This is a genomic window from Streptomyces sp. NPDC047108, from assembly GCF_040643575.1.
Taxonomy (GTDB): Bacteria; Actinomycetota; Actinomycetes; order Streptomycetales; family Streptomycetaceae; genus Streptomyces.
Window position 1 is genome coordinate 284,716 of the sequence record NZ_JBEYUP010000002.1, and the last position, 438,906, is coordinate 723,621.

At 71.1% G+C, this 438,906-nt stretch carries 375 protein-coding genes, 9 tRNA genes, 1 other RNA gene, 8 pseudogenes and 1 riboswitch (1 of these 394 only partly in view); of the genes and pseudogenes, 185 read left to right on the plus strand and 208 right to left on the minus strand.

Features of this window, described 5'->3' with window-relative positions:
- Positions 1 to 169, plus strand: the 3' portion of a protein-coding gene (locus ABZ822_RS06410; protein WP_360847738.1) for a GYD domain-containing protein. 152 nt of this gene lie to the left of the window's left edge; the window shows 169 of its 321 coding nt (coding positions 153-321); its start codon lies beyond the left edge, outside the window; its stop codon occupies positions 167 to 169.
- A gap of 181 nt (positions 170 to 350) precedes the next feature.
- On the opposite strand, the gene ABZ822_RS06415 is transcribed toward ABZ822_RS06410, so the two are convergent.
- On the minus strand, positions 351 to 1,205 hold the full coding sequence (locus ABZ822_RS06415; RefSeq protein WP_360847741.1) for an isocitrate lyase/phosphoenolpyruvate mutase family protein: 855 nt from the start codon (positions 1,203 to 1,205) through the stop codon (positions 351 to 353).
- 228 nt (positions 1,206 to 1,433) lie between these two features.
- Between ABZ822_RS06415 and ABZ822_RS06420 the strand changes: the two genes are divergently transcribed.
- Positions 1,434 to 2,000: a dihydrofolate reductase family protein gene (locus ABZ822_RS06420; RefSeq protein WP_360847744.1), complete on the plus strand. Its 567-nt coding sequence runs from the start codon at positions 1,434 to 1,436 to the stop codon at positions 1,998 to 2,000.
- Between the two features lie 80 nt (positions 2,001 to 2,080).
- On the opposite strand, the gene ABZ822_RS06425 is transcribed toward ABZ822_RS06420, so the two are convergent.
- Positions 2,081 to 2,686: a GPP34 family phosphoprotein gene (locus ABZ822_RS06425; RefSeq protein ID WP_360847747.1), complete on the minus strand. Its 606-nt coding sequence runs from the start codon at positions 2,684 to 2,686 to the stop codon at positions 2,081 to 2,083.
- Between the two features lie 609 nt (positions 2,687 to 3,295).
- Here ABZ822_RS06425 and ABZ822_RS06430 point away from each other — a divergent pair.
- Complete coding sequence (locus tag ABZ822_RS06430; protein ID WP_360847750.1) at positions 3,296 to 4,759, plus strand: amino acid permease; 1,464 nt, start codon at positions 3,296 to 3,298, stop codon at positions 4,757 to 4,759.
- Between the two features lie 346 nt (positions 4,760 to 5,105).
- Positions 5,106 to 5,432 (plus strand): TraR/DksA C4-type zinc finger protein, encoded by a 327-nt coding sequence (locus tag ABZ822_RS06435; RefSeq protein WP_360848796.1) that lies wholly within the window; start codon positions 5,106 to 5,108, stop codon positions 5,430 to 5,432.
- 73 nt (positions 5,433 to 5,505) lie between these two features.
- On the opposite strand, the gene ABZ822_RS06440 is transcribed toward ABZ822_RS06435, so the two are convergent.
- Positions 5,506 to 7,551 carry a TerD family protein gene (locus ABZ822_RS06440; protein ID WP_360848799.1) on the minus strand — a complete coding sequence of 682 codons (2,046 nt, stop codon included), beginning with the start codon at positions 7,549 to 7,551 and terminating at the stop codon, positions 5,506 to 5,508.
- Positions 7,552 to 7,823: 272 nt separating this feature from the next.
- Positions 7,824 to 9,680, minus strand: a complete 1,857-nt coding sequence (locus ABZ822_RS06445) for a TIGR03767 family metallophosphoesterase (RefSeq protein WP_360847753.1) — start codon at positions 9,678 to 9,680, stop codon at positions 7,824 to 7,826.
- A 1,010-nt stretch (positions 9,681 to 10,690) separates the two neighbouring features.
- Here ABZ822_RS06445 and ABZ822_RS06450 point away from each other — a divergent pair.
- Together ABZ822_RS06450 and ABZ822_RS06455 are read left to right on the plus strand one after the other, a co-directional pair.
- Positions 10,691 to 12,304: a sulfatase gene (locus tag ABZ822_RS06450; RefSeq protein ID WP_360847756.1), complete on the plus strand. Its 1,614-nt coding sequence runs from the start codon at positions 10,691 to 10,693 to the stop codon at positions 12,302 to 12,304.
- Between the two features lie 118 nt (positions 12,305 to 12,422).
- Complete coding sequence (locus ABZ822_RS06455; RefSeq protein WP_360847759.1) at positions 12,423 to 13,301, plus strand: LysR family transcriptional regulator; 879 nt, start codon at positions 12,423 to 12,425, stop codon at positions 13,299 to 13,301.
- A gap of 58 nt (positions 13,302 to 13,359) precedes the next feature.
- Here the strand turns inward: ABZ822_RS06455 and ABZ822_RS06460 are convergent, their stop codons facing one another.
- The 4 genes from ABZ822_RS06460 to ABZ822_RS06475 all read right to left on the minus strand — a co-directional run bounded on the left by ABZ822_RS06460 (position 13,360) and on the right by ABZ822_RS06475 (position 17,431).
- A complete protein-coding gene (locus ABZ822_RS06460; RefSeq protein ID WP_360847762.1) occupies positions 13,360 to 14,025 on the minus strand; it encodes a response regulator transcription factor in 666 nt (221 codons plus the stop codon).
- Positions 14,022 to 15,266 (minus strand): sensor histidine kinase, encoded by a 1,245-nt coding sequence (locus ABZ822_RS06465; protein ID WP_360848802.1) that lies wholly within the window; start codon positions 15,264 to 15,266, stop codon positions 14,022 to 14,024. Before ABZ822_RS06465 ends, ABZ822_RS06460 begins: the two co-directional genes overlap by 4 nt.
- A 76-nt stretch (positions 15,267 to 15,342) precedes the next feature.
- Positions 15,343 to 16,521, minus strand: coding sequence for an acyltransferase (locus ABZ822_RS06470; protein ID WP_360847764.1), 1,179 nt, complete (start codon positions 16,519 to 16,521; stop codon positions 15,343 to 15,345).
- Positions 16,514 to 17,431 carry an alpha/beta hydrolase gene (locus ABZ822_RS06475; RefSeq protein WP_360847767.1) on the minus strand — a complete coding sequence of 306 codons (918 nt, stop codon included), beginning with the start codon at positions 17,429 to 17,431 and terminating at the stop codon, positions 16,514 to 16,516. The genes ABZ822_RS06470 and ABZ822_RS06475 overlap by 8 nt, the downstream gene beginning before the upstream one ends.
- 414 nt (positions 17,432 to 17,845) lie before the next feature.
- Between ABZ822_RS06475 and ABZ822_RS06480 the strand changes: the two genes are divergently transcribed.
- Together ABZ822_RS06480 and ABZ822_RS06485 are read left to right on the plus strand one after the other, a co-directional pair.
- The gene (locus ABZ822_RS06480; protein WP_360847770.1) at positions 17,846 to 18,499 is read left to right on the plus strand and encodes a hypothetical protein; all 654 of its coding nucleotides are present in this window, start codon (positions 17,846 to 17,848) and stop codon (positions 18,497 to 18,499) included.
- Positions 18,496 to 19,572 (plus strand): hypothetical protein, encoded by a 1,077-nt coding sequence (locus tag ABZ822_RS06485; RefSeq protein WP_360847773.1) that lies wholly within the window; start codon positions 18,496 to 18,498, stop codon positions 19,570 to 19,572. The genes ABZ822_RS06480 and ABZ822_RS06485 overlap by 4 nt, the downstream gene beginning before the upstream one ends.
- A 517-nt stretch (positions 19,573 to 20,089) precedes the next feature.
- Here the strand turns inward: ABZ822_RS06485 and ABZ822_RS06490 are convergent.
- The 4 genes from ABZ822_RS06490 to ABZ822_RS06505 all read right to left on the minus strand — a co-directional run bounded on the left by ABZ822_RS06490 (position 20,090) and on the right by ABZ822_RS06505 (position 25,440).
- A complete protein-coding gene (locus ABZ822_RS06490) occupies positions 20,090 to 21,505 on the minus strand; it encodes a helix-turn-helix domain-containing protein (protein ID WP_360847776.1) in 1,416 nt (471 codons plus the stop codon).
- A 237-nt stretch (positions 21,506 to 21,742) separates the two neighbouring features.
- Positions 21,743 to 23,869 (minus strand): translation factor GTPase family protein, encoded by a 2,127-nt coding sequence (locus ABZ822_RS06495; protein WP_360848805.1) that lies wholly within the window; start codon positions 23,867 to 23,869, stop codon positions 21,743 to 21,745.
- A 534-nt stretch (positions 23,870 to 24,403) separates the two neighbouring features.
- Positions 24,404 to 24,892, minus strand: a complete 489-nt coding sequence (locus ABZ822_RS06500; protein WP_360847779.1) for a MarR family transcriptional regulator — start codon at positions 24,890 to 24,892, stop codon at positions 24,404 to 24,406.
- A 146-nt stretch (positions 24,893 to 25,038) separates the two neighbouring features.
- Positions 25,039 to 25,440, minus strand: coding sequence for a VOC family protein (locus ABZ822_RS06505; protein ID WP_360847782.1), 402 nt, complete (start codon positions 25,438 to 25,440; stop codon positions 25,039 to 25,041).
- 147 nt (positions 25,441 to 25,587) lie between these two features.
- On the opposite strand from ABZ822_RS06505, the gene ABZ822_RS06510 reads away from it, so the two are divergent.
- Both ABZ822_RS06510 and ABZ822_RS06515 read left to right on the plus strand, forming a co-directional pair.
- Positions 25,588 to 26,319: a response regulator transcription factor gene (locus ABZ822_RS06510; RefSeq protein WP_360847785.1), complete on the plus strand. Its 732-nt coding sequence runs from the start codon at positions 25,588 to 25,590 to the stop codon at positions 26,317 to 26,319.
- Positions 26,320 to 26,500: 181 nt separating this feature from the next.
- Positions 26,501 to 27,805 carry a histidine kinase gene (locus tag ABZ822_RS06515; RefSeq protein WP_360847788.1) on the plus strand — a complete coding sequence of 435 codons (1,305 nt, stop codon included), beginning with the start codon at positions 26,501 to 26,503 and terminating at the stop codon, positions 27,803 to 27,805.
- 79 nt (positions 27,806 to 27,884) lie between these two features.
- On the opposite strand, the gene ABZ822_RS06520 is transcribed toward ABZ822_RS06515, so the two are convergent.
- Positions 27,885 to 28,967, minus strand: a complete 1,083-nt coding sequence (locus ABZ822_RS06520) for an MBL fold metallo-hydrolase (RefSeq protein WP_360847791.1) — start codon at positions 28,965 to 28,967, stop codon at positions 27,885 to 27,887.
- Positions 28,968 to 29,331: 364 nt separating this feature from the next.
- Between ABZ822_RS06520 and ABZ822_RS06525 the strand changes: the two genes are divergently transcribed.
- Together ABZ822_RS06525 and ABZ822_RS06530 are read left to right on the plus strand one after the other, a co-directional pair.
- Entirely contained in the window at positions 29,332 to 30,705 is a 1,374-nt protein-coding gene (locus tag ABZ822_RS06525) for a deoxyribodipyrimidine photo-lyase (protein ID WP_360847794.1), read from the plus strand.
- Positions 30,706 to 30,978: 273 nt separating this feature from the next.
- Positions 30,979 to 31,830, plus strand: coding sequence for an RNA polymerase sigma factor SigF (locus tag ABZ822_RS06530; RefSeq protein ID WP_360848808.1), 852 nt, complete (start codon positions 30,979 to 30,981; stop codon positions 31,828 to 31,830).
- A gap of 289 nt (positions 31,831 to 32,119) precedes the next feature.
- On the opposite strand, the gene ABZ822_RS06535 is transcribed toward ABZ822_RS06530, so the two are convergent.
- Positions 32,120 to 33,556 carry a diacylglycerol kinase family protein gene (locus ABZ822_RS06535; RefSeq protein WP_360847796.1) on the minus strand — a complete coding sequence of 479 codons (1,437 nt, stop codon included), beginning with the start codon at positions 33,554 to 33,556 and terminating at the stop codon, positions 32,120 to 32,122.
- A 208-nt stretch (positions 33,557 to 33,764) separates the two neighbouring features.
- Between ABZ822_RS06535 and ABZ822_RS06540 the strand changes: the two genes are divergently transcribed.
- The 3 genes and pseudogenes from ABZ822_RS06540 to rho all read left to right on the plus strand — a co-directional run.
- Positions 33,765 to 34,457, plus strand: a complete 693-nt coding sequence (locus tag ABZ822_RS06540; protein WP_360847799.1) for a VanZ family protein — start codon at positions 33,765 to 33,767, stop codon at positions 34,455 to 34,457.
- Positions 34,458 to 34,575: 118 nt separating this feature from the next.
- The gene (locus tag ABZ822_RS06545; RefSeq protein ID WP_360847802.1) at positions 34,576 to 35,031 is read left to right on the plus strand and encodes an ATP-binding protein; all 456 of its coding nucleotides are present in this window, start codon (positions 34,576 to 34,578) and stop codon (positions 35,029 to 35,031) included.
- Between the two features lie 770 nt (positions 35,032 to 35,801).
- Positions 35,802 to 36,974, plus strand: a pseudogene (rho, locus tag ABZ822_RS06550) (transcription termination factor Rho); the annotation flags it as partial.
- Between the two features lie 23 nt (positions 36,975 to 36,997).
- Here rho and ABZ822_RS06555 read toward each other — a convergent pair.
- Positions 36,998 to 37,462, minus strand: a complete 465-nt coding sequence (locus ABZ822_RS06555) for a potassium channel family protein (RefSeq protein WP_360848810.1) — start codon at positions 37,460 to 37,462, stop codon at positions 36,998 to 37,000.
- Positions 37,463 to 37,978: 516 nt separating this feature from the next.
- Between ABZ822_RS06555 and ABZ822_RS06560 the strand changes: the two genes are divergently transcribed.
- Both ABZ822_RS06560 and paaK read left to right on the plus strand, forming a co-directional pair.
- Positions 37,979 to 39,061 (plus strand): DUF1152 domain-containing protein, encoded by a 1,083-nt coding sequence (locus ABZ822_RS06560; RefSeq protein WP_360847805.1) that lies wholly within the window; start codon positions 37,979 to 37,981, stop codon positions 39,059 to 39,061.
- 150 nt (positions 39,062 to 39,211) lie between these two features.
- Positions 39,212 to 40,558: a phenylacetate--CoA ligase PaaK gene (gene paaK / locus ABZ822_RS06565; protein ID WP_360847808.1), complete on the plus strand. Its 1,347-nt coding sequence runs from the start codon at positions 39,212 to 39,214 to the stop codon at positions 40,556 to 40,558.
- A gap of 220 nt (positions 40,559 to 40,778) precedes the next feature.
- Here the strand turns inward: paaK and ABZ822_RS06570 are convergent, their stop codons facing one another.
- A complete protein-coding gene (locus ABZ822_RS06570; protein ID WP_360847811.1) occupies positions 40,779 to 41,318 on the minus strand; it encodes an NUDIX hydrolase in 540 nt (179 codons plus the stop codon).
- A 52-nt stretch (positions 41,319 to 41,370) separates the two neighbouring features.
- Complete coding sequence (locus ABZ822_RS06575) at positions 41,371 to 42,708, minus strand: transcriptional regulator (protein WP_360848813.1); 1,338 nt, start codon at positions 42,706 to 42,708, stop codon at positions 41,371 to 41,373.
- Positions 42,709 to 42,897: 189 nt separating this feature from the next.
- On the opposite strand from ABZ822_RS06575, the gene ABZ822_RS06580 reads away from it, so the two are divergent.
- The 3 genes and pseudogenes from ABZ822_RS06580 (at position 42,898) to ABZ822_RS06590 (ending at position 45,313) form a co-directional block, all read left to right on the plus strand.
- Entirely contained in the window at positions 42,898 to 43,248 is a 351-nt protein-coding gene (locus ABZ822_RS06580; RefSeq protein ID WP_360847814.1) for a hypothetical protein, read from the plus strand.
- Between the two features lie 389 nt (positions 43,249 to 43,637).
- Positions 43,638 to 44,763 (plus strand): annotated as a pseudogene (locus tag ABZ822_RS06585) (adenosylhomocysteinase).
- A gap of 7 nt (positions 44,764 to 44,770) precedes the next feature.
- Positions 44,771 to 45,313, plus strand: a complete 543-nt coding sequence (locus ABZ822_RS06590; protein ID WP_360847817.1) for an NUDIX domain-containing protein — start codon at positions 44,771 to 44,773, stop codon at positions 45,311 to 45,313.
- 315 nt (positions 45,314 to 45,628) lie between these two features.
- On the opposite strand, the gene ABZ822_RS06595 is transcribed toward ABZ822_RS06590, so the two are convergent.
- The 8 genes from ABZ822_RS06595 to ABZ822_RS06630 all read right to left on the minus strand — a co-directional run bounded on the left by ABZ822_RS06595 (position 45,629) and on the right by ABZ822_RS06630 (position 53,617).
- On the minus strand, positions 45,629 to 45,892 hold the full coding sequence (locus ABZ822_RS06595) for a hypothetical protein (RefSeq protein ID WP_360847820.1): 264 nt from the start codon (positions 45,890 to 45,892) through the stop codon (positions 45,629 to 45,631).
- The gene (locus tag ABZ822_RS06600; RefSeq protein ID WP_360847823.1) at positions 45,892 to 46,497 is read right to left on the minus strand and encodes a hypothetical protein; all 606 of its coding nucleotides are present in this window, start codon (positions 46,495 to 46,497) and stop codon (positions 45,892 to 45,894) included. Before ABZ822_RS06600 ends, ABZ822_RS06595 begins: the two co-directional genes overlap by 1 nt.
- Positions 46,498 to 46,544: 47 nt before the next feature.
- Positions 46,545 to 48,137: a HAMP domain-containing sensor histidine kinase gene (locus ABZ822_RS06605; protein WP_360847826.1), complete on the minus strand. Its 1,593-nt coding sequence runs from the start codon at positions 48,135 to 48,137 to the stop codon at positions 46,545 to 46,547.
- Positions 48,134 to 48,913: a response regulator transcription factor gene (locus tag ABZ822_RS06610; protein ID WP_360847829.1), complete on the minus strand. Its 780-nt coding sequence runs from the start codon at positions 48,911 to 48,913 to the stop codon at positions 48,134 to 48,136. The genes ABZ822_RS06605 and ABZ822_RS06610 overlap by 4 nt, the downstream gene beginning before the upstream one ends.
- Before the next feature lie 144 nt (positions 48,914 to 49,057).
- Positions 49,058 to 49,600: a DM13 domain-containing protein gene (locus tag ABZ822_RS06615; protein WP_360847832.1), complete on the minus strand. Its 543-nt coding sequence runs from the start codon at positions 49,598 to 49,600 to the stop codon at positions 49,058 to 49,060.
- Positions 49,601 to 49,915: 315 nt separating this feature from the next.
- Positions 49,916 to 50,413 (minus strand): anthrone oxygenase family protein, encoded by a 498-nt coding sequence (locus ABZ822_RS06620; RefSeq protein ID WP_360847835.1) that lies wholly within the window; start codon positions 50,411 to 50,413, stop codon positions 49,916 to 49,918.
- A 105-nt stretch (positions 50,414 to 50,518) separates the two neighbouring features.
- Positions 50,519 to 52,813 carry an MMPL family transporter gene (locus tag ABZ822_RS06625; protein WP_360847838.1) on the minus strand — a complete coding sequence of 765 codons (2,295 nt, stop codon included), beginning with the start codon at positions 52,811 to 52,813 and terminating at the stop codon, positions 50,519 to 50,521.
- Positions 52,814 to 52,936: 123 nt separating this feature from the next.
- Positions 52,937 to 53,617: a beta-glucanase gene (locus tag ABZ822_RS06630; protein WP_360847841.1), complete on the minus strand. Its 681-nt coding sequence runs from the start codon at positions 53,615 to 53,617 to the stop codon at positions 52,937 to 52,939.
- A gap of 129 nt (positions 53,618 to 53,746) precedes the next feature.
- Between ABZ822_RS06630 and ABZ822_RS06635 the strand changes: the two genes are divergently transcribed.
- Both ABZ822_RS06635 and ABZ822_RS06640 read left to right on the plus strand, forming a co-directional pair.
- Entirely contained in the window at positions 53,747 to 54,289 is a 543-nt protein-coding gene (locus tag ABZ822_RS06635; RefSeq protein ID WP_360847844.1) for a hypothetical protein, read from the plus strand.
- Positions 54,290 to 54,502: 213 nt separating this feature from the next.
- Complete coding sequence (locus tag ABZ822_RS06640) at positions 54,503 to 55,207, plus strand: DUF305 domain-containing protein (RefSeq protein ID WP_360847847.1); 705 nt, start codon at positions 54,503 to 54,505, stop codon at positions 55,205 to 55,207.
- 118 nt (positions 55,208 to 55,325) lie between these two features.
- Here the strand turns inward: ABZ822_RS06640 and ABZ822_RS06645 are convergent, their stop codons facing one another.
- The 3 genes from ABZ822_RS06645 to ABZ822_RS06655 are packed head-to-tail and all read right to left on the minus strand — an operon-like array spanning position 55,326 to position 59,319.
- Positions 55,326 to 56,180: an ABC transporter permease gene (locus ABZ822_RS06645; RefSeq protein ID WP_360847850.1), complete on the minus strand. Its 855-nt coding sequence runs from the start codon at positions 56,178 to 56,180 to the stop codon at positions 55,326 to 55,328.
- Positions 56,177 to 57,310, minus strand: coding sequence for an ATP-binding cassette domain-containing protein (locus ABZ822_RS06650; RefSeq protein ID WP_360847853.1), 1,134 nt, complete (start codon positions 57,308 to 57,310; stop codon positions 56,177 to 56,179). The genes ABZ822_RS06645 and ABZ822_RS06650 overlap by 4 nt, the downstream gene beginning before the upstream one ends.
- 59 nt (positions 57,311 to 57,369) lie before the next feature.
- Positions 57,370 to 59,319 carry an APC family permease gene (locus ABZ822_RS06655; protein ID WP_360847856.1) on the minus strand — a complete coding sequence of 650 codons (1,950 nt, stop codon included), beginning with the start codon at positions 59,317 to 59,319 and terminating at the stop codon, positions 57,370 to 57,372.
- 276 nt (positions 59,320 to 59,595) lie between these two features.
- Between ABZ822_RS06655 and ABZ822_RS06660 the strand changes: the two genes are divergently transcribed.
- The gene (locus ABZ822_RS06660) at positions 59,596 to 60,051 is read left to right on the plus strand and encodes a hypothetical protein (RefSeq protein WP_360847859.1); all 456 of its coding nucleotides are present in this window, start codon (positions 59,596 to 59,598) and stop codon (positions 60,049 to 60,051) included.
- Between the two features lie 28 nt (positions 60,052 to 60,079).
- On the opposite strand, the gene ABZ822_RS06665 is transcribed toward ABZ822_RS06660, so the two are convergent.
- The 3 genes from ABZ822_RS06665 to ABZ822_RS06675 form a co-directional block, all read right to left on the minus strand.
- On the minus strand, positions 60,080 to 61,234 hold the full coding sequence (locus ABZ822_RS06665) for a magnesium and cobalt transport protein CorA (RefSeq protein WP_360848816.1): 1,155 nt from the start codon (positions 61,232 to 61,234) through the stop codon (positions 60,080 to 60,082).
- A 362-nt stretch (positions 61,235 to 61,596) separates the two neighbouring features.
- On the minus strand, positions 61,597 to 61,836 hold the full coding sequence (locus tag ABZ822_RS06670) for a DUF1059 domain-containing protein (protein WP_360847862.1): 240 nt from the start codon (positions 61,834 to 61,836) through the stop codon (positions 61,597 to 61,599).
- A gap of 119 nt (positions 61,837 to 61,955) precedes the next feature.
- Positions 61,956 to 64,154 (minus strand): SpoIIE family protein phosphatase, encoded by a 2,199-nt coding sequence (locus tag ABZ822_RS06675; RefSeq protein ID WP_360847865.1) that lies wholly within the window; start codon positions 64,152 to 64,154, stop codon positions 61,956 to 61,958.
- Positions 64,155 to 64,702: 548 nt separating this feature from the next.
- On the opposite strand from ABZ822_RS06675, the gene ABZ822_RS06680 reads away from it, so the two are divergent.
- Complete coding sequence (locus ABZ822_RS06680; protein WP_360847868.1) at positions 64,703 to 66,112, plus strand: FAD-binding oxidoreductase; 1,410 nt, start codon at positions 64,703 to 64,705, stop codon at positions 66,110 to 66,112.
- Positions 66,113 to 66,122: 10 nt separating this feature from the next.
- Here the strand turns inward: ABZ822_RS06680 and ABZ822_RS06685 are convergent, their stop codons facing one another.
- Complete coding sequence (locus ABZ822_RS06685; RefSeq protein WP_360847871.1) at positions 66,123 to 66,608, minus strand: hypothetical protein; 486 nt, start codon at positions 66,606 to 66,608, stop codon at positions 66,123 to 66,125.
- A 14-nt stretch (positions 66,609 to 66,622) separates the two neighbouring features.
- Positions 66,623 to 67,387, minus strand: a complete 765-nt coding sequence (locus tag ABZ822_RS06690; protein ID WP_360847874.1) for a hypothetical protein — start codon at positions 67,385 to 67,387, stop codon at positions 66,623 to 66,625.
- A 213-nt stretch (positions 67,388 to 67,600) separates the two neighbouring features.
- On the opposite strand from ABZ822_RS06690, the gene ABZ822_RS06695 reads away from it, so the two are divergent.
- The 3 genes from ABZ822_RS06695 to ABZ822_RS06705 all read left to right on the plus strand — a co-directional run bounded on the left by ABZ822_RS06695 (position 67,601) and on the right by ABZ822_RS06705 (position 71,215).
- A complete protein-coding gene (locus ABZ822_RS06695; protein ID WP_360848819.1) occupies positions 67,601 to 68,374 on the plus strand; it encodes a Crp/Fnr family transcriptional regulator in 774 nt (257 codons plus the stop codon).
- 160 nt (positions 68,375 to 68,534) lie between these two features.
- Positions 68,535 to 70,919, plus strand: coding sequence for an ATP-binding protein (locus ABZ822_RS06700; protein ID WP_360847877.1), 2,385 nt, complete (start codon positions 68,535 to 68,537; stop codon positions 70,917 to 70,919).
- Between the two features lie 44 nt (positions 70,920 to 70,963).
- Entirely contained in the window at positions 70,964 to 71,215 is a 252-nt protein-coding gene (locus ABZ822_RS06705; RefSeq protein WP_360847880.1) for a hypothetical protein, read from the plus strand.
- A gap of 22 nt (positions 71,216 to 71,237) precedes the next feature.
- Here ABZ822_RS06705 and ABZ822_RS06710 read toward each other — a convergent pair whose 3' ends face one another.
- The 3 genes from ABZ822_RS06710 to ABZ822_RS06720 all read right to left on the minus strand — a co-directional run bounded on the left by ABZ822_RS06710 (position 71,238) and on the right by ABZ822_RS06720 (position 76,985).
- Positions 71,238 to 72,893, minus strand: a complete 1,656-nt coding sequence (locus ABZ822_RS06710; protein ID WP_360848822.1) for an MFS transporter — start codon at positions 72,891 to 72,893, stop codon at positions 71,238 to 71,240.
- A 241-nt stretch (positions 72,894 to 73,134) separates the two neighbouring features.
- Positions 73,135 to 74,646, minus strand: a complete 1,512-nt coding sequence (locus ABZ822_RS06715; RefSeq protein WP_360847883.1) for a hypothetical protein — start codon at positions 74,644 to 74,646, stop codon at positions 73,135 to 73,137.
- Between the two features lie 278 nt (positions 74,647 to 74,924).
- Positions 74,925 to 76,985 carry a PhoX family protein gene (locus ABZ822_RS06720; protein ID WP_360847886.1) on the minus strand — a complete coding sequence of 687 codons (2,061 nt, stop codon included), beginning with the start codon at positions 76,983 to 76,985 and terminating at the stop codon, positions 74,925 to 74,927.
- A gap of 259 nt (positions 76,986 to 77,244) precedes the next feature.
- Between ABZ822_RS06720 and ABZ822_RS06725 the strand changes: the two genes are divergently transcribed.
- The 3 genes from ABZ822_RS06725 to metG all read left to right on the plus strand — a co-directional run bounded on the left by ABZ822_RS06725 (position 77,245) and on the right by metG (position 81,240).
- Positions 77,245 to 77,535 (plus strand): barstar family protein, encoded by a 291-nt coding sequence (locus ABZ822_RS06725; RefSeq protein ID WP_360847889.1) that lies wholly within the window; start codon positions 77,245 to 77,247, stop codon positions 77,533 to 77,535.
- A 78-nt stretch (positions 77,536 to 77,613) separates the two neighbouring features.
- Complete coding sequence (locus ABZ822_RS06730) at positions 77,614 to 79,365, plus strand: VWA domain-containing protein (protein WP_360847892.1); 1,752 nt, start codon at positions 77,614 to 77,616, stop codon at positions 79,363 to 79,365.
- Positions 79,366 to 79,515: 150 nt separating this feature from the next.
- Entirely contained in the window at positions 79,516 to 81,240 is a 1,725-nt protein-coding gene (metG, locus tag ABZ822_RS06735; protein WP_360847895.1) for a methionine--tRNA ligase, read from the plus strand.
- Positions 81,241 to 81,361: 121 nt separating this feature from the next.
- Here metG and ABZ822_RS06740 read toward each other — a convergent pair whose 3' ends face one another.
- Together ABZ822_RS06740 and aspS are read right to left on the minus strand one after the other, a co-directional pair.
- On the minus strand, positions 81,362 to 81,754 hold the full coding sequence (locus tag ABZ822_RS06740; RefSeq protein ID WP_360847898.1) for a DoxX family protein: 393 nt from the start codon (positions 81,752 to 81,754) through the stop codon (positions 81,362 to 81,364).
- 117 nt (positions 81,755 to 81,871) lie between these two features.
- Entirely contained in the window at positions 81,872 to 83,659 is a 1,788-nt protein-coding gene (gene aspS, locus ABZ822_RS06745; RefSeq protein WP_360847901.1) for an aspartate--tRNA ligase, read from the minus strand.
- Between the two features lie 145 nt (positions 83,660 to 83,804).
- On the opposite strand from aspS, the gene ABZ822_RS06750 reads away from it, so the two are divergent.
- The gene (locus ABZ822_RS06750; RefSeq protein ID WP_360847904.1) at positions 83,805 to 85,949 is read left to right on the plus strand and encodes a SpoIIE family protein phosphatase; all 2,145 of its coding nucleotides are present in this window, start codon (positions 83,805 to 83,807) and stop codon (positions 85,947 to 85,949) included.
- Here the strand turns inward: ABZ822_RS06750 and ABZ822_RS06755 are convergent.
- The 3 genes from ABZ822_RS06755 to ABZ822_RS06765 form a co-directional block, all read right to left on the minus strand.
- Entirely contained in the window at positions 85,898 to 87,004 is a 1,107-nt protein-coding gene (locus ABZ822_RS06755) for an AI-2E family transporter (protein ID WP_360847907.1), read from the minus strand. The two genes, ABZ822_RS06750 and ABZ822_RS06755, sit on opposite strands and share 52 nt — an antisense overlap.
- Positions 87,005 to 87,978: 974 nt before the next feature.
- Positions 87,979 to 88,929 carry a pirin family protein gene (locus ABZ822_RS06760; protein WP_360847910.1) on the minus strand — a complete coding sequence of 317 codons (951 nt, stop codon included), beginning with the start codon at positions 88,927 to 88,929 and terminating at the stop codon, positions 87,979 to 87,981.
- Between the two features lie 176 nt (positions 88,930 to 89,105).
- Positions 89,106 to 89,579, minus strand: a complete 474-nt coding sequence (locus ABZ822_RS06765) for an SseB family protein (RefSeq protein WP_360847913.1) — start codon at positions 89,577 to 89,579, stop codon at positions 89,106 to 89,108.
- A 139-nt stretch (positions 89,580 to 89,718) separates the two neighbouring features.
- Between ABZ822_RS06765 and ABZ822_RS06770 the strand changes: the two genes are divergently transcribed.
- Together ABZ822_RS06770 and ABZ822_RS06775 are read left to right on the plus strand one after the other, a co-directional pair.
- Entirely contained in the window at positions 89,719 to 91,545 is a 1,827-nt protein-coding gene (locus ABZ822_RS06770) for an acyl-CoA dehydrogenase (RefSeq protein WP_360847916.1), read from the plus strand.
- A gap of 241 nt (positions 91,546 to 91,786) precedes the next feature.
- Positions 91,787 to 93,451: a LuxR C-terminal-related transcriptional regulator gene (locus ABZ822_RS06775; RefSeq protein ID WP_360847918.1), complete on the plus strand. Its 1,665-nt coding sequence runs from the start codon at positions 91,787 to 91,789 to the stop codon at positions 93,449 to 93,451.
- A 122-nt stretch (positions 93,452 to 93,573) separates the two neighbouring features.
- Here ABZ822_RS06775 and ABZ822_RS06780 read toward each other — a convergent pair whose 3' ends face one another.
- Positions 93,574 to 95,061 carry an FG-GAP-like repeat-containing protein gene (locus ABZ822_RS06780; RefSeq protein ID WP_360847921.1) on the minus strand — a complete coding sequence of 496 codons (1,488 nt, stop codon included), beginning with the start codon at positions 95,059 to 95,061 and terminating at the stop codon, positions 93,574 to 93,576.
- A 295-nt stretch (positions 95,062 to 95,356) separates the two neighbouring features.
- Here ABZ822_RS06780 and ABZ822_RS06785 point away from each other — a divergent pair, with 295 nt between their 5' ends.
- Positions 95,357 to 96,754: an FAD-binding oxidoreductase gene (locus ABZ822_RS06785; RefSeq protein WP_360847924.1), complete on the plus strand. Its 1,398-nt coding sequence runs from the start codon at positions 95,357 to 95,359 to the stop codon at positions 96,752 to 96,754.
- Positions 96,755 to 96,816: 62 nt separating this feature from the next.
- Here the strand turns inward: ABZ822_RS06785 and ABZ822_RS06790 are convergent, their stop codons facing one another.
- The gene (locus tag ABZ822_RS06790; RefSeq protein WP_360847926.1) at positions 96,817 to 97,641 is read right to left on the minus strand and encodes a maleylpyruvate isomerase family mycothiol-dependent enzyme; all 825 of its coding nucleotides are present in this window, start codon (positions 97,639 to 97,641) and stop codon (positions 96,817 to 96,819) included.
- Positions 97,642 to 97,798: 157 nt separating this feature from the next.
- On the opposite strand from ABZ822_RS06790, the gene ABZ822_RS06795 reads away from it, so the two are divergent.
- Complete coding sequence (locus ABZ822_RS06795; protein WP_360847929.1) at positions 97,799 to 98,599, plus strand: carbon-nitrogen family hydrolase; 801 nt, start codon at positions 97,799 to 97,801, stop codon at positions 98,597 to 98,599.
- An 83-nt stretch (positions 98,600 to 98,682) separates the two neighbouring features.
- Here the strand turns inward: ABZ822_RS06795 and ABZ822_RS06800 are convergent, their stop codons facing one another.
- Positions 98,683 to 99,048, minus strand: a complete 366-nt coding sequence (locus ABZ822_RS06800) for an HGxxPAAW family protein (protein WP_360847932.1) — start codon at positions 99,046 to 99,048, stop codon at positions 98,683 to 98,685.
- Positions 99,049 to 99,168: 120 nt separating this feature from the next.
- On the opposite strand from ABZ822_RS06800, the gene ABZ822_RS06805 reads away from it, so the two are divergent.
- On the plus strand, positions 99,169 to 99,651 hold the full coding sequence (locus tag ABZ822_RS06805; RefSeq protein WP_360847934.1) for a MarR family transcriptional regulator: 483 nt from the start codon (positions 99,169 to 99,171) through the stop codon (positions 99,649 to 99,651).
- A gap of 54 nt (positions 99,652 to 99,705) precedes the next feature.
- Here ABZ822_RS06805 and ABZ822_RS06810 read toward each other — a convergent pair whose 3' ends face one another.
- Entirely contained in the window at positions 99,706 to 100,203 is a 498-nt protein-coding gene (locus tag ABZ822_RS06810; RefSeq protein ID WP_360847937.1) for an LURP-one-related family protein, read from the minus strand.
- Between the two features lie 74 nt (positions 100,204 to 100,277).
- Here ABZ822_RS06810 and ABZ822_RS06815 point away from each other — a divergent pair, with 74 nt between their 5' ends.
- Entirely contained in the window at positions 100,278 to 102,119 is a 1,842-nt protein-coding gene (locus ABZ822_RS06815) for an NHL domain-containing thioredoxin family protein (protein WP_360847940.1), read from the plus strand.
- Positions 102,120 to 102,273: 154 nt separating this feature from the next.
- On the opposite strand, the gene ABZ822_RS06820 is transcribed toward ABZ822_RS06815, so the two are convergent.
- The 4 genes from ABZ822_RS06820 to ABZ822_RS06835 all read right to left on the minus strand — a co-directional run bounded on the left by ABZ822_RS06820 (position 102,274) and on the right by ABZ822_RS06835 (position 106,694).
- A complete protein-coding gene (locus ABZ822_RS06820) occupies positions 102,274 to 102,501 on the minus strand; it encodes a hypothetical protein (RefSeq protein ID WP_360847943.1) in 228 nt (75 codons plus the stop codon).
- Positions 102,502 to 102,682: 181 nt separating this feature from the next.
- A complete protein-coding gene (locus tag ABZ822_RS06825) occupies positions 102,683 to 103,354 on the minus strand; it encodes a DUF4232 domain-containing protein (protein WP_360847946.1) in 672 nt (223 codons plus the stop codon).
- 102 nt (positions 103,355 to 103,456) lie between these two features.
- A complete protein-coding gene (locus ABZ822_RS06830) occupies positions 103,457 to 105,397 on the minus strand; it encodes a BTAD domain-containing putative transcriptional regulator (RefSeq protein WP_360847949.1) in 1,941 nt (646 codons plus the stop codon).
- 1 nt (position 105,398) lies between these two features.
- Positions 105,399 to 106,694, minus strand: a complete 1,296-nt coding sequence (locus ABZ822_RS06835; protein WP_360847952.1) for a M18 family aminopeptidase — start codon at positions 106,692 to 106,694, stop codon at positions 105,399 to 105,401.
- Positions 106,695 to 106,856: 162 nt separating this feature from the next.
- Here ABZ822_RS06835 and dgt point away from each other — a divergent pair, with 162 nt between their 5' ends.
- Complete coding sequence (gene dgt / locus ABZ822_RS06840; protein WP_360847955.1) at positions 106,857 to 108,182, plus strand: dGTP triphosphohydrolase; 1,326 nt, start codon at positions 106,857 to 106,859, stop codon at positions 108,180 to 108,182.
- 51 nt (positions 108,183 to 108,233) lie between these two features.
- Here dgt and ABZ822_RS06845 read toward each other — a convergent pair whose 3' ends face one another.
- The 6 genes from ABZ822_RS06845 to ABZ822_RS06870 form a co-directional block, all read right to left on the minus strand.
- Positions 108,234 to 109,535: an MFS transporter gene (locus ABZ822_RS06845; RefSeq protein ID WP_360847958.1), complete on the minus strand. Its 1,302-nt coding sequence runs from the start codon at positions 109,533 to 109,535 to the stop codon at positions 108,234 to 108,236.
- Entirely contained in the window at positions 109,532 to 110,236 is a 705-nt protein-coding gene (locus ABZ822_RS06850) for a GntR family transcriptional regulator (protein ID WP_360847960.1), read from the minus strand. The genes ABZ822_RS06845 and ABZ822_RS06850 overlap by 4 nt, the downstream gene beginning before the upstream one ends.
- 103 nt (positions 110,237 to 110,339) lie before the next feature.
- Positions 110,340 to 110,789, minus strand: coding sequence for a PIN domain-containing protein (locus ABZ822_RS06855; protein ID WP_360847963.1), 450 nt, complete (start codon positions 110,787 to 110,789; stop codon positions 110,340 to 110,342).
- On the minus strand, positions 110,786 to 111,058 hold the full coding sequence (locus ABZ822_RS06860) for a hypothetical protein (RefSeq protein WP_360847967.1): 273 nt from the start codon (positions 111,056 to 111,058) through the stop codon (positions 110,786 to 110,788). The genes ABZ822_RS06855 and ABZ822_RS06860 overlap by 4 nt, the downstream gene beginning before the upstream one ends.
- 76 nt (positions 111,059 to 111,134) lie before the next feature.
- Positions 111,135 to 111,329 carry a DUF397 domain-containing protein gene (locus ABZ822_RS06865; RefSeq protein WP_360847970.1) on the minus strand — a complete coding sequence of 65 codons (195 nt, stop codon included), beginning with the start codon at positions 111,327 to 111,329 and terminating at the stop codon, positions 111,135 to 111,137.
- A gap of 3 nt (positions 111,330 to 111,332) precedes the next feature.
- Positions 111,333 to 112,211 (minus strand): helix-turn-helix transcriptional regulator, encoded by an 879-nt coding sequence (locus tag ABZ822_RS06870; protein WP_360847973.1) that lies wholly within the window; start codon positions 112,209 to 112,211, stop codon positions 111,333 to 111,335.
- Positions 112,212 to 112,454: 243 nt separating this feature from the next.
- Here ABZ822_RS06870 and ABZ822_RS06875 point away from each other — a divergent pair, with 243 nt between their 5' ends.
- Complete coding sequence (locus ABZ822_RS06875; RefSeq protein ID WP_360847976.1) at positions 112,455 to 112,892, plus strand: ATP-binding protein; 438 nt, start codon at positions 112,455 to 112,457, stop codon at positions 112,890 to 112,892.
- Between the two features lie 131 nt (positions 112,893 to 113,023).
- Here the strand turns inward: ABZ822_RS06875 and ABZ822_RS06880 are convergent, their stop codons facing one another.
- From ABZ822_RS06880 to pdhA (ABZ822_RS06890), 3 genes are read right to left on the minus strand one after another with little or no spacing between them, the layout of a single operon-like run.
- Complete coding sequence (locus tag ABZ822_RS06880; protein ID WP_360847979.1) at positions 113,024 to 114,577, minus strand: 2-oxo acid dehydrogenase subunit E2; 1,554 nt, start codon at positions 114,575 to 114,577, stop codon at positions 113,024 to 113,026.
- 21 nt (positions 114,578 to 114,598) lie between these two features.
- Positions 114,599 to 115,579: an alpha-ketoacid dehydrogenase subunit beta gene (locus ABZ822_RS06885; RefSeq protein WP_360847982.1), complete on the minus strand. Its 981-nt coding sequence runs from the start codon at positions 115,577 to 115,579 to the stop codon at positions 114,599 to 114,601.
- A 1-nt stretch (position 115,580) separates the two neighbouring features.
- A complete protein-coding gene (gene pdhA / locus ABZ822_RS06890; RefSeq protein WP_360847985.1) occupies positions 115,581 to 116,735 on the minus strand; it encodes a pyruvate dehydrogenase (acetyl-transferring) E1 component subunit alpha in 1,155 nt (384 codons plus the stop codon).
- Positions 116,736 to 117,057: 322 nt separating this feature from the next.
- On the opposite strand from pdhA (ABZ822_RS06890), the gene ABZ822_RS06895 reads away from it, so the two are divergent.
- Positions 117,058 to 117,717: a response regulator transcription factor gene (locus tag ABZ822_RS06895; RefSeq protein ID WP_360847988.1), complete on the plus strand. Its 660-nt coding sequence runs from the start codon at positions 117,058 to 117,060 to the stop codon at positions 117,715 to 117,717.
- A gap of 130 nt (positions 117,718 to 117,847) precedes the next feature.
- Entirely contained in the window at positions 117,848 to 118,867 is a 1,020-nt protein-coding gene (locus ABZ822_RS06900; RefSeq protein ID WP_360847991.1) for a phosphotransferase, read from the plus strand.
- A 155-nt stretch (positions 118,868 to 119,022) separates the two neighbouring features.
- Here the strand turns inward: ABZ822_RS06900 and ABZ822_RS06905 are convergent, their stop codons facing one another.
- Positions 119,023 to 120,630: a protein kinase gene (locus ABZ822_RS06905; protein ID WP_360847994.1), complete on the minus strand. Its 1,608-nt coding sequence runs from the start codon at positions 120,628 to 120,630 to the stop codon at positions 119,023 to 119,025.
- A gap of 310 nt (positions 120,631 to 120,940) precedes the next feature.
- Here ABZ822_RS06905 and ABZ822_RS06910 point away from each other — a divergent pair, with 310 nt between their 5' ends.
- Positions 120,941 to 122,653, plus strand: coding sequence for a protein kinase (locus tag ABZ822_RS06910; RefSeq protein WP_360847997.1), 1,713 nt, complete (start codon positions 120,941 to 120,943; stop codon positions 122,651 to 122,653).
- A 151-nt stretch (positions 122,654 to 122,804) separates the two neighbouring features.
- Here ABZ822_RS06910 and ABZ822_RS06915 read toward each other — a convergent pair whose 3' ends face one another.
- The 9 genes from ABZ822_RS06915 to pdhA (ABZ822_RS06955) all read right to left on the minus strand — a co-directional run bounded on the left by ABZ822_RS06915 (position 122,805) and on the right by pdhA (ABZ822_RS06955) (position 134,079).
- Positions 122,805 to 123,368, minus strand: coding sequence for a bacterial proteasome activator family protein (locus ABZ822_RS06915; protein WP_360848000.1), 564 nt, complete (start codon positions 123,366 to 123,368; stop codon positions 122,805 to 122,807).
- Positions 123,369 to 123,513: 145 nt separating this feature from the next.
- On the minus strand, positions 123,514 to 124,308 hold the full coding sequence (locus ABZ822_RS06920) for a hypothetical protein (RefSeq protein WP_360848003.1): 795 nt from the start codon (positions 124,306 to 124,308) through the stop codon (positions 123,514 to 123,516).
- 279 nt (positions 124,309 to 124,587) lie between these two features.
- Positions 124,588 to 125,565 carry an NAD(P)H-quinone oxidoreductase gene (locus ABZ822_RS06925; RefSeq protein ID WP_360848825.1) on the minus strand — a complete coding sequence of 326 codons (978 nt, stop codon included), beginning with the start codon at positions 125,563 to 125,565 and terminating at the stop codon, positions 124,588 to 124,590.
- Positions 125,566 to 125,704: 139 nt separating this feature from the next.
- Positions 125,705 to 126,781, minus strand: coding sequence for a potassium channel family protein (locus tag ABZ822_RS06930; protein ID WP_360848006.1), 1,077 nt, complete (start codon positions 126,779 to 126,781; stop codon positions 125,705 to 125,707).
- Entirely contained in the window at positions 126,778 to 129,207 is a 2,430-nt protein-coding gene (locus ABZ822_RS06935) for a molybdopterin molybdotransferase MoeA (protein ID WP_360848009.1), read from the minus strand. Before ABZ822_RS06935 ends, ABZ822_RS06930 begins: the two co-directional genes overlap by 4 nt.
- The gene (locus tag ABZ822_RS06940) at positions 129,204 to 130,247 is read right to left on the minus strand and encodes a DUF6457 domain-containing protein (protein WP_360848012.1); all 1,044 of its coding nucleotides are present in this window, start codon (positions 130,245 to 130,247) and stop codon (positions 129,204 to 129,206) included. Before ABZ822_RS06940 ends, ABZ822_RS06935 begins: the two co-directional genes overlap by 4 nt.
- Positions 130,248 to 130,358: 111 nt before the next feature.
- Positions 130,359 to 131,873, minus strand: coding sequence for a dihydrolipoamide acetyltransferase family protein (locus ABZ822_RS06945; protein WP_360848015.1), 1,515 nt, complete (start codon positions 131,871 to 131,873; stop codon positions 130,359 to 130,361).
- Positions 131,873 to 132,868 (minus strand): alpha-ketoacid dehydrogenase subunit beta, encoded by a 996-nt coding sequence (locus tag ABZ822_RS06950; RefSeq protein WP_360848828.1) that lies wholly within the window; start codon positions 132,866 to 132,868, stop codon positions 131,873 to 131,875. The genes ABZ822_RS06945 and ABZ822_RS06950 overlap by 1 nt, the downstream gene beginning before the upstream one ends.
- A gap of 53 nt (positions 132,869 to 132,921) precedes the next feature.
- Entirely contained in the window at positions 132,922 to 134,079 is a 1,158-nt protein-coding gene (gene pdhA / locus ABZ822_RS06955; protein ID WP_360848018.1) for a pyruvate dehydrogenase (acetyl-transferring) E1 component subunit alpha, read from the minus strand.
- Between the two features lie 198 nt (positions 134,080 to 134,277).
- Here pdhA (ABZ822_RS06955) and ABZ822_RS06960 point away from each other — a divergent pair, with 198 nt between their 5' ends.
- Positions 134,278 to 134,766 carry an Lrp/AsnC family transcriptional regulator gene (locus ABZ822_RS06960; RefSeq protein WP_360848021.1) on the plus strand — a complete coding sequence of 163 codons (489 nt, stop codon included), beginning with the start codon at positions 134,278 to 134,280 and terminating at the stop codon, positions 134,764 to 134,766.
- 113 nt (positions 134,767 to 134,879) lie between these two features.
- Positions 134,880 to 135,293 carry a VOC family protein gene (locus ABZ822_RS06965; RefSeq protein ID WP_360848024.1) on the plus strand — a complete coding sequence of 138 codons (414 nt, stop codon included), beginning with the start codon at positions 134,880 to 134,882 and terminating at the stop codon, positions 135,291 to 135,293.
- 242 nt (positions 135,294 to 135,535) lie between these two features.
- Here ABZ822_RS06965 and ABZ822_RS06970 read toward each other — a convergent pair whose 3' ends face one another.
- Both ABZ822_RS06970 and ABZ822_RS06975 read right to left on the minus strand, forming a co-directional pair.
- On the minus strand, positions 135,536 to 136,132 hold the full coding sequence (locus ABZ822_RS06970) for a TetR/AcrR family transcriptional regulator (protein ID WP_360848027.1): 597 nt from the start codon (positions 136,130 to 136,132) through the stop codon (positions 135,536 to 135,538).
- Positions 136,129 to 137,676 (minus strand): 3-hydroxyacyl-CoA dehydrogenase, encoded by a 1,548-nt coding sequence (locus tag ABZ822_RS06975; RefSeq protein WP_360848030.1) that lies wholly within the window; start codon positions 137,674 to 137,676, stop codon positions 136,129 to 136,131. Before ABZ822_RS06975 ends, ABZ822_RS06970 begins: the two co-directional genes overlap by 4 nt.
- Positions 137,677 to 137,799: 123 nt before the next feature.
- Here ABZ822_RS06975 and paaN point away from each other — a divergent pair, with 123 nt between their 5' ends.
- Positions 137,800 to 139,482 carry a phenylacetic acid degradation protein PaaN gene (gene paaN / locus ABZ822_RS06980; protein ID WP_360848033.1) on the plus strand — a complete coding sequence of 561 codons (1,683 nt, stop codon included), beginning with the start codon at positions 137,800 to 137,802 and terminating at the stop codon, positions 139,480 to 139,482.
- Between the two features lie 204 nt (positions 139,483 to 139,686).
- Here paaN and ABZ822_RS06985 read toward each other — a convergent pair whose 3' ends face one another.
- Genes ABZ822_RS06985 through ABZ822_RS06995 form a run of 3 tightly spaced genes read right to left on the minus strand, consistent with a single transcriptional unit; the run spans position 139,687 to position 142,339 of the window.
- The gene (locus ABZ822_RS06985; RefSeq protein WP_360848831.1) at positions 139,687 to 140,373 is read right to left on the minus strand and encodes a TrmH family RNA methyltransferase; all 687 of its coding nucleotides are present in this window, start codon (positions 140,371 to 140,373) and stop codon (positions 139,687 to 139,689) included.
- Positions 140,374 to 140,423: 50 nt separating this feature from the next.
- The gene (locus ABZ822_RS06990) at positions 140,424 to 141,665 is read right to left on the minus strand and encodes an HTTM domain-containing protein (RefSeq protein ID WP_360848834.1); all 1,242 of its coding nucleotides are present in this window, start codon (positions 141,663 to 141,665) and stop codon (positions 140,424 to 140,426) included.
- Entirely contained in the window at positions 141,665 to 142,339 is a 675-nt protein-coding gene (locus ABZ822_RS06995) for a DUF5819 family protein (RefSeq protein WP_360848036.1), read from the minus strand. The genes ABZ822_RS06990 and ABZ822_RS06995 overlap by 1 nt, the downstream gene beginning before the upstream one ends.
- Before the next feature lie 191 nt (positions 142,340 to 142,530).
- Here ABZ822_RS06995 and paaA point away from each other — a divergent pair, with 191 nt between their 5' ends.
- The 6 genes from paaA to ABZ822_RS07025 all read left to right on the plus strand — a co-directional run bounded on the left by paaA (position 142,531) and on the right by ABZ822_RS07025 (position 147,672).
- On the plus strand, positions 142,531 to 143,487 hold the full coding sequence (paaA, locus tag ABZ822_RS07000; protein WP_360848039.1) for a 1,2-phenylacetyl-CoA epoxidase subunit PaaA: 957 nt from the start codon (positions 142,531 to 142,533) through the stop codon (positions 143,485 to 143,487).
- Positions 143,484 to 143,783, plus strand: a complete 300-nt coding sequence (gene paaB / locus ABZ822_RS07005) for a 1,2-phenylacetyl-CoA epoxidase subunit PaaB (protein ID WP_360848042.1) — start codon at positions 143,484 to 143,486, stop codon at positions 143,781 to 143,783. Before paaA ends, paaB begins: the two co-directional genes overlap by 4 nt.
- On the plus strand, positions 143,780 to 144,481 hold the full coding sequence (gene paaC, locus ABZ822_RS07010; protein WP_360848045.1) for a 1,2-phenylacetyl-CoA epoxidase subunit PaaC: 702 nt from the start codon (positions 143,780 to 143,782) through the stop codon (positions 144,479 to 144,481). Before paaB ends, paaC begins: the two co-directional genes overlap by 4 nt.
- A gap of 101 nt (positions 144,482 to 144,582) precedes the next feature.
- Entirely contained in the window at positions 144,583 to 145,059 is a 477-nt protein-coding gene (paaD, locus tag ABZ822_RS07015) for a 1,2-phenylacetyl-CoA epoxidase subunit PaaD (RefSeq protein WP_360848837.1), read from the plus strand.
- Positions 145,060 to 146,175, plus strand: a complete 1,116-nt coding sequence (gene paaE, locus ABZ822_RS07020) for a 1,2-phenylacetyl-CoA epoxidase subunit PaaE (RefSeq protein WP_360848048.1) — start codon at positions 145,060 to 145,062, stop codon at positions 146,173 to 146,175.
- Between the two features lie 324 nt (positions 146,176 to 146,499).
- A complete protein-coding gene (locus ABZ822_RS07025) occupies positions 146,500 to 147,672 on the plus strand; it encodes an acyl-CoA dehydrogenase family protein (RefSeq protein ID WP_360848051.1) in 1,173 nt (390 codons plus the stop codon).
- 314 nt (positions 147,673 to 147,986) lie between these two features.
- Here ABZ822_RS07025 and ABZ822_RS07030 read toward each other — a convergent pair whose 3' ends face one another.
- From ABZ822_RS07030 to ABZ822_RS07045, 4 genes are all read right to left on the minus strand, one after another.
- Positions 147,987 to 148,331 (minus strand): rhodanese-like domain-containing protein, encoded by a 345-nt coding sequence (locus ABZ822_RS07030; protein WP_360848054.1) that lies wholly within the window; start codon positions 148,329 to 148,331, stop codon positions 147,987 to 147,989.
- A gap of 84 nt (positions 148,332 to 148,415) precedes the next feature.
- Positions 148,416 to 149,171 carry a J domain-containing protein gene (locus tag ABZ822_RS07035; protein WP_360848840.1) on the minus strand — a complete coding sequence of 252 codons (756 nt, stop codon included), beginning with the start codon at positions 149,169 to 149,171 and terminating at the stop codon, positions 148,416 to 148,418.
- A 693-nt stretch (positions 149,172 to 149,864) separates the two neighbouring features.
- Positions 149,865 to 151,343: a DUF2252 domain-containing protein gene (locus tag ABZ822_RS07040; protein WP_360848057.1), complete on the minus strand. Its 1,479-nt coding sequence runs from the start codon at positions 151,341 to 151,343 to the stop codon at positions 149,865 to 149,867.
- Positions 151,344 to 151,501: 158 nt separating this feature from the next.
- Entirely contained in the window at positions 151,502 to 151,885 is a 384-nt protein-coding gene (locus ABZ822_RS07045) for a helix-turn-helix domain-containing protein (RefSeq protein ID WP_360848060.1), read from the minus strand.
- Positions 151,886 to 151,994: 109 nt separating this feature from the next.
- Here ABZ822_RS07045 and ABZ822_RS07050 point away from each other — a divergent pair, with 109 nt between their 5' ends.
- The gene (locus tag ABZ822_RS07050; RefSeq protein ID WP_360848063.1) at positions 151,995 to 152,645 is read left to right on the plus strand and encodes an NAD(P)H-dependent oxidoreductase; all 651 of its coding nucleotides are present in this window, start codon (positions 151,995 to 151,997) and stop codon (positions 152,643 to 152,645) included.
- 150 nt (positions 152,646 to 152,795) lie between these two features.
- On the opposite strand, the gene ABZ822_RS07055 is transcribed toward ABZ822_RS07050, so the two are convergent.
- From ABZ822_RS07055 to ABZ822_RS07065, 3 genes are all read right to left on the minus strand, one after another.
- Positions 152,796 to 153,449, minus strand: a complete 654-nt coding sequence (locus ABZ822_RS07055; protein WP_360848065.1) for a response regulator transcription factor — start codon at positions 153,447 to 153,449, stop codon at positions 152,796 to 152,798.
- An 86-nt stretch (positions 153,450 to 153,535) separates the two neighbouring features.
- Complete coding sequence (locus ABZ822_RS07060) at positions 153,536 to 155,347, minus strand: histidine kinase (protein WP_360848068.1); 1,812 nt, start codon at positions 155,345 to 155,347, stop codon at positions 153,536 to 153,538.
- Positions 155,348 to 155,618: 271 nt separating this feature from the next.
- On the minus strand, positions 155,619 to 156,077 hold the full coding sequence (locus ABZ822_RS07065; RefSeq protein ID WP_360848071.1) for a hypothetical protein: 459 nt from the start codon (positions 156,075 to 156,077) through the stop codon (positions 155,619 to 155,621).
- 341 nt (positions 156,078 to 156,418) lie between these two features.
- Between ABZ822_RS07065 and ABZ822_RS07070 the strand changes: the two genes are divergently transcribed.
- A complete protein-coding gene (locus ABZ822_RS07070; RefSeq protein ID WP_360848074.1) occupies positions 156,419 to 157,480 on the plus strand; it encodes a helix-turn-helix domain-containing protein in 1,062 nt (353 codons plus the stop codon).
- A gap of 116 nt (positions 157,481 to 157,596) precedes the next feature.
- Entirely contained in the window at positions 157,597 to 157,959 is a 363-nt protein-coding gene (locus tag ABZ822_RS07075) for an STAS domain-containing protein (RefSeq protein ID WP_360848077.1), read from the plus strand.
- A gap of 394 nt (positions 157,960 to 158,353) precedes the next feature.
- Here ABZ822_RS07075 and ABZ822_RS07080 read toward each other — a convergent pair.
- Positions 158,354 to 158,440: transfer RNA gene (locus ABZ822_RS07080), tRNA-Leu, on the minus strand.
- A 391-nt stretch (positions 158,441 to 158,831) separates the two neighbouring features.
- Between ABZ822_RS07080 and ABZ822_RS07085 the strand changes: the two genes are divergently transcribed.
- The 6 genes from ABZ822_RS07085 to pknB all read left to right on the plus strand — a co-directional run bounded on the left by ABZ822_RS07085 (position 158,832) and on the right by pknB (position 166,938).
- Positions 158,832 to 159,659 (plus strand): DUF3662 and FHA domain-containing protein, encoded by an 828-nt coding sequence (locus tag ABZ822_RS07085; RefSeq protein WP_360848080.1) that lies wholly within the window; start codon positions 158,832 to 158,834, stop codon positions 159,657 to 159,659.
- A 10-nt stretch (positions 159,660 to 159,669) separates the two neighbouring features.
- Positions 159,670 to 160,197 (plus strand): FHA domain-containing protein, encoded by a 528-nt coding sequence (locus tag ABZ822_RS07090; RefSeq protein ID WP_360848083.1) that lies wholly within the window; start codon positions 159,670 to 159,672, stop codon positions 160,195 to 160,197.
- Between the two features lie 141 nt (positions 160,198 to 160,338).
- Positions 160,339 to 161,886, plus strand: coding sequence for a PP2C family serine/threonine-protein phosphatase (locus ABZ822_RS07095; RefSeq protein ID WP_360848086.1), 1,548 nt, complete (start codon positions 160,339 to 160,341; stop codon positions 161,884 to 161,886).
- Between the two features lie 21 nt (positions 161,887 to 161,907).
- Positions 161,908 to 163,305: an FtsW/RodA/SpoVE family cell cycle protein gene (locus ABZ822_RS07100; protein ID WP_360848089.1), complete on the plus strand. Its 1,398-nt coding sequence runs from the start codon at positions 161,908 to 161,910 to the stop codon at positions 163,303 to 163,305.
- A complete protein-coding gene (locus ABZ822_RS07105) occupies positions 163,302 to 164,768 on the plus strand; it encodes a penicillin-binding transpeptidase domain-containing protein (protein ID WP_360848092.1) in 1,467 nt (488 codons plus the stop codon). The genes ABZ822_RS07100 and ABZ822_RS07105 overlap by 4 nt, the downstream gene beginning before the upstream one ends.
- Positions 164,769 to 164,934: 166 nt before the next feature.
- Positions 164,935 to 166,938 (plus strand): Stk1 family PASTA domain-containing Ser/Thr kinase, encoded by a 2,004-nt coding sequence (gene pknB, locus ABZ822_RS07110; RefSeq protein WP_360848095.1) that lies wholly within the window; start codon positions 164,935 to 164,937, stop codon positions 166,936 to 166,938.
- A 257-nt stretch (positions 166,939 to 167,195) separates the two neighbouring features.
- Here the strand turns inward: pknB and ABZ822_RS07115 are convergent, their stop codons facing one another.
- From ABZ822_RS07115 to ABZ822_RS07140, 6 genes are all read right to left on the minus strand, one after another.
- A complete protein-coding gene (locus tag ABZ822_RS07115) occupies positions 167,196 to 167,924 on the minus strand; it encodes a class E sortase (protein ID WP_360848098.1) in 729 nt (242 codons plus the stop codon).
- A 90-nt stretch (positions 167,925 to 168,014) separates the two neighbouring features.
- Positions 168,015 to 169,730, minus strand: a complete 1,716-nt coding sequence (locus ABZ822_RS07120) for a class E sortase (protein ID WP_360848101.1) — start codon at positions 169,728 to 169,730, stop codon at positions 168,015 to 168,017.
- A complete protein-coding gene (locus tag ABZ822_RS07125; protein WP_360848103.1) occupies positions 169,727 to 170,368 on the minus strand; it encodes an aminodeoxychorismate/anthranilate synthase component II in 642 nt (213 codons plus the stop codon). The genes ABZ822_RS07120 and ABZ822_RS07125 overlap by 4 nt, the downstream gene beginning before the upstream one ends.
- A complete protein-coding gene (locus ABZ822_RS07130) occupies positions 170,365 to 170,541 on the minus strand; it encodes a hypothetical protein (RefSeq protein ID WP_360848106.1) in 177 nt (58 codons plus the stop codon). The genes ABZ822_RS07125 and ABZ822_RS07130 overlap by 4 nt, the downstream gene beginning before the upstream one ends.
- Positions 170,542 to 170,612: 71 nt before the next feature.
- Entirely contained in the window at positions 170,613 to 171,329 is a 717-nt protein-coding gene (locus ABZ822_RS07135) for a class E sortase (RefSeq protein WP_360848109.1), read from the minus strand.
- A 198-nt stretch (positions 171,330 to 171,527) separates the two neighbouring features.
- Positions 171,528 to 172,304 (minus strand): DUF881 domain-containing protein, encoded by a 777-nt coding sequence (locus tag ABZ822_RS07140; RefSeq protein ID WP_360848111.1) that lies wholly within the window; start codon positions 172,302 to 172,304, stop codon positions 171,528 to 171,530.
- A 147-nt stretch (positions 172,305 to 172,451) separates the two neighbouring features.
- Here ABZ822_RS07140 and crgA point away from each other — a divergent pair, with 147 nt between their 5' ends.
- Positions 172,452 to 172,706 carry a cell division protein CrgA gene (gene crgA / locus ABZ822_RS07145; protein ID WP_360848114.1) on the plus strand — a complete coding sequence of 85 codons (255 nt, stop codon included), beginning with the start codon at positions 172,452 to 172,454 and terminating at the stop codon, positions 172,704 to 172,706.
- Between the two features lie 835 nt (positions 172,707 to 173,541).
- On the opposite strand, the gene ABZ822_RS07150 is transcribed toward crgA, so the two are convergent.
- Together ABZ822_RS07150 and ABZ822_RS07155 are read right to left on the minus strand one after the other, a co-directional pair.
- Positions 173,542 to 174,441 carry a rhomboid family intramembrane serine protease gene (locus tag ABZ822_RS07150; RefSeq protein WP_360848117.1) on the minus strand — a complete coding sequence of 300 codons (900 nt, stop codon included), beginning with the start codon at positions 174,439 to 174,441 and terminating at the stop codon, positions 173,542 to 173,544.
- A gap of 248 nt (positions 174,442 to 174,689) precedes the next feature.
- Entirely contained in the window at positions 174,690 to 175,223 is a 534-nt protein-coding gene (locus ABZ822_RS07155; protein ID WP_360848843.1) for a peptidylprolyl isomerase, read from the minus strand.
- A 258-nt stretch (positions 175,224 to 175,481) separates the two neighbouring features.
- On the opposite strand from ABZ822_RS07155, the gene ABZ822_RS07160 reads away from it, so the two are divergent.
- The gene (locus ABZ822_RS07160; protein WP_360848120.1) at positions 175,482 to 176,195 is read left to right on the plus strand and encodes a DUF5324 family protein; all 714 of its coding nucleotides are present in this window, start codon (positions 175,482 to 175,484) and stop codon (positions 176,193 to 176,195) included.
- 265 nt (positions 176,196 to 176,460) lie between these two features.
- Here the strand turns inward: ABZ822_RS07160 and ABZ822_RS07165 are convergent.
- Positions 176,461 to 176,533, minus strand: a tRNA-Ala gene (locus tag ABZ822_RS07165).
- Between the two features lie 161 nt (positions 176,534 to 176,694).
- Here ABZ822_RS07165 and ABZ822_RS07170 point away from each other — a divergent pair.
- Entirely contained in the window at positions 176,695 to 177,243 is a 549-nt protein-coding gene (locus ABZ822_RS07170) for a DNA-binding protein (protein WP_360848123.1), read from the plus strand.
- Positions 177,244 to 177,286: 43 nt separating this feature from the next.
- Positions 177,287 to 178,696 carry a serine/threonine-protein kinase gene (locus ABZ822_RS07175; protein WP_360848126.1) on the plus strand — a complete coding sequence of 470 codons (1,410 nt, stop codon included), beginning with the start codon at positions 177,287 to 177,289 and terminating at the stop codon, positions 178,694 to 178,696.
- Position 178,697: 1 nt separating this feature from the next.
- Here the strand turns inward: ABZ822_RS07175 and ABZ822_RS07180 are convergent, their stop codons facing one another.
- The 12 genes from ABZ822_RS07180 to dnaA all read right to left on the minus strand — a co-directional run bounded on the left by ABZ822_RS07180 (position 178,698) and on the right by dnaA (position 195,480).
- Positions 178,698 to 180,200, minus strand: a complete 1,503-nt coding sequence (locus tag ABZ822_RS07180; protein WP_360848129.1) for a hypothetical protein — start codon at positions 180,198 to 180,200, stop codon at positions 178,698 to 178,700.
- Positions 180,200 to 182,131 (minus strand): VWA domain-containing protein, encoded by a 1,932-nt coding sequence (locus ABZ822_RS07185; RefSeq protein ID WP_360848132.1) that lies wholly within the window; start codon positions 182,129 to 182,131, stop codon positions 180,200 to 180,202. The genes ABZ822_RS07180 and ABZ822_RS07185 overlap by 1 nt, the downstream gene beginning before the upstream one ends.
- 282 nt (positions 182,132 to 182,413) lie before the next feature.
- The gene (locus ABZ822_RS07190; RefSeq protein WP_003958712.1) at positions 182,414 to 182,548 is read right to left on the minus strand and encodes a DLW-39 family protein; all 135 of its coding nucleotides are present in this window, start codon (positions 182,546 to 182,548) and stop codon (positions 182,414 to 182,416) included.
- A 155-nt stretch (positions 182,549 to 182,703) separates the two neighbouring features.
- Positions 182,704 to 182,777: transfer RNA gene (locus ABZ822_RS07195), tRNA-Ile, on the minus strand.
- Positions 182,778 to 182,838: 61 nt separating this feature from the next.
- On the minus strand, positions 182,839 to 183,330 hold the full coding sequence (locus tag ABZ822_RS07200) for a DUF3566 domain-containing protein (protein WP_360848135.1): 492 nt from the start codon (positions 183,328 to 183,330) through the stop codon (positions 182,839 to 182,841).
- A 138-nt stretch (positions 183,331 to 183,468) separates the two neighbouring features.
- Positions 183,469 to 186,096: a DNA gyrase subunit A gene (gene gyrA / locus ABZ822_RS07205; RefSeq protein ID WP_360848138.1), complete on the minus strand. Its 2,628-nt coding sequence runs from the start codon at positions 186,094 to 186,096 to the stop codon at positions 183,469 to 183,471.
- A 66-nt stretch (positions 186,097 to 186,162) separates the two neighbouring features.
- Positions 186,163 to 188,199, minus strand: a complete 2,037-nt coding sequence (gyrB, locus tag ABZ822_RS07210) for a DNA topoisomerase (ATP-hydrolyzing) subunit B (RefSeq protein WP_360848141.1) — start codon at positions 188,197 to 188,199, stop codon at positions 186,163 to 186,165.
- Between the two features lie 241 nt (positions 188,200 to 188,440).
- Entirely contained in the window at positions 188,441 to 188,986 is a 546-nt protein-coding gene (locus tag ABZ822_RS07215) for a DciA family protein (protein WP_360848144.1), read from the minus strand.
- A complete protein-coding gene (recF, locus tag ABZ822_RS07220; RefSeq protein ID WP_360848147.1) occupies positions 188,983 to 190,158 on the minus strand; it encodes a DNA replication/repair protein RecF in 1,176 nt (391 codons plus the stop codon). The genes ABZ822_RS07215 and recF overlap by 4 nt, the downstream gene beginning before the upstream one ends.
- A 57-nt stretch (positions 190,159 to 190,215) precedes the next feature.
- Positions 190,216 to 191,091 (minus strand): phosphogluconate dehydrogenase (NAD(+)-dependent, decarboxylating), encoded by an 876-nt coding sequence (gene gnd / locus ABZ822_RS07225; RefSeq protein ID WP_360848150.1) that lies wholly within the window; start codon positions 191,089 to 191,091, stop codon positions 190,216 to 190,218.
- Positions 191,092 to 191,215: 124 nt separating this feature from the next.
- A complete protein-coding gene (gene dnaN, locus ABZ822_RS07230; RefSeq protein ID WP_360848845.1) occupies positions 191,216 to 192,346 on the minus strand; it encodes a DNA polymerase III subunit beta in 1,131 nt (376 codons plus the stop codon).
- A 1,130-nt stretch (positions 192,347 to 193,476) separates the two neighbouring features.
- Positions 193,477 to 195,480, minus strand: coding sequence for a chromosomal replication initiator protein DnaA (gene dnaA, locus ABZ822_RS07235; RefSeq protein ID WP_360848153.1), 2,004 nt, complete (start codon positions 195,478 to 195,480; stop codon positions 193,477 to 193,479).
- A gap of 422 nt (positions 195,481 to 195,902) precedes the next feature.
- On the opposite strand from dnaA, the gene rpmH reads away from it, so the two are divergent.
- The 9 genes from rpmH to ABZ822_RS07280 all read left to right on the plus strand — a co-directional run bounded on the left by rpmH (position 195,903) and on the right by ABZ822_RS07280 (position 202,684).
- Complete coding sequence (gene rpmH / locus ABZ822_RS07240) at positions 195,903 to 196,040, plus strand: 50S ribosomal protein L34 (protein ID WP_003949374.1); 138 nt, start codon at positions 195,903 to 195,905, stop codon at positions 196,038 to 196,040.
- A 25-nt stretch (positions 196,041 to 196,065) separates the two neighbouring features.
- Entirely contained in the window at positions 196,066 to 196,482 is a 417-nt protein-coding gene (gene rnpA, locus ABZ822_RS07245; protein ID WP_360848156.1) for a ribonuclease P protein component, read from the plus strand.
- The gene (gene yidD, locus ABZ822_RS07250) at positions 196,479 to 196,796 is read left to right on the plus strand and encodes a membrane protein insertion efficiency factor YidD (RefSeq protein WP_360848159.1); all 318 of its coding nucleotides are present in this window, start codon (positions 196,479 to 196,481) and stop codon (positions 196,794 to 196,796) included. The genes rnpA and yidD overlap by 4 nt, the downstream gene beginning before the upstream one ends.
- A gap of 3 nt (positions 196,797 to 196,799) precedes the next feature.
- On the plus strand, positions 196,800 to 197,903 hold the full coding sequence (gene yidC / locus ABZ822_RS07255; RefSeq protein WP_360848162.1) for a membrane protein insertase YidC: 1,104 nt from the start codon (positions 196,800 to 196,802) through the stop codon (positions 197,901 to 197,903).
- A 12-nt stretch (positions 197,904 to 197,915) separates the two neighbouring features.
- A complete protein-coding gene (locus ABZ822_RS07260) occupies positions 197,916 to 198,425 on the plus strand; it encodes a R3H domain-containing nucleic acid-binding protein (RefSeq protein ID WP_360848165.1) in 510 nt (169 codons plus the stop codon).
- Between the two features lie 115 nt (positions 198,426 to 198,540).
- Positions 198,541 to 199,257 (plus strand): 16S rRNA (guanine(527)-N(7))-methyltransferase RsmG, encoded by a 717-nt coding sequence (gene rsmG / locus ABZ822_RS07265; RefSeq protein ID WP_360848168.1) that lies wholly within the window; start codon positions 198,541 to 198,543, stop codon positions 199,255 to 199,257.
- A gap of 272 nt (positions 199,258 to 199,529) precedes the next feature.
- Positions 199,530 to 200,615 carry a ParA family protein gene (locus tag ABZ822_RS07270; RefSeq protein WP_360848848.1) on the plus strand — a complete coding sequence of 362 codons (1,086 nt, stop codon included), beginning with the start codon at positions 199,530 to 199,532 and terminating at the stop codon, positions 200,613 to 200,615.
- Complete coding sequence (locus tag ABZ822_RS07275; protein ID WP_360848171.1) at positions 200,612 to 201,724, plus strand: ParB/RepB/Spo0J family partition protein; 1,113 nt, start codon at positions 200,612 to 200,614, stop codon at positions 201,722 to 201,724. The genes ABZ822_RS07270 and ABZ822_RS07275 overlap by 4 nt, the downstream gene beginning before the upstream one ends.
- Before the next feature lie 342 nt (positions 201,725 to 202,066).
- Positions 202,067 to 202,684 (plus strand): GNAT family N-acetyltransferase, encoded by a 618-nt coding sequence (locus tag ABZ822_RS07280; protein WP_360848174.1) that lies wholly within the window; start codon positions 202,067 to 202,069, stop codon positions 202,682 to 202,684.
- A 117-nt stretch (positions 202,685 to 202,801) separates the two neighbouring features.
- On the opposite strand, the gene trxA is transcribed toward ABZ822_RS07280, so the two are convergent.
- From trxA to ABZ822_RS07315, 7 genes are all read right to left on the minus strand, one after another.
- A complete protein-coding gene (gene trxA / locus ABZ822_RS07285) occupies positions 202,802 to 203,131 on the minus strand; it encodes a thioredoxin (RefSeq protein ID WP_360848177.1) in 330 nt (109 codons plus the stop codon).
- Positions 203,132 to 203,171: 40 nt separating this feature from the next.
- On the minus strand, positions 203,172 to 204,146 hold the full coding sequence (gene trxB, locus ABZ822_RS07290; protein WP_360848180.1) for a thioredoxin-disulfide reductase: 975 nt from the start codon (positions 204,144 to 204,146) through the stop codon (positions 203,172 to 203,174).
- Between the two features lie 114 nt (positions 204,147 to 204,260).
- Positions 204,261 to 205,202: a zf-HC2 domain-containing protein gene (locus ABZ822_RS07295; protein ID WP_360848183.1), complete on the minus strand. Its 942-nt coding sequence runs from the start codon at positions 205,200 to 205,202 to the stop codon at positions 204,261 to 204,263.
- Positions 205,199 to 205,885 carry an RNA polymerase sigma factor SigM gene (gene sigM, locus ABZ822_RS07300; protein WP_360848186.1) on the minus strand — a complete coding sequence of 229 codons (687 nt, stop codon included), beginning with the start codon at positions 205,883 to 205,885 and terminating at the stop codon, positions 205,199 to 205,201. The genes ABZ822_RS07295 and sigM overlap by 4 nt, the downstream gene beginning before the upstream one ends.
- A gap of 55 nt (positions 205,886 to 205,940) precedes the next feature.
- Positions 205,941 to 207,668, minus strand: a complete 1,728-nt coding sequence (locus tag ABZ822_RS07305; RefSeq protein WP_360848189.1) for a protein kinase family protein — start codon at positions 207,666 to 207,668, stop codon at positions 205,941 to 205,943.
- A 112-nt stretch (positions 207,669 to 207,780) separates the two neighbouring features.
- A complete protein-coding gene (gene murJ, locus ABZ822_RS07310; RefSeq protein WP_360848192.1) occupies positions 207,781 to 210,051 on the minus strand; it encodes a murein biosynthesis integral membrane protein MurJ in 2,271 nt (756 codons plus the stop codon).
- A gap of 46 nt (positions 210,052 to 210,097) precedes the next feature.
- Entirely contained in the window at positions 210,098 to 212,614 is a 2,517-nt protein-coding gene (locus ABZ822_RS07315) for a DUF6049 family protein (protein WP_360848195.1), read from the minus strand.
- Between the two features lie 178 nt (positions 212,615 to 212,792).
- Between ABZ822_RS07315 and ABZ822_RS07320 the strand changes: the two genes are divergently transcribed.
- Positions 212,793 to 214,301 (plus strand): CCA tRNA nucleotidyltransferase, encoded by a 1,509-nt coding sequence (locus ABZ822_RS07320; RefSeq protein WP_360848198.1) that lies wholly within the window; start codon positions 212,793 to 212,795, stop codon positions 214,299 to 214,301.
- A 194-nt stretch (positions 214,302 to 214,495) separates the two neighbouring features.
- Here ABZ822_RS07320 and ABZ822_RS07325 read toward each other — a convergent pair whose 3' ends face one another.
- From ABZ822_RS07325 to ABZ822_RS07335, 3 genes are all read right to left on the minus strand, one after another.
- Positions 214,496 to 215,812, minus strand: coding sequence for an MFS transporter (locus ABZ822_RS07325; protein WP_360848201.1), 1,317 nt, complete (start codon positions 215,810 to 215,812; stop codon positions 214,496 to 214,498).
- Positions 215,813 to 215,901: 89 nt separating this feature from the next.
- Positions 215,902 to 216,984, minus strand: a complete 1,083-nt coding sequence (locus ABZ822_RS07330; RefSeq protein ID WP_360848204.1) for an inositol-3-phosphate synthase — start codon at positions 216,982 to 216,984, stop codon at positions 215,902 to 215,904.
- Between the two features lie 49 nt (positions 216,985 to 217,033).
- Positions 217,034 to 217,705, minus strand: a complete 672-nt coding sequence (locus ABZ822_RS07335; protein WP_360848207.1) for a helix-turn-helix transcriptional regulator — start codon at positions 217,703 to 217,705, stop codon at positions 217,034 to 217,036.
- A gap of 357 nt (positions 217,706 to 218,062) precedes the next feature.
- Here ABZ822_RS07335 and ABZ822_RS07340 point away from each other — a divergent pair, with 357 nt between their 5' ends.
- Positions 218,063 to 220,681 carry a transglycosylase domain-containing protein gene (locus ABZ822_RS07340; RefSeq protein WP_360848210.1) on the plus strand — a complete coding sequence of 873 codons (2,619 nt, stop codon included), beginning with the start codon at positions 218,063 to 218,065 and terminating at the stop codon, positions 220,679 to 220,681.
- A gap of 94 nt (positions 220,682 to 220,775) precedes the next feature.
- Complete coding sequence (locus ABZ822_RS07345; RefSeq protein ID WP_360848213.1) at positions 220,776 to 222,251, plus strand: glycosyltransferase 87 family protein; 1,476 nt, start codon at positions 220,776 to 220,778, stop codon at positions 222,249 to 222,251.
- Positions 222,252 to 222,370: 119 nt separating this feature from the next.
- Here the strand turns inward: ABZ822_RS07345 and ABZ822_RS07350 are convergent, their stop codons facing one another.
- The 3 genes from ABZ822_RS07350 to ABZ822_RS07360 all read right to left on the minus strand — a co-directional run bounded on the left by ABZ822_RS07350 (position 222,371) and on the right by ABZ822_RS07360 (position 225,107).
- Entirely contained in the window at positions 222,371 to 223,402 is a 1,032-nt protein-coding gene (locus tag ABZ822_RS07350; RefSeq protein ID WP_360848216.1) for an alanine racemase, read from the minus strand.
- 109 nt (positions 223,403 to 223,511) lie between these two features.
- A complete protein-coding gene (locus ABZ822_RS07355; RefSeq protein WP_360848219.1) occupies positions 223,512 to 224,630 on the minus strand; it encodes a peptidoglycan bridge formation glycyltransferase FemA/FemB family protein in 1,119 nt (372 codons plus the stop codon).
- A gap of 159 nt (positions 224,631 to 224,789) precedes the next feature.
- A complete protein-coding gene (locus ABZ822_RS07360) occupies positions 224,790 to 225,107 on the minus strand; it encodes a hypothetical protein (RefSeq protein ID WP_360848222.1) in 318 nt (105 codons plus the stop codon).
- Positions 225,108 to 225,371: 264 nt separating this feature from the next.
- Between ABZ822_RS07360 and rpsF the strand changes: the two genes are divergently transcribed.
- The 4 genes from rpsF (at position 225,372) to rplI (ending at position 227,082) form a co-directional block, all read left to right on the plus strand.
- Positions 225,372 to 225,662 carry a 30S ribosomal protein S6 gene (gene rpsF / locus ABZ822_RS07365; protein ID WP_360848225.1) on the plus strand — a complete coding sequence of 97 codons (291 nt, stop codon included), beginning with the start codon at positions 225,372 to 225,374 and terminating at the stop codon, positions 225,660 to 225,662.
- Positions 225,663 to 225,730: 68 nt separating this feature from the next.
- Positions 225,731 to 226,321: a single-stranded DNA-binding protein gene (locus tag ABZ822_RS07370; RefSeq protein WP_360848228.1), complete on the plus strand. Its 591-nt coding sequence runs from the start codon at positions 225,731 to 225,733 to the stop codon at positions 226,319 to 226,321.
- Positions 226,322 to 226,381: 60 nt separating this feature from the next.
- The gene (rpsR, locus tag ABZ822_RS07375; protein WP_055472526.1) at positions 226,382 to 226,618 is read left to right on the plus strand and encodes a 30S ribosomal protein S18; all 237 of its coding nucleotides are present in this window, start codon (positions 226,382 to 226,384) and stop codon (positions 226,616 to 226,618) included.
- Between the two features lie 17 nt (positions 226,619 to 226,635).
- Positions 226,636 to 227,082: a 50S ribosomal protein L9 gene (gene rplI / locus ABZ822_RS07380; protein ID WP_360848232.1), complete on the plus strand. Its 447-nt coding sequence runs from the start codon at positions 226,636 to 226,638 to the stop codon at positions 227,080 to 227,082.
- A 243-nt stretch (positions 227,083 to 227,325) separates the two neighbouring features.
- Here the strand turns inward: rplI and ABZ822_RS07385 are convergent, their stop codons facing one another.
- Complete coding sequence (locus ABZ822_RS07385) at positions 227,326 to 228,666, minus strand: MATE family efflux transporter (RefSeq protein WP_360848235.1); 1,341 nt, start codon at positions 228,664 to 228,666, stop codon at positions 227,326 to 227,328.
- 544 nt (positions 228,667 to 229,210) lie between these two features.
- On the opposite strand from ABZ822_RS07385, the gene dnaB reads away from it, so the two are divergent.
- Complete coding sequence (dnaB, locus tag ABZ822_RS07390; protein WP_360848851.1) at positions 229,211 to 230,668, plus strand: replicative DNA helicase; 1,458 nt, start codon at positions 229,211 to 229,213, stop codon at positions 230,666 to 230,668.
- 193 nt (positions 230,669 to 230,861) lie between these two features.
- Positions 230,862 to 232,331 (plus strand): FG-GAP and VCBS repeat-containing protein, encoded by a 1,470-nt coding sequence (locus ABZ822_RS07395; RefSeq protein WP_360848238.1) that lies wholly within the window; start codon positions 230,862 to 230,864, stop codon positions 232,329 to 232,331.
- A gap of 184 nt (positions 232,332 to 232,515) precedes the next feature.
- On the opposite strand, the gene ABZ822_RS07400 is transcribed toward ABZ822_RS07395, so the two are convergent.
- On the minus strand, positions 232,516 to 232,887 hold the full coding sequence (locus ABZ822_RS07400) for a VOC family protein (RefSeq protein ID WP_360848241.1): 372 nt from the start codon (positions 232,885 to 232,887) through the stop codon (positions 232,516 to 232,518).
- Positions 232,888 to 233,128: 241 nt separating this feature from the next.
- On the opposite strand from ABZ822_RS07400, the gene ABZ822_RS07405 reads away from it, so the two are divergent.
- The 5 genes from ABZ822_RS07405 to ABZ822_RS07425 all read left to right on the plus strand — a co-directional run bounded on the left by ABZ822_RS07405 (position 233,129) and on the right by ABZ822_RS07425 (position 238,643).
- Positions 233,129 to 233,734 (plus strand): LysE family translocator, encoded by a 606-nt coding sequence (locus ABZ822_RS07405; RefSeq protein ID WP_360848244.1) that lies wholly within the window; start codon positions 233,129 to 233,131, stop codon positions 233,732 to 233,734.
- Positions 233,735 to 233,736: 2 nt separating this feature from the next.
- Positions 233,737 to 234,480: a phenylalanine--tRNA ligase beta subunit-related protein gene (locus ABZ822_RS07410; protein WP_360848854.1), complete on the plus strand. Its 744-nt coding sequence runs from the start codon at positions 233,737 to 233,739 to the stop codon at positions 234,478 to 234,480.
- A 15-nt stretch (positions 234,481 to 234,495) separates the two neighbouring features.
- On the plus strand, positions 234,496 to 236,067 hold the full coding sequence (locus tag ABZ822_RS07415; protein WP_360848247.1) for a PLP-dependent aminotransferase family protein: 1,572 nt from the start codon (positions 234,496 to 234,498) through the stop codon (positions 236,065 to 236,067).
- Between the two features lie 453 nt (positions 236,068 to 236,520).
- Positions 236,521 to 237,318, plus strand: a complete 798-nt coding sequence (locus ABZ822_RS07420) for a hypothetical protein (protein WP_360848250.1) — start codon at positions 236,521 to 236,523, stop codon at positions 237,316 to 237,318.
- Positions 237,319 to 237,416: 98 nt separating this feature from the next.
- Positions 237,417 to 238,643 carry a hypothetical protein gene (locus ABZ822_RS07425; protein WP_360848253.1) on the plus strand — a complete coding sequence of 409 codons (1,227 nt, stop codon included), beginning with the start codon at positions 237,417 to 237,419 and terminating at the stop codon, positions 238,641 to 238,643.
- 171 nt (positions 238,644 to 238,814) lie between these two features.
- Here the strand turns inward: ABZ822_RS07425 and ABZ822_RS07430 are convergent, their stop codons facing one another.
- Positions 238,815 to 239,510, minus strand: a complete 696-nt coding sequence (locus tag ABZ822_RS07430; protein ID WP_360848256.1) for a class I SAM-dependent methyltransferase — start codon at positions 239,508 to 239,510, stop codon at positions 238,815 to 238,817.
- A gap of 126 nt (positions 239,511 to 239,636) precedes the next feature.
- Here ABZ822_RS07430 and ABZ822_RS07435 point away from each other — a divergent pair, with 126 nt between their 5' ends.
- Positions 239,637 to 241,079, plus strand: coding sequence for a serine hydrolase domain-containing protein (locus tag ABZ822_RS07435; protein ID WP_360848259.1), 1,443 nt, complete (start codon positions 239,637 to 239,639; stop codon positions 241,077 to 241,079).
- A gap of 277 nt (positions 241,080 to 241,356) precedes the next feature.
- Here the strand turns inward: ABZ822_RS07435 and ABZ822_RS07440 are convergent, their stop codons facing one another.
- Together ABZ822_RS07440 and ABZ822_RS07445 are read right to left on the minus strand one after the other, a co-directional pair.
- The gene (locus ABZ822_RS07440; protein ID WP_360848857.1) at positions 241,357 to 241,809 is read right to left on the minus strand and encodes a GNAT family N-acetyltransferase; all 453 of its coding nucleotides are present in this window, start codon (positions 241,807 to 241,809) and stop codon (positions 241,357 to 241,359) included.
- Positions 241,810 to 242,054: 245 nt separating this feature from the next.
- Positions 242,055 to 242,516, minus strand: a pseudogene (locus ABZ822_RS07445) (MarR family transcriptional regulator); the annotation flags it as partial.
- A 218-nt stretch (positions 242,517 to 242,734) separates the two neighbouring features.
- Here ABZ822_RS07445 and ABZ822_RS07450 point away from each other — a divergent pair.
- Positions 242,735 to 243,955 carry an MFS transporter gene (locus ABZ822_RS07450; protein ID WP_360848261.1) on the plus strand — a complete coding sequence of 407 codons (1,221 nt, stop codon included), beginning with the start codon at positions 242,735 to 242,737 and terminating at the stop codon, positions 243,953 to 243,955.
- A gap of 65 nt (positions 243,956 to 244,020) precedes the next feature.
- Here ABZ822_RS07450 and ABZ822_RS07455 read toward each other — a convergent pair whose 3' ends face one another.
- Both ABZ822_RS07455 and ABZ822_RS07460 read right to left on the minus strand, forming a co-directional pair.
- Positions 244,021 to 244,920, minus strand: a complete 900-nt coding sequence (locus ABZ822_RS07455; protein ID WP_360848264.1) for a GNAT family N-acetyltransferase — start codon at positions 244,918 to 244,920, stop codon at positions 244,021 to 244,023.
- The gene (locus ABZ822_RS07460; RefSeq protein ID WP_360848267.1) at positions 244,917 to 245,483 is read right to left on the minus strand and encodes a DUF2269 domain-containing protein; all 567 of its coding nucleotides are present in this window, start codon (positions 245,481 to 245,483) and stop codon (positions 244,917 to 244,919) included. Before ABZ822_RS07460 ends, ABZ822_RS07455 begins: the two co-directional genes overlap by 4 nt.
- Before the next feature lie 288 nt (positions 245,484 to 245,771).
- Here ABZ822_RS07460 and ABZ822_RS07465 point away from each other — a divergent pair, with 288 nt between their 5' ends.
- Positions 245,772 to 246,404, plus strand: coding sequence for a haloacid dehalogenase-like hydrolase (locus ABZ822_RS07465; RefSeq protein WP_360848270.1), 633 nt, complete (start codon positions 245,772 to 245,774; stop codon positions 246,402 to 246,404).
- 1,036 nt (positions 246,405 to 247,440) lie between these two features.
- Here the strand turns inward: ABZ822_RS07465 and ABZ822_RS07470 are convergent.
- A complete protein-coding gene (locus ABZ822_RS07470; RefSeq protein WP_360848890.1) occupies positions 247,441 to 247,869 on the minus strand; it encodes a hypothetical protein in 429 nt (142 codons plus the stop codon).
- Between ABZ822_RS07470 and ABZ822_RS07475 the strand changes: the two are divergent.
- The 3 genes and pseudogenes from ABZ822_RS07475 to ABZ822_RS07485 form a co-directional block, all read left to right on the plus strand.
- A pseudogene (locus ABZ822_RS07475) lies at positions 247,850 to 248,992 on the plus strand (globin domain-containing protein); the annotation flags it as partial. The gene ABZ822_RS07470 and the pseudogene ABZ822_RS07475 overlap by 20 nt on opposite strands.
- Before the next feature lie 107 nt (positions 248,993 to 249,099).
- The gene (locus tag ABZ822_RS07480; RefSeq protein ID WP_360848860.1) at positions 249,100 to 249,795 is read left to right on the plus strand and encodes a pyridoxamine 5'-phosphate oxidase family protein; all 696 of its coding nucleotides are present in this window, start codon (positions 249,100 to 249,102) and stop codon (positions 249,793 to 249,795) included.
- 99 nt (positions 249,796 to 249,894) lie between these two features.
- Positions 249,895 to 250,773: a pentapeptide repeat-containing protein gene (locus ABZ822_RS07485; protein WP_360848273.1), complete on the plus strand. Its 879-nt coding sequence runs from the start codon at positions 249,895 to 249,897 to the stop codon at positions 250,771 to 250,773.
- Positions 250,774 to 250,792: 19 nt separating this feature from the next.
- Here the strand turns inward: ABZ822_RS07485 and ABZ822_RS07490 are convergent, their stop codons facing one another.
- The 5 genes from ABZ822_RS07490 to ABZ822_RS07510 form a co-directional block, all read right to left on the minus strand.
- Positions 250,793 to 251,272, minus strand: a complete 480-nt coding sequence (locus ABZ822_RS07490; RefSeq protein WP_360848276.1) for an NUDIX hydrolase — start codon at positions 251,270 to 251,272, stop codon at positions 250,793 to 250,795.
- A 103-nt stretch (positions 251,273 to 251,375) separates the two neighbouring features.
- Complete coding sequence (locus ABZ822_RS07495; protein WP_360848279.1) at positions 251,376 to 252,272, minus strand: LysR family transcriptional regulator; 897 nt, start codon at positions 252,270 to 252,272, stop codon at positions 251,376 to 251,378.
- 214 nt (positions 252,273 to 252,486) lie between these two features.
- Complete coding sequence (locus ABZ822_RS07500; RefSeq protein ID WP_360848282.1) at positions 252,487 to 253,617, minus strand: cystathionine gamma-lyase; 1,131 nt, start codon at positions 253,615 to 253,617, stop codon at positions 252,487 to 252,489.
- Positions 253,614 to 254,132: a low molecular weight protein-tyrosine-phosphatase gene (locus ABZ822_RS07505; RefSeq protein WP_360848285.1), complete on the minus strand. Its 519-nt coding sequence runs from the start codon at positions 254,130 to 254,132 to the stop codon at positions 253,614 to 253,616. Before ABZ822_RS07505 ends, ABZ822_RS07500 begins: the two co-directional genes overlap by 4 nt.
- A 23-nt stretch (positions 254,133 to 254,155) precedes the next feature.
- Positions 254,156 to 254,533, minus strand: a complete 378-nt coding sequence (locus ABZ822_RS07510) for a phage holin family protein (protein WP_360848288.1) — start codon at positions 254,531 to 254,533, stop codon at positions 254,156 to 254,158.
- Positions 254,534 to 254,582: 49 nt separating this feature from the next.
- On the opposite strand from ABZ822_RS07510, the gene ABZ822_RS07515 reads away from it, so the two are divergent.
- Positions 254,583 to 254,900, plus strand: a complete 318-nt coding sequence (locus ABZ822_RS07515; protein ID WP_360848291.1) for a cupin domain-containing protein — start codon at positions 254,583 to 254,585, stop codon at positions 254,898 to 254,900.
- A gap of 190 nt (positions 254,901 to 255,090) precedes the next feature.
- Positions 255,091 to 255,303 (plus strand): DUF5326 family protein, encoded by a 213-nt coding sequence (locus ABZ822_RS07520; RefSeq protein WP_360848294.1) that lies wholly within the window; start codon positions 255,091 to 255,093, stop codon positions 255,301 to 255,303.
- Here ABZ822_RS07520 and ABZ822_RS07525 read toward each other — a convergent pair.
- On the minus strand, positions 255,275 to 256,582 hold the full coding sequence (locus tag ABZ822_RS07525) for a YibE/F family protein (RefSeq protein ID WP_360848297.1): 1,308 nt from the start codon (positions 256,580 to 256,582) through the stop codon (positions 255,275 to 255,277). The genes ABZ822_RS07520 and ABZ822_RS07525 overlap by 29 nt on opposite strands.
- Before the next feature lie 213 nt (positions 256,583 to 256,795).
- Positions 256,796 to 256,952, plus strand: a riboswitch (TPP riboswitch).
- On the opposite strand from ABZ822_RS07525, the gene thiC reads away from it, so the two are divergent.
- Together thiC and ABZ822_RS07535 are read left to right on the plus strand one after the other, a co-directional pair.
- Positions 256,945 to 258,711, plus strand: coding sequence for a phosphomethylpyrimidine synthase ThiC (gene thiC, locus ABZ822_RS07530; protein WP_360848300.1), 1,767 nt, complete (start codon positions 256,945 to 256,947; stop codon positions 258,709 to 258,711). (Overlaps the previous riboswitch by 8 nt.)
- A 154-nt stretch (positions 258,712 to 258,865) precedes the next feature.
- A complete protein-coding gene (locus tag ABZ822_RS07535) occupies positions 258,866 to 259,399 on the plus strand; it encodes an NUDIX hydrolase (protein WP_360848303.1) in 534 nt (177 codons plus the stop codon).
- On the opposite strand, the gene ABZ822_RS07540 is transcribed toward ABZ822_RS07535, so the two are convergent.
- Entirely contained in the window at positions 259,377 to 260,717 is a 1,341-nt protein-coding gene (locus tag ABZ822_RS07540) for a hypothetical protein (RefSeq protein ID WP_360848306.1), read from the minus strand. The two genes, ABZ822_RS07535 and ABZ822_RS07540, sit on opposite strands and share 23 nt — an antisense overlap.
- Before the next feature lie 125 nt (positions 260,718 to 260,842).
- Between ABZ822_RS07540 and ABZ822_RS07545 the strand changes: the two are divergent.
- From ABZ822_RS07545 to ABZ822_RS07555, 3 genes and pseudogenes are all read left to right on the plus strand, one after another.
- A pseudogene (locus tag ABZ822_RS07545) lies at positions 260,843 to 261,068 on the plus strand (hypothetical protein).
- A gap of 250 nt (positions 261,069 to 261,318) precedes the next feature.
- Entirely contained in the window at positions 261,319 to 261,762 is a 444-nt protein-coding gene (locus ABZ822_RS07550) for a hypothetical protein (RefSeq protein ID WP_360848308.1), read from the plus strand.
- Between the two features lie 69 nt (positions 261,763 to 261,831).
- On the plus strand, positions 261,832 to 262,668 hold the full coding sequence (locus ABZ822_RS07555; RefSeq protein ID WP_360848310.1) for a protein kinase: 837 nt from the start codon (positions 261,832 to 261,834) through the stop codon (positions 262,666 to 262,668).
- 623 nt (positions 262,669 to 263,291) lie between these two features.
- Here ABZ822_RS07555 and ABZ822_RS07560 read toward each other — a convergent pair.
- The 5 genes from ABZ822_RS07560 to ABZ822_RS07580 form a co-directional block, all read right to left on the minus strand.
- Complete coding sequence (locus tag ABZ822_RS07560; RefSeq protein ID WP_360848313.1) at positions 263,292 to 265,955, minus strand: LuxR C-terminal-related transcriptional regulator; 2,664 nt, start codon at positions 265,953 to 265,955, stop codon at positions 263,292 to 263,294.
- 398 nt (positions 265,956 to 266,353) lie between these two features.
- Entirely contained in the window at positions 266,354 to 266,962 is a 609-nt protein-coding gene (locus ABZ822_RS07565) for a hypothetical protein (RefSeq protein ID WP_360848315.1), read from the minus strand.
- A 136-nt stretch (positions 266,963 to 267,098) separates the two neighbouring features.
- Positions 267,099 to 268,055: a hypothetical protein gene (locus tag ABZ822_RS07570; RefSeq protein WP_360848318.1), complete on the minus strand. Its 957-nt coding sequence runs from the start codon at positions 268,053 to 268,055 to the stop codon at positions 267,099 to 267,101.
- A 186-nt stretch (positions 268,056 to 268,241) separates the two neighbouring features.
- Positions 268,242 to 269,300, minus strand: a complete 1,059-nt coding sequence (locus tag ABZ822_RS07575) for a metallophosphoesterase (protein WP_360848321.1) — start codon at positions 269,298 to 269,300, stop codon at positions 268,242 to 268,244.
- A gap of 314 nt (positions 269,301 to 269,614) precedes the next feature.
- Positions 269,615 to 270,715, minus strand: a complete 1,101-nt coding sequence (locus ABZ822_RS07580) for a LacI family DNA-binding transcriptional regulator (RefSeq protein WP_360848325.1) — start codon at positions 270,713 to 270,715, stop codon at positions 269,615 to 269,617.
- A gap of 342 nt (positions 270,716 to 271,057) precedes the next feature.
- On the opposite strand from ABZ822_RS07580, the gene hisC reads away from it, so the two are divergent.
- From hisC to ABZ822_RS07605, 5 genes are all read left to right on the plus strand, one after another.
- Entirely contained in the window at positions 271,058 to 272,140 is a 1,083-nt protein-coding gene (gene hisC / locus ABZ822_RS07585) for a histidinol-phosphate transaminase (protein WP_360848328.1), read from the plus strand.
- 205 nt (positions 272,141 to 272,345) lie between these two features.
- A complete protein-coding gene (locus ABZ822_RS07590) occupies positions 272,346 to 273,851 on the plus strand; it encodes a cytochrome ubiquinol oxidase subunit I (RefSeq protein WP_360848331.1) in 1,506 nt (501 codons plus the stop codon).
- Positions 273,852 to 273,878: 27 nt separating this feature from the next.
- Positions 273,879 to 274,883 (plus strand): cytochrome d ubiquinol oxidase subunit II, encoded by a 1,005-nt coding sequence (cydB, locus tag ABZ822_RS07595; RefSeq protein WP_360848334.1) that lies wholly within the window; start codon positions 273,879 to 273,881, stop codon positions 274,881 to 274,883.
- Between the two features lie 118 nt (positions 274,884 to 275,001).
- Positions 275,002 to 278,610, plus strand: a complete 3,609-nt coding sequence (cydD, locus tag ABZ822_RS07600; protein ID WP_360848337.1) for a thiol reductant ABC exporter subunit CydD — start codon at positions 275,002 to 275,004, stop codon at positions 278,608 to 278,610.
- A gap of 22 nt (positions 278,611 to 278,632) precedes the next feature.
- Positions 278,633 to 280,297 (plus strand): GAF domain-containing protein, encoded by a 1,665-nt coding sequence (locus ABZ822_RS07605; protein WP_360848340.1) that lies wholly within the window; start codon positions 278,633 to 278,635, stop codon positions 280,295 to 280,297.
- Between the two features lie 116 nt (positions 280,298 to 280,413).
- On the opposite strand, the gene ABZ822_RS07610 is transcribed toward ABZ822_RS07605, so the two are convergent.
- The gene (locus ABZ822_RS07610) at positions 280,414 to 281,322 is read right to left on the minus strand and encodes a Cof-type HAD-IIB family hydrolase (protein ID WP_360848343.1); all 909 of its coding nucleotides are present in this window, start codon (positions 281,320 to 281,322) and stop codon (positions 280,414 to 280,416) included.
- Between the two features lie 311 nt (positions 281,323 to 281,633).
- Here ABZ822_RS07610 and ABZ822_RS07615 point away from each other — a divergent pair, with 311 nt between their 5' ends.
- The 3 genes from ABZ822_RS07615 (at position 281,634) to ABZ822_RS07625 (ending at position 284,353) form a co-directional block, all read left to right on the plus strand.
- On the plus strand, positions 281,634 to 282,536 hold the full coding sequence (locus ABZ822_RS07615; RefSeq protein ID WP_360848346.1) for an LLM class flavin-dependent oxidoreductase: 903 nt from the start codon (positions 281,634 to 281,636) through the stop codon (positions 282,534 to 282,536).
- A gap of 161 nt (positions 282,537 to 282,697) precedes the next feature.
- Positions 282,698 to 283,618 (plus strand): zinc metalloprotease HtpX, encoded by a 921-nt coding sequence (gene htpX, locus ABZ822_RS07620; protein WP_360848349.1) that lies wholly within the window; start codon positions 282,698 to 282,700, stop codon positions 283,616 to 283,618.
- Positions 283,619 to 283,741: 123 nt separating this feature from the next.
- On the plus strand, positions 283,742 to 284,353 hold the full coding sequence (locus ABZ822_RS07625; protein ID WP_360848863.1) for a hypothetical protein: 612 nt from the start codon (positions 283,742 to 283,744) through the stop codon (positions 284,351 to 284,353).
- A 54-nt stretch (positions 284,354 to 284,407) separates the two neighbouring features.
- On the opposite strand, the gene ABZ822_RS07630 is transcribed toward ABZ822_RS07625, so the two are convergent.
- The 4 genes from ABZ822_RS07630 to ABZ822_RS07645 form a co-directional block, all read right to left on the minus strand.
- Positions 284,408 to 284,950 carry an RNA 2'-phosphotransferase gene (locus ABZ822_RS07630; RefSeq protein ID WP_360848352.1) on the minus strand — a complete coding sequence of 181 codons (543 nt, stop codon included), beginning with the start codon at positions 284,948 to 284,950 and terminating at the stop codon, positions 284,408 to 284,410.
- A 156-nt stretch (positions 284,951 to 285,106) separates the two neighbouring features.
- The gene (locus ABZ822_RS07635; protein WP_360848355.1) at positions 285,107 to 286,201 is read right to left on the minus strand and encodes a MerR family transcriptional regulator; all 1,095 of its coding nucleotides are present in this window, start codon (positions 286,199 to 286,201) and stop codon (positions 285,107 to 285,109) included.
- A 74-nt stretch (positions 286,202 to 286,275) separates the two neighbouring features.
- A complete protein-coding gene (locus tag ABZ822_RS07640) occupies positions 286,276 to 288,054 on the minus strand; it encodes an SDR family oxidoreductase (protein ID WP_360848358.1) in 1,779 nt (592 codons plus the stop codon).
- Positions 288,051 to 288,896, minus strand: coding sequence for a M24 family metallopeptidase (locus ABZ822_RS07645; protein WP_360848361.1), 846 nt, complete (start codon positions 288,894 to 288,896; stop codon positions 288,051 to 288,053). The genes ABZ822_RS07640 and ABZ822_RS07645 overlap by 4 nt, the downstream gene beginning before the upstream one ends.
- Positions 288,897 to 289,054: 158 nt before the next feature.
- Between ABZ822_RS07645 and ABZ822_RS07650 the strand changes: the two genes are divergently transcribed.
- The 4 genes from ABZ822_RS07650 to ABZ822_RS07665 are packed head-to-tail and all read left to right on the plus strand — an operon-like array spanning position 289,055 to position 292,691.
- Positions 289,055 to 290,077 carry an ABC transporter ATP-binding protein gene (locus tag ABZ822_RS07650; protein ID WP_360848364.1) on the plus strand — a complete coding sequence of 341 codons (1,023 nt, stop codon included), beginning with the start codon at positions 289,055 to 289,057 and terminating at the stop codon, positions 290,075 to 290,077.
- Positions 290,067 to 290,990: an ABC transporter permease gene (locus tag ABZ822_RS07655; protein ID WP_360848367.1), complete on the plus strand. Its 924-nt coding sequence runs from the start codon at positions 290,067 to 290,069 to the stop codon at positions 290,988 to 290,990. The genes ABZ822_RS07650 and ABZ822_RS07655 overlap by 11 nt, the downstream gene beginning before the upstream one ends.
- 49 nt (positions 290,991 to 291,039) lie before the next feature.
- Entirely contained in the window at positions 291,040 to 291,957 is a 918-nt protein-coding gene (locus ABZ822_RS07660) for an ABC transporter ATP-binding protein (protein WP_360848370.1), read from the plus strand.
- A 14-nt stretch (positions 291,958 to 291,971) separates the two neighbouring features.
- Positions 291,972 to 292,691 carry an ABC transporter permease gene (locus ABZ822_RS07665; RefSeq protein WP_360848373.1) on the plus strand — a complete coding sequence of 240 codons (720 nt, stop codon included), beginning with the start codon at positions 291,972 to 291,974 and terminating at the stop codon, positions 292,689 to 292,691.
- Between the two features lie 248 nt (positions 292,692 to 292,939).
- Here the strand turns inward: ABZ822_RS07665 and ABZ822_RS07670 are convergent, their stop codons facing one another.
- The 10 genes from ABZ822_RS07670 to ABZ822_RS07715 form a co-directional block, all read right to left on the minus strand.
- Complete coding sequence (locus tag ABZ822_RS07670) at positions 292,940 to 293,728, minus strand: hypothetical protein (RefSeq protein WP_360848376.1); 789 nt, start codon at positions 293,726 to 293,728, stop codon at positions 292,940 to 292,942.
- Positions 293,729 to 293,964: 236 nt separating this feature from the next.
- Positions 293,965 to 294,792, minus strand: a complete 828-nt coding sequence (locus ABZ822_RS07675) for an HAD family hydrolase (protein WP_360848379.1) — start codon at positions 294,790 to 294,792, stop codon at positions 293,965 to 293,967.
- Positions 294,789 to 296,066 carry a serine--tRNA ligase gene (gene serS, locus ABZ822_RS07680; protein WP_360848382.1) on the minus strand — a complete coding sequence of 426 codons (1,278 nt, stop codon included), beginning with the start codon at positions 296,064 to 296,066 and terminating at the stop codon, positions 294,789 to 294,791. The genes ABZ822_RS07675 and serS overlap by 4 nt, the downstream gene beginning before the upstream one ends.
- A 599-nt stretch (positions 296,067 to 296,665) precedes the next feature.
- Positions 296,666 to 297,601, minus strand: a complete 936-nt coding sequence (pheA, locus tag ABZ822_RS07685) for a prephenate dehydratase (RefSeq protein WP_360848385.1) — start codon at positions 297,599 to 297,601, stop codon at positions 296,666 to 296,668.
- A 43-nt stretch (positions 297,602 to 297,644) separates the two neighbouring features.
- Positions 297,645 to 299,003, minus strand: a complete 1,359-nt coding sequence (gene efeB, locus ABZ822_RS07690) for an iron uptake transporter deferrochelatase/peroxidase subunit (RefSeq protein WP_360848388.1) — start codon at positions 299,001 to 299,003, stop codon at positions 297,645 to 297,647.
- Positions 299,003 to 301,084: a copper resistance protein CopC gene (locus ABZ822_RS07695; RefSeq protein WP_360848391.1), complete on the minus strand. Its 2,082-nt coding sequence runs from the start codon at positions 301,082 to 301,084 to the stop codon at positions 299,003 to 299,005. The genes efeB and ABZ822_RS07695 overlap by 1 nt, the downstream gene beginning before the upstream one ends.
- A 9-nt stretch (positions 301,085 to 301,093) precedes the next feature.
- Entirely contained in the window at positions 301,094 to 301,552 is a 459-nt protein-coding gene (locus ABZ822_RS07700; protein ID WP_360848394.1) for a copper chaperone PCu(A)C, read from the minus strand.
- Positions 301,549 to 302,196: an SCO family protein gene (locus ABZ822_RS07705; protein WP_360848397.1), complete on the minus strand. Its 648-nt coding sequence runs from the start codon at positions 302,194 to 302,196 to the stop codon at positions 301,549 to 301,551. The genes ABZ822_RS07700 and ABZ822_RS07705 overlap by 4 nt, the downstream gene beginning before the upstream one ends.
- A gap of 71 nt (positions 302,197 to 302,267) precedes the next feature.
- Positions 302,268 to 303,026, minus strand: coding sequence for a YcnI family protein (locus tag ABZ822_RS07710; RefSeq protein ID WP_360848400.1), 759 nt, complete (start codon positions 303,024 to 303,026; stop codon positions 302,268 to 302,270).
- A 131-nt stretch (positions 303,027 to 303,157) separates the two neighbouring features.
- Positions 303,158 to 304,117: a hypothetical protein gene (locus tag ABZ822_RS07715; RefSeq protein ID WP_360848403.1), complete on the minus strand. Its 960-nt coding sequence runs from the start codon at positions 304,115 to 304,117 to the stop codon at positions 303,158 to 303,160.
- Positions 304,118 to 304,315: 198 nt separating this feature from the next.
- On the opposite strand from ABZ822_RS07715, the gene ABZ822_RS07720 reads away from it, so the two are divergent.
- The gene (locus ABZ822_RS07720; RefSeq protein WP_360848406.1) at positions 304,316 to 304,810 is read left to right on the plus strand and encodes an ATP-binding protein; all 495 of its coding nucleotides are present in this window, start codon (positions 304,316 to 304,318) and stop codon (positions 304,808 to 304,810) included.
- 39 nt (positions 304,811 to 304,849) lie between these two features.
- Here ABZ822_RS07720 and ABZ822_RS07725 read toward each other — a convergent pair whose 3' ends face one another.
- Positions 304,850 to 306,304, minus strand: coding sequence for an aminopeptidase P family protein (locus tag ABZ822_RS07725; protein WP_360848409.1), 1,455 nt, complete (start codon positions 306,302 to 306,304; stop codon positions 304,850 to 304,852).
- A gap of 109 nt (positions 306,305 to 306,413) precedes the next feature.
- Positions 306,414 to 307,883, minus strand: a complete 1,470-nt coding sequence (locus ABZ822_RS07730; RefSeq protein ID WP_360848412.1) for a PP2C family protein-serine/threonine phosphatase — start codon at positions 307,881 to 307,883, stop codon at positions 306,414 to 306,416.
- A 775-nt stretch (positions 307,884 to 308,658) separates the two neighbouring features.
- On the opposite strand from ABZ822_RS07730, the gene ABZ822_RS07735 reads away from it, so the two are divergent.
- Together ABZ822_RS07735 and ABZ822_RS07740 are read left to right on the plus strand one after the other, a co-directional pair.
- On the plus strand, positions 308,659 to 309,417 hold the full coding sequence (locus ABZ822_RS07735; RefSeq protein ID WP_360848414.1) for a bifunctional DNA primase/polymerase: 759 nt from the start codon (positions 308,659 to 308,661) through the stop codon (positions 309,415 to 309,417).
- A 269-nt stretch (positions 309,418 to 309,686) separates the two neighbouring features.
- Complete coding sequence (locus ABZ822_RS07740; RefSeq protein WP_360848417.1) at positions 309,687 to 310,373, plus strand: hypothetical protein; 687 nt, start codon at positions 309,687 to 309,689, stop codon at positions 310,371 to 310,373.
- Positions 310,374 to 310,659: 286 nt separating this feature from the next.
- Here ABZ822_RS07740 and ABZ822_RS07745 read toward each other — a convergent pair whose 3' ends face one another.
- The 3 genes from ABZ822_RS07745 to ABZ822_RS07755 all read right to left on the minus strand — a co-directional run bounded on the left by ABZ822_RS07745 (position 310,660) and on the right by ABZ822_RS07755 (position 313,478).
- Positions 310,660 to 311,643: a DUF5926 family protein gene (locus ABZ822_RS07745; protein ID WP_360848420.1), complete on the minus strand. Its 984-nt coding sequence runs from the start codon at positions 311,641 to 311,643 to the stop codon at positions 310,660 to 310,662.
- Between the two features lie 216 nt (positions 311,644 to 311,859).
- Complete coding sequence (locus tag ABZ822_RS07750) at positions 311,860 to 312,504, minus strand: ATP-binding protein (protein WP_360848423.1); 645 nt, start codon at positions 312,502 to 312,504, stop codon at positions 311,860 to 311,862.
- A 122-nt stretch (positions 312,505 to 312,626) separates the two neighbouring features.
- Positions 312,627 to 313,478 (minus strand): glycerophosphodiester phosphodiesterase, encoded by an 852-nt coding sequence (locus tag ABZ822_RS07755; RefSeq protein ID WP_360848426.1) that lies wholly within the window; start codon positions 313,476 to 313,478, stop codon positions 312,627 to 312,629.
- 238 nt (positions 313,479 to 313,716) lie between these two features.
- Between ABZ822_RS07755 and ABZ822_RS07760 the strand changes: the two genes are divergently transcribed.
- The 3 genes from ABZ822_RS07760 to ABZ822_RS07770 all read left to right on the plus strand — a co-directional run bounded on the left by ABZ822_RS07760 (position 313,717) and on the right by ABZ822_RS07770 (position 316,215).
- Complete coding sequence (locus tag ABZ822_RS07760; RefSeq protein ID WP_360848429.1) at positions 313,717 to 315,369, plus strand: trypsin-like peptidase domain-containing protein; 1,653 nt, start codon at positions 313,717 to 313,719, stop codon at positions 315,367 to 315,369.
- A 151-nt stretch (positions 315,370 to 315,520) separates the two neighbouring features.
- The gene (locus tag ABZ822_RS07765; RefSeq protein ID WP_360848432.1) at positions 315,521 to 315,985 is read left to right on the plus strand and encodes a DUF6233 domain-containing protein; all 465 of its coding nucleotides are present in this window, start codon (positions 315,521 to 315,523) and stop codon (positions 315,983 to 315,985) included.
- A gap of 143 nt (positions 315,986 to 316,128) precedes the next feature.
- Positions 316,129 to 316,215 (plus strand) — tRNA-Ser (locus ABZ822_RS07770).
- A 75-nt stretch (positions 316,216 to 316,290) separates the two neighbouring features.
- On the opposite strand, the gene ABZ822_RS07775 is transcribed toward ABZ822_RS07770, so the two are convergent.
- Positions 316,291 to 316,755: a hypothetical protein gene (locus ABZ822_RS07775; RefSeq protein ID WP_360848435.1), complete on the minus strand. Its 465-nt coding sequence runs from the start codon at positions 316,753 to 316,755 to the stop codon at positions 316,291 to 316,293.
- 338 nt (positions 316,756 to 317,093) lie between these two features.
- On the opposite strand from ABZ822_RS07775, the gene ABZ822_RS07780 reads away from it, so the two are divergent.
- From ABZ822_RS07780 to ABZ822_RS07790, 3 genes are all read left to right on the plus strand, one after another.
- Positions 317,094 to 317,306 (plus strand): DUF899 family protein, encoded by a 213-nt coding sequence (locus ABZ822_RS07780; RefSeq protein ID WP_360848443.1) that lies wholly within the window; start codon positions 317,094 to 317,096, stop codon positions 317,304 to 317,306.
- Positions 317,297 to 317,659, plus strand: coding sequence for a DUF899 family protein (locus ABZ822_RS07785; RefSeq protein WP_360848446.1), 363 nt, complete (start codon positions 317,297 to 317,299; stop codon positions 317,657 to 317,659). Before ABZ822_RS07780 ends, ABZ822_RS07785 begins: the two co-directional genes overlap by 10 nt.
- Positions 317,660 to 317,916: 257 nt before the next feature.
- The gene (locus ABZ822_RS07790) at positions 317,917 to 318,429 is read left to right on the plus strand and encodes an N-acetyltransferase (RefSeq protein ID WP_360848448.1); all 513 of its coding nucleotides are present in this window, start codon (positions 317,917 to 317,919) and stop codon (positions 318,427 to 318,429) included.
- 115 nt (positions 318,430 to 318,544) lie between these two features.
- Here ABZ822_RS07790 and ABZ822_RS07795 read toward each other — a convergent pair whose 3' ends face one another.
- Positions 318,545 to 318,979: a YcxB family protein gene (locus ABZ822_RS07795; RefSeq protein ID WP_360848451.1), complete on the minus strand. Its 435-nt coding sequence runs from the start codon at positions 318,977 to 318,979 to the stop codon at positions 318,545 to 318,547.
- Between ABZ822_RS07795 and ABZ822_RS07800 the strand changes: the two genes are divergently transcribed.
- Entirely contained in the window at positions 318,866 to 319,408 is a 543-nt protein-coding gene (locus ABZ822_RS07800; RefSeq protein WP_360848454.1) for a GNAT family protein, read from the plus strand. The two genes, ABZ822_RS07795 and ABZ822_RS07800, sit on opposite strands and share 114 nt — an antisense overlap.
- A 133-nt stretch (positions 319,409 to 319,541) precedes the next feature.
- Here the strand turns inward: ABZ822_RS07800 and ABZ822_RS07805 are convergent, their stop codons facing one another.
- Both ABZ822_RS07805 and ABZ822_RS07810 read right to left on the minus strand, forming a co-directional pair.
- A complete protein-coding gene (locus tag ABZ822_RS07805) occupies positions 319,542 to 320,375 on the minus strand; it encodes an SDR family NAD(P)-dependent oxidoreductase (RefSeq protein WP_360848457.1) in 834 nt (277 codons plus the stop codon).
- A gap of 79 nt (positions 320,376 to 320,454) precedes the next feature.
- Entirely contained in the window at positions 320,455 to 321,438 is a 984-nt protein-coding gene (locus ABZ822_RS07810; protein WP_360848461.1) for an aldo/keto reductase, read from the minus strand.
- A gap of 130 nt (positions 321,439 to 321,568) precedes the next feature.
- On the opposite strand from ABZ822_RS07810, the gene ABZ822_RS07815 reads away from it, so the two are divergent.
- Positions 321,569 to 321,991, plus strand: a complete 423-nt coding sequence (locus ABZ822_RS07815) for a MarR family transcriptional regulator (protein ID WP_360848464.1) — start codon at positions 321,569 to 321,571, stop codon at positions 321,989 to 321,991.
- 403 nt (positions 321,992 to 322,394) lie between these two features.
- Here ABZ822_RS07815 and ABZ822_RS07820 read toward each other — a convergent pair whose 3' ends face one another.
- Positions 322,395 to 323,306: a bifunctional DNA primase/polymerase gene (locus ABZ822_RS07820; protein WP_360848467.1), complete on the minus strand. Its 912-nt coding sequence runs from the start codon at positions 323,304 to 323,306 to the stop codon at positions 322,395 to 322,397.
- A gap of 296 nt (positions 323,307 to 323,602) precedes the next feature.
- On the opposite strand from ABZ822_RS07820, the gene ABZ822_RS07825 reads away from it, so the two are divergent.
- From ABZ822_RS07825 to ABZ822_RS07855, 7 genes are all read left to right on the plus strand, one after another.
- Positions 323,603 to 323,914 (plus strand): hypothetical protein, encoded by a 312-nt coding sequence (locus ABZ822_RS07825; RefSeq protein ID WP_360848470.1) that lies wholly within the window; start codon positions 323,603 to 323,605, stop codon positions 323,912 to 323,914.
- A 181-nt stretch (positions 323,915 to 324,095) separates the two neighbouring features.
- Positions 324,096 to 325,016, plus strand: a complete 921-nt coding sequence (locus ABZ822_RS07830; protein ID WP_360848473.1) for an OB-fold domain-containing protein — start codon at positions 324,096 to 324,098, stop codon at positions 325,014 to 325,016.
- Positions 325,017 to 325,020: 4 nt separating this feature from the next.
- Entirely contained in the window at positions 325,021 to 325,488 is a 468-nt protein-coding gene (locus tag ABZ822_RS07835; RefSeq protein WP_360848476.1) for a MaoC family dehydratase, read from the plus strand.
- Positions 325,485 to 326,651: a lipid-transfer protein gene (locus ABZ822_RS07840; RefSeq protein ID WP_360848480.1), complete on the plus strand. Its 1,167-nt coding sequence runs from the start codon at positions 325,485 to 325,487 to the stop codon at positions 326,649 to 326,651. Before ABZ822_RS07835 ends, ABZ822_RS07840 begins: the two co-directional genes overlap by 4 nt.
- A gap of 63 nt (positions 326,652 to 326,714) precedes the next feature.
- Entirely contained in the window at positions 326,715 to 327,584 is an 870-nt protein-coding gene (locus ABZ822_RS07845) for a DUF1906 domain-containing protein (protein WP_360848483.1), read from the plus strand.
- A 220-nt stretch (positions 327,585 to 327,804) separates the two neighbouring features.
- Positions 327,805 to 328,335, plus strand: coding sequence for a SigE family RNA polymerase sigma factor (locus tag ABZ822_RS07850; protein WP_360848486.1), 531 nt, complete (start codon positions 327,805 to 327,807; stop codon positions 328,333 to 328,335).
- A 128-nt stretch (positions 328,336 to 328,463) separates the two neighbouring features.
- Positions 328,464 to 330,113 carry a long-chain fatty acid--CoA ligase gene (locus ABZ822_RS07855; protein ID WP_360848489.1) on the plus strand — a complete coding sequence of 550 codons (1,650 nt, stop codon included), beginning with the start codon at positions 328,464 to 328,466 and terminating at the stop codon, positions 330,111 to 330,113.
- 143 nt (positions 330,114 to 330,256) lie between these two features.
- Here the strand turns inward: ABZ822_RS07855 and ABZ822_RS07860 are convergent, their stop codons facing one another.
- Positions 330,257 to 334,705, minus strand: coding sequence for a PAS domain-containing protein (locus ABZ822_RS07860; RefSeq protein WP_360848492.1), 4,449 nt, complete (start codon positions 334,703 to 334,705; stop codon positions 330,257 to 330,259).
- A gap of 526 nt (positions 334,706 to 335,231) precedes the next feature.
- The gene (locus ABZ822_RS07865; RefSeq protein WP_360848495.1) at positions 335,232 to 335,717 is read right to left on the minus strand and encodes an SSI family serine proteinase inhibitor; all 486 of its coding nucleotides are present in this window, start codon (positions 335,715 to 335,717) and stop codon (positions 335,232 to 335,234) included.
- 432 nt (positions 335,718 to 336,149) lie between these two features.
- Here ABZ822_RS07865 and ABZ822_RS07870 point away from each other — a divergent pair.
- Both ABZ822_RS07870 and ABZ822_RS07875 read left to right on the plus strand, forming a co-directional pair.
- Positions 336,150 to 336,239, plus strand: a tRNA-Ser gene (locus ABZ822_RS07870).
- A gap of 182 nt (positions 336,240 to 336,421) precedes the next feature.
- Positions 336,422 to 336,494, plus strand: a tRNA-Arg gene (locus ABZ822_RS07875).
- Between the two features lie 668 nt (positions 336,495 to 337,162).
- Here ABZ822_RS07875 and ABZ822_RS07880 read toward each other — a convergent pair.
- Positions 337,163 to 337,771 carry a hypothetical protein gene (locus tag ABZ822_RS07880; protein WP_360848498.1) on the minus strand — a complete coding sequence of 203 codons (609 nt, stop codon included), beginning with the start codon at positions 337,769 to 337,771 and terminating at the stop codon, positions 337,163 to 337,165.
- Between the two features lie 289 nt (positions 337,772 to 338,060).
- Between ABZ822_RS07880 and ABZ822_RS07885 the strand changes: the two genes are divergently transcribed.
- Together ABZ822_RS07885 and ABZ822_RS07890 are read left to right on the plus strand one after the other, a co-directional pair.
- Entirely contained in the window at positions 338,061 to 338,318 is a 258-nt protein-coding gene (locus tag ABZ822_RS07885; protein ID WP_360848501.1) for a hypothetical protein, read from the plus strand.
- A 45-nt stretch (positions 338,319 to 338,363) separates the two neighbouring features.
- Entirely contained in the window at positions 338,364 to 338,777 is a 414-nt protein-coding gene (locus ABZ822_RS07890) for an SSI family serine proteinase inhibitor (protein WP_360848504.1), read from the plus strand.
- Between the two features lie 102 nt (positions 338,778 to 338,879).
- Here the strand turns inward: ABZ822_RS07890 and ABZ822_RS07895 are convergent, their stop codons facing one another.
- Positions 338,880 to 339,434 (minus strand): GNAT family N-acetyltransferase, encoded by a 555-nt coding sequence (locus ABZ822_RS07895; RefSeq protein ID WP_360848507.1) that lies wholly within the window; start codon positions 339,432 to 339,434, stop codon positions 338,880 to 338,882.
- A gap of 286 nt (positions 339,435 to 339,720) precedes the next feature.
- Here ABZ822_RS07895 and ABZ822_RS07900 point away from each other — a divergent pair, with 286 nt between their 5' ends.
- The 5 genes from ABZ822_RS07900 (at position 339,721) to ABZ822_RS07920 (ending at position 347,170) form a co-directional block, all read left to right on the plus strand.
- Complete coding sequence (locus ABZ822_RS07900) at positions 339,721 to 340,659, plus strand: DUF2797 domain-containing protein (protein ID WP_360848866.1); 939 nt, start codon at positions 339,721 to 339,723, stop codon at positions 340,657 to 340,659.
- A 120-nt stretch (positions 340,660 to 340,779) separates the two neighbouring features.
- Complete coding sequence (locus tag ABZ822_RS07905; protein ID WP_360848511.1) at positions 340,780 to 341,517, plus strand: response regulator transcription factor; 738 nt, start codon at positions 340,780 to 340,782, stop codon at positions 341,515 to 341,517.
- Between the two features lie 198 nt (positions 341,518 to 341,715).
- The gene (locus tag ABZ822_RS07910; protein WP_360848514.1) at positions 341,716 to 343,302 is read left to right on the plus strand and encodes an ATP-binding protein; all 1,587 of its coding nucleotides are present in this window, start codon (positions 341,716 to 341,718) and stop codon (positions 343,300 to 343,302) included.
- 26 nt (positions 343,303 to 343,328) lie between these two features.
- On the plus strand, positions 343,329 to 344,846 hold the full coding sequence (locus ABZ822_RS07915) for a bifunctional glycosyltransferase family 2/GtrA family protein (RefSeq protein ID WP_360848517.1): 1,518 nt from the start codon (positions 343,329 to 343,331) through the stop codon (positions 344,844 to 344,846).
- A complete protein-coding gene (locus tag ABZ822_RS07920; RefSeq protein WP_360848520.1) occupies positions 344,843 to 347,170 on the plus strand; it encodes a glycosyltransferase family 39 protein in 2,328 nt (775 codons plus the stop codon). The genes ABZ822_RS07915 and ABZ822_RS07920 overlap by 4 nt, the downstream gene beginning before the upstream one ends.
- Positions 347,171 to 347,326: 156 nt before the next feature.
- Here the strand turns inward: ABZ822_RS07920 and ABZ822_RS07925 are convergent, their stop codons facing one another.
- Complete coding sequence (locus tag ABZ822_RS07925; RefSeq protein WP_360848523.1) at positions 347,327 to 348,202, minus strand: endonuclease/exonuclease/phosphatase family protein; 876 nt, start codon at positions 348,200 to 348,202, stop codon at positions 347,327 to 347,329.
- Positions 348,203 to 348,333: 131 nt separating this feature from the next.
- On the opposite strand from ABZ822_RS07925, the gene ABZ822_RS07930 reads away from it, so the two are divergent.
- Entirely contained in the window at positions 348,334 to 349,848 is a 1,515-nt protein-coding gene (locus tag ABZ822_RS07930; RefSeq protein WP_360848526.1) for an MFS transporter, read from the plus strand.
- A 69-nt stretch (positions 349,849 to 349,917) separates the two neighbouring features.
- Positions 349,918 to 350,790 (plus strand): TetR/AcrR family transcriptional regulator, encoded by an 873-nt coding sequence (locus ABZ822_RS07935; RefSeq protein ID WP_360848529.1) that lies wholly within the window; start codon positions 349,918 to 349,920, stop codon positions 350,788 to 350,790.
- Between the two features lie 93 nt (positions 350,791 to 350,883).
- Here the strand turns inward: ABZ822_RS07935 and ABZ822_RS07940 are convergent, their stop codons facing one another.
- The 4 genes from ABZ822_RS07940 to ABZ822_RS07955 form a co-directional block, all read right to left on the minus strand.
- Positions 350,884 to 351,354, minus strand: coding sequence for a PPOX class F420-dependent oxidoreductase (locus tag ABZ822_RS07940; protein ID WP_360848532.1), 471 nt, complete (start codon positions 351,352 to 351,354; stop codon positions 350,884 to 350,886).
- Between the two features lie 126 nt (positions 351,355 to 351,480).
- Complete coding sequence (locus tag ABZ822_RS07945) at positions 351,481 to 352,329, minus strand: YceI family protein (protein WP_360848535.1); 849 nt, start codon at positions 352,327 to 352,329, stop codon at positions 351,481 to 351,483.
- 152 nt (positions 352,330 to 352,481) lie between these two features.
- Positions 352,482 to 355,079 carry a DHA2 family efflux MFS transporter permease subunit gene (locus ABZ822_RS07950; RefSeq protein WP_360848538.1) on the minus strand — a complete coding sequence of 866 codons (2,598 nt, stop codon included), beginning with the start codon at positions 355,077 to 355,079 and terminating at the stop codon, positions 352,482 to 352,484.
- 135 nt (positions 355,080 to 355,214) lie between these two features.
- Complete coding sequence (locus ABZ822_RS07955) at positions 355,215 to 355,664, minus strand: MarR family transcriptional regulator (protein ID WP_360848541.1); 450 nt, start codon at positions 355,662 to 355,664, stop codon at positions 355,215 to 355,217.
- A 147-nt stretch (positions 355,665 to 355,811) separates the two neighbouring features.
- Between ABZ822_RS07955 and ABZ822_RS07960 the strand changes: the two genes are divergently transcribed.
- Complete coding sequence (locus ABZ822_RS07960) at positions 355,812 to 356,003, plus strand: hypothetical protein (RefSeq protein WP_360848544.1); 192 nt, start codon at positions 355,812 to 355,814, stop codon at positions 356,001 to 356,003.
- A 221-nt stretch (positions 356,004 to 356,224) separates the two neighbouring features.
- On the opposite strand, the gene ABZ822_RS07965 is transcribed toward ABZ822_RS07960, so the two are convergent.
- From ABZ822_RS07965 to ABZ822_RS08005, 9 genes are all read right to left on the minus strand, one after another.
- The gene (locus tag ABZ822_RS07965; protein WP_360848547.1) at positions 356,225 to 357,115 is read right to left on the minus strand and encodes a hypothetical protein; all 891 of its coding nucleotides are present in this window, start codon (positions 357,113 to 357,115) and stop codon (positions 356,225 to 356,227) included.
- A 68-nt stretch (positions 357,116 to 357,183) separates the two neighbouring features.
- A complete protein-coding gene (locus ABZ822_RS07970; protein ID WP_360848550.1) occupies positions 357,184 to 358,014 on the minus strand; it encodes an RNA polymerase sigma factor SigF in 831 nt (276 codons plus the stop codon).
- A 177-nt stretch (positions 358,015 to 358,191) separates the two neighbouring features.
- Positions 358,192 to 359,028, minus strand: coding sequence for an RNA polymerase sigma factor SigF (locus ABZ822_RS07975; protein ID WP_360848553.1), 837 nt, complete (start codon positions 359,026 to 359,028; stop codon positions 358,192 to 358,194).
- 187 nt (positions 359,029 to 359,215) lie between these two features.
- Positions 359,216 to 359,509 (minus strand): Dabb family protein, encoded by a 294-nt coding sequence (locus ABZ822_RS07980; RefSeq protein WP_360848556.1) that lies wholly within the window; start codon positions 359,507 to 359,509, stop codon positions 359,216 to 359,218.
- Positions 359,510 to 359,539: 30 nt separating this feature from the next.
- Entirely contained in the window at positions 359,540 to 359,704 is a 165-nt protein-coding gene (locus ABZ822_RS07985) for a hypothetical protein (RefSeq protein ID WP_360848559.1), read from the minus strand.
- A 302-nt stretch (positions 359,705 to 360,006) separates the two neighbouring features.
- Positions 360,007 to 360,093, minus strand: a tRNA-Ser gene (locus tag ABZ822_RS07990).
- 10 nt (positions 360,094 to 360,103) lie between these two features.
- On the minus strand, positions 360,104 to 360,631 hold the full coding sequence (tadA, locus tag ABZ822_RS07995; protein WP_360848562.1) for a tRNA adenosine(34) deaminase TadA: 528 nt from the start codon (positions 360,629 to 360,631) through the stop codon (positions 360,104 to 360,106).
- Positions 360,632 to 360,710: 79 nt separating this feature from the next.
- Positions 360,711 to 361,235: a hypothetical protein gene (locus ABZ822_RS08000; protein ID WP_360848565.1), complete on the minus strand. Its 525-nt coding sequence runs from the start codon at positions 361,233 to 361,235 to the stop codon at positions 360,711 to 360,713.
- A 173-nt stretch (positions 361,236 to 361,408) separates the two neighbouring features.
- The gene (locus ABZ822_RS08005; RefSeq protein WP_360848568.1) at positions 361,409 to 361,606 is read right to left on the minus strand and encodes a hypothetical protein; all 198 of its coding nucleotides are present in this window, start codon (positions 361,604 to 361,606) and stop codon (positions 361,409 to 361,411) included.
- A 172-nt stretch (positions 361,607 to 361,778) separates the two neighbouring features.
- Here ABZ822_RS08005 and upp point away from each other — a divergent pair, with 172 nt between their 5' ends.
- A complete protein-coding gene (gene upp, locus ABZ822_RS08010; RefSeq protein ID WP_360848571.1) occupies positions 361,779 to 362,414 on the plus strand; it encodes a uracil phosphoribosyltransferase in 636 nt (211 codons plus the stop codon).
- 98 nt (positions 362,415 to 362,512) lie between these two features.
- Here upp and ABZ822_RS08015 read toward each other — a convergent pair whose 3' ends face one another.
- From ABZ822_RS08015 to ABZ822_RS08035, 5 genes are all read right to left on the minus strand, one after another.
- Positions 362,513 to 363,145: a LytR C-terminal domain-containing protein gene (locus tag ABZ822_RS08015; protein WP_360848574.1), complete on the minus strand. Its 633-nt coding sequence runs from the start codon at positions 363,143 to 363,145 to the stop codon at positions 362,513 to 362,515.
- Between the two features lie 123 nt (positions 363,146 to 363,268).
- Complete coding sequence (locus ABZ822_RS08020) at positions 363,269 to 363,565, minus strand: type II toxin-antitoxin system VapB family antitoxin (protein ID WP_003986294.1); 297 nt, start codon at positions 363,563 to 363,565, stop codon at positions 363,269 to 363,271.
- A gap of 287 nt (positions 363,566 to 363,852) precedes the next feature.
- Positions 363,853 to 365,391 (minus strand): M28 family metallopeptidase, encoded by a 1,539-nt coding sequence (locus ABZ822_RS08025; protein ID WP_360848869.1) that lies wholly within the window; start codon positions 365,389 to 365,391, stop codon positions 363,853 to 363,855.
- 523 nt (positions 365,392 to 365,914) lie between these two features.
- Positions 365,915 to 366,883: a CU044_5270 family protein gene (locus ABZ822_RS08030; protein WP_360848578.1), complete on the minus strand. Its 969-nt coding sequence runs from the start codon at positions 366,881 to 366,883 to the stop codon at positions 365,915 to 365,917.
- The gene (locus ABZ822_RS08035) at positions 366,880 to 367,449 is read right to left on the minus strand and encodes a sigma-70 family RNA polymerase sigma factor (RefSeq protein WP_360848581.1); all 570 of its coding nucleotides are present in this window, start codon (positions 367,447 to 367,449) and stop codon (positions 366,880 to 366,882) included. Before ABZ822_RS08035 ends, ABZ822_RS08030 begins: the two co-directional genes overlap by 4 nt.
- A gap of 96 nt (positions 367,450 to 367,545) precedes the next feature.
- On the opposite strand from ABZ822_RS08035, the gene ctaD reads away from it, so the two are divergent.
- A complete protein-coding gene (gene ctaD / locus ABZ822_RS08040) occupies positions 367,546 to 369,204 on the plus strand; it encodes a cytochrome c oxidase subunit I (protein WP_360848584.1) in 1,659 nt (552 codons plus the stop codon).
- Positions 369,201 to 369,596, plus strand: coding sequence for a hypothetical protein (locus tag ABZ822_RS08045; protein ID WP_360848587.1), 396 nt, complete (start codon positions 369,201 to 369,203; stop codon positions 369,594 to 369,596). The genes ctaD and ABZ822_RS08045 overlap by 4 nt, the downstream gene beginning before the upstream one ends.
- Positions 369,597 to 369,699: 103 nt before the next feature.
- Here the strand turns inward: ABZ822_RS08045 and ABZ822_RS08050 are convergent, their stop codons facing one another.
- The gene (locus tag ABZ822_RS08050; protein ID WP_360848590.1) at positions 369,700 to 370,383 is read right to left on the minus strand and encodes a cyclic nucleotide-binding domain-containing protein; all 684 of its coding nucleotides are present in this window, start codon (positions 370,381 to 370,383) and stop codon (positions 369,700 to 369,702) included.
- A gap of 113 nt (positions 370,384 to 370,496) precedes the next feature.
- Between ABZ822_RS08050 and ABZ822_RS08055 the strand changes: the two genes are divergently transcribed.
- From ABZ822_RS08055 to ABZ822_RS08075, 5 genes are all read left to right on the plus strand, one after another.
- A complete protein-coding gene (locus ABZ822_RS08055; RefSeq protein WP_360848593.1) occupies positions 370,497 to 371,180 on the plus strand; it encodes a hypothetical protein in 684 nt (227 codons plus the stop codon).
- A 167-nt stretch (positions 371,181 to 371,347) separates the two neighbouring features.
- On the plus strand, positions 371,348 to 372,223 hold the full coding sequence (locus ABZ822_RS08060) for an adenylate/guanylate cyclase (RefSeq protein ID WP_360848596.1): 876 nt from the start codon (positions 371,348 to 371,350) through the stop codon (positions 372,221 to 372,223).
- 114 nt (positions 372,224 to 372,337) lie between these two features.
- A complete protein-coding gene (locus tag ABZ822_RS08065; RefSeq protein ID WP_360848599.1) occupies positions 372,338 to 372,709 on the plus strand; it encodes a molybdenum ABC transporter substrate-binding protein in 372 nt (123 codons plus the stop codon).
- 141 nt (positions 372,710 to 372,850) lie between these two features.
- A complete protein-coding gene (locus tag ABZ822_RS08070) occupies positions 372,851 to 373,165 on the plus strand; it encodes a hypothetical protein (protein WP_360848602.1) in 315 nt (104 codons plus the stop codon).
- Positions 373,166 to 373,428: 263 nt separating this feature from the next.
- Positions 373,429 to 374,991 carry an SDR family oxidoreductase gene (locus ABZ822_RS08075; protein WP_360848872.1) on the plus strand — a complete coding sequence of 521 codons (1,563 nt, stop codon included), beginning with the start codon at positions 373,429 to 373,431 and terminating at the stop codon, positions 374,989 to 374,991.
- Positions 374,992 to 375,175: 184 nt separating this feature from the next.
- Here the strand turns inward: ABZ822_RS08075 and ABZ822_RS08080 are convergent, their stop codons facing one another.
- Positions 375,176 to 375,913: a MerR family transcriptional regulator gene (locus tag ABZ822_RS08080; RefSeq protein WP_360848605.1), complete on the minus strand. Its 738-nt coding sequence runs from the start codon at positions 375,911 to 375,913 to the stop codon at positions 375,176 to 375,178.
- 149 nt (positions 375,914 to 376,062) lie between these two features.
- On the opposite strand from ABZ822_RS08080, the gene ABZ822_RS08085 reads away from it, so the two are divergent.
- Entirely contained in the window at positions 376,063 to 376,434 is a 372-nt protein-coding gene (locus ABZ822_RS08085; RefSeq protein WP_360848608.1) for a DUF6204 family protein, read from the plus strand.
- 11 nt (positions 376,435 to 376,445) lie between these two features.
- Here ABZ822_RS08085 and ABZ822_RS08090 read toward each other — a convergent pair whose 3' ends face one another.
- The 3 genes from ABZ822_RS08090 to ABZ822_RS08100 all read right to left on the minus strand — a co-directional run bounded on the left by ABZ822_RS08090 (position 376,446) and on the right by ABZ822_RS08100 (position 378,674).
- Entirely contained in the window at positions 376,446 to 376,823 is a 378-nt protein-coding gene (locus ABZ822_RS08090; protein WP_360848611.1) for a hypothetical protein, read from the minus strand.
- A gap of 637 nt (positions 376,824 to 377,460) precedes the next feature.
- Positions 377,461 to 377,985 (minus strand): hypothetical protein, encoded by a 525-nt coding sequence (locus ABZ822_RS08095; protein WP_360848614.1) that lies wholly within the window; start codon positions 377,983 to 377,985, stop codon positions 377,461 to 377,463.
- Positions 377,986 to 378,134: 149 nt separating this feature from the next.
- The gene (locus ABZ822_RS08100) at positions 378,135 to 378,674 is read right to left on the minus strand and encodes a hypothetical protein (protein ID WP_360848616.1); all 540 of its coding nucleotides are present in this window, start codon (positions 378,672 to 378,674) and stop codon (positions 378,135 to 378,137) included.
- Between the two features lie 360 nt (positions 378,675 to 379,034).
- On the opposite strand from ABZ822_RS08100, the gene ABZ822_RS08105 reads away from it, so the two are divergent.
- The gene (locus ABZ822_RS08105) at positions 379,035 to 379,988 is read left to right on the plus strand and encodes a DUF6236 family protein (RefSeq protein WP_360848619.1); all 954 of its coding nucleotides are present in this window, start codon (positions 379,035 to 379,037) and stop codon (positions 379,986 to 379,988) included.
- A 353-nt stretch (positions 379,989 to 380,341) separates the two neighbouring features.
- On the opposite strand, the gene ABZ822_RS08110 is transcribed toward ABZ822_RS08105, so the two are convergent.
- The 6 genes from ABZ822_RS08110 to ABZ822_RS08135 all read right to left on the minus strand — a co-directional run bounded on the left by ABZ822_RS08110 (position 380,342) and on the right by ABZ822_RS08135 (position 387,469).
- Positions 380,342 to 381,685 (minus strand): hypothetical protein, encoded by a 1,344-nt coding sequence (locus ABZ822_RS08110; RefSeq protein ID WP_360848622.1) that lies wholly within the window; start codon positions 381,683 to 381,685, stop codon positions 380,342 to 380,344.
- Positions 381,686 to 381,743: 58 nt separating this feature from the next.
- Entirely contained in the window at positions 381,744 to 382,799 is a 1,056-nt protein-coding gene (locus tag ABZ822_RS08115) for a hypothetical protein (RefSeq protein WP_360848625.1), read from the minus strand.
- Between the two features lie 9 nt (positions 382,800 to 382,808).
- Positions 382,809 to 383,054, minus strand: a complete 246-nt coding sequence (locus ABZ822_RS08120; protein WP_360848628.1) for a hypothetical protein — start codon at positions 383,052 to 383,054, stop codon at positions 382,809 to 382,811.
- Between the two features lie 380 nt (positions 383,055 to 383,434).
- Positions 383,435 to 385,411 (minus strand): AAA family ATPase, encoded by a 1,977-nt coding sequence (locus ABZ822_RS08125; RefSeq protein WP_360848631.1) that lies wholly within the window; start codon positions 385,409 to 385,411, stop codon positions 383,435 to 383,437.
- Between the two features lie 1,175 nt (positions 385,412 to 386,586).
- The gene (locus ABZ822_RS08130) at positions 386,587 to 387,015 is read right to left on the minus strand and encodes an ATP-binding protein (protein WP_360848634.1); all 429 of its coding nucleotides are present in this window, start codon (positions 387,013 to 387,015) and stop codon (positions 386,587 to 386,589) included.
- Between the two features lie 46 nt (positions 387,016 to 387,061).
- Positions 387,062 to 387,469, minus strand: coding sequence for an NUDIX hydrolase (locus ABZ822_RS08135; protein ID WP_360848637.1), 408 nt, complete (start codon positions 387,467 to 387,469; stop codon positions 387,062 to 387,064).
- Between the two features lie 107 nt (positions 387,470 to 387,576).
- Here ABZ822_RS08135 and ABZ822_RS08140 point away from each other — a divergent pair, with 107 nt between their 5' ends.
- From ABZ822_RS08140 to ABZ822_RS08180, 9 genes and pseudogenes are all read left to right on the plus strand, one after another.
- Complete coding sequence (locus ABZ822_RS08140; protein WP_360848640.1) at positions 387,577 to 388,362, plus strand: GntR family transcriptional regulator; 786 nt, start codon at positions 387,577 to 387,579, stop codon at positions 388,360 to 388,362.
- Between the two features lie 154 nt (positions 388,363 to 388,516).
- The gene (locus ABZ822_RS08145; protein WP_360848643.1) at positions 388,517 to 388,873 is read left to right on the plus strand and encodes a hypothetical protein; all 357 of its coding nucleotides are present in this window, start codon (positions 388,517 to 388,519) and stop codon (positions 388,871 to 388,873) included.
- A complete protein-coding gene (locus ABZ822_RS08150) occupies positions 388,873 to 390,249 on the plus strand; it encodes an FtsK/SpoIIIE domain-containing protein (RefSeq protein ID WP_360848646.1) in 1,377 nt (458 codons plus the stop codon). The genes ABZ822_RS08145 and ABZ822_RS08150 overlap by 1 nt, the downstream gene beginning before the upstream one ends.
- Positions 390,250 to 390,334: 85 nt before the next feature.
- Positions 390,335 to 390,955 carry a DUF2637 domain-containing protein gene (locus ABZ822_RS08155; RefSeq protein WP_360848649.1) on the plus strand — a complete coding sequence of 207 codons (621 nt, stop codon included), beginning with the start codon at positions 390,335 to 390,337 and terminating at the stop codon, positions 390,953 to 390,955.
- Between the two features lie 12 nt (positions 390,956 to 390,967).
- The gene (locus ABZ822_RS08160; RefSeq protein WP_360848652.1) at positions 390,968 to 391,159 is read left to right on the plus strand and encodes a mobile element transfer protein; all 192 of its coding nucleotides are present in this window, start codon (positions 390,968 to 390,970) and stop codon (positions 391,157 to 391,159) included.
- A gap of 13 nt (positions 391,160 to 391,172) precedes the next feature.
- On the plus strand, positions 391,173 to 391,367 hold the full coding sequence (locus ABZ822_RS08165) for a hypothetical protein (protein ID WP_360848655.1): 195 nt from the start codon (positions 391,173 to 391,175) through the stop codon (positions 391,365 to 391,367).
- A gap of 25 nt (positions 391,368 to 391,392) precedes the next feature.
- The gene (locus ABZ822_RS08170; protein ID WP_360848875.1) at positions 391,393 to 391,635 is read left to right on the plus strand and encodes a SpdD protein; all 243 of its coding nucleotides are present in this window, start codon (positions 391,393 to 391,395) and stop codon (positions 391,633 to 391,635) included.
- Between the two features lie 154 nt (positions 391,636 to 391,789).
- Positions 391,790 to 392,305 (plus strand): annotated as a pseudogene (locus ABZ822_RS08175) (replication initiator); the annotation flags it as partial.
- A 1-nt stretch (position 392,306) separates the two neighbouring features.
- Positions 392,307 to 392,816 (plus strand): annotated as a pseudogene (locus tag ABZ822_RS08180) (tyrosine-type recombinase/integrase); the annotation flags it as partial.
- 80 nt (positions 392,817 to 392,896) lie between these two features.
- Here ABZ822_RS08180 and ABZ822_RS08185 read toward each other — a convergent pair.
- Positions 392,897 to 392,981, minus strand: a tRNA-Ser gene (locus ABZ822_RS08185).
- A 119-nt stretch (positions 392,982 to 393,100) separates the two neighbouring features.
- Here ABZ822_RS08185 and ffs point away from each other — a divergent pair.
- From ffs to ABZ822_RS08235, 10 genes are all read left to right on the plus strand, one after another.
- An RNA gene (ffs, locus tag ABZ822_RS08190) (signal recognition particle sRNA small type) lies at positions 393,101 to 393,197 on the plus strand.
- Between the two features lie 144 nt (positions 393,198 to 393,341).
- The gene (locus ABZ822_RS08195; protein WP_360848658.1) at positions 393,342 to 395,903 is read left to right on the plus strand and encodes a DNA polymerase III subunit gamma and tau; all 2,562 of its coding nucleotides are present in this window, start codon (positions 393,342 to 393,344) and stop codon (positions 395,901 to 395,903) included.
- A gap of 211 nt (positions 395,904 to 396,114) precedes the next feature.
- The gene (locus ABZ822_RS08200; protein ID WP_360848661.1) at positions 396,115 to 396,453 is read left to right on the plus strand and encodes a YbaB/EbfC family nucleoid-associated protein; all 339 of its coding nucleotides are present in this window, start codon (positions 396,115 to 396,117) and stop codon (positions 396,451 to 396,453) included.
- A gap of 141 nt (positions 396,454 to 396,594) precedes the next feature.
- Positions 396,595 to 397,194, plus strand: a complete 600-nt coding sequence (recR, locus tag ABZ822_RS08205; protein ID WP_360848664.1) for a recombination mediator RecR — start codon at positions 396,595 to 396,597, stop codon at positions 397,192 to 397,194.
- Positions 397,187 to 397,855, plus strand: coding sequence for a DUF5063 domain-containing protein (locus tag ABZ822_RS08210; protein ID WP_360848667.1), 669 nt, complete (start codon positions 397,187 to 397,189; stop codon positions 397,853 to 397,855). The genes recR and ABZ822_RS08210 overlap by 8 nt, the downstream gene beginning before the upstream one ends.
- A gap of 292 nt (positions 397,856 to 398,147) precedes the next feature.
- On the plus strand, positions 398,148 to 399,434 hold the full coding sequence (locus ABZ822_RS08215; RefSeq protein WP_360848670.1) for an aspartate kinase: 1,287 nt from the start codon (positions 398,148 to 398,150) through the stop codon (positions 399,432 to 399,434).
- Entirely contained in the window at positions 399,431 to 400,504 is a 1,074-nt protein-coding gene (locus tag ABZ822_RS08220) for an aspartate-semialdehyde dehydrogenase (RefSeq protein ID WP_360848673.1), read from the plus strand. Before ABZ822_RS08215 ends, ABZ822_RS08220 begins: the two co-directional genes overlap by 4 nt.
- Before the next feature lie 385 nt (positions 400,505 to 400,889).
- Positions 400,890 to 401,465, plus strand: coding sequence for a SigE family RNA polymerase sigma factor (locus tag ABZ822_RS08225; protein ID WP_360848878.1), 576 nt, complete (start codon positions 400,890 to 400,892; stop codon positions 401,463 to 401,465).
- Positions 401,462 to 402,877: a hypothetical protein gene (locus ABZ822_RS08230; protein WP_360848675.1), complete on the plus strand. Its 1,416-nt coding sequence runs from the start codon at positions 401,462 to 401,464 to the stop codon at positions 402,875 to 402,877. The genes ABZ822_RS08225 and ABZ822_RS08230 overlap by 4 nt, the downstream gene beginning before the upstream one ends.
- 395 nt (positions 402,878 to 403,272) lie before the next feature.
- A complete protein-coding gene (locus tag ABZ822_RS08235) occupies positions 403,273 to 404,247 on the plus strand; it encodes an SURF1 family protein (RefSeq protein ID WP_360848678.1) in 975 nt (324 codons plus the stop codon).
- A 344-nt stretch (positions 404,248 to 404,591) separates the two neighbouring features.
- Here ABZ822_RS08235 and ABZ822_RS08240 read toward each other — a convergent pair whose 3' ends face one another.
- Positions 404,592 to 406,430 (minus strand): prolyl oligopeptidase family serine peptidase, encoded by a 1,839-nt coding sequence (locus ABZ822_RS08240; protein WP_360848681.1) that lies wholly within the window; start codon positions 406,428 to 406,430, stop codon positions 404,592 to 404,594.
- A gap of 71 nt (positions 406,431 to 406,501) precedes the next feature.
- On the opposite strand from ABZ822_RS08240, the gene ABZ822_RS08245 reads away from it, so the two are divergent.
- From ABZ822_RS08245 to ABZ822_RS08255, 3 genes are all read left to right on the plus strand, one after another.
- Positions 406,502 to 407,452 (plus strand): class I SAM-dependent methyltransferase, encoded by a 951-nt coding sequence (locus tag ABZ822_RS08245; RefSeq protein ID WP_360848684.1) that lies wholly within the window; start codon positions 406,502 to 406,504, stop codon positions 407,450 to 407,452.
- A gap of 173 nt (positions 407,453 to 407,625) precedes the next feature.
- Entirely contained in the window at positions 407,626 to 407,856 is a 231-nt protein-coding gene (locus ABZ822_RS08250; RefSeq protein WP_360848687.1) for a hypothetical protein, read from the plus strand.
- Between the two features lie 255 nt (positions 407,857 to 408,111).
- Entirely contained in the window at positions 408,112 to 409,014 is a 903-nt protein-coding gene (locus tag ABZ822_RS08255) for a class I SAM-dependent methyltransferase (protein WP_360848881.1), read from the plus strand.
- Between the two features lie 99 nt (positions 409,015 to 409,113).
- Here ABZ822_RS08255 and ABZ822_RS08260 read toward each other — a convergent pair whose 3' ends face one another.
- Complete coding sequence (locus ABZ822_RS08260) at positions 409,114 to 410,355, minus strand: amidase (protein ID WP_360848690.1); 1,242 nt, start codon at positions 410,353 to 410,355, stop codon at positions 409,114 to 409,116.
- A gap of 103 nt (positions 410,356 to 410,458) precedes the next feature.
- On the opposite strand from ABZ822_RS08260, the gene ABZ822_RS08265 reads away from it, so the two are divergent.
- The 3 genes from ABZ822_RS08265 (at position 410,459) to dacB (ending at position 417,400) form a co-directional block, all read left to right on the plus strand.
- On the plus strand, positions 410,459 to 412,981 hold the full coding sequence (locus ABZ822_RS08265) for a SpoIIE family protein phosphatase (protein WP_360848692.1): 2,523 nt from the start codon (positions 410,459 to 410,461) through the stop codon (positions 412,979 to 412,981).
- 256 nt (positions 412,982 to 413,237) lie between these two features.
- The gene (locus tag ABZ822_RS08270; RefSeq protein WP_360848695.1) at positions 413,238 to 415,727 is read left to right on the plus strand and encodes a SpoIIE family protein phosphatase; all 2,490 of its coding nucleotides are present in this window, start codon (positions 413,238 to 413,240) and stop codon (positions 415,725 to 415,727) included.
- Between the two features lie 410 nt (positions 415,728 to 416,137).
- Positions 416,138 to 417,400 carry a D-alanyl-D-alanine carboxypeptidase/D-alanyl-D-alanine-endopeptidase gene (gene dacB, locus ABZ822_RS08275; protein WP_360848884.1) on the plus strand — a complete coding sequence of 421 codons (1,263 nt, stop codon included), beginning with the start codon at positions 416,138 to 416,140 and terminating at the stop codon, positions 417,398 to 417,400.
- Between the two features lie 167 nt (positions 417,401 to 417,567).
- On the opposite strand, the gene ABZ822_RS08280 is transcribed toward dacB, so the two are convergent.
- From ABZ822_RS08280 to ABZ822_RS08300, 5 genes are all read right to left on the minus strand, one after another.
- Complete coding sequence (locus ABZ822_RS08280; RefSeq protein ID WP_360848698.1) at positions 417,568 to 417,999, minus strand: VOC family protein; 432 nt, start codon at positions 417,997 to 417,999, stop codon at positions 417,568 to 417,570.
- A 550-nt stretch (positions 418,000 to 418,549) separates the two neighbouring features.
- Entirely contained in the window at positions 418,550 to 422,563 is a 4,014-nt protein-coding gene (locus tag ABZ822_RS08285) for an AAA family ATPase (protein WP_360848701.1), read from the minus strand.
- A 910-nt stretch (positions 422,564 to 423,473) separates the two neighbouring features.
- The gene (locus ABZ822_RS08290; RefSeq protein ID WP_360848703.1) at positions 423,474 to 423,728 is read right to left on the minus strand and encodes a hypothetical protein; all 255 of its coding nucleotides are present in this window, start codon (positions 423,726 to 423,728) and stop codon (positions 423,474 to 423,476) included.
- An 824-nt stretch (positions 423,729 to 424,552) separates the two neighbouring features.
- Complete coding sequence (locus tag ABZ822_RS08295; RefSeq protein ID WP_360848706.1) at positions 424,553 to 424,915, minus strand: transcriptional regulator; 363 nt, start codon at positions 424,913 to 424,915, stop codon at positions 424,553 to 424,555.
- Entirely contained in the window at positions 424,912 to 425,727 is an 816-nt protein-coding gene (locus ABZ822_RS08300; RefSeq protein ID WP_360848709.1) for a hypothetical protein, read from the minus strand. The genes ABZ822_RS08295 and ABZ822_RS08300 overlap by 4 nt, the downstream gene beginning before the upstream one ends.
- 119 nt (positions 425,728 to 425,846) lie before the next feature.
- Here ABZ822_RS08300 and ABZ822_RS08305 point away from each other — a divergent pair.
- Both ABZ822_RS08305 and ABZ822_RS08310 read left to right on the plus strand, forming a co-directional pair.
- A pseudogene (locus ABZ822_RS08305) lies at positions 425,847 to 426,956 on the plus strand (ATP-binding protein); the annotation flags it as partial.
- Between the two features lie 286 nt (positions 426,957 to 427,242).
- On the plus strand, positions 427,243 to 427,869 hold the full coding sequence (locus ABZ822_RS08310) for a site-specific integrase (protein WP_360848712.1): 627 nt from the start codon (positions 427,243 to 427,245) through the stop codon (positions 427,867 to 427,869).
- A gap of 82 nt (positions 427,870 to 427,951) precedes the next feature.
- Here ABZ822_RS08310 and ABZ822_RS08315 read toward each other — a convergent pair.
- Both ABZ822_RS08315 and ABZ822_RS08320 read right to left on the minus strand, forming a co-directional pair.
- Positions 427,952 to 428,025 (minus strand) — tRNA-Pro (locus ABZ822_RS08315).
- 186 nt (positions 428,026 to 428,211) lie between these two features.
- The gene (locus ABZ822_RS08320) at positions 428,212 to 429,153 is read right to left on the minus strand and encodes a metallophosphoesterase (RefSeq protein WP_360848715.1); all 942 of its coding nucleotides are present in this window, start codon (positions 429,151 to 429,153) and stop codon (positions 428,212 to 428,214) included.
- A gap of 105 nt (positions 429,154 to 429,258) precedes the next feature.
- Between ABZ822_RS08320 and ABZ822_RS08325 the strand changes: the two genes are divergently transcribed.
- Positions 429,259 to 429,723 carry a GatB/YqeY domain-containing protein gene (locus tag ABZ822_RS08325; protein ID WP_360848718.1) on the plus strand — a complete coding sequence of 155 codons (465 nt, stop codon included), beginning with the start codon at positions 429,259 to 429,261 and terminating at the stop codon, positions 429,721 to 429,723.
- Positions 429,724 to 429,849: 126 nt separating this feature from the next.
- Here the strand turns inward: ABZ822_RS08325 and ABZ822_RS08330 are convergent, their stop codons facing one another.
- On the minus strand, positions 429,850 to 432,108 hold the full coding sequence (locus ABZ822_RS08330; protein ID WP_360848721.1) for a transglycosylase domain-containing protein: 2,259 nt from the start codon (positions 432,106 to 432,108) through the stop codon (positions 429,850 to 429,852).
- Between the two features lie 381 nt (positions 432,109 to 432,489).
- Between ABZ822_RS08330 and ABZ822_RS08335 the strand changes: the two genes are divergently transcribed.
- Complete coding sequence (locus tag ABZ822_RS08335) at positions 432,490 to 432,840, plus strand: WhiB family transcriptional regulator (protein WP_360848724.1); 351 nt, start codon at positions 432,490 to 432,492, stop codon at positions 432,838 to 432,840.
- A 239-nt stretch (positions 432,841 to 433,079) separates the two neighbouring features.
- Here ABZ822_RS08335 and ABZ822_RS08340 read toward each other — a convergent pair whose 3' ends face one another.
- Both ABZ822_RS08340 and ABZ822_RS08345 read right to left on the minus strand, forming a co-directional pair.
- Positions 433,080 to 434,348 carry an ArsA family ATPase gene (locus tag ABZ822_RS08340; protein ID WP_360848728.1) on the minus strand — a complete coding sequence of 423 codons (1,269 nt, stop codon included), beginning with the start codon at positions 434,346 to 434,348 and terminating at the stop codon, positions 433,080 to 433,082.
- Complete coding sequence (locus ABZ822_RS08345) at positions 434,345 to 435,337, minus strand: ArsA-related P-loop ATPase (RefSeq protein ID WP_360848731.1); 993 nt, start codon at positions 435,335 to 435,337, stop codon at positions 434,345 to 434,347. The genes ABZ822_RS08340 and ABZ822_RS08345 overlap by 4 nt, the downstream gene beginning before the upstream one ends.
- Positions 435,338 to 435,409: 72 nt before the next feature.
- Here ABZ822_RS08345 and ABZ822_RS08350 point away from each other — a divergent pair, with 72 nt between their 5' ends.
- The 4 genes from ABZ822_RS08350 to ABZ822_RS08365 all read left to right on the plus strand — a co-directional run bounded on the left by ABZ822_RS08350 (position 435,410) and on the right by ABZ822_RS08365 (position 437,867).
- Positions 435,410 to 435,565 carry a DUF4177 domain-containing protein gene (locus ABZ822_RS08350; RefSeq protein WP_345038500.1) on the plus strand — a complete coding sequence of 52 codons (156 nt, stop codon included), beginning with the start codon at positions 435,410 to 435,412 and terminating at the stop codon, positions 435,563 to 435,565.
- Complete coding sequence (locus tag ABZ822_RS08355) at positions 435,562 to 436,026, plus strand: RidA family protein (protein WP_360848735.1); 465 nt, start codon at positions 435,562 to 435,564, stop codon at positions 436,024 to 436,026. Before ABZ822_RS08350 ends, ABZ822_RS08355 begins: the two co-directional genes overlap by 4 nt.
- A 69-nt stretch (positions 436,027 to 436,095) precedes the next feature.
- The gene (locus ABZ822_RS08360; protein WP_360848737.1) at positions 436,096 to 437,040 is read left to right on the plus strand and encodes an NUDIX hydrolase; all 945 of its coding nucleotides are present in this window, start codon (positions 436,096 to 436,098) and stop codon (positions 437,038 to 437,040) included.
- Positions 437,037 to 437,867, plus strand: a complete 831-nt coding sequence (locus tag ABZ822_RS08365; protein ID WP_360848740.1) for an MBL fold metallo-hydrolase — start codon at positions 437,037 to 437,039, stop codon at positions 437,865 to 437,867. The genes ABZ822_RS08360 and ABZ822_RS08365 overlap by 4 nt, the downstream gene beginning before the upstream one ends.
- Positions 437,868 to 437,942: 75 nt before the next feature.
- On the opposite strand, the gene ABZ822_RS08370 is transcribed toward ABZ822_RS08365, so the two are convergent.
- Positions 437,943 to 438,365, minus strand: coding sequence for a helix-turn-helix transcriptional regulator (locus tag ABZ822_RS08370; protein ID WP_360848743.1), 423 nt, complete (start codon positions 438,363 to 438,365; stop codon positions 437,943 to 437,945).
- Between the last annotated feature and the right edge of the window lie 541 nt (positions 438,366 to 438,906).

A 438,906-nucleotide genomic window follows, 5' to 3' on the forward strand; every position in this document is an offset into this window, starting at 1 on the left:
CGACATCGTGCTCATCGTCGACTTCCCCGACGCGGTCTCCATGGCCGCCGTCAGCCTCACGGTCAAGGCCAGCGGCGCTCTGCGCACCCGGGCCACCCCGCTCCTCACGGTGGACCAGATCGACGAGGCCACGCGTCGGCAGGTCTCCTTCCGCGCCCCCGGCGCGTGAACGCAGGACGTGCCGCACACGAGCGCGGCCCCAGCGGGCCGAGATGCACAACCAGCCGTGACACCCGCGATGCTCAGCAGGCCACTGAGGATGGTTGCTCAGTCCCCTGCACGCCGAACGAGCCGTAGCCGCAAAGCCGTTCCCCCAGCCGACGAGAGAAGCGGAACCGCGCCGCTCACGGTCAGCGGCCGGGGCGGTCGAACAGGGAGTTGGCCTCCGGGAACTCCAGGGCCCCCTCGCAGCCGTCGAAGGTTCCCGACGTGACCAGCTCGGCGGCGGCCCGGCGCACCGCGCCGTACGCGACCTGGGCCAGCGTCGTGCCGACACTGATCCGCCGCACACCCGCGGCGGCGAGGTCGGCGATGGCCGGGCCGCCGGGCACGGCCATCGCGTTCACCGGTACGGGCAGGTCCTTCGCCAGGCCCTCCAGGGCGGCCAGGTCGAGCAGGCCGGGGACGAACAGGCAGTCGGCACCGGCCTTGACGTAGGCGCGAGCCCGCCGCCGTACGGCGTCCAGCCGGTCGGCCGGGTCGCCCACCGCGAAGAGGAAGACGTCCGTACGGGCGTTGATCACGAGGTCGGGTACGCCCGAGGCAGTCGCGGCCTCACGGGCCGCCCGGATCCGTCCCGCCTGGGCCTCCGCGTCGAAGAGCGGACCGCCAGGCGCCTGCGAATCCTCCAGGTTGACGCCGACCGCCCCGGCGTCGAGTACGGCCCTGACGGTGGCCGCCACGTCCTCCGGCCCGGGGCCGTAACCGCCCTCGATGTCGGCCGTCACCGGGACGTCCACGGCACCGGCGATACGGCGGACGGCGTCGGCCGCCTCCCGGCGGGTGAGCTGCTGGCCGTCCGCGCGCCCCAGCGACCAGGCGACACCGCCGCTGGTGGTCGCGACGGCACGCGCCCCCGCACCGGCGATCAGGGCCGCGCCGGCGGCGTCCCACGCGTTGGGCAGCACCAGGGGGTGGTCGCCGTCGTGCAGGGAGCGGAGGAGGCGGGCCTTGTCGTTCGGCGTCCGCGGGTGAGCCATGGTCATTCCTCTTCCTTGGTTCTCGATGCTTCTCGAACGGGGGGGTGCCGGAGCGACGCGTACCGCCCGGGCGACGCCAGTCTTGACCGCGACGGGCCCGCGGTCCGGCGAGAATCCGACCTGGTGGTCAGGAGCGGGTGTCGAGAAGTCCGGTGCCGGTCCGACGTCCCCTGTGGAAGCACGCCCGGGCCGTCCGGGCGGATGACCCGCGACGCGAGGCCCACGGAGGCAGCCATGCAGACACTGACGGTCGACGTCTTTCTCTCGGTCGACGGATGGGCCGGAGGGGCGGTGTCACCCGGCTGTTTCGGCTACTTCGGCCCCGAGCTGGAGGCGTGGATCACGTCCGAACTGGCCCTGCCGCAAAGGGTGTTGCTGGGGCGCCGCACCTACGAGGCGCTCGCCGCGCCGCCCGAGGAGGCACGCGACGCCTCCTGGCTACGGATGTCCCAGCTCGACAAGGTCGTGTTCTCGACGACGCTGGAGACGACGCCTTCGTGGCCGAACACCCGTATCTGCCGAGGCGACCTCGTCGCCGAGGTCCGGCGGCTCAAGGATCACGGCGACCTGCCGCTCCGCACGATGGGGAGTCTGTCCGTGGCTCGGCACCTGTGCGGCGCGGGCCTCGTCGACCGGCTGCGGCTGATGACGTTCCCCCTGTTCGCCGGGGAGACCGGCCGCGAGCCGTTCTTCGCCGGAATGGCAGCGGCCGACCTGGAACTCGTCGGCCACCGGGCGCTGGACGGCCGGGTGCTGCTGCTCGAGTACCGGCCGACCGGCCGCGACATCCCACGGGCCTGAACGGCCCCTGCCGGAGCGGCAGTTGGCGGCAGCGACCCCCTGCGGGCGTACGGCGCTCGGCGCTTCGGCGCGCCGGTGCGTCAGTCGCCTCGCCAGATGTTGTCGAAGGCGGCCTGCTCGATGTCGCGCCGCTGCCGTACGGACTCCAGCTCCAGTACGGCGTCGTTCACCTCGGCGAGCACTTCCTCCACGTCGTCGTCGGTGCCGCCCGCCGCGTCCTCGGGTTCCGGCTCGCGGAGGCCGACGGCCGTCCCCAGGGCGGTGATGACGGGCTCGTGCGAGGCCCAGCGGTCCTCCGCCATGCGGCGGTCGGGCGAATCGGCCAGCGTCGTCCGGCTGTTCCCGAACGGCAGCCAGCGGCGGCGCTGCCGCGTGACCTGCCCTTCCGTCTCCAGCGCGGTCAGGTAGGCCGAGGACAGGTCGCGGCCTCTGCGCCACAGCCAGTCGCCGACCGACTCGTACGGGGTCTCTCGCACGAGCGACTCGTCGGCCGCGTCCAGCAGATGGTCCGGCAGGGGCATGCGGAGGCCGGGCACGATCCGGCCGCCGTCCAGCGTGACGCTCTCGGCCGCCAGGAGGTCGATCAACTCGGCCCCCGCGAGCGCGAGCGAGAGCCTGCCGCGCTCGACCTGGCGGTCGGCCTCCACGTCCATCGCGGTCATCATCAGGTCCCGGGGGGTGGTCATAGAGCGCTCCACGTCAGAGGCATCGGCACGCGAGCCGGAGGCGAACGGCACCTCGGCCGGGTAGGCCCGGCGAAGGGTCCACCTCGGCCGGGTGGGCCCGGCGAAGGGTCCACCTCAGCCGGTGGGACCCGGCGGAACCCGACCTGGCGGCCCGGTGGCTCCGGGGCACCGCCCGCCTCCTCCCGTACGTACGAGCCTAGGGAGCCGACGCCGGGGCTGCACCCGCTTCCGGACGGGCCGCGGCTCCCCGAGAGCGCCGTCCCGCCGCCCGGCACCCCCTCCCGGCCGGATCGTGAGCGCGAGGACGGAGGCGGACGGGGTCCCGGGGCGAAGACGGCCGAGGGCCGGACGGACCGGCCGTACCGAACCCCCTCCCGAGCCCCTATGAAACACATCACGCCCTTAGTTATCACTAGTGAAACCTCTGAGAAACCTCAGATCCATTCCCGAGTGACGTTCACCACTGCCAAAATCCCAGGGATGCCGTGACTATGACCCTCGAGCCTTTCTGCGCTCCCTCGGTCTCCAGCGGTGATCACCTTCCTCGCGTGGAAGGCCGCCGGCTCTCGGCCGGATACCGCACATCCCCTCACGAAGGTGAACAGCTCCATGAGTGACCGCACCATGACTGCGGCCGACAAGCCTGCCGCCGGGGCGCCGGCGGCGAGCACCCCCCACGTGGACGCCGGTGACGCCGGGTACCGCAAGGACCTCAAGTCCCGTCACATCAACATGATCGCGATCGGGGGTGCCATCGGTACGGGACTGTTCCTGGGTGCCGGTGGCCGTATGGCCGACGCCGGTCCCTCGCTCTTCATCGCGTACGCCCTCTGCGGCGTCTTCGCCTTCTTCGTCGTGCGTGCGCTCGGCGAGCTGGTGCTGCACCGGCCGTCCTCGGGCGCGTTCGTCAGTTACGCCCGTGAGTTCACCGGCGAGAAGGGCGCGTACGCCGCCGGGTGGCTGTACTTCCTCAACTGGTCCACCACCGCCGTCGCCGACATCACCGCGGCCGCCACGTACGCCCACTTCTGGAGCATGTTCAGCAACGTCCCGCAGTGGGTGCTGGCGCTCATCGCTCTCGGCGTGGTCCTCACGGCCAACCTGATCTCGGTGAAGTACTTCGGCGAGATGGAGTTCTGGTTCGCGATCATCAAGGTCGCGGCGCTGGTCGCCTTCATGCTGGTCGGCATCTACCTCATCGTCACGCAGCACGAGGTCGGCGGCCACACCCCGGGTCTGTCCACGATCTCCGAGAACGGCGGCATCTTCCCGAGCGGCGTCATGCCCATGCTCCTGCTGATCCAGGGCGTCGTCTTCGCCTACGCCTCCGTCGAGCTGTGCGGTGTCGCCGCCGGTGAGACCGAGAACCCCGAGAAGATCATGCCGAAGGCGATCAACTCGATCATGTGGCGCGTGGGTCTCTTCTACGTCGGTTCCGTCGTGCTGCTCGCGCTGCTGCTGCCGTACACCGCGTACACCGGCGATCAGAGCCCGTTCGTGACCGTCTTCGACAAGCTCGGCATCCCGGGCGCGGCCGGCGTGATGAACCTGGTCGTGCTCACGGCCGCGCTCTCCAGCCTGAACTCCGGGCTCTACTCCACCGGCCGCATCCTGCGCTCGATGTCGCTCTCCGGCTCCGCGCCGAAGTTCACCGGCGTCATGAACAAGCGCGGTGTGCCCTTCGGCGGCATCCTGCTGACCGCGGCGTTCGGTGTCGTCGGTGTGTTCCTCAACTTCGTCATGCCGGACGAAGCCTTCGAGCTGGTGCTGAACTTCGCCTCGATCGGCATCATCGGCACCTGGTCGATGATCATGATCTGCTCGCTGCTGTTCTGGAACCGCTCCAAGGACGGACGTGTCACCCGGCCCGACTACCGGCTGCCCTGGGCCCCGTACACCCAGATCGTCACACTGGTCTTCCTGGCCTCCGTCCTCGTCCTGATGTGGATGGACGGCGGCATCGGCCGGACGACCGTGAACAGCCTCCCGCTGATCGCGCTCGCGCTGGTCGGCGGCTGGTACCTGGTCCGGAAGCGGGTCAAGCAGATCGACGAGGAGCGCGCGGAGGCCTGACGGCCACTGCCTTGCGCTCTCCCGGCCACGGCGTCGCGCTCCACCGGGGAGGGCGCGGGCGTCGCGCTCCACCGGGGAGGGCGCGGCGCAGGCGCGAACGAGGCCCCCGCGGAACGGTCCGCGGGGGCCTCTCGCGCGTACGTCCCGGCTACGGGAAATGCGGACCCGGGCCGGAGTGGTTGTCGTAGGGGTGAGTGATGCCTCGCGTCCTGACGGCACCCCGCGCCACGACGGCGCCCCGCGTCATGACGGGACTCCGGCGGCCGAGCGGGCAGCGGCGGACGCCCCCGCGGCCGAGCGGGCGGCGGGCTCATCGGCGGCCGAGGGGGCGGCGGCGCGTGCCAGGCTGGCGGACGACCGTGACGCCACGCTCGCGCGGATCGAGGCCCTGAGCCGCGAGTTCGACGGCATCGTCGAGGCGAACGCCCTGGTGGCGGTCGACGACGAACACGACCCTGAGGGTTCGAGCACCGCCTTCGAGCGGGCCCATGTCGCGTCCCTGCTGGCACAGGCGCGCGACCACCTGACCGACCTCGACGAGGCGCTGGACCGGCTGGAACGGGGCGACTACGGACGGTGCGAACGCTGCGGCGAACCGATCCCCGCGGGCCGGCTGGAGGCCCGCCCGGCGGCGGTGACGTGCGTACGGTGCGCGGCGTGCGGCCCGCGCTGAACGCGAGCCGCGCGACGGGGGCGGAGCATTCCCCTGCTCCGGCTGCCGCCGGTGCACCCCACACCGGGCAGGCTCATCCGGCGGCGGCGAGCGCCCCTCCTTTCGTACGTCCTCCTGCCACCCGCCGATCGAGATGGGCGAGGACCTGTGTGTGAAAGCGGTCCACTGCGTGGTCGACGCTGCGGATGAATCCCGACTCGGCGTTGCCGCGCCCGTTGCCCATGCTGCGGAAGAGGGACAGACGGAATCCGGTGATCTGCGCACCGTCCTTGGGAAGGATGTCGGCCGGCTCGGGGCGGAGACGTTCCAGTGTTCCGCGCGGCCCCGCCCCCTGGCCCTCGATCAGTGTTTCGATGTGCAGGTCCGCGGGTGCCGCCGCCAATTGGCGGATGAGCTTCTTGCTCCAGGAGAGGGGATAGCCGTGGTCCGGTGCCGCGATGTCGACCGAGGTGCGCAGCTTCCCCGTGCGCAGGTCCGCGGAGAGAGCCAGGATCTCCGCGGTGCCCTCGATGCGCAGTTCGGCGTGGAGCCGCCCTTCGGAGCAGAGCAGGTCCGCCGACGCCTCCCGTCGTACGCCCGGCTCGGTGCCTCTCCTCGCTCGCTGAACCGGCAGGACTTTCTGCCCGAGTTCACCGCCGAGCCGTAGACAGACCTGGCGGACCAGCCGCTCCCAGCTTTCGACGACCGCCACGGCACGGGCGTCGCCCCGGCACAGGGTCTCGTCATCGATCCCGTTGCGCACGGGGACCCACGCCGCGCCCATGTTCTGGAATCCGTGGCAGCCGGAGTGGTCGTGCTGGAGATAGTGCAGCAGTTCCTGGAGCAACCATGCGTGAGCGGCATTGTTCACGCCCTCGTGCCGGATCAACATCTGTGCCTGGTGGGCGACTTCGGCCCAGGAAAGGTGCCAGAGCGCCACCTTGTGTTTGCGCCGGCCGTCCGTTTTCACCTCGACCAGGGGCCTGCCCTCCAGAGCGACGTCATTGGACAGCGTGATCACCGCCTCGTAGCCGCGCCGAGCGGCGATGTCGACGTACGCCTGGACCTGATCGGGCTTGAGGGGGTTGCCGTTCGTCTTCGTCTCGACCAGTGCGGTCCACAACTTGCCCGCCCGCTCCACGCGCACGACTCCGTCGGGCCGTCTGGGGGATTCGCCATGGGGCAAGGTGACTTCGGTGAACGTCTCCATGCGGCCGGCGGGGGCGCCGAATGCCGCCGTGACGCGACGTCCGAACTCGGGCACCTGTGCCATGACCGACAACAGGACGGATGTGGCGCGCATTTCCCGCTCGCGGTCGCTCTTGAGGGCCGCGACGGGGAAGAGTCTGGAGCCTCGCCAGGAGTCGTTCTCGGCGAGCGATTTCCTCGTCACCTTGGGCAGGGTGACCTTCTTCTTGGCGGTACGCGGCCGGGGAACCGACTTGCGTTCCCTCACCTCCGCCGGCGGCGCACTTCCGCCCTGCGCGGGCACCGGACCGGATTTCGGCCGTGGCTGCGGCTGCTCCGCCACATCCGTATCCGCAATGCGGAGTCCAGGGGGTTCGGCCTCCGGGACCGCTTCGACAGCGCTGTCCGTCTCCGCGTCATCCTCGATGTCGACGCCGAAGTCCGTGGCAAGCCCCGCCAGACCCGATGCGTAACCCTGCCCGACCGCCCGGAACTTCCAGTCCCCGGACCGCCGGTAGAGCTCGCCGAAGATGAACGCGCTCACGGCACCTGCGTCCTCGACGGAGAACCGGGCGAGGTCGTCGCCGGAACCATCGGTGAGCGTCACCGCGAGATGACCCAGATCGCCGAAACGTGCCCCGGCGTAACGGCTGGCGGCCACGACGACTCGCTCGATCTCCGGCGGGACCGCGTCCAGATCGAGGCTGATGCGGTCCTCGTCGCCATCGGCCGTGGGGGTCTTTCCGAGGAGCTGCACACTGCCGTCGTCCGCGACGGGATGGTTGTAGAAGTAGAAGTCGGCGTCGCTCCGGACCTTGCCGCTGCCGTCCAGGAGGAGCACGGAGACGTCCGCGTCCCCTTCGCCCGTGGCGCTGTTCCATCCCAGGCGCACCATGACGGAGCAGACGTTCTCGCTCAATTCCGCCAAGCCGATGTTGGCGCCTTTGATCATCTCGTGCACGCGGCCCCCCAAGTGCAGTGCCGCATCGGGACGCACCCCGGCGGCCCGCTCCCATGACACTGTGCGGTGCGTCACACATGCGCGGTGAACGAAACCATAGCGCCCGAAGCAGTTGAAGGGTGGACAAATGCGAGAAGCTGTCCGGCCATGAGATCCGCATTCCGCCGCGCACTGGGGGGCGTACGGGGCCGCAACGTCGCGCGCCCCCGACCGGTTCCGCCGGTCGGGGGCGCGTCGTGCGTGGTGCTCCGGGTTCCGCCTGGCTAGGCCGGGACCTTGGCCTTGGTTCCCGTGCGGCCTGCCGCCGAGTTGCCGGACGACTTCCGTGCGGCCGCCAGAGCCGGCAGCGGGAACGGGGCCGGGAGCAGGAGTTCCGCGTTGCGGTCGGCCACCTCGCCGCGGCGCGTCTCGTCGATCTGGATGTCGTTGACCGCCAGTTCGCGAGCCAGCGACGCCAGCGCCTTGGGGTTGCCGAGTTCCCCGTCGTTGGACAGCGGCGCGTCGATGTCCAGAACGGTGGTGAAGATCGAGATGGTCTCGTTGCCCGACGCGTCCTTGCCCGCCGCCATCTCGATCACACGGCTCTGGATCGGCCAGTCGATGTGGGCCGCCGCGGAGACCTCCCAGAATCCGCCCTGCTTGGCGTGGTTGGCGGGGCGGGCGTGCGGGGTGATCTCGTTGCGGTGGGTGTGGCCGTTCGCCATCAGGACGACGTTCGGGAAACGGAGCAGCAGCGCTTCGACCTCCTCGCCCGGGAGGTGGTCGTCCTCGGTGTTCGTCATCGTGCGCAGCGGGTGGTGGCAGAAGACGACGATCAGTTTGTCCTTGACGTCGCGCTGGTTCACGACGTTGCCGTCCTCGTCGAAGTACGCGCTGCTGCACTCCTTGAGGCGCTCCTCGAGCCAGGCGAACTGGTCCTCGTCGATCCCGCCGGCCGAGTTGTTCTGGATGTTGTCCAGTCCGCCGGGGTTCGTGGAATCCAGGGTGATGTACTGGATCGGGTCGTCGGCCCCGGACGGGATCGCGTAGTACGCCTTGTCGCTTCCCTCCGCGAAACCGTGGCCCGTCGGCAGTCCCCTGGTGTTGTGGTGTTCCGCGATGAATTCCGCGGGGCTGAGGAGACGGCGGTTGGCGTCGGCGGTGACGTCCTCGTCGTCGATCCCCTTGAAGACGGCCTTGATGACGTCGAAGAGGTCGATGTCGTCCATCTTGTCGGGAAGATCCGGGCCCTCGGACCATTTCTCCGCATTGACGGTGTGGTACTTGAGCGAGTGGAAGAACGGCAGATCGGTGTCGGTCGGGATGTTGCCCTGCACCATCACGTCATGGTTCCCGTACACCGCGTACCAGGGCATGCCAAGACCGCCCGCGTCGAACGGCGTACGGGCCGCGCCCAGGAGGCCCTGGATCTGCGGGAATCCGCGCTCGCCGTACTTGTTGCCGGCCTGCGGCGCCTCCTCGGGGCGCCAGTAGTGCTCGTCCTGGCCGAAGACCCCGTTCGAGACGCTCTCGTCCTTGTCGGGGGAGCCGGAGTTGGCCGCCACCGAGCCGCCGCCGTCGAGCAGGTCGATGTACCAACGCGTCTCGTTGAGCTGGGCGTTGTCGACGGCGTCGCCCGTCACCACCGTGAAGGCGAGCGGCATTCCGGTCTTCGGGCCCTTGCCGAGGTCCTTCAGGGAACGGCACATCGCGTCGACGAGGTGCAGCGACAGGAACTCGTGCGGACGGTACGCCGCGTCGAAGGGGTAGCCCGACTCCGGGTCGTCGTTGTACCGGTCGAGGAATTCGACGCGGGACGGCGACTGGTCGTCGATGATGTGCAGATCGCTGAGGTGCCCGAAGGCCACCAGGGGTTTCGGGTCCTCCGCGCGCGATGAGGTGATGTCGGTGCGCAGCGTGTGTCCTTCGCCGTTCGCCTCGACGAGTTTGCGGTAGCCACTGGCGTCCGGCGGACCGGGCACCACGGTTTTGGTCAGCGTCGTACCGGCGCCGAAGGCCGACTTCGAGGGTGCATTTCTCGATCCGGTGAGTGCCGCCCGGGCCACTTCCCCGGGCCCGATGGCCGCGGCGGCCACTCCGACCGCGGCAAAGGTCAGCATCCTCCGACGTGAAACGGACACGTGGTCACCATTCCTCACTCGATCCGATGGCCGCGGCTACGACGTCCGATCCCCCGCCGCCCGGCCTGGACTGCGCATTGGTCCCCCCGTTGTCACCTGTCGACCGGCTCGGCTCCCGCGCGCATCGCCTGAAGATCGCGCCGCGCGAGGCACTCCGCCGTTCCACCCCCTCCAACTCACCCCGTACCTGGACACACATGGACGGACGCAGACGGACAGTACGTCCCCGGCACCTCTCGGATCGCGTGGTGCGGCCGTGGCGCCGGGCACGGTCAACGCCCTTCCTGCGACCGGCCTGGATTGTCGAACGGAATCCGGGCCGCCGACATGAGTAATCGCTACTGCCTTGGCCCCGCTCTGGCGTTGTCGCAGGCCGGGGTGGAGGATGCGATTCCACGACGTGGCCTGGTGGCTGAACGCATGCCGCGGTCAGGCCGTACAGACAACGGCGGCCCCGGCCTCCCGAGCCCGGCCCGCCGCACCACCACCGGGCTTCGCACGGAAGGACCTTCGGGGTGTCCCCCTTCACAAGCTCCCATCAGCGATCGAAAACGGGCAAAGGAGCCACGGAGGAGGGTCGTTCGGCGAACGACCCTCAGGAAGGCGGTCCGGAGAACGGTCCTGAGGGCGGTCCCGGAGACGGTCCCGGAGACGGTCAGAGCGACGGTCCCGGAGACGGTCGTGGAAGCGGCCCTGACGGCGGTACGGAAGACGGCGGCTCCGACGGCTCAGGGGATCGGATATCGGACGGCCCCGGAGACGATCCCGCGGACGGGACATCCGGCGCTCCCGGAGACGGTCCCGCGGACGGGACACCCGACGGCCCCGGAGACGAACCCGCGGACGGGACATCCGGCGACGCCGGAGACAAGGCGCCGGACGGGACACCCGACGGTCCCGGAGACAAGGCTGCGGACGGCACCGCACCCGCCCCCCGCGGGTGGCGCGCCACCTACCCCGTCGCCGCCCGCGTCCTCTCCTGGGGAACTTCCGTCGTCGCCGCCGGGCTCGTGTTCGTGGCCCTCCTCCTGCCGAGTTCGCTCCCGGCCCTCACCCCGGAGGCGTTCGTCCACCTGCCGGTCGAGGCGATCTTCGGTGCCGCCGTGCTGCTCGCCCTGCCGCGGAAGGCGCGGTGGGCGGTCACCGTCCCGGCCGGGATCGGCCTCGGCCTGCTCGTCATCGTGAAGCTGCTCGACATGGGCTTCAACGAGACGCTCGGCCGCGGCTTCAACCTCGTACTCGACTGGCCTCTGCTCGACGACGGCCTGTCGTTCCTGAAGGACTCGATCGGCGAGGGCGGCGCGGACGGTGTCGTGGCCGGCGTCGTGGTGGGCGTCATCGTCCTGCTCGCCCTCATGACGCTGTCCGTTCTGCGGCTGGACCGGCTCATGGCCCGCAACCGCGCCGTGGCGACCCCCACCGTGCTCGCGCTCGGGACGGTGTGGGTCCTCTGCGCCACGCTCGGGCTGCAGGGGGCGGGCGGTACCTTCGCCACCCGCAGCACGGCCGGGCTCGTGCACGACCGCTACAAGGCGGTCAAGGCGACGATCAAGGACGAGAGGGAGTTCGCCAAGGAGGCACGCGTCGACGCGTTCGGCGACGTCCCCGCCGACCGGTTGCTGACCGGACTGCGCGGCAAGGACGTCATCTTCACCTTCATCGAGAGCTACGGGCGCAGCGCCATCGAGAACCCGGAGAGCGCCCAGGGTGTCGGCGAGGAGCTGGCGCGGGGGACCGAGCGGCTGCGCAAGGCCGGGTACTCCGCGCGCAGCGCCTGGCTCACCTCTGCGACGTACGGCGGCAGCAGCTGGCTCGGCCATTCCACCTTCCTGTCGGGGCTGTGGATCGACAACCAGCAGCGGTACCGCACCGTGACGGCCGGCGACCACATGACCTTGACCAGTGCCTTCAAGCGCACCGGCGCGTGGCGGACGGTCGGCATCATGCCGGGCGTCACCAAGGACTGGCCGGAGGGGAAGTTCTACGGCCTCGACCACGTCTACGACTCCCGCGAACTCGGCTACAAGGGGCCGAAGTTCAGCTGGTCGACGATGCCCGACCAGTACACGCTGAAGGCGTTCGAGCGCCTGGAGCACGGCAAGCCCGGCGACAAGCCGCTGATGTCGGAGATCATCCTCACCTCCAGCCACAACCCCTGGGCGCCCCTGCCCCGGACGCTGGGCTGGAACGCCATGGGCGACGGGTCCGTGTACGGCCCGATCGCGAAGGCGGGCAAGGACCCGGTGGAGGTGTGGGAGGACACCTCGTCCGTGCGGCGGGAGTACGGCCGCTCCATCCAGTACTCACTGCGCAGCCTGACCTCGTACGTGGAGAAGTACGGCAGCAAGGACACCGTGCTCGTCTTCCTCGGCGACCATCAGCCGGTCCCCAAGGTCAGCGGGGAGAACGCGAACCGGGACGTGCCCGTCGCGATCGTCGCCCACGACAAGAAGGTGCTGGACCGGATCTCTGCGTGGGGCTGGGCGGAAGGGCTCAACCCCGGCGCGGGCAAGGCTCCCGTCTGGAAGATGGACAGCTTCCGCGACCGCTTCCTGACGGCGTACGGGCCGCAGCCGGACGCGCGTCCGTCCCCCTCGGAGAAGGCCCCCTCCGGGAAGAACTGAGCTGCGCGGAACGGGCGCAGGCCCTCTCACCCCCGTGAAGAGGGCCTCCGCCCGAAGCGGCTCCATCGTTGCCGTCCACCCGGCCCTCATCAAGAGCGATGTTCTGTACGATCGGTAAGTGGCACTTACCGAACTGGGCGAGATCGAGGCCTTCCTGGTCCTCGCCGAGGAGCTGCACTTCGCCAGGGCCGCCGAGCGTCTCGGGCTGTCCCGGCCGCGGGTGAGTCAGCTCATCCAGTCGCTGGAGCGGCGCATAGGCGGCCGCCTCTTCGACCGTACGAGCCGCAGGGTGACGCTCACGCCCACCGGGCAGTTCCTGCTGGCGCGGGTGAAGCCGAGCTTCGAGGGGCTGCAGCGGTCCATCGAGGAGACCCGGGCGTTCGCGCGCGAACTGCGCATCGGCTTCCTCGGCCCCTTCGCGGGCGCGGTGAACGCGTCGGTGACCAGCTTCCGCCGTACGCACCCCGAGTGGTCGATCAGCATGAGCGAGACCCGCTGGAGCGACTACTTCGGCCCCCTGCGGCGGGCCGAGGTCGACATGCAGGTGACCATCTGGCCGGTGTGCGAGCCCGATCTGACAGTGGGGCCGGTGATCGCCGAGTACCCGCGCGTGCTGGCCGTCGCCACCGACAGCCCGCTGGCGACGCGGAGTTCGGTCGAGGCCGAGGAGCTGGCCGAGCACACGATGGTCGAGATGCCGTCGGCGGCGCCGAAGGAGATCCGCGAGGGTTTCCTGCCCCGGCTCACGCCGGCGGGGCAGCCGATCCGCCGGGGCAGGCTGGTCAAGACCCAGCACGAGATGCTGAGCCGGGTCGCGACGAGCAGCGAGGTCTGCGCCACCTCGACCGCGCTGACGCAGTACTACCGCCACCCCGACGTGGTGTTCGTGCCGCTGGAGGGACTGCCGCCGGCCCGTGCGGTGCTGAGCTGGCGCACGGTCAACGAGAACGCCAAGATCCGGGACTTCGCGGCGTCGCTGCCCTCGCTCACGTCGTGACGCGCTGCCCTCGCGTAGCTCCCGCGGCCTCAGCCCCGCCGATCCCCATGCATCCCCGTCAGTACCCGGCCGGGCGCACGATGCCCGTCTCGTAGGCGAACACCGCCGCCTGCGTACGGTCGCGCAGCCCCAGCTTCACCAGGATCCGGCTGACATGGGTCTTCACGGTCTGCTCGGCGACGATCAGGTGCTCCGCGATCTCCGCGTTCGACAGGCCCCGTGCGATCAGCCCGAGGACCTCGGTCTCACGCTCGGTCAGTGAGCCGACGCGGTCCTTCTCCAGCGGCCGCGGGGATCCGCTGATCCGTGAGAACTCCGCGATCAGCCGCCGGGTGACACCCGGCGCGAGGAGCGCGTCACCGGAGGCCACCACCCGTACGGCGTCGGCGAGTTGGTCGGCGGAGGCGTCCTTGAGGAGGAAGCCGGAGGCGCCCGCGCGCAGTGCCTCGTAGACGTACTCGTCGAGGTCGAAGGTGGTCAGCACCAGGACCCGGACCTCCGGGAGGCCGGCGGTGATACGGCGGGTCGCCTCGATGCCGCCGAGTTCGGGCATCCGTATGTCCATGAGCACGACGTCGGGGCGCAACCGCGTGACCTGGTCGACCGCGTCGAGCCCGTCGACGGCCTGCCCGACGACCTCGATGTCGGGGTGGGTGTTGAGCAGCACCGTGAACCCCTGCCGGACCATCATCTGGTCGTCGGCGATCACCACGCGGATCGTCATGTCCGGTTCTCCCCTCCGGCGGGCAGGAACGCGGTCACTTCGTAGCCTCCATCGGGTGTGGGACCGGTGGCGAGATCGCCCCCCAGCATGGTCGCCCGTTCCCGCATCCCCAGCAGCCCGTGCCCGGCGCCGGGTGACGGCGGGGCCGCGGCGCGCGGCGCGGTGTTGGCGATCCGGACGCGCAACCCGGCGCGGGCGTGGGCGATTTCTATCCGTACGGTCGAACCCGGCGCGTGCCGGATCGCGTTGCTGAGAGCCTCCTGCACGATCCGGTACGCCGACAGCTCCACGCCCGGGGTCAGGGGCGTGCGCTCCCCGCCGGTGTCGCATCGCACGGTCAGCCCCGCCGCCCTGGCGTTCTCGACGAGAGCGTCCAGGCGCTCCAGGGTGGGCAGCGGGGCGTGCGGCGCGGCGCCGTGCCCCTGGCTCTCGGACCGCAGGACGCCCAGGACACGGCGGAGTTCGGTGAGCGCGTCCACCGCGTTCTGCCGGATGCCGTCCAGGTTCTCCCTGAGCTCGTCCGACGGGTCGTTGGCCAGGTGCGGGGCCACCTGCGCCTGGATGGAGATGACCGACATGTGGTGGGCGACCACGTCGTGCAGCTCGCGCGCGATGCGGCTGCGCTCCTCCAGCACGGTGCGGCGGGCCCGTTCCTCCTCGGTGAGCACGGCCTGTTCGGCCAGGCTGGACCGCGCCTCGCGGCGGCCGCGCAGCGCGGCGCCCAGGACGACCGCGATGACGAGGAAGGCGGCGGCGGGGATCAGGGAGGAGTTGTTCCGGAAACCGTCCGTGTACCCGCCGAGGGCGAAGCCCAGCACGAGGCTCAGGCCCAGCGCCTCGACGGCGACCCGGACCGGGACGCGCAGGGCGAGCAGCAGCAGCACCACGGGGTCGACGAGGAGCCCGGTGTACGCCCACGGCCACTCGCTCCCGGGCCCGTACACGATCGCGGACCAGCCGACAACGGTGGTCGTGGCCATCGACAGCCACCAGGCGGGAACGGGGCGGGACATCGCGAACAGGACCGCGCAGCCCTTGGCGGCGGCGATCGGCAGCGCGACGTACGGTTCCATCCCGTCGACGCCGCCGAGGACCGGCTCCGGTTGCATGTACCTGAGCAGGAGCTCGTTGGCGGAGAAGACGAGGGTCAGGAGGGCGAGCCACGCCACCCCCACGTGCGGCAGCCGGCGCAGCCAGCGTGGCTTCGCCATCGGCGGCAGCGGGTCGCGGTCGACCGTCATCAGGTCGGTGCTCAGGGTGCGCAGGGCATCGAGCAGCCGGCTCGCCAGGCCCGTAGGGGCATTCACCCAGGTAACCCTAGACATGGGTCACTCCCGCTCTCCCGGCGGTCCGCTTCTTCGGGGCCGACCGGCGCACGACCCGGGACGCGCCCCTGCTCCGGCGGCGGCGGCCCTGCTCGTAGGGGTGGAACACCGCCCAGCACACGGCCAGCGCCACCCCGAAGACCGGAAGCCACGCCAACCGCGCCGCGGTCCAGCCGGGTTCGCCGGGAACGGTGTGAAGTCCGGGCAGCGGCCCCGCGAGCAGCCCGGTGGTGGTGACGGCCATCAGCGCCGTCTGGTGCCAGAGGAAGATCGTCATCGCGGAGAGGTTGACGAGGGCGACCGCGGCCCAGGCCGCGGGCCTGCGCATCAGCCGCCGCAGTGGTCCGAGCAGCAGCAGGGCCAGCCCGCACTGGGCGACGCCGAAGGTGACGGCGGCGAGGGTCGGCGGGTTGAGGTTGGAGACCGGCGCGCCGGGGACGCCCACCATGGAGGCCGGGTAGCCGCACCAGAGGACGAGCCCGGCGGTCGCCGCCGTACCGCAGACGACCAGCGTCAGGCAGGCGCGCCTGGACAGTTCCCCGCGAGACCGGGCCGCGCCCAGGGTGTACGGGACGAGCCAGCCGGCGGCCAGGTTGATCCAGCCGAGCTGGTCCGGTCCTCCGAAGCCGAAACGGACGAGATCCACGTGCAGGACGACGGCCAGTGGCCACAACGGGTTCAGCCGGGCGACGAGCGGCGTCGCGGCGGTGAGCGCGGCGAAGACCAGCAGGAACCACAGCGGCGACAGCACGAGCTTGACCAGCGTGCGGATCGTGTCCAGGCCCGTACCCAGCGCGAGCATCACGGCCACGGCCACCGCCCAGAGGGCGAGGAGCGCCGCAACGGGGCGCCACAGCCGGATGAGGCGGGCGGCCAGCCAGGCGCGGTAGCCGTCGCCGCGGGCCCGCGCGGCGGCGAGGCTCCTGACGCCGACGTGCCCGCCGACCAGGAAGAACACGGCCAGGGTCTGGAACACCCAGGAGACCGGGGTGAGTTGCGGCATGTCCTGCAGCGGGCTCGCGCCGCGCAGCGCGCCGCTGTCGGAGACGAGCGCGGTGACCAGCCAGTGGCCCAGGACGACGCCGAGGATCGCGGCGGCCCGGAGGGCGTCGACGCCCCGGTCGCGGTCCGCGGGCGTCGCGGCGTCGATACGGCGTACGAGGTCACGCATCGGTGTCTCCCGTCACGATGCGCCCGATGCTCTTCAGCGACCGGGTGCCGGGCTTGAGGTAGTCGCTGTGGCCGCCGTCCCCCGCCTCGAACCGCCGGGCGCCGAAGGCCGGAGCGACCGGGTCGGTGCCGAACCCGACGGTCGTTCCGAGCAGTCCGACGCTGACGTGCGGCACGCGGGCGATCCAGTCGCCGCCACCCCGGCCCGCCCAGACGCGGGCCGGGGTGCCGAGGTCGCGAGCGGTCGCGGCACCGGTGCCGGGGCTGCCGAAGAACACGACGTCGCCCACGTCGAGGCCCTCGCCCGCCGCGCGGGCACAGACGACGGAGCCGTACGAATGGCAGAGCGCGGAGACGTGGGCCCGCGGGTTGTACGCCTTCAACCGGCCGACCAGGCGCGTCAGTCCGGGGGCGGCGTCGTCGGCCCGCCCCGTGGTCAGCACCTCGGGGGCGACGGTGCCCGGGGTGTCGTAGCCGAGCCACGTCACGACGGCGGCGCGGCGCCCGAGACGGTCGTGGAGGGCGGCGGCTCCGGCCCGGAAGCGCTCGTAGGTGTCGAGGCCGGTGTCGGAGCCGGGGACGAGGACCGCGAGATGTTCGGCCTTCCGCAGGTCGCCGAGCACCTCGACGGCCCGCCCGGCGCCGCGTCCGTCGAAGGTGAGGAAGCGGCGATCGGGCCGGGCGAGGGTCCGCAGGTGGGCGGCGCGCCGGTGGTCCCCGCTCGCCTCGGCCATCCGCGCGGCCTCACGGGCGTTGGCGCGGTTGGCCGCGTACCGCGCCTCCGGACCGGCGGACGCGGAGAAGGCGACGGGCTCCGGGGCGGGAACCTCGGGCCGCACCGCCCCCGACACCGGCACGGCCACCGCGGCGGTGACCAGCGCGGCGAGCAGAGCTCGACGAAGACGGTTCATGGGCTCCCCTCCCGGTCGGCGCCGCACACTCGTGCGGCGTCCATGAGAAGGAAGCTATGAAGGGAAGGCCCTGGTCGGCGTCACGCTGGAGAGCGGGCCTGCCGCGTAGCTCTCAGGTATGACGGGTCTCGTGAGGGTCGTGCCGGAGGGCGTGCGCGGCCGCCAGGCGACGATGCATCGCCGTTGGCAACTGCGCGATCAGCTACCGAGAGGATGCGGTCGCCGCCCAACAGCTCAGTGATCGCGCGATCCATGCTTGTCCATGACGCCGCGTGCAGAGATGTTCCGCCCGGGCAATTCCCCGAACTGCACATGTTTTCATTCGGGTTGACGGAAACCCCATTGGTGCAGCCCTCCGACCCGCAGATAGCGTTGGTTCACTTGCGTTGCCTCCCACCGCACCAGGAGTCCAGAGTGAACCGCCCCGCCCGGCCCCTAGCAGCCGTGCTCACCGCATCCGCGGCCCTGCTTCTGACCGCCTGCGGCTCAGGAGGAGATGACGACTCGTCATCGGACAAGATCAAGGGAGCGGACGGCGGAGGCGGGAAGACGTCCGCGAGTCCCTCGGCCCCGGCCTCGTCGGACGGCATCAAGCGACCGGAGATCACGCTGTCCAGCGCGTTCCGAGCGGACTTCAAGAACTGGACGAACAGCGATCCGAAGCTTCAGGTGATCCTGAACGACGGTCGTGAGCAGCTGAGGGCAAAGTACGCCGCGGTCATCGATTCGGAGCCGAACTCCGAAGCATTGACCTTCTACAGCTCAGAGGCCACTCAGGTTTCGGCCCGCAAGTGGATCAATCAGTTCGTGGACGACGACGACAGCATCATCGGCAAGGTGACCGCCTTCAATCCGAAGGTCCTCATCAGCGACAACGGTTCCGGCATCCTCTTCTACTGCGTTGACGAGCGCCAGGCATCCACGAAGAATCGCAAGACTGGGAAGATCGTCAAGACACCGGACAAGCCCGAGTCAGTGCTGCAGTACCGCACCCGGCTGGACAAGACCTCGCAGGGCGTGTGGAAGACCACGTCCGTGAACGTGGCGGCGGGAGGATGCAGCCGATGAGCCATGCTGCCAAGGCAGGTGCACTCGGCGCCGTCTCGGTCTGCGCTGTGATCTTGTCCTCCACAGCGGCGTACGCCATCGGAGACGACAACGTGGAGCCGCCGTCCTCAGGCCGCCCTTCCGGCGACGCGTCCGGTGCCACGCTGACCGCCGCGGCAACCGCCACCGGCATCAAGGTCAGGCAGGTCAGCGGCGGCTCCTCGGGCAGCTCCCATGAGCCGCTGGCCCCGGTGGACCCCAACTGGGAACCTCCGGCGTGTTGGTACGAGCCGGTGGCCACGTCGCAACAACTCAAGGCAGCCGTCGACCGCCTCAAGAAGAATCCCAACACGAACCTGGTCCACGTCACCCCCACGCTCAGCTGGGGCGAGGAGCTGATGGTGGACCACTACGAGAAAGGCACGGCGAAGACCGGCAGCGGGGCGGGCTACGAGAACTACAACCTCGACAAGGACGGCAGGTTCTGGCGCGGGGTGATCAACAAGAACCGGGAGGACGACCCCGAGTCCGCCGTCTGTGAACGGACCTTGTTCTGGCAGAACTCCGGCAACCTCCCCGACGACGAGCACGCACCCACCCCTGACGTCCTGGCCGGCTACGCCTACGACAAGATCAATGTCCCCACCACCGAGGTCGAGGTGAATCCGGTCACCAAGTCCACGGTGAACCTGCCCACTTGGGTGTGGCTGGACAAGGGCACCTTCAAAGAGGTCAGGGTCCGCGCCGAGCTGGCGGACGCCGGCGTGTGGGCGGAAACGACCGCGAAGCCGGTCGCCCTGCACCTGGAACCCGGAACGGACGACGCCGAGACCCGCCCCGCCTCCGGCGACTGCAAGATCAACGACGACGGCTCGATCGGTACGCCGTACAGCAAGGGTGACTCCGACAAGACGCCTCCGTGCGGCATCACCTATCAACGCGCGAGCAGCGGCCGGCCGTACGAGTTGAAGGCGTCGATCACCTGGCAGATCTCCTGGGAGGGCTCCGGCGGCACCCGAGGCGACCTGCCGAACGGCACCTTCGAGACCACTCGCGACATGACCGTTCAGGAAATCCAGTCCATCAACCGGTAGCCGTAACGGGGGGGGAATCGGACACGCCGGGCGAGGTCGTACGTGGCCTGCGCGGCGCCGACATGGGCACTGGTGCGGCAAGACGACGGACGCGTTCCCAGCGAACTCCTCTCCGACGCCTTCCGGCCCCTGGGTGGAAAGGGGGTACGAGTCGTTCGGCGAGGCGCGCAGAGCGCTCAACGACTGGGCCCGATACCTCGGCCTCGCCGGGGAGGGTCCGGGAATGGTCCCCACGGCGGGGCCCGGGCCCTGCCGTCGTGATCCCCGGCGTGCGGCAGCCACACAGAGGTATCGGTCCATGGGGGCGGGCGTACGGCCGCCCACGGGTTCAGCCGCCCCGTGAGGGAGCACGCCTCCGCGACTCCCCCGTGGACGTGGTGGCGTGCTCCCCAACGGGGTGGCTGTGTCGCGCAAGAGGGACGTTAGACGCCGTCCGGGAGCGCGGCGAGGTTCCTTCCGCACAGTGCGGCCGCCCGGCGGTTTCACTTCGCACAGTGCCGGGCCGGGCGGGGCCGCGTCAGAGCTCTCCGAGCGCCGTCATCGCCAGCCACAGCTCGTACTTGGCGCTCGGCGCGTGCAGCAGCGAGCGGCCCAGCGTCTCCTCGACGCGGGTCAGCCGCTTGCGGGCGCCGGGCAGCGAAATGCCGAGCCCGGACGCCGTCGCGGGGAGCCTGGCGTCCGCGCGCAGCCACGCCCGTACGGTGTCGGTGGCGCCACCGAGCGGGGCGAGCTGCGCCTGGGCCCACGTCTGGGCGGCGGGGGCGCTCAGCAGCTCCGGCAGACCCTGCGGATGGCCCGAGCCCAGGGGGTGCTGGGCACGCAGGCGCAGCGCGAGCCAGGCCGCCGACTGGTCCGCGAGACTGCTGGTGAGGTCCAGACCCAGCAGCTCCTTGATCAGCCGCATACGGGCGCTGAGCGTGTTGCGGTGGATCTTCAGATGGCGGCCCGCGGCGGTGCCGAACGCCAGCCAGGAGCCGAGCGTCCCGAGCAGTTCCTCCGCGCCGGGGTCGGCGCGCCGTACGGGCTCGTACGCCAGGCAGGGGCCGAGCAACTCCGCGGCCCAGGCGGCTCCTTCGGGTCCCAGCAGCGGGGCGAGGCCGATGTGGCGGCTGAACCGCGCCCGGCCGTCGGGGGCCGTGCGCGCCACCGCCAGCGCGTGGAACGCCTGCTCGTAGCCGAGCGCGGTCTCGCGCAGCGCGACCTCGTCGCTCACCCCGATCCGGCACTCGGGCACCTGCTCGACGAGGGTCCGCTCCCACGGCCCGGCCCCGGCCGGGACCAGCGCGATCAGGTGGTTGAGGCGCACCGGGCACGGCACGATCCAGGCGCGGCCCTCGACGAACCGGGCCAGCCGCTCGGCGATCACCGACCGCCGCCGCTCCGGGCACTCCACGACGTAGACCCGCGTCGGGCTGGGGAGCTGGGGCCCCATCGCCCCCGCGATCCGGTGGGCGGCGGCCACGCTGCCGATCATCAGCAGATGCAGCACCGCCTCCCTGCTGTACGCCTCCGTCGACTCCATGCGACGCCAGGCCCGTTCGGCCTCCTCGAGCTGCCAGCAGAGTCCGAGGATGCGGGCGGCGTCGGCGAGCAGTGTGCCGTGGAGGTGGCTGTCGCCGCTGTCGAGCGTCAGATACGGCTCGTGGCCGGCGAGCGCCACGACGTGCACGGTCCGCGACCCGGCGCCGGGGACGACGGCCGAGGGGACCCCGCGGTGGTGCAACTCCGTGACGGCCGTGCCGACTTCGGACCGCGCCCGGGCGGGCGACGACGCGAGGACGGCCCCGTCGCCCGTCACCAGCGCGACGGCACCGCCGGTGCGCCGGGCCAGCCACCGCAGGACGGCCTGCACCGCGCCGGGCTCTCCCGCCAGCTGCATGAGCGCGAGGACGTCCTCGGCACGCGCGGCGGGGAGAGGAGAATCCCTGGTCACCGGAGGGGTCTCCGCCGTGCGCTTCTCATGAGGAAACCGTAGTCCTCCCTTCCGCATCAGCGGAATGCCGCGGGCCCGGCCCGGTCCCGCACGGTACGGCCGCCGGCGCGGTCCGGCGTTGCCGCCCGGCGTCACCGTACGGCGGTCACCCGGCGCGGCATCGCCGTACGACCGTCACCCGGCCCGGTGTCTCCGTACGGCGGCCACCCGGCGCGCAGCCGCGTCACCGCACGGCGGCTACCCGGTGACCCGCCGTACGACGCGCAGCAGATATCCCTTCCGGTCGAGCGGATCGTGGTCCCACCGCTCCCGCACCGGCACCGGTCCGCGCACCGGCCGGTGCCGCTCGAAGACGCACTCCACCTCGCCCTCCCCGCGCGTGAGCCCGGGCAGCCGCTGCTCCAGCTCGTGCACGGAGGCCGCGGGCACCTCGCCCTCCAGGACGTACGAGGTGCCGCGCACGACCGGTGCGTACGGCACGGCTCCGAGCCGCCCCAGCACGGGGAGCACCGCTCCGAGCGTGTCCGCGGGGAGCTCCAGCCGGAAGCGGTGCACCGGCTCGTGGACCGTGGTGCCCGCGCGGGTCAGCGCGCTCATCAGGACGAGCGGCGTCAGATGGCGGAAGTCACGGCCGGTGCTCGACATGCTCTTGTCGAACACGGCGTGGGAATGGCTCTGACGGGGGGCGTAGCCGGAATGCGTCATGGTGACACGGCAGTCGGTGACCTGCCAGCCGTGCAGCCCCTGGTGCAGGGTCTCGTGGACCGTTTCCTCGACCGCGCGGAAGAACGCGTGCGGCATCGCGCCGAGTTCGACTCCCAGCCGGAATTCCACGCCCGTACCGGCGGGCGCAGGTTCGACGCGCAGTCCCACCGTGGCGAGGAACGGATTGATCTCCTTGTCCTTGACCATGAATTCCACGGATTCGCCTGCGCCGTCCGGGCGTTCGAGGCAGATCGTCGTCGTTTCGCGGAAGGTGACGCCGATTCCGAATTCGTCCGCCAGCCACGCCTGAATGACCTCTTTCTGCACTTCGCCGTAGAGGGAGAGGGAGATTTCCTGCCGGATGTCGTTGCGGCGGAGGCCGATCAGCGGGTCCTGCTCGGCGAGTTGGGTGAGCGCCGTGTGCAACGCGCCGCGGTCGGACGGACGGCGGGGCACGACGACGGTTTCGAGCGTGGGCGGCGCGAAGTGCTGCTGCCGGGCGGACGGCGGGTGTTCGGTGCCGACGGTGTCGCCGATCCTGATGCCGGGCAGGCCCCAGAGCTTGCCGATGCGCCCGGCGGGTACGGGCGCGGAGCGCACGTCGGGGCCGTGCTCGAAGAGGCCGGTGGCGATGACTTTCCCTTCGCCGCCCGCGCGTTCACCGCCCGCCGGTTCACCGCCCGCTCGTTCACCGCCGGCCGCTCGGCCGCCTGCCGGTTCGCCGCCCGCCGGTTCACCGCCTGTCCGTTCGGGGTCGGCGGTCGGGGCGGCGTGGGGCGGCCCGAACGGCAGCCGGTCGCGGGCCCGTACCGTCCCCGAGAACATCCGTACGTACGCGATCTGCTCGCCGCCCGCGCCCCGTTCGACCTTGAAGACCGTGCCGGACACCGGCCCTTCGGCATCGCCCCCGGCGGCGGGCAGCAGCTCACGGACCCCGGCGGTCAGCGCGTCCACGCCCGCGCCGGTCATCGCCGAACCGAAGTAGACCGGGTGCACCTCGGCCCTCCGGGTCTGCGCCGCCAGCTCCGCGCGGAGCCGGTCGTACGAGATCCCGGCCGCGTCGTCGACGTACGCGGCGAGGAGCGTGTCGTCGTGACCGGCGAGCGCATCGAGCAGCGCGGACCCGAACTCCGCGTCGGCGGCCCCGTACGTGCGCGCCGTCGCCTCCCGGGTGCCGAGCCCGGAGGCCGCGTTCATCGGGACCATGGCCGGGGCCAGCTTCGCGGCCATCGTGCGGACCAGGGAGGCGGCCTGCGCGCCGCGGCGGTCGATCTTGTTGACGAAGACGAGCGTGGGAAGGCGCAGCCGTCGCAGGGTGCGCATCAGCACGCGGGTCTGCGGTTGGACCCCTTCCACGGCGGAGACGACGAGCACGGCGCCGTCGAGCACGCTCAGCACCCGCTCCACCTCGGCGATGAAATCCGGGTGGCCGGGGGTGTCGATCAAATTGACGACGACGTCGTCGACGGCGAAGGACACGACCGCGGATTTGATCGTGATCCCGCGCTGCCGTTCGAGCGACAGGGAATCGGTCCGGGTGGTTCCGTCATCGACGCGACCGATCTCGTCGATGACTCCGGCAGCATGCAGCAGCCGCTCGGTCAGGCTGGTCTTACCGGCGTCGACATGGGCCAGAATTCCGAGGTTGAGTGAGCGCACCAAGCGTCATGTCCTTCGAGGGAGGGGTGAATGCCTTCCGGGTGGACATGCGTGCGGTCACGGTGACCATCTCCTCGGTCGTGGTGCTGTCGTGGGGCAGTGCAGCAGACCCCCTGAGTGGACGACAACCGAATTTCGGGCGGCCGAAAGCGGCGGGGGCGGCTGATCGCCGTTCAGCGGAAGCCCGCCCCGCGGCACGAGGGGGGGCGTGGACCCTTGGTCCGGTCCGGTTCGCTTTCAGGTCCCGTTCGGCTCCCGGTCCCGTTCGGATTCAGGTCCCGTTCGGCTCTCGGCCCGTTCGACTTTCGGCCCGGACGCCTGGCCGATCGGCGCGGCCTGGCCTTTCTCTGCCTGATCATGGCCTGGTTCTGGATGAGCCGCACCGCCGTCGCGCTGATCGAGGCGTGGACGACGCGGGAGATGGGCCCGCAGGAGTACGACTGGAGAAGGAGCAGGTCACGACGGTGCCGGGCAGGGATGCGGAGAAGGAACCTGGCCGGGACGCGGAAAAAGAAAGGGCCCGGCCGGGGGCGGTCAGTTGCCCGGCGTACGGGCGGCCGCGTCGGCGGGCGTGCCCAGACGGTCCACCACACCCGTCGCGATGTCGGCCAGGCAGTTCAGCTGGTCGCGCGTGAGCGAGTCGATCAGGATCCGGCGCACCCGGGCGACGTGCAGCGGAGCCGCCATGCGGATCGCCTTCAGCCCCTCGGGCGTGATGATCGCGAAGGCGCCGCGCGCATCGGTGGGGCACTCCTCACGGCGCACCAGCCCGCGCGACTCCATGCGGCGGATCTGGTGCGACAGCCGGCTCTTCTCGAAGTGGGCCTCGGCCGCCAGGTCCTGCATGCGCAGCCGGTGGCCCTCCGCCTCGGACAGCGGTACGAGCACCCGGTAGTCGGACAGCGAGAGGTCGGCGTCTTGCTTCAGTCCCCGGTTGACCTCGGTCTCCAGGAGCTGGGTCATGGCCATGTATCCCCGCCATGCGCGGCTCTCCAGGTCGTCCAGCCATCGGGGATCGCTCATGCCCCGAGGATATCCACCGGCCCGCTCCCGGCGAGACCCGAGATACCGGCCGGGGCCGCGTGGTCCCCGGTTCCGGGGGCGCGCCGGCCGGCCGGGGACAGAGCCCGCCGGTCGGGGGCAGGGCCGGCCGGCCGCGGACGGCCTGGTCAGCCGCCGACCTCGCTGATCTCGTAGAGATGTCCGTCGGGGTCACGGAAGAAGGCCCGCACCTCGTAGCCCCGGTCCACCGGCGGTGTCAGGAACTCCGCTCCGCGCCCGCGCAGCGTCTCGTACGCGGCGCGGCAGTCGGGGACGCGGAAGATCAGCTCCGAGCTGACCCGGCCGGGGTCGGCGGGCGGCTCGAAGGCCACGCCGGGCTTGTCCTCGGTCGGTCCTCCCCCGGTCACCAGGAGCAGCCAGGTGCCGAGCAGGGTCAGGACGCAGGAGTCACCGCCGTACTCGCGGTAGAGGTCGGCGCCGAGCACGTTCTCGTACCACGCGCGTGATCGCTCCATGTCGGAGACGACAAGGAGCCGGGTGATCTCCATACCTTCGGTCGGGAACGTCACCGCAAGACCCTTCTCAGTCGTCGTGCCTGTTCGGTAACACTGTCGGCAACGAAGTGGTCCCAGGATAGGTGACGTGACAACCACATGGGACCGGAACACTGCGCAGGCCCCGCGCCCGCCGCCCGCACGCCCTGGAGAGAGCCGCCCGTGCCCCCCACCGACGCCCCCGCGATCCGCGTCCTGGTCGCCGACGACGAGCATCTGGTGCGCGCCGGCCTGCGCCTCGTCCTGTCCAACGCGGACGACATCGAGATCGTCGCCGAGGCGTCGGACGGCAGGGAGGCCGTCGAACTCGCCCGGCGCCACCGGGTGGACGTCGCGCTGCTCGACATCAGGATGCCGCGGCTGGACGGCCTCGCCGCCGCCGAACAGCTCGCCGCCACCGCCCCGCGTACGGCGGTCCTGATGCTCACCACGTTCAGCGAGGACGAGAACGTCTCCCGCGCCCTGCGCGCCGGTGCGGCCGGCTTCCTGCTCAAGGACACCCCGCCGACCGAGCTGATCCAGGGCGTCCGCGCGGCCGCCGAGGGCAACGCGATCGTCTCCCCGCAGATCACCCGGCGCCTCCTCGACCAGTACCTGGAGGGCGAGACCGCGCGGACCGAGGCGCGCGAGCGGACCGCCGAGCTGACCGACCGCGAGCGTGCGGTGCTCGCCATGGTCGGCACGGGGCTGTCCAACGGCGAGATCGCCCAGGAGCTGGTGGTGAGCGAGGGGACGGTCAAGGCGTACGTGAGCCGCATCCTCGCCAAGCTGGGCTGCGAGAACCGGGTGCAGGCCGCCCTCCTCGCGCGCGACGCCGGGATCCGTCCGGACGCGCACGCCGCACAGCCACCCGAAGGCGAGGGCATACGGGCGGACGGCCGTGGACGGCCCTGACGACCGGCCACGGGCCGCCATGGCGGAGGGCCGTGACGTCCGTGCCGGGCGGGCACCGGCGCCCCTGACGATCGGCCATCCCGCCCTGGACGATCGGCCCGAGCGGCATCGACGACCGGCGGATTCGCCCGCCCCGCCGCGCGGCTAGCGTTCGGCGGCATCCACCGGGAGGAGACACCCCATGCGACCGACAGAGACCGTGGACAAGAACCGGGCGACCGCCGCCCTCAGCCGCGTGAGGCACGGCCTCGCGGCCGTGCCCCGAAAGACCATGGCGGGCGAGATCGCACTCGTCGCCGCCGTCTGCATCCCCACCTTCCTCATGTATCCGTACTTCGGCGCCGGTTCGAGGCTCGAGGCCGGCCTGTGGACCCTGGCCGCCGCCGCCGTGATTCCGCTGCGCCGGTGGGCGCCATCGGTCGCCCTGCTCGCGACAGTGCCGCTCTTCGCACTCGAAACCGCGGGCATCGCCGCGCTGATCGTCGCGTTCGACGCCCCGCGCCGCATCAGCTCCGGCCGGAGCAGCGCCGGACCGGTCCCGCTGCCCGCGCTGATAGCGCTGCTGCCGGTGGTGACCGCGGTGACGACGCTGCTCCACCTGAAGTGGCCGTTCGACAGCGGGCTCGACTTCGTTCAGGTCGGTGCCGCCGCCGTGTTCACCGCGCTGTTCCTCGTCTCGTTCGCGCTGACCGGCGCGTTCGTGGGCCAGCGTCAGCGGCTGATGCAGGCGATGCGGGAGCGCACCGACTACCTGGAGCGGGCCAACCAACTCGCCGACTCCCAGGCTCGCCTGCAGGAACGCTCCCGGATCGCCGAGGAGATGCACGACATCCTCGGCCACCAGCTCTCCCTCATCTCGCTGTACGCGGGCGGCCTGGAGCTCGCGACCTCGACCAAGGCGCCGGAGCTGAGCCAGGAGGCCGAACTCATGCGCTCCACCGCCCGGAACGCCCTGGAGGAGCTCCGCGACATCCTCGGCGTGCTGAGGGCGGATCCAGGACCGTACGAGCTGGGGCGCGATGTCGGCACGCGGGCGGACATCGAGGAACTCGTGGCCGCGTCGCGGCGCGGCGGCATCGACGTCGAGCTGGACTGGCGCGGCGACGACCTCACGCACGCCGAACTGCGGATCCGCTGCGCCCTCCACCGGATCGTCCGCGAGGCCCTGACGAATGTGCACAAGCACGCGGCGGCCTCCCCGGTCGGCATCCGCGTCGACGTCGGGAAGGACACCGTCGGGGCGACGGTCCGCAACGGCCCCGAGCCGGACACCGGCCTCGCGCGGCGGCTGCCCGGGACCGGGAGCGGGCTGGTCGGCCTGGAGGAGAGAGTCGGGCTGCTGGGCGGCGGGTTCACCGCGGGGCCCGAGCCGGGCGGCGGCTTCTCGGTCGTCGCCGAACTCCCGGCACGTCTCAGGACGGCGGACGCCACCGCCGCGCCGGTGGACGCCACCCCCGCGTCGGCGGAGGCCCCGGCCCCCGGCTGACCCGTACCGGGCCCCCGTACGGTCTCCCGCCCCTCAGCTCCGAGTTGACGGGCGGGAGACCGCGTCCGCCCGATCGCCCTTACGGCCGGACGCCGAACGGCCCCAGGACGCCGTAGTCGATCCGCAGCGCCTCGAACATCGCGAACGCGTTGTCGTAGGTGAAGACGTCGGCCGCGCCGAGCCGTCCCGTCCACGCGGGCACCACGCGGTCGGTGGCGTGCTGGGTGACGGCGTCCATGTACGTCTTGAAGACCGCCCACGGGTTGTCCGGGTACTGCGCGAAGATCGGCGTCGGGTCGACCGCCTCGATGGCCTTCCGCGCACTGCCCTCCAGATCGCGCAGGTACTCCCGCTGGATCTCCACGTCGTGGCGGGTGCCCAGCCGCGTGAGGTGCCCGCCGACGTATGTGGTGAAGGGGAACTCCAGCGCCTGGTCGTGGGCGTCGATCCACGCGGGGATGTCGGTGGACATCGCGAGGTTCTTGAACGGGACCCAGCCGGGGAAGACGACGTCGACGAGCATCAGGACGCGCTGGCGGGGCGCGTAGACGTAGATGTTGTCGGGGCTGTGGTTGGGGCCCCGGTAGGACAGCTTCAGGGTCTGGTCGCCGACCTGGAGACGGTAGGAGTCGGCGAAGACCCGCGTCGGCAGCGGCCGGTTGGGATCCGGGACCTCGCGCAGCAGGTGGCGGGTCCGCTCGTGCGCGATGCGCACGGCGTTGCGCGGGTAGATCCCGGCGGCGCCGATGTGGTCGGCGTGGTGGTGGCTGTAGACGACGTGCGTGACGGGCTCGGAGGTCACCTCGGCTATCGCGCGCAGGATGTTGTGGCCGAGCGTCGGCGGCGCGTCGACGACCACGACGCCCTCGCCGGTGACGAGGAAGATCATCTGGTACGAGCCGTCGGTGATCCAGTACAGCCGGTCCCGGATCTCCTGGACCACATAGCCCTTCTCCGGGATCTGCGGCCCGTGGGCGGTCGGCGGGACGGGCGCGTACGTGGTCCCCGTCCGCTCGCTCGCCGCGGCCGTCGCGGGCCGGGCGAACTGGTCGAGCAGGACGCCCGCCGCGGGTACCGAGGCGGCGAGGGCCGAGTACTTGAGGATCGACCGCCGGTTCGGGGACCGGTCGGCGGGCTCGGGCGGCTGGTGGTTCGTCGGCATGGCTCTGTCTCCCTCGACGTGCGCACCGGTTGGGGGTCGTGTGCGCGGGCCGGCCGTGATCCGGAGGAGCAGGGAAGCCCGCCACGCCCGTCATATAGGTGACGCGTCAACTAAGTCGCGGCCAACCTAGACCCCCTCTATTGACGTGTCAATCAAGTGCGGACGTGTCCCCCGCAGGAGCGGCGCCACCGGCGGGGTCCGGGCCACGGGTGCCCGGTGGCGGCAGGATGGACGGCGGGGCCGCGACCACCGGGACCCCGCGACCGCTGACCGCGTGATCACCGTGACCGCCGTGACCGCCGTGACCGCCGTGACCGCCTGACCGCCGTGACCACCGTGACCGTCCACGCCAGGAGCCGCGCCAATGACCGTGTCGGTCGTCCTCTTCACCTCCGACCTGCGACTGCACGACCACCCGCCCCTGCGCGCCGCGCTGGACTCGGCCGACCGGGTCGTGCCGCTCTTCGTCCAGGACGACGGGGTCGCGGCCGCGGGCTTCGACGCCCCGAACCGCAGGGCCTTCCTCGCCGACTGCCTGGCGGACCTCGACGCGCAACTGCGCGACCGCGGCGGCCGGCTGGTCGTACGCTCCGGCGACGCCGTCGGCCAGGTGTGCAAGGTCGCCGCGGAGGCCGGGGCGCGCGACGTGCACATCGCGGCCGGCGTCAGCGGCTACGCGCAGCGGCGCGAGACGCGGCTGCGGGAGGCGCTGGAGCAGGACGGGCGGCGGCTGCACGTCCACGACGCGGTGATCACCGCCCTCCCGCCGGGCGCGGTGACCCCGGCGGGCTCGGACCATTTCGCCGTGTTCACCCCGTACTTCAGGCGCTGGTCGGCGGAGCGGCTGCGGGATCCGCTCGGGGCGCCGCGGGTGGTGCGGGTGCCGGACGGCATCGGCTCCGACGCGCTGCCCTCCCGCCGCGGCATCTCGGGGATCCCGGAGGCGCTGGCCACCGGCGGGGAGAGCGAGGGCCGCCGTCGGCTCACCGCCTGGAAGCGCTCGCAGCTGGCGCACTACGAGGAGCGCCACGACGACCTGGCCGCGGACGCGACATCGCGGCTCTCCCCCCATCTGCACTTCGGCACCTTGTCGCCCGCCGAAGTCGTCCAGCGGGCCCGCACGGACGGCGGGCCGGGCGCCGAGGCGTTCGTCCGCCAGATCTGCTGGCGCGACTTCCACCACCAGGTCCTGGCCGCGCGCCCCGCCGCTTCCCGCGCGGACTACCGCACGCGCCACGACCGCTGGCGCTCCGGGCGGCAGGCCGAGGAGGAGACGCAGGCGTGGAAGGACGGCCGCACGGGCTACCCCATGGTCGACGCGGCGATGCGCCAACTCCGCCACGAGGGCTGGATGCACAACCGCGGCCGCCTGCTGGTCGCGAGCTTCCTCACCAAGACGCTGTACGTGGACTGGCGCGTCGGAGCCCGCCACTTCCTCGATCTGCTGGTGGACGGGGACATCGCCAACAACCAGCTCAACTGGCAGTGGACGGCCGGGACGGGCACCGACACCCGGCCCCACCGGGTGCTCAACCCGGTCGTCCAGGGCAAGCGCTTCGACCCGGACGGCACCTACGTACGCCGCTGGGTGCCCGAACTGGAGGGGATCACGGGCAAGGCGGTGCACGAGCCCTGGAAGTTGTCGGGCTCGGAGCGGTCCCGTCTCGACTACCCCGAGCCGCTGATCGACCTCAACGACGGCCTCGCCCGCTTCAAGCGGGCCCGCGGCCGGGACTGAGCGGGAGGGACTGAGCGGGAGGGACTGAGCGGGAGGGACTGAGCGGGAGGGACTGAGCGGAAGAGCGCGCGCAAGGGCAGGACGGTCCCGAACAGCGGTCCCTGGAGGGCCAGGATTCGAGACAACCCCCTGAAATCTTGGCGTAAAAACAGGATAAATCGCCCACTTGGTAGACTGCCACGTGTTCCCTGTGAGAGACCGGGTAGGCGCCGAGCGTCCACTCGACATATGGAGGACGACGTGAGCAGCACGACATCCGCAGTTCCATCCGACCTGTCAACGGGGGAGTTGGCGCGAGCGAGTGGCGCTCAGGAGACCGTCCTGCCCCAGATCGAGGACCCGACGAGCGTCGAGCCCAAGGACGCGCGCTCCCTCACCAGGATCTTCCTCGACCGGCTCGCGGTCCTCGAAGAAGGCACGCACGAGCACCAGTACGCACGTAACACCCTGATCGAGCTGAACCTCTCCCTCGTGCGGTACGCGGCCCGGCGGTTCCGCAACCGGTCCGAGGACATGGAGGACATCGTCCAGGTCGGCACGATCGGTCTGATCAAGGCCATCGACCGGTTCGACCTGACGCGGGAAGTGGAGTTCACCACCTTCGCCGTCCCCTACATCGTCGGGGAGATCAAGCGCTTCTTCCGTGACACCAGCTGGTCGGTCCACGTGCCGCGGCGCCTGCAGGAGCTGCGCATCGACCTGGCGAAGGCCAACGAGAAGCTGTTCCAGCGCCTGAACCGTGCTCCCACGACGACGGAGCTGGCGGAGCACCTGGACCTGACGGAGGAGGAGGTCATCGACGGGCTGATGGCCAGCAACGGCTACACGGCCGCCTCGCTGGACGCACCGCTCGACGAGGACTCCGACCAGGCCGGTACCACCAGCGTCGCCGACCGCATGGGCGAGATCGACCCGGCGCTCGAGACCGTGGAGAACCTGCACGCTCTCAAGCCGCTGCTGGAGGAGCTGGGGGAGCGGGACCGCAGGATCCTGCGCATGCGCTTCGGTGCGAACATGACGCAGTCCGAGATCGGTGCCGAACTCGGCGTCTCCCAGATGCATGTCTCACGTCTGCTGGCGCGAGCGATGGACAAGCTGCGGCGCGGACTGCTCACGGAGCAGTGATCCCGCGCGCTCTCACGGCGTCCCGCGGCGGCCACGACGAACGATCGTCGTGGCCGCCGTTCGTCGTTCCGGACCGTCACCGTCGGGCGTTCGTCGCTCCCGGCCGTCGCTGTCGGGCGTTCGTCGTTCCCCGCCGTCGCCGTCGCCGTCGCCATCGCGCGTTCGTCGCTCCCGGCACCGCGTTCCGGCCGCTTCCAGCCGCGGCATGTACGCCCGTGGGCCGGGCCCCAAGGCCCGGCCCACCACGCGAGCGCCGCACCCGCGCCCGGTCCGGCCGCGCGCGCCCCGCCTACGCCTGGGGCTCCATCGCCGCGGGAAGTCCCAGCAGTTCGTCGTCCTCGGTCGCCGGCCGGTAGACGGTCAGGGCCCGGGCCGACTTCCCCAGCACCAGGCTGTCCACCGGCTCCCGCGAGACCTCGCCGTCGTACGCGAAGTGCGGCGCCGTGGACAGGCCGTCCAGCCGCAGCCGGCGCATCTGCGTCGCGACCAGGACGCGGGAGTTGTGCAGGGTTCCGGTGAGGACCGCCAGCAGCAGCCGTGTGCGGGCGAACGGCGTACTGCCGTCCACCGCGCGGATGTCGAGCAGCCCGTCGTCCAGCTGGGCGCGGTAGGTCGGCGCGAACCCGGCCGGGTGGTACAGCCCGTTGCCCGCGAACAGCAGCCACAGCCTGCGCGGCTTGCCGTTGACAGCCACGTCGATGGGGCGCGTGCCGGCGAGGACGCGCGTCAGCCCGATCGCCAGCGCCGGCCACTTGCCGACGCGGTTCTCCAGCTTCTCCCGCGCCCGTACGAGTTCGGGGTAGACCCCGATGCTGAAGGTGTTGAGGAACACCTGGTCCTCACCGCCGTCGGGCGAGGAGGCGCGGGCGAGGTCGACCGAGACCGCGTCCCCTTCCCCGACCGCGTGGGCGACCTCCTCCAGCGACTCGACGCCGAGGTCCGCGGCGAAGTGGTTGAACGTCCCTCCGGGGAAGGCCGCGAGGGGCACCCCGTGGCGTACGGCCGCCCCGGCCGCGGCGTTGAGCGTGCCGTCGCCGCCGCAGACGCCGAGCGCCCCGCCGCAGTCGGCCGCCCGGCCCGCCGCCTTGTCCAGGAGCGCGCCCAGATCGTCCTCCGGTCCCAGCTCCGTGATCTCGGCCTCGGGCAGCAGGGCGCGCAGCCGTTCGGCCGGTGAGGCGGAGTCGCCCGTACGCAGTGCGACCCCCGAGCCGGGGTTGACCACCACGAACAGTCCGGCCCCGCCGGGGAGGGCCGGGGCCGGAAGGCGCGGCGGTACGGCGCCCGCGGGCTTCTCCGGCTTCACCGGCCACCAATGGCCGGTGAGCGCCGCGGCGAACCCTCCGATGGCCAGCCCGGCGAGGACGTCGGCGAGACCGCTCGCGCCCGCGCGCAGCCGTGAGGCGGCGATGGCCGCACCCACCGGCGCGGCCCCGAGGCCGTAGCGCGGCGCCTCCAGGGCGGCACCCACGGCGAACGCGGCCGCCGACGCCGAGCGGCCGAACGGGATGTCGCCCGCGCCCGTGCGCCCGGTGGCCGGCCGCATGATGGTCCGGGTGATCGCCGTAGCGATGGCCAGGGACCCCACGCCGCGCAGCGCCGCCCTGCGGGCGGTACGTCCTCCTATGGCGCCGATCGCCGCGGCGGCGCCGACCCACATCAGGCCCTCGCCGGCGCCACCGCCGCGCGACGGCAGCGAACGGAGCGAACCCGCCGTCCGCAGCCGCAAGGGCGTTCTCCGCGCTGCATTCCGCCTCCCGGAACGGCGTCCGGGGACCTCTCGCCTACGTCTCATGCGGGTCCGTCTACCCCCGTTCCGACGGCGGCAGGCTTGTGGTGGACGGCACGGGGCAAGCGCAGCGCCAGGCGACCGGCTCAGCGGTCGCACGAACTTGTGGGGTGACATCCTGATGCCGCGTACCGGCATTCTCGGCACGATGACATGGAAGGGTCCCGGCACGGCCGGCAGGAGCAGAAGCCGCTCCGGGGCGGGCGGGACCAAGCCCCGGAGCAAGCCCGGGAACTCCGCCAGGAAGGCGATCTCCGGAGCCGCCAGGAAGGCGAAGGGCTCCGCCACCAGGACCCGCCGGTCCGGTACGGCGAAGAAGACCGCCGGTACGGCGCGGAAGCGCCCGGCGGCGGCGCAGCGGTCCTGGAGCGCATCGCTGTGGCGGGCGCTGGCCATGGTCGTCGCCCTCATCGCCATGGTGGCCTTCGCCGTGGTCCTCGCCCGTCTGACACTCGCGCCCTCGTCAGCCTCCGAGCCGCTGGTGCACAGCAACCTGCGCCCCGGTGACTCGATCCGCGCCTACCTGGACCAGCCGGCGCTGCGCGACGCGATCAAGCAGATCGGGGGCAACATCCTGCTCGGCGTGCCGTTCGGGCTGCTGCTGCCGGTGCTGGTCCCCAAGGCGCGCGGCCTCGTACGCGTCGGGCTCGTCACCATCGTGGCGATGCTGATGGTCGAGCTCGTGCAGGGCGCGATCGTCGAGGGCCGGGCCTTCGACATCGACGACGTCATCCTCAACCTCTCGGGTGCCCTGCTGGGTTACCTGATCGCCGGGCGCCGCGTCGGCCGCGCCATCCACCCGCGGCGCCACCACTGGTGGCAGCGCAGCCGCCAGGCCTAGGGCCGGCATGAGCATCCGTACGCTCCCCCGCCACCGTCGTCCCTCGTCTCCCCGGGCCCCGGGTCTGCGTAGCCCTGGGGCGCGCGGGGCAGGCGAGTCGACAGGAGGTATCCATCTCATGGAAATTGTCCTGGATTCCCGGAAGGGAGACATCTCGCGGGCACGAGAGGTCACGGCCGCCTACGTGGCCCGGTCCTGTCCCTGGGCGGACGCCGACGACGTGGTGCTCGTCGTCTCGGAACTCGTCACCAATGCCGTCCGGCACACCACCGGCTGGTGGCGCCTCCAGATCCGCCAGTTGCGCGGGCGGGGCCGGCAGCTCGTCGTCGACGTGGACGACGCGAGCGGTGAGCGGCCGACCGTCCGCACGCCGGACGTCACCGGTGGCGGCGGCCACGGATGGCACATCGTCAGCCGTCTCGCCACGGGCGTGGAGGTCGTGCCACGGCCGTACGGGAAGACGGTACGGGTGACGTGGGGTTCGCGTTCCCGTGCGGACTCCCGTCGTCCGTCGCACCGCGCGCCCGTCACCCCCCGGCCCGGTCTGCTCGGGCCCGGCCGGAGCTGCGCCTGAACACCCGCTCTGCGGCGCGCATCCCGGGACGGCCCGATCGCCGTCCGTCCCAGCGGGATGTGCCGGCCGGCGCCCGCACCCTCGCGTGCCGCCTGGTACGGAGTCCGCTTCCGCGACCGGGGCGGATGCCGGGGCCCGCGCCCGTGACACCGGGCACCTGACGGCCGACGCCCCTGGGACCGGCGCCCCTGGCAGGGAGCCGCCTGGTACGGGGCCCTCCTGACACCACGTCTCGTGACACCCGCTCGCACGGTGCTACCCTGCGAATGAAGCACGCAGTGCGCCGCGGGTCCGGCGCCCGTGCCGAAGGGTTCCACCGGATTCTCCCGCCGCCCGTTTCCTCGGCCGGCGCGTGGTGGTGGCACTCTCTCGCGTCTCTTCGCGATGTCACCTCCTTCTCACGGCAGTTGGCTTCTCACCGCAGTCGGCCTCACGGCAGTCGGCGTCGCGCCGTCGGCCCGCGTCCGGCCCGCGCCGTGCCGTACGCGGCAGGCGTGTGACGCACCGAGGGCACGGGCTCCCCTTCCCGGGTGCCCGTTCCGCGGCGCCCCGGCATGCCCTGCGGCCCCTCCCCCCACCGCCTTCGCCCCGGCTCACCTCGAGCGAGGACACGCGGTGACGAAGGGCCCTGCGGGGGAGCCGTGCGCGCATCTCTCATCACCCCATCCACAGAAGGACCTTCCATGAGTACGACCACAGAACGCCCCACCCGGCGGAGCGCGACGCGCGACCACCGTCCGCCTCCGCGCGGCAGTGGCATCGCCGCTGCCGACGAGGTGCTCGTCCCGGTGCGGGGGATCTTCGACCTCGCGGGACACCACGGCTTCCTCCGTACCGACGGCTACCTGGCGAACCCCGGTGACCTGTACGTTCCGGCGGCACAGGTCCGCGGACTCGGCCTGCGCGCGGGCGACTTCGTCGAAGGCGCGGCCCCCGAGGCGGACGGCCCGGCCGGACGGGGCGGCAAGCGCCGTCCGCTGGCCCGCGTCGACCGCGTCAACGGCGGCGAGCCCCGTGACCTCGCCTCCCGCCCCCGCTTCGCCGACCTCACGCCCCTCCACCCGGAGCACCGCCTGCGGCTCGAGACCGCACCGGGCGAGCTGGCGACCCGGGTGATCGACCTGATCGCACCCGTCGGCAAGGGCCAGCGCGGGCTCATCGTGGCCCCGCCCAAGACGGGGAAGACGATGCTTCTGCAGAGCCTGGCCCGCGCGGTCGCCCGTAACCATCCCGAGTGCCACCTGATGATGGTGCTGCTCGACGAACGCCCGGAGGAGGTCACGGACATGCGGCGCTCCGTGCGCGCCGAGATCGTCTCCTCCACCTTCGACCGGCCGGCCGGTGACCACACCGCGCTCGCCGACCTGGCCGTCGAACGGGCCAAGCGGCTGGTCGAACTCGGGCACGACGTCGTCGTCCTGCTCGATTCGCTCACCCGGCTCTGCCGCGCCCACAACACCAGCGCACCCGGCAACGGCCGGATCCTGACCGGTGGTGTGGACGCGTCCGCACTGCTCGGGCCCAAGCGGCTGTTCGGCGCCGCGCGGAACATCGAGAACGGCGGCTCACTGACGATCCTGGCCACGGCCCTGGTCGAGACGGGGTCCCGCGCGGACGACTACTACTTCGAGGAGCTGAAGAGCACCGGCAACATGGAGCTGCGCCTCGACCGGTCGCTCGCCGACAAGCGGATCTTCCCCGCCGTGGCCGTCGACCCCTCCGGCACCCGCCGCGAGGAGATCCTCATCGGGCCGGACGAACTGGCCGTCGTCCGCAGGCTGCGCCGGGCCCTGCACGAGCGCGACGCCCACCAGGGCATCGAGTTGCTGCTGGAGCGGATGAAGCGGACCGGCAGCAACGCCGAGTTCCTGCGGGACATCGACCTGACCGTGCCGCGCACCCGCAAGGCCGGGCCCGGCGACGAACGCCCTTCGGCCGCGTAGGCCGTGTCTTACGGAGACAGGACCTAGTGCCGCTCACCGTGGTCGGCGAGCAGCCGTTCCACCCGGTCGAACCGCTCGTGCAGCGCGCGCAGTTCGGAGTCCATCGCGTCCTCGCCCTCCCGCGTGTACCGGCGCACGTCCGTGCCCAGGCGGTGGGCGTCCTGCTCGGCCTTGCCGACGAACCAGGTCGCGATGGCCGCCGTGACCATCCCGAAGGTCGTGATCCCGGCCAGCATCAGCACCGCCGCGATGACCCGGCCCCAGGCGGTCACCGGGTACAGGTCGCCGTAGCCCACTGTCGTCGCCGTCTCGATCGACCACCAGACGGCTTTGGGGAAGGACGTGATGTTGGCGTCGGGCGCGCTCTCCTCGGCGGGGACGACGAGCGCGGAGCCGGCGAGCAGGATGACGACCGTGGCCAGGGACACCCACAGCGCCGCCCGCACATGGAACTTCCGCCACCAGCGCTTGCCCGTCAGCCGGCCCATGAGGATCAGGAGAAACGACTGCTGCACGGGCATCCCCACGTCCGACGGGCTCGGTTCCGACATGACGCTACTGCGGGGCGGGGTGCGGAACGGCCTGACACACACGCCCGTTACGGGCTGCTTGTCCCCCGTCGCCGCTGCCGCGCCCGGTACATGGGCGCGTCGATGCCGCTCCCGGTGGGCAGGCCGGTGCCGCCCGTCGTACGACCGTGGCTTCCCGCCGCGCGATCCGGAACGGGCGCGGGACGGCGCGGCGGGAAGCCACCGAGAGGGTGCCGTCACCGCTGCGCCCCCGCGGCACGCTCCCCTCCTGCCGCACCGCGGGGCCGCCGGCAGGGGTGCGCGTCCTGCGACGGAGCGCACGTTCCCGATCATTTCCGGCACCTTCTCGCGTCGGAGGAGAAGATGCGGAGAATCCGGATCCGGTTGTGCCGGTCGCCCACATCGCCCCTCGACGTGGGGTGCGTACGCGGAGGACGCGCCGGGGATGGGGCCCGCTCCTCGTAGGCTGGAGCCGTGACGCGATTGATCGTGGCTGCCGGGGGAGGGGGCGACGCCGTCGCCGCCGCGATGCTCGACGCGGCACTCCACGGGAACCGGGACGACCGGGCGGTGATCCTCACCTACGCCTGGGACCGGCTCCTGGTCGATCCGGTCGCCGGCCCCCGCCGGCCCGCGGACTTCACCGGACTGCACCGGCTCGCCCCCGGGGTTATCTCCGTCCCCGCCACGGCCGCTCCCGTGCCTCCCGCGGGCTCCACCCTCCCCCGGCTCGCCGCCGAACTCCCGCACACCTTCGTGCTCATCGACCCCTCGGACGGCGTCGAGGGCGTGACGGCGGGGCTGCACGCCCTCGTCACGCATCTGGCTCCGGACTCCGTCGACCTGCTCGACGTGGGCGGCGACATCCTCGCCCGCGGTGACGAACCCACGCTGCTCAGCCCGCTGGCGGACGCCCTGACCCTCGCGGCCTGCAGCCGGATCGACGCGCCCGTCCGCCTCCTCGTCGCGGGGCCCGGCCTGGACGGTGAGATCCCCGCCGACGCCCTCCGCCCCCGCCTCGGCGCACGGGTGCTGACCTTCGGCCCCGGGCCGACCGGAGCCGTCGACCGGGTGCTGGAGTGGCATCCGTCCGAGGCCGCGGCGATGCTCGCCGCGGCGGCCCGCGGGGAGCGCGGCGTGTGCGAGGTACGAGGAGCGGGGCTGCCGGTGCCGCTCACCGACGAGAGCCCCGCCGTCCACGAAGCCGATCTCGGCGAGGCTCTGCGCAGGAACCGGCTCGCCGGCGCCCTGCTGACCTCGACGAGCCTGGAGGAGGCCGAGGCGCGCAGCCGGGAGATCTGCGGCTCCTCCGAGATCGACGAGGAGCGGGAGCGGTCGGCGGCGGCACGGCGCCTGGCCCGTACGGCACCGGAGCTGGACCGCGATGCCGTGCTGGAAGGGCTCGACCGGTTCGAGAGCGAGGCGCGGGCGCGGGGTGCCACCCACACCTCGTTCCGCCGGATCACCGAGGTGCTGGGCGTGCCCGGCCCGGCGCGCCTCGCGCTGCGGGACCTGCTGCTCGACGCCCGCCCCGAGCAGTACGCGGCGCCGCTGTGACGGCTGCGACGCCAGGCCTGACCGCCGGGCCGCGCCCTTCCCCGGAAGGCACGGCGCCCCGCGTCCACAACCCTTGACACCCGGCGCCCCGGCTGGATTACTGGGCCGCACCACCCGAACGGTCGGTCGGGAGCAAGGTGGTGGAACCGCATGACGATCTCTTCTCCACGGTCGGGAGCCGGGGCCGGGCGACTCGGGGCGGCGCCGGAGGCCGGTGAGCTGGACGCCGCGGAGCGCCTGAGCCCGGAGGAGCTGCGCGCCCTGCAACTCACCAGACTGCAGGCCACGTTGCGGCATGCCTACGACCATGTGGAGCTGTACCGGCGGAAGTTCGACACGGCCGGGGTCCGGCCCGAGGACTGCCGTACGCTCGCGGACCTCGCCCGCTTCCCCTTCACCACCAAGGCGGACCTGCGGGACACCTACCCCTTCGGCATGTTCGCCGTGCCCGAGAGCGAGATCCGGCGCATCCATGCCTCGAGCGGCACCACCGGCCGCCCCACCGTGGTCGGGTACACCGAGGGCGACCTGTCCGTGTGGGCCGATGTGGTGGCCCGGTCGATCCGCGCGGCCGGCGGCCGCCCCGGCCACAAGGTCCACATCTCGTACGGCTACGGCCTGTTCACCGGCGGGCTGGGGGCGCACTACGGCGCCGAGCGCCTCGGCTGCACGGTCGTCCCCGCGTCGGGCGGCATGACCGCACGCCAGGTGCAGATCATCCAGGACTTCAGGCCCGAGATCATCATGGTCACGCCCTCCTACATGCTCACGCTCCTCGACGAGTTCGAGCGCCAGGGCATCGACCCGCGCTCCACGTCCCTGCGCGTCGGCATCTTCGGCGCGGAGCCGTGGACGGAGGAGATGCGGCACGAGATCGAGGAGCGGCTGGATCTGCACGCCGTGGACATCTACGGCCTGTCCGAGGTCATCGGGCCCGGCGTCGCGCAGGAGTGCGTGGAGACCAAGGACGGACTGCACGTGTGGGAGGACCACTTCTTCCCCGAGGTCGTCGACCCGGTGACGGACGAGGTGATGCCCGAGGGCGAGATGGGCGAACTGCTCTTCACCTCCCTCACCAAGGAGGCCATGCCGGTCGTCCGCTACCGCACGCGCGACCTCACGCGGCTGCTGCCCGGCACCGCCCGGCCCGCGTTCCGGCGCATCGAGAAGATCACCGGGCGTTGCGACGACATGATCATCCTGCGCGGGGTGAACCTCTTCCCCAGCCAGATCGAGGAGATCATCCTCCGTACGCCCGGTGTCGCCCCGCACTTCCAGCTCCATCTGACGCGCCAGGGGCGGATGGACCACATGACCGTACGCGCCGAGGCGCGGCCCGATGCCACGCCCGAGCAGCGGGCCTCGGCGACAGCGGCGATCGTGCAGGGGGTCAAGGACGGGGTCGGGGTGAGCGTCGAGGTCACGATCGTCGAACCGGAGTCCCTGGAGCGGTCCGTGGGCAAGATCCGCCGCATCGTCGACGCGCGCGGAGACTGACGCGGGCTCAACCCCGGGGCGGCGGCCCTGCGTGCGAAGACGTCCGATGCCACCGGGCCTGGGCAACGACGCGCCCGGCACCGGGAAGGCGGGTCAATGCGCGGAGTCACCGCTCAACCCGCGCCGCCTGCTCCGCTTCGCCCGCCGCGCCCGGGGTAGGTGAGCCTGCTTGAGGACAACAGAGGACAACGTGGGAGTAGCTCAGCGAACGATGCTGATCTCATCTGCCCAGTCGGCTGTGGTGGAGCATGAGCAGTGCCGCGGCTGCGTTGGCAGTCCTGACCTTCCCGCTTGCCACCAGGTCAGGGACCTCCTTCAGGGGCACCCATGCACGACGTTCGGATTCGAAGTCGTCCTCGGGGTGGCCGACGTATTCGGCACCCTCGGCCCAATAGATGTGATGCCTGGCATCGGACAGGCCATTTGAAGGCTCGACGGTCAGTAGGTGCTCAAGTGGACCGGTGGGGCGCCATCCGGTCTCTTCGAGCATTTCGCGGGCTGCCGCCTCTTTGAGATCTTCCCCGTCCTCGACCACCCCTGCCGCGATCTCCCAGCCCCAGGAGTCGGGGATGAATCGGTGCCGCCACAGCAGCAGCACTTCGTTGTTCTCGTTGACGGCTGTGGCGAGGGCTACCGGGCGCTGCCTGATCAGATAGTGATCGAGGTGGCGGCCGTCGGGAAGCTCCACATCGGCAAGGTTCACCCTGAGCCACGGGTTCTCGTAGACGGTGTGTTCGCCGAGGTTCTTCCATACAGACACGTGGGTGCAGCCTTCCGTCTGGAGGTCTTCGAGTATCCCAACACGGCGCGGACTACAGCGGGACGCGGAGGGCCTCGCCGATGAGTTCTGCCGCGCCTCGTGTCGCTGTGCTGCCGTGTGAGGCCAGGGCGCGTTGGGTGGAGATGAGTCGATCCCTGAGCCGCTGGGATTCCATGCCGTGCGCTTGCTCGGCCATCTGGATGGCTGTGGCGGCGGCGTGGTCTGCCTCCCCACCGCGTAGCTGGGCATTGGTGAGTGTGGCGAGCCGGTGGACTCGGCCTCGGGAGTGCGTCTGAGTACGTACCGCTTCGAGGGCGTACTCCTGCGCAGGGGTCAAGTCGCCAAGGCTCATGAGGGTTTCGGCGAGTTGTGCTTCGACCAGCCCAGGCTGTACGTAGCCGGTCTCGGCTGGTTCGTCGTCCCTGCGGATCTGGCCGGCGGTGGTTTCGGCGAGCAGCATGCACCGGTGAGCACTCGCCTGGTCGCCCATCCGGGCAAACGCCTTGGCCTGCATCGCGTAGAGGTCAGTGGCAAGGGCGTGGGAGATGTGTGGTCCTGCGGTACGGAGCCCAGCTTCGGCGAACGCCACTGCCTGTCGGTACGCCTTGAGGAACACCGACTGATTGACCAGGAGAGCGACGACGTAGCCGCCGAACGCGCGGTCGCCGCTGGCCTTCGCGAGACGTAGTGCTTGGTGGAAGTACCGCTGTGCGAGACCGTGTGCGTTGCTGTCGTAGCTGCAAATTCCGGCGATGGCGACGAGACCCCCAACGGCGCGATGCAGTTCCCGCCCGGTGGCATCGGAGTATGCCCCACGAAGAAGCTGTGAGGTCTCCTGGTTGAGGAAGCCGACGATTCGGGATCGGGTCGCTACTCCGCCAACCCTGCGGTACATCTGCTCGTAGTGAGTCCGGGCTGACCGGAGCACATCAACGTCTCCCACTCCGACGCGCGGTGTGCCCACCCTGGAAACGTCAACGTCGTCCGGTGGGTTCTCCCATTCCCACACGGGTGCTACGGCAGGGAGACCTGTGATGGCGGAGGCTTCCATGACGTCGGGCCGCTGCTGCTGGTCTCCGCGCCAAAGTGCCGTGGATCGCTCGATGAAGCTGCTCAAGGCGCTGCCAGACGTCTCCGACATGTGCGGCTTGCCCATACCGATGTCTTCGAGCGTGATAGGACGCTGCAACCGTTCGCTGAGGACGTCGCAGATCAGGTCGGGGGCGATGCCGCGTGGCCGCTGGCCTCGTAGCCATCGGATGACTGAGGCGTGGTCGTAGCGCGTCTCCTTACCTCGGCACTTCCCGGCTGCGTTTACACGCGCGGCTAAGCCGACGCGGGACATCCCCGTCTCATCGAGAAGGGCGTCCAGCAGGGTATTTGGCTCCATGTAGCCCCCGAATCGCTGACGGGAGCAAGCGTAGCCATAGAGCATTCACACAATGTGTGAAGCGGTCACTACTCCTCGGAGTCGACACACACTCCCGCGCGTCCGGTCGAGGCGGGATCTTGGACTCGGAACACAACGCGCGGTCCGCCACAGACCGTGAGTATCCGACCAGCGACTTCCGAGGTTCTGATGACGATGACTCAGCCCCACGACGAGAAGGTGCACATGCCCTCGGTGCAATTGGCGATTGATAGCGCCATGGACCGGGCGGCCCGGTTGACAGGGCCAGGTGCGGAACCCGTGCCGCAGGATGCGGAGTTGATCACCCTGCTGATCGGGCACCTCGGCCTTCTGCTGGGCCCCGCGGAGCGGTGGACTCGGACGGCAAAGGCAAGTGACAAGGCGCGGGAGATCGCAGCGGTTTCCGTTGAGCACGCCCGCTCCGTCCTGGCCGACACCGAAACCGGCAGCCTGGCCGCGAAGCTGACGCTGCTGGCCGGCTGCGCACGCATTCTGCTCCGGTACCAAGGGAGTGCGTGATGAGCGTCATCGACTACGCCAGCCCACAGGGCCGCACGTGCATGGACTCTACGAGCAGCCCGCAATCGTGATCACAGGAGTAGCAGCATGAGGGCCTTGGTGGACTTCGCAGGTCGTTTCGCGGGGCCGCTCCTTCTCGTGACCGTGTCTTGTTCGTGCGGCTACGTAGTTGGTGCGCTGACTGCGCTTCCGAACCGCTGAGACCCGCTCCCCGCCTGATCAACCGACGCTTCCCCTGCCTAACCGGCCCTGGCGGGGAGTGGTTCCACGGCCCGAGTCCGCCCTGGAGCGCATCGTGAGCGTCGCCCCAGAGACGTCTCCCCCTGTCGGCTGTCTCGTGACGGTGTGGCGGCCGATCGGTTCGACGCCGAACACAAAGGAGGGGTCCGATGGAGACCCGAGAACGTGCACGGTTGGACGCATACTTTTCGCGTATCGCACGGGAGTTCACTCCTCTTGCGGTGCCGTCTTCGCTGCTGGTGACGCATCTGTTACCCGAGCGTCCTGCGTTTGTGCGGGCGGTCGGAACGGTCTCGAATCTGCGAGGCGTGCTCCCCAAGCCGAAGTCGATCAACACCGCCGCGAAGCGCGAGACAGAGCGAGATTTCGCCGTGGACGAGCTGTCCCGCGAGCGGTTCGCCGACCATGACACCGCCTTGACCTACCTGGAGACCAAGGCGGCCAGCGAGCCGGTTGTGCTGCTGGACGTGGGTGGCTACTTCGCGTCCTCGCTGGACGCGCTGTGCGAGCGCTTCAGCGGCAGTGTGCTCGGAGTGATCGAGGACACGGAGAACGGCCACAAGCGGTACGCCGAGCGGGACAAGCTGCCGTGCCCCGTGGTCTCCGTCGCACGTTCGCCGCTCAAAGAGCCGGAAGACTTCCTCGTCGGTCAGTCCGTCGTCTTCTCGACGGAAGCGCTGTTGCGCGGGCGGGGCGACATTTTGCACGGCCGTCCTGCGCTGGTGCTCGGCTTCGGCAAGCTCGGCAGCTCGATTGCGCGTCTGCTCCATGCCAAGGGTGTGCACGTCACGGTGTACGACATCGACCCCGTTCGACGCGCACAGGCCCTGTCACAAGGCTTCAGCGTTGCCCGCGACCGGGGAGGCCGCGTTGAAGTCCGCGGGGCTTGTGCTGTGCGCCACGGGTGCGCTCTCGCTACGTGGCGAGGACTTCCCCGAACTGAAAAATGGAGCTTTCGTCGCCACCGTGACCAGCTCTGAAGACGAGTTGGAGTTGTCCGGGCTGCCGGTTGGCTACACCAAGACCAGCGCGGCGGACCACATCACCCGCTACGCGACGACGGGCCACTACTTCTACCTGCTCAACGGGGGTGAGGCGGTCAACTTCCTGCACGGCGCGAGCGTCGGCCCGTTCATCTTCCTGGTACAGGCCGAAATCATCGCGGGCGTGCGTGCTCTGGCGCATGGTGACCTCGACGCCACCATGCACGAGGTATCCGCGGCCGACCGAAGCAAGATCGCCGCAACGTGGCTCCACTACTACAACGAACGGTGACCGAACCATGCCGATCACACCCGAACACATCCGCGAGACCGTGACCGAGTACGTCGACGCGCACCCCGCGGAGAAGGCCGAACTGGCCGTCGTGCTGGAACGGCTGGATCGGGGCGAAGACCTCACCAGCCGTAAGACGTTCCCGTTGCACATCACTGCCGGGGCCGTGCTGATCAACGACAGCGGCGATGTCCTGTTCATCCGACACAACGCGCTCGGGAAATACCTCACGCCTGGCGGGCATCTGGAAGCCGATGACGTGAACCTGATGGGGGCCGCGCTCCGCGAACTCACAGAAGAAACCGGCATCCGGGCGGATATCGCGCCCCTGGCGTCCAGCCCGGTGCACATCGACATGCACGACATCCCCGCGAACCATGCCAAGGGCGAGCCTGCCCACCAGCACGCGGACGTGCGGTATCTGTTCCGCACGACCGGCCCCGTGGACGTGACGTTGCAGGAAGAGGAGGTAAGCGGGGCAGAGTGGCGGAGCGCGAACACCGTCACGGACGAGACACTGCGGAAGAGGGTCCTCGCCGCAATCCGGTAGCCCAGCAATGCTGACGCCTCCTGACGGGAGGCTCCCCACAGCTCGTCGAGCGGATCGTCGGCGGCGGTGAAGGCCAGAAGGGCGTGTTCCGGCTCGGACATGGATCGGAACCAGGGCAGCCGGGCGGCGACGTTGTCGCCCAGCAGCGGGGACGGCGGCCCTCGGCCGGGATACGTTGGACAAAGTGCCCGGTCGACGGGGCCGGACAGGACTATCCGTCCGGCCCCGCGGCCGTCTGGGTCAGCTGAAGTCGGTCTCGCGGTCGTCCGGAGGCGTCACGGTCGTACGCCGCCGTGCCGGCCGTACGACGCGGCTTCAGTCGTCCGTCGCCGCGTCCGAATCCGCCTTCCCTACCGCCGATTCGGCGTCGTCGACGAGCTTCTGCATCCGCGACAGGTCCGCGGCATCGCCGTCGTCACCGGCCGGAGCGGTGGCACTGCTCGCGGGCGAGGACGGGGCGTCCTCCGCCCCGGACCCGGACCGCTCGCCCCCGCCGCAGCCCGCGAGGAGCACCGCGGCGGTCAGGGCGGGCAGGGCAAGAGCGGCCCTGCGGAGCGGGCGGTTCGTCGAGCGGGACATCAACTGGCGCCCCCTTCGGTTTCGTTGGTCTCGGTCCCGTTGGCCTCGTTCCCCTGCGCCTCGCCCTTGTTCCCGCTCTTCCCGTTGTTGTTCGCGGCGCACCACTTCCGGACCTCCTTCAGGTCCTTCTGGCGCTGTTCGAGGGTCGTGACGAGGGAACGGCGGAAGGTCAGCTTGTGGTTGAGGAAGGTCTCGATCTCGCTGTGCCCGGCCTTCTCGGCGTTGGCGACCCGCTTCTCCAGCCGGGCGATCGAACCGCGCCTGGTCTCGCCCGCGCGCAGCCGGTCCAGGGCCCGGTCGATGCGCTTGTCGATCTTCGGGGCGCGCTTGCACAGCCGCTTGGCACCGTCGCCCTTGGGCGCGGACCGGTGCGCCCGCTTGCCGTGGTCACCGCCGCCGGAGCCGCCGCCGGAGCCCGCCTCGGCGATCCCGGCCCCGGCGATCAGCACCCCGGTCGCGGTGACAGCGGTGACGGCGACCGCAAGGGCCTTCTTCCTCCGGCCGCTCCGCGGCGTGCCGCCGCCCGGGTTCCCGTCGTACGGGTCCCCGTCGTGCGGCGTGTGCGAAGTGCCGGGCCTGTCCGGGGTGTTCGGCGTCGTGGGCATGGTGGTCCCTCCGGTCCGGTGGGTTCGGTCGTCCAACGCACCGAACGCTAGGAACCGTCTTTGTGGAAACCTTGTGGCCGAGCGGCAGGCATCTCGGCCGGCCGAGCGGCAGGCTGCTCAGCGGGCCGCCCGGGCTGCAGCAGGGCCGCCGTACCGATCATCCAGTCCCGCCGCAGCGGCAACGTCGCCTCGACCGCCGACGGTCCGTCGCGCAGCGGCAGGCGCACCTCGATACGGGTGCCCGGTCCCGACGGCGGGTCCAGCACGCGTATCAACCCCCGGTGCAGGGCGATCTGCTGGGCGACCAGGGTCAGCCCGAGCCCGGAGCCGGGGCTGTCGGGACGCCGCCGGAACCGCTCGAAGACCGCACCGCGCGTCTGCGGCGGGATGCCGGGGCCGTGGTCGTCCACGGTCAGGACCGCGATCCGCCCGCCGGGCGTCGCGGCGCGCGGTGTTGAGGCGTCCGCCTGCTCGATCTCCGTACGCAGGACGGCCTCGACCTCGGCCGGGCGGCCGTCCCGGCGGCCGTGCACCAGGGCGTTGGTGAGGAGGTTGTCCACGACGCTGCGCAGCCCGGGCTCCCAGCCGTGCACCACCACTCCGGGCACCGCGTCCACGCCGATCCGCGCCCCCGGGTGGCGGCGGCGAAGGTCACCGGCCGACGCGTCGAGGACCTCCGCCAGGTCGAGCGGGCCGAACGCCTCGGCCTCGACCAGATCACCGCGGCCCAGTTCGCGCAGCATCACCAACAGGCCGAGCAGCCGGGCGTGTTCGCGCCGGAGGTCGGCCAGCACCTCGTCCCGCTCCGCCGCCTCCAGACCCGGGTGGTCGGCGAGGATCTCCAGATTGGTCTGCATGCTCATCAGCGGGGTGCGCAGTTCGTGCGACGCCGCCGCCGAGAACGAGCGGGCGGTGGCCAGCGCCTCCTCCGTACGGGCCGCCTGCTCGTCGTACCGGGCCAGGACGGTCCGCAGCGTCTCCGCCAGGTCGTCCACCTCGCCCACCCCCGAGGGGGCGTGCACCGGCCGGGTCGCGGACGAGCGGGGGTCCAGGCCGCTGGTGCGCCGCTGGAGCAGCCGCAGCGGCCGCGCGGCACGAGAGGCGACGGCCCAGGCCAGGAGCCCCGACAGAGGGGCGGCGAGCAGGGCCACGGTGACCACGCGCCGGCGGACGAGCCCGAGTTGAGCCTCGCTCGCGGTGTCGGGGGAGAACAGCCACAGCGTGCCCGCGATGCTCTTCCGCGCGCCCGTCACCTCGACCGACATGACCCGCCAGCTCGCGTCGCCCGCCCGCAGCGTGACGGGCGCGGGGGCGGCCGCGGGGAGGGCAACGGACGGATCGGGCTGCGGCCCGCCGGACGCTTCGCCCTCGGGTCCGACGAGCCGGATGCCGACGTCGAGCGCGGAGGTGTAGAGGCGGCGCTCACGGGACTGCAGCGCCGCGGGCGGCCGGTCGTTGGCCGTGGCCCGGAGCAGCCGCCGGGCGTCCTGGCCGACGGCCGCCGCCCGCTCGCGCAGATGGGCGTCCTGCTGACCGTGCAGGTCCTCCGCGACGAGCCGGAGCAGCAGCCAGCCGGCCCCCAGCACCAGCAGGGGTACGGCGACGCCCACGGCGAGGGCGATCCGCGTGGAGAGCTTCACCGCTCCTCCCCCGGACCGACGCCGTCCCCGGGCTGCCCCGCCGGCCCGCCCGGAACTCCGGCGTCCCCGCGCCCGACCGGATCCCCGTCGTCGCGCAGGACGAAGCCGACGCCCCGCACCGTGTGGATGATGCGGGGCCGTCCCCCGCCCTCGAGCTTGCGCCGCAGATAGCTGACGAAGGTGTCGACGGCGTCGGTGCGCACCTCGAAGTCGTAGCCCCAGACGCGGTCGAGGAGCTGGTCGCGGGTGAGCACGATGCCCGCGTTGCGCGCCAGCACCTCCAGCAGCTCGAACTCGCGCCGGGTGAGCGTCAGTTCCGCCCCGTCCAGCCGCGCCCGCCGGGCCGCCGGGTCCAGCGCCAGGCCGCCGACCCGTACCTCGTCGGTGGTACGGGGCGGACGGCGGCGCAGCAGGGCCTGCAGCCGCAGCACCAGTTCCTGGAGTGCGAACGGTTTGACCAGGTAGTCGTCGCCGCCCGCCTGGAGACCCGCGATCCGGTCCCCGGTCTCGTCCAGCGCGGAGAGCATCAGCACCGGCACGTCGTTCCCGTCCTCGCGCAGCGCACGGCACACCTCGATCCCGCTGAGGCCCGGCATCGAGATGTCGAGCACGATCACATCGGGGGACCGCTCGCGTACGCTGCCGAGCGCCGTACGGCCGCCGTCGGCCAGGGCCACGGAGAAGCCGCGCAGCCGCAGCCCGCGCTCCAGTGACCGGCGGATCGCCGCGTCGTCGTCGACCACCAGGACGCGCCCCTGGACCTCGCTCCCGGCCATACGGGCCTCCCTCGCCGTGCCTTCCGGGCGCACCATGGTGCACCAGAGGGCTGTGCCCGCGGCAGGGAGGAGCCGGGTACGGGTCGCGGCGGCCGGTCGGCTCAGCGCGCGTCCGCCCCGTCGGCTCAGCGCGCGTCCGCCCGGTCAGCTCTTCTCGAGTTCGGCCGCTCCGAACGAGACGTCGAAGCGGTCGCACCAGATGGACACCGAGGTGTACGCGTCGAGGTCGGTGCCGGGCGGGATGCGGTAGTTCTGGTCGCCCTTGTTGCCCTTGAGATCCCCCAGATCCTCATGGGCGCCGTCGTCGAAGACGTGCCATCCGTCGGAGCCCTTCTTCACCGGGGCGTCGGAGAGCCAGACGTGCAGGGCGGGACCGTCGCTGGTGTCGAGGTTCTCCAGCCGCAGGAACCGCTCCCCGTCGGCGCCCTCCAGGATCTTCACGGTGCCGCTGGTCGGGTGCTCATGGCTGATCAGCTCGCCGGTGGCCAGGGTCTTCACACGCTGCGGGCCGGGCGACTCCTCGCCCGGCCGGGGCGCGACCTGCGTCGGCAGATCCTCCTGAACGGTCTCGTTCGTCCAGATCTTCCAGGGCTGGAACCAGTACAGCCCGAACCCCACCGCGGCCGCCCCGACGATCAGGACTCCGATGACCACGGGGTTACGCAGCAGGCGCAGCAGGCGATGCATGAGGCCTCTCCAGTCTCTCCGGGCGCCGGGGCCCTTTCGTCCTCGTCACCCGTCACGACGTACGCCGCGCACGGAGGGTGCCGGGGAACCGATGACGAACTTCTTACGGTCGTCCATGACTGTGACACCGTGTGAGGCCCTGCACTCGTACGACACAGGAGCCGGTGGAGACGGTCTGGCCGCAGCTGTGGATGCGGGCGCGGGAGGCCGTGCGGTCACCCGCGCCCGTCCCCCGTACCCGCGCCCGTCCCCCGTACCCGCGCCCGTCCCCCGTACGCGCGCCCAGGCCTTCCCGTACGGGTAGGGCGCCCCCGATCACGCCCGTCCGCGGAGCACCAGGGCCCAGGCCAGCGCGCCCAGGGCCCCGGTGTTGAGCACGGCCCGGACGACATTCCAGCGGACCCAGCTCGTCTCGAAGCGCGCGCGGACCGCCGCCGCGTCGGTCGTGCGCCCGGCGTCCCCGGCCGCCTCCAGCTCGTTGTTGAGCGGCACGTTGACGGCGAAGGTGATGACGAGCACCGCCCCGTACAGCACGAGCGCGGCGACGGTCCACGGCAAGGGCTCCCGCCCGTCCCCTGGGATGTGGAGGGCCACGGCGAGCGCGGTCAGCACCAGGGCGCCGCCGAAGGCGAGGGCGAACCAGCCGTTGAGGATCGCGGCGTTGATCCTCTGCATCGCATCGACGAAGACCCCGTCGCCCGTCCTGCCGAGGCCGGGCATCACGGAGACGGCGAAGGCGTAGAAGAGCCCGGCCATCAGGCCCGTGGAGACCGTGGCCGCGATCAGCGCGGCGTTCCGGGCAAGCTCCAGCATCGCTACCTCCAAGCGCCGTCCGGGCGGCTCGTCGTGGCCTGGCCGGGCCGATGCCGAACGGCCCCTGCCGTTCGGTGAAGCTGTCGGCCGCGTGGACGGCGCCGGTCAGCCGCTGTCGTCGCCCTCCGCCTGCACCCGCGGCAGGATCCGGTCCAGCCAGTGCGGCATCCACCACGCGCTCTTCCCCAGCAGCGTCATGACGGCGGGTACGAGCAGCAGGCGGACGATCGTCGCGTCGACGAGCACGCTGACCGCCAGGCCAAGACCGAGCATCTTCACCACGATGTTGGTGCTGATGATGAACGCCGCGAAGACGCTGACCATGATCAGCGCAGCGCACGTGATGACGCGCGCGGTGATCTCCAGGGCGTGGGCGACGCTGCCGCGGCTGTCCCCGGTCCGCTCCCACGCCTCGTGGACCCGGGAGAGGAGGAACACCTCGTAGTCCATGCTCAGGCCGAAGATGATCGCGAACATCATCATGGGCACATAACTCTCGATCGGCACCGTGCCGTTGACGCCCAGCTCCGGCCCGCCCCAGCCCCACTGGAAGACCGCCACCACGACGCCGTACGAGGCGCCGATCGACAGCAGGTTGAGCACGGCGGCCTTGAGGGCGACCAGGAGTCCGCGGAAGACGATCAGGATGATGATGAAGGCCAGGCCGACGACGACGGCGATGATGAGCGGCAGCCGCTCCGCGATGATGTTGCGGAAGTCGACCTGCGCGGCGGTGGTGCCGGTGACGTAGCCCGTGGCGTCGGTGCCCGAGACCGCCTTCGGCAGCACGTCGTCGGCGAGGTGGTTGATGAGGTCGGTCGTCGCGGCGTCCTGCGGGCGCTGGGCGGGGATCACGGTGCTGAGCAGCACGTCGCCGTCGCCGGGTGTCTGGAGCGGGGAGAAGCTCGCGCTGCCGGGGACGCCGGTGAGGTTCTTCTGGACGCTGTCGGCGAGGGCGGCGCGGTCCGCGTTCGGGACCCCGGACTGGTCGACGACTACGGTCACCGGGCCGTTGGTGCCGACACCGAAGCCGTCCGTGATCAGGTCGTAGGCGCGCCGGTCGGTGTAGCTGGTCGGGTCGGCCCCGTCGTCGATGTGCCCGAGCTGGATGGAGAACAGCGGGACGGTGAGGACGGCCAGCACGAGGAGTCCGCCGCCCAGGAACCACCAGGGGCGGCGCTCGACGCGCTGCGCGTAGCGGTGCCAGGTGCCCTGGGCCTCGTCGACCGCCGGTGCCGCGCTGCCGCCCTCCGCGGCCGGGGCACCGGACTCGGCGACGGGCTTGCGTACCCGGAGGCGGTCGATGTGACCGCCGATCAGCCCGAGGAGCGCCGGTACGAGCGTGAGTGCCCCGATGACGGCGGTGACCACCGTGATCGCGGCGGCCACGCCCAGCTTGCTGATGAAGCTGACACCGGAGACGGCCAACCCCGCGAGCGCGACGATCACCGTGCAGCCGGAGACGACGATGGCGTGACCGCTCGTGGCCACCGCCCGGCCGGCGCTCACCACCGGATCGGCGCCGTCCATGACCTGCTGGCGGTGGCGGGTCAGCAGGAACAGCGCGTAGTCGATGCCGACGCCGATCCCGATCATCGTGGCGAGCGTCGGCGAGACGGACGCGAAGGTCCACGCCGCGGCGACCAGACCGAGGCAGCTGACGCCGACGACGACGCTGAGCAGGGCGGTGAGCAGCGGCACCCCGGCGGCGATGACGCTGCCGAACCCGATGAGCAGCACCACGATCGCGACCCCGAACCCGATGGCCTCGCTCAGCAGGTCATTGGCTTTGGGCCGGGCGAGTTCGCCGAGGCTGCCCCCGTACTCGACGTCGACATCCGCCTTCCGCAGCGGCTCGACCGCGTCGTCGACCTGGTCGAGGTACGAGGTCCCCAGAGCCTGCGGGTTGGTGTCCCAGCGCACGGTGATGTACCCGATCCTGCCGTCCTTGGAGAGCGGCGAGGAGGGCTTGGGGCCGTCGGCGGAGGGGCTGGGCTGGGGCGGCGGGGGCTGGGTGGAGGACGGCAGCGGGTTCTGCACGGCGATGACGTGCGGGAGCTTGGAGAGGTTGCCGACCACCTCGTCGACCTGGCTGCGGTCGTCGGTGAGCGGCTTCGCGGAGTCGTGCAGGACGATCGTGGAACTCTGCCCGCCCAGTTGGGGCGCGTGCTCGTCCAGGACGTCGACGCCCTTCTGGGACTGGGTCCCGGGCAGGGTGAAGTTGTCGGCGTACGTGCCGCCCCAGGTGCTGTTCGCCGCGTGCACGCCGCCCAGCGCGACGAGCCACAGGACGATGACGACGTAGTGGTGGCGTGCGCACCACTCGCCGAGCGGCCTGAGCAGCCCTCGGCGGGGCTTGTCCGGCGCCGCGGTGGCGCTGCTGTCTCTGCGCGACGGCATGGCTGCTCCCCGGGCTCGATCATCCGTTGTGTGACGATAAGTCAGTTATGAACCCCGGGTGCGGCGCGACACAGGGCCCACCCCGTTCGCCGGGGACCCGAGGATCGCCGGGCGGGCCGGGGCTCAGCAGGGCCTCAGCACGCGGAGGCGGGACACCTCGTACGCCATGGCGTCGGTGGAGGGGTCCGGCGCGGGGTGGTGCTCGCCCGCGCAGACGGAGAGATTCACGATCAGGTACGCGCTCCAGCCGCGCCCCACGCCCGTACCGTCCGCAAACACCCGCGCGCCGCCCACCCACCAGACGACCGAGTCGGCTCCGAAGGCGACCCGCAGCGCGACCCGGGCGCCGGGCCGGATCGACGGATCGACGTGGTAGTGGCCGCCGCCGCGCACGTGGTTCGACAGCTCCAGCACGTCGGGGTTGTCGGGGTGGTACTCGAAGACGTCGACCTCGTTCCCGCCGTCCCTCCAGGTCCAGATGGCGGGCCACGCGCCCTGCTCGACCGGCAGCCGCACATCCGCCTCGAGCACGTCGCCGGTCCGGACGGTGAACTCCTCGGCGCTGCCCTCCGTCGTCAGCAGGCCGGTGCTCCAGGTCCCCTCGGGGCGGCGCGTGGCGCGGAAGACGCCGTCGCGCGCGTAGGAGGGGTCGGGGACGAGGTGGTCGAGCTTGTTGTCCCCGGCGTTGGTCGGGCCGCCGTCCGGATAGGCCCAGGAACGGCCGGCGACCCACTGTTCCTTCGAGGCGAAGTCGGCGGTGAGAACGGTCCGGAGGCCGTGCGACCGGCCGTGATCGCGGTGCATGGCGCGACCCTAGGCGGGCGGCGGGAGGTCCGGCGCGCGCCGCGCGGCCCCGCGGCGGGGTGCGGCCGACGAACAGGAGCAATACCCCTGGGTGGTATGTTCACCCGAACCGGCGAAGGAGGCGGACCGGTGCGGGTACGCGCTGCGGCGAGGCGATCAGGTGTCCTGGGACACCTGCTGCTGGTCGTCGTGCTCGCCTTCTCCGTCTTCACCATGCACACCCTCGGCCATCCGGACGAGCGGTCCGGCGGGAACGAGGACACCCCGTCCTCGCACAGCGCCGCGTCCGTCACCGGACACCGGTCGACGGACGCGCACGGGAGCGGCCGGCCGTACGGCCACCGCGTCCACGACGGCTCGGCGCACGGGCCGTCCGCCCGGGACTCCGGGCCCGTGGCGCACCACGCCGGGCCGGCGACGCTCATGAAGACGCCGGAGGAACCGGGAATCCCGGAGGCGAACGGCCCCCTCGGTCACGGCATGGACCCGTCCATGGTGTGCGTGGCCGTCCTCGGGTCTCTACTGATCGCGGGCCTCGCCCGCGTGCTGCTCGCCCGCCGGCGCCCCTGGCGTACGGGGATGCCGGCCGCCGCCGCGGGCATCGCGCCCACGCCCCGCGCGCCGCCCCCGCGCGCACCCCGCCTCGCGGAACTGTCCGTTCTGCGGCTGTAGGCCGTCCGGCTCCGCGGACGCCCGTACGCGGCATGAGGCGCGTCAGCACTGCCCGTACGCCGTGCTCAGGCACCGGCCGGCCTTGCGCGCCGGCCGCCCGCACCCGGCTCCGGCCTGCCCGGCCGCGCCGTCGCATCTGCCTGCCGTACCCGCGTCCGCGTCCCCGACGCGCTCTTCATCCGCAGACCGGACGACACCACGAGGTGCACCACCATGTACGGATTCCTTCGCACACCCCGCCGCGCCCTGCGCCGCCGTCTCGCCCTCGCGGGCGCTGCCGCCGCGACGCTCCTGCTCGCCGCCTGCGGCGGCGCCGGGGACGACGCGTCGCACGGCGCCCGCCGCGGCGACGGCCCGTCCGCCACCACCACGGCCGGCGCCTTCAACGACGCCGACGTCGCCTTCGCGCGGCAGATGATCCCCCACCACCAGCAGGCGCTGGACATGGCGCGGCTGGCCGAACGACGGGCCTCCGCACCGGAGATCGGGAAGCTCGCGGGGCAGATCGAGGACGCCCAGGGCCCCGAGATCGCGACGCTGCGGTCGTGGCTGAAGGCGTGGGGCAAGCCCGCGTCACCCGCCGCCGGGGGCAGCGAACACGGAGACAGCGGCCACGGGAACAACGGCCGCGGAGACAGCGCGGAGTCGGAGCACGGAGCCATGCGGCACGGGGACGGCTCCGGGGCCTCCGGCATGATGTCCGCGGACGAGATGGCCCGGCTGGAGAAGGCCGAAGGCCGCGCCTTCGACCGAGAGTTCGCGCGCCTGATGATCCGTCACCACGAAGGCGCGGTCGCGATGGCCCGGGACGAGCAGCGCAGCGGCCGCCACGCGAAGGCCAAGTCCCTGGCCGCCGCGGTCGTCACGGGCCAGTCGGCCGAGGTCGTCCGGCTGAAGCGCTTCCTCGACGGGAGCTGACCGGCCGTCCGGCGCTGGTGGCTCGCGTCGCCGTCGCCGGACCGCCGCCCGAGCACACCTCGTCCCCCGTGAGCTTCCGCAGCCCACGGGGGACGGGCTCCGCCGCAGCGGGGCCGGGTTACTTCCGGTTGTAGAGGCGCATGGTGATCGTGCCGAAGACCGCGACGCAGACCACGCCCCACCCCAGCGACCAGGCGACGTCGGCCGCCGGCCAGTCACCCGCCATCAACCCCCTTACGGCGGACGAGAGATGGGTGATCGGGCTGTTGTTCACGAACGCCTGCAGCCAGCCCGGCATGGTCCTGGGCTCGACGAAGATGTTGCTGAGGAACGTCAGCGGGAAGATCACCATCATGCTGACGCCCATCACGGACTTCTCCGTGCGCAGCATCAGCCCGAACATCGTCCAGATCCACGAGAACGCGAACGAGAAGACCACGAGCAGCGCCACCCCGGCCAGCACGCCGACGACGCCGCCGTCCGGCCGGAAACCGAGGATCAGGCCGACGGTCAGCATGACCGCGGAGGCGATGGTGTAGCGGAGCATGTCGCCCAGCAGGTAGCCGACCATCGCCGAGGGGCGCCAGATCGGCAGGGTGCGGAAGCGGTCGAACACGCCTTTCTCGATATCGGTGTTGACCGAGACACCCGTGTACATCGTGATCATCACGACGCTCATGACCAGGATGCCCGGCAGCAGGAACTGCAGGTATTCCGTCGTCGATCCGGCGAGCGCGCCTCCGAAGAGGTACGTGTACATCAGCACCATCATGATCGGGAAGGCGGTGACGTCGAAGAGCTGCTCGGGGACGTGCTTGATCTTCAGCATCGCCCGCCAGCCGAAGGTGACGGACGTCGACCAGGCGCTCGGCCGCGGCGGCCGCTCCGTCGCCACCAGGACGGCCGCCAGGCTCTCGGCGGTGACGGGGGCGAGGTCCTCGGTCCGGGGGTCCGTCGTCGTCGCGGTGCTCATGCTGCTGCCCCTTCCTTGGCGGCGGCCGCCGGGCCGGCGGAGGAGCCGGCGTCCGTCCCGGGCGAGGCCGGGCGGTCGGTGAGGGCGAGGAAGACCTCGTCCAGACTGGGCTGTCCCAGCGAGAAGTTGTCGACGGTGATGCCGGCCCGGGCCAGTTCGGAGAGGGCGCGCGCGGCCTGTTCCGCCGCTCCCAGCCCTCCCGCGCCCTCCGCTGCCGGAGCGGTCACGGCACCGCTCGCGCCGTTCGCAGCCGCGCCGTTCCCACCGGCGCCCACCGCAGCTGCCGCGCCTGCCGTGCCCATCGCGCCGACCCGGGCCGTCAGCGCGACCGGATCGGACTCGAGCTGCACCTGCGCGCCGAGGTGCTCCGCGAGCACCCGCTCGGCATCGGGCCGCTGCGCCGCGTCCCGCAGGCGGACGTGCACCGAGCCCGCGCCGACCGACGCCTTCAGCTCGCCCTTGGTGCCCTCGGCGATGACCTTGCCGTGGTCGATGACGGCGATCCGTGAGGCCAACTGGTCGGCCTCGTCCAGGTACTGGGTGGTCAGCAGGACGGTGGTGCCCTGCGCGACCACGGCCCGTACGACGTCCCAGACCTGGTTGCGGCTGCGCGGGTCGAGCCCCGTCGTCGGCTCGTCCAGGAAGAGGAGGTCGGGGGTGTTGAGGATGGAGGCGGCGATGTCGATCCGCCGCCGCATGCCGCCCGAGTAGTTCTTGACCTGGCGGCCGGCGGCCTCCGTCAGCCCGAAGGCGTCCAGGAGGTGCGCGGCGCGCTCGCGGGCAGCGGGTTTGCGGTGCCCCAGCAGACGGGCCAGCAGGACGAGGTTCTCCGTGCCGGTCAGGTCCTCGTCGACCGAGGCGTACTGCCCGGTCAGGCTCACCCGGCCGCGGACGGCGTCGGCTTCGCGCCGTACGCAGTGGCCGAACACACGGGCCTCGCCCGCGTCCGGTCTCAGCAGGGTGGCCAGCACCTTGACGGCGGTCGTCTTGCCCGCGCCGTTGGGGCCCAGCACCCCGTACACGGTGCCGGCGGGCACCGCGAGGTCGATTCCGTCGACGGCGCGTGTCTCGCCGAAGGTCTTCACCAGTCCCGCGGTCTCGATCGCGAGCCCGGACGTGCGCTTGCTCATGGTCGTTCCGTCCTTCCACTCCTCCGTTGAACACAGAAGACCGGAGCCGGACCCAAAAGTCATCGGTCGGGGCGGGACGACTCTCTGCGTTTCTCGCGCTGCCTGCGCGCGGAGCCCAGGAGGTAGGGCACGTCGGTGACCATGACGCCCGGCATGAACAGCAGCCGGGCCTTCAGCCGCAGGGCGCTCTGGTTGTGCAGGAACTGCTCCCACCAGTGCCCCAGCACGTACTCCGGGATGAAGACGGTGACCACGTCGCGCGGGCTCTCCCTGCGGATCCCGCGCACGTACGCGAGGACGGGGCGGGAGATCTCGCGGTACGGGGAGTCCAGGACGACCAGCGGTACGCCCATGTCGTGCGCCTCCCACTCCTGGCGCAACTCCTCGGCCTCCTCCCGGTCGACGCCGACGGTGACGGCCTGCACACTCTGGGCGTGGATGGACAGGGCGTAGCCCACCGCCCGCAGCGTCGGGGCGTGGATGCGGGAGACGAGGACGATCGCGTGGTTGCGGGCGGGCGATTCGGGCCCCGCGTCCGGCGGCACGCTCAACTCCTCGGCCACGTTGTCGTAGTGCCGCCGCACGCCCTTCATCGCGAGGAAGAGCAGCGGCATCGCGATGACCACCAGATAGGCGCCGTGGGTGAACTTGGTGATCACGACGATCACCAGCACGATGCCCGTGAAGGTGGCCCCGACCGCGTTGATGGTCTGGGAGCGGCGGATACGGCGGCGGGCGGCCCGGTCGGTGGTGGTGGCCAGCTCCTTCTGCCAGTGCCGGACCATGCCGGTCTGGGAGAGCGTGAACGAGACGAAGACGCCGACGATGTAGAGCTGGATGATCGCGGTGACGCTGGCGTCGAAGGCGACGATCAGGCCGACGGCGGCGAGGGCCAGCAGGATGATGCCGTTGGAGAACACCAGGCGGTCGCCGCGGTGGTGCAACTGCCGCGGCAGATAGCGGTCCTGGGCGAGGATCGAGGCCAGCATCGGGAAGCCGTTGAAGGCCGTGTTGGCGGCGAGGATCAGGATGGCGGCGGTGGCCGCCTGCACGTAGTAGAAGAACACCTCGGCGCCGCCGAAGGAGGCGCGGGCGATCTGCGCGAGCGCGGTGGGCTGGTCGGCCCCGGGCGGCAGACCGAACTGCGTGGGATCAGTGGCGACGTGCACGTCGTAGGTGAGGGCCAGGGCGGTGATCCCGGCGAACATGGTCACCGACAGCAGGCCCATGATCGCGAGCGTGGTGGCGGCGTTACGGCTCTTGGGCCTGGCGAACGCGGGCACCCCGTTGCTGATCGCCTCCACCCCCGTCAGCGCCGTGCAGCCGGAGGCGAAGGCGCGCATCGCGAGCAGCAGCACCCCGAGCCCCGCGAACGTGCCGGTGGCGTGGACGGGCAGATCGGCGGACTCGGCGCGGACGGTCTCGCCCGTGGCCAGGCGCACCGCGGCGAACGCGAACATCAGGCCGATGCCGGCCACGAACCCGTAGGTGGGGAAGGCGAACGCGCGGCCCGACTCGCGGATGCCGCGCAGATTCACCAGGGTCAGCAGCGCCACGAAAGCGATGGACAGGCTCACCGCGTGGTGGGACACCTCGGGCACGGCCGAGGTGATCGCGGCGACCCCGGCCACCACGGAGACGGAGACGGTGAGGACGTAGTCCACGAGCAGCGCGCTGGCGGCGGTCAGCGCGGCGCCCTGCCCGAGGTTCTCCGAGCTGACGATGTACGCGCCGCCGCCGTTCGGATAGGCGTGGCACGTCTGCCGGTAGGAGGCGACCACGACGACCAGCAGGGCCACGATGGCGACGGCGACGTACCAGGCGAAGTGGAGCAGGGAGAGCCCGCCGAGCGCGAGGATCAGCAGGATCTCCTCCGTCGCGTACGCCACGGAGGAGAGCGGGTCGCTGCAGAAGATGGGCAGCGCCAGCCGCTTGGGCAGCAGGGTCTCGCCCATCCGCGTCGTGGGCAGCGGCCGGCCCAGAAGGACCCTTTTGCGAAGGGCGTTCACAGCCAGGAGATTACGGACGGGGTGGGCCGTCCCGGGCCCGCCCTGTGGGCCGAATGGCCGAGGCGGAAGGGGAGCTGACGGGGGGGTTCGCAGACCGGGGTCGGCTACGGCCTCGAGGGGCGGCGGTCAACCGGCTTGCCGGGCAGGCCATTTGAGGCCGCAACCGCGTGGGTGAACGGCAGCGGGTCACGGAGGCGCTGATAGGTTCATGTCGCTACATGTGAGGACCCCGTCCGGGCCGGGCGCGGTCCCGTACGCCGCGAACCGGGAGTTCCCATGGCCGAGTCGGCCCCGACCGCCGCACTCACGGCGCCGTACCTCGCTCCCGCGGGGGTCCGCCCGGTGAGGCGCCGCGTCACCGCCGCAGCGCTGCTGGCCTCCGCTCTCGCCCTGACGGCCTGCACGGCGCAGGCCGAGCCCGGCCCCGCCCGGCCGACCACGACGAGCACGGCCGCCCCCACGGGCGCCCAGTCGCTCGCCGAGCGCTACCGCGCCTCCGGCGGAGACGCGCAGGTGTACGCCATCGGGAAGGAGCGGGGGCCGGAGGGTGCGCCCCAGATCGTCGTCCGGACCCATGAAGCGGACTCCGGCGGGGAGGCGTTCCAGGAGCTGAAGACCTCGGTCGTCGCCTTCCTCTCCGACCGGAAGGGCTTCGCCCTGGACCGCGGCTATCTGCTGGACGTGTTCGGGCCTGACGGCTCGCTGCTGCACCGCTTCGACGCCCGTCCGTGACCGCGGGCGCGACGGTTCCCGCGACCGGTCAGAGCCAGTCGCGCCGTTTGAACACCTGGTACAGGCCCACACAGACCGCGGCCATCAGCAGCAGGGCGAAGGGATAGCCGAACACCCAGCTCAGCTCCGGCATGTGCTCGAAGTTCATGCCGTAGATCGTCCCGACGAGGGTCGGCGCGAAGAGGATGGCCGCCCAGGCGGAGATCTTCTTGATCTCCTCGTTCTGCGCGTGGCCCGCCTCGGCCAGCAGCTTCATCTCGGCGTTCTGCTGCTGGGTCACCAGCGTGCCGTTGACGACGAGGATGTCCGCGAGCATCTGGCGGAAGCCGTCCACCCGCTCCACGACGGTCGTCGCGTGGTCGGCCACGTCGCGCAGATAGCGCTGCAACTCCTCGTCCGTCCGGTACTTGGAGAATCCGGCCGAGAGCCCCTGGAGCATCTGGAGCAGGGGGCGGGTGGCGCGCTGGAACTCCACGACCTCGCGCGACAGCTCGTAGATGCGCCGGGACACCCGGGGGTCGCCGCCGAAGACCTCGGTCTCGATCTCGTCGATGTCGTTCTGCAGACCGGCGACCACAGGCGCGTAGCCGTCCACGACGGCGTCGAGGATCGCGTAGAGGACCGCCTCGGTGCCCAGGCGCAGCAGATCGGGGTCGGCCTCCATGCGGCGGCGCACGGCGGACAGGTCGGGGGCCTCGCTGTGGCGCACGGTCAGGACGAAGTCGGGGTTGACGAACACGTGCAGTTCGCCGAAGTCGACGTCCTCGGTCTCGTCCCGGTAGCGGGCGGCGCGCAGCACGACGAACAGGGTGTCGCCGTAGCGCTCGAGCTTGGGCCGCTGGTGGGCGACGATCGCGTCCTCCACGGCCAGCTCGTGCAGTCCGAAGACCTCGGCCGCGGCGAGGAGCTGTTCCTCCGCCGGCCGGTACATCCCGATCCAGGCCATGGCGTCGGGCGCGTCGGGCAGCTTCTTGTACGCCTCGGCGAGCGAGGAGGGGGTGCTCACCCGGTGCCCGTCGCGGTAGACCGCCGCGTCGACGACGCTGGACTCGGCGGGCGGGACCTCGTCCTCGCGGTGCCGCGGCTCCAGCTCGTGCTCCGGCGCGGGCTCGGGACGGCGGCCGTTACGGGACTGTGTGGCGCGCTTGTACGGGCGGAGCGCGCGGGAACGCCAGTCGGACATGGACATGGCATGCCCCCTTCCGGGCGGGTCGAAGGCCGACCGGCGGGGTGGCGGGCCGGTCAGCGCGGGCAGGGACTGGGAGGCCGGCTACTCATGGCGCCTCACCTCCTGCTGTCCCTGATGCCTGACCGGGTCGCTGCCAGGGTAGCCCCCCGGCCCGTCGGCGCGCCTCCGTACACGGCACGCGCGGCAAATCCCGGCGGCACCGAGCGCCCGCGCGGTATGTCCGCACTGGGGCTGTATGTCCGCACCAGGGCCGTGCGTGCCTGCCAGGGTCGTGCGTACCTGCCAGGGTCGTGCGTACCCGCCGGGGCCCTGCGTCCCCCGCCAGGGCCCTGCGTCCCCGCCGGGGCCCTGCGTCCCTACAGGTCGAAGATCTCGCCCTCCGGCGGGGGCGGCCCGGCCATGGGGTACGCGGGGACCTTCTCGTCCTCCAGCGTCGCCCGGATGTCCCGGCGCAACTCCTCGCTGTCCGCGTGCTGGTGGACCGAGACCGCGTGCTCGGCGGCGGCGCGGACCACCTCTTCCTCTTCTCCGGAGATGGTGAGCGTGCAGTTCATGACGCTGGGAAACCGACGGCAATCGGCTACTTTCCTGGCCATCACGACCTCCTCCTGACCTCCTGGAGACGGCTTCTCCCCTCAGGCTAAACCCGCACGAAGGACCGCAGAGATCCGCATATGACACGGATCCCCTCGGCGCCTCCCTCGCCCTCCCGGCGTCAGGCGGCCGCGCCCGGACCGACGGACCTCAGGAGCAGCAGCGCGATGTCGTCCGTGCGGTGCCGGGCCGCGTGGGCGCGGGCGATGATCACGTCCGCGAGGTCCTCCAGCGGCAGGCTCACGTCGTGCGACAACTCGTCGGCCAGACCCGACAGGGCCTCGTCCATGTCGACACCGGGCGTCTCGATCAGGCCGTCGGTGTAGAGGGCGATGGTGGTGCCGACCGGCATCGGGGCTTCGGCCTCGGGAAAATCACCGCCCTTCTCGATGCCCAGCAGCAGCCCGCCGGGCGCGTCCAGCGGCCGGACACCGCCCCCCGGCGTGCACACCAGTGGGCGAGGATGACCGGCCCGCGCCAGGGAGGCCCGCTGGTGCCCCAGGTCCAGACGCAGGCACGCACAGCTCGCGAAGAGGCCGGAGTCGAGGTCGGAGAGCAGACGGTTGGTCGCCGCCAGGATCCGGCCCGGGTCCGCGTCCGCCGTGGCGTACGCGTGGACGGCCGTACGGATCTGGCCCATCAGCGCGGCGGCGGTGACGTTGTGGCCCTGCACGTCGCCGATGACGGCGGCGACGCTGTCCGTCCCCAGGCGGATCAGGTCGTAGAAGTCACCGCCGATGTCCATGCCCTCCGTGCCGGGCAGATAGCGCGCGGCCGTCGCCAGGCCCGGCACGCTGGGCAGGGCGTGCGGCAGCAGCCCGGCCTGCAGACCGTGGGCGACCGCCACCTTCTTGTCGTAGAGCATGGCGCGCTCCAGCGCCTGGGCGATCAGGCCGCCCAGGGAGGTCAGCACGGCGCGCTCGGTGGTGGAGAAGTGGTGCGGCCGGAGGTAGCCGAGGACGCAGGTTCCGATGGTCCGGCCGGAGGCGATCATCGGCAGGAACACCCAGGAGGCCATGCCGTCGTGCTGACCGGCGCGGTGCGGGAAGGCCCGGTCGAGCTGTTCCCTGGACTCGTAGAAACCCGGCTGGCCCGCGGCCAGGGCGCGGGCGCCTGCGGTGAAGGAGAAGCGGGGGCTGTAGCGGTAGCGGGCGATGACCTCGGGCGGATAGCCGCGGTGGCCGACCAGACGCAGCCTTCCCCGCTGCACGGTGAGCATGGCGACGGCCTGGGCGCCGTACGCGGGCACGATCTCGTCGGCCACCAGGGCGACCACGTCGTCGACACTGATCGCCTCGGTCAGGGCGGTGGCCAGGTGGAGGATGTGGTACAGCGCGCCGGTCCTGGTGAGCTGCGGCAGTTCGGCGGTCACCTCGGCCCGCTTGCTGCCCGCCGCGGGCACCTCGGCCGGGGTGATGCGGATGCTGATCCCCGAGGAGTCCGGGTAGAGGTCGAAGGCCAGCCACTGGTCCGGCGGCCGCACGCCGGTGTCCGAGGTGGGACGCCCGCTGATCACCGCGGCCCGGTAGCGGTCGTAGAGGGGGTCGTGCAGCCAGGGCAGCGCCTCCCAGAGGCGGCGGCCGACCAGGTTGTCGGTCGGTGCGCCCAGCAACCGCGCGGCGGTGGGCGTCACCGAGGTGACCCGGCCGTGGATGTCCAGCGCGCAGACGCCCTCGGGGAGGCGGGCGGCCATCAGCTCGGTGGCCGAGGGTGTGCCGGGGGCGGGGCTGGGAGCGTTATGGATCAGGACCTCGCCGCCGGAGCCGGGTGTGCGGAGGCGCCCGGCCGTGACCGCCCGTTCCATGGCGAATCCCACCTCGGACGCGAGTCGGCCCAGGCCGTCGCGGAGCGCTCCGGGCATGTGGTCCGGCTGCTCGCCGGGCCACAGGACGAACATCGCCCCCAGCACTCCGGTCGCCCCGTCCGTGGCACCGGGACGGGGGAGGGGGAAGGCGGCGAGGGCGAACTCGTACGGCACGGCGAGGGCGATGCGGGGATAGCTCCGCATCATCACTTCCTCGCTGCAGACCCAGATCATCTCGCTGCCGCGCACGGCGTCCGCCACGGGAATGGGGGCGGCGAGTCCGACCCGCTCCCACGGGCCGATGAACTCGTGCGGCAGGCCGGCGACGACGACGAGTTCCAGCACGCTCTCTGCGCGGTTCAGGAGGTACAGCGCGGCGGCGTGGGCACCCAGCGCGGAGAGCTCCCGGTGCAGACCCTCGGCCAGGCTCTCCAGGACGTGGTCTTCCAGGTCGTCGCCGCCCGCTGCGCCCGGAACGTGTCCCCGGCCGGCGGGGGCGAACTCCCCGCCGCTCATATGGGGACAATACGCCCCTGGTCGTTCGGAGGCACCCCCACGCCCGGTCCACCCGGCCCCGGTCGGCTCGCGCGGCGGAGACCTCGGCCCGGGCGGCCGGGCGCCGCTCACGGTCCGGCCCAGCCACCACCGCGCGGCGACCAGCGGGACGAGACCGAACCGAGTTGGAGACGAGCCCCAGCGCGCCACGCCCCGACGAGGTCAGGTTGCGCCTCCCCTACGGGCAGCGCGCCCGCGGTGAGACCGCCGGCGGCGAGCGCCTCGGAACCCGCGAGCCCCATCGCCCGGCACCGTCCAGGGCCCACGCGCGCTTCCCGTGCCGACATTCCGTAGAGACTCGCAGGAGGGGGTGGCCGGGAAGCGACCGCGCCGTCACGGAGAGGTGGCAGCGGGATGGCGACCCGGCGCGGGCCCCCTGCGCCGGCCCGGCACATCGCGCGGCGAGTCTCAACGTCCTTTCCCGGCACGGCCGTTGGAGCCGGGATTCACCGGGGCCGCACATCTCTCCCTGTCCGTCGGCGAGGAGAAGGCGCGGGCCGCCGCAGGACATGCCGGGCCTCCCGCACCCGCGTAGCGTGGCGAACGTGGACACCGAAGCACTCGCCGGTCTGCGTGACAGCTTCGCGGGCAGCGTCCTCACGCCCGGCGATCCCTCGTTCGATGACGCCCGCACGATCTTCAACGCCATGATCGAGTTCCGTCCTTCGGTGATCGCCCAGTGCGAGAACCCCGTCGACATCGCCCGGGCGATCCGCTTCGGACGCGATCAGGACCTGGAGATCTCGGTCCGCGGCGGCGGGCACAGCGTCTCGGGCATGGCCCTCACCGACGGCGGGATCATGATCGATCTGCGCCGGATGCACGCGGCCGTCGTCGATCCCGACGCCCGTACCGTACGAATCGCGGGCGGCGCCACGATGAGCCATCTCGACCGGGCGACCGAGCCGTACGGCCTCGTGACGACCGGCGGGCGGGTGTCGACCACCGGGGTCGGCGGCTTCACGCTGGGCGGCGGATCGGGCTGGCTGGACCGCAAGTTCGGGCTCGCGGCCGACAATCTGCTCTCCGTCACCCTGGTGACCGCGGAAGGCAGCACGGTGCACGCGAGCAACGACGAGAACACCGAGCTGTTCTGGGCACTCCACGGCGGCGGCGGCAACTTCGGGGTGGCCACCTCGTTCACGTTCCGCCTGTACCCGCTGGCCACGGTCACGGCGATGCTGCTGCTGTGGCCGCCGGAGGCCGGGCCCGAAGTGGCGCGCGCCTACCGGGACTTCCTCGAGACCGCCCCGGACGAGGTCGGCGGCGGGCTCATCTACCTCACCGGGCCGGACGAGGAGTGGGTCCCAGGGCCTCTGGTGAACCGGCTCACGTGTGCCGTCCTCGTGGTCCACGCCGGCCCGGAGGCGGAGGCACGCGCGGTGGCCCGCCCGCTGCTGGACCTCGGCCACCACGCCGCGATGATCGAGGAGATGCCGTACGCCGAGTTGCAGTGCATGCTCGACGACCCGCCGGGCTACCGCAACTACTGGACCGCGGAGCATCTCGGCAGCCTCCCGGACGAGGCGATCGACCTCTTCTGCGCACGGGCGCACGACATGATCGTCCCGTCGCCGTCACAGCACGTGCTGTTCCCGCAGGGCGGCGCAACGGCCCGCGGGAACCAGGACTTTCCCCTCCCCTGGCGGGGCGCGGCGTGGGTTGCGCACCCCTTCGGCCTCTGGGAGGACCCGGCGGACGACGCGCGGGGCAAGCAGTGGGCGCGCGACATCAGGACCGACCTCAAGCCCTGGTCCACCGGCGCGGTCTTCCTCAACTTCATCGGGGACGAGGGGCGGGAGCGGGTCGTCGCCGGACTCGGCGCGGACCACGTCGAGCGCCTGGAGACGGTGAAGACCCAGTACGACCCGGACAACGTCTTCCACCGCAACCACAACATCAAGCCGCGTGGGGTTTGACGAAGATCGGTCAGGAGGCGGCCGTGGCTCCGCCGCCCGCGCCGGACGGCGGTCCGCCGTGGCCGGACCGGTGCACCGGCTGGTCGCCTCCCTGGACGGCGAAGACCGTGCCGGAGTCCCGGGCGGTGTTGGCCTGCTCCAGATGCACATGGACGGTCTCCCGGCGGTCGTCCGGCAGCGCGCCTCGTACCTCCCCGAGGACCTCCCCGACCAGGCGCGCGAGTGGCTCGCGGCAGGCCGGTTCCCGGCGAAGCAGGTCCTCCAGTTCCACTGCCCAGGAACCGAGCAGTGCCCGCCGTACGTCGTCGGGCGCGGTGGCCCCCTCGACCAGCGCGGCGTGGCTGTCGAGTCGCGTCGCGACCTCACGGCGCCGCCGGCCTGCCCGGGGGAACAGACCGGCGATCCCGTTGCGCGTGGTCTGCCACAGCTCCGTGGTCATCGCCGTGACGAGGGCAGCCGCTCCCGCTCCCGCCAGCGCGGCCAGTTCGTCCTCCACGGCCTTCCCCTCTCTCACCGGGGCGTGCGTCCGGTGTTGTCGATGTACTGGGCCCCGTTCTGCGTGGCGTAGACGACGCCGTGCCCTGACGCCTTGTTGACCATCGAAGAGTGACCCGCCGGACCGGCCCCCCGTCGCGGCTCGACGACGTCGTTCCGCGCCGCTCCGTCCGGGGCCGTCCCACCGACGGGGTGAGCGGGTGTTCCGGGCAGATGGAGCCATGCGTCCGTCGTGTACTCCTTCACCTCGACCGGGACCCGCCGGAAGGTGTCCGGGTCGATGCCCGGATAGCCGTGCCGCACCGCTTCGTCGTAGAAGTGCTGCGAGACGAGGAGCGACGCCGCCACCGCGTCGGGCGCCTCGGCCAGAGCGTCCCGGGCCGGGCGGGCATCGAGCAGCCGGGCGAGCACTTCCAGCGGCCCGCCGACGACGACACCGGACTGTCCGAGCCACACGTCGCCGGCGTGCAACGCCACCCTGACGCGGATCCGCGTCGGCCGAGCGGCCGTTCGGTTGTGCGCCTGCAGCCGGACCACCAGCTCGTGGATCAGCGGATGGATCAGCCGGGTCTTCGGCACGGACGCCGGGACGATGATCCGCAGGCCGTCCCCGAGGTCGTGGAACCGGCATGCCTGCCAGTCGATTCCGCTCTCCTCCAGCGCCTCCCGGAACGCGGCCAGGAGCACTTCGCGGATGCGGAGCAGCGCCACGTCGCCCCGGCCTCCCGAGCGCTCGATGTCGACCGCCACCATGGCCCGGTACTCCAGCACTGCATCCATGCCCTTCCCTCCCCACGGGTGGCGGGCCCGACACTCGGGCGGCCGGACCCGACACTCGGGCGGCCGGACGACTCGGCTCCGGCACGCCTCGTCCCGTGGCTCCCACTGTGCACCAGCCGCGCGCCGGACATCCCGTACCAGTACGGAATCCGCCGAACTCGTCCGTCGCCGTGCGCTGTTGGGAGCCTCACCAGGGGGCACACTGCAGGGGTGATGCATCGTCAGGAGCGGGACGGGCGGGCCGGGGCACAGGGCGTGGCCCACAGCGCCACCGGCCGGGGCAGGGCCGGTCGGTTGCCGCGCGAGGCGTGGACGTGGCCCTCGGCGAGCCTGCTCGGGGGGCTCCCGCCGGCGGCTCGTGACCGGCTGCTCACGCTGGGAGCCCTCACGCGCTACCCGACCGGCCGGGTCCTGATGCGTGAAACGGAGGAGAGCACGTTCGTGCTGATCCTCCTCGACGGTGCGGTCAAGGCGACCGGACGCACTCATGACAACCGGGAGGCGCTCCTTGCCGTTCGGATGGGTGGCGACCTGGTCGGTGAGTTCGCCGCGGTCGACGGGCGGCCCCGTTCCGCGACGGTGACGACGTGCGGACCGGTCACGGCCCGCGTCGTCACCCGGGGCGACTTCCTCGACAGCATGCGGCACGACGAGCTGATCGCCCAGGCGGTCAACGCCTCGATCATCGCGAAACTGCGGGTCGCGACAACCCACCGCGTCGACTTCACCGGCTGTGACGCCCCGACCCGGCTGGCACGGGTGCTCTACCAGATCGCCATGGCCTACGGGGAGAGCACCGGCGCGGGGGCCGTCATCCGCTGGCCGATCACCCAGCCCGAACTGGCCACCCTGGCCGGCACGGCGGAGCCCACCGTGCACAAGGCGCTGCGGAAGCTGCGGGAAGCAGGTGTGGTGTCCACCGGCTACCGCACCTTCCGGGTCGAGAATCTCGCGGAGTTGCGCCAACTCGCCTTCGGCCGACGGTAGTACGAGGAGCGGGAGAAACCGTCGTAGGACGGTTTCCGTACGCGAGCGGACCGCTAGCGTGGCAACCGCCGGCCGCCTCCCGGACCGTGAGAGGGCTTGACGTCTCGCGGCGGAGAACACGGCGCACGGCAGCCGACGATTCGACGAACCAGGGGGAGCCATGCCCGACGCGGACGACAGCGCCTCGGAGCCCGACGGCCCGCGCACGGCGTACCGGATCGACATCGGCGGCAGCGCGACCGGCCCCGTGATCGCGGGTGACCACAACGTGGTCGTCGACGCGCAGCACGGCTCACAGGTGACCGTGCTGGTCGGTCCCGAACGGCCCCGCCCACGGCGCCGGGAGCGGGCCGCGCTGCTGCCGCGGCGCCTGTCGGAACCGGTGGGCCGGGAGGACACGATGCAGGAACTGGCCGCGGCTGTCCGCGCCGGCGGGCCGGTGCAGCTGTGGGGGCCGCCCGGTGTCGGCAAGACGACGCTGCTGCGGCACGCGGCGCGGCTGCTGCCGCCCGGGCCGGACGGCGTGGTGTTCGTGAGCGGAGCCCGTCGCGGCGTCGAGGATCTCGCCCAGGACGTGTTCGAAGCCTGCTACGAGGCACCGGGATACGCGCCGACCCGGGCGGAGCTGCGGCGGTTGATGACCGGTGTGCGGGTGACGGTGTACGTGGACGACACGGACCTGACGTCCGATCAGTTGCTGGAGCTGATGGACGCGGCCCCGGAGGCGACGTTCGTCTTCGCCGGAGCCGAGCGGTCGCTGTGGAACGGCGGCACGGCGCTGGAGGTGCCCGGTCTGTCGCGGACCGCCGGACTGGAGCTGCTGGCACGGGAGTTGGGTGGCCCGCTTCCCGAGGCGGAACACCGGACCGCCGCCGACCTGTGGCAGGTCGCGGGCGGCCTTCCGCTGCCGCTCCTGCGGGCGGCCGCGGTGGCGCGTTCCCACCCGGCGGGCGAGGGCGGACTCCCGCGTGTGGGCGAAGTCGCCGCCCTTCTCCCGATGGTGCTCGACCATCTGGTGGAGGATGCGTCGGTGATGGGGGTGCTGCACCTGCTGGCGACCCTCGAAGGGGCCGAGGTGGCGGCCACGCACGTCGGGGCGCTGACGGAGGTGGCGGAGCCCGAGGCGGTGTGCGACCGCCTGGTGCGCCTGGGGTTGGCCCGGATCGGGGACCACGGCTACGGCTCCGTCGCCGACACCCTGCCGGTGCTGCGCCGGCGTTTCCCCGCTCCGTTCCCGGCCGAGCGGCTGTGCGACCACTTCACCCGGTGGGGATCGCTCCGGGAGACCACGCCGTCGGAGCTGGCGGCTCACGGCCGCGTGCTGGAGAAGGTGGCCGAGCTGGCCGAGTCCGCCGGGCGCCCGGACTTGGCGGTACGGCTCGCACGGGCCACGTCGCCGGGGTTGGCCCGTTCCCTGCGGTTCGGCGTGTGGGGGCGGCTGCTCGGCCGCGGCTGGGTCGCGTCCCGCGCCGCCGGGGACCGGCGGGCCGAGGCGTACTTCCTCCACGAGGAGGCCGTCCGGGCCCTGTTGACCGGAAGGCGGGTCGTCCACGCGGCGCTGCTGGCCCAGTCGGCGTGGCTCGGGTACGAGCTGGGCGAAGGCGGGCGGAACGGCTCCGGCGGGGAAGCGGGGGGCGACGCGGGCGCCGACGCGGGGGGCGATGCGGGGGCCGACGCGGGGGGCGCGCAGCCCGACTTCGACGTCGACGACTACATGGCGGACAACGGCTTCGAGACCCCCGATCCCGGTTCCGCGGCCGATCCCGGTTCCGCTGCCCTGACACCGGAGGTCCCCGGCGGCGAAGACTCCTGGGGCAGCGCTCCGGGTGACGGCGGCAGCGGCACGCCCACCGGCGACGGCGGCGGCAGCGCACCGTCCCTCACAGGCGATGGCGGGGCGTCCGGCGGCGCGTTACCTCCGCCGGGCGGCGGGGCCGATGCCGTCTCCGCGCAGTCGCACAGCACCGCCGGCGGTTCCTGGGGCGGCGGGACGTCCGCCTCGTCCGGCGGCGCGGCCGGCGCGGGTTCGGTCGCGGGCATGAGCACCGTGGTCGCGTCCGTCGTCTCCCTGATCGCCGCTTGCGCGCTCGTCGCCGGTCTGGGATACGTCATCAGTTCGGTCACGTCCGAGGACGGATCATCGGCTTCGGTCGATGCGCGGCACGACGCGATACCGACCCCGTCGTTCTCCCTCCCGGCCGAGCCGACGGACACCTCGACCGGTGACCCCTTTGCGAAGCCGGCGGGGTGTGATCAGGAGACCGACGCGCGTCAGACCTACTCCCGGACCATGTCGAAGGCGCCGGTCACGAACCCCGCCCATGATCAAGCCTGGGCCGCGGCCACGAAGCAACTCGCCGACGACCTGGCGGAAGCGGCCGAAGCAGCGACCGACCCGGCGGTCAAGTCAGCGATCCAGGAGGAATCCGACGACCATGCCGCTCTTTCCACCGCGATCGCCGGCCAGGACCGAGCGGCCGTGAGCCAGTACGTGGAGGAAACCGCCGACGATTCGGACGCGGTGTTCGACCTCTGTTACGCGTAGTCCGGCCCGATGGACGAGCCGGGAAGCAGTGAGGAGCCATCATCGTGTCACCGTCACCGTCACCGTCACCCGCCTCGGGCGACGAGTTCACCATCCGTATCGGGGGCGACGTGTCCGGCCCCCTCGTCGTCGGTCACAACAACTGCGTCGAAGTGCAGCACCCCGCCCCCACACCCCGATCCGTGCCCGAATCCGAGCCCGTGACGTCGACGCAGACCAACACGGCGAAGGACCGCGGCACCGTCTACGCCGTCACGGGCGGCGACATGCACATCCATCACGACGGGTCGGCCTGACGCGGAAGGACGCGGAAGGCCGTCACTCCCGCGGTGGCGTGACGCCGCCGTCGCCTCCCCCGCCACCGCCGCCCGTGTTCGGGCCGCCGCCCGTCGACGTACCACCGGAGGAGCCGGATCCGGACGTGGCGGGTGCGGGGACCCCGGCCGCTCCGCCCTGCAGCCGCTCCAGGTCCGACTCCCGCACCTGGATGACGACGAGGGCGATCACGGCCGCCAGGGCGCTCAGCGCGGCGGCGACGACGAACGCGGTGGTGACCCCGGCGGTCAGCACCTGGTCGGCCCAGGGTGGTGGCAACTGCCCGGTGCGCAGGAAGAATTCACGCTGCCCTGGGTTCGCCTCGCGCAGGAACTGCGGTACGACGTCGGTCGCCTCGTTGCGGCTGGCCGTACCGAAGGCCGTGACCAGGATCGACAGACCGAGCGAACCGCCCACCTGCTGCGTGGCGTTGAGCACGCCGGTCGCGGCGCCCGACTCCTGCGGCGCGACTCCGGAGACCGCCATCAGCATCAGCGAGACGAACTCCATGCCCATCCCGAAGCCGAACAGCAGCATGGGCCCGAGGATGCTGCCGAGGTAGGTGCTGTGGATGTCGGTGAGGGTCAGCCACGCCAGCCCGCCCGCGGCGAAGAGCCCGCCGGTCACCATGAACGGTTTGGGCCCGTATCTCGGCAGGAGCCGGGACGCGAGCCCCGCCCCGAGCGCGATGACCGCGCTCACCGGCAGGAAGGCGAGTCCGGCCCGCAACGGGCTGAAGTCCAGCACGTTCTGCACGAACAGCGTCAGGAAGAAGAACATCCCGAAGATCGCCGCGGCAAGGCTGAGCATCATCCCGTACGTGCCCGCGCGGTTTCGGTCGCGGAACATCTTCAGCGGCGTGATCGGCTGGCGCGAACTGCGTTCGATGAGCAGGAACGTGGTCAGCAGCACGATCGCCGCCCCGAACGCGGCGAGCGTCAGACTGTCCCGCCAGCCGTCCTCGGACGCGCGGATGAACCCGTAGACGAGACACACCATGCCGACCGTGGACGTGATCGCGCCGAGCAGATCGAAGTTCCCGGGGTGGCGCTCCGACTCGCGGATGTAGCGGGGCGCGGCCAGCGCGATCAGTACACCGATCGGCACGTTGACGAAGAAGATCCAGCGCCAGTCGAGCCACTCGACGAGGATGCCGCCCATCAGCAGCCCGATCGCGCCACCGCCCGCCGACACGGCGGCGAAGACCCCGAACGCCCGGTTGCGCTCGGGTCCTTCACGGAACGTGGTGGTGATCAGCGCGAGCGCTGTCGGGGAGGCGATGGCGCCGCCGACGCCTTGGAGCGCGCGGGCGGCGAGGAGTTGCGGTGCGTTCTGGGCGAGGCCGCCGAGCAGGGACGCCAGCACGAACAGCAGCACGCCGATGATGAACATCCGTCTGCGGCCGAGGATGTCGCCGGATCGTCCGCCGAGCAGGAGCAGGCCGCCGAAGGTGAGGGTGTAGGCGTTGATCACCCACGACAGGCTCTCGGTCGAGAAGTCGAGCGAGGTCTGTATGTGCGGGAGCGCGATGTTCACGATGGTGATGTCGAGGACCACCATGAGCTGGCACGAGGCGATGACGAGTAGGGCTATCCAGCTGCCCGGGTTCCTCTCGCTGGATCGAGCAGTGGGTGCGGGGATCGACTGAGGACTCGTCATGGTCGGCCTGCGCTCACCCAGGGCCTTCACCCCGTGCGGCGTACGTGAACGCTCAAGTTCACATTCCGACCCTAAGACCGTCGGTGGGACGTCACCAGTCGATCTACGAACCGTCCGCGAACCGGGCGGCGGGGTACGCGGATTCCCTCCTTCACGGCCCGGTTCGCGGACGTCGTCACGCTCCCTCGCGCGCCCGCCCCGTCACGCTCCCTCGCGCGCCCGCCCCGTCACCCCATCCGCCTCACCGCGTCGCGGACGGTGACAGGTGCGCACGGTAGGGATGCAGACCGCCCAGCCGCGGAAGGTCCACCGCGCGCCAGCCCCTGGCGTACGGCGGTGCGGCCTTGTCGCCGAAGACCAGCACGGCCACCGGGCGCGTACGTGCCGCGGCGGCGAGACCGGCCTGCGTGATGGACCCGTCGTGGCCGCCCGCCTGCCGTGAGGAGCACCCCGCGCGATATGCGATCCGCACCGCCTCCGGCCCCGTGACGACACAGGGCGGCCGTACCCCTTCCCTGTGCAGCTGGGCGGCGATCCGCCCGACCGCCTCCCGCATCGCCCTGCTGCGCTCGACGGCCCCGTGCAGCACCGCGTACTGGAGGGAGAGGTGCCCGACGAGCGCGAGGGCGACGGCCGCGGCGGCGAGCGTCATGAGCACCCGGTTCCGCAACCCCGTGACCAGCCAGACCACGCAGACCGCGACCGGCAGGGACAGCAGTGCGTAGGCGGGGAGGAGGAAGCGGGGCGCGGCGTAGTCGACCATCAGCAGATACGGGACCGCGAGGGAGGCCGCGGTCAGCGTCGGCACCAGCAGTGTGGCCAGGCGCCGGGCGCGGGCCGCGGCCACCAGCCCTCCCGCGGTGAGCAGCGGCAGCAGGAACCACCAGGCCACGGCGGCCGGATGTTTCGCCTCCCCGTCGCACGGGCGGCACAGCGTCCGCCCCTCCAGCGCCAGCGCATGGTGGCCGAACGCGAGGTGCCAGCCCATGCCGCCCTGGATCTCGCTGGCCCGGTCCAGCCGTGCGGCGAGACCCCCGTAGCGGACGTACGCCTCGACGACCCACTCCGCGCATCCGGCGACCCCGCCCAGCACGAGCGCCACCAGCAGGGCGGGCCTGCGCCAGTCCCGTACGAACACGGCGGCCGCGGCCAGCGGCAGCGCGAGCCAGAACGCGTCCGAGAACCGCATGAGCGCGGCGAACGCGACACCGGCGGCGAGGCCGAGCAGCGCGCGGCGGTCGGTGCGGTCGGCGGCCGCCCGCAGGAAGCAGCCGGTGGCGAGCAGCGCGGCGTAGGCGACCCACAGGTTCGGCATGACCTGCGGACCGTAGAAGAGCGTCACCCACAGCCCGGCGAACAGCGCGCCCGCGAACGCCAGCACGGGGGCGGGAACGAGCCGCCGCCACACCCACAGGGAGAGGAAGAGCCCGGCGCCGGAGAGCACGGCGAGGTAGACCCGCAGGACGGCCGTGGAATCGGTCAGGACCGTGACCGGGGCGACGAGGAAGGAGATGCCGCGGGCGCGCGGCGCGCTGAAGAAGGCGGTCGGGGCGTGCGGGCTGACCTGGCTGACGTACACGGTCTCGTCCCAGCCGAGCCCTTCGCCGGGCACCACCAGGATCAGCTGCAGAACGGTGAAGAGGACGGCGACCCCCGCGAGCCAGGGCAGCGGGCCGGCGAGCGGGCCGGTACGCCCCCGGATCGTACGGGTGCGCTGCTGCCGCGCTGTGGGGGCGACTCGTGCTGGCTGCATGCCGCCACGCTCGGGTGCCCCGGTCCGCGCCACCACGCGAGAGGGGGCAGTCGGCCGAACGATCTCCCCGAACGGGCGGCCCGGCACTGCGCCATGACGCTTCTGACGCCCCGTCGGGTGACCGCGGGCCCTGACGCTCCTGCGCGGGCCGCGCGTCGACCGGTTCGCGTACGGGAGCGCGCGGGTCGCGTACATGTTCGCCGCACGTGCCGGTGAGCACGGGAAGCCCGTCCCCCATGAGACGGGCTTCCCGTGGTTCGTGGCCGGCGGGGCGGCGGTCAGACGCCGATGTCGCAGCCGTCCTTGCGCCAGACGCTGACGACCGCCGGGCGGACGAGCTTGCCCGGCCCGTCGGGCCAGGTGGAGGCGGGCTTCTCGACGCTCGCACCGTCGACCTCGCCCGGGTGCTGCACGGAGACCAGCACACGCCGGTCCTGGACGATCGGCCCGCAGGTCTCGGCCCCCTTGGGAACGGTGAGGAACTGCTTGACCTCACCGCGGCGCGGCCCGGCCGTCGCGACGCCGAACAGACCGTCGTGCGAGCCCAGGGCGTTCCCGTCGGTGGAGATCCACAGGTTGCCGTACGGGTCGAAGGTGACGTTGTCCGGGCAGGAGATCGGGCTGACCTCGCCCTTGGGGAACCCGGCGAAGTACGTGCCCGGGTCCTCCGGGTCACCGGCGACCAGGAACAGCCGCCAGGCGAAGCGGTCCGCGGACGGGTCGTCGTAGAACTCGGCCAGTTCGAGGATCTGGCCGTGCTTGTTGAGGTTGCGCGGGTTGGCCTCGTCGGCGCCCGCCTTGCCGCTCTTGCCGCGGTCGGTGTTGTTGGTGAGGGCGATGTAGACGCGGCCGGTGCGGGGGCTGGGCTCGACGTCCTCGGGGCGGTCCATCTTCGTGGCGCCCGCCTTGTCCGCGGCGAGCCGGGTGAAGACGTAGACCTCCTCGGCGGTCATGCCCTCGACGTGCGAGGTGTCCCCGGTCGCCAGCGGGATCCACTCGCCGCTGCCGTCGAACTCGCCGTCGGCCGGGAGCGTGCCGGTGCCGTCGATCTGGCCGGCGGGGCTGTCCCCGGTGAGCTTGGCGACGTAGAGGGTGCCCTCGTCGAGCAGGGTGAGGTTGTGCTCGCGGGCCGCCCGGCTCGTGCCCTTCTTCATCCGCTTCGATGAGACGAACTTGTAGAAGTAGTCGAAGCGCTCGTCGTCACCCATGTAGACGACGGGCCGGCCGTCGGCGGTCAGGCGGGGCTGCGCGGCCTCGTGCTTGAAGCGGCCGAGCGCGGTGTGCTTGCGGGGCGTCGACTCGGGGTCGTACGGGTCGAGTTCGACGACCCAGCCGAAGCGGTGCGACTCGTTGGGCTCCTTCGCGGCGTCGAAGCGGCGGTCGAACCGCTCCCACTTGCGCTCCGTCGGGCCGGGGATCAGGCCGTACCGCTTGTCGGTGGCGGAGCTGCCGTTCGCGAAGTACTGGTTGAAGTTCTCCTCGCCGTGGAGCGTGGTGCCCCACGGGGTGGTGCCGCCGGCGCAGTTGTTGAGCGTGCCCAGGACCTTGGTGCCGCTCGGGTCGGCCGAGGTCTTCAGCAGGTCGCTGCCCGCGGCCGGGCCGGTGAGCCGGAACTCGCTCGTCGCGGTGAGACGGCGGTTGAGGCGGTGCCGGGTGACGGCCGTGAGCTTGCCGCTCTTCCGCTCCTCCTGGACGGCCACGACGGACAGACCGTGCGCGGCCCAGCCGATCTCGACCTGCTCGCGCGTGGGGTTCTCCGGGTCGTAGCCCTTGAACATGAGGATTTCGTCGGTGTACTCGTGGTTGGCCACCAGCACCTGACGGCCCGGCTCGCCGCGCAGCGGCAGCAGGCTGAGGAAGTCGTTGTTGTAGCCGAACTGCCCGGCCTGGGCCTTCGCGGTCTGGTGCTCCGGGTCGAAGGCGGGCGCTCCGCGCAGGATCGGTTCTCCCCAGCGGATGACCACGTTCTGGGCATAGCCGTCGGGGACGGTCACGGCGTCCGTGGTGTTGGGCTCGATGGCGCCGAAGCGCAGACCGCGGGCGGCCCTGCCCCCGGTGCCCCGGCCCTGAGCGGCCGCGGAGGCGGCACCCGGCACGGCCGCCTGCGCCCGCGGAGCGCTCTCGACGACGGCGGCACCGGTCGCGGCGGCGACGGTCACGACCGCGCTCGCCCGCAGCACGCTGCGGCGGGACAGCGCACCGGCTATGACGTCACCGGCGTACGCGTTGTCGCTGGTGTTCGGGACCTCGTGGAAGCACGCGTCACCGCAGCGGTAGCGGCAGGTCATCGCGGAACGTCCGCCCGGGTGCGAGCTGATCAACGGCAGCAGTCTGCGCACGTCTTCCCCTCCGTTTGGCTTTCCACCGTGCGCAGCCCGTGCCGACACGATGTCGGAACATGTCCGCGGTGACGCTATGGGCGACATTGCGCCGGGTGGAGGACTCCAGGTGAACGGCGCATGAATCCCAGACCGACTGCGTAAGTTTCAACTTCCGTACGGCCCTTGAGCCGCGGGCCTCCCGCGTCTTACTCCGGGTGGCGGCAGGTGCCCACCACCTCCCTGACGTCCCCGAGATGAGGGACTAGCATCCGGGCCCATGGCCGATGACTTGGTGGTCGATCTGCGCGGCCGCGACCTGGTGGACCTCGACGCCTTCTGGGACGCGGTCGCCGAGCCGTGCGGCTTGCCGGGATGGTTCGGCCGGAACCTCGACGCGTGGTGGGACACGGTGGAGTCCCGCGGCGTGTCACCGCTGATCGACGCGCACGGCGATCTCGTCGTACGGGCCGAGGCGGCGGGCGTGTTCGCACCGGGCAACAAGGACGGCGAGAGACTGGCGCGGGTCTTCACGGAGGCCACCCGCGCCCGGCTGGAACTGTCTCAGTAGCCTTACGTGTCCGCGCCGGTCAGGAACGATTCCCCCACCTCGGACATTCATCGCACCGATACGTGAAGGACCTCTCCCATGGGCATTCGGAGTCTGCTGCGGAATGTATTCGGCCGGTCGCGGGCGGATCGCGACGAACCGACCGTGCCCGAGGCGCGCGTCGCCGAGCCGGAGGCTCGGTCCGACGGCACGGAGACGGCCGCGTCAGGCCCGGCGGACGACACCTCCGCCGCGCCGGTCCCCGCCCAGCCGGCCGGGAAGGGCAGCGACAAGGCGGCCGGGAAGCAGGAGCCGTCGAAGGCGAAGAAGGCCGCGAAGGATCCGGAGGGCGGGGCGGACTCGCTGCTCGCGGCGTTCGACGCGGCGGCGGCCAAGCCGGTGCAGAAGCAGGAGCCGGAGCGGGCGAAGGACAGCGCGGCGGACGACCGTCCGGCTCCGTCCTGGGCCTCCGAGCCGGAGACGGAGACCGGCACGGCCGCGGGCGACGGCAAGGGCAGTGCCGAGGCCGGCGACGCGGCGCGCGACGGCGGCACCGGAGAGGCGAGCGTCGCCGTGCCCGCACAGTCGGCACCTGAGGGCCAGGCCGAGCCAGGGGCGCCGGAGGGCGCACGGCCGGAGGCGGCCGTTCCCGCGCAGGCCAAGGCGGCCGACGAGAAGCCGTCCACCACGGTCCCGGCGCAGGCGTCGGCGAACGCGCGGGACGCGGACCAGCGCTCCGAGGCAGGGACGGACGCGGCCAAGGCGGACGCGTCGAAGGCGGACGCGGCACCCCAGGTCGGCATCCCGCAGCAGCCGGAGCGCGACGGGGCGGCGGAGACGAAGTCCCCGGCCGCGGACGACGATGCCGCGAAGCCCGCCAAGAAGACGGCCAGGACCACCAAGACAGCCAAGACGGCCAAGACGGCCAAGACCGCGAAGACGGCCAAGACCGCGAAGAAGACGGCGAAGACGGCGACGGCGGCCACGTCCACCGCGGCGAAGAAGACCGCCCCCGCGAAGAAGACCGCCGCCAAGAAGACGGCGGCTCCCGCGAAGAAGGCCGCGGCGACCGAGCCCGCCTCGGCTGCCGAGCCCGCCAAGGCCGCCACTGCGGCGACGCCGGCGGCCGACCCGAAGAAGGCCGTCACGCCCGCCGCCGTCGAGAAGGCGGCCCCCGGGCTCGCCGGTCTCCACCGGACGGCCGCCGCCGCCCTGGAGGCGCAGCAGCTCACCGGCACCCTCGCGACCGTCTACCTCGTCCTCGACCGCTCCGGCTCCATGCGCCGCTACTTCAAGGACGGCACGGTCCAGCACCTCGCCGAGCAGGCGGTCGCCCTGTCCGCGAACCTCGGCACCGGCACCGTCCCCGTCGTCTTCTTCTCCACCGACGTCGACGGCACCGCCGACGTCTCCCTCGACGCGTACGAGGGCCGGATCGAGGCACTGCACGCGGACCTCGGCCACATGGGGCGTACGAACTACCACACGGCGATCGAGGCCGTCCTCGCGCACCGCGAGCAGTCCGGCGCGACCGGCCCCGCGTTCGTCGTCTTCCAGACGGACGGCGCCCCGACCTCCAAGGCTGCGGCGGAGAAGGCACTCTGCGACGCGGCGAAGCTGCCCGTCTTCTGGCAGTTCGTCGGATTCGGCGACCCGGAGGCGAAGGCGTTCGACTTCCTCAGGAAGCTCGACGACCTCACCGTCCCCGAGCGCCGCCCGGTCGCCAACGCCGCCTACACGGCGGCCGGTGAGGAGCCCCGCGAACTCGCCGACGACGCTTTCTTCACGCAGTTGCTCGCCGCCTTCCCGCAGTGGCTGAAGCAGGCGCGCGAGGCGGGCATCGTGAGCTGATCCGCACCCGGGACCCGCGCCGCCGCACGCGGCGCAAAGGGGCCGTCCGCGCGGAAAAGGACGCGCGGGCGGCCCTCTGCTGTCCAGTACGATATTGACAGCCTGTAGATCAAAAACTCACTCCGCGTAACGACTTGGGAGCAGCCGGCAATGGCTCGACACCTCATCACCAGCGCCCTTCCGTACATCAACGGGATCAAGCACCTGGGCAACATGGTGGGGTCCATGCTCCCGGCCGACGTCTACGCCCGCTACCTCCGGCAGCGCGGTCACGACGTCCTCTACATCTGCGCCACCGACGAGCACGGCACCCCCGCCGAGCTGGCGGCCAAGGAAGCCGGGCTCCCCGTCGACGAGTTCTGCGCGCAGCAGCACGACCTGCAGAAGGCGATCTACGACGGTTTCGCGCTGGACTTCGACTACTTCGGCCGCAGCTCGTCCGCGGAGAACGTGGAGATCACCCAGCGCATCGCCCGCAGCCTCAAGGAGCACGGCTTCATCGAGGAGCGCTCGATCCGCCAGGTCTTCTCCGTCACGGACGACCGCTTCCTCCCCGACCGCTACATCGTGGGCACCTGCCCGCACTGCGGCTACGACAAGGCGCGCGGCGACCAGTGCGAGAACTGCACCCGCGTCCTGGACCCGACCGATCTGATCGACGCCCGCTCCGCGGTCAGCGGCAGCAGCGACCTCGAAGTCCGCGAGACCAAGCACCTCTTCCTCCTGCAGTCCAAGCTGCAGCCCGAGGTCGAGGCGTGGCTGGAGGGCAACGGCAGCAAGGACTGGCCGACGCTCGCCTCCTCCATCGCCCACAAGTGGCTGACGGAGGGCCTCAACGACCGGGCGATCACCCGCGACCTGGACTGGGGCGTGCCGGTCCCGGCCGACACCTGGCCCGAGCTCGCCGCCGAGGGCAAGGTCTTCTACGTGTGGTTCGACGCGCCCATCGAGTACATCGGCGCGACGAAGGAGTGGGCGGACGCCGATCCGGCCGTCCGCGACTGGGAGTCGTGGTGGTACGACGCGAAGGACGTCCGCTACACGGAGTTCATGGCGAAGGACAACGTCCCGTTCCACACGGTGATGTTCCCGGCGATGCTGCTCGGCACCCGTGACCCGTGGAAGAAGGTCGACTACGTCAAGGCCTTCAACTGGCTGAACTACTACGGCGGAAAGTTCTCCACGTCCCAGAAGCGCGGCATCTTCACGGACGCGGCGCTCGAGCTGCTGCCCGCCGACTACTGGCGCTACTTCCTCATGGCCAACGCCCCGGAGTCGGACGACACCTCGTTCTCCTGGGAGCTGTTCTCGTCCGTGGTCAACAAGGACCTCGCGGACACCCTGGGCAACTTCGTCAACCGCGTCCTGTCCTTCTCCCGCAAGCGCTTCGGCGACCACGTCCCGGAGGGCACGGCGGCCGGGGAGGCGGAGGCGCGCCTGGGCGAGGAGATCGCGCGGCTGCTCGGCGATTACGAGACGCACATGGACGGGCTCCAGTTCCGCAAGGCGGCGGCCTCGCTGCGCGCCCTGTGGAGCGCGGGCAACGCGTACCTGGAGGAGAAGGCCCCCTGGCTGGAGATCAAGACCGACCAGGACGCGGCCGCGCTCACGCTGCGGACGGCGATGAACCTGATCCACCTCTACGCGGTGGTGTCCGAGCCGTTCATCCCGTCCTCCGCGAAGGCCATGCGGTCGGCGTTCGCGCTGGCCGACGACACCAAGCCGTGGGTGACGGCGGCGGAGGCGAAGGCGCTGGCCTCCGTCCCGGCCGGGACGGCGTTCACCGTTCCGCCGGTGCTCTTCGCGAAGATCACCGAGGACGACCTGGAGACCTACCGGGACCGCTTCGGCGGCGAGGAGACACCGGAGGACTGACCGGGACCCGTAACCGGATCCCGTAACCGGATCCCTCACGGACGACACCGCGCCCGGGCCGCCACGGCGGCCCGGGCGTCGGCGTTCCCGGCCCGCCTCAGAAGCGGCGGAGCAACATCCGTCAGAAGCGGCCCGCGGCGACGAATACGCACAGCACCAGGATCACCAGATTCGCCGCGACGTTCTTCGCCTCCGCCGAGCCGCGACCGGCCGCGCGGTCCGCCCGCAGCAGGGAGCCATGACTGATCAGGGCGCCTGCCATGACGACCGACAGACCCACCGCGGCGACCGGGGTCAGCACCGGGGCGATGCCCGTCGCCCACGGCAGGATCAGGCCCGCGACGGCGAGGAGTTCGCACACCGCGGTCGTACGGATCACGGCGAGCGGGAACGGCGCGACGCCGGTCTGGCCCGAGGCGATCAGACGCTCCTTCGGCCAGCGGGACTTGAGCGTCCCGGAGACCAGGAAGACGGCGGCGAGCAGGGCTTGCGCGGTCCACAACGCGGCGTTCATGGGCTTCTTCTTCCGGGGAGAGGCAGGGGCTTCCCGGAAGAGACGGGACGGCCGCCCCGGATGTGACACGGGCGGCCGCCCCCGCGGGGACGACCGCCCGTGAACGAGCTGTCCGCGCTACTTCGTCGGCTTGTACGGGGTCGGCTTGGCCGGGGCCTTGGAGATGCTGAGGTGCAGCTCCTTGAGCCGGGCGTCGTCGACCTCGCTCGGCGCCCCCATCAGCAGGTCCTGGGCGTTGCCGTTCAGCGGGAAGGCGATCGTCTCGCGGATGTTGGGCTCGTCCGCCAGCAGCATCACGATGCGGTCCACGCCCGGGGCGATGCCGCCGTGCGGCGGGGCGCCGAAGTGGAACGCGCGCAGCATGCCGCCGAACTCCCGCTCCACGTCCTCCTTCGGGTATCCGGCGATGCGGAAGGCCTCGTACATGACCTCCGGCTCGTGGTTCCGGATCGCGCCGGAGGACAGCTCGACGCCGTTGCAGACGATGTCGTACTGCCAGGCCAGGATGTCGAGCGGGTCCTTGGTCTTGAGCGCGTCGAGGCCGCCCTGCGGCATGGAGAACGGGTTGTGGGAGAACTCGATCTGCCCGGTGTCCTCGTTCCGCTCGAACATGGGGAAGTCGACGATCCAGCAGAAGCGGAAGACGTCGTCCTCGAACGTCCCGGCCCGGCGCGCGGCCTCGACCCGGACCGCGCCCATGATCTTGGAGACCTCGTCGAAGTCGCCGGCGCCGAAGAAGACCGCGGTGCCCGGCTTGCCGTCGACCTCGGCGACCAGCTTCTCGACATCGCCCTCGGTGAGGAACTTGGCGATCGGCCCGGTGAGCTTGCCGTCCTCGCCGATCCGGACCCAGGCCAGGCCCTGCGCGCCCTGCTGGACCGCGAACTCGCCCATCTGGTCGAAGAACTTACGCGGCTGGCCGCCGGTGTCCGGCACGGCCAGGGCCCGTACGTGCTTGCCCGCGAAGGCCTTGAAGCCGCTGTCGGCGAAGATGTGCGAGACGTCGGTGAGTTCGAGCGGGGACCGCAGATCGGGCTTGTCCGAGCCGTACTTGAGCATCGCCTCACGGAACGGGATCCGCGTGAACGGCGACGTGACGTGGCGGCCGTTGCCGAACTCCTCGAACAGCTCGGTCATGACCTTCTCGATGACCTGGAAGACGTCCTCCTGCTCGACGAAGCTCATCTCGACGTCGAGCTGGTAGAACTCGCCGGGCGAGCGGTCGGCGCGCGCGTCCTCGTCGCGGAAGCAGGGCGCGATCTGGAAGTAGCGGTCGAAGCCCGAGATCATCAGCAGCTGCTTGAACTGCTGCGGGGCCTGCGGCAGCGCGTAGAACTTGCCCGCGTGCAGCCGGGAGGGGACCAGGAAGTCGCGCGCGCCCTCGGGGGAGGTCGCGGACAGGATCGGGGTCGCCATCTCGTTGAAGCCCTGCGCGGTCATCTTCTGCCGGATCGCGGAGATGACGGCGGAGCGCAGCATGATGTTGCGGTGCATGCGCTCGCGGCGCAGGTCGAGGAAGCGGTACTCCAGGCGCCGTTCCTCGTTGACTCCGTCCTCGGGGTAGACGGTGAAGGGCAGCGGGTCGGCCGTGCCGAGCACCTCGACGTCGCCCACCTCGACCTCGATCTCCCCGGTGGGGAGTTCGGGGTTGACGTTCTCGGCGCCACGGGCGAGGACGGTGCCGTCGACCCGGAGCACGGTCTCCTTGGGGAGGTGGCTCAGCTTCTCGTTGACGGGGCTGTCCGGGCGGACCACGAGCTGGACGAGGCCGTGGTGGTCGCGGAGGTCGATGAAGAGGATGCCGCCCAGGTTCCGGCGATTGTGCAGCCAGCCACTCAGCCGGACGTCGGCGCCGACGTCAGTGGCACGGAGCTCGCCGCAGGTGTGGGACCGGTACCGATGCATCGTTCATCCAAGTCGTCTGGTCGGGGTCGGTTGCCCTGGAGAAGCACACAGCAGGGACTCGTGCAAGGGTACCGGGACCGCCGGGGCGCCCCGGCTGACGTCCGGCCGGTCGTCAAAGCCGAGGAATCCACCATAATGTGGTGCAATGCGCACCGAGGACGTCCTGTCCGCCATCGCAACCGGCCTCTGGCGCTGGAACAGCGCGTCGGGGGAGGTCTCCCTGGATGCCGAGGCCGCCCGGCTGCTCGGTCTGCCCGCGGTGCCCGTACGCCTCTCCCAGTCCGCCGTCCGCTCGCGCTTCCACCCCGTGGACTGGGTGGAGATCCAGGGCGTGATCAACCTGTCACTCGCCGAGGGGACCCTCGCCGAGGCCCGGCTGCGGATCATGACGGACGACGGCAAGGTGCAGCGGATCGTCCGCAGCCGCTCCCGCCAGTACCTGCGTGGCGAGGGATACGAGCTGGTCGGGACCCTCCAGGAGGTCCCCGAGCCGCAGCCCGGCACCGCCTCCGCGGCCGTCCACAGCAGGGTCACCGGCGACTGGCGGCGCTCCCGCGAGGCCTTCCTGCTCGACGCCGGACGCGCCCTGGCCGAAGCCCGGTCCACGGCCGAGGTGCTGCGCGTGGCCGCCACCCTCTCCATGCCCGGCTTCACCCCCGACGGGCTGGCCGTCTTCGGCGTCGAGGGAGACCGGCTGAAAATCATCGGTTACCACGGCTACCAGCAGGGCGACGAGGGCCCGTTCCTGCACATGTCGGTGGACACCGAGTACCCGGCGGCCGAGGTCGTACGGAACGGCCGCGCGATCTATCTGCCCAGCCCGGAGGAGTACGCCAAGCGTTTCCCCTCCACCTGGCCGCTCGCCCGCCGCTTCCACCGCAAGTCCTGGGCCTTCATCCCGCTCGTCGTCGGCGGGCGCACCATGGGCGCCTGGATGGCGGCCTTCAGCTACCCGGTGGCGTTCACGCCCGACGAGCGGTCGGTCCTCACCACGGTCGCCCGGATGCTCGCCCAGGCCCTCTCCCGGGCCGGCGTCCAGGAGACCGAGCGCGAACTGGCCACCGGCCTTCAGCGCAGCATGATGCCGACGGTCCAGCCGGACATCCCCGGGATGAGCGTGGCCGCCCGCTACGTGCCGACGGGCGGCGGCCTCCAGGTCGGCGGCGACTGGTACGACATGATCCCGCTGCCGTCCGGCCGCATAGCCCTCGTCATCGGGGACGTCCAGGGGCACGACGTGCGGGCCGCCGGTCTGATGGGCCAGCTCCGGATCGCCCTGCGCGCGTACGCGGCCGAGGGCCACCACCCCGACGCCGTGCTGTCCCGCGCCTCCCGCTTCCTGGCCGGGCTGGCCGAGCAGTGGCCGGACGGCGACGACGGGGGCATCACCGAGGGGCGGTTCGCCACCTGCCTCTACATCGAGGTCGACCCGGAGAGCGGCACGCTGGACATCGCGCGGGCCGGGCACCCCGACATCGCCACGCGGATGAGCGACGGGACCATGCTCGTCCGCCCGACCGCGGGCGGACTGCCGCTGGGCATCGACCCGGACAGCGACTATCCGACGACCCGGCTGACCCTGGAGCCCGGCGAGCTGATGATGGTCTGCACCGACGGGCTGATCGAGACCGGCGGCCACGACATCGAGACGGGCTGGCAGCGGCTGCGCGACGCCATCGAGAGCCACGAGGGCACCATGGAGTCGCTGGCCGACGCGCTCGTCCAGGCCGTCCACGGCCCGTCCTCGCACCACAGCACGGGACCGCTCGCCGACCGCCGCGAGGACGACATCGCGGTGCTCCTGCTCCGCCGCGACCCCATCGAGGTCGGCTGCGACCCGGTGGAGGGGACGGCGCCGCGCCCCATCCGCCGTACGGTCCTCAGCGTGCCGCAGACCGAGCCCGAGCAGGTCGCGATCGTGCGCCGGCAGCTGCGGGAGCTGATGCACGACTGGGGCGACAACGAGCAGGTGGACGCGGCGGTCCTCATGATCTCGGAGATGGCGAGCAACGTACTCCTCCACACCGACGGCGACGCACTGATCATCGCCGAGATCGTGGGCCGCCGCGGCGCGCGGCGGCTCCGCGTCGACGTCGCGGACCCCAGCGACGAACTGCCGCACCTCCGGCGCCCCGGCGAGATGGCCTCGTCCGGCCGCGGCCTGGTGCTGATGGAGATGCTGGCCGAGTCCTGGGGCGTCGATCCCCGGGGCGAGGGGAAGTGCACCTGGTTCGAGCTCTACGAGCCGGGCTCCGCCGAGGAGGAGTTCGAGGGCGAGCCCGCGGCGTAGCGGGCGCGCAGCTCGGAGATCACCCCGAACGCGGCCGCGGACAGCGGCACCGCCAGCAGCATGCCGAGGATCCCGGCGAGGCCGGCGCCCGCGGTGATCGCGATCATCACCATCGCCGGGTGCATCTGGACGGTACGGCTCTGGATCACCGGCTGCAGCACATGTCCTTCGAGCGCCTGCACCGCGAGCACCACGCCCAGCACCCACAGGGCGATGACCAGCCCGCGGTCGGCCAGCGCCACGAGGATGGCGACCGAGCCGGAGATGAACGCGCCCAGGTACGGGATGTACGCGCCGACGAACACCAGCGCCCCCAGCCCCAGCGCGCCCGGCACCCGCAGGATCAGCAGCCCGACGGTGATGCAGACGGCGTCGATGAGCGCGATGAACGTCGTCCCGCGCATGAACCCCTCGACCGCCCGGAACGCCCGCCGCGCCACGGCGACGATCTCCGTCCCCGCACCCCGCGGCGCGGCCGACTTCAGCAGCTCGGCGGCCCGGTGCCCGTCGCGCAGGAAGAAGAACGTCAGGAACAGCGCGAGGACGGCGTCGGCGACCACGTGCCCCACGAAGCTGACTCCGCTGAGCAGCCCGGAGGCGGCCGTGCTGCCGTACTTACCGGCCAGCCCTTTGGCGTTGGAGGCGAAGTCGTCGAGCGAGTCCCCGGCGATGTCGACGTGCTGGGAGAGGTCCTTCGCGGCGTTCTTCAGCGAGTTGATGATGTGGTCGCCGCTCTCGACCAGGGCGCTCGCGACGATGTAGCCGGCACCGCCGACGACGCAGACCAGCACGGCGCAGGTGAGGAGGGCGGCGAGCGACGCCTTCAGCCCGAGCCGGATCAGACGCCGGTGCAGCGGCTGGAGCAGCGCGGTGCCGAGCATCGCGAGGAGTACGGGGGTGACGGCGGCCTTGAGTTCGACACAGAGCCAGATGAAGGTGGCGGCGACACCGGAGACGAGCAGGACGACCGCACACCAGGCCGCCGTGCGGCGGGCGGCGCGGGGGAGCAGGGCGGCGATGCGGTCCTCGCCTGCGGGAGTGCGGTCCTCGCTCACGGCCTCAGCGCACCACGCCCCCACGCCCGCGTCGCGCGGAGTGCCCCCGCCCGCGCGCATTTTCCCCCCGCGGAGGTGCCGGGAGCCGCGGGCGGGTCCCCGGCAGCGGACCGGGGGAGGTGAGTGCGGGTCGGCGCCCGCGGCGAGGTCGCGGTCGCACGCGGCGAGAGACGCGAGACGCGGGTCCCGCATGGCGGTCGAGTGCGGTCAGCGCCCGCGGCGAAGCGCGCAGCACACGCGGCGGTCGGGGCAGAACGCGTCGCCGTGGACGAGCGGCCCCGTGCCCGCCCTGGGGTCCCGCGCCCGCCCGGGGGGTGCGCGGCGCGGCGCGAGGCGCGGGTCCCGCAGCGCACCTCGCTCATGCGCGGCGGGTGGGGTGCGCGGCCTCCGCACGGCGAGAGACGCGGATCATGCAGCGGGCGGCGGGTCGGGTGCCCGTGTCCGGGCCGGGGCGCGGGAGTTGCGCGGGAGTTACCAGGTCCAGCTCGGAGGCGAGCGGCTACATGGCCATGGGGTGCGTGGGCGCGCGGCGCGGGGCGCCCTCCCGCGCGGGGTTCCCGGTCCGCCGGCGACCGGCAGCTCCCCACGCGGTGCGGGGCTGCCGACGGATCGCGCCGACCTGGCGATCGGAGCCCGCGGGCCGGCGGTCTCAAGTCGCTCGGTGCACGTCCCGCCCAGCTGATGGGTGCGCAGCCGGCCCGGGGGGCGCGATGCGCAGCCCGCGCACGCCAGGGAGTGCCGCACTGCGGGTGACCGGAGGCGCGCGGCCGGGCCGGGGCGCGGGAGTTGCCGGGCCCTGGCCCGAAGGGTCCGGCGGGCAGTCGCGGAGCTGTCGGCGTGCCGCTCGTCGGCGGGGCACCGTGCGCGGCCGGGGGCGCGGGACTGCATGGCGACCGGCGGGCGCGCCCGTCCGGGCCAGAGACCGGTGGGGCGTCCCCGCCGGGATGCTCCCCCGCGGGGCTCCCCGGTGGGCGCTATGCGCCCGCCGGGATCGTTCCGAGGCGGCCCGCCTGGAAGTCCTCGAACGCCTGGGCCAGCTCGGCGTGCGTGTTCATCACGAACGGCCCGTACTGCATCATCGGCTCCCGGATCGGCAGCCCGCCCAGCAGCACCACCTCGAAGTTCGGGCTCCGCGACTCCTGCGTCGCGTCCGCGCGGATCGTCAGCGACTCCCCGTGCCCGAAGACGACGGCCTGCCCCATGCGGAAGGGCCGTCCCTCGGCGCCCGCGGTGCCGCGTCCGGACAGGCCGTAGGCGAGTGCGTTGAACTCCGGCCGCCACGGCAGCGTCAGTTCGGCTCCGGGGCTGACCGTGGCGTGGATCATCGTGATCGGTGTGTGCGTGATGCCGGGCCCGCGGTGGCCGTCGATGTCACCGGCGATCAGCCGCAGCAGCGTCCCGCCGTCCGCGGAGGCGAGCAGCTTGACCTGGCCGCCCGCGATGTCCTGATAGCGCGGCGCGATCATCTTGTCCTTGCGCGGCAGGTTGACCCAGAGCTGGAGCCCGTGGAAGAGCCCGCCGCTCGTCACGAGCGACTCCGGCGGGGCCTCGATGTGCAGCAGCCCGCTGCCGGCCGTCATCCACTGGGTGTCGCCGCCGTTGATGACGCCGCCACCGCCGTGCGAGTCCTGGTGCACGAACGTGCCGTCGATGAGGTAGGTGACGGTCTCGAAGCCCCGGTGCGGGTGCCACGGGGTGCCCTTCGGCTCGCCCGGCGCGTACTCCACCTCGCCCATCTGATCCATCATGATGAACGGGTCGAGGTGCCGGTAGTCGATCCCGGCGAGGGCCCGGCGCACCGGGAAGCCCTCGCCCTCGAAGCCGCTCGGCGCTGTCGAGACGGCGAGCACACCGCGCGGCTCGGACTCGGCCGCGGCCGATACGCGCGGCAGGTCGATCGGGTTCTCGGCAGTCACAGCGGGCATGGCCGTCCTCCTGAGGTGTCACCGTTCAATTTAGTTGAACAGTGAACATCCTGCAATCGGCCGCCATTCCCGGGAGGCTCCCCCGGCGCCCACAACCGCCCCCACGCACGACGAACCCCCACCGCCGCGGCGATGGGGGCACACCCGCAACCACGCGATCGTGGCGGCGGTCCGGCTCAGCCGTACATACGGCGCATCGCGAAGTCGACCATCTGCTCCACGGCCTTCGCGTCGAAGACCATGCGGTGGTCGCCCTCCATGTCGAGCACGAAGCCGTATCCCGTCGGCAGCAGGTCCAGCACCTCCGCACCCGTGATCACGAAGTACTTCGACTCCTTGCCCGCATAGCGCCGCAGCTCCTTGAGCGAGCTGAACATCGGGATCACCGGCTGCTGGGTGTTGTGCAGCGCCAGGAAGCCCGGCCCCTCGCCCCGCGGGCAGTAGATCTTGGAGGTCGAGAAGATCTGCTGGAAGTCCTCGGCCGACATGGAGCCCGTGGTGAAGGCGCGCACGGCGTCGGCGAGCGACGGCGGCGACGGCTCGGGATAGAGCGGCTGTTCGCCGTAGCCGCCGGGCGCCTGCTGCTGAGGGCCGGGCGGCGGCGCGGCGTAGCTCTGCCCCGCGCTCGCGGTCTGGTCGTAGCCGTACATGCCCGTAAGCGTACTGAGTCACATTGAGCGGGCGGGGGCTTGCTTCTTATTACTGGCCGGTAGCATCATGGGGAGCACCAACTGATACGCAAGTGTGTGACGAGGACCAAGCCTCCCGATCCCTAACGGAGCCGTCGCCATGGGGCACTACAAGTCGAATCTCCGCGACATCGAGTTCAACCTCTTCGAGGTGCTCGGCCGCGACGCCGTCTACGGCAGCGGCCCGTTCGAGGAGATGGACGTCGAGACCGCCAAGAGCGTCCTTTCCGAGATAGGCCGGCTCGCCGAGAACGAGCTGTCCGCCTCCTACGCCGACGCGGACCGGAACCCGCCGGTCTTCGACCCCGAGACCAACACCGCGCCCGTACCGGACACGTTCAAGAAGAGCTACCAGGCGTACATGGACGCCGAGTGGTGGCGTCTGGGCATCCCGGAGGAGCTGGGCGGCACGCAGACCCCGCGCTCGCTGCTGTGGGGCTTCGCGGAGACGATCCTCGGCTCGAACCCCGCCGTGTGGATGTACGCGTCCGGCCCGGCCTTCGCCGGCGTCCTCTTCGAGGAGGGCACCGACCAGCAGAAGCACATCGCCAAGGTCGCCGTCGAGAAGCAGTGGGGCTCGACCATGGTGCTGACCGAGCCGGACGCCGGCTCGGACGTGGGCGCCGGCCGTACCAAGGCGGTCCAGCAGGAGGACGGCTCCTGGCACATCGAGGGTGTGAAGCGCTTCATCACCTCGGGCGAGCACGACATGTCCGAGAACATCATCCACTACGTCCTGGCCCGCCCCGAGGGCGCAGGCCCGGGCACCAAGGGCCTCTCGCTCTTCCTCGTCCCGAAGTACGAGTTCGACTTCGAGACCGGTGAGCTGGGCGAGCGCAACGGCGTCTACGCCACCAACGTCGAGCACAAGATGGGCCTCAAGGCCTCGAACACCTGCGAGCTGACCTTCGGCGACCGCCACCCGGCCAAGGGCTGGCTCATCGGCGAGAAGCACGACGGCATCCGCCAGATGTTCATGATCATCGAGTTCGCGCGGATGATGGTCGGCACGAAGGCCATCGCCACCCTCTCGACCGGCTACCTCAACGCCCTGGAGTACGCCAAGGAGCGTGTGCAGGGCCCGGACCTGGCCGCCTTCACCGACAAGACCGCGCCGCGCGTCTCCATCACGCACCACCCCGACGTGCGCCGCTCGCTGATGACACAGAAGGCGTACGCGGAGGGCATGCGCGCCCTGGTCCTCTACACGGCCACCGTGCAGGACCAGATCATGGTCAAGGAGGCCGCGGGCGAGGACACCTCCGCCGAGAACGCGCTCAACGACCTGCTCCTGCCGATCGTGAAGGGCTACGGCTCGGAGAAGTCCTACGAGCAGCTGGCCCAGTCGCTGCAGATCTTCGGCGGCTCCGGCTACCTGCAGGAGTACCCGATCGAGCAGTACATCCGGGACGCCAAGATCGACACCCTCTACGAGGGCACCACCGCCATCCAGGGCCAGGACTACTTCTTCCGGAAGATCGTCCGTAATCAGGGCCAGGCGCTGACCTCCCTCTCCGAGGAGATCAAGAAGTTCCTGGCCGACACCCCCGGCGGCGACGCCCTGGCCGATGCCCGCGAGGACCTGGCCGCGGCGGCGGTCGACCTGGAGGCGATCGTCGGTGCGATGCTGACCGACCTCGCTGCCACGGAGAAGGACGTCAAGTCCATCTACAAGGTGGGGCTCAACACCACCCGCCTGCTGATGGCCTCCGGCGACGTGGTGGTCGGATACCTGCTCCTGCGCGGCGCCGCGGTCGCGAACGACAAGCTCGCCACGGCCTCGCCGAAGGACAAGTCCTTCTACGAGGGCAAGATCGCGGCGGCGCAGTTCTTCGCCCGCAACGTGCTGACGGGCCTCTCCGTCCAGCGCCGTCTGGCGGAGACCACCGACCAGTCCCTGATGGAGCTGGACGAGGCCGCGTTCTGATCCGCACCTCCCGCTGATCCCCGGCGGTCGCGGCCGCCTCACCCGGCCGCGGTCGCCGCGGACCGCGCACCTCACAGGGCCCCTGCCCACCGTCCGGAGACGTCCGGAGACGGTGGGCAGGGGCCCTGATGCGTTTCCGCGCAGGAGCCTCGGTGGGTTCCGCGTGAGGGGCCCGGCGCGTTCCGCTTCTATCCTGGTCGCAGAGGCAGTCCCGCTCGCCCGGCGCGAGAAGGGAGCCCGCATGACCGACCGCACCGCCGGCACCCGGCGGGTGAAGGACCGGATCAGGGACGCCGTCGCCAGCGAGGCCTGGGCCGAGGCGTACGACCTGCTGACCGGACTCGACCCGGCTCGCCTCGACCCCGACGACCTGACCGCGCTCGCCGACGCGGCCTGGTGGACCAGCCGTGTCGAGGAGTCCGTGGCCGCCCGCCTCAAGGCGTACTCCGGCTTTGCCGCGGCGGGCGACGACCGGCGGGCCGGCCTCAGCGCCTGGCTGCTGTTCTACGAGTACCGGCTGGCGGGCCGCGACGCCGCGGCCGCCGGGTGGCTGCGGCGGGCCCGGCAGCACCTGGAAGCCGAGCCGGAGTGCGCGGAGCAGTGCTACCTCGTCTGGATCGAGGCGGAGGACGCCGCGCGCCGCGGAGCGTACGAGGAGGCCATGGCCGGAGCCGTACGGATGGCCGGGATCGCGCGGCGCTGCGGCAGCGAGGACCTTCTCGCCATGAGCCGGCAGGCGCAGGCCGGGGTGCTGCTGGCCCAGGGGCGCGTCGCCGACGGGCTCGCGCAGCTCGACGACGCGATGTGCTCGGTGATGGCGGGCGAGCTCAGCTCGTTCTTCACCGGCTGGATCTACTGCCTCGGCCTGCAGCACTGCATGGCGGCCGCCGATCTCGAACGGGCCGTGGAGTGGACCGAGGCGGCGATGGAGTGGTGCGCGGCGATGCCGCGGGAGAACGCGTTCCGGGGACTGTGCCGGGTACACCGGGCCGAGGTGCTCGAACTCCGCGGCGCCTGGCCCGAAGCCGCCACCGAGGCCGCCCTGACCTGTGACGACCTCCTCCCCCAGCAGCCGCCCGTCGCCGCGCAGGCCCTCTATCTGGCCGGGGAGATCGAGCGGCGCCGCGGGAACACGGTCGCGGCCGAGGCGGCGTACGACCGGGCGCACGAGCTGGGCCGCGACCCGCAGCCCGGCCTCGCCCTGCTGCGGCTGGCCCAGGGCCGGGCCGAGTCCGCCGCGACCGCGCTGCGGCTCGCCCTGGCGGACGAGCACGACGACCGTATGCACCGCAGCCGTCTGCTCTCCGCCGAGACCGAACTCTCCCTCGCCCTCGGCCGGCTCGACCAGGCCCGGGCAGCGGCCGGCGAACTGGACGCCCTCGCCCGCGACTGGCAGGAGCGGCGCTCGTCGCGGTCCACGGTCCTGCATGCGGCGGCCGCGGGCGCGAGCGGCGCCGTGGCCTACGCCGGGCACGACCTGGAGCAAGCGCTGCCGCTGCTGCACCGCGCCGTGGACCTGTGGACGCGGCTGGGTGTGCCGTACGAGGCCGCACAGGTCCGTATGACGCTCGGCGCCGCGGACCGCGAGGCGGGGAACGCCGAGGGCGCACGGCTCGAACTGCGCGCCGCCGGTGCGGCGTTCGAGCGCCTCGGCGCGGGGCCCGACGCCCGCCGCGCCGCCGCGCTGCTCGGCGACGACCGGCCTCCGCTCCCCGGCCGGCTCACGGAGCGGGAGGCCGAGGTGCTGCGCCTGGTCGCGGCGGGGCACACGAACCGGTCCATCGCCGCGGAGTTGGTGATCAGCGAGCACACGGTGGCCCGCCACCTCAACAACATCTTCGGGAAACTGGACGTGTCCTCACGTGCCGCCGCCACCGCGTACGCCTGCACGCACGGCCTGGCGTGACGCCCTCGCGGAAGGACGGGCGACCGGGCGCGCGCCCGCAGCCGGTTCCCCCAGGGCTGCGGGCGCGCGTCTGCGCGTCGACGCGGGTGGTGCGTTCCGTCGCGGGACCGTCGGTCGGCCGGTCAGCGCAGGGCGGATCCGAAGTGGGCGCTCTCGTGCGGCGCGGAGATGTCCTGCGGGCCGAAGGCGTACGACGAGGTGGCGGTCAGACCGGTCTTCGTGCCGCGCAGCGACCAGACCGCGCCGTTCTGGCCGTTCTCGGCGGGGGCCCCAGCGGCGAGGTCGGGGTGACCGTTGCCGTCGACGTCGAGCAGAGCGGCGCTCCGGCCGAACCGGTCCTTCCACTCGGCGATTCCGGGGACACCGGAGGTGTTCTGGTGGAAGACATGGGCCCCCTTCCCCGTCACACCGGAGGCGCTGCCGCGGACGAGCGCGACCGAACCGGCGTCGGCGGTGTCGCCGACGTCCTCGCCCGGGATGCCGAGCGCGATGTCGGCGTAGCCGTCACCCGTGACGTCACCGACGGCGAGCGCGCAACCGATCCCGTCGCCGCGCTCCTCGGTGCCGGGGAAGCCGGGCAGGTCCTGGTCGATCTCCTGGAACTCATCGCCCAGCCCGGTGGCCGAACCCCACCTCACATGCACCTTCTCGTACCCGTCCGAGGCGCCCCTCACCAGGTCGTCGAACCCGTCACCGTTCACGTCACCCAGACCGGCGCCGATGTCGCAACTCGAGGTGGACATGTCCGCCTCACCGAAGGTGAAGCCCGAACTGCCGCCGTAGAGCACGCGATTGCCCCACTCGCCGTCCATCTTGTAGACGGGCTGGACGATGTCGTCCTTGCCGTCGCCGTTGACATCGCCGACCGGGCCGGATGCGACGGGACCGGTGATGGAGTCGGGTCCGTCCTCGCAGCCGCTGCCGGTGGCGCAGGAGGCGTCGTGCTCCTCGTAGCCCCACCACTCGGACTTGTCGAGGATGTTGAGCACCTTCGCCGGCTTCCCGTCACGGGAGATGGGGCCCTTCCACAGGGCGGCGGGGGCGCCCACGCGGTCGTCGCCGCCTTCCGGCTGCACGGAGAACAGGGCCAGGTCCGTGGTGCCGTCGCCGTCGAAGTCACCGGCCTGCGGCGCCGCACCGTACTGGTCGATGGCCGTGCCGCCCGTCAGACCCGAGGGGGAGCCCCACAGCACGACGGAGCCCGACTTGTTGCCGGCCGCGACGACGAGGTCGCCGAAGCCGTCCTTGTCGAGATCGCCCCGGGTGACGACGGACCCGAACCGCTCGTCGGCGGTGGCGGAGCCGGGGACGCCGCCGGTGGCGCGGCTGACGATCTTCTTGTGGTCAGCGGAGAGCCCGTCGGCGGAGCCGTACATGACGGTCGCGTAGCCCGCCTCGGCCTTGTCCGAGACCGTGGCGTCCGGGGCGGCGACGACCAGGTCCGCGAAACCGTCGCCGTTGAAGTCGTCCCGGGCCTCCGCCGACCCGTCGGCAGCCTGGGCCCTTTCGCCGGTGAGGGTCCACACACCGGCTCCGCCGGCGAGCAGAGCCGCCGTGGCCAGGGACACGGTCAACCGCGCTGAACGAGTTCTGTGTCGTGCTCGGGACATACAGACAGGCCCTTCGAATCGGTCCGGTACGGCGCTGAGTGCGCCGCGTTCACCGAATGCGACTCGACAAAGGCATCAGACGTTGTACGTCAGACCTGTGAAAGGCAGAGCGGACTTGGTGAGCCTTGTGAGGGATCGGTGACCATGGACCGCCGACGCCACGTCTCCCCGCATGGGCCGTTCTGACCATGCCCCCCGCCGCAATGGCCCGTAACGGCGATGAGGACACCCGCCCCGCGCGCCTAGAACGGGAACCGTCAGCGTTCCTCCGACGCCCCGGAAGCCGGTGCCCGCCATGACCACCCTCACCACCCCGCTGGACGACGCACCGCTGGGGCGCCTGCGCGGCGCCGTCCGCGGCGACATCGTCGAGCGCGGCGACCCCGACTACGACGAAGCCCGCCGGGTCTACAACGCCATGCACGACAAGTACCCCGCGCTCGTCGTCCGGGCCGCCGACGCCTCGGACGCGATGGCCACCGTGGACTTCGCCCGGGAGCAGGACCTGCTCCTCGCCGTGCGCGGCGGCAACCACAGCTTCTCGGGGCAGGGGAGCTGTGACGGCGGCATCGTCCTCGACCTCGGCCGCATGCGCGGCATCCGGGTCGACCCCGAGGCCCGTACGGCCGTCGTCCAGGGCGGCTGCACCTGGGCCGACGTCAACCACGCCACCCACGCCTACGGGCTCGCCACCACGGGAGGAGTCGTGTCCAGCACCGGCGTCGGCGGACTCACCACAGGCGGGGGCATGGGCCATCTCGCCCGCCGCCACGGGCTGGCCTGCGACAACGTGCTCGCGGCGGATCTGGTCACCGCGGACGGGCGGGCGGTGACCTGCGACGAGGAGCGTCACCCGGACCTGTTCTGGGCCATCCGCGGAGGCGGCGGCAACGTCGGCGTGGTCACCGCCTTCGAGTACCGGCTGCACCCCGTGGACGACGTCCTCGGCGGGCCGGTCTTCTACCCGCTCGACGCGGATGTGCTGCGCGGCTACCGGGAGTTGATCGCCGGAAGCAGTGAGGACTTCAGCGCCCTACTCGTCATCACCCTCGGACCGCCCGTGCCGTTCCTGCCGGAACGCTGGCACGGCCGGCCGCTGTGCGGGCTGGTCGTGTGCTGGACGGGGCGGCCCGAGGAGGACCGGCGGATCCGGGCCCGTCTCGACGAGGTCGGCCCGGTGCTCGGCAGCGCCGTCGCCCGCGTGCCGTACCCGGTGACCAACACCCTCTTCGACGAGATGCTGCCCGCGGGCCTCCACCATTACGGGAAGGGGCACTTCAGCCCGGATCTCAGCGATCAGGCCATCGACGTGCACGTGTCCTACGGCGCCATGACGCCCAGTCTGCAGAGCGCGACCGTCTTCTTCCCGATCGACGGCGCCTGCCACCGCGTCGGGCAGAAGGAGACCGCGTTCGCCTACCGGGACGCCGCCTTCTCCGTCGCCGTCTCACCCGCGCTGACGACCCGGGCCGCGTGCGAGGCCGCCGTCGGCTGGGTGCGCGACTACTCCGCAGCGCTCGCCCCGCACTGCCTGCAGGGCGGCTATGTGAACTTCATGGACCACGACGACGCCGGCCGTGTCCGGGCCAACTACCGGCAGAACTACGCCCGCTTGGCCGCGATCAAACGCCGTCACGACCCCGGAAACCTGTTCCGCCTGAACCACAACGTCGCGCCTGACGCCATGTCATGACCTCATGCCACGGCGTCACGTCATGACGTCGCGCCGCCCCGCGACGCCATGACGGCCGGCGGCTACGGCGTGACGGCGAACTTCTTCAGGATCGCCTGCGCCAGTTCCTGGTCCCCTTCGATCTTCACCAGCTCCGACACGGCCTCCGGCTTCACCCGGCCGCAGGCCATCAGGACATACGTCTCCCAGTCCAGCGTCAGCGTCACCGCCGGGCCCAGCGACGGGCTGCCGTTGATCGACACGTTGCCCTCCGCGTCCAGCCGGACCGTGCGCATGAACTCCAGCGGCCCGTGCACATCGAAGACCACGGCCGTGTTCGGCGGCGCGCCCGCGCCCTCGGCCACCACCCCGGGCAGCGCGTCCAGGAGGTAGTCGCGGGCGACGACCGCGCCCGGCGAGTCCAGGTCGCCGGGCTTGCCCAGCGCACGGCGGAGATCCTGCTCATGGACCCAGACGTCGAACGCCCGCCAGCGCAGGGCCTCTTCGAGGGTCTGCTCGGCCCCCAGCGGCCCGCGGACCTTCGTCCCCGGGTCCCGCGTCTCGTTGCGGAGCTGCCGGGAGCGGCGGATGATCGTGTACTCCAGTTCGGAGGTCATCTCCGGCGCGGTGTGGCACCGCCGTACGTCGACAGGGACCTCGGTGTACCGGGTCAGCTCGCTCGTCACGTGGTACAGGTCGCGGGGCAGGGTGTGGATCGGGCGCGGATCGCCGAGCATTTCGCAGTCCACCCCGATCACATGGGAGACCACGTCGCGCACGGACCAGCCGGGGCAGGCGGTGGCGCGGTTCCACTCGCCCTCCACGAGTGGCGAGACCAGCTCGGATATGGCTTCGATGGAGTGAGTCCAGGCGTCGATGTAGGGCTGAAGAGAAGGTTGGACGGTCACGGGACCCCTCGGGCGGTTGGGCGCGGGCTGGGTACTCGAGCCACTGCTCTGCAGTTAAGTTACGCTGCGCACGGGCACCCCGGCAGTGCTTTCGCCACTGATCGTAGGCCCCGTTGACCGACGGAATCGAACACCGGATGCCGAGGGTGGTGGTAGTGTGCGCGCCTCGTTGCTCCAAGTCGACGTGAACTCCCAGGAGCCGGTCGCCGAACGCCGTGAGCGAGTGGCCGCCCTGGTCCGCGATCAGGCCGGTTCCGATCTCGTGGTGCTCCCCGAGCTGTGGGCGGTCGGCGCCTTCGCGTACGAGACCTTCGACGCCGAGGCCGAGGCCGCCGCCGGCGGACCGACCGCCGAGGCGATGGCCTCCGCCGCGGCGGAGGCGGGTGTCTGGCTCCACGCCGGTTCGATCGTGGAACGGGACCCGGACGGCACCCTCTACAACACCTCGCTCGTCTTCGGCCCCGACGGCGCCCTGCACGGCACCTACCGCAAGATCCACCGCTTCGGCTTCGACGAGGGCGAGGCCGTGATGATGGGCGGCGGGCAGGACCTCGTCACCGTCCAACTCCCGGACGCCGTCATGGGTCTGGCGATCTGCTACGACCTCCGCTTCCCCGAGATGTTCCGGCGGCTCACCGACGACGGCGCCACGCTGCTGATCCTCCCCGCGGGCTGGCCCGCCCGCCGCCGCGGCCACTGGAGCCTGCTGGGGCGGGCCCGCGCCGTCGAGAACCAGGCGTACGTCCTGGCCTGCTGTTCCGCGGGCACCACCGGCGGCGTCGAGCAGGCGGGCCACAGCCAGGTCGTCGACCCGTGGGGCGAGGTGCTGGCCGAGGCGGGCGAGGGCGAGCAGGTGCTCACCGTCGAGCTGGACCCGGGGAAGGTCGCGGCGACGCGCAAGGAGTTCCCGGTGCTGCGCGACCGCGTGCTGGGCCTGGACCTGCCGAAGCGCGACTGACGCCGGCCCGCCTCCGTGCGCGTCCCGTGCGAGCGCCGCACCGCGTTCCCGTACGACCGGCCGGGCGGCTCGTCGGCCTCGGGTCAGCCCGGCTGCGACTCGGGTACCGGCACGGGCACGGCCACGCTCCCCGGCGCCGCCTTCGCCGGGCGCCGCCCGGCCATCCGGCAGCCGACGCACTCCGGGTGCCCGTCCCGGGCCGAGAGGTCGCGCACGCGCCAGTCCCACTGGTCCCGGGGCCGCGGCCCGGTCGGCTTGCCCCAGCCGGCCAGGTGCAGGGACCAGGTCACCAGCGCGGCCACGCCCGTGAGCCCCAGTCCGGCGAGGATCACCGGCAGCGACGCGGCGCAAACACCGGCCCCCGAGACGGTCAGCCCGGCGAGGGCGATGCCCGTGCCGGTCCAGCCCGCGACCGTGTGTCCGAGATCGACATCGCCGTGGGCGCTCATGGCCTCTCCTCCTGTCCGACGGACCCTCGCGCGCTCGGCCGGAGGCCGCGCGCCGCAGTAAGCTCGGAGAACGGATTTCATCTCACGAGCTAAGTAACTTAGATGCTAAGGAGAATCGGCGTGGAGGGCAAGACCCGCCCTGCGGCCACGGCCGCCGAGGCCCTGCAGCGCATGGACCGGTACGTGGCCCTCGGCATCGTCGGGCAGCATCACGTGGCCCAGAAGCTGGGGCTGAGCGTCACGGACCTGACCTGCCTCGGCTTCATCCTGGAAGCCGGCGACGAGCCGCTGACCGCGGGCGATCTCGCTCAGCGCGCCAACGTCACCACCGGCGCCATCACCGGCGTGCTCAACCGCCTCGAACGGGCCGGATACGCCACCCGCCGCCCCGACCCCTCGGACCGCCGCCGCGTCCGGGTGGTCGCCGACGCGACGGCGCTCGCCCCCGTGGTCGCGCTGTACGCACCGTTCTACCAGCGCCTCGACGCGCTGTTCGCCGACTACACGCCCGACGAGATCGCCGTGCTGACCGACTGGTTCACCCGGGCCGCCGGTGAGGCACGCGACCATCTGGCGAAGCTGCGGGAGATGACCACGGACTGACCGCCCCGGCCCGCGAACCTCGCCCGTCGCGGGTCGGTCGCCCGGCGAGCGCGGTCAGTCGTCGAGACCGCGCTCCCGCTCCGCGAGCCGGATCACGCACACCGCCACGGCGATGATCAGCGCCGGGTCCGCCTCCTCCCGCAGGACGTCCACGGCGTAGGTGTCCCGCACCCGCAGCCACTTGCGGGAGATGTGGGCCACGAGGTCACCCTCGTACTCGATGGTGAACTCCCGGTCCAGGATCCGGCCGCTCACGTCCAGCACGGTGCCGTCCACCAGCTCGACCCGGTAGTGGTTCCGGATCAGGGAGAGGCGCTTCCTTCTGATGACCGCCAGGCGGCCGTCGCCGCGCTCGATCTGCATCGCGTCGCGGAGGCTGACCATCTTCTTCTTGATCGTGACGAGCACCCGCCCGTCCGTGTCCTTCAGCTCGAAGGTCTCCCGCAGCCGCAGGGCCTTCCCGTCGACGAGGAAGACCTTCCGGCCCTGTTCGTCCTCGATCCAGTAGTCCTCGCCGATCCCGAAGATCCGGTCGCGCACCAGGTATTTCATGACAGACCTCTTCCCGCTGCGCGGGGCGCTGCCCACCGGAACAACCCGTACGCCCGCTGTGGTTGGCTGGAACCATGTCTTCCCGCGCACGCGTCCGCGCCCCCGAGCTGATCGGCAAAGGCGGCTGGATCAACACCGGTGGCACCGATCTGACCCTCGCCGACCTGCGAGGACGGATTGTCGTCATTGATTTCTGGACGTTCTGCTGTGTGAACTGCCTGCACGTCCTGGACGAGCTGCGGGAGCTGGAGGAGAAGCACCGCGACACCGTCGTGATCATCGGCGTCCACTCGCCGAAGTTCGTGCACGAGGCCGAGCATCAGGCCGTCGTCGACGCCGTCGAGCGCTACGCGGTGCACCACCCCGTCCTGGACGACCCCGAGCTGGCCACCTGGAAGCAGTACGCGGTACGGGCCTGGCCCACGCTCGTCGTCATCGACCCCGAGGGCTACATCGTCGCCCAGCACGCGGGCGAGGGCCACGCCCACGCCATCACGCGGCTCGTCGAGGAGCTGGAGGCCGTCCACGCCGCCAAGGGCACGCTCCGGCGCGGCGGGGTCCTGGGGGCACCCCCAGCGGTAGCCGGGGGGATCGCGCCCGAGCCGGAGCCCACCGAACTGCGCTTCCCCGGCAAGGCGCTGCTGCTGCCCGACGGCGGTTTCCTCGTCTCCGACACCACGCGCCACCGGCTCGTGGAGCTGGCGGCCGACGGCGAGACCGTGGTCCGGCGGATCGGCACCGGGGAGCGCGGGCTCGCGGACGGCGGGCCGGAGCGGGCGCGGTTCAGCGAGCCGCAGGGCCTGGCGCCGCTGCCCGACGGCGCGATCGCGGTGGCCGACACCGTGAACCACGCGCTGCGCCGCTACGACCCGGCCACAGGCGAGGTCACGACGATCGCGGGGACCGGGCTCCAGTGGTGGCAGGGGTCGCCCACATCGGGGCCGGCGCGCGAGGTGAGTCTGTCCTCGCCGTGGGACGTGGCGTGGTTCGCGGACCGGCTGTGGATCGCGATGGCGGGGGTGCACCAGCTCTGGACGTACGACCCGGTGACGGGGACGGTCGAGGCGGTGGCCGGGACGACCAACGAGGGGCTGGTCGACGGCCCGGCGGCCGAGGCGTGGTTCGCGCAGCCGTCGGGGCTCGCCGCTGCGGACGACGGGCTCTGGGTCGCGGACTCCGAGACGTCCGCCGTCCGCCGGGTCGAGCACGACGGCTCGGGCGGTTTCGTGGTCCGCACGGCCGTGGGGACGGGGCTCTTCGACTTCGGGCTCCGGGACGGTCCGGCCGGGCAGGCGCTGCTCCAGCATCCGCTGGGGGTGACGGCGCTGCCCGACGGCTCGGTGGCCGTCAGTGACACGTACAACCACTCGCTGCGCCGCTACGATCCGGCAACCGGTGAGGTCAGCACGCTGGCGACCGATCTGCGGGAGCCGTCCGGTGCGGTGCTGGTGGACGGTGACATCGTCGTGGTCGAGTCGGCGCGCCACCGGCTGACGCGGCTGCGCCTGCCGGAGGAGGCCGTACGGGTCGAGGCCGTGGCCCATCGCACGCAGCGTGCCGCGACCGATGTGGCCCCGGGGAAGCTCCGTCTGGACGTGGTGTTCCAGGCGCCGTCCGGACAGAAGCTCGACGAGCGGTACGGTCCGTCGACCCGGCTGATCGTGAGCGCCTCACCGCCCGAACTCCTGGCGGAGGGCGCCGGGACGGGCACGGACCTGGCGCGGGACCTGGTCCTCGCGGACGGGGTCGCGGAGGGCGTTCTGCACGTCTCCGCGATGGCCGCGTCCTGTGACGACGATCCGGCGAACGAGTTCCCGGCCTGCCATGTGCACCAGCAGGACTGGGGTGTTCCGGTCCGGGTGAGCGGATCGGGCGTGGAGCGGCTGCCGCTGGTGCTGGCGGGTCTGGAGGGCTGAGCCCGCCGTGGCCGTGGGTGGCTGACGTACGCGCACGGCCTGTCACCGGGCTCGTCGGCCCGTCGTCCTGCTCGACTCGTACCGCTCGATTCGAACCGCTCGACTCGTACCGCTCGACTCGTACCGCTCGACTCGTACCGCTCGGCGTGCCGCCTCACATCAGGCGGTTGCGCTCGTCCACCTCGACGACCGGTGCGCCGGGCCCGGGCGGCTGGACCCTGCGGCGCTTGAGGATGCTCACGTACGCGGCGAGGCCGATGAAGCCGACGACCATCATGATCAGTCCGGCCAGATCGACGTTGACTCCGGCCATCTCCCAGTCCGTTGCGAAGGTGATGATGGCGCCCACCGCGATCAGGGCAATGCACCCGCCGATACCCATACTGTCCGCCTCCCGCTATGACTTGACTGTTCCGGGCTGGACCCTCTTCGGGTACCCGGGCCCGGAACGGCCATGCTTCGGCCGGGAGTTGCGGCGGCCGCGAGTTGCGGGGTGAACGGCACCGGCCGGCCCCCGGAGGGGCCGGCGCGTCGTATCAGTGCGACCTGTCAGCAGGACCGGATCAGTAGGAGATCGCGTCCTTCATGTCGGACAGCCAGTAGGTGACCCGCGCGTTGTCGTCGACGTGCGTGCTGCCGCCGGGGGCCTCCACGATCATGGGCGACTCGTCGGTCGGGGTGCCCTCGGTGTCCATGAGACCGACGGTGAAGTTCTTCGTCTCGCGGCCCTCACCGCCCGAACCGTCGGCGGAGGAGAGGAGCACGCCGGCGTACGCGGACTGGCCCGGCTCGAGGGTGGCGACGGCCTGCGGCTTGCTCTCCTCGACGGGCGGCAGGGCGGCCTGCGCGCCCTCCTCGCCGACGGTCGGGTAGTGGTAGAGGTTGCAGGCGGAGTCCGAGTTGTTGGTGGCGACCAGGACCATGTGGTTGATCGGGCTCTTGACCGCCTCCGCCTCCACCGCGAGCGTCTCGGCCGTGCACGCCTGCACCTCGCCGGTGGTCTTGGTGCTCGTACCCGCGCCTTCCTTGCCCTTGCCCTCCGATGCGCCCGCCTTGCCGTCCTTGCCCTGGGTGTTCTGCCCCGCGCTCTGCTCGGTCGAGCTCTTCTTCGCCTCGCCGGAGGAGCGGACGCCGCCGGCGTCGTTGTTGCAGGCCGTCAGCGACAGGGCAGCCGCGGCGGTCAGGCAGGCGGCGGCGATGCGGATGGAGCGCTTGGTGCGGAGGGTGTTCGGCATGTCGGATCTCCCGTTTCGAAGGTGTCGTTCGGTGACGGGGGAAACTCTGCCGAGACCCGTTGCCGTGTCACTAACCTCCGCCTAACGCTCCGTTGTCGCCCCTCAGGAACCCTTCTCACCTGCGTCTTTGTCGCGGGCGAAGAGCTGGACCAGGGTGCTGATGACGTAGCGGTCGGTCGCTGCCTCGTCCACGAGGTGCATTTCGGCGAGCCGGTCGAGGCCGTCCCTCGCGTGGTCGGGGTCGGATCCGGCGAGGGCGGCCACGGCGAGGGCGTCCACCTCCCGGCCCGATCCCATGGCGAGCCGGCTGAGCAGCCGGGCGTCGTCCGCGGAGAGACGGGCCACCGATGTCGCCAGCGCGGCCGCTATCCCGGTGTCCTCGGCGGAGAGCAGCGACAGCCGCCGCCGTTCGTCGCTCAGCGCCGCGGCCAGCCGGGCGAGCCGCCAGCGCGGGCGGGCCGTGAGCTGCGCCGCGGCGGCCCGGAGGGCGAGCGGGAGCCCTTCGCAGAGGTGGACCAACGCACGGGCGGCGTCGGGGTCTTCGGCGACCCGCTCGTGGCCGAGCATGGTGCCGAGCAGGGCCATGCCCTCGTCGGTGCCGAGGACCTGTACGGGTACGGGCCGGGCGACGTCGGTGACCACCAGTCCGTCCAGCCTGCTGCGGCTGGTGACGATCGTCGCGCAGCCCGGGCCCCCGGGCAGCAACGGCCGTACCTGGGCGGAGCTCCGGGCGTTGTCGAGGACGACGAGGACGCGGCGGCGGGCGACGAGGGAGCGGTAGAGCGCGGACGCGGCGTCGGCCGAGGGCGGGATGTGGTCGGGCGGGGTTCCGAGGCCGAGCAGGAACTCGCGGAGCACGGCGGCGGGTGTGGCCTCGGCTCCTTCGCCGAACCCCCCGAGATCGGCGAAGAGTTGTCCGTCGGGGAACGCGGCCGCGTGCAGGTGGGCCCACTGCACCGCGCAGGCGGTCTTGCCCACGCCGGCGGGTCCGGCGACGACGGCGATGGGGCTCTCCCCGCCGCCGTTGTCGGTGAGCCACCAGGTCAGTTCGGCGAGTTGGGCCTCCCTGCCGAGGAAGCGGGCGGGAGGGCGGGGCAGATGGCGCGGGGCGGTCGGGTGCGCGGGGTCGCCGCCGGTGCGCTCGGTGCCGCCCTGCGGGGAGCCGCCCGCGGGGGCCTGGCTGCTCTGGTGGGGGACGGCGGGCTGCCGCCCCTGGTCCGGCATCAGCTGGGTGCGCGGGTCCCGGGGCGCGGAGGGCTGCGGGCCTGCTGCGGGCTGCTGCCGCGGCGGCTCCGTCGCCACGGCCTCGGCGCGCAGGATCTCCTCGTAGGCGCGCGTGAGCCGTTCCCCGGGGTCCACGCCCAGCTCCTCGCCGAGCAACTGCCGTGTCCGGTGGAACCAGTTGATGGCGTCCGACTGGCGGCCCGCCCGGTACAGGGCTCCCATCAGGGCGGCGACGAGTCCTTCGCGGAGCGGGTTGGCGGCCGCTTCCGCGTAGAGGACGGCCGCCGCCTGGCCGTGTTCGCCGAGTGCGCCGTGCGCGGTGGCGAGGGCCTCGACGGCGGCCAGCCGCCGTTCCTCCAGCGCGTGGGCCGCGGCGGCGAACTGCGCGCCGGAGACCGTGCCCGACAGCGCCGGTCCGCGCCACAGGCCGAGCGCCTCGCGCAGCAGGGACACGGCGTCCTGCGCTGCGGACTCCGGCCGGGCGAGCGCGCTCAGTTCGCTGAACCGGTGGGCGTCGATCAGTTCCTCGGGCAGCCGCAGCAGGTAGGACGAGCCGCGGGTGGCCAGTTCGACCCCGTACGCGTCCGCTCCCCCTTCGGCCAGCGTCTGGCGCAGCCGCGAGACGTGCCCCTGGACGACGGTACGGGCGTGGGCGGGCGGTTCGTCCTCCCACAGCGAGGTGATGAACTGCTCGATGGAGACGGTGATGTTGGGCTGGAGCAGCAGCAGAGCGAGCACGCTCCGCCGTTTCGCCGGCCCCAGCGGAAGTTCACCGGCTCCGGTCGCGACCGTGACCGGGCCGAGCAGCGAGAATTCCAATTCAGTTCTCCAGGAAGGCGGACAACGCGTTCGCCAGCAGGTACGGGTCTTCCGCACCGCACAGTTCACGAGCCGAGTGCATCGAGAGGATCGCGACACCGATGTCGACCGTGGCGATGCCGTGGCGGGCGGCGGTGATCGGTCCGATCGTGGTGCCGCACGGCATGGCGTTGTTGGAGACGAAGGGCTGCCAGGGCACACCGGCCCGTTCGCAGGCGGCGGTGAAGACGGCACGGCCGCTGCCGTCCGTCGCGTAGCGCTGGTTGACGTTGACCTTGAGGATGGGGCCGCCGTTGGGAACGGGGTGGTGCCCCGGCTCGTGCCGCTCGGCGTAGTTGGGGTGCACGGCGTGGCCGGTGTCGGAGGAGAGGCAGACCGTCCCGGCGAAGGCGCGGGCCTTCTCCTCGTAGCCGCCGCCGCGGGCGAAGACGGAGCGCTCCAGGACGTTGCCGAGGAGGGGGCCGTCGGCTCCGGTGTCGGACTGGCTGCCGTTCTCCTCGTGGTCGAAGGCGGCGAGGACGGGGATGTGGTGCGGCGGGGTGCCTGAGGTGGCGGCGGCGGCGAGCGCGGCCGTACCGGCGTGCACGGACAGCAGGTTGTCCATCCGCGGCCCGGCGAGGAGTTCGCGGTCGCGGCCGAGGTAGGCGGAAGGCTCCACGCTGTGGACCATGAGGTCCCATCCGGCGATGTCCGCGGCGGGGACGCCGGCCTCTTCGGCGACGAAGCGGACGAGGTCGCCCTCCTCCACCTTGCCCAGGCCCCAGATCGGGGTCATGTGCCGCTGCTTGTCGAGCTTGAGGCCGTCGGCGTTGACCGAGCGGTCGAGGTGCACGGCGAGCTGCGGAACGCGCAGCAGCGGGCGGTCCACGGACACCAGCGCGTGCTCCCCGCTGCGCAGCGTGACACGGCCGGAGAGTCCGAGGTCCCGGTCCAGCCAGGTGTTGAGCAGGGTGCCGCCGTAGATCTCGACGGCGATCTGCCGCCAGCCGTGCGCGCCCGTGTCCGGGATCGGCTTGACGCGCAGGTTGGGGGAGTCGGTGTGCGCGCCGACGATCCGGTAGGGCGTCTCGGGGCCCGCTCCTTCCGGCACGTACCAGGCGATGATCGCGCCCCCGCGCAGCACGTACTTCCCGCCGGCCGCGGCGTCCCACGCGGCGGTCTCCTCGACCTTCCTGAAGCCCGCCTTCTCCAGCCGTTCCGCGGCGTTGGCCACGGCGTGGTAGGGCGAGGGGCTCCTGTCGAGGAAGCCGGTGAGGTCGTCGGTGTGTCCGCGGTCGAAGCGGGGCTGGGGGCTCATGCCGACAGCATAGATACGGGGCGCCCCGGGGTCTCATGGGCGCGAGCTCCGGCGTGCACGCCCGAGCGCGGCACCGGGCCGCGCGCCGCAGCGCTCCGCAACCGCGCCGCTCCGCACCGTCGCGCGTGGTCCGTACCGGCCGGGCGGCGTAGCATCCGCCGCATGCGACCGGCCAAGTACAGCGACGACGACCTGGAACAGCACTCCCTGGGCCGGCGGGTGTCCGACGACGGCCAGCGGTCGGGCTTCGAGCACGACGTGGACCGGATCCTGTACTCGACGCAGTGGCGGGCGCTGGCCGGCAAGAGCCAGGTGGTGGCGAGCGGCGAGCTGGGCGCGTACCACACGCGGCTGACCCACTCGATGAAGGTGGCCCAGCTCGGGCGGCGGATGGCCGAGCGGCTGGAGCGGCAGTACGGCGGCCCCAACCCGGCGCTCGTCGAGGCGGCCTGCATGGCGCACGACATCGGCCACCCGCCGTTCGGGCACGCGGGCGAGACCGCGCTGCGGCGGACGATGGACGAACTGCGGTGCGCCGACGGGGTGCTGGACAGCTTCGAGGGCAACGCGCAGACGCTGCGCGTCCTGACCTTCCTCGCCGCGCACAAGTACCCCGGCCACCGCGGGCTGCACCTCACCCGGGCCTGCCTGGACGCCTCGACGAAGTACCCGTGGGAGCGGGCTCCGCTGGACCAGGACCCGGCGCGGCATGTGAAGTGGGGTGTCTACGTGGCGGACCGAGAGGCGTTCGCCTGGGTGCGCGCGGGCCGCACCGGCACCGATGTGCCGGTCGAGGAACAGGTGATGGACTGGGCGGACGACGTCACCTACGCCTGCCACGACGTGGAGGACTTCTACCGCACCGGTCTGATCCCGCTCGCCTCGCTGTTCCCGCCGCCTGGGACGGCGGGCGGTGAGACGGAGCGCGAGACCGAGCGCTTCCTGGACTACGTCCAGCAGAAACGGGCGCGGGAGGGCGTGGAGTTCGACCGCGGGGCGGCGCGCGAGCTGATGGCGGACATCGGCAAGCGGCTGGCGGTCCCGGCGCCGTACAGCGGCAGTCACGAGGACGCGGTGGCGGTCAACCGGCGTACGGCGGACCTGATCGCGTACTTCACGCGCGGCATCGAGCTGGAGGTCGGCGGCGCCGCGGCGATCCGGTACGGCGCCCGCCTGGTCATCCCGCCGGAGCGCCGCGCGGCCTGCGACCTGCTCAAGGAGCTGGTGTGGGCGTACGTCATCGACCGTCCGGCGCTGGCCACGCAGCAGCACGGCAAGCGGCGGATCGTCGGCGAACTCCTGCGCTGGAGCCATGAGTCGCCGGAGCTGCTGCCGCCCGACCGGGCCGACGAGCTGCAGCTGCACGGGGATCCGCTGCGGGCGGCCGCCGACCATGTCGCGTCGCTCACCGAGGACCACGCCATCGCGCTCCACCAGAGGCTGTCCGGGGCCGGGCTGGGGTCGGTGAACGACAACGTGTGGCCGTGAACGGCCCCTTCGGCGCGATTCGGCGGGGGCGTACACGGCCCTGAGCGCGGTCTACGCGGGGACGTGCACGGTCTCCACGCGGCTGGCCACCACGCGTTCGCGTTCGCGCCGCTGCGCACGCCCGCGCAGCCGCAGGATCTGGGAGATGCCGAACGCCTCCAGGACGAAGACGGAGGCGAACGCGATCCCGTACCGGTCGCCGGTCAGGTCGAGCAGCACGCCGATCGCCAGGAGCGTGACCATGGAGGCGGTGAATCCGCCCATGTTGACGATCCCCGAGGCGGTGCCCAGGCGCTCGGGCGGATTGGCCGGACGGGCGAAGTCGAAGCCGATCATCGAGGCAGGTCCGCAGCCACCCAGCACCAGGCAGAGCGTGATCAGCAGCCAGGCCGGCGTGTGCCCGCCCGGCCAGAACAGGGCCGCGCCCCAGGTGAGCGCGGTCGCCGCGACCGTACCGAGCGCCAGCGGCATACGGGCCCGGTGGTGGCGGGCGATGACCTGGCCGTAGACGAGGCCGATGACCATGTTGGACAGCACGACCAGGGTGAGCAGTTCACCGGCCTCGGCGCGGGAGAGCCCCTGCGCCTCGACCAGGAACGGCATCCCCCACAGCAGCAGGAACACCATCGCCGGGAACTGGGTGGTGAAGTGCACCCACATCCCCAGCCGCGTCCCCGGCTCCCGCCAGGCCGCCGCGATCTGCCGGCGTACGAACCCCTTGGCGTGGTGGCGGGGCGGCGGCTCCGGCGCGTAGCCCTCGGGGTGGTCCTTGAGGAAGAGCAGGACGAGCGTGAGGACCACCGCGCCGCCGACAGCGCTGCCCGCGAACGTCGGTGTCCAGCCGATGTCGTGGAGCAGGCGCGCGAGCACGATCGTGGAGATCAGATTGCCCGCCATGCCGATCAGCGCCGCGATCTGCCCGATCAACGGCCCCCGGCGGGCGGGGAACCAGCGCGAGCCGAGCCGCAGCACGCTGATGAACGTCATCGCGTCGCCGCAGCCGAGGAGGGCCCGCGAGGCGAGGGCGGTGGCGTACGTGTGGGAGAGCGCGAAGCCGAGCTGGCCGACCGTGAACAGGACGATGCCGAGCGTCAGGACTTTCCGGGTGCCCAGCCGGTCGACGAGCAGGCCGACGGGGATCTGCATGCCCGCGTAGACGAGCAGTTGGAGGATGGAGAAGGTCGACAGGGCCGAGGCGTTGATGCCGAAGCGGTCGGCCGCGTCGAGTCCGGCGACGCCGAGGCTCGTGCGGTACGTGATCGCGACGAAGTAGACGGCGACACCGAGGCTCCAGACGGCGACGGCCCGGCGCCCGCCGGGGGGATCACCGGGCAGGCGTATGGCTGAGGTCACCGGCCCGCACCCCACGCCTCGCCGCTCCGCCACTCGCCGCCCCACCGCTCGTCACCCCGGACGAGGACGCGGACCCAGCTCACGTGCTGGTGCACGGCCTCGGCCGCCGCGTCGGCGTCACCGCTGCGCAGGGCGCGGAGGATCTCGGCGTGCTCGGCGATGTTCTTGGCGATCCGGTCGGGGTGCGCGTGCATGACGGCGACGCCCATCCGGAGCTGGCGGTCGCGGAGTTGGTCGTAGAGGCGGTCGAGGATCTGATTGCCCGCGCTGCGCACGATCTCCGCGTGGAAGCAGCGGTCCGCCACGGCCACCGCGGACAGATCGCCCGTCTCCGCGCACCGCTTCTGCTCCTCCAGCAGCTCCTCCAGCCGCGCGATCAGGCGCGGGCTCGCGGGGGCCACCTTGCGCGCGGCGTGCTCCTCGACGAGAAGGCGGGTCTCGACGACGTCGCCGATCTCCTGGGCGGAGACGGGCAGGACGAGCGCGCCCTTCTTGGGGTAGAGCTTGATCAGCCCTTCGGCCTCCAGCCGCAGCAGCGCCTCGCGCACGGGCGTACGGGACACCCCGACGGCCTCGGCGAGCCCGCCCTCGGTGAGCAGCGTCCCGCCTTCGTAACGGCGGTCCAGTACGCCCTGTTTGACGTGGACGTAGACGCGGTCGGCGGCGGGGGGCTGCTTGGCGGGGGCGGACGCGGAAGCCATGCGCACATCTTAGATACAACACGTATGCGTCAGCATCGGTCGTCCGCGATCCGGACGGGGGCGGAGACGGGGGCGGAGACGGGGGCGGGGAAAGCTCCGACGACTACCCCTGCGGCAGCACTTCCAGATGCTTCTCCCCGGCCGTGCGGGGACCGATCGTGTGCCGGTAATGGCCATCGAACGAGAGGATCACCGGGCTTCTGAGCTTCCACGCCAGAACTGCGTTGACGGCGTCCGTGAGCCCGATCGCTTGTCCCTGGTACCGGCGGAGGAGATCTGCCGCCTCTCGGATCGCCCCGTGGTCGACGTGCGCGATGTGCACCTGCCCCAGCGAAGCGAGGGCCGCAATGCGCTCCGCTGCCTGCACAGCGGTGGTTTCCCCAGCCTTCGCCGTCAAGAGGTAGTCGAGTTCCGCGAGGACCAAGGGAGACACGACGAGAATGCGGGCTGTTGTGAGAACACCCACGCCCTCCTTATGCAGATTGTCACGGCGGTTGAAGGCGGCGAGGAGGACGGAGGTATCGGCGACAGCAAACGGGAGCGGTTCGGTCACTGCCCGAACCCGCCACGCAGGTACTCATCGGCTCGCGCTGACAGGTCCGCCGGCCCGTCGAAGAGCTCCCAGTCCTCAGCGCTCGCCGGACCCGCAGGAATCACGACTCTTCCTGCCACCCACTCCTGCACCATTTCTTCCGGGGTGCGCCCATCAATGGCTGCGAGGTCACGCAGCATGTCAGCAATGGCACCGGAGACGGTGACCTGCGCTGTGATGGACTCTTCCGGGACGTGAGGCGGCAGGGCCGCCTCGTCTGCGGGACTCATCGCGGATGCTCCCTGTTCGCGGGTCTCCCTCGTAACGGTAGCGGGCTCTGCCGGTACGCGCCCAGAACTCGCCCCGCTACGCGGCGTCGAAGCACCCCCGCACCAGGGCCGCACGGAACGCGACCCACTCGGCGGGGGCGAAGCGGAGTATCGGACCCTCCGGGTCCTTGGAGTCCCGCACGGCCACCGTGCCGGGGACGTTGGTCGCGACTTCGACGCAGTCCAAGCCATCTGCGCTGCGGCGCGATTTCACGAAGACGAACTGCGGCATGCTTCAGATCTCCTTGTGGATTCGCTCAACCAGATCGCGTGAGTCCCGCTCCGACAGCGCCAGCCTCACGGTCCGATCGAAGATCTTGTCGTGCGCGAGCGCGCCGGACTCGCTCTCCAGGCAGATCATTCCGGACGGGTTGTCCGCGTAGACCACATCCAGGGCCGTGGGTTCGGCGAATGTGACGATGTTGAACGGCCCGATCATGCCGGGAAAGCCGCCGGCGCTGAACGGAACCACCTGAAACGAGACGTTCGGGTAGTGGGACACACGCAGCAAGTGCTCCAGTTGCCTGCGCATCACGTCAACGCCCCCAACACGCTGCCGCAGCACGGATTCCCACACCACTGCCCACACGTTCAGCGGCGTCTCTCCATGGAGTCGCCTCTGCCGGTTCTGCTTCACCTCCACACACTGTTGAATCTCGTCCGGGTCATCAATCATGGCTTGATCACGAGCGAGGGCGGCTGTGTATTCCGGCGTGTGCAACAGGCCCGGCACCAGCGCTACCTGCCACGTCCGGATGCGCACCGCCGCGTCCTCCATCGCAAGGTACTCGGCGATGGCTACATCGGGGTAGCGCTTCCACCACCCGCTCGCCTTGCGGCGCTCCCGGTCCAGCTTGGCCACCTCAAGGAGAGCGTCGACGGCCTTCTGATCGCTCAGGCCGTACAGGGCGCACAACGCGCGGACGTCGGGATCCCGGAACGGCACCCATCCCCGCTCCATCTTGGCGATCTTCGCGGCGGTAGCGCTGAGAGCATCAGCCGCTTGAGGCTGTGTCAGCCCCGCCGCGGTTCGCAAACGCAGGAGTTCGCCGCCCAACCTCCTGGCCAGCACGGTCGATACGCGGTTTCCCAGAGCCGCCCGATCCCTTGCCACGACACCTCACTCTCCAAACCGGCATCAGTTTGCAGCGGTTCACGAGGCCACACAACCAAGACCTGGAGACATATTTCTCCGAGACGGCTTGCACGGCGCTCCCGTGCGTCACTACCTTCGGTACGCAACCGCTCGCACAGCGAAGCCAGTTGGCGGAAGGGCGCCGCCTCGCCATGCCCAGGCGACGACGGCAACGCCACCGCCGCACTCGGAAATCCCCAGCTCAACCGGAGGCGTGAGCCCATGGCCGTCCCGCAATCCGAGACCGTTCTCCGTGAGGACGCGCTCAACTACACCGCGAGCCCGCGCAGCGTCTCCCTCGCTCGCCGACGAGCGGCACGGCTGGTCACCGAGTGGGGCCTCGCCGGCCTCGCCGACCGAACGGCGCTGGTCGTCAGCGAGTTGTCGACCAATGCCCTACTGCACGGCACGCTGCCCGGCCGTCTCTTTCGCGTACGGCTGGCCCTGATCGCCTCCGCCGTACGCGTCGAAGTCAGCGATACGCGTGGAGAACGCCTCCCCCGCGTACGGACGGCCGCCGAGGACGAGGCTTCCGGCCGCGGGCTGCTGCTCGTCGGCAACCTCGCGAACCGCTGGGGCATCATGCCCCGCAACCCCGGCAAGACCGTCTGGGCCGAGCTGGACATCGTCGAGGGAACACCGCTGTGGCAGTCACGGTGAGGGCGGAGAATCCGCTGAGTCGACAGACGCACGGCACGTTCACGACCGGTTCCGAACTCCGTGACATGCGACGGAGAGGGCCCGGACGCCGAGCGTCCGGGCCCTCTCCGAGTCGCTGCCGACCGGCCGTGCTACGTCCAGGTCATCAGCCGCTTCGGGTGCTCCAGGACGCCCGCGATGTCCGCGAGGACCTTCGAGCCCAGCTCGCCGTCGACCAGGCGGTGGTCGAAGGAGAGCGCCAGCGTGGTGACCTGGCGGGGCTTGACCTTGCCCTTGTGGACCCAGGGCTGGAGCTTGACCGCGCCGAAGGCCAGGATCGCCGACTCCCCGGGGTTGAGGATCGGGGTGCCGGTGTCGACGCCGAAGACGCCGACGTTGGTGATCGTGACCGTGCCGCCCTGCATCGCCGCGGGCGACGTCTTGCCCTCGCGCGCGGTGGACACCAGCTCGCCCAGAGAGGAGGCGAGTTCGGGCAGGGTCTTGGCGTGCGCGTCCTTCACGTTGGGGACGATGAGGCCGCGCGGGGTGGCCGCGGCGATGCCCAGGTTCACGTAGTGCTTCTGCACGATCTCCTGGTTCGCCTCGTCCCAGGCCGCGTTGACCTCCGGGTTGCGGCGGATCGCCACGAGGAACGCCTTGGCGACCATGAGCAGCGGGTTGACCCGCAGCCCGGCCATGTCCGGGTCCTGCTTCAGCTCCTGGACGAGCTTCATCGTGCGGGTCACGTCCACGGTGACGAACTCCGTGACGTGGGGCGCGGTGAAGGCGCTGGCGACCATCGCCTGCGCGGTCGCCTTGCGGACGCCCTTGACCGGCACACGGGTCTCGCGCTCCCCGGCAGCGACGGCGGGCGCCGGGGCCTCGGCCGGTGCGGCCTGCGCCGCGGGGGCCTGCGCGGCCGGTGCGACGTCCCGCACGGCCATGGCCGAGGCCGCCGCCGCGTGCACGTCGTCCCGGGTCACGATCCCGTCGGGACCGGTCGGCGTGACCGTCGCGAGGTCGACGCCGAGGTCCTTGGCGAGCTTGCGGACCGGCGGCTTGGCGAGCGGACGTCCGCCCGGCGCCGCGGACGCGGACGGCCCGGCGGGCCGCGCGCCCTGCTGGGGCGCGGTGACGGCACCGGCGTGGCCGTTCATCTCGGCCTGCAGGGCGGCGGCCGCCCCGTTCTGGCCGGGGACGGACGCGGCCTGGCCCGGCTGCTGCTTGCGCGGCCGGCGCTTGGTCGACGAGGCGGAGACCCCGTAGCCGACGAGGACCGGCTGACGGCCCTGCGGCTCGTCACCGCCCTCCGAACGCGCGGGGGTGGGCGCCGGGCCCGTCTCGGCCGCCTCGCGGGTGGCCTCCTCGGTCTTCGGCGGCTCGAACGCGGCGTCACCGGCCGCCGGGGCGGCCGAACCGCCGCCGGGCGCGGTGTCCACGGAGATGATCACCGTGCCGACGTCGACGGTCGTCCCCTCGGGGAAGCGCAGGTCGTGCACGGTCCCGTCGAACGGGATCGGCAGCTCGACGGCGGCCTTGGCGGTCTCGACCTCGCAGACCACCTGCCCGTCGGTCACGGTGTCGCCCGGCTGGACGTACCACTTGAGGATTTCGGCTTCCGTCAGTCCTTCGCCGACGTCCGGCATTCGGAACTCTCGGATGGGCGTGCCCCCGGAAGAATTCCGGGGGAGCGTCGTCTCGGTCATGGTCACGATCTCCTCGGCCCCTCAGTACGCCAGCGCGCGGTCGACGGAGTCCAGCACCCGGTCGAGCCCCGGCAGGTATTCGTCCTCGAGCCTGGCCGGCGGGTACGGCGCGTGCATGCCGCCGACCCGCAGGACGGGTGCCTCCAGATGGTAGAAGCACCGCTCGGTGATCCGGGCCGCGATCTCCGAACCCGTCCCCAGGAACACCGGCGCCTCGTGGACGACGACGAGCCTGCGGGTCTTCTCCACCGACCGCTGGACGGTGTCGAAGTCGACCGGGGACATCGAGCGCAGGTCGACGACCTCCAGCGACTTGCCCTCCTCGGCCGCCGCGGCGGCGGCCTCCAGGCACACCTTCACCATCGGGCCGTACGCGGCCAGGGTCAGGTCCGTGCCCTCGCGCACGACGCGGGCGGCGTGCAGCGGGCCGGGGATGGCGGTGGTGTCGACCTCGGCCTTGTCCCAGTAGCGGCGCTTGGGCTCGAAGTAGATGACGGGGTCGTCGGACTCGATGGCCTGCTGCATCATCCAGTAGGCGTCGGCCGAGTTGGACGGGGAGACCACCTTGAGCCCGGGAACGTGCGCGAACAGCGCCTCGGGCGACTCGCTGTGGTGCTCGACGGCGCCGATGCCACCGCCGTAGGGGATGCGGATGACGACCGGCATCTTGACCTTGCCCAGTGCGCGGGCGTGCATCTTGGCGAGCTGCGTGACGATCTGGTCGTACGCGGGGAAGACGAAGCCGTCGAACTGGATCTCGGCGACGGGGCGGTAGCCGCGCAGCGCGAGGCCGATCGCCGTGCCGATGATGCCGGACTCGGCGAGCGGGGTGTCGATGACCCGCTCCTCGCCGAAGTCCTTCTGCAGACCGTCGGTGACGCGGAAGACGCCACCGAGCTTGCCGACGTCCTCACCCATGACGAGGACCTTGGGGTCGGCCTCCATGGCCGTGCGGAGCGAGGCGTTGATCGCCTTCGCCATCGCCATCTTCTCGGCAGCCATGTCAGTTCCCCTCCGCGTCCGCGAACGAAGCCTGGTACGCGGCGAACTGCGCGCGCTCCTCATCGACGAGCGCGTGCCCATCGGCGTAGACGTGCTCGAACATCGCCATCGAGTCCGGGTCGGGCATGGCGCGCACGGCCTCGCGCACCCGCTTGGCGAGTGCGTCGCTCTCCTTCTCCAGCTCCGTGAAGAAGGCGTCGTCGGCGGCGCCCTGCTTCTCCAGGTGGGTCCGCAGCCGCAGGATCGGGTCCTTGGCCTCCCAGGCGGCCCGCTCCTCGTCGAGGCGGTAGCGCGTGGGGTCGTCGGAGGTGGTGTGGGCGCCCATGCGGTAGGTGAACGCCTCGATGAGCATGGGGCCCTGGCCGCTGCGCGCCCGCTCCAGCGCGGCGCGGGTGACGGCGAGGCAGGCCAGCACGTCGTTGCCGTCGACGCGGACGCCGGGGAAGCCGAAGCCCTGGGCGCGCTGGTAGAGGGGGACGCGGGTCTGCTTCTCGGTGGGCTCGGAGATCGCCCACTGGTTGTTCTGGCAGAAGAAGACGACGGGAGCGTTGTAGACCGCGGAGAAGGTGAAGGCCTCGGCGACGTCGCCCTGGCTGGACGCGCCGTCGCCGAAGTAGGCGATCACGGCGGAGTCGGCGCCGTCCTTGGCCACGCCCATCGCGTAACCGGTCGCATGAAGCGTCTGCGAGCCGATGACGATCGTGTAGAGGTGGAAGTTGTTGCTGTTGGGGTCCCAGCCGCCGTGGTTGACGCCGCGGAACATGCCGAGCAGGTTCGTCGGGTCGACCCCGCGGCACCAGGCGACGCCGTGCTCGCGGTAGGTCGGGAAGACGTAGTCGTCGTCGCGCAGCGCGCGGCCGGAGCCGATCTGCGCCGCCTCCTGACCGAGCAGGGAGGCCCACAGGCCCAGCTCGCCCTGACGCTGGAGCGCCGTGGCCTCCGCGTCGAATCGGCGGGTCAGCACCATGTCCCGGTACAGAGCGCGCAGCTCCTCCTCGGACAGGTCGATCGAGTAGTCGGGGTGCTCGACCCGCTCGCCCTCCGGCGTCAGCAGCTGTACGAGCTCGGGGCGGGCGTCGGCCGGCGGCTTCTTGGCGCCGGTGCGCTTGCCGCTGCTGCGACGCGGTTTCCGCGCGGCAGTGCTCTCCACGGTCACGGTTGTGCTCCTCCGTCTGTCCGGCCCCCGGGATCCGCCGGCGGCCAGTTAGGGCTCACCCGCTTCGAACGGCGCACGGGGTATGTGCGGCGCGGCCGAACCGGGCGTGACAGGTGCCCCGGACGTGGCCTGCAGAAGGCACGTTACCCAGTGCGCCACACCTCCGCCTAACCCCTCTGACCTGCGTTTTTTCTTGGATATCCAAGTAAATTGAGAGGAGTGCGGGAACTGCACTGGTCACAGCCCTGCGGGCTGCCGGGACAACCGCACGGTATCCCGGAGAACTGGGGCACGGGAAGAGCCAATATGTGACACTGACCCCGTGGCCGAAGGCGGAGAAACCAGGGTATTCCTGGTCGACGACCACGAGGTGGTACGACGCGGCGTGCGGGAACTGCTGTCCGTCGAAGAGGACCTCGCGGTGGTGGGAGAGGCCGGTTCCGCGGCCGAGACCCTGGCCCGTATCCCGGCTGCGCGGCCGGATGTGGCGGTGCTGGACGTACGCCTTCCGGACGGCAGCGGCGTCGAGGTGTGCCGCGAGATCCGCTCCCGGGACCCCTCCGTCGCCTGCCTGATGCTCACCTCGTACGCCGACGACGAAGCCCTCTTCGACGCGATCGTCGCCGGGGCCTCGGGCTATGTGCTGAAAGCGATCGGCGGCCGGGAGCTGCTCGCGGCCGTACGGGACGTGGCGGCCGGCAGGTCCCTGCTCGACCCGGTGGCCACCACCCGCGTCCTGGAGCGGTTGCGCGAAGGGCGCGGCGCCGTGACGGACGACGGACCGACCCGGCTCACCGGACAGGAGCGGAAGGTCCTCGAGCTGATCGCCGAGGGGCTGACCAACCGCGCCATCGGCGAACGCCTCCACCTCGCGGAGAAGACGATCAAGAACTACGTCTCCAGCCTCCTCTCGAAGCTCGGCATGGAGCGCCGTTCGCAGGCCGCCGCGTACGCCGCCCGGCTGCAGGCGGAAAAACACTGAACCGGACCAGCCGTCCGCCCGCTCCCCCGCATCCCCACAGGGCCGCCGCACGCCCGGCCCTCACCTGCGGAGGTATCTCTGCGCGCTCGTGCGGGCACGTTGTGTGACGAAGTCATCTAACATCTGGCGAGTGCCGCGCACATATGACACTCCCGTCGCGCTCAGCGCCCTGCTCCGCCGGTACGAGGGCACCGGAGAGCCCCTGTCCTGCGAGCGGGTCGCCCAGGGCCTGCTCAATCGCGGCTACCAGCTGGCCACCACCCGTGGCCGGTACTTCCTCAAGCACCACCTCGACGGCGACAGCGAGGCCATCGCCCACCAGCACGGCGCCATCACGCGGCTCGGCGCGCTCGGGCTCCCGGTCGTGCCGCCCCTGGCCGACGCCGACGGCCGTACGGTCACGGTCATCGGCGACGCCTGTTACACCCTCCACCCCTGGATCGACGGCAGGCACCGCGACGGCGCCGAGCTGACCTGCGCCCAGTCGCGGCGTCTGGGCGCGCTGCTGGGGCTGGTGCACACCTGCCTGGAGCGGGTGATGCAGCAGTCGCCCGTCCCGGAGTCCGAGGCGCGGGTGGAGAGCGCCGACCCGTCGGACACCTACGAAGTCATCGAGGAACTGCTCCGCCTGGCGCGCGCCAACCATCCGCGCGACAGCTTCGACGAACTCGCCGAGCACCGGCTCGTCGAGCGCCGCTCCCTGCTGGAACGCCACGCCCACGAGCGTCCCGAGGCCGGTGCGGAGCCCGCGACCGGCTGGGTGCACGGCGACTTCCACCCGCTGAACCTGCTCTACCGCGGCGCCGAACCCGCCGCGATCCTCGACTGGGACCGGCTGGGCGTCCAGCCGCGCGCGGAGGAGGCGGTGCGCGCCGCGGCGATCTTCTTCGTACGGCCGGGGGGCACGCTGGAGCTGAGCAAGGTGCGTCCGTACGCCCGCGCTTACCGGGCGGCGACCGGCGCGAGCCCCGCCGAGCTGGCGGCGGCCGTCCACCGGGTCTGGTGGGAGCGGCTCAACGACTTCTGGATGCTGCGCTGGCGCTACCAGTTGCTGGACCGCCGGGCCGATCCGCAGTTCCCGGCGGCGGCGGCGCTGTCGGTGTGGTGGACGCGCGAGTACGAGGCGGTGCGCGACGCCTTCGCGGGCTAGGCCGTGTCCACCGGTCAGGGCTTCACCGGGCGGCTGCCCTCACGGGGCCAGGCGCCTTCACCGGGCGGCTGCCCTTCACGGGGCCAGGTGCCTTCATCGGGCGGCTGCCTTCACGGGGCCAGGTGCTTCACCGGGGGCGGCTGCGCCGTCCCCGGTCAGTTGCCGCCCACCGGGTCCGGCAGGCTCGGGTCGGGCGACGGCTCGCCGTTGTCCCCGTCGTCCGTGCCGCCCGGGTCAGGGGACTCCTCGCTCGGGTCGCCGCCGCTCCCGCTCGACGTGCCGTCCGAGGGCTCGTCGGTCGGCTCGTCGGGGGCCGACTGCGAAGGGGTCTGCGACGGCGTCTGGCTCGGCTGCTGCGAAGGCTCGGTGGACGGGGTGTACGAGTCCTGGCCGCCGATGTCGTCGGCCGGATCCGGCTCCGTCTCCTCCTCCTGGGACTTCGACGGCTTGTTCTCCGTCTTCTCCGGGGCCGTGGTCGCAGGGTCGTCCGACGTGTTCCCGTCGGACTGCGTGCCCGCGCGGTCCAGCGCGTAGGCGGCTCCGAGGATGATCGCGATGACGGCGAGCGCGGCGAAGAGCCACATCTTGCCGCGGCCGCCCTTGCGCTTCCCGCCGCCCGGGCCGCCGTGGCCGTCGAAGCCGCCGTCGTCGGGGCGGGCGCCGGGCAGCATCGGGCCGGCGGCGCCCATCGGCGTCGTGCCGGTCCTGAAGGACGGGGGAGTGTCGCCGTGGTGCGGATGCGGCAGCACGGTCGTGCCCGCCGTACCCATGGCCGGGGTGCTGGCGCCGGTGTGCACGACGGGCCCGGTGTCCCAGACGCCGGTGTGGCCACCGCGCTCCTGCAGCATCTGCAGCGCGTACTGCACGAGGCCGCGCATCTCCTCGGCGCTCTGGAACCGGTCGTCCGGGTCCTTGGCGAGTGACCGCATGACCAGCCCGTCGAGCTCCGGCGGCACGCCGTCGGCGGCCTCGGACGGCGGCACCGGGTCGTCCTGGACGTGCTGGTAGACGACCGAGAGCGGAGTCTCGCCGGTGAACGGCGGCCGCTGGGCCAGGAGTTCGTAGAGCAGGCAGCCCGTGGCGTACAGGTCCGAGCGGTGGTCGACGGCCTTGCCGAGGGCCTGCTCGGGGGAGAGGTATTGCGGGGTGCCCATGACCATGCCGGTCTGCGTCATCGTCGACTGCGCGCCGTGCAGCGCACGGGCGATGCCGAAGTCCATGACCTTGACGGCCCCGGTGTGGGTGATGATGACGTTCGCCGGCTTGATGTCCCGGTGCACGATGCCGTGGTGGTGGCTGTAGGACAGCGCCTCCAGCACGCCGGAGACGATGATCAGCGCCTGGTCGGGCGGCGGAGCCTCGGCGTTGAGCAGCAGATCGCGGATCGTCCGGCCCTCGACGAGCTCCATGACGATGTAGGGCACGGTGTGCGGGCCCACGACGTCCTCACCGGAGTCGTAGACCGCCACCACCGCATGGTGGTTGAGGCCGGCGACGGACTGGGCCTCGCGCGTGAAGCGGGCCTTCGAGACCGGGTCCTCGGCGAGATCGGCGCGGAGCAGTTTCACTGCAACCGTTCTGCCCAGACGCACATCTTCCGCAGCGAAGACCTCCGCCATACCGCCACGGCCGAGGCGATGCGTGAGACGGTAGCGACCGTCGCCGACGAGCCCGCCGGCACCCCACGCCTCCGGGACTTCGGGGGCACCCCCACCGGTGGCGTCGGGTTCGGACGGGCCCTGGGCGCGCTGCGTCTGTGCCATCAGTCCTCGCCGTCGTTTCAGTCCGCGACTGTCCGTGCGGTACTACGTCTTCCTTAAAGCACGCTACAGGGTCCAGGCGGGGGTCCGGATCGTGATGGACCGGCCATCCAACCTCCGAGGGGTCCCCCGACGCAAATCACATCCTGGCTCGTAACCATTGAGAGACGCTTCTTGCGCATCCGGTCACGGAACGGGCATGCGGCTTGACGTGTACCGGCCCTGGGGCAGACTTGGCCGGGAATCACGGTCACGGGTCGACAGCACCGGGCCGCAGTGCAAGGCCGTGGGTGCCACGGGGGGAGCAGAACAAATGAGCCAGGACGGCGCACAGGGCCGTTACGAGGGCCGTTCCGTCGGTGGCGGCCGCTACCAGCTGCGCGATCTGCTGGGCGCCGGTGGCATGGCATCGGTCCACCTGTCCTACGACTCCGTTCTGGACCGGCAGGTGGCCATCAAGACACTCCACACCGAGCTGGGCCGTGAGCAGTCCTTCCGCGAGCGGTTCCGCCGCGAGGCCCAGTCCGTGGCCAAGCTCTCGCACACCAACATCGTGTCCGTCTTCGACTCCGGCGAGGACGAGATCGAGGGCGCCCTGGTGCCCTACATCGTCATGGAGTACGTCGAGGGCCAGCCGCTGCGCTCGGCCCTGGACGCGGACGTCGCCCAGTACGGCGCCATGCCCGCCGAGAAGGCCCTGAAGATCACCGCGGACGTCCTGGCCGCGCTCGAGGTCAGCCACGAGATGGGCCTGGTCCACCGGGACATCAAGCCGGGCAACGTGATGATGACCAAGCGCAACGTCGTCAAGGTCATGGACTTCGGCATCGCGCGCGCCATGCAGTCCGGTGTCACCTCCATGACCCAGACCGGCATGGTCGTGGGCACCCCCCAGTACCTCTCGCCCGAGCAGGCCCTCGGCCGCGGCGTCGACGCCCGGTCCGACCTCTACTCCGTGGGCATCATGCTCTTCGAGCTGCTCACCGGCCGCCTGCCCTTCGACGCGGACTCCCCCCTGGCCATCGCGTACGCGCATGTGCAGGAGGAGCCGCCGGTCCCGTCGTCGGTCAACCGCGCGATCCCGCCGGCGGTCGACGCTCTCGTGGCGCGGGCCCTGAAGAAGAACCCCAACGAGCGCTTCCCGACGGCCGAGGCGATGCGCGACGAGTGCGCCCGCGTGGCCGGGAGCGGACAGACCGGGGCGACGCCCAACGTCGTCGCCGGCGGGGCCGCGGCCAACAGCGGAGCGGCGGTCGGCGCCGCCGTCTTCCCGCCCGTGGACCAGGGGACGCCTCCCCCGCCGAACGTCCACACGCCGTACACCGCGCCGCAGCAGCAGGGTCAGCCGATGGGCGGCTTCGGGCCGTCCACGCCTCCCCCGCCGCACGCGATGCAGCAGCAGGGCTACCAGACGCCGGGCCCGCACACCCCGGCCCCGTCGCCGTACAACAGCGGCCTGCAGACCCCGCCGCCGTACACGATCACTCCCCCGCCGTCCCAGGGGGCGTCCTCGGGCGGCAGGAGCAACATGCCGGTGGTCGTGGGCGCGGTCGTCGCGGCGCTGCTGGCGGCCGGCGGGCTGATCACCCTGCTCGTCCTGAACAACAACGACGACGGCGGCGGCTCCGTGGCGAACGACAAGGAGACGACCCGGACGACGACCGAGGGGTCGGACGGCGGCGACTCGGGCGACTCCGAACCCGACTCCGAGGACGAGGACACGGGCGGTGACTTCAACCCGGGCGACAAGACCAAGGTCATCGACCGCGAGGAGTGCACCGAGCCGAACGAGTACTGGGACGACGACAGCAAGATCTCGGCCCCGCAGTTCCAGTACTACGACGTCACGTCGGTGAAGGAGTGCCTGAACGCGGCGGGTTGGAAGTACAGCGTGGTGTACGAGAACGAGAACACCTGGGGGAAGGACATCGTGATCCGGCAGACCCCGCTCACGGGTGATCCGTTCGACCCCGACGACAAGACCGACAAGTTCGTGCTGACGGTCTCGACGGGCAAGTCCGCCTGAGCCCTCCCCGACGGGAGAGACCGGCAGGACCGGCAGGAAGCGCAGGACCGACAGGAAGGGGCCCGGCACGCCGCGTGCGTGCCGGGCCCCTTTCCGCGTACGGGGTCCTGTACGGGGTTCTGGAGGTGGAGACGGCCCGCGGCGGTCGTCGCTACAGGTACGGGCCCGAGCGCGCGCCGCCCATCTGCGGCCCCTCGTCCTCGCCCTCCGGTCCCATCACACCCGGGGGCAGCGCCCGGCGCATCTGCTCGAGCTGCGCACGCGCCGCCATCTGCTGTGCGAAGAGCGCCGTCTGGATGCCGTGGAACAACCCCTCGAGCCAGCCGACGAGCTGGGCCTGCGCGATCCGCAGTTCGGCCTCGGTCGGTACGACGTCGTCGGTGAAGGGCAGGGACAGCCGCTCGAGCTCTTCCACCAGCTCCGGCGCGAGGCCGTCCTCCAGCTCCTTCACGGAACTGTGGTGGATCTCCTTCAGGCGCGCCCTGCTCGCCTCGTCCAGAGGCGCCGCCCGGACCTCCTCGAGCAACTGCTTGATCATGCTGCCGATGCGCATGACCTTCGCGGGCTGTTCGACCATGTCCGTCAAGGGAACCTCGCGGGACTCCTCGCCGCCCTCTCCGCCCCCGGAGCCGGCGCTGCCGAGAGGCATCCCGTCCGCCCCGACGACCAGGACGTGCGGGCTCTCCTGTGACCGTTCATTCCTCGGCATCTCCATGCCGCCCATTCTCTCTCACCGTCGCCTCTCGACGGTTCTGCCCCCGGAAACGGCTGATCCACCGCTCCGGCTCGCACGGAACGCGACGCGCGACGCCTGGTGCCGTAAGCGGTGAGGGCGCTGCCGGGGAGCGCGAGGCCCGCTCTCAGCGCTGCCGCAGCCTGATGCCGATGTACGCGAGGCCGAGGCCCATCAGCGCCAGCCCCGTACCGATCGGCAGCACCCGCAGCAGGCGCCCGGTGGGCTGCGACGCCTGATCGCCGCGCTCGTCACCGACGGCGGTGCCGCTCCCCGCTGTCTCGTCGGAGGACGGGTCGACGGGCGGCACCCCGACGTCGGTCCAGTCGGGCTCCGGCTCGGGCGGGTCCGGATCGTACGGCAGCGGGGGGCGCCAGGCGCCCTGCACCTCGCTGTCGTCGGCGGCGGGCGGGGTCTCGGTGGGCCCCGCGGAGGCGTCGGGCGGGCGTGGAACGCCGGACGGGGGGCGGGGAGCCTCGCGGGTGGGCGCATCGGTCGGGGCGCCCGGGTGGTCGCCCCTGCCGGGCGGGGGCGGAGCGCCTGGATCACGGGGTACGTGGGGCTCTCCGTCGCCGGGCCGGGAGGGCCGGGACGGGTCGCCGTGGCCGGAGGGGTCGGGCGCCTCGGGGACGCGTCCGGGCTTCTCCCGCCCCTCGGCCGCGCGCCGCCCGGCGTACGGACCGCTGCGGTCGTCGTCCGCCCTGGTCGGACGGGGTGGGGAGTGGTGGGGCAGGCCGGTGAGGAGCAGCGGTGCGCCCGAGGGGCCCGTCGAGTGAATCCGGGGGAGCTGGGGCGCGACGGAGCCGGTACCGCGGCCCGCGAGGAGCGGGGACTGATCGCGGGCGAACACGGTGGGGGCCGGCAGGAACGCGGCCCCCACCAGGAGCCCTATGGCGAGTCGCGAGCGCAGCGCTGAGGCCACGGCAGTGACCCCCTCCCGTGCCGAGCGGTCAGGGTGACCCTTCCGATGCAGTGTTCAGAGTCACATGTCGGATGAAATCCGGCATCTCGGACGGGAGTCGGGGTCGAATCCGGTTTTCCGCGGGGCGGAAGCCCGTGGGACCGGGGCCCGTGGGACAGGAGCGCGTGGAAAGGGAATGCGTAGGACAGGGGGGACGGGGTGCGGGGGACGGGAGCCCGGCGGGCCGAGCGGTGCCGGACGGCGACCGTCGGACCGTGCGTCCCTTGGACCGTGCGTCCCTCAGACCGTGAGGAGGATCTTCCCGACGTGGACGCTGCTCTCCAGCACCCGGTGCGCCTCGCCCGCGTCCCGCATCGGGATCGTCCGGTCCACCACCGGCTTCACCCGCCCGGTGGCGAACAGCGGCCAGACGTGCTCGCGCACGGCCGCCACGATCGCCGCCTTCTCCGACAGCGGACGGCCCCGCAGCGAGGTGGCGGTCACCGCGCCGCGCTTCATCAGCAGGGCGCCCAGGTCGAGTTCGCCCTTGCGGCCGCCCTGCATGCCGATGACGGCGATCCGCCCGTTCACGGCCAGCGCCTTCACGTTCGACCCGAGGTACTTGGCGCCGATGATGTCGAGTACCACGTCCGCCCCCGCCCCGTCCGTCGCCTTACGGATCTCCTGGACGAAGTCCTGCTCGCGGTAGTCGATGAGGATGTCCGCACCCAGCTCGCGGCAGCGCTCCAGCTTCTCCGGACCGCCCGCCGTCACCGCGACCTTCGCGCCCACGGCCTTCGCGAGCTGGATCGCCATCGTCCCGATGCCGCTCGCGCCGCCGTGCACCAGCAGCGTCTCGCCCGGCCGGAGATGGGCGATCATGAAGACGTTGGACCACACCGTGCACGCCACCTCCGGCAGCGCCGCGGCCGACGTCACGTCCACACCCTCCGGCACCGGCAGCACCTGGCCCGCGGGGACGACGACCTTCTCCGCGTAACCGCCGCCCGAGAGCAGCGCGCACACCTCGTCGCCGACGGACCAGCCGGAGACGTTCGGCCCGAGGGCCGCGATCCGGCCGGAGCACTCGAGACCGGGGTAGGCGGAGGTGCCGGGCGGCGGGTCGTAGAAACCCTGGCGCTGCAGCACGTCGGCGCGGTTGACGGCACTCGCCGCGACCTCGACGAGGACCTCGCCCTCGCCGGGTACGGGATCCGGGACCTCCGCCCACACCAGGGCCTCGGGTCCTCCGGGTTCGGGAATGGTGATCGCGTGCATAGGCATGGCCGCGAGGCTACTCCGCCCCGGGTGCACGGCCACCCGGACGCCCGGTCGCCCGGTCGCACGGTCCGCGGGCTGTCGGGCGGGCGGGCGGGCGGGCGGGCGGCGCTCTGCATGCGGCGCGCGGAGCGCGGAGCTATTCCGCCTTCGGTTCCGTGCCGTTGGCCGGGGGCCTGGCGCGGATGACGGCGATGAGACGGTCGGTCGCCTGGAGCGGACTCGCCTTCGGGTCGTCATAGCCGAGGAGCCGGTGCCCCCGCAGGACGGAGACGACCAGGTCGTCCACCTCCCGTACGGAGCGGCCGACTTCGGACTTCACCACGGGGCGTTCGACGACGTCGAGGCCGCTGCCCTGGTGGATCAGGTCCTCCAGGACCGTGACCGAGCTGGGGCTGACGACGGACAGGCCCAGGAGGCGGCCGGCGGCGCTGGAGCTGGTGATCACGGCATCGGCGCCGGACTGGCGCAGCAGCGGTGCGTTCTCCTCCTCGCGGACCGCGGCGACGATGTTCGCGCCGCGGTTGAGCTGACGGGCGGTCAGCGTCACCAGCACCGCGGTGTCGTCGCGCTGCGTGGCGATGATGATCTTGCCCGCGCGCTGGGCCTCCGCGCGCTTGAGGACCTCGCTGCGCGTGCCGTCCCCGACGACGCCCACGAACCCCTCCGAGCTGGCCGCGTCGATGACCTTCTGACTCGGGTCCACGACGACGACCTTGTCCTTCGACAGCCCCTTGGCCGTCAGGGTCAGCACGGCGGAACGGCCCTTGGTGCCGAAGCCGACGACAACGGTGTGATCGCGCAAGGAGGACCTCCAGCGGTTCAGTCGCCACTGCTCACGGGTGCGCTCGGTGAGCACTTCGAGCGTGGTTCCGACCAGGATGATCAGGAAGAGGACGCGCAGGGGCGTGATGAGCAGGACGTTGACGAGCCGCGCGCCGTCGCCGTACGGGACGATGTCGCCGTAACCGGTGGTGGAGAGCGTGACCGTCGCGTAGTAGACGCAGTCGAGGAAGCTGACGCTGTCGTCGGCGTTGTCGTGGTACTCGTCGCGCTCCGCATACACGATGAACACCGTGGTCAGCAGGACGGCGAGGGCCATCAGGAGGCGGCGGGCGACCTGTTGGAGCGGGCCGGTGACCGAACGGCGCGGAAGCTGGACGCGACCGCTCGCCTCCGGGGACCGGGCGGCGGCGTCCTGGATGGGCAGCTTCATCGTGCCGGGCCTCCGTCGCGGGGTCCAGGGGCGGGTCGGGTTCCGGATGCCGGTCGGGGTGCGGGTCCATGACCGGATGCGGGCCCGGATACCGGTCCGGGCGGGGATGCCGGTCCGGGCGGGGACGCGGGTCCGGGCGGGGCCACACCGTTGCTCATGCCGTTGCTGACGCCGTCGCCCACCGCGGGGTTGAGCGGGCCGGCGGACGACGGGAGTTCGGCGGACCAGGGGAGTTCGAGGAACTCGACCGCGTCCTCCGGTTCCGCGCCACCGGGCGGGATGACGGCGAGGCCGTCGGCGCCTGCGATGCCGCGGAGCATGGCGGGCCCGGCGAAGTGCAGCGGCACGGCGCGCCCGGCCCGGAGGGCGACGGGCACGAGCCGGGTGTCGTGCGGGTGTCCGTGCACGGCTTGGGTGACGCAGACGGTGATGGTGCCGGTTCCCGTGAACGGCGAGGACGACGTGCCGGTCTCTCCTGCCGTCCCGGTCAGATCGGGTGCGGTGCCGGAAGTGGTGCCGGACGGGGGCGTTCCGCCGCCCGCGAGCGTCCGCAGCAGCGGTTCGGCGAGTGTGAACAGCCCCGAGACGGCGGCGAGCGGGTTTCCCGGGAGCCCGACGAGGTGCTTCCCGGGCGCGAGCCGCGCGAGCAGCATGGGATGTCCCGGCCGCACGGCGACCCCGTCGACGAGCAGGTCGGCCCCGGCGCGCGCCAGAACCGGATGCACATGGTCGACGGGTCCGGCCGCCGTACCGCCGGTGGTGACGACGAGATCGGCGGTGGACTCGGTGACGGCCCGGTACAGGACGTCGGCCTCGTCCCGCAGGCGGCGCGTCCCGGTCACCTCGGCGCCGAGCGCGGTCAGCCACGGGCCCAGCATCGGGCCGAGCGCGTCACGGATCCGGCCGTCGCGGGGCAGCCCCTGGTCGAGCAACTCGTCGCCCAGGACGAGGACTTCCACGCGGGGGCGCGGGAACGTACGGACCTCGTCGTAGCCCGCGGCGGCCGCCAGTCCGAGGACGGCGGGGGTGATGACCGTCCCGGCGGGCATCAGCCGGTCCCCGCTGCGGCACTCCTGTCCGCGGGGCCGGATGTCCTGTCCCAGCGCGACAGGGCCGCGGCCTGGGAGTACGTGCAGCGAGGCGCCGTACGGGCGTCGGTGCGCGTGCCCGGACGGCACCGGGGCGTCCTCGCCCTCGGCACCGGAGCCGCTGCCGCCGGACGGGCGCTGCTGAGTCCGTACGTCGCCGTGCTCGCTGCGCAGAACGGCCGTCGTACCGGCGGGGACCCGGGCGCCGGTCGCGATACGGACCGCGTGACCGTCGGGAAGCGGAGCGGGTTCGTCGTGCCCGGCGAGAATGCCGAGCCCTCCGTCACCGGGGTGTTCGGCGTGACCGCTCCCGGCGTCGTGTCCGGTCCCGGCGTCGTGTCGGGCCCCGGCGTCGTGTCCGGTCCCGGCGTCGTGTCCGGCGATCTGCCAGGGCCCCGGCCCCGCGACGGCCCATCCGTCCATGGCCGAGGTGTCGAACGGCGGCAGATCGGTCAGGGCCGCCAGCGGCTCGGCCAGTACGTGTCCGAGCGCCTCCCCCAGCCGCCGTACGAGCGCGGGCAGCGGACCGCCCGCGGCCCGTGCGGCGATGTTCCGCGCCTCGTGCCAGGACGTGGCCCGGTGGGCGTGGCCGGAGCCCTCGCCGGAATCCCTGCCGGAATCCCTGCCGGAATCCTCGCCGGGCCGACCGGTGGGGCCGTGCCCCGGCGCGGAGAGCCGCTGCTCCACCGCCACGTGGTCGTAGACGTCGGGCGCCGGACCGGGCTCCGAAGTGCCGCTCCGGTCGGGCCCGTTGGCTCCCCCGGACGCGCCGGACCCGCCCGTGCGGCCGGCCGCCACGTGCGGTGACGACCCGGCGCGGGGCGCGCCGGACGAGCCCGCCGGGCCGGAGTGGCCGCCTGCGTTTCCGCCGGAGGCAGGGCCGGTCGCACGGAGGGGCGGGCGAACGCGGGAACCGCGCTCGGCGGATCCCGCGCGGCGTCGTTCGTTGGCGATGGCCAGCGCGTCGTCGACCTCGAGCGCGTCGTCGGTGCTCCGTGCGCCGTTCGCGCGGTGGAGGTCGTCGGTTCCCGGTCCGTCTTCGGCGTCGTGAGCGCCGGGCCGGGGCACGTCCTCCGCCCCGCCGACCCCTTCCGCCCCGAGGCCGGATCCCTGGCCGGGCGCGGGCGCGAAGCCATGACCGGGCGCGAAGCCGTGACCGGGCGCGGGGGCGTGACCGGGCGCGGGGGCGTGACCGGGCGCGGGGGCGGACGCGTGGCCCGGGGCCGACTCGGCGGTTTCGTCCCGGCGCAGGGCGTGGCCGGGCCCCTCCGGTCGGCCTTCGCGGGCCGGTCGTTCCCCGTCCGCGAACAGGTCGCGGTCTCCGCCCGGTTCCGTCATCCCGCCGTCTTCTCCGGACCGCCGGTCGTCCCGTCGCCGGACCGCCCGGGCTCCCCGGACTCCTCCGACTCCTCGGCCCAGCGCGCGGCCAGCGCCGCGGCCTTGCGGGCGGCGGTGGCCACCTCGTCGGGGCTTCCGCCCGCCCTCGCCCCCGCGTACCCCACCAGGAAGGTGGTGAGCGGCGCCGCGGGCCTGGCCACGCCGTGCGCGGCATCGCGGGCGAGATCCAGGAGGGCGCCTGTGTCGACGTCCAGCTCGATCCCGAGTTCGGCCTTGACTGCGGCAATCCATTCGTCCAGCACGTTTCCATGCTCCCTGATACGGGCCCTGGCCGCGGCGACGTCTTCCCAGGTGTCGCAGTCGAACGAGGCGGCGGCGTCGTGGCCGGGCAGGCGGTGAAGGGTGAGTTCGGCGGTGAGCAGCCGGAGGGGGAGATGGGCGAGGCTGCCGTGTTCGGCGGCCAGCAGGGCGAGTTCGCGGCGCAGCGGCTCGGTGCGGTACGCGGCGACCAGCGGCTGGTCGCGCCCGTCCGCGTCGACGAGGACGGCCCCTTCGGCCGGGCCCGGTCCCCCATGGCTCGTGCCGGCGCCGCTCCCGCCGGGCACTCCCGTACGGTCCGGGCCGCCCGTACCGCCTGAGCCTCCCCGGCCCGGGGCGCGACCCGGCGCGTGACCATGCGCGTCGTCCCCGGCCCGCACCGGGCGGTCGAGCGCCGCGAGGAGCGTCCGGACCGTGGTGGGTGGGAGAAAGGGGAGGTCGGCGGAGAGCGCGAGTACGACCGGTGCCGTCGCCTGCCGCACCCCCGCGTCGAGCGCGGCCAGCGGCCCGGCGCCCGGCGGCTCCTCACGGGCCCAGCGCACGGGTCGCGCCGTCGGCCGCCGGGAGCCGACCACGACCGTGAGGGAGGCGTCCGCGCATGCGTCCAGCACCCGGTCCAGGAGCGGGCGACCACCGACCGTCAGGCCGGGTTTGTCGGCGCCGCCCAGCCGTTTGGCGGCGCCTCCCGCCAGCACCACGGCGTCGTACGCATGCGCAGTCATGCCCCGAGTATGGCCGGGACGCTGCGCGCCACGCCCCAGGGGTGGCGCGGATTCCCCCGGAAGACGCCGGTGGTCCCGGGCGCCCCCCGGGTCATCCCGGGTGAACTCGGGTCACACCGTGCGCAGCAGCACCGCCGGCTGCTCGACGCAGTCCGCCACGTAGCGCAGGAAGCCTCCGGCCGTGCCGCCGTCGCACACCCGGTGGTCGAAGGTGAACGAGAGCTGGACGACCTTCCGTACCGCCAACTCCCCTTGATGCACCCACGGCTTGGGCACGATCCGGCCGACGCCGAGCATCGCCGCCTCGGGGTGGTTGATGATCGGTGTGGAGCCGTCGACGCCGAAGACGCCGTAGTTGTTGAGCGTGAAGGTGCCGCCCGTCAGATCGGCGGGCGTGAGCGTGCCCGCCCGCGCGGCCTCGGTCAGCCGGGCGAACTCCTCCGTCAGCTCGACCGCGTTGCGGGCGTGGGCGTCGCGCACGACCGGTACGACCAGGCCGCGCTCGGTCTGCGCCGCGAACCCCAGGTGCACGGCGGGCAGCCGTACGATCTCGCGCGTCTCGGTGTCGACCGTGGCGTTCAGCTCGGGATGGCGTTCGAGCGCGGCCGTGCAGATACGGGCCAGCAACGCGAGCACCGACACCTTGGGCCCGCCCGAGGCGTTCATCGCCGCCCGGGCCGCCATGAGTTCGGTGGCGTCGGCGTCGACCCAACACGTCGCGTCGGGGATTTCGCGCCTGCTCCTCGTGAGCTTGTCAGCGACGGCTCCCCGCACCCCGCGCAGCGGGATGCGCTCCACGCCCTCGGCTCCCGCGAGCATGCGCGCCCGTGGTGCCGCTTCCGGAACGCCCGTCGAGGGGGCGGAGACGGACGGGGCGGACCCGGCGGCGGTCGTTCCCTCGGGGGCGTACGGGGCAGCCGCCCCGTCGGCGGCCGCGGCGATCGCGCGCGCCGCCTCCTCCACGTCGGCCCGCAGGATCAGGCCCTCGGGCCCGGATCCTCTCAGAGCCCGCAGGTCGATGCCGTGTTCGCGCGCGATCCGGCGGACCAGCGGCGAGATGACGGCCACGGGTCCGTCCGCGGTCTCCTGCGCGCCTGCCGCTTCCGGCATCGTCCGGATCTCGTCGAGGTCCACGGCAGGGGCGGTCACGGCAGCGGGCGCCTGCTGCGGCGGCGTAGGGCCGCCCGCGGGGGCTCCCGCCACGGACCCGGCCGGGGACACGGGCCGGGAGAGGCCGCCCGTCGGACGGACGCGGCGGCGGCGGGCCGCGGGCGCGCCCGTGCCGTAGCCGACGAGTACGTTCCCCGACGTCTCATCGGCCGAGGTGCTGTTCGCCGCGGGAGCCGCGGGCTCGGTGTCCTGCACGGCCCCCGCGGAGTCTGCTCCCACCGCCACCGTCAACAGCGGTGCGCCGACGGGCAGTTCCGTTCCCTCTTCGCCGAAGCGCGCGGTCACCACGCCCCCGTAGGGACACGGCACCTCCACCGACGCCTTGGCCGTCTCGACCTCCACGACCGGCTGGTCGACCGCCACCACGTCGCCCACCTGCACCAGCCAGCGGACGATCTCGGCCTCGGTCAGCCCCTCTCCGAGGTCCGGCAGCGTGAACTCCCGCACGACAGCCATCAGCGCGCGCCTCCCGCCTCGGTGAAGTCGGCCTCCCACTGGAGGCGGGCCACCGCGTCGAGAATGCGGTCCACACCGGGCAGATGGTGCTTCTCCAGCATCGGCGGCGGGTAGGGGATGTCGAACCCGGCGACGCGCAGCACGGGAGCCTCCAAGTGGTGGAAGCACCGCTCCGTCACGCGTGCGGCGATCTCCCCTCCGGGACCGCCGAAGCCGGTGGACTCGTGCACCACGACCGCCCGGCCGGTCCTGCGGACGGACTCGCAGACCGTCTCGTCGTCGAACGGCACCAGGCTTCGCAGGTCCAGGACTTCGAGGTCCCAGCCCTCAGCCTGCGCCGCCTCCGCGGCCTCCAGGCACACGGGCACCGAGGGACCGTACGTGATGAGGGTGGCGCTGCGGCCGGTGCGGCGGACCACGGCCTTCCCGATGGGCGCCACCTCCTCCGGCGCCTCGGGCGACCAGTCGGCCTTGGACCAGTAGAGCCGCTTGGGCTCCAGGAAGATCACCGGGTCGTCGGACGCGATCGATGCGCGCAGCAGCCCGTAGGCGTCGGCGACGGTCGCCGGGGCCACGACATGGAGGCCGGGCGTCGCCATGTAGTACGCCTCGGAGGAGTCGCTGTGGTGCTCGACGCCGCCGATGCCGCCGCCGTAGGGCACGCGGACGGTGATGGGCAGCGGCATGGCGCCCCTGGTGCGGTTGCGCATCCGCGAGACATGGCTGATGAGCTGCTCGAACGCGGGATAGGCGAAGGCGTCGAACTGCATCTCGACGACGGGACGCAGCCCGTACATCGCCATGCCGACGGCGCTCCCGAGGATGCCGGCCTCGGCCAGCGGGGTGTCCGTGCAGCGGTCGTCGCCGAACTCCTTGGCGAGACCGTCGGTGATGCGGAAGACGCCGCCCAGGGTGCCGACGTCCTCACCGAGGACGTGCACGGACGGGTCCTCGGCCATGGAGTCGCGCAGAGCGCGGCCGAGGGCCTGCGCCATGGTCGCGGGTTTGCGCACGGCGGCGTCCCGCCCCGCCTTCTCTGGTGCGGTGGTCACTGCCCGGCCTTCCCTTCACCCTGGTCCTGCTCGTCGTGCGCCGCGTCCAGTTCCGCACGGAGCTGCTCCGCCTGCTCGCGGAGCTGGGCCGTCCGCTCGGCGTAGACGTGCGCGAACAGGTCCATCGGGTCCAGCACCGGGTCCTCGTTCATCCGCTCCCGCAGGTCGGCGGCCATCTTCTCGGCGGAGTCGCGCGCGGCCTCGGCCGCGGCGTCGTCCAGCAGCCCGCGGTCGCGCAACTCCCGCTCCAGAAGGGTGATCGGGTCGTGCGCGCGCCACTCCTCGACCTCGGAGTCGGTGCGGTAGCGCGTGGCGTCGTCGGCGTTGGTGTGGGCCTCGATGCGGTAGGTGACGGCCTCGACGAGGGTCGGGCCTCCGCCGCTGCGCGCCCGGCGCACCGCCTCTCCGAGGACCCGGTGGACCGCCACCGCGTCGTTGCCGTCGACCAGGCGGCCCGGCATGCCGTAGCCGACGGCCTTGTGGGCGATGGAGGGGGCCGCGGTCTGCTTGGCGAGCGGCACGGAGATCGCGAAGCCGTTGTTCTGGACGAGGAAGACGACGGGGGCCTGCCACACGGCGGCGAAGTTCAGCGCCTCGTGGAAGTCGCCCTCGCTGGTGCCGCCGTCGCCGACCATGGCGAGCGCCACGACGTCGTCGCCCTTGAGGCGGGCGGCGTGGGCGAGGCCGACGGCGTGCGGGAGCTGGGTGGCCAGCGGCGTGGACAGCGGGGCGACCCGGTGCTCACGGGGGTCGTAGCCGGTGTGCCAGTCGCCGCGCAGCAGCGTGAGCGCCTGCACCGGGTCCAGGCCGCGCGCCACGGCCGCGAGCGTGTCCCGGTAGCTGGGGAAGAGCCAGTCCTGGTCCTCGAGGACGAGCGCCGCTGCGACCTCGCACGCCTCCTGGCCGGTGCTGGACGGATAGACCGCCAACCGGCCCTGGCGGGTGAGCGCGGTCGCCTGCGTGTTGTACCTGCGGCCGCGCACCAGCTCGGCGTGGAGCCGCCGGAGCAGTGCGGGGTCGGCGTCCTTCGAGGCCGGGGTCCCCAGCATGCGGAACGGCTCCGCGTCCGGCAGCAGCGGGGCGGGGTCGACCCGGGGCCGCCAGGAGGGCGGCGGGGCGGGGTGGTACGACCCCGGCTGTTCGAGGACCGTCATATCGAGCACCTCCTGGAGATCCCATGCCGGTGGGCCGGGACGGGCAGGCTTCCGGCGGACGCGGTGTGGTGGGCGTCTCACCTACCGATTGTTCGGTCGTCGGCACATTTTGGCTACAGGCGGACCCAGCCTGTGGACAAACGGTTCTCCACAGCCTGAGATGAAGACAGGACGTCCATATCGGGGAGGCACAGCGGGATGGAAGCTGAACGGATGGCCGAGGAACGCAGGATTCCGCCCGCGCGTCCCCTCGATGCGATCGACCGCGCGATCATCGCCATGCTCCGTACGGACGGTCGCGCCTCGATACGGTCCGTGGCCGAGCGGGTCCACGTCTCGCGCGCCAACGCCTACGCCCGTATCAACCGGCTGATCGAGGACGGTGTGATCCGCGGTTTCGGGGCCCGCGTCGACCAGGAACGCGCAGGCCAGGGCGCATCCGCGTACATCACTCTCAAGATCGTGCAGAACTCCTGGCGCACCGTGCGCGAACAGCTCCAGGAGCTGCCGGGAGCGGCCCACATCGCCCTCGTGAGCGGCGACTTCGACGTCCTGCTGCTCGTGCACACCGAGGACAACCGGGCGCTGCGCGAGCTGGTCCTCACCCGGATCCAGTCCATACCGGAGGTGCTCAGCACGCGGACCCTGCTGGTGTTCGAGGAGACGGATCTCTGGCCGGAGGAGTGAACCGCCGGGCGCCGATGAGTTCCGCACCGCCGCGCCGTCTATCCCTCCGAAGACCCCGACCCCACACCATGACGCGCCGCGCGGCCAGAGATGCGGCGAGAAGAGAGGGCCCCATGTCCACGAAGATCTTCGTCAACCTGCCGGTGAAGGACCTTCCGCGGGCGAAGGACTTCTTCACCGAGATCGGCTTCTCGTTCAACCCGCAGTTCGAGGACGAGAACGCGGCCTGCATGGTCATCAGCGACGACATCTTCGCGATGCTGCTCGTCGAACCCTTCTTCAAGACCTGGATCGGCGAGAAGCAGATCGCCGACGCCTCGACCAGCTCGGAGACGCTCGTGGCCCTGAGCTTCGACAGCCGGGAGCAGGTCGACGAGCTGCTGACCAAGGCGCTCGCCTCGGGCGGGAAGGAAGTCAGAGAGATCAGCGAGCAGGACTTCATGTACGGGCGCAGCTTCCAGGACCCGGACGGGCACATCTGGGAGGCCATCTACATGGACATGTCCGCGGTACCGGCCGAAGGCTGAGCTCGGGCATTGCCGAAGGCTGAGGTCCGGCACGGAGTCCCGCCGCGGGCCGGCCTGGGCCCGTCCCGGCAACCCCCGTGATCCCACGACTGCGCACCGCCCTCCGCACCCTGGGCGGTGCGCAGTGCCGTTCCCGGGTGACGGGCGGCGTGAGGCCTCGACGGCGGGCGATACATCAGGGCAGCGGGGGTTTCCCAGGGCACGCGCTCGCGGAGCCTCAGGCGGCGCCGACTCCCGTGGCCTCAGGCGGTGCGCAGACCCGCGAAGGCCATGCGGACGACGGCCTCCGCCACCTCGTCCCCGTCCTCGTGTCCCCCGTGGCCGCCCTGCGGCCGGTACCACTCCACGATCGAGTTGATCATCCCGAAGAGCAGCCGGGTCGCGAGCCGTACGTCCACGTCGGGCCGCAGGTCCCCGTCCGCCGCGGCCCGCTTGAGCAGTTCGGCCACCTGCTGGTCGAACTCGCGGCGCCGCGCCATCGCCCACCGCTCGGTGTCCGTGTTGCCGCGCACGCGCAGCAGCAGCGTCACGTACGGCAGCTCCTCCATCAGCACCTCGGCCGTCCGCCGGGTGACGTGTTCGAGCCGGTCGATCGCCCGGCCGTCCTTGGAGGCGCGTTCCTCGAGGATCCCGAACAGCCCGTCCAAGGCGCGCGATATCGCCAGCCGCAGCAGCTCCTCCTTGCCGCGGACGTGGTGGTAGATGGACGACTTGGAGATCCCCGCGGCGCGGGAGAGGTGCTCCATCGACGTGCCGTCGTAGCCGCGCTCGTTGAACACCTCGACGGCGACCGCGAGCAGCGACGCGGGCGTGTACGTGTCACGCTTGGCCATGGTCATGATCTGAGCAGCTCCCGTTCGGCGGCCGCACGGCGGCGGATCATCTGGGACGGGGCGTAGCGGCTGCCGGAGTACGCGCGCTGCAGGTTCCCCAGCACCATCGTCACCCACCCGGGCCCGAGGTCGTCCCCCCACTGGAGCGGGCCACGGGGGTAGTTCACACCGAGCCGCATGGCGGTGTCGACGTCCTGCGCTCCCGCCACCCCGCGCGCGACGGCGTCGGCGGCGAAGTCCACGAGCATCGCGACCGTACGGGCCACGACCATGCCGGGGACGTCGTCGATCACGCTGACCTGCTTGCCCAGGGCCTGGAAGAGCCCCACGGCCGCCTGCAGGGACTCCGGCCGGGCCGTGTCCGATGCGGCGAGAGCGATCCGTCCGGCGGTGCGGTAGTCCAGCGCCAGGTCGAACCGGATACCTCCGCCGGGACCGGCCGTCGCGGACGATCCATCGGTGAGCGCGAGCCGGACGCCGCCGGGGAGCTCGATGAAGCCCAGGGAGGGGCCGGGCCCGGGGACGCGGGTGAGGTCGGCAGGGACGTCGGCGCGGGTGACGTCGACACCCGCCTCGGCGATCAGCTCCGGCAGCACGGCCGCCGGTCCCAGGTCGCCGTGGATCACGACCGCGTCGGGGGCCTTGCAGGGCTCGGCGGTGTGCGGCGCCGGCTTCTCCTCGCCCTCGCCGTAGCCGAACCAGCCCCGGCCGGACTTGCGCCCGTGCAGGCCCGCCTGGACCAGGCGGCGCTGGGCCATGGACGGCGTGAACTTGGGGTCCCCGAAGAAGGCCTCCCACACCGAGCGCGTGACGGCCTCGTTCACGTCCTGACCGATCAGGTCGGTCAGCTCGAAGGGACCCATCCGGAAGCCGCCGCTCTCCCGCAGCACCGCGTCCAGGGTGGCGGGGGCGGCGGCACGCTCCTCATGGAGCCGGAAGGCCTCCGCGTAGAAGGGCCGGGCGACGCGGTTGACGATGAAACCGGGGGTGTCGGAGCAGCGGACCGGGGTCTTGCCCCACGCGGCCGCTGTCTCGTACGCGCGTACGGCGGCGGCCTCGTCCGTGGCGAACCCGCTGACCACCTCCACCAGCGGGAGGAGCGGCGCGGGGTTGAAGAAGTGGAGGCCCACGACCCGGCCGGGGCGGCGGAGCGCGCCCGCTATCTCGGTGACGGACAGCGAGGAGGTGTTGGTGGCGAGGAGGCAGTCGTCGGAGACGACCGTCTCCAGGGCCGTGAAGAGCTGCTGCTTGGCCGCGACGTCCTCGAGGATCGCCTCGACGACGAGCTCGGCCTCCGCCATACCGGCGACATCCCCGACCGGATCCAGTCGGCCGCGGGCGGAGTCCCGCTCCTCGGGCGTGAGCCGGCCCTTCTCCACGAGCCGGTCGAGGCGGGCCATGATCGCGTCGACAGCGGTGGCCGCGCGCCCGGGCGCCACGTCGTAGAGCCGCACGGGGTGCCCGGCGACCAGCGCGACCTGGGCGATTCCCTGACCCATCGTCCCGGTGCCGACGACGCCGACGGTTCCGGTCCGGTCGATTGCCGTCATGGCCGAGATCCTCTCGTACGCGTTGTCCACAACCACGACAGGCCCCCTTGTCCCGACCGATCGTTCGGTTACTCTAACCCTGTTGCCCTTTTCCAGCCCAGCTCAACGAGGAGTTGGTCAGTCATGGCCGCCGATCTCACCGCCGTCACGCTGATCGAGAAGCACCGCCCGACCCTCGACCAGGCGCTCGAGGCGATTCGTACGCGTGCCTATTGGTCTCCGCACCCGGAGCACCCGAAGGCGTACGGCGAATCCGCGCCGGGGGACGGCCAGGCAGCGTTCGAGGCGCTGCGCGGCAAGCGGCTCGATCTCGACCAGCCGGGCACCGACGGCTGGGCCGGGGACGAGGTCTCGCCCTACGGTCCCGAGCTGGGCGTGGAGTACCCGCACCCGGATGTCGACGTCCTGCTCCCCGCGATGCGCGCCGCGATGCCGTCGTGGCGGGAGGCGGGTCCCGAGGTCCGGGCGATGGTGTGCCTGGAGATCCTGTCGCGGATCAACGCACGCACCCACGAGTTCGCCCACGCGGTCATGCACACCAGCGGCCAGGCGTTCATGATGGCGTTCCAGGCGGGCGGCCCCCACGCTCAGGACCGCGGCCTGGAGGCGGTGGCCTACGCGTATGTGGAGCAGGTCCGCACCCCTGACGTGGCGGACTGGTCCAAGCCCCAGGGCAAGCGCGACCCGCTGAACCTCAGCAAGCAGTTCACCGCCGTGCCGCGGGGCGTCTCGCTGCTGATCGGCTGCAACACCTTCCCGACCTGGAACGGCTACCCGGGCCTCTTCGCCTCCCTGGCGACGGGGAACGCGGTGCTGGTCAAGCCGCACCCGCGCGCGGTGTTGCCGCTGGCGCTGACGGTCGCGGTCTGCCGCGAGGTGCTGGCGGAGGCGGGCTTCGACCCCAACCTGGTCGCGCTGGCCGCCGAGCGGTCCGGTGAGGGCCTGGCCAAGACGCTGGCCGTGCGGCCCGAGATCAAGATCATCGACTACACCGGTTCGACGGAGTTCGGCGACTGGCTGGAGGCCAACGCCCGCCAGGCTCAGGTCCACACCGAGAAGGCCGGCGTCAACACGGTCGTCATCGACTCCACCGACGACTACAAGGGCATGCTGGGCAACCTGGCCTTCTCGCTCTCGCTCTACAGCGGCCAGATGTGCACGACCCCGCAGAACCTGCTGATCCCGCGGGAGGGCATCGGCACGGACGCCGGCCACAAGTCGTACGACGAGGTCGTCACCGACATCGCGGGGGCGGTCCAGGGCCTCCTCGGCGACGACGCCCGGGCCAACGCCCTGCTGGGCGCGATCGTCAACCCGCAGGTGAAGGAGCGCATCGAGGGCGCCTCGGGGATCGGCGAGGTCGCCCTGGCGTCGCGCACCGTGGAGAACCCGGAGTTCCCGCAGGCCACCGTCCGCACGCCGGTGATCGTCAAGCTGGACGGCGCCAAGCCCGACGACGAGGCGGCCTACCTCTCGGAGTGCTTCGGCCCGGTGTCCTTCGCGGTGGCCATGGACTCGACGGGCGACGCGGTGGAGCTGCTGCGCCGTATCGTCCGGGACAAGGGCGCCATGACGGTCGGTGCGTACACGACGTCGTCCGAGGTCGAGCAGCAGCTCGAGCGGGCCTGCCTGGAGGAGTGCGCCCAGCTCTCGCTGAACCTCACGGGCGGGGTGTATGTGAACCAGACCGCCGCCTTCTCGGACTTCCACGGCTCGGGCGGCAACCCGGCGGCGAACTCGGCGCTCTGCGACGGGGCGTTCGTGGCCAACCGCTTCCGTACGGTCGAGGTGCGGCGCCCGGCCTGATGCTCCCGGCGGGCTCCCCGGCGGTGGTGCCGGGGAGCCCTGCGGGGAACGGCAGTCCCTGCGGGCCTTGTGCCGTACCGGGCCCTGCCGACTGCCGGGTCCCGCGAGCGTTGCCCGAGTCCTACAGCGACGCGGGAGGGGGCTCGACGGGGATGCGGCAGGGACCTGGTGAGGGGCTGCTTCGGGGGCCTCGATGCGGGCGTGTCACGGGGCCTCGATGCGGGCGTGGCGACCGATCCAGGCGTGCATAGCGATGGCGGCCGCGGCACCCGCGTTGATCGACCGGGTCGAGCCGAACTGGGCGATGGAGCACACCATCGCGGCGTGCTTCCTCGCCTCCTCCGTCAGCCCCGGGCCCTCCTGCCCGAACAGCAGCACGCAGCGGCGCGGCAGTGCGGTGGTCTCCAGGGGCACGGCCCCGGGGAGGTTGTCGATCCCGATGACCGGCAGGCCCTCGGCGGCCGCCCAGGCCGTCAGCTCCGCTGTGTCGGGGTGATGGCGCACATGCTGGTACCGGTCGGTGACCATGGCACCCCGCCGGTTCCAGCGCCGCCGCCCCACGATGTGGACCTCCTTCGCCAGGAAGGCGTTGGCGGTGCGGACGACCGAGCCGATGTTGAAGTCGTGACCCCAGTTCTCCACGGCCACATGGAAGTCGTGACGGCGGGTGTCGAGGTCGCTGACGATCGCCTCGCGCCTCCAGTAGCGGTACTCGTCGACGACGTTGCGGCGGTCGCCGTGCTCGAGCAGCTCGGGGTCGTAGTGGTCGCCCTCCGGCCACGGCCGGGGGTGGGGGCCGACACCCACCTCCGGGGCGTAGCCGTCGTCGTACTGGACGATCACGGCACTCTCGTCACCGGCACCCACAGCGGCGCCGGCGTGGCCGCTCAGCCCTTCCGGACCGCTCGCGCCGACGTCACTGTTCACACGGCTCACGCTGCTCACCCGACGAGGGTACGGTCGGGCGCCGCGGTGTCGCCGCCCACCGGTGCCCGCTCGCGTACGAAGGGCCGCATCCCGCGCAGTCGCCCGGCCCAGCCGCCCAGCAGCAGCAGGAAGCCCGTCGGCAGGAAAACGGCATCGGCAGTGATCATGGCCAGGGAGAAGAACGGCAGGCCCAGCGCGACGGCGAAGGCTGCGTGCTCGAGCATCATCACGGCGAGCAGCACGTTCTTGACCCGGCGCTTCATCAGCGTGAAGGGGAACGCCACCTGCACGATCACCGTGCCGTAGGTGATGACCATCACCAGAACACCGCTGCTGCTCATCAGGTCGGAGATCACGGGCCAGGGCGAGAAGTAGTCGAGATTGACCGGATAGTAGGCCGCGGTGCCGTCCTGCCAGCGGGAGCCCTGGATCTTGTACCAGCCGGCGGTCGCGTAGATCAGGCACACCTCGGCGATGATCACCAGCAGGGCGCCGTTGTGCGCCAGGTTGGCGATGACGTCGAGGACGGTCCGGGCCTCCCGGAGCGCGGGCGACCCGTCCGGTGCGTACCGGCGGACCGTCCACCACAGGGCGTGGACGAACCACAGCCCCCAGAAGATCAGCGCCCACCCCCAGCTCACCAGGTCCAGCACGGTGATCCCGCTGAGGGCGAGGCCGGTCAGGGACCAGAGGACGATGCCGGTCGCGTCGGGCCCGGGCGCGCTTTCCGGCCCGGGTGCGTCCTCGTCCGCTCGCCTGCGCCGCTCGCGCCGGGCGTCCAGCGACCACACCTGGCCGCACCGGGTGAGGACGAGGTAGATCGCCATGAGGTGGATGACGTTGTCGCCGCCGTCGCCCATGAAGATGCTGCGGTTCTGCACCGACAGGACCCCGACCATGAAGAGCACCGACATGGTGCGGGTGCGCCAGCCGAGCAGCAGCAGGGCGCTCGCGGCGACCGCGAAGAGATAGACGAACTCGAACCACACGGTCCCGTCGGACCACATGAGCGCGGTGAACGCGTCGTTCCCGCTGATCATCTGGCGGGCCAGGGTCCAGGACCACGGTCCGTCGGGCCCGTACATCTCGTGCCGGTGCGGCCACTCGCGGATCAGGAAGAACAGCCAGGTGAAGGAGAAGCCGATCCGGATCACGGCGGTCTGGTACGGGCCGAGAGCGGCCCCGGTGACCTGGGCTATGCCGCGGGCGAGCCGCCGCTCGGCGCGGCGGACGGGGGAGTCGGGGGCGATCCGCATCACGGCTTGTCGGCTCCCTCGGGGAGGTCCGCCGCGGTGACCGTCCACCACGGGAGGACGCGGTGCACGGTCCGGGTGTCGATCTTCTCGCCGCTCCAGGGCGGCGGTGGGACGGGTGTGGTGGCCGAGCGGACCTGCACCCGCTCGATGCGGCCGTCCTGCGGCCCGGAGCCGAGACGGTCCAGGGCGATCCTGCGTATGTACTGCTCGGAGAGCTGGCCGCGCAGTCCGTTGGGCCGGTTCTCGCCGTCGTGCGAGCCGACGAAGAAGTCCCAGGCGCGGCGGAGTTCGTTCTGCTGCGTGTGGCTCGGCAGGAGGTGGTGGCGTATCGCCTCGCCGTCCTGGGCGGACAGATCGGTCCAGTCGGTGGTCGATATCTGCTCGTCCGCCGTACGGACCTCGGCACGAGCCTGGACGGCGATGTTCTGCTGGAGTGGATTGGGAGCGAACAGCTTCCAGTTCTGCTCGAACTCCGGATAGACGTACGCGTCGATGGCCGAGCCGTGACGCTTGGTGATCGTGTTGGACGGGGCGACGTGCAGAAAGACCATCGCGACGTGCACGACGGCGGCGACCGCCACCACGGCGAGGGCCACCGCGATCACTATGCGCGAGGGCACCGAGAGCGCCGCGACACCTCCTGGCGTCGCTGCCCCGTCCTCGTCCCGCTCCATACCGCCCTCCCACATCCCCGGACCTCCGGGGAACGGTACTCAGCGCACCCCTCCCGGCACAGCGCTCATGGAGTTATCCACAGCCTTGACACCCTACGATGCGCCACAGCACCATTGAACCGAACGATCGGTCGGTTGGTCGGGCCGATGCCGGAACGGATGGCGGGCTCGTCGATGGAGAGGGGCACCTCGTGACAACGGTGGTCGAGTCCGGGAGCGCAGGTGCTCATGAAGCGGCCTTCGACGCCGCGGTGGCGGCCGAGGAGCGGATCGAGCCGCGCGACTGGATGCCGGACGCATATCGCGCGACGCTGGTGCGGCAGATCGCCCAGCACGCCCACTCCGAGATCATCGGCATGCAGCCCGAGGCCAACTGGATCACGCGCGCGCCATCGCTGCGGCGCAAGGCGATCCTCATGGCCAAGGTGCAGGACGAGGCGGGGCACGGGCTGTACCTCTACAGCGCCGCGGAGACCCTGGGCACGGGCCGGCAGGAGCTGCTGGACAAGCTGCACTCCGGCCGCCAGAAGTACTCCTCGATCTTCAACTACCCGACGCTGACCTGGGCCGATGTCGGGGCCATCGGCTGGCTCGTGGACGGCGCCGCGATCACCAACCAGGTGCCTCTGTGCCGCTGCTCCTACGGGCCCTACGCCCGCGCGATGATCCGGATCTGCAAGGAGGAGTCCTTCCACCAGCGACAGGGCTATGAGCTGCTGCTCGCCCTCAGCCGGGGCACGGAAGCGCAGCACGCGATGGCTCAGGACGCGGTGAACCGCTGGTGGTGGCCGTCGCTGATGATGTTCGGCCCGCCCGACGACGAGTCCGCGCACTCGGCCCAGTCCATGGCCTGGAAGATCAAGCGGCACTCCAACGACGAGCTGCGGCAACGGTTCGTCGACATCTGCGTCCCGCAGGCCGAGAGCCTCGGTCTGACGCTCCCCGACCCGGACCTGACGTGGAACGAGGAGCGGGGGCACCACGACTTCGGGGCGATCGACTGGGACGAGTTCCGAGAGGTGCTCAAGGGCAACGGGCCCTGCAACGAGCAGCGGATCACCCAGCGCCGGACGGCGCACGAGAACGGCGCATGGGTGCGCGAGGCCGCGGCGGCCTACGCCGCCAAGCACGGGGAGGGCACGGCATGAGCGGGACGAGCGGTGCGGCCGACTGGCCGCTGTGGGAGGTGTTCGTGCGCAGCCGTCGCGGTCTGTCGCACACCCACGCCGGAAGCCTTCACGCGCCGGACGCGGAGATGGCCCTGCGCAACGCCCGTGACCTCTACACCCGCAGGTCCGAGGGCGTATCGATCTGGGTGGTCCCGTCCTCGGCGATCACCGCGTCCTCCCCCGACGAGAAGGACCCCTTCTTCGAGCCCGCCGGCGACAAGCCCTACCGGCACCCGACCTTCTACGACATCCCGGAAGGGGTGAAGCACCTGTGACCGCCGCACTCGCCCTGGGCGACGACGCTCTGGTGCTCTCGCACCGGCTGGGGGAGTGGGCCGGGCACGCGCCGCAGCTCGAGGAGGACGTCGCCCTCGCCAACATCGCCCTGGACCTCCTGGGCCAGGCCCGGGTGCTCCTGTCGATGGCCGGCGACGAGGACGAGCTGGCGTACCTCCGCGAGGAGCGCGAGTTCCGCAACGTCCAGCTCGTCGAGCAGCCGAACGGCGACTTCGCGCACACCATCGCCCGCCAGCTGTACTTCTCGACCTACCAGGAGCTTCTGTACCGGCAACTGGCGGAAGGCGACGGGCCGTTCGCGCCGCTCGCCCGCAAGGCGGTCAAGGAGGTCGCGTACCACCGGGACCACGCCGAGCACTGGACGCTGCGCCTCGGCGACGGCACCGAGGAGAGCCACACTCGTATGCAGCGCGGGCTCGACGCCCTGTGGCGGTTCACCGGCGAACTCTTCGAGCCCGTGGCGGGGGTGGACGCCGACCGGGAGTCGATGCTCCACGCATGGCTGGCGTCCGTGACCTCCGTGGTGGAGCGCGCCACGTTGACGCTGCCCAGCGGACCGCAGACCGGGGCGTGGACGGCGGGCGCGGGCCGGGAGGGGCTGCACACCGAGTCGTTCGGGCGGATGCTCGCCGAGATGCAGCACCTCCACCGCAGCCACCCGGGAGCGTCGTGGTGACCGGCCGTACGGCGCCCGGCGACACCCTGGCACACGACACGGCGCCCGGTGGGGCGGCGGCGCGCGCCGCCGCGCTCGACGACACCGCGGGGCCGACCGCCCTGGAGAACGAGCTGCGTGAACTCGCCGGCTCGGTACCCGACCCCGAACTGCCCATGATCACGCTGGAAGAGCTGGGGGTGCTGCGCGGTCTGCAGGTCCTCGGCCCCGGCCGGGTCGAGGTCGAGCTGACCCCGACCTACACCGGCTGCCCGGCGATCGAGTCGATGTCGGCCGACATCGAGCGGGTGCTGCACGACCACGGCATACCGGAGGTCACGGTCCGCACGGTCCTCTCCCCTCCCTGGACCACCGACGCGATCAGCGCCGAAGGGCGCCGCAAGCTCCAGGAGTCCGGTATCGCTCCGCCGCGCCCGACGGGTGACCGCGGGCCGGTCATGGTGGAGCTCGCGGTGCGCTGCCCGAACTGCGGGTCGACCGACACGACGGTGCTGAGCCGCTTCTCCTCGACCGCGTGCAAGGCGCTGCGCCGCTGTGAGTCGTGCCGCGAACCGTTCGACCACTTCAAGGAGTTGTAGATGGCCCGCCCCGCGACCGAGATGGATCGCTCCGCTCCGGCCGCCCGCCATGGCGCGTTCCATCCGCTGAAGGTGGCGGCGGTGGACCGGCTGACCGAGGACTCGGTCGCCGTCACGTTCGCGGTCCCGCCCGAGCTGCGCGAGACGTACCGCTTCACACCGGGACAGCATCTCGCGCTGCGCCGGGCGGGAGGCGGCGCGGAGATCCGCCGTACCTATTCCATCTGCGCGCCGGCCGTGGACGCGGACGGTCCGCAGACGCTGCAGGTCGGCGTACGGCTCGTCGAGGGCGGGGAGTTCTCGACGTTCGCGCTGAAGGAACTCGCCGTGGGCGACAGCGTGGACGTCATGGCACCGGCCGGGCGGTTCGTCCTGGAGCCGGCACCGGGGCGCTACGTCGGTGTGGTCGGCGGCAGCGGTATCACCCCGGTGCTGTCGATCGTCTCGACCCTGCTGGCCCGCGAGCCCGAGGCCCGCTTCTGCCTCATCCGCAGCGACCGCACTGTCGCCTCGACGATGTTCCTCGAGGAGGTGGCCGACCTCAAGGACCGCTATCCGGACCGTCTTCAGCTCGTCCATGTCCTCTCCCGCGAGGAGCAGCAGGCCGGGCTGCCGTCCGGACGGCTGGACGAGGAGCGCCTCACCGGACTGATCCGCGCGCTGCTGCCGGTCGAGTCGGTCGACGGCTGGTTCCTGTGCGGGCCCTACGGGTTGGTGCAGGGCGCCGAGCGCGCGCTGCGCACCCTGGGCGTATCGCGCAAGCGGGTCCACCAGGAGATCTTCCATGTGGACGAGGGTGCGTCCGCCGCGCCTGCCCAGGCCCGCGCCGCGGCGCCTTCTCACGCCGCGGTGACGGCGACCCTGGACGGCCGCTCCGGCAACTGGCCCGTCCAGGACGGCGAATCCCTGCTGGAAGCGGTGCTGCGCAACCGCGCGGACGCGCCCTACGCCTGCAAGGGCGGGGTGTGCGGGACCTGCCGGGCGTTCCTGGTCTCGGGTGAGGTGCGGATGGACCGGAACTTCGCCCTGGAGGCGGAGGAGGTGGAGGCGGGCTATGTGCTGGCCTGCCAGTCGCACCCCGCCACGGAGCAGGTGGAGCTGGACTTCGACCGCTGACCGCATCGGGCTTCTGCGCGGACGGGTTCGGCACGTGCCCGGCTGCGGGCAGCGGGTTCGAAGCGGCTGAGTGACGCCTCGGGTTCGGCGACCGCCGAACCCGGAGAAGGCTGCGCCGGCGGCTCCCGGGTTCGGCACCGGCACTCCGGTGCCGGGCTCTGACAGGGCCGTTGGTGCCGTCGCTTCGCGCGATGATGTCGCTACGCGCCGCGAAGAACGGTACGGATGGGTCCAGTTGTCTGCGACACCATTCCCTATTCCTGGAACCTGTTCTACCTTGACGCCTCGTCAGATGTGAGTGCCGGGCGTGCGGGAGGACGGGCAGTGGACTTCACCTTCACCGAGGAGCAGCAGGCGGCCGTCGAGGCGGCGAAGGGCGTCTTCTCCGTAGTGGCTCCGGACGGCGTCCCGAGCCCGGCGCTGACCCCAGGAGCCGTCGCCGACGACATCGACCGTCCGCTGTGGCAGACCCTGGCCCGTTCCGACCTGCTGAGCCTCGTCCTCGATCCGCGCCACGGCGGAGCCGGGCTGGACCCGATCGCGTTGTGCCTCGTCCTGCGTGAGTCCGCCAAGGTCCTGGCCCGCGTGCCGCTGCTGGAGACGGGTGCGGCGGCACTCGCGCTGCGGACGTACGCCCCCGCGGACCTGTGCGACGACCTGCTCCCCCGGGTCGGCCGCGGCGAACTCGTGCTGACCGTCGCCTCCAACGGCCGCACCGGTCACGACTCCGCCGAACTGGCCGTCGACGCCACCCGGAACGGCAACCCGGGGGAGGACGGCGCGGACGGCGACTGGACCCTGGACGGGATCCAGACGGCCGTCCCATGGGCCCAGTCGGCGGATCTCCTGGTGATCCCCGCGCGCACCGGCGACGGACGCACCGTGCTGGCGCTCGTTCCCCGGCCACACGACGGAGTCACCCTGGCCGACCAGGTCTCCACCAGCGGCGAGCGCCTCGCCGAGGTCCGCCTCGACGGCGTACGGCTGGCAGGGCGCGATGTGATCACCGCTGAAGGAGCATGGGAGTGGCTGCATGCCCTCCTGGCCACGGGGACCTGCGCCCTCGCACTCGGCCTCGGCGAAGCCGTGCTCCGCATGACGGGCGAGTACACCGGCAAGCGCGAGCAGTTCGGGTATCCGGTGGCCACTTTCCAGGCGGTGGCCGTCCAGGCCGCCGACCGGTACATCGATCTGCGGGCGATGGAAGCCACCCTGTGGCAGGCCGCCTGGCGGCTGGCCGTGCATCAGGGCACCACGACCGCCACGCGGGCGCTTCCGGCATCGGCGGACGTCGCCGTCGCCAAGATCTGGGCATCGGAGGGTGTACGCCGCGTGGTGCAGACCGCCCAGCATCTGCACGGCGGCTTCGGGGCGGACGTGGACTACCCGCTGCACCGCTACCACGCGTGGGCCAAGCAGCTCGAGTTGTCCCTCGGCCCGGCCGCCGCCCACGAGGAGGCCCTGGGCGACCTGCTCGCCGCTCACCCCCTCGGCTGAGATCCCGAGGTCGCGCTCCGTTCAGCCCCGTTCAGCGGTCGCGTTCAACTCTGGGAAGACGTCGGGGGATTGAAGCTCGCGTGGGTTGTTCCACAACGCGCCGTCGTTCCTGGCCGCCGACCGCCGCCTACGGCGGTCCGGGGCGGTCCGGGGGCGGTTGGCCGTCCGGGGCGGTCCGGGGCGGCCCGGGGACGGCCCGGGGACGCGCTCCAATGGGGACCTGCCACCGAACCACGCCGCGGAACCATGCCACGAAGCGCTCCGAGAGGAGAGGTCGGAGCGGGGGTGAGAGCGGAGGAGTCGGAGACAGCGGATCAGAGGACGAACGCCTGGTCGCCGCTGTCGGCGACCAGCGGGCGTCCGGCGGCCTCCCAGGCCAGCATGCCGCCGTCCACGTTCACCGCGTCGATGCCCTGCGCGAGCAGATACTGGGCCACCTGCGCCGACCGGCCCCCGACCCTGCACACCACGTGCACCCGCCGGCCGTCACCGGCGGCCTCGGTCAGCTCTCCGAACCGGGCCACCAGCTCGCTCATCGGCAGATGCAGCGCACTCTCGGCGTGGCCCGCCGCCCACTCGTCGTCCTCCCGGACGTCCAGCAGGAGGCCGTCGGACGGAACCGACACGGCGTCCACCGTCGGGAGCTGGGCGAAGTGCATGGTCAGCCTCTCAGTCTCGTCTAGCGGTCCCCGTGCTGCCGGAGACGCCCCGGTCCGGCAGCGCAGGCCGCCGGTCTCCGAACGCTATCCAACCAGCGACTCCAAGTGCGCCTCCCGCTCGGCGACCTGTGCCAGCAGCTGCTCGGCGATCTCTTCGAGCAAGCGGTCCGGGTCGTCGGGCGCCATCTTGAGCATGGCTCCGATCGCGCTCGACTCCATCTCGGCTGCCGCCGCGGCCAGCATTTCCTTGCGGTCGGCCAGCCACTCCAGCCGGGCGTACAGCTCCTCGCTCCGGCTCAGCGGAGACTCCTCCGGCGGCGGGCCGGCCGCCCACTCCTCGGCCAGCGTGCGGAGCGCTTCCGCGTCCCCGAGTGCGTACGCCTCGTTGACCCGCACGATGAATGCGCTGCGACGTTCCTGTTCCGCCTCGTCCCGCGCCAGGTCGGGATGCGCCTGGCGGACCAGCTCGCGGTAGATCCTGCGGGCCTCCTCGCTCGGGCGGACCCGCTGCGGCGGACGTACGGGACGCTCGTTGAGCATGGCCGTCGCCTCGGGGGACAGGCCGTCCGAGTCGATCCAGCCGTGGAAGAGCTCCTCCACGGCCGGCATCGGCAGCACCAGGCCGCGCGCTTCCTTCGCCTTACGGATGTCCTCGGGGTCCCCGGTCCTGGCGGCGACGGCTTCGGCGATCTGCGCGTCCAGCTCGTCGAGACGCGAGTACATGGGGCCCAGTCTCTGGTGATGGAGCCGGGAGAAGTTCTCCACCTCGACCCGGAAGGTCTCGACGGCGATCTCGAATTCGATGAGGGCCTGCTCGGCAGCGCGGACAGCCTTCTCCAGGCGGGCCTCCGGCCGCGAGCCGTCCGGGGACTCCGCCCGCTCGGCCCCTGCCTGCTGGGCTCCGACCTGCTCGGATCCCGGGTTCGTTTCGGCTTCCGGATTCGTCACCCGGCCAGCCTACGGGCACGCAGGGGGCTGTCGTGCCCGACCGCAGCATCGCCCGCAGACAGGCCTTCCGCTCCCGGAGGGCGATATTCCGCGGTGCGGCGCCTCCAACTGCTCCGCACTCCGTCCCGCCGGTCCCGGCCGTCGACGCCGCTCCCGGCCGACCGACGCGCTCCCGACCGACGCCGGATGCCGGATGCCGGATGCCGAACGCCGGACGCCGGACGCCGGACGCCGGACGCCGGACGCCGGACGCCGGACGCCGACGGGAACGAATATCGCCGCTCCTGGCCCACGCGCCCGCCGTCTCACCTTCGGCCCCCGGGACCCAGCTCCAGTCCCAGCCGCATACCCCCGCACCACCTACCGTCCGCACTCCGGCCTTCGGACCCACGCCAGGCTTCGGATGCCGGACCGCGCATCGGCCCCGCCATCAGCCCCCGAGCCCGGGCGCGGGCCACCGAGCCCGGGCGCGGGCCGCCGAGCCCGGGCCGCGGGCTGCCGTGCCCCCGATCGCCTGACGTGCTCACCGCGCCCGCCATGCCCCCTCGGCTGCTCGCCGTGCCGCCGTGCCCGCCGTGCTCCCCGTCAGACGCCGAGCTCGGCCGCTATGCGGCCGCTCCGCACCGCGGCCACCAGCTCGGCGTGGTCGGCCTCCGTGCGGTCCGCGTAGGCGACCGCGAAGTCCGCGATCGCCTCGTCCAGCTTGTCCCCCTTGCCGCAGTAGCCCGCGATCAGCCGCGGGTCCGCGCTGTGGGCATGCCCGCGCGCCAGCAGCGCGCCGGTCATGCGCCCGTAGTCGTCGATCTGGTCCGCGGCCAGCTCGGTCGGGTCGACGCTGCCCTTGCGGTTCCGGAACTGCCGCACCTGGTACGGGCGGCCCTCCACGCTCGTCCAGCCCAGCAGGATGTCGCTCACCACCTGCATGACCTTCTGCCCCAGCACGACCCGGCGCCCCTCGTGCGGGGTCTCCGGCGCGTCGAAGCCCGCCTTCGCGAGATGCGGCAGCAGCGCCGAGGCACGGCTCTCCTTCACCTGGAGCACCAGGGGCTCGCCACGGTGGTCCAGGAGCAGCACCACGTACGACCGCAGCCCCACGCTGCCCGTGCCGACCACGCGGAAGGCGACGTCCTGCACCTCGTACCGCGCGAGCAGCGGCCGCCGGTCCTGCGGGATCGTGTCCAGATAGCCGCCCAAGGCCTTGGACACCGAGGCGGCCTCGGCGTCCGGCACCCTGCGGAGCACCGGCCGCGCGTCCGTGAACCGCCGGCGGGGGACGCCCGGCCGCTCGCCCTCGCCGTCGGGGGCGGGCTCCGTGGCCTTCGCCGCGAAACGGCCGCTGGTGTTGCGCCGGGCCTTCTCCGCCACCCGCTCCAGGGCGCCGACCAGGTCGTGGGCATCTGTGTGCGAGACCAGCTCCTCGTCGGCGATCGCGTTCCACGCCTCCATCACGGGGAGCTTCGCCAGCAGTCGCATGGTCCGCCGGTAGGCACCCACCGCGTCATAGGCGGCCTTGCGGCAGGCGTGCTCGTCCGCCCCTGCCTCGCGGCCCGCGAGCACGAGCGAGGCCGCGAGACGCTTCACGTCCCACTCCCACGGGCCGTGCACCGTCTCGTCGAAATCGTTGATGTCGATGATGAGGCTGCCCAGCGCATCGCCGTAGAGCCCGAAGTTGGCAGCGTGGGCGTCGCCGCAGATCTGCGCGCCGACGCCGGTGACCGGCGTGCCCGCGAGGTCGTACGCCATCAGCCCCGCCGCGCCCCGGTAGAAGGCGAAGGGCGATGCGGCCATGCGCCCCACCCGGATCGGGGTGAGCTCCGGCAGGCGGCCCGCGTTGGACTCCTCGACCGCCGTCACCGCGTCCGGACGGCCGGCGTCCGGCGCCGACTCGGCGTGCTCCGTGCGGTGAACCCGCTCGCGGAGTGCCTTGCCCCGCTGCTTGGGCGCGAGAGGGTCCTCGGACCACCGCGCGAAACCCGGAACCGACGGAACCCGTTCGCCGGCAGCAGCAGTCCCACCGGCCTCCGGCTTCCCCTCCGCCGCCTCCGGCCTCTGCTCCCCGATCATGCCCAGCCTCCCCCGTACCCGCACGACTTACGACTGGCCAGAACCGTACCCCCGGGCCGAAAGGGCCGCATGCCCTGTGGACAACTCCGGCGACCCGCAGCCCGACCACCCCGGCTGCCGCACATCCGCCCCCTGAGCGGATCGGCGGTGTGGGCGGTCTATCCGCGGAAGCTCTCCGGGCACGCCCCCGCGTCCGGGAGGTACTGCTCCGCCCAGCGGCCGAGCTCCTTCAGCGCGGGCTCGAGCGCGCGCCCCGGTTCGGTCAGCCGGTAGGCGACCCGCAGCGGCGGCCCCTCGTCCACCTCGCGCACCACGAGCCCCGCCGCCCCCAGCTCGCTCAGCCTGTCCGACAGCATGCGTTCGCTGATCCCCGGGACGGCCCTCCTCAGCTCGGCGAAGTGCACCGCACGCTGCATCAGCACCGAAACGATCGGTCCGGTCCAGCGCTTGCCGAGCAGCCCGAAGACCCGGGTGATCCCGGCATCGACTTCCCTGCACTCCCGCTCGTCGCGTCCCCCGCAACCGTCCACACCACCGTCCATGCCCTCCAGAGTACTGCGTCGAGCTTCGCCACTGCGGAAAAGTAAGTGACTGTGCTAGTAATAGCTACGTACGGAATTCAACTCGGATTCCCGCAGCAGGAGGTTCGCCATGCCCACGCTTCTTCACCTCGACTCGTCGGCCTTCCCCCAGGGCGGCTCCGCCTCGCGCGACGTGACCGCCACGTTCCGTGCGGCCTGGGAGGAACAGCACCCCGAAGGCAAGGTCGTCTACCGCGACCTCGCCGCCGACCCGCTGCCCCACCTGGACGCCGCCGGGATATCCGCCGCTTTCAGCGACCCCTCGGAGCACAGCCCCGAGCAGCGCGCGGCGTTCGCGCTGCGCACCGCCCTCGCCGAGGAGCTGGAGGAGGCCGACGCCGTCCTCATCGGTGCGCCGATGTACAACTTCACGATCCCGTCGAGCCTGAAGGCGTGGCTGGACCAGGTCATCGTGATGGGCCGGACCGCCGGCGACTCCCCGTCCGCCGCGGGCACGCCGGTCACCGTCGTCGCCAGCCGAGGCGGCGCGTACGGTCCCGGGACGCCGCGCGAGGGCTTCGAGTTCGTGCAGACCTACCTGGAGAAGGCGCTGAACGGCATGCTCGGCCTCGACGTCGACTTCATCGTGCCGGAGCTGACCCTGGCCCGGACGAACCCCGCGATGGCGGACCTGATCGACCTCTCCGACGCCTCGCGCAACAAGGCGCACACGGACGCCGCGGAGAAGGCCAAGGCGCTCGCCGCCCGCCTGGCCGCCTGAACCGGCGGACCCTCAAGGGCCCTCAAGTACTCGGCAGATGACGGCCGAGGACCACAACGGCCGAGGACCCGACCGAGGACCCGGCCGAGGACCACGACGACCGGGGCGCCGGGTTCCACCGGACCCGGCCCGTGACGCCGGGCCGGGGAGCTACACCCCGAGCCCGGCGTCCCGCGCCAGGAGCGCCGCCTGCACCCGGTTGTCGCACTCGAGCTTCGCCAGGATCCGGCTCACGTACGTCTTGACCGTCGCCTCGCTCATGTGGATCCGCTCACCCGCGTCGGCGTTGGACAGCCCTTCGCCCAGCAGCGCCAGGACCTCGAGTTCCCGCTCGGTCAGCGCTTCCAGGCGGCGGCGCGCCTCCTCGCCCCGCTTCGCCTCGCGTCCCGACGCGAGCGAGTCGACGACGTGCCGCGTGGCTCCCGGCGAGAGGTAGGCGTCCCCTCCGGCCGCCGCCCGTACGGCGCTGATCAGTTCGGCCGGTGCCGAGTCCTTCAGCAGGAAACCGGCGCCACCACTGCTCAGCGCCCGAAGGACGTTCTCCCGCTCGCCGAACGTCGTGAGCACGAGCGCCCTGGCCCCCGGCGCGACCCGGCTCAGCTCGGCGAGCGCGGAGAGCCCGTCCATCACGGGCATCTGGATGTCGAGGAGGACCACGTCGACGGTGTGGGCCCGGGCCAGTTCGAGCGCCTCCCGGCCGTTCCCCGCCTCCGCGACCACGTCGATGTCGTCGGCCGAGGTGAGGATCATCCTGATGCCCGCGCGGATCAGCGGCTCGTCATCCGCGACGAGGACCCGGATCACTGCTCTCCACCCGTGATCACTGCTCTCCACCCGTTTCCCACCCGCCCGAGCCGGTGCGCTCCTGACGGGATCTGCTCACCGTCCGTCTAGATCTTGGCCACGTACGACCGCTTCTGGATCAGCTTTCCGTCCCGGAAGCAGAAGCGGAAGACCGGTTCGGTGTTCGGGTCGTCCGAAATCTCCGTCGACATCATGGTGAGGCAGGTCGCGCCCTTGGGGCGGGCGGGCCCCTGGTTGCCCAGACCGCTGGTCATCAGCGAGCTGCCCTCGGGGAGAGCGTTCCGCACCACGGACTCCCGGTCACCGACCTCGATCGACCGGTAGAGCTCCGGCTCGATCATGCCCTTGCTTGCCTCCTCCAGGAAGGTGACGGTCCCCCACACCGCCACCGCACCCAGGGCCACGACGGTGAACGCGAGCACGACGCAGCCGAACGCCACGGCCCCGTAGCGTCTGGTCCCCGGCCTCCTGACCGTCCCGTCGAGGAACGTGCCGACGGGATACGGGGCGCCCCCGCTCCGGATCGCCCCTCCCTCAGGCCAGAAGTCGACCCCGGCGTCCCCGTACGGACCGGCACCGGCCGGAACGGTGCCCTGAGGGACCATCCCCTCACCCCAGGCCCCCTGCGCGGCACCGTTCGCCCCGGGACCGTGCGCGCCACCGGGACCGCGTCCCCCGGCACCGTCGGGCCCGTACGGGAGGACACCGGCGACGCGGAAGCCGCCGCCCGGTGTCGGCCCCGCGTGCACCATGCCGCCGATCAGCCGGGCCCGTTCACTCAGCCCGACCAGTCCCTGGCCGCCGCCCACCGCCGCGTCGTTCCGTACGCCGCCCTTGCCGCCCGCGGGGACCGGCACCGGCCCGTTGGCGACCTCCACCACGAGGGAGTCGGGCTCGTACCGCAGGGCGACCGTGATGCGCGCCCCGGACGCGTACTTGTGAGCGTTCGTGAGACCTTCCTGCGCTATGCGGTACGCGGCGTGATCGGACGCCGGCGCCAACGGCCGCGGGTCGCCCGACACATCGAGCCCCACCTCGGCACCGGCCGCACGCGAGGTCTCGACCAGCCCCTCGATGCCCGAGGCCGCGCGGGACGCGGGCTGCGCGCCCTCCACAGGAGAGGGCGCCTCCGTACCGTCCCTGAGGATGCCGACCACCGCGCGCAGTTCGTGCATCGCGGCCACCGACGCGTTGCGCAGCACCCCCACCGCCTCGCGCTGCCGTTCGGTCAGCTCGGGGTCCACCTCCAGGGCACCGGTGTGCACGGCGATCAGCGCGAGCTGATGGCCGAGGCTGTCGTGCATGTCCTGCGCGATCCGCTGCCGTTCACGCATCCGCGCCTGCCCGGCGATCATCGCGCGCTCGCGGAGGAGTTGGGCGTTGTGCTGCTGGAGCGTGTGCAGCAGCCTGCGCCGCTGCCTCCAGTAGCGGCTCGCCAGACCCGGGACGACGGTCGTGGCCAGGAAGATGACCGTCGAGAAGATCGCTGTCGCCACCGGCGGCAGGTAGTCGGACTCCTCGTACACGCTGAGCACCACGTTCAGCACCAGGGCCGCGCTGAACGCGCCGATCGCCCTCCCCCGCGCGGGAATGCCGCGCCCCGCCGACCAGCCGGACGCGATCAGCAGGGCCAGGAACCCGCTCAGCGGACCCGCTGCCGCGCCCGTGAGGACCAGGACGGTCGCCGGGAAGATGCGGCGCAGCGGCGACAGCAGGCCCACCGCCACCGAGGTGACCGTCAGTTGCAGTGGGCCACTGCCCACGAGGGCCTCCAGCCCTGCCGCGCACAGCGCCAGGACCAGGGACAGGACGATTTCGCCGATGATCCGCCGCGCCGGCCAGTCCGCCGGTACGACCAGGCGCTTCCATACGGCCCGCGCCTTCTCGCTCCCGTTCACGCGGCACACGGTAGGCAGCACCGGCCTTTTTGCACACTCCCCTTCGTCGCACCCGTATGCGACGAAAGTCGCGCGGGAGCGGAGGGAGGAGCCTCGTGGAGCACCCAGGACCGCGGCTCGTCCGTACGCGCCCGGCACTCCGTACGACGTGCGGGAAGGGCCGGAAGACGGCGAGGGTGCGGAGCCGACGACCCCCGTACGGCGGCTCCGCACCCCCCGACCGCCTCCCCGCATGCGGCCGGCCCCTCCCCGCGGTGTCGTGCCCGGCGGTTCATGAAGGCGGCTGCGCCGTGCGCTCGACGGTCCCGGCGGCGCCGCCCTCTGAAGGGCGGGCCGTCCCGGCCACGTCGCGCCGGGCCGGCGCCCGTTCGCAGGGAAGCAGCCTGGCCAGGGGCCGTACGAGGACCCGCGTGACACGCCACGACACCAGGAGCGCCCCCAACAGCAGGGCGAACTGGAGCAGATGGAACAGCAGCCCCCGTGGGATCTCCTCGGTCAGCAGTACCGAGCCGGAGAGGCTGAGGACCCAGCCGAGGGCGATCAGCACCGAGGCCGACACCGAGACCGGCACTCCGCCCAGGCCGAGCGCGGCGGCATCGAGGTCGGCGTCGAAGTCGTTCCGGTCGGCGAATCCGAGCAGGACCAGGAACCAGAATCCGGTGACCACGACGAGCGCCGAGGTGAACGGAACCGTGGGGAAGCCCACGGCGGTCTCCAGTACCTCCGTCATCGCCTCTTCCCCTCCCCCTTGTCCTGACGGCACCCGAACCGCCCGGCGCGCCCAGCCCGCCCGGCGCCCTGAAATACGCCCGGTGCTCCGGAACAGCCGACGGCGGCACTCCGGTTTCCGGCCTGCGGCAGTCGGTCATCCGCCGCGTCCGGTGCTCCGCATCGTGGCAGCCCGCACTCTGCGTACGCATTGCCGTGGACCGGCAATCTTTACGTATCCTTGATGCCGGTGAGCCGCCGCGGCACGCCGCACGGACGGGCACCCCAGGACCGTCAACGGCACACATGCGAGACACGCATACGCCGCACGGCAGGAGCAGGAAGCAGGAGGCAGGAGCACCCATGGCGGACCGGCCGGTACCCGAGGACCACCTCGCGGGGTACGCCGAGATCCTCGCCGCCGCCTGCGCCACGGGACGCAGGCTCACACGCGACGAACTGGAGGCCCTGCGCGGCCAGGGGGAGCGCGCGGCCGAGGTGGGCATCGGCCTGCGGGCGCTGGTGCGCGCCCACCTCACCGCGGCCCGGTCGGTCGCCGCCGGGCTCGCCCCCTCCGCTGCCGAGCACGTCCTCGACGCCGTCGAGCAGGCCGTCGACGCCTTCGCCGAGGGCCACGAGCGCGCCCAGCGCCAGGCCGTACGCCAGGAGGAGGCCGCGCGGCGGGAGTTCGTCGACGACCTGCTGTACGGACGCAGCGACCTCGGGCGGCTCGCCGAGCGCGCCGAACGCTTCGGACTCCTCCTCTCCCACGCCCACACGGTCGCCGCCGCCGAGGGCACGGAACCGTTCGACGACGGATCACCGCTGACCCGCCGGGTCGAGTCCTCGCTCGTCGCCCGCTTCGGTGACCGCCACATCCTGCTCACCACGAAGGACGACCGGTTGATCTGCATCGCACCGGCCGACCAGTCCGACGTGCTGACCTTCTTCGCCAAGCAGGCGTACGCGGCGGCGGACGGCGTCCGGGTCGCCATCGGCCGCGCCCAGCCCGGCGCCGGCGGCGTCGTCCACTCGTACGAGGAAGCCCTGAACGCCCTCGACCTGGCCCATCGCATGGGCCTGGAGGACCCGGTGCTCCACGCCGCGGACCTCTTGGTCTACCCCGTGCTCACCCGGGACCGGCAGGCCATGGCCGATCTCGTGCGCAGCGTGCTCGGGCCCCTCCGGCAGGCCCGCGGAGGGGCGCAGCCTCTGCTGGACACCCTGACGGTCTACTTCGACACCGGCTGCGTGGCCGCGGAGGCGGCGCGCCAACTCTCGCTCAGCGTGCGGGCGATGACCTACCGGCTCGATCGCATCCGGCGGCTGACGGGCGCCGACCCGGGCGACCCCGTGCACCGCTACACGCTGCAGACCGCGGTCATCGGCGCACGGCTGCTGGACTGGCCCGCGCAGGAGCTCTGAGGACCGGAGCCGAAGGGGCCGGATCCGGTCGTGCGCGTGCTGTTGAAGCCCGGCGCCGACCGGATCTACGCTCGTATTACCTGCAGCATCTGGCATGCGGTGGGAGGCGATCACGGGTGGCCCAACCCCCAGACCTCGGCATCGCCCCGCTGCCCTCGATCAGCGACGACGAGGCGCTGACGCTCACCCTGAGCGGGGAACTCAGCGTATGGACCATGCAGACGCTGCGTAACGAAGTGATCTACCGCTGCAGTACGGGCCACCGGCGCCTCCGCCTCGATCTGAGGGGAGTGAGCTCGTGCGAGGTCCCGACGCTCTACAGCATCATCGGCCTCATGCACGGGGTACGCGCCGCGCACGGCTATCTGTCCCTGATCGCGCTCAGCGACGCTGTCATGCAGGCCATGGTGAGCAGCGGGCTCGACCCCACCGTGCTCCTGTGGGACCTCTTCCGGGACAGCGAGCCGGTGCCTGCGTGATGCGGTGAGCGGCGCCGCAGCGGCCGGCCGCTCGGGATGCGGGCCAACTCCCTTGACAGGCGGAGAGGTTCAGGGTTGCGAGACGGCCGTCCCGGTTGACGTCCACCGACGGGACGGTGTCGGCACCCACCCGCACCAGCGCCCGGAGACCCGCGACAGCCCCGGGCCACGACGCTGCGCCAGGTGTCGCCCGCCCCGCACCAGCCGACCGGTCACGCCACAGCCGTCACAACACCACCACCCCAAGAGGCGGGCTCCTGCCGTGAGATGACTCACCGCCGGGTCCTGCCGGGCGTGAACATGCCCATCAGGGCGGGGAGATCTATGCCACGCACGAGAAACGGGCCCCCACCAGGACTTTCGTCACTGGCAGAGACCCGTTCATCGGTTCTCATGGTGCGCGAGGGGGGAGTTGAACCCCCACGCCCTTTCGGGCACTGGAACCTGAATCCAGCGCGTCTGCCTATTCCGCCACCCGCGCATGGGTGTTGCCGTCAGGCTTCCTCACATTTCGCGGACGGTGAGTCCGTGTCCCGTAGGGGCGCCTTCCGACATCCAGAAGGTTAGCACGCTGGCGAGGGTGGATTCACACGCCTATTCCCAGGCCCCATGGGGCGCGTATGTGCAGGCCCCGCGGGGCGCGTGCACGTGCTGCCGCGCGCCCCGCGGGGCCGGGCACCGTCACGGTTGCGGGACACTGTTCCAGGGATGGCCTCTACCATCCGGTGTGGCCCACCAGGATCAGACCTGTGAGGGGCGACACTCGACGGCGGGGGCGTGAAGTGGAACCACTCGTGTTTGCCGCTCGTGGATACGATCAGTAAGCAGTACCAGGACGATTTCGGCGAGCCCAGCAGGGAAGGAGGTGCCCGGTGGGAGTAATGAAGCGCTTCGAGCAGCGTCTCGAGGGTCTCGTGAACGGCACCTTCGCCAAGGTGTTCAAGTCCGAGGTGCAGCCCGTCGAGATCGCGGGAGCACTCCAGCGGGAGTGCGACAACAACGCGACCATCTGGAACCGCGACCGCACCGTCGTGCCCAACGACTTCATCGTCGAGCTGAGCACGCCCGACCATGAGCGCCTGAGTCCGTACTCGGGCCAGCTCGGCGACGAGCTGTCGGGCATGGTGCGTGACTACGCGAAACAGCAGCGCTACACCTTCATGGGCCCGATCAAGGTGCACCTGGAGAAGGCGGACGACCTCGACACCGGGCTGTACCGCGTGCGCAGCCGCACCCTCGCCTCGAGCGAGTCCCAGGCCCAGCAGGGCCGGCGCCCGGCCGCGGCCGCCCCGTACGGCGGCCGCTCCGCGCAGCCGGCCGGCGCACCGCCCATGCCGTCGTCGCCCCCGCCCGCGGCCCGGCCCGGCGGTCCCGCACCCGTGACGCGGATGCCCGGCGCGGGCCCGATGCCGGGCTCGCAGACCCGCCGCTGGATCGAGATCAACGGCACACGCCACCAGATCTCCCGTCCGACCTTGGTCCTCGGGCGCAGCACCGAGGCCGATGTGCGGATCGACGACCCCGGCGTCTCCCGCCGGCACTGCGAGATCCGGACCGGTACGCCCTCGACGATCCAGGATCTGGGTTCCACCAACGGCATCGTGGTGGACGGGCAGCACACGACCCGCGCTACGCTCCGCGACGGCTCGCGGATCGTCGTGGGCAGCACCACCATCGTTTTCCGGCAAGCCGAAGGGTGAAGCGGGGGCAATGTCAGAGCTGACCCTGACGGTCATGCGGCTGGGCTTTCTCGCCGTACTGTGGCTGTTCGTCATCGTGGCCGTACAGGTCATCCGCAGCGATCTGTTCGGCACGCGCGTCACCCAGCGCGCGGCCCGACGTGCCGAGGGCCAGGCCCGCCCGTCCGGCGGGCGGCAGCAACAGCAGCCGCCGCAGCAGCGCGCCCCGTCCGGCGGCCGCGGCGGAGGACGCCAGCGCCGTGGTGCGCCGACCAAGCTCGTGGTGTCCGAGGGCAGCCTCACCGGCACCACGGTGGCCCTCCAGGGCCAGACCATCTCCCTCGGCCGGGCACACGACTCGACGATCGTGCTGGACGACGACTACGCGTCCAGCAGGCATGCCAGGATCTACCCGGATCGTGACGGCCAATGGATCGTGGAGGATCTCGGGTCCACCAACGGCACGTACCTCGACCGGACCCGACTCACCACCCCGACCCCGATTCCGCTGGGCGCGCCGATTCGTATCGGCAAGACCGTTATCGAGCTGCGGAAGTAGTACGAGAATGAGCGAGCGGAGCGAGCGGGCCACGGCCGCGTCGGCAGCCCTGCCGACGGTCGGCGCGGCAGACGTGAGCGCGCTCCCGACCGGAGGGTGGGCACCGTGCGGATGTACCCCGAGCCGACCGGCGAGGTGCGCATGAGTCTGTCACTGCGCTTCGCCGCCGGATCGCACAAAGGCATGATCCGCGAGGGCAACGAGGACTCCGGCTACGCCGGCCCCCGCCTCCTCGCCATCGCCGACGGCATGGGCGGCCAGGCCGCCGGCGAGGTCGCCAGCTCCGAGGTGATCTCCACCCTCGTGCAGCTCGACGACGACGTGCCGGGTTCGGACATCCTCACCTCGCTCGGCACGGCCGTGCAGCGCGCCAACGACCAGTTGCGCGTCATGGTCGACGAGGACCCCCAGCTCGAGGGCATGGGCACCACGCTCACCGCCCTCCTGTGGACGGGCCAGCGCCTGGGCCTGGTCCACGTCGGCGACTCCCGCGCGTACCTCCTGCGTGACGGCGTCCTCACCCAGATCACCCAGGACCACACCTGGGTGCAGCGGCTGGTGGACGAGGGCCGGATCACCGAGGAGGAAGCGACCACGCACCCGCAACGCTCGCTGCTGATGCGAGCGCTCGGCAGCGGCGACCACGTCGAGCCCGACCTCTCCATCCGCGAGGTCCGGGCCGGTGACCGCTACCTCATCTGCTCCGACGGCCTCTCGGGCGTCGTGAGCCACCAGACCCTCGAGGACACCCTCGCCAGCTACCAGGGCCCGCACGAGACCGTGCAGGAGCTCATCCAGCTCGCGCTGCGCGGCGGCGGTCCCGACAACATCACGTGCATCGTCGCCGACGTCCTCGACGTCGACGACAGCGACACCCTCGCCGGGCAGCTCAACGACACCCCGCTCGTCGTCGGCGCGGTCGCGGAGAACCCGCACCACCTCAACGACAACGGCGCGATGCAGACCCCGGCGGGCCGTGCGGCGGGTCTGGGCCGCGGCGTACCGCAGCAGGGCCCCGGCGCCTCCGCGGGCGGCTTCGGCCCGCCCGGCAGCGGCGACCCGGGCATCGCGGGCCTCGGCGACGGCGGCTACGGCGCGTACACCGACGACGACTTCATCAAGCCGGGCCGCCGCGGCAAGTGGCTGAAGCGGAGCCTGATCATCACGCTCGCGCTGGGCCTCCTCGCCGCCGCGGGCTACGGCGGCTACCGCTGGACGCAGACCCAGTACTACGTCGGCGCCAAGGGCAAGCACCTCGCCCTCTACCAGGGCATCAGCCAGGATCTGGCCTGGATCAGCCTCAACGAGGTGCACAAGGACCACCCCGAGATCGAACTCAAGTACCTCCCCGCCTACCAGCGGAAGCAGGTCGAGGAGACCATCGCGGTCGGCAGCCTCGGCCAGGCCGAGGACAAGGTCGCCGATCTCGGCAAGCAGGCGAGTGCGTGCCAGAAGCGCTCCGAGCAGGCCAAGGCCGCCAAGGAGCAGGCCGAGCAGCGCGAGAAGGCCGAGGACCAGCAGGCCAAGCCCGGCCAGCAGCAGGGCGAGGCCGGCGGGACCCAGGGCGGTACGCCCGCCACGCGCACGGCCGAGACCCCGAGCCCGAACGCCAGTGGAACTCCGACGCCCGGCCCCACGCTGTCGGAGGAAGAGAAGCAACTGGCCAAGCAGTGCGATAGCACCCAGTAGAAGCAGGGGGCCGCCCAAGCCATGAGCAGTAGCAGCAACACGACCACCATCAGCTCCGTGGGAGCGCCGAGCAGGCGGAACACCGAACTCGCCCTGCTGATCTTCGCGGTGCTGATCCCCGTCTTCGCCTACGCCAACGTCGGCCTGGCGAAGGGCGGGAGCCTCCCCACGGGCATGCTCGGCTACGGGCTCGGGCTCGGTCTCCTCGCGGGCGTCGCGCACCTGATGGTGCGCAAGTTCGCCCCGTACGCGGACCCGCTGATGCTGCCCGTCGCGACGCTGCTGAACGGCCTCGGGCTGGTGCTGATCTGGAGACTCGACCAGGAGAAGTCGATCACCACCGAGATCCTGGGCGGACCGAAGGCGCCGGGGCAGCTCATGTGGTCCACCCTCGGCATCGCGCTGTTCCTCGCCGTGCTGGTCTTCCTCAAGGACCACCGCGTCCTGCAGCGCTACACCTACATCTCGATGGCCGCGGCGCTCGTGCTGCTCGCCCTGCCGATGTTCTTCCCGGCCGTCAACGGCGCCAAGATCTGGATCGTCATCCCCGGCGTCGGGTCCATCCAGCCAGGCGAGTTCGCGAAGATCATCATCACCGTGTTCTTCGCCGGATACCTGATGGTCAAACGGGACGCACTCGCGCTCGCCAGCCGCCGCTTCATGGGCATGTACCTCCCACGCGGCCGTGACCTCGGACCGATCCTCGTGATCTGGGCGATCAGCCTGATGATCCTGGTCTTCGAGACCGACCTCGGTACCTCGCTGCTGTTCTTCGGCCTCTTCGTCGTCATGCTCTACGTCGCCACCGAGCGGACGAGCTGGATCGTCTTCGGTCTGCTGCTCTCCGCCGGCGGCGCGGTCTTCGTGGCCTCCTTCAACAGCCATGTCGGGGCCCGCGTCGACAACTGGCTGAACCCCCTGGCCACCGTCAACGGCGCCGTGACCGAGACCGCGCAGGTGATGTACTCCTTCGGCTCGGGCGGGATCCTCGGCTCGGGCCTCGGCCAGGGCTTCTCCCGGCTCATCGGCGGTCTCGGCGCGAAGAGCGACTACATCCTCGCCACGGTCGGCGAAGAGCTGGGCCTGACGGGGATGATGGCGATCGTCCTCCTCTACGGGCTCCTCATCGAGCGCGGCATCCGCACCGCCCTGGCCGCCCGTGACCCCTTCGGCAAGCTGCTCGCCGTCGGCCTCTCCGGCGCCTTCGCCCTCCAGATCTTCGTCGTCGCGGGCGGCGTGACCGCGCTGATCCCGCTGACCGGTATGACGATGCCGTTCCTGGCGCAGGGCGGTTCGTCCGTCGTCGCCAACTGGGCGCTCGTCGCGATCCTGCTGCGCATCAGCGACACCGCGCGGCGCCCCGCCCCGGCCCCGGCCCCGTCCACCGACGCCGAGATGACCCAGGTGGTCCGACCGTGAACAAGCCTCTCCGCAGGGTCGCGATCTTCTGCGGCCTGCTCGTCCTCGCCCTGCTGATCCGCGTGAACTGGGTTCAGTTCGTCCAGGCAGACGAGCTCAAGGAAGACGAGCACAACCGCCGGGTCGACATCGCCCGGTACAGCCAGCCGCGCGGCAACATCATCGTCGACGGCGACCCGATCACCGGCTCCAAGGAGACGGACACCGGGGACTTCAAGTACAAGCGCACGTACAAGGACGGCCCCATGTGGGCCCCCGTCACCGGCTACGCCTCGCAGGTCTACGACGCCAACTTCCTGGAGAAGCTGAACGACGGGATACTCACCGGCGACGACGACCGGCTCTTCTTCAACCGCACCATCGACATGCTCACCGGCAAGGAGAAGACGGGCGGCGATGTCGTCACCACCCTCAACTCCAAGGCGCAGAAGGCTGCTTACGCCGGTCTGAAGGGCCGTAAGGGCGCCGTCGCGGCGATCAACCCGGAGAACGGCGCGATCCTCGCCCTGGCCAGCGCGCCCAGCTACGACCCGTCGAAGATCGCCGGCATGACCGAGAAGGACGGGGAGAACTACAAGGCTCTCCTCGCCGACAAGGACAAGCCGATGACCAACCGGGCGCTGCGCGAGACGTACCCGCCCGGCTCGACCTTCAAGGTGGTCACGGCGGCCGCGGCCCTGGAGAACGGGCTCTACACGGACATCGACGAGCCGACCAAGTCGCCGCTGCCGTACAAGCTCCCGCTCAGCTCCACGAACCTGAAGAACGAAGGCAACATCCCCTGCAAGGACGCGACCCTGCGCAACGCGCTCAAGGTGTCCTGCAACACGGTCTTCGCCAAGATCGGCGACAACGTCGGCCGGGACAAGATGGTGGAGCAGGCCGAGAAGTTCGGCTTCAACAAGGAGATCTTCACTCCGACCCGCTCCAACGCCAGCGTCTACGACACCAAGATGGACCGGCCCGGCAACGCCCTCTCCTCCATCGGGCAGTTCAACACGGCGGCCACCCCGCTCCAGATGGCCATGGTCGCCTCGGCCATCGCCAACGACGGCAAGCTGATGGAGCCGTACATGGTGGAGCAGCTCCGGGCGCCGAACCTCAACGTGGTCGAGCAGCACAAGCCCGAGCCGATGAGCCAGCCGCTCCAGCCGGAGAACGCCCAGAAGCTCCAGGAGATGATGGAGACCGTCGTCGAGGACCAGGGCGGCACCGGCAGCAAGGCAAAGATCCCCGGTGTCACGGTGGGTGGCAAGACGGGTACGGCCCAGCACGGTGTGGACAACAGTGAGCTGCCTTACGCGTGGTTCATCTCATACGCGAAGACCGACAGCGGAACCCCGGTCGCCGTCGCCGTCGTGGTGGAGGACGGCAGCGCCAACCGCGACGACATCTCCGGCGGCGGCCTGGCCGCCCCGATCGCCAAGAACGTCATGGAGGCGGTCATCGACAGCGAGAAGTGAGCCCGGTCACACTCCGGGCCGGAACTGCCCACGGGACAGTACCGGTCTCGTATCAGGTGAGAGGAGCAGGCCGGGTCCACTACGGCGTGCCGGGTACGGTATGCCGAGCAGCACACCGCCGGACCCCACCGGTGCGTGGGAATGACGGAAGAGGGCTGGAGAAGACATGGAAGAGCCGCGTCGCCTCGGCGGCCGGTACGAGCTGGGCTCGGTGCTCGGCCGCGGTGGCATGGCCGAGGTGTACCTCGCGCATGACACGCGCCTCGGTCGCACCGTTGCTGTGAAGACGCTCCGGGTGGACCTCGCCCGCGATCCGTCGTTCCAGGCCCGGTTCCGCCGGGAGGCCCAGTCGGCCGCCTCGCTCAACCACCCGTCGATCGTCGCTGTCTACGACACCGGCGAGGACTACGTCGACAACGTCTCCATTCCGTACATCGTGATGGAGTACGTGGACGGTTCCACCCTGCGTGAGCTGCTGCACTCCGGGAGAAAGCTGCTGCCCGAGCGGTCCCTGGAGATGACCATCGGCATCCTCCAGGCCCTGGAGTACTCCCACCGGGCCGGGATCGTTCACCGCGACATCAAGCCGGCCAACGTCATGCTGACGCGCACCGGTCAAGTCAAGGTCATGGACTTCGGCATCGCCCGCGCGATGGGCGACTCCGGGATGACCATGACGCAGACCGCGGCGGTCATCGGCACGGCCCAGTACCTCTCGCCCGAGCAGGCCAAGGGCGAGCAGGTCGACGCACGCTCCGACCTGTACTCCACGGGCTGCCTGCTGTACGAGCTGCTGACGGTGCGGCCGCCCTTCGTGGGCGACTCCCCGGTCGCGGTCGCGTACCAGCACGTCCGGGAGGACCCGCAGGCGCCGAGCGTGTACGACCCCGAGATCTCCCCGGCGATGGACGCCATCGTCCTCAAGGCGCTGGTGAAGGACCCCGAGTACCGCTACCAGTCCGCCGACGAGATGCGCGCCGACATCGAGGCCGCGCTCGACGGGCGGCAGCCGGTGGCGGCCACGGCCGCGCTGGGCGCCGTCGGCTACGGCGCGTACGGCGACGACCAGCCGACGACGGCCCTGCGCGCGCAGGACCCGGGCGGCCAGACCTCGATGCTCCCGCCCATGCGCGACGACGACGGCGGCTTCGGCTACGACGAGCGGCCCCCGGGCCGCCGTGGCGGCCAGCAGAAGAAGAGCAACACCTCGACCGTGCTCCTGGTCGTCGCGGGCATACTGGTGCTGGTCGGCGCGATCTTCATCGGCAAGGAACTTTTCGGAGGCGCCGGCGCCGCCGGTGACGTCGAGGTCCCGAACTTCGTCGGTGACACGCTGAAGGACGCCAAGCAGCAGGGCGAGAGCGGCGGCTTCGTGGTCCAGGACGATGGCAACCCCATCCCCTGCGAGGACCAGAAGAAGAACCAGATCACCAAGCAGGACCCGGCCGCGGGCGCGAAGATCGCGAAGGACGACACCGTCACGGTCACCCTGTGCTCGGGTCCCGAGCAGATCTCCGTTCCGGACGTCCAGGGCATCCAGCTCGAGGACGCGAAGGAAGAGCTGGTCCAGAAGGGCTTCGACGAGGACCGGATCCAGGCAAAGCGGGTCGAGTCCGACCGCACGCCGGGCACCGTGATCGACCAGAGCCCGACTGCGGGCACGAAGCGGGCCAAGACGGCCACGATCACGCTCACGGTCGCCAAGGAGAAGGAGACCGTCGCCGTCCCGGACGTCACCAACCAGCCGTTCGAGCAGGCGAAGACCCAGCTCGAGCAGCTCGGCTTCGAGGTCGGGAAGACCGAGGAGGAGCGGGGCGACGTCGCCGCAGGCACGGTCGTCGCGCAGGACCCGGCGGGCAACTCCCAGCAGGAGCAGGGCACGAAGGTCACCCTGACCGTGGCCAAGGCGGCAGAGCAGTCGCAGGTCCCGCAGCTGCAGGGCCAGAAGCTCAAGGACGCCCGCAAGGCGATCGAGGAAGCCGGGCTCACGGTCGGCCAGATCTCCGGTCCGCAGGACGACAACGCGACGGTGCTCGTGTCCACCCCGGCCGCCGGTCAGCAGGTGCCCCCGGGCACGGCCGTGAACCTCACGACGGCGGGCGGGAACGGCAACGGCGGTGACGACGGCGGCTTCTTCGGAGGCCAGCAGGGCGCGGCCACAGAGGAGTGACGCCCCGGCGCCCGTCCGGTACGTACGGCGAAGGCCCTGCTCCCACTGATGTGGGGCGGGGCCTTCGCCGTTGCCGTTTGGGGGCGTGGGACGGGGACGCGGTCCCGCACGCGGGGTGTACGGGCGTCCGGACGCGAGGTGTACGGGCTGTCCCGGACGCGAGGGTACGAACCGTCCCGCCCCACTGGGGTACGGGCCCCGGCCGCTCGACGGTCAGGAGCAGCCGCCTCCCCGGATGCCGGACCGAGACGCGTGCGTCAGCGCAGTTCCTCGGGCGGGGTGCGGTCCGCGTCGACCTTCTCCGTACGCTCCAGCTCGGCCCAGACGATGTACCGGTACTTCGAGGTGTAGACCGGCGTGCAGGTCGTGAGCGTGAGGTAACGGCCGGCCTTCTTCTTGCCGGACTCCTTCGGGGTGGCGTCGAGCACGTCGACGTTGTACTTCGAGGTCTCGGGCAGCGTCTCGTAGACCTTGTAGACGTACCAGGTGTCGCGCGTTTCGAAGACGACCGCGTCACCCTTCTCGAGCTTGTCGATGTTGTGGAACTTCGCGCCGTGTCCGTCGCGGTGCGCGGCGAGGGCGAAGTTGCCCTTCTTCCCCCACGGCATCGCGGCCTTCACGGGCTTGGTGTAATACCCGGCCACGCCGTGGTTGAGCTCCTTGGCGTCCGTCCCCTTGGTGACCAGCACCTCGCCGTTCCTCATCGCGGGGACGTGCAGGAAGCCGATGCCGTCCTTGGTGTCCAGCTCGCCGGGCCCGCGCGCGGCCCAGCGGTCACGCACCTCGCTGGACTTCGCCGCGGCGTCGCGGTCCGCCAGGACGTTCGTCCACCACAGCGAGTAGGCGACGAAGAGGCCGAGCACCAGGCCCGTCGTGATGAGGAGCTCGCCGAAGACGCTGACGACGGCCGCGATCCGGCGCCCCTTGCGGGGGCGGCGCTGCGGTGGATGCGCCTCGGTGTCCTGTGCGTGCTGGGTCGCTGCCACCGCGTCGTGCTCCGTTTCGATGTTTCGTGATCTCTGTGCCGATGGGGGGCTGCCGGGCCGGTCGGCGGTCCGGCCGGGTGCGGACTCGGGCTAGCCGCCGGACAGTTCGGCGGGTTTGCCCTCGCTGCGCGGTCGCTCGTCGACCATCTTCCCCCACACGATCATTCGATACGTGCTGGTGAATTCAGGGGTGCAGGTCGTCAGCGTGAGGTAGCGGCCGGGCTTGGTGAATCCGGATCCATTGGGCACCGGGTCGATCACGGACACGTTCGACGGCGGCGTCTGGGGAAGGATGTTCGCCATCTCGTACGTGTAGAAGGCGTTCTTCACCTCGACGATGATCTTGTCGCCCGGCTCGAGCTTGTTGATGTAACGGAACGGCTCACCATGGGTGTTGCGATGTCCCGCGACCGAGAAGTTGCCCTTCTTCTCCCATGGCATGGCGGTCTTGGCGTAGTGGCCGGCCATGCCGCGGTCCAGGACCTTGTGCTTGTCGATGCCTTCGGCGATCGGGACCTTCACATCGAGCTTGGGGATGTAGAGGATCGCGAAGCCCTGTCCCGGTTCGAAGGCGCCCGCGCTCTCCGCGCCGTCGCCCCCGCTGTCCCATCCCCGCTGCAGACTGTCCGCGGCTCCGCCCGCCTGCGCGTGCGCGAGGACGTTGGTGTACCAGAGCTGGTACGCCACGAACAGCAGCATCAGAACGCCGATCGAGATGAACAGCTCTCCGACCAGACGGCTCGCGACCACGCTCGGCGGGTCCTTGCGCGCCTTCGCCTGACGCCGGGCCTCCATACGGGAGGCCGGGGCGGGAGCGTCCTCGCCGGACGCACCGTCGCCGGGGCGTCGGCCGCGCGCCCGGTGCCCGCCGTTCCGCTTCCCCTTGGCCGCCTTGCGACGGGCCGCACGGCCACCGCCCGGGGGCGAGGCGCCTGCCTCGTCGCCCCCGAGGCCGTCGGGGACACGCAGCGCGACCGTCTCCTCGTCGATGCGCGGCAGGGCGCTCGGGGCACCGCCACCACCGCGTGAGCCGGTCTGCGGCGTGGACACCGTCGGCATCACGGCCGTGGCGCCCGCGTCGTCCTGATCCGCGGCCGACCGGTCCGCGGCCTCCCGGACCGCCTGACGCGCGGCCTGGCGGATGGCCGCGATGCGGTCGGCGGTGGCGCCCTGCGGCGTCGCGTCGTACGCCTGCGCGCTGTCCCTGCCCTGGGAGTTGTCGAGGCCCTGGGCGTTGCGGAGGCCCGGGGTGTTGCGGAGGCCCTGGGAGCTGCGGGGGCCCGGCGCGTCCTCGTACCCCTGGGATGTGCCGAAGCCCCGGTGGGTGTCGTACGCCCCCCGGGTCCCCTGGGAACCCTGGACCTCCGCGGCCCCGAACGGCTCCCCGCCGCCACGTCCCTCGTACGTCCCGTACGGCTCGCCGCTCCCGTACGTGTACGGGTCGGGGCCGGAGATCTGCCCCCCGGCCTGCTCCGTGCCCCGCCAGCCCTCCTGCGCGGCGCCGTACGCCCGCGAGGAGGCATCGTCGCGCGGATACGCGTGCTCGCCGCCGTAGGGCTCGTAGCCGTCCTCATGGCTGTACCCGGCGGCGGGCGCGGGCGCCTCGCCGCGGTCCTGCAGAGGGACCCAGGGGAAGCTGCCCTGTCCGCTCTGTACTCCTGGAGTGTCGCTGGCCGGTCCCTGGCCGGGCAGGGGGTCGTTCAGCGGGTCGTCGAGCCGCTCGACCGCCGCCTCGAACGCGCCTGCTTCGCCGTACGGCTCTCCGTACGGCGACGCGGAGTCACGCTCGGGGCGGAGCGCGGTCACGCGCCGGCCCTGCCGACCACCGGCGCGAGCCCGTCGGAGCGACCGACCGCGCCGGAGTCCCCGCAGGCGACCAGCCAGTTGGCGAGCATGCGGTGGCCCCACTCGGTGAGAACCGACTCGGGATGGAACTGCACGCCCTCGACCGGGAGATCACGGTGGCGCAGCCCCATGGCGACCCCGCTCTCCGTCCAGGCCGTGATCTCCAACTCGTCCGGGACGGTGTCGCGTTCGAGGGCGAGGGAGTGGTAGCGGGTCGCGGTGAAGGGCGACGGCAGCCCCTGGAAGACGCCCGCGCCGGCATGCGTGACCTCGGAGGTCTTGCCGTGCAGCAGCTCCGGCGCCCGGTCGACCACGCCGCCGTACGCGACGGCCATCGACTGCATGCCCAGGCAGACCCCGAAGACCGGAACCCCGGTCTCCGCGCAGTGCCGCACCATGTCGACGCAGACACCGGCCTGCTCGGGCGTCCCCGGACCGGGGGAGAGCAGCACACCGTCGAACCCGTCCTGGCCGTGCGCGAGTTCGACCTCGTCGTTGCGCCGGACCTCGCACTCGGCCCCGAGCTGGTAGAGGTACTGGACGAGGTTGAAGACGAAGCTGTCGTAATTGTCGACGACCAGGATGCGTGCGGTGCTCATCGTGCTGCGCGGCCTCCGTTGTCGACCGTCACGTCATTGAACGGGAGCAGCGGTTCCGCCCACGGGAAGACGTACTGGAACAGCACGTAGACGATCGCCAGCACGAGCACGAGCGAGATCAGCGCCCGCACCCACGTGTTGCCCGGCAGATGCCGCCAGATCCACCCGTACATGCTGTCCCTACTTGCCGACGACGGACTCGATTCCAGCACCAGAGTAAAGGTCTGCGGGGGTGCCCCGTGGCTCAGCTGCGCAATGCGTCCGGCTTGCCCTGATCGACGGGCCGGGTGGAGTCGAGGTGGGCCCAGACGATGAGGCGGTGGCTGTGGCCCCACTCGGGCTCGCAGGTGGTCAGGGTGAGATAGCGGCCGGGCCCACGGTAGGGGCCCTTGTCGGGCACGGGGTCGATGACCGCGGTGTCGTTCGGCAGGGTGCGGTACGGCTTGCGGTCGACCCGGTACGTGAACCAGGTCGTTCCGTCGTTCAGCACGACGGCGTCGCCGGGGCGCAGCTCGGGGACGTCCTTGAACGGGTCCCCGTACGTGCGGCGATGGCCTGCGACCGCGAAGTTCCCGCGCTCCCCGAGGCGGGCGGTGCGCGCGTAGTGGCCGAGACCCTTCTTGAGGGTGCCGGTGGCGGTTCCCTCGAGGACGGGCTTGGCCCAGCCGGAACCGAAGCGGGGGATGTGCATGACGGCGAACGGCTCGCCGTCCTCGTACGGCCGCTGGGCGGGGACGGGTGCGCCGTCGTCGCCCTCGGCCGGTTTCGCGTCGGTCGCGGGGGCCGCAGACCACTGCTCCTGGAGCCGGTCGATCTCGCCCTTCATGGCGCGGTCGGCCTCGATGCCCGTCCAGAAGAGGACGTGGACGACGAAGAGCACGATCACGGTCCCCACGGTGACGCAGAGTTCGCTGAACGTCCTGATGACCAGTCGTACCGCTCGTGCCGTCCGCACCGACACAGGCCGCCCCCTCGGGTCCCCTCGGTCGCGCTGCTTCACGGGTCGTCCGTCGTGCTGCCGCACGGATCGGTCGTGCTGCGGCACGCGCCCTGCTCGGGTCCTGCTACGGGTCTTCTGCTCGGGCTCTCTTGCGGGTGTTACGGGTCCTGCGGGTGCTACGGGTCCACGGGTCCTGCGGTGTTACGGGTCCTGCGGCCGCTACGGGGTCACGGGCTTCGCGTAGCGAAGATCCACTGTGCCGGAGTAGCCGCGAAGAGTCACCGCCTTGTGCGTATCGACTTTCCAGCCGAGGCCGTACGCGTTGACGTATTGCATGTAGTTCTGGATCGTCGGCGAGTCCGAGAGTGACTGCTCGAGCCGGTCGACGTCACCGACGGCGGTGACCTTGTAGGGCGGCGAGTAGACGCGGCCCTGAAGGATCAGGGTGTTGCCGACGCAGCGCACCGCGCTGGTGGAGATCAGCCGCTGGTCCATGACGCGGATGCCCTTGGCGCCGCCCTGCCACAGTGCGTTGACCACGGCCTGCAGGTCCTGTTGGTGGATGACGAGGTCGTTGGGCTGCGGCTCGGGGACACCGGGGATACGGGCGGTGGCTCCGGGAGGCGCGTCGGTGAGGGTGACGGTGACACCGGAGCCGCGCAGCCTGGTGGTGCCCGCCTCCTCCTCCAGGGCCTTCAGCTTGGCGTCCTCGGCCGCGGTGCTGCCGCTGTCGCGCTGGGCGAGGCGGTCGACCTGGGCGCGGACGGCTGCGGCTTCGCGGTCGAGTGCGTGGTTCTTTCTGCTGCGCTCCTGGATGAGATCGGAAAGCTTCAGCATCGAGTCGTCGGTGCGCAGATTCGTACCTTGCGCCGTATGGAAACTCATCCAGAAGATGAGCCCGGCGAGCGCGAAAACACCGACCGTCAGAAGACGTACCGGGCGGAGCCGACGACGCCGTGGGGGCCGGTCGGCGGGGGTGTCCGCAGAATTGCTCACCGTACCCTTATCTCCTTCGAAGGCGCGGAAGCACTACGCTAACTGACGCCCGTGGGAGGCACATGCCCCCCATCACCTACCGTCCTCAGGGACGGAAAGCCCAGCATCTCTGCGCGGTCACGCAGCGCATCGACAGGAGAACCCCTCGTGCCGAAGTCACGGATCCGCAAGAAGGACGATTTCACGCCCCCGCCTGCCAAGCAGCAGAGCCTCGACCTATCGAGCGGTCGCCGCTGGGTGGCTCCGCTCATGCTGGCCATGTTCCTGATCGGACTGGCCTGGATCGTCGTCTTCTACGTGACCACCGGCGAATTGCCGATCAGTGCGCTCGGCAACTGGAACATCGTGGTCGGCTTCGGCTTCATCGCAGCGGGGTTCGTGGTCTCCACACAGTGGAAGTAGGGGCACGGCCCCTGGCCCGGGAGTGGCCGGTCACCGGTCTGCTCCCGGGCTTTCGCCGTGCCCTCCCCGCCCGGTGCTGACCTTCCCGGGCCCGCTGTGCCGCGCGCTCGCGGGACCATCCCTGTGAAGGCCGTGCGGCACTGTCCTGACGCCTGCCCGGCGGCTGTACGGCTCGCCCTGCCCTCTGTCCGGTCCCTTCCCGGTCCTTGTCCTGCCCCGTGTTCCCGCCTTTGTCCGGCGTTCCTGCCGGCGGCAGGTGAGGGGTGTCCAGGCAAGCCCTGCCCCGAGGTTGCCCACAGAGTTATCCACAGGCGTGTCCACATGGGGAAAAGGTCAGACGATCTGTGGATAACCCTCAGGCCGTTGACGCCGGTGTGACAGGTGGTACGTCCTACGAGGGACCCTCAGCCCTTGATTTTGCTGGGAAAACGCAGGTCAGTGCGATAGCGGACACCCGTTCCCCACAGCATGCACAAGATCAGACACCCGCTGTGGACAACTGAGGGTGAGGTTCCGCCTTGGGCTCGCTTTTCGGCCCACGCCATGGTTCCTGTGCGCAAACCGTCCGGGGCCACGTGAGGTCCCGCGCGAGCCCACCGTGGCGCCTCGGAACGGGCCGGATCCCCCGCGCGACGAGCCACGGCCCGGAGTTCGCGCACCGAAACCGGCGGCAGAGATTCCGGCCGGACCGCCTCAACCGGACCGCCTCAATTGGGCCGCCTCAACCGGGCCGACGCCGCCCACGGCACCGAGCCATGGCTGCCGACGACGAGCACGGAGCACTGGGCACTGGGCACTGGGCACTGCCGCGGGCCGCCTCGGACTCCCGATGGGTTCAGCCGGTGAGCTGGAGCGTGCGGATCCACACCACGGCGACGATCGCCAGCAGCGCCACCGCACACGTCACGCGCTGTATCAACGCCCGGTGCTCGCGCGGCGCGTGCACCATCCCGTACGCCACCGCCGCGCCCACGACCAGGCCGCCGATGTGGGCCTGCCAGGCGATGTTGGCCCAGGTGAAGGTGAAGACCAGGTTGAGCGCCAGCAGGATGAGGACGGGGCGCATGTCGTAGTTCATCCGCCGCATCAGCACGGCGGTCGCCCCGAGCAGGCCGAAGACCGCTCCGGAGGCGCCCAGCGACGGCTGGTTCTGAGCCGCCAGGAGGTACGAGAGCGCGCTTCCACCGAGTCCGGACAGCAGGTAGAGCGCCAGGAAGCGGACGCGGCCCAGCGCCGCCTCCAGCGGCGGCCCCAGCCACCAGAGCGACAGCATGTTGAAGGCGATGTGCATCACCTGCTGGTGCAGGAACATCGCGGTCAGCAACCGGTACCACTGACCCTCGGCGACGCCCACCAGCTCGAACGTCCCCGCGGTGTGGGCCCGCCCGATGAGGTCGAGCTCACCGACCAGCCGGTCGCCGGCCGCGAGCACGGCGAGCCAGACCGCGGCATTGATCCCGATGAGGATCTTGGTCACCAGATTCGGGTTCTGGGTGACGGCGCCGCCGGCGATGGTGCGCGGACGCGTGTCCCGCGCCGTGTGGCCCGTGCCCGACCCGCCGCGTACGCACTCCGGGCACTGGAACCCGACCGACGCACTGACCATGCACTCCGGGCAGATCGGCCGCTCGCAGCGCGTGCACGTGATCCCGGTGGGACGGTCGGGGTGCCGATAGCAGCCCGGCGTGCCGCCCGCGGTCGCGGGCGTCTCCGGGTTTCCTGGCGCCTGGTCCATCGGTCCTCGTCTCCGTCCGGGCTCATGCGGCCGTGTCGGCGCAATGCTCTTACGGCGGACGGTGCGCGCGCGACCCCTCAGGTCGGTGCCGGTGCGGCCGTCATGCCGCGCACCGTGCTCGCGCGGCGGCCCGCGCAGTGCACCGGCGGTACCCGCGGCAGCCCCCTGCGGCGCCACCCCGGCGGGTCCACGCAATACACCGCCCCGCCCGTCATACGGACGGGCGGGGCGGGAGGTTCCCGGTGCGGTCAGCCTTCGCGCGTCTCGACGACGACCGACTCGACGACCACGTCCTGGAGCGGACGGTCGGTGCGCGGGTTCGTGGAGGACGCCGCGATGGTGTCGATGACCTGCTGGCTCTTCGGGTCCGAGACCTCACCGAAGATGGTGTGCTTGCCGGTCAGCCAGGCCGTGGGGGCGACCGTGATGAAGAACTGCGAGCCGTTGGTGCCCGGGCCCGCGTTGGCCATGGCGAGCAGGTACGGCTTGTTGAACGCGAGGTCCGGGTGGAACTCGTCGGCGAACTCGTAACCGGGGCCGCCGGTGCCGTTCCCCAGCGGGTCGCCGCCCTGGATCATGAAGCCGCTGATCACCCGGTGGAAGACCGTGCCGTCGTACAGCCTGTCCTGGGACCGCTTGCCGGTCGCGGGGTGGGTCCACTCGCGAGTGCCCTCGGCAAGCTCGACGAAGTTCTTGACCGTCTTGGGCGCATGGTTCGGCAGCAGCCGGATCTCGATGTCGCCTTGGTTGGTCTTCAGGGTGGCGTAGAGCTGCTCAGCCACGATCTGCCTTCCGTAGTTTTCACTGACGTTCACCGATCCTCGCACGGACGGAGTCGCGACGAGTACCCGACGAACCGGTCCGACCGTCCCCAGGGCCCGTCACCGTCCAGAGATGCTCCCCAGGGGCGGTAGTTGATCTCCTTTCGGGGAACGTGACCCAGATGCCCGTCCACGAATGCCGACAGAAGCACGAAGGGGCATGATCTCTTATCGGGTGGAAAGGCGAAAAACGTACACCACCGAGGAGGAGGAAATTCCGTGACCCGCAATCACAGCGTGCGCGCCGCGACCGGCACCGCCAAGGACAGCGTGCTGCACGCCGCGGAGGTGGTGGCGCCATACGCCGGTACGGCGAGGGACCAGGCCGCGCACTACGCGCACGAGGCCCGCGTACGGCTGGCGCCCAAGGTGGCCCAGGCGGCGCAGCAAGCCCGTAGCACCGCACTCGAGCAGTACGACGCCCACCTCCAGCCGCGGCTGGAGCACAGCGTGAAGCAGGCACGAGGAGCGCTGCCTCCCAAGGTCGACGCCGCTGCGCTGCGCACCGCCAAGCGAGCCCGGAAGGCAGCCCGCAAGGCCGCGGACTACACCACGCCCCGGATCGGGCAGGCAGTGGCCGCCACCGAGCCCGTACGCGAGGAGGCCGTGACGCGCAGCGCCGCGGCGATCGCGGCCCTGCGCAACCATGTGACCGCCGCGGACATCGAGAGGCTGGCGCGCAAGCGCCGCCGCCGTGCCCAGGGCGGCCGGGTGGCCAAGCGCTTCCTGGTGTTCGGTGCCCTGGCGGGTGGAGCCATCGCCGTGTGGAAGTGGTGGGACAAGCAGGCCAACCCCGACTGGCTCGTCGAGCCCCCGGCCGCCACCGAGCTCGGCGACCGGCAGCTCCAGTCCGTCGACGGCAGCGATGCTCTGGACCCCGAGGTGCAGGCGAAGCAGGCCGAGGCGGAAGGCAAGCGCCGCGACCAGCGCTGAGGTCGGCTGCCCGAGCCGTTGAGCCGACGTCTCCCCGGGCCCCTGGCTCAGGGAGAGGGGACCTCGTGCCCGGCACGGCACCCGTGACGTACGGCACCCTTTTCACAGAGAACCTGTGCTTCGCGCGGGTGCCGTGACGGGTGGGCGGTACGGGTGGAACCGTGGTCCGCCGACCCCGTGCACCGTACGGGCCCATCACCGGACACCCCTTGCAGAAGAGCGCCCCCTCACCGCGTTTCCGCTGGTGAGGGGGCGCTCTGCGCTGTGGAGCCTAGGGGAGTCGAACCCCTGACATCTGCCATGCAAAGACAGCGCTCTACCAACTGAGCTAAGGCCCCGAGGGAGGTGGATACAGCCGTCCCGAACCGCGTCCGTCCGACTGCCGCAGACAAGAGTACCGGGTCTTCCGGAAGATCTCGCAAAGGATAAGGGGCTCCCCGTTGGCAATCACGCTCCGTAGGATGTCGCGCGAGGTTCGCAGCAGCGAAGGGGAGTCGCCATGGACGCCGCACAGCAAGAAGCCACCGCCAGAGCCCGTGAGCTGCAACGCAGCTGGTACGGCGAGCCCCTGGGGGCGCTCTTCCGCCGGCTCATCGACGACCTGGGGCTCAACCAGGCGCGGCTGGCCGCTGTGCTGGGTCTCTCCGCCCCGATGCTGTCGCAGCTCATGAGCGGGCAGCGCGCGAAAATCGGAAATCCCGCTGTGGTGCAGCGCGTTCAGGCCCTCCAGGAGCTGGCGAGCCAGGTCGCCGACGGCAGCGTGAGCGCAGCCGAGGCCGCCAACCGCATGGAGGAGATCAAGAAGACCTCCGGCGGTTCCGTGCTGAGCACGGGCTCGCAGCACACGCCCAGCTCGGGGGCGCCGACCGTGCGCCGGGTGGTCCGTGAGATCCAGTCGCTGCTGCGGTCCGTCGCGGCCGCGGGCGACATCATCGATGCCGCGGACACCCTCGCCGCCACCCAGCCCGAACTGGCAGAGTTCCTCCGGGTGTACGGGGCAGGGCGGACCGCGGAGGCGATCGCCCACTACGAGGCGCACCAGGGCTGAGCGACGAGGGCGGAACCGGCAACCAAGGGGCGGGCACGGGGCCATGGGTGAGATCTTCGCTGGTCGGTACGAGCTGATCGACCCGATCGGGCGGGGTGGTGTGGGGGCGGTCTGGCGCTCCTGGGACCACCGCAGGCGGCGCTACGTGGCGGCCAAGGTGCTGCAGCAGAGCGACGCCCACACCCTGCTCCGCTTCGTCCGCGAGCAGGCGGTGCGGATCGACCACCCCCATGTGCTGGCCCCGGCGAGCTGGGCGGCGGACGACGACAAAGTCCTCTTCACGATGGACCTGGTGGGGGGCGGTTCCCTCGCCCATCTCATCGGGGACTACGGCCCGCTGCCTCCTCGCTACGTCTGCACTCTGCTCGATCAGCTCCTCGCCGGCCTCACCGCCGTGCACGCCGAGGACGTGGTCCACCGGGACATCAAGCCGGCCAACATCCTTCTCGAGGCCACCGGGACCGGCCGCCCGCACCTGCGGCTCTCCGACTTCGGCATCTCCATGCGCAAGGGCGAGCCGCGTCTCACCGAGACCAACTACGTGGTGGGGACGCCCGGTTACTTCGCGCCCGAGCAAATGATGGGCGCCGAGCCGGACTTCCCCGCCGACCTCTTCGCGGTCGGTCTCGTGGCGCTGTATCTCCTCACGGGCAGCAAGCCGGACTCCCAGGCTCTGGTCGAGCACTTCGTCTCGCACGGCGTGCCAGGCGCGCCTGAGGGGGTCCCCGAGCCGCTGTGGCAGGTCCTGGCGGGACTGCTGCAGCCGGATCCGGAGGCCCGCTTCCGCACCGCCACGGGGGCGCGCAAGGCGATCACCGCGGCCGCGGAGATGCTGCCGGACAGCACGCTCGAGGAGGAAGTGGTCGAGGTCTTCGACCACTTGGGCCCGCTGCCCGCCGGATTCGGCCCACAGGGGCCCGACGCAGGCGGCCCAGGCCGCCCTGGATCGTCCCAGGGTGCGGGCGTTGCGCATGCGGGCGGCCGCTCCGGTGCCGACGGGACGGGAGGGGCTGCCATGCCGTCGATGTCCGACACCGGCAGCTTCCACCTCCCTCCGCCCGCCCAGCCGCGCAACGAGTTTCCCGAGCAGCCGCACACCCCACCGACGCCCACACCGACCCCGATGCCCGGCTCGGGGCCCATGACCGCCCATCCCCCGGCGCACACTCCGCCCTCCGCGCATCGGTCCGTCCCCTTCCTCCAGGCTCCGCCGGACATGGCACAGGCTCCGACCGCGGCGATCCACCACGATCACGCCCCTACTCGTCCATACACCGCTCAGGGCTCGCAGGTTCCCGTGGTGGCCCCTCCCGTGTCCCCCGCCGCCGCGGTGGGGCCGGGCGCCGCCGTACCCCAACGCCGACCGGGACCGCCCCCGAAGGTGGCGATCCCGGTACTGGTCGTCGCGTTGATGTGCTTCGCGGTCGGCATCTGGGCCCTGACCACGAGCTGACTCACCAGCCGGGCGGCTGCCCGTACCGAGGGTCGTACTGCTGTCCCGGCTGCGGCGCGCCCCCGTGAGGTCGCCCGGCCTGCGGCTGCCCCGGCTGGGACTGCCCCGTGTGCTGCTGCGCGGGCGCCGGTGAAGGGTGCGGCAGAGCCGCCCCCTGCGGGAAGCCGGCCCCCCGCACCGGCCCGCCCCCGTACGGCGCTCCGGCGGCCGCAGGAGCCGCCGCACGCCGTCGTGCGACGACCGTCCACACGCCGAGCCCCACCACCAGCACCGTCCCGGTGCCGAACGCCGCCGCCGCAACCACGGTGAGGGTGCCGCTCTTCTCGCTCTCCGCCGCGGTCTGGCCCTTCTCCGCAGCTTCCAGGTCCCGATCCGTGAGGCCGAAACCGGCTGCCGCGGCGTCCCCGTCGTACGGCGGCCCGGGCTTCGCCGCGCCGTCGATGTTCAGCCGCAGGAGCAGCGGGACGCCGCCCTTGGTGAACTTCCCGACCTCGTCGTGGAGCGTCACCGCCAGGTAGTACCAGCCCGCGACCTGCATCGCGTTGACGTCGGACGTGGTGGTGAAGCGGTTGGCGTAGGCGACGGGAGCGGTCGGCCCTGTCGTCACGGACTTCTGCTCACCGTTGTAGGACATGGAGTCGTTGTCCACCCGGCCCCGCGCGGGGTTGTACAGCTCGTACGTGAGCCCTGAGGGCGCGTAGTGGCTCTCCTGCGTCGGTGTGCTGTTGGCGAGTTCGAGGCTGCCCGAGAGCTGCTGCCCCCAGTCGAGGGGGACGCGGTAGAAGCGGGTCCTGCCCGGCTGCAGCCGGTCCTTCCACACGCCCTTGTCGAGCGCAGGGGCGTCGTTGAAACCGGTGCCGCCCTTGCGGGCCCTGGCCTGCCCCGTGGGCGGGGTGGGGGAGGCGGAGGGCCAACTCGTGGGCGCCTCGGTGGAACCGGTGCTCTTCAGCCCCGGCTCCGACATCGAGCGGATCTCCAGCGGCCACTTCCCCGGGTCCGAAGTCGCGGCGCTCGTCCGCTCGATGACGAGGTAGTACGCCCCCGCCTGCTGGCAGTTGCCGCCCTCCTTGATCTTCCGGGTGGCATAGGCCGCGATCGGCCGGGCCTGCTCGCCCACCCCGAAGTTCGCGTCGTTGCCGCCGCATTCGGTGTTGTCGGTGGACTGCAGGCTGACCTTGATCCCGTCGCCGTACTTGACCGAGCTGCCGGGCTTCGGCAGGGCCACGGCCGAGACGAAGGCACCGGACGTCGCATCCAGGGTGACGCTGTAGTAGAGCTTCTCGCCGGGCCCGATGCTGTCCTGGTAGAAGCCGGACCTGATCGGTGGCGCGTCGGCGCTGCTCTCCGTGCCGGCGACCTTCTTGGCCCCGTCCGCGGTGCGGTAGGACGCCGGGTCGGCCGGACCGTCGCCGGGCGCCGCCAGGGCTGGTCCCGGTATCGACCCCACCGCGCACAGCGCCGCCACTGCGGCGAGGCCCGTCCGGGCCCTGCTGCGCTGCCTCATCACGCGCCACCCCTCGTCATCGGATCAACCGGACCGCGCCTGCGTCGTACGAGCAGCAGCACCGCGACCGACACGACCGCGGCACCGCCTGCCACAGCGGCGATCACAGCGCCGGACCATCCTGCCCCGGCCGGTGCCGCGCTGTCTCCGTGCGCAGCGTCTTCGCCCTTCTCCTCCTCGCTGTCGTGGAGGACGGGGGCCCTGTGATGAGGGCCGTCGCGTTCGTCGCCGACGACGTCGACGCGGAGCACGACGCCGATCGCCGCGTTCTTCGCGATCTTCGACGCCTCGGGGCCGAGCGAGACGGCGATGTAGTAGTCGCCGGCCGAGCGGACGGGGACGGCCGCCTGGACCGACTCCCACCGGTTCGTCCACGAGACGGGAACGGTGCCGTGCTCGACGGACATGGGCTCGCCGTTGTAGGGCTTCTGCGCGGTGAACTCCCCGCCCGGCGTGACCGGTGACCGGCCGGGTGCGAAGACCGCGGTGTCCACGAAGGAGCTCGCGCCGCCCGCGTTCGCGACGGTGGGTTCGTTGGCGAAATCTGCGGAGTAGCGCAGCTGTTGGCCCCATCCGACGTGGACCTTGTAGAAGCGGGTCTGGGCAGGGAGCAACCGGTCGCGCCAGATGCCGCGGTCGAGACGGCGGGCGTCGTTGAAGCCGGTGCCGCCGGTGACGTTCCTGGGCGTCCCGGTGGGCGGGACGGCGTCCTTGCCGGCCTTTCCGTACTCGGTCGAGGACTGGGCGGGGACCATGCCCTTCTTCAGCGGTCGTTCGGTGCCGTAGCGCAGTTCGACGGGCCATCGGGCCGGGTCGGAACCGGAGGTGCTCGAGCGGTGTAGAGAAAGCAGATAGCGGCCGCGTTCGTCGCAGAACTGCCCGCCTTCCGCGGAGGGCACGCGGCTGACGGCCGTCGTGAGCGTCATCGCCCCTTCGTCCTGGGCGAAGCGGGCGTTCGCGCTGCCGCAGGAAGAGGTGTACTCGTTGCTGGAGGTCAGCTTGAGCTCGATCCCGTCGCCGTATGCGACCTTGACTCCGGGCTGGGGGACGGCCGTCACCGCCATGTCGGCGGTGGACTTGGCGTCCAGTTCGGCCGCGTACCACCGTGTCTCGCCGGGCCCGATGGTGTCCACGTACTGCCCCGGGGCGACAGCGGCTGCGTCGCTCGCCCGTGAACCCCCCTTGATCTGCTCGCCCTTGAAGCGGTAGCCGTCGGCCGATAGCCGTGAGGCCCGCTGGAGCTGACGGGCGAGGGCTTCGGCATCGGGCGCGTCGTAGTACGAGCCGTGGCCGGCCTCGGCGATGCACTCCAGCTCGTCGCGGGCCTTGCCACGGACCTGGAAGCCGATAGTGTCGATCCGCAGATCGACTCCGTTGCCGCCCAGTTGCTCGGCGACGGCGCAGGGGCGGGGTGCACCGCAGGTGTCCTCGCCGTCCGAGATCAGCAGGATCGTGCGGCGCCCGAGGGAGCCTTTCGCAGGCTCCGGGAGGTCGGCCGCCGCCCTGCGGAGAGAGAGGCCGATCGGGGTGTCGCCCTTGGGCGTCACATCAGCGACAGCCTGCTTGATAGCGGCGCGGTCCAGCGGTTCGACGGGCCTGGCGAGCCGGGTGTCGTCGAACCCCTTTGGCTTGTCCGCGCCGTACACGCGCAGCCCGGTGGGATATCCGTCGGGCAGCGCATCCACGACCGTTCCAACTGCCTTACGAGCGGAGGCGATTCGGGTGCTGCCCGAGCCGTCGGCCTCCTTCATCGACCCCGAGGAGTCCAGCACCATGACCAAGCTGTTCTGCCCGTCGGCGCGCAACTGCGCGCTCTGCCGGGGGCTCTGCGCCTCGACCGGGGCCGCTCCCGCAGGCAACGGGCTCATGCCCAGGGCCAGGAGCGCACCCCCCACCAGCGCCCGAGCCGTCGTGCGATGCCGTCGTGCCATGTCCTGCGTCCCCCTCGCACACCACACTGATCACCTTTGCTCATGCAAGGTATTCGTTTGCTCTGGCAAACTCAAGGTGATGGCTGTCACGGTCCAGCAACATCGCGGGCCCCGTACGCACCGGGAGCCGTGCGCGTGGAGAACCGCACGCCCAAGGAGCCGAACCGCGTACCGGGCGGGTCGATCCGGAGTGCCGGCCGGGCCGAGCTGGACCGGGCCGAGCCCGAACAGCACGAAGCCCCGGCCGCACCGCAGCCGGGGCCCGTCAGGACTGTTGGTGGGTCACACACCCGAACCTGCGGGCACGGAGTCGGTCGCCTCCGTCCACAGGTCCTGCTCGGCGCGATCCGCCTGGATCTGGCGGTACACGAGGAGCCCGCCGATGGCGGCCAGTGCGACCAGGAGAAGCTTCTTCACCGCGCGACCTCGTCTTTCTTTGACGTAGGGGACCTCTGCCGCCCGACTATACACACCGGTCGATACCGATCGGTGACCTGTGCCGGGCTCAACTCCTCACGCCGCACACGAAAACGGACCCGGCGGAGAATCTCCATCCGGGTCCGATCGCACAGTGGGGCTAACAGGACTTGAACCTGTGGCCTCTTCCTTATCAGGGAAGCGCTCTAACCGTCTGAGCTATAGCCCCGCGCTGCACCGAAAGATTAGCGCACGTCGGGCACAGTCCCAAAATCGGTTCCAGGGCTGCGCTACTCGTCCTCGGCGAGCGTCAGCTCGACGCCGCCGACGAACCCTGCCGAGAGGTTGTAGATGAATGCGCCGAGCGTCGCGAGCGCGGTCGCCAGCACCACGTCGATCACCGCGATGATCGACGTGAACATGAGCACGCGCGGGAGCGACAGGAATGACTGGAGGTCGAATCCGCCACCCTCGTCCGACCCGGTCGCGTCACTGATGGTGCCGCCGACCGTGGTGAAGACACCCATGGCGTCCATGACCAGCCACAGCACGCCCACGGCCACGATCGTGCAGATCCCCAGCGCGATGGACAGCAGGAAGCTGACCTTCATCACCGACCAGGGATCGGCCTTGGCGACCCGCAGCCGCGCTTTACGGGTGCGCGGTGTCGTCCGCACCCCCGTGCGCGGGCGCCGTACCCCCTGCCCGGGCGTGGAGCCCGGGGGCGTGGGATACGCCTGCGGCGGGTGGTACGGCTGCGCACCGGACTGGGGGTGCTGCACATGCTGAGGCTGCGGCTGCGACTGGCCGGGACCGGCGGCCCCGCCACGGGCACCCTCCGTCACGGTCGTGGACCCCAAGGGCGGCTGCCCCTCAGGTCTCCGACCGCCCGCTCCGGCGCCCGTGGCTCCACTCACGATCTACTCCTCGTGCTCGTCGGCCGGGGACTCGACGTCCTCGGCCGCCTCCGACGCGGCGTTCTCGGCTGCATCGGCCAGTTCCTCGACCTCTTCAGCCTCACGACCGGCCTCGGCGTTCCTCGCGATTCCGACGACGGCATCGCGCTTGCCCAGGTTGATCAGTTGGACACCCATGGTGTCACGGCCGGTCTCCCTGACCTCGTTGACCCGCGTACGGATCACGCCACCGCTCAGCGTGATGGCGAGAATCTCGTCGTTCTCCTCGACCACCAGAGCGCCGACCAGCGAACCCCGGTCCTCCACGATCTTCGCGGCCTTGATTCCGAGGCCGCCGCGACCCTGGACGCGGTACTCGTCGACATTCGTCCGCTTCGCGTACCCGCCGTCGGTGGCGGTGAAGACGAACGTACCGGGCCGGACGACATTCATCGAGAGGAGTTCGTCGCCCTCGCGGAAACTCATGCCCTTCACGCCCGAGGTCGCCCGCCCCATCGGGCGCAGCGCCTCGTCCGACGCCGTGAACCGGATGGACTGGGCCTTCCTGCTGATGAGCAGCAGGTCGTCGTCCGACGACACCAGCTCCGCGCCGATCAGCTCGTCCTCGCGTCCGTCCTCCATCTCCCGGAGGTTGATGGCGATGACGCCGCCGGAGCGCGGGGAGTCGTAGTCCTTGAGCGACGTCTTCTTCACCAGCCCCGACTTGGTGGCCAGGACCAGATAGGGCGCGGCCTCGTAGTCGCGGATGGCAAGGATCTCGGCGATCTGCTCGTCGGGCTGGAAGGCCAGCAGGTTGGCCACGTGCTGACCGCGTGCGTCCCGCCCCGCGTCGGGGAGTTCGTACGCCTTGGCCCGGTAGACCCGGCCCTTGTTCGTGAAGAACAGCAGCCAGTGGTGGGTGGTCGACACGAAGAAGTGGTCGACGATGTCGTCCTGCTTGAGCTTCGTGCCGCGCACGCCCTTGCCGCCGCGCTTCTGCGAGCGGTAGTCCTCGGTCTTGGTGCGTTTCACATAGCCGCCGCGCGTGATGGTGACGACGATGTCCTCTTCGGCGATCAGGTCCTCGATGGACATGTCGCCCTCGAAGGGCACCAGCTTGCTGCGCCGGTCGTCACCGAACTTCTCGACGATCGCCGCCAGCTCCGAGCTGACGATGCCGCGCTGCCGCTCGGGCGAGGCGAGGATCGCGTTGTACTCGTCGATCTTCGCCTGCAGCTCGTCGTGCTCCTGCACGATCTTCTGGCGCTCCAGGGCGGCCAGCCGGCGAAGCTGCATCTCCAGGATCGCGTTCGCCTGGATCTCGTCGATCTCCAGGAGGTCCATCAGGCCGCCGCGCGCCACGTCGACCGTCTCACTGCGCCGGATCAGCGCGATGACCTCGTCGATGGCGTCCAGCGCCTTGAGCAGACCACGCAGGATGTGGGCCCGCTCCTCGGCCTTTCGCAGCCGGAACTTGGTGCGGCGGACGATGACCTCGATCTGGTGCGTCACCCAGTGGCGGATGAACGCGTCGAGCGACAGCGTGCGCGGCACACCGTCGACCAGCGCGAGCATGTTCGCGCCGAAGTTGGTCTGCAGATCGGTGTGCTTGTAGAGGTTGTTGAGGACGACCTTGGCGACGGCGTCCCGCTTCAGCACGATGACCAGGCGCTGACCCGTGCGGGAGGAGGTCTCGTCCCGGACGTCCGCGATCCCGCCGACCCTGCCGTCCTTCACGAGGTCGGCGATCTTCTGCGCGAGGTTGTCCGGGTTGACCTGGTAGGGGAGTTCGGTGACGACCAGGCACTGCCGTCCCTGGATCTCCTCGACCTCCACCACGGCACGCATGGTGATCGAGCCGCGGCCGGTGCGGTACGCCTCCTCGATCCCCTTGCGGCCCACGACCAGGGCGCCGGTCGGGAAGTCCGGGCCCTTGATCCGTTCGACCAGCGCGTCGAGCAGCTCCTCGTGGGTGGCGTTCGGGTGCTCCAGGGCCCACTGCGCGCCGGCCGCCACCTCCCGCAGGTTGTGCGGCGGAATGTTGGTCGCCATACCGACCGCGATACCGGCGGAGCCGTTGATCAGCAGGTTCGGGAAGCGGGCCGGCAGGACGGTCGGCTCCTGGTTCCGGCCGTCGTAGTTGTCCTGGAAGTCGACGGTCTCCTCGTCGATGTCCCGGAGCATCTCCATGGACAGCGGAGCCATCTTGCACTCGGTGTACCGCATGGCGGCCGCCGGGTCGTTGCCCGGGGAGCCGAAGTTGCCGTTGGAGTCGACCAGCGGCATCCGCATGGACCACGACTGCGCCAGGCGCACCAGGGCGTCGTAGATGGAGGAGTCGCCGTGCGGGTGGTACGTACCCATGACGTCACCGACGACGCGGGCGCACTTGTAGAAGCCGCGGTCGGGGCGGTAGCCGCCGTCGTACATCGCGTACAGCACACGGCGGTGCACCGGCTTGAGGCCGTCACGGACGTCGGGCAGCGCACGCGAGACGATGACGGACATCGCGTAGTCGAGATAGCTGCGCTGCATCTCGGTCTCGAGCCCGACGGGCTCGACGCGCATGCCCACACCCTCGACGGCCGCGGGCGTGCCCTCTGGCGTGATGGTGGTCTCGGGGATGTCGGGAGTAGGGGTGTCGTCGGCCATTGCTGGTCAACGTCCTTTCGAAGTTCGGTCCCTGGCGGCGGGCGGGCCAGGGAGAAGCAGGCCGACTCAGATGTCGAGGAAGCGGACGTCCTTGGCGTTGCGCTGGATGAACGAGCGCCGCGCCTCGACGTCCTCGCCCATCAGCACCGAGAAGAGGTCGTCGGCTTGGGCGGCGTCGTCCAGGGAGACCTGGCCGAGCACGCGGTGGTCGGTGTCCATCGTGGTCACGCGCAGCTCCTCGGCGTTCATCTCACCGAGACCCTTGAAGCGCTGGATCGAGTCGTCCCTGATGCGCTTGCCGTTCTGCCGGCCGAGTTCGAGCAGGGCGTCGCGCTCGCGGTCCGAGTACGCGTACTCGAAGTCGTCACGTCCCCACTTGATCTTGTACAGCGGCGGGCGGGAGAGGTAGACGTGGCCCGCCTCCACCAGCGGTCGCATGAAGCGGAAGAGGAAGGTCAGCAGGAGGGTGTTGATGTGCTGGCCGTCGACGTCGGCGTCCGCCATGAGAATGATCTTGTGGTAGCGGAGCTTCTCGATGTCGAAGTCCTCGTGAACTCCGGTACCGAACGCCGAGATCAGCGCCTGGACCTCCTGGTTCTGGAGGATCTTGTCGACGCGCGCCTTCTCGACGTTGAGGATCTTTCCGCGGATCGGGAGGATCGCCTGGTACTCCGGGTTGCGGCCGGACTTGGCCGAGCCACCGGCGGAGTCACCCTCGACGATGAAGATCTCGCACTTCGAGGGGTCGTTGGACTGGCAGTCGCTGAGCTTGCCGGGGAGCGACGCGCTCTCCAGCAGGCCCTTGCGGCGGGTCAGGTCCCGGGCCTTGCGGGCGGCGACACGGGCGGTGGCTGCCTGGATGCCCTTGCGGATGATGTCCGCGGCCTCGTTGGGGTTGCGGTCCAGCCAGTCGGTGAGGTGCTCGTGGACGATCTTCTGGACGAAGGTCTTCGCCTCGGTGTTGCCGAGCTTGGTCTTCGTCTGACCCTCGAACTGCGGCTCGCCCAGCTTGACCGAGATGATCGCCGTCAGACCCTCGCGGATGTCCTCACCCGTGAGGTTGTCGTCCTTCTCCCGCAGCAGCTTCTTGTCACGCGCGTAGCGGTTGATCAGACCCGTGAGCGCGGCGCGGAAGCCCTCTTCGTGCGTACCGCCCTCGTGGGTGTGGATCGTGTTGGCGAAGCTGTAGACACCCTCGCTGTACTGCGAGTTCCACTGCATCGCGACCTCGATCGAGAGCATCCGCTCCTTGTCCTCGGCCTCGATCGAGATCACCGAGGGGTGGACGAGGTCGCCCTTGCGGGAGTTGAGGTACTTCACGAAGTCGACGATGCCGCCCTCGTAGTAGTACCGGACCGCGAGCGGCTTGCCGTCCTCGTCGACGTGGTCGGGGCGCTCGTCGGTCAGGGAGATGGTCAGGCCCTTGTTGAGGAACGCCATCTCCTGGAAGCGCCGGGACAGCGTCTCGAAGGAGTAGTCGGTGGTCTCGAAGATGTCCGGATCCGCCCAGAAACTAACGGAAGTTCCGGTGATGTCCACCGTTTCGTTCTTCGCCAGCGGCGCCGTCGGCACACCGAGCTTGTAGTCCTGCGTCCACCGGTGCCCGTCCGTGCAGACCTCGACCGACACCTTGCTCGACAGGGCGTTGACCACAGAGACACCCACACCGTGCAGACCACCGGAGACGGCGTAACCGCCGCCTCCGAACTTGCCGCCGGCGTGGAGCACGGTCAGCACGACCTCGACGGCCGGCTTCCCCTCGGACGGGATGATGCCCACCGGGATGCCACGGCCGTTGTCCACGACCCGCACCCCGCCGTCGGGGAGGATCGTGACGTCGATGGTGTCGGCGTGCCCGGCCAGTGCCTCGTCGACGGAGTTGTCGACGACCTCGTACACAAGGTGGTGCAAGCCCCGCTCACCCGTCGACCCGATGTACATGCCAGGTCGCTTGCGCACCGCGTCCAGGCCCTCGAGGACCGTGATCGCGCTCGCGTCGTACGACGGCTTGCCTGGGGTGGATGCGGTGTTGTTCTCGTTGAGATCGCCGGACTCGGCCACGAAGCGCCCTTTCTGGCACAGCACGAGCCGTCTCCAGGGCATACGGGAGCGGCTGCGTCGTTCGGTATGTTCCGCGATTGGGCGGGATTGCTCTCTAGTCTACCGGTAGCGCGGACGTGAATGGGGGTTTGCGGGCGCCTGAGTCCGCATGTGCCGCCCTGAACCGCCGTCCGCCGACTCCCCATATGCGCCCCAGGGGCCCAGGAGGCTCACAGCGGCACTCAGCGCTTCCGACTGTCAACCCTCCACTACCGTGAGGGACCCCCGGCTTCTGTGCGCCCGGTCACCCGTAGGTGTCGCCCGGTCCCTTGCTGCCCGGAGCGCGCAGCCGGCCGTAGCGCTGCTGCGGTCCGCCGGGCCCCAGCACCTTGATCAACTTGACCGTGCCCTGGCCCAGATCACCGTTCAGACGGGCGACGAGCTGGGGCGCGAGCAGGCGGAGCTGGGTCGCCCACGCCGTCGAATCGCACTGCACGGTCAGCACCCGAGCGTCCTCGTCGTACTTCGCCGGCTCGCAGTGCTGCGCCACCTCGGGCCCCACGATCTGCGGCCATCGGCCCATCACTCCGCCGACCGCGGCCGGAGTCTCCCAGCCACGCTCGGTGATGAGCCGGTTGATCGCCGCGCCAAGCGGGAGCGGGTCGCGGCCGTCGGCGCGGGCACCGGAGCGGAGCCCTCCGCGGCGGGCCTGCTTCTTCTGCTGTGCGGCGGCACCCCGAGCGCGGGCCTGCTCCTTGGCGGCGCGCAGCGCGACCCGCGCCAGATCCACACCCGAGGTCTCCGGCTGTGGACGAGGCTCCGGACCGTCGGAGGCGGGCTGCTCGCTCATGCGCGCTCCACCGTGCCGTCGGCCACCGTGAAGCGGGTGCCCGTCAGCAGGCCGGGCACATCGTCGTCGACCGCGGCCGTGACGAGCACCTGCTCGCCCGGCGCGACCAGTTCGGCCAGCCGCTCGCGGCGCCGCTCGTCCAGTTCGGCGAAGACGTCGTCGAGGACGAGCACCGGCTCACCCACCCGACGCCCGCTCCCGGACGCGGCACCCTCGTGCGCCAACGGGCTCTCGGCGCGCAGCAGGTCGTACGAGGCCAGACGCAGCGCCAGCGCGTACGACCAGGACTCCCCGTGGCTGGCGTAGCCCTTCGCCGGAAGCCGCCCGAGCCCCAGCAGCAGATCGTCCCTGTGGGGCCCGACCAGGGTCACTCCGCGCTCGATCTCCTGCTTGCGGGCCTCACCGAGAGCGGTGAGCAGCAGCGTGTACAGGTCCTCGCGGTTGTTCGCCGCCGCGAGCCCCTCGCCCGCCGAGCTCCGGTAGTCGAGCGCGATCGGGCCCCCGCCGGGCGCCAGTTGGTCGTACGCCTTGTCGGCCAGCGGTTGCAGCGCGGCGATCAGGTCCAGACGCTGGGCGAGCAGTTCCGCACCGGCACGCGCCAGGTGCTGGTCCCAGACGTCGAGAGTGGACAGGTCCATGGAACGGCCGCCGTGGCGACGGGCCATGGCGGCGCTCTTGAGCAGGGTGTTGCGCTGCTTGAGGACGCGCTCGTAGTCGGAGCGGACCCCCGCCATCCGCGGCGAGCGCGCGGTGATCAGCTCGTCCAGGAACCGCCGGCGCTCACCCGGGTCCCCCTTGACGAGGGCGAGATCCTCCGGCGCGAAGAGGACCGTCTTGACGATGCCGAGGACATCGCGGGGCCTGCCCGGCGAAGAGCGGTTGATCCGGGCCCGGTTGGCCTTGCCCGGATTCAGCTCCAGCTCGACGAGTTGCTGCCGCTCGCCCTGCACCACGGCGGCCCGGATGACCGCCCGGTCGGCGCCCATCCGCACCAGCGGCGTGTCGGAGGAGACGCGGTGGCTGCTGAGGGTCGCCAGATAGCCGACGGCCTCGACGAGGTTGGTCTTGCCCTGGCCGTTGGGGCCGACGAAGGCCGAAACCCCTGGCTCCAGCGGGACTTCGGCCCGCGCGTACGAGCGGAAGTCGGCGAGCGAAAGATGCGATACGTGCATGGCGCGTTGCGGGCTGTGCCGCCGGCCTCCCCTCGATGCTCGTAACGGCTGCTGCGTCTACGCCTGTTCGACCGCGTGCCCGCCGAACTGGTTCCGGAGCGCGGCGATCATCTTCATCTGCGGCGAGTCGTCCTGGCGGGACGAGAAGCGGGCGAACAGCGACGCGGTGATCGCGGGCAGCGGCACCGCGTGGTCGATCGCCGCCTCGACGGTCCAGCGCCCCTCGCCGGAGTCCTGGGCGAATCCGCGGAGCTTCTCGAGGTGCTCGTCGTCGTCCAGCGCATTGACGGCCAGGTCCAGCAGCCAGGACCGGATGACCGTGCCCTCCTGCCAGCTCCGGAAGACCTCGCGGACGTCCGTGACGGAACCGGCGGCCTCCAGCAGCTCCCAGCCCTCGGCGAAGGCCTGCATCATCGCGTACTCGATGCCGTTGTGGACCATCTTCGCGAAGTGGCCCGCGCCCGCCTTGCCCGCGTGGACGGCGCCCCGGTCGCCCTCGGGCTTGAGCGCGTCGAAGACCGGCTGGACCTTGGCTATGTGCTCGGACTCACCGCCGTACATCAGCGCGTAGCCGTACTCCAGGCCCCAGACGCCGCCGGAGACACCGCAGTCGACGAAGCCGATGCCCTTCGCGCCGAGCTGCTCGGCGTGCTTCTCGTCGTCCGTCCACCGGGAGTTCCCGCCGTCGACGACGACGTCTCCCGGCGAAAGGAGCTCGGCCAGCTCGTCGATCGTGGACTGAGTGGGTCCGCCCGCAGGGACCATGATCCAGACGACCCTCGGCCCCTCGAGCGCGTCCACAAGGTCCTTGAGACTGTGGACATCGGCGAGGTCCGGATTGCGGTCGTAACCGACGACGGTGTGGCCTGCGCGGCGGATCCGCTCGCGCATGTTGCCGCCCATCTTGCCGAGACCGACGAGACCGAGCTGCATCAGTGATCCTTCGTGACGTAGTGCTGGCGTTCGTACCTGCGGTCGAGCCTACGCCCGCACCCTGACGCTCAGGTGTGGGCTCCCCGCGCTCAAACGGCGGGGAGCCCGGGAGCATCCGGCCTGGTCAGCCGCTCAGTCGGACCGGCATGATCAGGTACTTGTACGCCTCGTCCGCCTCGGCGTCCGTCGCCGGCTTGCCGCTCAGCAGCGCGGGCTTGGTGGACGTCGTGAAGGAGAGCTGGGCGACCGGGGAGTCGATGGCGCTGAGACCCTCCAGCAGGAAGCCGGGGTTGAACGCGATCGAGATGTCGTCGCCGTCGAGCTGGGCGTCGACCCGCTCCACAGCCTGTGCGTCGTCGCTCGAACCGGCCTCCAGGATGAGGACGCCCTGCTCGAAGCTCAGCCGGACCGGGGTGTTCCGCTCGGCGACCAGCGCGACGCGCTTGACGGCGTCGACGAACGGCGCGGTCTCGATCACGGCGACGGAGTTGAACTCGGTCGGGAAGAGCGTGCGGTACTTGGGCAGGTCGCCCTCGAGCAGCCGGGTGGTCGTACGGCGCCCGGCGCCCTCGAAGCCGATCAGGCCCTCGCCGGCGCCCGAGCCGGCCAGGGCGATGCTGACCGTGTCACCACTGGTCAGCGACTTGGCGGTGTCGAGGAGGGTCTTGGCGGGGACCAGGGCGACGGCGGAGACGTCCGGCGTCTCCGGCTTCCACAGGAACTCGCGGACGGCGAAGCGGTAGCGGTCGGTCGCGGCGAGCGTGACGGTGTCGCCCTCGATCTCGATCCGGACACCGGTGAGCACCGGCAGGGTGTCGTCCCGCCCGGCGGCGATGGCCACCTGGGAGGCGGCCGCGGCGAAGACCTCGCCGGGGACGGTGCCGGTGGCGGTCGGCATCTGCGGCAGGGCCGGGTACTCCTCCACAGGAAGGGTGTGGAGTGTGAATCGCGAGGAGCCGCAGACCACGGTGACACGGACCCCGTCGGTCGAGATCTCCACAGGCCTGTTGGGAAGTGCGCGGCAGATGTCGGCGAGGAGGCGGCCGGAGACGAGGACGGTGCCGTCCTCCTCGACATCCGCTTCCACCGAGACACGGGCCGAGACCTCGTAGTCGAAGCCGGACAGGCTCAGGCTGCTGTCCTCGGCCTTCAGCAGCAGGCCCGCGAGAACGGGCACCGGCGGACGGGCCGGGAGACTGCGGGCTGCCCAGGCCACCGCCTCCGCGAGTACATCGCGCTCCACCCGGATCTTCACCGGAACCGCCTCCTGCTGTGTCTGGCTCGCCCTGCTGGCCTTCTTCGTCTTCGTCGGCACGGAGTCTCCCAGCCGAGGCAGGGCCGATGCCGGAGACCAGTCTGACGTACGCCGCCGACAGTCGGTGCCCGTCGGGGTCAAGTCGGCGGCTCGGGTGTCGGGCGGCCCGGAGGCGAGTTGTGCACAGGCCCCGTTTCCAGATGAGTTTCCCGGTAGATCTACTTGGTCGTAGTAGTAGGCCTTGTGGATACCGTGGATAACCGCGTCAGCGCAGGTCAGAGGGGATTTTTTGTCCACGGGGCCTGTGGGCGCAGCTCGTGGAAAAGTGGCTCGCGCTGTGGACACGCGAAAGTTCTGCACACGCGGTGCACAGACCGCGGCGGGTTCTCCCCAGCGTCATCCCCAGGAATACCCAGCTTCTCCCCAGCCCAACCCGCCACGTTGGTGTGACGCCTTTCACTCGCCCCAGTGAGCACGGGTGTTGAGTTGCCGAACAGTGGACAAGGGTGTGGAGAAGCTGTGGGCAACCCGCCCTAGCCTGTGGGTGGGCAGTGGACAACGGGGTGTGGACTCTGTGGGACGCTCCGCCGTCCACAGTCTGTGGATCGAGGTTGACCACATTTCCACACGCGGCTGACCTCCTGCGACGGTATCCGGCGGCCCCTCGCTGTGGACGCGATCTGGACAACTCGGCGGTCCCCAGGGTGTGGACGGTCGATCTGCCCGAACGCTGTGGAGAAGGTGTCCTGCCGCTGCTGGAATCGAACAGCGGGTGGTCCGAAAGCGGCGTGTGCATGACTCCGGGAGCGGTGTGTCCCTGCCTCGGGAGCCCGCCGTCGCCTTGCCTGGGACGCCACGAGCGCGCGGACCGGGAGCGGACGAGAGCACTCCGGGAACCCACGAGGACGCTCCGCGAACCGACGAGAGCGCCGAGTGCGAACCGACGAGGCCTCCAGTACGAGACGGTGACCACACCCCAGCGCACCGGCGGCCGCAACGACGAAGCGACGGACGAAGCGACGGACGAAGCGACGACGGTGGCCCGGGAACGCCGAGGGGGCGCTCCGCGGACCTTCCCGGAGCGCCCCCTCGGGCGATGCGTCGTACGGCTCCCGCCGACTCGGCCGGACTCAGCCGTTCTTGATGCGGTTGGTGAGCTCGGTGACCTGGTTGTAGATGGAGCGCCGCTCCGCCATCAGCGCGCGGATCTTGCGGTCCGCGTGCATGACGGTCGTGTGGTCGCGGCCGCCGAACTGCGCGCCGATCTTCGGCAGCGACAGATCGGTCAGTTCGCGGCACAGGTACATCGCGATCTGCCGTGCCGTCACCAGGACTCGGCTGCGCGAGGAGCCGCACAGGTCGTCCACCGTCAGTCCGAAGTACTGGGCGGTCTCGGCCATGATGGCGGTCGCCGTGATCTCCGGAGCCGCGTCCTCACCACCCGGGATGAGGTCCTTCAGCACGATCTCGGTGAGCCCCAGGTCCACCGGCTGCCGGTTGAGGCTGGCGAAGGCCGTGACCCGGATCAGGGCGCCCTCGAGCTCACGGATGTTGCGCGAGATCCGCGACGCGATGAACTCCAGTACCTCCGGCGGTGCGTTGAGCTGCTCCTGCACGGCCTTCTTGCGCAGGATCGCGATGCGGGTTTCCAGCTCAGGCGGCTGGACGTCCGTGATCAGGCCCCACTCGAAGCGGTTGCGCAGCCGGTCCTCGAGCGTCACCAGCTGCTTGGGCGGCCGGTCCGAGGACAGCACGATCTGCTTGTTGGCGTTGTGGAGCGTGTTGAACGTGTGGAAGAACTCCTCCTGCGTCGACTCCTTGCTCGCCAGGAACTGGACGTCGTCGACGAGCAGGATGTCCATGTCGCGGTAGCGCTTGCGGAAGGCGTCCGCCTTGCCGTCGCGGATGGAGTTGATGAACTCGTTGGTGAACTCCTCCGAGCTCACGTAGCGCACGCGGGTGCCCGGGTAGAGGCTGCGCGCGTAGTGCCCGATCGCGTGCAGCAGGTGGGTCTTGCCCAGGCCCGACTCCCCGTAGATGAACAGGGGGTTGTACGCCTTGGCCGGCGCCTCGGCGACGGCCACCGCCGCGGCGTGCGCGAAGCGGTTGGACGCGCCGATGACAAACGTGTCGAAGAGGTACTTCGGATTCAGGCGCGCGGTCGGCTCACCGGGTCCTGTCGCGGGCGCGGGCTGCGCGGCGAGCGGGCCGGGAGCACCGCTCGGCGCCGGCGGTCCACCGTGGGCGGGGTTCCCGTGCGCCGGGTTGCCGTGGCCGGGGGCCACGTGTCCCGGGCCTCCCGTGTGGGGCCGCCCGCCGGGTCCGCTCTGCTCGGGCAGGTCCCGGCGCCGGCTCTCGTACGGAGACCGGTCGCCGCCCGGCGGGCGGTAGTCGGTCTGCGGGGACTGCGGGCGCGCCTGCTCGTAGAGCTGCGGCCGCTCCTGCTGCGGGCCGGGGCGCGGCGAGCCGTACGGGTCGTGGTCCGGGAAGCCGCCGAGCCGCTGCTGCTGCCAGCCGTAGTCGTCGCGCGGACCCGGCATGGCGACGGGCCCGGGTGTGCGCGGCCAGGCCCCGGGCTCGGGGCGGCCCTGCTGGTACTCGGGATAGGCGGGGCGGGCGTTCGGCAGCTGGTCCGCGGCGCGCCCGTAGGCGTCGTAGCGGTCGTAGCCGTCGTACGCGTCCCGCTCGGGCTCGCGCTCCCGGTCACGGTCACGGTCGCGGCTCTGGTCGCGGCCGCGCTCCCGGTCGTCGCCCCGGTCGAGCTCGAGGTCGTGCGGCGGTCCCTGGCGCGGAGGCTCCTCGTACCGAGGCGGCTGCTGTTGCGGGGCCGGGCTCTGCGGTGGCGCGGGCGGGGTCGGGGCGGTCTCGACGGCGCTGACGGTGATCGCGAGGCGGATGGGCTGGCCGCACTCACGGCTCAGCGCGTCGCTGATCAGCGGGGAGAGACGGCCCTCCAGCACGCCCTTCGCGTACTCGTTGGGTACGGCGAGGACAGCGGTGCCGGCGACGAGGACGAGAGGCTGGCAGTCCGTGAGCCAGCGCTGGTCCTTCGGTTCGATGCCCTGCCCCTCGCTCAGGAGCTGCTCGAGTACGCGTGGCCACACTGCGGCAAGATCGGCAGGTACATCAGCCACAAGGCACGCTCTCTCACTCGCTGGGTGTGGGGTGGCGCCGGCAGGTCCCACCAATGTGTGGTTCTCGGGACGGGCGGGAAGGAAACGGAGTTCAGCAACGGTAGTCAGGGCGGTGCGCACGGTTCAAGTCGTTGTCCACAGGGTGTGTACAAATGTGCCATGGTGCTGGACGCGAGCTGCGCCCGAGGGTGCCCTGAGAGGGCGTGTCGCCAGGGCACTGCTGGTTTGACCGGATGGCGTAGCCGCGCGTACCGTAACCAGGTCGAGTTGTCGATGGCTGCTGCCGCCTGCCTCCGATGGGCATGGGTCGCATTTTTGTGATCAAGAAGCGGTGCACTCGGGCGTATTGCGAGCTACTCGTGGGCGCACGGTGACAGCCAGGCGATGTCCCGCCACCAACGATTCATTTCTGGAGCCCCCGAGTGAGCAAGCGCACCTTCCAGCCGAACAACCGTCGTCGCGCGAAGACCCACGGCTTCCGGCTGCGTATGCGCACCCGTGCCGGTCGCGCGATTCTCGCGTCCCGCCGTGGCAAGGGTCGCGCGCGCCTGTCGGCCTGAGCAGCCAGACCTCAAGGTCCATGCAGTGCTGCCTACCGAGAATCGGCTGAGGCGGCGCGAGGACTTTGCGGCCGCGGTACGCCGAGGACGCAGGGCCGGGCGCCCTCTCCTCGTCGTCCACCTTCGCAGCGCCCCTTCCTCGGAAACGAGGGGTACGGACCCGCATGCGTCTGGGGAGAACGCTCCCCCGGCACGTGCGGGTTTCGTCGTGAGCAGGGCCGTGGGCGGCGCCGTCGTCCGCAACCTGGTGAAGCGGCGGCTGAGGCACATCGTGCGCGATCGGCTGTCCCTGCTGCCCGCAGGTAGCCTGGTTGTCGTACGGGCGCTGCCCGGTGCCGGCGAGGCGGACCACGACGCGCTGGCCCGCGACCTCGACAGCGCGCTGCAGCGGCTGCTCGGTGGGGCCACCCATGGCGAAGCCCACGGGAGGGTGCAGCGATGAAGTACCCGCTGCTGTGGTTGATCAAGCTGTACCAGTGGACCATCAGCCCGCTCCTCGGGCCGGTCTGCAAGTACTACCCGTCGTGCTCGCACTACGGGTACAAAGCGATAGACGTGCACGGCGCGATCAAGGGCACGGCCCTGACCGCCTGGCGCATCCTGCGCTGCAACCCGTGGTCGCTCGGCGGTGTCGACCACGTCCCACCCCGGAAGCATCCGGTCTGGCACCAACGGCTGCGGAGCCGATGGAGCGGCAGCTCCGCGGAACCGTCGGCCGGACAGCCTGAGACTCAGCCCAACGCCCAAGGAGTCTGATTCGTGGACACGATCCTCGGTCCTCTCTATACCGCAGTTTCCTGGATCATCGTCCAGTTCCACTCGCTGTACAGCCTCGTCTTCAACGAGGACAGCGGTTGGGCCTGGGGTCTGTCCATCGTTTCCCTGGTGGTGCTGATCCGAATCTGCCTGATCCCGCTCTTCGTGAAGCAGATCAAGGCGACGCGGAACATGCAGGTGCTCCAGCCGAAGATGAAGGCGATCCAGGAGCGCTACAAGAACGACAAGCAGCGCCAGTCCGAGGAGATGATGAAGCTCTATCGGGAGTCGGGTACCAACCCGCTCTCGAGCTGCCTCCCGATCCTGGCGCAGTCGCCGTTCTTCATCGCCCTCTACCAGGTGCTGAACAAGATCGCCGGTGACCATGCCGTCGGTGTGATGGACCAGGAGCTGGTGGACAGCGCGCGGAGCGCCCACATCTTCGGTGCCCCGATCGCGTCGAAGTTCCTGGACAGCGCCAGCAAGGTCGAGTCGCTGAACGCCACCCTGGTGGATGTCCGCGTGGTCACGGTCATCATGATCGTCATGATGTCGGCGTCGCAGTTCTACACGCAGCGCCAGCTGATGACCAAGAACGTCGACCTCACCGTGAAGACGCCGTTCATGCAGCAGCAGAAGATGCTGATGTACGTCTTCCCGATCATGTTCGCCGTCTTCGGCATCAACTTCCCGGTCGGTGTCCTCGTCTACTGGCTGACCACCAACGTGTGGACCATGGGTCAGCAGATGTTCGTCATCCACCGGAACCCCACCCCCGGCAGTGTCGCCTTCAAGCAGCGCCAGGAGCGCCTGCTGGCCAAGGGCAAGCTCAAGGAGGACCCGGCGGAGGTCGAGGCCAAGAAGGCCGCGGAAGCCGCTCGTGCGTCCAGGCAGCAGCCGAAGCGCCAGAGCAAGGCCAAGCGCCAGCATTCCGGCTCCGGCCAGGCGGCCAAGAGCACGGAGGCGTCGGAGGCGTCCGGCAAGCCGTCGCTGGAGAAGCAGGACAAGCCGCAGGAGACCAAGCCGAAGCCGGCCGGTGGCTCGGAGCGTTCCAAGGCCGGTCAGCGCAAGGGGTCGCAGCGGCCCAAGCACCCGTCCAAGAAATAAGGAGGCCCTCCAGTGACGGAAGGCACGACCTCTGCCACCGAGGGTGGCGACACCCTCACCCGCCTCGAGCAGGAGGGGGAGATCGCGGCCGACTACCTCGAGGGTCTGCTGGACATCGCGGATCTCGACGGCGACATCGACATGGACGTCGAGGCCGACCGGGCCTCGGTCTCGATCATCAGCGAATCGACCAGCCGTGATCTGCAGAAACTGGTGGGGCGCGACGGCGAGGTGCTGGAGGCGCTCCAGGAGCTGACCCGTCTCGCCGTGCACCGTGAGACCGGTGATCGCAGCCGCCTGATGCTGGACGTCGCCGGATTCCGGGCCCGCAAGCGCGAGGAGCTCACCGAGCTGGGCGTGAAGGCGGTCGAGGAGGCCAAGGGCACCGGTGAGCCGGTGAAGCTGAAGCCGATGACGCCGTTCGAGCGCAAGGTGGTCCACGACGCGGTCGCCGGTGCGGGTCTGCGCAGCGAGTCCGAGGGCGAGGAGCCCGAGCGCTGCGTCGTCGTACTCCCTGCCTGACCGGACCCACCCGGTCCCGCAGTGTCGCGGCCCCGCCTGATCGCCAGGCGGGGCCGCGTTTTGTCAGCCTGGACATGCACGATGCAGAACAAGCCTGTACGGAAGGACGGTCACCGTGACGGAGGCAGCGGAGCTCCCCCCGGCGCCCAAAGCGGCAGAGGTGATTTTCGGTGAGCGCCTCCCAGAGGCCGTGCGGTACGCCGAGTTGCTCGCCGACGCGGGAGTCCGGCGTGGGCTGATCGGGCCGCGCGAGGTGCCGCGGCTGTGGGAGCGGCATCTGCTGAACTGCGCCGTGCTCTCCGAGGCGGTGCCCGAGGGCGTCTCTGTGTGCGATGTCGGCTCCGGGGCCGGTCTGCCGGGAATCCCGCTGGCTCTGGTACGTCGTGATCTGCGGATCACGCTTCTTGAACCGCTGCTGCGGCGTACGACGTTCCTGGAGGAAGTCGTCGAGCTGCTGGGCCTCGATCACGTCACCGTGGTACGCGGGCGGGCCGAAGAGGTGTTGGGCACCCTTCCGCCGGTGCATGTGGTGACCGCGCGAGCGGTGGCGCCCCTGGACCGGCTCGCGGGCTGGGGTGTTCCGCTGCTCCGCCCGTACGGGGAAATGCTGGCGCTCAAGGGCGATACGGCCGAAGAGGAGCTGAAGGGCGCGCGTGCGGCACTCAGCAAGCTCGGTGTCGTCGAGTCGTCGATTCTCCACGTCGGCGAGGGCGTAGTGGACCCGCCGTCAACTGTCGTCCGCGTTGAGGTGGGTGAGAGCCCGGGCGGTGTGCGCTTCGCGGCCAAGAGGGCCAAGGCGGCCCGGGTCGGCCGCTCTCGGCGCCGTCGTTAGCGGCGCTACCAGACGGGACAATGCTCCATACAAGCTGCCAAGACTACCCAAATCGGAGTGTCGCGGCGATCTAGGGTGCCCGCCCATGCATCGTGTTTCACGTGAAACGCCGCTCACTACTGCAGGGAATCATCAGCCGCGGTCGCGCGGCTGCCGCGACTCGCGACCATGCTTTGCCGTCCCGGAACCCTGATTTTGTGCCGTCAGACGGTACTACCGATGTGGATTCATCCACAGGTGAACGGACCGCGCTGGTTCACAACCCCGAAAGCATGGCAGGCTCTGTTCATTGCGAGCCTGATGTCGAGGAGAGTGAATCCTTGCGGTCCGACGCCAACATCGCGGGACCGATGACCGATCCGGTCCCCGGTCCCCGTACCGAATCGGTGGGGGACGGTGTTTCACGTGAAACGCCACCCCCGATGGACGACACCCCCATCGGCCGCGCCGCCCAGCTTGCGGTGGAAGCGCTGGGCCGCGCGGGCGAGGGTCTGCCACGCCCTGAACAGACCCGCGTGATGGTGGTCGCCAACCAGAAGGGCGGGGTGGGGAAGACCACCACCACCGTCAACCTGGCTGCATCGCTGGCGCTGCATGGCGCGCGCGTGCTGGTGATCGACCTCGACCCGCAGGGGAACGCCTCTACTGCACTGGGGATCGACCACCACGCCGAGGTGCCCTCGATCTATGACGTCCTGGTCGAGAGCAAGCCGCTCTCAGAGGTCGTCCAGCCCGTCCCGGACGTGGAGGGGCTGTTCTGTGCCCCGGCCACGATCGATCTGGCCGGTGCTGAGATCGAACTGGTCTCGCTCGTGGCGAGGGAAAGCCGGCTGCAACGCGCCATCCAAGGCTATGAACAGCCTCTGGACTACATCCTCATCGACTGCCCGCCGTCCCTGGGACTCCTCACGGTGAACGCCCTGGTGGCCGGCGCCGAGGTGCTGATCCCGATCCAGTGCGAGTACTACGCGCTGGAGGGGCTGGGCCAGTTGCTCCGGAACGTCGACCTGGTGCGGGGCCATCTGAACCCCCAGCTTCATGTGTCGACGATCCTGCTGACCATGTACGACGGCCGGACGCGCCTCGCCTCGCAGGTGGCGGAAGAGGTGCGGAGCCACTTCGGCAATGAGGTGCTGCGCACGAGCATTCCGCGGTCGGTGAGAATCTCGGAGGCCCCGAGCTACGGCCAGACCGTGCTCACCTATGATCCGGGCTCGAGCGGTTCGCTCTCGTATCTCGAGGCGGCCCGCGAGATCGCGCTGAGGGGCGTCGGCGTGAACTATGACCCGCAGTTCGCGCATGCGGCGGGCCAGAACGCCCAGCAGGACCAGCACAGCATGTCGGAGGGGACGCAGTGAGTGATCGACGTAGAGGACTGGGCCGAGGTCTCGGCGCGCTGATCCCCGCCGCTCCGCAGGGTTCGGGCGCGGTCGCGCCGGCGATCGGCGTGGGTGCCACGTCGCCGACGGCGGTACCGACCATCGCCCCGGAGCGTGGGGTGGCGGCGGCCAAGGTGGCCGCACTTCCGTCGAACGGAGTTTCACGTGAAACGGAAGCTCCTGTCGCGGACGAAGCGTCCGTAGAACCGACGGCCGGTCCGCCGGAGGGTGCGCACTTCGCCGAGCTGCCGCTCGATGCGATCACCCCGAACCCGCGCCAGCCCCGGGAGGTTTTCGACGAGGACGCTCTCGCGGAGCTCGTCACCTCCATCCAGGAGGTCGGTCTTCTCCAGCCCGTCGTCGTACGGCAACTCGGCGCGGAGCGCTATGAGCTCATCATGGGCGAGCGCCGCTGGCGCGCCTGCCGTGAGGCCGGCCTGGAGCGGATCCCTGCGATCGTCCGGGCGACCGACGACGAGAAGCTTCTCCTCGATGCCCTCCTGGAGAACCTCCACCGGGCACAGCTCAACCCACTGGAGGAGGCGGCCGCTTACGACCAACTCCTCAAGGACTTCAACTGCACGCACGACCAGCTTGCGGACCGGATCGGGCGCTCTCGCCCTCAGGTCTCCAACACGCTGCGGCTGCTGAAGCTCTCGCCGTCCGTGCAGCGCCGCGTGGCTGCCGGGGTGCTCTCGGCCGGGCATGCTCGTGCACTGCTTTCGGTGGAGGATTCGGAGGAGCAGGATCGCCTGGCCCACCGGATCGTGGCCGAAGGGCTGTCGGTGCGTGCGGTCGAGGAGATCGTCACCCTGATGGGGAAGCGGCCGACCAGCTCTGCGAAGGCGAAGGGACCGCGCGCCGGCACTCGGGTCTCGCCGGCGCTCACCGATCTGGCCTCGCGGCTGTCCGACCGCTTCGAGACGCGGGTGAAGGTCGACCTGGGCCAGAAGAAGGGAAAGATCGTCGTCGAGTTCGCCTCAATAGACGATCTGGAGCGGATCCTCGGCACGCTGGCTCCCGGGGAGGGCCGGGTGCTCGAGCAGGGGCTGGCGGAGGAAGCCGAGCAGGCGGACGACGAGGACTGAAGCGCTGGTTCCCTGTGAACCGATAGGGCGGGCCATCGTGCCGATGGTGACGCGTGGAGCTCCGTGACGGGCTCCAGGTCACCGGGACACGGCCCGCCCTTTCCTTTTCCGCAGTATCGCCGCAATCGCGACGTGGGTACGATGCGTTCTGGTATGGCGCATCCACGTGGAGATACCTCATTTGGAGGAACGGGCCATGCGATCGGTGAGCCGTGCGGGACTCGTGGCAGCAGGATTGAGCCTGGGAGCGGTCGGCGGGTTCGTCGGCAGCCTCATCAGGGAGCGTGGAGCGCTAGCGGCCGCTCGCGGAGCGGCCGCCGATGGAAGTGAGGATCAGGCTTCATGGGGCGTCGGCTCGTACCGCTCACACTCGACAACCTTCCGGACATCCCCAAGCGCTGCCGGTCCTGTGTCTTCTGGGAACTCGACCCGGTCAGCGGCGAAGCCGCAGTAAAGGCGGGACGCCCCGAGCTGGAGAAGGAAGCCTGGATCTCGGCGGTTCTGCTGGAGTGGGGCTCCTGCGGTCGGGTCGTCTACGTCGACGAGGTGCCGGCGGGCTTCGTTCTGTACGCTCCCCCGGCCTATGTGCCCCGGTCCACGGCCTTTCCCACCAGTCCGGTGTCGGCCGATGCCGTGCAGCTGATGACGGCCTGGATCATGCCGGGATACCAGGGGCAGGGGCTCGGGCGGGTCATGGTGCAGACGGTGGCCAAGGACCTCCTGCGGCGGGGGTTCAAGGCGATCGAGGCGTTCGGCGACGCCCGGTGGAAGGAGCCGGCGTGTGTCCTGCCCGCTGAGCATCTGCTGGCCGTCGGGTTCAAGACCGTACGGCCACACCATCGCTTCCCGCGCCTACGGCTGGAACTGCGGACGACGATCTCCTGGAAGGAAGACGTCGAACTGGCCCTGGACCGGCTGCTGGGCGCCGTGCAGAAGGAGCCGGCCCTCCGGCCCCTCTAGCTTCGACAACCCGTCGACCGCTCTCTGCCGACGGCACCGGATCTGCCGAAGGCACCGGAGACGCGAACAGGCCCGCCCTTGCGAGGGGCGGGCCTGTTTCACGTGAAACCGAGGCGGTCAGCCGATGAAGTCCTCGAGGTCGCGCTCGATCGCAGCCTTCGGCTTGGCACCGACGATGGTCTTGGCGACTTCGCCGTTCTGGTAGACGTTCAGTGTCGGGATCGACATGACGCCGTACTTGGCCGCCGTCGTCGGGTTCTCGTCGATGTTGAGCTTGACGATCTCGATCTTGTCGCCGTGCTCGGAGGCAATGGCCTCCAGCGACGGGGCGATCTGGCGGCACGGGCCGCACCATGCTGCCCAGAAGTCCACCAGCACGGGCTTGTCGCTCTTCAGGACATCCTCATCGAAGGATGCGTCGGTCACGTTCTTGAGGGCGCCGGCCATGGCGGTCTCCTTGTTCGTTGTTGCGTAAGAGAAGGGGAGTTCAGAGAGCGGCGGCGGCCTTCTCGGGCTCCGCGGGCTTGGAGTCCGTGAGAGCCGCCAGGTACCGCTCGGCGTCGAGCGCCGCGGCGCAACCCGTACCGGCCGCGGTGATGGCCTGGCGGTAGGTGTGGTCCACGACGTCCCCCGCCGCGAAGACCCCGGTGAGGTTCGTACGGGTCGAGGGAGCGTCGACCTTCAGGTAGCCGTCGGCGTCGAGGTCGAGCTGTCCCTTGAAGAGCTCGGTGCGCGGGTCGTGTCCGACCGCGATGAAGAGCCCCGTCACGGCAAGCTCGGACTGCTCGCCCGTCTTGGTGTTCCGGAGGGTCAGACCGGAAAGCTTCGGGTCTCCGTGGATCGCGGAGACCTCGCTGTGCCAGGCGAATGAGATCTTCGGGTCGGCGAAGGCGCGCTCCTGCATTGCCTTGGAGGCGCGCAGGGCGTCCCGACGGTGCACGACGGTGACCGACTTGGCGAAGCGCGAGAGGAAGGTGGCCTCCTCCATCGCGGTGTCACCACCGCCGACGACGGCGATGTCCTGGTCCTTGAAGAAGAACCCGTCACAGGTGGCGCACCAGGAGACGCCGCGTCCGGAGAGTTCGTCCTCACGCGGCAGTCCCAGCTTGCGATGCTGCGAGCCGGTGGTCACGATCACGGTGCGAGCGCGGTGGACCGTACCCGCCGTGTCCGTAACGGTCTTGATCTCGCCAGTCAGATCCACGGCGACGACGTCGTCCGGGACGAGCTCCGCTCCGAAGCGCTCCGACTGGGCCCGCATGTTGTCCATCAGGTCGGGGCCCATGATGCCGTCACGGAAGCCGGGGAAGTTCTCCACATCGGTGGTGTTCATCAGCGCGCCGCCGGCGGTGACGGAACCCTCGAAAACGAGGGGCTTCAGGGAGGCACGTGCGGTGTACAGCGCCGCGGTGTAGCCCGCCGGCCCGGACCCGATGATGATCACGTTACGGACGTCGCTCACGGGTGTCTTCCTCGTCTCTGCAGACTGCTGGCTGATCCAAGCGGGACTCTTATCCCACCCAACGGATCCTACGGGGCCAGCATTCCCGGAGTGGTACGGCACACTCGGCACGGCTCAGCCGCGCTGGTACACGTCCTTGAGCAGTACCTCACCGGAGCCCTGGGGCGACTTTCCGGTGCACGAGGAGTCCACGACGTAGACATCGACGCGCGACGAGTCCGAGGGGCGGGGCAGCAGCACGAGGTAGGACTCGGTGCCGCGGTAGGTGATCTCCTCGGACGCGATGGGGTCATCGGTGCGTCCGATGCCCGCCCGCACGCACGAGGGCACGATCGCGTCGTCTCCACGCATCGTCTTGTTGGGGCTCGATTCAGGTCCGATGCCCCTGCTGCTCGATGACGAAGGCGCCCTGGTGTGCGCGCCATCGAGTAGGTGCTGAACCTTCGGCTCGAGTCCGCTCCCGGCGAGGTCGCTCTTCTCCTGTGCCTCGGATCGGTCGGCCATAGCGGGGTGCTCCGAGGAACCACCGTCCGCGTCGTTGATGGCGTTCACCATGACGCCGCCGAGCCCGATGGCCGCGAGGGCGCACGCGGCACCGAAGACGGCAGTACGCCAGGTGCGGCGGCCGCGGGACTTGCGCCCCGGACCGGTGGCTGCACGCGGACGCCCTTGCGGACGGTCGGTGGCGCGAGGCGGACGCGTGGGCGTCGCCGTTTCACGTGAAACGGCGTCGGGCTTCGCAGCATCTTGGGGGTCCGCCGTCGTGGCAGGGCCGGTTTCACGTGAAACGGTCGGCGCGGTCGCGTCCAGAAGCGCCTCCGCCGCCAGAGCCGCGTCGATACGCCGTGCCACATCGGCAGGCATTGTTGCGGGGCCCGGCAGTGTGCCCAGGAGCCCGCGGATCTCCTCGAGCGAGTCGAGGATGTCCCTGCACAGCTCACAGCCGTCGAGATGCTCCCGCACCTCGGACGTACGGTCGGGCGGGAGAATGCCCTCGGCCAGATCGGAGATGTCTGCGACGTCCGGATGCTGGTCCGTGCCGGTCGAGGAAGTCACGCTCGTCCACCTCCGCCCTTCACGGCATCTGTGTCCCTCGGTCCTGCCGTTGGGACGGACGTCCCCCGCGTCCGGTTCCCTCTCCCGCCCGAATCCGGATTTCCCCCGTCGTCGGGGCGGAGATGCGTCAGCATCGGGAGGAGTCTGGCCCGGCCTCTCGCGCAGCGGCTCTTCACGGTGCCGGTGGGGACCCCGAGGACATCTGCGGCCTCAGCCACGGGGTATCCCTGCATGTCGACCAGGACCAGGGCCGCCCGCTGCTCGGTGGGCAGTGTGGCCAAGGCTTCGATCAGCTGCCGGTGCAGGTCGTCGCGCTCCGCGGGCGCCGCGGCGGACTCGTGAGGCTCCAGGAGCTGCTCGAGCCGCTCGGTCTCCGCGACCGGCGATGTACGCCGCGAGGATGCCTTACGGGCCCGGTCGAGGCAGGCATTGACGGTGATCCGGTGGAGCCAGGTGGTGACGGCCGACTGCCCTCGGAAGGTGTGGGCGGCCCGGTAGGCCGACACGAGGGCGTCCTGGACGGCGTCAGCGGCCTCCTCGCGGTCCCCCAGGGTGCGCAGGGCGACCGCCCAGAGCCGGTCACGATGGCGCCGGACGATCTCCCCGAAGGCCTCGGGATCGCCCGCCACGTGGCGGGCGAGGAGGTCCTGGTCGCTCGCGGCGCCGCGTATGGCGTCGTCCACCGTCGGGCCCTCCCCTTCGCCTCAGTCCGGTCCGTCAGCCGGTGATCCCGGTCGGTCAGCCGGTGATCTTGATGTCCGAGATCCCGCCGCGGAATCCACCCGATCCGTCCGAGGGGAGCTCGGTGATGTGGATCAGTACGTATCGCGTTCGCACCGACTTGTCGAGAGTAGTCCGGAGAGTTTGACCGGTGCTTTCGTCCTTCGTCAGGCGCTGGGAGAAGCCGTCCAGCGAGGTCGGCGCCGATGCCGAACCGTCCGCCGCGAGGACCTCGACCTTGTGGCCGGGGCGGTACATGCGGATGTCGAGTCCGGAGACGTCCTTGACGCTGCCCAGGTCGAGGATCAGGCCGCTGCCCTCCTTGCGCTGGGGCAGATTGCCGAAGTTGGCGTAGCCCTCGTACCGGGGGGTGACCCAGGCCGTGCTCGCGTCGCCGTCCACGGCGTCCCCGACCTTCTCCGGGGCCGTCGGTGCGGCCAACGGGGAAAACTCGGTGGCCTCCTGGATGCGGAGGGGAGTTCCGGCCGGCTTCTTCTTGCCGTCGTCACCCGTCGACTGGGAAGGACCCGAGTCGTCGTTGCGGTGTTCGCGGTCCATGAGCGTGTCGGCGAGTTGCCAGCTTCCGAGCCCGAGCGCAGCGATGAGCAGCGCCGCGACCGTCCACTTGAGCACCTGGCCGGTGCGCGTCTGCAGCGGCGGAGGCGGCACCGGGACGGGACGGGAGGCCCCCGCAGGGGAACCATGGTTGGCCTGCTGCCGGTAGGCGCCCTGCTGGTACGCCGTGGGCTGGTACGCGGGCGTGGCGAACGACGGCTCCGGCGGGCGGATGCGCGGCATCGCCGCGACGGCCTTCGCCAGCTCCTCCGGTGTGGTGCAGGGCTGTTCCTGCCGGGAAGCGGTGGCTCCGTCGTTCACCAGGGCCCGCATGGCGAGGTCCGCGAGGCCGCGATGGATTCCGGCACGCACCTGGTCCGGACGGATCAGCCCGACGCCCTTCGGCAGGCCGGACAGACCGTACGCGTCCTCCTCGTACGGCCAGCGCTGGGTGAGCGAGGAGTACAGCAGCGCGCCGATCGCCTCGGTGTCGCTGCGCTGCGGGTGGTCGGAGCGGAGGCCCCGCAGCGCGGCCATCACGGCGAGGCCGCGGATGCGGTACTGACCCGAGTCGGTGCGCAGGACCGAGCTGGGCGTGAGCCGCAGATGCGCGAGCCCTTCACGGTGGGCCGCGGCCATCGCCTGGGAGATCTGGCTGACGAGTTGGTACGCCTCATGGGCCTCGAGAGGTCCGGCAGCGAGGACGGCGGTGAGTTCCGTGGCGCGGGGGAGCCATTCGTGCACGACGTAGACGAGGTCGTTGTCCTCGACGGCATCGAGGACTTGCACGAATCGCGGGTCGCCGAGGAGTGCGGCGGAACGGGCTGCGGCGAGAACCGGTCGGGACCGCGGGTGTTCGGCGGGAAGGATGTGCACACCGACCGCGCGACGGAGTTTCTCGTCCATGGCACGCCAGCTGCTGAATCCGTCCAGCCGGGTGACGCATTCCTCGAGCCGGTAGCGTCTGGCGAGTTTGTGTCCGCTGTGCAGTTCCGGGGGTTCCACCTCTGGCCCGGGGTTCTTGGGTTCGCTCGCGCCGCCCGCCTTGTCGGCTGCGGCGGTCTCCGCGTCCGCGCCGGTCTTGTCCTGGGCGTCCGCCCCGTCGGCCGTGGCCTTGCCCGTCTGGGCGGTCAGCGGCTCATCGCCGCCGTTGTCTGCCACGTCGACGGCAGCCGTGCTCCGTTCCGCCACCGTCGTTCCTGCCTCCCCATCCGTTGCACGTTCTCGCACCACAGCAAAGACAATTGTGCCCACAGTCCGCCGCTATGCACGACACACAATGGCGGCCAATGGTTGTGCTCGGTCAGCGGCCGAGTCGGCCACGAACCATTCCGACCATGGCGGTCAGCTCTTCGATGCGCATACGCCGGGCAGCGGCATAGAAAACCCCGATGAGGAGAATTCCGCCGGCGAACAGCGACGCGAGCGATCCCAGGGCACCGCTTCCGAGGGCCTGGGTGATGCCGTAGGCCGCGCCTCCCGCCACGAGGGCGGCGGGGATGCTGGCACCCGCCAGGCGCGCGTAGGTGCGCAGGACGTGGGCGCCGTCCAGATCGCCTCCGAGGCGCTTGCGGAGCCGGCTCCAGGCCACTCCCACACCGATCGCGTACGCGAGGCCGTAGGAGGCGGCCATGCCCGCAACCGCCCACCGGGAGGGCAGGAGGACGAAGCACAGGCCCGAGGCCGCCGCGTTGACCGCGGCCACGATGACGGTGTTGTAGAAGGGCGTCCGGGTGTCCTCGTAGGCGTAGAAGCCGCGCAGGACGACGTACTGGACCGAGTACGGGATCAGGCCGAGGCCGAAGGCCATCAGAACGAACCCGATGTTGCGGGCGCCCTCTGCGCCCGAACCCGCGTACAGCAGCGTGGCCATGGGGACGCCGAGCGCGAGGAAGGCGAACGCGCACGGCACGATCGCGACGGCGGACGTACGGAGCCCGTACGAGATGTCGTCGCGCACCGCGGCCGCGTCCTGGTCGTGGGCCGCGCGCGAAATGCGGGGCAGTACGGCGGTCATGACCGAGACGGTGATGATGGCCTGCGGCATCTGCCAGAGCAGCAGCGCGTAGTTGTAGGCCGTGATGCCGGTGCCCGTGTAGCCCTCGCCTTCGGCGACCGAGCCGGCCCAGGTGGCCAGCTGCGTCACGACGACCATGCCGAGCTGGTTGGCGAGGACGAAGAAGAACGTCCACTTGGCGAGCCCGACGGCCTTGCCGAGGCCGTGGCCGCGCCAGTCGAAGCGGGGGCGGATACGGAAGCCGGCGTCGCGCAGATACGGGATCATCGCGAGGGCCTGCACGGTGAGGCCGAGCAGGGTGCCGATGCCCAGCAGCCGGATGCCCTCGGGGGTCACCGTGGCGGCGCTGACGCCCGTTGAGGTGAAGCCGCCGAAGGCCCAGATGAAGGCGCCGAACGTGGCGATGACGACGATGTTGTTGAGCACCGGGGTCCACATCATGGCCCCGAAGCGTTCACGGGCGTTGAGGATCTGTCCGAGCACGACGTGGACGCCCATGAAGAACATGGTCGGCAGGCAGTAGCGGGCGAAGGCGACCGCCACCTCCATCTGCGCCGGGTCGGAGGCGATCTTCGTCGACATCAGGCGGATGAAGACCGGGGCCGCCAGCACGCAGACGGTGGTGACACCGGCGAGCAGGACCACGACCAGCGTCAGCAGACGGTTGGCGTAGGCCTCGCCGCCGTCGTCGTCGGTCTTCATCGCGCGGACGAGCTGGGGGATGAAGACCGCGTTGAGCGCTCCGCCGCCCACGAGGATGTAGATCATCGTGGGGAGGGTGTTGGCGACCTGATACGTGTCGTTGAGCGTGCCGACGCCGATGGCCGCGGCGATGATCAAGGTGCGCAGGAACCCGGTGAGCCGGGACACGATCGTCCCGGCCGCCATGAGGGCGCTCGACTTGAGGATGCTCGAGGCCCGTCCGCCCGAACGCTGCGGAGCGGGGGCGGGAGCCGGGCTCGGGGCCGGGGGCGGCTGCGGCGCCTCCATGGACGCCTGCACGGCCGGCTGGGACGGCGGCGGGGTCACGGGGGGCTGCTCGTCCACGGGGGGCTGCGGAGCCATCGGCGGCTGCTGGGCCACCGGCGGCTGCGGAGCCTGGTACGGCTGCTGCTGGTCTCGGTAGAGGTGCGCGAAGGCGTCCTGAGGGGCCGCCGGGGACTCGTTCGGGGCCGCCGCGTGGCCGACCAGGTCGTCCACGCCCACGTACTGGGTCGCCGCGCTGTTGTCGCCGTAGGGCAGGTGCCGGGACGGGCCCTCGGGCTCCGGCGGCGGGGTCGGGGCCCACAGGCGCGGGTCCGGGGCGTTGGGGGGCGCCGGAGGCTGCTGGTAGAGAGGCTGCTGGTCCGGGTACGTCCCCGGAGGCGGCGGCGGATGGGCAGAGCGGTCGTAGAGCGCCTCGGCGACGGGGTCCTGCGCGGCAGGGTCCTGGTCGCGGTACGGGTCGTGGGCGTACGCGTCCTGGACGTAGGGATCCGCGGGAGGAGGCGGCGGGGCGTGGCCGGCCGGGTCGTTGCCCGGGCGCTGGCCGCGCTCACCGTCGTACGGCGCGTTCATCCGCTACCCACCTCATCGTCCCCGGCCCGACCGGCCATGACATCGCTCAACGGTCCACTTTCTCACCCATGCCGGATGCCTCGCCGCTTTCCGGACCGGTGTCCGGCGTCACGTCACCCTGCTGCCCCTGGCCGGAGCCCGGCTCCTGGGGCTCTGTTTCCTGGGACGCAGGAGCCTCGGCCGGAGGTTCTTCCTGCGCGGGACCTGTTGCGGACTCCGTGGCCTTCCCGGACTGCTCCGGATCCTCAGGCGCCTCGCGCTCCTCGGACGTCTCCGGCTCCCCGTGCTCCTGCTGCTGCGCGGACTCCTCGCCCTGCTGCGACTCCTCGGAGCCACCGGCCTCCGGGGAGTCGGGAGACTCCGAGGAGTCGGGGGCCCCCGTGCCGTCCTCGCCGCCGCGGCCCGCGGCCCGCTTGCGCTGGGTGTACATCCTGATGCCTGCAAGGACGAGAAGCAGCACACCGCCGGCGATGACGAGCATCACCGTGGACGTGATCTCGGTGACCTTCACCCGGAACGTCATCGGGGCGCCGTAGGGCGTGCCGTCCTCCGTGTAGAGGCGGGCGGTCACCCAGGCCGTGCCGTTCGCGTGGGCCGTGGTGTCGAACTTCACCGACTGGCTGTGCCCGCCCTCGACCTGGATCGCCTGCTCCTGCTCGACCTCGAGCCGGTTCGGCTGGCCGGAGGTGAGGACCAGCTTCATCCCCTCGATCCCCTGGACCAGGTTGTTCTGCACGGTCACCGGGATCGTGGCGCTGCGGCCGGAGAGGGTCTGCGTCGACTTCTGGACGAGCTGGATGCTCTGGCTGAGGTCGGTGAGGTAGTCCTGCACCGATCGCCGGTAGTCGGTGGCACCACGGCCGTTCCCCCGCCACGACGTGGACGTCTCCCGCATGATCGCGTTGCCGACGGGCGTCACCACGCGGTCGGGCTGGGAGAGGATCACCTGGAAACGGTCGAGGGAGTTCTGGGTCGTCCGAGCGTCGCGGAAGGCCTCCGTGGGAAGCTCCTGCTTCCTTAGCGAACCGGGGTAGGAGCCAGGGCCGGGCACCTGCGTGGTCGCACCGGGGTCGGGCTTCGCCTTCGCGGCGTCGCTCAGGTCCTGCGGCTGCGCCCACCGCTCCTCCTCGAGCCCGGCGATCGCCTCCGCCATCGACCGCGCCTGGCTCGCCGAAGGCATCCGCTGCGGGGCGACGACGATGCTGCGCTGCTTGCCGGGCGCCTGCATGGTGACCATGAGGGTCTGCGCGAGGAACTGCTGCACGGCGAGCGTGGAGTCCTCGGCACGCGAGAGGTCCCCTTGGAAAGCCGTGGAGAGCCGCGCGTCCGAGACCACCGCCGTATTACCGCGGCCGATGGGGCGGGCCGCTGTGGGGCTGTACGGGAGGCCGCCCCGCTCCCTGAGGCTGTCGCTGCGCGTGATCACGTTGTGCGCGCCTGCCGAGGTGGCCACATCCACGACCGACGAGTCGATGGCGCCCTCGGCGGGCCAGGCGAAGTCGGTACGGGGCTTCCTGCCGAGGATCGTCTCCACGGTCCTGGAGGACAGGTCGGTCGCGGACTTGAGCTGGCCCAGCGCACCCCCGACGTCCTTGCCCCGGTGCGCCAGGGAGGCGAGGTCGGGGTCGGCGAACGGGAGCGCTACGACCTCACGGTCCTCGGTCGCCTCCTGGAAGTCCTTGAGCCACTGCTTGGCGACGGCCTGGTGCTTCCCAGCGGTGCCTGAACCGTCGGGGTTGGCGATCTTGTAGTTCTTCGTCATGGCGTCGACCGTCGCCAGGAGGTCCGGATCCACCACCCATGTCACGGGGAGGTCCTTGCCGAGGGAGACCATCTGCTGGAGCCGGCCGCCCGGGGCGATCTCGTCCGCGAGGGAGCCGTCGCGCAGCATCCGCGTCTGCTCCGCGTCGGAGTCCGTACGAGCGGTGAGGTGAGAGGTGGAGATCAGCGGCCAGAGGTAGCTGACGTCGGTCTTGCGGTCGGCCGCACGGGGCTGCCACGGGAGGAAGGTCCGCTCGATGCCGAGTACCTGGTCGTAGGACCTGCCGGGCGTCCGGCCGGCGAGAGAGACGCCGAGCTGGTAGATCCCGTTTCCGTGGAAGTCGAGATCCTCGACAGGGATGCTGAGGCTGAAGCTCTCCGTGATGCCGGAGGGCAGCTTGTCGATCTCGGCCTGGTACTTGCCCGGGACCTCTTCGCCGTCCGCGCCGGCGGTGTACCCGGTGCGCTTGGAGGCGGTGTCGATGGCGCTGCGGCTGTCGAGCGTCCGGCCGAGGCGAAGCGCGACGTGGGCATCCGTGATCGTGGACTTGCCCTTGTTGGTGACGGTGCCCTTGACGGTGAGTGTGTCGTCGTCGGTCGGGGTCGTCGGCGTCATCGAGTTGATCGAGACGTCCACCGGGCTCGAAGCGGACACCTTCGACGCGGCCTGCGCGGGTGCGGCGGCGGGGATCTGCAGCAGGCCGGCGAGGAGCGGAGCTCCCAGCAGCCCGGCGGCCGTCCGCCGCAGCCACTGGCGGGCGGGAGCGGATCGCGTTCCCTGGAACTGTGCCGCTTCGGCCACGCGTATGCCCGTCCCTCGCTGTCGTCAGTGGTAGTTGCCGGATGTGCGTCCACGCATGGTAACGAGACCCGCCGAGGTGAAGTGCTGGGGAGTGCTCCACATGATCGGATCGCCCCTGAGCGCTGCCCCGGGGAAGGGGGGACGCTCCGGGAAGCCGGGCCACGTACCCTGTTCTGTTGTGCCGAACGCCAACCATGACAGCCAGACCCCGCAGACCCCGCAGACCCCGCAGACCGCTCCGCCCGTGAGCCCTCTCAGCCAGGCGCAACGCCGGGCCGTGAGTGAACTGCTACGGGTCTCGCCCGTCGCCGACGACCTCGCCCGCCGCTTCCGGGACGCCGGTCACACCCTTGCTCTGGTCGGCGGCTCCGTACGCGACGCACTGCTCGGTAGGCTCGGCAACGACCTCGACTTTACGACGGATGCCCGCCCCGAGGACGTGCTGAAGATCGTCCGGCCCTGGGCGGACAGCGTGTGGGAGGTCGGCATCGCCTTCGGCACCGTCGGCTGCATCCGCAGGACCAAGAGCGGTGGCGAGGAGCGCGAGTACCAGATCGAGGTGACGACCTACCGGTCGGAGGCCTACGACAGGACGTCCCGCAAGCCCGAGGTGTCGTACGGCAACTCCATCGAGGAAGACCTCGTCCGCCGTGACTTCACCGTCAATGCGATGGCCGTCGCGCTGCCCGAGAAGGAGTTCGTCGATCCCCACGGCGGCCTCGAGGACCTTGCGGCACGCGTGCTGAGAACGCCCGGCGCTCCGGAGGACTCGTTCTCGGACGATCCGCTGCGGATGATGCGGGCCGCCCGGTTCGCGGCCCAGCTGGACTTCGACGTCGCCCCCGAGGTCGTGCGCGCGATGACGGCGATGTCGGACCGCATCGGGATCGTCTCCGCGGAGCGCGTACGGGACGAGTTCAACAAGCTGATCCTCTCCCCGCACCCGCGCAAGGGGCTGAAGCTGCTCGTCGGCACCGGGCTGGCGGACCACTTCCTGCCCGAACTTCCGGCGCTGAAGCTGGAGCGGGACGAGCACCATCGGCACAAGGACGTCTACGAGCACTCCCTGACCGTGCTGGCCCAGGCCATCGGTCTGGAGGAGGGCGAGCCGGACCTCGTCCTGCGACTGGCCGCGCTGCTGCACGACATCGGCAAGCCCAAGACGCGGCGCTTCGAGAGCGATGGCCGTGTCTCGTTCCATCACCACGAGGTGGTCGGCGCGAAGCAGACGAAGTCGCGGCTGACCAAGCTGAAGTATCCGAACGAGTTCGTGAAGGACGTCTCGCGGTTGGTGGAGCTGCATCTGCGGTTCCACGGCTACGGCACGGGTGAGTGGACGGACTCCGCGGTCCGCCGGTACGTACGGGACGCTGGACCGCTGCTCGACCGGCTGCACAAGCTCACCCGCTCGGACTGCACGACGCGGAACAAGCGGAAGGCCGCGGCGCTCTCCCGGGCGTACGACGGTCTGGAGGAGCGGATCGCACGGCTGCAGGAGCAGGAGGAGCTCGACGCCATCCGGCCGGACCTGGACGGCAACGAGATCATGCAGATCCTCGGAGTGAAGCCGGGCCCGGTCGTCGGCCAGGCGTACAAGCATCTGCTCGAGCTGAGGCTGGAGCACGGGCCCATGAAGCGGGATGACGCCGTGGCCGCGCTCAAGGAGTGGTGGTCCGCGCAGAGCTGACACCGGTCGAGGTCGCGTGTTTCACGTGAAACAGGGGCGCCGTTCAACACGGAGCCCCTGTCTCGTCTCTGTGGGCATGAGCGAGCTGGGCTCCCCGTGCCGGACGAACGCACCGCGCCCTCGGTGCGGTCGGCCCCGAGGCTCGTTTCACGTGAAACAGTGAGGGCTCGACACCCGGAGCGGCTCTGCGCGCTTCATGAGCCCTGTTTCACGTGAAACAGGGCCTCCCGGTTAGGCCGAATGGGTCGGCCGACCGCGACGACGGCTGCGTAGATCGCGGCGATGAGGATCACGAGAACCGCCGAGCGCCCGTCGGGGGGCAGCATCAGCGCGGCCACGCCCGCCGCCGCCACGAAGGCGACATTGAAGAGCATGTCGTAGAGGGAGAAGATGCGGCCGCGATAGGCGTCGTCCACGGACGACTGGACGATGGTGTCCGTCGCGATCTTCGCCCCCTGGGTGGCGAGCGCCAGGAAGAAGGCGGCGGCCAGTATCGGCCCGGGCTCGAAGAGAAGGCTCAGTCCGGGTTCGAGAACGGCCGCGCCTGCGGAGCAGGCGACGATCCAGCGCACGCGCGCGTCCGGCCCCAGCCAGCTGACGGCGCGGAGCCGGTCGATCGCCCAGGGAGTGACGACCGCCGCGGCGAAGAAGCCCGCTCCGGAGACCACGACCGCGAGGCCGAGGAGCGCGAGCCCGTCCGATTCGGTCTTCGACCAGGTGTAGCGGCAGAGCATGAGCACCATCACGGTCAGAGCGCCGTAGCAGAAGCGCATCAGGCTCATCGCGGTGAGCGCGCGTGCGGCCAGACGGCGTTGGCTGAGGTGCCGCAGCCCCAGTGCCAGACCCTCGGCCGTGCTCTTCAGTGCCTTCCGGAGGCCGGGCCGGACCAACTCCGGCTCAGGACCGAGCAGTTCACGGGCCATGCGCAGCGCCGCGAGGCCGGCGCAGAGATACAGCCCCGCCCCCAGCAGCACGGTCACCGCGTCCGACTCCGCCCCTGCGAGCCGTACGGCAAAGGCGAGCCCGCCGCCGGCCGTGGCCGCCAGCGTCCCGGCCGTCGGGGAGAGGGAGTTGGCCATGACGAGCCGTTCCTGGTCGACGACGCGAGGAAGGGCGGCGGAGAGTCCCGCGAGGACGAAGCGGTTGACGGCCGTTACCGACAGTGCCGAGGCGTAGAAGAGCCAGTCGGGCACCGCGGCGACGATCAGCACCGCCGTGCCGGAGGCGAGGACGGCTCGCAGCAGGTTTCCGTACAGCAGGACCTGGCGGCGGCGCCAGCGGTCGAGGAGAACGCCCGCGAACGGGCCGATGAGCGAGTAGGGCAGCAGCAGGACGGCCATGGCTGAGGCGATGGCGGCCGGTGAGGTCTCCCGTTCCGGCGAGAAGACGACGTATGTGGCGAGCGCGACCTGGTACACGCCGTCGGCGAGTTGCGACAGGATGCGGACGGCCAGCAGTTGGCGGAAGCCCCGCAGTCCCAGCAGTACGCGCAGATCACGCAGAACAGCCATGCCGCACAGCCTCACACAGCACGCGGACCCCCGGGCGTATTGCCCAGGGGTCCGCGGTCACGAGCCAGAGGTGATGCGCCGGACGGCTCTCAGCGCTCGACCTCGCCCTTGATGAACTTCTCGACGTTCAGGCGGGCCTCGTCGTCGAAGTACTGCACCGGCGGCGACTTCATGAAGTACGAGGACGCCGAGAGGATCGGGCCGCCGATACCGCGGTCCTTGGCGATCTTCGCGGCCCGCAGGGCGTCGATGATGACACCGGCCGAGTTGGGGGAGTCCCACACCTCGAGCTTGTACTCCAGGTTCAGCGGGACATCGCCGAAGGCACGGCCCTCGAGACGGACGTAGGCCCACTTGCGGTCGTCCAGCCAGGCCACGTAGTCGGACGGGCCGATGTGGACGTTGTTCTCGCCCAGGTCGCGGTCCGGGATCTGCGAGGTGACGGCCTGCGTCTTGGAGATCTTCTTGGACTCCAGGCGCTCGCGCTCGAGCATGTTCTTGAAGTCCATGTTGCCGCCGACGTTCAGCTGCATCGTACGGTCCAGGATGACGCCCCGGTCCTCGAACAGCTTGGCCATCACGCGGTGCGTGATCGTGGCGCCGACCTGCGACTTGATGTCGTCGCCGACGATCGGAACACCGGCCTCGGTGAACTTGTCCGCCCACTCCTTGGTGCCGGCGATGAAGACCGGCAGAGCGTTGACGAACGCCACCTTGGCGTCGATCGCGCACTGGGCGTAGAACTTGGCGGCGTCCTCGGAGCCGACCGGCAGGTAGCAGACCAGAACGTCGACCTGCTTGTCCTTGAGGACCTGGACGACGTCGACCGGCTCCTCGTCGGACTGCTCGATGGTCTCGAGGTAGTACTTGCCCAGACCGTCGAGCGTGTGGCCGCGCTGCACCGAGACGCCGGTGGAGGGCACGTCGCAGATCTTGATGGTGTTGTTCTCGCTGGCACCGATGGCGTCCGCGAGGTCGAGGCCGACCTTCTTCGCGTCCACATCGAAGGCGGCCACGAACTCGACGTCACGCACGTGGTAGTCGCCGAACTGCACGTGCATCAGACCGGGCACGCGGCTGTCCGGGTCGGCGTCCTTGTAGTACTCGACGCCCTGCACCAGCGAGGCGGCGCAGTTGCCCACGCCGACGATGGCTACGCGAACCGAACCCATTCCGGTTGCTCCCTGTTTGTACTCGACGAAGCCCTGCGGGATGCAGGACTCAATTTGCGGTGTCGTCGGACGGATCCGGCCGGGCGCTACCCCGGTCCCGGGGCAGGCCGCCCGTGCTCCCTGACTGGTCCTGAGATTCCGGGGCGGACCGTTGCTGATCCCGCCCCGCGCGCTCGCTCTCGATCAGCTCGTTGAGCCAGCGGACCTCGCGCTCCACCGACTCCATCCCGTGCCGTTGCAGCTCGAGGGTGTAGTCGTCCAAGCGCTCACGGGTACGGGCCAGGGATGCGCGCATCTTCTCGAGGCGCTCCTCGAGCCTGCTGCGCCGTCCCTCCAGGACCCGCATCCGTACGTCGCGCGACGTCTGTCCGAAGAAGGCGAAGCGGACGCCGAAGTGCTCGTCCTCATACGCGTCCGGACCGGTCTGGGCGAGCAGCTCCTCGAAGTGCTCCTTCCCCTCCGCCGTCAGCCGGTAGACGATCTTCGCCCGGCGTCCGGCGAGTGAGGCGGCGAGCGCATCCTCCGGTGCACTGCCCGGCTCCTCGATCAACCATCCCTGGCTGACCAGAGTCTTCAGGCAGGGGTAGAGGCTGCCGTAACTGAACGCCCGGAAGACGCCCAGGGACGTGTTGAGCCGCTTCCGCAGCTCGTAGCCGTGCATAGGGGACTCCCGGAGCAGGCCCAGAACGGCGAATACGAGGATGCCGGAGCGCCTGCTCATCCCTCGCCTCCTGTGGTCCTGTCGTGCCCTATGACGCTGTGATGTATCGATTCGATACATCCAGACGATAGAACGCTCCTCCGGCTGCGACAAGAGGGGAAACCGTGAACGGCGTCACATCACTGATTCGTAGGAATCAACTTGCCTGATTTGGGGTGAACATGGGCGCTGGGTGGGTTTTGGACGTGCGTAGTCTGTGCGCCATGCAGACCAACGGGAACCACGGGACACCGCGGAGCGTCCTCGTCTTCGGTGCACTGCGGTCACCGGCCGGAATGCCGGCGTCCGCATGTCGGGGGGACCGGAAGTCATCTGTCGCTTTCAGGCACTAGCGCCTGCCCGAGGAGTAACAGTTCCATGAGCGAGCACCGTCGCAAGCCGCCGCAGTCGCATGGCGGTGGACGCGCTGCGGCCCGGCGCGGGGCTGGGCAGCCTCCGTCCGGCCGCCGAGCCGCACCTCAGCGCGGCGCCAACCGGTCCGCCGGGGGCCCGGCCGGCGACACGAATCCCTACGGCGGGCGCGCAGAAGCCCGGCGTGCTGCCCAGAGAGCAGGCGGGGGCGGCAGGCGGCGGGCGGCCGGTGCCGCTGCGGCCGCCGAAGCGGGCGGCAGGGCGGCCTCACGCCGTGCGATGGCACGAGAGCCGCAGGCGAAGCGTTTCATCGACTACCCGCGGGCCGGGAAGACCGGATTGCGGCGCTGGGTGCCGTCCTGGAAGCTCATCGCCGGGTCGGCCTTCGGTTTCTTCGCGCTGATGATCGGCGCGGCCGGCCTGGCCCTGGCCTTCGTGGTCGAGGTGCCCAAGGAAAGCCAGGCGGCTCAGTCGCAGAGCAACGTCTTCTACTGGTCCGACGGCTCGCAGATGGCCGCCACCGGTGGAGACGTGAACCGGCAGGTCGTGCCGATCACGTCGATCCCCAAGTCGATGCAGGACGCGGTGATCTCCGCCGAGAACGCCACGTTCTACCAGGACTCCGGCGTCAGCCCCGTCGGTATCGCGCGCGCCGTGTTCAACATGGCACGGGGCGGCGACACCCAGAGCGGTTCCACGATCACGCAGCAGTACGTGAAGAACGCCATGCTCACCCAGGACCAGACGCTCACGCGTAAGGTCAAGGAACTCTTCATCTCCATCAAGGCGGACTCGGAACTCAGCAAGGACCAGATCCTCCAGGGCTACCTGAACACGGCCTACTACGGCCGTGGTGCCTACGGCATCCAGGCGGCGGCGCAGGCGTACTACGGCAAGGACTGCGACGACCTGACCGCCAGCGAGAGCGCCTTCCTCTCCGCCGTCCTCAACGGCCCCAACTTCTACGACCCGGCCGGCGGCATCGGCGACAACGCCACCAAGGCGCTCAACACCCAGCGCGCCAAGGAGCGGTGGTCCTGGACGCTCGGCCGTGAGGTCCAGGTCGACCGGATGAGCGCCGCGGAGCGCAGCCGGATCCTCAACAAGGGCTTCCCGACGCCGAAGGATCCGAAGCTGGCCAAGGGGCTGTCCGGCCAGAACGGCTACCTCGTCGAGACGGCTCAGAAGTACGTCGTCAAGCAGACGAACCTCAGCCCGGACGACCTGTCCAAGGGCGGCTACCAGATCCACACGACCTTCGACAAGAAGAAGACCGAGCTGCTCGAGAAGTCCGTCAACGCCTCGCGCAAGACGTACCTCGACACCAAGAAGCGCGACCGCGACAAGTTCGTGCAGTTCGGTGGAGCGTCGGTCGATCCCAGCACCGGGAAGATCGTCGCCCTCTACGGCGGCGAGGGATACGACCAGAACCACTTCAGCAACAACGCGGACAGCTCCGGTGTCCCGGTGGGCTCGACCTGGAAGCCGTATGTGCTGGCCGCGGCGATGAAGTACGGCAGGTACGACACCGACGGTCAGGGCGTTCCGCCCACGAGCAAGTACAACGGCAACGACCGGATCGTGATCAAGGACCGCAACGGCAAGGCCATCCCCGGTCCGGGCGGCCGGCCGTTCCGCCAGAAGAACGAGAGCGACCGCGCCTGGGGCTACATCTCGCTGAACAAGGCGATGGAGCAGTCCGTGAACGCGCCGTTCGCGCAGCTCGGCGTCGACGTCGGCCTGGGCAATGTCAAGCAGGTCGCCATGGACACCGGCATCCTCGAAGAGAGCATGGACAAGCTGAACGTGTCCTACTCCCTCGGTACGTCGACCCCGAGTGCGATCCGCATGGCCGACTCGTACGGCACCTTCGCCACCTCCGGCCGGCACGTCGATCCCTACTCGGTGACCAAGGTCGAGAAGGAGGGCCAGGAGTACGAAGGGTTCGATGCGCCCAAGCCGAAGCAGGCTCTCCAGAACAACGTCGCGAACAACGTGACCAAGGTGCTGGAGAACGTCATCGAGAACGGCACCGCGCAGAAGGCCAAGGCACTCGGCCGCTTCGCCGCCGGCAAGACCGGTACCACCGACGAGAACAAGTCGGCGTGGTTCGTGGGCTACACCAAGCAGCTCTCCACCTCGATCGCGATGTTCCGCAACGACCCGGGAAGCAAGAAGCTGCTCTCCATGAACGGTACGGGTGGCTTCGACTCCATCCACGGTGGTGCCATCCCGACCGAGATCTGGACCGACTACATGAAGGCGGCGCTCAAGGGACAGCGGAACCTCCCCTTCCCGGAGCCGGAGCCCATCGGTGAGCCGGTCGACCAGCCGGGCGCCCCGTCGCCGACACCGACGCCGTCGGACACGCCCACGGCCTCGCCCTCGGAGGAGCCGACGCAGTCGCCGAGCGGGACGCCGTCCACGTCGCCGAGCCCGTCGGACACCTGCAGCGTCTTCGACCCGGAGTGCCAGCCGGGTGGCGGCGGCAACGGAAACGGGGGCAACGGAAACGGCGGCAACGGTGGCGACGACGGTGGGTCCACGGGCACGCCGACACCACCGTCCGGCGGCAACGACAGCGGCGGAATCTTCGGCGGCCCGACCGGCACACGCCGGGAGTGACCGCCGCGGGCCACGCCCGCCGTAGGCATAGCCCCCGTCCGGTCCGACCGGGCGGGGGCTTCGCCGTCGGCGCGCGTGCGGCAATATGTGGCGCATGACGAGCGTGCACGAGGACCGGCGCCGGCAGCCCGTACGGCCCACAGCGGAGGACCCGGTGGCCGCGGCCGGGAGCGAGCTGATCGGCGGCCCGGCGGGGCGGCGGATGCTGCCCGGCGCCGGGTGGTGGACGCCGGTACGGGTGATCGCGCTCCTCGCGATCGGGATGTTCGCCCTGGGCATGGTGCAGAAGCTGCCCTGCTACAGCGGCGGCTGGTTCTTCGGTGCCACCAGCCAGTACACCCATGCCTGCTACTCCGACATCCCGCATCTCTTCAACGCCCGCGGGTTCGCCTCCGGCCTGACCCCCTACCTCGACCGGCTGCCGGGGGACATGGAGTATCTGGAGTATCCGGTCCTGACCGGGTTCTTCATGGAGGCGGCCTCCTGGCTCACCCCCGGCGGCGGGTCGATCGTCCAGCGTGAGCAGGCCTACTGGCTGGTCAACGCCGGCATGCTGATGGTCTGCACCGCGGTGATCGCCGTCTGCGTGACCCGTACGCACCGCCGGCGCCCCTGGGACGCCCTGCTCGTCGCGCTGGCCCCCGCCTTCGCCCTGACCGCCACCATCAACTGGGACCTCTTCGCGGTCGCTCTCACCGCCGCGGCGATGCTCATGTGGTCCCGCAGCAGGCCGCTGGCCGCCGGTGTCCTCATCGGGCTGGCGACGGCCGCCAAGCTGTATCCGGTGCTGCTGCTCGGGCCGCTGCTCGTGCTGTGCCTGCGGGCGGGGCGCCTGCGCGCGTGGGGGTCGGCGGCGGGCGGCGCGGCCGTCGCGTGGCTGGTGGTCAACCTGCCGGTGATGGCGCTCGCGCCAGAGGGGTGGCAGAAGTTCTACACCTTCAGCCAGGAGCGGCCGGTCGACTTCGGCTCGTTCTGGCTGATCATCTCCCAGCGCACGGGAGACCCCCTGGAGGGGGCCAACACCTGGGCGACGGCGCTCACCCTGCTGCTGTGCGCCGGGATCGGCGCCCTCGCGCTCTACGCGCCCCGCCGCCCCCGCTTCGCCCAGCTCGCCTTCCTCGTCGTCGCGGTCTTCATCCTCGTCAACAAGGTCTACTCACCGCAGTACGTACTGTGGCTCATCCCGCTGGCGGCGCTCGCCCGGCCCCGGTGGCGCGACTTCCTGATCTGGCAGACCTGCGAGGTGCTCTACTTCGCCGGGATCTGGATGTACCTCGCGTACACCTCCAGCGGCGACAAGCACCACGGACTCCCCCTGGAGGGGTACCAGTTCGCGATCCTGCTGCACCTGCTCGGGACGCTGTACCTGTCCGCCGTGGTGATCCGGGACGTGCTGATGCCCGAACGGGACCCCGTACGGCGGGACGGCTCGGACGACCCCTCGGGCGGTGTGCTCGACGGGGCGCCGGACGCCGTGGTTCTCGGCCACCGCCGGCACGCCCGGCACGCGGCCCACTACGAGGGCACTCAGGTGCGGTGGGGCGCGGCGCAGCGGGGCGGCTCGGCCTGAGCGCCCCGCCGGCGTCGCGGTGCGGCGACCGGGTGGCCCGGGGACCCGGGGGCGCGAAAGGCGCCCCTGGAGCCCTCAGGGCCACCTCTGCGGGCCTCCCAGCCACAGGCCGTCAGGACTCAGCGGTCGACGACGCGGTCGACCTGCGTCGTGGTGTGCCGCAGGTGCGCCACCAGCTCCTCGCCGACCTTCGGCTCCGGCGCGTCCAGCGGGATGAACAGCAGTGAGACCTGCATGTGCGGCGGTTCCGCGAACCAGCGCTGCTTGCCCGACCACATGAACGGCGCGAGGTTGCGGTTGACGGTGGCCAGACCGGCCCGGGCGACACCCTTGGCCCGCGGCATCACGCCGTGCAGCGCCTTGGGGGCCTCCAGGCCCACGCCGTGTGACGTGCCTCCGGCGACCACCACGAGGTAGCCGTCGGCGGCGGCCTTCTGCTGCCGGTAGCCGAATCGGTCGCCCTTGACGACCCGTGTGACGTCCAGGACGGCGCCGCGGTACTCGGTGGCCTCGTGATCGCCCAGCCAGAGACGGGTACCGATACGGGCGCGGAAGCGGGTCTGCGGGAACTGCTGCTGAAGGCGCGCGAGTTCGTCCGCCGCGAGATGGCTGACATACATCGTGTGCAGCGGCAGCCGGGCGGTGCGCAGCCGGTCCATCCAGCCGATGACCTCCTCGACCGCGTCGGAGCCGTCGGTGCGGTCCAGGGGCAGGTGGATGGCGAAGCCTTCGAGGCGTACGTCCTCGATGGCGGCGTGCAGCATCGGCAGATCCTGCTCGCTGACACCGTGCCGCTTCATGCTGCTCATGACCTCGATGACGACGCGCGCCCCGACGAGGCCGTGGACGCCCTCGACGGACGAGACCGAGCGGATGACGCGGTCGGGCAGCGGGACGGGCTCCTCGCCGCGGCGGAAGGGCGTGAGGACGAGGACGTCGCCGCTGAAGTAGTCCTTCATGCGGGCGGCTTCGTAGGTGGTGCCGACGGCGATCACGTCGGAGCCGAACCCGCCGACTTCGTCCGCCAGGCGCTCGTGGCCGAAGCCGTAGCCGTTGCCCTTGCAGACCGGGACGATGCCGGGGAACTGCTGGATCACCTTCTGCTGATGCGCCCGCCAGCGTGCGGTGTCGACGTAGAGGGTGAGCGCCATGGCCGGTACGGAACCTCTCTCGTGGCTGCGGTGTATAGAAGATATGAAGCGGAGAACGTGGGGGATGGTTGCGTCGGCGGCGGTGCTGCCGGGGGATCCGGCAGCGGGGTCAGCGGCGGGACATGTAGATGTCGAGCGCCTTGTGCAGCAGCTTATTGAGCGGGAAGTCCCACTCGCCGAGGTATTCGGCCGCCTGACCGCCGGTGCCGACCTTGAACTGGATCAGGCCGAAGAGGTGGTCGCTCTCGTCGAGGGAGTCGCTGATGCCTCGCAGGTCGTAGACGGTGGCGCCGAGCGCGTAGGCGTCGCGCAGCATCCGCCACTGCATGGCGTTGGAGGGCCGGACCTCGCGCTTGTGGTTGGCGGAGGCGCCGTAGGAGTACCAGACGTGGCCGCCCACGATCAGCATGGTCGCCGCGGCGACGGCCTCGCCCTCGTGGGTGGCGAAGTAGAGCCGCATCCGGTTGGGGTCCTCGGCGTTGAGGGCCGTCCACATGCGCTGGAAGTAGCCGAGGGGGCGGGGGCGGAAGTGGTCGCGCTCGGCCGTGATCTCGTAGAGGCGCTGCCACTCGGGGAGGTCGTCGTAGCCGCCCTGGACGACCTCGACGCCGGCCTTCTCGGCCTTCTTGATGTTGCGTCGCCAGAGCTGGTTGAAGCTCTTGAGCACGTCCTCGAGGGAGCGGTTCTCCAGCGGGACCTGGAAGACGTACCGGGGCTGGACGTCGCCGAAGCCCGCGCCGCCGTCCTCGCCCTGCTGCCAGCCCATGCGGCGCAGCCGGTCGGAGACCTCGAAGGCGCGCGGCTCGATGAAGGTCGCCTCGACGTCGCGCAGCCGCTTCACATCCGGGTTCTGGATGCCCGACTTGACCGCGGCGGCGTCCCAGCGGCGGATCACGACCGGGGGGCCCATCTTCACCGAGAAGGCGCCCTGCTGCTTCAGATGGGCGAGCATCGGCTGAAGCCAGTCCTCGAGATTCGGCGAGAACCAGTTGATCACCGGGCCCTCGGGAAGATAGGCGAGGTACCGCTTGATCTTGGGGAGCTGACGGTAGAGGACCAGTCCGGCACCGACGAGCTGGCCCGACTGGTCGAACCACCCGAGGTTCTCCGCGCGCCATTCGGCCTTCACATCGGCCCATGCCGGGACCTGCATGTGGCTGGCCGAGGGCAGGCTCTGGATGTACGCCAGATGCTGCTCGCGGCTGATCGTCCTCAGGGTCAGGCTCATGCGGGGCGCTCCTCGGCAGGTGTGTCCCCAGGGTCGGGGCTCCGGCTCTCGCCGGGAAGCCTACTGCGCCAAGGCCTGTGCCCTCCTGGGGACGGTCCGGCAGTCCAGGTGCCATCCCCCGACGGATCGGACTGCTCCCCGCTGCGCCTGCCGGGTGTACTAGCCGAACAGCCCGCCGCGGGACATGCCGAGGTAGAAGCCGACCGCCGCCGCGCCGAGGCCGACGATGAGAAGGAAGCGCTCACTCGTGGTCGCAGAGATCATCTGGCCCCAGGCTCCGGTCAGCACCCCGACCAGACCGGTCCAGGACGCGATCAGGTGGAGGCTGCTGAACTGAGCGGTGACGAAAGCCACTACGCCGAGCACCACCGTCGCCACGACGAGGCTGTTCTCAACGGGGTGGGCCTTGCCGTCGCTGTTGAGCACCGAGCTGACTGCGGATAGGGGGCCGTGGTGTTGACGAACTGGCTGCGCCATGGGGCACCTCCTGGCGAAGGGCGGCGCACTGTAGCGCCGCACACACCCGATGTGTACAGATTGCGGCCACCCCAGGCCGGATTTCAACCGGAAGGCTCGGTGCAGGTACTGTGTACCGTCTGCACAGGTGTCTGCCCTGGTCGCCGAAGGTCCCCTACGCGGGACGGACCGCGTTGTCAGTGGCAGCCGATACCGTGCTACGCATCAAGACCCTCCTGCCACGGAAAGACCGTGGCCGCTGAGTCCAGAGGAGGTGGGTTCCACATGCGTCACTACGAGGTGATGGTCATCCTCGACCCCGATCTCGAGGAGCGCGCTGTCTCCCCGCTGATCGAGAACTTCCTTTCCGTGGTCCGCGAGGCCAACGGAAAGGTGGAGAAGGTCGACACCTGGGGCCGTCGTCGTCTCTCGTACGAGATCAACAAGAAGCCCGAGGGCATCTACTCGGTCATCGACCTGCAGGCCGAGCCTGCGGCCGTCAAGGAGCTCGACCGTCAGATGAACCTGAACGAGTCGGTCCTCCGGACCAAGGTCCTCCGCCCCGACACCCACTGAGCCTGAGCTCAGCACTCGTCGGGTTCGAGTAGCAAAAGCCAGAAGCAGCACCGCCGAGAGGTTCACCCATGGCAGGCGAGACCGTCATCACGGTCGTCGGCAATCTCGTTGACGACCCCGAGCTGCGCTTCACCCCGTCCGGTGCGGCGGTCGCGAAGTTCCGCGTCGCGTCCACTCCCCGCACCTTCGACCGCCAGACCAACGAGTGGAAGGACGGCGAGAGCCTCTTCCTCACGTGCTCGGTGTGGCGTCAGGCGGCGGAGAACGTCGCCGAGTCCCTCACGCGAGGCACTCGCGTGATCGTGCAGGGCCGCCTCAAGCAGCGGTCGTACGAGGACCGCGAGGGCGTCAAGCGCACGGTCTACGAGCTCGACGTCGACGAGGTCGGCGCCAGCCTGCGCAACGCCACGGCCAAGGTCACCAAGACCACCGGCCGCGGAGGCCAGGGCGGCTTCGGCGGCGGTGGCGGTGGCGGCCAAGGTGGCGGCGGCTGGGGCGGCGGCCCCGGTGGCGGCCAGCAGGGCGGCGGCGGGGCTCCCGCCGACGACCCCTGGGCGACCAGCGCACCGGCCGGCGGCCAGCAGGGCGGCGGCGGTGGCGGCTGGGGCGGCGGCTCCGGCGGTTCCGGTGGCGGCTACTCGGACGAGCCGCCCTTCTAGGCCCGCGCGGCCTGGTCCGGGCGACCAGCACAAACTTCTTGATCACACTGGAGAGAGACAATGGCGAAGCCGCCTGCTCGCAAGCCGAAGAAGAAGGTTTGCGTGTTCTGCAAGGAGAAGATCTCCTACGTCGACTACAAGGACACGAACCTGCTGCGGAAGTTCATTTCCGACCGCGGCAAGATCCGTGCCCGCCGGGTCACCGGCAACTGCACCCAGCACCAGCGTGACGTCGCCACGGCCGTCAAGAACAGCCGTGAGATGGCGCTGCTGCCCTACACCTCGACGGTCCGCTAAGGGAGGGTGACAGAATCATGAAGATCATCCTCACTCACGAGGTCTCCGGCCTCGGTGCCGCGGGCGACGTCGTGGACGTCAAGGACGGCTACGCTCGCAACTACCTGGTCCCGCGCGGTTTCGCGATCCGCTGGACCAAGGGTGGCGAGAAGGACGTCGAGCAGATCCGCCGCGGCCGCAAGATCCGCGAGATCGCCACGATCGAGCAGGCCAACGCGGTCAAGGCGCAGCTCGAGGGCGTCCAGGTCCGCCTGGCGACCCGCTCCGGCGAGGCCGGTCGCCTGTTCGGCTCCGTGACTCCGGCCGACATCGCCTCGGCGATCAAGAGCGCCGGTGGTCCGGACGTGGACAAGCGTCGTATCGAGGTCGGTTCGCCGATCAAGACCCTGGGCGCGCACCAGGTGTCCGTGCGTCTGCACGCCGACGTCTCCGCGACGGTTCCCGTCGAGGTCGTCGCCGCGTAAGCGCTGCCTTCGGCACAACGCGACGAAGGGCCGCACCCGTTGGGGTGCGGCCCTTCGCCGTTGCTGACGGCGGGGCGGACACCGCCTGCCGGCAGCGGTCAACGCACCGGGCAATGTGCGATGTTCACGCGGCATGCGGCATGCGGCATGCGGCATGCGGCATGCGGCATGCGGCATGCGGCATGCGGCGGGTTGGGTGCGGGGCGAGGTTCGGGGCGGGCCCGCGCGTCCCGGCTGCGCGCGTCAGGTGCGGACGGCGCCCGTGACGAGCCAGCGGCCGGAGCGTGTGCGGACAACGAGCGTGAGCATCCGGACGAACATCATCAGGCCCATCACCCACCACAGCGCTGTGAGGCCGCCTCCCAGGCTCGGGACGGCGAGGGCCACCGGAGCGAAGACGGCCAGGGTCACGATCATCGCTCCGGCGAGATACGGTCCGTCGCCGGCGCCCATGAGCACGCCGTCGAGGACGAAGACCACCCCCGCGACGGGCTGGGTCACGGCCACCACCAGCAAGGCGGGCAGTAGCAGTTCGTGGACGGCGGAGTCGCTGGTGAAGAGCAGCAGTAGCAACGGCCTGCCCGCGGCGACCAGGAGGCCCAGGACGACGCCCGACCAGATGCCCCACTGCACCATGCGGCGGCAGACCGCCTTGGCGCCCGCCGCGTCCCCCGCGCCCAAGTAGCGCCCGATGATGGCCTGTCCGGCGATGGCGATGGCGTCCAGCGCGAAGGCGAGCAGCGACCACAGGGTGAGGATGATCTGGTGTGCGGCGATGTCGGCGTCGCCGAGCCGTGTCGCGACCGCGGTGGCGATCATCAGGATCGCGCGCAGCGAGAGCGTACGGACCAGGAGCGGAGCTCCGGCCTGTGCCGAGGCCCGGATACCTGCCGCGTCGGGGCGCAGTGAGGCACCGTGCCGCCGGGCACCGCGGACGACGACGGCGAGATACGTCGCGGCCATGGCCCACTGGGCGATGACCGTGCCCCATGCGGAGCCCGCGATGCCGAGCCCTGCGCCGTAGACGAGAAGGGCGTTGAGGGCGGCGTTCGCCGCGAAGCCGCCGATGGCCACGTACAGCGGGGTGCGGGTGTCCTGGAGACCGCGCAGCACACCGGTGGCCGCGAGCACCACGAGCATCGCGGGGATACCGAGCGCGCTGATCCGCAGATAGGTGATGGCGTGCGGCGCCGCGGTGCTGGAGGCACCGAAGAGGTCGACGAGCCCCGGTGCCGTGGGCAGGGCCACGGCGATCAGTACGGCACCCAGGAGCAGGGCGAGCCAGATGCCGTCCATGCCCTGCCGGATCGCGGCGGGGAGGTCACCCGCGCCGACCCGCCGGGCGACGGCGGCGGTTGTGGCGTAGGCGAGGAAGACGAAGACGTTCACGGCCGTCAGCAGCAGGGCTGCGGCGATGCCCAGACCTGCGAGTTGCGGGGTGCCCAAGTGCCCGACGATGGCGCTGTCGACCATGACGAAGAGCGGTTCCGCGACCAGCGCTCCGAAGGCGGGCAGGGCGAGGGAGACGATCTCGCGGTCGTGGCGGCGGAGGCTGCGCTTCTCGGGTGAGGGGGCCAAGGGCATGCGCGCCAATGTAATCTTCCACAGGTAAGAGATGCAACCGGCAGCCACTCCTTACCGGAGATCATCTGTGCCGATCTTGTGTGCGCCGTTTGTCGCGATCTTGCCCCGCCCGGGAAAGTTTTTCTTCTGCACAGCCAGTGGACGGCGAAACCGCAGCTCAGGGCGGTAGATGGAGGGGGGTCCTGTATTTGTCCACAGCGTCGTCCCCTGTGCTGTGCACAGGTTCGGCGGCCTTCTCCACAGGATGTGCCGCGTCGTCCACATGGCCTGTGGATAACCATCTTGGCTGACGGTGGCGGCAGCCCTACCGTAGTGCGGCGCCCGCCGCCTGTTTCCGGCCTCATCGTGCCCGTCCGGAGCTTTCTCAGGACCCTCGGACCGTCGAGCCGTAACCGGAGCCGGGCCATCTTGTTTGTCAGAGGCGTGCCCTAAGAAAGAGGGCACGACGAAGCAGGGCTGCACGGGGGCGGAACGACCCGCGTCGCGTACGGGAGGAGGTGTCGGGGTGAGCCAGCAGGAGACGGAGGACCCGTGGGCGGCGGACATGGGCGCCGGCGACCGCCTCCCCGCCTCCCGTTCACGCGGTGAGGAGCGCGGGCGGTACGGCGACCGGCACGACCGCGGTTCCGACAACTGGTCCGGCGGAGGCAGCGGAGGCGGCGGAGGCGGGGGGACGCCCTTCGAGCGGGTGCCGCCCCAGGACCTCGACGCCGAGCAGTCGGTCCTCGGCGGCATGCTCCTCTCCAAGGACGCCATCGCCGATGTGGTGGAGGTCCTCAAGGGCAGCGATTTCTACCGTCCCGCGCACGAGACGATCTACCAGGCGATCCTCGATCTCTACGCCAAGGGCGAGCCCGCCGACCCCATCACCCTCGCCGCCGAGCTGACCAAGCGCGGCGAGATCGCCCGCGTCGGCGGCGCCTCCTATCTGCACACGCTCGTCCAGTCGGTCCCGACCGCGGCGAACGCGGAGTACTACGCCGAGATCGTCCATGAGCGTGCGGTGCTGCGCCGCCTCGTCGAGGCGGGCACGCGGATCACGCAGATGGGCTATGCGGCCGACGGCGACGTCGACGAGATCGTCAACACCGCCCAGGCCGAGATCTACGCCGTCACCGAGCAGCGCACCAGCGAGGACTACCTCCCGCTCGGCGACATCATGGAAGGCGCCCTCGACGAGATCGAGGCCATCGGCTCGCGCAGCGGCCAGATGTCCGGTGTGCCGACCGGCTTCACCGACCTGGACTCGCTGACCAACGGTCTGCATCCGGGTCAGATGATCGTCATCGCGGCCCGGCCCGCGATGGGTAAGTCGACGCTGGCGCTGGACTTCGCGCGGTCGTGCTCGATCAAGAGCAATCTGCCCAGCGTCATCTTCTCGCTCGAAATGGGGCGCAACGAGATCGCGATGCGTCTGCTGTCCGCCGAAGCGCGCGTGGCACTCCACCACATGCGCTCGGGCAGCATGACCGACGAGGACTGGACCCGGCTCGCGCGCCGCATGCCGGACGTGTCCCAGGCGCCGCTCTACATCGACGACTCCCCGAACCTGTCGATGATGGAGATCCGCGCCAAGTGCCGCCGCCTGAAGCAGCGCAACGACCTGCAGTTGGTGATCATCGACTACCTGCAGCTCATGCAGTCGGGCAACTCCCGCCGGCCCGAAAGCCGTCAGCAGGAGGTCTCGGACATGTCCCGTAACCTCAAGCTGCTCGCCAAGGAGCTCGAGGTCCCGGTCATCGCGCTCTCACAGCTGAACCGTGGCCCGGAGCAGCGCACCGACAAGAAGCCGATGGTGTCGGACCTGCGTGAATCGGGTTCGATCGAGCAGGACGCCGACATGGTCATCCTGCTGCACCGTGAGGACGCGTACGAGAAGGAGTCGCCGCGCGCGGGCGAGGCGGACCTGATCGTGGCGAAGCACCGTAACGGTCCGACGGCCACGATCACCGTCGCCTTCCAGGGGCACTACTCGCGCTTCGTCGACATGGCCCAGACCTGAGCCTCGGTCCGGCGATGACCGCGTCGCGGTCTCGGGCGCCCGCACCATCGCGGGTGTTTGACCCGCACCATCGCGGGTGTTGGCCCACCCATCGTGAACCCGGTGCCAACTGCCGTTGAATTCCGTACAACCAGCGCCCCCCTTCGACGGTCACACCAGATACCCCGCACCCGTCGACCGAGTGGGAGCCTCCGTGCCGCACCGCTGCCGCAACCTGACGTACGCCATCGCAGCCGCCGCTGTGGTCACCGCCGGGTTCGCGTTCCCGTCCGGCGCCACCGCTGCCGCACCCCGTACCGCCACGAGCGACTTCAACGGCGACGGCTACGCGGACCTCGCCGTCGGCGTCCCGGACGGGACCGTCGACGGCAAGGCCAAGGCCGGGTACGTGAACGTGGTCTGGGGCGGCCCGAAGGGCGTCGGCGCCCACGGAAGCATCCGTGTCACCCAGGCCACGCCCGAGGTTCCCGGCACCCCGGAGGCGGGCGACCGCTTCGGCGCATCCGTGGCCTTGGTCGATCTCAACGGCGACGGCATCGCGGAACTGCTCGCCGGTGCCCCCGGCGAGGACGTCACGGACCGCGGTACGGACGCGGGCATGGTCACCGTCGTAGGCGGCTCGACGGACGGGCCCGGGCCGGGGTCGACGGTCCTGACGGGGCCGTCGCCGTCGGCCGCGTACGGCAGATCGGTCGCGGCGGCCGAGCTGACCGGCGGCGACAACAAGGCGATCGTCACCGGCGGCACGGACAAGGTCGTCGCTCGTGTCATCCAGGGTGAGGACAGCATGATCACCACCGTCGTCGCCGCCCCCATGGGCGGCCGCGCCCCCGTCCTGGCCACCGGCGACTTCGACAGTGACGGCACGTCGGACCTGGCCGTGGCGTACTGGACGGCGGGCAACCCCAGCACGCAGTCCCATGTGCGCCTGTGGAGGTGGGACGCCGACCGCTCCGAGATGGCCAACTTCTGGAACACGGACAACGCCGGCGTGACCGCCCTGGCCGCGGGCGACTTCGACGGCGACGGCCACGACGACCTGGCCCTCGGCGAGTGCCGTGAGATCGCCGACGAGAACATCGACGACCCGTGCGGTCCCGAAGAACTCGCCACGGGGGGCGGCATCCACGTTCACTACGGAAGCCCCGCGAGCGGGTCGTTCGGCAGCCGCGCGCAGACCCTCAACCAGGACACGGCGGGTGTCCCGGGCGTAGCCGAGGACGGCGACCGCTTCGGAGCCTCCCTCGCCGTCGGCGACGTCAACCGCGACGGCCGCGACGATCTGATCGCGGGCGCTCCCGGTGAGGCCATCGGGAGCAGAGCGGGAGCGGGCGCCGCCTGGCTGCTCTCCGGCGGCGCTCAGGGGCTGCTCGACGCAGGCGGCGCTGCCACGTCCGTCGCCTGGAACCAGGACACGTCCGGCGTCCCCGGCGTCGCCGAGGCGGGCGACACCTTCGGCGCGGCGGTCGCCTCGGGTGACGGCAACGCCGACGGTGTACCGGATGTCACGGTCGGATCCCCTGGTGAGAACGCCTCCTTGGGCGCCGCGTGGCTCCTCCGCAGCGGCTCGGCCCGTGACTCGGCGGCCTTCTCGCCCCGCACGCTCGGCCTCCCGTACCTGTCCACGGCTCAGAAGTACGGGAAGCCGCTGAGCAGCCGCTGAGCAGCGCCGAGTGAGCCCTGCGGACGTTCTGCCCGCCGGTGGACGCGATGGATCCCGGCGCGGAACAGGTCTGCTGAGACGACATGGCCTCGCCGGTAACACGCAGAAGGCCGCGGTGAGACGGGATGGAAGAACAGCAGGCCACAGAGGCGGGGGAAGGCAGCGGCGGCTGTGATCCTGAGGCTCAGCCTCCGACCACCAGGCAGAAGGGGTGCCCCGCCGGATCGGTGAGGACCCGCCACCTGTCCTGCTGCGGCTGGTGATCCGGCTTGGCGGCGCCCAGTTCGAGCAGCGCCGCCTCGGCCTCGTCCAGGTCGCCGACCGCGAAGCACAGATGGAGCTGCTGGGGGACGCTCTGGTCGGGCCAGCTGGGAGCCCGGTGGTTCTCGACCCGCTGAAATCCGATGCCGAGTCCGTCCTCGTGGCCGAGGGCCGCGAAGTCGGCGCCGGACCTGGGGTGGAGATCGAGGCCGGTGGCCTGCTGATAGAACGCGGCGAGCGCCGGCGGGTCCGGGCAGTCGAGCGTGATCGCGCTCAGCTTCATCAGCGGGGGCATGGCAACTCCGGGCCGGTCGGGGGCTCTTGGGAGGTCACACCCTAGGAGCCGGCGCGTGGCCGCCGATCCGCAGCCCGCGGGTGGACAGCCGGCCCCCTTAGGGACCAAGAGGCCCCGCGCGTGGCCGCCCCCCCAGCGACTCCGTAGCCTCCTTTGGACCAGGGAACCCGGGGCACTTTGGCCCTGTGTGCCGGGCCATCACCGCGGCAGGGTGAGAGGACCCCAAGCCCGCGGAGGTCCCGTGAGTACCGCGTTCCTGCTGACCACCCTGGCCGTGGTCGTCACCCCGGGCACCGGCGTCGTGTTCACGCTGGCCGCCGGGCTCTCCCACGGCCGGCGCGCGAGCGCCGTCGCCGCGCTCGGCTGCACCCTCGGCATCGTGCCGCACCTCGCCGCCGCGGTCACCGGCCTCTCCGCGCTCCTGCGCACCAGTGACCTCGCCTACGACGTCGTGAAATACCTCGGAGTCGGCTACCTGCTCTACGTGGCGTGGACGACTCTGCGCGACAAGGAGGCGCTGACGGTCGCGGCCGGGGCGGAGCCGCGGTCCGCGGTCCGTACGATCACCTCCGGGGTCCTGGTCAACCTGCTGAACCCGAAGCTCACGCTGTTCTTCGTCGCGTTCCTCCCGCAATTCCTCCCTACCGGCGAGTCCGGTTCCGCCGGGGCCATGCTCCGGCTCGGCGCGGTCTTCATGGCGCTGACCTTCGTCGTCTTCGCCGCGTACGGATGGTGCGCCGCCGCCGTGCGTGACCGCGTGCTGGCACGGCCGCGGGTGATGACGGCCATCCGCCGGGTGTGTGCCGCCGGGTTCGTGGGCCTGGGCGTACGCATGGCGGTGGCGTGAGGATGCGCTTCCGTCACGCGGACGCCCTCCGGTCCGACTTCCCCGAACTCTCCGCCGGTGCGCTCTGCGCCGAGGTCGGCACGGCCCGCGACGCCGGGTCGGCGGCCGGTCTCGCCATGCGCGTCGCCGCGTACACCGCCCGTGCCACGGCCCGGCTGGACCGTGCCCCCGAGAGCGAGTTCCCCGAAGTGCGGGCCTGGCGGCGGGCCTTCGCACGGATGGGGCTGAAGCCGACGCAGTACCGGTGCGCGTCGGAGGCGCTGCTGCGGCGGCTCCGCAAGGACGGGTCCCTGCCGCGCATCCATCCGGTGGTCGACGTGTGCAACGCGATCTCGGCCGCGTACGGGATACCGGTCGCGGTCCTGGACGCTGAGCGCATCGCCGGTCCGCTGCTCGTGGTCCGCCGCGCCCGAGGCGACGAGCCCTACGTGTCCTTCGGCGGCGGAACGGAGCACCCCGCGCCCGGCGAGGTGATCTTCGCCGACTCCGCGGGTCGGGCGCATGCGCGCCGCTGGACCAACCGGCAGAGCGCCCACTCCGCCGTGTGCGGTCGCACGCGCCGGGTGATCGTCGTGGCCGAGGCGCTGCACGACGGTGGCGCGGACGCGGTAGCGGATCTGCTGACGACGGTCGCGCACGAACTGGCCGCTCACTGGAGGACCGTCCCCGAGCCGGCGATCCTGACCCCGGCCGCACCGGAATGCGTCCTCACCACCCCGTCGGCTTCCGGAACCACGGCGCCGTAGCCCTTGCGTGACACCATGGGCCCGGTGAGCACGGGAGCACAGGGCACGGGTGGCGGACCCCCGGTGTACGGCTCGGACTTCCTGCAACTCGACGCCGCCGGTGTGCCCGCCGTGGGCAAGGCCAATTGGCTGGCCGGGCGCTTGCGCGAGGCGATGGCCGACGGCCGTCTCGCCGTCGGCAGCAGGCTGCCGCCGACCCGCGTCCTCGCCGCCGAACTGCGCGTGTCCCGCGGGGTGGTCACCGAGGCGTACCGGCGCCTGACCGAGGACGGCCACGTCGAGGGGCGCGGACGCGGTGGCACGGTGGTGGTCGCGGTGCCCCTGGCGCCTCCCCCGGCTTCTGACGGGCCGCCGTCGCACGGACCGACGACACGGGCCACCAGCACGCTTGGACAGGCCGCACCCGCCCCCCGTCCACGGAGCGGGCAGCGCGAACAGGTCGTGCCCGACGGGCTGTTCGCGGGCGAACCCGACGACGGCGTCTTCGACGCGCTCCGCTCCGCCCGGGCCCGCGTCGACCTCGTCCCCGGTCAGCCCGACCTCGCCGCCTTCCCCCGCGCTGCGTGGCTCCGTGCCGAACGAGCCGTCCTCGCCGAGGTGCCTGCCGAGCACCTCGGCTACGGGGACCCGCGCGGCGCCGCACCCCTGCGCCGCGCCGTCGCCGACTGGCTGGCCCGCAGCCGGGGGATCCGGGTCGGCGCGGACGAGGTACTGATCGTCGCCGGGACCACCCAGGCCCTCACCCTCCTCCACCCCGCCCTGCGGGCCGACGGCATCGACGCGGTCGCGGTCGAGGACCCCGGCTCGTTCGGGACCCGCGGCCACCTGCGGTACGGCGGCCTGGACACTCCGCCGGTGCCGGTCGACGACGACGGCGTACGGGTCGACGCGCTGCGCGCCACCGGCGCCGGAGCGGTCCTGCTCACGCCCGCGCACCAGTTCCCCACGGGCGTGGTGACGAGCGGCGAGCGCCGCCGTGAACTGCTGCGCTGGGCGGCGGACGGCGGGCTGATCCTGGAGGACGACTACGACGCCGAGCACCGTTACGACCGGCCGCCCGTTCCCGCCCTGCGTGCGCTGCTCGCCGACCGGGTCTGCTACATGGGCAGCGTCTCCAAACTGCTGGCGCCCGCGCTGCGGATCGGGTGGACGGTGCCGTCGCCGCGTCACCGCGAGGCCGTGACCGAGGCCAAGCGCTTCACCGATCTGGGCAATGCCGTGCTGCCGCAGCTCGTCCTCGCCCGGCTGATGGAGTCGGGCGAGCTGGAGCGGCATCTGCGGATGGTGCGGGCCCGTCACCGGCGGCGCCGCGACGCGATGATCGCAGCGATCGCCGAGCATCTGCCGGGCGCGGTCGTGCACGGTGCGGCGGCCGGTCTGCACCTGACGGTCACGTTCCGGCAGGACGTGCCCGACACCGACCTCGCCGCCGCGGCGCTCTCGGCCGGCGTCAAGTGCCAGCCCCTGTCGTGGCACCGGCAACGGCCGGGCCCGCCCGGCCTCGTCCTCGGCTATGCGGCCGGCCCGCCCGGTGTCGTGGCCGAAGGCATCGCTGTGCTGGGCGAGGCGCTGCGGAAGCTGGCCTGAAGGGTCGGGGGACTCGGGGAGCGACGGCCCCTGGCGATACGGGAGCCGCCCGGCGCCACCGCGCGGGCGTCGTCCGCGCAGGGCGGCCACGCCTCAGAACGGCCCGTCGGCCGCGCCTCCGAACGGCCCGTCGGCCGCGGCGACGGGGCGGCTCCCGAGCGTGTCCAGCGCCTCGTACCGGGTGGATCCGGAACGAGTTGGGAGCCTTGTCCAAGCCCTGCACAGATACGTTTCACCGCTGTGTCACCGGGGTGTCAGCTCTGCGAAGCGGCGAGCTGAGCGGAAGCGGAATCTGAAACGGGATCAGATGGCTGGCCGCAGCCCCCGACATCCAACTCAGATACCGGACATGACGACGCATCGGTAACAGGGGGCTTGCGCCGACCCCCGCCGATCGTGCAAGGATCCTCCCGTCATCCGGAACGAGTGGTTTCCGTCATGGAAGGCCCCCCTTTGTCTGCATCGTTCGCCCTGCCTGGAGCTGTGCGCCTGCCGCGCACGGCGATGGCCCGGCGTGCGCTGCTCGTGACCCTCTTCCTCGGGGGTCTGATGGGGCTGGCCCTCCTCTTCGGAGGCAGCGCGCAGGCCGCGGAGTCCGACGGTTCGCCGGGCGCCAAGAAGCTGCTCGCACCCGCCGCCGAGATGCACGAGAAGACGAAGAAGCACTTCTCCGAGGCCGCCGAGCGCGAAGCGGACCAGTCCGCGGAGCGGCGGAAGGCCGTGAAGGACGCCGTCGCCGAGACGGTCCGTCCGATCACCGACCGGACGGAGCGCATCACCCGCCCCGTTCGCGACCTCGTCGAGGACACCACCGACGCCGCCGGCCTCCCGGTCGACCTCCCCGAGAACGAGCGGGGCGGCGACAACGGGCAGGGCACAGGACGCCAGACCGGGCACGCCCCGGCCGACAAGGGCGGTTCCACCGGCGCCGGTACCGACAGCGCCCGCACCGGGTTCGTCTCCGCCCCCACCGTGTCGCAGGACAGCGGCGCCGGTGCGGCGGAGCAGGCCCGCGCGGCCGGTGACGAGAACCGGGGCGGGCTGCCCGCGCAGCTCCCCCAGGCGCCCGCCCCCGTGGGCGGGTCGGCGTCCCAGCACGCCGGTGACGGCAACGGTCCCCGTGGCGGGGACGCGAACGCCGCCACCGCGTCCGGCGCCCCGCGCTTCGGCCTGGTGGCCGGCGCGATCCGCGCGGCGAGCACCACGCCGACGCGCGACCGATCCTCCGAAATCCTCGAATTCCCGGGCTAGGGCAGGCCGTTCCCCCGCATCAGGACCTGCCGCGCGGGGGCGGAACAGGTCTGCCCATCCCCGAAGCCCGTGAGTTCGAGTTCGAAGGATCCCCCTTCATGCGTAAGAACATCCGCCGTTCCATCCTCGTCGCCGCTGCCGCCTCCGGTCTGTGGGCCCTCGGTACCGCCGGAGCTTCCGCGGCCGAGCTGCCCGAGGTGCCCGACACCGGCTCCGTCAGCGACACCGTGAAGAGCACCACCTCCGGCCTCACCGGCGACGCCGCCGGCACCGTGACGAAGAAGCTGCCCGCGGGTGACGCGGCCGGCACCGCCCAGGAGACCGTCCAGGGCACCACCGACAAGGTCACCGGCACCCTCGGCGGCGGCCTGCCGTCCGCCGACGGCGTGACCGGCACCGTCCAGGACACCCTGGGCGACGTCACCGGTGGTGGCCTCGGCGATGTGGCGGACCACCAGAAGGTCACCGGCAAGGTCAGCAAGGAGGCCCGCGAGGCGACCAAGGGCAAGGTGCCCTCCGCCGGCGACGTGACCGGCCAGCTGCCCGCCGCCCCGGCCGTGCCCGCGGTTCCGGCCGTGCCCGCGTCCCCCGCCGTTCCGGCTGTCCCGGCCGTTCCGGCCACCCCGGAGCTGCCCGAGGGTCTGCCCGCCGCCCCGGCGCTGCCCTCCGCCCCCAACACCGACGACCTGCTGAGCGGTCTCGCGGCCGCGGGTGTCCGCCCCGAGCAGCTCACCACCACCGTGCAGGGCGCCGTGTCCACCGCCCGCCCGGCCGTGGAGCAGGTCGCCACCGACGTGCTGCCCCCCGTCGCTCACAAGATCGTCATCAAGGTCGTCCCGGTCGCCGAGCAGGCCGTCGGTGGTGCCGGCGAGCTGGCGGGCAACGCCACCGGCCGCACGGTGCCGTTCGCGCAGGGTGTCGCCGGTGACGTGACCCCGCTGGCGCAGGGCATCGCGGGCGACGTGTCCCCCTTCGCCCAGAGCGTCGTGGCCGACGTGACGCCGTTCGCGCAGGGCATCGCCGGTGACGTGACCCCGTTCGCGCAGGGTGTCGTCGCCGACGTGACCCCGTACGCCCAGGGCCTGGTCATCACGGTCGCCACCGACGCGCAGGGTGCCGCGGGCAACGCCGTCTCCGGCGTGCAGACGCTGGCCCCGACCGCCGTTCCGGCCGACCTGACCGACGCCGCCAACATCCCGGCGCTGCCGGCCTTCGGTGCGGTTCCGGCTGTCCCGGCTGTCCCGGCCGCCCCCGGCATTCCGGCCGACCTGCCCGCCTTCGCCGCCGTTCCGGCCGCGCCCTCGCTCGGTGGCTTCACCGCCTGAGCGACTGACGCCGCAGAGGTTCCTTCCGGCGGAGGGCCACGCACAGCACTGACCGTACGGGCGACCCCCTTTGGGGAGGGGGCCGCCCGTCGGCGTGCGCGGAGGCAGCACGCGGGCCGGCCCGGTCACGGGCCACCGTGACGCGAACCGCTGCCGCGACCCCGGGCTCGACTACGTGGCAGGGCGCGGGCGGTGGAACTCGGCCCGCCAGCGGCGCCGGCCGGGCTCTCCCGGCCGCGGGACGTCCTCGATCCGTACGGCGTCGAGACCGCCGGCGGCGAAAGCGTCGATCTCGCGGCGCGTCAGCGGCCACGGAGGCCCGCTCTCCGCGGCGTCGCCCTCCCCGCGGGCGGCGGCGATGACGAGGAGCGTTCCCCCGGGGCCGGTCAACTCCCCGACGCGGTCGATGGCTTCGCGCCGTACGGGGTCCGGAAGCGCCTGCACCGTCAGGCTCTCCACGACGAGGCCGAACGCGCCCCGCCACTCCGCGGGAGGATCCAGCAGATCGGCGGTCCGGTACTGGACCGCCGAGCCGGGGAACTGGCGCCGGGCGGCGGCTACCGCGGAGTCCGAGATGTCGAAGGCCACCGTGTCGAATCCGTGCTCCGCCAGCAGTTCGGCGTCGAACCCGGGGCCGCAGCCCACGACGAGGGCGCGCTCCCCGGCCGCCGGGCGCGGACGGCCGCGCAGCCATTCCACGAGCATCGGGTGCGGTCCGCCGCGGTCCCACGGCACGACCGCATCGCCGCCTTCGGCCGCGGCGTAGAGGCGCTCGAACCAGCCGGTGGGGTCGTCCTCCGCGAGGGATTCGGCCGACAGCCGCCTCGCGTCCTCCTCCGGATCCCGCTCGGGCTCCGTTCCGGTCATGGTCCTCCGCCTCCGATCACGCGCGTGCCTGCCCCGCAGCGTAAGCGAGGTGCCCGAGCGTCGACACGGGCTCCCGGGCGGCAGACTGAGGTGCGGCGGAGGAGGGCGTGGCGGTAGAAGTGGCCCATGAGCGAGACCTTCGAAGAGCTGCTGCCGTCCACCCGCCGTGCCCTGGACCACCGGATCGCGACCGCCCAGGCCGAGGGGCGCGCCCCGTCCGTCGTCGCCGCCGTCGTCCGGGAGGGGCGGACGGTGTGGACAGGGGCCCGCGGCACGGTCGACGGCCGCGAGGCGGGCGGCGCGCCGGACGCAGCGACGCAGTACCGCATCGGCTCGATCACCAAGACCTTCACGGCAGTTCTCGTTCTGATGCTCCGGGACGAGGGGCTGCTCGACCTCCTCGATCCGCTGGAGAAGCACCTCCCCGGCGCCGCCGTCACCACCGGTGTGGGCGAAGTGACGATCGCTCAGCTCCTGTCCCACACCTCCGGTCTCGCCGCCGAGTCGCCGAGCCCCTGGTGGGAACGGACGCCCGGCTCTCTCCGACCCACCCTCGCCGACGTCCTGGGCGAGGAGCCGCTGCGGCACCCCTCCGGCCGGGTCCACCACTACTCCAACCCCGGCTATACGGTGCTCGGTTCGCTCGTCGAGAAGCTGCGCGGCGAATCCTGGGAGACCGTGCTCCGGCGCGACGTGCTCGAGCCGCTCGGCATGACCCGTACCTCCGGGCAGGCCCGGTCCCCGTACGCGCCGGGATGGGCCGTGCATCCGTGGGCGGACGTCCTGCTGCCCGAGCCGGCCGAGGACCTCGGACTGATGGCCCCTGCCGGGCAGTTGTGGTCCACGACCGCGGACCTCGCCCGCTGGGCGCGCTTCCTCGCCGAGGGGGACGCTCGGGTGCTGGGCCCGGAGTCCGTGGCCGAGATGCGGAGGCCCGCGGCGGCGCCGGACCCCGACACTCCGGAGGCGGGCTACGGACTGGGGCTGCAGCTGGCGCGGCGCGACGGACGCACACTCGTCGGGCACACCGGTTCCCTGCCCGGCTTCCTCGCCACCCTGTGGGTGAGCACCGAGGACGGACTGGCCGGGGTCGCGCTGGCCAATGCCACCTCCGGTCCCCTCATGAGCGCGCTGGCCTCCGATCTCGTACGGATCACAGCCGAGCACGAACCCCGGATGCCCGCGCCGTGGGCGCCGCTGCCCGACGCCGATCCCGACCTGCTGGCGCTCACCGGCCCCTGGTACTGGGGCCCGGCCCCGTTCCTGATGCGCCTCGCGGCAGGGCGCGCCCTGGAGTTGGTGCCGCTGTCGGGAGCGGGCCGTGGGTCCCGTTTCCGCGCCGAGGACGACGGGACCTGGACCGGGCTGGACGGTTACTACGCGGGTGAGACGCTGCGCCCGGTGCGCGCCTCGGCCGGACCGGGGGACACGGACGACACGGAGGCGGGGACCGTGACCCATCTCGACCTGGGCTCCTTCGTCTTCACCCGTCGGCCGTACGACCCCGGGGCCGCGGTGCCCGGCGGTGTCGACCTTGAGGGCTGGCGGCCCGTCCCGCCCGCGTCGTGAGCGGGTACGGCGTAAGCCGGTGCTGGGCGTCGTGAGCACGGTCGTCACGCCATGTTTCACGTGAAACAGCGCGTCGTACGGAGCTTCACGACACGAGTTCCCGCTCCAGCGGAGTGCGGCGCCCGATCCACCGTCCACCGCTCATCGCGTCCCTCCGTGGTCCGCGCCGGGGCCCGTACTCCCGCTCACCGCTCACCGTACGGCGGGCGGCGATGGCCTGCGCGTGCGCCAGGGCCGGGTCCGGGTCCGGGTCCGGTGCCCGCGGGACGCGGGTGGGTCAGAGAAGGAGTTTGAAGCCGAGGTGGGAGGCCTCGAAGCCGAGGCGCTCGTAGAAGCGGTGGGCCTCGATCCGGGTGGCGTCCGACGTGAGCTGCACCAACTGGCAGTCCTGGCGCCGCGATTCCTCCACGGCCCACTCGATGAGCCGGGTGCCGAGGCCGCTCCCGCGCTCGTCGGCGTGCACACGGACGGCTTCGATCAGGGAACGGGTGGCACCGCGCCGGGACAGGCCGGGGATCAGGGTGAGCTGGAGTGTGCCGACGGCCCGGCCGTCGCGGATCGCGACCACCAGACGCTGATTGGGGTCGTCCGCCAGCCGCTCGAACGCCCGGCGGTACGGGGCGAGTTCGTCCGTCGACTCCCGCTGCGCGCCGAGCGGGTCGTCGGCCAGCATCGCGACGATGGCGGGAACGTCGTCGGGGACCGCCGGGCGGATGATGAGGTCGCTCATGCGGGGCAGATTACGCGGCAGCGCCTCGGCGACTGCGGGCGGCTCCGGGCGTACGGCCTGGTGACCGGTGGTCCTGCGCTCGCGCCGGCTCAAGGGCGAGCTGTCCACGCAGGTCTCCCGCCGCGCCCTCCCCGTATCGCCGCGCGTGGTGCGCCCTACGCGGGGGCGGGCTCGACCGGACCCGGCCGTTCCTCCCGCTCGGCCTCCCGCGCCGGTTCCTGCGGCAGGACCGGGACGGCACCGGGCGTGATGCCCTCCAACGCCGCGACGAGCGGGGCGAGTTCGGGTACGTCCGCCGCCCGGTCCAGCGCCTCGCGCAGTGCGTGGTCGTTCGTCGGGCGGGCAGCTTCCAGCAGTTTCCGGCCCACGGCGGTGACCTCGGTGTAGATGCCGCGCCGGTCCGTGGCGCAGAGGTAGCGGGACAGGAGCCCGCGGTCCTCGAGCCGGTTGACCAGGCGGGTCGTGGCGCTCTGGCTGAGGACCACCGAGTCGGCGAGCTGGTTCATGCGCAGATGGCCGCCCTCGCCGGAGTGCTGTCCGCTGAGCACGTCCAGGACGGAGAACTCGCGGACGCTCAGGTCGTGCGCCGCCTGCAGCGCGCGCTCGATGTGCGCCTCGATCCGTCCGTGCAGCAGGGAGAGGGCGCACCAGCTCTGGGCCAGGTACCGCTCGGGGGGTGTCGGCTCGCCCCGCTCCGGTTCGGTCATCCGGTGCCTCCTCAAGCGTCTCGTCCTGTCCCGCTGCCGTGCGCCGGCACGTCTCCCGGCCCGCGCTCGTCCGTCTCCCGGCCCGTCAGCGGGCCTGGCATCCGCTCCGACCAGGATAGGCCAGTGTCACAATATCCAGCGCTTGCAAATAATCAGCGTCTGCAATTATTGTCAACGCCGGAAACAGGCACACGCTCTATGTAAGGAAGGCGCGACTCATGCCGCTCGCACTCCTGGCGCTGGCCATCGGCGCCTTCGGTATCGGCACCACGGAATTCGTGATCATGGGGCTGCTGCCGGAGGTCGCCGCCGACTACGGCGTCTCGATCCCCACCGCCGGCTTGCTCGTCACCGGCTACGCGCTCGGAGTCGTCATCGGCGCACCGCTGATGACCGTCCTCGGCACCCGGGTGGAGCGGAAGCGCATGCTGATGTTCCTGATGGGCCTGTTCATCGCGGGCAACGCGCTCTCGGCCCTCGCCCCCGCCTTCGGCGTGATGCTCGCCGGCCGGGTCCTCGCCTCGCTCGCGCACGGCGCGTTCTTCGGGATCGGCTCGGTCGTCGCCGCCGATCTGGTCGCCCCGCACAAGAGGGCCGGGGCCATCGCGATGATGTTCACCGGTCTCACCGTCGCCAACGTCGTCGGCGTACCGCTCGGCACCCTGGTCGGCCAGAGCCTGGGCTGGCGGGTCACCTTCGCGATCGTCGCCGGGCTCGGCGTCATCGGTCTGGCCGGGATCGCCCGGCTCGTCCCGCGGCAGCCGCGCCCCGAGGGCGTCCGCGTGCGCCACGAACTGGCCGCGTTCCGCAACGTCCAGGTCCTGCTCGCCATGGCGATGACGGTGCTCGGCTTCGGCGGCGTCTTCGCGGCCGTCACCTACATCACGCCGATGATGACGGAGGCGGCCGGGTTCGCGGACGCCTCCGTCACCTGGCTCCTTGTCCTCTTCGGCCTCGGGATGGTCGGTGGCAACCTGATCGGCGGGCGGTTCGCGGACCGGGCGCTGATGCCCCTGCTCCACGTGACGCTGGGCGGGCTGGCCCTCGTCCTGGCGCTTTTCACCGTGACCGCGCACGACAAGATCGCGGCGGCCGTCAGCATCGCCCTGATCGGCGCCCTCGGCTTCGCCACCGTGCCGCCGCTGCAGAAGCGCGTGCTGGACCAGGCCGCGGGCGCGCCCACCCTCGCCTCCGCGGTCAACATCGGCGCGTTCAACCTGGGCAACGCCCTGGCGGCCTGGCTGGGCGGCATGGTCATCGCGGCCGGCTACGGCTACACGGCCCCGAACTGGGTGGGCGCCGCGCTCGCCGCCTCCGCTCTCGGGCTCGCCTTCCTCTCCGGTGCGCTGGAGCGCAGGAGGACGGGTGACGGCGACGGCGGTGACAGCCGCGTCGTGACAGGGAGTGCGGCCGCGGCACCTGCGGTGGCGCGTCGCTGAAGCGCCGGTCCACGGATCCTGGTCTCCGGATCCCGTGCCCCGGGAGGGACGACCGGGACGGGACGTCAGCCCAGCGTCACGCCCATCGGTGCGAAGCGCCGGTGGTGATCCCCGGGCAGGTCCGCGGCGCCGTGGATCATCACGGCGGTGGAGATGCGCGGCGCGAGGCCGCGGGCGGTGAGCCAACTCCCGAGTGCATGGTGACGGTCGTCCGGATCCAGCCGGAGCTCGCCCTCCGTACGGACCGCGAGATCGGCGATCAACTGCCGTGCGGACCGGTCGTCCTGGGCGACGACCGGTCCGATCACGGTGGTGCCCCCGGTGCGCCAGGCCGCTGCGAAGCCGGTCGGGCCACCCGGCCCCTCGGCGACGCGCAGCTGGTCCGCGAACGCGGGGATCCGCGTGATCAGATGGGTGCGGTCCGCGCTCGAGACCGCGGTGTCGAGTGCGAGGACCGCCGGAAGGTCCGCAGCGGTCGCGCGCCGGGTCGTCGCCCGGCTCCCCGCGGCGCCGTGCTCGACGTCGAGGTCGGACTCGGGCTCGGGCTCAGGCCGGAAGTGCCCGGTGTACGCCGTGGCGCGACCGACCGTACGGAATCCCGAGCGCTCGTACAGCTCGCGGTCGCCCTCGTCCGCGAAGAGGAACACCGGTGTGCGGCCGGCCTCTTCCAGCGCACGGGCCACCAGCCGGCGGCCGAGGCCGCGCCGCGCATGCCGCTCCGCCACCAGCACCGTGCTCAGGCACGCCAGTCCGGGGCCGTACCGGGTGAGGACGAACGAGCCGATCAGACCGTCACCGTCCGGGTCGTCGACGCCGAAGCCCTCACCGGCGGAGAGCAGAAGCCGCCAGACGCGGGCGCAGACGCGGTCGTCGCCCGGAAGGCCGCGGTCGGCCGCGAGGTCGAGGCAGCGGGGGAGGTCGGCGCGGGACAGACGGCGGATCGGTGCGGTCGTCAGCAGCGTCATGGCGCCAGGCTGTCCGACGCGGGCTGCGTCCGTCGACCGGATATCCCAACGCCGGGGGAACGGCCGGTGTCGTGTGCGCGCCGTCCGCGCCGGGTCAGCCCCCAGGGCTTGAGCACCGAGATCGCGGTGACGAACACGTACAGCGCCGTGGCGACGGACGGGGCGACCACCAGATCGGTCGCCGCGGCCCCGACGGGCTCCGCCGACGCCACGGCGCGCGCCGCGTCGTCGATCGCCGGGCGGAGCGAGAAGGCGGTGGCGGCCGTCGCGGCGAGCGTGAGCCAGAACTTGGTGACGACCCAGCGGTGCCGGGCCAGGCCCCACCGGGTGCCCAGCGACAGCACGAGCCCGCTGACCAGGGACGCCAGGGCGATCGGCAGGATCAGCCAGTCGCCGAAGACCTGCATGGAGCGGTACGAGGCCTCGGCGGCCGCCGCCGAACCGCTCACCGCTGCCGTGACGCCGAGGGCGAGCAGGCCGGTGGTCAGGCCGAGCCAGCCGACGGACACGCTGACGTGGACGACGAGGAGGGCCCGGCGGGCCGGGCGGGAGAGCTGCTTCATGACTCCCACGGTCGCGGGCGCGGCGCCGGCGGTCGTCGCACGGCGGGAGTATCCGCGGGGCCTCCGACGGTAGGACGCCCCGGCCTGCCTGGCCCGCCCGACCGCACCGACCGCCCGATCCGCACCCTTCGCCCGATCCGCACCCATCGCCCGGCCACCGGCCACTGGCCGCAGCCGCCGGACCGCAGGCACCCGCCGGACCGTACACACCCGTCCACCGGGCGGGTGCTGCCGGGCCCGCCCGACCGCTCTCGTCCTCCGCGCGGTCGCTCGCCTAGGCTCGCGCGCATGTCCCGACTCCACCTCTTCGACCTCGACGGCACGTTGCTGTACGGCTCGGCCGCTCCCGTCGAGATCTCCCGTCAGCTCGGTCTGGCCGAGGAGATCGCGGCGCTCGAGCGCGACTTCGCGACCCGGCGCATCGAGCCGCCGGAATTCGCCCTGCGCGTGCGCGAGTTGTGGGCGGATCTCACCGAGGCGCATGTGGCGGCGGCCTTCGAGGGCGCGCCGTGGCTGTCCGGCATCCGGGAGGTGTGGGCGGACATCCGCGCCGGCGGGGACTACTGCGCGGTGATCTCGTTGTCGCCCGGCTTCTTCGTCGACCGGCTCAAGGACTGGGGCGCCCACGCCACCCACGGATCGCGCTTCCCCGCGGTGCCGTTCCGCGAGCCGGTCGATCCCGCGGGAATCCTGTCCGCCGGGGCGAAGGTGACGATCGCCGACGCACTGTGCGACCGGTTCGGAGTGGGCCGCGGGGACTGCGTGGCCTACGGCGACTCGATGTCGGACGCGGAGCTGTTCGCCGCGCTGCCGGTGTCGGTCGCCGTGAACGCGGACCACCACGTCAGCGGGCTGGCTTCGTATGCGTACACCGGGCGGGATCTGCGGGACGCGTATCATCTGTTGCGTAACCGCGGGTAATTCACGACTCGTCAGGTGACAAGAGAATTCAGTGCAATGTGGGCGAGATCACGGGATGCGTAACCGGTTTCGTAGGTGAGCGAGATCGGGGCTTGTGGATTCAACCGGGCCCGGTATGGTCGAGTCCGGTTCGACCGTGACGGCCGCGCAACACCACGTCGTGGGGACATGACAGCCTACGGTAACGGAGCGACTGTTGCCCGCACTTCCGGCTATTTGTCCGGTGGAGGGGGCGGGAGTGGCACGCTGCACGGGAGGGAAGTCGCGGCCAATGTCGCCCAACAGGGCCTCTGTCCGCTTCGCGTGGTCTTGCTGAGGTTGGTGCAGGTGATCAAGAACTTTGATCCAACGATCCAGAGAGAACGGTGAATTACCAGCACATTCCGTGTTCGGAAGTGCAATGAACGGCCAAGACCGACTGAATGACGACCGAGAAACGTTCGAGGCGAGGCAGATCCATGGATGCTCCGACCACGACGCCGGCCGACAACAATGGCTCCGGCGGTGACAGTGGGAACTGGGGCTGGTTCACCCCGACTCCGAGCCGGAAGCAGAGTGCTCCCGAGGGCGGGGACCAGGAGCAGGGGGAAGACCGGATACCCAGCCGTCCGGTGAGTCCGATACGGCCGGTGGGCACACCCGGCACGGACCGCCGCCCGGAGCCCGACGCGCATGCCGCGCAGACGGCGCACCAGGAGCGGCAGCGGACGGACGAGCACCAGCGAGCCCACGACGGAGCGCCCGGGCAGAACGGCCCCGCCCCCCGTCGGGCTCCCGCGCAGAACCCCGCCCCCGCGCAGAACCCCGCCCCGTCGCAGAACGGCGGCCCGGCTCCCGGAGAGCCGCCCCACAGTTCGTACTTCGCCACCCCTCCGCCGTACGCCGTACCGCATGCGCCGCCGCACGAGGGATCGCGACCGGCGCAGGCCGCCCCCGCCTCCTCGCTCCACGGGCCGAGACCCGGGGCCGTCCCCGGGCAGAACGGCGCCGGGCCCGCACCCGGCGGAACGGGCGATTCCAGGCGGAACGATTCGTCTCAGGCGGACACCGGTTCCGGCGGCTTCTCCTTCTTCGGCCAGACGTCGGATCCCGAGGCGCCCGCGCAGGCGCCCGGCCCGCAGGCTCCTCCGCAGGCCCCCGGCCCGCAGTCCGCACCGGCCCCCGGGCCCGGCAGCGACCGGCGGAGCACACCGCCCGCCGGGCAGCCGTACGCCGGGACACCTGCCGCTGGAACCCCCGTCCCGCCGCCCGCCGCGCCCGGCCCGAACGCCGCGCCCGGCCCGAACGCCGCGCCCGGCCCGAACGGCGCGCCCGGCCCGAACGGCGCGCCCGGCACCGCGGCGCCGAACGCCGACGCCACGGGGAACTCCGCCGCCGGGAACGCCGCCACCCCCAGTGCTGCGAGCACCGGGAGCACCGCCGGCGCGGACTCCGAGCCACCGCCCTCGCCCGACGCGGTCCTCATCCGCCGCACCATGGCCGAGATCGAGCCCGTCGCGGACAAGGTCACCTCGTACTTCTACGCGATGCTCTTCGTCCGCCACCCCGAGGTGCGCGAGCTCTTCCCCGCCGCCATGGACACCCAGCGCGACCGGCTCTTCAAGGCGCTGCTCACCGCCGCCAAACACGTCGACGACGCCGGGACCCTCAGCGAGTACCTCGCAGGACTCGGCCGCGGCCACCGCAAGTACGGCACGCAGCCCGAGCACTACCCGGCCGTCGGCGAGTGCCTGCTTCTCGCGCTCGGCCGCTACGCCACCTCGACCTGGGACGCGGAGACCGAGGCCGCCTGGGTGCGGGCGTACACCGCGATCTCGCAGATCATGATCGACGCCGCGGCGGTGAACGAACGCACGGCTCCTGCCTGGTGGGAGGCGGAGGTCGTCTCGCACGACCTGCGCACCTCCGACATCGCGGTCATCACGGTGCGCCCGAACCAGCCGTACCCGTTCCGCGCCGGGCAGTACGCGACGCTCGAGACCCCGTGGTGGCCACGCGTCTGGCGCCACTACTCCTTCTCCTCCGCGCCCCGCCCGGACGGCCTGCTTTCCTTCCACATCAAGGCGGTTCCCGCCGGCTGGGTGTCCAACGCCCTGGTTCACCGCGCCCGTCCGGGCGATGTCATCCGCCTCGGCCCGCCCGGCGGATCGATGGCCGTGGACCACAGCAGCGACAACGGCCTGCTGTGTCTGGGCGGTGGCACCGGGATCGCGCCCATCAAGGCGCTCGTCGAGGACGTGGCCGAGCACGGCCGCAAGCGGGCGGTCGACGTGTTCTACGGCGCGCGCAGCGACCGCGACCTCTACGACATCGACACGATGCTGCGGCTGCAGCAGACGCACCCGTGGCTCAACGTCCGCACCGTCGTCGCCGACGGCCCCGCTCCGGCCGGAGCCCTGACGGGCCCCCTCCCGGATGCGGTGCGCCAGTTCGGCCCCTGGGACACCTGTGACGCCTACCTGTCCGGCCCGCCCGGCATGGTCAGCAACGGCGTCGACACCTTGGTCGGGATCGGCATTCCGCCCCACCGGATCCGTCACGACTCCATCGAAGAGCTGGTCGCGTCCGCGCCCGGTCAGGGCGCCTGAGGAGGATTCACGTGGGGGCGGAACCCGTCAGTGGCGGTACCACTCCGGTCACGGTGCGTGCCGCCGTACGACCGGGCAGCGACGGCGAACACGCGCTCCAGGAGCGCATGGAGACCACCGAACGGGCGGACCGCTTCTACGACGAGCAGGTGCTCGACCGGCTCAACGAGCGGATGCGGGACTTCGCCGGGCGCCAGGAGATGTTCTTCCTCGCCACGGCCGACCGGCACGGCGAGTGCGACTCCACGTTCCGGGCCGGTCCGCCCGGCTTTCTCCAGGTGCTGGACGAGAAGACGCTCGTCTACCCCGAGTACCGGGGCAACGGCGTGCTGGCCAGCCTCGGGAACATCGAGGAGAACCCGCACGTGGGGATGCTCATGATCGACTTCCTCCGGGACCGGATCGGCCTCCACGTCAACGGCCGCGCCCGCATCGTGCCCGACGCCGACATGCGCACCTCGTACCCGGACCTGCCGGTGGACCCGGTCCCCGGCCGCCGGGCGCAGCTCTGGGTCGAGGTGACGGTCGAAGAGGCGTACATCCACTGCGCCAAGCACATCCCGCACCTGCAGAAGGTCCCGCAGCAGGACCGCGGTCGCCGCGCCTGGGGCACGGACGACGCCAAGCGGAAGGGCGGGGACTTCTTCGGTGCCGCCGCCGAGGCGAAGGAGCGGGAGCCGTACGAGCGCGAGGGGCCGCCGCCGCATGCCTTCCGTGCGGCCGCCGAGCAGGTGCTCGCCGACGCACGGAAGCGTGGGGCCGTCGAGCCCGAGCAGTCGCCGTTCACCGGCTGGTTCGTCTAGGGACCCGGCCCGCCCCGGGATCCGTCGCCGTCGGGGACAATGGGTGCGTTCCGCCATGTCGTACGCGACATCCCCTCTCGCGGCAGGAGATCACGCGCGTTGGCCCCTGAGCACCAGGCTGCTTCCCCGCACGGAGGCGGCGAGGACGGCGCAGCCGCCGGCGGCCGCCCCGATCTGCGCGCGGACTGCGCGAACTGCTTCGGGCTGTGCTGCGTGGCGCTCCCCTTCGCGCGCTCCGCGGACTTCGCTGCCGACAAGGCCGCGGGTGAGCCGTGTACGCATCTGGGCTCGGACTTCCGCTGCGGTATCCACGCCGACCTGCGGGAGCGGGGCTTCTCCGGCTGCACGGTCTTCGACTGCTTCGGCGCGGGGCAGAAGGTCTCGCAGATCACGTTCGGCGGGAAGGACTGGCGGCGCGCGCCCGGTACGGCGGGGCCGATGTTCGCCGTGTTCCCGGTGATGAGGCAGCTCCACGAACTGCTCCGGTACCTCACCGAGGCGCTTGCCCTGCCGCAGGCCCGCCCCCTCCGGGCCGAACTGCGCCGCGCGCTCGACGCGACGGAACGTCTGACTCACGGCAGCCCCGAGGCGCTGGCCGAGCTGGACGTCGCGGCCGTCCGCCAGGAGGTGGTCCCCCTGCTGAGGCGGGCCGGTGAGCTGGTGAGAGCCACCGCCGCCCCCCACCCCCGAGCCCACCGCAGCAGCCGCGGTCACCGTGCGGACCTCGTCGGGGCCCGCCTCGACGGGGCCGACCTGCGGGGAGCGGACCTCCGCGGCGCCCTCCTCATCGCGGCCCGGCTCCGCAACGCCGATCTGCGGGGAGCGGATCTCATCGGGGCGGACCTCAGGGACGCCGATCTGCGCGGCGCCGATCTGACCGGGAGCGTCTTCCTCACCCAGCCGCAGGTCGACGCGGCCAGGGGAGACGCCGGGACCCGCCTGCCCGCGGGGCTCGACCGCCCCGCCCACTGGCGCTGACGCCGGGGCCGGCCGCGCCTCAGCCCAGGTCGGGCGCGTGCAGGGCGCGTACGCCCTCGATGTTGCCGTCGAGGTAGTGCCGCAGCGACAGCGGGACGACCTCCACCGAGGCGATCCCGACGCGGGTGAACGGGATGCGCACGATCTCGTACTGCCCGCAGGGTTCGTCCACTTCCGGGCCGTGCCGTCGCGAGGTGTCCATCGACTCCAGGCGGCAGAGGAAGAAGTGCTGCACCTTCACGCCCGTGACCCCGCCGTCGCTGATGTGCTCGACGGTGTCGACGAAGACCGGGACGACATCGGTGACTTTCGCGCCCAGTTCCTCGTCGACCTCGCGGTGCAGCGCGTCCACGACGGTCGCGTCCCCGGGCTCGACACCACCGCCCGGGGTGATCCAGTACGGCGCGTAGCCGGGCTTGGTCCGCTTGATCAGAATCATCTGGTCGCCGTCGAGCAGGATGGCGCGAGCGGTGCGCTTGACCACGGGGCGAACGGTCATGGAGAAGATGTGGCCCAGCTCCGGCCCCCCGAAACCGCCCCGGGCCAAAGTCGTGCCCGGAGCCGGAACAGAGCGCGTCGCGCCGGCTCCGAGTCATGCCTCGTCACCAGTCCGCGGCCGACCGCAGCAGCCACTCGTGCGCCCGGGCCAGGTGGGGCAGCGCGAGCGTCCCGGCCCGTACGGCGAGGAAGTACGTGCGCAGCGGCGGCACCGGCGGATCCAGGAGGGCGACGATCTCCCCGGTGTCGAGCGCGTCCTCGCACAGATAGCGGGGGAGGACGGCGAGTCCCGCCCCGGAGACGGCGCAGCCGAGGACGGCCCGGAGGTCGGGCGCGATCACCGTCGCGGGGGCGGCCGGCTTGGCGTCGAAGACCGCGGCCCAGTAGCGGGAGACCAGGGGCATGCTGTCGTGGACCTCCACCACAGGTAACTGGTCGAGCGCCTGCGCTCCGTGCACCGGGACCCCGCCCGTCGCGCCGATCCGCGCGGCCCACCGGGGCGAGGCGACGAGGACGTGCTCCTCGTCGCACAGCGGTGCCGCCGTGAGCAGCCCGCCCCGCGGCCGGGCCGTGGTGATCACGAGGTCGTGGTGGCCGGCCGCGAGTCCGTCGAGGGTGTCCTCGGCGCTGCCGAACGCGGTGCGCAGAGCCAGGCCCTGGCCGATGAGCGGGGTCAGTGCCGGGAGGGCGCGCAGCGCGGTGAACTCCGGCGGGCCCGCGAGATGCAGGGTGCGCTCCGCGGAGCCCTCGTCGAGACCCGCCTCGGTGATCTCCAGCAGGGCGTCGAGGTGGGGGGCGACCTTGTGCGCCAGCTCGTCGCCGGTGGTGGTGGGCGTGACGCCGCGCGCCTGCCGGAGGAAGAGCGGGCGCCCCAACTGCCGTTCCAGCGACCGTATCTGGCTGGTGACGGCGGGCTGCGAGAGTCCGAGGAGTGCGGCGGCGCGGGTGAACGACCCGGCGCGGTGCACGGCGACGAAGGTACGGAGCAGGGCCAGGTCCATGCCCACCCCTCATGATCGACAGCGCTCGGGCCGCTGCCAACTATAAATTTGTCGATAGGCATGTGTCGCTACTGTGATTGGACACTGACGCAGAGTCAACTAGCCTTGAATCAACGGTTCGTTGCGCGTTGAACCGGGGCGGTTCGAGCCACGAGGGGGGAGGCTCGAGCCGCCCGAAACGGGAGAACCGTCCGCATTCCGTGCGCCCGCCCCGCTACGCGCCCGCCGCCTCGTCCAGCGCGCCCAGCACGTCCGTGACCAGGTCCTCCGCGTCCTCGACGCCCACCGAGAAGCGGATGAAGCCTTCCGGTACCGCGTCCCCGCCCCACCGTCCGCGCCGCTCGGCCGTGGACCGTACGCCGCCGAAGCTCGTCGCGTCGTCGGCCACGCGCAGCGCGGCCAGAAATCGCTCCGCGTGCGCCCGGTCCGGCAGTGTGAAGGAGACCACGCAGCCGAACCTGCCGGCGCGCATCTGCCGTGCCGCGAGCGCATGCGCGGGATCGGAGGGCAGCCCGGGGTGACGCAGGCCGGTGACCTCCGGGCGGTCGCGCAGCGCCTCGGCGAGAGCCAGGGCGTTCGCCGCCTGCCGGTCGACCCGTAGATGGAGCGTGGCCAGCGAACGGTGGGCGAGCCAGGCCTCCATCGGGCCGGGGACGGCACCCGCGGTCTTGCGCCACAGCCGTACGGCGGCGGCGCGTTGGGGATCGCGGCAGGAGACATGACCGAGGAGCACGTCGCCGTGGCCGGTCAGCGCCTTGGTGCCGCTGGCCACCGAGAAGTCCGCGCCCAGCTCGAGGGGGCGCTGGCCGAGCGGCGTGGCCAGGGTGTTGTCGACGGCGACGAGCGCGCCTGCCGCCCGCGCGGCGTCCACGAGCCGTCGGATGTCAAGGACGTCCAGGCCGGGATTGGACGGCGTCTCGAGCCACAGCAGTTTCGCGCCCGCCACATGCTCGATCTGGGCGTCGCCCGCGGTCGGGGCGGTGCGTACCTCGACCCCGTACGACTCCAGGCGCTCGCGCACCAGCGGCAGGGCCTGGTAGCCGTCGTCCGGGAGCACGACGGCGTCGCCGGACCGGACCTGGGAGAACAGGACGGCGGAGATCGCGGCCATGCCGGAGGCGAACGCCACGGTCTGCACGTCGTCGGCGCCGGGGGCCTCCAGCTCGGCGATCGCCCGCTCCAGCAGGGTCCACGTCGGGTTGTCGTCGCGGCCGTAGGTGTACGGGCCGACGGGCTCGCCGGGCAGGTGGTAGTGGGCGGCGAACACCGGCCCGGGGAGCGCCGGTTCGTGACGCACGGGCTCGGGAAGTCCGGCGCGTACGGCCCGGGTTCCGTCACCGGTCATGTGGCTGCCTCCTGGTGGTCGGCGAGCGCCCGGCGGACCGCGTCGAGCAGCGCCTCAGTGGCGGGCTCGATGAGGGCGAGACAGTGCTCGAAGCCCTCGCGGTCGCCGTAGTAGGGGTCGGGGACGTCGAGACCGTCGCCGGTGTCGTCGGCGTAGGACAGCAGCAGCCGGACCTTGGCCGCGTCCTCGGGGGTGGGGGCCAGGGCCCGCAGCTCCCGGAGGTGTCCGCCGTCCAGCGCGACGACCAGATCACGCTCGGCGAACCACTCCTCGCGGAACTGCCGGGCCGTGTGCCCGCAGGCGTAGCCGGAGCGGAGCAGGACGTCGACGGTCCTGCCGTCCGCCTCCTCGCCCTCGAACCAGCCTCCCGTACCGGCGCTGTCCACCTCGATCACCGCGTCGAGTCCGGCCTCCTCGACGCGGGCACGGAAGACGGCCGCGGCCATGGGCGAGCGGCAGATGTTGCCGGTGCACACGAAGCACACGCGGTACGGGGGACGGACGGACGGGGTCATGCACCCATCATCCGTCACCGGGATCAGTCGTCGTCGGGCAGGACCATGTGCATCGCCCAGGAGACGATCGCGACGATCAAGCCGCCGAGCACCGCCGTCCAGAAGCCGTCCACATGGAAGGAGAGATCGAACTCACCCGCCAGCCAGGAGGTGAGCAGCAGCATCAGGGCGTTGATCACGAGCGAGATCAGGCCGAGGGTGAAGATGTAGAGCGGGAGCGCCAGGAGCTTGACGACCGGCTTGACGAAGAAGTTCACGAGCCCGAAGAGCAGGGCCACGAGTATCAGCGTGAGGACCTCGCGGGCCGTGTTGTCGCCCGTGAGCGTGATGTCCTTGAGCAGCCAGATGGCCACGGCCAGGGCCGCTGCGTTCGCGATCGTCTTGACGAGGAATTGCTTCATGGTGAGATCGTGACAGACCCGATCGGCGATGCTTAGGGGTGGGACAGGGATGAAGGCGTTCCGGCTGGACGAGCTCGAGGCGGAGCGCGCCGCCAACGACGGTGCATACCTTCAGTTTCTTCGCGAAAGGAACATGTCGGTCGGGCTCTACGCGCTCGACACCGGATCCACCGACACCCAGCAGCCCCACCGCCAGGACGAGGTCTACTTCGTCGTCAGCGGCCGTGCCTCGATCACCGTCGGCATGGAGACCACCCAGGTCGCACGGGGCAGCGTGGTCTACGTCCCCGCCGGCGTCGCCCACCGCTTCCACCACATCAGCGAGGACCTGCGGGTCCTGGTCGTCTTCTCGCCCCCGGAGAGCTGATCCCCTCAACCCGTGGAGGAGCCGGCCCTCCCCCTGAGAGCTGAGCGCCCGACTCCGTGTCCCTAGGGGACCGCTCAGGGAAGGACGGGGGCCCGCGGCCGTCCGTACGACGTCCCGCCCGCCTAGCATCGAAGGCAGCAACGACCCTCCCGGAAGGACCGGGAGCGAAGAAGCGGAAGCAGGGACGGACGTGGCGGTCAAGGAGATCTACGCGGGTCTGCCGTGGTGGGTGAAGTGGGTCGCGGTGCCCTTGCTCGCGCTCCTCGTCTTCGGCGGCATCATCCTCAAGGTGGTCGGCGTCGTCATCGCGCTGCTCTTCAAGCTGCTGGTGTTCGTCGCCCTCGTCGCCGGACTCATCTACGTGGTGCGGAAGTTCACTTCTTCCTCCTCCGGCGGCCGCTAGCGGTGGCCCGGGGGCGGCCCGCCGCCCCCGGCGCCGGCCGGTCCGCGGAGACGACCAGCGCCGCCAGGCCCGTGGTCACCGGCACGGACGCCACCAGTCCGATGCTGCCGACCAGGGTCCGTACGATCTCCTCCGCGACGATCTCGCTGTTCGCCACGGTCCCCACATCGCTCTGCGCCACGGAGAAGAGCAGGAGCAGCGGCAGCGACGCGCCCGCGTACGCCAGGACGAGCGTGTTGACCACCGACGCGATGTGGTCCCGGCCGATGCGCAGCCCCGCGCGGTAGAGCTGACGGGCCGTCATCGTCTCGTCGGCCTGCTTCAGCTCCCACACCACCGATGTCTGCGTGACCGTCACGTCGTCCAGCACACCGAGCGAGCCGATGACGACACCGGCCAGCAGCAGACCGCTCAGGTCGATGTCCGGATAGAGGCCGTGGATCAGCCCGGTCTCGTCCGAGGTGTTGCCGGTGAGCTGCGCCCAGCCGATGAAGACCGACCCCAGCAGCCCGATCAGCAGCAGGGAGATCAGGGTGCCGAGAGCGGCCACGGACGTCCTGGCGTTGAGGCCGTGGCAGGAATAGAGGGCGATCAGCATGATCGCGCTGCTGCCGACGACGGCCACGACCAGCGGGTTCGAACCGTGCAGGATCGCCGGGAGGATGAAGAACGACAGCACGGCGAAGCTGACGGCGAGCGCGACCAGCGCCATCAGCCCCCGCATCCGGCCCACCACCACGACGGCGAGCGCGAAGATGCCCGCGAGCAGCGCCATGGGGAAGCCGCGGTCGACATCGGTGACCGAGTACTGCAGTTCACGCGGGGCATCGGGCGCGTAGGCGACGACGACGCCCTGCCCGGTGGTGAGTTGGCGCGGTGCGTCGGGCTGGACGACCTCCTCGAACCTCCGCCCCGAGTCCTTGCCCGAGGTCACCTCGACCGTCGCCCGTTTGCAGACGCCGCCGGCGCGTTCATCACCGCCCGGGGACTGCTGCTGCGAGCCGTCGGCCGACGGAGGCTGCTGCGGCTGGACGTTGACGTCCTTGCAGTCGACCTCCTCCACTCTCACCACCCGGCCGGACTCCGTCTGCCGGTCGAAGCCGACCCCGGACCGCTCGTGCCCGGGCACCCCGCCCGGCCAGAGCACGACCAGACCCGCGACGACCGCGGCGGCGAACGGGATCAGCACCGCGGCGATGACCTTGCGGAGGTGCTGGGAGACGGGCGCGGCGGGGCCGTGGCTGTGGCTGTGGCCGTGGGGCTCGGGCGGTGAACTCACTGCCGCATCATCGCAAGGACGGGGTGCGGCGCGAGACCCCGCCGTCCGGTGCGCCGCCGTACCGCCTCCCGACCTGCAACGGCTCCGGTAGCGGCGGCCGTCGCGGGCCCCCGCCGGAAGCCGTCGCCGTACCGCCTCGGGCCCGGGCGCACGGGTCCGCCGTGTGAGACCCCCTTTCCCTTCCCGGAGCCACCCGTTACCGTGGTGGCGCCTTTTTGCACACGCGGGAGCTCGGAGCACCGGGCTGAGAGGGCGCTGACCTCCGTACGGGGTGTCCGGCCGATGCCGGGGACCGTCGCGGAAGCCGCTGCGTCGACCGCCGAACCTGTTACCGGGTAATGCCGGCGTAGGGAGTAGGTCTCATGACCATTCAGGACGCACGCACGCCTGCCAGCGGCGACTCCGCGGAGATCGGCTGGCACAAGGACTACGTGACCGGCTCACGCCCGGACTTGAGGGTCCCGGTGCGGCGAGTGCACCTCACCAACGGACAGGACGTCACGCTCTACGACACCTCAGGCCCGTACACCGACCCCACGGTCGAGACCGATGTCCGCCGCGGCCTCGCGCCGCTGCGGGAGAACTGGATCATCACCCGCGGCGACACGGAGGAGTACGCCGGCCGTCCCGTGCGCCCCGAGGACGACGGCATCAAGCACACCTCGCCGCGCGGCGGCCTGCGCAACCTGGACGCGGTCTTCCCCGGCCGCCCGCGCCTGCCCCGGCGCGGACGCGACGGCCGGGCCGTGACCCAGCTCGCGTACGCGCGCCGCGGCGAGATCACGGCGGAGATGGAGTACGTGGCGCTCCGCGAGAACGTCGAGCCGGAGGTGGTCCGCGAGGAGATCGCGGCGGGCCGGGCCGTCCTTCCGGCGAACGTCAACCACCCGGAGATCGAGCCGATGATCATCGGCAAGCGGTTCCTGGTGAAGGTGAACGCCAACATCGGTAATTCCGCGGTCACTTCCTCCATCGAGGAGGAGGTGGACAAGATGACCTGGGCGACCCAGTGGGGCGCCGACACGGTCATGGACCTCTCCACCGGCCGCAACATCCACACCACCCGCGAGTGGGTGCTGCGCAACTCCCCCGTCCCCATCGGCACCGTCCCCCTCTACCAGGCGCTGGAGAAAGTCGACGGCAAGGCCGAGGAGCTGACCTGGGAGATCTACAAGGACACCGTCATCGAGCAGGCCGAGCAGGGCGTCGACTACATGACGGTCCACGCCGGCGTCCGCCTCCCCTACGTCCCGCTGACGGCCCGCCGCAAGACCGGCATCGTCTCGCGCGGCGGCTCGATCATGGCGGCGTGGTGCCTGGCCCACCACAAGGAGTCGTTCCTCTACGAGCACTTCGAGGAGCTCTGCGAGATCCTCGCCTCGTACGACGTCACGTACTCGCTCGGCGACGGCCTGCGGCCCGGCTCGATCGCGGACGCCAACGACGAGGCGCAGTTCGCGGAGCTGAGGACGCTGGGCGAACTCAACAGGATCGCCAAGTCCCACGGCGTGCAGACGATGATCGAGGGCCCGGGCCATGTCCCGATGCACAAGATCAAGGAGAACGTCGACCTCCAGCAGGAGATCTGCGACGAGGCCCCCTTCTACACACTCGGCCCGCTGACGACCGATGTCGCGCCCGCGTACGACCACATCACCTCGGGCATCGGCGCCGCGATGATCGCCTGGTGGGGCACGGCGATGCTCTGCTACGTCACGCCCAAGGAGCACCTGGGGCTGCCGGACCGGGACGACGTGAAGACGGGCGTCATCACGTACAAGATCGCCGCCCACGCGGCGGACCTGGCGAAGGGGCACCCGGGCGCGCAGGAATGGGACGACGCGCTGTCCGACGCGCGCTTCGAGTTCCGCTGGGAGGACCAGTTCAACCTGGCCCTCGACCCGGACACGGCCCGCGCCTTCCACGACGCGACGCTCCCGGCGGAACCGGCGAAGACGGCGCACTTCTGCTCGATGTGCGGTCCGAAATTCTGCTCGATGAAGATCTCCCAGGACATCCGCCGCGAACACGGCGGCGCCATGGAGAGCGAGGCGGAGGCGGGCATGCGGCAGAAGTCGGAGGAGTTCGCGGCCGCGGGTAATCGCGTGTACCTGCCGATCGCGGACTGACCGTCAGGGTCTCGGAGTCCCCCGGCGCGCGTGCCGGGGGACGCTGCCGTCTCCCCGAAGCGATATTCGTCAGTATGACGTGAATTCGTTGGAACGCTGCTGTGTGGCGGTCTCCCTCTGGGATGCTGGGCGTACATCGAGAGGGGCCGCCGCAATGCAGTGGAAGATCCATGGGGAACGTCCGATCTACGAGAACCCTTGGGTGAACGTGTGGCTGACCGATGTTGAGCAGCCGGACGGGCGTCGGTGGGAGTATCACGTCGTCAAGCTGCGGCACTTGGCCGTCGCCGCCGTCGTCAACGACCGTCAAGAGGTCCTGATGATGTGGCGTCATCGCTTCATCACGGACGCCTGGGCGTGGGAACTTCCCATGGGTCTTGTCGAGGCCGGCGAGACCCCCGGCGAGGCGGCTGCTCGCGAGGTGCTTGAAGAGACGGGCTGGCAACCAGGGCCCATGAAGCCGTTGATCTACGCTGAGCCGGCCAACGGCATCACGGACTCGCAGCACCACGTCTTCCGTGCGGACGGTGCTACGTACCAGGGCCCACCGACGGAGAAGAACGAGTCCGACCGCATCGAGTGGATCCCGATCGGGGATATCCGAGGCATGATCGACCGCCGCGAAATCGTCAGCAGTGGATCTCTCGTGGGCCTGCTGTACGTGCTCATGGACGAGGCGATCCATTGAGCTGTCTGGGCAGGGCTTCCCGGAGACGGGACTCGAAGACCACAGCTACGGGCTCTCGCCGATACGGCGCTAGTTCATCGTGAAACTCGCGTAGGTGCCCGGCCACCCGCTCGGACACCACTGACATTGCGGGTTCAAGCGCCTCCGTCGCGGTTCGGCACGCTTGATCCAGCTTGCCGAGTTTCAGCTGTGTGCGGGCAAGCCAGAAGGCATGGAACGCCCGCCCGCGATGATTTGAGCTGTTCTCCCTCCGCAGGGCGTCGGCGATCAGAGGCTCTGCGGTCGCAGCTTCCCCGAGGCGGCCGTGAGCAATGCCCGTGTCGACGATGAGCTTCGGCACATCGAAATAGGTCACCCATGCCGGATCGACGTCGTTCGGCTGGATTCGCTCGAACTGCCGGTGCGCCTCATCGATTGCCTCATGGGTGGCGCTCTGGCTACCGAGTGAGGCATGAGCGAACGCTTCGCGCAAGGACAGCATCGACAGAACGCGCGGCGTGGTCCCGGCGGCGGTACGTGCCTCGTCCTGTGCCGCAGCGACGAACGCCAACGCGTCTCCGGGCTTGTCCTCGTAGGTGGCCTGCAAGCTCATACACGCAAGCACGTTGGCCATGAACTCCCGGTCGTCAATCTCTTTGGCGAAGTGCAACGCTTCCTTGAAGTACGCGCGGGCTTGGCTGAACTGGCGCGCGTCGAAGTGCGTCCATCCCGTAAGACGCGCCAGCTCGGCCGCCACCCCGTAGAGGCCGTGACGGATGGGCTCCGGTCGGTTCTCCTTCAGCAGCCCGACGACGTACCGAAGCTGGCCGACTACGGCGGGCCTGAGGGTTTCACCACCGTGCTGGTCGTCCCGTCGCCAATAGTCCTCGATCGAGGAACGGAGAGCTTCCAGCGTCGACGGGTTGGGGTTCGTTCGCGCGGTGAGGGCAAGGACGGTGTCCACTTCGGCGCTGGGCACAGCGGCGGACGTCGCAGACTCGGCGGCCACGGCCTGGCTCGGCTTCCGTTCCCTCGCCAGAGGCGCGGGCGTCTCCCAAGAACGTCGGGCAAGTCCGAGCATGTGGCCGGGGATTCGCAAGCCATCCGCGATGCGCTCGATCACATCCATGTGCTGTAACTGTCGGCGCCCGGCCATGACTTCTCCGACACGACTAGGAGTCAGTTCGCATCGCCTTGCGATCATCGACGGGTAGATGCCCGCATGTGCCTTCACCAGCGTGAAGACTCTCGTGAAGTTCCTGAGCCGACACGCTCTGATCATCTCGGGGTTCGCAAGCAGCCCGGCAGGCAACTCCTGCGGGCGGGATGGCTCGGGCATCGGGCAAGCTCCCACACATGAGGGCTACTCATCGTTGCTCGTTCTCTACTTCTCGTGACTGTATCCAAGTTGGGTAATCAGCCGGACCTTTTGGCACCGGTCCTTGCCTCGCGATCCTCCTGTGCATGGCGAGCAACCAGCAGACCAGACCAGGCATCGGGGAACTGGCCAAGGACACGACCACACATCGGCATCGTCATGGGCGAGTTGGGGGGACGTGTCCAGATGCGGCCGATCCGAGGCGGCCTTGAGTGGGACGCCATGCCCGACAAGGTGACGGCACTCGGGGCGCGGGAAGAACTGAGCGCGCGCCTGGCTGTGAGGAACGGCAACAGTCGGGTCGGGCTGTGATGCGCGTCATCGGCAGGTATGCCGGGGTCCTGTTCATCATCGGCATCAGCGGCTCGTGCGGCCTGGTGCTCGGTATGGCCCTCGGCGGCAGTCAATAGACCGGCCGCCCCGGACGGGCGTCAGTTCCACGATTCCCCCGTCCCCGTCCGGGCCGGCCATCAAATCCCGTTCCCGTGGCCGTCTATGAGCCCGCTCGACGGCCACGGCGGGAGGTAAGTGCCTGCTCAGCCCTACAGAAGGAGATGTACGTATGACGGCAACGGCGAACGACCAGAAGACCGGCCGCGCGGTGGCGGGTGAGGACCTGTTCGCAAGCCTCACCCACTTCGTGGTTCTCCACGAGGGACAGACGCCCGAGCGTGCCGAGCGGATCGCGGACCAGGCCGTGGCCTTTCTGGTCACCGCATCAACGGCCACTGTTCCCATGGTCCCCTCCGACGACGTGGATCTGGGGCTTCACGCGCTGATCCTGCACACGAAGGAGTACGCGGAGCTCTGCGAGAAGTACGCGGGCCGCTTCCTGCACCACAACCCGAAGCCCGGCGGGGGTGCGCGTGACCCGGAGATGGTTGCCGTCTCGGCCCAGGCGATGAAGGCGGCCGGGTTCATGGTCTTCGATGACCTGTGGACGGTGGACGGCAGGAACCTCGCTCAGTGCGACTCGGACTGCGGCCGTCCGTACGGTCAGGCGTAGTACGCAGCCTCAGCGACGCGGCCGGCCTCGATCGGGGTCGGCCGCGTTCGCCCGGAAGGAGAACTCGAATTGTCTGGGTCACCCTCTGAGCTGCCGATGGTGCTGCTCGATGCACTCATGCCCACGTCTCGGCGCTTGGTGGTGAACCGTCGGGGTTCGATGGTCTGGGAGATGGACAGCCATCTGGGCCACTACGCCGTGAAGCTCGGTTATCCCATCGAGGCCACTGCCGACTGGCCCGCCCAACCCTGGACGGCCCTCGCACCGGCACGCGAGGGGGCCGTGCTGCATCGCCTCGGCTTGGATGACTCTGCGTACGGCGAGTGGGAGCACGGGTGGTGGAACTTCCAGCCGTGGCACGAAGGGCCGGACCTGTACCGACTGTGGGAGCCCTGCCGTAGACGAGGCTCGTCCGTCGCACCGCACGCCAGCGTGGCGTTGGGGTGTGTGGAGGCTCTGGCCGAACTGCACGCCAAGGGCTGGGCCCACGGTGACGTACAACCCGCCCACTTCATCATCGGACCCGAGCGGACACACCTCATCGACCTCGCCCTTGCCCGGGGCGGACTCGTGCCCAAGGGGTACGACTTCCCATTCCGCGGCTGCCTCGTCCACTACGAAGCGCCGGAGATCGCCCTCAGCGTGCTCACGACAGGAGAAGCCGAACCCACGCAGGAAGCCGACATCTACGCGCTCGGTGCGACCCTGCTCATCTCCGCCACAGGCTGGCGAGCGGTCGCATATCCGGACGACGCTCCACGCGCTGTGCAGAGAGAGGCTGTTGCGAACGGGAAGCGTCGTCCAGTGAAAGCGCCTGGTGAACTGGGTGAAGTGATTGACGCGATGCTCAGCCACGCTCCGGGGGATCGGCCGACCCTCCACGAGGTACGCAAGGCCCTGAGCTGACCCCGAAGCGCCAGTTCATGGGCGCCGCTCCTATGGCCACGGGCGACAACGCAAGAAGCCGTACCACCCTCAGCCTGGATACCTTCGGTCACAGAACGCCAGGCTAATTCACATCAATGCTTGCTAACCCACGACCAAGCACCCCCTATACGGTCATGCTGATGTGCATGGGGACGCCACAAAACCATCTCAGCCCGTACCTGACGCAGACGACTAGGCCGCGGATGTTCAGCCGGCCGTGGCACCGGTATGTCTGGGCCGTCGTCCCGCTCGTCAGCATGTCGGTCCTTGCCTGTCTCCCCTTCATTTTTGCCTCGTACCGGCGGGTTGTGGGGTGGCGGATCACGGCTGTGTACACCGTCCTGAGCGCGACGGTCCTGGGCTTCGCCATCGTGCAACCCCAGGTGAATGGATGGTTCGCAGTCGCCGTCTGGGCCTTCATCATCACGACAGTCGTGCACGTGCTGCTGCTTGATCCCAGGAAACCGCAAGGTAAGTAGGCCGTCTTGCGCACCCAGTCACAGCATTAGCAGCTCGCACTCGAGACCGTCAGGGTCTCGGAGTCCCCCGGCGCGCGTGCCGGGGGACTCCGGCGCCCCCGCCGGTACTGCCGGCCGGTGGCGTCAGCCCGCCGCGTCGTACGGCTGGTCGCCCGGTGCCATGTCCAGGGCCGCGCGCAGGTTCCGGCGGTCGCTGATGCCGAACTTCACGTACACCCGTTGCAGGTGGTTGCCCGCCGTGCGGACCGAGATGCCCAGTTCCTCCGCGATCTCGACGTTCTTCCGGCCGCCGGCCGCGAGCAGGGCGATCTCGAGTTCCCGGGTCGTCAGAAGGGCCAGGACGCGGGGCGGGGCGAGGCCCGGGGTGCGGACCGGTCCGCAGTCCTGGCAGTACTCCTGGACGCGAGCGGACATCCGCGCGGCGCTGCGGGTCTCGCCCTGTCCGGCGAAGATCATGGCGGTCCAGTTGGCGACCTCCGCGGCGAGCAGGAAGGCACCGGTCCTGGCCAGTTCCTCCGCGCACTTCTCCAGCGACGTCGCGTCGTTGCGGGCCCTGGCCGTGGCCGCTCGCAGCCTGAGCTGGACGAACGGGTTGTCCGAGTCCTTCAGGGTCGCGACGAGTTCCTCGTGGGCCTGGTCGACGCCGCCCAGCCGTATGGCGTCGAACAGGCAGTGCGTACGCGTCACTTCGAGGCCGAACTCCCTTGCTTCCCGTGCACCCTCGAAGAGTTCGCCGCGGGCCTGGGACAGCTTGCCCTCCGCCGCCAGCACCCAGGCCCGCACCAGGCGGGCCTCGGGGCGCCAGGACCGGTGCGGTGGCAGGGACTCCGCGTCCTCGAGCGCCTTCTTCGCCTCGGACAGCTCTCCCGTGACCGCCGCCACGAGGGCCTGCCCCTGGAGTCCGGACCACAGGCCCAGCAGAAAGCTGTGTTCCCGGCTGAGGGCCACGAGCGTGGCGAACCAGAAGCGGGCCCCGCTGAGGTCGCCCCGCAGATAGCAGATCCACCCGAGGTGCATGGCGGGCCAGAACTGAGCCGTGTGGGCCCGGGACGACACGGCCTGCTCGTAGGCGCGGCGGGCCAGCGTCATGGCGGTCGCGAACTCGCCCGCCTCGGCGAAGGACCGGGCGCGCGTACTGTCCAGAACGATCTCGGGTATCCCGTACTCCCCCTCGATCAGCAGGTCTTTGTCCGGGGGCTGCTGCAGGCCGGCCGGCTCGGGGTCAGGGGGGTGCCCTCTCTCCGATTCGACGTACACCCGGGGCGCCGCGGCGACGATGTCCGCGAGTTCGTTGGCGCCGCGGCTGTCCAGCGATTCCATCAGGCGGTGCGCGTGGCCCACATGGCCGGCGGTGCCCCAGAGCGCGGCTTCGTTCGCATCGAGCACGTCCACCGGCCAGCCCGTGCCGAATTCGTCCCGCGCCTCGGAGTTGACGGCGAGCGCGTCGTCGACGCGCAGCATCCCGAGCGCCAGGTTCTGCGTCCGGAGGACGACACCGCGCAGCCGTATCTCGTCGCTCGTCTCCAGCGTCATGAGCTTCCGCAGCACCTCCTCGGCCTGGACGTGTTCACCGCACTCGAAGCCGAACTCACCGGCCAGAAGGTGCGAGACCCCGTCGGGGCGCCGCTGGATGAGGGCACGCGCCAGCGTGTGGGCGGCGGCGAAGTCCGACGCCGCCCGCGCCTGGCTGATCGACCGTTCCAGCCTCTCCACCGGAACGGGATCGGAGGCCTGCAACCGCCAGAGCACGGCGGTGAGCGGCGGGTTCGCGCGGTCGCGCTCGGCCCGTTCGGCACGGTTGAGCAGCAGCCGGCGGGCCCGGAACGCCGAGGTCGTCGCCCGGATCACCAGACCGTGCACGGGGTCCGCCAGCGCCACCGTCCCACCGTTTCCGTCACGCTGTGTGTGTACCAGGCCCTTGCGGGTCAGGGATCCCACGACGTCCGGATCGAGGTTCTGCCGCGTCTCCGGACCGGCGAGGGCGAGGTCGTCCAGCACATCGCGCTCACGTTCCGTGAGGGAGTTGAAACGATGTGTGACCATGGCGGTCAGGCGGTCCGAGGGGGAGAGGTCCTGCGCCACGCGCCAGATGCCGCCGTCCTGATTCAGCGCGCCGGTGGCCACCGCCTGGGAGACCAGCTCGACCAGGTGGAGCGGCAGTCCGCTGCTGAGGGTGTGTAGGAGCCGGCTCGACCGCTCCTCGACGACTCCGTCGAGGACCCGCTCGAGCAGCGCGGTCACGGTGGGTTCGTCCAGCGGCGGCACATGCACCGCTCGTACCGAGCAGACCCCGTCCTGCAGCCAAGCGGCGGCCGGTGCCTTCGCGTCCTGTCCGCTGACCGTCCCGACGACCTTCAGCTCACCGACGCGCATGAGGGAGAGGAGCACCTTGCGCGACGCGTCGTCCAGGAACTGCAGATCGTCCACGAGCACCACGGCCGCCGGGCGTCCCCGCCGCCGGCGCAACGCGGGATTCAGGGGGACACTCGTCGCTACGGCCGACGACCTGGCGTTGGCCCCGTTGCCCGCTCCCGGGGAGAGCAGCGGCGCGACGGCCCCCATGGGGACCTCTTGGGACGCGACCGTCGCGGTGACCCCGGCGACCGGTACGCCGCGACCGCGCATGCGCTGAAGAAGGGCCCGGCCCAGCCGGCTCTTGCCCGAGCTCGGGGGCCCGTACAGGACGACCCCCGAGACGGCAGGCAGCATCAGCCCGTCGATCGCCGCCCGCAGCTCCGCGTCCCTCCCCACCAGGGGCCACCACTCGGGGAGATTCGTCGGGCTCATCGGTGCTCCAAGCAGAGAATCGATCTCTGTTCCCTAGGACCGGCCAGGACAACAGGTCCCACCGGGTCCGCGGTACTCATTCACGGTAGATCTGGAGGGGGTGCGTCGCGAGTCGCCGGGGAATGTCCCGGGAGTCGGCCGCGGAGAGACACCGTGTCGGGGCGGTCACGGAGACGGTCCCGCCCCCCCGTGTGCCGGGACTGGGAACGCGGTCCAGGACGCCGCACGACAGGCCGCGATGCGGGTCCGCGATCGCGCTGCGTCGAAAGCGGGGAGCGTACGACCGCCCGGCCCCATCCTCGCCCGCGCGGAGTGATCAACCGGCCCGTCGTGCACCGGAGTTGAAGGGTGCCCCTGGCCCCGCGGGGCCAGGACGCGAGGATCAAGGACGCCAGGGCTCAGGACTTCAGCGCGGAGAGCGCAACCTTCGCCGCGCTGGTCGCGCCCTTCTCCATCTCCCCGGCTCCCGGGGCCTTTTCGTTGTCGAAGTCGGCGCCGTTGTAGACCACCGTGACCAGTGCGTTCGCCTTGCGCACGATGATCGTGACCTCGCGCGTCTCCTGGCCGTCGTCCTTGGTGATCTTCGAGCCCGTCGAGGCCTCGTCGCCGAGGTCCTCGGTGACGCCGGCCTGCTCCCGGTCGGCGTAGACCGCGCGGGCCGACTTGGCGTCGGTGATCTCGAAGGTCACGTCGAGCCAGCGGTAGTCGAACCCCTTCAGCGCGTTCCACGCACAGCCCGTACGGCGTTTGGGGTCGCTCGTGCCGAGTTCCTTCCCCTCCGTCTTGGCGCCGGGGACCAGTTCCTTCACCGTCGCCGCGGGAATCGCGGTGCAGGCGTCGGCGGGCGGTCCCGCGATCGTCGGAGCGGCTGCCGCGGTGCGTTCCTTGTCGGACGCCGGGCTGTCGGAGCGCGCCTCCTCGGCAGGGCGGGCCATGGCCCAGCCTGCCGTGGCGAGCACGGCAACCGGCAGGAGCCGGGCGGTCAGTGTCAGAGGCAGAGACGGCACAGCGGCGTTCTCTTCGGTCGTGGGGGTGCGACCCCATGAGATTGCCATACGAATCCGGCCACGAACAGACGTGCCGGGCACCCGGAAGGCGACCGCCTGGTCGCCGACCGGGCCGCGTGAGGGTGCTCGGCCGCCGTCACGTGGGCTCGTGCTCCGGCCCGCCGTACTCCGGACTCGTGTATCCGGGGCTCTCGAACGAGGGGCGGGCGGACGTCTCCTCCGGCCCGCCCTCCGTGCTGAACGCCGGGCGCGAATAGCCCAGATGGGGCGTACGGTGCTCCGCCTCCGCCCCGCCGTACGCGCCTGCCCCGGCGTCGTAGGCGTCCGACGCGCCGCCGTGCGCGCCCGGTTCGTCCCCGTGCGTCCCGTCCCCGTGCGTCCCGTCCCCGCTCCTGCGGGACGGAGCCGCCGGTTCGGCCAGTGCCTCGCGGAGGAACGGCAGCACGCCGCGTTCCAGCAGGGCCTGCCGCCACGCGTCCCGCGCGCGGCCGAGCTCCACCGTCTGTTCCTCCTGGGCCGAGGCGCGGAGCGAACTCGAGCCGTTGCGCAGGGCGGTGAGCAGCAGCCCCGCCATGGCGAGGACGATGCCCGCGGCGGTCAGGGCCACGAACACCCAGCCCGTGTTGACCAGGGAGGCGGCGGCGGGCTCGTCCGCGTCGACGGCGCGCAGCGCGTACCCGACGAGCAGGAAGATCACGGCTGCGATGGCGGCCAGCACGGGCGCGAGGACGCAGACGATGGCGACCAGGCCCGCGCCGGTGGCCTCGGCCGGCCCGGCCATGGCGGCGGCGAGCGTCACCGGGCCGCCCCCGCCCGGTCCGCCGGCGCCGGTCCCGGACTGCGCGTCATGGGCGGCGTCGGAGACCGGGGCACGGAGCTGGTCGCGGAGAGCGACGTAGTCCTGGTACTCGGCCGCGGCGCAGGAGGATATGGCGGCCGCGGCGGCGAGCGCCATCGTGCGCAGTTGCTCGGTGTTGAGCCGCCGGCCGACTTCGGCCGGATCCGGCCGCTCGCTCGTCGTGCGCAGCGCCTCACCGAGGATCCGCTCGAACTCCGGGCGGTCCTCGGGAAGCAGATGCGGAGCGCTGTTCATGTGCATCCCCCGGTGCTCCGTAGGCCTGGCGTGCCGGCTCTCACCGTGCAGTCGGGCGGAAACGGAGGAGAGCCTGCTACGGATATGCCGATGGTAGAGCGGTTACGGCGCAGGGTGACAGGGGGTTTCCGGAAAATGCCCGCTTCGCGGAGGCAACCTGTGCCCGTATGTCCGCGTCCGTAATCCTCAATCGGCCAGCGGGAGCTGAACGACCAACAGTTTTCCGGCCATCGTCACGCCGCCGTCCATCGCGATGGCGAGCCCGTCGGCGTAGACGTGCGGCCCCTGGATATCGGGACCCCCGCCGTCCTCCGCGTCCTCCGAGCCCACATCGCCGAGCAGATACGGGATCGGGCTGTGGCCGTGGACGATGCGCCGGCCGCCGTAGCGCGACAGCAACTCGTGGACGGCCTGCGGCCCTGCGTCGTCGCGGAAGGCGAAGCGCTTGGTGAACTTGCGGAAGAGATCCCAGCACTCGTCCGCGTCGTTGCGCTGGATGATCTCGGTGACCCGGTCGTTGACGGCCTCGATCGAGTCGCCGAACTCCAGGTAGGCGGTGGTGTCGGAGTGGACGAGCAGATGCCCGTCCTCCTCGGCGATGGCGTCGAGCCGGGACATCCACTGCAGGTGGTGGTCCTCCAGGCGCTCCATGTCGCTGCGCTGGCCGCCGTTGAGGAGCCAGGCGGCCTGGAACGAGGCCGTCCCCGCACCGGAGTTGACGGGGGTGTCGGCGAAGCGCTTGGCCCCGATGAGCAGCAGCTCGTGATTGCCCATCAGGGCCTTGCAGTAGCCGCCCGCGGCCGCGGCCTCGGCCGAGAGCCGCATGACGAGGTCGATGACGCCGATGCCGTCCGGACCGCGGTCGGTGAAGTCGCCGAGGAACCAGAGCCGTGCGGTGCCGGCGGCCCAGCGGTCCTCGTCGTCGATGAGGCCCTGCTCGTGCAGCGCCGTACGGAGTTCGTCGAGGTAGCCGTGGACGTCGCCCACCACGTAGAGCGGCCCCGGCCCCTCGTCGTCCGCCGCGGCGCCGCCCGCCTCCGGCTCGGTGTCCGTGCTGAAGGCGAGCGTCGCCCCGTCGTTCACGCCGCGGCGGATGACCGGAAGGTCGCGCTCGGTCGGCGTGTACTCCGCCGGGAGGTCCGTTGAGGCGGCCGCCGCATACGGGGCGGGGGGCCCGGAGTTCGGATACGCGGAAGCCGTCCCTGGAGCCTCGGGATGCGTGCCCTGCGCGGGCGTGTGCGGCATCTCCGCCGTGGCACCTGCTGCGGGTCCCTGACCGGCCCCCTGAGTCATCGACCCCTCCACCTTCGCGCCGCCGTGCACCGGACGGACCCTTCCCCTGCCCCGTGCCAGGGGAGCCCCGGCGAAAGCGAGCGGGAGAACCCCTGGTCGGCGGGCGGTCCGCAGTGTCGTGCGCCCATCATAGGAATGCCGCTCGCGGCTTGTGACGCACCAGGGGGCTGTCAATCACGACGGCTCCCGCGGACGCCGGCCTTTTCTCCCGAAATTGCCTGGTAGCGACCCGGGGAGACTACGCCAGAGAGGGCACCTCGGCCGAATCAGCTCCGGGGGGCCGATCGTGGGGGGCTCACCGTCGTGCGCGGCGGACGGCGTTGCGAGGAGGTGCGCACGATCAGTTCGGTCGGTATGACCTGTTCGATCGGGCGGCCCGCGTCCAGGCCCTCGATGGCGTCGATCAGCAACTGGACGACGGCGGTGCCGATACGGCGGGGCTTGAGGGAGAGGGTGGTGACGGGCGGTTCGGTCGTCGCGTAGACGGTGGACTCACTGCAGCAGACCAGCAGCAGATCGTCGGGGACACGCAGGCCGTAGTGGCGCGCGGCGGCCAGCAGATCCGTGCCGTTGGGGTCGAAGAGGCCGTACACGGCGTCGGGTCGGTCCGGTCGCGCGAGTAACCGGTCGGCGGCGACGGCGCCGGCGCGCGGGTCGTGGGCCGGGTACGCCTCGTACACCGGGTCCTGGCCCACGCGCTCGCACCAGGAGAGGTACGCGGACGTGGACAGCCGCGTGTAGGTGTCGGTGCTCGTCCCGGTGAGCAGGCCGATGCGGCGGGCGCCGGCCTCCGCGAGGTGGTCGAGCAGGCCGACGACGGCGGCCTCGTGGTCGTTGTCGACCCAGGCGGTGACGGGCAGTGAGCCGGCGGGGCGGCCGTCGGAGACGACGGGGAGTCCCTGGCGCACGAGTTCGGACACCACGGGGTCGTGGTCCGACGGGTCGATCACGACGGTGCCGTCGAGTGCGACGTTCGACCAGACGTCATGGCGGGAGGTCGCGGGCAGGATGACGAGCGCGTAGCCGCGGGCGAGTGCGGCTGATGTCGCGGCGCGCGCCATCTCGGCGAAGTACGCGAACTCGGTGAAGGTGAAAGGTTCATCCCCGTACGTGGTGACGGTGAGACCGATGAGACCGGAGCGGCCGGTCCTGAGGGTGCGGGCCGCGGCCGACGGGCGATAGCCCAGCCGATCGGCGACCTCGCGAACGTGGCGACGTGTGGCGTCCGGGAGCCGGCCCTTGCCGTTGAGGGCGTCGGAGACCGTGGTGATCGAGACGCCGGCTGCTGCGGCCACGTCCCTGATCCCTGCACGCCCCACTCGACGGCCGGACGACCGGCTCACCTGGTGCTTCCCTGCTGCTGTCATGGCGAGCCGATAGTAGGGCTCGGCTGAGCCATTCGCGGGACCCCCCGAGTCGCTGATCACAGGCACGTTTCTGCATGGCTATTCTCCCCCAACTACCTTGAAATGCAAGAGAGTTGGGGCCGAGTCGGGGGATATGGCGGGCCCTGCGGGGCATTCGCCTGCACATCGGGCAATGTCTCGAAGAGGTCTCAAGTCACCTGCACGGGTGACGCGCGCCATGGCGCGCGCCAGGGGCGCACGCCATGGCACGGGGCGCCCCCTTGGTCCTGTACGCCGGTGGACCTAATCCTCATAAGGTGTGCAGTATTGCTGCTGTGCCGGACGGTCGAGGAGGACCCCGCGGTGACTGAGAAGACCCCGAAGCTGCGTGATGCGCTGGACGGCATCCCGACGTACAAGCCGGGCCGCCCCGCCACTGCCGACGGCGGGCGCGTGACGTACAAGCTGTCCTCCAACGAGAACCCCTATCCGCCGCTGCCGGGGGTCATGGAGCAGACGCTGGCCGCCGCGGGCAGCTTCAACCGCTACCCGGACATAGCTTGCACGGAGCTGATGGCGGAGCTGTCCGAGCGCTTCGGCGTGCCGCTGGACCATGTCGCGACGGGCACGGGCTCGGTCGGCATCGCCCAGTCGCTCGTCCAGTCGACCGCCGGTGAGGGCGACGAGGTGATGTATGCCTGGCGGTCCTTCGAGGCGTACCCGATCATCACGCGGATCGCGGGCGCGCGGCCCGTACAGGTGCCGCTGACGGACGGCGACGTGCACGACCTGGACGCGATGGCGGACGCGATCACCGACAGGACCCGGCTGATCTTCGTCTGCAATCCCAACAACCCCACCGGCACCGCCGTGCACCGTGCGGAGCTGGAGCGCTTCCTCGACCGGGTGCCGTCCGACGTGCTGGTGGTGCTGGACGAGGCGTACAAGGAGTTCGTCCGCGACCCCGAGGTGCCCGACGGGCTCGACCTCTACCGGAACCGGCCGAACGTGTGCGTGCTGCGCACCTTCTCCAAGGCGTACGGACTGGCCGGACTGCGCGTCGGTTTCGCCGTGGCGCACACCCCGGTGGCGGCGGCGCTGCGCAAGACCGCGGTGCCCTTCGGGGTGAGCCAGCTCGCGCAGGACGCGGCGGTCGCCTCGCTGCGCAGCGAGGACGAGTTGCTGGGGCGGGTCGGCTCGCTGGTCTGCGAGCGCAAGCGGGTGCTCGAAGGTCTCGCCGGACAGGGCTGGACGATCCCGGACTCGCAGGCCAACTTCGTCTGGCTGCGGCTCGGGGAGCGGACGGTGGACTTCGCCGAGGCGTGCGAGAAGGCGGGCGTGATCGTGCGGCCGTTCCCGGGGGAGGGTGTCCGGGCCACCATCGGTGAGACCGAGGCCAACGACCTGCTGCTGCGGGTGGCCGAAGAGTTTCGCTCGGGACGTTAGACCTGGCGGTCCGCCCGACCTGTTCCGACCTGGGGTTCCCCGCGACGGCGTCGCGGGGAACCTCTGTTTCCGCTGGTAGGGGACCCCCCTCGTGGGCCTCGGTCAGGTGTGCGCCATAATGGCTTGTGAATGTGAACGCTTTCACAAGCTGCGTTTCGAAGGGCACCGTGCAAGCGTGACCGCAACCACGTAAGGAGAGGGCGTCATGGACCTGGCGTTGGCGCCGGAGACGCTGGCCCGCTGGCAGTTCGGGATCACCACCGTCTACCACTTCCTCTTCGTTCCCCTGACGATCTCGCTCGCGGCGCTGACCGCCGGGCTGGAGACGGCATGGGTGCGGACGGGCAAGGAGAAGTACCTCCGGGCGACCAAGTTCTGGGGCAAGCTCTTCCTGATCAACATCGCCATGGGTGTCGTCACCGGCATCGTGCAGGAGTTCCAGTTCGGGATGAACTGGTCCGACTACTCGCGCTTCGTGGGTGACGTCTTCGGCGCCCCCCTCGCCTTCGAAGCGCTGATCGCCTTCTTCTTCGAGTCCACCTTCATCGGCCTGTGGATCTTCGGCTGGGACCGGCTGCCGAAGAAGATCCACTGCGCCTGCATCTGGACCGTGGCCGTCGGCTCCAGCCTCTCCGCCTACTTCATCCTCGCCGCCAACTCCTGGATGCAGCATCCCGTCGGCTGGCGCCTCAACCAGGAGACCGGCCGCGCCGAACTCACCGATTTCTGGGCCGTGCTCAGCCAGAACACCACCCTCGTCGTCGTCTTCCACACCCTCACCGCGGCCTTCCTCGCCGGAGGCGCGTTCATGGTCGGCATCGCCGCGTACCACCTGATGCGCGGCAAGCACATCCCGGTGATGCGCACCTCGCTGCGGCTGGGCCTGGTGACCCTGGTCGTCTCCGGTCTGCTGACCGCGGTCAGCGGCGACCGGCTGGGCAAGGTCATGTTCGAGCAGCAGCCCATGAAGATGGCGGCCGCCGAGGCCCTGTGGGACAGCGAGGCGCCGGCCCCGTTCTCCGTCTTCGCCTACGGCGACGTCGACGAGGGCCACAACGACGTGGCCCTGGAGATCCCGGCCCTGCTCTCCTTCCTCGCCTACGACGACTTCCACTCCGAGGTCCCCGGCATCAACGACGTCAACCGCTCCGAGCAGGAGAGGTACGGCCCCGGCGACTACCGGCCCAACATCCCGGTCGCGTACTGGAGTTTCCGCTGGATGATCGGGTTCGGCATGACGTCGTTCGCCATCGGTGCCGCCGGGCTCTGGCTGACCCGCAGGAAGCGCTGGCTGGCGCCCGAGCTGCGGACGGGCGAGGACGAGGTGCCGAAGCTGGCGCTCACCCGGAGCCGGACGCTCGGAACGAAGCTCACCACCTGGTACTGGCGGATCGCCCTGCTCACCGTCGTGTTCCCGCTGATCGCCTCCTCCTGGGGCTGGATCTTCACCGAGATGGGCCGCCAGCCCTGGGTGGTCTACGGCGTGCTGCGCACCGGCGACGCCGTCTCCCCCGGCGTCTCCCAGGGCGAGGTCATCACGTCCATGACCGTCTTCACCCTCCTCTACGCGATCCTCGCCGTCGTCGAGGTCCGGCTGCTCCTGAAGTACGTCAAGGCAGGACCGCCGGAGCTCACCGACGCCGACCTCAACCCGCCCACGAAGATCGGCGGCGACTCGGACGCCGACCGCCCGATGGCCTTCTCGTACTGAGGCCGGAAGCAGCAAGGAGCGCGAGGCATGGAACTCCACGACGTCTGGTTCGTCGCCATCGCCGTCCTGTGGGTCGGCTACTTCTTCCTGGAGGGATTCGACTTCGGAGTCGGCGTCCTCACCAAACTGCTGGCCCGTGACCGCACGGAGCGACGGGTCCTCATCAACACCATCGGGCCGGTCTGGGACGGCAACGAGGTCTGGCTGATCAGCGCCGGCGCGGCCACCTTCGCCGCCTTCCCCGAGTGGTACGCCACGCTCTTCTCCGGCTTCTACCTCCCGCTGCTGCTCATCCTGGTCTGCCTCATCGTGCGCGGCGTGGCCTTCGAGTACCGGGCGAAGCGCAGCGACGAGCGCTGGCAGACCAATTGGGAGCACGCGATCTTCTGGACCTCGCTGCTGCCCGCGCTCCTGTGGGGGATCGCGTTCGGCAACATCGTGCACGGCGTGAAGATCGACGCGACCAAGGAGTACGTGGGCACCCTGGGCGACCTCATCAACCCGTACGCCGTGCTCGGCGGTCTGGTGACGCTGACGCTGTTCACCTTCCACGGCGCCGTGTTCACCGCGCTCAAGACGGTCGGCGACATCCGGATGCGGGCTCGGAGGACGGCCACCGGGCTCGGGCTGGTGGCGGCGGTGCTCGCGCTCGGCTTCCTGATCTGGACCCAGCTCGACCGCGGTGACGGCAGCAGCCTCGTCGCGATGGTCATCGCCGTGGCGGCCCTGATCGGGGCGATCGGGTTCAACCTGGCGGGCCGGGAGGGCTGGTCGTTCGCCTTCTCCGGGCTGACCATCGTGGCCGCCGTCAGCATGCTCTTCCTGACGCTCTTCCCCGATGTGATGCCGTCGTCGCTCGACCCGCGGTGGAGCCTGACGGTCGAGAACGCCTCGTCCACCCCGTACACGTTGACGATCATGACTTGGTGCGGTGCCATCGCCTTCCCGCTGGTGCTGCTCTACCAGGGCTGGACCTACTGGGTCTTCCGCAAGCGCATCGGGACGCAGCACATCGCCGAATCCGCCCACTGAGCCGCCGTCCACCAACGAGCCGCCGTCCGCCAACGAGCCGCCGTGCGCCACTGAGCGCGGTCATCCAACGAGCCGCCGTCCGTCGCGGAGACGCCGCCATGCACCTGGGATGTTTCACGTGAAACCTGTCGACCCCCGCCTCCTCCGGTACGCCCGCACCACCCGCGTCTTCCTGGCCGCGGCGGTGGCGCTCGGGCTCGCCGGGGCGGGGCTGGTGGTGGCGCAGGCGATGCTCATCGCCGAGGTGGTCGTCGGGGCGTTCCAGCGCGATATGGCGGCCGGTGAACTGCGTACTCCGCTGCTGCTGCTCGCCGCGGTGTCCTGCGGCCGCGGACTGGTCGCGTGGCTGACGGAACTGGCGGCTCACCGGGCCGCCGCATCCGTGAAGTCCGAGCTGCGACTGCGGCTGCTGGACCACGCCGTACGGCTCGGCCCAGGATGGCTGGGCACCCGGCGCACCGGCGAACTGACCGCCCTCGCCACGCGCGGTATCGACGCCCTGGACGGCTACTTCGCGCGCTATCTGCCGCAGCTGGGGCTCGCGGTGGTGGTCCCGGTCGCGGTGCTCGCGCGGATCGTGACGGAGGACTGGGTGTCGGCGGCGGTCATCGTCGTCACCCTCCCGCTGATCCCCCTCTTCATGGTGCTGATCGGCTGGGCCACCCAGGCCCGGATGGACCGTCAATGGCGGCTGCTCTCGCGGTTGTCCGGCCACTTCCTCGACGTGGTCGCCGGGCTGCCGACCCTCAAGGTGTTCGGGCGGGCCCGGGCCCAGGCCGCGTCGATCCGGGCGATCACCGGCGACTACCGCCGGGCCACCCTCCGTACCTTGCGGATCTCCTTCCTCTCCTCCTTCGCGCTGGAGCTGCTGTCGACGCTGTCGGTGGCGCTGGTGGCGGTCGGGATCGGGATGCGTCTGGTCCACGGCGACCTGGACCTCTACACCGGCCTGGTCGTCCTCGTCCTCGCGCCCGAGGCGTATCTGCCGCTGCGTCAGGTGGGCGCGCAGTACCACGCGGCGGCGGAGGGGCTCGCGGCGGCGGACGAGGTGTTCACGGTCCTGGAGACGCCCGCGCGGCAGGAGCCGTCCGCGGCGGCACCGGACGCGCACACCGCCGCGATCCGCGTCGAGCAACTGGTCGTACGCCATCCCGGACGCACCGAACCCTCGCTCCCCGCCACGTCGTTCACCGTGTCGCCAGGCGAAACGGTCGCGCTGGTGGGCCCGAGCGGGGCGGGTAAGTCGACGCTGATCGGCGCGCTGCTGGGATTCTCCGAACCCGCGTCAGGACGTGTGCTGATCGGCGGAACCGACCTGGCGTCCGTCGCGCGGGAGAGCTGGTGGCGCCAGGTCGCCTGGATCCCGCAGCGGCCCCATCTCTTCGCGGGGACGATCGCGGAGAACGTCCGGATGGCGCGGCCGGACGCGGACGACGCAACTGTCGGCGACGCCCTGCGGGCGGCGGACGCTCTGGACTTCACCTCCGCTCTGCCCGACGGGATGCACACCGCCCTCGGCGAGGGCGGGGCAGGGCTCTCGGCCGGACAGCGCCAACGAATCGCTCTGGCACGGGCGTTCCTCGCCGACCGGCCCGTGGTGCTGCTCGACGAACCCACGGCGAACCTCGACGGCGCGACGGAGGCTTCGGTCCTCGGCGCGATCGGCCGCCTCGCCCAGGGCCGTACGGTCCTGCTGGTCGCCCATCGGCCGGCGCTGCTGCCCCTGGCGGACCGGGTCGTCACGCTGCGGGGGGCGAGCGGGGCGGAAGTCCCGGCGGCGCCCGTGGCGGCGGGAGCTGCTGCGGCTGTCGGACCCGTGGAAGCCCTGGAAGTCCTGGAAGCCGTCGGAGCTGTCGAGGGGGCCGTCGACCCGTCTGCGGCACCGGCGAACGGTCCGGCTGAGCCCGCACGCGGCGGCGACGCTCTGGCCTGGGTACGGTCGCTGGCGCGGGCCCGCCGCGGCCGGTTCACGCTCGCCCTGCTGCTCGGCGCGCTCGCACTCGGCAGCGCCGTCGGCCTCATGGCGACCTCCGGCTGGCTGATCTCGCGCGCGTCCGAACAGCCGCCCGTGCTCTACCTGATGGTCGCGGTGACGGCCACCCGCGCCTTCGGCATCGGCCGGTCCGTCTTCCGCTACGCCGAACGTCTCGTCGCGCACGACGCCGTCTTCCGCATGCTCGCGGACCTGCGCGTGGCGGTCTACGCCCGCCTGGAACGCCTCGCCCCGGCCGGACTCCGTACGACCCGGCGCGGCGACCTCCTCTCCCGGCTCGTCGCCGACGTCGACGCGCTGCAGGACCACGTCCTGCGCTGGCTGCTCCCCGCCGGGGCGGCCGCCGTCGTCGGCGCCGCATCGGTCGGGTTCACGGCCTGGCTGCTCCCGGAGGCCGGTGCCGTCCTCGCCGCGGGCCTGCTCGCCGCGGGCGCCGGCGTACCGCTGCTCTCCGGCGCCGTCGCGCGCCGCGCCGAGCGCCGTGTCGCCCCCGCTCGCGGCGTCCTCGCGACCCGCGTCGTCGACCTGCTGACGGGGGCCGCCGAACTGACCGTCGCCGGCGCCCTTCCCGCCCGCAAGGACGGGGCGCGGGCCGCCGACCGCGAGCTGACCCGGTCGGCCGCGCGGTCCGCGGCCGCCGCCGGGGCGGGCGCCGGACTCTCCGCACTGATCTGCGGCCTGACGGTCGCGGGCGCCGCGTGGGCCGGGGTGCAGGCCGTGCACGACGGCCGCCTGGCCGGGGTGGCGCTGGCCGTCGTCGTGCTGACGCCGCTCGCCGCGTTCGAGGCGGTGGCGGGCCTCCCTCTCGCGGTCCAGTACCGGCACCGCAGCCGCCGCGCCGCCGAGCGCGTACGGGACGTCCTGGACGCGCCCGAACCCGTACGGGAGCCCGCGCGCCCCGCCGAGCCCCCGGCCGCGCCCTTCCCGCTGACCGTGCGGAACCTGACCGCCCGCCACCCCGGGCAGCCGGCCCCCGCCCTCAGCGGCATCGACCTCGACCTCGTGCCCGGGCGCCGGGTCGCCGTCGTCGGCCCGTCGGGTTCCGGCAAGACGACGCTGGCGCACGTGCTGCTGCGGTTCCTGGACGCCGAGACCGGCACGTACACCCTGGCCGGGACGGATGCCGCGGCGCTCGACGGCGACGCCGTACGGCGCTTGGTCGGGCTCTGCGCCCAGGACGCCCACCTCTTCGACAGCTCGCTCCGCGAGAACCTTCGTCTGGCCCGGCCCTCGGCGACGGAGCCCGAGCTGCGCGACGTCCTGGCCCGCGCGCGGCTGCTCGACTGGGTCGACTCCCTGCCTGACGGCCTCGACACCCTCGTCGGCGAGCACGGCGCCCGGATGTCCGGCGGCCAGCGGCAGCGGCTCGCGCTCGCCCGCGCCCTGCTCGCAGCCTTCCCCGTCCTCGTCCTCGACGAGCCCGCCGAACACCTGGACCTGGCCACCGCCGACGCGCTCACCGCCGATCTCCTCGCCGCCACCGAGGGCCGGACGACGCTGCTGATCACCCACCGGCTCACCGGCCTCACGGCGGTGGACGAGGTCCTGGTCCTCGACGCCGGCCGGACGGTGCAGCGGGGGACGTACGAGGAGCTGGCCGTCGCGGACGGACCGTTCCGGCGGTTGCTGGAGCGGGAGCGGGCGGCGGACGCCCTGGTGCCGTCCCCGGCGTCCCCCGCTCCGGGCGCGCGGCTCGATCCCCTCGCTCCGGCTGCTCCGGTTTCTCCCGCATGAGGGACTGATTAGGCTCGGGATCATGGGCGCCGTCACGGACCCCCGGGGCTCCGCACGCTCCGGGCTCCCGCAGGGCTCCGCACCCGCGGAGCCCCCGGAGGCGGACGCGGCGGCCTGGAACATCGAGGAACTACGGGATCTGCCGGACGCCGTGATCGCGCGCCTCCCCCGGCTCCTGGAGGCCATGGTCTCCACCGGCGCGGACCCCGATCTGCAGACCGCTCTCGCCGCGGTCGCGGCCTCCGCGGCCGACCTCACCGGCGCCCGCCGCGTGACGATCCGCGTGCTCGACGACCAGGGCGGAGGGCCGGCCGACGTCGTCACCCACGGCACCCCGCCCGGAGCAAGCCCCGGCCTCGATGCCCTCGACGTCCCCGTACGGGTCGGCGGCGAGACGCTCGGCACGCTCTCGCTGACCGGAGGGCCCGGTGATCCTGCCCAGGGGCGGCCGGAGTTCGGGCCCCACGACCTGCATCTGCTGGAGGTGCTCGCCACACAGGCCGGGATCCGCATCGCGAACGCCCGGCTCCAGGAGGCCGCCCGGCGGCGCGAACGCTGGATCGACGGATCGGCGGCACTGACCACCGCTCTCCTCTCCGGCCACGGCGCCGACGACGCGCTCACTGTCGTCGCCGAGCAGGGCCGCCGGCTCGCCGACGCGGCAGCGGGGGTCGTGCTGCTGCCGTACGAGCACGGGGGCCTGGAGATCGTACGGGTGGCCTCGGAGCTGCCCGAGCCGTTCGAAGGGCTCGGCATGGTGATCGCCCCGACCAGCCCGGTCTACGAACAACTCCTGGCCGGGGAGCCGGTGTTCGTCGACGACTCCGCCGGTGACCCCCGCATGACCACGCCGATCTCCCACCTCTACGGGCCGAGCATGATGCTGCCGCTGGGGAGCGGTGACCGGGTGCTGGGCACCCTGGCCCTGCCGCGGCTGCGCGGTGGCCGCCCGTTCACGGACACCGACCGCACGCTCGCGACCCGCTTCGCGGCCCAGGCGGCGCTGGCGCTGGTCCTCGCCGAGGCGCAGCGCGACCGCGAGCGCCTCGCCGTCTACGAGGAGCGGGACCGTATCGCCCGCGACCTGCACGACCTGGTGATCCAGCGGCTGTTCGCCACGGGGATGATGCTCGAGGCCGCCCGGAGCCGGCGCGAGGTGCCGGCACTGCGGGACGGGATCGACCGCGGGGTGGACGAACTGGACCTGACCGTGCAGGAGATCCGTACCGCCATCTTCGCCCTCCAGCAGGGCCCCGCCGACGCCCCGTCGGGCCTGCGGACCCGTATCCACCGGGAGATCGGCATGGCCGCGGTGCCGCTCGGTTTCCGGCCCTCGGTGCGCTGGATCGGGCCGGTCGACGCGCGGGTCGGGGAGGTGACCGGCAAGAACCTCGTGGCCGCGCTGCGCGAGGCGCTGTCGAACGCCTTCCGGCACGCGTCCGCGACGCGCATCGAGGTCGTCGTCGACGCGATGGCGAAGCTGCCGGACGGACGGGACGGCGTACGGCTCACGGTGGCGGACGACGGGGTCGGCATCGCGCGGGGCGGACGGCGCAGCGGACTGCGGAACCTGGAGAAGCGGGCGGAGGCGCTGGGAGGGTCCAGCTCGCACGGGCCGGGCATCGGCGAGGGAGGTGGCGGGACGTCGGTGGTGTGGGAGGCCCCGCTCGAACCGCCGGACCGCTAGCGCGGGACGGGGGAGGGAGCGAGTTGTCGCCTCGGTGGTCGCCTGAAGCGTCGCGTGCATGGGACGCGGGGACGCGGGGACCGCGTGCCTGGAGCGGGCGTGCGTGAAGCGTCGCGTCAGCGGTCGGCCTGGGCCGCCAGGATCTGCTCGATGACGACCGCGACGCCGTCCTCGTTGTTGGCGACGGTACGGGCCGAGGTGGCGGCCAGCACATCCGGATGCGCGTTGGCCATGGCGTACGACGTACCGGCCCAGGCCAGCATCTCCACGTCGTTGGGCATGTCCCCGAAGGCCACGACCTCCTCGCGCGTGATGCCGCGCTGGGCACAACAGCGTTCCAGGGTGGACGCCTTGCTCACGCCCCGGCCGCTGATCTCCAGGAGGGCGGTCGGGCTGGAGCGGGTGAAGGAGGCGTGCCCGCCCGCGACGGACCGGGCCAGGGTGAGGAACTCGTCGGGGCCCAGGCCGGGATGGTGCGCGAGCAGCTTGATCACCGGCTGGTCGGTGGCCTCGCGTTCCGGTGAGAGCAGCTTCTCGGCGGCGGCGACGTCCGCGCCGGGGTCGAGGTGGAACGGCGGGTACTCCGGCTCGTAGTGGATGCCGGTCACGGTCTCGACGGCGAACGAGACACCGGGCGCGGCCGAGCGCAGCGCGCGGACGACGGTGAGCGCGGCGGCCCGCTCCAGGTGCCGCACCTCGAGCACGAGACCGTCGCGGTGCAGATCGACCACCGCGGCGCCGTTGGCGCAGATCGCCAAGCCGTGCCCGTGCACATGATCGCTGACCACGCCCATCCAGCGCGCCGGGCGGCCGGTCACGAAGAAGACCTCGATCCCCGCGCGCTCGGCGGCGGCGAGGGCGGCGACCGTACGGTCCGAGACGGATTTGTCGTCCCGCAGAAGCGTTCCGTCGAGGTCGGTCGCGATCAGCCGTACGCGCCGGGGGGCCGGCGCAGAGCGGTCGGAGTCCGGCGTCTGCGGCTCTGGCCGCTCGAGGCTTGAGGTCACGCGCCCATCTTCCCGCATGTTCGTGCACAGGCGTGCGATGGGGTGCGCAGAAGAGCTCACGCGCCGGGGCCAGGGGATGACCGTGGGTGAGCGGACCGGGCAGGCGCCCGCATCCTGACGTATCGGTCGGGATCCCGATGTGCCGGACCGGGCCGCGAGGTGCCGGACCGGGCTCCGACGTGCCGGATCGGATCGCGAGGTGCCGGACCGGGCTCCGATGCGCCGGATCGGATCGCGAGGTGCCCGACCGGGCTCCGATGTGCCGAACCGGTTCCTGACGCGTGGGACCGGATCCGGATGTGTCGGAGGTGCCGCTTAGGCTCTGCGTCATGGAGTCTTCCCTGCGCCTGAGCACCGTGATCCTGCCCATCCACCGCTGGCACGACGGCGGGCGGCAGGTATGGCGGAGAGCCGAGGAGCTGGGCTTCCGGACCGCCTTCACCTACGACCACCTGTCGTGGCGCGTCCCCTTCCGCGACGGGCCGTGGTTCGGTGCGCTGCCGACGCTGATGGCCGCCGCGTGCGCCACCGAGCGCATCCGGCTCGGCACCCTCGTCACCTCCCCGAACTTCCGCCACCCCGTCACGCTCGCCAAAGAGCTGATCACGCTCGACGACGTCAGCGGGGGCCGCGTCACGCTGGGCATCGGGGCCGGGGGCAACGGCTTCGACGCGACGGCGCTGGGGCAGGAGGCGTGGACGCCGCGCGAGCGCGCCGACCGGTTCGGCGAGTTCGTACCGCTGCTCGACCGCCTCCTCAGCGAGGACGTCGTCAGCCACGACGGCGCGTTCTACTCCGCGCACGAGGTGCGCAACATCCCTGGCTGCGTCCAGAGGCCCCGCCTGCCTCTCGCGATCGCCGCGACCGGTCCACGCGGAATGGGGCTCGCGGCCCGTCACGGTCAGGCCTGGGTCACCACCGGTGATCCGAAGCGGCGGGACAGCCCGGAGCAGTCGCGGGAGTCGATCGAGCGCCAGCTGAAGCGGTTGTCCGCGGCCTGTGAGGAGGTCGGCCGTGACCCGGGCGAGGTGAAGAAGATCTTTCTCACAGGGTTCGTACCGGACCGGCTGCTGGAGTCGGTGGACGCGTTCGTGGACTTCGCGGGCACCTACGCCGAGCTGGGCTTCACGGAGATCGTGCTGCACTGGCCGGTGCGGGACTCGATCTTCGCGGTGGACGAGACGGTCTTCGAGCGCATCGCGACGGAGGGCCTGGCCCAGCTGGCCACCTGACCACCCCCTCACTTGAGCCGGTCCGGACCCCGGACCCCGGACCCCGGAGCCGGGCAGAGGCACCGGTCCGGGCAAGGCCCGTCCGTACTTATCCCGTGTAAACGCAGGAAAGGAGCACAATCTAGACAGAGGTGCAGGTACGCCCGAGGGGAGGGTGACAGATGCCAGGGACCCGGACGCGTTCCCGCTACATCCCGGACCGCGGACTGACCACGCGCATGGTGACGACCATGTTCCTCATCGGGCTGCTCTACGTCGTCTTCGTGGGCGTGCTGCTCGCCTTCCTCAGGGGAGCATGGCCGATCATCCTGCTGGTCGCGGGCGGCCTGTTCGTCGTGCAGTTCTGGTTCAGCGACCGGATCGCCGCCTACAGCATGGGCGCCCGTGAGGTGACACCCGAGCAGGCGCCCGAACTGCACGGGGCGGTCGACCGCGTCTGCGCCCTCGCGGACATGTCCAAGCCGCGGGTGGCGATCGCGAACAGCGATGTGCCCAATGCGTTCGCGACCGGCCGGAGCGAGCGCACCGCCCTGGTCTGCGCCACCACCGGCCTGCTCAGGCGGCTGGAACCGGAGGAGCTGGAGGGCGTCCTCGCGCACGAGCTGTCGCACGTCGCGCACCGCGATGTCGCGGTGATGACGATCGCGTCGTTCCTCGGCGTGCTGGCGGGCGTGATGACCCGGGTCGCGCTCTGGGGCGGCCTCAGCCGCGCGAGCAGCAACCGGGACAGCAACACCGCGATCGCGATGCTGCTGATACCCGTCGTCAGCGCGATCGTCTACGTGATCAGTTTTCTGCTGACCCGGCTGCTCTCCCGCTACCGCGAGCTGTCCGCGGACCGTGCCGCCGCGCTGCTGACCGGCCGCCCGTCCGCGCTCGCCTCCGCGCTCACCAAGGTGACCGGGCAGATGGCCCGGATCCCGACCGAGGACCTGCGGAAGGCAGAGCCGTACAACGCCTTCTGGTTCGCACCGGCCTTCTCCTCCAAGGAGAGCCTCGGCCGGCTGCTGTCCTCGCACCCGACGCTGGAGCAGCGGCTGGACCAACTGGGCCGTATCTCCGCCGAGCTGGGCCGCCCGTGATTCCGTCCGGCCGGTCCCCCCGGCCGCACCTGCGCCGCGTCCGTCACGGGCGCGGAGCCGACCGAGCGACGCCGTCCGGAGCACCGTTGTGAGGAACACTGACGAGACAAGGGGCTGATGTCCATGGGCCTGCTCGACACGATCCTCGGCCGCAGCAAGCCGGTACGGCCGGACCTCGACCAGCTCTTCGCTGTGCCCGCAGCGGCGATCACGCTCCAGGCGGGGGCCGGGTTCACCCCGACCGGTCTGGGGTCGGTGTGCTTCGCCAGCGTCGAGGGCGGCGCCTTCGCGGGGATCCAGCGTGAGGTGCGGGATCTGCTCGACGCCGATACGGGGCGTGGCGGCGTACCGGTCGAGCTGAGCCAGGACGCGTACGGCTACACCTGGCTGCTCGTACGGCAACCCGCCGATGACACCGCCTCCCTGGTCAACGACCTCCACGCCGTGAACACACTCCTCGAGGAAGCAGGCTTCGGCCCACAGCTGCTCTGCTCGCTCATCGGCTTCCGCGAGGCGGCCGGGAACCGCCCGCTGGCCCTCGTCTACCTCTACAAGCGCGGCACCTTCTACCCCCTCGCGCCTCTTCCCGGCACCGCCGAGAAGCGCGACAACGCGCTGGAGCTGCAGGCCAGGGCGCTGCTCGGGGACGATCTGCGGATCGAGGAGGATCTGGCGCGCTGGTTCCCGGTATGGGGTGCGCCGGGCCTGGGCGGGGAGGCGCCGCCCACCCCGTAAGGGGTCTGCCGGGGTGGCTGCCGGGGGCACCGGGGTGGGCGTCGGGTACGTCCGTCAGCGCGGGAAGCGGAGGAACGGCGGCGGTACGGCGTCCACCAGCCAGACCCCGTTGGCGCTCACCCGGAACGCGTGCCCTGCGCGGTGCATCGCCGCCGCGTCCACCCCCAGGACCACGGGCTTGCCGCGACGCGACCCGACCCGGGTCGCCGTCTCCCGGTCGGGCGACAGATGCACATGGTGCCGGCTCATCGGGAGCAGCCCTTCGGCCCGGATGGCGTCGAGACTGCGCTCGACCGTCCCGTGGAAGAGCTCCGCGGGCGGGTCGGTGACCGGGTGGCCGAGATCCACCTCCACGGTGTGGCCCTGGTTGGCGCGGACCCGGTCGCCGTCGACGGCGAACCGCTGCTTGTCGTTGGCGGCGACGACGTGATCGAGCTCGGCGCGGGTGATCGGGAACCGGTACGCCTCCGCGGCGGCCAGCAGGGTTGCTATGTCCACCCAGCCGCCGGAGTCCAGGGTGAGCCCGATCCGCTCCGGCTGGTGCCTGAGATGCCGGGAGAGGAATTTGGAGACCGTGACGGTCCGTCTGTCGTTCATGGGCCCCAGCTTGCCCGGCTCGGCGGCCACAGTCCTGTGGATATCGGCCGTGGACAGCGTGACAGGACGTCACGCCAATGACGCCGTCCGCGCCGGGCGGGCAGAACCCTGTGGACAACTCTCCCTGCCGACCGGGCTTCAGGGCACCCGATGCGGTCAGTGCGCCGCGTCCCCTTCCCCCGTCCCGCTCCGCTCCGCGAGGCCGTCCATGGTGCGGGCCGCCAGCTCGCGCTCGGTGGCCGCGGCGATGAACGCCGGAACCTGCCGTGCGCCGACCAGCTCCTGGACGGCGCGGACCGTGGCGGCGGGAAGCGCCACGGGGTGCGGCACCGGTTGCGGTACGGGGTGGGGCACGGGTTGCGGTACGGGGTGGGGCACGGGATCCGGGGCCGACCCCGCAGTGCCGCTTCCCGCAGTGTCGCCTCCCGCAGTGCCGCTTCCCGCAGTGTCGCCTCCCGCAGTGCCGCTTCCCGCAGTGCCGCTTGCGGCGCTGTCCGCAGCGACCGCCGACAGGTCACCCAGGTGCCGCCGGAGCTGCACCGTGGCCAACTCCTGCATCGCGCGTGCCAGTTCCGCCTCGACCGTCTGCCGGGCGAGCGGCCGCAGCCGGCGCACCAGCTCGGCAGCCTCCGTCGCCGCCGTGTCCGACGGGGGATGGCCGAGGTAGCGGACGAAGACGTGCTCGGTAGTGAACTCCAGGAACCGGGCGGCGATGTGCTCCATCTGTCCGCGCAGTTCCCTCAGGTGCCCGTAGAGCGCCTGCAGCGGTACGCCCGCCGCGTGCAGTTCGGCCGCGACCGCCAGCTCCTGAGGGCTGGGCACGCGGAAGGCGTCGTCGCGCCCCGGAACGCGCTCCAGCACGCCCAGATCGACCGCCTCCGCCACCGCCGCGTCGTCCTGCGTGCCGCCGAACCGCGCATACAACTCGTCGCGGGTGATCAGGGCCGGTTCCTCGTCCGTCCACGGCCCGTCCACCTCCGCCACCAGACCGAGCACCCCGGCCAGTCCGCGTCCGGTGTCCCACGCCTCCAGCAGCTCCTTGATGCTGGCGAGCGTGTAGCCGCGGTCGAGCAGCGCCGCCACCTGCCGGAGGCGGGCGAGATGCTCTTCGCCGTACACGTTGGCCCGGCCGCGCCGCTCGGCTTTCGGGAGCAGCCCGCGGTCCTGGTAGGCGCGGATCGTCCGGACCGACGTACCGCTGTGGTGCGCCAGGTCCTCGATCCGGTACGCGGGCCCGGACGGCGGCAGCACGTCCGCTCCCGGAGTGCGGGGCGGACGGGCGGCCCGCTGCCGGGCAGGCGAGGGGCGTCGCGTCACGGGCCGCCTCACCGTATCCGCGGTTCCACGCGCGCCAGGGCGCGCAGGGCCCGCGGCATGAAGCGCGAGAGGAAGCGGGCGCCGCGCGCCTCCGGCGTCACGGGGACGACGGCCTGGTTCGTGGCGACCGCGCGCAGCACCGCGTCCGCCACCTTCTCCGGCGGGTAGTTGCGCATCCCGTACAGCCGCGACGTCCGGTCCTGGCGGCGCTTCTGCTCCTCCTCCGACGCCCCGGCGAATCGGGCGGTGGAGGTGATCGAGGTGTTGACGATGCCGGGGCATATCGCGGACACCCCGATGCCCTGCCCGGCCAGCTCGGCGCGCAGGCACTCGCTCAGCATCAGGACCGCGGCCTTGGAGGTGCTGTACGCGGGCAGCATCCGCGACGGCTGGTACGCGGCCGCGGACGCGGTGTTGACGATATGGCCGCCCTGCCCTCGCTCGGACATCTGCCGGCCGAAGAGGCGGCAGCCGTGGATCACGCCCCACAGGTTGACGTCGAGCACGGCGCGCCAGTCGTCGGTCGTGGTGTCGAAGAAGGACCCGGCCATCCCGATGCCCGCGTTGTTGACCAGCACGTCCACCACGCCGTATTCCGCGGCGACCTTCACCGCGAGCTTCTCCATGGCCTGCTCGTCGGAGACGTCGACCGTCTCCGCCCACGCCTCCGGCGACCCGATGAGCCGCGCCATCTCGGCCGTCCGGGCCGCCCCCTCCCCGTCCCGGTCGACGGCCACGACCCGGGCGCCCGACTCGGCGAAGGCGAACGCCGTGGCGCGTCCGATCCCGCTGGCCGCGCCCGTGACGAGCACGAGCTGCCCGGCGAAGCGGTCCGCGTACGCCCCCTTGGCCGGGTCCTCGCGGGCAGGATCGCCCTCCTCCTGAGCGGTGACGAACTCCCCGATCCAGGCGGCGAGCCGGTCCGGTCGCGTGCGCGGTATCCAGTGCCCCGCGGGCAGTGTGCGCCGCACGAGCGTCGGCGCCCAGCGCTCCAGGTCGTCGTAGAGCTGCTCGGACAGGAAGACGTCCCCGGTCGGGGTGATGAGCTGGACGGGCACGTGCGCGTAGGCGTCGGTACGCGGACGGCGCATCCGGGAGCGGACGTTGTCCCGGTAGAGCCAGGCGCCGTGCGCCGCGTCGCTCGGCAGGGAGGACGTCGGATAGCCGTCGACCCGCACCTTCTCCAGCCGCTCCAGCAGCTTCGGCCACTGCTTGCCGAGCGGTCCCCGCCAGGCCAGCTCGGGCAGGACGGGCGTGTGCAGCAGGTACACGTACCACGACTTGGCCGTCTGACCGAGCAGTTGGGCGACCGCGCGCGGGGTGGGCCGGGTCATCCGCTTGCCCAGCCAGTGCGCCATGTGGTCGAGGGACGGCCCGGACATCGACGTGAAGGAGGCGATGCGGCCCTCGGTGCGCGGGACCGTGACGAACTCCCAGCCCTGCACCGAACCCCAGTCGTGACCCACCAGGTGCACCGGCCGGTCCGGGCTCACCGCGTCGGCCACGGCCAGGAAGTCGTCCGTCAGCCTCTCCAGCGTGAAGCCGCCGCGCAGAGGCTCGGGGGCCGTCGACCGGCCGTGCCCGCGCACGTCGTAGAGCACCACGTGGAAGCGGTCCGCGAGGCGGTGGGCGACCTCGCTCCAGACCTCCTTGCTGTCCGGATAGCCGTGCACCAGCACCACGGTCGGTGCCCCCGCGTCGCCCAGCTCGGCCACGCACAGATCGACCCCGCCCGAACGGACCCGGCGCTCCCGCGCCCCGTGCGGTCCCGTCGCAACCCCGGTCATGCCGCTCCCTCCAGTCGGCGCCGCACATGCGGCAGATCGTCATCCAGCCAGAACGCGCTCTCCTCCGGGTCCCGCGAGTCGGTGACCACGAGCAGCTCCTCGAACTTCACGCCCGTACCCCGGAATCCCAGGTGCGGCTCCACCGCCCAGACGCCCGGCCGCGGCGGATGGTCGGAGAAGCGGTACGGGCTCCACAACGGCGACCACCCCTCGCGGTGCCCGTGGAGCGCGTCCGAGACGAGCCCCTTCAGGCTCTGTGTGCCGAACCCCAGGACATGCGGCGACCACCGGCGCTCCTTGACCCGGTCGACCTTGTGCGCGATCACGCCGAACGGATAGGCGCGACGCCGGTTGGCGCACCCCTGCTTCACCATCAGCCGGTCCACGTCCGCGTAGATCTCGCGCAGGGAGCGCCGCTCGCGCACCTCGCGCAGGATCAGCTCACGGTGCTCCAGCAGATCGGTGAGCAGCCGGTCGTGGAGCGGATCGAGCCCCAGGCAGCCGGAGTAGCCGATGTCCGCGGTGTATCCGGCGTGGATCGGCGCGAGGTCGAGGATGAACGGCATCCCCGGCTCCAGCCTCCGGTGGGTGGGGAAGAACTGCAGCGGGGTCCGGAAACCGGCGAAGGCGGTGCGGTCGCCGAACCAGGCGAAGGGCAGGTGGAACCAGTCCCGCACCCCGCGCCCGCGCAGCCACTCCCGCTGCATCCGCGCGGCCTCCCGCTCGGTGACACCCGGCCTGAGCTGGGCCGCAACGGCTTCCGCGCAGTCGTACGCAAGCCGCTGAACGTCTCTGAACCCGCGGAGCTCCGCTTCCCGTGCACGCGCGACTGCTGAGGCCATCGGTCAACCGTCCGTCCCTGAGCGCCCGTTCGCCGAATCTGACAGTGATGAATGTGACAATCCCGCGCGGCTGCGTCAAGGGTCGTACACCGCCTGTGGATACCGGCGGTAACGACGAAGGTTGACGAACCCCTACGGGCACGTCCCCCTCCAGGCGGATGCCGATCCAGCCTCCCAGGCTGACGAGACCTGTGGCGTCCGCCACTACCGTCAAGGACGTGACTGTGATCGCGACCGAAAGCCTCAGCAAGCGGTTCCCACGGGTGACCGCCCTCGACCGGCTCACCGTGGACATCACGCCGGGCGTCACCGGCCTGGTGGGTGCCAACGGGGCCGGCAAGTCGACCTTGATCAAAATCCTGCTCGGCCTGTCTCCCGCCAGCGAGGGACGTGCCGCCGTGCTCGGCCTCGACGTCGCCACCCAGGGCGGCGCCATCCGTGAGCGCGTGGGCTACATGCCGGAGCACGACTGCCTCCCGCCCGACGTCTCGGCCACCGAGTTCGTCGTCCACATGGCGCGCATGTCGGGACTCCCCCCGACCGCAGCCCGGGAGCGCACCGCCGACACCCTGCGCCACGTCGGGCTCTACGAGGAGCGGTACCGCCCCATGGGCGGCTACTCGACCGGTATGAAGCAGCGCGTCAAACTCGCCCAGGCCCTTGTCCACGACCCGCAACTCGTCCTCCTCGACGAGCCGACCAACGGTCTGGACCCCGTCGGGCGCGACGAGATGCTGGGACTGATCCGCCGCGTCCACACCGACTTCGGCATCTCGGTCCTGGTCACCTCCCACCTGCTCGGCGAACTGGAGCGCACCTGCGACCACGTCGTCGTCATCGACGGCGGCGCGCTGCTCCGCTCCAGCTCCACCAAGGACTTCACGCAGGCCACCGCGACCATCGCGGTCGAGGTCACCGACACCGACCAGCACACGGACGGGACCCAGGCCCTGCGCAAGGCCCTCGCCGCCGCGGGCCTCGAGGCGCACTCCGGCGGGCGCGCGCCCGGCGCGGGGCACGTCCTGATGCTCGACGTGACCGACGAGAGCACGTACGACACGGTCCGGGACACCGTCGCGGATCTCGGACTCGGACTGGTCCGCCTGGAGCAGCGCCGCCACCACATCGCCGAAGTCTTCCGCTCGGAGGACGAGATTGGAGGAGGCCGCCGTGGCGCATGAGACCACCACCCCGGCCGCCGTTCCGGCCCAGGCCGGGGACCCCACGCGCATCCACAACATCGGGTACCGCTCCTACGACGGGCAGCGCCTCGGCCGTGCCTACGCGCGCCGCTCGCTGTTCGCACAGAGCCTGCGCGGCGCGTACGGCCTCGGCCGCTCGGCGAAGTCCAAGGTCCTGCCGATGCTGATCTTCGCCGTGATGTGCCTGCCCGCGGCGATCATCGTCGCCGTCGCGGTCTTCACCAAGGCCAAGGACCTGCCGCTCGACTACACCCGGTACGCGATCTACCTCCAGGCGGTCATCGGCCTCTACATCGCCTCCCAGGCACCCCAGTCCGTCTCGCGCGACCTGCGCTTCCGGACCGTGCCGCTCTACTTCTCCCGCCCCATCGAGCGCGTCGACTACGTGGTCGCCAAGTTCGGGGCCATGGCATCGGCCCTGTTCGTGCTGACCGCGGCACCGCTCCTGGTCCTGTACGTCGGGTCGCTGCTCGCCGAACTCGACTTCGCCGACCAGACCAAGGGGTTCGCGCAAGGACTGGTCTCCGTGGCTCTGCTCTCCCTCCTCTTCGCCGGCATCGGCCTCGTCATCGCCGCGCTCACCCCGCGCCGCGGTTTCGGTGTCGCCGCCGTGATCGGTGTCCTGACCATCTCCTACGGTGCGGTGTCCACCATCCAGGCCATCGCCTACGAGCAGGGCAACTACGACATGGTGGGCTGGCTCGGCCTGTTCTCGCCGATCACCCTCATCGACGGTGTGCAGACGAAGTTCCTGGGCGCGGAGTCGGGCTTCGTCGAGGGCTACGGCCCGCCGGGCACCTTCGCCGGAATCGTCTACCTGGCGGTCGTCCTCGCTCTGATCGCCGGCTCGTACGCGCTGCTGATGCGCCGATACCGAAAGGTCGGGCTGTGACCACCCACCCGTCGCCCACCGCCACCCTTCTGAAGAATGGGCCGCGCCCATGACCACTCTGAGCATCGATCACGCGTCCCGCTGGTTCGGGAACGTCGTCGCCGTCAACGACATCACGATGAGCATCGGCCCCGGCGTCACGGGGCTGCTCGGCCCCAACGGTGCCGGGAAGTCCACCCTCATCAACATGATGGGCGGCTTCCTCGCCCCCTCCACGGGCTCCGTCACCCTGGACGGTGCCCCGGTCTGGCGCAACGAGCAGGTCTACCGGCAGATCGGCATCGTCCCCGAGCGCGAGGCGATGTACGACTTCCTCACCGGCCACGAGTTCGTCCTGGCCAACGCCGAACTGCACGGCCTGCCCAACCCGGGTGCCGCCGCGCGGAAGGCGCTGGCCACCGTCGAGATGGAGTACGCCGAGAAGCGGAAGATCGCTACGTACAGCAAGGGCATGCGGCAGCGCGTGAAGATGGCCTCGGCACTGGTCCACGAGCCGTCCGTGCTGCTGCTCGACGAACCGTTCAACGGCATGGACCCGCGGCAGCGCATGCAGCTCATGGACCTGCTGCGCTGGATGGGCGAGGACGGCCGCACGGTCCTGTTCTCCTCGCACATCCTGGAGGAGGTCGAGCAACTCGCCTCCCACATCGAGGTCGTCGTCGCCGGGCGGCACGCGGCCTCCGGCGACTTCCGCCGGATCCGCCGCCTGATGACCGACCGCCCGCACCGCTACCTCGTACGCTCCAGCGACGACCGTGCGCTCGCCGCCGCGCTGATCGCCGACCCGTCGACGGCGGGCATCGAGGTCGACGTCACGGAGCAGGCGCTGCGCATCCAGGCCGTGGACTTCCCGCGCTTCACCGAACTGCTGCCGCGGGTCGCCCGTCAGCACGGCATCAGGCTCTTGACGGTCTCGCCCTCCGACGAGTCCCTCGAGAGCGTCTTCTCCTATCTCGTCGCGGCCTGAAGGAGCCTGAACCGATGTACAACCCCACGGTCGCCCGGCTCACGTACCGGGCCGTGCTCGGCCGCCGCCGAGCGCTGATCCTCTTCCTGCTCCCCGCCCTGATGATGGCGATCTCGCTGCTCGTCCGCCTGCTCGGCGGCGCGGACGACCAGACCGCTGCCAATGTCCTCGGCGGCTTCGCGCTGGCGACCATGGTGCCGCTGATCGGCGTCATCGCGGGGACGGGCTCGATCGGTCCGGAGATCGACGACGGTTCGATCGTCTATCTGCTCGCCAAGCCGGTGAAGCGACCGACGATCATCTTCACCAAGCTGATCGTCGCCATCGGGGTCACCATCGCCTTCTCGGCGATCCCGACCCTCATCGCGGGCTTCCTGCTCAACGGCAACAGCCAGCAGATCGCCCTCGCCTACACGGTCGCCGCCATGGCGGCATCGGTGGCGTACGCGGCGCTGTTCCTGCTGCTGGGCACGCTGACCCGGCACGCCGTGGTCATCGGACTGGTCTACGCCCTGGTGTGGGAGACGCTCTTCGGCAACCTGGTCCCGGGCGCCCGCACCCTCAGCGTCCAGCAGTGGGCCCTGGCCCTGGCCGAGAAGACGGCGGGCGGATCCCTGGTCACCTCGGACGTCGGACTCCCGCTCGCCGCGACGCTGCTGGCGGCGGTGACGGTGCTCGCCACGCTCTTCGCGGGCCAGAAGCTCCGCGCGTTGACGCTGGCGGGCGAGGAGTAACCAGCCCGCTCCGAACGGAAGGGTGCTGCCCGGGCCTCTCACGAGGACCCGGGCAGCACCACGTTGAGAATCAGCCCTGGCGGGTGAACCCAGAGGAGGGTGCCCGCCCTGTGGACAACTCTCGTGTGAAAGGGCCTCGTCGGCCCCTTCAACGAGCCGCAGTCAGAGCACCGGAGGATGCTCCACCGATGCGCTCGAGGCTGGTGACGACGGCGGAAGCCGACGAGGGCCCCCGTTCGTCCGTCAGGTCACCTGCCCCTGCTCCGCCCATGGCCTGGGCGGCGGGAGCGCTGCTTCAACTCGGCGACGTCCCGGCCGAGGACGGACACGTCGTGCCGCACATCCTTCATGTCCTCGCCGAGACCGGACAGCCGCTCGCTCATGGCGCACACGACGCGGTTCGTGGCGTCGAGCCGCTGGTCGATCCGCTCCAGGCGGACGGAGATCCCGGCGATCACAGGCCCCAGCTCGCGCAGCGCCGACCCGACCTCGCCGAGGCCCGTCTCGACGGCGGTGAGCCGATCGCCGATCGGCCCCTGCACGATCCGCTCCGCGGCCTTCGACGCCGCATCGCCGACGAGCGCCTCCAATGACACGTATCCGGCGGCGGGATGGCCGGATGTGCGGGACGTCTCCTCGGTATCGAGGAGATAGGTGCGCACCCGCCGCGCGACCTCGCTGTCGCGCAGCAGCATCGCGACGTTGAGAACCGCCCGGCGGGTGAACAGGGTGAGATTGGACCGAGCCTGTGGATAACTCGCCCGCGGATAGCGTGACATGATGTCACGCTTAAATCGGTGCAGGTCAGAGCCGTGCAGCGTGATCAGTCCGTTGACGGTGAGCTCAGGTCGATGGCGCGCGACCAGTTGACGGATCACGTCCTCCGAGACCTCGAAGTAGGCCGCGACCATACGGGTCGTGACATGCAGCCCGTCGGGCAGCATCGCCGGCGCCTTGACCTTTTCGAGGACGCCGGTGCGTTCGGTGAGGCTGTCACGCAGGGCGCGCGACTCGAGCAATGCGGATTCGGGTGGCATGGAAATGCCCTCCACTCATGCCGGAAACGGTTGGGGAACGCCCGTATCCAGGGACCAGGAGCGGAAGCTGCTCACGTGTGCCACGTACTCAAATGACCGGTTCCGTCGCCCGGCAATCCGCCACTTCACATGCTCTACGACGCCTCGAACTCTCGTTGCCTCCACGCATCATGGACAACGATCGGACAGGCGTACTAGTCACGTCGCGCGAACACGAGATGCGCGGAGACGGTCCCTCAGACCGCCTCGGCCAGAAGCCGTTCCAGGACCGCCGCGATCCCGTCGTCCTCGTTCGAGGCGGTGACCTCGTCGGCGACGGCCTTGAGGTCGGGGTGCGCGTTGGCCATGGCCACGCCGTACGCCGCCCATCGGAACATGGGGACGTCGTTGGGCATGTCGCCGAACGCGATCGTGTCCGCGGCTTTCATGCCGAGGCGGCGGGCGGCGAGGGAAAGGCCCCGGGCCTTGGTCAGTCCGAGCGGCAGCAGTTCGACGATGCCCGTGCCCGACACCGTGACGCCCACCAGCTGCCCGGCCACTTCGGCCGCCGCGCGGGCCAGTGTGTCGTCGTCCAGGTCCGGGTGCTGGATGTAGATCTTGTTCAGCGGGGCGGACCACAGGTCGGCGCGGTCGTCGAAGGACGTCACGGGCAACGGGCCCCCGTGCAGGCGGTAGCCGGGGCCCGTCAGCACCTCGCCCCGGAGGCCGTCGCGGCTCGCGGCCAGGGCGAGCGGGCCGGTCTCCGCCTCGATCTTGGCGAGCGCCACTTCCGCGAGCCGGCGGTCGAGCGTCACGGACGTCAGCAGCCGGTGCTCGCCCGCGTGGTAGACCTGGCCGCCCTGACCGCACACCGCGAGACCCCGGTAGCCGAGGTCGTCGAGGATGTGGCGGGCCCACGGCACGGCCCGCCCCGTGACCACGATGTGCGCCGCGCCCGCCGCCGTCACCGCGGCCAGCGCGTCGCGCGAGCGCGGCGAGATCGTCTCGTCGCCGCGCAGCAGCGTGCCGTCGAGATCGGTGGCTATCAGCCGGTACGGGAGCGAGGCGGAGCCGTCGGCCTTCACCTGCCCGCCGGCTCCAGCACCTCACGGCCGCCCAGGTACGGGCGCAGCATCGCCGGGACGCGGACGGACCCGTCGGCCTGCTGGTGGTTCTCCAGCAGCGCGACGATGGTCCGCGGCACCGCGCAGAGCGTGCCGTTGAGCGTCGCCAGCGGGCGTACGTGCTTGCCGTCGCGCATCCGCACCGACAGACGGCGGGCCTGGAACTCGGTGCAGTTCGAGGCCGACGTCAGCTCGCGGTACTTCTCCTGCGTCGGGATCCACGCCTCGCAGTCGAACTTGCGCGAGGCCGAGGAGCCCAGGTCGCCCGTGGCCACGTCGATGACCTGGAAGGGCAGCTCCAGGCCGGTCAGCCACTGCTTCTCCCACTCCAGCAGCCGCTGGTGCTCGGCCTCCGCGTCCTCCGGCGTGACGTAGGAGAACATCTCGACCTTGTCGAACTGGTGCACCCGGAAGATGCCGCGGGTGTCCTTGCCGTACGAGCCGGCCTCGCGGCGGAAGCAGGGCGAGAAGCCCGCGTACCGCAGCGGCAGCCGGTTCGCGTCGATGATCTCGTCCATGTGGTACGCGGCGAGCGGGACCTCGGAGGTGCCGACCAGGTAGAGGTCGTCCTTCTCCAGGTGGTAGACGTTCTCGGCGGCCTGGCCGAGGAACCCCGTGCCCTCCATGGCGTGCGGCTTGACCAGCGCCGGGGTGAGCATCGGGATGAAGCCCGCCTCCGTCGCCTGTGCGATGGCGGCGTTGACGAGGGCGAGCTCCAGCAGCGCGCCGACACCCGTCAGGTAGTAGAAGCGCGAACCCGACACCTTGGCGGCGCGCTCGACGTCGATGGCGCCGAGGAGCTGGCCGAGTTCGAGGTGGTCCTTCGGCTCGAAGCCCTCGGTCGCGAAGTCGCGCGCGGTGCCGACGGTCTCCAGGACGGTGAAGTCCTCCTCGCCGCCCACCGGGACCTCGGGGTGCACGAGGTTGCCGAGCTTGCGCAGCAGCTGCTGGGTCTCCGCGGCGGCCTCGTCCTGCTCGGCGTCGGCGGCCTTCACCGCGGCCGACAGCTCGCCTGCCTTCTTCAGGAGTTCGGCCTTCTCGTCGCCCGAGGCCTTGGGGATCAGCTTGCCGAGCGACTTCTGCTCGGCTCGGAGCTCGTCGAAGCGGACGCTGGACGACCTGCGCCGCTCGTCGGCGGAGAGCAGTGAGTCGACGAGCGCGACGTCCTCTCCACGGGCGCGCTGGGACGCGCGGACACGGTCGGGGTCCTCACGGAGCAGACGAAGGTCAATCACCCCACCAGGCTACCGGTGTGCACTGCCACCCCTCGACTCCCAATTCCCGTACGCACCATTTTGACCGTTTTGAGGCATTCATGCATTTCCGTGGAGCCGGACGTCAATAATTCGGTCGCCATTCGCTGAATAGGGGCACGCGCGTCACGCGTGCTGACCCACTTCCCTTGTGCGGAGGGGGAGTTGGGGCCGTGTTGCGGCCGGGTTGTCCACAGGGGGCTCGGTCGCGCGGCGGTTTATCCACAGGCTGTGAGGAAGATCTGTGGATGCTGGAATTGATCATTCCGTCCGTCGTGGTGCAGGGCGAAGAATTCCCCACGCAAACCTTGGTCACACCCTCGTTCGGGTGGCAATGATGCCAAAGTCCTCACCCACAGGGATGGGTCAGGGGAATGGGGGTGACGACGGGCGATCTGACGCCCTGTGGGCGGTCCTGTGGGTTGTGGGGGGATTTGTCGATGATGTCGGCTCGCCGTGTCGACTTGTCCCCAGCCTGGGAGTCGAGCCTGTGGATAACTTTCGTGGATAACTCCACCGCGTCCCCACAGGGTGTGAACGACCGCCCGCTCAGCCGTGGGCTCCGGGGGCCCGAAGGGCCCTCAGGCCCGTCCGTCGATGCAGCGGTTCAGCCAGTCCGAGGCCGCCGTGAACTCGCTGTCCGACGTCCCGTGCCGCAGCGCCTGCACCTCCGACGGGCTCACCCCCGCACGCGGGTACGAGCCGAGGAAGCGCACGTTCGGGCAGATCCGCTTCAGCCCCATCAGCGCCTCGCCCACCCGCCGGTCCGCGATGTGCCCCTCGCAGTCCACCGAGAAGCAGTAGCGGCCGATGCCCTCGCCCGTCGGCCGTGACTCGATGCGCATCAGGTTCACCCCGCGCGCCGCGTATTCCTGGAGCAGTTCCAGCAGCGCGCCCGGGTGGTCGTCGCCCAGCCAGATCACCACGGAGGTCTTGTCGGCGCCGGTACGGGCCGCGGGCCGCGCCGGGCGGCCGACCAGCACGAAGCGGGTCGCCGCGTTGTGCGCGTCGTGGATGTCGGTGACCAGGGGCTCCAGGCCGTACCGCGGGGCCGCGAACTCGCCCGCGAACGCCGCGTCGTAGCGCCCTTCCTGCACCAGCCGCGCCCCGTCCGCGTTCGACGCCGCCGACTCCCACTGCGCGCGCGGCAGGTTCGCCGCCAGCCAGTTGCGCACCTGCGGCTGCGCGACCGGGTGCCCGGTCACCGTCTTCACGTCCGTGAGCGCGGTCCCGGGGCGTACGAGCAGGGCGAAGGCGATCGGCAGCAGCACCTCGCGGTAGATCATCAGCGGTTCGCCTGTGGCCAGCTCGTCGAGGGTCGCGGTGACCCCGCCCTCCACCGAGTTCTCGATCGGCACCAGCGCCGCCGCCGCGTCCCCGGACCGTACGGCGTCCAGCGCGGCCGGCACCGAGACCATCGGAGTCAGCTCGCGGGTGGCCGCCTCCGGCAGCGTACGGAGAGCGGCTTCCGTGAAGGTGCCTTCGGGTCCGAGGAAGGTGTAGCGGCTCGCTGACATGCCGACCAGCGTAGCCGCGCGGATCGGCGCCCCGTGCCGCGTCTCACGCCTCGAGCAGCCGCTGCCCCACGTACTCGCCGGGCTCGCAGCCGCCCGGCACCGCGTACAGACCGCTCGCCTCGTGCCGGATGAAGCGCGACAGCGCGTCCCCGCGGTCCAGCTTCCGCTGCACCGGAATGAAGCCCTTCAGGGGATCCGCCTGCCAGCAGACGAACAGCAGTCCGGCGTCCGGGGAGCCGTCGTCCCGGAAGCCGTCGTGGTACGAGAAGGGGCGGCGCAGCATCGCCGCTCCGCCGTTGGTCTCCGGGGAGGCGATCCGCGCGTGTGCGTTCGCCGGGATCACCGGGCGGCCGTCGGCGGTGGTCCGCTCCAGGTCCATGGGGGTCGTCTCGGTGCCGCCGGACAGCGGGGAGCCGTCCGCCTTCCGACGCCCGATGACCTGCTCCTGCCGCGCGACCGGCTCCTTCTCCCAGTCGTCCAGCAGCATCCGGATCCGCCGCACGACGGCGTACGAACCGCCCGCCATCCACGCCGGTTCCCCGCCCGACGGCACGAAGATCCGCCGGTCGAAGTCCTTCTCCTCCGGCTTGGGGTTCCTCGTGCCGTCGATCTGGCCCATCAGGTTCCGGGCCGTCATCGGCCGGGAGGTGACTCCGGGCGAGCGGTTGAAGCCGTTCATCTGCCAGCGCAGGCGTGCCGCGTCCCCGGCTTCCTTGTGCAGCGCGCGCAGCGCGTGGAAGGCGACCAGGGCGTCGTTCGCGCCGATCTGCACCCACAGGTCGCCGTTGCTGCGCGCCCGGTCCAGCACGTCGGAGGAGAAGTCCGGCAGCGGTTCCAGGGCCACCGGGCGCTGCGCCGTCAGCCCCGTGCGGTCGAAGAAGCTGCGGCCGAAGCCGAACGTCACCGTCAGGGAGGAGGGGCCCGCGTCGAGGGCGACCCCGGTGTCGTCCGCCGGGGCCCGGCCCGCCATCAGCTCCGCGGCCGTCCTCGACCAGCGGCGCAGCAGTGCGGCCGCCTGCTTGCGGCCCGTGCCGGGTGCCAGGTCGAACGCGAGGAGGTGCCCGCGGGACTGCAGCGGCGTGGTGATGCCCGACTGGTGGCGGCCGTGGAACGCGGCGGCCGTCGAGCCGACGGTCGCGAGCGCGGCCGGGGCCTCGCCGTCCGCCATGGCCGCCCCGAGCACGCCGCCCGAGGCGCCGACGGCGAGCCCGGCGGCGCCGGCCGCGCCCGCGGTGCCGAGCAGCCGCCGGCGGGAGAGGGCCGGCGCGGGGGACGCGCCGTGTGACGCGTCTCCGGGGCCCTGCCCGGGGGCGTGTCCGGGGGCGTGTCCGGGCGCGCCGGTACGGGCTGTGGCGCCGCCGCGCTTCGTCGTGTCGGGGGTGTCGTTGCCGTGGTCCGCCATCAGCCGATCTTCAGTTTCTTGGTCACGGTCACCTGGTCGATGTCCGAGGTGCGTACGGTCAGCGCGACCTCCCACTCGCCGGGCATCGGGATCTGGACGCCGTTCGCCGCCCAGTGACCCGTCTCGGCCTTCGGCGGCTGCACCGGCAGAGGGCCGAGCTTCTCGGCCTCGAGCGTGAACGCGACCTTCACCTCGGGGACGTCGAGCGGCCTGCCGTTGGGCCGGTTCAGCCAGACGTCGAGGAGGTTGCCCGCGGGGTCGAGTTCGATCTTGGCGGTCCCCTTGCCGTCCTCGCCCCCGGTGTCGAACGGCATCCGCAGCGAGACCTTGCGCTGGGCCTGCTCCCCCTGCGCGCCGCTCGCCGCTCGTACCGCCTCCTCCGTACGGGCGGGCTCGGTGCTGGTCAGCGCCGTCGTCACGGCCAGCAGAACGACCGCGACCGCTGTTTCGACGAGGACGGAGCGGCGCAGTCCGGAGCGCTCCGGGTCGGCGTCGCGTGCCCGCTTGCGGAGCGCGGTGAGGCGGGCGGTCCGCTGGCGTTCGAGCTGGGCGGTGCGGCGGGCGTCGGCGGCTACGGCTACGGCTACGGCTACGGGCTCACCGTCGTCGGTGCGGCCCCGGTCGTCCCCTCCCTCACCGTCGCCGTTGCCGACGGTCCCCCCGTCCGAGTCGCTCTTCCCTGAGTCTTCGCCCGAGCCCTCGGAGCTTTTCGCGCCCGAACGGTCGCCGCCGGAGTCCGGCGCTCCGCCGTCCTCCTCCTCGGCCGGGGCCGCCTCCGTAAGCCGCGCCGTCCAGCGCCGCGACAGCGCGGCGACGCCGATCAGCACGACCACGAGGCCGACCTTGACGAGCAGCAACCGCCCGTACGACGTCGACGTCAGGCCCGACCACGAGCCGACCTGCCGCCACGACTGGTACACGCCCGTCGCCGCCAGCACCACCACACTCACGAACGCCAGCCGCGAGAAGCGCCGCACCGCGGACCGCTCGACCGTCGGCTCCGTGAAGAGCGTCACGAGCAGGGCCGTGAGCCCGCCCAGCCAGGCCGCGACCGCGAGCAGATGCACGATGTCGACGGGGATGGCCACGCCCGACTGGATGCCGGTGGAGGCGTGTTCGGCCATGGCCCAGGTCGCGGCGAGTCCGGTCGCGATCACCGCCCCGCCCACGCCCAGGCCGAAGCCGAGGTCCTTGCGCTCCTCGGCGTTCCTGCGCTGCGCGTACGCCCCGAAGAGCACCGCGACGAAGAGCGCGGCGATCCCGAGCAGCATCAGGCGCGAGGCCAGCGCCGCTCCCGGCTTGCTCTCCAGGACCGCGCGCAGCCCGCCCGTGTCGACGACGTCGGCGAGCCGGCCCGAGCCGGTGTACGGGCCGCGGAGCAGGAGCAGCGCGATGGTGGAGCCGGTGAGCAGAGCCCAGCCCTGTACGACCAGCCGCTGCACCGGCCGCCGGCCCGCCGCCCGCGGACGGCAGGCCAGCACGAACGCCGCGCCGCCCACGAGCAGGACGAACCCCGCGTACGCCGCGTACCGCGCGATCCCGTAGAGGACGCCGACCACGCCGCCCCCGCCCTGCTCCTGCGGGAGCGCGACCGAGGTCTCCGAGGGGGCGCCGACGGAGAAGGTGAACGCGCCCGCCACCGGGTGGCTGTCGGCGGAGACCGCCTTCCAGGCGACCGTGAACGTGCCGTTCGGAACCCCGGACTTGAGCCCGACGCCGTACTTCACGACCTTGCCGCCGCTCAGGTCGCGTACGTCCCCGGTGTCGACGCGCTTGCCGTCCGGGTCGAGCACGCGGATCGCGTCGTCGGAGAGCGCGACGCCTTCGGAGAATGTGAGCGTGACCTCCTCCGGCGCCGATGCGACCACCGCCCCCTGCCTCGGATCGCTGGTGATCAGCGCGGCGTGCGCCGAGGCGGGGGAGGCCCCGGCGAGCAGTGCGCCGAACACGGTCGCGACCAGGAGCAGCAGCGCCACGGCCGCGGAACGCCCGCTGCGCCGCCCGGCCGGCGGCGTGTGCCGCGGGACGGTGGACGGCGGGAGCGGGGAGAGCGGGACCGGGGAGGAGGCGGCGGCCGGCATGTCAGTCCCTCATTTCCGTGGTGCGAAGCCGGTCGCCTCGACGGGGACGTCGAGCTCGATCGGATCGGACTCGGCGAAGGTGAGGCGTACGGACACCTTTTCGCCCTTCTGCGGCTTGTGCTTCAGCTTCATGAACATCAGGTGGCTGCCGCCCCGTTCGAGCTTCAGCTCCCCACCGGCCGGGATCTTGAGGGAGTCGACCCGCTCCATGCTCCCGCCCGTGGTCCGGTGCATCGTCACGTCGTCCGAGAGGTCGCTGGTGACCGAGGTGAGCCGGTCCTCGGCGTCCCCGCTGTTCCGCAGGACGAGGTAGCCGCTCGCCATGTCGGCCATGACAGGCTGGGGCACGTAGGCGCCCTCGGCCTTCAGCTCGGCACCCGCTCCGGAACCGGAACCCGAGCATCCGGACAGGGCGAGGGCGGCCGTGACCGCCAGCGCCCCGGCGAGGCCGGTGGTCCGCCGGTTCACGGCGTCTTCCCCTTGACGATCTTCGGCAGGTCCTTGCCGTAGTCCTCTGCCGTGGCGTCCTTGCTGTAGAGGACGTGCGCCTTGTCGTCCTGGGGCAGATAGGCCAGGACCTGGGTGCCGTGCGAGGAGGACCAGGTGCCGTCCTTCTGCTTCTTCGGCTTGTCCAGGTAGATGCCCACGGTACGGGCGCCCGCCTGGATGGTGTCGAAGTCACCGGTGAGCCCGATGAAGGAAGGGTTCTGCTGCTTGAGCCACTCCCCGAGCCGCTTCGGGGTGTCGTGCTGCGGGTCAGAGCTGACGAAGACGACCCGCAGCTCCTTCCGATCGGCAGGCGACAGCTTCCGCAGCGCGATGTCGATGTTGCTCATCGTGAACGGGCATGCGTCGGGGCAGTTGGTGTAGCCGAAGTAGAGCAGGGTCGGGTGGCCCTTGGTCTGCTCGATCAGGTCGTACTTCTTGCCCTTGGTGTCCGTCAGGACGAGGTCGGGCTTCTTGAACGGCTGGTCGAGGACGGTCGCGGTCCTTGGGGCGGGCGCGGAGGCACCGGCGGCGGGGTCGCCGCCGTCGTCACCGCTTCCGCACGCGGTCAGGGTCAGTGCCGCCGCCGCGGCGAACGCGGCGGCGAGCACGCTGGAAGTACGCATGGATCTGAAGTCCCGGAGAAGTCTGGTCGGTACGGTCGGTTCGGTCCGGCGTGAACGCCGGATCGGGCGGATCAGGCGGAGCGGCGGCGGCCGGCGAGGACGCCGAACGCGACGCCCGCCACGCCCACGACGATGCCGACGATGCCGAGCGTCCGGGCCGTCGTGTCGCTGCTGTCGCCCGCCGCGGCCTCGCTCGCCCCGGAGCCGTGCTCGCCCTCGTGGTCGTCACCGGCCTTCTGCTCGCCGGACTTGGCGTCGTCCGAGCCGCCGTGGCTGTGGCCGCCCTCGCCCTCGGCGGGCGCGGTCAGCTTGAGGACCGGCGCGGGGTTCTCCGGCTCCTCGCCGCCCTCCTTGGGCGCCTCGATCCAGCGCACGACCTCCTTGTTGTCGTACGTCTGGAGGGCCTTGAACACCAACTGGTCGGCGTCCTCGGGGAGCTGGCCGACCGAGAGCGGGAACTGCTGGAACTGGCCCGGCTTGATCTTGCCGTCGCTCTTCGCGGTCCACGTGACCTTGGAGACGGCCTCGGTGATCTTCTCGCCGTGCATCTCGAGCGGCTTGTCGAGCTTGGACTTGGTGACCTTCACGTCCCAGCCCGGCACGGGCTGCGGCATGACCGAGGCCAGCGGGTGGTCGGTCGGGAGGTTGACCTCGAGCTTGGTGGTGGAGGCGTTGTCGCGCTCGTTGGGGACCTTGAAGGCGATGGTGCTGTAGCCGCCCTTCTCGGCCTCGCCGGGCTGCACGCTGACGTGAGCGAAGCAGGGACCGGCGGCAAGCAGGACGGTACCGGCGGCGACGGCGCCGACGACGGGAACGCGAGAGATCTTCATGCTGGGGACACTCCACAAGGCAGAGGGGATCGGCGGGACGGTGCGCGTGCGGCGAGGACGCGACACCAGGTGAAGCCGACGGATCTGCCCGGGTCTGTGCCGGGTTGCCGGTGTCGAGTGTCGTGATGCGCTCAGGCCGCGAGGACGCGACGCGGCGGACCTCGCCGTCCCACGGAGTGCGCGAGCGCCGGGCACCGCGGCCCGGCCCTCCCGGCCTCGGGCCCGACACCTGCGGCCGGCGGCAACCCCCCGGGCGCCCCGGGCAGTCCGGCCCGCAGGGCGCGTACGAGCGTGAGCGCGGCGCGCAGCGACCGTACGAGCGCCCCTTCCGCGACCCCCTCGGCCACCCCGTCCGCGACGCCGCGCGCCGACAGCCGGACCAACCTGAACAGCGCCTGCTCGCCGCGCCGCAGCAGCAGACCCAGCGCGACGGCGGCGAGCAGATGCGCCAGCAGCATCGGCAGGGAGGGCAGCGGAACGTCCCCGAGGGAGGGGAGAGGGGAGGCGGCCGCGGACGGGTCCAGGGCGCCGGAGGCGTGCTGGGCCGCGGCGTGTTCGCCCATCGCGTGGGCGGAGTGGCCGCCCGTGCCCGAGCCGTGCGGCAGTCGTCCCGACGGGGCGATGCCGGACGCGGTGACGATCCACCGCGCCTGCTCGGCGTTCAGCCGCGGCGGCACGCCGTCGCCGCCGCACACGATCCGTACCGCGAGGGCGATCAGCGCGCCGTCGGACAGCTTGCGGGGACGCGCGGCCGCGAGCTGCGGAGACGCGGCGAGCTGCTGCGCGAGCCAGAAGAGGCCGTGCAACGCGAGCTGCGCCACGGCGAGTCCGCCCGCGATCCCGGGGAGCGTCCGCTCACGCCCGGCCATGGGCACGGCAGCGGCGAACACCGCGAGGAATCCCGTGGCCAGGGCCCACAGCGGCACTCCCGTGCACGACGCCAGGACGTGTCCGGCGGCGGACAGCACGAGGCAGACCGCGGCGAACACCGCGGCCCGCAGCAGTCGCAGATCGGTGCCGGCCCGTGCGACCGCAGTCCGGGGCGCGCTGCCCCCTGCGCGGAGCCGGCCGCCTGAAGGGTGGGCGGACATGGCCGCGCCATCATCGCACCGGGGTCACCCGTTTCCTACGGCAGGGGTGGATTCCGCGGGAACGTCCCGTTGCCTTACACCGGCAGCCTGACGCCGCACATCCGCCGAATGAGCGTAGTCACATCAATCCCGCGCTTATGTACCGGCTTGGACGGCAATACGTATCCGTATGTCGAGCCGCAGCCTGGAGGCTGAAGCATGAGCATCTGGTGGTCGCTCCATCTGCGGCGAGAAGCTGCGAGCGTCCCGCTCGCACGGAGGCTCCTGCTCGGCACGATGGAAGCGGCCGGGGTCGACCCCGACATCTCCTACGATCTCTCCCTCGCCCTCACCGAAGCCTGCGCGAACGCCGTCGAGCACGGAGGGGACCCGTCGGCGGACGGATCGTCCGGGGCGTATCGCGTGATCGCCTATCTCGACGGAGACAAGTGCCGTATCGAGGTGACCGATTCGGGCCCCGGGTTCCCCATCGGGCGCGTACTCCAGGGCACGTCCCTGCGGTCGGCGGTTCCCCCGCCCCCGCCCGTCGTGCCCGTCCCGGTGGACGCGGACCGCGAGCACGGGCGCGGGCTGTGGCTGATCGAGGCGCTCGCCGACCACGTCGACTTCCGCAACCGCCCCGGCCAGGGCGCCGTGGTGAGCTTCGACAAGATCCTCAAGTGGCGTGAGGACGCGCTGCTGAAGGCGTCCTGAGTCCGGAGAGGACCCGGGACGCCCCAGCCCGCGTGCGCGTCAGCCCTTCAGGCGGCCCATCCACGCCTCGACCTCGCCGGCGGCGCGCGGCAGCCCGGCCGAGAGGTTCCGGTTGCCGCCCGCGGTGACGAGGATGTCGTCCTCGATCCGGACGCCGATGCCGCGGTACTCCTCCGGCACCGTCAGGTCGTCGGCCTGGAAGTACAGGCCCGGCTCGACGGTCAGGACCACGCCCGGCTCCAGCACGCCGTCCACGTAGGCCTCGGTACGGGCGGCAGCGCAGTCGTGCACGTCCAGGCCGAGCATGTGGCCGGTGCCGTGCAGGGTCCAGCGGCGCTGCAGACCGAGTTCGAGCACCCGCTCCACCGGGCCCTCGACGAGACCCCACTCCACGAGCCGGGTGGCGAGCACGTGCTGCGAGGCGTCGTGGAAGTCGCGGTACTTGGCGCCCGGCTTGACCGCCGCGATGCCGGCCTCCTGCGCCTCGTACACCGCGTCGTAGATCCGGCGCTGGACCTCGCTGAAGCGGCCGTTGACCGGCAGGGTGCGGGTGACGTCCGCGGTGTAGAGGGTGCGGGTCTCCACACCGGCGTCCAGCAGGAGCAGGTCGCCGGACCGGACCGGGCCGTCGTTGCGGACCCAGTGGAGGGTCGTGGCGTGCGGGCCCGAGGCGCAGATGGAGCCGTAGCCGACGTCGTTGCCTTCCACGCGGGCGCGCAGGAAGAAGGTGCCCTCGATGTAGCGCTCGGAGGTGGCCTCGGCCCTGTCGAGGACCTTCACGACGTCCTCGAAGCCGCGGACGGTGGAGTCGACGGCCGCCTGGAGCTGGCCGATCTCGTACTCGTCCTTGACCGCGCGCAGCTCGCTGAGGAAGACGCGCAGCTCCTCGTCGCGCCGCGCGTCCAGCTTCTCCGTGAGGGCCGCTTCGAGCCCGGCGTCGTGGCCGCGGACGAGACGGACCGGGCCGCTGAGGGCGTTCAGTTCCTCGGCGGCCTTGCGCACGTCCCGGGCGGGCAGGCCGAGGAGCGCTTCCGCCTCGGACAGGCTGTTCCGCCGGCCGACCCACAGCTCGCCCTGGCCGTCGAGCCAGAACTCGCCGTTCTCGCGGTCGGAGCGGGGCAGCAGGTAGAGCATCGCGTCGTGGCCGTCGCCGGACGGCTCCAGGACGAGCACGCCGTCCTGGGTCTGGTCACCGGTCAGGTGCACGTACTCGGTCGCGGCACGGAAGGGGTACTCGGTGTCGTTCGACCGCGTCTTGAGGTTGCCCGCAGGGATGACCAGGCGCTCGCCGGGGAACCGCGCGGAGAGCGCGGCACGGCGGCGGGCGGCGTACGGGGCCTGCTCGATCGGCTGCAGGTCGCGCAGCTCGGTGTCGGCCCAGCCGCTCTTCATGTTCTCGGCAAGCTCGTCGGAGACGCCTGGGTACAGGCCGTTCTTCCGCTGCTTGATCGGCTCGTCGCCTTCGGGGTTCTCGGGCGCGGGCTGGTCGGTCACGGCATCCTCCTCGAGTGGGATCCCCCTCATGGTATGGGCGGAGGGAACACAGCCGGAGAGTGCCTGACCAGCCATGCGGTCCCGGGCGGCAGGGCCCGGACCGCCCGGCTCAGACCTCGTCGAAGCGTGCGGCGAGCAGGACCACGTCCTCCGGGTCGTCCATCGCGTCCTTGCCGTCCGGCAGGACGGCGTGCAGCACGTGGTCGGCGATGGCGTCCGGATCGTCGCGCAGGGCGGCGGGCACGCTCGCCGCGGCCGCGTGCAGCCGTGCGAAGGCACGGTCCATCGGCTCGCCGGTGCGATGCAGCAGTCCGTCGCTGTACGCGAGCACGGTCTCGCCGGGTTCGACGTCGAACTCGACGCTGGGCGCCTCCCAGCAGGAGAGCATCCCGAGCGGCGCGGACAGCGAGGTCTCCACGAACTCGGCGCGGTGGTCCCCGATGATCAGCGGCGGGCAGTGGCCGGCCCCGGCGAGCACGACGTGCCGGGCGCCGCCCCCGTCCGGCGTGAGCCCGGACGGCTCGCAGTACGCGAAGAGCGCGGTGGCCGACCGGGCGGGTTCGGTCAGCCGCAGCAGCAGTTCGAGGTCGGACAGCACGGCGACCGGGTCCTCGCCCTCCATCACCGCGTACGCCCGGAGCGAGGCGCGCAGCCGGCCCATGGCGGCGACGGCGCTGGGCCCGGAGCCGGTGACGCTGCCGACGGCGAGGCCGAGGGCGCCCTCGGGCAGCGGCAGCGCGTCGTACCAGTCGCCGCCGCCGCGCGGGCCCGTGCGGTGCCGTACGGCCAGGCGCACTCCCGGGATGCGGGGCAGCCGGCTCGGCAGCAGCTCCTCGCGGAGGGTGTCGGCGGTCGCGCGGGCGCGCGCCAGTTCCAGCTCTCGGGCGAGGTGCTCGGTGGCGTAGTCGGTGTAGAGGCCGACGAGATGGCGCTGGCGCTCGACGGGCTCGGTCGGCTCGTCGTAGAGCCATACCGCGGCGCCGAGGCGCCCGGCGCTCTCGGTGGCGAGCGGGATGGCGTAGCTGGCGGCGTAGCCGAGGCGGGCGGCGACCTCACGCTGACGGGGGTCGAGATCCGGCTCGTTGCGCAGATCGGGGTGGGCGACCTCGGTGCGGGTGCCGCCGTCCTGCTCGGGAAGACCGTCGAGGATGCGACCGTACGAGGCGGCGCTGCGGGGGATGGTCTCGATCGTGCCGAGTTCCGCGGGGCCGAGTCCGAGGCCGACGGTGGTCTCGGGGCCCTGGCCGTCGGCGGGCCGGAGGACGATCAGTCCGCGCTGGGCGCCGACGAGGGCGGCTCCGGCGCGCAGCAGTTCGTGCAGGGCGGCGTCGAGGGTGCTGATGCGGGCGAGGCGCTCGGTCAGCTCGTGCAGCGTGGTGAGGTCGGAGATCCAGCCGGCGAGGCGGTCCTGGACGGCGGCGAGCTGGTCGACAGGGCTGATGTCCTGCACGGCGGGGGATACGTCCTCGGCGGGCTCGGCCCGATGCCGGGCGGACTGGTCGGCGGGGGCAGCATTATGCGAGGAGCTGGAAAGAACCGAATCGATTCCAGCCACTTTCGCTGCATGGTGGGGTTTCATGGCCGGCAACTTCCCGGGCTGGTGCGTCGTGTCGCCGGTCCTGAGGGGGTGCCCCCCTCTTTGTCTGTCCCATTTGTTCTGAATGGCGGCGTTTCTTTGGGCGGTGTGGCGGGACTGTCCAGGCGTTGCATTCTTCGCAAGAGCATCACAAACCCCCATGTCATGCTGCGCCGCTACCAATGCCTCCACATCTACACGCAGGCCTGGGGTGTGTCCAGCACTGTGCCGACGGGCTTGTTGGTGTCTGCGAGGTTCCCTAACTTGGCTGAAAAACCGCCTCGCTCCTGCCGATTTACGCTCGACTGAAGGCAATCCACAACGCGTCACCTCCATCGAGCTGGGTACGTACTCGGAGAAGGGCAGGGGCAGTTGGGGGCCGCCCCGGAACCTCGCGGCGACCTCGAGCGTCCTAGTCGGCAACGGCACCCGTCCCCGATTCGGCGTGGGGTCCCTGCCGCAAGCAGGGGGAGCAGTTCAGGACGGTAAGCGCCATGCATGCGCCACCCCCCGCCATGTCCCACGCCCGGCCCGCGACGTGATGCGCTGCTGAGAACGCGCAGTGACGAATGATCCACATGGCGTGAACGATCTGAACGGCCTCGTGGAGCGCCACGTACTGCCCTGCAGTTCGACGGCACAGAGATCGGTGCACTAGGTAAACCCGTACCTCCGGTGGCGGTACACCGGTACAGCGCGTGTGAGAACGCGTTGGATCTCCCTGCCTCCGGCGGGGCGAACCCCACCCTCGGCGTTTAGCGGAAAGGAACGAGCGCACATGCGCGAGATCCTCGGAAGGCGACGCAGGCTCCTGCCCAGGCGTAGGCGCAGCGGGAAGCCGGACCTGCTCACGGCGGCGCTCACCTGCGCCACCGCGTGGCAGTGGCCGGTCCTCCCGGGCGTGGGGCTCCAGCCCGGCGGGAGCGGCGCGTACGACTGCGCCTGTCCGCACCCGGACTGCGTGGTGCCCGGTGCCCACCCCTTCGACCCCGGACTGCTCGCGGCCACGACCGACGGGCGGATGGTGCGCTGGTGGTGGGAGAACCGCCCCAAGGCGCCCATCGTGCTGGCCACAGGCGGGCGCGCGCCCTGCGCCGTGAGCCTGCCGGCGGTGGCGGCGTCGCAGGCGCTGGCGGACCTCGACGCCATGGGCGTCCGGATCGGTCCGGTCGTGGCGACCCCGACCCGCTGGTCGATCCTCGTGGCGCCGTACTCCCTGGAGGTGCTCGGCGAACTGCTGCACCAGCAGGAGTGGGTGCCCGGTTCGCTGCGCTTCCACGGCGACGGCGGCTACGTGGTCCTGCCGCCCTCGCAGACCGGCCTCGGCCTGGTGCGCTGGGAGCGCGAGCCGCAGCCCGCATCGGAGGTGCGCGCCGAAGCTCCCGCCTCCGGCAGGCGCCTGGGGAAGGCCGCGGCGAAGAAGCGTTCCGCGGAGGCCGGGGACACGCCCTGGCTGCCCGATGTCGCCACGGTCGTGGACGCGCTGGTCGAGGCGAGCACCCGCGCTCCCGGCGGGGGAAGCCGCCTCGCCTACTGACAGGCGGGAGGTCGCCGGGGCGGGTGCCCGTGGGGGGCACGAACCCGCCCGCCGGCCTTCTGCCGGGCGCTCGCGAGGAGCGGCCCGAACTGCCGCTCCGCCGCGGCCCCGAGGCGCACTCCGCGCCGGCTCCGACGTGCGTTCACTCGTACGGGTACGAGCCGGGCGGAGTTGTACGGGAAACGCCCGCGCCCATCCGGAGAGCCCCGCTCTGACCGATATGTTCGGCCTGCCGTCAAGCGTTCTCAGCGAGTTGCAGGTAGGTCCTCATGGAGCAGACGCCGAATCCGCACGGGTCGAACCTCCGGACCGCCGCCCTCGTCGGCGCCGTCGTTCTCACCGCCGTCCTCCCGCTGGCCGCCGCGTCGGCCGGTCCTGTGGGGCTGGGCGAGCACGGTTCACGGCCTGAAGCCCCGCCCGCCGCACCGTCGTTCTCGCTCTCGGCCGCCCCGGAGCGGAAGGGCGACGAGAAGGCCCGCGGGCCGGTCGAAGGCAAGGGCGCCGGCTCGCCCGCGGCGGCTCGCGGAACGGCAGGGCTGCTGTCCGAGCTCCAGATCGGCGGAACCTCCCGCTGCGGCCCCGAACTCACCTCCCCCGAAGGGCTCGAGGCGCAGACGTGCGTCCAGAGCGAGGACGGCGACACGTGGGGGCGCACGTACTACCGCAACGCGACGGGGCGAGCGCTGCGCGCCGTCCTCAGCCTCATGCGCCCGGACGGCCGGACCGTACAGGTGCGGTGCACGCTGAAGGCCGAGGACGAGCCGGGGACGTGCGAGACCCCGCGCGGGACGGGAACGGCCTCCCTCGCAACTCCCGCACGGGACAGGGCGCGTGGCGCGGAGCGTGAGCTGTCGCAAAGCCCGGTGTACGGAGCGGTGGCGGAGATCGTGTCGCCGGACTCGGACCGGCTGCTGCTGCGCTCGGGAAGCAACGCCCCGGAAACCGAGGCGGGTTGAGGCACCGGCCGGTGTCCGGGTACGGAAAGGCCCGGTCGCTGGCGACGGGGGATGCACCAGCGACCGGGCTTCCAGAACCGTAACAAGAGATCCGCCATTCGCAAATTCAATCGCGGATATCAGGGCCCCGATTTACCGCTCAGTAGGGGCAGTTGTGACGAGAGTCACGTCCGCGCGCCGAAGTGGGCTGGGACATTCCGCTCCCGGCCCACTTCGGCGTACCACCCGAGGCGGCCGCCCCCGGCCGCGGAACCCTCCGGGGCCGGGGGCGGATCCGCATCCGGTGTCAGCTCAGCGTCACCTGGCGGTTGGTGAGACCGCCGCGCGCCCGCCGCTCGTCGGCGGTCAGCGGCGCGTCGGACGCCAGCGCCTCGGCCAGCCGCTCCGCGAACTCCTGCGCGGGCTTCTCGATGTCGTCCGCCTCCGTCGCGCTCGGCAGGTCCCACACCGGCACCACGAGGCCATGGGCCCGGAACGAGCCGACGAGGCGGGTGTGTTCGCCCAGCGACGACGTCCCCGCGGCGTGCAGCCGCGAGAGGGCGTCGACCAGCTTCTCCTCGGGGTGCGGCATGACCCAGCGCAGATGGTTCTTCTCCGGCGTCCGGCACCAGTACGCCGCCTCCACGCCGGTGAGCCGGGCCGTGGGGATCGCGGCCTCGTTCGCGCGCTCCAGCGAAGCGGCCACCTCCGGCGAGGAGTCGGCCGTGTCCTCGAGCCAGAACTCGAAGCCGCTGTGCACGACCGGCGTGAACGGAGCGTCGGGGTCGATCAGGTCCTGCAGGCGCGGGCTGTCGGCGGGCACGCGCTCGGCGGCCACCGGGCTGCCGGGCGTCGCCTCCAGGGCGCGCCGCAGCACGTCGGCGATGTCGCGGCTGATGTCCCCGGACGCGGTGTCGTTCTGCAGGCCGAGCAGCACGGTGCCGTTCTCGCGGCGCAGCGCGGGCCAGGCCATCGGCAGGACGGTGGCGAGCGTGACGGACGGGACGCCCTCGGGCAGCCCGCTCTTCAGGTTGAGTTCCACGGTCGCGGCGGGGACGAGTTCGCGCAGGGCGACCCAGTCGCACTCGCCCGGCAGCCCTTCGAAGGGGCGCTGTACGAGCTCGGCCACGGCGTGGGCTGCGGCCCGTCCGTGACATGCCTTGTAGCGGCGGCCGGAACCGCAGGGGCAGGGCTCGCGCGCGCCGACGACCGGAATGTCTCCGTCGGCGACCTGGGGGGCAGCGGTCCTGCCGGAGGTCTTGGCCTTCGTCTGAGGGCGCTTCTTGGCCATGGCGTCGGTTTCTCCGTTACGGCGTCGATTCTTGGCCGCTGAGCCTAGTCCTTCGCCGTGCCGGGTGCGGTGCTCGGCGAGCCGGGCGCCCTGTCGCCGTGCCGCCGGCGCGTACCGCCCGGGTGTCATGTGGTTGCCGCCGAGGCGGCTACGGCCGGGTGCGCGCGGGCCGGCGCGTCAGCGGGCAGCCGGTGAGTCGTCGGCCGGCCGGGCCCGTCAGTCGAGACCGTGCGACGGGTCGAATCCGTCGAGGAGTTGGGCGACGTCCAGCACGGGGACCCCTACGCGCGGAGACATACCGGCGCGCCGCGGGGACGCGATGAGGACGGCCCATACGGTGACTTCGCCCGCCGCGCTGTCCCGTACGCCCCAGTCCTGGGCGAGTGCGGTGATGATGTTGAGGCCGCGGCCACCGCGCGCGGTGACCGAGGGAGTGGCCGGAAGTGGACGGGTCGGACCGCCACCGTCCGTCACCTCGACGGTGAGCCGGCCGAACTCGTCCACGCGCCAGGCGGCGCGCACCGCGTCGGATTCGCCCCCGTTCATCCCGCCGTGCAGCGGGCGGGCGTAGCGGTACGCGTTGCTCAGCAGCTCGGAGAGTACGAGGACGGCGTCGTCGACGACACACTCGGGAACTCCGCCGATACGGAGCCCCTCGCGCATTCTGCGCCGCGCCACACCCACGCCCGCTGGACCATGGGGTACGGCCATGATCGACGACGTCGGCACATCCTGTGCCACCACCAACGCCACCCCCGAGACCTCCTTTGCCCCACGCCACGGGATGGATGCCCTCCTGGACTGGACCGGAAACCGGCCAACCGCGATCCCGTGGCGCACAGCCAGCGATCGGACACGCATCGAACGCGCCGGTGCACTCCTTGTGATGAACAGGCCGGTTTCTGGGGCCAGGAGAGGGTTCGGGGAGGATTCGGCGGATCTTCGCGACAAGGGTTCCACGACCCTCGACCACGGGCCGGCGTCTACGGCCGGCCGAGCTGGGTGAGCACCTGCCGCGGGCGGTTGGTGATCACGGCGTCGACCCCGAGCCGGCGGCACAGCTCCACGTCCGCCGGCTCGTCGACGGTCCACACGTGGACGCGGTTGCCGGCGCGGTGCGCGCGCTCGACGTACCCGGGGTGGTTGCGCAGGATCCGCATGCTCGGCCCTGCGATGCGCGTGCCGCCCGGCAGGCGTCCGTCGCGGTAGCGCGGCGAGAGGAACTGCATCAGATAGACGGTGGGGACGTCCGGCGCCCCGAAGTTCACACGGTGCAGCGAGCGGGCCGAGAAGCTCATGACCCGTACCGCCGATGGCTCCCCGGGCGGCGGGCGGTCGAGGCCGAAGCGGCGCAGGAGATGCAGCAGCCGCTCCTCGACCTGGCCGGCCCAGCGGGTCGGGTGCTTGGTCTCGACGGCCAGCTCGACGCGGCGGCCGGCGTCGGAGACGAGTTCGAGGAGGCGTTCCAGGGTGAGCACGGAGGTGTGGGCCCGGTGTCCGCCCTCGTCCCAGTCCGGGGACTCGCCCGTCTCCCGGACCGCGTCGCCCTGCTTCCAGGAGCCGAAGTCGAGGGCGGCGAGATCGGAGAGCTCCAGCGCGGAGACGGCTCCGCGCCCGTTCGACGTCCGGTTGACCCGCCAGTCGTGCACGCAGACGAGATGGCCGTCCGCGGTGAGCCGTACATCGCACTCGAGGGCGTCGGCGCCGTCCTCGATGGCCTTGCGGTACGCGGCCAGCGTGTGCTCCGGTGCGTCCTCGGACGCGCCCCGGTGGGCGACCACGGAGATCGTGTGCGGCCCCGGACGGAGGCCGTGGGCCGGATGCGCATAGGTCACCGCGTTATGGTGCCACCGCCCGGCGGGAAGCCGCTCGCGAGGTCCGCACACCGGGAGCCAGCGGATGCGTCCGATTCGTCCGGGATAAAAGATGGCGGTCCAGGCGCCGCCACTGCTTACGGCGCTCTGACGCCCGGTGGGAAATGCTGGCAAGGAGACTGGGTTACGTGGGCCGTGACCGATGAATACTGACGTAACGTCGCGATCGAGCGACTGACGTGCACCTGAGGAGAAAGCTGTGAGCACCGAGAACGAGGGCGCCGCCGCACCGCGTGACGCGGAGCGGGCGCCCGAGACGCCGGGCAACGGGCCCGCGTCCGCGTCCGGCGCACCGACCGCAGACTCCGCCCACCGTGCGGAGCACGCGCCGCCCACGCCGCCCGTACCGCCCGCCCCGCCGGCCGTGCCGCCGGCCGAGGCGGCCACGCAGGGCTCCCCGTACGGCGCGGCGGACTCGGACCACCCGATGCCCGCGCCCGAGGAGCGGACCGCGCAGCTTCCTCCGGTGGGTGCCGGGGACGGCGACTCCGTCGCCCGAACGGCCCAATACCCCGCCGCGATGTCGGCGGCCGAGGGCGGGCCGGGCGGACAGCAGCCTCCAGGAGGTCAGCAGCAGCCGGGCGCCCATGGGGGGCAGCCCGGCCATCCCGGGGCTCCGGCCGGCGGTGCCGGCTGGCCTCCGCCCCCGCCCGGCCCGGGCGGGCACGGCGGCTGGGGCGGATACGGCGGCGCGCCGGAATCCGTACCTCCGGGCGGTGCCTCGCCGCGCCGCCGCCGCGAGTTCATCGCGGTCGTGGTCGCCGCGGCGCTGCTCGCGGGCGGTCTCGGCGCCGGCATCGGCATCCTCGCCACGGGAGGTGACGGCGGTTCGGACTCGACCACCGTCTCCTCCTCCGGCGACCCCGAGGTGCTCAACCGTTCGCCCAAGTCCGTCTCCGGCATAGCGCAGCGGGCGCTTCCGAGCGTCGTGACCCTGGAGGCGCAGGGCAACCAGGGAGAGGGCGGCACCGGCACCGGCTTCGTCTACGACAAGCAGGGCCACATCCTCACCAACAACCACGTGGTGGCGTCGGCGGCCGACGGCGGCAAGCTGACCGCGACGTTCTCCAACGGCAAGAAGTACGACGCAGCGGTCGTCGGCAAGGCGCAGGGCTACGACGTCGCCGTCCTCAAGCTCAAGAACGCCGACGACGCGAAGCTCAACCCGCTGCCGCTCGGCGACTCGGACAAGCGGACCGCGGTCGGCGACTCGACCATCGCGATCGGCGCGCCCTTCGGCCTGGCCGGCACGGTCACCACGGGCATCATCAGCGCCAAGAACCGCCCGGTCGCCTCCAGCGACGGCGCCAGCAACAACGCCTCGTACATGAGCGCGCTGCAGACGGACGCGTCGATCAACCCGGGCAACTCCGGCGGTCCGCTCCTCAACGCGCAGGGTGCCGTGATCGGCATCAACTCCGCGATCCAGTCGGCGGGCAACGGCCTCGGCGGCGACGGCGCCCAGCAGTCCGGCAGCATCGGCCTCGGCTTCGCCATCCCGATCAACCAGGCGAAGCGTGTGGCCGAGACGCTGATCAAGACGGGCAAGCCGGTCTACCCGGTGATCGGTGTCCAGGTCGACATCCGGGCTCAGGGCGAGGGCGCCCGTATCCCGGAGGGCGGCAACGGCGGCTCCGACGCCATCACCCCCAACGGTCCGGCGGCGAAGGCGGGCCTGAAGCCCGGCGACGTCATCACGAAGCTGGACGACACGGTGATCGACAGCGGCCCGACCCTGATCAGCACGATCTGGACCCACAAGCCGGGTGACGAGGTCAAGCTCACGTACAAGCGCGGCGGCAAGACGTCGACGGTGAACGTGACGCTGGGATCCCGTGAGGGCGACAGCTGACCGGCTGACGGCGTATCGCCGAACGGCCTGAGGGTGGGGCGCCGGACCTGGTCCGGCGCCCCACCCTTCTGTTCGCGTCTCCCGGGGTCGGTGCGGTGGTCCGGGTCCCCGCGTCCCACCGGACCGGGTATTCGAACTAGAATCGAACGTCGTGGACGACCGGTACGCCGCGGCGGGCCCCTGGGCCCGGGCAACTCTGCCCGACGGGCAGCAGCTCGACGTGATCGTCACCGGTCGTACCCGCACCCGGGACGGGCGCTGGTGGTACGAGCTCGAAGCCGTGCTCGTGGCCCGCATCCGGCTGCCCGACGGGCGGACCGTCGCCGAGCCCACGCCGGTCGCCTTCAGCATGCCGGCGCACCGCGTCGCCCCGATCCCGGGCGAGAGCTACGACGCGGTGCCCACCAACGGGGCCGTCGCCGGGCGGCAGTTCCTGGTGGAGAACCTCTGGCGCACCATCGACGGGCCCAGCCGCCGGCTCCACCGCCGCGACTGCTGGCAACCCAGCGCCGCCCACCGCCGTATCACCACGGACGAGGCGTTCGCGCTCCTCCACGACCCGGACGTCGCCCCCTGCGACATCTGCCACCCGGAACGCGCCCTCCGCCGCCACTGATCGCCCGCGCTCCGGCCGGGGCCCGAGCCCCCGCTCCGGCCGAAGCCCGCCCCAACGGCCGGACCGGTCACGGCCCATCGGCCCGCGCGGCCGCCCGCGGCCGGTAGGCTGTACCCCGCTCCGCCGCAGGTCGACGGAGCGAGGGAGGGTTGCCCGAGCGGCCTAAGGGAACGGTCTTGAAAACCGTCGTGGTGGCGACATCACCGTGGGTTCAAATCCCACACCCTCCGCGCAGGTCCAGCCGATGAGCTGGTCAGAAGGGGTGCCCCTCAGCTGAGGGGCACCCCTTCCGCGTGCGCGGCGCGTCAGAAGACGAACGGGCCGGGGTTCTGCGGAGAGGTCGCGGTGCAGGTCGCCGTGATACCGAAGACGACGACCGTGAGGGACGTCGCCTCGAGGCTGTCACCGGCGGCGACCGTGCCGGTCAGCGGCCCGGTGGAGACGGCGCTGCCGGCCGGGATCGCGGGGTTGGAGTTGCCCGTGAACGTGGTGGTCTCGGAGCCGTTCTTGCTCAGGGTGAGCGTGGACTTGACGGAGTTCTCCGAGATGGGGATGGGGGCGGTGATGGCGCCGGTGGAGACGGTGATCGTCGCCGCCGTGCCGTCCTGGGTGGCCGTGAGGGTCGCTTCGCCGGAGCCGAACGAACCGCAGTCGAACGCCAGGGTCGCCGTCGTGGGGTCGACGGCCTGGGCCGCGGGCGCCAGGGCGAGGGTGCCGGCGGCGAGGGCGCCTGACAGGAAGGTGGCCGTGCGGAGAGTGCGGCGCTTCATGGGGTCCCGCCTTCTTGTGTGGGGTTGAACGGGATGGTCGTCGGCTGCCGCCCACGGAGGCTGATGGACAGTCAGTGACGAGTGTCATTGGGGCACCAACACCCTCAGAAAACAAGGCGGTTGACCGTGATTGTTGACATGCAACGGTCATTCAATAGGTGTGGGGCGCGGCCCCGCAGTTTCTCCGGACGGCTGCCCGGTCACCCGTCGCCGGACGGCGGCCGGTCACGGTGGGTCCGCATCCCGCACGCTCCGCCGCCCACCTGGCACAGCCCCCGCGCGCGAGAGGAGAATGGAGGCACGCAGCAGCCATCTGCCGGTCGTCCCAGGAGGCGGCAATGCGTCAGACCCATCTCGCCGAGGAGTCGGCCGATTACCTCAAGGCCCGCGAGGAGCTGCGCCAGGCCGAGATCGAGTTGATGCGTCATCGCGAACGCGTCGCCGATCTGCGCCGTCGGCTGCCGCCGGGCCCCGTCGTCGACGACTACGGGTTCGAGGAAGGCCCGCGGACCTGGACGCCGGTGACGCGCCGGTGCGGACCGTGCGGCTGAGCGAGCTGTTCACAGGCCCCGGCCGCGTCGCCGCGGCCGGTCCGCCCGCCCTGCGGGCGCATGCCCGGGACCGGCGGTGGACGAACCTGCGCCTGCTCAGCGCCGGAGAGAGCACCTTCAAGTACGACCTGGGCAGCGAGGACGCCGAGGGCCTTCAGGACGCGACGGTGTCGGTGTTCACGCGCGACGGCGACGGCGCGGTGCGCCACTTCTACTCGGTGCACCCGAGGATGTCCGACGGCATCGACCAGCGCGGCATCGACCTGTACTCCCCGGTGTGGCATCTTCTCGACCTCACCCGCCGGGGCCGCGACGACTGGATCGCGTCGCTCAGCTATCAGCGCGCGGGGTAGGTGGCGGTGCAGCCGCGCGGAAAAGAGCGTGCGGCCCGCCCCCGTCCGTGGATAAGCTCGACCCGTTCGTGCCGGATCAGGAGCTGGAGAGACAGGGAGGTGAGGTTGATGACCGCGCTCACGGCCACCGTGCGCAGCGCCCGGGTCTCCCTCACGTCCCGGGCCGTGGCCTGACGTCGTCCTGCTCGTCCTCGCTGGGAGCGTGAGCTCGCGAGGCGTCCACACGAACCTCAATCCGGAACGGATCTTCCTTCATCATGCGCAACCACTGGATCACGCGCTCCGAGACCGCCGCCGACATCCCGGCCGTCCGTGAGATCAACCTGGCCGCCTTCCCCACCGCCGAGGAGGCCGACCTCGTTGACGCTCTGCGCGCCGACCCCGCCGCCTGGATCGACGGGCTCTCCGTCGTCGCCGCGGCCGAGGACGGACATCTCGTCGGCCACGCGCTGCTGACCCGCTGCCACATCGGTGACGCCCCGGCTCTCTGCCTGGCCCCGTGCGCCGTACGGCCGGAGCAGCAGAAGCAGGGCGCCGGCTCGGCCGCCATCCGCGCGGCCCTGGCCGCGGCCGAGGCGATGGGCGAGCACCATGTCGTCGTTCTCGGACACGCGGACTACTACCCGCGGTTCGGGTTCGGCCGTGCCTCCGCCCACGGCATCGGACTGACCATCGACGTCCCGGACGAGGCCCTGATGGCCCTCACCCTCGACGCCGCTCACCCGCTGCCCGGCGGGACCGTCCGCTACGCCGCACCGTTCGGCATCTGACCCACCTGCCGCGCGGGGACGTCACCACGTCCCCGCGCGGCACCCTTTCGCTGCCCGCGCGGTCCGAGCCCCATGGCGGTGCCCGAGGCGTATGCAGTCCGGCGGCCCATGGCGTCTACGGGGCGGCGTAGTTGGGCAGGGAGGCCAGGAACGCGCCGACCTCTCGGGCCTCGGCCGGGTCGAAGCTCCGCTTCGGTATCGGCACGGGCGACACCCTCGAGGGGTGGAGCAGGAAGAACTCCGGGGTCTCCGTCACCTTGACGTAGTTCGTCCACAGCGACTCCGACCTGCTGCGGGCCCGGTCCATGACGATCTTCTCCTCGGTACTTCCAGCGCTCGAAGGACACGACAAGCCGATTTGTGCCGTCATGCCCGGGGGGAGACCCACGCGGGCCGTGCGCCCTGGGCACCGCGCCACGCGTGAGAGGCTTCCGGGATGTTCCCGCAGACCGAACGCCTCTCGCTGCGCCGCTTCCGCCCGGAGGACGCGCCGGCGCTCGCCGCGTACCGCTCCGATCCGGCCGTCGCCCGCTACCAGAGCTGGGACCATCCGCTGCCGGTCGAGGCGGCGGAGGCGCTCGTCCGGTCGTACGCGGCGGGGGACCCGGGGGAGCCCGGGTGGTTCCAGTACGCGGTGGAGCTGAAGAGCGAGGGCGCGCTGGTCGGGGACGTGGGGGTGTGCTTGCACGAGAACCGGATGCAGGCCGAGATCGGGTTCACCCTCGCCCCCGGCCGCCAGGGGCACGGCTACGCCACCGAGGCGATCGGCGCGGTGCTGCGGGAGCTGTTCGAGGAGCGCGGAGTGCACCGGGTGTCCGCGGAGTGCGATGCGCGCAACCTGGCGTCCGCCCGGCTCCTGGAGCGGGTGGGATTCCAACGCGAAGGACTGCGGCCCGAATTCACTTGGCTCAAGGGTGAGTGGACCGACGACCTGCTGTTCGGGCTGCTGGCCGAGCGGTGGCGCGCGCTCACCCCATAGTCCCGCTCACCCCGTAGTCCCGCTCACCGCGTCACTCCGTTCACCGCGTACCCCCGCTCAGCGGCAGCCGTGGGGCGGCCCGACCGTGCACCGGTCCGGCCGCCCCACCGCGCGTGAACTGTCCTTACGGCTGTCAGGCCTCCAGCCACGAGCCGGTCAGCCCCTGCACCGCGGAGCCGTCCCGGTCGGCCAGCTTCACCCCGGTGAACTCGGCCGCCCAGTCGGAGGTCTGGTACCGGAAGCGCGGCTCGGCGTCGGTCAGCGGGCGGATCACGTACTCCGCGCACTCCTCGGCGGTCTGGGAGGTCGAGGCCTCGTACGCCTCGGCCGTCCGCGCCAGGTAGCGGTTGATCACGGGCTGGTAGTCGCCGGCGCCCGCGATCAGGGCGTCGACGTCGCGGTCCGCGCGGACGTTGTTGACGAACTCGGTGACCACGGCGCCGGGTTCGACCACGCTCACCGCGACCCCAAGCTTCGCCACGACCGGGGCGAGGCTCTCCATCCAGCCCTCGACGGCGAACTTCGCGGCGCAGTACGCCTCGTTGAACGGCTGGCCCACCACTCCCCCGACGCTCGTCACCGTCACGAGGCGGCCCCGCGAGGCGCGCAGGTGCGGCAGTACGGCCTTGGTCACCTGGACGACGCCGAAGAAGTTGACCTCCATGACCCTGCGGACGGCGTCGACGTCCTCGAGTTCTATGGTGCCGAGGTGCCCGGCGCCCGCGTTGTTGATCACCGCGTCCAGCCGCCCGTAGTCGGCGACGACGCCCTCGACGCAGGCCGCGACCGAGGCGGGGTCGACGACGTCGAGCTGCCGGATGTCCGCCCCGGGCAGCGCCTCGCGCAGCGGTCCGGCCTTGTCCGTGTCGCGCATCGTGGCGACGACCTGGTAGCCCGCCTTGTCGGCGAGGACGGCGGCGGCCCGCCCGATGCCGGTGGAGGTGCCCGTGATGAGTACGACCTTCATGGTGTGCCTGTCTTTCGTGCGGTGCGGATGGGGGTGGAGGTGGGGGGGGAGCGGGTGCGGCCCGCCCCACCGGCGGGGGTCAGTTGTTGACGCGGTCCATGAGCTGCTCGGGGTAGCGCAGTCCGGCGGCCGCACCCGGGGGCAGGGCGGTGTCGAGTGCGGCGAGGTGCCCGGCGCCCAGGGTCACGTCCGCTGCGGCGGTGTTCTCCTCCAGATACGCGATGCGCTTGGTGCCGGGGATCGGTACGACGTTCTCGCCCTGGTGCAGCAGCCACGCCAGCGCCAGCTGCGTCGGGGTGATGCCGATGTCGCCGGCGAGAGCGCGGACCTGGTCGGCCAGGCGCAGATTGCGGCGAAGGTTCTCGCCCTGGAAGCGCGGGTCGACACGGCGGTAGTCGTTCTCGGCGAGCGAGGAGAGGTCCGTGACCGCGCCGGAGAGGAAGCCGCGGCCCACGGGGGAGTAGGGGACGAGGGCGACGCCCAGCTCGCGCGCGGTGGGCAGGATGTCCGCCTCCACCGAGCGCTCCCAGAGCGAGTACTCGGTCTGCAGGGCGGCGACCGGGTGGACGGCGTGGGCCCGGCGCAGGGTGTCGGCGCTGACCTCGGAGAGTCCGATGTGGCGGATCTTTCCGGCGGCGACGAGTTCGGCGAGGCCGCCGACGGTGTCCTCGATCGGCACCTGCGGGTCGCGGCGGTGCAGGTAGTAGAGGTCGATGTGGTCCAGGCCGAGGCGGGCGAGCGAGGCGTCGACCGCCTGCTTGGCGTACTCGGGGGTCGAGTCGACGGTGACGCCGTCCCCCTGCCGGCGGGCGCCGAACTTGGTGGCCACGACGGCCTCTTCGCGGCGGCGGCCGGCCAGGGCGCGGCCGAGCAGCTCCTCGTTGTGGCCGGAGCCGTAGACGTCCGCGGTGTCGAGCAGATTCACGCCCAGGTCGAGGGCGCGGTGGATGGTGGCGACCGAGCGGACGTCGTCGGTGGCGCCGTAGAACTCGGACATGCCCATCAGGCCGAGTCCGAGGGGGTGGACCGCCGGTCCGCCGGTGCCCAGGGTGCGCTGCTGCATGGTGCGGCTCCCGCCGTGAGGTGAGGAGGGGCGCGTCGGGTGGCGCGCTCGCTGACACACAAGAAGTTATGATGCATAACCATCATTGTCAATTCTGGTTGTGCTCAATCAGTTCCTTTAGGCTGTGACCATGGCTTCTGCGCGCGACCCGCTGTCCTCCGAGGTGATCTCCCTCTTCGCAAAGATCACGACCCGCTACAGCCGGGAGTACGAGGCCGCCGCCGCCCAGCACGACATCACTCCGCAGCAGGTCAAGGTGCTTCTCGCGCTGGACGAGACCCCGCTGCCGATGCGGCGGATCGCTGAGCGGGTGGGGGCCGAGCCGTCCAACCTCACCGGCGTCATCGACCGGCTCCAGGCCCGCGGCCTCGTCGAGCGCCGCCCCGATCCGAACGACCGGCGGGTCAAGCTGCTGGCCACGACGGAGGCCGGGGAAGCCGCGGCGAAGGATCTTCAGGGGCGGCTGTGCTTCGCGAGCGACCCGCTCGTCGCCCTCGGCGATGACCAGCGGCGCGAACTGCGCGATCTTCTCCGGCTCATGGCCGATTCCTGACCTCGGGCGTCGCAGAACCGTTCTTTCCTCGCGGTGGTCGTCCGGCGGGCCGGGGCGAACGGCGGATCCGGGCGAACGGAAGGGGCGCCCGGACCCGCCGGACGCCCCTTCCCCACTCCCGCTCCGGGGGTCGGCGGGAGATCCGGCTCGCACGCAGGGCGGCAAGCCGGAGTCATCGGGGTGACGAGTCCCTCGGCTCGTTGTGTTGAGGATGGCACCGTCGGCACTAGTGACCTGCCTAGGTTCTCCCGCCGAGGCGCCGGATGCGCTGGACGTGCCGGAGGCGTCGGTGAGTTCGCCGTACCGGAGGTGCCGGCGAGGCGTACGGCCGCGATCCTTACGCCGCTTGCCGCTTGCCGCTTGCCGCTTGCCGCTTGCCGCAGTCGCAGGTCGCAGGTCGCGGTCACGCGGACCACGGCGCCGTGTGCCGGGCGGCCGACGCCAGGGTGGCGCGGGCCTCACGCTCGGTGAGGCCGGTGCGGAGCGCGGCGTCGGCCAGACCGGGGGCCAACTCCTCGCCGAGCCCGCTCTCGTAGGCCCGGCAGGCGGCCCAGAACAGCCGGTCGTTCCGCTGGCCCGGCCGTGCGTCCTGGACGAACTGGATCAGTGCTACGCCGTGCGGGCCCGGTGCCCCGGATCCCGGCCGGCCCACCGCATACGGACCGGGGCGCGCCGGCGCGCGATGCGGCTGCGGTTCGAGCAGGCGCAGAAGCGCGCCCGGGACGGGTGCGGGCCGTACGGGGCCGGGCGCGAGGCGGTACACGCCCCCGGTCGCGTACGAGCCCGGGCCGACCAGATAGCCGCCGCTTCCGCGCACGTCGACGCCGGGGGCGATGCGGCCGGCCGAGTTCGGCACGGGCCGGCCGGGCGGGCCGGTCAGCCACAGATGTCGGCCGCCGCTGGGCGTGAGGACGGTGACGGTGCGGGGGACGGCGAAGCCGTGGTCACGGGCGAGGCGCAGCAGGGAGGCGAGGCCGTCCGCGCCGTATCTGACGTCCAGGTCGAGGCCGATGAGGTGGTGCGGGGCGCGGCCGCAGGCGATGCCGTAGCCCGTGGCCCACGGTGCGGCGGCGAAGAGCGCCAGGACGCCCGCCGGGTCGGTCGTCGCGTCGTGTACGCCGTGTCCGGCGCGGCCGCACGCGCCGGTGCACCGTACGGGTGCGGGGTCGGTGCGGTGCGGGGAGCGCACGGCGGGCAGCTTGCCGCGGGTCAGGGGGATCACGGGCAGGCCGAGTGCCGCCGCGGCCAGGGCGTGGCGGCGTGGATCGGCCGGGGGAACTCCGGCCGGGGGCCAGGGCGTGGCGGTCGAAGCCATACGCCCATTTTCGTGCACGTGTTCGACTATGGAAAGTGGGCGTAGTCCTCGCCACCCGAAAGAGGGGCGCGGTGTCGGGACCGCGTTCCGTCCGCCCCGCGCGCGGGGCGGACGCCACGGCGTCCGGGTGTGCGCGAGGTTTGCCGCCCGGTCCTCACGCCTGCGGGCGAATTGGGTCGTCCCGAGCTTTCGCCGCGGATTTCGTGGGCAACTCTGGCTGCGCGACGTTGTCGCAAGCGAAGGCGGCCGGTCAACTGCCGCGTAGCACCCAGGACTTCCGCCCATGGAGGAGACACATGGCAAGCATCCGTACCGTCCGCGGCCTCGCCGCCCTCGCCTCGCTGCCGTTGGCGGCCACCCTGTTCACGGGTGTGGCGCAGGCCGAGAACGGGCCGTCCGCGGGCGACGGATCGAACGCGAGCACCGCCGCGCTCATGGGTGGCGGCGCCAGCGGCCGCAATGCGGGCAACTCCACGACGGTGCAGCAGGTCTCGACGGGCGCCGGTGCCTCGAACCAGAACAGCACCGCCAGCGTGAAGGACGCGAAGAGCACCACCATCGACCAGTCCACGCACGACGTCTCGGTGTACTTCAGCCGGCTGAAGTGAGCGGGGGGTTCCACAGCCACCGGGGAGGGTGAGCGGTTCGCGCGGCGGTGCCTGACGGGTGCCGCCGCGCAGCCGCGTCCGCCCCCGGCCCGCCCGGACGCCCGTACGGTCCGCGACCTTGACACCTCTCCTGATCTGACGGACAGTCAGAAACCTTGACCGGCACGGTTCAGGGGGTGGGGTGGGAGTGGACGACGGCCTGTACGAGCGGATCACGGCGTACGAGGGGCGGCCCGCCGCGACCGGAGGGCAGGGGCGCGATCCCGTCAACGAGCCCATGATCAGGCACTGGTGCGAGGCCATGGGCGATACCAGCCCCGCGTACCCCGCCGTCGCACCGCCCACGATGCTCCAGGCGTGGACGATGGCCGGACTGTCCGGGCCGCGCAGGACCGGGGCCTACATCGAACTGCTGGAACTGCTGGACGAAGCCGGGTTCACCTCCATCGTGGCGACCGACTGCGAGCAGGAGTATCTGCGTCCGCTCCGTCCCGGCGACCGCATCGGCTTCGACGCCGTGATCGAGTCCGTCTCCCCCCGGAAGACGACGAAGCTCGGATCCGGCCACTTCGTGACCACCCGGATGGACATCACGGCCGACGGCGAGCCCGCCGGCACCCACCGCTTCCGCGTCCTCAAGTACGCGCCCGCGCAACGCAACCGGCCGAAGCCGAGCGAGGACGCCGCCGAGCGGGCCCCGGCCGCCCGCCGCCCCCGCCCGGTGATCAACCGCGACAACGCCGGATTCTGGGACGGCGTCGCCCGCCGCGAACTCCTCATCCAGCGCTGCACCGCATGCGCGACGCTCCGCTTCCCCTGGCTCCCCGGGTGCAACGCGTGCGGCTCCCCCGGCTGGGACACCGTCCGCGCCTCCGGCTCCGGGACCGTCCACACGTACGTCGTCATGCACCACCCGCCGTTCCCCGCGTTCGACCCTCCCTACGCGGTGGCGCTGGTCGAACTGGCCGAAGGCGTACGCATGATCAGCAACATCACCGGTGTGCCGTACGACAAGGTCCGCATCGGCATGCCCGTGGAGCTCGCCTTCCTCGCCGCCGACGAGGAGCTGACCCTGCCCGTCTTCCGCGGAAGCGAGGGCTGAGCCCATGACGTCCACCGGCGAGAGGCCCCGCACCGGCACCACCCCGCGCCCCGGAGACGAACTGCCCCCGCTGCGCATCCCCGTCACCCGCACGCTCATCGTCGCCGGCGCCATCGCCTCCCGCGACTACCAGGACGTGCACCACGACACGGAGGCCGCGCAGGCGAAGGGCTCCCCCGACATCTTCATGAACATCCTCACCACCAACGGCCTCGTCGGCCGCTACATCACCGACCACTTCGGGCCGGCGGCACGCTTGAGGAAGGTGGCCATCCGGCTGGGTGTGCCCAACTACCCCGGCGACGAGATGGTGCTGACCGGCACCGTCACCGCCGTGGAGGACCGGCTCGCCCAGGTCCGGGTGGTCGGCGCCAACCGCCTCGGTCACCACGTCACCGGCACCGTCATCGTCGAACTCCCGGACAGCGCATCGGACATGCCGGATCAGGAGACCCCGGAGGTGAGCGCATGAGCGTCCGCGACCGGGACCGCCTGGGCGGCGTAGCGGCCATCGCCGGCATCGGTGCCACGGAGTTCTCCAAGGACTCGGGGCGCAGCGAACTGAAGCTCGCGGTCGAGGCGGTCCACACCGCTCTGGAGGACGCCGGGCTCGTCCCCGCGGACGTCGACGGCATGGTCACCTTCACCATGGACACCAGCCCCGAGATCACCGTGGCGCAGGCGGCCGGCATCGGGGAACTGTCCTTCTTCTCGCGGGTCCACTACGGCGGTGGCGCGGCCTGCGCCACCGTGCTGCAGGCGGCCATGGCCGTCGCCACGGGCCAGGCGGACGTGGTCGTCTGCTACCGCGCCTTCAACGAGCGGTCGGGCCGCCGCTTCGGCTCGGGCGTGCAGCACCGCGAGCCCTCGGCCGAGGGCGCCGCGCTCGGCTGGGCGCTCCCGTTCGGCCTGCTCACCCCCGCGTCCTGGGTCGCCATGGCGGCGCAGCGCTACCTCCACACGTACGGGCTGACACCCGAGGTCTTCGGCCATGTCGCCGTCACCGACCGCCGGTACGCCGCCACCAATCCCGCCGCGTACTTCCACGGGAAGCCGATCACGCTCGCGGACCACGCCGCCTCCCGCTGGATCGTCGAGCCGCTGCGCCTGCTCGACTGCTGCCAGGAGACGGACGGCGGACAGGCGATCGTCGTGACCTCGGCCGAGCGGGCACGGGACCTGCGCCACCCGCCCGCCGTCATCGTGTCCGCCGCCCAGGGCGCGGGCCGTGCCCAGGAGCAGATGACGGGCTTCTACCACGGTCCGCTGACGGGCCTGCCCGAGACGGGGGTCGTCGCGCGCCGGCTGTGGGGCGGCAGCGGGCTGGGCCCCGGCGACATCGACGTCGCGATCCTCTACGACCACTTCACGCCGTTCGTGCTGATGCAGCTCGAGGAGTTCGGCTTCTGCCCGCGCGGCGAGGCGGGCGCCTTCGTCGCCGCGGGTGAGCTGCCGCTCAACACGCACGGCGGCCAGCTCGGCGAGGCGTATCTGCACGGAATGAACGGCATCGCCGAGGCCGTACGGCAGGTGCGGGGCAGCGCCGTGAACCAGGTGGCGGGGGCTAGCACGGTTCTGGTGACGGCGGGAACCGGAGTTCCGACATCCGGGCTTCTGATTGGTTCATCCGACTGACTTCGGTCAGCCATGTCGCGTGTCTGCCCCTTCTCCGGGTTGCGGGCACCGTTCACTCGCCCTATGGAACGACGAAAGAAGATCATTCAATATGTGGTCGCGCTGTTCGCGGCCCTGGCCGCGGTGCTCGGCGGGCTCTTCGCCGGCGGCACCGCTGCCGCCAAGGACCCGGGCGACGGCGACCCGCTCTCCAAGGGCGCCGAGGTCTTCACCGGGCTGGGCTTCGACACCTGCGAGGCGCCGTCCCTCGGCTCGATGAACGCCTGGCGGAAATCCCATTACCGGGCCGTCGGTGTCTATTTCGGCGGCCGGGGCCGGGCCTGCAAGACGCAGGCCAATCTGGGCCGCCGCTGGATCCGGGAGGTGGACCGCACCGGCTGGAGCGTCCTCCCGCTCTACGTCGGCTCGCAGTCCCCCTGCGTGATGAACCACAACAAGAAATCGGTGCCCATCGACGGGGATCCATGGACCGTCGGCACCGAGGAGGGGCGCGACGCCGTCGAAAGCGCCTCCGAACTCGGCATGATGGAGCGAAGCGCCCTCTACCTCGACATCGAGGCCTACGACCAGCGCGACACCGCCTGCGCCGAGCACACGCTCTCCTTCATCCGCGCCTGGAGCCGAGAGGTGCGCCGCCAGGGCTACCTCCCCGGCTTCTACAGCAGTTCGACCTCGGGCGTGGAGCACCTCGAGAGCGCGCGCCGCGACGGAGTCCGCGATCTGCCCGACATCATGTGGTTCGCCCGGTGGAACGTGGCCCCGTCGCTCTACGACGAACCGGTGCTCGACCGCGCCGCATGGGCCCCGCACCGCCGCATCCACCAGTACCAGGGCAACGTCACCGAGACGCACGGCGGCGTGACGATGAAGATCGACCCGAATCTGGTGGACGCGCCCGTCGCCGTCATCGACGACGTCGAACCCGCCGCCTAGGGACGGGCCGTGGCGCGTACGCTTCGTACACGTCTCCCTACGCAGCCCGATGCATCCGGACCACCCCCTACGCCACCCCGACACGCCACCCTGACCCCGGGGCGGAGACCGCTCCACCTGTGGGAGGTAGGACCTGCGAGCTGAGTACAACCTGAGGCTGACCCTTCAAGGGGACCTGCGGGCGATCCAAAGGCACCCCCCGCGCTCCTAGGTTTGGCGCATGACCACGCCAGTCTGCACGAGCGCCACCACAGCAGTGTTCCCGTCGTTCTCGTCCTATGTACGGGCACGCGGACCCGTCCTGCTGCGCACCGCACGCTCGCTCACCGCGAACCCGTGCGATGCCGAGGACCTGCTGCAGACCGCGCTGACGAAGACGTACCTGGCCTGGGAGAGGATCGAGGACCACCGGGCACTCGACGGGTACGTACGACGTGCCCTGGTGAACACCCGCACCTCCCAGTGGCGCAAGCGCAAGGTCGACGAGTTCGCCTGCGACGAGCTGCCCGAGCCCGACATCGCTCCCGCTCCGGACCCCGCGGAACAGCAGCTCCTTCACGACGCCATGTGGCGTGCGATATCCCGGCTTCCCGACCGGCAGCGCGCGATGGTCGTCCTCCGGTACTACGAAGACCTGAGCGAGGCCCAGACCGCCGAGGTGCTCGGTGTGTCGGTCGGCACGGTCAAGAGCGCCGTCTCCCGTGCCCTTTCCAAACTGCGCGAAGACCCCGAACTGGACTGCGCAGCCTGATCGGCTTCTGCGTACGTGGGGGATCCCACACCGTCGTCGTTGTGCGCGGAGTAGTGACATACCAATTGGTATGACCTCAGAATCTGCACACCACTACCCTCGCGTAACCGCGACCTCGGGAGGCCACGGTGTACAGCTCGATGCAGGATGTCCCGCTGACAGTGAGCCGCATCCTGCGGCACGGATCGACCGTCCACGCCGGTGCGACCGTCACGACCTGGACCGGGGAGGACGAACCCGAGCGCCGTACGTTCGCCGAGACCGGGGCCCGGTCGGCGCAGCTGGCGCACGCGCTCCGTGACGAACTGGGGGTCGTCGGCGACCAGCGCGTCGCGACGCTGATGTGGAACAACGGCGTCCACCTCGAGGCCTATCTCGCCATCCCGTCCATGGGCGCGATCCTCCACACCCTCAACCTCCGCCTCCCGGCCGACCAGCTCACCTGGATCGTCAACCACGCCGCCGACCGCGTGATCATCGTCGACGGTTCGCTGCTCCCGCTCCTCGCCCCGCTGCTGCCCGGGCTCGATGCGGTCGAGCACGTCGTCGTCGCCGGTCCCGGCGACCGCTCCGTCCTCGCCGGCGCCCGCGCCCGCGTCCACGACTACGACGAACTGATCGCCGGCCGCCCCACCGCGTACGACTGGCCGGACCTCGACGAGCGCGAGGCCGCCGCCCTCTGCTACACCTCCGGCACGACCGGCGACCCCAAGGGCGTCCTCTACAGCCACCGCTCGCTCTATCTGCACTCGATGCAGGTCAACAGCGCCGAGGCGTTCGGGCTCACCGGGCGCGACACGGCCCTGCCCGTCGTGCCGATGTTCCACGTCAACGCCTGGGGCCTGCCGCACGCGGCCTTCCTCGCGGGCACCTCGCTGCTGATGCCCGACCGCTTCCTGCAGCCCGAGCCGCTCGCCGAGATGATCGAGCGGGAACGACCCACCGTCGCCGCCGCCGTTCCCACGATATTCCAGGGCCTGCTCGCCGAACTCGACGCCAACAAGCGGGACGTGTCCAGCCTCGGCCACGTCGTCATCGGCGGCGCCACCTGCCCGCCCGCGCTGATGACGGCGTTCTGGGAGCGGCACGAGATCCGCGTCGTCCACGCCTGGGGCATGACCGAGACGTCGCCGCTCGGCACCGTCTCCCACCCGCCCGCCGGGGTCAGCGAGGAGGAGGCGTGGCCGTACCGCTTCAGCCAGGGCCGCCTGTGCTCCTCCGTCGAACTCCGGCTGACCGGGCCCGACGGCGGACTCCTGCCGTGGGACGGCGAGTCGGCCGGTGAGCTGGAGGTACGCGGCCCGTGGATCGCGGGCTCGTACTACGGCGGCGCGGGCGACGATCCGCTGCGGCCCGAGGACAAGTTCACCGAGGACGGCTGGCTGCGGACCGGTGACGTCGGGACCATCACGCCCAACGGCTACCTCAACATCACCGACCGCGCGAAGGACGTCATCAAGTCCGGTGGCGAGTGGATCTCCTCGGTCGAGCTGGAGAACCAGCTGATGGCCCACCCCGACGTCGCTGAGGCCGCGGTCGTGGCCGTGCCCGACGCCAAGTGGGGCGAACGGCCGCTCGCCAGCGTCGTCCTGAAGGAAGGCGCCACCGCCGACTACGAGGCGCTGAAGAGCTGGCTCGGCGAGCGGATCGCGCGCTGGCAGGTGCCCGAGCGATGGGCGGTGATCCCGGCCGTGCCGAAGACGAGCGTCGGCAAGTTCGACAAGAAGGTGCTGCGCAAGCAGTACGCGGACGGAGAGCTGGACGTCACCGAGATCTGACGGCCTCGGGAGGATCGAAGGGAAGGCCGGGGCGGACGCCGCTCCGGCCTTCTCCGTGTTCGCCGCCGGTGGTTGCCGTAAACGCGGTGGCGACGCTTCCGCATGGAGCTGCGCCCCTCAGGCCAAGGGCGGGGTGCTGTGCGTCAGTTCGCCCCGATTTTCGCGAGCAGGTCGACGATCCGGTTCTGCACGTCCGGGCTCGTGGAGCGCTCGGCCAGGAAGAGGACCGTCTCGCCCGAGGTGAGCCGCGGCAGTTCTGCCGGGTCGATGTCGGCCGAGGTGTAGACGACCAGCGGCGTGCGGTTGAGCAGCCCGTTCGCCCGCAGCCAGTCCACGATCCCGGCGCGCCGGCGTCGCACCTGCATCAGGTCCATCACCACGAGGTTCGGCCGCATCTGCGCGGCGAGCGTCACCGCGTCCGCGTCCGAGGCGGCCCGCCCGACCTGCATGCCGCGCCGCTCCAGCGTCGCGGTCAGCGCGCCCGCGATCGGGTCGTGCGCCTCGATGAGCAAAACCCGGGGCGGGTGCTGCTCGCTGTCGCGAGGCGCGAGCGCCTTCAGCAGCACGGCGGGGTCGGCGCCGTACGCAGCCTCCCGCGTGGCCTGTCCCAGCCCGGCCGTCACCAGCACCGGGACCTCGGCCGCCACCGCCGCCGTACGCAGCGACTGCAGCGCGGTCCGGGTGATCGGCCCGGTCAGCGGGTCCACGAAGAGCGCGGCGGGGTAGGCCGCGATCTGCGCGTCCACCTCCTCGCGGGAGTGGACGATCACCGGGCGGTAGCCGCGGTCGCTCAGCGCCTGCTGGGTCGCGACGTCCGGTGCGGGCCACACCAGCAGCCGCCGCGGATTGTCCAACGGCTCGGGAGGCAGCTCGTCGTCCAGCGGCGGAGCGGCCTGGGAGTCGGTGACGTCGATGGCACCGTTCGGGCCGTCCAACGGCTCGGGGCCCTCGCTGCCCTCATCGGGCGCGCCGATCGCGTACGCCCTGCCCTCCGTGGAGTCCAGCAGCCGCGGAGGCTGGGCCTGCTGCTGCTCGCGCAGGCGAGCGGCCGATTCCTGTGCGCCGGTCGCGGACGCCGTGCGGTCGTCCTCCTGCGGGGGTGCCGCGAGCCGGCGCCGCCTGCCGGAACCGGCGGACGGCTGGGCCGGCGGGGACGGTTGGGGGCGCTGCTGATCGGCGATCTGCTGCGCGAACGGCACACCCTGGCCGAGCGTCCGCACGCTGATGGCGCGCGACTGGGCGGCCGAGGGGCCTTCGGGGGCCGGGGGCCGGCCCTGCGAGGGCTGTCCCTGGGGTGCGTTGGGCTGCGGCGTGCCCTGCGCCTGTGCCTGCGACGGGGCCTGTGCCGGTGTCGGTTGCGCCGCTTGCGCCGCTGCGGCCGGGTCCTGCGCCGGAGGGGCGGGTTCTTCGGCGGGCAGCGGCTGGGCGACCCGCTGGGGATGCGGCTCCTGAGCAGACGTGGGCTCCGGCCCGCCCTCGGGCTGCGGCTGCTGGGCAGCGGCGGGCTGTTGGGGGGCGGGCTGTTGGGGGGCGGGCTGTTGCGTCGGCGTGGCGGGAGTGCTCCGGTCCACCGTCGCGGGCAGGGCCCCGGGCACGCCGGACTGCTGCGGCGGAGGACCGGCCGGACCCTGCTGGTCGGGAAAGCCCTGGTCCCCCTGGGCGGGGAAGCCCTGGGCGGGGGCGGACTGCGGCGCCGTCGGCCCGACCGTGTCGGCGGTCGGACGCCTGCCCTGCTGCTGGTCCTCGGCCGGATCGCGGCGGGCGCGACGCCGTCCGCTCGGTGCCGGTACGGGGTGTGCCTGCGGCGGTGTGTGGTCGGCGTCGACGCCCGGGGCCATCGGGTCGTGACGGTTCTGCTCGTCGCCGGTCCACAGGCCCGGTCGGTCCGCCTCGGCGGGCCCGGCCGTCCGGTCGCTCTCCGCGGGCGGCAGCGCCAGGGCCTGGCGCTCCGCGCCCGCCTCCGCGGTCTGCTCCTGTCCGCCGCTGGCCAGCGCCCGGCGCACCCTCCGCCCGCCCGGCGGGACAGGCTGTCCCTGCTGCGGTGCGGCGGGCTCCCCTGCTTCGGCGCCGGCGCCGTACGGCTGGGGCAGTCCTTCCGGCGCCGCCGGAGTGCCCTGTGCTGGTGTGCCGAGACGGCGGCCGCGGCGCGCCGCCGGCTCCATGGTGGTGCCCTGCTCCTCAGGAGCGGTGCCCTGCTGCGGTACGGGTGCGCTCATGGGGGCGTTCGTGCCGTTCATGCCGGCCGGACGCAGTTGGGACGGGACGGGGCTCAGCCCCTGCTGACCCTGACCCTGCTGACCTTGACCCTGTCCTTGTCCCTGTGGCGCCTGCGGGCCGCCGTCCGCCGCTCCGGGGAGCGCGGGCAGGGCGGACCCCTGCGATGCGGTGGCCCGGCCCTGCGGCTGTCCGCCGCCCGTGCCGGTCGCACCCGCGGCGTACATCCCGTTCTGCGCGGGTGAGTTGGTGCCGTCCCCGGCGTCCGTCCGCTCGTCCGCGGCCGTCGCCACCGCACCGGACGACTGGTCCCGGCCTCCGTGCCGGGCCCGCCGCCCGCGCGGCGCCCCGGCCGCAGCCGTCGCGGCCTCCGCGCTCGCGCCCCCGGCGGCCTCACCGCCCGGCACACCGCCCGGCGGTACGGACTCGGCCTCGGCAGGGCTCGGCCGCCCGCGCCGCCGCCCCGTGGGCCGGGTCTGCGCCGCAGGCCCGTCCGCGCCCTGTCCCTGCGGACCGGATCCGGGAACGCCGGTGCCCTCCTGGCCCGCCACGGACTGGCCCGCCATCGACTGGCCCGCCATGGACGGATCGCCCGGGTGCCCACCCGGCACGCCGGGCCCGCCGCCCGCCGCCGGATCGCCCTCCGGGCCGCGCCGCGCGCGGCGGCGGCCGGTCGGGGCCGGCTCGGAACCGGTCGACTGGGCGGGCACGGTCGTACCGCCGGAGCCTGTCGGGCCCGACCGGGCACCGCCGTTCGTACCGTTCGCCGCCGCCCCGGTGGCATGCGTCGCCCCGGTGGCCTGCGCCGGGTCGGCCGCGGCGCCGTGCGGCACATCCGTGCCCCGCTGCCGCTGCGTCGGCACCGGCATCACGGTCGTGGCGTTCTCCCGGTCCCGGGCGTCGACGATCCGCTCCGGCGTGACGCGGTCCGCGCTCAGCGGCACCTCGAGCACGTACGCATTGCCGCTCGTCCCCGGCACTTCGTGCGTCTGCAGCACGCCTCCGTGCCGCTCAACGATGCCGCGCACGATCGGCTCGTGCACCGGGTCGCCCCCGGCGTACGGCCCGCGGACCTCGATCCGCACGACCTCGCCGCGCTGCGCCGCGGCCACCACGATCGTGGAGTCGCCGGAGCTGCCGCCCGCCGGGGCGTTCCCCGTCGCGTCCACTCCGGCCACATCCGCGATCAGATGCGCGAGTGCCTGCGCCAGCCGCTTGGCGTCCACCTCCGCCTCGATCGGCGGGGCATGGACCGCGAACTGCGCGCGCCCCGGGCCGATCAGCTCGATCGCGCCCTCGACACCGGCCGCCACCACCCCGTCGAGCGACACCGGCGCGCGGTCGAGCCGCTCCTTGCCGGTGTCGAGACGCTGGTAGCTCAGCACGTTGTCGATGAGCGTGGTCATCCGGGCGTAGCCGGCGGTGAGGTAGTGCAGGATCTGGTTCGCCTCGGGCCAGAGCTGCCCGGCGGGATCGGAGGCGAGCGTGCCCAGCTCGGAGCGGAGCTGGTCGAGCGGACCGCGCAGCGCCTCGTCCAGCACGGCCAGCAACTGGGCGTGCCGCGCGGACACCGCGTTGTACGTGCGCCGGTCGGTGAACGTCATCACCGCGCCGACGAGCTGCTCCCCGTCCCGGACGGGCGCGGTCGTCAGGTCGACGGGCACCGCGCGGCCGTCCTTCGCCCACAGCACCTGGCCCCGGACGCGGTGCTTGCGGCCGGAGCGGAGGGAGTCGGCGAGCGGCGTCTCGTTGTACGGCAACGGGCTGCCGTCGGGCCGCGAGTGGTGGATCAGCGGGTGCAGCTCCTGGCCGCCGAGGTCCCCCGCGCGGTACCCGAGGATCTGCGCGGCGGACGGATTGACGAGGACGACCTTGCCGTCCGTGTCGACGCCGACGACGCCCTCGGCCGCGGCGCGCAGGATCATCTCGGTCTGGCGCTGCTGACGCGCCAGCTCGGCCTCGGTGTCCACCGTCCCCGACAGGTCCCGCACGACCAGCATCAGCAGCTCGTCACCGGTGTAGTGCTTCGGGGACGGATCGGCGTACGGGGTGCGGCCGTCCTCCAGATTCGCGCTGGTGACCTCGACGGGGAACTCGGACCCGTCGGTGCGTCGCGCGACCATCCGGGTCGGCTTGGTCCGGCCCTCGTCGTCCTCGGGCCGCCGCATCGAGCCGGGGATCCGGCGCGAGTCGAAGGACGGCAGCAGGTCGAGCAGGCCCCGGCCGACCAGAGCGGTACCGGGCGCCTCGAAGGTCTCCAGGGCGATGGTGTTGGCGTTGACGACCGTGCCGTTGCAGTTCACCAGCAGCAGCGCGTCGGGCAGCGCATCGAGTATGGCTGCAAGCCGAGCAGCGCCCCGGGACGGCCTGCTGCTCACGACGACCATTCCTCCCTGATCACTGCTCCTTACAACGGCCCCGGCCATTTTGCCGCGCGTCCCCCGGGCATGTCACGGGAGGAGTCTACGGGCACCCGTTGCGGCGGCAACGGCGGATGAGGGGAGGACGAGCGACGAGATTGTGCGACTTGCCGCACGCCTGACATAAGCCCTGCGGGTCCGTGATGACACAGGAATGGTGCCCTTCCCAGCGGTTACGGACAGGGGCGCGTGACAGCAGTACCCACAGGATCGGTCGTCGCTCGTACGGGATCGGTCGGCACGCGTGCCCGTTCCGTAGGACGACGTGCGGAACCGGTCGGTGTCCGTGCGGGGACGCTCGCTGTTGGCGCCGGTCCGCTCCGCGTCCGTGCCGGTCCGGAGGGGCGGCGTGCGGGGGGCCGCGGGGCGACGTGCGCCGGCCCCGGTGAGCCGCGCAGGGGGCGCGGGCCGGGGCCGGGTGCACGCCGGGTGGTGTGCTCCTGATGCGGGCGCCGAGTCACGCGCCGGACAGCGGGCGCCGGATTCAGGCGCCGGTCTCGGGGAGCACGGGGCGGAGCCGGTTCCAGCGGGCGATCTCGCAGCCGTTGCGGCGGTCGAAGCGGGCGTCGACGGGGCGCCCGGCCCAGCTGCCGGTGATCCGTGCGGTGCCCGGACCGCCGTACATCATCGTGCAGTTGGCGCGCGGCTCCACGGGCGCGAACGGGTCCTCGCCCCACCGGACCATCTCGTCGAGCCGGTCGCACGCCGCCCGGGCCTGGCGGTGCGTACCGCCCGTGGGGTGGCAGTCCAGGGAGTAGCGGCCGTCCACCGCGCGGTTGCCGCTGTTGCTGATGGTGATGGTGAGCTGGTCCTCGCCGGCGGGGGCGACGGCCGGCGGCGGCATGAACGATCTGAGCACCGGGAGGGGGACGGGGTGCGGCGTGGGCGCAGCTGCGGCCCCGGCGGCGGGTGCGGCAGCAAAGGCGGCGGCGGCGGACAAGGTGACCAGCGCGAGGCGGCGGAGCAGCATCGGAACTCCTGGGGTGCGGCCCGGAGGCGGGGCTCGGGCGTCATGGCGTCGGGGGCGGCAGGGGCCGCTCGCGCGAGCCCGCCATGACTAACGCTCCGGCCGCCGGGCCGTTGCGCAAGCCACCGGGGTCCCTAGGGGTGACCGGGTGGGCGCGGCTGCGGCCGCGAGGGAGCCGGGCGTCGGTCGGGGGCGGACCCAGGGAAGGGAGTCTGCCGACGGTCGGGGGCGGCCGGTCCCGACCGGTTCCCTCACCCGGACCCGTCATCCGGACCGTGACCCGTCATCCGGAGTCGTCCCGTCCGGACCCGGCGCGACCACGAAGGGCTTTGCTCTGCTGCCCGCGCGCCTAGTACCGTAGGGTGCGATTGGTGACAGCCCGCAGGGCTGTGCCATCATCTGCACACACCACATCGCGTTCGCGCGGGTGTGTGAGGAGGCTTCGCCTAGTCTGGTCTATGGCGCCGCACTGCTAATGCGGTTTGGGGTAACCCCCCATCCCGGGTTCAAATCCCGGAGCCTCCGCTCGATCTCCTCGATCATCGAAGCCCCGGCCCCCGACGGCCGGGGCTTCAGCCGTTCTTGGCCGTGTCAAATGCCGTTTGCCCAGGTCAGGCAGTGGATGAAGAACGGATTTCACGTGCGGCGGCGGGTCATGTAATGTTGTTCCCGCAACGCCGACCGGCCGAAAAATCGCCGGGACGCAAGCGCTCGTAGCTTAACGGATAGAGCACTTGACTACGGATCAAGAGGTTGCAGGTTCGAATCCTGCCGAGCGCGCACCAGCTCAGAAGCCCTGTGGAGAGATCCACAGGGCTTCTTGCGTTCGTCTTGACGGCAGTGTCTGACGACAACCGTCTCCGAGAGCGGGGGAGTTGTCATCAGGCGGCCAAGGAGGGCCCGCCGAGCTACCGTCATCGTCCCCCCTCTGCGGTCACCCCTCAGTGCAACCCCGACGCGGTCGGAGGCGGACCGCTGGGAGTCGAGCCGAACGAGGGTCACGTCCGGGGGAAGAGCCGCACGATTCGTCCGCTGGGCAAGCTTTCGCTGAGCGCGTCCTGGCGCTGTCGGCCACCCTCGATGACGACGGACGGCGCCCGTGGTCCCCTCCAGCGGAGGGGACCACCTCCCGGAGGAACCCCGGCTGGACAACTACCGCCGCCGCATTGGGCAGTTGCAGAACCAAGTCGCCCGGGGTGGGGCAATGTCGCCGATGCCCTGCGCCGTGCAGTAGAGCGCGACCAGGAATCCGGCGCCGCGAGCTCCCGTTCTCCAAGAACCTCCACGCATCCGCCGGCGCCACCTTCACCAACGATGCCTTCTACGACGCGAGCAAGAACCCGGGATCCGTGCCCGACGAGTGGTTCTACGCCGGCCTTGTCGACGCCTTCGCCACCTGGTTGCGGCATGGAGTCGACCGCCCCTCGCTCACCCGACTGCGTCGTGCCTCAGATCCACCCGAGGACGCCGATTCCGAGCCAGAGCAGAACCGCATCAAGCACGAAAATGCCCGCGATGATGATCCATCGGATTTTGTTCGACTTGAAGTCATGCGCGAAGATGGCGATCGCGGTACCCGGGCCGTACGCGAAGAGAATGACTGACCACACATGGGGCCATCCCCACCACCAGTAGTCCCACGTCAGTGCCCCCCATTGGTTCAGGACGGTCTCAACGACGACACAGAAGACAGAGAAGACGATCACGACGATTACACGGTTCTTCACCGCGGAGAGCACCTTCGCCACGACAATGCCGAAAATGGCGAACATGAAAGAAATCTCAATGTTCAGCCCGACCAGAATTGTGTAGCTGGATTTACCCGGAGTTCCCCATAGTGGCGCGTGGTCGGAGAAATGAAACCATAGTGCGTTTACGATCTCGATAAACCATTCGGCGCCGTAGAAGGCCAGGCCCGCGGCCAGGACGTTCCAGTTGCGCCGCTCGACTTCCACCGCGTAGATGTAGACAACAAATGCCAGGAGCGGAACGATGTACCACTGGAACTGTGACGCATCGCGCAGTAATGCTTGTGCGTATTGAGAACTGTCGCTCATCGACCCATCCTTAATTCCCGTACGGCCGGACGGAACACGGCTTCGCATTTTGGGGATCATTGCGCCCGGGATGTTGCTCGATCGCCATGGAGGGGGCGCCGTCCTCCATCATCAGGTGCACCTGCTCGGAATCAGCTGAGCGCTGACTACTCATTTGACTGCCTGTGAGCTGTCGACCCTCTGGCTATTTTGGGTCAAATTGGTTTAATGGCGCATTTGGCGCGGCTCATGGGAGGCTTTGCTCACTATTGCGCCGTCCTGCTCGGCCTGCATCCTGATCTGAACCCTCATGGGCCAGGGATTCGGCGTAGCCGCCGTCACCGCCATCGTGATCGTGTGGCGCTCCCGCCACTGGACGGTGGGCGAGAAGTGGATCGGCCTCGCACTGGCCTGCATCCTCCCCGCGTTCGTCTACGCCTCGTGGAACCTGATCGTCCAACCCGAGTACGGCGCCGGCAGCGATGGGTGGATCTGGGCGCTCTACGCTCTGGTGTCCGCCCTGACGCTGGCCGGCTCCGGGTATCTGTGGCGCAGGAAGCGCTCCTGAGGGCGCTCAGGGTGACGTCGGCCGGGCGCGGCTCGTTGGCCCCGCATGAGGAAGATCGGCGCCGCCGTCGCGGCGGTACTCCTGAGCACCTGCCTCGCCGGAGCCGCTCACGCCGGGCCGGCCGCGCCGCCGCACCGGCAGGCCGGTCCCGCGCCGTCGGACGGCCTGGCGCTGACGGTGAGCGGGAGCGGCGACACCTGGATCCGCGGGGTGCTGCTGCGGTGCTCCCCCGAGCCGGACGGCCTGCACCCCCGGGCCGCCGAGGCGTGTGCCGAGGTGGAACGGGCCCGGGGCGACCTGGACCGGCTGTCCGGGGAACCGGCCGTCTGCTCGGACGAGTTCGACCCCGTCACGGCCTCGGCCAAGGGGATGTTTCAGGGTGAATCCGTCGTCTGGCGCAGGACGTACGCCAATGCCTGCCGGATGTCCGCCGCCACCGGGAACGTCTTCCGCTTCTGACATGCCGCTGAGGTACCGCGTCACGTACCGCGTTGACGTACCGCCTTGGCATAGAGCTTCTGACGGACCGGGCGGCGGACAGGACAGGGCGAAGTGGCGGGCTCAGCGCTTGAGTTCGTGGGAGAGCGAGGCGTAGATGTACTCGCTGCCCCACCGCGTGCCGTCGAGGTCGTTCTCGATGAGGTGGGCCTCACGGCGCATCCCCAGGCGCTCGCACAGCCGCGTCGAGCCGGTGTTCTCGACGTCGATGCGGGCGAACAGGCGGTGCACGCCGAGCTCGTCGAACGCCATCGCCGCCAGCGCGCGGGCGGCCTCCGTCGCATAGCCCCGGCCCTCGTGCCCGGGGTTCAGGATCCAGCCGATCTCGGCCTGACGGGCGTACGCGCCGGCGCACTTGAGGACGACCTCGCCGATGACCCCCGGCTCGGTGCGGCGGCACATCGCCAGGGTCAGCGCGTCGCCGTCCTCCTCCCACCGGGTCGCCGCCGCGTTCCGGGCGACGGCCTCCTCGCAGCCCTCGCGGGTGCGCGGCGGACGGTAGAGGTAGCGGGCCACGCTCTCCAGGCCCTGGTACGCGTACATGTCGTCGACGTCGTCCGGCGTGAACAGCCTCAGGACGAGGCGGTCGGTCGTGACGGGTAACGACGTGACGTGCATGGGTCCTCCGTGGTCGTGTCGCCCTGCTCCGGAGCGGGAGTTCGGTGCGGGCGCCGTGGTCGGTCGGTGCCGTGCGGTGCGGTCGGCGTGGTCGTGCCGTCCGTGCGGACGGAAGCCGGTGTCCAGTCTCGCCGACCTGGCGCGGAAATGCGCCGGAAGCCGAGGAACGCATTGCCCTGGTTCGGCAGGCCGCGGCCGATGTCGGACCCATGTCCCAGGATGGGGAGGACGGGCACGGACGGTGTCCGTTCGTACGGCCTGTGCTCCGAGGGGACCTGTGGCGGCAGTGGAAGAAGACGGCTGGTGGTGCGCCGGCGTGGTCTGGCGCCCGGAGGGTGCGCGGCTCGGCTGGTACCGGGCGGGCCCCGGCGGCCGGGTCGCCGAGCGCGTCAGCGGCCCGTCCCCCGGAGAGCCACTGGCGTTCGCCGTGGAGGGTGGGCGCGTCTGCACCGGCGTGCTGCGCGGCGGCCGCCGCACGCTCTGCCCGGTCAAGGCGGCCGTGCCCGCGCGCAGTACGGGCGGGCAGTGCCCGGAGTGCGCGCGGCTCGACCGGTCGCAGTCGGTCGCGGCCGACACCCGGGCCGACGACCCGCGGCCCTACCGCGTCTATCTCGCCTGGTTCGGGCCCGGTCTGCCGAAGGTCGGGATCACGGCGGCGGCGCGCGGCGGGGCACGCCTCCTCGAGCAGGGCGCCGTGGCGTACGGCTGGCTGGGCCGCGGCCCGCTCATGGCGGCGCGGCGGGCGGAGGAGCTGCTCGGGGCGGCGCTGGGCGTGAAGGACCGCGTCCCGTACGGGGTGAAGCGCGCCGCACGCGCCGGACTGCCGCCCGTCGCGGAGCGGTTCGCCGAACTGGCCGCGCTGCAGGCGCGCGTGGCGGAGCTGCCGGACTGGCCCGAGTCGCTGGAGCGGGAGCCGTTCGCCCCCGTCGACCACACGGCTGCCTTCGGGCTCGACGCGCTGGCCGCGCGGACGGCGGAGGGGCGGGTGGAGGAGGTCACGGAGCTGGGGGAGGGCGACGTGGTGGCGGGCGAACTGCTGGGCGTGGCCGGGCCGGACCTCCATCTCGCCACGGGGGACGCCGGAGTGCTGGTGCTCGACGGACGTCTCATGGCGGGCCGCCGGCTGCGGGCAGCCCCCGCGGGGGTGCCGACCAGCGCGTCCGTACGGGACTGCGGTGCGGGTGCCCGGGCCAAGGACGCCGGGGTGCAGGACGGCCTCTTCTGACGTGCGTGCACCGGCGGCCTCGCAGGGCCGGTCCCCGCCGCCGAGCGCGGACCGTGATTCTCAGGAAATTCACAGGCGGGCGAAAGCAGGCTCTCAGGCAGCGGCCTGATGGTCTGGAGCATGACCAGGACCACGCCTCAGGAGCGCACCCCGATGCTGCGGCCGGACGGCAGCCCCGTCCGGGTACTCGTCGTCGACGACGAGACCGCCCTCGCCGATCTGCTGTCCATGGCCCTGCGCTACGAGGGGTGGGAGGTGCGCAGCGCGGGGGACGGTGGTGAAGCCCTGCGTACCGCACGGCAGTTCAGGCCCGATGCCGTCGTCCTCGACATCATGCTGCCCGACCTCGACGGGCTCGCCGTCCTGCGGCGGCTGCGCCAGGAGATCGCGGACGTGCCGGTGCTCTTCCTCACCGCGCGGGACGCGGTGGAGGACCGCATCGCGGGCCTGACCGCGGGCGGCGACGACTACGTGACCAAGCCGTTCAGCCTGGAGGAGGTCGTGGCCCGGCTGCGCGGGCTGCTCCGGCGCGCGGGGGCCTCCGCGGCGCGCGCGGAGTCGCTGCTCGTGGTGGGCGACCTGGTGCTCGACGAGGACAGCCACGAGGTGCGGCGGGACGGGGCGTCGATCCATCTCACCGCGACCGAGTTCGAGCTGCTCCGCTATCTCATGCGCAATCCCAGGCGGGTGCTCAGCAAGGCGCAGATCCTCGACCGTGTCTGGAACTACGACTTCGGCGGCCAGGCCAACGTCGTCGAGCTGTACATCTCGTATCTGCGGCGGAAGATCGACGCCGGACGGGCGCCGATGATTCACACCCGGCGGGGGGCCGGGTACCTGATCAAGCCGGGGGAGTGAGCCGTGCCCGTCCCGCCCCGGCCTTCCTACGATCCTGGCCCCGCCGCGCACCATGCTGCCGCCGCGCCCCACGCTCCGGCCGGCCACGCACCGACCGCCGGCCACCCCCGCCCCGCTCCTGCCTCCCCGTCGCGAGCGCGGCGCGGGCGGGCCGGCCGGCGCCGCTGGTCGCTGCGCACCCGGCTCGTCGTCTCGTGCGTGGCCCTGATCGCGGTCGTCTGCGCGATCGTCGGCAGCGTCACCACCATCACCCTGCAGTCGTACCTGGTCGGCCAGGCGGACGATCAGCTCGGCGGCATCGCGGAGCGCGTCCTGCACCCGCCGCCGAAGGTGGCCGACAGCAGCGGTCTCGCCTTCATCGTCGGCCCGGGTCAGCCGCCCGGCACGCTCGGTGCGGTCCTGTCCGGCGGTGAGACCACCTCGGCCGAACTCAGCACCGACCGCGGCGACACCGAGGAGCTGACCGCCCAACAGGCGGACGCCGTCGCGTCGCTGGAGCTGGACGGCAAGGCGCACACGGTCGACATTCCGGATCTGGGCAGCTACCGGCTCCAGGCCGTGCCCGACCGTTCGGAGCCGGGCGGCAGCGTCGTCATCGGCCTGCCCCTGCAGAACGTCGAGGACACGGTCGACACCCTCGTCCTGGCCGAGCTGTGCGTGGCGGCGGCGGGGCTGGTCGCCGCGGGCCTGGCCGGTACGGCGATGATCCGTATCGCCCTGCGCCCGCTGCGCCGGGTCGCCGCGACCGCCGCGCGTGTCTCCGAACTCCGCCTGGACCGGGGCGAGGTGGCACTCCATGAGCGTGTACCCGAAGGCGACACCGATCCGCGCACGGAGGTCGGGCAGGTGGGGGCTGCGCTCAACCGGCTGCTGGGGCACGTGGGTTCGGCGCTCGCGGCGCGTCACGCCAGTGAGACGCAGGTACGCCAGTTCGTCGCCGACGCCAGCCACGAACTGCGCACTCCCCTGGCCTCCATCCGCGGCTATGCCGAACTGACGCGCAGGGGACGGGAGGAGACCGGCCCCGACACCCGCTACGCACTCGGCCGCATCGAGTCGGAGGCGGGCCGGATGACCACGCTCGTCGAGGATCTGCTGCTGCTCGCCCGGCTCGACGCCGGGAGACCGCTCAGCCTCGTCGAGACCGATCTGTCGCCGCTCGTGGTGGACGCGGTCAGCGACGCCCGCGCGGCCGGTGCGGGCCACGACTGGAGGCTGGAACTCCCCGACGAGCCCGCGCTCGTACGGGGTGACCCGGAGCGGCTGCACCAGGTGCTGGTCAATCTGCTGGCCAATGCGCGGACGCACACGCCGGCGGGCACGACCGTCACGGCGCGCGTCGCGCGAGCACCCGGAGGCGCGCGAGTCCCCGGAGGCGGGGAGGGTGCCATCCGGCTCGAGGTCGCCGACGACGGCCCCGGCATCCCGCCGGCGCTGCTGCCGCACGTCTTCGAGCGGTTCGCGCGCGGCGACGCCTCCCGCACCCGCGCCGCCGGAAGTACGGGGCTGGGCCTGGCGATCGTGGAGGCCGTGGTGAGTGCGCACGGCGGGCACGTCGAGGTGGCGAGCGTGCCCGGCCGCACGGTCTTCGCCGTCCACCTGCCGCGGGCCCGGCCGACCACGGAGAGCGGCCCGTACGCCCCGAGTGGCCCGTACGAACCGAGCGGCCCGTACGACCCACGTGCGCCGTACGAACCGCATGCCCCGTACCACCCAAGTGCCCTCCACGATCCACGCGCCCCGCACGACTCACAGGCCGGGCACAGGCGGATCACACAGCCGTGACAGCCCGCCCGCCGAGTGTCGGGGGCATGCGAATTCCGACCTCACCGGGCGCACTGCCCGCACGCGAACCTCTGCCGACCGTGCAGCGCCGGGAACGCGGCGACGCACTCGTCCTCGACGTCGTCGTCCCCGTGTTCAACGAGGAGACCGATCTCGAGCCGTGCGTCCGCCGCCTCCACGGCCATCTCAGCCGCACCTTCCCGTATCCCTTCCGGATCACCATCGCCGACAACGCCAGCACCGACCGGACGCCCGAGGTGTCCGCGTGGCTCGACGACCAGCTCGACGAGGTCACGGCCGTACGGCTGGAGGAGAAGGGGCGCGGGCGCGCGCTGCGCACCGTCTGGTCCATGTCCCCGGCGCCCGTGCTCGCCTACATGGACGTCGACCTGTCCACCGACCTCAACGCGCTGCTGCCGCTGGTCGCCCCGCTGATCTCCGGCCACTCCGACCTGGCCATCGGCTCGCGTCTGGCGCGGAGTTCGCGCGTGGTCCGCGGCCCCAAGCGGGAGTTCGTCTCGCGCGCCTACAACCTCCTGCTGAAGGGCAGCCTGGCGGCGCGGTTCAGCGACGCGCAGTGCGGGTTCAAGGCGATACGGCAGGACGTGGCGCGGCGGCTGCTGCCGATGGTCGAGGACACGGGGTGGTTCTTCGACACCGAGATGCTGGTGCTCGCCGAACGCGCCGGACTGCGGATCCACGAGGTGCCCGTCGATTGGGTGGACGACCCGGACAGCCGGGTGGACATCGTCCGTACGGCGGTCGAGGACCTCAAGGGCGTCTGGCGGGTGGGGCGCGCGCTCGGTACGGGTGCGCTGCCGCTCGCGCGGGTGCGCCGCCCCTTCGGCGACGATCCGCGCGACCGTGAACTGTCCGGCGTTCCCCAGGGGTTGGCGCGGCAGATGCTGGGCTTCTGCGCGGTCGGCGCGCTCAGCACGCTCGTCTATCTCGCGCTGTACTCCGCGCTGCGGCTCGGCACCGGGGCCCAGATCGCCAACGCACTGGCCCTGCTGCTGTCCGCCGTCGGCAACACCGCCGCGAACCGGAGGTTCACCTTCGGCGTACGGGGGCGGCAGCGCGCGGTGCGCCACCAGGCCCAGGGACTCCTGGTGTTCGCCATCGGTCTCGCCCTGACCAGCGGTTCGCTCGCTGCCTTGCATGTCGCGGGGGGAAGCCCGTCGCGCGGGGCGGAACTCTCGGTCCTGATCGCCGCCAACCTGGCCGCGACGGTGCTGCGCTTCCTCCTGCTGCGGGCCTGGGTCTTCCCGGACCGGTCCCGGCGGGCCACGGGTGAGGAGCGGGGCGCGCCCCGGGACGCCGGTCCGTTCGACGGCTCGTACGGCGACTCGTACGACCCCGCCTCCGTGCAGCGGTACGCGGGCTTCGGGGCCGCTGACGGCTCCGCGTACGTCCCGTACACCCCCGACGCCGGCGGCTCGCAGGAGCCCGGCTTCGCACCAGCCCCCACCCCTGCCGTCCACGCACAGGCCGTGGATCCGGCGGACCCCTACGGCCACGGCCACGACTCCAGGAGCACCCGATGACCCTGCCCCGCCACGACAGCCACGCCGCGGCCGGGAGCCCGCCCACCGCGCCCGCCCGGCCACCGGGCACACCGCTCCCGGCGGACGCCGAGCGGCCCGGCCGCCCGTCCGCGGACCCCCGCTGGGCCCGGCCCGCCCTCGTCGCGCTGCTGCTGGCGACCGCGGTGCTCTACCTGTGGAATCTCAGCGTCTCCGGCTACGCCAACTCCTTCTACTCGGCGGCCGCCCAGGCGGGCAGCGAGAGCTGGAAGGCGTTCTTCTTCGGCGCGTCCGACGCCGCGAGCTCCATCACGGTCGACAAGCCGCCGGCCGCGCTGTGGCCGATGGCGCTGTCGGTGAAGATCTTCGGGCTCAACTCCTGGGCGATCCTGGTCCCCGAGGCGCTGATGGGCGTCGGATGCGTGGGCGTGCTGTACGCGGCGGTCAAGCGCCGCTTCGGTCCGGCTGCCGGCCTCATCGCGGGCGGCGTGCTGGCGCTGACGCCCGTAGCGGCCCTGATGTTCCGGTTCAACAACCCGGACGCGCTGCTCGCCCTGCTCATGACCGTCGCCGTGGCCTGTGTGCTGCGCGCGCTGGAGGGGGCGCGGACGAAGTGGCTGGTGCTGGCGGGCGTCGCCCTCGGCTTCGCGTTCCTGGTCAAGACGTTGCAGGCGTTCCTGATCCTGCCGCCGCTGGCGCTGCTGTACGCGGTGTGCGCGCCCACGGCCGTACGCCGGCGGATCGGTCAACTCGCCCTCGCCGGGCTGGCGATGGTCGTCTCCGGCGGCTGGTGGGTCGCGATCGTCGAGCTGTGGCCCGCGGACTCCCGGCCCTACATCGGCGGCTCGCAGAGCAACAGCTTCCTGGAGCTGACCTTCGGCTACAACGGCCTCGGCCGCATCAACGGCGAGGAGACCGGCAGCGTCGGCGGTGGCGGCGGCCCGGGCGGCGGCGGCCGGTGGGGCGACTCGGGTATCGGGCGGATGTTCAGCGATTCGGTCGGCGGCCAGATCTCCTGGCTGCTGCCCGCGGCACTGATCCTGCTCGTCGCCTGCCTCGTGCTGCTGCGGCGCTCCGGGCGTACGGACGTGCGGCGTGCGGCGTTCCTTGCCTGGGGCGGGGCGCTGCTGATGACGGTCGTGGTCTTCAGCTTCATGGCCGGGATCTTCCACGAGTACTACACGGTCGCCCTGGCCCCGTACATCGCGGCGCTGGTGGGGACGGGCGCCGTGGTGCTGTGGGAGCGGCGGGAGAGCGCGGCGGTCTCCGCGGTGCTCGGCGGTACGGTCGGGGCGACGGCGGTCTGGGCGTACGTCCTGCTGGGGCGCAGCGCCGACTGGCTGCCCTGGCTGCGCTGGGCGGTGCTGGTGGCGGGGCTCGTCGCGGCGGCCGTTCTGGCGCTCGGCGGACGGCGCGGGGGACGCCGACTGGCCCTGGGCGCGGCCGGGTTGGGGCTGGCGGCGTCGCTGGCGGGCCCGCTCGCGTACTCCCTGAGCACGGTCGGCAGTGCGCACTCCGGTGGGATCGTGACGGCGGGGCCGCAGGTGTCCGGCGGATCCGGCGGCATGGGCCGGGGCGGACCGGGTGGCCCTGGACAGGGTCCCGGGCAGGGTGGTCCCGGCGGTGCCGGGCCGGGCGGCGGGATGCAGCAGCCCGGTCAGCAGGGCCAGGGCAATCAGCAGAGCCTGCCCGGGCAGCAGGGCCCGGCCGGTGGCCAGGGCCAACCGGGTGGCGGCGGAAGTCAGCAGGGCTCACAGGGCCGAACGGGGCAGGGCGGCCAGCAGGGCGGCGCGGCACGCGGCGGCATGAACGGCCTCCTCAACGGCCAGAAGGTCAGCGATGAACTCGCCGCGAAGCTGGAGCAGGGCGCCGGTGAGTACACCTGGGTCGCGGCGGCCGTCGGTGCGCAGAACGCGGCGAGCTACCAACTCGCCACCGAGGAAGCGGTGATGCCCCTCGGCGGCTTCAACGGCAGCGACCCTTCCCCGACGCTCGCGCAGTTCAAGGAGTACGTGAAGCAGGGGAAGATCCACTACTTCGTCGCGACATCGGGCGGCATGGGCCCGGGCGCCGGAGGGGGCCCCGGGGGTACCGGTGGCCAGGCGGGCCCTGGCGGTCAAGGCACGGGCGGCCAAGGCGGCACGGGCGGTCAGGGCGGCACGGGCGGTCAGGCGGGCCCCGGCGGTGGCCAGGGCGGCGGAGCGGGTCCCGGCGGCCGGTCCTCCAACTCCACCTCCTCGACGATCACTTCATGGGTGGAGAAGCACTTCACCAAGGTCACGGTGGACGGCACCACGCTCTACGACCTGACCGATCCGGTCTCCGGTGAGGAGGACGAGGCGTAGGACCACGACGGAGGAGCGCCGGAGGAGGACTCCGGCGGACGGCGGGGCGGGCCGGGCGGACATGCCGGGCCCGCCCCGCCCGGCCGTCCGGCAAGCCGCCGCGGCGCTGTGCGCGCCGCGGCGGCTCATCGGGCCCCAGGGCTCGTCAAGGCCCCGTCAGTTCCCGCGGCGCACCGTCAGATCCGCCACCACCGGCCGGTGGTCCGATGCCAGCGTCTCGGGCACCGCCGACCGCCGTACGCCGATCCCCTCCGACACCGTCACGTAGTCGATGCGCTTCACCGGGTTCGTGGCCGGGAACGTCGGCCCGCCCACCTGTGGTACGGCGTCGGTGAGTTCGTTCCACAGCGGTGCCAGCTCCGGTGCCCGCGGTTCGGCGTTGAAGTCCCCGACCAGCACCTGCCGGGGGCATCGGCCGCGGCTGTCGCAGTCCTCGGCCATGATCCGCCGGGTGTCGGCGACCTGGGCCCGCCGTACGGACGGGTCTCCGCGGTAGTCCAGGTGCGTGCTGTAGACGTGGACGTCCACGCCGCGCGCCCGTACGACCGCCTCGCCGAAACCGGGGGCCGGCGCGGGCTCGGGGTTCGGGTCCTGCGTGGAGAGCCGCGTGATCTCGTGGTTGGTGGTGCTGACCACCGGGAAGCGGGAGAGCACCGCGACGCCGAACTCCCGCCGCGGCTTGCCCGCCGCCGGGGGATCGAGGCTGTAGATGGGCGCGAAGTAGAAGCGCATGCCCAGCAGCGCCGCGAGTTCGCGCCCCACGTCGCGCCATTCGCTGCGCGCGTCCCAGTGGGAGTCGACCTCCTGCAGCCCGACGACATCGGCGTCGAGGGCGCGGATCGTCTCGGCCGTGCGCCGCAGGTCGAAGACCTGGTCGCTGCCGATACCCGAATGGATGTTGTACGAGACGACCCGCAGCGGCACGTGCCTGCCGTCGTCGCGTGGTCCTGCGGAGTGCGCGGGTGGTGCGGTCGTCAGGCTCAACAGGCCTGTTGCGAAGAGGAGTTGAGCGATTCGACGGCGCACTGTCATCCGGGCCTCCTTGATCGCTTCGGTGGCCGTTCGACGGTATCCGAGGGGCCGGGGAAATTCTCGCTGTACGGCGTAAAAGAGTGTGCTGTACGCTGTAGAACACATCATCCTACGGCGTATAAGGAGGTCGTATGGCCACCACGACCACGGGGGATCACGCCACCGGCACCACCCCGGGGAGCCATCCGCAGCGCTGGCTCATCCTCGGAGTGATCTGCCTGGCCCAGCTCACCGTCCTGCTCGACAACACCGTCCTCAACGTCGCCATCCCCTCCCTCACCCGGGAGCTGCACGCCTCCACCGCCGAGGTGCAATGGATGATCAGCGCCTACTCCCTGGTCCAGTCCGGTCTGCTGCTCTCCGCGGGCAGCGCGGCGGACCGCTACGGCCGCAAGCGGATGCTCGCCGTCGGGCTCGTGCTCTTCGGCGTGGGCTCGCTGGCCGCCGGACTCGCCCAGTCCTCCGCACAGCTCATCGCGGCCCGCGCGGGCATGGGCGTGGGAGGCGCCCTGCTGATGACGACGACCCTCGCCGTGGTCGTCCAGATCTTCGACGAGGCGGAGCGGCCGAAGGCCATCGGCGTGTGGGGAGCGGTGAGTTCACTCGGCTTCGCCGCGGGACCGCTGATCGGCGGCGTGATGCTCGACCACTTCTGGTGGGGCGCGATCTTCCTCGTCAACATCCCGGTCGCGCTGCTCGGCACGGTCGCCGTCCTGCGCCTCGTACCGGAGTCGAAGAACCCGGCCGGGGACCGCCCCGACCTGATCGGCGCGCTGCTCTCCACCATCGGGATGACGGGCGTGGTCTTCGCGATCATCTCCGGGCCCGAGTACGGCTGGACCTCGGAGTGGGTGCTGCTCCCGGCCTTCGCCGGGGCGGCGACGCTCGCGGGCTTCGCCCTCTGGGAGCGCCGGATCCCCTACCCCATGCTGGACCTGGGCTTCTTCCGTGACCGCCGCTTCATCGGCGCGGTCGCGGGCGGCATCCTCGTCGCGTTCGGGCTGGCCGGTTCGCTCTTTCTGCTGACCCAGCACCTGCAGTTCGTCCTCGGGTACGGGCCGCTGGACGCGGGTCTGCGGACCGCGCCGCTGGCCCTCACCGTCGTCGTCCTCAACCTCGCCGGGGTAGGCGCCCGGCTGCTGACCCGGCTGGGCACACCGCTCGCCATCCTCGCGGGGATGGGTCTGCTCGCGGCGGGCCTCGCGGCCGTCGCGGTCTTCGGGGACTCGGGGTACGGCGGGACGTTCGCCGGGCTGGTCCTGATGGGCGCGGGCATCGCGTTCGCCATGCCCGCGATGGCCACCGCGATCATGAGCTCGATCCCGCTGGAGAAGGCGGGGGTGGGTGCCGCCGTCAACGGCACGCTGACCGAACTCGGCAACGGCCTCGGCGTCGCCGTCCTCGGCGCGGTGCTGAACTCCCGTTTCGGCGCGCTGGTTTCGGTGTCCGTGGGGACCGCGTCCCTGCCGGCCGCCCTCGCCGCGGCACGCGGCAGCGAGGAACGGACGGCGATCCGCGACGCCTTCGTATCCGGTCTGGAGACGAGCCAGCTCGTCGGCGCGGCGGCCGTGCTGGCGGGTGGCGTACTCGCCGCGGTGCTGCTGCGGCGGGCGGACCGGGCAGACTCACCGGCCGCGGCGGCATAGCATCGGTGCGGGTGGGCGGGCCGGACGCAGTCGGTCCGCTTGCCCGTACGAGCCGGAGGAGGGTGAGCCATGGCAGGTGCCGACCGCGGAGCGGGTCGCCCGCGGACCAGTGTGTGGCTGGAGGGCCGCCCGGCTCCCAAACGCCGGAGCGAGCAGCCCGAGGGACTGGACCGCGACAAGATCGTGGCGGCGACCGTGCGCCTGCTCGACGCCGAGGGGCCGGGGAAGTTCTCGATGCGCCGGCTGGCCGCCGAGCTGGGCGTCACGGCCATGTCCGTCTACTGGTACGTGGACACCAAGGACGACCTGCTCGAACTCGCTCTTGACGCGGTCGCCGGCGAGATCGAACTGCCCGGCGGGGACGACGGCGACTGGCGCTCGCAGCTCGTCAGCCTGGCGGTGCAGTACCGGAACCTCATGGTCGCGCACCCCTGGGTCTCACGGCTCGTCGGCGAATACCTCAACGTCGGCCCCAACGCCATGGCCTTCTCCACCGCCGCCCAGCGCGTGATGCGCAGCAGCGGGCTCTCCGACGAGCAGCTTCCCGGCGCCCTGTCGCTCGTCTTCCAGTTCGCGTACGGCTTCGGCACGATCGAGGGCCGGTTCAACGCCCGGTGCCGGGAGGCCGGTCTGAGCCAGGACGAGTTCTTCTGGCAGGTCATGGGCAGGGTGCAGGACCGCCCCGAGTTCGACGAATCCCGGAACTTCATGGAGGCCCGGGGCGGCGGGTCGGTCGAGGAACTGCGCGGGCGCGACTGGGAGTTCGCGCTGGAATGCGCGATCGCCGGAATCGAGGCCCTGCGCGACCGCGCCGCGGAGCGGGCGTCCGGCAGCGAGGGCGCGAGCGGAGACAGGAACGCGGGCGGGGGCGGGGGCGGCGTGACCGGGGGCGCGGGGAAGCGGCCCGTGCGCGAGGGGCACCGGCAGAGCACAACAGGGTGACGGCCGGACCGCCACCCGCCCCGCACCGGCCTGTTGACGCGCGGGAAACGGTCGTCGGTCGAGCGCGCCGGGCCGACGCATCGGTCCGGCGCGTCAGTCCTGAGGGGCCAGGTGTGCCGGGAAGCCTCCGGTGGCGATCGGGCCCCACCGGTCCGGCGTCACCCGGATCAGCGACTTGCCCTGCCTGGCCATCGCGGCGCGGTACTCGTTCCAGTCCGGGTGCTCTCCCGCGATGTTCCGGTAGTACTCGACCAGCGGCTCGATGGAGTCCGGTGCGTCGATCACCTCCGCCGCGCCGTCGACCTGCACCCACGGCCCGTTCCACTCGTCGGAGAGCACGATCAGGCTGACGCGCGGATTGCGGCGCGCATTGCGGGTCTTGGCCCGTTCCGGATAGGTGGACACCACCAGCCGCCCGGCGTCGTCCACCCCGCAGGACAGCGGCGAGCCCTGCGGGGTCCCGTCGGCGCGGGTGGTCAGCAGGATGGCGCGGTGCCGGGGGCGTACGAACTCCAGCAGCCCCGCGAGATCCACGGTCGTGTTGGTCGCGATGTTCGGAGCCATGGCCGAGAGCCTACGACCGCCGGCCGCGTCCGAGGGGCCCCGACGAGCCGGACCACCCGCCTGCCCCGGACCCGCCCCGCACTCCGGACCAACCCCCGCCGCGCCCCCTGCTCGCAGCCCCGCCCGTCACAGCTGCGGCAGCCGGTCCCCCTGCACCGCCTGGATGTCCAGTTCGACGCGGAGAGTCGTGCCGATGGCGGCGATCCCGGCCGAGACGACCTGGTTGTACGTCATGGCGAAGTCCTCGCGCCGCAGCTCCGCCGTCGCGCGGAACGCCGCCCGCACCCCGCCCCACGGATCCGGCCCCGTCCCCAAGTACGCCAGATCCAGGCCGACTTCGCGCACCACACCGTGCAGGGACAGCTCGCCGTGCACGGTCCAGCGGTCGGTGCCCGCCGTGCTCACGCCCGTGCTGCGGTAGCCGATCTCCGGGAAGCGCTCCACGTCCAGGAAGTCGGACGACCGCAGGTGGCGGTCGCGCAGAAGGTTCCCCGTGTCGATGCTCGCGGCCCCGATCACCGCCTCGACGCGCGATGCCGCCACGTCCTCGGCGATCTCGATCCGGGCCGAGACGTCCGTGAACCGGCCGTGCACGCTGGAGATCCCGAGGTGCTGGGCGACCGCGCTCACCGACGAGTGCGCCGGGTCCAGCGTCCAGGGGCCGGGCGGCGGCAGCGCCGCGCCGCCCTGCCGCGCCAGCACGACCGTGCCCGCGTCCGCCCGCCCCGACCCGGTGACGATCAGCGTCGATGCCGCCGGGGCGAACCCGACGGCGGTGACGATCACCGTGTAGGAACCGCCGGGCAGGCGGTCATGGGTCCTGACCGTGCCCTCGTCGTCCGCCGCCGCCCGCAGCACCTGCCCGCCCACCGTGTCGGTGAGGGTCAGCACCGCGTGCTGCACGGCCCAGCCGTCCCGTGTACGGACCCGTGCCCGCAGCCCGGCTCCCGGCTCCTGTGTTCCGCCCGTGGTCATCAACGCTCCTGCTCCTCCTACGTTCCCGGGCCCCGGGCCGCCCCGCCGTGCGGGCCGTCCCCTGCCCGCGCGGCGCCCGGCCCGGGGCCCCTGTCCCCGGGGCGGGCCGCGGTCATCCGCTCGTACCGCGGCCCCGCCGGCCGGGGGTCATGTCACTCGCCGGGGTGGGCGAGTTCGATGTCGTGGCCGTCCAGTCCGGGACCCGACACCGTGACCGGCGATGCGGCCGGCGGGTACCCCGTCGCGATGAGCGTGTAATCGCCCTCGTCCAGGTCGGTGAAGGCGTACGCCCCGTCCTCCCCGGTCGTGGACGTCGCCATCACGTTCCCCGCGGCGTCGAGCAGCGTCACACGCGCGTCGGACAGCGGCCGTCCGGCACCGGCCCGTACGGTTCCCCGCACCACGGAGCCCGACCGCAGCTCGGCCTCGATCCGGGTGACCGCCTGGCCGCCCACCTCGACGGGCAGCGCCAGCGGCCGGTAGCCGGGGGCGTTGACCGCCACCGTGAAGGTGCCGGGCACCAGGTCGGAGAACCCGAACTCGCCGCTGCCGCCGGTCAGTTCGGTGGCCAGAACCTCGCCGCGCACATCGGTGACGACGACCGTCGCGCCCGCGACCGGCCCGCTTCCGGCGGCGGCACGCACGAGACCCGCGAGACCGCTGGTGCCGGACAGCGCCAGGTCGTACCCCAGCGGCTCGTCGCCGACGACGACCGTCGCGGCCTGCGGCTGGTGCCCGTCGGCCGCGGCGATCAGGACGTACGAGCCGGGGCCCGGCGCGTCCAGCGCGTAGGCGCCGTCGCCGTGCGCCACGGACCGGCCCAGCTGCCGCCCGGCCAGCGAGATCAGGGTGACGGCCGCGCGGGGAACGGGAGTTCCGTCCCCGCTCCGTACGAAGCCCCGCACGGCGGTGCCCGACGGGGTCGCGCCGGTCCCGGCGCCCACCGACGCGGTGGCGGTGTGCTCGGCCGCGGCCCACGACGGTGTGCGCGGCTCGGCGGACGCGGAGGCACCCGCGGTGGAGGCCGCGACGCTCGCCAGCGGCGCGGGTTCCGGCTCGGGGACACGGTCCTCGGCGTACGCCCCGGAGGTCTCCACGCTCTGCGGCCGGGCCTCCACACCGGAGACCGCCGCCGCCGTGGTCTCCGCCTCCGCGGTCGCCTCCGCTCCGGACGCGACCTTGGTCTTCAGCGGGACCTCCTTGATGAAGAGGACCGTCAGCAGGGCGATCAGCGCGGCCGGGGCCGCGTACAGGTAGATGTCGGCGACACCGTGCCCGTAGGCGCTCTCGACGACGGTGCGGATGGGCGCGGGCAGTTCGCTCATGTCCGGGATGGCGCTGCCGGGCCCGCCCATGGAGCCGCCCGCCGCGGCGGCCTTCGGTCCCAGCTCCGCCATGCCGTCCTTGACGTAGTCGGTGATGCGGTGCGCCAGGACCGCGCCGAGCGCGGAGACGCCGACGGCGCCGCCGAGCGAGCGGAAGAAGGTGACGACCGAGCTGGCCGCGCCGAGGTCCTCGGTGGCGACCTGGTTCTGCGTCGCAAGCACGAGGTTCTGCATCATCATGCCGAGCCCCAGGCCCATGACGCCCATGAAGACGGCGATCTTCCAGTACGGGGTGTCGTAGCGCATGGTGCCGAGCAGACCGACGCCCGCCGTCACCAGCACACCGCCCGCGACCAGCCACACCTTCCAGCGGCCCGTCTTGGTGATGATCTGCCCCGAGAGCGTCGAGGAGATGAAGAGCCCGGTGATCAGCGGGATGGTCATGACCCCGGACATCGTGGGCGACTTGTCGCGCGCGAGCTGGAAGTACTGGCTCAGGAAGACCGTCGAGGCGAACATCGCGACACCGACGAAGAGGCTCGCGAGCGAGGCCAGCGTGATCGTCCGGTTGCGGAACAGCCGCAGCGGGATGATCGGTTCGCTCGCCTTCGCTTCGATGAGGAGGAAGACCAGGCCGAGCGCGACGGAGCCGCCGACCATGGCGTACGTCTGCCAGGACAGCCAGTCGTACTTGTCCCCGGCGAGGGTGACCCAGACCAGCAGCAGGGACACCGCGGCGGACACGAAGAAGGCGCCGGCCCAGTCGACCTTGACCTTCCGCTTCACCACCGGGAGCTTCAGGGTCTTCTGCAGCACGATCAGCGCGATGACGGCGAAGGGCACACCGACGTAGAAGCACCAGCGCCAGCCGAGCCACGAGGTGTCCGTGATGACACCGCCGAGCAGCGGGCCGCCGACGGTGGCGACGGCGAACGTCGCGCCGAGGTAGCCGCTGTACCGCCCGCGCTCGCGCGGGGAGATCATCGCGGCCATCACGATCTGGGCGAGCGCCGTCAGACCGCCCACGCCTATGCCCTGGAAGACCCGGAAGGTGATGAGCATGCCGGGGTTCTGCGCGAGACCGGCTCCGGCGGAGGCCAGGACGTAGATGACCAGGGCCAGTTGGACCAGGGACTTCTTGCTGATCAGGTCGGCCAGCTTGCCCCAGAGCGGGGTGGAGGCGGTCATGGCGAGCAGCGCGGCCGTGACGACCCAGGTGTACGCGCTCTGCCCGCCGCCCAGGTCGGAGATGATCTCGGGCAGTGCGTTGGAGACGATCGTCGACGACAGGATCGCGACGAACATGCCGAGCAGCAGCCCGGACAGCGCTTCCATGATCTGCCGGTGCGTCATCGGCGCGGCGTGCCCGTGGGGTGGGCTCGCGGCGGCGTCTCCCTGCACACCGGCCGTCGTGGTCGTTGCCATGCTCTTCCTTCTGTTGCGTTGCTGATCGGGTCGCTCGGGGGTGCCGTACACGGCCGGGGTGCCGGACGGACGTGGGCCGGCCGGTGCCGTGCGTCACGGACCGGAGGGGCGGCGCAGTGGTGGGTGGGTGTGCGGTTATGGGGTCGTGCGGGGCGACCGGCCTTCGCCGAAGCTGTCCCGCAGCCGGGCCAGCAGCTCGGTCAGCCGGCCGACGTCCTCGTCGGACCAGTCGTGCAGCGCCTCGGCGAGCGTCGTCACGTAGCGGTCGGAGATGTCGCGGAGGACGTTCTCGCCCTCGGCGTTGAGCCGGAGGAGCCGTGATCGCTTGTCGAGCGGGTCCGGCTCACGGTCGAGCCAGCCGCGCTCGGTGAGGTGGGCGACGTGCCTGCTGGTCACGGACATGTCGACGGAGAGCAGCTCGGCCAGCCTGCTGAGCCGCATCTCTCCGTGGCGGTGGAGCAGCGCCAGCACGGCGGCCGACCCGGCCTGGCACTGGTGGGGAAGATCGCGTGCGAGACCGCGTTTGACGACGCCGAACGCGCTCAGTTGCCGGGTCAGCTCCTCGTACTGACTCTGTGCGGCCATGGGGGACTCCTGTGACCTGTCAAGTTGCTTTGAGCAACCATAATACTGTTGGTTGCTGAAGGCAAATGAATGTTCACAGTTAGGGCACCGATACGGCACAGGCCCGAGGGTTGGGGCTCAACCGGCGGTTCGCTAGGGTCCTGGCTCATGACGAACAACCCCCAGGGTTCCCAGGGCGGCCACGACACCGCCGGCTCCACCCAGATGTTCCGCGCCTTCGTGGACGAGGGGCCGCGGCAGGCCGCCCCCGCGCCGTCCGGCCCGCGCACCGGAGTCATCGTCGGCGTGATCGCGGTGATCGCGGTCATCGGCGCCGTGGTGTGGCTCGCGCTGGGCTGATCCGGGTCACATACGGATCGTTCCCGGAACTCCGGGTTCTCGAAGGGGCGCGCTGACGCCTGCGCGGGCGCGAGCGCCTGCCGAGGCGCCCGGCGCCTCCCGCTGCCCGCGCTCCGGTACGAGCCGTGCTGTGCGCCGCCGGCCGCACGTCGGTGGACGCCGTACGGGCCTGTGCCGCCGGGTCGCCGTACGGGCCTGTGCCCGGCCCGGCGCGACTCCGGTCACTTCCAGTCGACGTCGACGTCCTGGGTCTCGATGTGCATGCCCAGTGGGACCCGCCACGCGTCGACGCACACCGTCCAGGTCTCCTCGGTGCGCTCGCCGCCCTCGACCGTCCCGGGCAGCTTCTGCTCCGACTCGATCGTCGCCCAGTCGACGCCGAGTCCGCCGATGATGTGGGTCGCGAAGGTGACCGTGCCCGAAGTGACCGCCTTGTCACCGGTGTTGCGCAGTTCCAGGGTCACCTTCTCGCACCAGCGCTTGTCGGTCGCGGTGCGCTCGATGGGTCCGACGGAGAGCTCGGCCGGCTCCTGCGGCTCGGGGTCCGGCTCCCCGGAGGGTGAACCGGGATCGGTGGAACCACCGCCGGAACCGCTGCCGTCCGTGGGCGGATCGCCGCCCTCCTCCGGCCCGTCGCCGGATCCGCCCGGCCCACCGGATCCGCCCGGCCTGTCGCCCGCGGGGCGGTTGCCTGACGGCGCATCACCCTTGCCTTCGGCGGCGTCCCCGCTCCCGTCCTTCGCGGAGTCGGCTGTACCCGCGGAGCCTGTGGCGTCCTCACGTCCGGAACCGGACGCATCGTCACCCTGCTGACGCGCGCCCGGCTTCGGCCGGTCCAGCGGGGTGAGCGACACCTCGCCCTCGGGCGGCACGGCCTTCCCCGCGCCCCGGTGGCCGTCCGGCCCGACCGCGCCGACGGCCACATAGCCGTCGTCACCGCCGCCGCTCCCGCAGCCCGTGAGCAACGCGCCCAGGCACAGCACGGCCGCCGAGGAGGCGACCGCCGCGCGGCGACCACCCTGGGGCCGTTCCTGACGCCGCTCCCGCACGGGGGCGGCGTCGCGTACCCGGTGACGTACGGGGACCTCGGTGCCTCGCGTCGTCCGTCGCATCGGCCCAGTGTCGCTGACGGTTCGTCAGGTGTGAAGACCGCTGGGCCGAGCAGACGGAGAGAAGAGGCTCAGTCGGCGATGAGCCCTTCGCGGAGCTGCGCGAGGGTGCGGGTCAGCAGCCGGGAGACGTGCATCTGGGAGATGCCGACCTCCTCGCCGATCTGTGACTGCGTCATGTTCGCGAAGAACCGGAGCATGATGATCTGCCGTTCCCGGGGCGGGAGTTTGGCCAGCAGGGGCTTCAGCGACTCGCGGTACTCCACGCCCTCCAGCGCCGAGTCCTCGTACCCCAGGCGGTCGGCCAGCGAGCCCTCGCCGCCGTCGTCCTCGGGTGACGGGGAGTCGAGCGAGCTGGCGGTGTACGCGTTGCCGACCGCGAGACCGTCGACCACGTCCTCCTCCGACACCCCGAGCGCCGCGGCGAGTTCGGGGACGGTGGGCGAGCGGTCGAGCTGCTGGGCGAGTTCGTCACTGGCCTTGGTGAGGGCGAGGCGCAGCTCCTGCAGCCGGCGCGGCACGCGCACCGACCAACTCGTGTCCCGGAAGAAGCGCTTGATCTCGCCGACGACGGTCGGCATCGCGAACGTCGGGAATTCCACGCCCCGTTCGCAGTCGAAGCGGTCGATCGCCTTGATGAGACCGATCGTCCCGACCTGGACGATGTCCTCCATCGGCTCGTTGCGGCTGCGGAATCTGGCCGCCGCGTAGCGCACGAGGGGCAGGTTGAGCTCGATGAGGGTGTCGCGGACGTACACCCGCTCGGCGCTGTCCTCCTCGAGCGTGGCCAGCCTCAGGAACAGGGAGCGGGAGAGGGTCCGGGTGTTGATGGCGTCGCAGGTTTCGGGCACGGGCGGTGCCTCATCGGCGAGCACCTTCGAGCTGCCCAGTTCTACGGACATGCCACCCCCTTGAGGTCGCGGACGGGTCGCGGCGCCCTCGTCGGCGAAGGACGCAGCCTTCACGTGAATACCGGCGGCAGCGCTGCGGCAAACGCGGTTCCTGCAGAATGTCACATGTCGGCAACGCGCTGTAGTGCCAAGTCGACATATCGGCGCTGGAAAGGTACCTCGTCCTGATTAGGACTCGATCCGATTTGCGGATCTCAGCCGGGCGAAGCTCCGGGACAGCAGCCGGGACACATGCATCTGGGATACGCCCAGCTCCGCGCTGATCTGTGACTGCGTCAGATTGTTGTAGTAGCGCAGGAGAAGGATCCGCTGTTCGCGCTCGGGAAGCTGCACCAGCAGATGGCGTACGAGGTCGCGGTGCTCGACTCCGGCCAGGGCCGGGTCCTCGTAGCCGAGCCGGTCCAGCAGCCCCGGCAGCCCGTCGCCCTCCTGCGCCGCCTCGAGCGAGGTCGCGTGGTAGGAGCGGCCGGCCTCGATGCAGGCGAGCACGTCCTCCTCGGCGATTTTCAGCCGTTCGGCGATCTCGGCGGTGGTGGGGGTGCGGCCGTTCTGCACCGTCAGATCCTCGGTGGCGCCGTTGACCTGGACCCACAGCTCATGGAGCCGGCGCGGCACGTGGACGGTCCGCACGTTGTCACGGAAGTAACGTTTGATCTCGCCGACGACGGTCGGCATCGCGAACGTCGGGAACTGCACGCCGCGCTCCGGGTCGAACCGGTCGATCGCGTTGATCAGCCCGATCGTGCCGACCTGGATCACGTCCTCCATCGGCTCGTTGCGGCTGCGGAACCGGGCGGCGGCGTAGCGCACCAGCGGCAGGTTCGCCTCGATGAGGGCGGCGCGGACGCGACCGTGCTCCGCCGTTCCCTGCTCGAGCGCGGACAGCTCCTTGAACAGCACCTGGGTCAGGGCGCGCGTGTCCGCACCTCGGCTCTCGCGGGACTTTCCGGCGCCCTCGCCCTGGGGAGGCGGCGCTTCGGACGCAGTACTGGCCGACGCGGTCATGCCACCCCTTCAGGATCTCGCTGCAGGTTCTCGGTCCACTCATCCGGCAAAAGCGGTCATAGCATCACAAGACATGTGCACTGTGTGCAAGCACCGTATATCCCCGTGTTGGCGGCAAGTTGGGGCCATGTGCACCATGCAAAAAGGCCCCCGCCCAAGGAGGCGAGGGGCCCGGAACACGGACGGGTCAGAACTCGTAGTCGGCCATCACCCAGGTGGCGAATTCCCGCCACTGCGCGACGCCCGCCTGATGAGCGGGGTGTTCCAGATACCGCTGCAGAGCCGCCGCGTCGGTGACGGCCGAGTTGATGGCGAAGTCGTAGGCGATGGGCCGGTCCGAGACGTTCCAGCCGCACTCCCAGAACTCCAGCTCGGGGATCAGCCCGCCGAGCTCGCGGAAGGCCTGTACACCGGCGGCCACGCGCGGTTCGTCGCGCTCGACGCCGTCGTTGAGCTTGAACAGGACCAGGTGACGGATCATGCGAAGACTCCTCGGGCGACGCGCGGCCGGTCAGTTCACCAGCGCCGTCATGAACTCGCCGACACCCTTGGCGGCGCTCGATATGCCCTCGAACCCTACCTGGACGAGGTCCGCGGCCCGGTCCGGCGACGTGATGATCGTGTACAGCACGAACACGATGACCACATAGAGCGCGATCTTCTTCGTTTGCGCCATGCCGTGCCCGCTTCCCTCGCCGCGCTGTCCGTCCGTCCTGTCCCCGGTTCGGGGTCGCGAGAGTCTATCCACACAAACGGTCGAAACGACGAGCCGTACGGGACGCCGGCTCCGGCGGCGGGACCGCGAGGTCACTGCGTCGCTGCCCGCTCGCACAGGGCCTCGTCCCGCCCCGCGGACGGGCATCCGGTCCGACCGCGGACCAACGTCCGGCCGGCGACGGCCACTTTGCGACGAGGGCGCGCAAAAGCCGGAGGGCCGCTCGCACTCCGGGGAGTGGGAACGGCCCTCCGGCTGTTCAGCGGTAGCGGTGGGATTTGAACCCACGGAGGAGTTGCCCCCTCACACGCTTTCGAGGCGTGCTCCTTAGGCCGCTCGGACACGCTACCGAGAGAGAGCTTAGCGGACGGGTGGCCGTGCTCCGAAATCGGTATCGATCCGTCCGGTCCGGCGGAAGAAACCGGTGAGCAGTTCCGCGCATTCCTCGGCCAGCACACCGTGGATGACCTCGGGGCGGTGGTTGAGCCGCCGGTCCCGTACGACGTCCCACAGGGAACCGGCCGCGCCCGCCTTCTCGTCGACGGCGCCGTAGACGACCCGCTCGACCCGGGAGAGGACGGCGGCACCCGCGCACATCGTGCAGGGCTCCAGCGTCACGACGAGCGTGCAGCCCGACAGGCGCCACTCGCCCACGGCCACCGCCGCCTCGCGCAGCGCGAGGACCTCGGCGTGCGCCGTCGGGTCGCCGGTCGCCTCTCGCTCGTTGTGACCGCGTCCCAGCACCCCGCCGTCGGGGCCGAGGACGACCGCGCCCACCGGCACGTCCCCCTCCTCCGGGGCGCGCACGGCCTCGGCCAGGGCAAGGCGCATCGGCGCGTGCCACGGGTCGCGCAGGGGGTCGGGGGGCGGGGGCGAGGAGGCGGTCATGGGGACAGTGTCGGTCACGTCCCGGCCCAGCGGCGCTCGCCGGCCGGTGCCGGTGGGCGCCGCGGTGAAGCGGCCGGGGTCAGCGGACCGCTTCGAGGACCTCCCCGCAGCCCAGCATGTCGGCGATCTCGCTCAGCGCGTCACCGCCCGCCAGGGACATCAGTTCCTTGCTCGTCATCCCGAGGTCCTCGAGGACCCCCGAGTCGCCGATCGGGCCGGGCGGCACGGCGTCGTCGTCGGTGGCCGACTCCTCGCCGTCGCTCTCCGGCTCGCCGTCCTCGGTGCCGTCGAGGTCCACCAGGCTGTCGAGATCATCTTCGGGCTCGCGGCCGAGCAGTTCGTCCGTGAGCAGAATCTCGCCGTACGAGCTACGGGCCGCGGCTGCCGCATCCGATACGTAGATGCGGGGGTCCTCCTCGCCGTCCACCCGGACGACGCCGAACCACGCGTCCTCCTGCTCGATGAAGGCGAGCACCGTGTCATCCTCGACCGATGCCCCTCGGGCCAGATCCGTCAGATCGGCCAGGGTTTCCACATCGTCGAGGTCTGTGTCGCTCGCTTCCCACCCGTCTTCGGTGCGCGCGAGCAGTGCGGCGAAGTACACCGTGACTCTCCCACTGGTCAGAGGCGTTTGCCGGGTCCGGCGGGATCAGGAAGCTCTCACCCCTTGGCCCGCCCACTCGGAATCGTGGCAGAAACGAGGCCATCGCGAGAGGTCTTCCGCTGTGCGTCGTGCACCAGTCCTGCAACCGGACGGTGATCCAGGGGCTGCCCGGGCTACCAGCGGAAGGTCCGCATCCGCATCTGCTGGCGCATCCTGGCGACCCGGGCACGCCGCGGCTGCACGCGTTCACGCAGTGCTTTCGCCTCGTTGAGTTCTCGAAGGAATTGGGCGCGTCGCCTGCGCCTCTCCGCGTCGTTCACCGCCAGCGCGGGTTCGCCACTGGGCTGGTTCCGGTCCGGCACGGTTGCCACACCTCCACCGAGCTGGTCTGTTGTCCCGCGCGTCCCTTCGGGCGCTGGCGCCCGTAGGGGCGTATGTGCCCACCTTCCCCCGAACAGGTGGATTGATGCCACCGGGGCCGGCGGCGGCCCGGGGCCGTAGGCGCCATGGGAGGCACCGAACCGCTCGGCTAGTGTCATTGCCATGCGGATCCACGTCGTCGACCACCCGCTGGTGGCCCACAAACTCACCACGCTGCGCGATGAGCGCACCGACTCCCCGACGTTCCGGAGGCTCGCCGACGAACTGGTCACGCTGCTGGCCTACGAGGCGACCCGCGACGTGCGCACCGAGCAGGTCGACGTCACCACCCCCGTGACGGCGACCACCGGTGTGCGGCTGGCCCGCCCGCGTCCGCTGGTCGTGCCGATCCTCCGCGCAGGACTCGGCATGCTCGACGGCATGGTGCGGCTCCTGCCGACCGCCGAGGTCGGATTCCTCGGGATGATCCGGGACGAGGAGACGCTCGAGGCGTCCACGTACGCGACGCGGATGCCGGAGGACCTCTCGGGGCGCCAGGTCTACGTCCTGGACCCGATGCTCGCCACCGGCGGCACGCTCGTCGCGGCCATCAACGAACTGATCGGCCGCGGCGCGGACGACGTCACGGCCCTCTGCCTGCTGGCCGCGCCGGAGGGCGTGGAGTACATGGAGCGGGAGCTGGAGGGGGCGCCGGTCACCGTGGTGACGGCTGCGGTCGACGAACGCCTCAACGAGCAGGGGTACATCGTGCCGGGCCTCGGCGACGCCGGGGACCGCATGTACGGCACGGCCGACTAGCCTCACCCGACGTCGTACAGCGGCTCACCCGCGCGGCCGTCACACGGCCGGCGGGTGGGCGGCCCGGGTGCGGTGGCTCCGGGTCGGCCACCGCCGGGTCAGCACTTCGCGGAGGCCGAGGGCTTCGGTGACGGGCTCGTCAGCGAGACGAGCGCGTCGTCCGCCGCCTTCTTCTCGGCAAGGGCCTTGAACGAGTCGCCGATGATCAGGTCGACGTCCTTGTCGGTGCGCTGGTCGGCCTCGGAGGTGGCCCCGGCGAGCTGCGTGCCGAGGACCTTGGACGGCCCGTCCGCGGCATTCGGCGCGCCCAGCAGTACGCCGGCGCCCTTGACCTTCTTGTCGTAGGCGGCCGGCGCGTTGCCCACCTTGCCGATCTTGAAGCCGCGCTTCTTCAGTTCGTCGGCGGTCTGCTTGGCCAGACCGGAGCGCTTCGTCGCGTTGTAGACGTTCACCGTGATCTCGCCCGGCTCGGGCAGCGCCGCCTTCTGGGCGGCCGGGCGCCTCTCCGGCGTCCCGCAATCCGCCTTGCCCGCCGCGCGTGCCTCGCCGCCGCCTCCGGTGAACACGTCGATGAGCTGCAGCGTCCCCCACCCGGACAATCCGAGGGCCGCGACCGCTCCGATCATGGCGACCACGATCCGGCGGCGGTTACGCGGCCGGCGCATCCGCGGGTACCTGTCCCCCGTGATGCGGTACTTACCGCCCATGCCGGGGGGAGTCAGCATGCTCATGATGCGCAGCGTAGTGCGGCCGGGCCTCTCTGCCTACTAAATGATCAACGCGTGGCGCAGAGCCCAACCCGAAAGGTGCAATGCCGAAGTGAAGGGGGAGCGGCCGTGCCGGGCCGGGCGGTGTCAGCCCAGTTCGAGAACCCGCGCGTGCAGCACCTGACGCTGCTGGAGTGCCGCCCGCACCGCGCGGTGCAGCCCGTCCTCCAGATAGAGGTCACCCTGCCATTTCACGACATGGGCGAAGAGGTCTCCGTAGAACGTCGAGTCCTCGGCCAGCAGGGTCTCCAGATCGAGCTGCTGCTTCGTGGTGACGAGCTGGTCGAGGCGTACCGGACGTGGAGCGACGTCCGCCCACTGGCGGGTGCTCTCCCGGCCGTGGTCCGGGTACGGCCGCCCGTTTCCGATGCGCTTGAAGATCACACGGAAAGCCTACCGGTCTCCGCGCTCCGGGCGCAGCCATGGCGCAGGAGTGGAAAGGCCGCGAAAACGATCAAAACGGGACCGAGCTGTGGCCGGAGGTGAGCGCTCCGCACCCGCCTTCGTGCTGATCACCGCAGGACCGGACGCACAGCGCCGGCCGGTGCGCAGCGGTGGGCCGCTCCGCACCGGCCGGCGTGGTTCCGGGCGTGTCGTCTGGACGCCCGTGGTCCTTGCCCGGTGGCTCCTTGCTCGTGATGCCTACTCCGGTGATGCCTACTGCGTGACGGCTACTCCGTGACGCGCCCGTGCTCGTCGTGCAGCCCGCCGCCGCTTCCGGCGTCGCCCGTGGTGGGCGTGGACGCCACCGGCTCCGTCAGCGAGCCGAGGTCGTGCGCGTACGTGCCGACGGCGTCGGCGATCACATCGATGTTGGTGTCGAAGGCGGCCATGTCGATGTTGGAGAGGTTGTCGCAGGCCGCGTGGTAGCAGACGTCGTACGCGACGCCCGCGTCCCCGCCGAACTTCTTCGCCTGCTCCTCGGTCTTGATGCCCTCGGCGCCGGTGAACGTGCCGCCCGAGGGGATGCCGACGGCGATGAACGGGCCGTAGTCCGAGCGGCCGGTGAAGTCCGTGCCCTCGTGCGGCTTTCCCGTACGGTCGAGGAAGTCGTTGATCTTCTTCTCGATCTGCGCCGAGCCCTCGGGTCCGGGGCCCGCGCCCGTGGCGTCGGAGTCGTCGCCGTCGTAGACGAACTGCCCGTAGTTGGGCGACGCGATCATGTCGAAGTTCAAGTAGAGCGCGATCTGCTTCTGCTGCTGCTCGGTCAGGCGGGCGACGTAGTCCTCGGAGCCGATGAGGCCCAGCTCCTCGGCCGACCACCAGGCGAAGCGGATCTTGTTGGTGGGCTTCTGGTGGGTCTTGGCCAGCTCCAGCGCGACCTCCAGCAGGCCCGCCGAGCCCGAGCCGTTGTCGTTGATGCCGGGGCCCTCGGAGACGGAGTCGAGGTGGGAGCCGAGCATCACCGTGCGGTCGGGGTCGCCGCCGGGAGTCTCGGCGATGACGTTGCGGGTCGTCCGCTTCTCCTGGAGCTCGCGGACCTCGAAGGAGACCGTGACCTCGCCCTTGGCGGCCTCGGCGGCGAGGGCCTGCCCGTCCTTCTGGGTGATGCCGCCGGTGGGTATCTTCCCGGCCTCCGGGTCGCCGATCGTCCCGGACAGCGCGCCCTCGGTGTTGTTGTAGATGATCGCTCCGACCGCGCCCGCGCCGGCGGCCGCCGCCTGCTTCTCGGCGAAGGTGCAGCCGCCGCGCTGGATGAGCGCGATCTTCCCGGTGACGGAGCCGGCGGCGTAGTCCCCGGCCTCGCACCCGGACGTGGCGTCCACCGGCACGGCCGCGACCGGCGCCTTGATGCCGCCCTCCGGGGTGCTCCTGGTGTACGTCATCGCCTCGATCGCGATGTCCTGCGGGGTGGGCGAGACGACGGCCAGCTTCTCGGCGAGGGTCTCGGTGTAGGTGAACTCGAAGGCGTCGTACGAGACGTCGTACCCGGCCTTCTGGAGCTGCCGGTACACGTACGCGGCGGAGGCGTCGTGCCCGAGGGATCCGGCGGCCCGGTGGCCCTCGGTCGAGTCGGCGATGGCCTGGAATCTCTTGAGGTGCTGGTGCGCGTCCTTGGCCGAGGATCTCGCCACCAGCTTGCGCGCCAGCTTCTCCGCCGCCTTCTCCGCCTTCTTCGCGGGGGCGCCGGTGCCGCGCGCGGCCGTGGCCGGGGACGCGGAGGCGAGAAGCAGCGGGGCGGTGAGCGCGGCGGCGGCCAGGGCGGCTATCGCGCGGCGCGGGTGTCGTATGTCCACAGGAGTCCTTCGGGCAGGCGGTCGGGACGGGTGTCCGGGTCGCGGGAGCGAGCGTCCGCGCAACGGACGTGATGGAAGGGAAAACTAGCGAGCGGTGGGGCTAGGGGGAACGTATGCGGCGAGGACGAGTTGTGCCTCCGGACATTTCGCGCCAGTCGGGTCCCGCGGGCAGCGGTGACGGCCGGGAGGACCGGGCCGGTACGGGGCAGGTGCGCGGCACGCGCCGCTCGGCCGGGCGGGGGTGCGGAAACGGCCGGAAGAGCGGGGTGCGGAAACGGCCGGAAGAGCGAGGTGGGGGGACGGCGGATGAGCGGGTTGGGGGAACGGCCGGAAGAGCGGGGTGGGGAAACGTCCGGAAGAGCGAGGTGGGGGGGACGGCGGATGAGCGGGGTGGGGGAACGGCCGGGGGAGTGCGGTCGCGCGGATGCTCGTTCCGCCCGGCGTCACGCCTCCGGTGCCTCGTCCCGCCCGGTGAGGCGGCCCGATCCCCGCGCGCTCAGTCCATCCACGCCTCGTAGGACATGACGTCCCCCGCCTTCAGGCGGTACGCGCGCTGGTCGCGGGTGGTGGTCAGTTCGATGCCGAGGACCCGGCCCGTGTCCGGGGCGAGAACGACCATGTAGCGGACGCCTTTCGCCCCGTGCACGTACGCCTGGCCCTGGCGGCCGAGGCGGTCGGTGACGGCTCCGGCCGGGCGCAGCCCCTTCGTCTCCGACAGCAGCGTGGCGATGGCGGCGTTCTCCCGCGGGCCGGGTGTCCACTCGTTGAGGAGCGCGGAGAGGCCGTCGAGCGTCGAGGCCGTGGTCCCGTGGGCGCCGTAGATCTCCTTGAGGTGGTCGCGCAGGGCGTCCGGATCGTGCGGCGGCCGGAAGCCGCCGATCCCGGTCCCGGCCGGGTAGGTCTCCCGTTCCAGCACCTTGCCGTCCTCGACCGTACGGACAGTGCCGCCCGAGTCGTCGATCACGCGGCGGCCGGGATGGCGCGGATCGGTGGCCACGACGAGCGACCAGCCGCTCCCGTCCGGCTTCCAGTGGGTGAAGTGCTCCTGGGGGAGCGTGACGGGCGGCCGGGCGCCGGGGCCCTCCTCCAGGCTCATGGCCCACATCTGCAGATGGCTGCCCCGCTTCGGGCCCTCCGTGCTGTCCGCCGACGAGGCCCGGGCCCTGCGCGCCACGTCGTCCAGCGGTACGGACACCGAGCCGAGCCGCGGGTGCAGCGCGGCGGGGGCGGCGACGGCCGGCGGGCTCCCGGACCCGGAGAGCGTCACCACGAGGGTGACGACGACCGTCAGCGCCGTGGCGGCGACGGGCAGGAGCACCCTCCGTACGCGGCGTGTGCGGCGTCCGCGGTGCAGCAGCCGGTTCAGGCCGCGTTCCGCGGCGGCGTCCAACGGCCGGTCCCGCCAGGGGCCTTCGTCCGCCCGTACGGGGTCGGCCTGCCGCAGCAGCTCCAGTTCGTCGGTCATTCCCGCCCCCTCCGGCTCTCGCTCGCCCCGGTGGCCCCGTTCGGCGCCGGGCTCGTCGTCACGGTCATCCGCATCGAGTCGATCCGTTCCCGCAGCCGCCCGCGGGCGCGGTGCAGGCGCATGGCCGCCGCGCTCCGGCTGCAGCGCAGGGCGACCGCCAGTTCGTCGACGGTCAGCTCCTCCCAGCTCGACAGTCGCAGCACCTCCTGGTCCGCGGGCGAGAGGCGGGCCAGGGCCTCGTGCACCCAGGAGCCGGGACGCTCGGTGTCGGGGCTGCGCACGATGTGCGCAGCGTGCGCGGCCTGGTGGTCGCCGATCCTGCGGAGCAGACGGCGGTAACGCCCCTGCCCGCGCACGGTGTTGGCGAGGCAGTTGCGGGCCACGCCGTAGAGCCAGGGCAGCACGGACTCCGGGACGTCGGCGCGGCGCCGCCAGGCGACGGAGAAGACCTCGGAGACCACTTCCTCGACCTCGTGGGGCGGGCCGTCCAGGCGGCGCGCGACATACCGGCTCACCGCCCAGTAGTGCTCGCGGTAGGCGTCCGCGAAGGCCTCGTCCGTGCTCATGACCGCTTGGTGTCCGGCACGGCGCCCTGCATCACACCGCACCGCTGTGATGTTCTCCGCGTGACGTTCCGGCGGGCGCCCGGACATCTACGGGGCATGAGGCTCACGCACGCTCGCCCCTCCCGTGTGGTGGGGTGGCTGACGACCACCGACCACAAGACGATCGGCACGCTGTACCTGGTCACGTCGTTCACGTTCTTCTGCTTCGGAGGGATCCTGGCGCTGTTCATGCGCGCCGAACTGGCCCGTCCCGGCACGCAGATCATGTCGAACGAGCAGTTCAACCAGGCGTTCACGATGCACGGCACGATCATGCTGCTGATGTTCGCGACGCCGCTGTTCGCCGGTTTCGCGAACTGGATCATGCCGCTGCAGATCGGTGCCCCGGATGTCGCCTTTCCCCGGCTCAACATGCTGGCGTACTGGTTCTATCTCTTCGGTTCGCTGATCGCGGTCGGTGGTTTTCTCACTCCGCAAGGTGCCGCGGATTTTGGCTGGTTCGCGTATGCGCCGCTCTCGGACTCCGTGCGGTCGCCGGGTGCCGGCGCCGATCTGTGGATCATGGGTCTCGCTCTGTCCGGATTCGGCACCATCCTCGGCGCGGTCAATTTCATCACCACCATCATCTGCATGCGCGCCCCGGGCATGACGATGTTCCGGATGCCGATCTTCACGTGGAACGTCCTTCTCACCGGCGTCCTCGTGCTGCTGGCCTTTCCGGTGCTCGCCGCGGCGCTCTTCGCCCTGGAGGCGGACCGCAAGTTCGGGGCGCACATCTTCGACGCGGCGAACGGCGGGGCGCTGCTCTGGCAGCACCTCTTCTGGTTCTTCGGCCATCCCGAGGTCTACATCGTCGCGCTGCCGTTCTTCGGCATCATCTCCGAGGTCATACCGGTCTTCTCGCGCAAGCCGGTCTTCGGCTACATCGGGCTGATCACGGCGACGATCGCCATCGCGGGCCTTTCGGTGACGGTGTGGGCGCACCACATGTACGTCACGGGCGGGGTGCTGCTGCCCTTCTTCTCGTTCATGACCTTCCTCATCGCCGTCCCGACGGGCGTGAAGTTCTTCAACTGGATCGGCACGATGTGGAAGGGCAGTCTCAGTTTCGAGACCCCGATGCTGTGGTCCGTCGGCTTTCTGGTCACCTTCCTCTTCGGCGGACTGACCGGGGTCGTCCTGGCCTCGCCGCCGCTGGACTTCCACGTCTCGGACTCGTACTTCGTCGTCGCACACTTCCACTACGTCCTGTTCGGGACCGTGGTCTTCGCGATGTTCGCCGGATTCCACTTCTGGTGGCCGAAGTTCACGGGGAAGCGGCTCGACGAGCGCCTCGGGAAGATCACGTTCTGGACGCTGTTCATCGGCTTCCACGGCACCTTCCTCGTGCAGCACTGGCTGGGCGCGGAAGGCATGCTGCGGCGGATCCCCGACTACCTGGCGGCCGACGGATTCACCACGCTCAACACCGTCTCGTCGATCTTCTCGTTCCTGCTCGGCCTCTCGATCCTGCCGTTCCTCTACAACGTCTGGAAGACGGCCCGGTACGGGACGCCGGTGGAGACCGACGACCCGTGGGGCTACGGCCGCTCGCTGGAGTGGGCGACCTCCTGCCCGCCGCCGCGCCACAACTTCCGCTCCCTGCCCAGGATCCGGTCCGAGTCCCCGGCCTTCGACCTGCACCACCCGGACAACGCGCCGCCGGCGGCCACGGGACCGGCCGAGCGGGACGAGCAGAAGGGCGCGCTCGTATGAACACCCCAGGCATGAACACCTCGGACATGAACTCCTCGGACATGAACTCCTCCGATACGGGCACGTCCGAGGCCATCAACGCGATCGAGGGCTTTCTGCTCCTGGAGGCGGAACGGAGCGCCGCCTGTGCCCGGGCCCGTATGTTCTCCTCGGGGCTGCCCTGGCTGACCGACTCCCAGCGCGAGGAGGTCGAGCGGCACTACGCCGACGACCGGCTGACCGTGTCGAAGGCGTACCTGGAGCGGGTGGCGGCACGGAGCGCCGAACTGCGCGCGGAGTACGAGGCGGTGTACCGGATGCTGCGGCGCCGCCTGGTCGCGGCGTTCGTGGTCTGCGCGGCGCTGATGGCGGCGGTGGCGACCGTGGTGGGGGCGGGACCGGCGGGGACCTGAGCGGCGGGCGGTCGTCCACGTTCGCGCCCGCGGCGGCGAGCTGCGCGAGCCCGAGCCGCGGGCGATCCGCCACGGAGGGCAGGGCCGCGGGGCGGGCGCCGGATCAGGACGGCGACTGCAGGGCGTGCTCGCCGAGCCGCTCGATGTCCCTTACGAGAAGCCGCCGTTGACGCTTCTGGCTGGAGGCGAGGATGCCCATCGTCTCCAGCTTCCGCATGTGCCGCACGACGGACTCGCGGCTGATCCCGCACCATCCCGCGAGCTCCAGCTGGGTGAAGCCGGTGAGCTCGATGCCCTCCTCCGTGGCCACGCCCTCGGCGTTGGCCAGCCGGAAGAGCAGGCGGCTGAGGCGTAACTCGGTGGCGGCGACGGCGAGGTCGGCCTGGCACTGGTCGGCCTCCCGCAAGCGTTCGATCATGACGACGAGCAGATGCTTCATCAGGCTGGGGTGCGAGCTGAGCAGCGTCTGGAACGTCGTACGGGCGACCACGTGCAGCCCGAGCGTCGTCACGGCGGTCACGGTCGCGCTGCGCCGCCCGCGCCGGATCGCGGCCATCTCCCCGATGATGTCGCCCGCCTGACGGAGCGCCAGATAGGTGCCGGTGCCGTCCTGATGGCTGGCGACCACCCGGCACTTCCCTTCCGTGATGACACCGGCCCACCCGCTGTCGTCGTCGGTCTCGGAGAAGATCCTGTCGCCGGCGCGGAAGCGGCGGCTGCGCCCGGACTTCATCAGTTCCGCGCGCTCGGAGTCGCTGAGGATGTCCCAGAACCTTACGGGTGGCATGGGGAAAGTCTGTCCGGGAGAAGTCCGCTAATGCGTCAAATGACGCTTGTCGTCTGAACTTGAGCTGTTCTGATACTGCGAACTGTTGAAGATTGCAGTTCCAGGAGACGCTCGTGACCGAACGACCAGAACAAGAATCCGAACGGCCCTCGCACAGACCGGACTTCGGTACCGGCGACGGGGGCCACGGCATCAATGTGCAGGGCGGCCGGGACGTGACGTTCGGCGACCACGCACGCATCGCCGGCCGGGACATCAACATCCAGGAGATCAAGCAGACCGTCCGCAAACACCCCGTGATGTCCGTCGCCGTGCTGGCGGCCATGGCGGCCGTCCTCTACGGAGGCGGCTCCGTCGTCTTCTCCGACGACGCCGGCGAGGTCGACCTCTCCGTGGTGGAGGAGAGCGGCACCACGGGCGCGATCCACACGGTCGAACAGATCCGCAAGGCCGAGAAGATCGGTGACGGGGACGCCTGGTGCGCGCTCGTCGCCCCCAGCGCCGCCGGCTGCGCCGAGTCGATGAAGGGCGAATTCGCGCGCAGGTCCCCGTCGTACCGGGAAGGCGTCGACCGGGTCGAGATCGGCAAGGCGGAGAAAACGGAGGCGGGCACGGCGGTCACGCTGAGCTGGGAGGGCGCGAAGCAGGGCACGGTGCCGCTCGTCTGGTCCGGCGACCGCTGGCAGATGAACGCGACCGATTTCGCCTTCGTCAAGCTGGCGGGCGGGGTCTTCCTCTCCTTGGTCGACTCCAAATCGGGGCAGCTGAAGGTCGGCGGAATCCCGGTGCCGTCATGAGCCGCCCGGACGCCTTCCGTACCCCCGACGCCTCGTCGGGGGGCTTTCGTTCCGCGGACGCCTCCCCGGGGGCCTTCCGTTCCGCGCACGCCTCCCGTACTCCGGAGCCCTTCCGTTCCCCGGACGCACCGCGCCCGCCGGAGCCCGTTCCCGCGGTCTTCCGCGGCATGCCGGCGCCGCAGCACGTGACGGTGCTCGTGGCGGACGTCGAAGCGTTCTCCTCGCGCCCCGACACCGAGCAGATGCGGACCCGCGAAGCCCTCTACGAGGAGTTCCGCGCGGCCTTCGGCGACGAGTACTGGGCGTCGTGCTGGCGCGAGGACCGTGGTGACGGCCTGCTCGTCGTCGTTCCGCCGGGCATCCCCAAGGCGGTCGTGCTGGGCCACTTCCTGCCCCGGCTCGAACGGGCCCTGGAGAACCGGCGCCGCGGCGACCCGCTCCTGCGCATCCGTATCGCCGTGCACGCGGGGGACGTTCACTTCGACGAGCACGGGCTCGGCGGCCACGCGGTCAACCAGACGTTCCGGCTCTGCGACAGCGCACCCCTCCGGGCCGCGATACGCACCGCGCGCAGCGACACTGCGCTCCTGGTCTCGGACGCGATCCACGACAACGTCGTACGGGGCGGCTACGACTCCATCGCCGCAGCCTCGTTCCACGCCGTGGACGTCAGCGTCAAGGAGACGAGGACCCGGGCCTGGCTGCACGTGGCCGGGGACGACGAAGCAGCCGTGCGCGTCGCACGGGAGACGGCAGCGGCGGCCGCGCGGGGGTCGGCCGCGGAGGACGGCTCAGGCGGGCGCGGGCGCGAACGGGGACGGGAACGCGAACCCGGTGAGGCCGCCGGCGGCCAGGCCGCCGGGCATGAGGCCGATGGCGACGGCCGTGACCGCGACCCAGCGGCGGGGCCGTCCACCGGCGGCGTCTCCGTGCACGCGGGCGGCGATCTGCTGATCGAGAGCGACAGCATGATCGCCGGCCGGGACATCACCGTGGGGGACACGGGGCCGGGACGGCGCCGCTCCCGGTGGAGGCGCTCCTGACGCGTACGCGGCCGGTACGCCCGGCCCGCGCACAGGGGAGTGCGCGAACGCAGCGGTAACCAGGGGAATGTCAGGGGAATTCCAGGGGAATTCCAGGGGGAAGGGGTACGTCCCGTGGCTCGACGACATGGGGTATTCATCGCGGCCGCAGCGGCCGCAGGATTGATGGTCGCCGCGGTCGGCTGTGAAAAAGTCGCCGGACCGTCGTCCAAGGCGGAGGTCTGCAAAGGGTTCGAGGAACTCGGCACCCAACTCCTGCAGGGCAACGGCGTCATCGGCAATCCGCTGTTCCACAAGGCGGACGATCTGGGGGACCTGGCCGAGAGCTACGAGGGCACGGCCGATCTCTCCCAGGATGCGAACCGCCTGCACGAGATCGCCGATTCGGATTCCACAAGCGGCTCCGAACTCGAGGGAGCGACCCGGCAAGTGGCCGCTCTCTGCGGTCATCCGCTCGGTCTCGGCACGGGATTCGGCAGCCCGTAGAAGACCGGCACCACCGCACTCGCGTCACTGCGTCCGCATCACTGCGTCCGCATCACCGTGTCCTGACCACTGCGTTCGCACCGACTGCGCACGCATTCAACATGTGCCGCCCGTCGCGGCCGTCACCACTGGAGGTGTTCCATGAACTGGAGTGTGTACGAGGTCTTCTCCGTCATTTCCGGGATCGTGCTGATCGTGTGCGGCATCGCCTTCCCCGAACTCTCCTTCAAGGACCGGACCTGGTCGGTCCTCGGAGGAATCTTCTTCGTCGGCTACGGCTTCTACGTCGCCAACCAGAGCAGTGGCACCTGGGAATTCCCGGTCGTCATCTTCGTCATCCCGTTCGGCGCGGTGCTGTACCTGCTCGTCGCCAGATACCTGCGGGACGAGCCCTCCGGCTCCGGACCGGGCACCGCCGGGCCACGGCAGCGGGATCTCGCCTCGCGGGACGACTGAGACCCGGCCACCCACGCGGGAGGTACGTACGCAAGGGGTCCCGGCGCATACGAGCCGGGGCCCCTCCGCGCGTCCCGCGCCACGCCCCCGTACGGCTGTGCCCCAGGGCGTACGGCGTGTCCGCGGTTGCGGCGCCCCGATGCACGTCCAAGCATGGCCGTAGCGGACGACCGCGGTGCGCTGCGGTGAGCGGAGCCGCGAGCTGCGGTGAGCTGCGGCGCGCGGAGCCGCGGACACGGGACTTCGGGCTGGAGGAGACCGGCATGGCCGACGACGAACGGTCGCTGCACTGCCTGGTCACCGGCGCCACCGGCTACATCGGCGGCCGACTGGTCCCCGAGCTGCTGGCCGCGGGCCACACCGTCCGCTGCCTGGCCCGCTCACCCGTCAAGCTGCGCGACCACCCCTGGTCCGGCGAGGCGGACACCGCCCGCGGCGACGTGACGGACGAGGAGTCCGTCCGCGCGGCAATGCAGGGCGTCGACGTCGCGTACTACCTGGTGCACGCCCTCGGCACCGGCTCGGACTTCGAGGAGACCGACCGGCGCGCGGCCCGCATCTTCGGCGAGCAGGCGCGTGCCGCGGGCGTACGGCGGATCGTCTACCTCGGCGGGCTGGCCCCGACCGGGGTGCCGGAGCGCGAACTGTCGCCGCATCTGCGGTCCCGCGCCGAGGTGGGCCGCATCCTGCTGGACTCCGGCGTGCCGACCGCCGTGCTGAGAGCGGCCGTGATCATCGGCTCCGGCTCGGCCTCGTTCGAGATGCTGCGCTACCTGACCGAACGGCTGCCGATGATGATCACCCCGAGCTGGGTTCGCACCCGTACGCAGCCGATCGCCATCCGCGACGTGCTGCGCCTGCTCGTGGCCTGCGCCCGCCTGCCGCACGAGGTGAACCGTACGTTCGACATCGGCGGCCCGGACGTCGTCACCTACCGCGACATGATGCAGCGCTACGCCGCGCTCGCCGGTCTGCCGCGGCGGCTCATCCTCCCCGTCCAGGTCCTCACGCCCCGGCTGTCCAGCCTCTGGGTGGGCCTGGTCACCCCCGTCCCGAACGCCACGGCCCGCCCGCTGGTGGAGTCGCTGCGGCACGAAGTGGTGCGCACGGAGACGGACATCGAGCGCTGGGCACCGGCCCCGCCCGAGGGGTATCTGGGCCTGGACCGGGCGATCGAACTGGCCCTGAAGCGCGTAAGGGACGCCGACGTGGCCACCCGCTGGTCGTCCGCAACCGCACCCCGCGGACCGAGCGACCCGCTGTCGACGGACCCGGACTGGTCCGGAGGATCCCTCTACACGGACCGCCGCGAACGCGCCGTCCAGGCGCCTGCCGAAGCGCTGTGGCGAGTGGTGGAGGGGATCGGCGGCGAGAACGGCTGGTACTCCTCCCCGCTGGCATGGTCGCTACGGGGCTGGCTGGACACACTGGTCGGCGGCGTCGGCCTGCGCCGCGGCCGCCGTGACGCGACCCGGCTGCGCGTCGGCGACTGCCTCGACTTCTGGCGGGTGGAGGAGATCGAGCCCGGCAGGCTTCTGAGGCTCCGGGCGGAGATGCGGCTGCCGGGACTGGCGTGGCTGGAGATGAGCGTCGAGGCACGGGACGACGGCAATGCGGTCTACCGCCAGCGGGCCCTCTTCCACCCGCACGGGCTGGCGGGCCACGCGTACTGGTGGGGCGTATCCCCTTTCCACGCCGCGGTGTTCGGCGGGATGGCCCGCAACATCGCGGCGGCGGCGGAGACGCGGGCGGCCGAGGGGGAGCCGGCGGACACGGCGGCGGGCGGAAGCGCAGGCGCGGGGGCGCGGGCGGGCCGGCCGCGATGACCGGTCCGCGCTGAACCGGCCCACAGGGACCCGGCCGCATCGCCGCGATCCGTATCCGCACCGGACAGAACAACTGGCATACGTCGCCTGCGCGTTGGCGTTCACACTTTCAGTATCGAGGTTCCGGTCAGGCGGCCCGCGCGGATCCCCGGCCACCGGCAGCGCGCCCTATCGGCCCTCGTCGTCAGGCAGTTGGGCCGAACAGCTCGTCCAGCATCGCCACGCCATCCGCAGGCGCGCGTACCTCCAGGTGCAGCGCCTCGCCGTCCAGGTGGAGGTGGAAGTCGAGGAACGGGCAGCACCGCTGCTCCGCGGCGGCCAACGCGGCCACCGTCCCGGCCCGTTCCACGGGAAGCGTCAGCCGCACGCCGTCGGGGATCCGGGCCCGTACGGCGCCGTCGACGGCCGTGTGCCACTGGCAGACCCGCTGCTCCAGGCCGCCGGCGGACAGCGAACAGGCAACGGGAGCGAAGCGCCAGGGCTCCGCCTCCGCCGCCATGTCGCGTTCTGCGGCGGTGGATCGGGCGAGACTGCAGCCGGAGTCGCAGCGTCCGGCCCGGTCGGGCAGCGTTTCCAGCTGCCCGAGGGCCGAGCGCAGAACGGCGATGAACGAGGTCACATCGGCGCGCTGCCGTTCGGCCCCCTCCAGGCGGGCGGCGAGCCGCGGCAGCAGGTCGGCCTTCACGTCCGCGCAGGCGCCCGCCTCCCAGACGTCGAGCAGGTCCCCGATCTCGCCCAGCGGCAGCCCGAGGCGCTTGGCGGCCCCGATGACGGCGAGCCGTTCCACCGCCTCGCCACCGTACGTGCGGTAGCCGGCGGGCGTCCTGTCGGCCGGCAGCAGCCCGGCACTCTCGTAGAACCGCAGGGTCGTCGCCGGGACGCCGGTGATCTCGGCGAGCTGCGAGATGCGCAACGCGCTCATACCTCGGACCGTAAACCTTCGACCCGGCTCGAAGGTCAAGCGGCGACGGTCCGTACGCGCCCGGCGCCGCGCGGTCATGGCCGCCACGGTGGGCGATCGGCCGGGAAAAGCGGTGGAACCGGGCCGATAGTGGTGGTTAGCGTCGCGGTATGACCACGCGTACCTTCCGGATCACCGTCCGCGGCGCCTTCGACGGACTCAGCACCGAGCAGCGGTCCGAGCTGCTGGCCCACGCGGCGGAGCACGACGCCCTGCACGCGGCCTTCACCCCCGAGGGGCACCTCAGCTACGACATCATGGCGAGGACCGCGTTCACCTTCCGCTTCGCCGACTCCGGAGAGGCCGAGGAGGACATCCTGGAGGCGACCGAACGCGCCGAAACCGCGGCGCGGGCCTGGCTCACCGAACGCGGATACGGCTACAAGAACCTCCGGTCCGTCGCCGACGACCTCTCGCAGGCGCCCCTCGGCAAGCGGCAGCGCCGCGAGGCCGCCCGGAAGGCCGCTCAGGGCGGCGGCTGACAGAACCGCGCTCAGCGCTGGACAAGGAAATCTCTCCACCACGGCGTCTCCGGATGCTCCGCCGGGATGATCCGGGCTCTGGTGAGAATCTTCTCGTCCAAGGCCCGTACGAGAGCCCGCAGTTCACGTGAACTCTTCCTGGGCAGCGCATGGAGCACCGTCTCCAGGTGGGTGCGGGCGAAGGCGGTGCCGCAGCACTCCGGGATGCCGCAGCAATGACCCGAGAACGGGTTGAGCAGCTCTCCGAGGGGGCCGTGTGCCAGGGACTTCCAGTGCCAGAACGCTGCTTCGGTGGCCCCGGGCGAGAAGCGGGTGCGTTCGAGCCGGCGCAGGTCGGCCGTACACGATCCGGACAGCCGGTCGATCGACGGATACCGCCGTCGTCGCACGGCGCGGAGAGGGAATTCGCCCCGCAGGGCTGACGGGCGCCTACGCGGCATGGCCCTTTCGGTCGTCGCTCATGGGGCGCAAGCTACACCGCCCCGTACGAGCGGACCACCGGATATCCCGTGGCGTACAAGGGAGTTGGCTCTCCGACACCGCCCGGTGCGCGCGGCCGGCGAACCGGCTCAGGTGCGGATCGAGATCTTCATGACGCACCTCACACCGCCGCGGCCGTTCTTCTGCCGCTCGGCGTACCGGATACGCGTCCCGGACGCGGGCGTGGACGCGGGCGGACGCGATCTTGGGCGGTCGGCCCATAGGGGCGGACGCCCGGCGTCGGTGCCCCACGGGACGGAAAGCGAGACGGATCAACGCCGAAGGCCCCGACCTTGATCGGTCGGGGCCTTCGGTCTGCCCTGGCGGGCGGGTGCGGAGGATACGAGATTCGAACTCGTGAGGGGTTGCCCCCAACACGCTTTCCAACTGTGGTGGTGGGGCGGTGGGGTGCGTGCAGGGGCGTTCACCTGGGTTCATGGACGGCCCGCCGATGGGCTGCACCCGGCTTCTGGTCTCGTCTGAACGGCCGTGAACGGGGCTGAATGAGACGGAAACTGAGACGGAGGGCATCACAAGTTGGCCTGGTCACGTGCCTTGTGCCACGTTGTCCCACTCACCGAGGTTCCACACGTGGTGGCATCTTCTCAGCTGGGTGTAGCCGCCGGAAACGCCCACGCTGACGGAACTCCAGAAGGGTTCAGCCTCGCGGAAGTGCCCGCCGGCGGTGTGCCACCGGACTCCGGGGTAGGCGTGGCGGAGGGATTGCAGAGCGGCTGAAGCGAGGCCGCAGCGTTGGTAACCCTCGTAGGAGTGAGGCGCTTCCACCCAGCCGGTTCTGCACGGCTGGCAGACCACGTACTCGACCTCGAAAGCCAGGTCGGATCTGACGTATGCCGCGCGGATGCGCCAGCCTGTCCGCTCGTAGTAGCCCGCGGGCCGGTCGACCCAGGGTTGGGGTGGGGTGGCGGTCCCGTCGAAGCGGTACGAGGCGGGGTCCATCCACCGGCGAAGCCGGTCCCGCCAGGTCGGCTTGTCGGGCCACTCCCGTACCCAGTACACGTGATCAGCGCGGCGTGCCACAGCACGGATTGCCGCATCCTTGTCCGCCATGCGCTCTCCTCCCCAGGCTCTGGAATTGTCCTCGGCGATGGTCAGGTGCGTGGGAGGCCGCTGTACACCCGCGGGTTCCTCGCCGCATACCGTTTCGGCCAGCAACCTTGCGACTCAGAGCTCTCGACTGCGCAGAACTCTCATGGCCCTCACGCCTGACCAACGGTGTCCGGAGCGTCAAGGGCCGCACGTGCCACGACCTTGAAGGCCGCCACGGACTGATTGACCTGGCGGTGCATGGCGTCGCTACTCGGGACATCGCTCCGAGGTGGGACGCCGCGCGCGGCGCGGATCTCAGAGACAATGACGGAGGCTTGCCAGTCAGCGATCGAGCGCATGACGGTGTCGGCTTGTGCGGCCACTTCAGTCGGCCCCTCCAACTCCACGAGAAACAGCGCCTTCTCGATGCCGCGGATCAGCCCTCGGAGTCTGTCAGCGGTTCCTTCGGGCATGGTCTGGCCGAGAAGAGCCAACTCGCGGTAGGAACGTCTCAGCTCGTTGAACTGGGCAACAGAGTCCAGAAAGGCTGCGTAGGCGTCCCGGCGCACTTGGCGTCGCCAGTGGGCATGTTGGCTTCTTGACTGGTACCGACCGGTCAATCGAGCGGCTACCACAGCCCCTCCAGCGCCGACGACTGAAGCCACGATGCCCGCTACCGCCCCCACCAACGCGATCTCCCCTGCGTTCATGGCGGCATTGTGCCCTCGGAGGCGACCGGATCCACGAGAGATCGCCACAGCGGGTCCTCCCACTGTTCCGGCATCGTGATGACGGCGCCATCACGACGGCTTCAGAGCCATCAGCTTGGAAATCACCGCGCTTCGACGGAGCGATCGGGCCCTGACCAGCCGTAACCAATGCTGGAGCTCTGCCTGGACGATCGACCAGAACCCTCCGTTGACCGTGGTTTCCCGCCGCATCGGGCATGGCTCGGGCACGCCGACCGCCGCCGGATCTGATAGACCGCTACGGTTGATCACCCTGTTGGAAGGGGCGCTCCAATGCCTACGCTTCTCTACTACCCTCTGGTCAGACCGCCCCAGGAGGTCGTGCACCAGGCGCTGTTGTACTGGGACGGAATCGCATCCTTGGTGCCGTGGGATCGAGAGGTGTACGAGGAAGCAATCTCGGAGGAGCTGAAGCGTCTCAAGGAACGAGGGCTCTACCATCCCATCGCCCTCGGCACCCGGTACCGCCAGCCTCTCGACGACCTGCCTCATAGTGAAGTCTTGAGCCGGGCACTTCGTGGGCTTGCTGCCAGGCCGCCTAGCTCTCAGGCCTTCGTGATGGACGCCTTCCTCTTCGACTTGAAGCTTCCTTCCTTCCTGGAGGGAGAAATCACCCGCCTAGGTCTGGGGCGAAGGCTTGAGAACTTGGAGAGCCGGCGTGGTGCGGGTCTCGCTGTATCTCGGGATGTGCGCCTCTTGGTGCTCGGCACACTAGCCAACGAGGTGGCTCTCGCGACTGACACTCGCGCCTACACGCCGTACACAGATCAACGATCCGCCCACGAGACGTTGCTGCGGTCGATGGCTCCTGGCTTCGGTGTGGCAGCCTGGCGAGTCGAGCTTGGCCGTCTGCTGCCCATGCCAGCACCGGGCACCCCGACATCAGAAGTCCTGGCCTTTCGTGAAAAATATGCCACCGAGCGGGAACGCCTGATGAACGCCACTCAGACCATGCTCTGCGATTTGCGCCGCGAATGGGAGCACCCGGCCGATGTGCTGGAACGCATGCGGATGGGGTTGAAACAGGCACGTGAGGACTACCAGGCGGCCACACGAGCCAGCCGTATGGCTTGGGTGCAGAGGTCCATCTCAGTCACTGTGGGAGTGGCTACAGCCGCAGCAGGTGCGTTGGTTGTCCCCGATCTTGCTTGGGCAGCTGGCATAGCGGGCAGCATCGGGTTCAATATCGCTACCCGTGAAATCTGCCCTTTGTTCCGTGCGAGGAATGAGCACCCGTTCAGCTATCTGCACCAAGTGGATCGCGAGCTGGCGTAACGACGACTGCCGTCGGCAGCGCACGCGGGTGGAACCCCACCTGAAACAGCGAGAACATGGCCCGGGTGGAGGCCTCTCCTGATTTGACGCCTTCCCACCTCGCCTCCGGCATGATTCGAGCTTGCGACACCCGCTTTAGGAGTTCGATCGGGTGGGCTTACTGTTCACCGATCGCGGCGCTTGCACTGCTGTCCGCATCCCCCCGGATTCGCTGGCATCCGTCGTCGTTGATGTCAGCCGTAGATGTCAGAGGGCTCCGCCCGCAGCATCTTCGGGTCCAGGGCGCCCCGAGTCGTTGTGACCAGGGCTGACGGAGCAGCCCTGCTGCTCCTGCTTCGATCATGTCACTTCTGCTAGGAGGGAGATAGCGTCACGACACTTTCTCGGAGAAAATGTGAATTCGTCACGCGGCGTCGCAGACTGCGCGCTACGGAGATCTCCTCCACGTGCCAGTTCGCGAGCTCAGCGAGACGGGCCATTATGAGGTCTGCAGCGATCACAAAGAGACCGTTTCCGCTTCCGTGAGCTGAATTTCCAACGACGTAGACTAGGCGACCTTCACTAGAGATGATCTTCCGGCAATGACGGAAGAGCGTGAGCATATCGTCAGCGTAACCCTTGATCAGTTGCCTCCTGCCGGTGGCATATCGATCTTCAGGTACGGCATCCAATATTGGTTTGAGCAACTCGTGTACGGCTTCTGCATCGCCAGAGGACTCGTAGTCGTACTCGTCAGAGAATCGAACGCTAGGGTGACTTCGCAGAGTCCTAAACCTTTGAGAACGGAACTGGTCCGCATCCTCATAGAATCCCAGATACCAGGCTTCTGTTTTGTATATCTCGGTGTAGTCAATGTTATTTGGATAAGGGGGAGAGAAGACTACCAGATCCTTCTTATCCGACTCGTCGATGTGTTGCAGTGGCCGCCTTCCGTCTCCGAGTATTACGGACGCGAAGCCGGTAGTCGACAGGGAGCTCTCTGTGTCCTCAATCATTTGCTGAACGCGAATGGAAAACTCAACCCATGGCTCCCTGGGCTGCCTTTCTGAAGCGTAGCGAAGGGCTCGTCCATCTCTGCGAAGTCGACTCGAAGATTCTACGCAGGAGGCGGCGGCAGTGAGCAGCAGGTCACGCGTGGGAGTCGACACATCACAATGCTCAATTGCTGCTTTGATACGCAACAACGAAGTCAACAGGACGGGTGGAAAGTATGCTTCATTGGAGAAAGTTGAGAGCGCGGGAGTATCGGCGACGAAAGGAGTATCGCTCGTGTAGAGTCGTTCTATTTTCGCGTAGGCCCTTCTTAGTTGCTGAGCCAGGGCTGGCCCTGCCTGCAGAGCCATGACCTTACTGCTTGAGACGTGATGCAGAAAAGGATTTCGCTCAATCCCAGTTGCTGAAACGCGAACCTGGGAGGACAATTCGAGCGCGCTCACGAGGGTCGTACCGCCACCAGCAAAGCAGTCCAAGACCTTGAGTTCCGGCATTCCTTCAAAACTCAACTGCTTTAGCATCGTGGGCAAGAGGTCTCTCGAGAAAGCCTCCTTAAGGTGGAACCACCTGTGAAATGGCGAATCGCTGTTCCCTGTAGGTACGACTAGGCGTTCAAATTGAAGTGAGCCATTAACCGAATTCCATTGGGCTTCGAGTGCTTCGTAATGGGCTTCTACGCTGGGATTTGCGTTAATCATGTTCAATGGCTCACGTTATCATTGGCTCGCATGGCTTTGAGGTCGACTGAGATATGTGCGGTAGCTACTCGCATACTGGCTCACAGAAGAATCGCACGGGTGTGTCAAAGTCGTGCCTCGCGAGTAACTCAACTGGGTAGTCGATCTCCTCGTTCGCGTAGTGGAAGCCATCGGCGTAACTCACGCTCGCGCTTTCTGGTGTGATGCCTTTTCGGCGGCCATCAAATACCACGAGGTATCCGCGAGCTTCCGTGTCGGGGTCGTTGGAATGGTAAGAGTCCAGGTAGTCGGCGAGCTGTTGAGCACCGCTTTTCGCGCGCGCAGCGAAATAGGGTGTCTTGGTCTGCTTAGTGGCGTCGTGACTAAGGCCGAGCCATTTTATCTCGATCAGGGCAACACGGTTTGAAGCGGTCCAGGTAACCTTGATATCTACGGGCTTGGTCTCATTAACATTCTGCTCCGGCATCACTTGGATAGGACCGTGATCACGTAGAGAGGCCCGCAGGTACTGCTGAAGTGAGCGACGCATCGTTGCCTCCGGCTTGTTTACGAAGACGAGACGTGCAGGCTCCCTCCAAGTAGTGCGGAAGATGTCACACTGTGCGTGACGAACTGAAATGGTGCCGTACCGGACGAGGGACTCTCGAAGATCCAGAAAATACGGGACCGCGAAGTAACTCGGAAAATTTGCAATGGTTGGTACGGTGTGCGCTCCCCCGGGAGTGAGGATTTGCTCTTTCTGGTGGCCTGAGTAGCGATAAGAGACAAACTGTCCGTTGATAGCGGTTGTGTCTATCTCAGCGCACCAGGCGCGTATGTTGCCGTCGTGTTCGAAGTGAATAGACAGGGGACCTGCTTCTTGCCGGTACCACGCCGTCAACTCACGTGTTTGAGTAAATACGGCTGGAGCCACGCCAGCCTCGACCGAGCCAGTGCCTAGGGTGCGTATGACAGTGAGCCCTTTGGCCAGTCGTTCGGTGGTTAGAGCATCGTGTGTTTCCCTGACACGGGTAATCAGTTCGCGGAGCGTCTGAGCACCCGCGGAACCAAGCTCGCGATGGACCTTTACCGCAAATAGATCACGGGCAATGTCCGCCATCGCCTTTGCATCTACCAGCACCGCTACCCCCTATACGGCCCAGTTGTCGGCTTCTTCAGACGGGCGGAGCTGCCCGGCGCCGTCGAGCGTCGTTGAGAGATACTCGAGCCAAACGACCGCCGGAATCATGAGATCTTCGGCTTCAGGGACGGCTTTGGAAACTGCCTGGAAATGCTCCATCAGAGTCTCGCGACCACCCTCGCCAAGGAGCTCGCGTTTACTCGATAGCTCCAAGGCCCGGCGCAATGAAGGCTCGGCGCTGATCGATTCTCCCACTGCTGGGAGGGGAATTATCAGAGTGCTTCCGCAAGCTCCTGTGAGGTATGGCATGCGAGCCTGGAATCGCCCTAGAGAAGCGTATTGTTGCCACTCGTCGAGTCCGGCGTTGGATAGTTGCAGCCCGGAGGAGCCAGAAACAAGTAGGGAGGAAACCTTGAGTTGGTCGACAGCTGAAGAAAGCGATTCACTATAAGGTGCGGCAGAGTGCGTTGCCGAGAACTGGTATCCCCACTCGCTTGGCGGGTTTCCCTCATAGACGGAGAGAAGGCAGGAAAGATACGCAAATAGACTAGTCTCGCCCTCGGTCGCTCCGCCCGACACGACGGATAACTCTTTGCTGATGGTGAGAGTGTCAAATACAGCGTCTGGGCTCAATGTCACAGTTGCACCGTGCTTTGCCGGTCTTCTGCGCTGGACAGAATCGCTTCCACCCGCGAGTACGCTTCGTCGAAGAGAGCTTCCTCGCTTGCCTGCACTTCACTCAAGGCTGACCAGTCGGTCATCCTTACAAGCTCCATATGCTCTGACCCGCAAACCTCAGCCAGCCGTAGAAGTAGCTGGTTGGCATTAATATTCGCGGTCATGATCATGTTCTTGCCGGCGAGGACGAACTTGCCAAACATCGCGCCTGCGCGCGCCTCATACGCGATGTCCAGAGAGCCTTCGGGGGTGTCTATGTAGCTAGTGACTGATTCGCCGGATTCTGTCATCTGTTGGATCAGGGCCATGCGTAGTGCTATGTCGATGAAAAATCGCTGGCTTTCTGAGAGGGCGGTTGTGGCACGGCGACGGGTTCCCTGTACTTCAAGTCCGAGTACGAAGCGGGTCTTGTCTGCTGTGTCTAGGAAGACATCGAGGTCGAGTCCCAGGAATTGACGGGCCAGTTCCCTGAATGCAGGTACGAACTCTGTCTCCGCTGTTTCGTAGGCAGAGCGCAAGGCGCGTTGTAGCGGCTCTAGTTCTCGCCTGGCTGCATCCCGCTTATCACGCCACTCATCCCTTCGTTCCGTGGCTCGCTTGCGTTCAGCTTCAGCTAGGCGTCGTTGATCGAGTAAACTCGAAATACTACCGTCGGAAGTGGGTAGCGCCTTTTCATTGGCGGCCTCAAAATCTTCCAGAGCCTCGGTTGAGCTGCTGTGAAGCTTCAGTGCTTCGTCAACCGCTTTATCGAGTCTGTCGCGACGCACTTGAGCGGCCTTTAGTCTCTCGCGTGTCGCAGCGAGTTCCGCGTCAACTTGCTTGAGGGATTCGAAAGACTCGGCAGTCGGTGACTCTTGCTCAATTGTGGAATCGCAGAACGGGCAGGAACGACTGCCCAGCTTCTCGGATAGTCTTGCACTGATATGGGCGTCCTCGGTTCCACATACTCCGCACCTGTTGGATTGTAGGGCGTCGACTACCAGCGGGTGGAAGCGCGGAGCTGAATGACTCTTCAACCGATGAGAGAAGACTTGGTCGTATTGATGCCTGAGAGCCTGATATTCTGCACTCACGTTGGCAAGGTCGAGCCTTGCGTCTGCCGCCTCGCGCTGACGCCTGTGGAGTTCGCTTGCATGAGCGTCTACCTGGTCTACCAAGTTTTGATGCTTCTCAACGAGGCTCTCAAGTGCAGCCTCATCGATGTCCGCGACTCCCATTTCCTTCATCCGTCTACGGGCGGTTGTCACTTGCCATTGCGCGTTTCGGCGTTGAGACTCGGCCCTATTTACGGCATGGGTCAGCTCATCTGCCCGTTTGGCATCTTCGGCGTGAATGCCAAAAGCGAGATAGAGCATAGGGGTTGTTACCTGCTCATCCCAGAAGAGTAGATGGCGCCGCTCGTCGAACGTGAGCAGGAAGTGCTGAAGAAATACGAACTGATCGAAACTGCTTAGGTGGCAATCTTCAAGGAGAAGGTTCTTGTAATTTTCGTGGCGCAAGTCATCGTCGTCTGTCTCGATGCTGACGATTTCACCAGCGTCGTTCACGATGCGCAAGAAGCGCAAGGCTTCGGGCTCGAAGAGGTTTCGCGTCAATTCATACTGTCGCGATCCGACTGTGAATTGCAAACTCACTTCCGCGGCATCTCGGTCCAACTCTTCGATTCGACCGTCAAAGTAATGTCGCGAATATTCTAGGTTATTCGTGTAGAACTTGCGAGTAGAGGCAAAGGCGCTACGGTCTGGGTTCGCCACGATCCCCGTAAGGCCAAAATTGATGGCTGCGAGAAATGACGACTTTCCGAGTCCGTTCGCCCCTGCGAGACAAAAGACGCCGCGCTGAATATCCACTTCAAGCGTCGGACGTTCTTTGTAGATGGAGAAATTCTGTAACCCGACACGCTCGATAGTGGGCAGCCGCCGCCTGATGCTCACCTTGCCACCCTTCCTGAGACCGAAGACCACGCAAAGTTACAGGATGGGTCTAGCTGGACGCTACGACCCGTCAGAAGGTCTTAAGGGCACGGCCGTTCGTGCCGGCTGGCGTCCTCAACAGGTCGGCGGAGCGGGTTTGGCCGGTGGCCTGCCCGGTTTGGGGTCGAGCATGATCAGGGGGCCGTACGCTAGCTGGCATCTCGGGCAGTCTTTGGAGCTGCCCGGAATTTGAACGAGTGGCCCCCTGGTCTTGCTCGACGCGGGACCCGGACCGGGGAGGTGGCTAAAGCCGTGGAGCCGACCGGGCCCAGCCACGGAGGGTCTTCTCTGCTCTGCCCGCTGCACGTAGCGCGCCGCCGGGCGCGGCCAGCCGGGGCGAAGACAGGAGGCCGGCCGCGCCGTGGAGGCGGCGCGCGCCCGCGCCGTGCGCGGGCCTTGAACCAGTAGAGAAAGTTATAACTCAGTCTGTGGCGTAGGGCTTGAAGTCGTCTACGCAGGCTGGGAGTTGCACTCCATGGCGATGAGCGAGCGGCAGGAAGATCACTGGTCGGGCAGTCCATGTGATGCGGGTGCTTGATTGGGTGATGGATACCGAGCATGCCTCTGAGCGCATGAGGGTTCGCCTGGTCTCGATGCGGCCTGATCCGAGCCAGTCCCATGCCTTCTCGGAGGCCTGTGCATCGAGTGCAGGTGTGAGTGTCCGGAGTGCGACGGCGATCCATCGGTCTGCCTGTGTGGCTGATGCGGCGTCGAAGCAGCCGAGGAGAGTCGGCTGTTGGGCTCGCGCGAGGTCTTGTGTCCAGCACTCGCACCAGTAGCCGCGGACGAGTCCATTCACGATGATGCCCCCGGCGGGCTGGCTACAAGTACGTAGCGCGTGTGCTCGTCGTACAGGGTGAGTTGGTAGGCCGTGCCTGTGGTCAGGTACGTCAGGGCTCGTTCATGTTCGGCTTCGTCCGTCAGCCAGTGTCGGCCTGGTCGTGCGTACGGGGCGTCGAGCTGGTCTGTGATGTGGCCGGCGCGTTCGCGGAGCCAGCGCAGTGCGAGGCGGGGGCTCGTTGCTCTGTGGCCGCCGAGAGGGATTGGACTGCCTCCGCGTAGGGAGTAGGCGGCTGCCCAGCAGCGGTAGTTGGGGTGCTCGTTGCCCGCGGATAAGCCTACGGTGCCAGGCGATGTCAGCACGGACTGCCTCCGGGACGTGTGCCGGTGAAGAGCTCCGCGGTGACCGTGTGGCCGCCATGGCTGTCGTGGACCACGACCCGGTGGGCGATCACGCTGACCATGCCCAGGCCTCGGCCGTGTACCGCGTCCTCCCCTGGGTCCTCAACCTTCGGGGCACTTCCCGTCCCGCCGTCGTCCGTGATCGACAGGGCGATCACCCGAGGTGAGACGCCGAGAGCCAGATGAAAGCTGCCGGACTCTCCGCCGCTGGCCGTGTGGAGGATCGCGTTCGCGCTCAGCTCGCTCACGATCAGTTCCGCGTCCTCGACCAGCGGCGATCCCCGCAGGATGTCCCGCGTCCAGCGGCGGGCCCGGCTGACCTCTTCCGGAAAACCTGGGCAAGTAAGTCCCCAGACCCGGGCGGTGCTCGTATACTCGTGCATACAAGTTCCTTCGTGCAGGTAGGCCGCCATGTGCAGCGGGTTCGGGCTAGACGAGTTTCACGCCGTCGTGGGCGCGAATGGCCGGCGGGGATACCGCGTTCAATGCGTCCAGGACGCGGATCGCGTATGCCTCGTCGGCGAGTTCGATCACTTCTTCGCGGGTGACCCAGCGCAGTGCGCGGGTCTCGTCCCCGGTGGTCGGGGTCCCGTCAGCGGCCTGGCAGCGGAAGACCAGGGAGACGATCAAGCCCTTCATGTTCTTGTAGACGCCGGTGAGGGTCGCGGGAAGCGCGATCTTGATGCCGGTCTCTTCGAGGACTTCGCGCTGGAGAGCTTCGGGGAGGGTTTCCTCGCGTTCGAGGACTCCGCCCGGCGGCTCCCAGTGGCCGTTGTCGCGGCGCTTGATCAAGAGAGCCCGGCCCTGGTCGTCGACGATGACTCCGGCAACGCTCACGGAGTGCGGACGGTCAGTGCTCACGTTCCTCGGCCCTCTCGGCTGACTAGGCTCTCCACCGTAGCAAGAGAACTCGCCCACACGTCTAGATACCTAAAGGAGTACCCGTGACCTCACTCCCGAGCCTTCTCGGTGATCTCGACCCCACGAGTGATCGTGCGGTCTTCCGGCAGATCGCCGACCAGCTGCGCGAGGCCATTGATCGTGGGCGGTTCAAGGAAGGTGAAAAGCTGCCCTCGGAGGCTGAACTCGTCGAGCATTACGGGGTTTCCCGTATGACGGTCCGGAACTCTTTCTCCGTCCTCCAGAGCGAGGGCCTGGTCCACGCCGAACACGGCAAGGGCGTCTTCGTCCGGCCCCGGCCTCCCGTCCGACGACTTGCCTCGGATCGATTCGCCAGGCGCCACCGCGAGCAGGGGAAGTCCGCGTTCATCGTCGAGGCTGACGCCGCGGGCAGCCATCCGCAGGTGGACAGCCTTGAGGTCAAGGAGGAGAAGGCGAGCCAGGACATCTCCACGCGCCTCGGTTCCGTGCGGCGGGTGCTCGCTCGTCGTCGGCGGTATCTGCTCGATGGCCGGCCGGTCGAGTTCGCCACGTCGTACCTCCCGCTCGACATCGCCCGGGGCACGCAGATCGCCGAGCCCAACCCCGGTCCCGGCGGTATCTACGCCCGACTTGAGGAACTGGGCCACCACCTCGACCACTTCGAGGAGGAAATCCGCGCCCGTATGCCCTCGCCGGCCGAGGTGAAGACGCTGCGGCTGGCTTCCGGGGTCCCGGTCATCCACCTGATCCGCACGGCATACGACACCGAGCGGCGGGCTGTGGAGGTCTGCGACACGGTCATGGCGGCGGACGCGTACGTCCTGTCGTACCAGCTCCCGGCGACCTGACCGGCGGTGCGCGAGGCCACTTCTGCGGACTCGTACACGCCGACAGGCATACTCGTATAGACGAGTGGGCAAGTTGTGTGGCAAGGTGGTCACCGTTCCCGGGCGCCGCGCTCGTGGATCGCACCTTGTATAGACGAGTAGATAGGAGAGTGCCATGCGCACCATCCGTGTGGAGACCTCGGCCGCCACGATCCTGCTGACCGAGGCTCCTGAGCCCAAGGTCCGTGACCGTCAGACAGGCGAGGTCGCAAAGGATGCCGTGAGTGGTGAGTCGCTGATGACGCTCGGCGTCGTCTACATCGAGGAGGGGGAGTCGGCCCTGATCAAGGTCACCGTGCCGGAGAGCGGGGTGTCGGACGGCCTGGCGCTCGGTGCGCCGGTCTCGCTGCCGGGTCTGGCCGCCCGTCCGTGGGAGAGCGTCTTCAACGGGCAGCAGCGTCACGGCATCGCCTACCGCGCTGCTGCCGTGACTCCCTCCGAGTTCCCGACCGCCATGGGAGCCACGGCCTGATGACCGATCTCTCGACGGTTCTGGAGGTGGGTGGTCCTGTCGTCGCACTCGGCGGCGGGGCCGCCTACGCCCGGGCCCAACACCCCGGCGTCTACTGGTCCACGGTCGGCCTGCCGCTGTCGACCGTGCGCATGCTCAGTTCGTACAGCTCCGTCATGGAGGCGTGCGGGCTGACCGTGGCCCCCTCCCGGTTACGCGCACTCGCCGTCAAGGCAGCCACTCGCCGGGAAGTCCGTCCCGTACCGCCGCGCCGGGGCCTCATCCGGCCCACATCGACCGGGCTGCGGCTACGCCTCCGGCTCGCTCCTGGACAGGAACCCGCCGACGTCGCGGCATCGGCCGAACGGCTCCGCCACGCCTGGGGGGTTCACGCCGTGTACGTCACCACGGTCAAGCCGGGTGTGGTCGAACTGCGACTTGTCGGCTTCGACGTCCTGCGGCGGGTCCGCATGCCGCGCAAGCTCACCGGAGACTTCCTCAAGGTTCCGGTGGCGATGCGGGAGGACGCCACACCCTTCGTCCGCGACTACCGCACCATCCCGCATCAACTGACGCTCGGCGCAACGCTCTCGGGCAAGTCCATGTACCTGCGCCACCTCATCACTGGACTCGCCCGGCAGCCGGTCGCCCTTGTCGGCATCGACTGCAAGCGCGGCGTGGAGCTGGCCCCCTTCGCCCCGCGCCTCTCCGGGCTGGCAACCGATCCTGACCAGGCAGCCGAGTTGCTTCCCGTCCTGGTCCAAGCCATGGAGAATCGATACGACCTGATCAGGGCCCGTCAGGGCATAGCACCGGGCACCCCGAACGAGGAGATCACCTCCGACATCTGGGGACTGCCCGAGAAGCAACGGCCTGTCCCGATCGTGCTGTTCGTGGACGAGGTCGCCGAGCTGTTCCTCGTCGCCACACGCAAGGACGAGGAACGACGGGATGAGATGGTCACCCAGCTCATCCGCCTCGCCCAGCTCGGCCGTGCGGCAGGCATCTACCTGGAAGTCTGCGGACAGCGCTTCGGCGCCGAGCTGGGCAAGGGGGCGACCATGCTGCGGGCCCAGCTCACCGGCCGCGTCTGCCACCGCGTGAACGACGAGGCATCGGCGAAGATGGCACTCGGCGACATCGCCCCCGAGGCAGTCTCCGCGGCTTGCGCCATCGCGCCCGAACGCCCCGGCCTGGCCGTCGCCGGTGACACTTCCGGCGGCTGGTCCCGTATCCGTACGCCGTACCTCTCCCTCGGTGACGCTGCCGAAATCTGTCAGGAGACGGCCCACTTGGTGCCCGATCTCGCCGCGCTCAAGCCCTTCCGGCCCGACGTGCCTGCTCCGCCCGTCGATTCCCCGGCCCCGGTCATGCGACCGCGCCCCGTCACCGACTGAGCTGCGCAACCCCTCCACGGTCGGCGTGACCGCCTCACGCCACGTCCCTACCCCTCCCATGCCTGAATCCGGAAGGAGCCGCAGCATGCGTGCCCAACTGGCCCGCGTCGACGCGGTGCTCGTCCAAGCGGTCATCGCCGCCGCCTTGTCCTTCGCCCACCTGCACGACATCGCCTCAGCTGCGGGACAGGACGGGTGGAAGGCCTGGGCCTACCCGGTCTCGGTCGACTTGCTGCTCGTGGCGGCCTGGCGGCGCCTGCGGTCCGGCGAGGACAAAGCGGCAGCATGGTGCTGGTTCGTCATCGCGCTCGCCGCATCGCTCGGTGCGAACATCGCCACCGCCGGACTCCTCGACATGAACGCGGTGCCGGCGTGGCTCCGCATCCTCGTCGCGGGCTGGCCCGCCGTCGCCTTCCTCGGCGGCACGCTGCTGGCCCACTCCGCCCCGGCGACGGTGAAGGACGAGCCTGAGCGGCAAGACATCGAGGCCACCCTCGAACCGTCCGCCGAGCACACCGAGGAACCGGCGCCCACGCCAGCTCCCGTTCCACCTGCGGTGTCCGTCCCGGCCGCGCTCGTCGAGCACGCCCGCAAGGTCGCCGCCGACCACCTGAGCCGCACCGGCACCCCCATCGACACACCTACCTTGCGCGCCCGGCTCGGGGTCCCCGTACCGATGGCGGATGCCGTCGCAGCCCACCTCTGACAGGAGATCCGCATGACTGCCCATCGCCGCTTCCGCGCTGTCATCCGCATCGGCCCCGTCCGGGTGGGCACCTCCTACGACGGTCGCGGCCAGGAGAAGCACACCGCCGCCTGCACTGCTCCGCGATGCGGCTTCTCCTCCGACTACGACAGCCGCGCCGCCGCCGAGTTGGCCGCCCGCACCCACCGCTGCCCCGTCCGCTGAAAGGACTCGCCCCGTGACCGTCAGCCTCCCGCTCGTCGTCGTCCTCGGCTTCTTCGCCTGGGGAGCGGTCAAGTTCCTCGGCGTCCGCACCTGGGTCGTCGTCCTCTTTACGCTCTTCGGCTTCTGGCTCTCGCACACCTTCATGGCCCCGGCGATCGAGTCCGGCACTCGCTCCGGCGTGGACATCGTCAACGGCTCACATGACTAGACGAGTAGGTAAGGAGATCTTCGCCGTGTTGCTGCCGAAGTACCCCGACAACCCGACCCCACCCGCCGAGCACAGCCACGCACCCGCCGCTCCGCTGCCAGCTCCTCGTGGGGCGTCCCAACTCAACGTCAGCACCGGGGCCATAGCCACCGTGCTCGTCGGCGGAGTCGTCCTCACCGCGCTTCTGACCGCCGTCGCAGTCTCAGCGATCTCGGTCGCCGTCGCCGCTGTGGTCCTGCGCTCCCTGCTCCGGGACACCCGCCGCTGAACTCCCGGCCTCCGGGGCGGACTCGATACCGCCAAGCATCCCGCCGCCCCGGAGGTCCAGTTCCTTCCGACCTGAGCCCGAAGGAGAAGCCATCATCACCCGCGCCACTCCGCCTCCGCTGCCCGAACTCGGTCGACTGGCCTCGTTCGGCACCATGCCCGGCCTGCTCCGTCAGCTCTCCGGCCTCGGCGGATGCACCCATCCGATCCGCCTCGACGGCCACCGCACCGAGTACGACGTCGACACTCGGACCGGCGAAATTGGCAATGTCCTCCACCGAATCGACTCCACCACCCTCCCGGCCGGCCACCTCCTGGTCCGCTGCAACAACCGCCGTACGACTCGCTGCCAGGCCTGCGCCGAGGTCTACCGCCGCGACACCTTCCACCTGATCACCTCCGGACTCCGCGGCGGCAAAGGCGTTCCCGAACACGTCGCCGCACACCCGCGCGTCTTCGCCACCTTCACCGCCCCGAGCTTCGGCCCGGTCCACAATCGCCCCTCGGGACCTGCCGGTTCAGTCCGCCGCTGCCGGTGCGGGGTGCTCCACGACCAGGAGGACGAAGCCCTCGGCACCCCGATCGACCCGGACACCTACGACTACGAAGCGGCCGTGCTGTGGAACGCGCACGCAGGAGCTCTGTGGCGCCGCTTCTCGACGTACCTGCGCCGCGCACGGCTGCGGTGACGACCCGTGCGGCAGGAAGGCTGGCTACTGCCCGCAGCGCCAGCAGATCCGCCGCGAGCACAAGAGCACCAAGTCACGCGCCGGACGGCGCACGGTCGGTCTGCCAGATCCGTTGATCAAGCTTCTCCGGCAGCACCAGGAGGAGCAGGAGGGGGAACGGCTGGAGGCGGGCACGGACTGGGAGGACAAGGGGTACGTCTTCGCCTCGCCGGTCGGTGGGCCGCTGAGCCCGAACACCGACTACCACGTGTGGAAGCGGCTGCTTCGGGACGCGGGCGTACGGGATGGGCGACTGCATGACGCACGCCACACCGCTGCGACCGTGCTTCTGCTCCTCGGGGTACCGGATGTGGTCGTGGACGCGATCATGGGATGGGAGCCCGGGGGAGCGGCGAGGATGCGCGCCCGGTACATGCACGTCACCGGAACCATCCTGCGGAAGGTCGCTCAGCAAATCGGCGAGGCGATCTGGGAGCCGCCGAAGGCCAACTGAGACGGAAACTGAGACGGATCAACGCCGAAGGCCCCGACCTTGATCGGTCGGGGCCTTCGGTCTGCCCTGGCGGGCGGGTGCGGAGGATACGAGATTCGAACTCGTGAGGGGTTGCCCCCAACACGCTTTCCAAGCGTGCGCCCTAGGCCTCTAGGCGAATCCTCCGCCGGAAACAATACAAGACCGAAAGCAGTGCTCGCGAACCCGTTCCCCCGAGCCGTCTCCCGGCGGGCCGAGCGAGTGCCCCCGGGCCCGAGCACCGGGGTCGATCCGCTAGGGTGGGGGTCAGCCCCTCACGCGGCGCTATCTCACCGAACTCCCCCAGGGCCGGAAGGCAGCAAGGGTAAGTGAGCTCTGGTGGGTGCGTGGGGGGCCCTTGCGTGTCCGGCCCCTGCGCCGCTGTGTGTCGGCCCCTGCGCCGCGCCCCTCTTCGTACGCGTACGAAGCCCGCCCCCGCGCGGGCCTTGTCTCCCGCGGGGCTTGGGGCGCGACCGGTTGTCGGCGGGGGCCGATATCGTCGGAGGCGTGTCGTCACTCGCGCTGTACCGCCGCTATCGCCCCGAGACCTTCGCCGAGGTCATCGGGCAGGAGCACGTGACCGATCCGCTGCAGCAGGCGCTGCGCAACAACCGGGTCAACCACGCGTATCTGTTCAGCGGTCCGCGCGGCTGCGGCAAGACGACCAGCGCCCGGATCCTCGCGCGCTGCCTGAACTGCGAGCAGGGGCCGACGCCCACGCCGTGCGGTTCATGCCAGTCCTGCCGCGATCTCGCGCGCAACGGGCCGGGGTCGATCGATGTGATCGAGATCGACGCGGCGTCCCACGGTGGTGTGGACGACGCACGCGAACTCCGCGAGAAGGCGTTCTTCGGTCCCGCGTCGAGCCGTTACAAGATCTACATCATCGATGAGGCGCACATGGTCACGTCAGCGGGGTTCAACGCCCTGCTGAAGGTGGTCGAGGAGCCGCCCGAGCACCTCAAGTTCATCTTCGCGACGACGGAGCCCGAAAAGGTCATCGGCACGATCCGCTCGCGCACGCACCACTACCCCTTCCGTCTCGTCCCGCCCGGCACGCTCCGCGAGTATCTGGGCGCCGTGTGCGGCCAGGAGAAGATCTCCGTCGAGGACGGCGTGCTGCCGCTCGTCGTCCGCGCCGGCGCCGGGTCCGTACGTGACTCGATGTCCGTGATGGACCAGCTCCTCGCGGGCGCCGCCGAGGACGGTGTGACGTATGCGATGGCCACGGCCCTCCTCGGGTACACCGAGGGGTCGCTGCTCGACGGTGTCGTCGACGCCTTCGCGGCGGGCGACGGCGGTGCCGCCTTCGAGGTCGTGGACCGCGTGATCGAGGGCGGGAACGACCCGCGCCGCTTCGTCGCCGATCTCCTCGAGCGGCTGCGGGATCTGGTGATCCTCTCCGCGGTGCCCGACGCGGCGGAGAAGGGTCTGATCGACGCCCCGGCGGATGTCGTCGAGCGGATGCAGGGCCAGGCCTCGGTGTTCGGCGCGGCCGAGCTGAGCCGCGCGGCCGACCTCGTCAACGAGGGGCTGACGGAGATGCGCGGGGCCACGTCGCCGCGGCTGCAGCTCGAATTGATCTGTGCGCGCGTACTGCTTCCCGGGGCGTTCGCGGACGAGCGTTCCGTACAGGCCCGGCTCGACCGTCTGGAGCGGGGCGCGCCCTTCGCGGGCGGTCCGGCCGCGGCCGGGGCGGGGCCTGCCATGGGCTATGTGCCCGGCCCCGACGCCCACACCCCGTCCGCCACCTCCGCCCCCTCGCCCCAGGCCGGCCCGACGGGACCGGCGGCCGCCCGTGCGGCGCTGCCGGGCCGAGGCCCGGCGGGCGGCGCCCCCGAGGGGCAGGCTCACCAGCACCAGCACCAGCAGCAGCAGGCCTCGCAACCGCAGCAGGCTTCGCAGCCGCAGGCCGCGCCGGAAGCCTCGCAGCCCGGTGGCTCCGCGCCCGCCGGCCCAGGGGGCGGCGGGCAGGGCGGCCCCGGCGGTGGCGGCCCCGCGCAGGAGGGCTCGGGACAGCGTCCCGGCGCCTGGCCCGCGGCATCCGGAGCGGCACCGGACGGCACCGCGCCCGCGGCATCAGCACCATCGGACACGGCAGCACCAGCACCGGGCGGCCCCGGCGGCACGCCTCCCCCGGGCGGTACGTCGTCGCGTCCCGGCGCCTGGCCCACCGCGGCGCAGCCCGCAGGTGCGGCGCCTCAGCAGGACGGCACGGCAGAGACAGGTACCGCGCCGGGCACGGGTGGGCGGCAGCCCGGTGCCTGGCCCGGCGCCCGCGGCTCGGACAGCGCCCCGTCCCAGGCAGGCTCGCAGACGGGCCCGTCGCCGAGTGCCCCCTCCCAGAGCCCCCCGTCTCCGGCCGGGCCGGAGACGAACGCGACCGGCCCGGGCTCCGGCGCGCCCGCTCCGCCGCCCGCCGCGCAGGCCGCGCCCGCGGGTTCGGCGCCCGCGGGTTCGGCGCCCGCGGGTTCGGCGCCCGCGGGTTCGGCGCCGGCGGCCGCGCAGGGCGCCGTGCAGGTCCGGCAGATGTGGCCGGACATCCTCGAGGCGGTCAAGAACCGCCGCCGCTTCACCTGGATCCTGCTGAGCCAGAACGCGCAGGTCGCCGGGTTCGACGGCACCACCCTCCAGATCGGGTTCTCCAACGCGGGCGCCCGCGACAGCTTTGTGACCGGCGGCAGTGAGGACGTCCTGAAGCAGGCGCTCTCCGACGCGCTCGGTGTCCAGTGGAGGATCGAGGCGATCGTCGACCCGTCGGGCGGTTCGGCCGCGCCGGGCGGTGCACCCGCCGGTCCGCGTCCTTCCGCGCCGGCGCCGCAGTCGCCCCCGCCCTCCCGCCCGTCCGGGCCCCCCGCACCCGCGCCCTCGCAGCGGCCGGCGGCCCCCGAGCCGCAGGCACGCCCCGAGCAGGGTCCGCCCCGCGACCCCGGCCCACCGCCCATGGCGCTGGAGGACGACATGCCCGCGGAGGACGACCCCGACCTCGACGACACCGCCCTGAGCGGACACGACCTGATCGTCCGCGAGCTGGGGGCCACGGTCGTCGAGGAGTACACGAGCGAGTAGCGGCGGACCGTACGGGGGCGTGACCGCCGAGCGACGCTCCGTCACCACAACTCGCCCACGGGCCGGGCCACATGCGGGCCCACGCACCGGCCCACATAGCACTCGGCCTTCCCCGGCCGACTCCTCCCCACGGCGTACGGCAGGGTGCCGCCGCAGCACGTAGGCTCGGGCTACTGAAGAAAAAACGTCGTCGAATGCCAGGAGCGAAGCCGTGATTCCCGGTGGTGGGCAGCCCGACATGCAGCAGTTGCTGCAGCAGGCGCAGAAGATGCAGCAGGACCTCGCCGCGGCACAGCAGGAACTGGCCGAGACCCCCGTCGAGGGCTCCGCGGGCGGCGGTCTCGTCAAGGCCACGGTGACCGGTACGGGAGAGCTCAAGGGCCTGGTCATCGACCCGAAGGCCGTGGATCCTGAGGACACGGAGACCCTCGCGGATCTGGTGCTCGCGGCCGTACGGGACGCGACCGGTGCCGCGCAGGATCTCCAGCAGTCCAAGCTCGGCCCGCTCGCGCAGGGCCTCGGCGGTGGCATGCCGGGGCTGCCGTTCTGAACCGATGAACGGAGGGCGGGACGGGGGCGCTCGGAGGAGCGTTCGCACCAGGCGCCCGCACCGGGCACAGCGGAGCTGATTCTGTCCTTAGGACGGATCAACTAGCGTACGCAGCAGGTAGATGATTGGAGACGGCGATCCGTGTATGAAGGCGTGGTCCAGGACCTCATCGACGAGTTGGGCAGGCTGCCCGGCGTCGGTCCCAAGAGCGCGCAGCGGATCGCCTTTCACATTCTCCAGGCCGAGCCGGCCGACGTCCGCCGGCTCGCCCACGCGCTGGCCGAGGTCAAGGAGAAGGTCCGGTTCTGCGGCGTGTGCGGCAACGTGGCCCAGGAGGAGCAGTGCCGGGTCTGCCAGGACCCGCGCCGCGACCCTGCGGTCATCTGCGTCGTCGAGGAGCCCAAGGACGTCGTCGCGATCGAGCGGACGCGTGAGTTCCGGGGCCGCTACCACGTACTCGGCGGGGCGATCAGCCCCATCGAGGGCGTCGGCCCGGACGACCTGCGGATCAGGGAACTGCTGGCCAGGCTCGCCGACGGCGCCGTCACGGAGCTGATCCTGGCCACCGACCCGAATCTCGAGGGGGAGGCCACGGCCACCTACCTCGCCCGTATGGTCAAGCCCATGGGTCTGAAGGTCACGCGACTGGCCAGCGGGCTCCCTGTCGGGGGGGACCTGGAGTACGCGGACGAGGTCACGCTGGGTCGTGCCTTCGAAGGGAGACGACTTCTCGATGTCTGACGCCACGCTCCACGATGCCAAGCAGGATCCGGACGACTTCGCCGTACAGATCGCCGACCAGGTGGAGAGCTTCATCGTCGCCGTCACGGAAGTGGCCAAGGGCGACGAGCCGGGCAGCGCGATCCCGTATCTCCTGCTGGAGGTGTCGCAGCTCCTGCTCGCGGGCGGGCGGCTGGGCGCGCACGAGGACATCGTCCCGGACGAACGCTACGAGGCCGACGCGGGCCCGGAGCCGGACGACGTCGACGAGCTGCGCGAGCGGTTCGCCGTGCTGCTGGACCCCGCGGACGTCTACTCCGAGGTCTTCGACCCGTACGTACCGCGCAGCGAGCCGGTCGCGTGCCGGATCTCCGACGACCTGGCGGACATCATCACCGACCTGCGGCACGGCATGGCCCACTACCGGGCGGGGCGTGTGACCGAGGCGCTGTGGTGGTGGCAGTTCTCGTACTTCTCCAACTGGGGGCCCACGGCGTCGGCCACGCTGCGTGCGCTGCAGTCGCTGCTGGCCCACATCCGTACCGAGTCCCCGCTGGACGAGCTCGACGGCCTGGACACGGACGCCGGGGCGGCCGAGGACGGGGCGCTGGAGGAAGAGGCGGGCCGGGTGATGGCCGAGGAGATCGCGGCACCGCTGGGACTGCGCCCCGCACGGCGCTGAGCCCCGCCCCAACGGCGTCCGGGGCCCGTACGAGGAGCGGCGGACCGTCCGCATCCGCACGGGCACCCGTTCCGTGTGAACTGAATTACGTTTCCGTGTGTTCTGCCCAAGGGCGGGCAGGTGCTTCCGCGGAGCGGGCACGGCGGGTCGCGGGTCCTCTCGATGATCACTGAATGGGACGCCGTCTCGCGATGTGATACCGAGGTGGCCAGTTCCTCCTGCTCGTTAAACTGAGCCGACCGAAGGATCCTGATTCGGGGTCCCCGGAAGACATGAGTTGCGAGGAGCGCACGTGGGCCTTGTCGTGCAGAAGTACGGCGGCTCCTCCGTTGCGGATGCCGAAGGCATCAAGCGCGTCGCCAAGCGGATCGTCGAAGCCAAGCGAACCGGCCACCAGGTGGTCGTCGTGGTCTCGGCGATGGGTGACACGACGGACGAGCTGATCGATCTCGCCCAGGAGGTATCTCCGATGCCTGCCGGGCGTGAGTTCGACATGCTGCTGACCGCCGGAGAGCGGATCTCCATGGCGCTGCTGGCGATGGCGATCAAAAACCTCGGACACGAGGCGCAGTCGTTCACCGGCAGCCAGGCAGGACTCATCACCGACTCGGTCCACAACAAAGCGCGGATCATCGATGTGACGCCGGGCCGGATCCAGGCGTCCGTGGATGAGGGCAACATCGCCATCGTCGCCGGATTCCAGGGTGTGTCCCAGGACAAGAAGGACATCACCACCCTCGGCCGCGGCGGATCGGACACCACGGCCGTCGCGCTGGCAGCGGCGCTGAACGCCGAGGTGTGCGAGATCTACACCGACGTGGACGGTGTCTTCACCGCCGACCCCCGGGTCGTGAAGAAGGCCCGCAAGATCGACTGGATCTCCTTCGAGGACATGCTGGAGCTCGCCGCCTCGGGCTCCAAGGTGCTGCTGCACCGCTGCGTCGAGTACGCGCGCCGCTACAACATCCCGATCCACGTCCGGTCGTCCTTCTCCGGCCTGAAGGGCACCTGGGTCAGCAACGAGTCGCACCAGTCGCACAAGCAAGGGGAACTACCGATGGAGCAGGCACTCATCTCGGGGGTTGCCCACGACACGTCCGAGGCCAAGGTCACGGTCGTCGGCGTCCCGGACAAGCCGGGCGAGGCCGCGACGATCTTCCGGGCGATCGCGGACGCCGAGATCAACATCGACATGGTCGTGCAGAACGTGTCGGCGGCCTCCACCGGTCTCACCGACATCTCCTTCACCCTGCCGAAGACCGAGGGTAAGAAGGCCATCGGCGCCCTGGAGCGCGCGAAGTCCGCCATCGGCTTCGAATCCCTCCGCTACGACGACCAGATCGCCAAGATCTCGCTCGTCGGCGCGGGCATGAAGACCAACCCGGGCGTCACCGCGACCTTCTTCGAGGCCCTGTCGAACGCCGGGGTCAACATCGAGCTGATCTCCACCTCGGAGATCCGTATCTCCGTGGTGACCCGCGCCGACGACGTCAACGAAGCCGTCCGCGCCGTGCACACGGCTTTCGGACTCGACAGCGAGTCCGACGAGGCCGTCGTGTACGGAGGGACGGGCCGATGACAACGGCCCGGGCCGCGGGCGACAAGCCCACTCTCGCCGTCGTCGGCGCCACCGGCGCCGTCGGCACGGTGATGCTCGGCATCCTCTCCGAGCGTGCCGACATCTGGGGCGAGATCCGGCTCATCGCCTCGCCTCGCTCGGCCGGCAAGAAGCTCACCGTGCGCGGTGAGGAGGTCGAGGTCGTCGCCCTGAGCGAGGAGGCCTTCGAGGGCGTGGACGTCGCGATGTTCGACGTGCCCGACGAGGTCTCGGCCCAGTGGGCCCCTGTCGCCGCCGCCAAGGGCGCGATCGCCGTGGACAATTCGGGTGCCTTCCGTATGGACCCGGATGTTCCCCTGGTGGTGCCCGAGGTGAACGCCCATGCCGCGCGGACCCGTCCGCGCGGCATCATCGCCAACCCCAACTGCACGACGCTCTCGATGATCGTCGCGCTGGGCGCCCTGCACGCCGAGTTCGAGCTGAGCGAGCTGATCGTCTCCTCGTACCAGGCGGTCTCGGGCTCGGGGAAGGAAGGCATCGACACCCTCCGCGAGCAGATCGCCAAGGTCGCGGGTACGGAACTGGGCGCGCAGCCCGGTGACGTACGCCGCGCCGTCGGTGAACTGGGCCCGTACCCGGCGCCGATCGCGTACAACGTCGTGCCGTTCGCGGGCTCGCTGAAGGAGGACGGCTGGTCCTCCGAGGAGCTGAAGGTCCGCAACGAGTCCCGCAAGATCCTGGGGCTGCCGAACCTAAGAGTCACCGCGACCTGCGTCCGCGTCCCCGTGATCACCACGCACTCGCTGACCGTGCACGCGCGGTTCGAGAATCCGGTCACGGTCGCCGAGGCGCACGAGATCCTCAGCGCCGCGCCGGGCGTCGTGGTCTGCGACAACCCGGCCGAGGGCGAGTACCCGACGCCCGCGGACGTCGTGGGCACGGACCCGACCTGGGTCGGCCGGGTGCGGCGCTCGCTGGACGACCCCAACGCGCTGGAGCTGTTCGTCTGCGGCGACAACCTCCGCAAGGGAGCCGCGCTCAACACCGCCCAGATCGCGGAACTTGTGGCCGCGGAGCTGGCGGCCGCGTAGGACGCTCCTGGCGGCAGGCCGCGCGGAACGGTGTGCGACAGCCCCGCTGGACTTGTGAAGATTGAGTGAGCAAGTACATGGTCCGTGCCGCTTGATACGGGACATGTGCCTGTTCGAGAATTCGCTCCCCGCCTACTGCAACCGGCAGTTGGGCGGGGAGCGTCTTTGTGGTCGTCCTTCCGAGTCGCTGCGGCAAATGGGGCATTCAGGAAAGAATGGTGCGCATGAGGGCATTTGGTCCGTCAGTAAAAGCGGTGGCTCACGCGTACAACCCTGACGGGGGGCAGCGTGTCCAACAAGCGTGGCAGAGGTTTTCGGCATGGCAGCGACCCATGGGGCCGGCGCAGCGGTACTGCGTCCGGTCGGTCTCGGCGCGACCGGCGGCATGCCGGTGATCGCGCCCGTGCCCGCCGTGCCTCCCGCCCGCATCCCGTCGCAGCGCGAGGATTCTGACGGCGCAATGACAGCGGGCACCACAGTCGACCACCTGACCGAGACCTACCGCGCCCACTACAGGTCGCTCCTCGGTCTCGCCGCCCTGCTCCTGGACGACACCGCCTCCTGCGAGGACGTCGTCCAGGAAGCCTTCATCCGTGTGCACTCCGCGCGCAACCGGGTCCGCGACCCGGAGAAGACCCTCGCCTACCTGCGGCAGACGGTCGTCAACCTCTCCCGCTCCGCCCTGCGCCGCCGCATCCTCGGACTGAAGCTGCTCTCCAAGCCCATGCCCGACATGGCGAGCGCCGAGGAAGGCGCGTACGAGCAGCTGGAGCGCGACCAGTTGATCCAGGCCATGCGCGGACTGCAGCGCAGGCAGCGCGAGGTGCTCGTGCTGCGCTACTTCGCCGACATGACCGAAGCACAGGTCGCCGAGACGCTCGGCATATCACTGGGCTCCGTCAAGGCGTACGGTTCGCGGGGAATCGCGGCGCTGCGCGTCGCCATGGAGGCCCCGGCATGAGCAACCAGCACGACGGACCCGACAGCCCGAAGGGGCTGGACGGTCTGCTGCACGACCTGAGACAACCCTCCGGCCCCGAGGACCAGCAGCCGGAAGGCGATCGGCGCACGCACGGACGACCGGACGGCGGTCGGCGTACGGACGGACGACCGGACGGCGATCGGCGTACGGATGCGAGCGGACATACGGATGCGAGCCGGCGTACGGACGAGGGCAGGCGTACGGACGAGGGCAGGCGTACGGACGGCGATCGGCGTACGGACGCGAGCGCGGACCCGGACGAGGCAGCGACCTCGGATGAGCGAGCGGGCTCGGACGCAGGCACGCGTACGGATGCCGGCGCGGGCCCGGACGAGGGGGCGCGCCCGGGCGGCAGCATGGGTTCGGGCGGCGGCATGGGCCCCGACGACGGTACGGGTACGGGCCCTGACGACGGCATGCGCCCGGACGAAGAGGCGCTGCGGCGGCTGCTGCACACCGCCGTCGACGAACTCGAGCCCTCGCCAGAGGCCCTGGAACACCTCCGGCGCGCCGTTCCCGCCCGCCGCGCCCGCAAGCGGCAGGCCTTCGTCGGCGCGGCCGCCGCGGTGCTGCTCGTCGGCACCGCCGTCCCCGCACTGATGCACGTCGCCCTGACCGACGAGAACGGGGACCGCCCCGCCAACGCCGGACACAGCGAAGTCGCGCAGGGCGGCGCCACCAACGGCTCCCAGTCCGACGACGGAGACGGTTCCACGGACGTCACACCGTCCGACGACGAGACCGGCGGCAGCGAGAAGGACGGCAAGAGCGGCGGCAAGGGCGACAAGTCCGAGGAGCCGGGCGGCAGTACGGCCGGTTCAGGCGTCGGACCGTCCGAGACCATGGCAGCCACCTCTCCGGTCTGCTCCCGAGACCAGCTCAGCAGCGGCGGGGCCACCCCCGGCACGCTGGACGGCGCGAGCACCGTCTACGGATCGTTCCGGGTCTCCAACACCTCCGGCAGCGCATGCGCGATCGACGGCGGCGGTCTCGTCGTCGCGTCCGCGCAGGGAGGCGCCGACGGGAGCCGGATCAGCGTCATCGACCACACGGCGGGCGATGCCGCATCGGGCCTGCCCGATCCGGCCACCGAGCCGCAGCGAGTGATCCTCAAGCCGGGCCTGGCATACGAGATCAAGTTCGCCTGGATCCCGGCGGACGGCGGCTCGGGCGGCTGCCCCGCTCCCGGCAACTCACCGGATCCGGGCGGCACGGGCGAACCGGGCGGACAGCCCGCGGCCGACGGGGCGGCGGACGACCCCGCACCGCCCGCGGGAAGCATCGTGCTCAGCCACACGCCCCAGTCGGGCGACCCGGCGGCGACGAGCGCCACGATCAGCAACGCCTGCGCCGGGACGATCTATCGCACGGGAGCGCTGGAGGCGTCCTGACCGCGCGGCACGCTCCGCGCAGGACACCTGAACGCACCCGGTGAAGACCTCGGGAGGGGAGGAGAGCGGGGCGGGCCTGTCTTCGAGGCCCGCCCCGCCGGACGTCCACCTGGGGGTCTTGAGTTCCGGGCCTTGAGGCATCGGGTCTTGGGGCTCCGGGTCTTGGGGCTCCGGGTCTTCGGGCTCCCGGTTGTGGCGCCCACGTGGTGCCCACGGTTGTGGTGCGCACGTGGTGCCCACGGTTGTGGTGCCTGTCAGCCGTCGAGGCGCCGCCGCTTCGCGGTCCGCTGTCCGGTATCTGCCGGCCGTCCGCTGTTCGACCGGGGCGTCGGCGGACGGGGCGTGAAGCGCACCCCGGCGGGGGGCGCCCGGCCCGGGGCCCGTACCGTGGTGGTGTGTACCGATTCCTGTTGACGCCCCGCTGGTGGGGCATCAATCTTTTCGTCGTGCTGGGCGTGCCCTTCTGCCTGTTCATGGGGAGCTGGCAGCTCGGTCGCTTCGAGACGCGCGTCGAATCCCACCAGGAAGCGAAGCGGGACCAGGACATCCACGCCTCGCAGAAGGCTCAACCGCTGGAGCGCCTGCTCCCCGTCACCAAGGTGACCTGGGGACGGCCGGCCACCGCGACCGGCCGCTACGAGGACGACCAACTGCTCGTCCCGGACCGGCGGCTGGACGAGAAGTCCGGCTTCTACGTCCTCACCCTGCTCCGTACGGACGCGGGCAAGGCCCTCCCCGTCGTCCGCGGCTGGCTGCCCGGCGACGCGGACAACGCGTCCGACCGTGCACGGGTGCCCGCACCGCCGCGCGGCGAGGTCACTGTGACCGGAGCGCTCCAGGCGTCGGAGAACCAAGGCACGGGCGGAGTCCACGCGAACGGCGGTCTGAGCGAGGGCCAGGTCGGCATGATCAGCGCCGCGTCGCTGGTCAACCTGGTGCCGTATCCGGTGCACAACGCCTGGATCACCCTCCCCGAGGGCGAGACACCGGGCGGCCTGCGCGCGGTGCCCGCGGCCGCCGTCGAAGGCTCCGGTCTCGACCTCAAGGCTTTCCAGAACCTCGGCTACACCGGCGAGTGGTTCGTCTTCGCAGGCTTCGTCCTCTTCATGTGGTTCCGACTCGTCCGCCGCGAGGTGGAGAGCCAGCGCGACCTCGCGCTGGGTCTTCTGCCGGAGCAGGCCGAGTCGTCGGCGTCCCCGGGGGAGCAGCAGGCGGATCCGTCGCCGGAGTCGGCGGCCTCCGCGCAGCAAGGTGCCGAGCGCGGTGCTGAGCGAGATGCCGAGCAAGGTGCTGAGCGAGGCGCCGGACAGGCGCGGGAGCAGACGGAACCGTCGCAGGAGCAGGCCGAGTCCACGGCTGCTCGTCCCTGACGGGGGCGGGCGCGTACTGTCCGGCGGCGCGGTTCAGCCCGGCACGGCGGGATGTGTGGCTGGCGGGGCGGCGACCTCTCTCCGAGGCGGCGGGTCGTGCGGCTGGCGGGGCGGGGCCTCTGGCGGCGGGTCGTGCGGCTGGCGCGGCAGGGTCTTCTCTTCCACGGCGGGGTTTGCCTGGCACCGCTCGTTCACCTCTCTGGGGGCCCTCCCCCCCCGCCCCTCCCCACCCTCCACAAGTCCCCAGCCCACCCCCCCGCCCGCAGGCAGCGCCCCCTTCCCGGCGGGGACTGTGGCCCCGCCGGGAAGGGCGGACGGTTCGCCGCCGGGTTGGACTGTCCGCGTCAGTCCGTCGCCGGCAGATGCCGCTCCGCGAAGTCGATCTCCATACGGAGCTGCTTGATGCGCTCCTCCACGACCAGCGAGCCGTGCCCCGCGTCGTACCGGTACACCTCGTGCGGTGCGTCCCGTTCCTCCAGCTTGCGGACGTAGTTCTCGACCTGGCGGATCGGGCAGCGCGGGTCGTTCATGCCCGCCGAGATGTGGACGGGCGCCCGCACCTGGTCGACGTACGTCAGCGGTGACGACGCCGTGAACCGCTCCGGCACCTCTTCCGGGGTGCCGCCCAGCAGGGTGCGGTCCATCGCCTTCAGCGCCTCCATCTCGTCGTGGTACGCGGTGACGTAGTCGGCGACCGGCACGGCTGCCAGGCCGACGGCCCACACGTCCGGCTGTGTGCCGAGGCCGAGCAGCGTCAGATAGCCGCCCCATGATCCGCCCGCGAGGACGAGCCGGGAGGGGTCCGCGAGGCCGGACTCCACGGCCCACACCCGCACCGCATCGATGTCCTCGAGTTCGATGAGCCCGACGCGGTGCTTGAGGGCGTCCGTCCACTCCCGCCCGTAGCCGGTCGAGCCGCGGTAGTTGACGCGAACGACGGCGAAGCCGTGGTCGACCCAGGCCGCGGGTCCTCCGGCGAAGGCGTCGCTGTCGTGCCAGGTCGGTCCGCCATGGATGTCGAAGACGGTGGGGAAGGGGCCTTCGCCCTCCGGCTTCTGCACGAGCGCGTGCACCTTGCCGCCGGGGCCGTCCACCCACGCGTCCGTGACCGGTACGGATCCCGGCGCCTTCATACCGGGCGGGTCGAGAACCGTGCGCCCCGTCGTGGACCGGACGGCGGGGGGCCGTTCGGCGGAGGACCAGAGGTACTCCACGGAACCGTCGGGGCGCGCCGTCGCGCCCGAGACCGTGCCCGCCGGGGTTTCAAGCTGTATCAGTGCGGCGGTGGCGAGTTCGTAGCGGTACAGCTCGCTGCGCGCGTGGTGGCTGTGCTCGATGAGGAGTGCTGACCCGTCCGGGTACCACTCGGCGCCGACGTCGCCGGGCAGGTCGATGGCCAGGGCGGTCTCCTCGTGCGTCGCCGGGTCCCAGATCATCGGCACCCAGCGCCCGTCCCGCTGGTGTCCGACGAGCATCCGGGAGTCGCCGTCGACGGGGGCGAACCCGAGGCAGGCCAGGCCCAGTTCCTCGGTGCCGCCCTTGGTGTCGTCGAGTTCGGCCACGACCGAGCCGTCGAGGCGGACCACGCGGAGCGCCGAGTGCATGGCGTCGCCGTGCTCGGTGTGCTCGATCGCGATGAGCGTGGAGTCGTGGGACAGATCGCCGACGTCCGCCGATTCGCGATGCCGGTAGATCTCCACGGGGCGCGCCGGTTCGCCGTCGCCGGCGGCCTTGAGGACGTGGATGGTGGAGCCGTCCTCGTCAGTGGACCGGCCGACGACCACCGTGCCGTCGCGCCCGAGTGCGAGCCCGGCGGGGTAGGAGGGGTCGAGTCCGGGCGTCGCGGGCTCGTCGTCACCGCCCCCGAAGGGCTGCCGCATCCACACGCCGAACTCGTCACCGTCGGTGTCGCTGAACCACCACAGCCATGCGCCGTCGGGCGACAGCGTGCCGTCCGTGGTGCCGTTCGGGCGGTCGGTGGCCTGCCGCTGATCGCCGGTCGCGCGATCCCAGGTGTACAGCTCGTACGTCCCGGTCGCGTTGGAGACGAAGAGGGAACGGTGGGGCGCGTCCTCCGCCCAGTCCGGCAGCCCGACCCGCGGTGCCCTGAAGCGCTTCTCCCAGTCCGGCATGGATTCCAGGGACTCCGTGGACCTCGCGGGTCCGGTGCTCTCATCAGTCATGACCCCATTCTGCGCAGACGGGCGGACAACGTGGTGGCGATGGCCGCAGCCTGTGGATAACCTCCGATCTCATGCACAAATCCGACGGCCCGGACTCTCGTGGCGGTGACTGGCTTCACGCCAACCGCGTCCTGTGGGACGACAGCGACTCGGTGCACGGCGCGGTCGGCCCCCAGGAGGTCGACGCCTTCCGGCGGGGCGAGGACACCGTCCGCGATTTCGAGGCCGCCGAGATCGGGCCCGTGACCGGAAGGTCGCTCCTCCATCTGCAGTGCCACATCGGGGTGGACGCGCTCTCCTGGGCGCGGCGCGGCGCGGGCCCGGTCGTCGGACTCGACGCTTCGGAGCCGGCCGTCGACGTCGCCCGCGAGCTGGCCGCCGAGGCCGGGTTCACCGCGGACCGTGCCGCCTTCGTCGCCGCCGATGTCGACGATGCCGCCGAAGCGGTCCCCGACACCTCGTACGACATCGTGTATTCCGGTCCCGGCGCCCTGTGGCGGCTGCCGGACGTCGCCCGCTGGGCCGAGATCGCCGCTTCTCTCGTCGCTCCGGGCGGTTTCCTCTACCTGGCCGAGTTCCATCCCGTGGCCGAGGTGTTCGACGACGGGACCGGCACCCGGCTCGTCCACGACTACTTCAGCGGTGACCCGTGGGCCGGCGAGGCCCCGGAGCGGTACGGCGACACCGGCACCGGCACCGGCACCGGCACCGGCACCGGCATCGACGTCAGCACCGACACGGGCACCGGCATCGACGTCGGCACCGGCATGGTTACCGGCGCGGCAGGCCAAGAAGCCCGTACGGCAGGGGGCCACCGCAGTCCCGGGTGGCAGCACCCGGTCGGCGAGGTCGTCTCCGCGCTCGCGGCCGCCGGGTTGCGGATCGAGTTCCTGCACGAGCACGACATGACCGTCCGCCGGAGGTTCCCGGCCCTGCGGCGCGGCGACGACGGCCTGTTCCGCCTCCCGCAGGACCGTCCGCGGATCCCCCTCATGTACAGCGTCCGCGCGGCCCGCACCTGAGGTCGCCGAGCTCGCCGAGAGCGCTCACGGCACGTCCCGGACGGGCGGGCCTGTAGTCCCCGTTGCTGGTCACACACCGTACGGTCACGATTACCGGCGTCCTCGCCCGCGCCGATCACCCCTCCAGATGAGAACCTGATGTCAGGGGACTCGTCCGGTTGGGAGTGATCCCGATGGGAACCAGCATGCATGTCGTCTGGAGCAAGAAGGAGCCCGGCCAGGTCGTCTACGAGACGTACAAGATCGTGGCGGCGGAGAAGGCGGAGGGACCGGAGCCGACGGTGAGGAGCCGTCGGCACGAGGTGCATGTCCGCAGCCGGGCCCACGCGGCGGAGATCGCCGCCGACAAGGGCTACGAGCTGTTCGGCGAGGGCGAGGCGTGGGAGAGCCTGCCCGACGACTGAGCGCCGCGCGGTCCTCCCACGCGGAGTGCGGTGAGCGCGGTGAGTGCGGTGAGCGCGGCGGGCCGGGTGAGCGGGCCGGTCCAGGTGATGCGCGGCGAGGGTATCGCCGGACCCCGCGGAGCCGGGTGATCGCGGACATCCGACGTCCGTGAAAGCGGCACACGAACGACACCCCCGGTACGGCCGGGCGACGCTTTGCGCCCCCTACTGTGGCCGCTCCGTCCGACGCCCGCCCCGCCACCCGAGGACAGCATGATGACGGCAACCCTCGCCAGTGCAGAGCAGCAGCGCCCACGCCGGTTCGACGACGTCAAAGGGTGGTTCCCCAGCCTCGACCAGGTGCTCTTCGCCGCGCTCCTCTCCCGTCAGCGGCGCAGGGGGGAGCGGGGCGATCTGCTCGAGATGGGTGTGTACCTGGGCAAGAGCGCGATCTTCACCGGCACCTTCCGCGGTGACGGCGAGCGCTTCACGGTCTGCGATCTCTTCGACGCGCCCGCGCCCGACGAGTCCAACGCGGCCGAGGCCCGTAAGTCCTACGCCTCCCTCACCCGCGTCGCCTTCGAGGAGAACTACCTCGCCTTCCACGACGGGCTGCCCGAGGTCGTGCAGGCCACCACCTCCGTCCTGGACGGCCGTATCCCGCCGGACACCTGCAGGTTCGTGCACATCGACGCATCGCACCTGTACGAGCACGTGGTCGGCGACATCGGGATCGCGCGGCAGTCCCTGCTGCCCGGCGGGCTCGTCGTCCTGGACGACTTCCGGTCCGAGCACACGCCCGGCGTGGCCGCCGCGACCTGGGAGGCCGTCTTCAACCGCGGGCTCAGGCCCGTCTGCCTCAGCACCCAGAAGCTGTACGGGACCTGGGACGACCCGGAGCCGGTGCAGGAGGACCTGCTCGCCGAGGCGCGCGACCGCGGCGACATGAACATCAGCGTCCAGGAGATCGCCGGCCGGCGGGTCGTGCGGTTCTCCGGCCGTCCCCGGCCTCCGGTCGCCCCGGTGTCCCGGTTCGCCGGTGATCCCGCGCCGGCCGGGGCGGCTCCGTCCTCCACGGCTCCCGCACGGGCGGCGGCCCGCCGCTCCGCAGTCCGCCGCGTCGCGGCCGACTTCCTGCCGCCCGTCGTCACCCGCGCGATCCGGCGCCGCCGCGGCTGACATCGCCGCGCAGCCTCGACGTCCGACGTCCGAAGCCCCCGACCGCACAGCGAACTCCTGTGTCCGCCCTGGCTGTTGAGGACGAGGGCGGACCCGTCCTCACGTCGCGGCGAGCGCGAGGCGGAGCAGGGCGCGATCGCTGCCGTGCGCCCCGATCGCGCACAGTCCCACCGGCAGCCCGCCCACCCTCATCAAGGGCAGCGCCACGCACGGCAGCCCGGCGAGGGACGCCAGGCACGTGAGCCGTACGGTCGCCTGCCGGGTCGCCGTCCTGCCTTCGCTGTCTGCGCCGGCGGGCGGGGCGGGGGCGCTGGTGGCGGGCAGCAGCAGCACGGTGTCCGGCGGTACGGCGTCCCGCAGTGTGCGGGTGGCCTCGTCCAGGACCGCTCGTGCCGTGGCCCGCTCCTCGGCCGTCACTGCCGCCGCCCGCGCGAACCGCGTGGTCACGCCGGGCCCGAGAGCGCCGGGGTGGGCGTCGACCCACGCGCCGTCGGACTGCCAGGCCTGCGCGAGCTGCACCGTGGTGAACGCGACCGCCCACTCCGTCTGGTCCCCGGGCAGGGCAGGCGTCTCCTCGATCCGCAGCCCTGCTCGCCGGGCCAGCTCAGAAGCCGCAGGGCGGAAAGCTGCGCGGACCGGCTCGCCCGCCAGATCCAGCAGGTCCGTCACCACACGGGCGAGGCGCGGCGCGGGGAGACCGGGGGCCGCGGGCGGCAGCAGGACGTCCCCGAGCCGCCCGAGCAGCGCCGCGTCCCTCGCCAGCCAGCCGACGGTGTCGAAGGCCGGGGCCAGCGGCAGCAGGCCGGTGACGGGGACGGCGCCGTGCGTCGGCCGCATGCCGTGGAGCCCGCAGTACGAGGCGGGTACCCGGACGGAACCCGCCGTGTCGCTGCCGAGTCCGGCGTCCGCCTGCCCGAGGGCGACGGCGCTCGCCGGTCCGCTGGAGGAGCCGCCGGGCACCCGGCCGGGAGCAGCGGGGTTCGGCGGGGTGCCGTAGTGCGCGTTGGTGCCGTTGAGGCTGTAGGCGAACTCGTCGGTCTGCGCGATGCCGGTGATGTCGGCACCCGCCTCCAGCAGGGCTCGTACGGCCCAGGCGTGCTCGGCCTCCGGGGACGCCTCGGCCAGCCGGTACGGGTTGCCCGCGCCGATCCGGTGTCCCGCGACGGCGAAGAGGTCCTTGACCGCCAGGCGTACGCCGCGCAGCGGGCCGCTGCCGGATCCGGCGACCAGAGGCTCGCCCCGTACTCGCCAGACCGTGGTGTCCGCCGCACCGGACGGGTTCGGTCCCATCGTGCCTCCCTGCTCGGCGGCGGCTGCCGGGCCGACGATCGGCGGGCTCACCACTGAGTCCTTCCCGCGGCGTGCGCCACCGACGCGCCGCGACGCCACATGCCCGCCCGTTCCCGAGCCCGCGTGGCCCGCCGGGCGAGCGCACACTGGATGTATGACCGGGGCGATCGTCACCGGGGCCGGGGAGCGTGAGGACCTGCTGACCGCGGCCGTCGCGAGGGCCGTCGAAGCGTCCGGCGCGTACTCCGGCAGCATCTTCCTGCGCTCGCGGGACCGCCGTTCGATCGTGCTCGCCGCCACCTGCGGGATGCCGCCGTCCCAGCTCGGCGGCTGGCACCTCATCGCGGTCGGCAGCCCCATCCCCGTCGCCGCCGCCTACAGCTCCGGGCGCACCGTCCACCTGTCCGACGGTGATGAGACGATGCGCCGCTACCCCCAGCTCGCCGTGGCCCTGCCGTACGCGTTCGGCTCCTGCTCGGTGCCCGTGGGCACGGACAAGGAGACGTTCGGCGCTCTGGCGGTCGTCTGGTCTGCGCCCAACGGCAGTCCAGGGCTCTCCAAGGCCCGGCGCCGCCAGGTGCGCACCATCGCCGCGCGGCTCGGGGCCTCCCTGGCGGAGCTGCGTGACCGTACGGGCGACCCCGTGGAGTGCGACGGAAAGACGACGCCCGTAGAGGCGCCCGCCGTCACGGCACCGGCGGTGCGGGTCGGCATCTTCGACTGGGATCTCGCCGCGGGCACTCTGGCCGCGGACGACGAGTTCTGCTCGATCTTCGGTCTCGATCCCAGCGCCTTCGACGGACGGATCGACACCCTCACCCGCCGCCTGCACCCCGGCGACCTGGCCGCCTTCCGCGCCGCCGCGCGGGAGGCGACGTCCCGGGGCCGGGTCGCCGCGCAGCGCTTGCGGATCCGGGACAGCGGAGGCGGCGGGCCCGGAGGCGAGACGTACCGCGTCGCCGAGCTGTGGGGCCGCCGTACGCCCGGCCCGCCCGAGGACCGGGAGAGCGCCCATGTCATCGGGGCGGTCGTCGACGCGCAGGTCGGGACGGCGGCCGTCGCGGCAGTCGAGCGGTTGCGGGACGGGCTGTTCTCGCTCGCCCCGGACGGCCGGGTCACCTACGCCAATCCCAGCCTGGTCTCTCTCCTCGGCATCGGGGTGGAGGACCTGCTCGGTCAGAGCCTGTGGGACGTCCTGCCGTGGCTGTCCGACCCCGCGTTCGAGTTCCGCCACCGCTCGGCGATGGTCTCGCAGCAGCCCGCCTCGTTCCTGGCCCGCCGTCCGCCCGACCAGTGGATCGCCTTCTCCCTTCACCCCGACGCGAACGGGGTGACGGGCCGCGCGGTACCCGTGGGCCGGCTTCCGGCGGCCGCGACCGCCCCGGCCGCCGCGGCCCCCGCCGCGGCGGGGGAGACGGCGGCGTCGGCGATCGCCCCCGCCGTCACCGCACCGGCCCGCCTCGGCGTGATGTACCACGTGCTGCAGCTCGGCAGCGCGCTGACCGAGGCCGTCACGGTGCGCGAGGTCTGCACGGCCGTCGCCGAGCAGCTCCTCCCTGCCTTCGGCGGCCAGGAGCTGGCGGTGTTCGCCGCCCGGGAGGGCAAGATGCACCTGCTCTTCAGGACCGGCCGCCACAAGGGGTTCCTGGATTGGCTGGAGGGGGAGCGCCTTCAGGCGCACCTGCCCGGGACGGAGGCCCTGACCTCCGGGGTCCCGCTGTTCATCGAATCGGAGCAGGACCTGGCCCAGATCTATCCGGGCGTCCCGGCCGGCGAGGCGGGCTCCTGGGCGTATCTGCCGCTGATCGCCTCCAGCCGTCCCCTCGGCACCTGCGTGCTCGGCTTCGACGAGCCCCACCGGTTCGGTACGACCGACCGGAGCGTGCTGACGGCCCTCGCCGGTCTGATCGCCCAGGCGCTGGAACGGGCACGGCTCTACGACGCGGAGTTCGCCCTCGCCCGCGGCCTGCAGCAGGCGCTGCTGCCGCACAGCCTGCCCGAGCTGCCCGGCCTCAGCAGTACCGCCCGCTATCTTCCCGGCACCAGCGGCATGGAGATCGGCGGGGACTGGTACGACGTCATCCCGACCGGTGACGGGGTGTCCCTGGTCGTCGGGGACGTCGAGGGCCACAGTGTGAGCGCCGCGGCCACCATGGCGCAGCTGCGCAGCGCCGTACGGGCGTTCACCGCGGTCGGTCACACCCCGGGCGATGTGGTGGCGGGCGCCAACCGGACCCTCATCGACCTCGATCCGGGCCTGCTGGCCAGCTGCTGCTACGTGCGTCTCGAGCCGGGCCGCCACCGCGCGTACGCCGTCCGGGCCGGTCATCCTCCGCCGCTGCTCCGCCGCCCCGACGGAACGGCGGACGTCCTGGACCTGGAGGTCGGCCCGCTCCTCGGGGTCGACCGGGTGAGCGGCTACCCGGAGACCTTGATCAGCCTTCCGCCGGGTTCGGTCCTCGCCCTCTACACGGACGGTCTCGTCGAGGAGCGCGGTGCGGACATCGATCTCGGGGTCGACCGGCTCAGGGCGTCGCTGGCCCATGCCCGCGCGGACACGCTCGACGAGCTGGCGGACCGGCTGCTCGTCGGGGCACGGCGTTCCTCCTACCGCGCCGACGACATCGCGCTGCTCCTCACCGAGTACGGCGCCGTGACGGCCCTGGTGTCGCCGTGACCACGGCTGTCGTCATCACCACGACCGTCGTCATGACCACGACCTCTGCGCCCGCGATCATGCCCGGCGCCTCGCCCGCCGTGATCGCGGGCGCTCACGGGCGGGACCGGAGGGCGCACACCATCGGAGACGTTTGGGGTGGTTTGGGCAGATTTGCCCCAGTCTGGAGCGGGCATCATTCCCGTGTACGAATCAACCATCGACCAGTGACCGAGCGGAGCATTCCCGACCATTCCGCCCAGTGAGGCCGGCACACATGGACGCCGACGATGCCACACCGCGCGAACGGCTCCCCAGCCACCCCAACCCGTACCACGCCGCGATCATGGTCGATCGTCGCGGTGCCGTGACGGGCTGGAGCCCCGGCGCCCGGCGCCTCCTCGGCCACGCCTCCGACGCCGTCATGGGACGGCCCCTCTCCGACCTCCTCGTCTCCGGCGCCTCCTCCTCGTTCTCCGCCGTCAAGGACGGCTGGCGCGGTGACCTCGACCTGCGCCACGCGAACGGCCACCGGCTCCGACTCCCCGTACGTGTCAGCGACTTCGCACGCCACGGCGCCGGCACCGAACAGATACTCCTGCTCGGCGACCCCGGAGGCGGCACCCCCGTCGACGAACACGCCCTGCTGGAATGGCTGTTCACCGACTCGCCGGTCGCCCTGACCGTCTACGACACGGAACTGCGCTGCGTCCGCCAGAACGAGGCGATGAGCCGAGTCATGGGCGTGACACAGGAGGAACGCATGGGCCGCCGCGTGGAGGACGTCCTCTTCGGCCCGGACACCCAGGCGTGGGAGGACCGCATGCGCGACGTCATGGTCTCCGGGGAGGCGGCCGTCGGCTTCCGGATCCGCGGACGCACCCGGGCCGACCCGGACCACGACCACGTCTTCTCCGCCGACGCGTCGGTCCTGCGGGACGCCGCTGGGCGCGTCCTCGGCGTCTGCGCCACGGTCGGCGACGTCACCGCGCAGCACCTCGCCCGGGAACGGCTGGCCGTGCTCAACGAGGCCAGCCTCTGCATCGGCAGCACCCTCGACGTCCCCACCACGGCACAGGAACTCGCCGACATCGCCGTCCCCGGCGTCGCCGACTTCGCCAGCGTCGACCTGCTCGAACCCCTCCTCCACGGCGACGAACCGGGCCCGGCTACGGGAGGCGCCGAACTGCGCCGCATGGCCCACCGGTCCGTCAACGAGGGCGCCCCGGAAACCGTGGTCGACATCGGGGACGTCGGCGTCTACCCGTACCGGGCGCCGCCCGTCCGCTGTCTCACCGCCCCGCGCCCCATGGTGCTGGAGACGACGGATCCGCTCGTCGTCCAGTGGTTCGAGGACGACCCGCCGCGCGCCGAGCGCGCCGAGCGGTACGGCTTCCACTCGTTCATGCTGGCCCCCATCAGGGCGCGTGGCGTCACCCTGGGGGTGACGATGCTGATCCGCTCCGGCAGCAGGGAGCCGTTCCGTGAGGAGGACGTCGTCCTCGCCGAGGAACTGGTCAGGCGGGCCGGCATCTGCCTGGACAACGCCCGCCGCTACACCCGTGAGCACACCACCGCCCTCGCCCTCCAGCGCAGCCTGCTCCCCCAGGAGCTGCCCCGGCAGCCCGCGCTCGACATCGCCTTCCGCTACCTGCCCGCCGACTCCCAATTCGGCGTCGGCGGCGACTGGTTCGACGTCATCCCCCTCTCCGGCGCCCGCGTGGCCCTGGCCGTCGGCGACGTGGCCGGACACGGACTCCACGCCTCCGCCACCATGGGGCGGCTGCGCACCGCCGTCCGCACCCTGGCCGATGTCGACCTGCCGCCCGACGAGTTGCTCACGCACCTGGACGACCTCGTCACCCACCTCGGCGCGGGGGAGGACGCCGAAGCCGGTCCCGAAACGGGCGGTGCCCAGATCTCCGGCCACTGGGCGACATGCCTCTACGCGATCTACGACCCCGTCACCCGGATGTGCTCCTTCGCCTGCGCCGGGCACCCGCCGCCCGCCGTGCTCTCCCCCGACGGGCAGGTCGACTTCGTCCCCGTGACCCCCGGACCACCGCTCGGGCTCGGCGGACTGCCCTTCGAATCACGCGAGATGGAGATGCCGGAGGACAGCGTGCTCGCCCTCTACACCGACGGCCTGCTCGGCTCGCGCGGCGACGACCTCGACGAGGGGCTGGACCACCTGCGGACCGTCCTCACCAAGCCTGCGAACTCCCTCGACTCCCTGTGCAACACCGTCGTCGACGCGATGATCCCCGACCGCGCGGCCGACGACGCGGCCCTGCTCATGGCCCGCACCCACGCCCTCCACGCCGACCGGGTCGCCGTCAAGGACCTCCCGATGGACCCGGCCGCCCTCGCCGACACACGCACCTGGGCACTCGAACAACTGGAACGGTGGGGGCTGGAGGACGCGGGCTTCGTCACGGAACTGGTGGTCAGCGAACTCGTCACCAACGCCCTGCGCTACGGGGCCCCGCCCATCCAGCTCCGCCTCATCAAGGAGTCCAGCCTGATCTGCGAGGTCTCCGACGGCAGCAGCACGGCCCCGCATCTGCGCCGGGCCCCCGTCCTGGACGAGGGCGGACGCGGACTGCTCCTCGTCGCCCAGCTCACCGACCGCTGGGGCACCCGCCCGAGCCAGGGCGGCAAGACGATCTGGTGCGAACAGCCGCTCCCCGAGGGCGGGGAGACGGTCACGGGGGCACTGGGCGCGTGGTTCGGGGAGAGCGGGTACGACGCGGGGGAGACGTACTGACCTTCGCCGGTCGCCGAGGGGCCGTCCGCGTCAAGACGGATGCGGTGCAGGGGAGTTGAACCCGTCCGGTCGCCCCGGTCCTGGAAGCCGAGGGCTTGAGATCACGTGAGAGGGAGCGAACCCGCTGCGTTTCCCCCTGCGTTCTGTCCCTGCGCCGCTGTGCGCCGCTGTCTGCCGGGTGAGCCGACGGTGAACCGGCCGGTCCGTCGGCTCGTAGTGCCGACGTGGTCGCCCGTGTGTGACCGCCGTCCGTCCGCCCACCCCGACCTCGTGGAGCACACCCGCGCATGGACCACGTATCGCCCCCCACAGCAGCGTCCACCCCCAACCGCAGGCCGCCGTCCCACCGGAGGACCAGATCCGGGTCCGGGTCCCTGAGCCTGGCCGCCCGCCGTGCGCTCGTCCTCGCCATGGCCGTCCCGGTCGCCGGGACCGTCGGCGCCGCGACCGCGGGATCGGCGTTCGCGGCCGACAAGTCCACCGTCGCGACCACCGCCGACACCACCGGAACGGACAGCGGCACCCCTGACGAGAAGATCGCCCAGAACCTCGACTCCCGCGTCGACGACAAGCGTCTGGGCACCAACCTCGACGGATTCGTCATGGACGCCGAGTCCGACCAGGTGGTGTGGGGGCACAAGTCGGCGACGGCGCTGATGCCCGCGTCCAACGCCAAGCTCGCCACCGCCACGGCCGCCCTCACCGCGATGGGCCCGGACCACCGGTTCACCACCAAGGTCGTCTACGGCGACGGAACGCTGACCCTCGTGGGCGGCGGCGACCGGCTGCTGACCGGTGAGGACGTGGCCGAACTCGCCAAGACCGCGGCCGCGGGCCTGAAGTACGCGGGCGTCGACTCCGTGAAGGTCCGGGTCGACGACAGCCTCTTCGCGGAACCCTCCCTGGCCGAGGGCTGGGACAAGAGCTACTTCCCCGGGGACATCGCGCCCGTCCGCTCCCTCGTCGTCGACGGCCACGCCGTCATGGACACCTCCGTCGACGCCGGGAAGGTCTTCGCGGCCCGCCTCGCCGACCAGGGCGTCACGGTCGACGGCAAGGTCGAGCGCAAGCAGAGCAGCCCCACGGACTTCCCCGTCGCCCAGCACCAGTCGCCGACGCTGTCCGAGACCGTCCACCGGATGCTCAAGACGAGCGACAGCAACATCGCCGAGACCCTGTTCCGCATGACGGCCCTCGCCACGGACCGGCCGGCCACCTTCGAAGGCGGCGCGGAGTCCGTGCGACAGATCCTCAGCGAGCGGTACGGCATTCCGCTCGACGGCCTCGAACTGCACGACGGCAGCGGCCTCTCCCGCGCCGACCGCATCCCGGCCTCCATGATCGCCCGCATCCTCGACCTGTCGACCGACCCGCGCAACGCCGCCACCCTCGGCCCGGTACGGGACGGCCTGCCCGTCGCGGGCGAGGCGGGCAGCACCCTGGGCCCGGAGTTCGGCCGCTTCGACGACGCCCGGTCCAAGTGCGCGGTCGGCAACGTCAGCGCCAAGACGGGCACGCTGACCGGCGCCATGGCGCTCAGCGGCGTCACCCAGGGCCAGGACGGCCGGTGGAAGGTCTTCTCCTTCATGGAGAACGACTCCAAGGCCGACCCGGCCGCCATCAGGGACGCGCTGGACGGACTCGCGGCCACCGTGAACGGCTGCTGGTCGTAACGCCGTTCGGTCCGCTCCCGTGACAGGCGTGCCACCCGCGGCGACGCCCGCCGAAGCGCACCGGCACAACACCGACGCACCGGCCCCCGGGGGACGCAGGCCACGAGCCCGCACCCCGGGGGCAGGCTGGCGTCCGGCCCCCGCCCGCTGCCACTGCCCCTCGGCGCCTACCGGGCGGACAGCGGGGCCGGCGCCTCCTGGAGCACCCAGCCGTTGCCGTCCGGGTCCGTGAAGAAGGCGAAGGAGTTCCAGGTCTCGCCCTTGCCCTCCTCCCAGCCCGACGGCCCCACGTGCTGCACCGGGCTGATGTCCACGCCCCGCCCGGACAGTTCGGCGTGCGCGGCATCGATGTCGGTCACGCAGACCTGCACGCCGTGCAACGTGCCCGGCTCCATCGCCCGCTGGGACGGGGAGGGCGGCATGCCCTGCTCCAGCGCGATCGAGCACCGTGACCCGGGCGGTGTGATCTGCACGATGCGAATGCCCGGCGCCACCTCGGTGTCGAGATCGACGTGGAAGCCGCACTGGTCCGCGTAGAACGCCTTGGCCCGGTCGACATCCGTGACGGGGACGGACAGGACCTCGATCGTGTACTCCATGATGACCTTCTCTCCCGTGATGACCCGGTTCGGCCGGTTCCGCGGACCGCAGAACGACTGTGTCACCCGCCACTGACAATCACCGCGAACCGAGCCGGTGCCGCGCCACACTTCCCTCGGCCCGGCACACCGCCGTGCCGCCCGAACCATGAAGAATCCCGGCGGGAACCGACGACACGCGTCCGGAATTGCGCCAAGAGATCCGGAAGTCCCGGACCCGGTTCCTGAGGGATGGGCGGTGGCCGCCGATGCGGCGACGCGTGGTCCGCCGGAATGTCCGCGGACATGAAAGGACCCGATCGTTGACGACGGGGGATGCGCCAACGACCGGGCTGCGGCCCAGCCTAACAAGGCCACGGCCGTGGCAGAGGCAACTGATCAGCCACACCCGGGCGTTGTGATCGGGATCACCCAACTCCCGTTCCCAGCAGGGTGGTTGGCAAGGAGGCGGAAAGAGAGCGGCAAGGACGCCACAGGGCCGGACGGCCGGAGGCGTCCCGTAGGCGCAGGCCCGAGCCCCGCCACCGTGGCCGCCACGTGACCGCCACCGCTATCCGTCACACGGACGCTCGTACGAGAGGCGGGGCAGATACTCGTCCCAATTCCCCGGTGTCAGGACACCCCGCGTCGTCGAGCAAATCCTGCGAACGGCCTCGTCGACATCGAGGTTCCAGAGCCGGACGGTGTCGGCGCCGCTCGACACTCCGAGCATGTGACTCGTGGGATCGAACGCCAGGAAATTGTTGTCCGTCTTCGTGTTGGGGCTCATCGACCGGCCGATGGGAGCGGCCTTGGACGGAAGAGCGACGTTCCACAGCCGCACCATGTTGTCGTTGCCGCCGCTCGCCAGGGTGCGGCCGTCCTGGCTGAATGTCACCGACACGACCGCGTCCGTGTGGCCGGTGAGAGGAGGGCCCAGGCGGCGAGCCCTGGAGGAGCCGGAGATGCTCCAGAGCCGGACCGTGCTGTCGTCGCTGCCACTCGCCAGGGTCCGGCCGTCCGGGCTGTAGGCGAGCTGGTTGACGGGCCCGAGGTGCCCGGTGAGAGGCGCGCCGCGGGGGACGGCATGGGGCGGGTCCCCGACCTCCCACAGCCGGATGGTGCCGTCCGCGCTGCCGCTCGCGAGCGTGCGGCCGTCCGGGCTGAAGACCAGGGAGTTGACGTACCCCTTGTGGCCGGTGAGCGGCCCGCCCAGACGGCGGGGGCCGGACGGGTCACGGACGTCCCACAGCTGAACGGTGCGGTCGTCGTAGGGAGTTGCCAGAACACGTCCGTCGGGGCTGAAGGCCAGCACGGCCCCGAAGCGGGTCCGCAACGAGACGGGTGGCCCGTAGGGGACGGGCCGAGCCGGGTCCCTCACGTTCCACAACCGCACGTCGCGACTTCCGGTCATGACCGCGAGCGTGTGGCCGTCGGGGGAGAAAGCCGGCGCACGGACCTCGCCCTCTCCGGGCCTGAACGGTCTGCCCAGCGTCACCGGCCGGTGGGGAACCCTGACGTCCCACAGCCGGATCCGTCCGTCGCGCGCCGCTGTGGCGAGCACCCGCCCGTCCGGACGGAACGCCCCGAGACGGCCGATCATGTCGGACGTCGGGATCGACCACAGGCGGACCGCGTTGTCGCCGCTCCCGGTGGCGAGGGTCCGGCCGTCGGGACTGAAACCCACGGCGTAGATCTCGCCGCTGCTCCCCGCGAGAGGTTCGCCGGCCTGCGACGGGTAGTCCGGATCGCTCACGTTCCACAGACTGGCGGTGCTGTCCGCGCTGCCGGCGGCGAGCATGTCTCCGTCCGGGCTGAAGTCCACGGACCAGACGGCACCGGTGTGGCCGCTGAGCGGCGCGCCGATCGCTCGCGCGCGGCGCGGGGCGGACACGTCCCAGAGGCGGATGGTGTCGTCCGCGCTGCCGCTGGCGAGGGTGCGGCCGTCGGGGCTGAAGGCGACGGAGTGCACTGTGGCCTCGTGGTCCGCCAGCTGGGTGCCCACGCGCTTCGGATGACGCGGATCGGCCATGTTCCAGAGCCTGATGGTGGTGTCGTCGCCACCTGCCGCCAGCGTCCGTCCGTCGGGGCTGAACGCCACCGAGCGCACGGCGGCGGTGTGGCCCTTCAGGGAACCGAGCGCCTTCGGCCGCCGCGGGCCGCCAACGTCCCACAGCCGAACGGTGTGGTCGTCACCCGCGGAGGCCAGCGTGCGTCCGTCGGGGCTGAAGGCCAGCAGATAGACGGTGCCGTGATGGCCGGTCAGGGGCGCACCGAGCGGGCGCGGGCGCCGGGGGTCCCGCACGTCCCACAGCCGGACCGTGCCGTCGTCCGAAGTGGTGGCCAGCGTCCGTCCGTCCGGGCTGAAGACGGCCGTGCTGACCCAACTCGTATGGCCCGTCAGGGGTTTGCCCAGGCGCTCGGGGCGCTTGGGGTCCCGCACGTCCCACAGGCGTACGGTCCGGTCGTAGCCGGCGGTGGCCAGGACCTGCCCGTCCGGGCTGAAGGAGGTGAGATAGACGGCGCCGGTGTGGCCGTGGAGCGGCGTGGCCAGCGGCGCGTTCACGACCGAGATCAACCGGTTGTTCGTGCCCTCGTCGTCCGGGCGCAAGCGGTGCGCGACCAGGGAGAGACGAGCGGACAGCGACGGGTCCGTGTACTGGACGCGGTCGGCTTCGGCGAGCACCTGCTCGAACTCGGCATCGTCCCGCTGCTGCCACGCGACCACCGCAGAACCGGCGGCCAGCAGCGTCAGGACGGCCAGAGCCGCCACCGCACCACGGCTGATCAGGACGATCCGCCTGCGCAGCCGCACCGAAGCGGCCAGGAACTCCGCCGCGCTCCGGGTCAGCGAGGTGTCACCGGCGGAATCCGCCCAGCCGCGGGCCTGCTCCAGACGCGAACCCCGGTAGAGCAGCGACGTGTCGCGGCTCGAGTCCTCCCAGGCCCGGCCGTCCTCCTCCAGCCGCTGTCGCAGCAGGTGGCCGTTCCGGTCCTCCTCGATCCAGTCGCGCAGGCGCGGCCAGGCGTGGAGCAGCGCCTCGTGCGTGATCTCCACGGTCTCCGCGTCGAGTGTCACCAGACGGGCGCGGACCAGCGCCTCGAGGGACTCCTCGGTCCGCTCGGGATCCGTTGCCTCCGCAGCCAGTTGGCGCCACGTTCCCCGCCTCCGCGTGGCCTGGGTGTCCTCGCCCAGCCGGACCAGCCTGAGCAGGAGCAGTCTCGCCGCGGTGCGCGCCGTCGGGCCGAGCCCGACCCAGGCCCGCTCGGCCGTCGCCGCCACCGCTCCCTGGATGCCGCCCGCCGCGCGGTAGCCCGCCAGCGTCAGCCGTCCCCCCTTCCGCCGCTGCCAGGTCGCGAGCAGGGCGTGGGAGAGGAGGGGCAGCGCGCCCGCGTCATGCGCCCCGCGAGGGCCGTCGGCCCTCACCTCCCGGACGATCAACTCGGCCAGACCGGGCTCCAGTTCCAGACCGACTGCCTTGGCCGGGCCGGTCACCGCCTCGCGCAGTTCCGCCGCCGTCAGCGGTCCGAGCACCATGTGCCGGTGCTGCAGGGCGTCGGCCAGTTCCGGATACCCGAGGCACTGCTCGTAGAAGTCGGCGCGTACCCCGAGGACGACGAGCACGGGGGCCGGCTCGTCCGTGTCGGCGGACGAGCACGCGGCGTGGAGAAGCCGGACGAAGGTGCGCGTGCGCGCCTCGTCCGAGGCGAGCGTGAAGGCCTCCTCGAACTGGTCCACGAGCAGAACGGGACGGGTGGCGGCGGACGTCGACCGGAGCGCCCAGGCCGCGACGGCCTCCCTCACGGCCTGCTCGAACCGCGGCCCACCGGACTCCTCCGTTGCCTCGTCCCTCGCGGCGGAGACGACCTGCGCGAGTTCCGGGATCCGGCGGGTCAGCTCCGCGAGGGGATCGGCCCCCGGCACGAGTTGCAGCACCTCCCTGGCCCGGCCGCTCTCCTCGCCCAGTGCGCCGCCCTGCAGCGCAGGCACCAAACCGGCGTTCAGAAGCGAGGACTTGCCCGCCCCCGAGGCGCCCACGAGCATGACCAGGCCGCCCGTACGCTCCGCCGCGCGGAGCTGAGCGACGAGGGCATCCGTGCTCCGTTCCCGGCCGAAGAACCACCGGGCGTCCTGAGGGCGGTACGAAGCCAGGCCCCGGTACGGACACACGCCACCGGGCACGGCCGGGGCCTCGACCGGCCGGTGCTCCTCCTCGTCCTCGGACGCCGCGGGGCGGTCGCCGACCGGGTCGGACAGCGCGCGCTCCCACAGACGCTGCCACCGGGCCAGGTCGTAGAGACCGGGGGACACCGGCGCGGGCCTCGAGCGCCGAGCCTGGGGGATGAGGACGTGCAACACCGCGGCGAGGGCGGTGAACTGGGCCGGCACGTTCCTGGCACGCCGCCAGTCGCTGATCCGCTGCGCCGACACCCGCACGGGCCGCCCGCGTTCGTCGACCCGCTGCAGCCGGACGACGGCCTCGGCCACCCGCTTGAGGGGAGGGTCACCGGCCTCCTTGTAGAGGAGCGCAAGACGTTCCGCGAAGGCGGTGCGTGCCCCTGAGTCGGAACTCAAGGTCTCCACTCCTCACTTCCCCCGCGCCGTACCGTCCGGACCGGAAAACTCACTCTATACAGCTGACCTGCGCATCTGCCGTCGGCATCTTGCCGGACGCCCATCGGCGGATGCGCCGGCTGGCAGGATTCACGGCACGACGGCGCACCGATCGCGCGTCGCCCGGCAGGGGCCGCACAGCTCAGCGCAGGAGAGGCACCGCGTGGCGCCGACCGTTCCTCATCGGCTTCCGCCGGCGCGGGACGACGGCTGACGACGGTCTCGGCGCATGAGCCCGAGAGGCCCGTGGAACCGGTCCCGTTCGGACCGTCATCCCAGCGCCCACGGGTCCGGCCCTCGTTCCCGCCTCCACGGCGCGGATCGCCACAGCCCGCACGTTCGGCCACCGGTCCCCACGAGGGGAGGGACCGGTGCCGGACGACGCGGTGTGCGGGAGCCGCCTGTCACTTCCGGCCGTCCCGCGCCTTGTGGCCCGGATCACCTCGGTACGGGGTGCTTTTCCGGTGCCGGGAGCGCGAGTCGCCGAAGTGACGCCAGCGAACGACGTCTGCACGGCGGAGAGTTGCCTTCGATCCGCTCCCGAAACGGTCGGGACACGCATCAGGGCCACCTCACGCATCCGTGAAGTGGCCCTCGGCTTCCGTTGGTGCGGTGAGGCTGAAGTCTCAAGATCGTGCGGAGCTTGACGCTCTCCTGCGAGGTGCGATGCAGCACGTTGAACGCCTCGCCCTCAGGGCTGTGCGCCGATGGACGTGGGGACCGACGACCGTGTCCCACTGGCCGGGGGCCGCATCGTCCAAGGGGGCGGCCCCGTCCCGGCCCGGGTGGGCAGGGACGGGGCCGACTCGCGGCCGCCGGTGCAGGATCACTTCCACCTCGAAGGAGGCGGCCGATCCGCTCCCTCACCGACCAGAGCGGATCAGATGGCGATCCTGGGGGTGTACCAGGCGTCGGAGCCGGACGGCGTCCTCTGGATCCCAATGGCCGAGTCCCGAAGCCCATTGGGGCAGGTGATCACCTTGGAGAGGTATCCGCCACGCGGCTTGAGGCCCTTCTTCAAGTCGTAGACCGTCTGGCCCGACGGCCCCGCGCAGTTCAGGAAGAACTCCGAATGGATCGTCCCGTACGTCTTATTGGTGAAGTTCAGCTGCACCTTGTTCGCACTGACGCGCATGATGCACCGCAGCACCTTCTCACCCTCACAGCGCCACACGCCGTCGCCCGCGGCGCGGGCTGCCTGGGCTTCAGCGACCGTCGCGGACGTCCCCATGAGCGCTGTCGCAGCAAAGCCCGCAACCACCATTCGAGCTGCTATTCCCACGATTCCCTCGTTCTCTCCGTACGTGCGACCAACGAACGCCGGGCATGACCCTGGGCCCGCCGACGGTGACTCGCTGCGCGCACGTGTTTCCACGTAGGAAGCTTCCAGCATTCCTCGTGGAGACGATCTTGCCACGCGCACTGCACTGGACGTCGACGTGGTGAAGTCCGGAGCAACAAGGGCAAGAAGGGCTGGATCTACTCGGCCCTGTACTCGTGAAGCCATGGCTGGGGAACCCTCTCCCCCGGCCGTAGCAACTCGCTCGTCGGGACAATCCTGACAGCCTGCGTCTGGGTCTCTGCCTGAGCCCATCAGCCTGCACTCACGACCGGCGCATTCGTCCGTCACTGTCCAGGACAGTTCTTTGCACGGCTGCCTCATGTGGCCCCCTTTGGCCCCCCTTGCTGCCTGTCAGACGCGTTGTCGGCCGTGCGTGCCGGCGTTGCGGCTAGGTTCTGTCTCTTTGGTCAGCAGCGGGTCCGGACGAGGATTGTGGCGAGGTGGAGTGCGGCCTGGTAGGCGACGGCGACTTTGTCGGTTCTCATGGCAAGACCGCAACAGGAAGCGTCTCGCGGCGGAGTACTGCCTGGTAGCCCGTCCGCCGCGGGCCGTCGGCCCGCACAACCACGCAGGGCGAGGCATGGAGTACGGTCGCTCGTTCCCGCTTCACCGACGGTCTACAGCAACGGGTCGCTCCCCTCGCCGGAGGGGCCGGAGCTCTCGAAACGGCGCAGGAGTTCCTTAAGGGCGGCCATCTCGGCAGCCAGTGCCTCGCGGCCGCGGTCGCTGATCTCCACCCAGGTGCGAGGGCGTTTGCCCTCGTAGCCCTTGGTGATCTGGACCAGCCCCTGCTGAGCCAGTACGTCGAGGTGGCGCCCGAGGTTGCCGTCGGTCAGCTGCAAGAGCTTCTTCAGGTACCTGAAGTCGGCCTGCTGGGTTTCATGGAGGACGGCCAACAGGCCCAGCCTGGTCCTCTGGTGAACCGCGTCGTCCAGTTCCGCTGTGGGGTGGTGATCCGTTTCCTCGTTCGCAGGGTTCATCCCTCGGCCCGCTCCTTGTGGAGTGCCACCAAACCGGCTGTCAGCACCAACAGGCCCAGCAGGCCACGGACCAGAACTGGCACCCAGTCAATGGTGCCATCGTAGAAGGGCTCCGGCGGAGTGACGATCTTTTCCATGATCTCGTTGACCCACCCGCCCGGGCCGACCAGGTACACGTCCTCCATCCAGGACACCACCCCCAGAGCGGCTACGCAGACGGCGAGGAAGCCGTTGCGTTGCAGCAGGGCCAGGGCGAGAAGGGCCAGGGTGATCGCGCCCATCGGCCCAATCCTCAATTGGCTGTGGCCACTCGGGGTGAGCACGGCCAGTACGAGGTTCGCCAGTGGGAGGACAGATATGAGGCAGAGCGCGGCCACGCCGTACGCGGCCACACCGTAGGCGCCCCGGCCCGAGCCCACGCCGGTCCTGGTGCGCCGGCGGCGGTACCACAGGGCGACGGCGACGAATCCCAGCGGGGCCGCCACATACCAGTAGGCCAGTGCAAGGTACGCCAGCAGGGTGCCCGGCACGAGGCAGAGCGCGGCCACACCGTAGGCGCCCCGGCCCGAGCCCACGCCGGTCCTGGTGCGCCGGCGGCGGTACCACAGGGCGATGGCGACGAATCCCAGCGGGGCCGCCACATACCAGTAGAGGACCTCGTCCACCCCCGCGCCGTAAGTGAAGGGTGCACTCAGCAGGATGATCACCCCGAGGGCGATCAGGGGGACCGAGGAGGCGCGACGGTCGGCGCGCGCTCGCTTCCTCAGCTCCTCCGCCTGGTCCAATAGTCCCCGGGTGTCCCTTGTTTCCATGACGCGCTCCTCCCGTTTTATCTCTCAGGCAGATAACTCTGCAGTGGAGAGTAATCGCCCGTCAAGAGTGAAGCGTGTCACAAGGGGCTCAACGCCCGTACACGGTTGCGGATGTAGCGATGCCCGAGGACGACAAGACTCCCGCGCGGCAGGTCATCACCGAGTACGCGCAGGCCCACTTCCGGTACTTCCGGACCGCGGACGGGACCGTCTACGCGCAGAAGAAGGGACACCCGATCGCACGCCCAATTCGCTCTCAGGGCACCTCGGGCAGTCACCGGCAGGAACTCATGGTCGGCCTGTTCGAGGGCGGCCACGGGGCATTCAGCGGCACCGCTCTGAAGGAGGCACTGGACATGATCGAAAGCTTGGCCGTGCGGCAGGAAGTCCAGCGAGTACACATCCGCGTCGCCCGGGTTCGACGGGGCCACCTGGCTCGACCTCGGTCGCAACGACGGCCAATCCGTACGCATCCACCCCGGCGGCTGGGAGATCACGGTCCCTGACCCGCAGGAAGTGCGCTGGCGCCGCACCCAGCTCACCGGCGAACTCCCGTTGCCGCTCAAGGACATCGGCGGCAAGGGAATCGACCTGCTGCTGGGCTTGTGCAACCTCGCCAACGCCGAGACCGAATCCCTCGTCATTGCCTGGCTCATCGGCTGCCTGGGGCCCTCCGTTCCGGTCCCCGCTCCGTTCCTCACCGGCCCTCAAGGGGCGGGCAAGTCCACGGCCGGGCAGATGCTCACGCGGATCGTGGAGGGCATGAGCGGAGACCTGCGCCGGGCCCCGAAGGACGAGGAGAACCTGATCGCGGCCGTGGCCGCCGGATGGATCACCGCCTGGACAACCTCTCCTACCTGACCCCGGACATGTCGGATGCGATGTGCTGCATCGTCACCGGCGCCGAGACCGTCAAGCGCGCCCTCTACACCGACGGCGACGTGTCCATCGCCCGCTACCGTCGCCCCCTGCTCATGACCGGCATCGACGTCGGCGTCATCCGCCTCGACCTCGCCGAACGTCTCCTCCGGCTCCGTCTGGAACGGCCCCGGGTGCGGCGCACCGAGGCGGAGCTGTGGGCGGAGTACGAGCCGATCCTGCCCGGGGTCCTCGGCTCGCTCCTGGACCTCGCGGTCAAGGTCCGCGCCACCGAGGCGGAGACACCGACCGACCTGCGGATGGCGGACTTCGCCCACCTGTGTGCGCAGCTGGATGAGGCATCCGGGCTGGTGATGACCCGCACCCGCCCGGCGACGGAACCCAAGCCCAAGCGCATGCAAGCACCTCATCCCGTTCATCGGAAAGGCCAAGCTGAAGGACCTCAGCGCGGACGATGTCGACGACTGGCTGGACGACAGGGCCGAGTTCCTCGCGACGCGCAGCCTTCGCGACCTGCTCGCAATCCTCCGCCGCTCCATCGAGCACGCGCAGCGCAGGGGCAAGGCCGCGCGGAACGTCGCCCTTCTCGTTACGGCGCCTGAAGGACGGCCCGGACGTCCGAGCAAGGCACTGAACTTGCAGCAGGCGGAAGCTGTGCTCGCTGCCGCTCGCCCGTCACGGCTGTACGCCTACCTCGTGCTCTCGCTCCTCAGCGGCGTGCGTACGGAAGAGGCGCGGCCCCTCACTTGGGATCACATCTTCCTTGAGACAGAGGACGGCGTGCCGCCCCATGCTGCCGCGTGGCGCTCGGTGCGCAAGCACGGTGAGACCAAGACCAGGAAGAGTCGCCGGACCATCGCCCTGCCACAACAGGTGGTCGACGTGCTCGAAGAGCACAAGCGATGGCAGAAACAGGAGCGAGCGTCGAAGGGGATGGAGTGGAGCCCGCTCGGCCGCGTCTTTACGACCCGGAGCGGCGAGCCGCTGGACGCTGCGAACGTTCGGCGTGACTTCAAAGCCATCGTGAAGAAGGCGGGACTTGTGCCGGAGTGGACTCCGCGGGAGCTGCGGCACAGCTTCGTCTCGCTGCTCTCGGACCACGGCATCCCGTTGGAGCGCATCGCGCAGCTTGTCGGGCACACCGGCCAGGCGACGACGGAGGCCGTCTATCGCAAGCAGCTTCGGCCGGTGATCACGCAAGGTGCGGAGGCGATGGACGAGATCTTTGCCCAGCGACGCGAGATGCCCGCCAACGAGGCTTGATCGAAATCCTTTGGCCCCCTGATCGGCCCCCAATAGCGTTAGAGGCCCACTCGCGATCAAGCGAGTGGGCCTCTAACCAGTGTCGGGGTGGCGGGATTTGAACCCACGACCTCTTCGTCCCGAACGAAGCGCGCTGCCAAGCTGCGCTACACCCCGAAGCAACGAGGACTACTGTAGCCGACCCTCCGCCGCAGACGAAATCGGTTAGCGGGCCCGCACAGGCCCGCGCTACCGGCTCCGGCGCCGCCTCCGAGCAGGACCGACCGCCCGCCCGCAGGACCGACCGCCCGCCCGCCGGTCCCGGTCCGGGCCCCGGACTCGGCCGCGTCAGTCCCGGCCCCGTCAGTCCCGGTCGGTCCGCGGGACCAAGGTCATCAGCGTCGCCTCCGGGGGGCAGGCGAAGCGGACCGGGGTGTAGCGGTTCGCGCCGCAGCCCGCCGAGACGTGGAGATACGACGTGCGGCCCGCCGCCTCGTGCGTCGACAGGCCCTTCACCCGGGCCGTGTCCAGGTCGCAGTTCGTGACCAGGGCCCCGTAGAAGGGGATGCAGAGCTGCCCGCCGTGGGTGTGGCCCGCCAGGATCAGGGGGTAGCCGTCGGCGGTGAAGGCGTCCAGGACCCGCAGGTACGGGGCATGGGCGACCGCCAGGGACAGGTCCGCGCCCGACTCCGGGCCGCCCGCCACCCGCGCGTACCGGTCGCGCTTGATGTGCGGGTCGTCCAGCCCCGTGAGGGCGATCTCGGTGCCGTCGCCCAGCTTGAGCCGGCCCCGGGTGTTGCTGAGCCCGACCCAGCCCGCCGCGTCGAAAGCGTCCCGCAGCCCCTCCCACGGGTTGCGCTCGACGCCGATCGCCGGGTCGTTCTTGCCGTTCAGCCCGTGCTGCCCCCGTACCTTCTCCAGCAGGTAGCGGCCGGGGTTGCGGAGCTTGGGCGCGTAGTAGTCGTTCGAGCCGAAGACGTACGCGCCGGGGAACTCCAGCAGCGGGCCGAGCGCGTCCAGGACCTCGGGCACGCCCTTCTTGTCGGAGAGGTTGTCGCCGGTGTTCACGACGAAGTCGGGACGGAGCCCGGCGAGGGACTGGAGCCAGCGCCGTTTCTTGTCCTGGCCGCACACCATGTGGATGTCGGACACATGGAGCAGGCGCAGCGGGCGCATGCCGGGCGGGAGTACGGGCACCGTCGTCCGGCGGAGCCGGAACGAGCGGGCCTCGATGCCGGCGGCGTAGCCGATACCGGCCGCGCCGACTGCCGTGATTCCCAGGGGTACTGCGTATCGCGCGCGCATGACATCCATCGTTGCAGACCCGCGGCGGAGCCGTTAATCGCGGCCGCTCTCCCCTGATCGATATTCCGGCGCGGAGCGCGGCGCGCAGGTGCGAAAATCGACGGCATGACCACGTTCAAGGACAGGCTTCGGGACGACCTCACCGCCGCGATCAAGGCGCGCGACGAGCTGCGCTCCTCCACCCTCCGGCTCACGCTCTCCGCCATCGCGACCGAGGAGGTCGCGGGGAAGTCCGCGCGGCAGCTCTCGGACGACGAGGTGCAGAAGGTGATCGCCCGCGAGGCGAAGAAGCGCCGGGAGGCGGCGGAGGCCTTCGCCGAGGGCGGCCGGACGGACCAGGCCGAGCGTGAGCGGGCCGAGGGTGAGGTGCTCGCTGAGTACCTGCCGAAGCAGCTGTCCGACGAGGAGCTGAGCGGGATCGTCGCGGAGGCCGTGAAGGAGGCCGCGGCGGGTGGCGCGGAGGGCCCCAGGGCGATGGGCGCGGTCATGAAGATCGTCAACCCGAAGGTCGCCGGGCGGGCCGAGGGCGGCCGGGTCGCTGCCGAGGTCAAGCGCCTGCTCGCGGGCTAGAGCCCACCAGCGGCGGCCGGGCGGCGGAGCAGCGGCGCGGCGCTCGGGCCGCCGGACCGGTCGGTCAGCTGTCGGGGCCCCGCGGCCGGTCCGTACGGGCGCGCGGCCGCGGCCGCCGGCCCGCCGTCACCGCGGCTTCTTGCGTCCCCGCTCCCCGCCGGGGCCACCGTCGGCACCGCCGTCCGTGAACCCGCCGTCGAGGCCGCCGATCAGGTCCGGCGGGATCGAGATGTCCGGCCACGGGTTGCCGCCGTTGCTGTTGCCCCGGCCCGGGTTGTCCGGCTTGTCCGGCCGGTCCGGCCTGCCGTCCGAGATCGGGGCCACCGGCAGGCCCGGCGCGGGCTTGCCCGCGAGCGCACCGGTCATCGCGTCCCGCCAGATCGGGCCGGGGACGCCGCCACCGAAGACCTTCGCGTGGTACTGGCCGCCGATCGTGATGTTCTCCATCGGCACCTTCGTGCCCGGGCTGCCCACCCAGACCGCGCCGGCCATGTTGGGCGTGTAGCCGACGAACCATGCGGCGACGCGGTTGTCGGTCGTACCCGTCTTGCCCGCGCTGTCGCGTCCGTCCAGTCCGGCCTGGCGGCCCGTACCGTCCTCGACCACGCCCCGCAGCAGGGCGTTCATCGTCTTCGCGGTCTTCGCCGACATGACCTTCTTGCAGGTGGACTTCGGGACGTCGAGATCCTTGCCGTTCGCGTCCGTCACCGAGTCGATCGCGACCGGGGAGCAGTAGGTGCCGTTGTTGGCGAAGGTCGCGTACGCGTTGGCCATGGCCAGCGGGGCGATGGTCGCGCTGCCCAGGGTGACCGAGGGGCTCTGCGGCAGCGCGCCGCCGTTGCCCATCTGCACGCCCATGTTCTTGGCGAGCGTGGTGACGGGGCAGACCCCGATGTCACCGATCATCGCGACGAAGTAGGTGTTGATCGACTTCGCCGTCGCCTCCTTGAGGCTGTACGGGCCGACTTCCTCGCGCGTCTCGTTCTGCACGGTCTCGGACCCGTTGTTCGACCAGGTGCCGTCGCAGGTCTGCACGGGGCTCGGGTACGGCATCTTGTTCGGCGACGGGTAGGTCTGGGACGTCGGCCGTCCCTGCTCCAGCGCGGCCGCGGCGGTGAACGGCTTGAAGGTCGAGCCGACCTGGAAGCCGTAGTTCGAACCGCCCATCCCGTGGTCGACGGACAGGTTGATCTGCGTCTCGTTGTCGCCGAAGCCGTACGGGCGGGACTGCCCCATGCCCCGGACCTTGCCGCTGCCCGGCTCGACGAGCGTCACCGCGGTGGCGACCTTGTCCTTCTGGTTGACGTGGTCGCGGATCGAGTCCTGCACCGACTCCTGGGCCTGCGGGTCCAGCGTCGTACGGATCGTCAGGCCGCCCTGGTTCCAGCGCTTGGCGCGGGCCTCCTTGGTCTTGCCGAAGACCTTGTCCTGGAGGAAGACCTCCCTGACGTAGTCGCAGAAGAACCCGGAGCCGCTGGAGGCGGTGATGCAGCCGTTCCTTGGCTTGCTGATGTCCAGGCCGAGCGGCTTCTCCTTCGCCTTGTCGGCCTGGGCCTGCGTCACGTCGCCGAGATCGGCCATGCGCTGGATCACGGTGTTGCGGCGCCGGGTCGCCTCCCGCTCGTCGTTGACGGGGTCGTAGCGGCTCGGCGACTGGACGATGCCGGCGAGCAGCGCGGCCTGCTCCAGCTTCAGGTCCTTGGCGGAGGTGCTGAAGTAGCGCTGGGCCGCGGCCTCGACGCCGTACGCCTGCTGCCCGAAGAAGGTGATGTTGAGGTAGTTCTCGAGAATCGTCTTCTTCCCGAGCTCCTCCTCCACCTGGATCGCGTACTTCAGTTCCTTGATCTTGCGGCCGATGGTCTGCTGCGTGGCCTGGGCGACCTTGTCGGGGTCGTCGCCCGCCTCCTCGACGAAGACGTTCTTCACGTACTGCTGCGTGAGGGTGGAGGCGCCCTCGGAGACGCCGCCGTCCTGGGCGTTCTTGTTGAGCGCGCGCAGGATGCCCTTCAGGTCGACAGCGCCGTGCTGGTAGAAACGCGCGTCCTCGATCGCGATGATCGCCTTCCGCATGTACGGCGAGACGTCCTTCAGCGGTACGACCGTGCGGTCGCGGGAGTAGACCGACGCGATCTGGTCGCCCTCGGTGTCGAGGATGGAGGTCTTCTGGCTGAGCGGGGGCCGCTTGAGGTTGGCCGGGATCTCGTCGAAGCCCTCGACGGACCCCTTGGCTGCCAGCCCGAGTGCTCCGGCTGCGGGCAGCGCGATGCCCGCCATCACGGCGCCTGCGAGCACGCTGATGCCGACGAACTTGGCTGCCTGTTGGGTGAGGGTCAGCCCGCCGCCGGTTCCCCCGCCGGCGCTTATGACGGAGCGCTTCTTAGCCATGGGGGCAGCCTACGTTCTCATTCGCCGGACAGGCATGCATCCATTGGCCTAAGCTGTTTCTGACGGTTACGGCGACGTGCGTTCGTATCACTCCTCTCTCCCTCCCCCGGAGTGGAGTTGTGTCCGGATTGGCGTCATGTGTCGCTCGGGTTCCGCCATGCCGTCGGGCAACCGCCCCCATCTGCCGGGTACGTCCCGTTTGCCCTCACCTCACTCCGTTGGGTGATCTGCCGCGTACGCATAGTCCGTTCGGGCCATTCAAGATTGGGCCCGCAGGGGGTGTTGCGCCTTGCCCTCCTTCCGTAACGTCCTCAACTGGCAACGGTGAATATGCCGCTGCCGCCGTGGGGGAGCCTCGATTCGGGAGAGGACGGCGCCAGCATGAGCTGGGTAACCGACTGGAGTACGAAGGCAGCCTGCCGCACGACTGATCCGGACGAACTGTTCGTTCAGGGTGCGGCACAGAACAGGGCCAAAGCGGTCTGCACCGGATGCCCGGTGCGCACCGAGTGCCTGGCCGACGCCCTGGACAACCGGGTCGAATTCGGCGTGTGGGGGGGTATGACGGAACGGGAGCGGAGGGCGTTGTTGCGCCGCCGCCCAACGGTGACTTCGTGGCGCAGGCTTCTGGAGACGGCGCGCACGGAGTACGAGCAGTCCACGGGCATCCTGCCGGTGGACGTGGACATCGACGTGGAGGTAGGTGACCAGGACTTCGCGGCGGCGGGCTGACGTACCCGCGGCACGGTCTGGTCAACGCCACCCCCCACCGGTTCGCCGACCAGGCGACAGATGCATCAGAGCAACAGAGACATCAGAAGCACGGCTCATTCAATGCCCGGGCAGCCGGCCCGGGCAGAGCCATGTCCGGGGCCCGTGCGCCGTGCACCGTGCGGCGGTCACGCGGTCCGGAGCCGTCCCACCCCGCCGGAGCCGTCGAAGAGCGGGGCTCGACGGCTCGATGGGGGAGTTCAGGCCACCGCCGGTCGCCCGTCCGCCAGCCGTGAGCCGATCGCGCGCAGCCCGTCGAGGTCGTGCACATCCCCGGGAAGCGCCGCGACTTCGGCCACCGCCACTTCCGGGTGCAGTGCGGTGAAGCGATCGCGGGTGCGCTGTTCGCGGGCGATCACCTGCATGCGTTCGGCGTGCAGGCGCAACAGCCCGGCGGCCAGGATCTCGGCCGCGTCGGGTTCGTCGGTGTCGTGGTTCTCGTCGCCCTCTGCCCTGGGGGAGCCGTCGTCGGGCGTACGACTCCCAGCTTGCCCGGGGATATGATCCACAATGCGGCCGTCGTCAAGATTTTCCGCGGCCGCCAGCGCGCGCTCCGCACCGAGCTGCGCGGCCCCGCTCCCGTGCACCCGGTTCAGTACGAGCCCGGCCAGCGGCATGTCCTCGGCGGCCAGGCGCTCCACGAAGTACGCCGCCTCACGCAGCGCGTCCCGTTCCGGGGCGGCCACCACCAGGAACGCCGTCCCAGGCGCTTGCAGCAGCCGGTACGTGGCGTCGGCGCGGGTCCTGAAACCGCCGAACATGGTGTCCATCGCGGCCACGAACGTCTGCACGTCGCGCAGCAGCTGCGCCCCCATCAGCTTGTTCAGGGTGCCGGTCATCATCGACATCCCGACGTTGAGGAACTTCATCCCCGCCCGGCCCCCGATCTTCGCCGGGGCCATGAGCATCTTGATGAACCGCCCGTCCAGGAACGACCCGAGCCGCTTCGGCGCGTCCAGGAAGTCCAGCGCCGACCGGCTGGGCGGGGTGTCGACGATGATGAGGTCCCACTCGTCGCGCGAGCGGAGCTGGCCCAGCTTCTCCATGGCCATGTACTCCTGCGTGCCCGCGAAGCCCGCCGACAGCGACTGGTAGAAGGGGTTCTCCAGGATCGCGCGGGCCCGTTCGGCATCGGCGTGCCCTTCGACGATCTCGTCGAAGGTCCGCTTCATGTCGAGCATCATCGCGTGCAGTTCGCCGCCCGCGGACCCGTCGATGCCCTCCACGCGCCGCGGCACGTTGTCGAGCGAGGCGATCCCCATCGACTGGGCCAGCCGGCGGGCCGGGTCGATGGTCAGCACGACCACCTTGCGGCCGCGCTCGGCGGCCCGTACGCCCAGGGCCGCGGCCGTCGTCGTCTTGCCCACGCCGCCCGAACCGCAGCAGACGATGATCCGCGTCTCCCGGTCGTCCAGCAGCGGGTCGGTCTCCAGCAGGGCGGCCGGTTCCAGCGCGCTCACGGTGCTCATGCCCCTTCCTCCGCCACTCCCTGCTTCCGCAGATCCGCCGCCAGCCGGTAGAGCCCCGCGAGGTCACCGCCGTCGCCGAGGAACTCCAGCTCGTACGTCGGCAGGCTCAGGCCGGTGAGTTCCGTGCGCTGCTCGCGCTCGAGGGCGAGGCGTTCCGCGTGCTCCCTGGCCTGGTCCAGCAGCGGCTCGACCAGGCGCTCCGCGTGCCCGCCGCGGCGTGCTCCGCCGAGCCCGGCCTGGGACAGCGCCTGCGCCACCGCCGCACGGCTGCCGCCCGCCGCTTCCCGTACGGCGTCGCCGTCGAGGATCTGCGGCCGCACCATGTTGATGATGACGCCGCCGACGGGCAGCCCGGCCGCGCGCAGTTCGGCGACGCCGTCCATCGTCTCCTGGACGGGCATCTCCTCCAGCAGCGTGACCAGGTGGACCGCGGTCTCGGGGGACTTCAGGACCCGCATGACCGCCTGGGCCTGATTGTGTATCGGGCCGATCCTGGCCAGCCCGGCCACCTCGTCGTTGACGTTGAGGAAGCGGGTGATGCGGCCGGTGGGCGGGGCGTCCATGACGACGTGGTCGTAGACGGGCCGTCCGTCCTTGCCCTTGCGGCGTACCGCCTCGCACGCCTTGCCGGTCAGCAGGACGTCCCGCAGCCCGGGGGCGATGGTGGTCGCGAAGTCGATGGCACCCAGCTTCTTCAGGGCCCGGCCGGCGCTGCCCAGCTTGTAGAACATCTGGAGGTAGTCCAGCAGGGCGCGTTCGGCGTCGATCGCGAGGGCGTGCACCTCGCCGGAGCCGCCCGGCGCGACCGCGATCTTCCGCTCCTCGTAGGGCAGCGCCTCGGTCTCGAAGAGCTGGGCGATGCCCTGCCTGCCCTCGACTTCGACCAGCAGAGTGCGTCCGCCTTCGGAGGCGAGGGCGAGCGCGAGGGCCGCGGCGACCGTGGTCTTGCCGGTACCGCCCTTGCCGCTGACGACATGGAGCCTGCTCATGTCCGGGAGCCTAACCAGTCGGTGCCCGGCCTACGCACGAGGCCGCCCCGCACAGGCATTACAGTCGGGCGCATGACGAAGTGGGAATACTCGACAGTGCCGCTGCTCGTGCACGCGACCAAGCAGATCCTCGACACCTGGGGCGAGGACGGGTGGGAGCTCGTCCAGGTCGTGCCGGGCCCGAACCCGGAGCAGCTCGTGGCCTACCTCAAGCGGGAGAAGGCATGAGCGCGGTCGAGGACAGGATCGCCGAACTGGGCCTGAAGCTGCCCGAGGTCGTCCCGCCGCTCGCCTCCTACGTCCCGGCGGTGCGCTCCGGCTCGTACGTCTACACCTCGGGCCAGTTGCCGATGGTGGAGGGCACGCTCCAGGGCACCGGCAAGGTGGGCGCCGAGGTGACGCAGGAGAAGGCCGCCGAGCTGGCCGGCGTCTGCGCGCTGAACGCACTGGCGGCGGTCAAGTCCGTCGTCGGCGACCTCGACCGGATCGCGCGGGTCGTGAAGGTCACCGGGTTCGTCGCCTCCGCTCCGGGCTTCACCGCTCAGCCGGGCGTCGTCAACGGTGCGAGCGAGCTGCTGGGCACGGTCCTCGGCGACAAGGGCGTGCACGCGCGCAGCGCTGTCGGCGTGGCCGTTCTGCCGCTGGACGCGCCCGTCGAGGTCGAGATCCAGGTCGAGATCGCGGACTGACACCGCGGGGCGGCAGCCGCCTTCGGGGCCCCCTCGAACATCTTCCCGGGAGCGCATAGCATCCGGCCCATGACCACCGAGAATGGGCCGGAGCCGGCCGAGCGGAAGAGCGGTCGCTGGAGCCCGGACGACTGGCCGTCGCGGATCCGCGCGCTCGCCGGCGGCGAGCTGACGCCGGTGACACCGCGCCGGGCCGCCACCGTGCTGCTGCTCCGCGACGGGCAGCAGGGCCCGTCCGTTCACATGCTGCGCCGACGCGCCTCCATGGCCTTCGCCGGGGGCGCGTACGCGTATCCGGGCGGGTCGGTGGATCCGCGCGACGAGCGCCCCGTCGCCTGGGCCGGGCCCTCGCTCGCCGAGTGGGCCGCCCGGATCGGTGTCGATGACGAGGCGTCGGCTCAGGCGGTGGTGTGCGCGGCGGTCCGCGAGACCTTCGAGGAGGCGGGCGTGCTGCTCGCCGGTACGTCGCCCGAGACGGTCGTCGAGGACACCACCGCGGACGACTGGGAGGCGGACCGCGCGGCGCTCGTCGCCCGCGAGCAGTCCTTCGCGGAGTTCCTGGACCGTCGCGGACTGGTGCTGCGGAGCGACCTGCTGCACTGCTGGGCCCGCTGGATCACCCCGGAGTTCGAGGCCCGCCGCTACGACACCTGGTTCTTCGTCGCCGGACTGCCGCAGGGGCAGCGCACCCGGAACGCCTCGACCGAGGCGGACCGCACCGTGTGGATCCGCCCGGAGGAGGCCGCCGCCGGCTACGACCGGGGCGAGCTGCTGATGATGCCACCGACGATCACCATGCTCCGGGAGCTCCAGCCGTACGCGTCGGCGGCCGAGGCCCTGGCGGCCGGGAAGGGACGCGATCTGACGCCCGTTCTGGCGCGGGCGGAGCTGCGGGACGAGGAGATCGTGCTGAGCTGGCCCGGCCACGCCGAATTCACCCTGCACATCCCCGTCGCGGAGCCCGGTCCTTCCGCGCCGACGGGTCCCGAGGGAACCACGGGAGCCGGTTCATGACCTTCGCGGGATCTCTGCCGGGCCGGCCGCGGGGCGGCGCGATCGGCGGCGCGGCCACGGCGCGGACCGTGTGCGTCCTCGCCCCGAACCCGTCCCCCATGACCCTGGACGGCACCAACACCTGGATCGTCTCCGAGCCGGACTCGGACCTCGCGGTCGTCATCGACCCGGGTCCGCTGGACGAGTCGCATCTCACCGCGGTGATCGCCGAGGCGGAGAAGGCGGGCAAGCGCGTCGCGCTCACGCTGCTGACGCACGGCCACCCGGACCACGCCGAGGGCGCGTCCCGCTTCGCCGAGCTGACCCGTACGCCCGTACGCGCCCTGGACCCGGCGCTGCGGCTCGGCGACGAGGGCCTGGAGGCGGGCGATGTGATCACGGAAGGAGGCACGGAGATCCGGGTCGTCCCGACCCCCGGCCACACCTCCGACTCGCTCTGCTTCCACATCCCGGCCGACGGCGCGGTCCTGACGGGCGACACGGTCCTCGGGCGCGGCACGACGATGGTGGCGCACCCGGACGGCAGGCTCGGCGAGTACCTCGACTCCCTGCGGCGGCTGAGGTCGCTCACGGTCGACGACGGGGTGAGCACCGTCCTGCCGGGTCACGGGCCGGTGCTGAACGACGCCCGCGGCGCCATCGAGTACTACCTCGCGCACCGGGCGAACCGCCTTGCCCAGGTGGAAACGGCCGTCGAAGCCGGCCACCGCACGGCGCCGGACATCGTGGCCCACGTCTACGCGGACGTGGACCGGACGCTGTGGCCGGCCGCGGAACTCTCGGTGCGGGCGCAGCTCGACTATCTGAGCGAGCACGGGCTGATCTGAGCGAGCACGGGCCGATCTGAGCGAGCACGGGCCGATCTGAGGCTTCCGCGTCGGACCCTCGGCCGTCCACCGGCCTCATGCTCCCGTCCGGCCGGGCTTCCCCGGCAGGAACGGCGCCGCCACTTGGAGGAAGAGGGTGCGGCGCTCCTCGGGGACGCCGAGCAGGTCCGCGGCCTCCTCCAGCGTGATGCGCCGGCCGCGCGCGGAGCGGCGCCGGGAGGCCGGTGCGGGGGCGGGCAGGTCGTCCTCGGTGAGCTTGCCGGAGCGGATGAGGACGTCCCGTACAGGAACGCCGAGTGCATGGGCCAGGCCGCGCATGGTGGCCAGGTCCGGCATGCTCTGCCGCTGCAGGAGGCGGGTGACCGCGGCACGGTGGACGCCGGCGTCGTCGGCGATCCTGGTGCGGCCTCCGCCGCGCGGGTGGTCGATGTCGTAGCCGCGGGACCTCATCAGGTCCGCCATCCAGGCGGCGAACTCCTCCAGGGTGTCCTTCGCCATGGGGCTCCCTCCGTGAGGTGCCCAGGTTAACGCGCGTGCGCGAGCGAACCACCGGCCGCAGGAGGCTGCCTTCACAGCGCCAACTCGTCTGCGGAGAGGGCGTGAAGGAATGGCGCATTGCGTGCGGACGCGCAACAAAAGCCCGCTGCCTGTGCCGGCCCGGCGGGGGCGTCGGCAGGGGTTGTGTTGAGCGGTTGCTGCGGAGAACCAACGTGCGGATGGCGTAGGGAAATTGATCGCGCGCAAGCCCTTGTTGCGCTCTCGCGCGTGCCAGTAGGTTCCCCCTAGTCGCGGCACGGTCCCCCGGCCTTCCCCCGTGGGCCCACGCGTGTCCGTGCCGCGACCGCAGGGACCCGGGGCGCGCGGCGGCGGCCCTGTCGGCATACTCGGCCGATCGCCGCCCCCGGGAGCGCCCGGTGTGCCTCCTGCGCGCCGGGCGCTGTCATGCCCGGGCGCCGTCATGGCGCGCAGCTCGAGGGCGGTCCGTATCGCGAGAAGGGGCCCCCCCCAGCGGGGGGGGCCCCGCGGGCGGGAATGGCGC

Coding starts and splice junctions, on each gene's coding strand:
- ABZ822_RS06415 (WP_360847741.1), bottom strand. CDS start 1,205: ATGACCATGGCTCACCCGCGGACGCCGAACGACAAGGCCCGCCTCCTC.
- ABZ822_RS06420 (WP_360847744.1), top strand. CDS start 1,434: ATGCAGACACTGACGGTCGACGTCTTTCTCTCGGTCGACGGATGGGCC.
- ABZ822_RS06425 (WP_360847747.1), bottom strand. CDS start 2,686: ATGACCACCCCCCGGGACCTGATGATGACCGCGATGGACGTGGAGGCC.
- ABZ822_RS06430 (WP_360847750.1), top strand. CDS start 3,296: ATGAGTGACCGCACCATGACTGCGGCCGACAAGCCTGCCGCCGGGGCG.
- ABZ822_RS06440 (WP_360848799.1), bottom strand. CDS start 7,551: ATGATCAAAGGCGCCAACATCGGCTTGGCGGAATTGAGCGAGAACGTC.
- ABZ822_RS06460 (WP_360847762.1), bottom strand. CDS start 14,025: ATGACGATCCGCGTGGTGATCGCCGACGACCAGATGATGGTCCGGCAG.
- ABZ822_RS06465 (WP_360848802.1), bottom strand. CDS start 15,266: ATGACGGTCGACCGCGACCCGCTGCCGCCGATGGCGAAGCCACGCTGG.
- ABZ822_RS06470 (WP_360847764.1), bottom strand. CDS start 16,521: ATGCGTGACCTCGTACGCCGTATCGACGCCGCGACGCCCGCGGACCGC.
- ABZ822_RS06475 (WP_360847767.1), bottom strand. CDS start 17,431: ATGAACCGTCTTCGTCGAGCTCTGCTCGCCGCGCTGGTCACCGCCGCG.
- ABZ822_RS06485 (WP_360847773.1), top strand. CDS start 18,496: ATGAGCCATGCTGCCAAGGCAGGTGCACTCGGCGCCGTCTCGGTCTGC.
- ABZ822_RS06500 (WP_360847779.1), bottom strand. CDS start 24,892: ATGAGCGATCCCCGATGGCTGGACGACCTGGAGAGCCGCGCATGGCGG.
- ABZ822_RS06515 (WP_360847788.1), top strand. CDS start 26,501: ATGCGACCGACAGAGACCGTGGACAAGAACCGGGCGACCGCCGCCCTC.
- ABZ822_RS06520 (WP_360847791.1), bottom strand. CDS start 28,967: ATGCCGACGAACCACCAGCCGCCCGAGCCCGCCGACCGGTCCCCGAAC.
- ABZ822_RS06525 (WP_360847794.1), top strand. CDS start 29,332: ATGACCGTGTCGGTCGTCCTCTTCACCTCCGACCTGCGACTGCACGAC.
- ABZ822_RS06540 (WP_360847799.1), top strand. CDS start 33,765: ATGACATGGAAGGGTCCCGGCACGGCCGGCAGGAGCAGAAGCCGCTCC.
- ABZ822_RS06545 (WP_360847802.1), top strand. CDS start 34,576: ATGGAAATTGTCCTGGATTCCCGGAAGGGAGACATCTCGCGGGCACGA.
- ABZ822_RS06555 (WP_360848810.1), bottom strand. CDS start 37,462: ATGGGCCGGCTGACGGGCAAGCGCTGGTGGCGGAAGTTCCATGTGCGG.
- paaK (WP_360847808.1), top strand. CDS start 39,212: ATGACGATCTCTTCTCCACGGTCGGGAGCCGGGGCCGGGCGACTCGGG.
- ABZ822_RS06575 (WP_360848813.1), bottom strand. CDS start 42,708: ATGGAGCCAAATACCCTGCTGGACGCCCTTCTCGATGAGACGGGGATG.
- ABZ822_RS06580 (WP_360847814.1), top strand. CDS start 42,898: ATGACGATGACTCAGCCCCACGACGAGAAGGTGCACATGCCCTCGGTG.
- ABZ822_RS06590 (WP_360847817.1), top strand. CDS start 44,771: ATGCCGATCACACCCGAACACATCCGCGAGACCGTGACCGAGTACGTC.
- ABZ822_RS06595 (WP_360847820.1), bottom strand. CDS start 45,892: ATGTCCCGCTCGACGAACCGCCCGCTCCGCAGGGCCGCTCTTGCCCTG.
- ABZ822_RS06600 (WP_360847823.1), bottom strand. CDS start 46,497: ATGCCCACGACGCCGAACACCCCGGACAGGCCCGGCACTTCGCACACG.
- ABZ822_RS06610 (WP_360847829.1), bottom strand. CDS start 48,913: ATGGCCGGGAGCGAGGTCCAGGGGCGCGTCCTGGTGGTCGACGACGAC.
- ABZ822_RS06615 (WP_360847832.1), bottom strand. CDS start 49,600: ATGCATCGCCTGCTGCGCCTGCTGCGTAACCCCGTGGTCATCGGAGTC.
- ABZ822_RS06620 (WP_360847835.1), bottom strand. CDS start 50,413: ATGCTGGAGCTTGCCCGGAACGCCGCGCTGATCGCGGCCACGGTCTCC.
- ABZ822_RS06625 (WP_360847838.1), bottom strand. CDS start 52,813: ATGCCGTCGCGCAGAGACAGCAGCGCCACCGCGGCGCCGGACAAGCCC.
- ABZ822_RS06630 (WP_360847841.1), bottom strand. CDS start 53,617: ATGCACCGCGATCACGGCCGGTCGCACGGCCTCCGGACCGTTCTCACC.
- ABZ822_RS06640 (WP_360847847.1), top strand. CDS start 54,503: ATGTACGGATTCCTTCGCACACCCCGCCGCGCCCTGCGCCGCCGTCTC.
- ABZ822_RS06645 (WP_360847850.1), bottom strand. CDS start 56,180: ATGAGCACCGCGACGACGACGGACCCCCGGACCGAGGACCTCGCCCCC.
- ABZ822_RS06650 (WP_360847853.1), bottom strand. CDS start 57,310: ATGAGCAAGCGCACGTCCGGGCTCGCGATCGAGACCGCGGGACTGGTG.
- ABZ822_RS06660 (WP_360847859.1), top strand. CDS start 59,596: ATGGCCGAGTCGGCCCCGACCGCCGCACTCACGGCGCCGTACCTCGCT.
- ABZ822_RS06665 (WP_360848816.1), bottom strand. CDS start 61,234: ATGTCCGACTGGCGTTCCCGCGCGCTCCGCCCGTACAAGCGCGCCACA.
- ABZ822_RS06670 (WP_360847862.1), bottom strand. CDS start 61,836: ATGGCCAGGAAAGTAGCCGATTGCCGTCGGTTTCCCAGCGTCATGAAC.
- ABZ822_RS06675 (WP_360847865.1), bottom strand. CDS start 64,154: ATGAGCGGCGGGGAGTTCGCCCCCGCCGGCCGGGGACACGTTCCGGGC.
- ABZ822_RS06680 (WP_360847868.1), top strand. CDS start 64,703: ATGCCGGGCCTCCCGCACCCGCGTAGCGTGGCGAACGTGGACACCGAA.
- ABZ822_RS06690 (WP_360847874.1), bottom strand. CDS start 67,387: ATGGATGCAGTGCTGGAGTACCGGGCCATGGTGGCGGTCGACATCGAG.
- ABZ822_RS06695 (WP_360848819.1), top strand. CDS start 67,601: ATGCATCGTCAGGAGCGGGACGGGCGGGCCGGGGCACAGGGCGTGGCC.
- ABZ822_RS06700 (WP_360847877.1), top strand. CDS start 68,535: ATGCCCGACGCGGACGACAGCGCCTCGGAGCCCGACGGCCCGCGCACG.
- ABZ822_RS06710 (WP_360848822.1), bottom strand. CDS start 72,893: ATGACGAGTCCTCAGTCGATCCCCGCACCCACTGCTCGATCCAGCGAG.
- ABZ822_RS06715 (WP_360847883.1), bottom strand. CDS start 74,646: ATGCAGCCAGCACGAGTCGCCCCCACAGCGCGGCAGCAGCGCACCCGT.
- ABZ822_RS06725 (WP_360847889.1), top strand. CDS start 77,245: ATGGCCGATGACTTGGTGGTCGATCTGCGCGGCCGCGACCTGGTGGAC.
- ABZ822_RS06730 (WP_360847892.1), top strand. CDS start 77,614: ATGGGCATTCGGAGTCTGCTGCGGAATGTATTCGGCCGGTCGCGGGCG.
- metG (WP_360847895.1), top strand. CDS start 79,516: ATGGCTCGACACCTCATCACCAGCGCCCTTCCGTACATCAACGGGATC.
- ABZ822_RS06740 (WP_360847898.1), bottom strand. CDS start 81,754: ATGAACGCCGCGTTGTGGACCGCGCAAGCCCTGCTCGCCGCCGTCTTC.
- aspS (WP_360847901.1), bottom strand. CDS start 83,659: ATGCATCGGTACCGGTCCCACACCTGCGGCGAGCTCCGTGCCACTGAC.
- ABZ822_RS06750 (WP_360847904.1), top strand. CDS start 83,805: ATGCGCACCGAGGACGTCCTGTCCGCCATCGCAACCGGCCTCTGGCGC.
- ABZ822_RS06760 (WP_360847910.1), bottom strand. CDS start 88,929: ATGCCCGCTGTGACTGCCGAGAACCCGATCGACCTGCCGCGCGTATCG.
- ABZ822_RS06765 (WP_360847913.1), bottom strand. CDS start 89,579: ATGTACGGCTACGACCAGACCGCGAGCGCGGGGCAGAGCTACGCCGCG.
- ABZ822_RS06770 (WP_360847916.1), top strand. CDS start 89,719: ATGGGGCACTACAAGTCGAATCTCCGCGACATCGAGTTCAACCTCTTC.
- ABZ822_RS06775 (WP_360847918.1), top strand. CDS start 91,787: ATGACCGACCGCACCGCCGGCACCCGGCGGGTGAAGGACCGGATCAGG.
- ABZ822_RS06780 (WP_360847921.1), bottom strand. CDS start 95,061: ATGTCCCGAGCACGACACAGAACTCGTTCAGCGCGGTTGACCGTGTCC.
- ABZ822_RS06785 (WP_360847924.1), top strand. CDS start 95,357: ATGACCACCCTCACCACCCCGCTGGACGACGCACCGCTGGGGCGCCTG.
- ABZ822_RS06800 (WP_360847932.1), bottom strand. CDS start 99,048: ATGAGCGCCCACGGCGATGTCGATCTCGGACACACGGTCGCGGGCTGG.
- ABZ822_RS06810 (WP_360847937.1), bottom strand. CDS start 100,203: ATGAAATACCTGGTGCGCGACCGGATCTTCGGGATCGGCGAGGACTAC.
- ABZ822_RS06815 (WP_360847940.1), top strand. CDS start 100,278: ATGTCTTCCCGCGCACGCGTCCGCGCCCCCGAGCTGATCGGCAAAGGC.
- ABZ822_RS06820 (WP_360847943.1), bottom strand. CDS start 102,501: ATGGGTATCGGCGGGTGCATTGCCCTGATCGCGGTGGGCGCCATCATC.
- ABZ822_RS06825 (WP_360847946.1), bottom strand. CDS start 103,354: ATGCCGAACACCCTCCGCACCAAGCGCTCCATCCGCATCGCCGCCGCC.
- ABZ822_RS06835 (WP_360847952.1), bottom strand. CDS start 106,694: ATGAGCCCCCAGCCCCGCTTCGACCGCGGACACACCGACGACCTCACC.
- dgt (WP_360847955.1), top strand. CDS start 106,857: ATGCGACCGGCCAAGTACAGCGACGACGACCTGGAACAGCACTCCCTG.
- ABZ822_RS06850 (WP_360847960.1), bottom strand. CDS start 110,236: ATGGCTTCCGCGTCCGCCCCCGCCAAGCAGCCCCCCGCCGCCGACCGC.
- ABZ822_RS06860 (WP_360847967.1), bottom strand. CDS start 111,058: ATGAGTCCCGCAGACGAGGCGGCCCTGCCGCCTCACGTCCCGGAAGAG.
- ABZ822_RS06865 (WP_360847970.1), bottom strand. CDS start 111,329: ATGCCGCAGTTCGTCTTCGTGAAATCGCGCCGCAGCGCAGATGGCTTG.
- ABZ822_RS06875 (WP_360847976.1), top strand. CDS start 112,455: ATGGCCGTCCCGCAATCCGAGACCGTTCTCCGTGAGGACGCGCTCAAC.
- ABZ822_RS06880 (WP_360847979.1), bottom strand. CDS start 114,577: ATGACCGAGACGACGCTCCCCCGGAATTCTTCCGGGGGCACGCCCATC.
- ABZ822_RS06885 (WP_360847982.1), bottom strand. CDS start 115,579: ATGGCTGCCGAGAAGATGGCGATGGCGAAGGCGATCAACGCCTCGCTC.
- ABZ822_RS06905 (WP_360847994.1), bottom strand. CDS start 120,630: ATGGCACAGACGCAGCGCGCCCAGGGCCCGTCCGAACCCGACGCCACC.
- ABZ822_RS06910 (WP_360847997.1), top strand. CDS start 120,941: ATGAGCCAGGACGGCGCACAGGGCCGTTACGAGGGCCGTTCCGTCGGT.
- ABZ822_RS06915 (WP_360848000.1), bottom strand. CDS start 123,368: ATGGAGATGCCGAGGAATGAACGGTCACAGGAGAGCCCGCACGTCCTG.
- ABZ822_RS06925 (WP_360848825.1), bottom strand. CDS start 125,565: ATGCACGCGATCACCATTCCCGAACCCGGAGGACCCGAGGCCCTGGTG.
- ABZ822_RS06930 (WP_360848006.1), bottom strand. CDS start 126,781: ATGAAGCTGCCCATCCAGGACGCCGCCGCCCGGTCCCCGGAGGCGAGC.
- ABZ822_RS06935 (WP_360848009.1), bottom strand. CDS start 129,207: ATGACGGAACCGGGCGGAGACCGCGACCTGTTCGCGGACGGGGAACGA.
- ABZ822_RS06940 (WP_360848012.1), bottom strand. CDS start 130,247: ATGACTGCGCATGCGTACGACGCCGTGGTGCTGGCGGGAGGCGCCGCC.
- ABZ822_RS06945 (WP_360848015.1), bottom strand. CDS start 131,873: ATGGCTGTCGTGCGGGAGTTCACGCTGCCGGACCTCGGAGAGGGGCTG.
- ABZ822_RS06950 (WP_360848828.1), bottom strand. CDS start 132,868: ATGGCGCAGGCCCTCGGCCGCGCTCTGCGCGACTCCATGGCCGAGGAC.
- pdhA (WP_360848018.1), bottom strand. CDS start 134,079: ATGACGGTCCTCGAACAGCCGGGGTCGTACCACCCCGCCCCGCCGCCC.
- ABZ822_RS06960 (WP_360848021.1), top strand. CDS start 134,278: ATGGAAGCTGAACGGATGGCCGAGGAACGCAGGATTCCGCCCGCGCGT.
- ABZ822_RS06965 (WP_360848024.1), top strand. CDS start 134,880: ATGTCCACGAAGATCTTCGTCAACCTGCCGGTGAAGGACCTTCCGCGG.
- ABZ822_RS06970 (WP_360848027.1), bottom strand. CDS start 136,132: ATGACCATGGCCAAGCGTGACACGTACACGCCCGCGTCGCTGCTCGCG.
- ABZ822_RS06975 (WP_360848030.1), bottom strand. CDS start 137,676: ATGACGGCAATCGACCGGACCGGAACCGTCGGCGTCGTCGGCACCGGG.
- paaN (WP_360848033.1), top strand. CDS start 137,800: ATGGCCGCCGATCTCACCGCCGTCACGCTGATCGAGAAGCACCGCCCG.
- ABZ822_RS06990 (WP_360848834.1), bottom strand. CDS start 141,665: ATGCGGATCGCCCCCGACTCCCCCGTCCGCCGCGCCGAGCGGCGGCTC.
- ABZ822_RS06995 (WP_360848036.1), bottom strand. CDS start 142,339: ATGGAGCGGGACGAGGACGGGGCAGCGACGCCAGGAGGTGTCGCGGCG.
- paaB (WP_360848042.1), top strand. CDS start 143,484: ATGAGCGGGACGAGCGGTGCGGCCGACTGGCCGCTGTGGGAGGTGTTC.
- paaE (WP_360848048.1), top strand. CDS start 145,060: ATGGCCCGCCCCGCGACCGAGATGGATCGCTCCGCTCCGGCCGCCCGC.
- ABZ822_RS07030 (WP_360848054.1), bottom strand. CDS start 148,331: ATGCACTTCGCCCAGCTCCCGACGGTGGACGCCGTGTCGGTTCCGTCC.
- ABZ822_RS07040 (WP_360848057.1), bottom strand. CDS start 151,343: ATGATCGGGGAGCAGAGGCCGGAGGCGGCGGAGGGGAAGCCGGAGGCC.
- ABZ822_RS07045 (WP_360848060.1), bottom strand. CDS start 151,885: ATGGACGGTGGTGTGGACGGTTGCGGGGGACGCGACGAGCGGGAGTGC.
- ABZ822_RS07050 (WP_360848063.1), top strand. CDS start 151,995: ATGCCCACGCTTCTTCACCTCGACTCGTCGGCCTTCCCCCAGGGCGGC.
- ABZ822_RS07065 (WP_360848071.1), bottom strand. CDS start 156,077: ATGACGGAGGTACTGGAGACCGCCGTGGGCTTCCCCACGGTTCCGTTC.
- ABZ822_RS07070 (WP_360848074.1), top strand. CDS start 156,419: ATGGCGGACCGGCCGGTACCCGAGGACCACCTCGCGGGGTACGCCGAG.
- ABZ822_RS07090 (WP_360848083.1), top strand. CDS start 159,670: ATGTCAGAGCTGACCCTGACGGTCATGCGGCTGGGCTTTCTCGCCGTA.
- ABZ822_RS07095 (WP_360848086.1), top strand. CDS start 160,339: ATGAGTCTGTCACTGCGCTTCGCCGCCGGATCGCACAAAGGCATGATC.
- ABZ822_RS07100 (WP_360848089.1), top strand. CDS start 161,908: ATGAGCAGTAGCAGCAACACGACCACCATCAGCTCCGTGGGAGCGCCG.
- pknB (WP_360848095.1), top strand. CDS start 164,935: ATGGAAGAGCCGCGTCGCCTCGGCGGCCGGTACGAGCTGGGCTCGGTG.
- ABZ822_RS07125 (WP_360848103.1), bottom strand. CDS start 170,368: ATGAGCACCGCACGCATCCTGGTCGTCGACAATTACGACAGCTTCGTC.
- ABZ822_RS07130 (WP_360848106.1), bottom strand. CDS start 170,541: ATGTACGGGTGGATCTGGCGGCATCTGCCGGGCAACACGTGGGTGCGG.
- ABZ822_RS07150 (WP_360848117.1), bottom strand. CDS start 174,441: ATGGACCAGGCGCCAGGAAACCCGGAGACGCCCGCGACCGCGGGCGGC.
- ABZ822_RS07170 (WP_360848123.1), top strand. CDS start 176,695: ATGGACGCCGCACAGCAAGAAGCCACCGCCAGAGCCCGTGAGCTGCAA.
- ABZ822_RS07175 (WP_360848126.1), top strand. CDS start 177,287: ATGGGTGAGATCTTCGCTGGTCGGTACGAGCTGATCGACCCGATCGGG.
- ABZ822_RS07180 (WP_360848129.1), bottom strand. CDS start 180,200: ATGAGGCAGCGCAGCAGGGCCCGGACGGGCCTCGCCGCAGTGGCGGCG.
- ABZ822_RS07185 (WP_360848132.1), bottom strand. CDS start 182,131: ATGGCACGACGGCATCGCACGACGGCTCGGGCGCTGGTGGGGGGTGCG.
- gyrA (WP_360848138.1), bottom strand. CDS start 186,096: ATGGCCGACGACACCCCTACTCCCGACATCCCCGAGACCACCATCACG.
- gyrB (WP_360848141.1), bottom strand. CDS start 188,199: ATGCCCTGGAGACGGCTCGTGCTGTGCCAGAAAGGGCGCTTCGTGGCC.
- ABZ822_RS07215 (WP_360848144.1), bottom strand. CDS start 188,986: ATGAGCGAGCAGCCCGCCTCCGACGGTCCGGAGCCTCGTCCACAGCCG.
- recF (WP_360848147.1), bottom strand. CDS start 190,158: ATGCACGTATCGCATCTTTCGCTCGCCGACTTCCGCTCGTACGCGCGG.
- gnd (WP_360848150.1), bottom strand. CDS start 191,091: ATGCAGCTCGGTCTCGTCGGTCTCGGCAAGATGGGCGGCAACATGCGC.
- yidD (WP_360848159.1), top strand. CDS start 196,479: ATGAAGTACCCGCTGCTGTGGTTGATCAAGCTGTACCAGTGGACCATC.
- ABZ822_RS07270 (WP_360848848.1), top strand. CDS start 199,530: ATGGCAGGCTCTGTTCATTGCGAGCCTGATGTCGAGGAGAGTGAATCC.
- ABZ822_RS07280 (WP_360848174.1), top strand. CDS start 202,067: ATGGGGCGTCGGCTCGTACCGCTCACACTCGACAACCTTCCGGACATC.
- trxA (WP_360848177.1), bottom strand. CDS start 203,131: ATGGCCGGCGCCCTCAAGAACGTGACCGACGCATCCTTCGATGAGGAT.
- murJ (WP_360848192.1), bottom strand. CDS start 210,051: ATGAACGCGCCGTACGACGGTGAGCGCGGCCAGCGCCCGGGCAACGAC.
- ABZ822_RS07325 (WP_360848201.1), bottom strand. CDS start 215,812: ATGGCTGTTCTGCGTGATCTGCGCGTACTGCTGGGACTGCGGGGCTTC.
- ABZ822_RS07330 (WP_360848204.1), bottom strand. CDS start 216,984: ATGGGTTCGGTTCGCGTAGCCATCGTCGGCGTGGGCAACTGCGCCGCC.
- ABZ822_RS07335 (WP_360848207.1), bottom strand. CDS start 217,705: ATGAGCAGGCGCTCCGGCATCCTCGTATTCGCCGTTCTGGGCCTGCTC.
- ABZ822_RS07340 (WP_360848210.1), top strand. CDS start 218,063: ATGAGCGAGCACCGTCGCAAGCCGCCGCAGTCGCATGGCGGTGGACGC.
- ABZ822_RS07345 (WP_360848213.1), top strand. CDS start 220,776: ATGACGAGCGTGCACGAGGACCGGCGCCGGCAGCCCGTACGGCCCACA.
- ABZ822_RS07350 (WP_360848216.1), bottom strand. CDS start 223,402: ATGGCGCTCACCCTCTACGTCGACACCGCACGCTGGCGGGCGCATCAG.
- ABZ822_RS07355 (WP_360848219.1), bottom strand. CDS start 224,630: ATGAGCCTGACCCTGAGGACGATCAGCCGCGAGCAGCATCTGGCGTAC.
- ABZ822_RS07360 (WP_360848222.1), bottom strand. CDS start 225,107: ATGGCGCAGCCAGTTCGTCAACACCACGGCCCCCTATCCGCAGTCAGC.
- rpsF (WP_360848225.1), top strand. CDS start 225,372: ATGCGTCACTACGAGGTGATGGTCATCCTCGACCCCGATCTCGAGGAG.
- ABZ822_RS07370 (WP_360848228.1), top strand. CDS start 225,731: ATGGCAGGCGAGACCGTCATCACGGTCGTCGGCAATCTCGTTGACGAC.
- rpsR (WP_055472526.1), top strand. CDS start 226,382: ATGGCGAAGCCGCCTGCTCGCAAGCCGAAGAAGAAGGTTTGCGTGTTC.
- rplI (WP_360848232.1), top strand. CDS start 226,636: ATGAAGATCATCCTCACTCACGAGGTCTCCGGCCTCGGTGCCGCGGGC.
- ABZ822_RS07385 (WP_360848235.1), bottom strand. CDS start 228,666: ATGCCCTTGGCCCCCTCACCCGAGAAGCGCAGCCTCCGCCGCCACGAC.
- dnaB (WP_360848851.1), top strand. CDS start 229,211: ATGGGCGCCGGCGACCGCCTCCCCGCCTCCCGTTCACGCGGTGAGGAG.
- ABZ822_RS07400 (WP_360848241.1), bottom strand. CDS start 232,887: ATGCCCCCGCTGATGAAGCTGAGCGCGATCACGCTCGACTGCCCGGAC.
- ABZ822_RS07410 (WP_360848854.1), top strand. CDS start 233,737: ATGCGCTTCCGTCACGCGGACGCCCTCCGGTCCGACTTCCCCGAACTC.
- ABZ822_RS07415 (WP_360848247.1), top strand. CDS start 234,496: ATGGGCCCGGTGAGCACGGGAGCACAGGGCACGGGTGGCGGACCCCCG.
- ABZ822_RS07425 (WP_360848253.1), top strand. CDS start 237,417: ATGCGTAAGAACATCCGCCGTTCCATCCTCGTCGCCGCTGCCGCCTCC.
- ABZ822_RS07430 (WP_360848256.1), bottom strand. CDS start 239,510: ATGACCGGAACGGAGCCCGAGCGGGATCCGGAGGAGGACGCGAGGCGG.
- ABZ822_RS07435 (WP_360848259.1), top strand. CDS start 239,637: ATGAGCGAGACCTTCGAAGAGCTGCTGCCGTCCACCCGCCGTGCCCTG.
- ABZ822_RS07440 (WP_360848857.1), bottom strand. CDS start 241,809: ATGAGCGACCTCATCATCCGCCCGGCGGTCCCCGACGACGTTCCCGCC.
- ABZ822_RS07450 (WP_360848261.1), top strand. CDS start 242,735: ATGCCGCTCGCACTCCTGGCGCTGGCCATCGGCGCCTTCGGTATCGGC.
- ABZ822_RS07455 (WP_360848264.1), bottom strand. CDS start 244,920: ATGACGCTGCTGACGACCGCACCGATCCGCCGTCTGTCCCGCGCCGAC.
- ABZ822_RS07460 (WP_360848267.1), bottom strand. CDS start 245,483: ATGAAGCAGCTCTCCCGCCCGGCCCGCCGGGCCCTCCTCGTCGTCCAC.
- ABZ822_RS07465 (WP_360848270.1), top strand. CDS start 245,772: ATGTCCCGACTCCACCTCTTCGACCTCGACGGCACGTTGCTGTACGGC.
- ABZ822_RS07470 (WP_360848890.1), bottom strand. CDS start 247,869: ATGAGGACCGCGTCGGGCGAGGGCGGTGGCTCGGAGTCCGCGCCGGCG.
- ABZ822_RS07480 (WP_360848860.1), top strand. CDS start 249,100: ATGGAGACCACCGAACGGGCGGACCGCTTCTACGACGAGCAGGTGCTC.
- ABZ822_RS07490 (WP_360848276.1), bottom strand. CDS start 251,272: ATGACCGTTCGCCCCGTGGTCAAGCGCACCGCTCGCGCCATCCTGCTC.
- ABZ822_RS07495 (WP_360848279.1), bottom strand. CDS start 252,272: ATGGACCTGGCCCTGCTCCGTACCTTCGTCGCCGTGCACCGCGCCGGG.
- ABZ822_RS07500 (WP_360848282.1), bottom strand. CDS start 253,617: ATGACCGGTGACGGAACCCGGGCCGTACGCGCCGGACTTCCCGAGCCC.
- ABZ822_RS07505 (WP_360848285.1), bottom strand. CDS start 254,132: ATGACCCCGTCCGTCCGTCCCCCGTACCGCGTGTGCTTCGTGTGCACC.
- ABZ822_RS07510 (WP_360848288.1), bottom strand. CDS start 254,533: ATGAAGCAATTCCTCGTCAAGACGATCGCGAACGCAGCGGCCCTGGCC.
- ABZ822_RS07515 (WP_360848291.1), top strand. CDS start 254,583: ATGAAGGCGTTCCGGCTGGACGAGCTCGAGGCGGAGCGCGCCGCCAAC.
- thiC (WP_360848300.1), top strand. CDS start 256,945: ATGACCATTCAGGACGCACGCACGCCTGCCAGCGGCGACTCCGCGGAG.
- ABZ822_RS07535 (WP_360848303.1), top strand. CDS start 258,866: ATGCAGTGGAAGATCCATGGGGAACGTCCGATCTACGAGAACCCTTGG.
- ABZ822_RS07540 (WP_360848306.1), bottom strand. CDS start 260,717: ATGCCCGAGCCATCCCGCCCGCAGGAGTTGCCTGCCGGGCTGCTTGCG.
- ABZ822_RS07550 (WP_360848308.1), top strand. CDS start 261,319: ATGACGGCAACGGCGAACGACCAGAAGACCGGCCGCGCGGTGGCGGGT.
- ABZ822_RS07560 (WP_360848313.1), bottom strand. CDS start 265,955: ATGAGCCCGACGAATCTCCCCGAGTGGTGGCCCCTGGTGGGGAGGGAC.
- ABZ822_RS07570 (WP_360848318.1), bottom strand. CDS start 268,055: ATGAACAGCGCTCCGCATCTGCTTCCCGAGGACCGCCCGGAGTTCGAG.
- ABZ822_RS07575 (WP_360848321.1), bottom strand. CDS start 269,300: ATGCCGCACACGCCCGCGCAGGGCACGCATCCCGAGGCTCCAGGGACG.
- ABZ822_RS07580 (WP_360848325.1), bottom strand. CDS start 270,715: ATGACAGCAGCAGGGAAGCACCAGGTGAGCCGGTCGTCCGGCCGTCGA.
- ABZ822_RS07590 (WP_360848331.1), top strand. CDS start 272,346: ATGGACCTGGCGTTGGCGCCGGAGACGCTGGCCCGCTGGCAGTTCGGG.
- cydB (WP_360848334.1), top strand. CDS start 273,879: ATGGAACTCCACGACGTCTGGTTCGTCGCCATCGCCGTCCTGTGGGTC.
- ABZ822_RS07605 (WP_360848340.1), top strand. CDS start 278,633: ATGGGCGCCGTCACGGACCCCCGGGGCTCCGCACGCTCCGGGCTCCCG.
- ABZ822_RS07610 (WP_360848343.1), bottom strand. CDS start 281,322: ATGCGGGAAGATGGGCGCGTGACCTCAAGCCTCGAGCGGCCAGAGCCG.
- ABZ822_RS07615 (WP_360848346.1), top strand. CDS start 281,634: ATGGAGTCTTCCCTGCGCCTGAGCACCGTGATCCTGCCCATCCACCGC.
- htpX (WP_360848349.1), top strand. CDS start 282,698: ATGCCAGGGACCCGGACGCGTTCCCGCTACATCCCGGACCGCGGACTG.
- ABZ822_RS07625 (WP_360848863.1), top strand. CDS start 283,742: ATGGGCCTGCTCGACACGATCCTCGGCCGCAGCAAGCCGGTACGGCCG.
- ABZ822_RS07630 (WP_360848352.1), bottom strand. CDS start 284,950: ATGAACGACAGACGGACCGTCACGGTCTCCAAATTCCTCTCCCGGCAT.
- ABZ822_RS07640 (WP_360848358.1), bottom strand. CDS start 288,054: ATGACCGGGGTTGCGACGGGACCGCACGGGGCGCGGGAGCGCCGGGTC.
- ABZ822_RS07645 (WP_360848361.1), bottom strand. CDS start 288,896: ATGGCCTCAGCAGTCGCGCGTGCACGGGAAGCGGAGCTCCGCGGGTTC.
- ABZ822_RS07650 (WP_360848364.1), top strand. CDS start 289,055: ATGCCGATCCAGCCTCCCAGGCTGACGAGACCTGTGGCGTCCGCCACT.
- ABZ822_RS07660 (WP_360848370.1), top strand. CDS start 291,040: ATGACCACTCTGAGCATCGATCACGCGTCCCGCTGGTTCGGGAACGTC.
- ABZ822_RS07665 (WP_360848373.1), top strand. CDS start 291,972: ATGTACAACCCCACGGTCGCCCGGCTCACGTACCGGGCCGTGCTCGGC.
- ABZ822_RS07670 (WP_360848376.1), bottom strand. CDS start 293,728: ATGCCACCCGAATCCGCATTGCTCGAGTCGCGCGCCCTGCGTGACAGC.
- pheA (WP_360848385.1), bottom strand. CDS start 297,601: ATGTCAGCGAGCCGCTACACCTTCCTCGGACCCGAAGGCACCTTCACG.
- efeB (WP_360848388.1), bottom strand. CDS start 299,003: ATGGCGGACCACGGCAACGACACCCCCGACACGACGAAGCGCGGCGGC.
- ABZ822_RS07695 (WP_360848391.1), bottom strand. CDS start 301,084: ATGCCGGCCGCCGCCTCCTCCCCGGTCCCGCTCTCCCCGCTCCCGCCG.
- ABZ822_RS07705 (WP_360848397.1), bottom strand. CDS start 302,196: ATGCGTACTTCCAGCGTGCTCGCCGCCGCGTTCGCCGCGGCGGCGGCA.
- ABZ822_RS07710 (WP_360848400.1), bottom strand. CDS start 303,026: ATGAAGATCTCTCGCGTTCCCGTCGTCGGCGCCGTCGCCGCCGGTACC.
- ABZ822_RS07715 (WP_360848403.1), bottom strand. CDS start 304,117: ATGTCCGCCCACCCTTCAGGCGGCCGGCTCCGCGCAGGGGGCAGCGCG.
- ABZ822_RS07720 (WP_360848406.1), top strand. CDS start 304,316: ATGAGCATCTGGTGGTCGCTCCATCTGCGGCGAGAAGCTGCGAGCGTC.
- ABZ822_RS07730 (WP_360848412.1), bottom strand. CDS start 307,883: ATGAAACCCCACCATGCAGCGAAAGTGGCTGGAATCGATTCGGTTCTT.
- ABZ822_RS07735 (WP_360848414.1), top strand. CDS start 308,659: ATGCGCGAGATCCTCGGAAGGCGACGCAGGCTCCTGCCCAGGCGTAGG.
- ABZ822_RS07740 (WP_360848417.1), top strand. CDS start 309,687: ATGGAGCAGACGCCGAATCCGCACGGGTCGAACCTCCGGACCGCCGCC.
- ABZ822_RS07745 (WP_360848420.1), bottom strand. CDS start 311,643: ATGGCCAAGAAGCGCCCTCAGACGAAGGCCAAGACCTCCGGCAGGACC.
- ABZ822_RS07750 (WP_360848423.1), bottom strand. CDS start 312,504: ATGCGTGTCCGATCGCTGGCTGTGCGCCACGGGATCGCGGTTGGCCGG.
- ABZ822_RS07775 (WP_360848435.1), bottom strand. CDS start 316,755: ATGAAGCGCCGCACTCTCCGCACGGCCACCTTCCTGTCAGGCGCCCTC.
- ABZ822_RS07780 (WP_360848443.1), top strand. CDS start 317,094: ATGCGTCAGACCCATCTCGCCGAGGAGTCGGCCGATTACCTCAAGGCC.
- ABZ822_RS07790 (WP_360848448.1), top strand. CDS start 317,917: ATGCGCAACCACTGGATCACGCGCTCCGAGACCGCCGCCGACATCCCG.
- ABZ822_RS07800 (WP_360848454.1), top strand. CDS start 318,866: ATGTTCCCGCAGACCGAACGCCTCTCGCTGCGCCGCTTCCGCCCGGAG.
- ABZ822_RS07795 (WP_360848451.1), bottom strand. CDS start 318,979: ATGGTCCCAGCTCTGGTAGCGGGCGACGGCCGGATCGGAGCGGTACGC.
- ABZ822_RS07805 (WP_360848457.1), bottom strand. CDS start 320,375: ATGAAGGTCGTACTCATCACGGGCACCTCCACCGGCATCGGGCGGGCC.
- ABZ822_RS07810 (WP_360848461.1), bottom strand. CDS start 321,438: ATGCAGCAGCGCACCCTGGGCACCGGCGGACCGGCGGTCCACCCCCTC.
- ABZ822_RS07815 (WP_360848464.1), top strand. CDS start 321,569: ATGGCTTCTGCGCGCGACCCGCTGTCCTCCGAGGTGATCTCCCTCTTC.
- ABZ822_RS07820 (WP_360848467.1), bottom strand. CDS start 323,306: ATGGCTTCGACCGCCACGCCCTGGCCCCCGGCCGGAGTTCCCCCGGCC.
- ABZ822_RS07825 (WP_360848470.1), top strand. CDS start 323,603: ATGGCAAGCATCCGTACCGTCCGCGGCCTCGCCGCCCTCGCCTCGCTG.
- ABZ822_RS07835 (WP_360848476.1), top strand. CDS start 325,021: ATGACGTCCACCGGCGAGAGGCCCCGCACCGGCACCACCCCGCGCCCC.
- ABZ822_RS07840 (WP_360848480.1), top strand. CDS start 325,485: ATGAGCGTCCGCGACCGGGACCGCCTGGGCGGCGTAGCGGCCATCGCC.
- ABZ822_RS07845 (WP_360848483.1), top strand. CDS start 326,715: ATGGAACGACGAAAGAAGATCATTCAATATGTGGTCGCGCTGTTCGCG.
- ABZ822_RS07850 (WP_360848486.1), top strand. CDS start 327,805: ATGACCACGCCAGTCTGCACGAGCGCCACCACAGCAGTGTTCCCGTCG.
- ABZ822_RS07865 (WP_360848495.1), bottom strand. CDS start 335,717: ATGCTGCTCCGCCGCCTCGCGCTGGTCACCTTGTCCGCCGCCGCCGCC.
- ABZ822_RS07880 (WP_360848498.1), bottom strand. CDS start 337,771: ATGAGCGACAGTTCTCAATACGCACAAGCATTACTGCGCGATGCGTCA.
- ABZ822_RS07885 (WP_360848501.1), top strand. CDS start 338,061: ATGGGCCAGGGATTCGGCGTAGCCGCCGTCACCGCCATCGTGATCGTG.
- ABZ822_RS07890 (WP_360848504.1), top strand. CDS start 338,364: ATGAGGAAGATCGGCGCCGCCGTCGCGGCGGTACTCCTGAGCACCTGC.
- ABZ822_RS07895 (WP_360848507.1), bottom strand. CDS start 339,434: ATGCACGTCACGTCGTTACCCGTCACGACCGACCGCCTCGTCCTGAGG.
- ABZ822_RS07905 (WP_360848511.1), top strand. CDS start 340,780: ATGACCAGGACCACGCCTCAGGAGCGCACCCCGATGCTGCGGCCGGAC.
- ABZ822_RS07915 (WP_360848517.1), top strand. CDS start 343,329: ATGCGAATTCCGACCTCACCGGGCGCACTGCCCGCACGCGAACCTCTG.
- ABZ822_RS07920 (WP_360848520.1), top strand. CDS start 344,843: ATGACCCTGCCCCGCCACGACAGCCACGCCGCGGCCGGGAGCCCGCCC.
- ABZ822_RS07925 (WP_360848523.1), bottom strand. CDS start 348,202: ATGACAGTGCGCCGTCGAATCGCTCAACTCCTCTTCGCAACAGGCCTG.
- ABZ822_RS07930 (WP_360848526.1), top strand. CDS start 348,334: ATGGCCACCACGACCACGGGGGATCACGCCACCGGCACCACCCCGGGG.
- ABZ822_RS07935 (WP_360848529.1), top strand. CDS start 349,918: ATGGCAGGTGCCGACCGCGGAGCGGGTCGCCCGCGGACCAGTGTGTGG.
- ABZ822_RS07940 (WP_360848532.1), bottom strand. CDS start 351,354: ATGGCTCCGAACATCGCGACCAACACGACCGTGGATCTCGCGGGGCTG.
- ABZ822_RS07945 (WP_360848535.1), bottom strand. CDS start 352,329: ATGACCACGGGCGGAACACAGGAGCCGGGAGCCGGGCTGCGGGCACGG.
- ABZ822_RS07950 (WP_360848538.1), bottom strand. CDS start 355,079: ATGGCAACGACCACGACGGCCGGTGTGCAGGGAGACGCCGCCGCGAGC.
- ABZ822_RS07955 (WP_360848541.1), bottom strand. CDS start 355,664: ATGGCCGCACAGAGTCAGTACGAGGAGCTGACCCGGCAACTGAGCGCG.
- ABZ822_RS07960 (WP_360848544.1), top strand. CDS start 355,812: ATGACGAACAACCCCCAGGGTTCCCAGGGCGGCCACGACACCGCCGGC.
- ABZ822_RS07965 (WP_360848547.1), bottom strand. CDS start 357,115: ATGCGACGGACGACGCGAGGCACCGAGGTCCCCGTACGTCACCGGGTA.
- ABZ822_RS07970 (WP_360848550.1), bottom strand. CDS start 358,014: ATGTCCGTAGAACTGGGCAGCTCGAAGGTGCTCGCCGATGAGGCACCG.
- ABZ822_RS07975 (WP_360848553.1), bottom strand. CDS start 359,028: ATGACCGCGTCGGCCAGTACTGCGTCCGAAGCGCCGCCTCCCCAGGGC.
- ABZ822_RS07980 (WP_360848556.1), bottom strand. CDS start 359,509: ATGATCCGTCACCTGGTCCTGTTCAAGCTCAACGACGGCGTCGAGCGC.
- ABZ822_RS07985 (WP_360848559.1), bottom strand. CDS start 359,704: ATGGCGCAAACGAAGAAGATCGCGCTCTATGTGGTCATCGTGTTCGTG.
- tadA (WP_360848562.1), bottom strand. CDS start 360,631: ATGACCGCCTCCTCGCCCCCGCCCCCCGACCCCCTGCGCGACCCGTGG.
- upp (WP_360848571.1), top strand. CDS start 361,779: ATGCGGATCCACGTCGTCGACCACCCGCTGGTGGCCCACAAACTCACC.
- ABZ822_RS08015 (WP_360848574.1), bottom strand. CDS start 363,145: ATGAGCATGCTGACTCCCCCCGGCATGGGCGGTAAGTACCGCATCACG.
- ABZ822_RS08030 (WP_360848578.1), bottom strand. CDS start 366,883: ATGACCGACGAACTGGAGCTGCTGCGGCAGGCCGACCCCGTACGGGCG.
- ABZ822_RS08035 (WP_360848581.1), bottom strand. CDS start 367,449: ATGAGCACGGACGAGGCCTTCGCGGACGCCTACCGCGAGCACTACTGG.
- ctaD (WP_360848584.1), top strand. CDS start 367,546: ATGAGGCTCACGCACGCTCGCCCCTCCCGTGTGGTGGGGTGGCTGACG.
- ABZ822_RS08045 (WP_360848587.1), top strand. CDS start 369,201: ATGAACACCCCAGGCATGAACACCTCGGACATGAACTCCTCGGACATG.
- ABZ822_RS08050 (WP_360848590.1), bottom strand. CDS start 370,383: ATGCCACCCGTAAGGTTCTGGGACATCCTCAGCGACTCCGAGCGCGCG.
- ABZ822_RS08060 (WP_360848596.1), top strand. CDS start 371,348: ATGCCGGCGCCGCAGCACGTGACGGTGCTCGTGGCGGACGTCGAAGCG.
- ABZ822_RS08070 (WP_360848602.1), top strand. CDS start 372,851: ATGAACTGGAGTGTGTACGAGGTCTTCTCCGTCATTTCCGGGATCGTG.
- ABZ822_RS08075 (WP_360848872.1), top strand. CDS start 373,429: ATGGCCGACGACGAACGGTCGCTGCACTGCCTGGTCACCGGCGCCACC.
- ABZ822_RS08080 (WP_360848605.1), bottom strand. CDS start 375,913: ATGAGCGCGTTGCGCATCTCGCAGCTCGCCGAGATCACCGGCGTCCCG.
- ABZ822_RS08085 (WP_360848608.1), top strand. CDS start 376,063: ATGACCACGCGTACCTTCCGGATCACCGTCCGCGGCGCCTTCGACGGA.
- ABZ822_RS08095 (WP_360848614.1), bottom strand. CDS start 377,985: ATGGCGGACAAGGATGCGGCAATCCGTGCTGTGGCACGCCGCGCTGAT.
- ABZ822_RS08100 (WP_360848616.1), bottom strand. CDS start 378,674: ATGAACGCAGGGGAGATCGCGTTGGTGGGGGCGGTAGCGGGCATCGTG.
- ABZ822_RS08130 (WP_360848634.1), bottom strand. CDS start 387,015: ATGCACGAGTATACGAGCACCGCCCGGGTCTGGGGACTTACTTGCCCA.
- ABZ822_RS08145 (WP_360848643.1), top strand. CDS start 388,517: ATGCGCACCATCCGTGTGGAGACCTCGGCCGCCACGATCCTGCTGACC.
- ABZ822_RS08150 (WP_360848646.1), top strand. CDS start 388,873: ATGACCGATCTCTCGACGGTTCTGGAGGTGGGTGGTCCTGTCGTCGCA.
- ABZ822_RS08155 (WP_360848649.1), top strand. CDS start 390,335: ATGCGTGCCCAACTGGCCCGCGTCGACGCGGTGCTCGTCCAAGCGGTC.
- ABZ822_RS08160 (WP_360848652.1), top strand. CDS start 390,968: ATGACTGCCCATCGCCGCTTCCGCGCTGTCATCCGCATCGGCCCCGTC.
- ABZ822_RS08210 (WP_360848667.1), top strand. CDS start 397,187: ATGTCTGACGCCACGCTCCACGATGCCAAGCAGGATCCGGACGACTTC.
- ABZ822_RS08220 (WP_360848673.1), top strand. CDS start 399,431: ATGACAACGGCCCGGGCCGCGGGCGACAAGCCCACTCTCGCCGTCGTC.
- ABZ822_RS08225 (WP_360848878.1), top strand. CDS start 400,890: ATGCCGGTGATCGCGCCCGTGCCCGCCGTGCCTCCCGCCCGCATCCCG.
- ABZ822_RS08230 (WP_360848675.1), top strand. CDS start 401,462: ATGAGCAACCAGCACGACGGACCCGACAGCCCGAAGGGGCTGGACGGT.
- ABZ822_RS08240 (WP_360848681.1), bottom strand. CDS start 406,430: ATGACTGATGAGAGCACCGGACCCGCGAGGTCCACGGAGTCCCTGGAA.
- ABZ822_RS08245 (WP_360848684.1), top strand. CDS start 406,502: ATGCACAAATCCGACGGCCCGGACTCTCGTGGCGGTGACTGGCTTCAC.
- ABZ822_RS08250 (WP_360848687.1), top strand. CDS start 407,626: ATGGGAACCAGCATGCATGTCGTCTGGAGCAAGAAGGAGCCCGGCCAG.
- ABZ822_RS08255 (WP_360848881.1), top strand. CDS start 408,112: ATGACGGCAACCCTCGCCAGTGCAGAGCAGCAGCGCCCACGCCGGTTC.
- ABZ822_RS08265 (WP_360848692.1), top strand. CDS start 410,459: ATGACCGGGGCGATCGTCACCGGGGCCGGGGAGCGTGAGGACCTGCTG.
- ABZ822_RS08270 (WP_360848695.1), top strand. CDS start 413,238: ATGGACGCCGACGATGCCACACCGCGCGAACGGCTCCCCAGCCACCCC.
- dacB (WP_360848884.1), top strand. CDS start 416,138: ATGGCCGTCCCGGTCGCCGGGACCGTCGGCGCCGCGACCGCGGGATCG.
- ABZ822_RS08280 (WP_360848698.1), bottom strand. CDS start 417,999: ATGGAGTACACGATCGAGGTCCTGTCCGTCCCCGTCACGGATGTCGAC.
- ABZ822_RS08290 (WP_360848703.1), bottom strand. CDS start 423,728: ATGCGCGTCAGTGCGAACAAGGTGCAGCTGAACTTCACCAATAAGACG.
- ABZ822_RS08295 (WP_360848706.1), bottom strand. CDS start 424,915: ATGAACCCTGCGAACGAGGAAACGGATCACCACCCCACAGCGGAACTG.
- ABZ822_RS08300 (WP_360848709.1), bottom strand. CDS start 425,727: ATGGAAACAAGGGACACCCGGGGACTATTGGACCAGGCGGAGGAGCTG.
- ABZ822_RS08320 (WP_360848715.1), bottom strand. CDS start 429,153: ATGCGCGCGCGATACGCAGTACCCCTGGGAATCACGGCAGTCGGCGCG.
- ABZ822_RS08325 (WP_360848718.1), top strand. CDS start 429,259: ATGACCACGTTCAAGGACAGGCTTCGGGACGACCTCACCGCCGCGATC.
- ABZ822_RS08330 (WP_360848721.1), bottom strand. CDS start 432,108: ATGGCTAAGAAGCGCTCCGTCATAAGCGCCGGCGGGGGAACCGGCGGC.
- ABZ822_RS08335 (WP_360848724.1), top strand. CDS start 432,490: ATGAGCTGGGTAACCGACTGGAGTACGAAGGCAGCCTGCCGCACGACT.
- ABZ822_RS08340 (WP_360848728.1), bottom strand. CDS start 434,348: ATGAGCACCGTGAGCGCGCTGGAACCGGCCGCCCTGCTGGAGACCGAC.
- ABZ822_RS08345 (WP_360848731.1), bottom strand. CDS start 435,337: ATGAGCAGGCTCCATGTCGTCAGCGGCAAGGGCGGTACCGGCAAGACC.
- ABZ822_RS08350 (WP_345038500.1), top strand. CDS start 435,410: ATGACGAAGTGGGAATACTCGACAGTGCCGCTGCTCGTGCACGCGACC.
- ABZ822_RS08355 (WP_360848735.1), top strand. CDS start 435,562: ATGAGCGCGGTCGAGGACAGGATCGCCGAACTGGGCCTGAAGCTGCCC.
- ABZ822_RS08360 (WP_360848737.1), top strand. CDS start 436,096: ATGACCACCGAGAATGGGCCGGAGCCGGCCGAGCGGAAGAGCGGTCGC.
- ABZ822_RS08365 (WP_360848740.1), top strand. CDS start 437,037: ATGACCTTCGCGGGATCTCTGCCGGGCCGGCCGCGGGGCGGCGCGATC.
- ABZ822_RS08370 (WP_360848743.1), bottom strand. CDS start 438,365: ATGGCGAAGGACACCCTGGAGGAGTTCGCCGCCTGGATGGCGGACCTG.